A 461,373-nucleotide genomic window follows, 5' to 3' on the forward strand; every position below is an offset into this window, starting at 1 on the left:
ACACACCGTGTGCGTCTACGGGATCAACGTCGGGGCCGGGGCAAACACCAAGATCGGCTGCAAGGACGTCGTCGTACCGAACAAGATCCCTGTCGGCGTCATCGACGAGGCGACCGCCGTGGGCACAGACAGCATCTCGGTCCGCGGATGGGCGTTCGACCCGGACACCTCGAACCCGATCACAGTTCACGTGTACGTCGACGGCAAGTTTGCGGGCATCGTCGCAGCGGACGACAACCGGTCCGACGTCGGGCGGGCGTACGGCAACGGCAGCGCGCACGGTTTCAGCACGGTCGTCCCGGCCACAGCGGGGACGCACACGGTGTGCGCGTACGCGATCGACTCCCAGGGCGGCGGGAACCCGCGGTTCGACTGCACGAGCGTCACCGTGCGCAACGCGGCACCGATCGGCGTGATCGACCAGGTCACCGGCGGGTCGGGGACGGTCCGCGTCCGTGGTTGGGCGCTCGACCCCGACACCACGGCGTCCATCTCCGTGCACGTCTACGTCGATGGGAAGGCCGTCCGCTCGGTCCGTGCGTCCGCGAGCAGATCAGACATCGCTCGCGCCTATGGGCTCGGTGCCCTCCACGGCTTCGACACCGCGGTGCCGGTGAGCGCGGGGACGCACCAGGTCTGTGTCTATGCGATCAACGCGACCGCGGGCTCCAACCCGCACCTCGGCTGTCGGACGGCCACCGTGTCCTGATCGACGTGCGGTCTGTCCCGGTCGCTCTGCTCCGCAGGGCGACCGGGACGGGCAGCAATTGCCGATAAGGTAGACGGCGCGGCCGTCGACGGCATCTCCGCACAGCCGCCCACCTCACTGAGCCTGACGTAGAGAGAGCACCCTGTTCATGTCGGAAGACGCTCCCAGCCCTGCAGCGCCCGCACCCCGGTCTCGTCCGTCACTGGCGACCGTTGCGCGTCGGACCATCGGGAGCAGATGGATCGCGCCGCTCGTCCTCGTGCTCGTGTCCTTCGTGACGGTCACTGTCCACGTCGAGTCCTTCACGACGATCAGCCCCGTCGACGAGCTGACCCACATCGACTCGCTGTTCCATGCACCCGTCCCGGTGCACAGCGGCGAGAAGATCGGTGAGGACGCGCTGCGCGAGCAGGCCTGCCGCGGGCTCGACGGCTACCCCAGCCCGTCGTGCACCACCCCGGGTGACCTCGACCCCGAGGACTTCCAAGAAGACGGCTTCAACACGGGCGCGGTGTACACACCGCTGTACTACTCCGTGACCAAGCTCCTGGCGGTCCCGCTCCAGCTGGTCACCGGGACGGAGAGCCTCGTCACCGCTGCGCGTCTCGTCGGCGCGGTCTGGCTCGCCGCAGGGCTCCTGCTCACGTACTCGGTGGGTCGGCGGCTCGGTGCTGCCCGTGCGTCCTTGACGAGCATCCTCGTGCTGGTCGCGATGACACCCTCGATCCTCTTCCCGAGCGCCACGGTCTCACCAGACGCGACCGGCCTCGTCGCCGGGGCAGCGATCGTCTGGGCGGCGTTGGTGTGGGAAGACGCGCCGCGCCGACGATGGTGGGTGCCGGTGCTCGTCGCGGTGCTCGTCGCAGCGCTCAAGACGGTCAACATCCTGGCGATCTTCATGATCGCGTGCTACATCCTCATCCGGCTGGCGAGCAGCTGGAACGCGCAGCGACGCGGGACGGACATGGACGGTCAGCTGCCTGAAGACCGTCGTCGCCCGATGCTCGTCGGTGCGATCGCCGTCGGAGCAGGGGTGTTCGCCACGCTCCTGGGATGGTCTGCCTACGTCTCCGCCAGCACGGTCGCCTCGACCGTGGATGTTCCGATGAACGAGCGCACAGCGACAGCGAGCCTCACCGGATGGCAGCTGCTGGTCTCCTTCGGGCAGTTCCTCGACCCGCTCGAACCGTCGGGCAACGTCACCATCACCGAGGCGGTCGGGTTCGTCGACCAGCGGCTCGTGGGGATGCTCCTGCTCGCTGCGGTCGTCGGCGGAGCGTTCTTCGCGCTCGGGAGCCCGCGGCTGCGCGCCCTCGGCCAGGCGATGTTCATCGCCGGCGCGATCGGCGGGCCGCTCATGACAGTCTTCATCTTCGTCCTGCACGGCTCGTACATCGCCATCCCGGGCCGCTACGCGATCACGCTCGTCCCCGCAGCCGTGGTGCTCGCTGCAACGTTCGTCCGGCCGCGCTGGGCGCAGGTCGTCCTGGCGCTCGGAGCGCTGGCCGTCTGGCTGGTCACGCTCCGTACCCTGTTGACACGATGACGACTGAACCTTCTCGCACGCCGACGATCGGTGGGAGCGACGCCACCCGTATCGCGGTGGCCTCGGCCATCGGTGCGGTCACCAACCTCGTCATCCTGACCGTCGCCGCCCGGGTGCTGCTGCCGGTCGAGAACAACACGGCGTTCGTCACCTTCTGGTCCACGCTCTTCGCCTTCTTCGGCGTCATGACCGGGTTCTCCATCGAGGCGACGCGCGCCGTCTCGGCAGCGACGTCGTCCGAGGACCGCACCTCGGTGCCCACGACCGGCGCCGGCCGACCACCCCGGGTGATGGCCGTCGGGGTGGGGATCGCGTGCGTCGTCGGTCTCCTGGTCGGCGTGACCATCCCCGTCTGGTCGCCGGCGATCTTCACCATGCACCCCTGGGCGCTCGGCGGGCTCGTCGTCCTGGGCGTCACCGGCAACGCCCTCCACGCCGCGACCGTCGGGTCGCTGGCCGGCTCACGGATCTGGCGGCCCTACTCCTCGCTCATCGGGTTCGAGTCGCTGGTCCGGCTGACGCTCGTCCTCGTGTGCGCCTTCATGGGGCTGGGCGTCCTCGGCTTCGCTGCTGCGGCGGCTGCCGCGGCCTTCACATGGGCTGGCTTCGTGGCGACGTCGAGCCAGGTCCGCCACGCTGTCGGTGTGCGGGTCGACTCGACGCTCCCGCTCTTCCTGCGCCGCGTCACCTCGTCAGGCGTCGCATCCGGTGCGAGCGCGCTGCTCGTGGTCGGGTTCCCCGTGCTGCTCTCGCTGACGACGCCAGACGCCGAGATGGCGCTCGCGGCCCCGGTCCTCATGGCGATCACGCTCACCCGCGCCCCGCTCATGATCCCGCTCAACGCCTACCAGGGGGTGGCGGTCACCCACTTCGTCGCGCACCGTGATCAGGGGCTGCGTGCCATGCTCCCGGCAGCTCGCCTGGTCGTGCTCGTCGGGGTGGTCGGTGCGGTCCTCGCTCTGCTCGTCGGACCGCAGATCATGGCCCTCGTCTTCGGTTCTGCGTACCGGGTGCCCGGCCTCGTCCTGGCTGGCCTCACGCTGGCCGTGATCCTTCTCGCGCTGCTGACGCTCACCGGAGCGTTGTGCCAGGCGCTGACGATGCACGGTCCGTTCGTCGCGGGCTGGGTGACGGCCGTCCTCGTGTCCGTGGCGACACTGCTGGTGCCAGCGTCGCTCGAGGCCCGATCCGTCCTTGCGCTGGCAGCGGGACCTGTCGCGGGGCTGATCGTCCACCTCACGGCTCTGCGTCGGGCCGCGCTGCTCGAGGTGGCAGCGAACCCGAGCGCGGTGGAGCAGAGCGTCGTGGACCAGAGCATCGTGGAGCAGGCTGTGGTGGAGCAGAGCGTGCTGCCCGACGCGGTCGCTGTGGCAGACGGTGGGCTCCCGGTGCCGCGTGTGAGCGTCTGCATCGCCACGTACAACGGTGAGCGCTTCGTCGACGAGCAGCTCCGCTCGATCCTCGATCAGCTCGCGCCCTCGGACGAGGTGGTCGTCGTCGACGACGCGTCGACCGACACGACCGTCGCGGTGGTCCAGGCGATCGCCGACCCGCGCGTCCGTCTTGTTCCCGCCGACCGCAACCGGGGCTACGTGGCCACCTTCGAGGCTGCTCTCGCGATGGCGACGGGTGAGCATGTGCTGCTGTCCGACCAGGACGACGTGTGGGTGCCAGGCCGCGTGCAGCTCATGGTCGACGCGCTGGTGGACGTCGACGTGGTCGCGACGAACCTCGGGACGCTCGGCGGCCCGGAGTCGATCAGGGGACCGTACGGACAGGCGGACTGGCACCTGCGGGCTGCGGACTCACGCCACCCGGGTCGCAACATCCTCGGGACCCTCGCGGGCAACCGTCCGTACTACGGCTGTGCGATGGGTGTGCGTCGCTCGGCGCTTGCGCGGGTGCTTCCCTTCCCGTCGTATCTCGACGAGTCGCACGACCTGTGGATCGCGCTCTACGGAAACGTCTTCGGCAGCATCCAGCACGTCGAGGCGCGGTCGCTCCTGCGACGCTTCCACGAGGACAACGCGAGCCCGAACAGGCCACGCGGCCCGCTCGCCGTGGTCCGGTCGCGAGCGATGCTCGTCCGGGTGGTCGTGGATCTCGTCGGTCGGCGCTTCCGCAGCGCCGCTCAGGAGCGTCGGTCTCGCAAGAACCGCCGCGCGAGCCGCCAGTAGGCCCGCAGCACAGACTCCAGCGGCGCGGCCGCCGGCGGGAGCGGCGTCTGTGCGGGGTCGAACGTGTCGGTGAGCATCGAGACCAGACGCGCGTCCGGGACGGTGCGTGTGGACTGGACGAGCCGCCTGCGCTCGCGCACCCAGGCCTGGTGGGTGAGGATCCACCGCCAGCCGCGGACCTTCTCCCGACCCCAGCCCTGGACGCAGGCCACGACGAGGATCGCGATCTCGAACGCGAGCAGCGGCAGCCCGAGCAGCACGAGGGTCCGTGCCTCGTGGACCGTGAGCAGCAGGAGCAGCCGGTTGCGCTCGACGAGGTACATCTTCAGCGGGCTGCGCGAGAACTCGTAGTGGTGCAGCGCGCGCGCGTCGGCGAGCACCTCGACGCGCAGACCGCGCTGCCAGCAGCGCCAGCTGAGCTCCATGTCCTCGACGTACGCGAAGAGCTCCTCGGGGAACCCGCCGAGGTCCTCCCACGTCGAGCGGCGGACCGCCAGGCAGGCGCCGCTCGCGGAGGCGACGGCTCGGTCGCCGGTGATGCTCGCGGCGGGACGGTCCATGTCGCCTGCCCAGCTCAGTCCCAGCACGTGCAGAGGGTTGCCGGCGGAGTTGATGAGATCGGGGGAGTCTGCGAGGAGGATCGTCGCGCCGGCGACGCCCACGCCGTGATCGTCCAGGTGCTCGGCGAGGAGCCGGAGGGCCTGTGCTTCGACGATGGCGTCGCTGTTCACGAGGGCGAGGACCTCGGAGCGCACCGTGGCTGCACCGAGGTTGACGCCGCCCGTGAAACCGAGGTTCCGGCCTGGTTCGAGGAGGGTCACCCGTGGGTCGTGCGGGACACGTGCGAGGGCCTCCGGGGCGGCCCCGTTGTCGACGAGCACGAGCTCGACCTCGACGCCGTCGGACGCCAGGACTGCGGCGACTGCTTCTGCCAAGAACTCTTCGGCCCCGTAGGCGAGCATGACCACCGAGATGCTGCGTGGAGTCACTCGCCGTCACCTGGGTGCGGGACCATCACTGCAGCGAGCTGCTCGACGTCGTAGCGCAGCAGGGCGACCTCCTCGGTGAGGGTCCGGCTCTCCTCCTCGAGCTCGGTGATCTCGACGCTCAGCTGGATGCTGACACCGAGGAGCACGAGGAGGGCGAGAGCGAACAGGAGGTTGGAGGGCGTCTCGACGCCTACGGTGCGGGCGATGTCGCCGACGACCCCGGGGAAGGCACCGAGGATGCAGACCGTGACAGAGACGACGATCCACATCAGCGCGTACTTCTCGCGCATCCGTTGACGGCGCAGCAGGACGACGAGGAAGAACACGAGGCCGATGCAGCAGGCCAGTGCGAAGTAGTAGCCGCTCACAAGGTGACCCCTTCCGCAGCTCGGCGTGGTCTGGACAGAGCGATGGCGAGGGCGAAGACCGCCTGGGAGAGGAAGAGCGCAGCCTTGAACGGGTTGTGCGATGCGGTCCCGCCTGCACGTGGACGCATATGGACCGGGACCTGGCGGACGACCAGTCCCGCACGAGACGCGATGACGAGCGCTTCGATGGTGTCGCCGAGGTACTCGGCGGGGTAGTCGGCCGCGAACACCGCGATGGCCCGTCGGTCGCAGGCCTTGAACCCCGAGGTCGTGTCGGTCAGGCGAGTCTTCGTGACCAGCGAGAGCGTGCTCGAGAGAACCCGCATGGCCCACCGGCGCGGCCCGCGAACCTTGTAGACGCCCTCGCCGGCGAAGCGTGCCCCGATGACGACGTTGGCGCCTTCGGTCTGCAGCGCGGCGACGATCTGCTCCACGTCGGCCGGGTCGTGCTGACCGTCGGCGTCGAGCTGGATCGCGACGTCGTAGCCGGCGCGTGCGGCAAACTTGTAGCCCGCCCGCATGGCGCCACCGACACCGAGATTGAGGGGGAGGTCGAGGACCTTCGTCCGGCCTCGCCGGGCGACCGTCGCTGTGCGGTCCGTCGACCCGTCGTTGACGACGAGGAAGTCCGCGTCCGGGAGCGCTGCGTGCAGCTCGTCGAGCACTCCAGGGAGCGCTTCCTCCTCGTTCCATGCTGGAAGAATGACCAAAACTTGTGTCCCCCCGGCGACTGTCACAACGCGTAATCTTACCCTTTCGTGCCTCGTTGATCGTCCAGACGCGGCCGGACACAGTGCATCTCTCGGAACTGCCGCCAGGTGTTACCAGACCGTCATCCAGGAAGTTGAGACCCATGCGTGTGCTGCTCGATGCCACCGCTGTTCCCGCCGACCGGGGGGGCGTAGGACGGTATGTCGACGACCTCGTGCCTGAGCTCGTCCGGGCGGGCGTCGACCTCGTCATGGCGGTCCAGCGCCGTGACGTCGAGCACTACCGGGAGCTCGTGCCGCTCGCCACGATCGTCGCTGCGCCAGGCGCCACCGAGCGGCGGGCGGCGCGCCTGGTCTGGGAGCAGGTCGGTCTCCCGGCCCTGGTGCGGTCTGTGCGCCCGGACGTCCTGCACTGCCCGCACTACACGCTCCCGCTCGTCGCTGGTGTGCCCGTGGTGGTGACGCTCCACGACGCGACGTTCTTCACGACACCCGAGCTGCACCTGCGGTCGAAGGCCGTCTTCTTCCGTGCCGCGACGCGCATGGCTGTGCGACGCGCGCGGACCGTCGTGGTCCCGTCGCGCGCCACCCGGGACGAGGTCGTCCGGGAGGCGGACGCGGATCCCGCCCGCTTCGTCGTCGCACACCACGGTGTCGACCACGAGAGGTTCCACGCGACGTCGCCGGACGAGCAGGCGCGGGTACGCACGACCCTCGGCATCGGCGACGCGGACTACGTCGGCTTCCTCGGCACCCTGGAGCCGAGGAAGAACGTCCCCGCGCTCGTGCGCGCGTGGGTGAGGGCGTGCGACGGGCGCGACGCGCCACCAGCGCTGGTCCTTGCCGGCGGACGCGGATGGGACACCCAGATCGACGCGACGATCGAGTCGGTTCCCCCGCGGCTGACGGTGCGACGGGTCGGATATCTTCCGCTCGACGACCTACCTGGGTTCCTCGGCGGCGCCCAGGTCCTCGCGTACCCCAGCCTCGGAGAGGGGTTCGGCCTCCCGGTGCTCGAGGCGATGGCGTGCGGCGCTGCGGTGCTCACGACCCGTGAGCTCTCGCTCCCGGAGGTGGGCGGCGACGCGGTCGCCTACTGCGGGACCGACGAGGATTCGATCGCCCACGAGCTGGGCGAGCTCCTCGACGACTCCGAGCGGCGCGCCGACCTCGCGCGCGCGGCCGTCGTCCGCGCTGAGCAGTTCACCTGGGCAGAGGCTGCCCGCGCGCACGTCGAGGCATACGAGCGGGCGGTGCGCCGGGCCTGAGGTGCAGGCCCGGCGCGCCCGCGGGTCAGCGGTTGCGAAGAGACGCGAGGTGCGCGTCGACCTGCTCGAGCGTCGGCAGGAGGCTGCTCGCGACAGCCTCGGAGAGGCTCGGAGCCGCGACGTCCTTGTCGGAGAGCAGCGGGGCGAGCGGCGAGCCGTCGCGGGCGGTCGTCGGCCACTCGATGCCGACCTCGGGATCGAGCGGGTGGATCCCGTGCTCGCGTCCCGGCGAGTAGCCGGTCGAGCACAGGTACATCACCGTCGAGTCGTCCTCGAGCGCCATGAACGCGTGACCGAGTCCCTCGCCGAGGTAGATCGCACGACGGTCGGTGTCGTCGAGCAGCACCGAGTCCCACTGCCCGAAGGTGGGCGAGCCGACGCGGACGTCCACGACGACGTCGAGCACCGCGCCCTTGGCGCAGGTGACGTACTTGGCCTGCCCCGGAGGGGTGTCGGCGAAGTGGATGCCCCGGAGAACGCCGGCAGACGACACGGAGCAGTTCGCCTGCTGGAGGTCGAGGGGGTGCCCGAGCGCCTCCTCGAACTTCTCCGCCTTGAACCACTCGAGGAACACGCCTCGCGGGTCTCCGAACTGCTTCGGCGTGATCTCCCACGCCCCGGGGACGGACAGCTCGCGATACTCCACGTCGGCAACTCCTTCTGTTGACAGCAGGGAGGGGCAGGAGGCCACCGTCCCGGGGGCAATGCTAGTGCGGTCTACTACAGTTGGGCGCGCGACGGGGGGCACAGCAGCCGCCCCGCACAGACTGAAGGAGACTTGTGCGCTGGTTGGTGGTGGGTGCGAACGGCATGCTCGGTCAGGATCTCGTCCGGCTGGTCGGTGACCGTGGGTACGACGTGCGTGGTGTCGACCGCACGGAGGTCGACATCACGGACCCGGCGAGCGCCGCGGCAGGCGTCGCGGGCTTCGACGTCGTGGTGAACTGCGCGGCCTGGACGGCCGTCGACGATGCCGAGACGCAGGAGGGTGCAGCCTTCGCGGTCAACGCCGTCGGTGCGCAGAACCTCGCGCGTGCGGCCAAGGCTGCGGGTGCGCGTCTGGTGCAGGTCTCGACCGACTACGTCTTCGCGGGCGATGCGCAGGAGCCGTATCGCGAGGACGCGCCGCTCGCGCCGAAGTCGGCCTACGGCCGGACCAAGGGTGCAGGCGAGTGGGCTGTCCGTGCGGAGACCGACGACTACCTGGTGGTGCGCACGGCCTGGCTGTACGGGGCGCAGGGCGCATGCTTCCCGAAGACGATGGTCAGGCTGCTCGCTGACCGCGACTCGTTGACGGTCGTCGCCGACCAGGTGGGGCAGCCCACGTGGACGGTCGACCTCGGGGACCTCATCGTCCGCCTGGTCGAGGCGAAGGCGCCCTCGGGCACCTACCACGGCACGTCGTCCGGGCAGACCTCGTGGTACGGCTTCGCGCAGGCGTCGGTCGTGTCCGCGGGGCACGCAGCAGAAGCGATCCAGCCGACGACGAGCGCGGAGTTCGTCCGCCCTGCGCCGCGTCCCGCCTACTCGGTCCTCGGTCACGAGGCGCTGCGGGCGATCGGCGTCGAGCCGATCGGCGACTGGGCAGAGCGGTGGGACGCTGCGGCGCCGACCGTGCTCTCGCTCGGCTAGAAGAACGGTTCCGCTGGGGGTGCCAGACGCTACGGCGTCCGCCACCCCCAGCGTCGTCAGCGCTCGGTCTCGAGCAGCCCGAGGAGGTACGTGCCGTAGCCGGACTTCACGAGGGTCTCGGCGCGGGCGCGGAGCTCGTCGTCGGAGAGGAAGCCCTGACGCCAGGCGAGCTCCTCAGGTGCGCCGACCTTGAGGCCCTGCCGGTGCTCGATGGTCTTGACGTAGTCCGACGCCTCGACGAGCGAGTCGAACGTCCCGGTGTCGAGCCATGCCGTGCCACGAGGGAGGACCTCGACCTGCAGGCGTCCTTGCTCGAGGTAGACCCGGTTCACGTCGGTGATCTCGTACTCGCCGCGCGCTGAGGGCTTGAGGTCGCGTGCGATGGCGACGACGTCGTTGTCGTAGAAGTACAGGCCGGGAACCGCGAAGTTGCTCTTGGGCTCGGTCGGCTTCTCCTCGAGGGAGAGCGCGATCCCGTTCTCGTCGAACTCGACGACACCGTAGGCGGTCGGGTCAGCGACGCGGTAGGCGAAGACGGCGCCACCCTCGATGTCGCTGAACCGCGAGAGCTTGGCACCGAGGCCGGGCCCGTAGAAGATGTTGTCGCCGAGGACGAGCGCGACGCTCTCGTCACCGATGAAGTCGGCGCCCAGCACGAATGCCTGCGCGAGCCCGTTCGGCTCGGCCTGCACCGTGTACTGGATGGAGATGCCGAACTGGCTGCCGTCGCCCAGGAGCCGGTGGAACTGCTCGGCGTCGTGCGGCGTCGTGATGATGAGGACGTCGCGGATGCCCGCAGCGATGAGGGTCGAGAGCGGGTAGTAGATCATCGGCTTGTCGTAGACCGGGACGAGCTGCTTGCTCACGCCAAGGGTGATCGGGTGGAGACGAGTGCCGGACCCGCCGGCCAAGATGATTCCGCGCATGGGACAACAGTGTGCCCCACTTTGGGGCGCAGGCCTAAGCGGGAGGCGTCGCTGCGGAGCGGGACTGACGGACCTCGTGACGTTCGCGGACAGCGAGCCCGCCGCTGATCGCGGCACGCAGCGGCCACAGGTACCACTGGTGGTAGCGCCGGTGGAGATACGTGCGAGCGCTCGTGTGGTGCGCGCGGATCATCCTCTCGGGCTTGGCCTTCCACGAGACGCCCTGGACGTGGGTGATGCGGACCTCGGGCACGTAGAGGTTGATCCAGCCGGCGTCACGGAGGCGCTCGCCCAGGTCGAGGTCCTCGAAGAACATGAAGAACGTCTCGTCGAAACCGCCGACGTCGGAGAGTGCATCCCTGCGCAGCAGCAGGCAAGCCCCTGACAACCATCCGGCTGGGCGGGCGGTGAGGCTCGAGTCTTCTTGCGCCTGCTTGTAGCCGACGGTCCACGGGTTCCCCCGCCAGACCCGCCCGAGGACAGCGTGGCCGAGTCCTTGCCGCAGCGACGGGACGGCGCGCGCCGAGGGGTAGACGGTGCCGTCGACGTTGAGCAGGGTGGGGCCGAGCGAGCCAGCCTCGGGGTGGAGGTCGCCGACCGCCACGAGGGCGTCGAGCGAACCGGGAGACCAGACGAGGTCCGGGTTGGCGACGACAGCCCAGGGTGAGCTGCTCGTGCGCAGGCCGACGTTCGCGGCGGCGCCGTACCCGACGTTCCCGCCACCGTCGAGGACCACACCGCCGTGCATGGCGGCGACCGCGTCGGCACGCTCGCTCGGGTCGCCGTTGTTGACGATGACGAGATCGACCGGACGGTCGGTCGCCGTCGCGAGAGACGTGCCGAAGGCCTCGAGCTCGGGTCCGGGATTGAAGACGACACAGACGACGAGGACGGGTGCCAGCGGGTCCGCTGCAGGAGATGTGCTCATGGTCCGCTCAGACTAGTCGGGTTGGCGCAGGTGCTCTTCACCCGGTGCGGTCGTGGGCGTGACCAGCCGCTTCGCGTCGTTGCTCTGGGGGACGCCTCGCGTTGGGTAGTGTGATCGAACCGTGGTCGAGAGGAAAAAACTGTGCGTATGTCAGTGATCGGTTGTGGCTATCTCGGTGCTGTCCATGCTGCGTGCATGGTGACTCTGGGGCACGAGGTGGTGGGGGTCGACGTGGACGCCCGGAAGATCGAGGCGCTCTCGCGGGGCGAGGCGCCCTTCTTCGAACCAGAGCTCGCTGATCTCTTGGCGCAGGCGCTCGCGACGGGACGGCTGACGTTCTCCACCGACGTCGCGGCCGTCAGCGGCGCGCGCGTGCACTTCGTCTGCGTGGGGACGCCGCAGAAGCGCGACAGCCTGGCAGCGGACCTCACGTACGTCGACGCCGCGGTCACGGCGCTCCTTCCGCACCTGGGCGACGGCGACCTGGTGGTCGGCAAGTCGACGGTGCCGGTGGGCACCGCCGGTCGGCTCGCCGCGCAGGTCGAGGACGCTGTCCCGGGCGCGACGCTCGCCTGGAACCCGGAGTTCCTCCGCGAGGGGTACGCCGTGAAGGACACGCTCACCCCGGACCGCTTCGTCTACGGGGTCCCGGCGGGAGAGAGCGGGGCGCGCGTCCAGGCGCTGCTCGACGAGGTCTACGCGACCGCGCTCGCAGCCGGGACACCGCGCATCGTCACGGACTACGCGACCGCGGAGCTCGTGAAGGTGGCCGCCAACTCGTTCTTGGCCACGAAGATCTCCTTCATCAACGCGATGGCCGAGCTCTGCGAGGTGACGGGCGCGGACGTCACACAGCTGGCGGACGCGATCGGCCACGACGAGCGGATCGGTCGACGGTTCCTCAACGCCGGCCTCGGGTTCGGTGGCGGGTGCCTGCCGAAGGACATCCGGGCGTTCATGGCGCGGGCGGGCGAGCTCGGCGCGGACCAGGCCGTCTCGTTCCTGCACGAGGTCGACGCGATCAACGCGCGGCGCCGGGCCCGGATGGTCGACCTGGCGCTCGAGGTGAGCGGGGGCAGCGTCGATGGTGTGTCGATCGCCGTCCTCGGGGTGACGTTCAAGCCGAACAGCGACGACGTGCGCGACTCTCCGGCGCTCGACGTCGCGGCGAGGCTCGCCGTCCTCGGGGCCCATGTCCGGGTGACCGACCCGGAAGGCATGGAGAACGCACGCGCACGGCACCCGGAGCTCGACTACGTGCAGACGGTGGACGAGGCGGTCACCGGAGCGGACGCAGTCCTCCTGCTCACCGAGTGGAAGCAGTACCGAGACCTCGACCCCGAGCAGGTCGGGGCCCTGGTCGGGACGCGCGCCGTGCTCGACGGCCGCAACGCTCTCGTGCCGGAGGCGTGGCGCGAGGCAGGGTGGACGTACCGGGCCCTCGGGCGCCCCTGACCCCTCTGACGATCGTGGCCTGACGCGCCGCCCGCCCGACAGGGCGGGCGGCGCTGTGCGTGGGGCGCTGTCAGTCTGTCTCGGTCACGCGTGCGTGATGCGTTCTGTCGCGACGAGGCGTGCCAGCCGGTCAGGGTCGGCGTCGATCGCGCGCGCGGTGTCCTGAGCGAGCACCACGACGGATCCGTCGGCGCTCCACGTGCGCAGGCTCGTCCGCAGCAGCGCAGCGGTCCCGATCGCGCCGTCGGTCGTTCGGACGAGGGATCGAGCCGGTGTCGGTCCGGCCTCGTCCCCGTGCGGCGCAGCGTCGCTCTCGAGGGTGTCCTCGAGAGCCCAGGGGAGCAGGTCTGCGTGGGTGACGTGCAGGGCCGAGCCGTCGGCACGCGGTGCGGTCAGCGCGGCGGACCCGGGGTCCGTGGGGGTGACGTACCCGAGCGTGTCGGCGTACGTCATGACGGCAGAGGCCGCGTCGATCGCTCCTGCGGGCAGGTCGCCGTCGTACCGGCGGGCGAGCGCCGGCAAGGACACGACGACGAGGTCTCCACGGGCCGGCCGTCGGCCGTCGGGCCCGAGCCAGGCTCCAGGGGTCGCGGTCACGACGACGTCGGCCGGACGCTCGCTCGACGTGCCCTGCCCGTCGACGACGTCTACCTCGGCGCCCGCCTGCCATGCCGAGAGCGCCCACACGAGGGTGCGCCAGTGGGGAGGGAGGTCGAGTGCGACGACCGTGCCCGGCTCGGCGTCCAGCTCCTCGGCGAGCAGGTTCGTCGTCTTGGACACCCAGTTGGCGAGGACGGCGCCGGAGAGCTCGATCCGCTCTCCGTCGGGCCCGTACCAGGTGAGTCGGGGACGCCCCGGGTCGGCGGTGAGTGTGCGCAGGATGTCGTGAATCGTTGCAGGCATGAGGTCAGCGTAGACACTGCGTAGACACCCGGTGGAGATCGGGACCGTTCGGCAGTTTTCACCCGCTCAGAGGGGATTAAATAGCACAAGCCCGCTTGACTCGTGAAGATGACACGCGTGTAATTTCAGGTGTCGGTTGCGGACGTGAACCAGTGCAGAAGTTGTGCAGGTCAGTGAAGATCCGGACGCCCGTCGGGCGTCGAGCTGGTGTGAGACGCAATATCTTCTAACGGCACAGAACGGGGAACGACATGTGGAACTTGCTCGACGAAGACGGGGCATTTCCGTCGGATGCGGGACGTTCAGTCGAGGTCCCCGAGACGGGCGCGACGATCCTCCCGCTGTTCGGCACGACGGATGACGACGAGACGATGGGCTGGCAGGAGCGCTCGCTCTGCGCCCAGACCGACCCTGAAGCGTTCTTCCCTGAGAAGGGCGGCTCCACCCGCGAGGCGAAGAAGGTCTGCGTCAGCTGCGAGGTCCGCGTCGAGTGCCTCGAGTACGCCCTCGAGCACGACGAGCGGTTCGGCATCTGGGGCGGCCTCTCCGAGCGCGAGCGTCGCAAGCTCAAGCGTCGCGCGATCTGAGCCTTTCGTCCGCTGTTCCCGGCGGCGACTCGCCCTGCATGTCCGCATGGCAGCGATCGCGCACCCGGTGATGCACTATGGACGACGGTATGACTTCCTCTGACCTGACCCCTGCCGCGCACCCGCTCGCTGAGCGCACCCGCGCCGCGTTCGTGACCGCGATCCTCGTGACCCGTGGCTCGACGCCGTACCTGTCGCACTCCCTCGATGCCGTCTTCGCCTCGACGGTCGAGCCTGCCGGGGTGGTGGTCGTCGACGTGTCGACCGACTCCTCGGCGACGCTCTCCGCGGAGGTGGCGGACCGCGTGACTCTCGTCCGCGCGCCGGGAGCCCGAACCTTCGGTGCAGCGATCACCGACGCGCTCGACGTCGTGGGCAGGTCGGCGACGACCCCGTGGATGTGGTTGCTCCACGACGACTCCGCCCCCGAGCCGCAGGCCCTGCACCACCTCGTCCGCGCGCTCGAGCACACCTCGTCTGTCGCGATCGCCGGGTCCAAGCAGGTCCGGTGGCACGCGCCCGACGAGCTCGTCGAGGTCGGGTACACGGTCTCCCGCAGCGGCCGCCGCATGACGGGCGTCGAGCCAGGAGAGCTCGACCAGGGCCAGCACGACTCGCGCGAGGACGTGCTCGCCGTCGGCCTCGCCGGTGCGCTCGTGCGTCGCAGCGTCTGGGACGACCTCGGTGGCACGGACCCGGTGTACGGCAGCTTCGGCGACGGTCTCGACCTGTGCAGGCGCGCGCGCCTGGCCGGTCACCGGGTCGTCGTCGTCCCGCGCGCGATCGTGCTGCACGCGCAGGCAGGCCTCTCCGGGCTGCGCGACGCGGTGCCGACCGATGACGACGCTCCTGACGCGCTGCCTGCCGCCGAGGACCAGACGGACGCGGTCGATCCGACGTTCGGTGCACGGCTGCGCTCGCAGCTGTACTTTCTCGGGACGAGCATCCGCGTCTGGCTCCTCCCGTTCTTCCTCGTCGGCTCCGTCCTGGCGGGCCCGGTCCGGGCCCTGTACCGGATCGCGGTCAAGCAGCCCGGTCACGCCGTCGACGAGCTGTGGAGCCCGCTGTGGCTGCTGGCCCGGACCGGGAAGATCATCGGTGCCCGACGCTCGGCGGCCGCGACCTCTGTCGCTCCCCGGAGCCTGCTGGTCCCGCTCATGGCGACCACGCGGGACGTGCTCGAGGGGCACCGTGACCGGCGTCTCGCGCTGGCGGCGCTGCGCAAGGCGGCGCACGCGCCGAACGAGCTCGACCGTGCCGAGATCAGGTCGGCTGCCCGGCACCGCGCTGCCGGGCTGGGCGGCGTGCTCCTCGTCGCGCTCGTCGTGACGGTCCTCGCGCTCGGTCCGGTCCTCAGGACGCTCGTCGACGGGGGACGGATCGTCGGCGGTGCGCTGCTCCCCGCCAGCGGTGGGTTCGCCGACCTCTGGCAGGCGATCACCGGCGGGTGGATCCGCGACGGGCTCGGGGCGTCCGCACCTGCCGACCCGCTGCTCACCGCGCTCGCCCCGGCGACGATCCTGGCCCGCGGAGATCTTCAACTGGCCGTGAACGTGCTGCTCGTGTCGATGCTCGTGCTCGCGGGCGCAGGCGCCTGGTTCGCCGCGGGCGCAGCGACCCGCTCTGTTCCCATCCGTCTCTGGGCAGGCCTCGTGTGGGTCGCGGCACCGGCGCTGCTCGTCGGTCTGGGAGACGGGCGCCTCGGCGCGGTGCTCGCCCACGCGACGCTCCCGTGGTTCGCGCTGTCGCTCGCACGGGCGCTGGGGATCCAGGCCACCGACTCGTGGGGCGTGCTGCGGATGCGGTCCGCCGAGCGCACCGAGCAACGGGTGCGCGAGAAGACGCAGGAACGGCTCGCGCAGCGGGCTGAGGCCCGCGGCGCCTCAGGCATCCCCGTGGGCCGGGTGAGCCTGCGGTCCCAACCGGCAGGACCCGTGCGTCCGCACGGTTCGGTCGCCGCGCTCGGTGCAGCGGGTCTGACCTTCGCGATCGTCGTCGCGGGCGCACCCGTCCTCCTCCTTCCTGGCCTCGTGGCGATGCTCGTGGTCCTCGTCGTGGCGCCGCGCCACCGCCGTTACGTGCTGTTCGTCCCGCTGCCTGCGCTCGTCATCGTCGGGCCGCTCCTCGTGCGCACCGCCGCCACCTGGTCGAGCGGGGGCTGGCGCATCCTCTTCGGCGACCCAGGGCTGCCGCTCGCCTCCGACGCAGCAGAGCCCTGGCAGCAGCTCTTCGCCCTCCCGGCGGTCCCGTCGTCGTTCTTCACCGCAGACGGAGCGTGGGGTGTCGTCGGCGAGATCGCGCCCTACGCGCTCGGGGCGACCGTGCTCGTCACAGCGCTCGTCGGTCTCGCCCGGAGCGGAGCGCGGGGCGCCGCGGCCCGTGTCTTGTGGTGCATCGTCCCGCTCGGTCTCGCCACCGCGGTGCTCTCTGCTGCGATCGTCGTCGACGGCGGCACCACCTCGGCCGTGACCGGGTGGTCCGGGCCCGGGTCCTCACTCCTGCTGCTCGCCCTGCTCGGTGCAGGAGCCCTGGGGATCGACGGGCTCGCCGCGAAGGCGATGACGCACACGTTCGGGTGGCGCCAGCTCGGGATCGGCCTGCTCGCCCTGGTCATCGGGCTCGTCCCGCTGGCCGGCCTCGCTGCCTGGGGCGGCGCCTCGCGGAGCGACGACTCACCCGTCGCCCTGCAGTCGCTCGACCGTGCGATCGTGCCGGCCGTCGGCCAACAGCTGCAGACGTCGGGACGCCAGGCGCGGGTGCTCGTCCTCGAGACCGCGGACGACGGGTCGATCGCCTATCAGCTTCTTCACGAGGACGGACCACAGCTCACCGACTCCTCGACGGTCGTCAACGTGACGCACCTGGCCGGTCATGCCGACCCCGCAGCAGAGCTCGTCGCGGCGGTCTCCTCCGGCGTCGAGGGCGACCAGGCGGGTGCGCTCGCGGAGCTCGGCGTCGGAGCGGTCCTGGTGCCGCCGTCCGACCAGCTCGCCCGCGCGCAGCTCGTCGGCCGGATCGACACCGTGGTCGGGCTCCAGCGGATCACCGAGAACGAGTCCGGGACGATCTGGCGCGTCATGCCCGTCGACGCGGTCACCGAGGCCGTCCAGCCTGCCTGGGCGCGGATCTACTCACCTGATCCTGACGGCGCGCTCGTCGTAGAGCAGGCGGTCGAGGCCGGTCGGCTCTCGGTCGACACGACGGTGGCGCCCGGCGAACCGGACCGCGTCCTCGTCCTGGCCGAGAACGCCGCACCCGGCTGGACGGCCCGGCTCGACGGGGTGCCGCTGCGCTCGCTCGAAGACGGTGCGCGCCAGGCCTTCGCGCTCGGAGGCGAGGGCGGGCATCTCGTCGTCGGCTACGAGCGTGCGAGCCGGACACCGTGGATCGTCCTGCAGGGCGTCGTCCTCGTCGTGTTCGCACTGCTCGCCCTGCCTGTGAGACGACGACGTGGAGGTGGGCGATGAAGGCCCGATCGACCAGCAAACGCCCCGCAGCGTCCACCCGAGGTGCAGCGGTGCGCCGCGTCGCGTCCATCGTCCTCGTCCTCGGCGTGACCGCGGCGGTGACCGTCCTCAGCACGGACCTCGTGACCCACGACGCGGCAGCAGCCGAGACGGGGACGACGGTCGCGCTCGGCGCACGCTCGACCACCCTCGTGTGCCCGGGTCCGGTCGCGCTCTCCGACCCCGGCTCGACGAACGACGAAGGCTTCAGCCCGACTCCCGTCGAGACGCAGACGTCGCTGCGCACGACAGTCCTGGGCGACGGTGTCTCAGCAGCGCTCACCCCCTTCTCCGGCGCTGACGACGAGAGCGTTGCAGCGGTGCAGACCGTCGACGGCGCGCAGCCCAGCGCCCAGGGGTCGATCGACGAGCTCGACGAGGCCCTCGTCCTCAAGACGTCCACGGACACCGACGCGGCGGCTTCCGACGGGGCGCCACAGCTCGTCGCGGCGAGCGTGGCGTCGGCCACCGCCGCAGGCGACCTCCAGGGAGTCGCTGCAGCCGGGTGCCAGACCCCGGGCATCAGCCAGTGGCTCGTCGGCGGGAGCACCGACCTCGGGACCAGCGCGCGACTCGTCCTGCAGAACCCGAGCCGCACGGCCGCGACCGTGACCATCACCCTGTGGGGGGCTGGTGGCGAGCTCGATCTCGCCGGGCCCGCCACCTACCTCGTGCCCCCCTCGAGCCAGGTCTCCACCCTGCTCGAGGGGCTCGCAGCGGAGCAGCGGCGGATCGCGGTGCACGTGACCTCCACGGGTGCGCTCGTCACGGCGTACCTCCAGCACAACGTCCTCGACGGGCTGACACCCCGCGGTGTCGACTTCGTCGTCCCCGGAGACGAGCCTGCCACCGCTCAGACGCTCGTCGGCCTCGAGGTCGAGGCCTCGGACGTCACCGACGCAGGCGTCGGCTCGCTGCGCCTTCTCGTGCCGGGGGACGCAGCCGGAACCGCCGCGATCCGAGTCCTCGGCGCCGACGGTCAGCACATCCTGCGCGGGGCCGAGACCGTCGACCTCGTGCCCGGAGAGGTCACCGACGTCTCGCTCGCAGGGCTGCCTGCCGGACGCTACAGCGTCGTGGTGCAGTCGGACGTGCCGGTCGTCGCCGGGGCGCAGACCGTGCGGACCGGTACCGCCGACCCCGATCAGCGTCTCGTGGGGACGCCCCAGGACCGCGCCTGGGTTCCCGCGCGGCACGCCGACACGCACGAGACGAGAGTCGTCGCTCTCCCGGTGCGCACCACGGGCGTCCTGGTCCTCACAGCGCTGCCCGAGGGGCTCGACGGCGACGACCCCTTCGCGGCGGACGTCCCCATCGTCTACGCGGCCGACGACGACCTGCCGCCCGACGAGGACGCGACCCCTGGTGACGACGCGACGCCTGACGACGACGCGACCCCCGACGATCCCACGGATCCGGCGACCAGCGCGTCCGCAGACTCGTGGGACCCTGTCCGGCGCGGCGAGATCCGTCTCTACGGCGCTGACGGTCAGCTCCTCGCCACGAAGCCAGTCGAGCTCGCGGCCGGCCAGACGATGGCCGTGGACCTGTCCGACGTCGCCGACGGCGAGGTCGTCGCAGCAGCAGCGGTCGTCCCCGACGACCCGGCGGACGGCGAGACGCCGTACACCCTCGACTGGTCGGTCCTCGTCTCGGCGACCGGGGTCTCCGGTGCTACCGCGGTGATCCTGCCGGCGCGGCCGGACAGCGGCGGCTCCGAGGTCCTCGTCCTGCGGTCGCCGACCGTCGGGCTCCCGACCGGCTGACCCGTCGAGCGCCTCTCGGCGCCCGGCCCTCAGCCGTGGTCGCGGAACTGCGGGTCGATCTCTTCCGGAGACCGCGAGAGCAGGTGCGCCACCTGCTCCACGACGACGTCGCGCACGAGCTCGGCGAGGTCGTCTGCGTCGAACGCACGGCTCTCGACCGGACGCCGGTAGACGAGCACCCGGCCAGGCTGGCCGGACTCGGCGGGGAAGTACCGTCCCATCGGCACCCCGCCGTGCTCCCACGGCGAAGGATCAGACGGCGGGACGTCCTCGACAGCGAACTCTGTCCCCGCCAGCTCCCGGCCCCACGACTTCTCGAGGCGCTCGACGACGGCGAGGACATGCTCGTCGAACCGTTCGGCGCGGGTGCGATAGGCCGGGAGGTTCGTCGGGAGGAAGGGACCTCGCAGGCCGCGGCTGCGCCGGTCTCGGCGGCTGCGGCGCACCGGCGCGCGCGCGGACGGCCCGAGAGCGCCGGGCCCGGTCGGGGTGAGTGACTCGTCCATGGTCCGAACTCTAGCCGCGCACCCGGCGTGGGAGTACAGCGATCCTTGCCACGGGCGGTACCGTCATCTCTTGTGAGATCAGTCCGTCAGTGCTCCCGAACCGCTTGCGCGCGTGCCGCAGTGGCCACACTCACCTATGTGTACTCGGACTCGACCGCTGTCCTCGGCCCGCTGGCGTACATGGCTGAGCCGCACAGCTACGACCTGTGCGAGATCCACTCCGACCGTCTGACGGCCCCGCGGGGCTGGGAGGTCGTGCGTCTGACACCCGCGTTCGCCGAAGCGGGACCGACCCCAGACGACCTCGTCGCGCTCGCCGACGCCGTGCGCGAGGCTGGCCGACCGAAGCACCTCAGCGACCCTGAGCCCGTCCAGCACGGTGAGGTCGCCCGGCGCGGGCACCTGCGCATCCTCAAGGGAGACGGCTGAGGCATGGCAGGCCCCAGCAAGCCTGCGAGACGACGGCGCGCCGAGCCCGCACCTGACGTACCTCTCGGCTCGCTGAGCCAGCCACGCCCGGACGTGACCGGGCCACAGACGTGTCCCGCGTGCGGGTCTGCGTCGCTGACCAGGCTGTCTCTGCCGAACGCGGCAGGTGCAGCTGCGATCTTCGTCTCCTGCCACGACTGTGAGCGTTCCGGGTGGTTCGCGTCCGACGACGGTCGAGAGCTGTCTCGCGGCGAGGTCCTCGGGCAAGAAGGGCACGACGGACAGTAGGCTCGGTGCATGGAACCGACCTCTTCTGACGTCACGAGCGCCACGCCCGCGTCCCCCTGGGACCTCTCGGCACTCATCAAGTCCTACGACGTGCGTGGCATCGTCCCCGAGCCCTTCAGCCCCGCGGTCGCCGAGGCGATCGGCGCCGCGTTCGCGACCGTCGTGGTCATCCCCGACGCGGGCGACGCGGCCGACGCGACACCTCCTGGTCTCGACGGCCCCGGCGCTGATGCGTCCACCGTCTCCACGGGGCGCCCCCGTGTCGTCATCGGCCACGACATGCGCGAGTCGGGTCCCGAGCTCGTCGGTGCGTTCGCCCGCGGGCTGACCACCGCTGGCATCGACGTCGTCCTCATCGGGCTGTGCTCCACCGACGGCCTCTACTACGCGTCGGGCGCGCTCGGTGTTCCGGGCGCGATGTTCACGGCCAGCCACAACCCGGCCGAGTACAACGGCATCAAGCTCTGCCGCAGCGCAGCACGCCCGGTGGGCCAAGACACCGGCCTCGCCCGGGTGCGCGAGCTCGCCGAGCAGTACCTCACCTACGGCCTCCCCGGTCCGGCGACCCAGCTCGGCCAGCTCACCGAGCGATCGATGCTCGCCGACTACGCCGCGTTCCTGCGGGGTCTCGTCGACATCTCCGGCATCCGACCGCTCAAGGTGGTCGTCGACGCAGGCAACGGGATGGGCGGCTACACCGTCCCCGCAGTCCTGGGCACCGGCGCCGGGCTGCCGGAGCTCCCGCTCGAGATCGTCCCGCTCTACTTCGAGCTCGACGGCTCCTTCCCCAACCACGAGGCCAACCCGCTCGAGCCGGCGAACCTCGTCGACCTCCAGGCTGCTGTCGTCGAGCACGGCGCAGACATCGGCATCGCGTTCGACGGCGACGCGGACCGCTGCTTCGTCATCGACGAGCGCGGCGAGCCGGTGAGCCCGTCAGCGATCACGGCGCTCGTCGGCCTGCGAGAGGTCGCCCGCGAGCAGGCCGCCGGCCGGACACCGACGATCATCCACAACCTCATCACGTCGGCTGCTGTCCCGGACCTCATGCGTGCCGCAGGCGCACGTGTCGTCCGGACCCGCGTGGGCCACTCGTTCATCAAGGCGCAGATGGCCGAGCACGACGCGGTCTTCGGTGGCGAGCACAGCGCGCACTACTACTTCCGTGACTTCTTCTTCGCGGACACCGGCATGCTCGCTGCGCTCCACGTGCTCGCGGCCCTCGGAGAGCAGCCGCACCCGCTCTCGGGGCTCGCCGAGGTCTACGAGCCGTACACGTCCAGCGGTGAGCTGAACTCTCGCGTCGACGACGTTCCCGCTGCGCGCGCACGTGTCGTCGAGGCCTATGTGGAGAAGCAGGGCGCCGGTCCGGTCACTGTCGACGAGCTCGACGGCCTGACGATCTCCCACTGGGACTCCACCCCGCAGTGGTGGTTCAACCTGCGCGCCTCGAACACCGAGCCGCTCCTGCGGCTCAACGTCGAGGCCGCGGACGAGGACATCATGGTCAAGGTGCGCGACGACGTGCTCGCCCTCGTCCGTGCAGCGGACGCGGAGAACAACGCGTGAGCGCCGCGACGGCCGCCGGTGGCCCTCTTCACGCGATCGACCCGTGGGTCCGGGCGATCCTGCGCTGCCCGGCGACGGGCGCCGAGCTCGTGGACGGATGGGGCCCGAACGGTGAGGCCGAGCTGCACTCCACTGCCGAGCAGGGCGCGCTCGCGTACCCTGTCCGCGACGGCATCCCGGTCCTCCTCGTCGACGACGCACGGGTGCTGTCGAGTCTCTGACGACCGAGCGGCACCTCCGCTCGGCTCGATCTCTCTTCTGCAGACCTGGAGCACGCATGTCAGCCCACGGTGGGTCCAAGGCGATCGTCGCCGCTCTCGTAGCGAACCTCGGGATCGCGGTCACGAAGTTCATCGCGTATCTGCTCACGCACTCGTCATCGATGCTCGCCGAGGCGGTCCACTCGCTGGCTGACTCCGGCAACCAGGCGCTCTTGCTGCTGGGGGGCAGGCGCGCTCGGCGCGAGGCAGACGACCGGCACCCGTTCGGCTACGGCCGCGAGCGGTACATCTACGCGTTCATCGTCTCGATCGTCCTGTTCAGCGTCGGTGGTCTCTTCGCCCTCTACGAGGCGTACCACAAGTGGTCGGACCCGCACGGGATCGAGTCCTGGCACTGGGTTCCCGTCGTCGTGCTCGTCGCTGCCATCGGTATGGAGGGCTTCTCCTTCCGCACCGCGGTCGTGGAGGCCAACCTCGTGCGCGGCAAGCAGTCGTGGGTGCAGTTCGTGCGGACCGCCAAGGCGCCCGAGCTGCCGGTGGTGCTCCTCGAGGACTTCGGTGCGCTCATCGGGCTGGTCCTCGCCCTCGGCGGCGTGAGCCTGACCCTCGTGACCGGTGACGGGCGCTGGGACGCGGCCGGGACGGGCTGCATCGGCGTGCTGCTCGTCATCATCGCGATCGTGCTCGCTCTCGAGACGAAGTCTCTCCTGCTGGGGGAGTCGGCGACCAAGGTTCAGGTCGCGGCCATCGAGGCGGCGCTCGTCGGGCCGGGCGTGCCGTCCGTCATCCACCTCAAGACCCTGCACCTCGGCCCTGAGGAGCTGCTCGTGGCCGCGAAGATCGAGGTTGACGTCCGTGAGGGCGCGGGCCAGATCGCGGACGCGATCGACGAGGCCGAGGCACGGGTGCGGTCTGCTGTGCCGATCGCCAAGCGCATCTACCTCGAGCCGGACCTCCGGGACGCGGTCGCTCCGACCATCTGATCCGCCCGTGCGACGCCTCAGACACCGCTGGCCGGGTCCCTCCATGAAGAGGGACCCGGCCAGCGATGCTCGTTCAGGTGCGTGACGTCAGGAGGCGTCTGCGGCAGCCTTGAGGTCGTCGACGAACGTGGGGTTCGCGTCGAGCCACTCGGTGACGGAACCTTCGTTGTCGTTGCCCTCGTTCTCGTTGAACATGATGTTCTCGAGCGAGAAGAGCTGCTCGTCGGTCAGCGTGAAGGCGCCGATCCACGATGCGAGCGTCGGGTAGTCCTCGGCGAAGCCGGTGCGGCCGACCGAGTTGATCTCCTCAGCCTCGCCCATGGCGCCCTCGGGGTCTTCGAGGTCGCGGATCGGGAAGGCGTCGTACGCCCAGTGCGGTGCCCACAGCGTGACGGCGACGTTCTCGCCGGCGTCCGTGGCGCCCTTGAGCTCGGCGAGCATCGCCGGCGTAGAGGAGACGACGAAGTCCATGTCCTCGAGGCCGTACGCCGGGATGGCGACGTCCTCCGTGATGCCGGTGAGGCCCGCGCCGGCCTCGATGCCGACGAGGCGGTTGTCGAACGCGTCAGCGTTCGCGGCCAGCTCGTCGAGCGAGGTGATGGGGGCGTCCTCGTTGACAGCGATGGTCAGCTTGGCCTCGGTGTACCAGGCACCGAGCTGCTCCATGTCGTCGCCGTACTCGTCGAGGTAGTCCTTGTGCGTGTTCGGCAGCCACATGTCGAAGTTCACGTCGAAGTCGCCGCCGGTGAGGCCGGTGTAGACGATGCCGGCGTCAGCCTCGGTGGCCTCGACGGTGTAGCCCTCGTCCTCCAAGATCGACTTGAAGAGGTACGAGACGGCGATGCCCTCGTCCCATCCGGAGTGGACTCCGATGGTGACGTCCTGGAGGTCACCGTTCTCGACGGTCGCTGCGGTGTCGGCATCCGTGGAGTCGGAGGAGTCGGACGAGCAGGCCGCGAGGGCGAGCGTCAGGGCGACACCCGTGACGAGGGCCACGGAGCGGCGGGTGGTGCGGGAAAGGTGTGCGGTGCGGTTGAACATCTGTTCCTTCCTGAGGGCGTCGGCCCGGATGGCCGACCACCGTGGGGGTGGAGGGGTGGTGCAGGAACCGTCAGGCCGACGCGATGGCGAGGGCCTTGGAGACGGGAGACTTTGCCGCGAGCGCTGACGTGACGCGGTCGAGGAAGATGGCGAGGATGACGACGGCGATGCCGGCCTCGAAGCCGAGGGCGATGTCGACGCGAGCCAGTGCCGCGACGACGTCGCCACCGAGGCCACGGGCGCCGACGAGGCCGGAGATGACCACCATCGAGAGGGACAGCATGATGACCTGGTTGATGCCGGCCATGATCGTCGGCATCGCCAGCGGGAGCTGGATCTGGCGCAGGATGCGTCCCTGGGTGGCGCCGAACGCGTGACCTGCTTCGACGACCTCCTTGTCGACCTGCCGGATGCCGAGCTCGGTGAAGCGGACGCCGGGGGCGAGCGCGAAGACGATGGTCGCGACGATGCCGGGAACCACGCCGGTGCGGAAGATGACGACGGTGGGGATGAGGTAGACGAACGCGGGCATCGTCTGCATGAAGTCGAGGATGGGTCGTAGCGTCTTGGAGACGTTGTCGTTGCGTGCCGCCCAGATGCCGAGCGGGATGCCGATGACGAGCGCGATGGTGCTCGCGAGCAGGACGAGGGACAGGGTGTCCATCGCGTTCTCCCACTGGTTGACAGCGGCGATGACGACGAACCCGGCGAGCGCGACGGTGGCGAGCTTCCATCCGTGCGCGAAGAAGGCGAGCGCGGCGAGGACGACGGCGACGATCCAGAACGGGGGTGCGCTGAGGACGAGGTCGAGGGCGTCGTAGGCACCGACGAGGACGGTCTTGATCTGGTCGAACACGATGTCGAACGTCGTGGTCATCCAGTCGATGAACGTCTCGACGGCGTCGCCGAGCTCGACACGGGGGATCCCGGTGCCGCTGGCGGCGGCTACCACGGTGGAGAGGCTCATGACTGTGCTCCCTGGGTCGAGGTGGCGGCGGCGTCGGACGGGGCGGCCGCGTCGTTGTCGGTGCTGTCGCTCCCCGCATCTGGGTCGTCGTCGCTCGGTGGGATGTCGGTGCTCGGCGGGACCATCGCTTCGAGGAGTGCGACGCGGGGGACTGCTCCGACGAGGCGGCCGGTGCTGTCGGTGACCGGCACCGGGAGCGTCGACTCGGCGGAGGGCGCGAAGATCTCGGCGAGCGAGGTGTCTTCGAGCACCGCGGTGACGACGTCGCCGTGCACGAGGCTCTCGAGGCTGGTGACGCCGTTGCGCTGGGCGGTGACGAGCTCGTGGTCGTAGACGACACCGCGCAGCATGCGGCTGCGGTCGATGACGTACGCAGCGGAGACCTGGGCCTCGCGCATGGTGTGCAGGGCCAGGCGCGGCCCGCTGTTGAGCGGGACGACGGCGGCGGGGCGGCGCATGACGGACGCGGCGGTGAGGACGCGTGTCCGGTCGACGTCGGCGACGAACTGCGCGACGTACTCGTTGGCCGGGTCGGAGAGGATCTCTTCGCTCGTGCCGATCTGGACGATGCGTCCGTCACGCATGACGGCGATGCGGTCGCCGAGGAACATCGCTTCGTTGAGGTCGTGGGTGATGAACACGATCGTCTTGCCGAGCTTGTTCTGGATCTCGACGAGCTGTTCCTGCATCTCGCGGCGGATGAGCGGGTCCAGAGCCGAGAAGGCCTCGTCCATGAGGAGGATGTCGGTGTCTGATGCGAGCGCGCGGGCGAGGCCGACGCGCTGGCGCATGCCACCGGAGAGCTCGGAGGGCAGGCGCTGCTCCCAGCCGCCCAGCCCGACGAGCTCGAGGGCCGTCATCGCCTTGGCGGTGCGCTCGTCGCGCGCCATGCCCTGGATCTCCAGGGGGTAGGCAGCGTTGTCGAGGACGGTGCGGTGAGGAAGGAGCGCATAGTGCTGGAAGACCATGCTCACGTTGCGCTGCCGGATGGTGCGGAGCTCTTTGCCGGAGGCCTTCGCGAGGTCGACCCCACCGATGCGGACGCTGCCGGCGGTGGGCTTCCACAGGCCGTTGAGCATTCGGATGAGGGTGGACTTCCCGGACCCGGAGAGCCCCATGACGACGAAGATCTCGCCTGCGGCGACGGTGAACGACGTGTCGATGACGGCCGCGGTCCCGTGGGACCGGACCTCGCTGCGGTCAGCGCCGGCGCGGAGGGCCTTGACGGCTTCCTGCGGGCGGCGGCCGAAGACCTTGTAGACGTTCTCGACCTCGACGACGTTCGCGCGGTCAGCATCCGCGGAGGTCGCTGTGAGGTCGTCTGCGGTGTCGTCTGCGGTGTCGTCGGGCTGCGAGCCAGGAATCGAGGTGTCGTTGCGTTCGGGGGGCATGCACGTCTCCGTTCAGTTGCCCCTCTCGGGGGCGTTCGCCGTTGATCACGGCTGCTGACCCGCACGTGGCGGGGCCGGCTGCAAGGACCCGCGCACGCTCTGGTGCGGCGGGGACCAGGATGTCGCGCTCCGTGCTGAACGTGAGCGAGCGGCGGTCGTGAGGCGCGCAGCCAAGCTGTTCGTCGGAGGTCGGACAGGCCGGTCAGGGCTGTTCGGTCTTCTCCACCATGCCTCATTCATGGCGAGTTGGCGACTAAATGGGCCTCCGAGGTCGGAAACCGAGTCCGATTCTTTACCGAACTGGGTCGACATGACCAGCAATGGAGTGCTTTCGCCAGCAATTCGGTGTCGTTCGTCACAAGGGGGGGGCGGACGAGATTTAGGGCCTGGGCCTGCGCAGGCCTCGAAGATCGAGGGTGCACCCGAGTAGTCTGGAACGGACCCGTCACAGCGATCTCGGAGCACCATGTCAGCGCAGAGCACGCACGCCTTCAGTGAAGTTCCCGGCAAGTACAAGGTCCGCGACCTCTCTCTCGCGGAGTCCGGCCGGCACCAGATCCGCCTGGCCGAGCACGAGATGCCGGGCCTCATGGCTCTGCGCGCCGAGTACGGCGAGAGCCAGCCGCTCGCAGGAGCGCGCATCGCGGGCTCTCTGCACATGACGGTCCAGACTGCCGTCCTCATCGAGACGCTCACGGCGCTGGGCGCCGAGGTCCGTTGGGCGTCGTGCAACATCTTCTCGACGCAGGACGAGGCCGCGGCCGCGATCGTGGTCGGCCCTGACGGGACGCCGGACGACCCTCGCGGCGTCCCGGTCTTCGCGTGGAAGGGCGAGACCCTCGAGGAGTACTGGGAGTGCGCCGAGCAGATCCTCGTCTGGCCGGCCGGTGACGACGACGACGCCGAGTACCGCGGCCCGAACCTCATCCTCGACGACGGCGGCGACGCCACGCTCCTCGTCCACCAAGGTGTCGCGTACGAGCGGGTGGGCTCGGTCCCCGCGGACACACGTCCGGGCGAGCCTGACCACTCGGACGAGAACAACGTGGTGCGCGGGCTCCTGCGCCGGGTCCTCCAGGAGGACCCGCTGCGCTGGTCCGTCGTCGCTGAGAACATCCTCGGCGTGACCGAGGAGACGACGACGGGCGTGCACCGCCTCTACCAGCTCGCCGACGCCGGTCACCTGCTCTTCCCGGCGATCAACGTCAACGACTCCGTGACCAAGAGCAAGTTCGACAACAAGTACGGCATCCGCCACTCCCTCCCGGACGGCATCAACCGTGCGACCGACGTCCTCATGGGCGGAAAGATCGCCTTCGTCGCTGGCTACGGTGACGTCGGCAAGGGCGCAGCCGAGGCTTTCCGCGGCCAGGGCGCGCGCGTCATCGTCTCGGAGATCGACCCCATCTGTGCGCTGCAGGCTGCGATGGACGGCTACCAGGTCGCCCGCATCGAGGACGTCCTCGGCGAGGCCGACTTCTTCATCACGACGACGGGCAACCGGGACGTCGTCACGGCGGAGCACCTCGTCGGCATGAAGAACAAGGCGATCGTCGGCAACATCGGACACTTCGACAACGAGATCGACATGGCTGGCCTCGCGGCGGTCCCGGGCATCACCCGCACGGAGATCAAGCCCCAGGTCCACGAGTGGACCTTCGAGTCCGGCACGTCGATCATCGTCCTGTCCGAGGGACGCCTGCTCAACCTCGGCAACGCGACGGGCCACCCGTCCTTCGTCATGAGCAACTCGTTCTCCAACCAGGTGATCGGCCAGATCGAGCTCTTCACCAAGGACGGGACGGACGAGGAGTACCCCACGGCCGTGCACCGTCTGCCGAAGATCCTCGACGAGAAGGTGGCGCGCCTGCACCTCGACGCGCTCGGCGTCCGCCTCACGGACCTGAGCAAGGACCAGGCGGAGTATCTCGGTATCGACGCCGCCGGCCCGTACAAGGCGGAGCACTACCGCTACTGAGACCAGGCACGGTGGGTGGTCCGGCTCAGCCGGGCCACCCACCGGCGGGCGCACGGGAGCGACGGTCCGAGGATGAGCATCATGAAGCGAACACCCGGCGCTGCACCAGCAGAGCTCCAGGAGCAGCAGGAGACGCTCCGGCCTCTGTTGTCCGTCCAAGGGCAGATGACCGTCCGGCGTGCCGAAGAGATCTTGCGCGAGTGGTCTGTCGAAGAGGTCCCGCCTCTCGAACGCGTCGGGTTCTGGTCGGCTCCTTTCGCTGCACGCACCTGGCGCGAGCTCGGGTACCTCACCATCGTCCTCGTCCTGTCGCCCCTCATGTTCGCCTATGTCGTCGTCGCGATCTCGCTGTCGGCCGCGCTGCTCTTCACGATCTTCGGCTGGATGGCCGTGCTCGGGGTGATGGTCATCGGTGCCCGTGGACCCGGTGGGGTCTCTCGTGGGCTGGCGCGCGGCACGCTGCGTGCACGGATCGCCACGCCACGCCCCTTCCGGCGCCAGGCGGGCTTCTGGCCCGGCGTGCGGGCCATGCTCTCGGACGGCCCCGGCTGGCGGGCGCTCGCGCACATGACGCTCGAGCTCCCGCTGACCGTCGCGTCGTTCGTCATCAGCTGGACGTTCCTCGCCGCGTCGCTCGGTGCGATGACCCACTGGTTCTGGGGGAGGTACCTCCCGGAGCAGCGTGCGTCCGACGGGACCGCGCACCGCGGAGTCCAGCTGAGCGCCGACTTCTTCGTCGACACCCCGCCCCGCTATGTGGCGTTCGCGATCGTCGGCCTGCTCTTCCTCTTCGTGTGGGCGGCGGTCAACCAAGGGCTCGTCCACGTCCACCGGCTCCTCGCCCAGAGCCTGCTCGGCCTCACGAAGGCGAGCGCCCGCGTCATCGCGCTCGAGCACGCGAGAGGTCACGCCGTCGAGGACGCTGACGCGACGCTGCGTCGCATCGAGCGTGATCTGCACGACGGGACGCAGGCGCGGCTCGTGGCTGTCGCGATGCAGCTGGGGGAGGCGCGCGACCACCTCCGTGGTGGGAACGGGTCGCCCGAGCTGAGCGATCTCATCGAGTCGGCGCACGCCTCGACGAAGGACGCTCTCGTCGAGCTCCGCGAGATCGCCCGCGGGATCCACCCGCCCGCGCTCGAGAACGGCCTGGCGGTGGCTCTCGAGACGCTCGCCGCCCGCAGCCCGCTGCCCACGGTCGTCGAGGTCGACCTGCCGGCCGACCCGAGGCTGCGTCCGGCGAAGGTCATCGAGACCATCACGTACTTCTGCGTGAGCGAGCTCCTCACGAACGCGATCAAGCACGCGCACGCGACCGGGCTGCACGTCCTCGTCGAGGAGATCGAGGGCTCGCTGCACCTGCGTGTCCGTGACGACGGCGTCGGGGGTGCGGTGGTGCTCGTACCGGACGCGGAGGGGCACCACAGCGGTCTCGCAGGTCTCTCAGAGCGCGTCCGCTCGGTCGACGGTACGTTCACCCTCTCCAGTCCGACGGGCGGGCCGACCGTCGTGACGATCCGCCTCCCGCTCCACATGTCCTGAAAGGTCTGCCGTGCGCATCCTCATCGCCGAAGACTCCGCCATCCTTCGTGACGGGCTCGTGGCGCTCCTCACCCGTCGAGGCCACGAGGTCGTGGGAGCCGTCGGCGACGGCGCCCAGCTCGTGTCGGCTCTCGCCGCGCTCCCGCCCGGGTCCCGTCCGGACGTCGTCGTCATCGACATCCGGATGCCGCCGACGTTCACGGACGAGGGGCTGCAGGCGGCCCTGGAGATCCGTGCGCTCGACGCTTCGCAGGGCGTGCTGCTCTTCTCCCAGTACGTCGAGACGAGGTTTGCCACGCAGCTGCTCGCGGGCGACTCTCGCGGGGTCGGCTACCTGCTCAAAGACCGGGTGGCCGACGTGTCGGACTTCATCGACGCGCTGGAGCGGATCGCGGCAGGGCACACGGTCCTCGACCCCGAGGTCGTCAACCAGCTCATGCGGAGCCCGAACCACGACGACGGGATCAGCCGGCTCACGCCGCGCGAGCGGGAGGTGCTCGAGATCATGGCCGAGGGACGCTCGAACACGGCGATCGCCGAACAGCTCGTGCTCTCCTACGGAGCTGTCGAGAAGAACGTCTCGTCGATCTTCTCCAAGCTCGACCTGCCGATCGACGCCGGAGACCACCGGCGCGTGCTGGCGGTCCTCAAGCTGCTCCAGGCCTGACCCGCGCGCCCGCCGCCGTCACGACGGGAGGCGGTCAGGAGGGGCGCAGACGGTCGGCGACGGCCTCGAGGACAGTCTCGTCGCCCGCGTAGATGCCCTCGGCCCGGGGCCAGTGGACGACGACGTCCGTGAACCCGAGGTCCTCGGCTCGCCCGACCTGGTCCCAGAAGCGCTCGGCGGACGTCAGCGAGTACGACTGCGAGTCGAGGTTGAGGTAGCGCGGCGTGCTGGCGGGCCGCCCGGCCTCGGCCAGCGCGTCGGTGAACCGGGCGGAGAGGCGGGCGACCGAGCCCCACCAGTCGTCCAGCGTGTCCTGCCCTTCTGCGCCGGTGGTGACCCACGCGTCCCCGCGACGGACCGCGACGGACATCGAGCGCGGTGCGTTGGCTGCGACGAGGAACGGCATGCGCGGCTGCTGCACGCAGCCGGGGATCGTCCGCGCCCCGTCGGCGCCGAAGTACGTTCCCGTCCGTGACGTCACGGGCTGCGTGAGGAGCTCGTCGAGCATGCTGACGAACTCGTCCAGGCGGTCGACCCGCGCCCCGGGGGTGAGCGGTGGTTGCCCGAGGACGGCCGCGTCGACGCCCAGGCCGCCGGCACCGACACCCAGGAGCATCCGGCCCTCGCTCATGTCGTCCAGCGTCATGAGCTCCTTCGCGAACGGCACAGGGTGCCGGAAGTTCGGCGACGCGACCCACGTCCCCAGCCGGATGGTGCTCGTCACGAGAGCGGCGCCCGCGAGCGTCGGCACGGTGGCGAACCACGGCTCGTCCGCGAGCGAGCGCCACGCGAGATGGTCATACGTCCACGCGTGGTCGAACCCGTACTCCTCCGCCCGGCGCCAGAGCCCAGCGGCCTGGCTCCATCGGTGCTGGGGGAGGATGACGATGCCGATGCGCACGGTGGTGCCTCTCAGGTGGTGGGGTCGGGGATGGAGTAAGGGAGCCGCTGGACCGTCTCGGCCTGCTCTGCGGCGAGCTCCTGGGCACGACGGGCGACACGCCACTCCCGGTCACGACGCTCGTGCAGGACCGCCATGAGGAACGCCTCGGGGTGAGTTCCCGCAGGCGGGGGCGGCGCGACGAAGCGCTCGACCTGCGCCGCGAGCTCGTTGCCGACCCGCACCCGAGACGTGGGGTGCAGGTTCTGCGTCCGGGCGAGGAACTGGCGGCACGCGAGGGCGAGACCGTCCGGGAGCCGTCGCATGTCGGAGCTCGCGGCCCAGGGGGCGAGACCCTGCGGCATGACGACGGTCGCGACGTTGACGCGCCCACCACGGATCCGGATGGCGTAGGTCCCGGCGAGCATGTCTCCGATGCGCTTGCCGCGGGTGTTCGTGAGCGAGGCGATGAGGGCGACAGAGCCGAGGGTGAACCACAGCTCTCCGACACCGACGAGCGCACGGACGAACGCGTGCCGCAGCCGCACCGGGCCGCCGTCGTCCCGGACCACCCGGATGCCGGCCGCGAGCTTGCCGAGGGACCTCCCGCGAGAGAGCGTCTCGACGGTGGTCGGCACGACGACCATCACGAGGACGATCGTCACGATGCGCACAGCGGGCGTGAACGCGCCGTCAGCGATCTCCAGGGCCCCGGTCGTGGCCCAGAGCAGCCCGAGGAGGACCACCACCTGGACGGCGATGTCGAGCGCGGAAGCGAGCATGCGGGTCGCGAAGGAAGCAGGCCGGGCGTCGAGCACCACACCTTCGCCGATGACGATGCCGTCGTCCACCGTCGGTCTCCTTCTCGCGTGGCCACTGCGGGTCGGTGGCGTTCTATGGCAGGGTATCGGTCGTGGACCTCGACGCCTTCTCCGACGTGCACTCTGGGGAGTGGTCGCGTCTCGATGCCCTGAGCCGGCGACGCAGGCTCACCGGCGCGGAGGCCGACGAGCTGGTCCGCCTCTACCAGACGGTCGCGACGCACCTGTCGATGATCCGGTCGAGCGCACCCGACCCCGTGCTCGTCTCACGGCTGTCCGAGACGCTCAACAGGGCACGCACCGTCATCGCCGGGGCGCACGAGCCCGCGTGGCGGGACCTGCGCCGCTTCGTCGTCGTCTCGCTCCCTGCGGCGCTCTACCGCCTGCGGTGGTGGACCCACGCGGTCACCCTCGCGTCGGTGCTCGTCGCTGTCGTCGCCGGCATCTGGGTCGCGACGACCGACACCGGCCTCGCCGCGGTCGGGACACCCAGCTACCGGGAGGAGTACGTCGACTCCGCCTTCGCGGCGTACTACGACCCGGGCGCGGACTTCGCTGCGGTCGTGTGGACCAACAACGCGTGGATCGCCGCGCAGGCTGTCGCCTTCGGCATCACCGGGGTGTGGCCGGTGTTCGTCATGCTCCAGAACGCCGTCCTCGTCGGAGCGATCGGCGGCATGATGGCCGCCTACGGCGAGCTCGAGCTCTTCCTCCAGCTCATCCTGCCGCACGGGCTCATGGAGCTCACAGCGATCTTCGTGGCCTGCGCCGCCGGGCTCAAGCTCTTCTGGACGCTCGTCGAGCCCGGCCCGCGCCCGCGCTCGCGAGCCGTCGCCGAAGAAGGACGGTCGTTGTTCACCGTCGCCGTAGGCCTCACGGCGGTCCTCGGTGTCTCCGGTCTCGTCGAGGGCTTCGTCACCGGGTCCAGCCTGCCCTGGTGGCTGAAGATCGTCATCGGAGCCTGCGTCCTCGCCGCGTTCTGGACCTACGTCCTCGTCCTGGGTCGCCGAGCGAGCCGTGACGGCGAGACCGGTGACCTCGACGCCGACCTCGCCGGTCACGTCCAGCCGGTCGCTGCCTGAACCCTGCGGGCGTCGGCCGAGACCGTCCGGGGCGTCAGCCGAGCAGGAACGCGAGCGCAGGCGCGCCCGCGACGAGCACCATGGCGAGCACCACGAAGATGGCGATGTTCCGGTTGCGGCGCGCGCGCCGGGTCGATCCGTCGGGTGTGTGTCGCATTACAGCCTTCCTGCGGCCTTGAGGGCCAGATACGTGTCGGCGAGCCGCGGTGCCAGGTCGTCTGGCAGCGCCGAGACCACGTCGACACCGTGACGGTTGAGGACCATTGTCGCCGCTAGACGCTCCAGCTCTCCACGCTCGGCGGCGGCCGCGTCGAAGATCTCGGCAGCGCTGCCGCGCCCTGCACGCAGCGCCGCGACCTCCGGGTCGGACACCGATGCGAGGACGACGGTGTGCAGGGACGCCAGCTGGTCGACCACCGGCAGGAGCCCGTTCGCCACGGCCGACGGGTCGAGCGTCGAGAGCAGGACGACGAGGGAGCGTTGCGACACGCGCTCGCGGATCGCACCGACGAGGCCAGGCCAGTCTGTCTCGACGAGCACAGGCTGGAGGATCGCGGTCGCGTCGGCGAGCGCGGGCAGGAGGCGTGGCCCTGCGGCACCGACGACGCGTGAGCGCACGGTGCGGTCGAACGCGAGGAGCTCGACCCGGTCGCCGGCCTTCGACGCGAGCGCACCGAGCAGGAGCGCCGCCTCGATGCTCGCGTCGAGGCGGGGCTGGTCGCCGACGCGTGCAGCCGACGTCCGTGCGGTGTCGAGGACGAGGATCACCCTGCGGTCACGTTCTGGCCGCCACGTGCGGACCACGAGGTCGGTGCTCCGTGCCGATGCGCGCCAGTCGATCGACCGGACGTCGTCCCCGAGCACGTACTCGCGCAACGAGTCGAACTCGGTTCCTTCGCCACGCACCTGGACGGCTGCGCGACCGTCCATCTCGCGCAGGCGAGCGAGCCTGCTCGGCAGGTGCTTGCGCGACGCGAACTCGGGCAGGACGCGCAGCCTGCCGGGCAGGGGGATCGAGAGCTGTCTGCCGGCGACGCCGAGCGGGCCGACCGTCCGCAGGGTCACGCTGCCGGCCTGGCGGTCGCCGCGTCGGCTCGGGACGAGCCGGGTGGTGAGCCGGACGGACTCGCCCGGTGGGACGCTCAGCGCGTGCCGGTTGTCCTCCGCGCCGGCCGAGGGCGGCCAGGCGTCGCGGGCGATCCCCCGCAGGGCCCGTGACGAGCCGTTCGTCACGACGACCACGGACGTGGTCGCCTCCGTGAGGCGGACCGCTCGCGCCACGGTGCGCTCGAGGGAGACCGCCCGTGGCGAGGCTGCGAGCAGCGCGTCGACGACGCAGACGACCAGGACGGCGACGGACCACAGGAGGACCGCACCGGCGCTGGCGGTCAGGACGACAGGGACGATCCCGAGAGCGGTGAGCGCGGCCGCGCGCCACGTGATGACCATGAGGAGGACCCGCCGGGTCAGCGGGGGACAGGGACGGACGCGAGCACGGCAGCGAGCACGCTCTCGGCGGTGACACCCTCGAGCTCGGCCTCGGGCCGGAGCTGGACACGGTGGCGCAGGGTCGGGTGCGCGAGCGCCTTGACGTCGTCCGGGGTGACGAACGAGCGCCCGCACAACCAGGCCCAGGCCCGGGACGTGGCGAGCAGGGCGGTGGCGCCACGGGGCGAGACCCCCAGCGACAGGGAGGGGGAGCGGCGGGTCGCCCGGCAGATGTCGACGACGTAGCCGAGCACCTCGGGCGCCACGCGCACGGTGGCGACCTCGGCACGCGCCTTCTCGAGCTCTGCGGCGGTCGTCGTGGCCTGCACCCCGGCCGCGCCGAGGTCGCGCGGGTCGAAGCCGGCGGCGTGCCGTGCGAGGATCTCGACCTCGTCCTCGCGCTCGGGCAGCGGGAGGAGCACCTTGAGGAGGAAGCGGTCCAGCTGTGCCTCCGGGAGCGGGTACGTGCCTTCGTACTCGACGGGGTTCTGGGTCGCGATGACGATGAACGGGTCCGGCAGCGGTCGAGGCGTCCCGTCGACGCTGACCTGGCGCTCCTCCATCGCCTCGAGGAGCGATGCCTGCGTCTTGGGCGGTGTGCGGTTGATCTCGTCGGCCAGGAGGAGGTTCGTGAACACGGGGCCTTCGCGGAAGCTGAACTCCGCGGTCCGGGCGTCGTAGACGAGGGAGCCGGTGATGTCTCCCGGCATGAGGTCCGGGGTGAACTGGACGCGCTTCGTGTCGAGGTCGAGCGACGCCGCGAGGGTACGCACGAGGAGCGTCTTCGCGACGCCGGGAACGCCTTCGAGCAGCACGTGGCCGCGGCACAGCAGCGCGATGAGGAGGCTCGTCACGGCTGCTTCCTGGCCGACGACAGCCTTGGCGACCTCGTCGCGCACACCCGCGAGGGCTGCGCGCAGCGTGGGGTCGGGCGTCGCCGGAGAGATCCCGTACTCGGGCGGTGTCGTGGTCGGGTCGGTCGGGCGGGGGACTCCAGGGGTGCTCACGCGCGGTGAACCTCGCTCTCCAGCTGGTCGAGCTCGATGGCCAGGCGCGCCAGGTCGGCGTCGTCGGCGGGTGGTGGTCCGTAGAGAAGACCGGCGACCTGTTCGGTGGGCCGGTCGGTGGCGCGGCTGACGGCGTCGATCATGGTCGGCGCGCCGGCCGAGCGAGGCACGCCCAGGCGGGCGGCCATGCGGTGTGCGGCCCCGGCGCGCAGCGCAGCCGCAGCGTGCCCCCACGCCCGGGCGCGCCGGTACAGCCGTCCGCGCCCGAGAGCCGTCTCGGACGAGGGCACCGTCACGGGAAGGTCCTCGGCCACGAGCGGTCCGAGCCGCCGACCTCGCCACAGGGCGCACACGATCCCGAGGACCACGAGCTGCAGGAAGAGGACGCCGGCCCACGGCGGCAGGAGGTCGCCCATCCCACCGCCCTCGGCCGCAGCGACCGGACGGTCGGGGATCAACCACACGAGCTCGTCCTCGTGGCCGAGCATCCGCAGTCCGAGCGTGGCAGCGCCGTCCGTGGTGATCTGCTCGTTCGTGAGCGGTCCCGCGTCGTCGAGCGCACGGACCACCGGGCCGGTGCTGGCGCTCTCGTCCGCAGGCAGCACCTGCGAGGTGAAGACGGCGTAGTGGCTCGCGCCTGCATCGCTCGTGAAGCACAGCACCGGCGCGCTCGACGACGCATCGTCCGAGGCGTCCGAGGCCTCGAGACCGCCACCTCTGCTTGTCAGGGTGCCGGCCGCGCGAGCGTCCGGGTCCGTGCAGCCGGCCGTCGTCGGGGTGGCGTCCGGGGACTGCTGGGCGTGGGCGACCTCGGACGTCGCCGCAGCGAGGAGCGTCGCCCCGGGGGCGACGAGCGCGATGGTGGCGCCGGTCTCGAGGAGGGAGCGAGCGACGTCGTCTGCCATGCCGTAGTCGTTCGCGACGAGGAGCGTGGTGCCGGGACCTGCTGCACCGATCGCCTCGGCGACCGACCTCGTGTACGTCACGTCCACGCCCTGGTCCATGAGCACCTGTGCGAGCGCCTGGCCACCGGTGGGCTCGGGGTTGTCCGGCGCGAACCGGGTGAGGGACCGTTCGGGCGTGAGGACCGAGGTCACGAGCACGGCGAGCAGCAGGGCGAGCATCCCGGCCACGGGCCAGCGCCAGCTGCGCAGCCTCGACCGCAGGGCACCGGCAGCCGTCGTGCGCGGTGCCGCGGCCGGCGTCGTCGGCCCTACCGTGGTCGTCACCGAGGTCGGCGCAGTGGTCGTCATGCCGTCGCGACCTTCCGGTCCGCGACGGGAACAGGCCGTCGGGCGTGCAGGGTGGCCTCGAGGCCTGCGACGGACGCGTACGAGCCGGCGTCTGCGGTCGTCGTGCCGTAGAGGAGCGAGTCGAACACGGCAGCCGACTCCCGGAGCGAGACTGCCTGGTCCGGGAAGCGGGGAGCGAGCTCCAGCGCAGCCTCGTGGGCGGTGCGCCCTGGCCGAGGATCGAGCAGGACGCGCTCTTCCGAGCGCCGGACGAGCGCGCGGAACGCGTCCAGGGTCGCGGTGACGAAATCACCGCGGGCCGCAGCCCCGGCAGCACCCGCCACGAGCTGGTCCGCGGTCCGGACGTCGTCGACGAGCACTCCGGGCCGCGTGCCGGCACGGCGCGACGCCCGCACAGGCCCGGCCACCGCGACAGCCACCGCGACCGTGACCACGACCGCTGCGCTCACGACGACAGCGCTCCAGGACACCGACAGCCCAGCGACCGAGATACCGTCGAGCAGACTGCCGAGCCAGGTGAGGAAGCGCTCCAGCAACGAGGGGCTGGTGTGATAGACGGGGTTCGTCAGCTCGTCCGTGAGCCACCGCCGTGCTGTGTCAGCATCGGGATCGACAGGGATCGCAGCGCCGAGCATCAGGCCGCGTCGGCTGCTGCCGCGAGCTCGACGTCGAGACCTTCGCGACGCATCCGCACGTCGATGTAGAGCAGCGCGATCACCGAGGAGAGGAAGGCGGTCGTGATCGTGTACGCGATGATCTGCGCCAGGGTCATGATCGCGATGCCTCCCGGCTCCACCGCGTAGCCGTCCGGGAAGAGCAGCTGCGTGATGATGGTCGCCGGGACGAGGATGAGCTGAGCGACCGCTCCCGTGATGAAGTTCGAGAGCAGGTAGATGCCGAAGAGGCGCCAGAACGACCGCCGGCTGAGCGTCCAGCCTCGACGGATCGCCTGCACGAGGCTCTGCCCCTCGAGGACATAGGTCGCCGACGTGAGCATGAAGCGCACCGACAGCCACACGGCCGCCACGACGATCACGCCCATGACAGCCAGGGTGACGACCGCGACAGCGAGGGCGCCGGCGGTCTGAGCGACGAAGTAGACCGCTGTGAGCAGTGCCGCGGCGAGCACAGCGATCGCCACGGACGGCATGAGTGCGATCGCGAGGAGCCCGAGCACCTTCGTGCGGACCTGGGCCCACAGGTCGCCGGTGGTGAACTCCTTGTTGAGGACCGAGCGGCTGATCGCGACGATGAGCAGCCCGGTCACGACGACCGAGGCGATCGAGACAGCGAGTGACACGAGGACCGTCGTCGAGAGCTGGCTCCCGAGGGTGTCGAACCCGGCCTCGCCCGTGGGGTCGAGGTCCCCGACGAGGTCACCGAGCCACCGGTTGGCAGCCGGAGCGAGGAGGTATGCGACGACCGTCGCGATGATCGTCGCGATCGCGATGACGAGGGCGACGACGCCGAGCATGACCTTGGGGTTGCGTCGGATCGCGCCGAACGCGCCGTCGTAGATCTCGCCCAGCCCGAGCGGGCGCAGCGGGATGATGCCTGGACGCGGGGCGAGGGGCCGGTACCCGGCCCCGCCGAACCCCTGCGGTGCACCGTACGCAGACCCTGAGGGCGGCTGTCCGCCGTACTGCTGTCCGCCGTACTGCTGGCCGGGCAGAGGGCCGCCGGGTGCAGCCGGGTACGGCGGCATCCCGGGTGCGGGCGCGCCAGTGTCGGTGGGACCGTACTGACCGTACCGGGGCTGCGCGGGCGGCTGCTGGGTGTATCCCACCGACTCGGTCGGCTGACCCCACCCGGTGCTCGAGCCCTTCGTCAGCGGTCCCGGCTCGGGGTGCGCAGCTGGAGCCTGTGGCGCGCCCTCGGGCGGCACGAACGGCTGGGTGGCGGGGTCGGTGCGGTCCTCGGGCGACGTCATCGGTGTCTCGACCTCTAGCTCTGTCTGGGTGGCGTCCGTGTTCGGGTGAGGGCGGGCGAAATGGCTCCCACCCGCTCATCGTGCCATGTCGAGGCAGAGGCCGGCGGCGTGAAGTGGCAAGATGACGCCATGAAGTCACGTGTGCTGGTGGTTGACGACGACACTGCGCTGGCCGAGATGATCGGGATCGTGCTCAAGACGGAAGGGTTCGACCCGGTGTTCTGCGCCGACGGCGACTCCGCCATCGGGGTGTTCCGGAGCACGGCGCCCGATGTCGTCCTCCTCGACCTCATGCTGCCCGGAAAAGACGGGACCGAGGTCTGTCGGCAGATCCGTGCCGAGTCCGGGGTCCCCATCATCATGCTCACGGCCAAGAGCGACACGGTCGACGTGGTGCTCGGCCTCGAGTCCGGTGCCGACGACTACATCTCCAAGCCGTTCAAGCCCAAGGAGCTCGTCGCGCGCGTCCGTGCACGGCTGCGTCGTACCGACGAGCCGGCACCAGAACGGCTGACCATCGGAGACCTCGAGATCGACGTCACCGGGCACCGCGTGCTGCGCGACGACGCTGCCATCCCGCTGACCCCGCTGGAGTTCGACCTCCTCGTGGCGCTCGCCCGCAAGCCCTGGCAGGTGTTCTCGCGCGAGGTTCTCCTCGAGAAGGTCTGGGGCTACCGGCACGCGGCAGACACGCGGCTGGTCAACGTCCACGTCCAACGGCTGCGGTCGAAGATCGAGCACGACCCCGAGGTGCCCGAGATCGTTCTCACCGTGCGTGGGGTCGGGTACAAGGCAGGCGCCGCAGCGACATGACGAGGTGGGCTCGACGGCTCGCTCGCAGGCCTCGCGGGCTCGGGCTGAGGTTGCGTCGCCGGGCCAGGCGCCTGGTCACCGCGTGGCGGTCGTCCATGCAGCTGCGCGTCATCTCGACCGCGCTGATCGTCGGTCTCGTCGCTGTCGCGCTCCTCAGCGCCTTCTTGGCGAGCACCATCCGTGACGGGCTGTTCGAGCAGCGGGTCGACGATGTGCTCGCGGAGAGCACCCGGTCCACCGTCCAGGCACAGGCGACCTTCAACTCGGCGACGGCGACGAGCACCACGCAGGTCCAGCAGCTCCTCAACGACATGCTTCCCGCGCTCCAGGTCTCCGGGCCTGGTGGCCGGGACGTGTTCCTGCTGCGCTCGAACCGCGACGGCATCCCGTCGTCGGTCCTCGACATCAACACCGCGCCGGAGCTGCGGTCGCTCATCTCGACGGACCTGCGGACGTCGACGGCGGAGTCCGACGGCCAGCGCTGGCAGCCCGTGGCCATCCCGGACGACGCCGGGGTGCTCCCTGGCGTCATGGTCGGGTCGACCGTCGAGGTCCCGGGCTCAGGGACGTTCGAGCTGTACTACCTCTACACCTTGCAGTCCGAAGAGGACACGCTCGCGTTCATGCAGCAGGTGCTCGGCCTCGCAGGGCTCGTGCTCGTGGCGTTCTTGGGCATCATCACGTGGATGGTCACGCGGCAGGCGGTCGCACCGGTCCAGCGGGCGGCCGAGGTGGCGGAGCGTCTCGCGGACGGGCACCTCGACGAGCGTCTCGTCGTGCGAGGGGAAGACGAGATGGCGACCCTCGCCCGGTCGTTCAACGAGATGGCCGAGAGCCTCCAAGACCAGATCCAGCGCCTGGACGACCTCTCGACCGTGCAGCGTCGCTTCGTGTCCGACGTCTCCCACGAGCTGCGCACACCGTTGACGACCGTGCGGATGGCCAGCGAGATGATCTACGAAGGACGAGAGGACTTCGAGCCCGTCGTCAAGCGCTCGGCGGAGCTGCTCGTCAACCAGCTCGACCGCTTCGAGGACCTGCTCGCGGACCTGCTCGAGATCAGCCGCTTCGACGCCGGGGCGGCCGTGCTCGACGCGGAGTCCCACGACCTGCGAGACGTCGTGAACTCGGCCATCGACCAGGCGACGCCGCTCGCCGAGCGCAAGGGCGTCTGGCTGACGGGCGAGTTCGACGACAGCTCCACCTCCGCGGACATCGATCCCCGGCGCGTCGAGCGCATCGTGCGCAACCTGCTCGTCAACGCGATCGAGCACGCCGAAGGAGGCCCTGTCGAGGTCCGGGTCGCGGCGAACGAGACGGCGGTGGCGGTCCGGGTGCGCGACCACGGCGTCGGGCTCGCGCGGGACGAGGTGGGTCACGTCTTCGACCGCTTCTGGCGCGCCGACCCGGCTCGGGCACGGACCTCTGGGGGGACAGGGCTCGGTCTCGCGATCTCCCTCGAGGACGCGCTCCTGCACGGGGGATGGCTCGAGGCGTGGGGGCGCCCCGGCATGGGTGCGTCGTTCCGTCTGACGCTGCCCCGCCGTGCGGGGATCGTCCTCACCGCGTCGCCGATCGACCTCGTCCCGCCGCGCGCGGCCGACGAGACGTCCCCCGGCGAGCGACGGCACGACGAGATCGGTCCGTCGTCCCTGCCAGCCATCCACGACCTGGCCTCGACGCACCCCGCCACCGGCGGGATCCCGGCTCAGGGAGAGAGCACAGTCGAGGTGGAGGTCCAGTGAGCGTGTCGCTGTCCAGGTCAGCGCGCCGTGCACGCACGGCGCTCGCGGTCGTCGCTGCGGTGGCGGTCGCAGCAGGTTGTGCGCAGATCCCGACCTCAGGCCCGGTCCAGCCGGGCGACGTGACGGTCGCCGAGCCGGGTCCGATCTTCTTGCAGGTGTACGGGCCGGCGCTCGACGCGAGCCCGCAGGAGATCGTCCAAGACTTTCTCAGCGCCCAGGCGGCAGGTCTCTACGAAGACTGGGAGACCGCCCGCGAGTACCTCGCGGCGGACACGGCAGCGTCGTGGGAGCCCGGCACGAGCACGGTCGTCTACTCGGGCGACACCGACCTCACGCAGGTCTCGGGCCCGGACCCCGACGCGACGTCGGTCGTCACGGAACCGAGCGACGAGGGCACGGACGCGAGCACGGCGGATCCTGCCGACGAGGCCGAGAGCGACGTGGCGGTCGTCCGGGGGCGCCTCTCGGTCGTGGCGACCCTCGATGCGGCCGGGCGCTTCACCGAGGCACCCGCCGACGCGGCCGAGAACTTCACCTTCTCCCTCGAGCAGCAAGAAGACTCTCAGTGGCGGATCACAGGCGTCGAGGACGTCACGTACATCTCGGTGCCGATCTTCTCGTCGGTCTACCGTGCCACGACCCTGTACTTCCCCACCCTCGACGGCGAGTACCTCGTCCCGGAGGTTCGCTGGTACTCGAAGAGCAATACCGCGACGTATGCGGTGAACGGCTTGCTCGCGGGTCCTTCCGAGTGGCTGCGCGACGCGGTGCGGACCGTCGCTCCGGACGGCACGAGCCTCGTCCTGGACGCTGTGACAGTCGACGAGAGCGGTGTCGCGCGCGTGGACCTCACCCGGGACCTGTTGTCTACGGACGCGGGTGACCGTGCGATGCTCCAGGCGCAGTTCGAGGCTGTGCTGCTGCGCGTCCCGCAGGTGCGCTCGGTCAACATCCTCGTGAACTCGGTGCCGCTGACGGTCGACGAGACCGCGGAACCTGTCCGTGACCCGATCCCTGCCGCGTCTCCGTGGGTGCTCGCCGGAGACGTCCTGAGCCGGGTCCAGGGACGAGCCGTGGAACCCGTGGCCGGCATCGCGCCGCTCACGGACCTTGACCCGACGGCGCTCGCGCTCGACGTGTCCGGCGAGTCCGGTGTCTTGCGGTCGGGGCAGACGTCGATCCGGACGCTCCCCACGACGGCGGACTCGTCGGTGACGCTCCTGACCGGGACGGACCTCCTCGCGCCGTCGATCGATCGTTTCGGGTGGGTGTGGACGGGCGAGCGCGAGACGGGGGCAGGGCTCCAGGCTGTCTCGCGCGGAGGCACGTCGGTCCCGGTCATGGTGGACTGGCTCGCCGGACGCGCGATCGAGTCGGTGCGGGTCTCGCACGAGGGCGCGCGCGTCGTCGTCGTCTCGAGCACCGACGGGGCGACCTACATCGACGTGGCTGCGGTCATCCGAGACGAGTCAGGGGTGCCCCAGCGGCTCTCCGACTCGGTGACGATCGGTGCCGGTGTCCAGGGTGCGAGCCAGGCTGTGTGGATCGACGAGTCTACGGTCGGGGTGCTCGCTGAGGGTGCGTCTGCAGGGGTGTCGACGGTGAACGTCGTCCCGATCTCGGGGCGGACCGAGACGTTGTCGGGCGGCGACGCGGCGGCGACGATCGCTGCTGGGCGCGGGCTGCGGTCGATCTACGTCGCGACGGCTGCGGGCGACCTGCTGAGCCGGGCCTCGACGGGCGCGACCTGGTCCACCATCGCCTCGGATGTCCAGCTCCCGACGTTCCCCGGCTGATCGAGAGACCAGGAGCCTGCCCACAGCGCGCGCAGCGAGGCGAGCGTCCACCCGGAGCGTTCCCTTGCGTGACGCGGCATCGTTCCTCGGTGGAGGCTCTGTGCATGACGTCGTTCCTCCTCCGCGCTCTCGACGACCTCCTCCGTCTTGCCGTGCCGTTGTCGTGCGCCGGGTGCGGGGTCGTCGACGTCGTGCTGTGCCCGAGGTGCTCTGCCCGCCTCGCGGAGCCGCCACGACGTGTCGAGCACGCCGCCCCGCGCCTGGACCGGATGACGGGGATCCCGCAGTGGCCGGTCTGGGCCCTCACCGCGTACACCGGTGAGGTGCGCGACCTCGTCGTCGCGTGGAAGGACCGAGGCCGCACCGACCTGGACGGCCGCCTCCGCGACGCGACGGTGCGTCTCGCCCGGACCACGGCCGAGATCGCCTTGGCCACAGTGCGTCCCGGAGCGGTCGTCCTCGTCGTCCCTGTGCCGTCCACCGCGTCAGCACGCCGTCGCCGCGGGCGGGAGCCGGTCGTGACCCTGGCACGGGCCGTCACCGACGCCCTCGCAGACGTGCCAGGTCGCCCGCGTCGGGGCCGCGTCCGCCTGATCCGTGCGCTCGAGCACCGGCCTCGGGTGCGGGCCGGTGCTCTCGACCAGGTCGGGCTCGGGTCGCGCGCCCGGGGCGGGAACCTCGCCGGAGCCGTGCGCGTGCGCCGCGCTGCACCGTCGCTCCGAGGTGTCGCGTGCGTCCTCGTCGACGACGTCCTCACGACCGGCGCGACGCTCGTGGAGTGCGAGCGTGCGATCCTCGCTGCAGGTGGGAGCGTCGTCGCGGGGCTCGTTCTCGCCGCAACACCTTCACCAACTTCATACCCTGCGGGTGTCCTCTCGATGATGAGCTGATGACAGTTCAGGGTTAGCCTGTAGCCATATCTCGACAGCGTTGGGAGGTGGTATCAGACCGGGCACCCGTCAGGGCGCCGCACAGCTGATTCGACGGGCGCGCAAGCGCCCCCACTCCCTTGGAGGCTCGCATGGAGATCGTTGTCGTCGGTAGGCACACTGAGGTAGCCGATCGTTTTCGCCGACACGTCGAGGACAAGCTCGCGAAGATCGAGCAGCTCGCACCGACCGCACAGCGCGTCGATGTCGAGGTCACTCACGAGAACAACCCCCGCCAGTCAGGTGTTCGTGAACGGGTCGAGCTGACCGTCCGCGACAAGGGACCCGTGATTCGGGCAGAGGCCGCCGCAGACGACAGGTTCGGTGCGCTCGACCTCGCCATGACCAAGCTTTCCGAGCGGCTCCGACGCGCGAACGACCGTCGCAAGAACCGCTTCCGCAACCCGACGCCTGAAGACACGGCCGACGTGCGGCCGTTCGTCCCGACACAGGTGCAAGAGCCTGCCGCACCCACGGCTCCGAGCGATCCCGGCGACACCGTCGAGATCCAGCTGGGGGACTCTCCGGTCGTCATCCGCCAGAAGCTCCACAGCGCGACCCCCATGTCGATCGACGACGCGCTCTACGAGATGGAGATGGTGGGGCACGACTTCTTCCTCTTCATCGACGTCGAGACCTCTCGCCCGTCCGTGGCCTACCGCCGTCGCGGATGGACCTACGGCGTGATCGCGCTCGACGCAGCCTGCGGAGCGGCCTCCACGGCCCCCACCGCGGAGTGACGCCGGAGCGGTCGCGGCACACACCGACCGCTCACGAGCGCACTGCATCCACACCGACGGCGCAGGACCTCAGGTCCTGCGCCGTCGTCGCGCCACGAGCCGTGTCGGTGGCTCGGGAGACGATGGCGTCATGACTCCTGAGCGCACCATGACGCTCGCGCAGGCACGCCGTACCGCCCTCGCGGCGCAGGGGCTCGCCGCTGCTCGCCCCGCTGCGCCGTCGGACAGCCCGAGCGCGCCCGCCCGCCGGGTGACGATGGCGGGGTTCCAGCGGGTCGTCGACCGGCTCGGGCTGCTCCAGATCGACTCCGTCAACGTCCTCGCGCGCGCCCACCTCCTGCCGGTGTACTCCCGCCTCGGACCGTACGACACCGCTCTCCTCGACCGGGCGACGAGCACAGCCCCGCGCCGCCTCGTCGAGTACTGGGGGCACGAGGCCTCCTTCGTCCCGCCGTCGACCTACCGCCTGCTCGAGTGGCGCCAGCGCAGGTACCGGACAGAGGCCTGGGGATCGATCAGCGGAGCGGAGGTGGACCACAGCGGCGAGGTCCGGGAGGTCCGGACGATCGTGCACGAGAGGGGTCCCGTGACCGCCGCTGAGGTCGAGCGGCTGCTCACGTCACGGCACCCCCGGCGTCCCGACGCGTGGGGCTGGAGCTGGAGCGTCGCGAAGCGCGCCCTCGAGTTCTTGTTCTTCACCGGCGAGGTCACGTCGGCAGGACGGAACAACGCCTTCGAGCGTCGGTACGACCTCACCGAGCGGGTGCTCCCACGAGGAGTCCTCGAGGCGCCCCCTGTCACCGACGAGGACGCGGTGCGGGCGCTCGTCGAGATCGGAGCCCGCGCCCACGGGGTCGGGACCGTCCGGTGCTTCGCCGACTACTTCCGCCTGCGAGGCCCCGCACCGCGCCAAGCCGTGCTCGAGCTCGTCGAGGACGGCGTGCTGGTCCCCGTGCAGATCCAGGGCTGGGACCGACCCACGTTCGTTCACCGTGACGCCCGCACGCCCCGCCGCGCCGCAGCGCAGACTCTCCTCAGCCCGTTCGACCCGCTCGTGTTCGAGCGCCGGCGCCTCGCCGAGCTCTTCGGCACGCACTACCGGATCGAGATCTACGTCCCTGCGCACAAGCGGGTGCACGGCTACTACGTGCTCCCGTTCCTCGAAGGTGAGCAGGTCACCGCTCGGGTCGATCTCAAGGCCGACCGCCGGACGGGCACGCTGCGCGTGATGTCGGCGCACCGCGACGAGCCGTGCACCGTGCACACCCCGGCAGCGCTCGCGGCCGAGGTGTCGACGATGGCGCGGTGGCTCGGGATGGAGCAGATCGTGGTCGAGCCCGTGGGTGATCTCGCAGCCGACCTGTCCCGGGAGGTCGCGCTGCTGCGCTGAGAGCATGTCCGCGAAGAGCGAACGAAACGTCCCGGACGTGACTCAGACCACCTCCGCTCGCTTACGATGGACAGTTGTATGCCGTCTGTGCCGCTCGGTACGGACGCCACAGAGCCCAACACTCGAACCGGGAGTACTGCGTGGCTGCGATCTTCGAGAAGGTCCTTCGCTTCGGCGAGGGCCGGATCCTCAAGAAGTTGTCCGGACTGGCCAAGCAGGTCAACGCGCTCGAAGACAGCTTCGAGGCGCTCACCGACGAGGAGCTCCGTGAGGAGACCGACCGGCTCAAGGAGCGGGTCGCCAACGGTGCGACGCTCGACGAGCTGCTCCCGGAAGCCTTCGCCACGGTGCGTGAGGCGTCTCGCCGGACCCTCGGTCAGCGTCACTTCGACGTCCAGCTCATGGGCGGGGCGGCGCTGCACCTCGGGAACATCGCGGAGATGAAGACGGGTGAGGGCAAGACCCTCGTCGCCACGCTCCCGGCCTACCTCAACGCGCTCTCAGGCGAGGGCGTGCACGTCGTCACCGTCAACGACTACCTCGCGCAGTACCAGAGCGACCTCATGGGGCGCGTGTTCCGCTTCCTCGGGATGACCACCGGGTGCATCGTCTCTGGACAGACCCCGGCGGAGCGTCGGGAGCAGTACGCGAAGGACATCACGTACGGCACGAACAACGAGTTCGGCTTCGACTACCTGCGCGACAACATGGCGTGGTCGACGGACGACCTCGTCCAGCGTGGCCACAACTTCGCGATCGTCGACGAGGTCGACTCGATCCTCATCGACGAGGCGCGCACGCCGCTCATCATCTCGGGACCTGCCGCCGGCGACACGAACAAGTGGTACGCCGAGTTCGCCCGGGTCGCACGCCGTCTCGTCGTCGACGAGGACTACGAGGTGGACGAGAAGAAGCGCACCGTCGGGGTGCTGGAGCCAGGCATCGCGAAGGTCGAGGACTACCTCGGCATCGACAACCTCTACGAGTCGCTCAACACGCCGCTCATCGGCTTCCTCAACAACGCGATCCGCGCCAAGGAGCTCTTCCAGCGGGACAAGGACTACGTGGTCCTCAAGGGCGAGGTCCTCATCGTCGACGAGCACACCGGCCGCATCCTTGCCGGTCGTCGGTACAACGAGGGCATGCACCAGGCCATCGAGGCGAAGGAGGGCGTCGCGATCAAGGCGGAGAACCAGACGCTCGCCACCATCACGCTGCAGAACTACTTCCGCCTGTACAACAAGCTGGGCGGCATGACCGGGACCGCCGACACCGAGGCGGCGGAGTTCCAGGGCACCTACCAGCTCGGTGTCGTCCCGATCCCGACCAACCGCGACATGCAGCGCATCGACCAGGCGGACCTCGTCTACAAGAACGAGGACGGCAAGTTCAACGCCGTCGTCGAGGACATCGTCGAGCGTCACGCGAAGGGCCAGCCCGTCCTCGTCGGGACGACGAGCGTCTCGAAGTCTGAGGTCTTGTCCTCCAAGCTCAAGAAGCAGGGCGTCCCGCACGAGGTGCTCAACGCCAAGCAGCACGCGCGCGAGGCCCCGATCATCGCCCAGGCCGGCCGCAAGGGTGCCGTCACGGTCGCGACGAACATGGCTGGTCGAGGCACAGACATCATGCTCGGCGGCAACGCCGAGTTCATGGCGATCGCCGCGCTGCACGAGCGCGGTCTCGACGCGATCGAGTCGCCTGAAGAGTACGAGGCCGCATGGCCTGCTGCTGTCGCCGACGCCAAGAAGGCTGTCGAGGACGAGCACAACGAGGTGAAGGACCTCGGAGGGCTCTACGTCCTGGGTACGGAGCGTCACGAGTCGCGACGCATCGACAACCAGCTCCGTGGACGGTCGGGTCGCCAGGGTGACCCGGGGGAGTCGCGGTTCTACCTGTCGATGCAGGATGACCTCATGCGGCTCTTCGGTTCGGGTCTTGCCGAGACGATGATGCAGCGGGCAGGGTTCCCGGACGACATGCCGCTGGAGTCGAAGATCGTCACGCGTGGCATCGCGAGCGCGCAGGGCCAGGTCGAGGGCCGCAACTTCGAGATCCGCAAGAACGTCCTCAAGTACGACGACGTCTTGTCTCGCCAGCGCACGGTCATCTACGACGAGCGTCGCCGGGTGCTCGACGGCGAGGACATGCGCGAGCAGGTCCAGCACTTCATCACGGACGTCCTCACCGCATACGTCGAGGGCGCGACGAGCGTGGGGCACCCGGACAGCTGGGACCTCGACGCCCTGTGGACGGCGCTCAAGGCGGTCTACCCCGTGTCGATCGAGGTCGACGAGGTCGTCGAGCAGGCGGAGGGGCGTGACGGTCTCACGCACGAGCTCATCCTCGAGGAGATCCTCTCGGACGCCCGGCTCGCTTACACGGCTCGCGAGACGGATCTCGGCGAGGCGAGCATGCGGCAGCTCGAGCGCCGGGTGGTTCTCTCGGTCCTCGACCGCAAGTGGCGCGAGCACCTCTACGAGATGGACTACCTCAAGGAGGGGATCGGCCTGCGTGCGATGGCACAGCGCGACCCGCTCATCGAGTACCAGCGCGAGGGGTTCATGCTCTTCCAGGCGATGACGGAGGCGATCAAGGAGGAGTCCGTCGGCTTCCTCTACAACCTCGAGGTCAAGGTCCAGCCCGCAGGGCCGGTCGTCAACGCGTCGGGTGCTGCTACCGCTGGTGGGTCGGCTGCAGCCCGCGCACTCGGTGCGTCGAGCACGAGGGGCCCCGCTGCGGAGCCTGTGCTCGTGGCGAAGGGGCTCGAGGGGCCTGACCGTGCGATCCCGTTGAGCTACACCGCTCCGAGCGAAGACGGGGTCGGTCCGGTGACGGCGACTCCTGGCGTGGGAGGCCCCGACGACGAGACGGCACCTGCTGACGCGGTCAACCGCGAGTCGCGTCGCCGGGCGGCGAAGCAGAACAAGAAGCCCTGACGCACGGATCGCGACGTCGGTCTGCACGACCCCGTAGGGGCGCCTCCTGATCTCTCGGGAGGCGCCCCTACGGCCTCGAGCGTGCGGTGCCCGGCCTGTCATCCGATCTCGAGGACGACCACGCGCCAGCGGCCACGGTGCTCCTCGACCCGGACCGCAGCAGCGCGGACCCGGTCGACGTCGTCGACCACGACGGTCGCCTCGGCGACCCCCGGAGCGATCCGGACGACGCGTGCACGCCGGACCCGGGACCGGAGCTGCCGCTCCTGGTTCGCGGGGAGCGACCCGGCTGCGCGACGTCGAGCCGCGACCCGGACCTGTGCCCGGGCGTGGAGGGCGTCGAAGATCTCGGGGGACACCGACCGTGCGAGCTGTGTCAGCGGGCGGATGCCCCGGAGCGACTCGATCGCGGCGTGCGCGACCGCGCAGCAGAGCGCGGTGGGATCGCCGAGCTCTGCTGGCGGCCTGATGCCTGACTCGTCGCGCGCCGGGAGCGGTCCGGCTGCTGCGTGGCTGAACTCGCGGGGGCCTGCAGGGCGGCGGGTCCGTGGGGTGAGCATCGCTGTCGCGGTCGCGAAGTCGGCGCGGCGCGGCGCAGGCGGAACGACCGCTCTCTGGACGCTCGTTGTGGATCGGTCGGCTGCGGGTCGGTCGGCGGTCGTTCCGCGGGCTGGGGCAGGCCGGACGGTCGGCCGGAGTGCAGGTGCGGTCATCGGAGATCTCCTTCAGGGATGGCAGGACTGTGCGCGGGGTCGGGGACAGGCGTCATGGGGCCGTCAGGTCGGGTGGGGCGACGAGCTGTTGACCGACGAGGATCACGTTCGGGTCGGCACCGATCGTCTGTGCGTTGGCTGCGTGCACGGTGGGCCACGCTGCGGCGATCTGTGCGTCGCTGGCCTCGGGGCCGAGGAGGTCTCCGGTGATCGACCAGAGCGTGTCTCCGCTGGCGACGGTGACGGTCGTCGAGGCGGGTGTCATGTCCTCGGTGGGCAGGAGAGCGTCTGATGGTCCTGCTGGAGACGTCGTCAGGTTGTTCTCGACAGGTGTCTCGGGCGTGCTCTGTCCGGTCGAGACCCAGCCGAGGTCCGGGATCGGCTCGGCAGCGACGGCTGGTCCGGCCGTGAGGACGAGCCCTGCGCCGATCCCGGCGACCGCGAGGCGTCGGACGGCGGACGGCGCGACAGCGCGGACGAACGAGACGAGGAGGGCGCTCTGCAGCCCTGCGGCGTGAGCGAGGAGCACGACGGTCACGAGCACCAGGCTCAGGCTCCACCATGCGGCGACCACGCAGCCGATACCGAGAAGAGGCACCTCGACGAGCGGCGCGAGGGTGCTCGCCGTCGGTGACCCAGACTGCAGGACGGCGAGGTCGAGAGACGCGCTCGTCGTGACGAGCCGTGCAGCGAGCGCGAGGGTCACGAGCCCGAGAGCGATGGAGCCGCCTGCGGCCTTCGCGAGCGAGGTGCGATCGATCGCGACGGACGGGGTAGAGCGGCTCTTCATAGCTCTCCGTAGTTGTTTGATGCAGTTTGATAGTGGCTGACGTTGATGAGTATAGCCTGATGGTTTTAGAGGGTGTCCATAGAGGTTGGCCGGTTGTGTATAGCGGGCGGGGTCACGTGCCGCGACGCCGAGCTCGACATACCCGTGCCTATATGGCTTAGGCTAGGGCCTGCTCTATGTAGGATTCATGTCGAGACAGAGGATGTGGGCCGTGGTCCGCGCAGGCATCACGACGGAGCGGGTTGCACTCGCAGGCGCCGAGCTGGCCGACGAGATCGGCTTCGACCGTGTCACCGTGGCTGAGGTCGCACGCCGATTCGGTGTGAAGACCGCGAGCCTCTACTCGCACGTCACCAGCAGTGCCGACCTGAGCCAGAACATCACCCTCCTGGCGCTCGAGGAGATGGCGGACCGCGCCGCCGACGCGGTCGCCGGCCGATCCCGCCTAGATGCTCTCGCCGGTCTCGCGAACGCGTATCGCGACTACGCAAGAGAGCACCCTGGCCGGTTCGCGGCCACGTTGGCTGCGCTAGACCCCGAGATCGTGGCGACGAGCGCCGGACCACGCCACGCGCGACTCATCGAAGCAGTCCTGCACGGTTACGAGCTCGACCGCACAGCACAGGTCCACGCGATCCGGATGCTGGGCAGCGTGGTGCGAGGATTCATCACGCTGGAGATGAGCGGAAGCTTTGCGCACAGCGAGCCCGACCCCGGCGAGAGCTGGACGGCCACCATCGAGGCACTCCACGCCCTGCTCTGCAGCTGGCCAACAGCTGACGTCACCTGACCCTTCGACGAATGGACGAAACATGACCGCCCGCAGTCTGACGGCCGTCCCTCTCACCAGCAGCCTCGTCCGTGGAGCCGCCGAGCTCCGTCGGACCGAGCACGGCGTCGTCCCCCACCGGCTACCGGGGTGGGCCCGCGCCCAGTGCACCGATCCACAGCTGGCGATGGTGGAGTCCCAGCCGTCTGGTGTGCACCTCGCCTTCCGCACGGCGGCGACAGAGATCGAGCTTGATCTCCGCCGGTCGCGGACCACGTTCGCAGGCATTCCAGCACGGCCCGACGGTGCCATCGACCTCGTCATCGACGGCGTCGTCGTCTCGCAGGCCGCGACGACGGGGGGCACCACGGTCACGTTCGACATGTCGACGGGAGGGTCTACGACCGAGGTCGGTCCACTGAGCACAGCCCGGTTCGCCGACCTGCCGGAGGTCCTGAAGAACGTCGAGATCTGGCTGCCGCACAACGAGACCATCGAGCTCCTCGAGCTCCGCAGCAACTCGGTCGTCGAGCCAGGACCCGCCCACCCTCGACCCGTGTGGATGCACCACGGCAGCTCGATCAGCCATGGGTCGAGCGCCACCCGCCCCACAGGGATCTGGCCAGTCGTCGCAGCACGCCTCGCGGATGTCCAGCTGGTCAACCTCGGGTTCGGCGGGGGCGCGTTGCTCGACCCGTTCGTCGCCCGGACGATCCGCGACTCCCCGGTCGACCTCGTCAGCGTGAAGATCGGCATCAACCTCGTGAACACCGATCTCATGCGCCTACGAGCGTTCGGTCCCGCGGTGCACGGATTCCTCGACACCATCCGCGACGGCCACCCCACCGCTCCGCTGCTCGTCGTCTCGCCGATCTGGTGCGCGATCCACGAGGACACCCCCGGGCCGGGCGCGTTCGACCTCGACGCGCTCGCGCAGGGGATGCTCCGCTTTCGTGCCACAGGCGACCCCGCTGATCGTGCTGCTGGGAAGCTCACCCTGGACGTCATCCGAGCTGAGCTGGCCCGCATCGTGACGGAGCGGCGGACCACGGACCCCCATCTGCAGTACCTCGACGGACGACAGCTCTACGGCGAGATGGATTCCGCGGCTCATCCACTCCCTGATGCGCTCCATCCCGATGCGCCGACGCATCAGCTCATCGGCGAGAGGTTTGCACGATCGGTCCTCCGGACCGATCCCTTGTCGTGGTCACTCTGACCTGAGCGAGATCGACGCACCTCTTCGCAGAGTGCGCCAGCGCAGCTGCCAGGCAGGTCACCCGGCGTATCGTCCTGTGGACAACGAGCCCTCCGGCCGGGGATCCGGGCGACAGTGGCGCATGCGATGGGAGATGTTGTTCGCCGATCTGGCCGGCCAGCTCACGGTGGCGCAGGCGCTCGAGCTGGACTCCGCCGTCGCGGACCTCACCAGGGCAGAGACGGCGACGATCACCCTCGAGGACAGGCTCCGGGCTGTCGTGGGTCGTCCGCTGCACCTTCTGCTCGACGCAGGCCTCGACCTGCAGGGCGAGCTGCGAGAGGCTGCGTCGGAGTGGTTGCTGCTCGTGGTGTCCGGGCGAGAGGTGATCGTGCCGCTGCGTGCGGTCGAGTCAGTCCGCGGCCTCGGGGTGCGAGCAGCCCCCGGAGCCGGTGGCCCAGGGCAAGGGCGAGCGCCGAGCATCCTGAGCCTCGGTCACGCGCTGCGCGGGATCTCCCGCGACCGCACCGTCGTCCGGGTGCGGACGCCGCACAGGGAGTACGTCGGGCGCATCAACCGGGTGGGTCGAGATCACCTCGACGTCGCGGCAGTACCGCTCGACGGGCGGGGTGGAGGCGCTCCGGCTGACGTCGTCGTCATCGCGGTCTCGTCGATCGCTCACGTGAGCGCGACGTGACTACTCCTCGAAGCCGCCTGCGTCGACCTTCGCGCGCGTCTGGGCATACATCCGCTGGATGTACGCCTCGAGCTCGGTCGTCTCGACGCGCCACTGGCCTCGACCACCGACCTGGATCGCAGGCAGGTCACCACCACGCACGAGGGCGTACGCCTGGGCGGCGGAGATGTTCAACGCCTCGGTGACGTCAGCGAGCGTAAGGAACCTGGGCATGATCCAAGTTTTGCACGTTCCGGGGGTCCGCCACCCGTCATCCACAGGCAGTGTGCATCCGCGCCTCGATCCGGGCAAGATGTGCACGGTTCGGTGCAGCCTCCCTGCACCACGTGCTCGCGACGATGGGACTCTTACCGATGCTTGAACGCTCGAGCGGATCCTCCGATCTGCCCAGCCCCAGCGCGCCACGGCTGCGCCGCCCAGGGTGGCGCGACCCCCGCCTGGCCTTCGGGCTGCTCCTCGTCGCTGGTTCGGTCGCCCTCGGGTCGTGGGCGGTCTCGAGCGCAGGGCAGACCGTCGCCGTCTACGCTGTCGCCCAGACCGCCACCCCAGGCGACGTGCTGACGTCGGCAGACCTCGTGTCGCTCGACGTCCGGCTGGGGGCAGACGCGTCCAGGTACTTCCTCGTGAGCGACCCGCTGCCCGAGACACTGGTCGCCCTGCGTCCCGTGGGCGAGCGCGAGCTCCTCTCGAGGTCGTCGGTGGGATCGGGTGAGGCGCTCGAGTTCCGCTCCGTGGCGGTGCCGGTGGCGCAGAGCCTGTCGTCCAAGGTCGTCGCAGGCAGCGTCGTCGACCTGTGGTGGGTTCCTGCCGAGGCACAGGGCTCCCCGGTCGGCGCACTACCCGTCGAGCAGGGCGCGGCGAGCGTGCCGTCGCTGCTCGCCGACGGGCTAGTCGTCGCAGAGCTCGAAAAGACCGGTGGGAGCGGGCTCCTCACGAGCGGCGCCCCGACGGTCCAGGTGCTCGTCCCGACGAAAGACCTCGCGGAGATCCTCGGCGCGCTCGCCGGCGACGGTACCGTCGCGATCATGCCCGTCCCGGGCTTCGACCGATGAGCCCCGGCGCCTTCGACCAGCCAGAGAGCCCCGCTCGACGCGAGTCGACGGTCCTCTGCTCCGTCCGGGGCGCGCTGGAGGGCCACGTCGTCGGGATCCTTGCGACGGCCGCCGACCTCAACGTCACACGGCGGTGCGCCGACGTCGCCGAGCTCCTCGCCGCGTCCGCCTCGGGGCTCGGGATGGTCGCGGTCGTCTCGGGCGACCTCGTCGGCCTCGACCGGGCTGTCGTCGCGGCGCTGCACACGGACGGCGTCCGTGTCATCGGGATCCTCGACACGACGGACGACAGCCAGGCAGAACGTATGGCCGCGCTCGGCGTCGATGCGGTCCTCGACGCGGGGCTGGTCGCCGAGACGCTCGTGTCCTCCGTCCGCGCGCTGGCGTCGACGACCGTCCGCCACGAGGAGCCCAGCCCGTCGTTCGACAGGCGAGGAACCGCCGACGGCTGGGGCAGCGAGAGAGCCGACGACGCCTGGGGCCGGCCGAGCCCGCACCAGGACGACGACGCACAGGCGACCGACCCTCGCCCTGGGCGACGCGGTCGCATCGTCGCTGTCTGGGGCCCGACCGGCGCACCTGGTCGCTCCACCATCGCCTTCAACATCGCGTCGGAGCTCGTCACGACAGCGAAGAGCCGTCGGTCGGCCAAAGGCGGACGAGCGAGAGCCGCAGCCGAGGGCGAGGACGTCGGTGCCAGCGGTCGCGAGACGTCGCTGCTCGTCGATGCCGACACGTACTCGGGGTCCCTCGCGCAGATCGCCGGGCTGCTCGACGAGTCCTCGGGCATCGCCGCCGCCTGCCGCGCCGTGGGCCAAGGAGCGCTCGACCCCGCTCTGCTCGCTCGGCTCTCACCGGAGATCTCGCCGCGGCTGCGCGTCCTGACCGGGATCGCCCGGGCCTCGCGGTGGCCAGAGGTGTCCGAGGTCGCGCTCGACGTCGTCTGGGAAGGGTGCCGTGAGATCGCCGACTGGACCGTCGTCGACTGCGGCTTCAGCGTCGAGCGTGACGAGATGCTCTCCTACGACACGAGAGCACCGCAGCGGAACGGTGCCACGCTCAGTGCGCTCGGCGCGGCCGACGTCGTCGTCGTGGTGGGCGGTGCCGATCCCGTCGGGGTGCAACGCCTCGTCCGCGCCCTGGACGACCTGCGGGAGTCGGGCGCTGCCGACACAGCCGAGCGCATCGTCGTGGTCAACAGGGTCCGCGCGTCAGCGGCCGGTGCCAACCCGTCCTCTGCGCTGCGCGACGCGCTCTACCGGTACGCGAGCGTCAACGACGCCGTCCTCGTTCCCGACGACCAGCCGGCGTGCGACGGAGCGCTCCTTGCCGGTCGCACCCTGGCCGAGCACGCACCCGCGTCAGCACCGCGCCGGGCGATCCGGTCGCTCGCCGACCGCGTGCGTGCCACCGCAGCCCCCTCTGATGGTGCGACGCCCGAGAAGCAAGGTGCGACCTCGCCCGCCGGTCGGCCGGTGGCACACTAGGCCTATGCGCCTCTACCTCCCCGCGACCCTCGACGAGCTCGACGCCCTGCACAAGGGCACCATGACCGTCGAGCCTCGACGGGCCCACGCAGCCACGCAGTCCCTCGCCGCCGCGCTCGCCGACGAGGACGTGACCGACGTCGAAGAGGTGGAGTTCGAGGCTCAGCTCGCTGCTGCAGACGACTCGGTGCTCGCCATCGCCGCGAAGCCCTCGGTCGCATGGCTGCGCGTGGTCCTGTCGGTCGATGTTCCGGACTCCCTCGTCCGCCCGTCTGTGCCGCTGGCGGGGGAGGCTCCCGAGGACGTGCCTCTGAGCGCCGTCGACGTGACGGAGCGCGTCACCGGGGTCGTCGTGGTGTGCGCCCACGTGGACGAGCCCGAGGCCGCGTCCGACGTCCAGGCTGTCCTCGGTGGCGACGAGGACGCGATGGAGCGGCTGGTCGAGCGGGACCTGCTCTGGTACGACGCGTCAGAGCTCGGGGCGATCCCGCGCTGAGAGCACTGCGAGCGCGCCGTCGTGGAGCAGCCCGTTGCTCACGAGCGCATTGCCGCCGTGGGGGCCGTCGACTCCGTCGAGCGACGTGAACCGGCCACCGGCCTCCGTGACGATCGGCACGAGCGCAGCCATGTCGTAGAGCTCGAGCTCGGGCTCGAGCGCCAGGTCGACCGCGCCTTCTGCGACGAGCATGTAGGACCAGAAGTCGCCGTAGGCGCGGGTGCGCCACGCCTGCCGGGACAGGTTGAGGAAGCCGGGGAGCATCCCGCGCTCCTCCCACCCGCTGAGGCTCGAGTACGAGATCGACGCGTCGGCGATGCTGCTCACGCCGGAGACCCGCAGCCGTGTCGCGTGAGCGAGCGACCGACCGGTCCAGGCGCCGGTGCCACGCGCAGCCCACCAGCGACGCCCGAGCGCGGGGGCGCTGACGACCCCGACGACGATCTCGTCACCGTCGGCGAGCGCGATGAGCGTCGCCCAGACAGGCACGCCGCGCACGAAGTTCTTGGTGCCGTCGATCGGGTCGACGATCCATCGCCGTGAGCCGTGACCGGTGGTCCCGAACTCTTCGCCGACGATCGCGTCTCGCCCTCGGGAGCGGCTGAGCTGTCCACGGATGATCTCTTCCGCGCTGCGGTCCGCGTCGGTGACGGGGGTGCTGTCCGGTTTCGACTCGACGTGGAGATCGAGCGCCTTGAACCGGGACATCGTCAGGGAGTCGACCTGGTCCGCGATGACGAGGGCAAGGCGGAGGTCGTCGTCGTACTGCGCGCGCGTCGTCATGCCTCCCACGGTAGCGCTGCGGTGCCCCGACCAGCGACAAGGCGCGGCGACGCACGGTGATCGTCAGCGCGCAGGCTACGACCGTGCGGCGAGCAGCCGTCGGAACGAGTCGACGCGCGCTGCACGTGCGGTCTGCACGACGAGGTCGTCCGTGGCGGCGGCGATCCAGGTGTCGAGCTCGCAGTCGGGCGAACCGTCGAGGTGGGTGCACCCGCGAGGGCACTCGGCTGCGACGTCCGCGAGGTCGTCGAACGCGGTGAGGAGGTTCTCGATCTGGACGTGGGCGAGCCCGAACGACCGCACCCCGGGGGTGTCGATGACCCAGCCGCGTGCGCCCTCGTGCTCGGGCAGCCGGAGCGCGACCGCGGAGGTCGACGTCTGCCGGCCGCGTCCGGTGACGTCGTTGACGACCCCGACGGTGCGGCGCGCACCGGGCACGAGCGCGTTGACGAGCGTCGACTTGCCGACGCCCGAGTGGCCGACGAAGACGGAGGTCCGCCCCGACAGCGCCTTCTGGACGTCAGGGAGCGGGGTGATCTCTCCGGTGGGGGAGCGGTGCGTCGTCACCACCGAGACCCCGATGGGCTCGTAGAGCGCCTTGAGCGCGTCGGGCGAGGCCAGGTCCGACTTCGTGAGGCACAGGAGCACGTCCATGCCGGCGTCGTAGGCAGCCACGACGCACCGGTCGATCATCCGTGTCCGTGGCTCGGGGTCAGCGAGGGCAGTGACGATGACGAGCTGGTCGGCGTTCGCGACGATGATCCGCTCGTACGGGTCGGTGTCGTCTGCTGTGCGTCGCAGGACGGTCGACCGCTCTGTGATGCGCACGATGCGCGCGAGAGTCCCGTCGTCCCCGGTGGTGTCGCCCACCATGTCGACGTGGTCACCGCAGACCACCCGCTGGCGTGTGAGCTCGCGTGCTTTCATCGCGATGATGCTGTGCTCGTCCGGGAGGTTCTCGTCGATGAGGACGGTGTAGCGGCCGCGATCGACGCCGGTGACGAGCCCGGTGAGGGCGTCGTCGTGGTCGGGACGGGTCTTGGTGCGCGGGCGTGACCCGCGCTTGCTCGGTCGTTGACGGAAGTCGGACTCGTCGATCGGACGACGGGACACTGTCTCAGGCCACCGGTCCGTCGGTGAGGCCCGACAGCATCTGGTCCCACATCCGCGTGAAGCCGGGCAGCGTCTTGGCGGTCGTGGCGACGTTCTCGACCTGGACACCGGGGACACGCAGACCGAGGATCGCGCCAGCCGTCGCCATGCGGTGGTCGTGGTAAGTGTGCACCACCCCACCGTGCAGGGGGCGGGGAGTGATGACGAGACCGTCGGACGTCTGCTCGGCCTGGCCGCCGAGCCGGGTGATCTCCGTCGCCAGGGCAGCGAGGCGGTCCGTCTCGTGACCACGGAGGTGGGCGATGCCGCGCAGCCGGGACGGTGTGGTCGCGAGAGCAGCGAGGGCGGCGATCGTCGGGGCGAGCTCGCCTGCCTCGTGGAGGTCGACGTCGAGCCCGGTGATCTCTCCGGTGCCGGTGACCGTCATGACGCCGTCGGCCAGGTGGGCGTGCCCGCCCATCGCCGTGAGGAGGTCTGCCATCATCGCGCCGGGCTGCGTGGTGCTGCTCGGCCACCCGGGCACGCGGACGGTGCCTCCGGCGACGAGCGCGGCGGCGAGGAACGGCCCGGCGTTCGAGAGGTCGGGCTCGACCCGGACGTCGCGGCCGGCGACGGTGCCTGGTCGAACCTGCCAGATCGCGGGCCGTGAGCTGTCGACGACGATCCCGGCCTCCCGCATCACAGCGACGGTCATGTCGATGTGGGGGAGGCTGGGGAGGGTCGGGCCGGTGTGCCGCAGGGTCAGGCCCTGGTCGAACCGGGCGGACGCGAGCAAGAGGCCTGAGACGAACTGGCTCGACGCAGAGGCGTCGACGTCGACCGAGCCGCCGCGCACGCTCCCGGTGCCGTGGATCGTGAAGGGGAGGAGCCCGCGTCCACCGTCGTCGATCCGGACGCTGAGCCCCCGGAGCCCGTCGAGGATCGGTGCCATCGGCCGCACCCGGGCGCCGGCGTCACCGTCGAGGGTGACCTCGCCGTCGGCGAGCGCCGCCACAGCCGGGATGAACCGCATGACTGTCCCGGCGAGCCCGCAGTCGATCGACGCATCGCCGGTGAGCGTGGCCGGGGTGATGTGCCACGTGCTGGCCTCTGCGCCCTCGGTGATCTGTGCACCCAGCGCGCGCAGCGCGCCGACCATGAGGTCCGTGTCCCGGCTGCGCAGCGCACCGCGCACCGTGCCGGGCGAGCCGGCGAGGGCCGCGAGCACGAGGTAGCGGTTGGTGAGCGACTTGGAGCCGGGGACGTCGACCTGGGCGTCGAGCTGTCCAGGTGCCGGGTCGAGGGTCGGTGCGGTCCACAGGTCTGCATCGGGTGCTGCGATCGTCATTGGCTCAGGTTATTGCACCGGGAGCGGCGCCGGGCCGGGCGACCACGCCTGCGCGGTCGGTCAGTCTGTCGCGCGCACAGCGGCGCGGCTCGCTGCGCGAGCAGCCTTCGAGTGCTCGACGCGCCAGGTGATCCCGGGACGGCCTTCGTAGTCGACGCCCGCGAGGAGGGCTGCTCCGACGGCACCGAGCCGCCTGACGAACTGCTCGGTCCGCACGGACCGTGCGACCGTCCCCGAGGTGAAGGGCTGGTCGGCGATGGCGAGCGGCACGGTGAGCAGCGCGAGGAACAGGGCCGCGGAGCGCGGTGCTCGGCCGACGGCGAGCGCTGCTCCTGCGACGACGGTCAGCCCGCCGTGGACACGGACCGCCGTCTTCACCTGGCTGTCTGTGAGGTGCGGGGCGCCGCCGACGAGCGCGGAGACCTGGTCCGCCGGGCCTCGCGCGGACTCGAGGTGCCGGCCCGGGTGGAGCGCGGCATCGAGCCCGTCGTGGATGAACCAGGTGGCGAGCAGGGGACGGGCGATCGGGCGGAGCAACATCGGAGATCTCCTCACAGCAGGCATCGTGATCAGGGTGGTGCAGACGGCTCGGGGCCGACAGGTCAGAGCGCGCCGCCAGCGGCCTGGGGCGCGTCCGTGGACTCGCCACCGTCACCGACCTGCTCGCGGGCGACGTAGTTCTCGAGGTCGAAGAGGTTGTCCACCGCACGGCGGGCGACGGTCAGCAGGGTGTTCGCCGAGGCGACCTCCTCGACCTGCTCCTTGAGGAACCACAGGAGGAACTGCTCGCCGAGCGCGTCACCTTCGGCACGCGCGGCGCGGAAGATCGCCTCGATCTGCGAGGTCACCTGCTTCTCCTGCTCGAGCGCCAGCTGGATCGGCTCGACGACGTTCGCGAAGTCGTTGCGCACCGCGCTCCCCGACGGGATCTGGACGGCGAGATCGCGGTCGAGCATGTACTGGACGATCATCATCGCGTGGTTGCGCTCTTCGATCGCCTGGCGGTAGAAGTGCGCAGCGAGCTGCGGAAGATCCTGCCTGTCGAACCACACGGCGATCGCGATGTACTGCTGGTGCGCGTCGAACTCGTGGCCGACCTGTTCGCGCAGGAGGGTGAGAAATTGGGAGTCAGCTGCTGTCGTCGTCATAGAAGAACCGTAGCGCCGAGTCGGGCTCCTGGCCGTCCGGGACGACCACTGCGTGCCTGTGGGCGGGAATGCTGGACCGACGACGGGTGTTGACGCCCTCGTGACATGCGGACTGAAAGAACGACCTGACGTGGCTGCCCCTGCTGGCGCAGCTCTGGCGCGCGCCGTGAGCGTGGGCGAGGGCCCGGTGGTGGCGCTACGCTCGGTCCTGATGACCGAGGACACGAACCGCGCTCCCCAGACCGAGGACGATGCTGCACGGACCGCACGGTTCGAGCGCGACGCTCTGGCGCACCTGGACCAGCTCTACTCGGCGGCGCTGCGGATGACCCGTAACCCCACCGATGCCGAGGATCTCGTCCAGGAGACGTTCGCGAAGGCGTTCGCTGCGTTCCACCAGTACCGGCCCGACACCAATCTCAAGGCGTGGCTGTACCGGATCCTCACCAACACGTTCATCAACAACTACCGCAAGAAGCAGCGTGAGCCGCAGCAGTCGGCGGCGGAGGACGTCGAGGACTGGCAGATCGCGCGTGCTGCCTCCCACACCTCCACCGGGCTGAGGTCGGCGGAGGCCGACGCGCTCGACCGTCTGCCGGACTCTGACGTCAAGCGGGCGCTGCAGGAGATCCCTGAGGACCGCCGGATGGCCGTCTACCTGGCCGATGTCGAGGGGTTCCCGTACAAGGAGATCGCTGAGATCATGGGTACGCCGATCGGGACAGTCATGTCGAGGCTGCACCGCGGTCGCGCCCAGCTGCGAGAGCTGCTCCGGGACTACGCAGTCGACCGTGGTTTCGTCCCCTCGGGCGAGGGCGCGACCACCGGCCGGACGACGCACGGCAAGGAGGACGCGCGGTGAGCGACGACTGCGACAACGTCATCGAGCGTCTCTTCGAGTACCTCGACTCGGAGATGACAGCGGACGATGCTGAGAAGATGCGGACCCATGTTGCCGAGTGCTCGCCGTGCCTGGCTGAGCTCGGTATCGACGAGATGGTCAAGCGGCTCTTGCGACGCTCCTGCGTCGAGCAGGCGCCAGAGTACCTGCGCCTGCGTATCCATGAGCAGATCGTCCTCTACTCGGCGGACGGTTCGCCGAGAGAGAGCTGAGCCGGGACGGCGCACGCGGTGCGACCGACGTCCGTGCGAACGACCGAGGGCCCCGATGCGTGCGCATCGGGGCCCTCGTCTGTCGCTGGCGAATCAGGCGTTGGGACGCTTGCCGTGGTTCGCTGCGTTCTTCTTACGGTCACGACGCTTGCGTCCGCGCTTGCTCATGGTGATCTCCTTGAATCAAAAGGACTGGTAGCCGCGCGTGTGGCCGCACGAGCCTCGACTCTATGATCCCACACGTCCTGGGATGCCGAGGCACGACGATGTGTGAGGTCCGTAGCGGGTGACCCGGCGGGCGGGTCCTCAAGTCCGGACGGTGCGTGCCGATAACACTGGCGTGAGCGAACAGATCCAGTCCGTCATCCCGCTACTCCACGCCCTGGCCAGCACCGGTGCGTCTGACCTGCACTGCAAGGTCGGATCGTCACCCCGGGTCCGGGTGGACGGTCGCCTGCGCAAGCTCCAGACCCCGTCGCTCGAGCCCGCCGACACGGTGAACATGCTCTCGGAGGTGCTCCCCGACGACTACATCGAGGACTTCGAGCGCTCCCACGAGGCGGACTTCGCCTTCCAGCTCGACGAGGTGGGTCGTTTCCGGGTGAACGCATACCAGGCTCGCGGGCACGTCGGTCTCGTCTTCCGGCGGGTGACGGAGGGCACCCTCTCCATCGCCGAGCTCGGGCTTCCCGAGGTCGTGGGAGAGCTGTCGCTCGAACCTCGTGGCCTCGTCCTCGTCACAGGGCCGACAGGCTCGGGCAAGACGACGACGCTGGCGTCGATGGTCGACCTCATCAACACGCTCCGCGAGGTGAACATCATCTCGATCGAGGACCCCATCGAGGTCCTGCACACGGACAAGAAGGCGATCATCTCCCAGCGTGAGGTGCGTCAGGACACCGCGGACTTCGGTTCGGCGCTGCGCGCAGCGATGCGCCAAGACCCGGACGTCATCCTCGTCGGAGAGATGCGCGACGCCGAGACCGTCAAGGCGGCTCTCCAAGCGGCAGAGACCGGGCACTTCGTCATGTCGACCCTCCACACGATCGACGCGCAGGAGACGATCAACCGGATCATCGACTTCTTCCCGCCGCACGAGCAGACCCAGGTCCGCACCGCGCTCGCGCAGTCGTTGCGCGGTATCGTCTCTCAGCGCCTCGTCCGGCGAGCCGACGGGGGTGGGCGCCGCGTCGTCACCGAGGTCCTCGTCAACACTGGGCGGACCGCGGAAGCGATCGTCAACCCTCAGGACAGCCCGCCCCTGCTCGATCTCATCAAGGACGGCGAGTACTACAAGATGCAGACGTTCGACCAGCACCTGTTCGACCTCGTCCGTGACGAGGTCATCACGTACGACGAGGCGTGCGGGGCGTCGACGAACCCTCAAGACCTCACGGTGGAGCTGCGGGCCGCCGGCATCATCTCGTAGTCCAGGCGGCTGTCTGCTCCGACTTTGTCGTGGTCGCCAGGCCGTCTAGCGTGTGTACCACCCGACACGAGGAGTGCACATGCGCAACGAGACCTGGGTGATCGCCGCACCGCGGCTCATCACCACCATGATCGCCTCCGACGCTCTCGACGCGGCGGCGTCTGGGGAGACGACCTTCGGCGCAGGACCGGGACCGGTCTCGGTGGTGTCCGCCTCCGTGAACGCGGGGTCCGTCCGTGTCGAGGTCTGGGACCGGCTGGACGTCGAGCTCGAGGTGCTCACTGTCTCTGACCGTCCGCTCGTCGCATCGTTGTCGAACGACGAGCTCCAGGTGTCGTACGAGTTCTCCGGCATCGAAGGGCTCGTAGACAGGGTCAAGGGCCTGCGCGACAAGGACTCGGCGGACATCGTGCTGCGCGTCCCGCACGGAGCAGCTGTGAAGGTCACCTCGCTCCGGGCGAGCGTGAGCCTGGAGGGCGTGGACGGACCGATCACGGTGAGCTCTGTCGACGGGCCCGTGGAGATCAACGGAGCCGGCGCACCTGTGAACGTCTCGACGGTCGCCGGAGCAGTCCGCGTGACCGAGCATCGTGGCGCGGTCAATGTCAAGACCGGCACGGGACGGATCGAGGTGGGTGGTCAGCTCACACGCGCTGAGGTCAACACCGTCTCGGGTCCGGTCGCGGTGCGTGCGGGGACTCGCGCGAGCCTCATCACGGCGAAGACCGTCTCGTCGACGGTGGCGCTCCACCTGCCGGACGGGGTCGGTGTCGACCTGCACGCGAGGTCGGTCTCCGGCAGCGTCCTGCTCGACGGGGCGAGCCTCAAGCGCCCGGGCGCGCGGACCGCGCTCGTCGACCATGTCGAGCCGGACGCGACGACGTTCCTCTCGACGAGCACCATCTCGGGCGACGTGGTCATCTCCCGCGGACAGTGACCGTCGGAGGGCGCTCGCTGCACGGGACCAGGCCGGTGCGGTCGTCGGGCTGAGGCGAGGTGCGACCGGACAAGGTCAGACGTCGTCGTCGGGGAGGCCGAGCCACCGGGCCCAGCCGGTGTGGAGCACGAGCCATGCCATGAGGCCGTAGCCGGCCTGGCCCGGGTACGTCGTGCCGCCCGCGGCGAGGTCGGCGAGCCACTGCTCGTGGTTGACCAACGGAGTGAACGTGTCGACGTAGGGGACGCGTCGACGGTTCGCCACGTCGGCGAACGCGGTGGAGAGCTCGCCGATCCGGTCGCGTTCGTGGTCGGCGCCCGGAGGCGGACCGACGACGAACGCCGGGATCCGACGGTCGTCGGCGACGTCGAGGATGTTGGCCAGGTTGAGACGGCTCCGCGCGACGGTGAGCCCGGCAGCGACATCCGCGCGCCCGAGGGCGACGACGATACGGTGATCGATGCGAGGATCGTTGAACGCTCGGCGGTTGAACTCACCCTCCCAGCGTGCGCTCAGTGCTGTGGTGGTCTCGCCGGGCACCGCCAGCGGGAAGATCATCGTCAAGAGCGGCGAGCGTGTCCGTGCGCTCACGCGTCCGAGCCATCCGAGACCCTTCGGATCGCCGACCCCCGCAGCGAGCTCGTCGCCGACCACGCAGATGCGCAGCTGGTCAGGTGCGGGGGTGGTCACGGTGGCTCCCGTTCAGTTCGAGCACGGCCGGGCGTCCGACGGGAGCGCCCTGACCAATTCTCGGACAGTCAGACGCCAGCGGGGTACCGCAACACGCCGAAGCGCGCCACGATACCCCGCAGGTGCGGATGAAGTGTTCCCCTCAGCGGGCGAACGCCCGCTCGACGATCTCAGCCTGCTCGGCCTGGTGCTTCTTCGCAGAACCTGCCGCCGGTGACGCTGACGCGCTGCGGGAGACGACCCGGATCGGGCGCCCGATCGCCTCGGGAGCGTTGAGCGCGACGAACGGCCATGCCCCTTGGTTCTCCGGCTCGTCCTGCACCCACACGACCTCGGCGTTGCCGAACGGCGCGAGCGCCTCGTTGAGCGCGGCGCCCTCGAGGGGGTAGAGCTGCTCGAGCCGGAGGATCGCTGTGCGCGTGTCGCCGGACTTCTCTCGGTGCGCCACGAGGTCGTAGTAGACCTTTCCGGCGCAGATGAGGACGCGGTCGAACGCGTCGCCGCGGGTCGCGCGGGCTGCGGCGGCATCGTCACCGATGACCTCGCGGAACGTGCCGCTGGTGAAGTCCTCGGGAGCGGACGCCGCGGCCTTGAGACGCAGCATCGACTTCGGTGTCATGACGACGAGCGGTCGGCGCGGACGGGCGTAGGCCTGTCGACGCAGGAGGTGGAAGTGCGACGCCGGGGTGCTCGGGAAGGCGACCGTGAGGTTGTCCTCCGCGCACATCTGCAGGAAGCGCTCGACACGTGCCGACGAGTGGTCGGGTCCCTGACCTTCGTAGCCGTGGGGCAGGAGGAGCACGACCGAGGAGTTCTGGCCCCACTTCTGCTCGGCAGAGGAGATGAACTCGTCGATGATGGTCTGGGCACCGTTGACGAAGTCGCCGAACTGCGCCTCCCAGAGCACGAGGGCGTCTGGCCGCTCGACGGAGTATCCGTACTCGAAGCCGAGGGCTGCGTACTCGCTGAGAGAGGAGTCGTAGACCCAGAACTTGCCCTGGTCCCCGGACAGGTAGAGCAGCGGCGTCCACTCAGCACCGGTCTCGCGGTCGTGCATGACCGCGTGACGCTGCACGAAGGTGCCGCGGCGCGAGTCCTGACCGGCGAGGCGGACAGGCGTGCCTTCCATGAGGAGCGAGCCGAACGCGAGGATCTCGCCGTAACCCCAGTCGATACCCCCCTCGCTCGACATCGCGGCGCGCTTCTCGAGGAGCTGGCCCAGCTTCGGGTGGACGGTGAAGCCTTCGGGCGGGTTGATGTGCGCGTGGCCGATGCGGTCGAGCACGGACTGCGTCGTCGACGTGGTCCAGCCGACCATGGTGCCGGCGTCTGCGCGCTGCGACTCGGGTCGTTCGAGACCGGAGACCGGCTCGGAGTCGGCGGGCGGTGTGAAACCGCCCTCCCGGGTCTCGGTGAAGACCCGCTCGAGCTGCGTCTGGTAGTCCTGGAGGACCTGCTCGGCCTCGTCGACGCTGATGTCGCCTCGGGCGACGAGGTTCTCCGTGTAGAGCTTGCGCACGGAACGCTTGGCCGCGATGAGGTTGTACATGAGCGGCTGGGTCATCGAGGGGTCGTCGCCCTCGTTGTGGCCACGGCGTCGGTAGCAGATCATGTCGATGATGACGTCACGGTCGAACTGCTCGCGGAACTCGAACGCGAGCTGCGCGACACGGACGACGGCCTCGGGGTCGTCGCCGTTGACATGGAAGATCGGGACCTGCAGGCCCTTGGCGACGTCCGTGCAGTAGAGGGTCGAGCGAGACGAGGAGGGACCTGTGGTGAACCCGACCTGGTTGTTGATGATGACGTGGATCGTCCCGCCGGTGCGGTAGCCGCGCAGCTGCGACAGGTTGAGCGTCTCGGTGACGACCCCCTGTCCGGCGAACGCAGCGTCACCGTGGATGAGGATCGGCAGGACGGAGAACCCGTCGCCGCCGAGGTCGATCCGGTCCTGCTTGGCGCGGACGATGCCTTCGAGCACGGGGTCGACAGCCTCGAGGTGCGAGGGGTTGGCAGCGAGGTACACCTTGGTGCGGGCGCCGGTCTCGGAGGTGAAGGTGCCCTCCGTCCCGAGGTGGTATTTCACGTCACCGGAGCCCTGGACGCTCTTCGGGTCCTGGTTGCCCTCGAACTCCGCGAAGATCTGCGCGTAGCTCTTGCCGGCGATGTTCGACAAGATGTTGAGCCGACCACGGTGGGCCATGCCGATGCAGACCTCGTCGAGCCCCTTGTCGGCTGCCTCGGAGAGGACGGCGTCGAGCAGGGCGATGACGGACTCGCCGCCCTCGAGGGAGAAACGCTTCTGGCCGACGAACTTCGTCTGGAGGAAGGTCTCGAAGGCTTCAGCAGCGTTGAGCCGACGCAGGATGCGGAGCTGCTCCTCGCGGGGCGTGCGCTCGTAGCCGGCCTCGAGCCGGGACTGCAGCCACTTGCGCTGCGTGCGGTCAGCGAGGTGCATGTACTCGGCACCGATGCTGCGGCAGTAGGAGTCGCGCAGCAGCCCGAGGATGTCGCGCAGCGTCGCCTTCGGCTTGCTCCCGAAGCTGCTCGTCGGGAAGACGCGGTCGAGGTCCCAGAGCGTGAGGCCGTGGGTCTGCACGTCGAGGTCCGGGTGCTTGCGCTGGCGGTAGGCGAGCGGGTCCGTGTCGGCCATGAGGTGACCGCGTGAGCGGTAGGAGTGGATGAGCTCGGCGATGCGGGCAGGCTTGGCCGCTTCGGCGTCGGCGTCGATGGTGTTGTCACGGACCCAGCGCACGGGCTCGTACGGGACGCGCAGCGACGCGAAGATCCTGTCGTAGAAGCCGTCCTCACCGAGGAGCTTGACGCCGAGGATCCGCAGGAAGTCGCCCGACTGGGCGCCCTGGATGATCCGGTGGTCGTACGTCGAGGTGATGGTGAGCACCTTGGCGATCGCCATCCGGGAGAGCTGCTCGAGCGATGCACCGGCGAACTCGGCGGGGTAGTCCATCGCGCCAACGCCGATGATCGTTCCCTGCCCCTGCATGAGGCGCGGCACGGAGTGCACGGTGCCGATGGTGCCGGGGTTGGTCAAGGAGATCGTCGTTCCCTGGAAGTCCTCGACCGTGAGCTTGTTGTTGCGCGCTCGTCGGACGACGTCCTCGTACGCGGACCAGAACTGCGAGAAGTCCATCGACTCGGCGCGCTTGATGCTCGGCACGAGGAGCTGGCGGGTGCCGTCTGGCTTGGCGAGGTCGATCGCGAGGCCGAGGTTCACGTGCGCCGGCGTGACCACGGCGGGCTTGTCGGCGAGCAAGGTGTAGGCAGAGTTCATCGCTGGCATCTCGGCGAGCGCCTCGACGAGGGCGAAGCCGATGAGGTGCGTGAAGGAGATCTTTCCGCCGCGACCACGGATGAGGTGGTTGTTGATGACGATGCGGTTGTCCACCATGAGCTTGGCGGGGATCGCGCGGACCGACGTCGCGGTCGGGACGCCGAGGCTCGACTCCATGTTCGTCACCACGCGGGCTGCCGGGCCGCGGAGCTTTTGTACGTCGTCGTCGGCCGTAGAGACGGGCGTGGACGTCCGGGTCGCAGCGACCTCGGCGTAGGGCGCCGTCGCAGGCTGGGCGGTGGCGACCGGCGGCGCGGTGGGCGAGTCTGCGTGGATCGGTGCGGCCTGGTCGGCCGCGATCTGCACGTCCTGCGCCTGGCGGGTCGCCTGCGGTCCGTGCGACGAGCCGGCCGGCGCCTCCTTCGCTGGGGCGGGCACGGGAGCGGGAGCGCTGGGCGTGGGAGTCACAGGTGTGGGGCCGTCCGTCGGGGCTGTGCTCGGGCGCTTGCCGGAAGAGGCGCTCCCAGAGCGTGGGGCCTGCGGGGCAGGCGGGGTTGTCTCGGTGGTGCTGGGCGACGACGCCGGCGCTGGGCTCGTCGCGGCAGCGGTGCGCGGTGCACCGTTCTGGGGCGTCGAGCCGGATGCTGAACCGTCCGGCTCGTATCCCTCGAAGAACTCCCACCAGGCGGGATCTACCGCGTTCTTGTCCTGGAGATACTGCTCGTACAACTCGTCGACCAGCCACTCGTTCGCACCGAAGACGGCACGCACAGCGCTGGTCGATTCTGATTCAGCACTCGAAGACACGCTGAAATCGCCCACTTTCACCACGGATCACAGCCGCTCTATGCGGTCTTGGACTGTCTCAGCCTAGGGCCTAAAGACCTAGACGCGGGACCGAAGTCGCCCGAATCGCCCATCGACTTCGGGCGATTCTGACCACAGTTCTGCTAGAGGCAAACCGTGGGCAACGGGAGCCTGCTGATCGTCCAAAGGGGGCCTGTGGTTCCCCTCGGCCGAGTATGGCGTCAGCGGGTCAGCCTGCGTCCTTGCGCAGGCTGGTGGCCGCGCCGACCGCCGCGAGCACGAGCGCGTAGAGGGCGAGCAGCGCGAGCCCGCCGACCCAGGGGAGGAGGTTGCCCATGCCCATCGCGCTGTAGACGCTGCCACCGGTGATCGCCTCGCCGGCGGCGCCGGGCAGGTAGGCGACGACCGTCGATCCGAGGTCGCCCGCGGTCGTGAGCAGCAGGCGCACGACGGGCTCGAGGAACTGCGTATAGACGAGGACGACGACGATCGCCGCGACCTGGTTCGTGATGAGCGAGCCGAGCCCGACGCCGAGGACCCCCCAGACCGTCAGCGCCAGGACCGAGCGTCCGACGAGCGTCCACGTGTCCGGGTCTCCGAGGAGCGTCGGGTGTCCCGTGGCGGCCAGCACGCCAGCACCCGCCCCGACGGTGCACAGCGTCGCTACGGCACCGAAGAGCGCCCCGACGCCTGCCCCGAGGAGGAGCTTGGCCACGAGGACCTTGAGCCGGTCAGGCTCTGCGAGGAAGGTCGGGGTGATCGTGTTGTGACGGTACTCCCCGGTGATCGAGAGGGCTCCGACGATGACGGGGAACACGTAGCCGAAGGCAGCCGCGACCCCGTAGACGGAGGAGCGCACTGTCTCGGGCGTGATCGCCGTCGGCGCGTCCTGGGCCCCCGACCCGTCGGGGGAGATCGTCAGGGTGAGCGCGAGCATCCCACCGAGAAAGGCCATGTACACAGCAGTCGCCAGGAGGAGGATCCACCACAGGCGCGTCGTGACGAGCTTGCGGTACTCGCTCCGGAGCAGGGCGTTCATGAGGCTTTCCCGAGGGTCGCGGGCGTGGTGGCCGACTGTGGTCCCGGGGGGACCTCGACCATGCGCAGGAAGGTCTCCTCGAGGGTCTGTGACCTGTCTGCGAGACCGTGCACCTCGAGTCCTGCCGTGAAGGCCGCGGCTCCTGCGTCGGCGGCGGTGACGTTCTCGATCTCGATCGTCCTGCCGTCGGCCGATCGGTTCGTCGCGGACCAAGACATCTGTGCGACGAGCCGCTCGAGGCCGGGGGCGTCGGGGGACATGAGCGTGATCCGCGGCACCGAGAGTGCCCCGAGCGCCTCCATGGAGGAGGAGTGCACGAGACGCCCTCTCGCGATGATGACGACGTCGTCGACCGACTGCTGCACCTCGGTGAGCATGTGCGACGAGACGAGGACGGTCCGTCCCTCGCCTGCGAGGAAGCGCAGGAACCCACGCAACCATCGGATGCCCTCCGGGTCGAGCCCGTTCGACGGCTCGTCGAGGAGCAGGACCCGGGGGTCGCCGAGCAAGGTTGTCGCGAGACCGAGGCGCTGGCGCATCCCGAGGGAGTACGTCCCTGCCCGTCGCTCGGCCGCAGCGCCGAGCCCGACGAGGTCGAGGACCTCTGCGCACCGCGCGTCGGAGGCTCCCGCGAGCGGGGCGTAGGTCCGCAGGTTGTCGAGGCCGGTCCTGCCAGGGTGGAAGCTCGTCGCCTCGAGCGCAGCGCCGACGGTGTTCAGCGGCGAGGCGAGGTCGCGGTAGCTCTGGCCGGAGATCGTCGCGGTCCCGGCGGTCGGTGCGGTGAGCCCGAGGACCATCCGCAGCGTGGTGGTCTTGCCCGAGCCGTTGGGGCCGAGAAAGCCGGTGACGCGGCCGGGCGTGACGTCGAACGAGAGGTCGTCGACGGCGCGCACCGTCCCGAAGCACTTCGTGAGCCCGCGGACCGAGACGACCCCGTCTGTGAGAGCTGATTCCTGCGCGGTGGGAGCCATGCACGACACCGTAGCGCGTCTCAGCGAGCGTCGTCGGGCGGCTCGTGGGCGGGGTCGGACAGGTGTGGTTGGGGGAGCGTGATCCGCATCGTCGCGCCCTCCGGGGTGTCAGCGACCTCGACCGTGCCGCCGTGCAGATCGACAGCCCAGCGGACGATCGCCAGCCCGATGCCTGTCCCGCCGGAGCCCGCAGCGGTCGTGTGGGAGCTCCCGGCACCACGGGCGAAGCGCTCGAAGATCCGCTGCCGGTCTGCCTTGGCGATGCCAGGCCCGGAGTCGGACACGTCGACGATGACGCAGTCGCGTCCGGCCCGTGCGTGGACGACGACGTCTCCGGCGAACGGAGAGTGCCGGATCGCGTTCTGCAAGAGGTTGACGAGGATCTGCCGCAGTCGCTCAGGGTCGGCTTCGAAGACCAGGCCGGACGGCTCGACGTCGACGACGAACGCGAGCTGCTTGCCGGCCTCGAGCGTCGAGACCGAGTCGATGGTGTCCTCGAGGAAGGCCCGGGCGTCGAGGACGGTGATGTTGAGGTCCGCAGCACCCGCCTCGATCCGGGACAGATCGAGCAGGTACGTGATGAGGCGGGTGAGTCGCTCGGTCTGCGTGAGCGCCGTCTGCATCGTGGCAGGCGTCGGCTCGACCACGCCGTCGACGAGGTTCTCGAGCTGCGCCTGGAGAGCGGCCACAGGCGTCCTCAGCTCGTGCGAGACGTTGGCGATGAGCTCGCGCCGGACGCGGTCGGAGGAGTCCAGGTCCTCCGCCATGATGTTGAACGCGGTGGCGAGCTGACCGACCTCGTCCCGGCTGGTGGCCTGGACGCGCCGCGAGTAGTCGCCCTCGGACATCGACCGCGCTGCGGCGGTCATCTCGCGCAGGGGGGACGTCATCCCCTTCGCGAGGATCATGGTGAACAGCATGGACATGATGATCGCGAGCGGGAACGTCCTCGTCGGGCCGAGGGTGTTGCGCAGCCCGAGCCACGTGATGAACGCTGCGAGGGTCACGGACGCGACGACGAGGATCGCGAGCTTGATCTTGAGCGAGCGGAAGCGATCGAGCGGGCGGACGTCTGGCAGGTGCGGACGCAGCGGGCGCGCACGCCGCACAGGGGTCGTCGTCCCGTCTCGCTCGGGCATGACCATGTGGGTCAGGCTCCGTTCGGCGGCTCGAACGCGTACCCGACCCCGTGCACCGTGCGGATGAGGTCTGGGCCGAGCTTGCGGCGCAGCGCCTTGATGTGCGAGTCCACGGTCCGGGTGCCGCTGGCGTCCGCCCAGTCCCAGACCTCGGCGAGGAGACGTTCGCGGGTCTGCACCGTCTTGGGCGAGCTCGCGAGCATGACGAGCAGCTCGAACTCTGTCGGCGTGAGGTGGATCTCCTCGCCTGCGCGGTGCACGCGCCGCTGCGCCCGGTCGATGACGACGTCGCCGATCGTCATCGGCGGCTCGGCGGCACCGGCCGTCGTGGACTGCGCAGCGCGGTCGACCCGGCGCAGCAGAGCCTTGAGCCGCGCGACGAGCTCTCGCATAGAGAAGGGCTTCGTCATGTAGTCGTCGGCTCCGACACCCAGCCCGATGAGCATGTCCGTCTCGTCGTCGCGTGCCGTGAGCATGAGGATCGGGACGGGGCGCTCGGCCTGGATGCGGCGGCAGACCTCGAGGCCGTCGATGCCGGGGAGCATGACGTCGAGCACGACGGCGTCCGGCTGGAGCCTGCTCGCGGCCTCTACTCCGCTGAGACCGTCGCGGGCGACCTCCGTCCGCCATCCCTCGGCCGTGAGCCGTTGAGCTATCGCGGTCGCGATCGCGGGCTCGTCCTCGACGACGAGGATGGTCGCTCCGACGGCGGGCGTCCCGCCCTGAAGTGATGCGGTCGCTTGCATGAACACACAATCCCACATCCGTGACCCGTCTGCGTCAGCCCGAGGGCGGATCCCGTGGAGGTCCGGCGAAGGACCGGTTCCCGCGCACTCGCTCGTCAGCCACGCCCGGCGCCGAGAGGTCCCGGCGACCTGCCGGTCGTGCTCCGTGACCTCCAGGGTCCTCGTCGACTAGAATTCTTCCTACGATGACAGACGACGATTCGCCCCGACATACGGCCCCGCCTAGTTCTGCAGGCGGTGACAGGGAGTGACCGAGTGGATCTATCTCGGCTTCGGTGTCCTCCTCACGATCGGTACGGCGATCTTCGTCGCCTCCGAGTTTTCTCTGGTCACGCTGGACCCGGCTGTCGTAGGGACCGACGAAGACGACGAGCCTGAACGCCCCGGAGCGGTGGACTGGCGGACCCGCAGCGTCCGGACCGGCCTCAAGCACCTCTCGACGGAGCTCTCCTCCGCCCAGGTCGGGATCACGATCACGACCGTCCTCTTGGGGTACACGGCCCAGCCGGCCTTGCTGACGCTCATCGCGAAGCCGCTCGGGACGTCGGCCCTCGGCGTGACGGCCTCCGGAATCGTGGCGGCCGCCGTCGCTCTCGTGGTCGTCAACGTCTTCTCGATGCTCGTCGGTGAGCTCATCCCGAAGAACTATGCGCTGAGCCGTCCGCTCGCGACGGCGCGGCAGGTCGTGCCGCTGCAACGGGTGTTCACCCGCGCGCTCGCTCCGCTCATCTCCTTGCTCAACGGCTCAGCGAACGCCCTGCTGCGCAAGGTCGGGGTCGAGCCGCGCGAGGAGCTCTCCGGCGCCCGCTCTGCGTCTGAGCTGGCCTCGCTCGTGCGTCGCTCGGCACAGGTCGGCACGCTCGACAAGTCCATGGCACGACTCATCACCAACGCCGTCGAGCTCGACGAGCTCACCGCAGTCGACGTCATGACGGATCGGATGCGGATGGCGGTGGTCACCCGGGACGACACCGCAGCCGCGGTCATCGCTCTCGCCAGGGCGACCGGCCATTCCCGTTTCCCGGTCATCGACGACTCGCGCGACGACATCGTCGGTCTCGTCCACCTGCGCAAGGCCGTCTCCGTCCCGTACGAGCGCCGCGACCAGGTTCCTGCCGCTGCCCTCATGGTCGACGCCCCGCGTGTCCCCGAGACGGTCCGCCTCGGCCCGCTGCTCGTCGAGCTCCGAGGGTTCGGCCTGCAGATGGCAGTCGTCGTCGACGAGTACGGCGGGACGTCCGGGGTGGTCACGCTCGAAGACGTCATCGAGGAGCTCGTCGGTGACGTCGCCGACGAGCACGACCCTCGACGGGCGGGTGCGCTGCTCGCGACCGACGGGTCATGGGTGGTCCCCGGCCTCTTGCGCCCCGACGAGCTCGAGGAACGCACAGGGCTGCGTGTTCCTGAAGGTCCCGACTACGAGACGCTCGGTGGTCTCGTGATGGCGAGGCTGGGCCGTGTCCCACGCATCGGCGACGTCGTGCGCGTCGAGGCAGAGCTCGAACCGAGACTGATCCTCGCGAGCATCGAGGCGATGGACGGCAGACGCGTCGAGCGTCTGCGTCTGAGAACGGGGCAGGACGCATGAGCTCAGGTACAGCACTGGTCGTGGGCGTCCTGCTCTTGGCCGCCAACGCGTTCTTCGTCGGCGCCGAGTTCGCCATCATCTCCGCGCGTCGCAGCGCCATCGAGCCGCTCGCGCTCGCGGGGAACAAGCGTGCGAAGACGGTCTTGTGGGCGATGGAGCACGTCTCGCTCATGCTCGCGTGCGCCCAGCTGGGGGTGACGGTGTGCTCGACCGGCCTCGGGGTGATCGCCGAGCCCGCGCTCGCGCACCTGATCGAGGCTCCGCTCGAGGCGCTCGGCGTCTCTGCGTCGCTCAAGCACCCGATCGCGTTCGTGCTCGCTCTGGCGATCGTCGTCTACCTCCACGTCGTCCTGGGCGAGATGGTTCCGAAGAACCTCTCGGTGTCCGGGCCGGACAAGGCCGTCATGTGGTTCGGCCCGCCGCTCGTCTACGTGGGACGCATCCTCAAGCCGATCATCTACGCGCTCAACTGGATCGCGAACCATGCGGTGCGGTTCACCGGCGTGGAACCGAAGGACGAGGTCGCGTCGGCGTTCACTGCCGAAGAGGTGCAGTCGATCCTCGAGCACTCTCGGGCGCAGGGGTCTCTGGCCGACGAACAGGGCCTGCTCGCCGGAGCGATCGAGTTCTCTGAGCGCGACGCGGTCGACGTGATGGTTCCCGTGGAGGACCTCGTGCTCCTCCACGAGGGCTGCACGGCGGACGACGTCGAACGGCTCGTGGCACGCACGGGCTACAGCAGGTTCCCGGTCGCTGACGCTGCGGGGGACCTTCTCGGGTACCTGCACCTCAAGGACGTCCTCTTCGCGACCGACGACCAGCGTCACGTGCCGCTCCAGGTGTGGCGCGTGCGCGCTCTCGCGGAGGCCTCGCCTGGCGACGAGATCGAGGTGGTGCTGCGCGCTATGCAGCGTTCAGGAGCTCACCTGGCCCGGATCTGGGACGGGACCTCGGTCCTCGGTGTGGTCTTCCTGGAAGACATCCTGGAGGAGCTTGTCGGCGAGGTTCGCGACGCGATGCAGCGTGACGTCCGGTGAGGTCGTCCGTTCTGCGCGGATTCACGCTCTGTTCACAGAGTCGGGTGTGATCTATGCTGCAATCGGCTCTCACAGGCTTGGAATGTGAGAGATCCTTCGTTACTGTTTTGTGATCGTAGTTGTGGTCGTGTTCCTGCTCGTCGGCGCCGATGTGTCGTGTAGAGGGAGCGGGACCGCTTCCTGTGCCGGACGAGGCGCCCACGACCATCGAGGTCGGGTGCCGGACGAGATGACCTGGAGGTGTCGTGGACCAGAGCAGCAGTGGCTTGCAGTCAGGGGATGCGCCCCTCTCCCGGCGAGCGCTCCGTGAAGCGGCAGAGCAAGCATCTCGTCGCCCGACCCGGACCCGACGTGAAGCCCCGTCGCGTCCGACCCCCGTCATCGCTGAGCGCCCGGTGATCGACGAGGTCAAGGCGCCGGTCGACCGCACAGCTTCTTTCGACCGCGTAGCTCCTCTCGACCGAGCAGCTTCTTCCAGCCGCAACGCTCCGTCCAACCGCACGGCTCCTTCGCAGAGCGCGTCGTCGTCTCGGAACACGTCGTCGCAGACGCGCAGGTCGACGTCGAACCGCTCGACGGCACGCGCCAAGGTCCCCGCGAACCGGCCGGGCGCCTCGAGCCGCCAGTCGACGTCTGTGGCGCACCGGTGGATCCCTCGTGCTGCCGTGCTCACGAGCCTCGCGGTCGCGACGATCGCGCTCCCGCTGTCGTCTGTCGTGGGTGCCGGGACAGCGACGAGCACCTCGTTGCTGGCGAGCACCCCTGATGCCCCCGCTGCACCGGTCGGTCCCAGCACGCTGGAGATCGTCGCGAACAGCGTCGAGGACACGACGACGACTCCGCCTGCCAGCCTGGCGCAAGCGGTCCCGGAGGAACAGCGCACGGTGCTGGCCGCGAGCCGCTCGGAGGAGCGCACGCCGCTCCCTGGGTGTGACAGCGACGTGCAGCCGACGGGTACCAACGGCAACCTCTTGAAGTCCACGCTCTGCGAGCTGTGGGGATCGGGCAACTATCTCCGTGCCGATGCGGCTGTGGCGATCGCTGCTCTCAACGAGGCGTACGTCTCGGAGTACGGCGTGAACATGTGCATCACGGACTCCTACCGGACGCTGTCCTCTCAGTACTCGCTCAAGAGCGCGAAGGGTGCCTACGCCGCGACGCCCGGGACGTCCGAGCACGGGTGGGGCCTGGCCGTGGACCTCTGCCCCGAGACCTACCAGTCCACCGCCAAGTGGACCTGGATGAAGGCGAACGGGCCGCTGTACGGCTGGGACAACCCCGCATGGGCACGGCCGGGCGGCAGCGGAGCCACCGAGCCCTGGCACTGGGAGCTCACCGAAGCCGTGGAAGACGGGAACTGATCTCGGTCCTGGCTCCACCGGACGGCACCATGCAGGTGCCTCTCCCGAGAGCAGCACGAAGACGAACGGTCCCGCACCAGCAGGTGCGGGACCGTTCGTCTTCTGCGTGCGTGGTGCCGTACCGGGCCCGTGATCGCACGGGCCCGGTACGTGCGGTGGCTAGCGTGCGGCCTTGCGGCTCTTCCTCGAGCTTGCCTGGACGTCCTCGGCGGGTGTCGTCTCAGCAGCCTCGGCCGAGCCTTCGGCGCCGGTCTCGATCGCGGCTTCGACGACGGCGGTGCGACCCGCACGGACCTCGGCGAACGACGTCCCGTAGTACGCGGCCTCCATGATCGTCTTCATGTCCTCGAGCATCGGCATGCGCGGGTTCGCCGGCGCGCACTGGTCCTCGTAGGCGCCCATGGCGAGCTTGTCGAGGCGACCGATGAAGTCTTCCTCAGCGACGCCCTGTGCCTGGAAGGAGCGCGGCATGCTCAGCTTGTCGCGCAGCTGCTCGACGGCCCGTGCATAGGACTCGACGCCCTCGGCAGGGGTGGCTGCTGGCAGACCGAGGTGCTGGGCGATCTGCTGGAAGCGCTCGGGAGCCACGTAGTACTCGTACTTCGGCCAGCTGGTGAGCTTGGTCGGCACGGTTCCGTTGTAGCGGATGACGTGCGGCAGGTACGTCGCGTTGGTCCGGCCGTGGATGAGGTGGAACTCGGCGCCCGTGACGTGGGCCATCGCGTGCGCGATCCCGAGGAACGCGTTGCCGAAGGCCATGCCCGCGATGGACGCCGCGTTGTGCATCTTCTCGCGTGCCTTGACGACCGAGTCTTTCGAGTTGCCGGGGCCGCCGACGACAGACTCTTCGATGTTCTCGAAGATGAGCTTGATCGCGTGCAAGCACAGGCCGTCGGTGAAGTCGTTCGCGTAGACGGACACGTACGCCTCGGTCGCGTGGGTGAGCGCGTCGAAGCCGGAGTCTGCTGCGAGGAAGGACGGCATCATCGCGGTCAGGGCCGGGTCGACGATCGCGACGGTGGGCGTGAGCGCGTAGTCGGCGAGCGGGTACTTCTTGCCGCTGACCGGGTCGCTGATGACTGCGAACGGGGTCATCTCAGATCCGGTGCCCGACGTCGTCGGGATGCAGACGAGGCTGGCCTTCTCGCCGAGGTCGGGGAACTTGAAGGCACGCTTGCGGACGTCGAAGAACTTCTCCTTCATGTCCGCGAACTCGATCTCGGGGTGCTCGTAGAGGAGCCACATGACCTTCGCAGCATCCATGGGGGAGCCGCCGCCGAGCGCGATGATGGTGTCCGGGTTGAAGTGGCGCATCTCTTCTGCGCCCTTCTGGACCGAGTCCACCGTGGGCTCGGGGAGGATGTCGTCGATGATCTGGAGCGCGACGCGCTCTCCACGACGGTTGAGCACGTCGAGGATCTTGTCGACGAAGCCGAGGCGCGTCATCGTGGAGTCGGTGACGATCGTGACCCGGCTGATGCCGTGCATGTCCGCGAGGTAGCGGATGGCGTTCGGCTCGAAGTATGTCTTGGCGGGAACCTTGAACCACTGCAAGTTGTTGTTCCTCCGGCCGATGCGCTTGATGTTGACGAGGTTGACGGCTGAGACGTTGTTGGAGACCGAGTTGTGGCCGTAGGAGCCGCAGCCGAGCGTCAGCGAGGGGATGAAGGCGTTGTAGATGTCACCGATGCCACCGAGCGAGCTCGGCGCGTTGGTGATGATCCGGACAGCCTTGACCCGGGAGCCGAACTCCTCGATGATCGCTGCGTCTTCGGAGTGGATCGAGCCCGAGTGGCCGAGGCCGTCGAACTCCACCATCTGCTCGGAGAGCGAGATGCCGTGCTCGGCGTCGTCGGCCCGCAGGACGGCGAGGACGGGGGCGAGCTTCTCACGGGTGAGGGGCTCGTGAGGGCCGACTCCGGAGACCTCGACGAGGATGATCGACGTCTCGTCGGGAACCGTGAAGCCGGCGTTCTGTGCGATCCACGCGGGGGACTGGCCGACGACCGAGGCGTTGAGCTTCGCTCCGCCGCAGTTCTCCGACCCTGCCTGGACTCCGAAGATGAACTCCTCGAGGAGTGCCTTCTCGGCGGCGTTCGCCCGGTAGGCGTGGAGGATGTCGAACTCGGCCATGGCCTCGTCGTAGATCGGGGCGTCGAGGATGACTGCCTGCTCGGACGCGCAGACCATGCCGTTGTCGAAGGACTTGGACAGGACCACGTCGTTGACGGCGCGCTTGAGCTTGGCGCTGCGCTCGATGAAGGCGGGGACGTTACCGGCGCCGACGCCCAGGGCGGGCTTGCCGCACGAGTAGGCGGCGCGGACCATGGCGTTGCCGCCCGTGGCGAGGATGAGCGAGACGCCCGGGTGGTTCATGAGGAGGTTCGTGGCCTCGAGGGAGGGCGTCGACACCCACTGGATGCAGTTCTTGGGGGCTCCGGCGGCGATGGCAGCGTCGCGGACCACCTTGGCGGCGGCGACGGAGCAGCCCTGCGCGGAGGGGTGGAAGCCGAAGACGATCGGGTTGCGGGTCTTGAGCGCGATGAGCGCCTTGAAGATCGCGGTGGAGGTCGGGTTGGTGACCGGGGTGACGCCGCAGATGACTCCGACCGGCTCGGCGATCTCGGTGATGCCGGTGATCTCGTCGCGGCTGATGATGCCGACGGTCTTGAGCTTGAGCATCGAGTTGGTGACGTGCTCGCACGCGAAGATGTTCTTCACGGCCTTGTCTTCGAAGGTGCCTCGCTTGGTCTCTTCGACAGCGTGGACGGCGAGTGCGCCGTGCTGGTTGAGAGCAGCGACCGACGCCTTCTTGACGATCTGATCGATCTGTTCCTGCGTGAACGCGGCGTACTCGGCCAGCGCTTCCTGCGCCCCGGCGACCAGGACGTCGATCTGTGTGGAGATCGACGCGCTCACTGGTGTGTCGGTCATGGTCATTGTGTCCCCTTGCGTAGCGGTCCGTGTGAGATCTTTGTCTTGGTCTCACAGTAGACGTTGTAACCCAGGTCACATGCGCCAAAGGTCCCATGTTTTCGACCTCACGAATCCTCTCCGTCGGACGTCTACAGATCAGGGCGACGAACCGGCACAGACGCCTGCCCGACGACCACGCTCACGGACACGGACGGATCGAGAGACGATGAAGACGTTCACGGTGATCAGCTCGCCGCTCGGCGATCTGACGGCTGTCGCGACGGACGGCACGCTCAGCGCGCTGTACATGACGGACGCGGTCCACCGGCCGTCGGACGCATCCTTCGGGGAGGCGACGGAGGCAGGATTTGCGCTGCTGCGCGAAGAGATCACCCGGTACTTCGCGGGGGAGCTGCGCACCTTCACCGTCGAGACCGCCGCCGCAGGCACCCCGTTCCAGCTCCGGGTCTGGGCGGCGCTCGCGCGGATCCCGTACGGCCAGACCCGGTCGTACGCCGAGATCGCGCACGACCTCGGCGATCCCCGGACGGTCCGGGCCGTGGGCGCCGCGAACGGTCGGAACCCGCTGAGCATCGTCGTGCCGTGCCACCGCGTCGTCGGGGCTGACGGATCGCTCGTCGGCTTTGCCGGCGGTATCGAGCGCAAGCGCGCTCTCCTCGACCTGGAGAACCCCGCTCACGGCCGGTCAGGGGTGCTCTTCTGATGGTCGTCCGGCGACGGTCCGGTGCCCGGTGAGCACAGCGAGCCTGCCCCCCTTCGACGCCGTCGTGCGACAGCACGGCGCTGCCGTGCTGCGCCTGTGCAGGACGGTCGCGGGCGTGCACGATGCCGAGGACGTGTGGTCCGAGACGTTCCTCGCAGCGCTGCGGGCCTACCCCGCGCTCCCGGCTGACACCAACGTCGAGGCCTGGCTCGTGACGATCGCTCGACGCAAGTCGATCGACGCGCTGCGCGCTGCCGGGAGACGCCCGGTCCCGGTCGAGACGGTGCCGGAACGCGGTGCGCACGAAGCGACGGGGGACCCGGACCTCGTGACCGCGGTCGCTGCGTTGCCGCTCCGACAGCGGGAGGCGATCGCCTTCCACTACCTCGTCGGGCTGCCCTACGCCCAGGTCGCCGAGATCGTCGGCGGCTCGGAGCCCGCGGCCCGCCGGGCCGCCGCAGACGGGATGAAGGCGTTGCGCCGGACCTACCGACCCGCGCTCGAACCCTCTGGAGGGGGATCGCGATGACGAACGACAGCCTGCCGACCTTTCCTGACGCGACGGCCTCGAGCCTCCTGGAGACGCTGGGAGCCGCGGACGACGACGCATCGACCCGTCTCGCCGCACGCCTCGCCGCGGCCGCGGCAGACGAGGACCTCCTCGACATCGCCTACCGGACCCTCGACACCCCCGTGGGTCAGCTCGTCCTCGCGGCCACGACCGAGGGTCTCGTTCGTGTCGCGTTCGCCTCCGAGGGCCTCGAGGCCGTGCTCAGCACCCTCGCGCTGCGCATCAGCCCGCGCGTGCTCTACGCACCGGCGCGGCTCGACGCGACCGCGACGGAGCTCGACGAATATTTCGCCGGGCGCCGCCGCACCTTCGACGTCCCTCTCGACCTCCGTCTGGCTGTGGGCTTCCGGCGTGACGTCGTCACGGCGCTGCCGACGATCGCCTACGGGAGCACGGCGAGCTACGCCGCCGTCGCCGCACGTGCCGGGAGCCCGCGCGCCACCCGGGCGGTGGGGACAGCGTGCGCGCGCAACCCCCTCCCGCTGGTTCTGCCCTGCCACCGCGTCGTCCGCACGGACGGTGGCCTCGGCCAGTACGCCGGGGGTGCTGCGACGAAGGCGTGGCTCCTCGACCTCGAGCGCGGTCGATGAGCGCGACGCTGGACGTGCCCTGCACGCTGCCCCTCACGCTCGAGCCCTTGCTGCGGACCATCGCCGCTCATGCGGTCCCAGGTCTCGAGACCTGCGACGTCGAGGGGCGGACGCACTCGAAGGTCGTGCACGACGGGGAGGTGGGCCTCGCCGCGGCGTGGGACACCCCTGGTGCGGTGACGCTGAGCGCGACCGGACGGGCCGGCCCCGTCGAGGTCACCGGCGATCTCGTGCGTCTCGCCCGCCGATGGCTCGACCTCGACCGCGACGTCGCCGCCGTCGACACCCGCCTCGCGGAGTCCGAGCTGCTCCGGCCGCTCGTCGCCGCGCGGCCGGGGCTGCGGGTGCTCGGGACGGACGCTCCGGCCGGGCTGCGGGCGTTCCCTCGTCCCGCGGTGCTCGCAGGCACGGACGCTGAGGAGCTGCGCGCGCTCGTCGGCCTGACGCGGGCGCGGGCCGCCACGGTCGTGGGCCTTGCGCGTGCCGTGACGGACGGCGTCGTGCTGCTCACCTCGACGGATCCCCGAGAGGTGAGGGCTGCGCTCCTCGGCCTGCCGGGTGTCGGCCCCTGGACCGCCGACTATCTCGCGCTCCGGGCACTCGGCGACCACGACGCCTACCCTGCCGACGACCTCGTGCTCAAGCGCGCTCTCGGGGTACGGAGCGGGCGGGAGGCCTCCGCGCTGAGTCGAGACTGGGCGCCGTGGCGTGCCTACGCCGTGACGCACCTGTGGACGCAGGCCGTCTACGGAGACGCTCGCCCCGCGATGACGAAGGCTCGGTCTCCCTGGCGGGAGCCCGAGCCTTGATGGTGCCCTCGATAGGATTCGAACCTACGACCTTCTGCTCCGGAGGCAGACGCTCTATCCCCTGAGCTACGAGGGCGGGGACCGTGGCCGGAACCGACGCGCGGGCGTCGTCCGGATCAGGCATGGAGCACATTACCAGCCTTGGGCGACGGAGTTGGCGCGCCGCGCTCGCGTCGACCGCGAGAGGCGCGACTGAGCGACCGCTCAGGCGACGGGATCGCCGATGTATGTTCCGAGGTAGGACGTGATCTCGCCCATGGCTCGACGAGCGTCCCCGTCAGCGATCGCCTCGATGAGGGCGTCGTGGTCGTCCTCGGACCGGGTGTGCACGAGCCCGACGACGTTCGTGCGGATGTTCGCTCCGATCGCGTCGATGAGGTTCTCGTAGAGCGACAGGAGCACAGGGTTGCCGGCGGCTGCCGCGATGGCACGGTGCAGCGCGAGGTCGGACGCGACCATCGCGTCGACGTCTCCGCTCCCGAACGCCTCTTGCCGGTCGGCGTTGAGCGTCCGCAGGATGAGGACGTCTTCGGCGGTGCGACGGCTGGCTGCGAGCCGGGCAGCCTCGACCTCGAGGCTGCGGCGCACCTCGAGGATGTGGACGTGCGTGGCGTCGGCGATCTGGCGCCCCATGACTACCGTCAGCTCGGAGTCGGACAGGACGTAGGTGCCCGAGCCCTGGCGACGGACGAGGAGCCCGGCATGGACGAGGGACTGGACCGCCTCGCGCACGGTGTTACGCCCGACACCGAGCAGCGCTGTCAGCGCGGGCTCTGTGGGGATACGGCTCCCGACAGGCCAGTCGCCTGAGGTGATGTGGCGGCGGATCTCGTCGACTGCTCGGTCGATGAGTCCTGATCTGTCGTTCATCCGATGACGTCTCTCAGCTCGATGGAGCGGTGCGCCCGCGTCCGTGCGTTCCCCGGCACCCTACTCGGTGACCTCCGACACCGAGGAGGCGCGTAGTCGGTAGGATCGTGGGGTGACCCCCACCGAGCTCTCCGACGCCCTTCGCGCTGCCCTGACCGCTGCCCACGCCGAGGGCACGCTCGCCCTCGACCCGGCCGAGATCCCCAGCCTGGTCCACGTCGAACGACCTCGTCAGCGCGAGCACGGCGACTGGGCCACGAACGTGGCGCTCCAGCTGGCGAAGAAGGCAGGCATGTCTCCACGGGCGCTCGCCGACGACCTCGCACGGCGACTCGCGGCCACGCCGGGGATCAAGAGCGTCGACGTCGCCGGTCCGGGATTCCTCAACATCACGCTCGACGCGGCGACGGCCGGCGAGCTCGCGCGCACCATCCTTCGGGAGGGGGCCGCCTACGGCCGCGGCCAGGTCGAGGCGGGCAAGAAGATCAACCTCGAGTTCGTCTCGGCCAACCCCACGGGCCCCATCCACATCGGTGGTGTGCGGTGGGCCGCGGTCGGCGACTCGCTCGCCCGAGTCCTCGAAGCAGCGGGTGCTGAGGTGACCCGGGAGTACTACTTCAACGACCACGGCGCCCAGATCGACCGCTTCTCGCGCTCGCTGCTCGCCCGTGCAAAGGGTGAGGACGCTCCTGAAGACGGCTACGGAGGCCAGTACATCCAGGAGATCGCCGACGCCGTCCGTGCCCAGGTGGCGGCAGCAGGTGACCCCGACCCCCTCACGCTTCCCGACGCGGAGGCGCAGGAGGCCTTCCGGGCGATCGGGGTCGACCGGATGTTCACCGAGATCAAGGACGCGCTCCACGGCTTCGGTGTCGACTTCGACGTCTACTTCCACGAGGACACGCTCCACGAGTCCGGCGCGGTGGACCGTGCTGTCGCTCGGCTGCGCGACGCCGGCCACATCTTCGAGTCCGACGGTGCCACCTGGCTGCGGACCACCGACTTCGGCGACGACAAGGACCGCGTCGTCATCAAGTCGGACGGCGAGGCCGCCTATATCGCCGGCGACATCGCGTACTACCTCGACAAGCGGGAGCGCGGGTTCGACGACGTCATCATCATGCTCGGCGCCGACCACCACGGGTACGTCGGGCGGATGATGGCCGTCTGCGCAGCCTTCGGCGACCAGCCCGGGAAGAACCTGCAGATCCTCATCGGTCAGATGGTCAACCTGCTCAAGGAGGGCCAGCCGCTGCGGATGAGCAAGCGTGCAGGCAACGTCGTGACGCTCGAGGACCTCGTCGACGCCGTGGGCGTCGACGCGGCGCGCTACTCGCTCGTCCGCTCGTCCGCAGACTCGACGATCGACCTCGACCTCGACCTGCTGGCCCGCGCCACGAACGAGAACCCGGTCTTCTATGTCCAGTACGCGCACGCGCGGACGGCGAACGTCGCGCGCAACGCGGCCGACCACGGCGTGCTCCGCCAGGACAGCAGCGGGGCCGACACGTTCGACCCGTCGTTGCTCACGGCCGAGACCGAGTCGTCCCTCCTCGGCTCGCTCACCGAGTTTCCCCGGGTGGTCGCGCAGGCTGCCGAGCTACGCGAGCCGCACCGGGTCGCACGGTACCTCGAGGCCCTCGCCGGCGACTATCACAAGTGGTACGCGGAGTGCCGGGTCACGCCCGTCGGCGACGAAGAGGTCACGGACGTCCACCGGACACGCCTGTGGCTCAACGACGCGACCCGCCAGGTGCTCGCCAACGGTCTCGCCCTCCTGGGCGTGAACGCCCCGGAGCGGATGTGAGCGCCGTCGAGGAGCCGGGGACCGGCTCGGTCGCGCTCGACCCGAACGTCTGGCCGCACACAGCGGTGCTCGATCAGGACGGGGAGCTGGCGCTCGCCGGTATCGGTGCCACGGACCTCGCCGGACGCTTCGACACCCCCGCGTACATCCTCGACGAGGAGACCTTTCACGCGCGGGCGCGGCTGTTCCGAGACGCGTTCAGCGAGGCCTTCGCTGCGGTCGGCAGCACGGTCGACGTCTACTACGCCGGCAAGTCCTTCCTCTCTGTGGCGGTCGCCCGCTGGGCACGCGCCGACGGGCTCCGTGTCGACACGTGCACGGGTGGCGAGCTCGCGGTCGCGCTGCGCGCCGGGGTCCCCGGCGCCGAGATCGGGCTGCACGGCAACAACAAGTCGGACTCCGAGATCGCTCGCGCGATCGACGCCCGGGTGGGGCGCGTCGTCGTCGACTCGCACGCCGAGATCGAGCGGATCGCGCAGGCCGCTCGCGACGCAGGCCGGACCTCCGACGACCGGGTCCCGGTCATGGTGCGCGTGACGACCGGCATCCACGCCGGCGGGCACGAGTTCATCTCGACGGCCCACGAGGACCAGAAGTTCGGCATCTCGCTCACCGGCGGGCAGGCACTCGACGCGTTGCAGTCCGTCCTCGCGCACCCCGAGCTCGAGCTCCTCGGTGCCCACACGCACATCGGCTCGCAGATCCAGGACGCCCAGGCGTTCGAGGTCAACGCCCGCAAGATGCTCGGTCTGCGCGAGGAGCTGCGTGCGCAGACAGGATTCCTCATGCCCGAGCTGGACCTCGGCGGCGGGTACGGGATCGCCTACCTTCCCGGCGAGGTTCCCATCGACGTGCGTGCGCTCGCGACGGATCTCGCCCAGGTCGTCGCGTCGGTCTGCACAGAGCTGTCGACGACGGTGCCGCGCATCTCCATCGAACCGGGCCGCGCGATCGTCGGCTCGACCACGGTGACGCTCTACACCGTCGGCGTCGTGAAGCCGGTGACGCTCGAGGACGGCAGCGTGCGGACCTATGTCGCGGTCGACGGCGGGATGAGCGACAACATCCGCCCCGCGCTCTACGACGCCCGGTACACCGCACGCCTCGCCAACCGCACCGGCTCGGCCGAGACGGTGCGGGCCCGCGTCGTCGGCAAGCACTGCGAGAGCGGGGACATCGTCATCCCTGACCTCCGGCTGCCGGCTGACATCGCACCCGGGGACCTGCTCGCGGTCCCCGCGACAGGTGCCTACGGGCGGTCCATGGCGAGCAACTACAACCACGTCCTGCGTCCTCCCGTCGTGGTCGTCGACCGCGGCGAGGCGCGGGTCATCGTCCGCCGCGAGACGGAAGACGACCTCCTTGCGCTCGACCTGGGCTAGACCCGTATCGTGAGACGTCCACCCACGGGTGGGCGCCTCAGGTGAGGATCGTCGAAGACCGACACCAGACCTGACTCGAGCCCTCCGCCCGGGAGAACATCGAGATCGACGAATCGAAGGGTGGCACTCGTGCCCGCACCAACGGCGCTCCGCGTCGCACTTCTCGGCTGCGGCGTCGTGGGCACGCAGGTGGTCCGGCTCCTCACCGAGCAGGCTGACGACCTCACGTCGCGTGTCGGCGCTCGTCTCGAGCTCGTCGGGATCGCCGTCCGTGACACGTCGATCGCTCGCGACCCCGTCGTCGACCCCGCTCTGCTCACGCAGGACGCCGACGGACTGGTCGCCCGGGCCGACATCGTCATCGAGGTGATGGGCGGGATCGAGCCAGCACGCTCGCTCATCCTGCGCGCGGTGGCGTCCGGCGCCTCGGTGGTCACCGCCAACAAGGCTCTCCTCGCGGAAGACGGACCGACCCTGTACCACGCAGCAGACGAAGCCGGCGTCGACGTCTACTACGAGGCCGCCGTCGCGGGCGCGATCCCGCTCGTCCGACCGGTTCGCGAGTCGCTCGCAGGCGACCGGGTCGAACGAGTCCTCGGCATCGTCAACGGCACGACGAACTACGTCCTCGACCAGATGTCCGCATACGGCATGGGGTTCGACGAAGCCGTTGCCCAGGCCCAGGAGCTCGGGTACGCCGAAGCCGACCCGACGGCCGACGTGGAAGGCTACGACGCCGCCGCCAAGGCAGCCATCCTCGCGTCCCTGGCGTTCCACACCCGTGTCACGCTCGACGACGTCAGCCGAGAAGGCATCACGTCCATCACCGCCGACGACGTCGCCTGGGCCGCCAAGACGGGCCACGTCATCAAGCTTCTCGCCATCTGCGAGGTCACCCCGGACGGTGTGTCCGCACGGGTCCATCCAGCCCTGGTTCCTCTCGCGCACCCCCTCGCTGGCGTGCGCGGCGCTTTCAACGCCGTGTTCATCGAAGCCGAAGCGGCTGGTGAGCTCATGTTCTACGGCCGCGGCGCGGGCGGCGCACCGACGGCCTCGGCCGTCCTGGGAGACGTCGTCTCCGTCGCGCGCCACCGGGTCCTCGGCGGACGAGGCCCGGTCGAGTCGAGCTACGCCCAGCTGCCGATCGCCTCGCCGTCCTCGACGATCACCCGCTACCAGGTACGGATCGCCGTCGACGACCGGCTTGGCGTCCTCGCGCAGGTGGCACAGCTCCTCGCCGAGAACGGCGTCTCCATCGAGGCCGTCCGCCAGGCGCCGGAGTCGTCCGACGACGGATCCACCGGGATCGCGCACCTCGTCATCACCACGCACTCCGCTGCCGAGTCTGCGCTCGCGGCCACCGTCGCCGCGATCGCCGACCTGGACGCCGTCCAAGACGTCACGTCGGTCTTGAGAGTCGAGGGATCCTGATGGCGCACCTGTGGCGAGGGATCATCCGTGAGTACGCCGATCTCCTGCCCGCACACCTCTCGACGCACGTCGTCTCCATCGCCGACGCTCTCCAGCTCTCCTGACGCCGGCGATGCAGCTCGGTGCGGATCACGTCCGCGTACGCGTCCCGGCCACGAGCGCGAACCTCGGCCCGGGGTTCGACTCCCTCGGTCTCGCGCTCGGCTATCACGACACCCTCGAGGTGCGCGCGCTCGGCAGCGCGCGCGTCCAGGTCGACGTCACCGGCGAAGGCGCGGGGGAGGTGCCAGACGACGACCGTCACCTCGTCGTGCGTGCCCTGCGTCTCGCTCTCGACCATGCGGGTGCACCCCAGACCGGCCTGCACCTCACGTGCACGAACCGCATCCCGCACGGGCGAGGGATGGGATCGTCGGCGGCTGCGGTCGTCGCCGGCCTCCTGGCGGCGCGGATGCTCGTCGCCGACCCGGGCGCGCTCGACGACGCCACGGTGCTCGCGCTCGCCACCCAGATGGAGGGGCACCCGGACAACGCCGCGCCGGCGATCCTCGGTGGAGCCACGGTGGCGTGGACGCCGTCCCCGGGGGACCCCCCACGAGCCGTTCGGCTCCGGGTGCACCCGGAGATCGAACCGACCGTCCTCGTCCCGGTCTCGCGGCTCGCGACGCACACCGCGCGCGGTGTCCTGCCCGCCGAGGTCCCGCACGCGGACGCTGCGTTCAACGCCGGCCGCACGGCTCTGCTCGTCCATGCGCTCGCTGAGGACCCGGACCTGCTCTTCGACGCGACGCAGGACCGGCTGCACCAGGAGTACCGGTCTGGCGTCATGGTCAGCACCTGGGAGCTCGTCCGGGGACTGCGTGCCCAGGGAGTTCCCGCGATGGTCTCAGGCGCGGGTCCCACGGTCCTCGTGCTCGAGCGGACCGCCCGAGCGCGGTTCGTCGCCGGTGCGGTGGACGACCTCGTCGGGGGATCAGAGCAGTGGACGGTGATGCGCCCGGGACTGGACCTGCGAGGAGCTGCCGCCGAGCGCGTCTAGTCGGCGGTGCGTCAGGAGCCCGCCAGGAGCGGGTGCTCGAGTGATACAGTTGCGGCAGTCTCCTGCACCCTCCGGCACTCGCCGGTTGGCAGTGTGCCACTCCGATCACCGCGAGATGCCCCGCACGGCGTCACTGTGGATCATCGAGATTCCTGTTGGACAGCCACGGTGAATCCGGAACCGGCACATCTTCTGGGAGACAATCCGAGCCGCGACGCCTGACGTCTGGTCCCACTGTCCTGGTGACGTGCGCTCGTACTACGTACCGGCCGCCTCAGTGCCGTACGTCGACCGCCCGCGGCCCGCCTGTCAAGGCATGAGGCCGTAGACGAGGGGAAGGGTCCTTCGTGACAGAAACCATCGAGGCCGTCAGCAGCAGTCCTGCAGACGGCTCATCCCGTTCCGGCGCCATCTCGGCACTCCGGCTCCCTGAGCTGCAGGCGCTCGCCGCCCAGCTCGGGGTGAAGGGCACGTCGAAGATGCGCAAGAGCGATCTCCTCGACGTCATCAAGGCGACCCAGGGCGGCGCGACGACGCGCCCCGCACGCTCCGTGGAGAAGACCGCCACGGAGCAGGCCCCGGCGAGCTCGCAGGCTGCGCCTCCTGCGACGGCACGAACGGCCGACTCCGGCGCTGCGTCGTCGAGCGACACGGCGCCGGTGCGCGAGCGCGCCTCTCGCTCGGCGCGTGCAGCAGCCCAGACGGACACTCTCGTCCAAGCACAGGCTCCGGCTCACGAACGTCCGGCGCGCGCCGAGCGCTCGGACGTCAGGCTCGCACCAGGAGAGACCGTCGACGAGCGGGCGGCTCGGGCCGCTGCGGCGGTCGTCGACGTGACGCTGCCAGAGCGCGGTCAGCGCGAGCGTGGCTCCCGTCGTGCCGCGCGAGGCGCCGGTGCGCCCCAGGACGGAGCGCGTGCCGCGACCGGTTCCTCGGCCGACCCGGCTGCGAACATCGTCGACGGCGCCACGAGCGAGGGCGCGTCACGGCAGAACGGTGAGCAGCGCCCGCCGCGCCAGCGTCCGGACCGCGCCGGCAGCGACCGCTCGGAGCGCAGCGAGCGTCCCGATCGTGCTGGAGCACAGAGCGACCGCTCCGACCGCAACTTGCAGAACGACCGCAGCGCGCAGAACGACCGCAACGGTTCGCAGAGCGACCGCAACGACCGTGAGCGCACCGTCGGTCAGGACGACGACGACGAGCGCGGCGGCCGTCGTCGCCGGGGCCGTGACCGTTACCGCGACCGCGACCGCAAGCGCGGCCGTACCCGTCCCGGCAACGGCACCAACGACATCCCGGCGTTCGACGACACCGAGGTGACCGAAGACGACGTGCTGCTGCCTGTCGCTGGGATCCTCGACATCCTCGACAGCTATGCGTTCGTCCGGACGAGCGGCTACCTCCCCGGTCAGAACGACGTCTATGTCTCTCTGAGCCAGGTCAAGAAGGCCGGACTGCGTCGTGGTGACGCTGTCACCGGCGCAGTGCGCCAGCCGCGCGAGGGCGAGAACACCGGGCAGGCGACGGCGAACCGTCAGAAGTACAACGCTCTCGTGCGTCTCGACTCGGTCAACGGCATGGACCCGCAGGAGGCCCACGGCCGTGCGGACTTCGCGAAGCTCACGCCGCTGTACCCGCAGGAGCGCCTGCGTCTCGAGCACGCGGACACCACCCGTCTGACGCCTCGTGTCATCGACATCGTCGCGCCTATCGGCAAGGGCCAGCGTGGTCTGATCGTCTCCCCGCCCAAGGCGGGAAAGACGATCATCATGCAGCAGATCGCGAACGCGATCACGGCGAACAATCCTGAGGTCCACCTCATGGTCGTCCTCGTGGACGAGCGCCCTGAAGAGGTCACGGACATGGAGCGGACGGTCAAGGGTGAGGTCATCGCCTCGACGTTCGACCGCCCTGCCTCCGACCACACGATCGTCGCGGAGCTCGCCATCGAGCGGGCCAAGCGGCTCGTCGAGCTCGGTCAAGACGTCGTCGTGCTCCTCGACTCCCTCACGCGCCTGTCCCGTGCGTACAACCTGGCGGCGCCTGCCTCGGGCCGCATCCTCTCCGGTGGGGTGGACGCCTCGGCGCTGTACCCGCCGAAGCGGTTCTTCGGTGCCGCGCGCAACATCGAGCACGGCGGCTCGCTCACGATCCTCGCGTCCGCTCTCGTCGAGACCGGGTCCAAGATGGACGAGGTCATCTTCGAGGAGTTCAAGGGCACGGGCAACATGGAGCTCCGGCTCGCCCGGTCGCTCGCCGACAAGCGGATCTTCCCTGCGGTCGACGTCAACGCGTCAGGCACGCGCCGCGAGGAGATCCTCATGGGGCAGGACGAGCTGCGGGTCATCTACAAGCTGCGGCGTGTCATGGGAGCGCTCGATCACCAGCAGGCGATCGAGCTCTTGCTCGGCAAGCTCAAGGACACGAAGTCCAACGCCGAGTTCTTGCTCCAGGTGCAGAAGACGACACCCGGCAACTTCCTGGACGACGAGAATGCTGGTCGCACCGTCTAGTCGTCCGTGCACCGCCTCGGCGGGATGATTTCGGTCCCGTCTGTTGTTCTGTCACAATGGTCCGTTGACTTCTGGTTCACGAGGGCGGTCCTGTCCTCGACCCAGCGGCATGTCCCAAGGAGAAATACCCGTGAAGGCTGATATCCACCCCGAGTACGTCGACACCGTGGTCACCTGCACCTGCGGCAACACGTTCCACACCCGCAGCACCCAGACGTCCGGACAGATCGCGTCCGACGTCTGCTCTGCCTGCCACCCGTTCTACACGGGCAAGCAGAAGATCCTCGACACCGGTGGCCGCGTGGCCCGCTTCGAGGCGCGCTACGGCAAGAAGCCGACGGCCGAGTAGCACTCCCACAGCGCTGGTGGGACGACGATCGACAACCTCTCCAGGGGCAGTCGGGCGTCGTCCCGCCGGCGCTGTCGTGTTTCCAGGACCGGATGTCGAGCATCAGACAAGTCGAGGAACAGACACACATGAGCGAGTCTTTCGCGGTGGTCGAGCCGCTCCTGGCCGAGCACGCCGAGATCGAGGGGCAGCTCGCTGACCCCGCGATCCATGCCGACGCCGGTCGGGCACGGACCCTCGGCCGACGCTACGCCGAGCTGGGCCAGGTGGTCGCCGCGTACCGCGGGTGGCGCAGCGCGACCGATGACGCCGAGGCTGCGGGCGAGCTCGCAGCCGAGGACGCGTCGTTCGCCGCCGAGGTCCCGGCGCTCCAGGAGGCCGCGGACGTCGCGACCGAGAAGCTCCGCCGCGTCCTCGTCCCGCGCGACCCGGACGACGGTCGTGACGTCATCCTCGAGATCAAGGCGGGGGAGGGAGGCGAGGAGTCCGCGCTCTTCGCCGGAGACCTCCTGCGCATGTACCTGCGCTACGCAGAGCGCCGCGGGTGGAAGACCGAGATCATCGAGGCCACAGAGTCCGATCTCGGCGGCTACAAGGACGTCCAGGTCGCGGTCAAGGCGAAGGGCACCGTGGCACCGGAGGACGGAGCCTGGGCGAACCTCAAGTACGAGGGCGGTGTCCACCGGGTCCAGCGCGTACCGGCGACGGAGTCGCAGGGCCGCATCCACACGTCCGCGGCCGGGGTTCTCGTCTTCCCCGAGGTCGAGGACGCGGGCGAGCTCGAGATCGACCAGAACGACCTGCGCATCGACGTGTATCGCTCGTCCGGTCCTGGCGGGCAGTCCGTCAACACGACGGACTCTGCCGTGCGGATCACGCACGTCCCGTCGGGGATCGTCGTGTCGATGCAGAACGAGAAGTCGCAGCTGCAGAACAAAGAGCAGGCGATGCGCGTGCTGCGTGCCCGGCTCCTTGCCGCGCGCCAGGAAGAAGAGGCCGCGGCAGCCAACGACATCCGTCGTTCCCAGGTACGGACGGTCGACCGCTCCGAGCGCATCCGGACGTACAACTACCCGGAGAACCGGATCGCCGACCACCGCACCGGATACAAGTCGTACAACCTGGACCAGGTGCTCGACGGCGACCTAGAACCGGTCGTGCGGTCGGCGATCGACAAGGACGAGGCTGCTCGTCTCGCAGCGGCCGGGAGCTGACCCCGTGGCGCATGACGTGGGCCAGCTCGTACGGTCCGCCGCTGCGCTCCTCGCCGCAGCAGGCGTCGAGAGCGCGCGGACCGATGCTGAGCTCTTGCTCGCTCACGCCGCGGGCATGTCCCGGAGCGACGTGGTGACAGCGGCGCTCCTGGGCCGGCCGCTGGACGTGGCGGGCGCGGCCGAGGCCTTCGACGTCCTCGTCGCACGCCGCGCCGAGCGTGAGCCGCTCCAGCACCTCGTCGGATCCGCGCCCTTCCGTCATCTCGAGCTCGAGGTCGGCCCTGGGGTCTTCGTGCCGCGACCGGAGACCGAGACCGTCGCCCAGCGCGCTGTCGACGAGACGGTGGCGGTGCTCGCCCGCACGGGCGCCGCCCGGGTGGTCGATCTCTGCACAGGCTCTGGGGCCATCGCCCTCGCCGTCGCGACCGAGGCGCCGGGGTGCACCGTCCACGCCGTCGAGCTCGATGCAGCCGCTCTCGGGTGGGCTCGGCGCAACGTCGAGCGCATCCTCGGAGACCAGGGCCCGGAGCCGCGCCTCATCGTGGTCCGAGGAGACGCGCGACGTGCGCTCTCCGAGCTCGACGGCTTGTGCGACGTGGTCGTGACCAACCCTCCTTACGTCCCACCAGGTGCTGTCCCCAAGGACCCCGAGGTGGCGCTCCACGATCCAGGCGTCGCGCTCTACGGGCTGGGGTCCGACGGCCTCGAGGTGCCGCGCGGTGTCGCTGCAGCGGCTGCACGGCTCTTGCGTCCGGGCGGTCTCCTCGTCATGGAGCACGCTGAGGTGCAGGCGGCTGCGGCGCGCGCGATGATCGACGACCTCCGCGCGTTCGAGCCTGCGACGACCGGAGCGGACCTCACCGGACGTCCGCGCATGGTCGTGGCACGTCGGACCGTGGGCTCGCGCGCAGACGGGCCCACGAACATGGAAGACTCTCGGTCGTGAGTACGTCGAGCATCCGCCCAGCCCACGACGCGTCCGTGTGGGGAATCTCTATCGACGAGGCGGTGCACGCCGTCCAGCGCGGCGGGCTCGTCGTGCTGCCGACCGACACGGTCTACGGGATCGGCGCCGACGCCTTCGCGCCCGACGCGGTGGCCGCGCTGCTCGCCGCCAAGGGGCGTGGACGGCAGATGCCGCCGCCGGTGCTGGTGGGCTCCGTCGCGACCCTCGACGGCCTGGCGACCGACGTTCCCGAGGGAGCACGCGCGCTGGCCGAGCGGTTCTGGCCCGGCGCGCTGACGATCATCGTGCGTGCACAGCCGTCCCTCGCCTGGGACCTCGGGGAGACCCACGGCACGGTGGCGCTGCGCATGCCGGACCACCCGGCCGCGCTCGCGCTCCTGGCACGGACCGGCCCGATGGCGGTCTCGAGCGCCAACCGCACGGGCCAGCAGGCGGCACTCACCGCGACCGAGGCCCACGCTCAGCTCGGCGACTCGGTGCAGGTCTTCCTCGACGGCGGGACCGCTCCAGGCGGTGTGGCATCGACGATCGTCGACGCCACAGGCGGCGTGCTGCGGGTCGTGCGAGAGGGCGCCCTGAGCCTCGAGGAGCTTCTCACCGTCACGGCGGTGGAACCGTTCCAGGTGCCTGCACCCGTCGAGACGAAGGCCCCGGAACCGTCCGAGGAACAACCCACGCCCCCTGAGGCGTCCACGACCCCTGAGACCGAGGACGACGCCCGGTGAGGGTCTACCTTCTTGTCATGCTCGTGGCGGGGGCCGTCACGTTCCTCCTCACTCCGTTCGCACGCTGGCTGGCTGTCCGGACCCGAGCCGTCACGGCGGTCCGGGCGCGCGATGTCCACACGATCCCGACCCCGCGCCTCGGGGGCGTCGCCATGCTGCTCGGCATCGCCACCGCGTTCGTCCTCGCGTCGCAGATGCCCTTTCTCGAAGGGGTCTTCGACTCCTCGAACGAGGCGTGGGCGATCCTCGGTGCAGGGGCGATGGTGTGCCTGCTCGGCGTGGCCGACGACATCTGGGACCTCGACTGGATGACCAAGCTCGTCGGTCAGGTGCTCGCCGCAGGTTTCATGGCGGTCCAAGGGGTCCAGCTCATCACCATCCCCGTCGGCGGGCTGACGATCGGCTCGAGCAGGCTGTCGCTCTTCGCGACCGTCCTCGTCGTCGTCGTCGCCATGAACGCGGTGAACTTCGTCGACGGGCTCGACGGGCTCGCTGCCGGGATGATCGCGATCGGCGGGACGGGGTTCTTCGTCTACACGTATCTCCTCACCCAGGACGCCAACCCCACCGACTACTCCAACCTTGCGACAGTTGTCATCTCTGCGCTCGTCGGGGCCTGTCTCGGCTTTCTGCCGCACAACTTCCATCCGGCGCGGATCTTCATGGGTGACTCCGGATCGATGCTCATCGGGCTCACGATCGCGGCGGCGTCGATCGTCGTCACAGGGCAGATCGATCCGGAGCGGGCGTCGAACGGCCAGAGCGTGCCGGCGTTCATCCCGATCCTCCTGCCGATGGCTGTCCTCCTCCTGCCGCTGCTCGACATGATGCTCGCGGTCGTCCGCCGGATGCTTGCCGGCAAGTCACCCTTCCACCCCGACCGGATGCACCTGCACCACAGGCTCCTCGCTCTCGGCCACTCTCACCCTCGCGCCGTGATCATCATGTACATGTGGAGCGCGGTGTTCGCCTTCGGGGCTGCAGCTCTCGTGACCGTGCCGTGGCGCACGGTCGTCGGTGGGCTCTGCATCGTCGTGGTCGTCTCTGTCGCGCTGACGCTCGGACCGTTGCGCGGCCGCGCAGCGCGTCGCAACGCAACCTCCGAAGGATCGACACCATGACCGTGCCTGACCCGTCTCAGACGCCGCTCCCCGGTTCAGAGACCGATGGACTCCACCCTGTGATCCCGACGGTGCCGGCACACGTCACCGCCGAGATCTTCCGGGCTGCGCTCCGAGCGACGCTGGCGCTCCTGGTGCTGCTCGTGGTCCTCGGCGTAGGGATCGGGATGCTCGTCGCTGGTCTGCCCGGTGTGTGGGGCGCGATGCTCGGTGTAGCGATCACTCTTCTGTTCTCGGGGACGACGATCCTGTCGATGCTCTACACCGCCGACAAGAGCCCGAACGTCACGATGGCGGTGGTCCTCGGGGCCTGGATCGTCAAGATGCTGGTCTTGGTCGTCGTCCTGGCGACGGTGGGGCAGATGGACTTCTTCCACCGGGTGGTCTTCGCCGTGGTGGTCCTTCTCGGCGTCGTAGGCTCCGCAGCGCTCGACATGTACTCGGTCGTCAAGGGCCGGGAGCCGTACACGACCCCCCTCGGATGACCGTTCGGAGAGCCAGCCAGTGCTGTCGAGCGATGCTCGCCCTCTCTGAGGAGGGTCCGGACCACAGCCCTGATGGGTTAGAATTCTGGTGATCCATGACGCACAGGTCAGCCTCAGGCAAGCGCGCGATGCAGCCGCTGCCACTCAGACCACGACGAGCAGGAGTTCGTTCTGTCCACCCTAGCGACGTTGACGCAGTTCACCGCCTCTACTGAGGGCGGAGAGTTCCATCCACCATCGATCGCCGAGTTCTTCCCCCCGGCACTGTTCTTCGACGGAACGATCTTCGAGTTCAACCGGATCATGCTCGTCCGCGTCATCGCGGCCGTCATCCTCATCTGGCTCTTCGTGGTGGCTGCTCGCCACGCGAAGCTGGTACCGGGTCGATCGCAGAACGTCGCGGAGATCGCGCTCGACTTCGTCCGTGTGAACATCGCCGACGAGATCCTCGGGCACAACTCGCGGAAGTACGTCGCGATGCTGACGACGATCTTCTTCGCGATCCTTGCTTTCAACATCACGGGGATCATCCCGCTCCTCAACATCGCTGGGACGTCGCTGTTCGGTCTGCCGGTACTGCTCGCCCTCTGGGTGTACGTCGTGTACCTGGCCTCCGGGATCAAGAAGTTCGGGCTCGGTGGCTACCTCAAGAACAGCCTGTTCCCGCCCGGTGTGCCGTGGTTCCTCTACTTCCTCATCACGCCGATCGAGATCCTTCAGGTCTTTGTCTTCCGGCCGGCGACGCTCGCGCTGCGACTCACCGCCAACATGATCGCAGGACACCTCCTGCTGGTCCTCTGCTTCGGTGCGACACACTTCTTCTTCTTCGAAGCAGCCGGTGCGCTCAAGGCCATGGGCATCGTGTCCCTCGTCGCCGGGTTCGGCTTCACCTTGTTCGAGCTCCTCGTAGCCGTCCTTCAGGCGTACGTGTTCACCTTGCTCGCCGCGGTCTACATCTCCATGGCTGTAGAAGAGGAGCACTGAGGCTGACGCCTCTGCGCACCTCGACCTGCCTCTCCGCACCACACCCACTTACTACGGCCCACACGACGCCCCGACGGGGCGCCCAACGGAAGGATCACCCCAGTGGACACCACCACCACGCTTGCAGAGCTGACCGGAAACATCGCGACGGTCGGCTACGGACTCGGCACGCTCGGCCCGGGCATCGGCCTCGGAATCCTCATCGGCAAGACCGTCGAAGGCATGGCACGTCAGCCTGAGGTCGCAGGCCAGCTCCGCACGACCATGTTCATCGGTGTTGCCTTCGTCGAGCTTCTCGCTCTGCTGGGTATCGTCGCTGGCTTCCTCTTCGTCGCCTGATGTCAACCCTGGGAGCAGTCGGAGCGATCCTGGCCGCGGCCGGGGAAGAAGAGGTCGAAGGTATCCGACTGTTCATCCCCGCGAACTACGACATCATCTGGTCTGCTGTCGTCTTGATCCCGATCGCGTGGATGTTCTACAAGCTGGTTCTCCCGAAGTTCACGGAGATCCTCGACGAACGCACCGCGCTGATCGAGGGCGGTCTTCACCAGGCAGAGGCGAAGCAGGCAGAAGCCGATGCTCTGCTGGCCGAGTACAAGGCGCAGCTTCTCGAGGCTCGCACCGAGGCAGCACGCATCCGTGAGGACGCGAGGGCCGAGGCCGGGGAGATCGTCACCGAGGCACGGTCCAAGGCCTCTGAAGAGTCTGCACGCATCTTCGAGACTGCACAGCGCCAGATCGAGGCGGAGCGTCAGCAGGCGTCCGTGTCGCTGCGCAACGATGTGGGCACCCTTGCAACCGAGCTGGCTTCCAAGATCGTCGGCGAGTCCCTCGAGGACGCTGCCCGGCAGTCTCGGGTCGTCGACCGTTTCCTCGATGAGCTCGAGGCGTCGGAAGTCAGCACAGCAGCAAAGGGGAACTGATGCGCGGGACCAGCCTGGCGTCGCTCGCCGCGGCGCGGGAGCAGCTCGAGCCCGTTCTCACGGCCGCAGGCGAGAAGTCACAGGTCGTCGGTGACGAGCTCTTTACGGTCGTCGACGCGCTCGACAGCTCGGGGCCGCTCCGACGGTCCCTCTCGGACCCGTCGCGCCCTGCGCAGGACAAGGCCGGCCTCGTCCGGTCGCTGCTGTCGCGTGGGTTCGATCCGAGGACCGTCGACCTTCTCGAAGGTGTTGCACGGTCGCGCTGGTCGACCGAGCGTGATCTGGTCGACGCGGTCGACCACCTCGCTCTCGATGCCTACCTCGCCTCAGCGCAGGCTCGTGGAGCCCTCGAGACCGTGGAGAGCGAGCTCTTCCAGGTCACACGTGGACTGGTCGGTCAGCGCGACGTCCGTCGGGCTCTGTCCGACAGCTCGACAGCCTCGACCCGGCGCGTCCAGCTCGTCGACGACCTGCTCGAGGGCAAGGTGGACCCGGTCACGCTCGCGGTCTGCCGTCGAGCGACGGCAACCCCTCGCGGTGAGCGTTTCGTGCCGGCGCTGGTCCGGGTCGGTGACATGGCAGCAGCGCGGCGCCACAAGCGTGTCGCGACGGTCTCGGTCGGTGCTGAGCTGTCCGCTGAGCAGGAAGGCAGGCTTCGTCGGCTCCTCGCAGAGTCCTACGGCGCTCAGATCCAGCTCAACGTCACCGTCGACCCGGAGGTCATCGGCGGGCTGCGTGTGCAGGTCGGTTCCGACGTCCTCGACTCGACGGTCCTCGCGCGTCTTGCTGACGCGCGTCGGCAGCTGGCTGGATGATCACGCACCTACAGCACGGCCGACCCCGTCGGCACAACAGACATGCAAGTACGACCGCACATGCGGCCACGACAGGAGAAGAGCAATGGCTGAGCTGACGATCCGGCCCGAGGAGATTCGGGCCGCGCTGGACAGCTTCGTGAAGTCCTACACACCTGAGTCCGTCGTCACAGAAGAGGTCGGCCGCGTTGTGCTGGCCGGTGACGGCATCGCCCAGGTCGAAGGACTTCCGGGAGCAATGGCCAACGAGCTGCTTCGATTCGAGGATGGCACGCTCGGCCTCGCGCTGAACCTCGACGTCCGACAGATCGGTGTCGTCATCCTCGGTGAGTTCACGGGGATCGACGAAGGCCAGGTCGTCCGTCGGACGGGCGAGGTCCTGTCGGTCGCCGTCGGTGACGGCTACCTCGGTCGTGTGGTCGACCCGCTCGGCATGCCGATCGACGGGCTCGGCGACATCGCGACGACCGGTCGTCGTGCGCTCGAGCTCCAGGCTCCGGGCGTCATGGACCGCAAGTCCGTCCACGAGCCGCTCCAGACCGGGCTCAAGGCGATCGACGCGATGATCCCGATCGGTCGCGGACAGCGCCAGCTGATCATCGGTGACCGTCAGACCGGGAAGACCGCGATCGCGATCGACACGATCATCAACCAGAAGGCGAACTGGGAGACCGGCGACACGACGAAGCAGGTGCGCTGCATCTACGTCGCGATCGGTCAGAAGGGCTCCACGATCGCTGCCGTCCGTGGCGCGCTCGAAGAAGCAGGCGCGATGGAGTACACGACGATCGTCGCGGCCCCCGCCTCTGACCCTGCCGGCTTCAAGTACCTCGCTCCGTACACGGGCTCGGCCATCGGCCAGCACTGGATGTACGAGGGCAAGCACGTCCTCATCGTCTTCGACGACCTGTCGAAGCAGGCTGAGGCGTACCGCGCTGTCTCCCTCCTCCTCCGGCGTCCGCCGGGCCGTGAGGCATACCCGGGAGACGTCTTCTACCTGCACTCCCGTCTCCTCGAGCGTTGTGCAAAGCTCTCGGACGCGCTGGGTGCCGGATCGATGACAGGCCTGCCGGTCATCGAGACCAAGGCGAACGACGTCTCGGCGTACATCCCGACGAACGTCATCTCGATCACCGACGGTCAGATCTTCCTCCAGTCCGACCTCTTCAACGCCGACCAGCGCCCTGCAGTCGACGTCGGCATCTCGGTGTCGCGCGTCGGTGGTTCGGCGCAGATCAAGGCGATGAAGAAGGTCTCTGGGACGCTCAAGCTCGACCTCGCACAGTTCCGCTCTCTCGAGGCGTTCGCGATGTTCGCTTCCGACCTCGACGCCGCGTCCCGTGCCCAGCTCAACCGTGGAGCGCGCCTCCTCGAGCTGCTCAAGCAGCCGCAGTACACGCCGTACCCGATCGAGGACCAGGTCGCATCGATCTGGGCCGGCACGAAGGGCAAGCTCGACGACGTGCCCGTCGAGGACGTCCGTCGTTTCGAGACCGAGATGATCGACCACCTCCGTCGCAACACCGAGGTGCTCACGACGATCGCGTCGACGGGCAAGCTCGAAGAGGCGACCGAGTCGGCGCTCACCGATGCTGTCGAGGAGTTCCGCAACGGCTTCCTCAAGGCTGACGGCTCGCCGCTCGTCGGTGGGGTCGACGAGGACGACGACGCAGCGGCTCCCGTCGAGCAGGAGCAGATCGTCCGACAGAAGAAGGCCTGACGGGTGGCTGGCAACCAGCGCGTCTACAAGGCGCGGATCAAGTCGACACAGTCGCTCAAGAAGATGTTCCGGGCGCAGGAGCTCATCGCTGCGTCACGCATCGGCAAGGCGCGCGCACGAGTCACGGCTTCCGAGCCGTACGCGGACGCGATCACCCGTGCTGTGTCGTCCGTGGCGACGCACACGGACGTCAACCACCCACTGACGTCTGAGCGTCCCGCTGCGCCTCGCGTCGCGGTGCTCCTCATCGCGTCGGACCGCGGGATGGCAGGGGCCTACTCGGCGAGCGCGATCCGTGAGGCCGAACGTCTCATCGAACGCCTCACCGAGCAGGGCAAGGAGATCGACCTCTACGTCAGCGGTCGCCGTGCGCTCGCCTACTACCACTTCCGTGGGCGTCCGATCGTCCAGTCCTGGACGGGTGCGTCCGACGCGCCGACCCCCGAGACCGCGGAAGACATCGCAGACACGCTCCTCGAAGCCTTCCTCGATGACCAGAACGACGGTGTCGGCGAGCTGCACGTCGTCTACATGCAGTTCGTCAACATGGTTACCCAGCGTCCTCGCGTCATCCGGATGCTCCCACTCGAGGTCGTCGACGGCGTCGCACCGGTCGAACCGGCTCAGACGCTTCCGCTCTACGACTTCGAGCCGACACCGGACGCAGTACTCGACGCTCTCCTGCCGCGGTACGTCCGCAGCAGGATCTACAGCTGCCTGCTCCAGGCGGCGGCCTCGGAGCTCGCCTCGCGTCAACGTGCGATGCACACCGCGACGGAGAACGCCGAGGACCTCATCCGTCTCTACACACGGCTCGCCAACCAGGCACGTCAGGGTGAGATCACCCAGGAGATCAGCGAGATCGTCTCAGGCGCCGATGCGCTTGCCGCGTCGTGACCGAGACATGATGACTACAGCACCCAGACCCAGCACAGACCCCGCCGGAGCTACCTCCGGCCCAGCGAAGCGAGGCCAGTCATGACCGCCACCGTCGAAGCTCCGGTCGACTCCAAGGCTGGGCCGGGCGTGGGCCGCGTTGCCCGCGTCATCGGTCCTGTCGTGGACATCGAGTTCCCGGCCGATGCCATCCCCGAGATGTACAACGCACTCACCGTGGAGATCGACCTCTCCGCCCAGGGGGAGTCCGAGAAGTCCTTCGTCCTGACGCTCGAGGTAGCCCAGCACCTGGGCGACTCGCTCATCCGGGCGATCGCGCTCAAGCCCACCGACGGACTCGTCCGCGGTGCCGTGGTCACCGACACGGGGGCGCCGATCAGCGTGCCCGTCGGCGACGTGACCAAGGGACACGTCTTCGACGTGACCGGCGAGATCCTCAACGCGAAGCCCGGCGAGAAGATCGAGATCACCGAGCGCTGGCCGATCCACCGCAAGCCGCCGCCCTTCGACCAGCTCGAGTCGAAGACGACGATGTTCGAGACCGGCATCAAGGTCATCGACCTCCTCACCCCGTACGTCCAGGGTGGGAAGATCGGCCTCTTCGGTGGTGCAGGAGTCGGAAAGACCGTCCTCATCCAGGAGATGATCTACCGTGTCGCGAACAACCACAACGGTGTCTCCGTGTTCGCCGGCGTCGGCGAGCGCACCCGTGAGGGCAACGACCTCATCGAAGAGATGACCGAGTCGGGCGTCATCAAGCAGACCGCGCTCGTGTTCGGCCAGATGGACGAGCCGCCAGGCACGCGTCTTCGTGTCGCGCTCTCGGCTCTGACGATGGCCGAGTACTTCCGCGACGTGCAGAAGCAGGACGTGCTGCTCTTCATCGACAACATCTTCCGCTTCACGCAGGCGGGCTCCGAGGTCTCCACGCTGCTCGGGCGCATGCCGTCCGCGGTCGGCTATCAGCCGAACCTGGCCGACGAGATGGGTCAGCTCCAGGAGCGCATCACGTCGACACGTGGACACTCGATCACCTCGCTCCAGGCGATCTATGTCCCCGCCGACGACTACACCGACCCCGCGCCGGCGACGACGTTCGCTCACCTCGACGCGACGACCGAGCTCTCCCGCGAGATCGCATCGCGTGGTCTGTACCCGGCTGTCGACCCGCTCGCCTCGTCGTCGCGCATCCTCGACCCGCGCTATGTGGGCCAGGCGCACTACGACACGGCGACGCGCGTCAAGCAGATCCTCCAGCGCAACAAGGAGCTGCAGGACATCATCGCGATCCTCGGTGTCGACGAGCTCTCCGAGGAGGACAAGACGGTCGTCTCACGTGCCCGTCGCATCCAGCAGTTCCTCTCGCAGAACACGTACATGGCCGAGCAGTTCACGGGCGTGGCCGGTTCAACCGTCCCGATGTCCGAGACGATCGAGGCTTTCTCGAAGATCGCTGACGGAGAGTTCGACCACATGGCCGAGCAGGCGTTCTTCAACATCGGTGGTCTTGAGGACCTCGAGCGCAACTGGGCGCGGATCCAGAAGGAGTACGGCGTCTGATCCAGGCGTCCTACCCCTCCCGCTCCAGCACTGAGATCTGAAGGAGAACACACGTGGCACAGCTCGAGGTCGACCTCGTGGCAGCAGACCGCAAGGTCTGGTCCGGACCGGCTCGCCAGGTCAGCGCGCCGGCCGCCGACGGTGAGATCGGCATCCTCCAGGGGCACTCACCGCTGCTCGCAGTCCTGCGGGCCGGCCGTGTGCGGATCACCTCGGCGGAGGGTACCCACGTCGAGGCTGTCATCACCGGCGGTTTCATCTCGGTCGACTCGGACACCGTCACGATCGTGGCGGACTCGGTCGAGATGGCCGGCGCCGCAGTCTGACGGACTGATCTCCTGTCGAAGTCGTGAGAATCCTCCTCTGGTGCGTGGTCGGGCTGCTTCTCGTAGCCTTGGTCCTCGTCACATGGGGCTTCTCACGACTTCGTGCTGTCTCCAGGCTCGCGTTCTCCTTCGAGGCCGCTGGGCGGATGTCCGGTCGTGACGAGAGCCAGGCCGTCTGGCACGCAGGGTTCGCCGTGTACCGTGACGACAGGATCGACTGGTGGCGTTCCTGGTCTCTACGACCCCGACCGCAGCACCAGTGGCTCCGTGAGAATCTCACGATCGTCGGTCGCGTCGAGCTTGCGGACGCGGCGGCTCCGGAGCTGTGGCTCGTCCAGTGTCTCTACGAAGACACGACCTTCGAGCTCACGATGTCCGTCGGCGCCTACTCAGGGTTCTCCTCCTGGCTCGAGTCTGCGCCCCCGAGCCGGCGATATCCCGTCGTGTGACGCCTGCCCGACACCCCACACACCGAAGGAGATCGTCGTGCGTCTCGTCGTCGCCCGTTGTTCGGCCCACTACACCGGTCGGTTGTCCGCACACCTTCCGCTCGCGACCCGTCTCCTCGTCGTCAAAGCAGACGGCAGCGTGCTGCTGCATTCCGACGGCGGCTCGTACAAGCCGCTCAACTGGATGAGCCCACCGTGCTCCATGGCAGTCTCGGTGCCCGACGAGGACGCCGTCGCTCGGGGAGTGACGCAGGTCTGGGCGGTGCAGCACGCGAAGAGCGACGACCGGCTCGAGATCGAGCTGCACGAGGTCGTGCACGACTCGTCGCACTCGCTCGGGATCGATCCTGGACTCATCAAGGACGGCGTCGAGGCCCACCTCCAGGCGATGCTCGCGGAACAGATCGAGCTGCTCGGAACAGGACACACCCTGGTCCGGCGGGAGTATCCCACCGCGATCGGGCCCGTCGACATCCTGGCGCGAGACAGCACGGGGGGCACGGTCGCGATCGAGATCAAGCGCCGTGGAGACATCGACGGTGTCGAGCAGCTCACGCGATACCTCGAGCTGCTCAACCGGGATCCGCACCTCGCCCCGGTCCGTGGCGTGTACGCCGCGCAAGAGATCAAGCCTCAGGCACGGGTGCTGGCCACCGACCGGGGTATCACCTGCGTCCTCCTCGACTATGCCGCGATGAAGGGCACCGACGACGTGGACTCGCGTCTCTTCTGAGACCTCGCACCCCGTCAGGTCACCGTGCGACGGGTACCAGGCCGTCTCGCAGCGCTGTTGCCAGCGAGGGTGAGAGCGGTGCCTGGGGGAAGAGCGTGGCCTGAAACGCATGGTAGATGTCGGGCTTTCCTGGCCAGACAGCAGCAGACGGTGTGCCGGTCGTGTCGAGCTCGTGGTGCCATGAGCCGTGGACCGGGTCGACAAAGCTGTCGGCGGCGTGTCCCCACCACCGGGCGTAGTCGCGCGCGTACGCCTCGTCGCCCGTGGCACGGAAGAGCGCCGCGGCGGCGCCGATCGCCTCGGCGACGACCCAGTGCATGCGGGTCTCGACCACCGGAGCACCCACCCAGTCCGTCGTGTACACGAACCCGTGGTGTCCGGTCGCGCTCACGCGCCAACCGTCCTCGACCGCTCGGGCGTAGAGGGCACGGGCAGCAGGGACGAGCCACTCCGGTGCGTCAGACCCGAGAGCCGCATCGAGGTGGAGGAGGAGCCGTGACCACTCGATGCCGTGCCCGATCGTCGCACCGTACGGCTTGAACGGATCGTCGGGTGTGTCGGCGTTGAGCTCGAGGAGGGGGTTCCAGGCCTCGTCGAAGTGCTCGGGGATCCGCCACTCGTGCAGCGGCGCCCAGTCGCACGCGACGTACCGGGCGACGCCCAGTGCGCGCTGCGTCCATCGTGAGTCGCCGGTGACGTCTCCTGCGGCCAGGAGCGCCTCGACCGCGTGCATGTTCGCGTTGACGCCGCGGTAGGGGTCGAGGACGGTCCACGACGAGCTCCACTCGTCGACGTGCAGTCCGGAGCGTTCGTCGTAGAACTTCTCGTCGAGGACAGCGAGGGCATCGGTCAGCAGCGCGTCGGCACCGTCGAGCCCTGCCGCCACGGCGGTGCTCGCCGCGAGAACGACGAAGGCGTGGGCGTACGCGCTCTTCGAGTCGTCGACCGTGCCGTCGGCGCCGATTGAGGCGAACCACCCGCCGTGAGCGTCGTCGTGCAGGCGACCGCGAAGCGCGTCGAGGGCAGCCTGAGCGCGGCGCGCAGATCCAGGAACTCCCATGAGGTGGCCGAGCCCGTAGACGTGCACCATCCGGCAGGTGATCCAGGTGAAGACCGGCTGGGTCTCGTCGACGGTGCCGTCGTCCCCGAGCCAGCCGGAACCACCGGCGCTCGACTCGACGTCCTGCCCGAACGCGAGCAGGCCATGGGCATGGTCGGTGAGCCAGACACGGTGGAGGGCGCTGTCGAGCCAGGTCTGGGGCTGTCCGGATGTCGCGGAGGCTGTGGTGGGGGTGGTCGTGGTCATAGGACTGCTCCAGTGTTCTCGGTGACGGACGGTGGGCGGGGGAGCCCTGCACGGCGGCGTAGCCAGGTGATCTGCTTGGCGAGCTGGAAGCCTTGGCCGCCTTCGTGCTGGTTGAAGGGATAGACCTCCATCGAGAGGTCGAGGGTGTCGACGCTCGTGACGGCGCGCGAACCATAGAGGTTGTGGGCGCTGTACACGGTGGACGGCGGGCAGATCGGGTCCATGAGCGCGACCGAGAAGAGCGCAGGTGCGCTCGCGCGACGCGCATGGTTGACGGCGTCGACGTACGAGAGCGTGCGGAACGCCTGGTCGGCGTGCTCGCGGTGGACGGAGAGGTAGGTGGTGATCTCGGCGTACGGGTCGGTGTCGACGAGCGCGACAGCCCTGCGGTAGTTGCACAGGAAGGGGACGTCGGCCATGACGGCCATGAGGTCGGGGACCAGGCCCGCGACGGCGAGCGCGATCCCGCCGCCTTGGCTCACTCCGGCGACTGCGACGCGTGCGCTGTCGACGCGTGCCAGGTTACGCACGGCGTCGACTGCCCGGACGGCGTCGGTGAACACGCGTCGGTAGTAGTGCTCGGCAGGGTCGAGGATCCCGCGAGTCAGGAATCCGGGCACGGCTGGACCGCTCCCGACGGGGTCGGGTGTGTCCCCTCCGTGTCCCCACCGGCTGCCTTGGCCGCGAATGTCCATGACGAGGTGGGCGAACCCTGCTGCAGCCCACACGAGATGGTCGTGGGCGAGGCCGCGGCCACCGCCGTAGCCGGTGTACGTCACGATGCCTGGCAGGTTCGTGCCTCCACGAGGGAGGGTGAGCCATGCGTTGATCCGCTGGCCGTCGAAGCCGTTGAAGGAGAGGTCGAAGACCTCGACGAGGTCGAGACCAGGGTCGACCTGCTCGGCCCGGACATCGAGCGGGAACGTGCGTGCCCTGGCGAGTGTTGTGGACCAGAAGTCGTCGAAGTCTGCTGGTTCGTCGACCTCCGGCAGGTAGGCGGGCAGTACTGTGGCGTCGAGGTCGTAGAAGGCCATGGGCATCTCCAGACGTCCCGGCAGGTTCCGGGTCGGCATGCGGGTCGTGGGCAGGGGGCTGGCGCGACGTGCTTCTCGGGGCGGTGGGTCTCTAGTGCGAGAGCGAGCCGAGCTCGCTCCGGACGCTCCCGGCGTGATCGAGCGTCGTCAGGGGGGCCGTGCGTTGCGGGACGAGCTCGGACTGGAGGACCATCGCAGCACCTCCGATCGCGGGCGCGGTGTCGGCAGCATGGGAGAGGCGGACGTCGACGGCATGGCTCGTGCGTGCGAAGAAGGACTGTTCGAGCAGCTCCCGGACCGCCGGGACGTAGATGTGGCTCGCCGCGGCGAAGCTGGCACCGGTGAGCACGAGGAGACGGACGTCGAGAAGGTTGACGACGGTGTGGGCGGCGACGGCGAGGTAGCGTGCTGATCTCTCGAGGATCTGGCGGGCTCCGACGACTCCGTTGCGCGAGGAACGCGCGATCGCGGCGAACTGCATGGCGATGGACGCGCCGTCTGGGAGCCGGTCGAGCCCAGCGGCGCGGGCCACGCGTGGGTCGGCCCACGCCGCGTCGACGACGGCCGCCGGCCCGGCGAGCACCTCGACGCAGCCACGCATCCCGCACCAGCAGACGGGTCCGTCGATGTTGAGGCTCGTGTGCCCGATCTCCCCGGCGTTGCCGCTGGCCCCGCGGTAGGCCACGCCGTCGAGAAGGAATCCGGCGCCGATGCCTGTCCCCATGTACAGGGCCGCGAATGTCGTCTCTCCGCTCGTGCCGCCGGACCAGTACTCGCCGATCGCTGATGCGGTGGCGTCGTTGTCGAGCAGCACGGGAAGTCCTGTGAGCCGTTCGAGCTCGGTGTCGAGCGGGAAGTCTTCCCACGAGCGCATGGAGGGCGGGGTCGGGTTCATGCCGTTGGTCGAGGTGAGCGGCCCGGGGGAGACGAGGCCGAGGCCGAGGACCTTTGAACGGTCGACCCCGATCCCGGTGATGAGCAGATCGATCTCTCGTGCCATGCGCTCGAGGACCTGGGCAGGTTCTGTGGTGGCAGGCCCAGGCCGAGTCATGCGTGCGACGGGGGCGCCCGCGAGATTCGTCACTGCGTAGGTGATCCCGGAGTGGTCGAGGTGGGCGCCTACCGCGTACCGGGCTGACTGGTTGAGCTCGAGGAGGGTGCGGGGCTTCCCGCCGGTCGACTCGGCTCGACCGATCTCGACGACGAGATCGTCGTCGAGGAGGCGGCGGACCACGGTGGAGACCGTCGCGCCGGTGAGACCGGTGGCCCGGGTGAGCCCGACGCGACTGATGGTGCCGGTCCTGCGGATCGCGTCGAGCACCACGGAGGTGCTCGCGCCCGGGGGACGCCTCGGTTCCGGGTGGTTCACGGCTGCTCCCTCGTCTCGACCGGCTGGGACACCGGACCGGGTCGTCGTGGGCGCCTTGGTCGTGTCTCTCGCGGGGGCGCCCGACCTGCTTTATTCGGGTGCTTAACAATGTAGCAAACGCTCGACCTGTGCGGCGTCAGGGGTCGCGCGTGTCTGTAGAGGTCGATCCTCTGGTCTTGACTTACTTTCTTCATCTGCTTAAGAATGTCCGTGAGGCCGGACGGTCTCGGCCTTGCGGGGTCACAGGTTTCGTCGGCACACGGCAGTGCCGACGCAGAGAGGATCAATGATGTTCCCTCACTCACGACGCACCAGAGCGGCTGCCCTCACAGCCCTCGCCTCAGTCATCGGTCTGACGGCCGCATGCTCGTCCAGCAGCGGCGAGTCGAACGACGACGGTGTCATGGCCGGCGAGATCACCGTTCTGACCTGGCGCACGGACCTCCTCGAAGACGGCACGCTCGACGGCTACAAGGCTGCGTTCGAGAAGAAGTACCCGGACGTCACCGTCGAGTTCGAAGGCATCACGGACTACGAGGGCGAGGTCCGCACGCGCATGAACACCGACGACTACGGCGATGTCCTCGGGATCCCGGGCACCATCACGCCCGAGCAGCTTCCCGACTTCTTCGAGCCGCTCGGCACCACGGAGGAGCTCGCGCAGACGTACCGCTTCATCAACGACAAGTCGTTCGACGGCAACGGCTACGGCATCGCCGTCGTCGGCAACGCCCAAGGCCTCGTCTACAACAAGGCCGTGTGGGAAGCAGCGGGCATCACCGAGCTGCCCACCACGCCCGAGGAGTTCATCGCTGACCTCGCGGCCATCGCCGACTCCACGGACGCGGTCCCGCTGTACACCAACTATGCCGCCAGCTGGCCGGTCACCCAGTGGGACGGCCACCGAGGATCGATCACGTGCGACGAAGAGTTCAACCGAGAGCTTCCTCAGGACGACGCCCCCTGGAGCGAGGGCAAAGATCTCTACGTCATCGACTCGGTCCTCTGGGACGCAGCCGAGGGCGGATTCATCGAGGACGATCCCACGACGACCGACTGGGAAGCGTCCAAGGGCATGCTCGGCACGGGTGAGATAGCAACGATGGCACTTGGATCCTGGGCGATCGGCCAGATGCAGGAGGCTGCAGAAGATCCTGCTGACATCGGCTACATGCCGTTCCCGAACCAGGTCGGCGGCACCTTCTGCTCGAGCATCGGTGGCGACTACAACCAGGCGATCAACATCCACTCGGATCACAAGGAGGAGGCCCGCGCCTGGATCGACTGGTTCAACTCCGAGTCGGGCTATGCGGAGTCGCAGGGCGGGCTGTCACCGCTCCTCGAGGGGGACATGCCCACCACCCTCGCTGACTTCGCCGCGCTCGGCGACGATCTCGTGTACCTCGAACAGCTCCCCGCCGAGCCCGGCAAGGAGACGCTGGTGACAGACATCGACAACACTGCGGAGATCGGTCTGCAGAAGGAGATCTACCGCAAGGCGCTCATCGATGCGGCTCGGGGGCAGACAGACGAGACGAAGGACGAGTTCTTCGCCGACCTCAACACCCGTTGGGCCGAGGCCCGTGCGAGCGTCGTGAGCTGACCGGTGCAACCGGAAGCGGACCTGCGACGACTGCCGATGCGCACACCCGTGATCTCGAGGCGTCCCAGGACAGGCTGGGGGTGGCGCGGGACCCCCTACATGTTCCTCGCCGTCCCCGTCTTCCTGCTCGTCGTGTTCACCTACGTCCCGGTGGCGAACATGTTCTGGTACTCCCTCACGGACTGGGACGGTCTGGACAAGACGAAGAGCTTCGTCGGGCTCGACAACTACGTGTCGGTGTTCACCCGGCCTGAGCTCTTCCGGGTCTTCTACGTCAGCCTCTACTACTTCGCTGCGTCGTTCGTCCAGATGGCGCTCGCCCTCTATTTTGCGACGCTCCTCAGCTTCAGCACGAGGTTTCGCAACGTCTTCAAGGGGATCCTCTTCTTCCCCTATCTCGTCAACGGCGTCGCCATCGGCTTCATCTTCTTGTACTTCTTCCGGCCAGACGGCACGCTCGACGCACTTTTGGATGTCGTCGGCCTCGGCGAGCTCAGCAGACCGTGGCTCGGCGATCGGGACGTCGTGAACATCTCTCTCGCGAGCACGTCGGTCTGGCGATACATGGGCCTGAACTTTGTGCTCTTCCTCGGAGCGATCCAGTCCATCCCGGGCCAGCTCTACGAGGCCGCGGAGCTCGACGGCGCAAACAGGTGGCAGCAGTTCCGCTTCATCATCGCGCCGGGCATCCGACCGATCATCGGCCTGTCGTTCATCCTCGCGATCTCTGGAAGCCTCGCCGTCTTCGAGATCCCGTTCATCATGACCGGCGGCTCGAACGGCTCCGAGACCTTCGTCATCCAGACGGTGAGCTCCGCGTTCAAGTTCTCGAAGGTCGGTCTCGCTTCTGCGATGGCCGTCGTCCTCTTGGCGATCGTGCTGGTCATCACATGGATCCAACGCACGATCCTCCCCGAAGAGAAGGTGAACCTCACGTGACCGCGTTCTCTGCGAGAGTCGGCAAGTACGTATCCCTGGTGCTGGCCTCGGCGCTCACGCTCCTCCCGATCGTCGTCATCGTCATGGCGTCGTTCAAGACGAACGAGGAGCTCCAGGACAGCGGTCCGTTCGACCTGCCGAGCGGGCTGAGCCTCGCCAACTATGTGACGGCATTCACCAAGGGACGGATGCTGGAGGCGTTCGCCAACACGACCTTCATCCTGCTCGTCTCCGTCACCGGGACGATCATCATCGGGACGATGGCCGCCTACGCCATCGATCGCTTCGAGTTCCGGTTGAAGAAGACGGTCGTCGTCGCGTTCCTCCTGGCGACCCTCGTCCCAGCCGTCACCACGCAGGTGGCGACCTTCCAGGTGGTGAACAGTCTCGGGCTGTTCAACACGCGTGGCGCGGTCATCGTGCTCTTCCTCGGGACAGACATCGTCTCGATCTACATCTTCATCCAGTTCATGCGGAGCATCCCCAAAGAGCTCGACGAGGCTGCGGTGCTCGACGGCGCAAACCACGTGATGATCTACCGCGCGATCATCCTGCCGCTGCTCAAGCCGGCGATCGCGACAGTGATCATCATCAAGGGCATCGCGGTCTACAACGAGTTCTACATCCCCTTCCTCTACATGCCGGCCCGGGACCTCGGCGTCATCTCCACGTCGCTCTTCCGCTTCAAGGGACCGTTCGGGGCACAGTGGGAGATCATCGCGGCAGGAGTCATCATCGTCATGATCCCGACGCTCGTGGTGTTCCTCGCACTCCAGCGCTTCATCTACAACGGCTTCACGTCAGGCGCGACGAAGTAGACGATCGGAAAGACATACCTGACTCGACCACAGCACGACGACGCGACCCAGGAGCGACGAACGATGATCAGCGAGACCCTGCACGACGGCTGGACCCTCCGCGCCACCCACGGCCCTGTACCCGCCGAGATCAGCGGGCGCGTCGTCCCGGCCGAGGTCCCCGGAACCGCTCACACAGCCCTCATGGCCGTCGGGCTCGTCCCTGACCCCTACCTGGACCTCAACGAGAGACACCTTGCGTGGATGCACCGGACCGCGTGGCGCTACGAGCTCACGTTCCGGTCGCACCCCGCAACCGTGCACGAGCAGGTCGACCTCGCGTTCGACGGCATCGACACCGTCGCCCGGGTGCGCCTCAACGGGACAGAGATCGGCCGTACCGCCAACCAGCACCGGTCCTACCGGTTCGACGTGACCGCGCTCGTCCGCGAGGGAGAGAACCACCTCGTCGTCGACCTGCGTCCCGCGATCGAGTACGCGCACGAGCAGGCCGCTGCCCTCGGTCTGCGCCCGCGCGCCTACGACCACCCGTTCAACATGGTCCGCAAGATGGCGTGCAGCTTCGGGTGGGACTGGGGCCCCGACCTCCAGACCGCCGGGCTGTGGAAGCCCGTGCGGCTCGAACGCTGGGTCTCGGCGCGGCTCGCCCAGGTCCGCCCGCTCGTCACGGTCGACGAGCACGGGACAGGTCACATCCACGTCCATGTCGACATCGAGCACACCGCGGAACCCGGTCTCGAGCACCACGGCGAGACCGTCGTGACCGCCGCGCTCGCGGAGGGGCACGGTCTCGGCGACCACGTCGCGACGGTCGAGCTGGCGCCGGGCGCACGCTCGGCGGTCGTCCACCTCGACGTTCCTGGGGTGCCGTTGTGGTGGCCCGCCGGGTATGGCGAACATCCCCTGTTCACTCTGGAGGTCGTCCTCGGCACCACCGACGGCGGACGGCTCGACACCTACACCCGACGCGTCGGTTTCCGGACGGTCGAGATCGACACCGCGCCGGACGAGATCGGCACGCCGTTCACCCTCGTGGTCAACGGAGAGCGGCTCTTCGTCAAGGGCGCGAACTGGATCCCCGACGACCACCTGCTCACGCGGATCACGCGCGAGCGTCTGGCACGGCGCGTGGACCAGGCGCTCGATGCGAACATGAACCTCCTGCGGGTCTGGGGCGGCGGCATCTACGAGAGCGAGGACTTCTACGACGTCTGCGACGAGCGTGGCGTCATGGTCTGGCAGGACTTCCTCCTCGCGTGCGCGGCCTACCCCGAGGAAGAACCTCTCTGGAGCGAGCTCGAGGCGGAGGCTCGGGAGAACGTCGCGAGGCTGACGCCGCACGCGTCGCTCGTGGTGTGGAACGGCGGGAACGAGAACCTCTGGGGCTTCGTGGACTGGGACTGGCAAGACGACCTTGCTGGCCGTACGTGGGGTCACCGGTACTACACCGAGCTGTTCCCCGCGATCCTTGCAGAGCTGGACCCGACCCGGCCGTACTGCGACGGCAGCCCGTACAGTCCGGGCTTCTCCGACGACGTGGCGCAGGGGACGCCTGCGGTCCATCCGAACGACGCGAACCACGGGACGCGCCACGAGTGGGAGGTCTGGAACCGCCAGGACTACTCGGCCTACCTCGACGTCGTCCCGCGCTTCTGCTCGGAGTTCGGTTTTCAGGGCCCACCCACGTGGACGACGCTCACGCGCTCGATCCCCGCGTCGGCCCTCCACAAGGACTCGCCCGAGTTCTTGCTGCACCAGAAGGCCGAGGACGGCAACGCCAAGCTCGACCGCGGGCTCGCACCGCACCTGGGCGTGCCCGAGAGGTTCGAGGACTGGCACTGGGCGACGCAGCTCAACCAGGCTCACGCGGTGCAGCTGGCCATCGAGCACTTCCGGTCGTGGTGGCCGCGGACGGCTGGTGCGATCGTCTGGCAGCTCAACGACTGCTGGCCGGTCACCTCGTGGGCGGCGATCGACGGCGACGAGCGGCCGAAGCCGCTCTTCTATGCACTCCGCCACGCGTATGCCGACAGGCTCCTCACGGTGCAGCAGCGTGACGGGGCGGCGACCCTCGTCGTCGTCAACGACTCGGCCGAGCCGTGGGTGGGGACCGTCCTCGTGCGTCGTGCTGGCCTCGACGGTGCGGAGCTCGCCCGCGTCGAGCGCGCGGTCGACGTGGCACCGCGCAGCACGTGGTCCCTCACGATGCCCACCTCGGTGACAACAGCTGTGGAACCGTCGCACGAGGTGGTCGTCGCAGAGCTCGACGGAGTGCGGACGGTCCACGCTCTCGTCGAGCCGAAGGACCGTGCTCTCGACCCTGGTGCGCTCGGCGTCGTGGTCCGTGCGACCGACACCGGCGTGGAGATCGTCGTCTGCGCGTCGAGCCTCGCGGTCGACGTCGCTGTCATGGCGGACCGGATCAGTCCCGAGGCCGTGGTCGACGACATGCTGGTCACGCTGCTCGCCGGGGAGTCGCGGACGTTCTCGGTGACCACAGCCGAGCCGGTCGACGCGGCGCGTGTCGCGGAGCTCTCTGCGCCTGGTGCGCTCGATCTCGTCCTGCGGTCCGCCAACGCTCTCGTCCAGCACCCGACGGACGGGAGGCGGTAGTCTCGCGGAGGCTGTCCGGCGCCGCCAGGGCGCCCGCGAACGAGGAGTGAGATGTCTAGCGACGCCCCCACGGGTCTGCCCGCGCCTCCGAGCCCGTCCCACGGTGCCGTCGGCATGGTCCGCACCGCGTCTCGCCGGGTGGTGACCGTCGAGCCCTTCTTCATGGAGTTCATCGCCGGCGTCGAGGAGGTCCTCGCGGTCCACGACCTGTCCGTCCTTCTCGCGGTCGTCGCGGACGAGGATGCCGAGCGCCGCACCTACGAGCGCTGGGCACGGTCGCGCCTCGTCGATGCGGTCATGGTCGTCAACGTCCGTGACGACGACGACCGGCCGGCGCTCCTCGCGGCGCACGGCATCCCCACCGTCATGGTCGGCCGGTGGGACGACGAGCCGTCGCTGCCGTCGGTCCGCGCAGACGACCTGGCCGCGATGAACGAAGCCGCCGGGTATCTCCTCGAGCTGGGGCACCGGACGCTCGCCCACGTGACCGGCCCGAGCGTCTACCTGCACACGCAGGCTCGGGTTCGAGCGCTGACGCAGGTGTGTGCGTCGTACGGAGTCGTGCCGGTGACGGTCGAGGGTGACTACTCGGACGACGCGGGGGAGCGGATCACCCGTGAGCTCCTCGAGCGCTCGCCCCGGCCGACAGCGATCGTCTTCGACAACGACGTCATGGCGGTCGCCGGGCTCCACGTCGCCCACGAGCTGGGCATCGCCGTCCCGGGCGAGCTCTCGCTCCTCGGCTGGGACGACTCTCCGTTGTGCCGACTGACTCAGCCACCGCTCTCGACGATGAGTCTCGATGTCCACGAGATGGGCCGTCTCGTGGGCGGAGCGGTGCTCGAGACCATCGAGGGCTCCGCGCAGGTGAAGGGCTCTGTCGTCACCGCTCGTCTCATCGTGCGCGGGTCGACCGCCGCGCCCTTGCCTGCCTGAACCTGAACCGACCTGAACCGACCTGAACGAGGAGTGTCCACCATCGTGAACGTTGTGCCGCACGTCCAGCCGCAACAGACCACCGAGAACCGACAGTTTCCGTCTGCCTTCCTCTGGGGGTCCGCGACGGCGTCCTACCAGATCGAAGGGGCAGCCGACGAGGGAGGCCGGGGGAGGTCCATCTGGGACACGTTCTCCCACACCCCGGGCAAGACGCTCGGTGGGGACACCGGAGACGTTGCGGACGATCACTATCACCGATGGGCCGAGGACGTCGAGCACATCCGCAGGCTCGGTCTGGGCGCCTACCGCTTCTCGATCTCCTGGTCACGGGTCCAGCCCGGAGGGTCGGGAGACTTCAACCCGGAGGGCATCGCGTTCTACTCCGCTCTCGTCGACGCGCTCATCGCCGCGGGGGTGAAGCCGGTCGTCACGCTCTATCACTGGGACCTTCCCCAAGAGCTCGAGGACGAGGGAGGGTGGACCAACCGGGCGACGGCCTACGCTTTCGCCGAGTACGCACGCCGGATGGCTGTCGAGCTCGGAGACCGGATCGACGTCTGGACCACGCTCAACGAACCGTGGTGCTCTGCCTACCTCGGCTACGGCTCGGGGGTGCATGCGCCGGGTCGCACCGAGGCTGAGGGTGCGCTCCGGGCGGTCCACCACCTCAATCTCGCGCACGGCCTCGCCGGACGGGCCATCCGAGACGTTCTCGGTGAGAGCGTGCGGTTGTCCGTGACGCTCAATCTTCATGTCATCCGCCCGGCAGACCCCACCAGCGAGGGTGACCTCGATGCGGTGCGCCAGATCGACGCGCTCGCGAACCGCGCCTTCCTCGGCCCCATGCTCGACGGGTCCTATCCGGCGGACCTGCTCGTCGACACGGCCGCGGTGAGCGACTGGTCGTTCGTCGAGGAGGGGGACACGCAGATCGCGAACATCGGGCTCGACGTCCTCGGCATCAACTACTACTCGACCGTCCAGGTCCGGCGGGTGCTGGACGGGGGCCCGGTGATCGCGCGCAACGACGGCCACGGCGCGGCTGCGGCGAGCCCGTGGATCGGCGTCACGGACATCGAGTTCGTCCAGCAGCCTGGCCCCTACACGGCCATGGGGTGGAACATCGAGCCGGCGGGCATGACGGAGCTGTTGCTCTCTGTGCACCGGGCCTACCCGGACCAGCAGCTCATGGTCACCGAGAACGGCGCGGCATTCCACGACGAGGTGGGTGCGGACGGCCACGTCCATGACATGGATCGCGTCGCGTACCTCCACGACCACATCGACGCGGTCGGGCAGGCGATCGACGCCGGTGCGGACGTCCGTGGCTACTTCGCATGGTCGCTGCTCGACAACTTCGAGTGGGGATATGGCTACGACCGCCGGTTCGGGATCATCCGTGTCGACTACGAGACGCTCGAGCGCACGTGGAAGGACTCAGCGTTCTGGTACCGCTCGCTGGCCGTCTCGGGGCGCCTGCCGTCGACGTCGGAGATCGTGTACGACGTCGCCTGAGCACCCAGCGACCGGCCGTGCTCCTGGTGACGTGCGACACGCCGCCGAGCAGGTCGGGTGGGTGAAAACGGGGTGCTCCTCACGGGCTGCCCACCGGCTGTGGACGACGCTCGTCCACAGCCGGTGGACAGCCTTCGTGCGTTCCGGGGAGCGCGCGGGCATCGGGTCGATACGGCAGTCTTCGGCACGATGTCAGTGGTCTGCAGGAGACTGAGGGGACCGCACGAGGAGGTGCGGGCTCGGCCCGGCAGGGCGGTCCGACTGCTTGTCCACACGTCGTCCACAGGGCACGTGACGCGTACGGTCGGGTGTGGCACACCGAACAGCAAATCCCTACACCTAGGGGGTGACCGGGAGGTGAACCCCTAGGTATAGTGGTTCCACGCCAGACGCCGAGAAGCGTCAGGCGAATGACACAGACGTAGTTACAGGCGCGTCGTTCGAGGTCACGGGCTGCACAGGCCCTGTCTGACCACACGGCGACGCCAGCGCGACGCCGACCCGCAGCACAGCGGCTGTACAGCAGCCCTACACACCCAGGAGACGGACGAATGAGCATCACGGTCTACAGCAAGCCGGCATGCGTCCAGTGCGACGCGACCTACCGAGCCCTCGACAAGAAGGGCATCGAGTACTCGATCGTCGACATCAGCCAGGACCCAGAAGCGCTGGAGATGGTGCGTGGGCTCGGCTACCTGCAGGCACCCGTGGTGGTTGCTGGCAACGAGCACTGGTCGGGCTTCCGCCCCGACCAGATCAACGCTCTCGCAGCAAAGGTCTCCATCGCTGCCGCCTGACGGTGGCGGAACCAACCAGCACGACGAAGGACCGGTGACATGGCGAGCCTCGTGTATTTTTCGAGCACGTCCGAGAACACCCACCGGTTCGTGCAGCGGCTCGGTCTACCGGCCCAGCGCATCCCGGTGCGACCCACAGAAGATTTTCTCCAGGTCGACGAGCCGTATGTGCTCGTCGTGCCGACCTACGGCGGCGGCAACGAGGGCGGCGCCGTACCTCGTCAGGTGGTGAAGTTTCTCAACGACGAGCGCAACCGCTCGCTCGTTCGCGGTGTCATCGCCGCCGGCAACACGAACTTTGGCTCTGCTTATTGCATCGCCGGCAGGATCGTCGCCGCCAAGTGCGACGTCCCGTACCTGTACGGCTTCGAGCTTCTTGGAACTGCTGAGGACGTCTTGCACGTCCGTGAAGGATTGGATCAGTTTTGGCAACGACAGTCACAGATTCCGGCGTAGAGGTCGACTATCACTCGCTCAACGCGATGCTCAACCTCTACGGGCCTGACGGCGAGATCCAGTTCGACAAGGATCGACAGGCCGCACGGCAGTACTTCCTCCAGCACGTCAACCAGAACACGGTCTTCTTCCACACGCTTGACGAGAAGCTCGAGTATCTCGTCGAGAACAAGTACTACGAGCCTGAGATCCTCGCGAAGTACGACGCGGCCTTCATCAAGAGCCTCTTCGCTTCCGCGTACTCGAAGAAGTTCCGTTTCGAGACGTTCCTCGGTGCGTTCAAGTACTACACCTCGTACACGCTCAAGACGTTTGACGGCAAGCGATACCTCGAGCGCTTCGAGGACCGTGTGTCGATGGTCGCCCTCACGCTGGCCGACGGCGACGAGCAGACCGCGCTCAACATCGTCGACGAGATCATCTCCGGACGCTTCCAGCCGGCGACACCGACGTTCCTCAACTCGGGCAAGGCCCAGCGCGGCGAGGCGGTCTCCTGCTTCCTCCTGCGCATCGAGGACAACATGGAGTCGATCGCTCGCGGCATCAACTCTGCGTTGCAGCTCTCGAAGCGCGGCGGCGGCGTGGCCCTGCTCCTCAGCAACATCCGTGAGCACGGCGCGCCGATCAAGCACATCGAGAACCAGTCCTCCGGTGTCATCCCCGTGATGAAGCTCCTCGAAGACTCCTTCTCCTACGCCAACCAGCTCGGAGCGCGTCAGGGAGCAGGGGCCGTCTACCTGCACGCCCACCACCCGGACATCATGCGGTTCCTCGACACCAAGCGTGAGAACGCCGACGAGAAGATCCGGATCAAGACCCTCTCCTTGGGTGTCGTCATCCCGGACATCACCTTCGAGCTGGCCCAGAAGAACGAGGACATGTACCTCTTCTCCCCGTACGACGTCGAGCGCGTCTACGGCAAGCCGTTCGCCGACGTCGCGATCTCGGAGAAGTACCGCGAGATGGTCGACGACGGTCGGATCCGCAAGACGAAGATCAAGGCCCGTGAGTTCTTCCAGACGCTCGCCGAGCTGCAGTTCGAGTCCGGCTACCCCTACGTCATGTTCGAAGACACGGTCAACGCCGCGAACCCGATCAAGGGCCGGATCACGCACTCGAACCTCTGCTCCGAGATTCTTCAGGTCTCGACGCCGTCGACCTACAACACGGACCTGTCCTACTCGCACGTCGGGCGCGACATCTCGTGCAACCTCGGGTCGCTCAACATCGCGAAGGCGATGGACTCTCCGGACCTCGCCAAGACGATCGACACCGCGATCCGTGCCCTGACGGCGGTCTCGGACCAGACGAGCATCGAGTCGGTCCCGTCGATCAAGCGTGCCAACGAGTCCGGTCACGCGATCGGTCTGGGCCAGATGAACCTGCACGGGTATCTCGCCCGCGAGCGTGTCTTCTACGGTTCGGACGAGGGCATCGACTTCACGAACATGTACTTCTACACCGTGGCGTTCCACGCGATCGCCGCGTCGAACCGACTGGCGATCGAGCGGTCGCGGGCTTTCGGCGGCTTCGAGGACTCCACGTACGCGAGCGGGGCGTACTTCGACAAGTACACCGAGCAGGAGTGGGCCCCCGCGACAGCTCGGGTCGCTGAGCTCTTCGCGACCGCTGGCGTGGACATCCCGACCCAGGACGACTGGCGCGCGCTCAAGGCCTCGGTCATGGAGCACGGCATCTACAACCAGAACCTCCAGGCTGTTCCTCCGACCGGGTCGATCAGCTACATCAACAACTCGACCTCGTCGATCCACCCGATCGCGTCGAAGATCGAGATCCGCAAGGAAGGCAAGCTCGGGCGCGTCTACTACCCGGCGCCGTACCTGACGAACGACAACCTGGAGTACTACCAGGACGCGTACGAGATCGGTTACGAGAAGATCATCGACACGTACGCCGCGGCGACGCAGCACGTGGACCAGGGGCTGTCCCTGACGCTGTTCTTCAAAGACACCGCGACGACTCGTGACGTCAACCGGGCGCAGATCTACGCGTGGCGCAAGGGCATCAAGACGCTCTACTACATCCGTCTGCGCCAGATGGCCCTCGAAGGAACCGAGGTGGAAGGGTGCGTCTCGTGCATGCTGTGACCGTGCGACACGCACCGAGCCCCCGACGGCACGACGACTGCTCGACGAGAGAGACGAAGCGATGACCCCCACAGGAAAGCTCAAGCTCATCGACCGCGTTCACGCGATCAACTGGAACCGCGTCGAGGACGACAAGGACGCCGAGGTGTGGGACCGGCTCGTCGGGAACTTCTGGCTGCCCGAGAAGGTGCCCGTCTCCAACGACATCCAGTCGTGGGCGACCCTCACTCCTGTCGAGAAGGAGCTGACGACCCGCGTCTTCACGGGGCTCACGCTCCTCGACACGATCCAAGGGACCGTCGGTGCCGTCAGCCTCATCCCTGACTCGATCACGCCGCACGAAGAAGCCGTCTACACGAACATCGCGTTCATGGAGTCGGTCCACGCGAAGAGTTATTCGTCGATCTTCTCGACGCTCATCTCCACACAGGAGATCGACGACGCGTTCCGTTGGTCCGAGGAGAACGTCAACCTCCAGCGCAAGGCGGAGATCGTCCTCGGTTACTACCACGGGGACTCGCCGCTCAAGCGGAAGGTCGCGTCGACGCTGCTCGAGTCGTTCCTCTTCTACTCCGGCTTCTACCTGCCGATGTACTGGTCGAGCCGGGCGAAGCTCACGAACACGGCAGACCTCATCCGCCTCATCATCCGTGACGAGGCCGTGCACGGGTACTACATCGGCTACAAGTACCAGAAGGGCCTCGAGAAGCTCTCGCCGGCCGAGCGTGACGAGATGAAGGCGTATACCTTCGAGCTGCTCTTCGAGCTCTACGAGAACGAGGTCCAGTACACCGCAGACCTCTACGACGGCGTCGGTCTCACCGAGGACGTCAAGAAGTTCCTGCGCTACAACGCCAACAAGGCGCTCATGAACCTCGGCTACGAGGGTCTGTTCCCCAAGGACGAGACGGACGTCAATCCGGCGATCCTCTCGGCGCTGAGCCCGAACGCCGACGAGAACCACGACTTCTTCTCCGGTTCCGGGTCGTCGTACGTCATCGGCAAGGCCGTCAACACCGAAGACGAAGACTGGAACTTCTGACGCGTCGTCCACCCACGACGAAGGGCCCCGTCTCTCCCACCGCGCGGTGGGAGAGACGGGGCCCTTCGTGTGTCGTGCAGGCGCTACTTCGCGTCGAGGATGTCGACGACGAAGATGAGGTCCTCGTCCGCGAGGTCGCTCTCTTGGCCTTCGTACGCGAGCGACTTCGGGATGACCAGCAGCACCTGGCTGCCGACGGTCTGGCCGACGAGGCCCTGGTCCCAGCCGGGGATGACCGATCCGGTACCGATCGTCGTGGTGAATGCCGAGCCGTTCTCCCACGAGGAGTCGAAGAGCGTCCCGTCAGAGACCTTCCATCCCGAGTACTGGAACGTGACGGACTGGCCTGCTTCAACAGGTGCACCAGCACCCGTGATGAGCGGCTGGGTCACGAGCTCGGCGGGCGCCGTGTAGCCGTCGGGGACCTCGATGCTCGGCTTGCCCGTGTCGTCGAGCGTGACTGTCGGGAGACCATCGACCGGTGCGACGGCCTCGCCCTCGGCACGGGAGGGGATCGTCCGAGTGGAGACGGCCTCGATCGCGATCACCTGGGTCTCTCCGTTTTGGTCCATGTTCGCAAGGATGAACCGGGCCCCGACCTTCTGGCCTTCGAGCGCAGTGCTCAGCGTCGCGACGATGCCCGGGTCGCCGATGGTGATCTCGCCGGGCTCCGTCTCCCAGGTCGACTGAGACTCGACACCGTCGGTGCCGGTGTAGCTGACCGACTGCAGCCCGACGAGGCTCCCGGCGAGGATCTCCTCGCCTGTGCCCTCGTCGATGAGGCGGATGACTGGTGCACTCGTCGTCAATGGAGTTGCGAACTCCAGCGTCGGCTTCGTGCCGGGGTCCCCGGTGAGCGTCACAGCGTCGACAGCAGCGATGTCTTCAGCCGTGGGCGTCGGCTCGGTTGCCGCTGCGTCCGTCGCGGACTCAGAAGGCGTCGCCTCTGATTCGGCGTCTGCGCCACAGGCGGAGAGGAGCAGTGCGGCCCCGAGAGTGAGTGCGGTCATGCCGCGCAGTGTGCGGTGTTTCAAGACAGGTCCTTCGTTCGTCGGTTCCAGCTGCGGTCGGAACCGGCGCGGGCGGGTACTGACCCGGTGCGCGGAGCGACCAGCTCACGACGATCGGACACGTGTCGTGTGCAGCGTTGGGCGGACACACTGTATCGGGTGATCCTGAGAAGGTCCTGGGATGCGATGAATGTCCGGGTTCTTCATCCTCGTCGGCGCTGCAGACGACCGAGCGCTCGCCACAGGGGACGAGCCGTCTCAGGTCCCCGAGACCTCGTACCCGATGGACAATGGACGCATGCCGTCGTCCCGTAGATCCAGGCGCCGCCCGTACGAGCAGGAGCACCGCCCGCTCGATCTCGACCGAGCAGGCGGAGGACGCCGTCACGACCAGCGTGACGGCGTGAGCTGGACCGTGCAGTCGGTGCGCACGAGCGACAAGGCGTACCGGTGTCCGTGGTGCAACCAGGAGGTCGCGCCAGGGACTCCCCACGTCGTCGCCTGGGCGAACGACTCTCTGTTCGGTGCGCAGGCCGCGCTCGATGCCCGTCGTCACTGGCACACCGGCTGCTGGGACAGCGGCCGGTAGCCCTGACCAACCATGAAGGAGACCGTCGATGTCGTCGTCCTCGCTCGACCTGCACCTGTATCGCGTGGCACCCGGAGGCGGTGCGTGCGTCGTCCTTCTCCACGGGTTCCCTCTCGACCACCGGATGTGGGACGACGTCGCCGCTCTGCTCCCCGCGGACGTGAGCGTCGTCGCCCCGGACCTTCCCGGCCTCGGCGCCTCTCCGCTTGACGGTGAGCAGCCGCCGTCCCTCGAGGCCGCGGCCGACGAGGTCGCAGCGGCCGTCCGGCGCGGCGGCTTCGCCGAGATCGTCGTCGTCGGGCTCTCCATGGGTGGATACGTGGCGCTCGCGCTGCTCGAGCGCCACCCGGAGCTCGTCGTCGGTCTCGTGCTGGTCGACACGCGCTCGACGCCTGACACCGACGAGACACGTGCACGTCGGTTGCGGATCGCCGACGACGTCGTGCAGACCGGGGCGCTGGTGCCCGTGAGTGACGCCTCTGGGCTCGTGGGGCTGACGACGCGCACAGGTCGCCCGGAGGTCGTCGCTCGGCTCGAGGCCTGGATCCGGGAGCAGTCGCCGGAGGGCGTCGCATGGTCCCAACGAGCGATGGCCTCACGCCCTGACCGGACCTCGGTGCTCGCGTCGTTCTCCGGTCCGTCGGCTGTGGTCGTCGGTGACGAAGACGAGCTGGCTCCGCCCGCGGCAGCAGAGCACATGGCTGTGCATCTACCAGACGCGCGCGTCGTCCTGGTCCCCGGCTCGGGGCACATGAGCGCTGTCGAGGCGCCGGTCCCTGTCGCGTCGGCGATCGCCGACGTCGTGGGTCGGGTACGCCAGCGCACGTGACGGTACGGCGTCACGCCGGGGTGATGCCTAGGACTGGCGTTCGGGGTGAAGAGCGCGGTCCAGGGCTTCACGCAGGTCGATCGACTCCCCGTCACGTGCGCCGTCGCCGAGGACGAGGGGCGGGTCAGACGGAGCGAGCACCGCACCCCGCACGAGCGCTCGCAACGATCCTTGGACCGTCAGAACGTAGAACTCTCCGTCGGCGCCGATCCCTACGCTGCGGTTCTTGCGCAAGAACCAGCCGTCGACCGTCGTGCGGTAGGTCGCTCGGCCGTCGTAGGACCGGGCGGTGAACCGCTCGGTCGGCACACCGCCAGCACGCGCTGCGACGACGAAGTCAGCGATCATCGCTCGGGCCTGAGCGGTGCGCGCGAGCCGTCGACGCTCGAGCTCGGCTGCCTGGTGGGCGGCGTTCGCCGACTTCTGCTCGCGCCAGGACGGCGCCGGACCCAGAGGGTCCGGGCCGGTGGAGCCGTCCTCAGCGGGCGACGGACTCATCGTCGACGTCGTCACGCGTCTTCTCGGCGACCGTCGCCTCGCTCTCGGTAGCTTCAGATGCTGGTTCCGATGTCGGGTCGGCCGCGTCGTCCGGGGCCGGCTTGGGGACCTCAGCAGGCTTCACCGCTGGCGCGTCAGCCGAGGTCTCGTCTGTCGACGGCTCGGTTGCTGGCTGTGTCGTGCGTGCTTCTGCCGTGCTCGGCGCTGGCGAGCTGTCGTCTGCGGCAGTCTCTGGCTCGGCTGCCGTCGACGTCTTCGACGCGGTGCTGGTCTCGCTCGCAGCGGAGGCATTCGGCACGCGGCCGGATGCAGCCTTGCGGGCCTGCTGCGCCGGGGTGCCGGATGCCGACAGGGGAGCAGGGCGTGCCTTGCCGCGGGCGGGCTTCTTCGCCGGAGGGCTTGCTGGTGCGGGTTCCTGGGCCGCGGAGAACGACTCCTCGGCTGCAACCGCAGCCTCGAGGGTCGAGGCGCTCGGGATCGTCTCTCCACCGATGAGAGCGCGCAGCTCGTCGATGTAGACCGTGATGGAGGCTCGCTGGCGATTGAGGTCGTCGACCTGGCGCTGAGCGTTGCTGCGCTCGCGCTCAGCCTCGATGAGGGCGTCCGAGACCACCTGGTCGGCCTGCTCGCGTGCGGCGGCTGCGATCGCTGCCGCGGTCTTGCGGGCGGCCTCAGCAGACTCCTTGGCGTGGGCATCGCTGTCCTTGCGGATCTGCTCGTACTGGACGAGAGCGTCCGCTGCGCGCTTCTCTGCTTCCGCGGCGTGGCGCTCGGCATCCCCGAGAAGCTTGTCCGTCTCGGCTCGTGTCTTCGCGTGGACCTCGGTGTCGGCCACCTGTGCGAGCTCGTGCTTCGCGGCGATCTCGAGCTCGGCGCGTGCCAGCCGTTCGCGAGCCTCGTCGACGAGGGGAGCGGCTTCTGCCCGCGCTGCGTTGAGGGTGTCGGTCGCTGCCCGGCGGGCGTCAGCGAGCATCTTGTCGACGTAGATCTGCGTCTGCTCCCGCAGCTCGGTCGTCTCCCGATCGGTTGTCTCGCGTTGGGTGGTGGTCTCGCGATCGGTCGATTCGCGCAGCTGTGCAGCATCGCGTCGTGCAGTCTCCACGAGGTGCGACGCCTCGAGGTTTGCAGCGCTCAGCTGCTCGCTGGTAGTGCGCTCGGTCGCTGTCCGGAGCTCCTCGAGGTCGAGCTCGGCCTGGACGCGGTTGGCCTCCAGCTCTGCCTCGATGCTCTGCCGGAGCGTTGCGAGCTCCCGGTTGAGCTCGGTCCGTCGCAGCTCCACCTCTTGGAGTGCGGCGGACCGCACCGCTGCGGCATCCGTCTCGGTGCGCTGGCGCAGCTCATCGGTCTCGCGTGTCGTCGTGGCGCGCAGGTCGGCGACGTAGGCCTCGGTCTCGGTGCGTGCCGCGGAGGTCTCGGTCTCGGTGCGGTGGCGGAGCGCGGACGTCTCCGCATCGGTCCGGCCGCGGAGCTCCGCGGCATAGTTCTCGGCTTCGTCTCGTTGTGTCGTGGTGAGCAGCTCCGTGCTCGAGCGCAGCGCCTCTGCGTCGCGCTCGGTCGTGACGCGCAGCTCGGTCGTCTCCCGCTCGGTCGTGGCACGCAGCGTCCCGAGCTCGCGCTCGAGCGAGGTGCGTCGTTCCATCTCTTCGGTAGTGATCGCAGTCTGGATGCGGGTGGCCTCGCGCTCGGCGGAGCCGACGAGCTCTTCCGCACGACGTTCGGCGGAGACGATGGTGGTCTCGGCTTCGTTCGCACCGGCGGAGCGGATCTCTTCAGCCTCACGACGAGCGGCGGCCAGCATCTCGGCCACCTCGTTCTCTGCGCGCGACCGCATCTGGCTGGCGCCGAGCTTGGCGCGGGTGAGGATCTCCTCGGCCTGCTCTTCTGCTTGGGTCATGACGTCTGTGGACTGTTCCTCGGCGGACCGCATGAGCTGTTCGATGCGAGATCCCAGGCCTGCGTAGGAGGGGCGTTCGGTCTCGCGGATCTTGTCTTGCGCGTCGGCCAGTGCGGCAGCCATCTGCGTGGCCTGGGAGTCCAACGTCGTCAGCTGGGACTGTGCCTCCGCGAGGCTCGCCTCGAGTGTGTGGACACGCCCGTCGACCTGAGCGCGGTCGTAGCCGCGCATCACTACGGGAAAGATCGGGCGTTCGTCGGACACAAGAGCCTCCGGGATCGGGGTGGACATGCTGCACTGAACCTTCACATGCTCGCCCGCACAAGGCCCGACGAGCATGGATACGTTGCAGTGCGGCGCGATCGAGCGCGCCCTTCCGCCCAGCCTATCGGGTCTCGTCGAGGTGCGGAACGAGCGGCGAGATGATCCAGAAGGGTAGGTTTCGTCCGTCTGTGCAGGATTCGGCCCGTGCTCCGCGCGTTAGGCTGGAATCTCTTTGTCGAAGGGATCGAACAGGTGCTGCAGAAGATCGTGACGGTTGCCCTGGTACTGGTGGGGCTCGTCCTCGCTGGGCTAGGAGTTGCCTCGGGGACCGTATGGCGCCCCAGCGACACGGTGACCCTCACCAGCGGTACGCACACCTCGGCGACGCTGCTCATGACCCGACCGGGTGTCCTCGGGCTCGTCGGTGACACGGTGACCATCAAGGCGTCGGTACCCGGGGACGAGACGGTCGCGCTCGCGATCGGTCGGACAGCCGATGTCGAGGGCTGGGTCGGAACCGATCCTGCGGTCGTCGTCACGGGGGCCACCGACTGGGAAACGCTGGCTGTCGTCGAGCAGGCGTCGACCGAGCCGGCCGACGAGGCGGAACCAGCCGACGAGGCCGAGCCGGCCGAACCTGCCGACGAGGCGGAGCCTGCTGAACCTGCCGACGAGGCGGAGCCTGCTGAGCCGACCGACGAGACCGATCCGGCGGAGCCGGCTGATGCCGCAGAGGCCGACGAGGCCGAGGCCGTCACGTCACCTGACCCGAGAGGGTCGGACATGTGGACAGTCGAGGCATCGGGCGAAGGCGGTGCCGAGCTCGAGTGGTCGGCGACCTCGGCGATGAGCGACCAGGTCTTGCTCGCAGCATCGGTCGGCGAGACGACCCAGGCTCCGGTCGTCACCCTCACATGGCCGCGTGAGGTCACGACCCCCTGGGTCTTGCCTGGCGTCGCTCTCGGTTCCGTCCTCGTGCTCGTCGGGCTGCTGCTCGGATATCTCTGGTTCGTCGCGGGTCCCCGACACGACCGGCAGCGCCGGCGGACGTCGCCAGGGACACGGTCTCGGCTCTCTGCGCGCTCGGGGCGCGCAAGCGGGACCCGGGACGTCCCTGAGACCATCATCGTCGAGCCGTCATCATCGTCCAGCGGACACGACGCTCATGAGGTAGCCAGCAGGCATGGTGGCTGGGCGGCCGATGTGCAGCCCGACGCAGGTGCTGACGCTGACACCCCCGTCACCGTGGCGAGCAGCGGAGCTGGTCTGACGCGGCGTGAGCTCCGCGAGCAGGCGGAGCGAGCGCTCGTCAAGCAAGAGGTGCTGGCGGAACAGGCCGAGAAGGGGGCGACGAAACCGCGACGTTCCTGGCCGTGGACCGGCGCCATCCCCGCTGTCAAGGCACGTGGAGAGGGGCGGACCGGCCCGAAGACCGCGGCGGTACCGGTGGTCCCGGACGAGGCGGAAGCGCATCGTCCTGGATGGCTGAGCGAGGGAACTGCGTCGGCATCGGGCTCTGCCTGGCGGCAGGCCTGGGGCGTGGGCTCTGGCTCTCGGTCCACGACCGGCGCTGAAGACTTCGATCCTCGGCCCGCTGCCGGCCCCAGAGGCCGGCCTCCGGTGCTGCCGGAGTCGATGCGTCCTGGGGATCTCGATCCTCAGCCCGCTGCTGGCCCCCGGGGTCGGCCTCCGGTGCTGCCGGAGTCGATGCGTCCTGGGGATCTCGATACTCGGCCGGCTGCTGGCCCGCGGGGTCGGCCTCCGGTGCTGCCGGAGCCGACGCCGACCCAAGGTTTTGATCCCCGACCCGTTGTCGAGCCCCCGGTGGTGCCCGAGCCGACACGGCGTGGCTCCCAGCCTGCGCCGAGACCCGAGCAAGAGCGGACGCAGGGCCCACCGCTGCGGGGCGGCGGCATGCGCCGACGTCCGACGGTCCAACCCGACCGCACACCTACCGAGGACCAGGAGGGAGACCGATGAGGCGTCATCTGCGTCGTTCTGCTGTCCTGGTCTGCACGGGCGCGCTCTTCCTCGCCGCCTGCGCTCCTGACCTCCCGACCGTCGACGTCACCTCTGCAGAATCCGAGGCACCTGTGGTCTCGGCGGACCAGGAAGCGGCGATCCATACGTCGATCGGCGAGGCTCTCACCGCAGGAACAGAGACCCTCGACGCGGCGGTGCTCGCTCCCCGTCTGACGGGGCCTGCACTCGCGCTGCGGACGGCAGAGCTGACCGTCGCTGCAGCGACAGACGTCAAGGACGCCATCACGGAGGTGCCGACCGTCACTCAGTCCGAGGTCGTCCAGGCGACCGACGGGTGGCCGCGCTGGACCTTTGCAGTGAGCGAACGTCCGCTGAACCTCCAGACGGAGCGTCTGCTCGTCACCGAGCAAGAGTCCCCGCGTGAGCAGTACAAGCTCTGGGGCTGGATTCGCCTCTTCCCAGGCGTGACGCTCCCCACGTTCCCTGCGGCGACGACCGGCACCGAGGCCGTCGCTGCGGACGACGCATCCCTCCTGCTCTCGCCCGTGGACGCGGTCGCGCACTACGCAGACGTGCTCAACTCCGGAGACGAGTCGGCGTTCGCGGCAGAGTTCCCCTCCGACCCGCTCCGCGATCAGATGACTGCTCGACGCGCTGACCGGACCGCGCTGGCCGAGACGGGCGCTGGGACCTACACGCTCGTGTTTACCCCGACAGAGGGCGCTCTGCGGGCTCTGCGGACCACCGAGGGCGGCGCGCTCGTCATCGCGGAGGTGACGTCGTCCGAGACCCTCGCAGGCGAGGACGGCGCGGTGATCAACCCGACGGCCACCGAGAGCGCGTTCACGGGCGGAGCCGCACCCTCCAACTCGCTCACGGTGGGGCGGACCGCGCTCGTCGGGATCTACGTCCCGGCTGCTGGCTCGACCGAACCGATCACGGTCGTCGGCAGCGAGCTCCTCACGACGTCTGCCTCGGTTCCGTAGCCGACAGACCTGCACAGCACCCGACTGATGGAAAGATGGGTATATGAGTCTTCCTGGTCCCTCCGGTTCACAGTTCGACGTCCGTGGTGCGGTCGACCTCTCCGCGTTCGGCAAGCCCACTGCTCCGCCTCCTGGGGCACCCGGTGGTGCCCCGCCCGCTGGCGGCTTCGTCGTGGACATCACGGACGAGATGTTCCCCTCGCTCGTCCAGCAGTCCGCACAGGTCCCGGTCGTCGCGCTGCTGTGGACGCCGACAGACGCCGAGTCCGTCCGGCTCGCGACCGACCTCGCAGCCCTCACGCAGGAGTACGCCGGGCGGTTCTTGCTCGGGCGCGTCAACGTCGTCGACTTCCCCCAGGTTGCCGAGGCGTTCCAGGTCACGGCGTTCCCGACGGTCGTCGCGATCCTCGGCCAGCAACCGGTGCCCCTCTTCCAAGGGGCCGTCGAGCGTGAGCAGATCCGTGGTGTGCTCGAGCAGCTCCTCGAAGCGGCACAGCAGAACGGCATCACCGGTGTGCTCGCAGCCGACGGTGCCGAACCAGCGGCCGAGGAAGCGGCCCCGGCCGAACCAGACCTGCCACCCCTGCACCAGAAGGCGTTCGACGCGATCGACGCCGACGACCTCGATACGGCAGTCTCCGCATACGAGCAGGCCCTGCGGGAGAACCCTCGGGACGACCTGGCGACAGCAGGGCTCGCCCAGGTGCGTCTCCTGCAGCGCACCAAGGGTGCTGACCTGGCGGCCGTCCGTGCGGCGGCAGCAGCCGCGCCGGAGGACATCGACGCACAGCTCGCCGTGGCGGATCTCGACCTTCTGGGCGGAAAGGTCGAGGATGCCCTCGGACGGCTCATCGCGCTCGTCCCAGCGGCTCCTGACCGCGAGGTCCTGCGCGTGCGCCTCGTCGAGTACTTCAACTTGCTCGGCCCGCAGGACCCGCGAGTCGTGCCGGCGCGTCGAGCACTGACGAACGCTCTCTACTGACTCGTACCGACCTGACCCGTACCCATCCCGACGCGCACGACGAGAACGACGACGTGAGGCCGGCCCCACCTGGGACCGGCCTCACGGCGCTCTAGCGACGAAAGTCGGCTGAGATGCTCAGCCCTCGGGGGTGAGGTAGATCGCGCCCAGGGGCGGAACGCTGAGGAGAGCCGAGAAGGGCCGTCCAGCAGCAGAGACCTTCTCCGCTGTCACCGCGCCGAGGTTGCCGACGCCTGAGCCGCCGTAGACGGTGGCATCAGTGTTCAGCACCTCTTTCCACACCCCACCGGACGGGAGCGGCACCCGGTAGCCCTCGTGCGGCGTCCCGGCAAAGTTCACGACGACAGCGACGACGTTCCCGTTCGAGTCCTTGCGCAAGAAGGACAACACGTTGTGGTCCGCGTCGTTCTCGTCGAGCCACTCGAAGCCGGACGGGTGGTGGTCCAGCGCCCACAGCGCCGGGTGCTCGCGGTAGACGCTGTTGAGGTCGCGGACGAGGCGCTGGACGCCAGCGTGCCCCTCGTCGGCGAGGACGTCCCAGTCGAGTGTGCCGGACTCGGCCCACTCGGCGGGCTGGGCGATCTCGTTGCCCATGAAGGTGAGCTTCTTCCCGGGGTGCGCCCACTGGTAGGCGAAGAGCACACGGACCCCGGCACGCTGCTGCCAGTCGTCGCCGGGCATCTTGTGCAGGAGCGACCCCTTGCCGTGCACGACCTCGTCGTGGCTGATCGGCAGGACGAACTGCTCCGAGTACGCATAGACCATCGAGAACGTCGCCTCGTGGTGGTGGTACCGCCGGTTGATGGGGGCTTCAGCAAGGTACCGGAGCGTGTCGTTCATCCACCCCATGTTCCACTTGAGCCCGAACCCGAGACCACCGGCGCTCGTGGGGCGCGTGACCCCGGCCCAGGCGGTCGACTCCTCAGCGATGAGCATGACGCCCGGGCTGCGCCGGTAGGCCGTCGCGTTGGTCTCCTGGAGGAACTCGATCGCTTCGAGGTTCTCACGACCTCCGTTGATGTTCGGGCGCCACTGACCCGGGTCGCGTGAGTAGTCGAGGTACAGCATCGAGGCGACCGCGTCGACGCGCAGACCGTCGATGTGGAACTCTTCGAGCCAGTAGGTCGCGTTCGCGACGAGGAAGTTGCGGACCTCGGACCGGCCGAAGTTGAACACGTACGTGCCCCAGTCGGCGTGCTCACCGAGCAGCGGGTCCGGGTGCTCGTACAGCGGCGTCCCGTCGAACCTGGCGAGAGCCCACTCGTCCTTGGGAAAATGGGCGGGGACCCAGTCGACGATGACTCCGATGCCTGCCGCGTGGAGGCTGTCGACGAGGTAGCGGAAGTCGTCTGGGTGCCCGAAGCGAGAGGTCGGCGCGTAGTACGACGTGACCTGATATCCCCACGACCCGCCGAACGGGTGCTCCGCCACCGGCATGAGCTCGACGTGGGTGAATCCCATCTCGAGGACGTACTCGGTGAGCTGGGTCGCCAGCTCACGGTAGCCGAGGGACCGGCGCCACGATCCGAGGTGCACCTCGTAGATGCTCAAGGCGCCGTTGTGCGGGTCGGTGGCCTCGCGGTGGGACAGCCACGCGTCGTCTTGCCAGGTGTAGTCGGACTCGACGACCACGGACGCGGTAGCGGGCGGGACCTCGGTCCCCTTGGCCATGGGGTCCGCCTTCTGGCGCCACGAACCGTCTGGGCCGAGGATCTCGAACTTGTAGCGGGTCCCGCCACCGAGACCGGGGAGGAACAGCTCCCAGATGCCGGTGGACCCGATGGATCGCATCGAGTGCGAGGAGCCGCTCCAGCTGTTGAAGTCTCCGATGAGCCGGACCGCCTGCGCGTTCGGCGCCCAGACGGCGAACGCTGTTCCGTGGACGTCACCGAGCTCGCTCGGGTAGTCCTTGGTGTTGGCACCGAGCACCGTCCAGAGCTCCTCGTGCCGGCCCTCGCGGATGAGGTGCTGGTCGACCTCTCCGACCGTCGGCAGGAAGCGGTACGGGTCGTCGGTGATCGACGACGAGTCTGCGTAGCGGACACCGATCCGGTAGTCGGGCACCTTGCCGTCAGGCACCCGCATCGTCGTGACCCAGATGCCGTCTTGCTCGTGGCGTGCCGGGTGCTCGCCCGTCGCTGTGACGAAAGAGACCTCGTCGGCGAAGGGGCGCAGCGCACGCAGGGTCACGGCGTCGCCGGAGGGGTGGACGTGCGCACCCAGGACGCTGTGCGGGTCGTGGAACGTGCCGTGCGCGACCGCTGCGAGAGTGTCGGCCAAGACGGGCAGCGGCGTGGGCGAGTCGGTCGGTGGCAGGGTCTGATCCGTCATAGGCCTACCATTCCACGCCTGGCCGCGACGCGCATGGACACGCGGTGCCGACACGGTCGTCGGCGGTCGACCCGCATGGACCTGCAGGACTAGCGGCCGAGGATCCGGTCGATCGCCGCGAGAGGGATGTGTGTCCAGTCGGGGCGGTTGCGCTCTTCATACACGACCTCGTACAAGGCTTTGTCGAGCTCGAACGAGTCGAGGATCAGCACGCGGTCCGCCAGCGAGGGGCGCTGTCCGAACCCCAGCGCCCCAGGGACGGTGAGGTAGCCGTTGTACCCCTCGAGGAAGGCGCGGCGCGCGGCACGTGCCCACTCGGTGGAGCCGGCATGACCGACCGCTGCGGCGTAGTCGAAGGAACGGAGCATCCCTGTCACGTCACGCTCACCGAGATCGGGTCGAGTGCGTTCGCGCAGAGGCCGCAGGGGCTCGCCCTCGAAGTCGAGGATCCTCCATCCTGTCTGGGGGCTGTAGAGGGCCTGGCCGAGGTGGAGGTCACCGTGGATGCGCTGCACGGGCGGGAGCGGGCGTCCTTGGCGGACGGCGTCGTCCGTCACCGAGCTCATGTGCGCGAGGAACGCTTCGATCTCCGTCGCCCGCTCGCGGACCGCGGCGCTCGCAGAGCTGGCAGAGCGGACCCGACGCCGCAGGGCGTCGAGCAGCCACGCGGGGTCGACGTCGCGGACCTCGTCGACGAAGGCGCGTCGGAGGGCGCTGTGCATCTGCGCGACCTGGGTGCCGAGCTCGCGAGCCGGTCCGTTGAAGGGGCGGCCGTCGGCGGCGAGCGAGCACGCGAGCTCGAAGCCGTCCGTGGCGTCCGGGACGAGCTCGGCGAGGACGCCTGCGTGGGCGCGCCAGGAGCCTTCAGGGTCGTCGATGGTGAGCTCGTGCCACGCGTACGGCGTCGGCACGCCGTGCCATCCCGCGCGCGTCAGCGCCAGCGGGACGACGACGTCCGGGTTGTCCCCGGGGGCCAGCGTCCGGAGGATCTTGAGCATCGTGCCCCCGGCGACCCGGGGGAGGAGGACCGAGCTGTTCGACTGCTCGACGGAGAGGATGTGCGCACCGGTGAAGTCGTAGGGCTGGCGTGCGGGCCGGTCTTCCTCGGCCCAGGTGGCAGCGTCCAACCACGCCGACCAGAACGCAGGGTGCTGTGCACCGTCGTAGAGACGGCCGGCTGAGGTCGTGCCGACGAGCGCAGACGGGTCGACGACCGGGCCGGCCGGACGCGCGGCCGGGTCAGCGCCCTCCTGCTCGAGCACGAGGGGGACCTGGAGCGTCACGTCGACGCCCCCGGCCCCCTCGCGTCGGGCTCGGACGATCGCGATGAACGGCTGTCGTCCTCCCTGCGCGTCGGAGGGCATGGGGATCCGGGCGGTGCACGACAGGACGACGTCGACGCCCTTGGCCGGATACCACCGACGGGACGGCAACCACGCCTCGAGCAGCCTGAGGATCTCGCCGTCGTCGAGGTCGAGCGTCACGCCGTCGTGCCCTGTCTTCGGATCCACCAGTGCCACACCTATCCATTCGCGTCGGAGGGAGCTCAGGTGACCTTGAGCCAGAAGAACTCCCGCGAGCCCAATGTCATCACGACTTCCCCGTCCTTGCTGATCGACGCGATCGGCGCACCTCCGAAGAGGTCCGTGAGCGTGCCCCCCGCGTGGCCGGGGATGCTGACCTTGGCAGCACGTGCGGTCGCTGCGAGGTTGGTCACGCAGAAGATCGTCTCCTCCGACGAGACCCGCAAGAACGCCAGGACAGACTCGTTCTCCGCCACGAGCGGGACGAACGTTCCGGTCCCGAACGCAGGGTGCAGCTTGCGCACCTTGAGCATGCCGTGCACCCAGTGCAGGAGCGACGTGGGCTGGGCCCACTGCGCCTCGACGTTCGCGTACTGGAAGTTGTGCGCGAGCGACTGGATGAGCGGGAGATAGAGCTTTCCCGGGTCCGCTGTGGAGAAGCCTGCGTTGCGGTCTGGCGTCCACTGCATCGGCGTCCGGACCGCGTCGCGGTCCGGCAGCCAGATGTTGTCACCCATCCCGATCTCGTCGCCGTAGTAGAGGCACGGGCTGCCGGGGAGGGAGAGGAGCAGGGCGTGGGCGAGCTCGATCTCGTTGCGGGAGTTGTCGAGCAGTGGCGCGAGCCGCCGCCGGATGCCGATGTTGGCACGCATCCGTGGGTCGGGTGCGTACCACCCGTACATCGAGGCGCGCTCTTCTGTCGAGACCATCTCGAGCGTCAGCTCGTCGTGGTTGCGGAGGAACGTGCCCCACTGGGCACCCGCGGGGATCGCCGGGGTGTCGGCGAGGATATCGAGGATCTGCTTCGCCCGTTGGTCCTTGATCGCGAAGAAGATCCGAGGCATGACGGGGAAGTGGAAGCACATGTGGCACTCCGGCTCCTTCTCGGTGCCGTAGTACTGCACGACCTCCTCCGGCCACTGGTTCGCCTCGGCCAGCATGATCGTGCCCGGGAACTCCTCGTCGATCATCGTGCGGACCTGCCGCAGGAACTGGTGCGTCTCGGGGAGGTTCTCGCAGTTCGTGCCCTCGGACTCGAAGAGGTAGGGCACTGCGTCGAGACGGAAGCCGTCGACACCCACCTGGCACCAGTACCGAGCGACGTCGAGCATCGCGTCGACGACCTTGGGGTTCTCGAAGTTGAGGTCGGGCTGGTGAGAGAAGAACCTGTGCCAGAAGTACTGTCTGCGCACGGGGTCGAACGTCCAGTTGGACGTCTCGGTGTCGACGAAGATGATGCGTGCGTCCGGGTACTTCGTGTTCTCGTCGTTCCACACGTAGAAGTCGCCGTACGGTCCCTCGGGGTCCGAGCGCGACGCCTGGAACCACGGGTGCTCGTCGCTCGTGTGGTTCATGACGAGGTCGATGACGACGCGGATGTTGCGCCGGTGGGCTTCCTCGATGAGCTCGGTGAAGTCCGCCATCGACCCGTACTGGGGGGAGATCGCGGTGTAGTCCGCGACGTCGTAGCCGCCGTCGCGCAGCGGGCTGGGGTAGAACGGGGGGAGCCACAGGCAGTCGATGCCGAGCCACTGGATGTAGTCCAGCCTCTGGATGAGTCCACGGATGTCGCCGGAGCCGGCCCCCGTGGAGTCGGAGAATGCACGAACGATCACCTCGTAGAACACGGCGGTCTTGAACCACTCCGGGTCGTCGGTGAGACCGTGCTGCTTGGTCTCTCGCTCGTCTGGATGGTCGCTCGTCCCCCCGCCCGGAGCGGTCGGTTGACGGCGCGGTGGGAGAGCCGCGATGGGGATGGGCGCAGTGATCGGGTTGGCGATCGGGTGGGTCGTCAAAGAGGCCTCACGTGGATGATGTGCGCGCTGTTGGCGAACGGATCGAGCTGGACGAATACCTGGCTGCCCCAAGGGTATGTGGCGCCGGTGAGGAGATCGTGCGCGGCGAAGGACTGGTGCTCGCCAGCGTCGTCGAGCCCGAGCGTGGCGAGGTCGAGCGTGATGGTCGCCGAGCGTGTGGAGTACGGGTCGAGATTCACCACGGTGATGATCGTGTCGGCTTCCCCGGTAGGGGAGTGCTCGGCCGCGAGGTGCGACGAGTACGCGAGGATCTGGTCGTCGCTCGTCGGGTGGACCGTGAGGTTGCGCAGCTGCCGCAAGGACGGGTGCGCGCGGCGGATCTCGTTGAGCCGGGTGAGGAGCAGCGAGATGCCGATCTCGCCGGCACGGGACCAGTCGCGCGGCTTGAACTCGTACTTCTCGTTGTCGATCTGCTCCTCGACGCCGGGCCTCGGGATGTTCTCCGCGAGCTCGTAGCCCGAGTAGATGCCCCACGTGGGGGATGCCGTGGCGGCGAGCACAGCCCGGATCGCGAAGCCGGCGACGCCTCCGTGCTGGAGGAACGGCGGCAGGATGTCGTGCGTCGTCGGCCAGAAGCTCGGACGCATGTACGCGCCAGAGGGCCCAGAGAGCTCCTCGAGGTACTCCGCCAGCTCCTCCTTGGTGTTGCGCCAGGTGAAGTACGTGTACGACTGGTGGAACCCGATCTTCGCGAGCGCGTGCATCATCGCAGGCTTGGTGAACGCCTCTGAGAGGAAGATCACCTCAGGGTTCGTCGAGCGGATCTCTCCGAGGAGCCGTTCCCAGAAGGGGAGCGGCTTCGTGTGCGGGTTGTCGACGCGGAACGCGGTGACGCCGTGGGTGATCCAGACGTGCAGGACGCGCAGGACCTCCTGGTAGATGCCCTCGGGGTCGTTGTCGAAGTTCAGCGGGTAGATGTCTTGGTACTTCTTCGGAGGGTTCTCGGCGTAGGCGACGGATCCGTCCACCCTCGTGGTGAACCACTCGGGATGCTCGGTCACCCAGGGGTGGTCGGGCGAGCACTGGAGCGCGAGGTCGAGCGCGACCTCCATGCCGAGGTCGCGCGACGTCCGGACGAACCGGTCGAAGTCGTCGAACGTCCCGAGCTCGGGGTGGATGGCGTCGTGCCCGCCGTCGGGGGAGCCGATGCCGTACGGCGACCCGGGGTCGCCGGGGGCCACCGTGAGGGTGTTGTTGCGGCCCTTGCGGTTGGTCGTGCCGATCGGGTGGATCGGTGTGAGGTAGACGACATCGAAGCCCATCGCGGCGATGCCGGGGAGCCTGCCGGCCGCTGTCTCGAGCGTCCCGGACACCCACCTCCCGGTCGCTTCGTCGAGGAGAGCGCCCTCGGAGCGAGGGAAGAACTCGTACCACGCGCCCGCCAGGGCGAGCGGCCTGTCGACGACGAGCGGGTACGTGGCCGAGGTGGAGACCATGTCACGCACCGGCCGGGCCGCGAGCACCGTGTGGACCTCGGGCGAGGTCGCTGCAGCGAGGCGAGCGAGCGGGGGGCGGTCCGTGTCGCCGAGGGCGACGACGACGTCGCGCAGCGTCGTCGTCTCGTCGGGCCGCAGGTCGGGGCGGGCCGCGGCCCGGGTGAAGAGGGCCGCTCCCTCCTGAAGCATGAGATCGACGTCGATGCCGGCACGGATCTTGATCGATGCGTCGTGCTCCCACGTCGCGTAGGGGTCGGACCATCCTTCGACCCGGATGCCCCAGGCGCCCTCCGTGTCGGGTACGAGGTGCGCACGGAACCGGTCCAGGCCTGGTGCGACGTCGACCATGGGCCCGGTGATCTCGCGGCCGTCGGGTGCCACGAGGACGGCCGTCGCTGAGACGGCGTCGTGCCCTTCGCGGAACACCGTCGCCTCGATCGGTACGACCTCGCCGACGGTGGCCTTGGTGGGCCACCGGCCTTCGTTGATCACGGGAGCCACGTCGAGGACAGGGATGCGTCCGATGAGCGCGGACGCCACGGGGGGCTTCTTGGCGGAGCGCTTCGTGGTGGCGGAGGTCGTGCGCGCCTTGGTGGTGGGGGTGCGCGGCGTCGCGGCCGCGGGGGTGGACCGGGTCTTCGCTGCTGGTGTGGCGCGTGCCTTGGCTGTCGAGGTGGTCCGTGGCTTCGCGGGGGGTGGAGTCGGAGCCGTGGAGGCGGGAGCTGTCTGCGCTCGGGCGGCCGGAGTGGCCCGTGCTCTGGTCACGGGCGTCGCGCGAGGCGTCGCCGCTGCGTCACCGGTCGAGGTCGGAGGCGCTGTGGGGACGTCGGTCGCAGGAGCGTCTGGGCCCGAGGACTGGGGAGTGCGCTTGGAGGTCACACACCGAACCTACCTACTCGGTGGGCGTCCGGATACTCGAACCGCACCTCTCGGCGCGCCGTCCTGACGATCCGGAAACGTCTTGCAGTCGTTTCAGACTTGTTCCCAGAAATAGGTGTGCAATCGACTTTTGCTCGGTAGTGTCGGAGCGTGAAAGCCATCCGTAGATTCACCGTCCGCACCGTCCTTCCCGCCGCGCTCCAGGATCTGGACGAGCTGGCGCACAATCTCCGCTGGTCGTGGCACGCGCCGACCCGTGACCTCTTCGCAGCACTCGATCCAGTCATCTGGCGCGAGGTCAAGGGCGACCCCGTCGCCCTTCTCGGTGCGCTGACGCCGGACAAGCTCGCGGCGTTCGCCCGCGACGAAGCGCTCGTGGAAGCCGTGCGTGCGGCCGCCGCGGACCTGCGTGACTACATGACGAGCCCTCGGTGGTATCAGAGCGCGGGAGACGATCTCCCCGCCGCCATCGCCTACTTCTCGCCCGAGTTCGGCATCACGAAGGTCCTGCCGCAGTACTCCGGTGGGCTCGGCATCCTTGCAGGTGACCATCTCAAGAGCGCCTCGGACCTCGGTGTCCCGATCGTCGGCGTCGGGCTCCTCTACGGCGCCGGATACTTCGTCCAGTCGCTCACCCGAGACGGGTGGCAGGTCGAGGACTATCCCCTGCTCGACCCCGACGGGCTCCCGATCACGTTGATCCGTGAAGACGACGGTCTCCCGGCCACGGTGAGCATCGCGCTGCCGGGCGGCCGGACGCTGCACGCGCACGTGTGGATGGCAGCCGTCGGGCGCGTCCCGCTCCTCCTCCTCGACTCCAACATCCCGGAGAACGACGACCTCGCTCGGAAGGTCACCGACCGTCTCTACGGGGGCGGCGGAGAGCACCGGCTCCAGCAAGAGCTCCTTCTCGGCGTCGGCGGCGTGCGTGCGCTCCGGCTGTGGTCGCGTCTCACGGGTGCCCCGGAGCCGGAGGTCTACCACACCAACGAGGGGCATGCCGGCTTCCTCGGGGTCGAGCGCATCGCTGAGCTCGTCAACCAGCACGGCCTGACCTACGACGAGGCCCTCGAAGCGGTCCGCTCCGCGACCGTGTTCACCACGCACACCCCGGTGCCTGCTGGTATCGACCGCTTCGGTGTGGACACGATCAGCCAGTACTTCGGCGGCGCCAACGAGATCGGCGGGGTGCCGCTCGACCGGATCCTCTCCCTCGGCGCCGAGGACTTCGACGGCGGAGACCCGACAGTCTTCAACATGGCACTCATGGGTCTGCGCCTGGGCGGGCGCGCCAACGGCGTGTCTCTCCTCCACGGCGAGGTGTCCCGGGGCATGTTCAACGGTCTGTGGCCGGGCTTCGACGAGACCGAGGTCCCGATCGGGTCCATCACCAACGGTGTCCACGCGCCGACCTGGGTCGACCGCCGGGTCAGCGAGCTGGCCGAGTCCCGCTTCAGCCCTGCGGAGCTCGAGTCGAGCGACGGGTGGCTCCGCACAGATGCCGTGAGCGACATCGAGCTGTGGGACGTGCGACGCGCGCTGCGCTCGCAGACTGTCGACGACGCGCGCCTGCGGCTGCGCAAGTCGTGGCGCAAGCGCGGCGCCAGCCCCGCCGAGCTCGGCTGGATCGACGAGGCGCTCTCGCCCGACGTCCTGACCATCGGTTTCGCCCGTCGCGTCCCCACGTACAAGCGGCTCACGCTCATGCTCCGGGACCCGGACCGCCTGCGGTCGCTCTTGCTCGACCCGGACCGTCCGGTGCAGCTGATCATCGCCGGCAAGTCGCACCCGGCGGACGACCAGGGGAAGCGGCTCATCCAGCAGCTCGTGAAGTTCACCGACGACCCTGCGGTGCGCCACCGGATCGTGTTCCTGCCGAACTACGACATCGGGATGGCGCAGACGCTCTATCCAGGGTGCGACGTGTGGCTCAACAACCCGTTGCGACCGCTCGAGGCGTGCGGCACGTCTGGTATGAAGGCTGCGCTCAACGGGGGTCTCAACCTCTCCATCCTCGATGGCTGGTGGGACGAGTGGTTCGACGGCGAGAACGGCTGGGCCATCCCGACCGCTGACGGTGTCGAAGACGCAGACCGACGGGACGACCTCGAGGCGGCTGCGCTCTACGACCTCATCGAGTCGCAGGTCGCTGCACGCTTCTACGACCGGGGTGCTGACGGCGTGCCACGCCACTGGATGCAGCAGGTGCGCCACACCCTCGCGACGCTCGGCCCGAAGGTCCAGGCGACGCGGATGGTGGCGGACTACGTCAACGGTCTCTACGCTCCGGCGGCTCGGGCCGGTCGGCTCCTGCACGACTCGGACTACTCCGGTGCGCGCGGCCTCGCGCAGTGGAAGCAGACGATCCGCGGGGACTGGGCCCATGTCCGGGTCGATCACGTGGAGTCGGCGGGCCTCGGGGAGGCTCCTCAGGTCGGCGACCATCTTGCTGTCCACGCGTACGTGTCGTTGGGTGCGCTCACCCCGGCAGACGTCGACGTCCAGGTGGTGCACGGAAAGGTCTCGGAGTCGGACGAGATGTCGTCGTTCGTCGCCGAGCCGCTCACCGTGCTCGAGACCCTCGAGGCGGGCCGCTACGCGTTCGGCGGAGAGGTCGTCCTCGACTCCTCAGGGCCGTTCGGTTACACGGTCCGCATCGTGCCCAAGCACGACGGGCTCGTCAACGTCGCTGAGCTCGGGCTCGTCGCCAACGCCTGACCGCTCGACGTGCGGCCCGGGTCCCGTCGGGACCCGGGCCGCACCCGTGCCCGGACTGGTGCACCGAGCATGTGGACCTCTCGTCCCAGGGATATGACACCGTGAGTCTTAAGTCCCCCAGGATCGTCCGTCGTCGCAGATACGGTGGATTCATCGCTGAACAGCGAGCAGGGGGACCGAATCCCAAAATACTGAGGGGTATTGAAATGTCGAGCATCACCACGTCCCGCAAGCCAGTCGCCATCGTCGCCATCCTGTCGATGGTCGCCGGCCTCGTTCTCATCATCGCCGGTGGAGTCGTGTGGGGGATGATCACCTCGCAGCTCAAGGACGAAGAGATCACCGTCTCCGCCGTCACCGACGAAGAGCCGGGCGCACTCGCCGGCAAGGACGTCGCGGGTCCGTTCACCGCTTTTGCCCAGGCCAACGCGATCAACCACCACGCGCTCGCAGGCAGCGACGGCAAGACGTACGCAGAGATCGGTGCGGAGGTCGCCGGGCTCAAGGCAGCCGATGCTGAGGGCAACGCTGACCAGATCGCTGCGCTCGGCGAGCAGCGCACCACCGTGATGAACGCGTCCTTCCTGCGGGCGTCGCTCTTCACCTCGGTCGTGGCCTACGGAGTCTCCGCCCTCGTCATGGGACTGGGCGTCATGTTCATCCTCCTCGGATGGAGCCAGTGGCTCCTCGCCGCAGCTCGCACCGAGCAGGTCGCTGCGACCACCCACGAGTCCGCTCCCGCCGCCGTCTGATCGATCACCAGCACTGACGACGCGCACGACGAGGGCCCCGCCGGTTCGGCGGGGCCCTCGTCGTGCGCGTCGTCCTGGTCAGTCCTCGAGCGGGTAGGCGACGTAGAGCTGCGTCGAGAGAGGCTCGAGGTGGACGAGCGCACCGGCGGGGAGGTCTCCCGACGTACCGTCCGTCGTGTCGCTCCTGTCGGTGTCGTCGAAGCGCTGCTCAGGGTTCTCCCACGCGCTGTCCCATGCCAGGGTCCACGTCCGGGTGCTGTTTCCGTCGCCGGCGAGGCCGACGTGGGCGTCGTCGAGCGTGCCGTTGATGACGAAGAGGACGTGTGCCTCGTCTCGGGGCGCACCGGCTGCACGTCTCCCACGACGGAGCATCTGGAGCGTCCGGACCTCGCGGTCGTGCCACTGCGCGTGCGAGACCGGCTCACCCTGGCTGTCGTACCACGCGAGGTCAGGCTGCTCGGGGCCGTCGAGCGGTGCAGGGCGTCCGAGGAAGAACTCGTCGGCGCGCAGCGCCGCGTGCTCTCGGCGCAGCGAGAGCAGGTACCGTGCGGTGTCGAACAGGTCTGTGCGCCACGGCGACAGGTCCCAGGCCACCCACGAGAGCTCGTTGTCTTGGCAGTAGGCGTTGTTGTTGCCGCGCTGGGTGCGCCCCATCTCGTCTCCGGCGGTGATGAGCGGTGTGCCTGCGGAGAGCAGGAGCGTTCCGAGAAGGTTGCGCACAGACCTCCGGCGCATCGGACCGATCTCCATCCCGACCGACTCTGCCTGCACCGGTCCTTCGATGCCGTGGTTCCACGACCGGTTGTCGTTGCTGCCGTCGCGGCCGTTCTCGCCGTTCGCCTGGTTGTGCTTGTGCTCGTACGCGACGAGGTCCGCCAGGGTGAACCCGTCGTGCGCAGTGATGTAGTTGATCGATGCCACGGGCCCTCTGATGTGGGGCGGGTCGCTGTGACCGAAGAGGTCTGCTGAGCCGGCGAGCCGGGTCGCGAGCTCACGGATCCCTTGCCCGGGGCGACCGTGGGCGGCCTGCGCCGGGTCGGAGAGCCAGAAGGAACGCACCGCGTTGCGGAACCGGTCGTTCCACTCGGCCATCGGGGGAGGGAAGTGTCCTGTCTGCCAGCCGCCCATCCCGACGTCCCACGGCTCCGCGACGAGCTTGAGCTGGCTCAGGAGCGGGTCGGTCTGGAGCGCGACGAGGAACGGGTGGTTCGTGGTGAACCCGGTACTGTCGCGACCGAGCGTGACGGCGAGATCGAACCTGAACCCGTCGACACCGATCTCCTGAGCCCAGTACCGCAGCGAGTCGAGCGTCATCTGGACGACGCGTGGTCGGCGGAAGTCGAGCGAGTTCCCGCAGCCGGTGACGTCGACGAGCACAGCCGGGGATCCGCCGTCGTGCAGGTAGTAGGACGTGTTGTCGAGCCCGCGCCACGAGAGGTGCTGACCGGGGGTGCCGCCCTCGCACGTGTGGTTGTAGACGACGTCGAGGATGACCTCGATCCCCGCGGCATGGAGCAGGTGGACCATGCCCTTGACCTCGTCGAGGACCGCACCCGGCCCGGCGTCCTGCGCCGCGCGGGTCGCGTAGCCGGCGTGCGGGGCGAAGAAGCCGAGCGTGTTGTAGCCCCAGTAGTTGGTCAGCCCTTTGGCGACGAGGTGCGGCTCGTCGGCGAACGCATGGATCGGCAGGAGCTCGACGGTCGTGATCCCGAGCGTCCGGAGATGATCGATGGTCGCCGGGTGGGCCAGGCCCGCGTAGGTTCCGCGGAGGTGCTCTGGGACTGCGTCGAGCTGGCGTGTGAGCCCACGCACGTGCGCCTCGTAGATGACGGTGTCCCGCCACGGGACGTGCGGCCGAGACACCGGAGGGTGCCCTGTCCGGGGCGCGACGACGACGGAGTGGGGCACGTGTGCCAGCGAGTCGCGGCTGTCGGCGGGACCGCACGGATCACCGGTGACCCCGCCTGTCGAGGGATGTCCCTCGGCTACGTGCCCGTACGTGATCGGGCCGAAGTCGAGGTCGCCGACGAGGCCACGAGCGTACGGGTCGACGAGGAGCTTGGCCGGGTTGTGCCGCAAGCCGGCCTGCGGGTCCCAGGACCCGTGCGTCCGGAAGCCGTAGCGCTGTCCTTCACGGACGCCGGGTACGTACCCGTGCCACACCCCGTAGCTCTTCTCGACGAGCGGCACCCGCCGCTCGGTGAACGACAGCGCGCCGTCCGAGCCGGTCGCGGGGGCGGGGTCGATGAGGCAGAGGTCGACGCCGGTGGCGTGCGCGGCCAGGACTGCGACCCGCACGCCGTCACCTTCGAGATGGACGCCGAACGGGGGGACGGGACTGTGTACGGAGCCGCCTGATGGTTCGGTCATGGGGACGATTCTCTCGCGTCTGGGAACAGGTCGCGCACATGTGGGCGGTGTCGGTCCATCGTGGCGGTGGCGTTGTAGGCTGCATGCGGTCGTATCGCGATGGAAGAGAGAGCTGCTTGCCATGAGGATCGTCGTTCCGGTGAAGCATGTCCCGGACATCCACTCGAACCGTCAGTTCACCCCTGACGGACGTACCGCACGCGGAGCCGACGACGGCACGCTCAACGAGCTCGACGAGAACGCGATCGAGGCGGCACTGCAGATCGTGGAGGCCCTGGGGGCGGAAGGCCGTGCAGCGAGCGAGGTCATCGCGCTCACCGTGGGGCCGGTCGAGGCTGACGCCGCGCTGCGCAAGGCCTACCAGCTCGGAGTCGACCGCGCGGTCCGGCTGACGGACCCAGCGATCGCGGGGTCGGACGTCTTCGGGACGGCGACGGCGATCGCGGCCGCGGTGCGGACGCTCGAGGAGTCAGGCCCGGTAGACCTCGTCATCACGGGGATGGCGGCGCTCGACGGTCTGGGGTCTGTCGTTCCCGCCTTGCTGTCCGCCGACCTGGGCCTCCCGCAGCTCACGCTCGCGTCGCGCCTGACGGTCGCCGACGGCCGGGTCGAGATCGACCGTGACCTCGACGGCGTGACGGAGACGCTCACAGCGTCGCTGCCTGCCGTGGTCAGCGTCACGGACCACGTGAACACCCCGCGCTACCCGAACTTCAAGCTCATCATGGCTGCGCGCTCGAAGGAGATCGTGGCCTGGGACCTTGCTGCCGTCGGCCTTGCTCCCGACGCCGTCGGGGAGGCCGGGGCCCGGACCCGTGTCGTGTCCAGCGCGCCGCGGCCACCGCGCGAGCCCGTCGAGCTCGTGGTCGACAAGGGGGAAGGCGGCCGTGCGCTCGCCGACTACCTCATCCGCAACGACCTTGTCTGAATCCACCCTGCCTGAACCGCGAGACGGGACTGAAATGGTTGATCTGCGTGACGCACGGAGCGTCCTCATCGTGCTCGACACCCCCGCTGCGGGGCTGCGGTCTCCGGCCCTCGAGCTCTTGACTCTGGCCCGGACGCTGGGCCGCACGACGGCCGTGGCGCTGACCGAGCCGAGCGCCGAGACGCTGGCGAGCCTCTCCGACCACGGGGTCGAGCGGGTGCTCGTCGCAGACCTCGGTGCGCTCGACCCGTCCGTCGTCCACCTGACCCCGGTCGCGGCCGAGGCGATCGAGGCCGCGCTCGTGGCGTGCCGTGCTGACGTGGTCCTGTTCACCTCGTCGTTCGTCAACACGGAGGCTGCTGCCCGGCTCGCAGCATCGACGCGGTCCGGGCTGGTGCTCGATGTCGCTGGGGTCACTGACGATCCTGCGCAGAGCGGCCTGGTCGGCGCGAAGCGCGTCTTTGCCGGTTCGTGGGACGTCTCCTGTGCTGTGACGACGCCCATGGCCGTCTTCACGGTCCGCGCGAACGCTGTCGTCCAGGCCCTGGCGGCGGAGCCCTCTACGGTGGAGGTCGAGCGGTTCGCTGTCGTGCCGACACCGGCGTCCACCGCAGCGACGCTCGTCGATCGCGTGCTGCACGAGGCCCCGGTCGGCGGCTCGGGCCGTCCTGCTCTCGCAGAAGCGGCGTATGTCGTGGCGGGAGGCCGGGGAACCCTCGGTGACTTTGCGCCCGTCGAGGACCTTGCCGACGCGCTCGGCGCCGCGGTGGGTGCGACGCGCGACGCCGTCGACGAGGGCTGGGTGGGCCACGACGCGCAGATCGGTCAGACCGGGGTGACGATCGCTCCCCGCGTGTACGTCGGGGCGGGCATCTCCGGAGCGCCTCACCACCGTGGTGGGATGCAGGCGTCCGGCGTGATCATCGCGGTGAACAACGACCCGGACTCGCCTATCTTCGAGATCGCCGACTTCGGCGTCGTGGGTGACATGGCGGAGGTGCTCCCGCAGGCTGCAGCGGAGATCCGTCGCCACAAGGGGTGATCGCGCACCACTAGGCGATTCATCTGGTGTTCATCCGTCGTCCATCGGCGTGCAGGTGAGTGATAAACCTCGGCGCATACCGTTTGCGAGGTCCGTCCCACACGTCGACCGTGGAGAACGCCATGACGATCTCGTCGTCCCCAGCTCGCTCGCTCTTGCCTATGGCACCGCACACGCAGGGGAAGCGCAGCGCCGTGACCTGCCACCTCAAGTGTGCGGACGCCTGCTTCCACCCCGTCCCCAACCGCAGCGCGAACGAGTACTTCCGTGACGTCGCGGAGCGCGCCCTGAGTCGTCGCGCGGTGCTCGGCGGCGCAGCCGTCGGTGCGCTGGCCATCGCCGTCCGCCCGATCCTGACGCCGGATGCTGCCGCGGCGGCGCCGCTCGAGGCGACGAAGGGTGCGGCGAGCCGAGGCCTCGCGTTCGGAGCCATCCAGGCGCCGGCCGCGACGGTCGACGAGGTCGTCGTCCCGACGGGCTACCGGTGGAGCCCGATCATCCGCTGGGGTGATCCCGTGCTCGCCGGTGGTGCGGCTTTCGACGCAGACGCTCAGAGCGCCGAGCAGCAGCTCCTGCAGTTCGGGTACAACAACGACTACCTCGACATCCTCCCGCTCGACGACACCCGTGGCGCGGCCTTCTGGAACGGCAAGAAGCAGGAGTTCGGCCGGACCCGCAACAAGGGGCGTGGCCGGGACAAGGGCCCCAAGGGACGCGACACCGCACGCAAGGCGCTGCTCGTCGCGAACCACGAGTACGTCAACCCCGCGATCATGTTCTCTCCGACGAGCGACCCGGCCGTGCTCGCCGAGCAGCGACGGATCCAGATGGCTGCACAGGGAATGGCCGTCGTGCAGCTGACGCGCAAGCGCAGCTCGACGCCGTGGGTCTACTCGCCTGTGAACTCGTACAACCGTCGGATCCACACGGGGACGGCGTTCGAGGTGGACGGCCCGGCGGCGGGCTCGGACCTCATGAAGACGATCGACGACCCTGCTGGTCGCACGGTGCTCGGGACGCTCGGCAACTGCGCCGGCGGCACCACTCCGTGGGGGACGGTCCTGTCGGGCGAGGAGAACTTCAACGGGTACTTCCGTTCGGCCGGGACCTCGGCAGCCGACGCTCGCTACGGATTGCGTGATGCTGAGACCTCTGGCGGCTGGGAGCACGTCGACCCGCGCTTCGACGCCCGCAGCGCAGGCTATGAGAACGAGCCCAACCGTTTTGGGTGGATCGTCGAGGTCGACCCGTACGAGCCCACGACGGCTCCGGTCAAGCACACCGCGCTCGGCCGTTTCAAGCACGAGGGTGCCAACGTTCTCCTTGCTCCGTCAGGGCAGGCCGTCGCGTACATGGGCGACGACGAGCGTTTTGACTATCTCTACAAGTTCGTCTCGACGGACACGATGCGCAACGGCACGTCGTCGAAGGACAGGGCGTTCAACCGCACACTGCTCAGCACGGGGTCTCTGTACGTCGCACGGTTCACGGGTGACTCGCCGGCTGCCGAGATCGACGGGACGGGGACGCTCCCGGCGGACGGGTCGTTCGACGGGACAGGGGAGTGGCTCGCGCTGACGCTCGACGGGGTGAGCCAGGTCGAGGGGTTCGACGACGCGTCCGTGCTCGTCCACGCGCGGCTCGCGGCCGATGCGCTCGGTGCGACGAAGATGGACCGGTGCGAGGACGTCGAGCCGAGCCCGACGACGGGGCACGTGTACATCGCGTGCACGAACAACTCGGACCGCGGCAAGGACGGCAAGGAGGGCGCGACGGAGATCAACCCGCGCCTGAGCAACCGCGACGGGCACATCGTGGAGATCGCCGAGGACGGCGACGACGCGACGGCGACGACCTTCACCTGGAACCTCTTGCTTGTGTGCGGCGACCCGGCCAAGAACGTCTCGACGTACTTCGCTGGCTTCCCGCGGGAGAAGGTGTCGCCGATCTCGTGCCCGGACAACGTGGCCTTCGACGACTCGGGCAACCTGTGGATCTCGACGGACGGTCAGCCGGGCACGATCGGGTATGCGGACGGGCTCTTCAAGGTGCCGCTCACGGGTGCGGAGCGCGGGCACGTGCAGCAGTTCCTCTCGGTGCCGGTCGATGCCGAGACGTGCGGTCCGGTGATCCACGAGGACGACGAGATGGTCTTCGTCGCGGTCCAGCACCCTGGTGAGGACGGGACGGTGGCGGCCCCGAGGTCGTTCTTCCCGGACTATGTCCCAGCAGGGACCGCACCTGGCCCGGGGCAGTCGGCCGGTCCGCGGCCGGCGGTCGTGCAGGTGTGGAAGGGCTGAGAACCGACCCCTGTTCCTGAGGGGACGAGAGGTGCCGGGTGGTGTGCGTCGAGTGCGACCGCCGCCACCCGGCACGGCTCGTAGACTGGGTGATCGTGACTCCTTCTCGTTCTGCTTATCTCGACCATGCTGCGACGACCCCGATGTCGGCGGCCGCGATCGAGGCGTACACGGAGCAGCTGGCGATGACTGGGAACCCGTCGTCCTTGCACGCGTCCGGGCGGCGCGCGCGGCGCGTGGTCGAAGAGTCGCGGGAGCAGGTCGCGGCGGCGCTCGGAGCCCGGCCCAGCGAGGTGATCTTCACCGGCGGTGGCACCGAGGCAGACAATCTCGCGGTCAAGGGCCTCTTCTGGTCACGTCGGGTGGCCCACCCGGAGCGGCGCCGCATCCTCATCTCTACGGTCGAGCACCACGCGGTCCTCGACCCTGCGTTCTGGATGGCGGAGCACGCGGGCGCGGAGATCGTCCTCCTCGCCGTGGACGCCACGGGGGCAGTCGACGTCGCGGCCCTGCGCGCGGAGCTTGCCGAGCACGCGAGCGAGACGGCGCTCATCAGCATCATGTGGGCGAACAACGAGGTCGGGACGATCCAGCCGGTCGCTGAGGTGGTCGCTGCGGCGCGCAGCCATGGGATCCCCGTGCACTCGGACGCGGTGCAGGCGGTGGGGCACGTCCCTGTCGACTTTGCAGCGAGCGGGCTCGACGCGCTCACGGTCTCGGCGCACAAGCTCGGCGGGCCGGTGGGCGTCGGGGCGCTGGTCGCGAAGCGGACGCTCGAGCTCACACCGGTGCTCCATGGCGGGGGGCAGGAGCGGGGTGTGCGTTCGGGGACGCTCGATGCCGCGGGGATCCGATCGTTCGCGGTCGCTCTGGGTGCGGCTGTCGCGTCGGTCCCGGAGAGCACCGTGCGCCTCGCACGTCTGCGAGACCGGCTCGTGGCGGGCATCCGTGCGGCTGTCCCGACAGCCACGCTGCGCGGACCGGAGCCGTCGAGCGGCGGAGACGACCGGCGACTGCCTGGCAACGTCCACTTCACGTTCTCTGGGTGCGAGGGAGACTCGCTGCTCTACCTGCTGGACTCGGCCGGGGTACAGGCCTCGACCGGCTCGGCCTGCCAGGCGGGAGTCCCGCAGCCGTCGCACGTCCTGCTCGCGATGGGCGTGGGCGAGGACGACGCGCGGGGCGCGCTGCGCTTCACTCTCGGTGAGACGTCGACCGACGAAGACATCGATCTCGTGCTCGACGTGCTGCCGGACGTCGTCGCGCGGGCGTCGGCGGCGGGGCTGGCGTCGGCCGGTCTCGGGACGAGTCGTAACCGTGGTTCACAGGAGGTGCACTGATGCGAGTTCTTGCTGCGATGTCTGGTGGCGTCGATTCAGCGGTGGCGGCGGCGCTCGCCGTCGAGGCCGGGCACGACGTGGTCGGCGTCCACATGGCGTTGTCGCGCAACCGCGACCAGTTCCGCAGCGGTTCGCGCGGGTGCTGCTCTATCGAGGACGCGGGCGACGCTCGCCGTGCTGCTGACGTCCTCGGCATCCCGTACTACGTGTGGGACCTGTCGGAGAAGTTCGAGGACACGGTGGTCGCGGACTTCCTCTCGGAGTATGCGGCGGGCCGGACGCCGAACCCGTGCGTGCGGTGCAACGAGCACATCAAGTTCGAGGCGCTGCTCGACAAGGCGACAGCGCTCGGCTTTGACGCGGTCGCGACGGGGCACTACGCCCAGGTCGTCACGCGCCAGGCGGCTGACGGGCAGGAGATCCGTGAGCTGCACCGTTCACCGAACACGCCCAAGGACCAGTCGTACGTCCTGGCGGTCATGGGCCCGGAGAGGCTGCGCCGCACGATGTTTCCTCTCGGGGGCTTCGCGACCAAGGACGAGGTGCGCGCAGAGGCAGCCGCACGCGGCCTGAGCGTCTCGACCAAGCCGGACTCGTTCGACATCTGCTTCGTCGCTGACGGCGACACGCAGGGCTTCCTCCGGGACCACCTCGGGTCGAAGCCGGGGCCGATCGTCGACGCGGACGGCCAGCAGGTGGGCGAGCACGACGGCGCCTACGCGTACACGGTCGGGCAGCGCAAGGGCTTGGCGCTCGGTCGACCGGCAGCGGACGGCAAGGCGCGCTACGTCCTCGACGTCCAGCCGGTGACGAACACCGTCGTGGTCGGTGCGGCAGAGCTCCTCACGGTCGATCACGTCGAGGGAGGCCAGGCGATCTGGCTCGCTGACGACGTCCTTGCCGGCGCAGGTCTCGACGAGCAGGGCTCGGGCTGGTTCGACGCGATGGTCCAGGTCCGTGCGCACGGTGAGCCGGTTCCGGCGCGGGCGCGGGCGGTCGGTGCTTCGGGCATGGAGGTCGATCTCGTCGGAGCGACGCTCCGCGGTGTCGCGGCGGGGCAGTCTCTCGTCGTGTACTCCGGAACGAGGGTCCTCGGCCAGTCGACGGTGACGAGCGCGACGCGCCTCGCGCCGCGTCCGACGACCGCCTCGCTCCCGTGACCGGAGCGAGCGGCCCCGGCACCTGGCCGGGACACGAGCCTCTCGAGGCGCAGATGGTCGTCCTCGGTGATCTCTCTGAGGTACCTGAGGGCGTGACCGGGCTCCCGTTCCTCACCCAGCTCTCCGACCGTGGGCCGGGCGCAGAACCTGTCGCGCGGACAGCAGCGCTTCTCGTCGAGATGCCCGTGGAGATCGGCCCGCACGGGTGGAAGCTCGCTGACCATGCAGGAGCAGACAGCGAGCGAGCGAGGGCCTTCCTCCGGGAGGACATCGGTGCTCTGGCGATCGCTGCGTACGAGTACGCGGGGCCGTTGACGGTCCAGGTGGTCGGGCCGTGGACCCTCGCGGCGACGGTGTACCTGGCACGCGGTGACCGGGTCCTGTCCGACCGGGGCGCTGTCCGTGCGCTCGCGGAGTCGCTCGCAGCCGGGCTGGCCGAGCACGTGCGCGACGTCCGTGCACAGGTGCCTGGGGCCGAGCTCACGGTCCAGGTGCACGAGCCGCTGCTCGGCCAGGTAGCTGCTGGAGTCCTGCCGACCTTCTCGGGGATGTCCCGGTTGCGTCCGGTCGACGGCCCCGATCTCGTCGGAGGCCTGCGACCGGTCCTCGACACCGCACGGGACGACGGCGTGACGAGCGTCGTGCACGTCGGTCAGGCCTGGGTCGGGATCGCACCTGTGGTGCTCGCCGGGGCTGATGCTCTCGGGATGGACCTCGGGCTGGTCGACGCCGGCTGGAACGCGACCGGCTGGGAGCTGATCGCCCGTGCTGTCGAGCGTGGGACGACCTTCTGGGCCGGGCTGCCGCCGGCGGCGGTCTCCCGGTGCGCAGGGGCAGACGTCCGGGGCCTGGCCGACGTGGTGAGCGTCCCGTGGCGGCGCATGGGCCTCCCTGCTGCAGGGCTTGCCGACGTGGTGCTCACGGGTGCGGGTGCCGACGGTCGCGGCGCGACGACCGTCAGTCCAGCGGAGGTCCGTAGCGCGCTCGCCACGACCGTCCGCGCTGCAGCGATCCTCGCCGAGCGCGCAGCCGACTGACCAGGCGCCGCGCTGCGTCTCACCTCGCCACACCGTGCCGCGGCCGCGCACGAGTTCGACACCCCGCCGTACGTCCGCGCGAGGTAGCATCCCGAGGTGCCCAGCCTCTTCGTCGACACCACGCCCCTGCGCACGGCCCCTTTCCGGCGCCTGTGGTGGGGGCTGGGAGTGTCGAACCTCGGCGCGCAGCTCACGGTCGTCGCTGTCGGCCTCCAGGTCTACTCGCTCTCCGGGTCGACGTTCGCCGTCGGTCTCCTGGGCGTCTTCGCACTCGTGCCGCTCGTGGTGCTCGGGCTCTACGGTGGTGCGCTCGTCGACGCCTACGACCGCCGGACCGTGGCGCTCTGCGCGTCCACGGTGCTCTGGGTCGTGACGATGGCGCTCGCTGCCCAGGCGTGGTTGGGCCTCGACTCGGTACCGGTCCTCTACGGTCTCGTCGCTCTGCAGTCGGCCGCGTTCGCGGTGAACAACCCGGCTCGCTCGGCGATCATCCCCAGACTCATCGAGCCGTCGCTCCTCCCTGCGGCGAACACGCTCATGACGATCAGCTGGAACGTCGCGCTGACGGTCGGTCCGCTCTCGGCAGCGCTGATCGTCGCGCGGTGGGGCTACGCGGCCGTGTACACCGTCGACGTCGTGTGCTTCAGCGCCGCGCTGTGGGCTCTTGTCCAGCTGCCGGGGATGCCGCCAGAACCGTCCACAGAACCAGCGGGCGAGGGGCGACCCGGAGACCCGGAGAACGGCGGCAGAGGAGCCGTCGGGCGTCGTCGGGGCGCCGGCCTGGGTTCGGTCGTCGACGGGCTGCGCTACCTCGCCACCCGTCCGATCGTCCGGATGACGTTCCTCGTCGACCTGGCCGCGATGGTCTTCGCGATGCCGAGGGTGCTCTTCCCCGCGATCGGGGTGGTCGTGCTCGGCGGTGGCGAGGGGACGACCGGGGCTCTCACGGCCGCGCTCGCGGTGGGCGGGCTGCTCGCCGGGGTGCTCTCGGGCGGCCTCACGCGGCTGCATCGTCAAGGGTTGGTCATCGTGTGGGCGATCGTCTGCTGGGGGCTGTCTGTCGCGGGCTTCGGCCTCGTGCTCGTCCTCGCCGGACGGACGTACCCGGGTGAGGTCCTGGTGGGTGGGCTCGTGGCGGCGCTCGTCATGCTGGTGCTGTGCGGTGCGTCGGACGCGGTGAGCGCAGTGTTCCGGCAGACGATCCTGCAGTCCGCGACGCCGGACAACATGCGCGGCCGCTTGCAGGGCGTGTTCATCGTCGTGGTCGCGGGCGGGCCTCGCCTCGGGGACGTCGTGCTCGGCGCCCAGGCGACCTGGTGGGGTGAGGGGTGGGCGGCCGTCGTCGGCGGTCTGCTGTGCGTCGTCGTGCTGCTCGCGCTCGTCCGGTGGCAGCCCCGGCTGCTCGCGTACGACGCGCGGCGCCCAGAAGCCTGAGCAGGCGCCGCGCGCCGGATGCGTGGACGGCTCAGGCGAGCCGTTCCCAGAGGAACCGGTAGGCGAGCGCGGACATGTGTGCGGCCTGGGCGTTGTTCGCTGCGCCCCCGTGGCCGCCCTCGATGTTCTCGTAGTAGGTGACGTCCTTGCCTGCGGCGATCATCGCTGCGGCAAGCTTGCGCGCGTGTCCGGGGTGCACACGGTCGTCCTTGGTCGACGTGGTGAACAGGACAGGTGGATACGTGCGGGCGGGGTCGAAGAGGTGGTACGGCGAGAAGGTCTTGATGAACTCCCACTGCGCTGGGTCGTCCGGGTCCCCGTACTCGGCCATCCACGACGCGCCCGCGAGCAGGTGGGAGTAGCGCCGCATGTCGAGCAGCGGGACCTGGACCACGACGGCGCCGAAGAGCTCCGGGTGCTGCGTGAGCATGTTCCCGGTGAGCAGCCCACCGTTCGACCCACCTTGCACACCGAGGTGCGGTGTCGACGTCACGCGCCGTTCCAGGAGGTCCCGGGCGACCGCGACGAAGTCTTCGTAGGCGCGGTGCCGGTGCTGCTTGAGCGCGAGCTGGTGCCAGCGGGGCCCATACTCTCCGCCCCCGCGGATGTTCGCGACGACGTAGACCCCACCGTGCTCGAGCCATGCGCGTCCGAGCCCGCCGGAATACGCGGGCGTGAGCGAGATCTCGAAGCCTCCGTAGCCGTAGAGGAGCGTCGGAGCGGTGCCGTCGAGCACGAGGTCGGCTCGCCGCACCTCGAAGTACGGGACACGTGTGCCGTCCTCGGAGACGGCGAAGTGCTGGTCGATCGTCAGGCCGTCCGACTCGAAGAACACGGGCATCGCTCTGAGCTCCTCAGGAGCAGACCCGAGCGGGAGGAGCGAGAGCGTCGTCGGGGTGAGGTAGTCGGTCGCGACGAGCCAGACGTCGTCAGACGCGTCGCTGTCGACGGCCGAGACGCCGACGGTCCCCATATCTGGCACTCCGGTGAGCGGGTACGACACCCAACGCTCTGCTGCGGTCGTCGTCGTGTCGTCGGTGCCAGGCGGCGTGAAGACGTGGAGGCGGTTGCGGACGTGGTCGAGGACGTTGAGCACGAGGTGGTTCTTCGTCCATGTAGTTCCTGCGAGGCTCGTCGTCGCGGTGGGCTCGAACAGCACGTCGAGCTCACGGGCTCCTGCGACGAACCCCTCGAGGTCGGCTGCGAGCAACGCGCCGGCGGCGTAGGTCGATCCGGCGACCGTCCACTCGTCGCGCAGCTCGATGAGCAACCACTGGCGCTTGATCCCTACTTCTGCAGACGCGGGGACGTCGATCTTGACGAGCTCGTCGCCGCTCACGAGGTAGAGCTCGGAGCGGTAGAACTCGATTGCTCGCGCGACGAAGTCGCGGACGTATCCGGGCGTATGGCTGCGGAAGGCATGGACGGCCATGTCGTCGGGTTGGCCTTCGTAGACGATCTCGGCAGTCGTGAGAGGGGTTCCGCGCCGCCACCGCTTGACGATGCGGGGGTAGCCGGAGGGCGTCATGGTGCCAGGTCCGAAGTCGGTATAGACGTAGACGTTCTCGTCGTCGATCCAGCTGAGGCCACCTTTCGACTCCGGCCGGTAGAAGCCTCCCTCCTCGGGCTCGATGAAGGAGAGTGTCACGAGGTCGAGCTCTCGGGTGACGTCGGCGTCCGCGCCGCCGCGGGAGAGATCGACGAGTGCACGGCGGTACTCCGGACGAAGGACGCTGGCGCCGTGCCATACCCAGCTCTCGCCCTCGGATGCGGCGAGTGCGTCCAGGTCGAGCACCGTCTCCCATGCGGGCTCCGGAGTGCGGTACTCCTCGAGCGTCGTGCGGCGCCACAGCCCGCGCGGGTGCTCGGCATCCTTCCAGAAGTTGTAGTAGAGATCACCGATCTTCGAGAGTCCAGGAATCTTCGCGTCTGAGTCGAGCACCGTGCGGATCTGCTCTGCGGTGTGGGCAAACTCGGGGGTTGCCGCGAGCGTGGCGCTGGTCGTCGCGTTGCGCTCACGCACCCAGGTGAGCGACGCGTCTCCCTCGACCTCCTCGAGCCAGAGGAATGGATCGTCGGTCGACGAGAGGCCCGTGGTGACGCGGGCAGAGCCGCTCGGGCTAGGGGTGCTCATGGACATGTCCTCCTTGTCGTGCGCGCTCGCGCGCAATCACCCTACGGGCGTGGGAGTCCTGTCCCAGGGGTGTCGGCCGGTGCGTCCGTCGTGCGCGTCGAGACGTGACCGCGGTCACGGGATGGTGGTTTGTGTTGTGGGTTGGTGGGGGGTAATGTTCTCGAAGTCAGCCCGGCAGGGAGGCACAGACACCACGGCGAAGTTCTTTGGAACTGGCGCGAAGTGGCTGGTCCCGGGGCTGAATCCTTTGTTCGAAGCGTGGTTCGGGTTCTGCTCGGGTTCGTGTAGGCTGGGAATCAATCCTCGTAAGTTGTTTGTTTCGCTCGATGAGAGCGGGGTTGACATCGTGTGGGGGTTGGGATAAGTTAGACAGGTTGCCCCGAGTACAGGCTGGAAGGTCTGGAATGGTGAGCGTCCGTTCTTTGAGAACTCAACAGTGTGCTTAATAGTCAATGCCAAGACCCTTCGCTTGGGTGTGGTTGGCTGCCTCGTTGTGGGGTGGTTGGTCATGTCTGGCGGAGTAAATTTGGTATGAATTGAAAACGCAAGTTTTCGGTTTGTAGCCTTGATTAATGGAGTGCCTCTTTGCAGGGGTGTTCCGCTTCGTATGGTTGTTGACCGGTCCTTTGGGGTTGGTTGATGTTAATACATTTACGGAGAGTTTGATCCTGGCTCAGGACGAACGCTGGCGGCGTGCTTAACACATGCAAGTCGAACGGTGATAGGGGAGCTTGCTTCTCTTGATCAGTGGCGAACGGGTGAGTAACACGTGAGTAACCTGCCCTTGACTCTGGGATAACTCCGGGAAACCGGGGCTAATACTGGATATGAAGCGCCCCGGCATCGGGTGTGCTTGGAAAGTTTTTCGGTCAAGGATGGACTCGCGGCCTATCAGCTTGTTGGCGGGGTAACGGCCCACCAAGGCGTCGACGGGTAGCCGGCCTGAGAGGGCGACCGGCCACACTGGGACTGAGACACGGCCCAGACTCCTACGGGAGGCAGCAGTGGGGAATATTGCACAATGGGCGAAAGCCTGATGCAGCGACGCCGCGTGAGGGATGAAGGCCTTCGGGTTGTAAACCTCTTTCAGTAGGGAAGAAGCGAAAGTGACGGTACCTGCAGAAGAAGCGCCGGCTAACTACGTGCCAGCAGCCGCGGTAATACGTAGGGCGCAAGCGTTGTCCGGAATTATTGGGCGTAAAGAGCTCGTAGGCGGTTTGTCGCGTCTGGTGTGAAAACTCAAGGCTCAACCTTGAGCTTGCATCGGGTACGGGCAGACTAGAGTGCGGTAGGGGTGACTGGAATTCCTGGTGTAGCGGTGGAATGCGCAGATATCAGGAGGAACACCGATGGCGAAGGCAGGTCACTGGGCCGCAACTGACGCTGAGGAGCGAAAGCATGGGGAGCGAACAGGATTAGATACCCTGGTAGTCCATGCCGTAAACGTTGGGCACTAGGTGTGGGGCTCATTCCACGAGTTCCGTGCCGCAGCAAACGCATTAAGTGCCCCGCCTGGGGAGTACGGCCGCAAGGCTAAAACTCAAAGGAATTGACGGGGGCCCGCACAAGCGGCGGAGCATGCGGATTAATTCGATGCAACGCGAAGAACCTTACCAAGGCTTGACATACACCGGAATCGGCCAGAGATGGTCGCGTCTTCGGACTGGTGTACAGGTGGTGCATGGTTGTCGTCAGCTCGTGTCGTGAGATGTTGGGTTAAGTCCCGCAACGAGCGCAACCCTCGTCCTATGTTGCCAGCACGTTATGGTGGGGACTCATAGGAGACTGCCGGGGTCAACTCGGAGGAAGGTGGGGATGACGTCAAATCATCATGCCCCTTATGTCTTGGGCTTCACGCATGCTACAATGGCCGGTACAAAGGGCTGCGATACCGCGAGGTGGAGCGAATCCCAAAAAGCCGGTCTCAGTTCGGATTGGGGTCTGCAACTCGACCCCATGAAGTCGGAGTCGCTAGTAATCGCAGATCAGCAACGCTGCGGTGAATACGTTCCCGGGCCTTGTACACACCGCCCGTCAAGTCACGAAAGTCGGTAACACCCGAAGCCGGTGGCCTAACCCCTTGTGGGATGGAGCCGTCGAAGGTGGGATTGGCGATTGGGACTAAGTCGTAACAAGGTAGCCGTACCGGAAGGTGCGGCTGGATCACCTCCTTTCTAAGGAGCTACACACTGGCATGCCCTGTATGCGTACCGGGTGTGTTCAGGTGGCCGCTTCCACACTCCGAATGAGGGTGTGGGCGGTTGCTCACGGGTGGAACATTGACTATGGATGCCGGCTTCGTTGCGGGTGGGAGTACGTTCGGGCCTTTGGGTTCGGATCGGAAACTGCTGGTGGTGGGGTGGGTGGACGCAAGCACACTGTTGGGTCCTGAGGGCACGGGCGCCGTATGGCGCTGGTGATCTTCGGGCCGTCGGACCTGCTGGTCGGTTTCCTGGTAACGGGGGATCGGGTGGCGATGAGGTCTGGTAGCTGACACGGGTCACCCTGAACCGGTCGAACCACGTGCATGCCTTCGGGTGTGTGGGTAGGCGTCGGTGTTGGGTGGGATCGTCCGTAGCTTGAGAACTGCACAGTGGACGCGAGCATCTTTGTAAGATCAAAGATTTATCTTTGTTCTCTGCAATTTTATTGTTGTCAAGTTTTTAAGGGCACAGGGTGGATGCCTTGGCACTAGGAGCCGATGAAGGACGTAGTAGCCTGCGATAAGCCTCGGGGAGTTGGCAAACGAACCGTGATCCGAGGATTTCCGAATGGGGAAACCCAGCTGGAGTCATGTCCAGTTACCCACACTTGAATATATAGGGTGTGTGGAGGGAACGTCGGGAAGTGAAACATCTCAGTACCGACAGGAAGAGATATTCCGTGAGTAGTGGCGAGCGAAAGCGGATGAGGCCAAACCGTTCATGTGTGATACCCGGCAGGGGTTGCATGGGCGGGGTTGTGGGACCTTTCAGATTGTTCTGCCGAACTTTCAGGGAGTCAGAAAGCCGCGTTATAGTCGAAGGGCATTGAAAGGCCCGGCGTAGAGGGTGTGACCCCCGTAGACGAAATGACGCGGCCTCCCGAAGGGGATCCCAAGTAGCACGGGGCCCGAGAAATCCCGTGTGAATCCGTGAAGACCACTTCATAAGCCTAAATACTACCTAGTGACCGATAGCGGACAAGTACCGTGAGGGAAAGGTGAAAAGTACCCCGGGAGGGGAGTGAAATAGTACCTGAAACCGTGTGCCTACAATCCGTTGGAGCCTCCCTAGCAGGGGTGACAGCGTGCCTTTTGAAGAATGAGCCTGCGAGTTAGTGCTCAGTGGCGAGGTTAACCCGTGTGGGGAAGCCGTAGCGAAAGCGAGTCTTAATAGGGCGAACATAGTCGCTGGGTCTAGACCCGAAGCGAAGTGATCTACCCATGGGCAGGTTGAAGCGCGGGTAAGACCGCGTGGAGGACCGAACCCACCAGGGTTGAAAACCTGGGGGATGACCTGTGGGTAGGGGTGAAAGGCCAATCAAACTTCGTGATAGCTGGTTCTCCCCGAAATGCATTTAGGTGCAGCGTCACGTGTTTCTTACCGGAGGTAGAGCTACTGGATGGCTAATGGGCCCTACAAGGTTACTGACGTCAGCCAAACTCCGAATGCCGGTAAGTGAGAGCGTGGCAGTGAGACCGTGGGGGATAAGCTCCATGGTCGAGAGGGAAACAGCCCAGACCACCAGCTAAGGCCCCTAAGCGTGTGCTAAGTGGGAAAGGATGTGGAGTTGCACAGACAACCAGGAGGTTGGCTTAGAAGCAGCCACCCTTGAAAGAGTGCGTAATAGCTCACTGGTCAAGTGATTCCGCGCCGACAATGTAGCGGGGCTCAAGTACACCGCCGAAGCTGTGGCATTCACATAATAACCAGGCCTTCGTGGTCCAGGTGTGTGGATGGGTAGGGGAGCGTCGTGTGGGCAGTGAAGTCGCGGAGTGATCCAGCGGTGGAGCCTACACGAGTGAGAATGCAGGCATGAGTAGCGAATGACGGGTGAGAAACCCGTCCGCCGAATGATCAAGGGTTCCAGGGCCAGGCTAATCCGCCCTGGGTAAGTCGGGACCTAAGGCGAGGCCGACAGGCGTAGTCGATGGACAAGGAGTTGATATTCTCCTACCGGCGAAGAACCGCCAATACCGACCCCGGTGATGCTAACCGCCCAAGCCTGGTCCACAGGCCCTTCGGGGCTGAGGACTCAGGGGAGCGCGGGACCCGAACCGGCATTAGGTAAGCGTATTAACAGGGGTGACGCAGGAAGGTAGCCCAGCGTGGCGATGGTTGTCCACGTCCAAGGTTGTAGGGAGAACAGTAGGCAAATCCGCTGTTCACATATCCTGAGAACTGATGGTGAGTCCGTATGGACGATGATTGGGTGATCCTATGCTGCCAAGAAAAGCCTCGGCGCGAGGTTCTAGCCGCCCGTACCCTAAACCGACTCAGGTGATCAGGTAGAGAATACTAAGGCGATCGAGAGAATCATGGTTAAGGAACTCGGCAAAATGCCCCCGTAACTTCGGGAGAAGGGGGGCCCGGAGCGTGAACCCACTAGCTGGGGGAGCGTGCAAGGGTCGCAGAGACCAGGGAGAAGCGACTGTTTACTAAAAACACAGGTCCGTGCGAAGTCGCAAGACGATGTATACGGACTGACGCCTGCCCGGTGCTGGAAGGTTAAGAGGACGGGTCAGCCGCAAGGCGAAGCTCAGAATTTAAGCCCCAGTAAACGGCGGTGGTAACTATAACCATCCTAAGGTAGCGAAATTCCTTGTCGGGTAAGTTCCGACCTGCACGAATGGCGTAACGACTTCTCCGCTGTCTCAACCGTGAACTCGGCGAAATTGCACTACGAGTAAAGATGCTCGTTACGCGCAGCAGGACGGAAAGACCCCGGGACCTTTACTATAGTTTGGTATTGGTGTTCGGTGCGGCTTGTGTAGGATAGGTGGGAGACTGTGAAGCATGCACGCCAGTGTGTGTGGAGTCAACGTTGAAATACCACTCTGGTCGCTCTGGATATCTAACCTCGGTCCGTAATCCGGATCAGGGACAGTGCCTGATGGGTAGTTTAACTGGGGCGGTTGCCTCCTAAAATGTAACGGAGGCGCTCAAAGGTTCCCTCAGCCTGGTTGGCAATCAGGTGTCGAGTGCAAGTGCACAAGGGAGCTTGACTGTGAGACTGACAAGTCGAGCAGGGACGAAAGTCGGAACTAGTGATCCGGCGGTGGCTTGTGGAAGCGCCGTCGCTCAACGGATAAAAGGTACCCCGGGGATAACAGGCTGATCTTGCCCAAGAGTCCATATCGACGGCATGGTTTGGCACCTCGATGTCGGCTCGTCGCATCCTGGGGCTGGAGTAGGTCCCAAGGGTTGGGCTGTTCGCCCATTAAAGCGGTACGCGAGCTGGGTTTAGAACGTCGTGAGACAGTTCGGTCCCTATCCGCTGCGCGCGCAGGAAACTTGAGAAGGGCTGTCCCTAGTACGAGAGGACCGGGACGGACGAACCTCTGGTGTGCCAGTTGTTCCGCCAGGAGCACGGCTGGTTGGCTACGTTCGGAAGGGATAACCGCTGAAAGCATCTAAGCGGGAAGCCTGCTTCGAGATGAGGTTTCCACGGGATTCGTCCCGAGAGGCTCCCAGTAGACCACTGGGTAGATAGGCCGGATGTGGAAGAGGGGACGAAAGACCCTCGGAGCTGACCGGTACTAATAAGCCGATAACTTGATAACACACAATAAAACTTGTGCTACGCGTCCACTGTGCGGTTCTCGGGAGACGGCCGAGAACCCGGCTTGAAAACCCAAAAGAGTTACGGCGGTCATAGCGTAGGGGAAACGCCCGGTCCCATTCCGAACCCGGAAGCTAAGCCCTCCAGCGCCGATGGTACTGCACGGGAGACTGTGTGGGAGAGTAGGACGCCGCCGGAACACCATTCACAAAGACCCACCCCCTCGGGGGTGGGTCTTTGTCGTACCCCCAGACACCACTCCTCCACCCGGGCTCGACACACCACTGGTCTCGTCGTCTTCGTGATGGCGACGCACAGTAGACAAAGGCCAGGCTCTAGACTTGTGCCATGTCCACACTCTCCCGCGATGAGGTCGCGCGCGTCGCCGCTCTGGCACGCATCGACCTGCGACCAGAAGAACTCGACCGGCTGGCAGGTGAACTCGTCGTGATCGTTGACGCGATCGCCGAGGTGAGCGCCGTCGCCACCCCTGATATCCCTGCGACCAGCCATCCGCTGCCGCTGACGAACGTCTTCCGGGACGACGTGCCGGTCGCGCCGCTCGACGTCGCGGACATCATGGCGGCGGCTCCTGCCAGCGAGGGCGGGCGCTTTCTTGTACCTCAGATCCTCGGGGAGGAATCATGACCGACCTCATCAGTCGTTCCGCATCTGAGCTCGCCGGCATGCTTGCGTCGCGCGAGATCTCGAGCGTCGAGGTGACGCAGGCGCACCTCGACCGTATCGCCGCTGTTGACGGCGCTGTTCACGCGTTCCTCCATGTCAGCGGCGAAAGTGCTCTGGCTACTGCCCGTCGGATCGACGAGCAGCGTGCCGCTGGCGAACCGCTCCACGAGCTCGCGGGTGTTCCGATCGCGCTCAAGGACATCGTCGTGACGAAGGGCGTCCCCACGACAGCCGGCTCGAAGATCCTCGAAGGCTGGTTGCCGCCCTACGACGCCACGATCGTCGAGCGCATCAAAGACGCCGGTCTCCCGATCCTCGGCAAGACGAACATGGACGAGTTCGCCATGGGGTCGAGCACCGAGCACTCGGCATTCGGCAATACCAAGAACCCCTGGGACCTCGACAGGATCCCCGGCGGTTCTGGTGGAGGATCAGCGGCTGCCGTCGCTGCCTTCGAGGCACCGCTGGCGATCGGCACAGATACCGGTGGATCCATCCGACAGCCTGGGGCGGTCACCGGAACGGTAGGCGTGAAGCCGACCTATGGTGGCGTGTCTCGCTACGGACTGATCGCGATGGCTTCGTCTCTCGACCAGGCTGGGCCTGTGACGCGGACCGTCCTCGACTCTGCGCTTCTCCACGAGCTCGTCGGAGGGCACGATCCCCGCGACTCGACCTCGATCGACGAGCCGGTCCCGTCCCTCGTCGATGCGGCGCGCAAGGGCGCGTCCATGGACCTCACAGGCGTCCGTGTCGGGGTAGTGTCCGAGCTCACGGGCGAGGGATATCAAGAAGGGGTCTCGGCCCGTTTCAACGAGTCTCTCGACCTTCTCCGTGCGGCTGGCGCCGAGATCATCGAGGTCTCCTGCCCGAGCTTCCGCTCCGCTCTCGCGGCCTATTACCTCATCATGCCCGCAGAAGCATCGAGCAACCTTGCGAAGTTCGACGGTATGCGATTCGGGCTGCGCGTCGAGCCCGCGGAAGGCCCGGTGACTGCCGAGCGCGTCATGGCGGCTACCCGTGGTGCTGGTTTCGGTGACGAGGTGAAACGCCGGATCATCCTCGGCACCTATGCGCTGTCTGCGGGCTACTACGACGCGTACTACGGCAGTGCGCAGAAGGTTCGCACGCTCATCCAGCGGGACTTTGAGGCGGCGTTCGGCCACGCTGATGTCCTTGTCTCGCCGACGGCGCCGACGACCGCGTTCAAGTTTGGCGAGAAGCTCGACGACCCGTTGGCGATGTACCTCAACGACGTAGCGACGATCCCTGCCAACCTTGCCGGGGTCCCGGGCATGTCGCTGCCGAACGGGTTGTCCGACGACGGCCTGCCGGTTGGTTTTCAGATCCTTGCCCCGGCCAGGGCTGACGACCGGCTCTATCTCGTCGGCGCCGCCCTCGAGGCTGCGTTGGAGAAGACATGGGGCGGACCCTTGCTCGCCCAAGCACCCGAACTGGAGACTGTCCGATGACGCACGCACGCACGGTCGACCTGGTCGACTACGACGACGCTGTCGCGCGGTTCGATCCCGTCATCGGGATCGAGGTCCACGTGGAGCTCGGCACGCTGACGAAGATGTTCTGTGCAGCCGAGGTCGAGTACGGCGGCGAGCCGAACACACAGGTCACCCCCGTCTCGCTCGGACTCCCCGGTGCGTTGCCGGTCGTCAATGGGAAGGCCGTCGAGTACGCGATCCGGATCGGGCTCGCGCTCAACTGCGAGATCGCCGAATCCTGTCGGTTCGCTCGAAAGAACTACTTCTATCCTGACTCGCCGAAGAATTTTCAGACCTCGCAGTCGGACGAGCCCATCGCCTTCGACGGATACCTCGACATCGAGCTGTCCGACGGGACACCGTTCCGCATCGAGATCGAGCGGGCGCACATGGAGGAGGATGCTGGCAAGAACCTTCACGTGGGTGGGAGCACCGGCCGCATCCAAGGGGCGGAGTACTCCCTCGTCGACTACAACCGCGCTGGGATCCCGCTCGTCGAGATCGTCACTCGCCCGATCACGGGGGCCGGCGACCGCGCCCCTGAGGTCGCGCGAGTATATGTCCAGACGCTCCGAGACATCTTCCGATCGCTCGACGTCTCTGAGGCCCGCATGGAACGCGGAAACGTGCGCGCTGACGTCAACCTCTCGTTGCGGCCGACCCCAGAGTCACCGCTCGGTACCCGGACAGAGACGAAGAACGTCAACTCGTTCCGGTCGATCGAGCGTGCGGTCCGCTACGAGGTGTCCCGTCAGGCTGCTGTGCTGGATGCCGGCAAGACGGTGCTGCAGGAGACCCGTCACTGGCACGAGGACACGTCGACGACCACCTCTGGTCGCGTGAAGTCCGACGCAGAGGACTACCGGTACTTCCCGGAACCTGACCTCGTGCCGGTCACGCCGAGCCGCGAGTGGGTCGAAGAGATTCGGGCTGGGCTTCCTGAGCTTCCGGTCGACCGTCGGCGGCGCCTGCAGGCCGACTGGGGCTATACGGACCCGGAGATGCGGGACGTCGTCAATGCCGAGGCTGTCGACCTGATCGAGACGACGGTCGCTGCCGGTTCTGACCCCGCGGCGGCCCGCAAGTGGTGGATGGGCGAGCTTGCACGAGCCGCCAAGACGACCGACGTCGAGCTGGCTGAGCTCCCGGTGACGCCCGAGCAGATCGGTCAGCTCCAGGCGCTCGTCGACTCAGGGCGCATCAACGACAAGCTGGCGCGCCAGGTTCTCGAGGGCGTGCTGGCGGGGGAGGGCTCGCCGGAAGAGATCGTGGTCGCGCGCGGGCTCGGCGTCGTCTCCGACGACGGCCCGCTGCTTGCTGCGATCGATGCAGTCCTTGCTGCTCAGCCTGACATCGTCGACAAGATCCGAGGAGGGAACCTCGGACCTGTCGGTGCGATCATCGGAGCGGTCATGAAGGCGACGAAGGGGCAGGCCGACGCCGGTCGCGTCCGCGAGCTCATCGTCGAGCGGATCGGCTGACTCTCCCGTCTGCCCCGTCTGCCCGTCTGCCTGCCTGTCGGCGTTCGCAGGCGGGCAGACGGTCGATCCACCCGGCTCGGGTGCCATGAGGAGACGACTTCCGAGGCCCTCAGCCGGAGAACAAGCCCGGGGAAGGTCTCAGCCTCGGCGAGCCCGATCGTAGGCATCGAGCGATACTTTCCGCTCTGCCGCGTGGTCGACGATCCGCGCTGGGTAGCCGGTCGGCGGCTGCGCACGTCTCCAGGGTTCGTGGACTGCCTGGCCGGTGATGTCTCGGAGCTCGGGGACCCACCGGCGGACATATGCCCCGTCTGGGTCGAACTTCTTTCCCTGGAGCACGGGGTTGAAGATCCGGAAGTACGGTGACGCATCTAGGCCGGTCCCCGCCACCCACTGCCAGTTCAGCTGGTTCTGGGCCACGTCGGCGTCGAGCAGGCGATCCATGAAGTGAGCCGCCCCGCGCTGCCACGGGACGTGGAGGTCTTTGACGAGGAACGATGCGACGGCCATCCGCGTCCGTCCGTGCATCCAGCCCTCGTGGAGCAGCTGGCGCATCCCGGCGTCGATGTACGGGTACCCGGTCCGGCCTGCCGCCCATGCGTGAAGCATCGGTGCAGCAAGCTCGTCCGGAGCCCAGGAATCGTCGGGGAGCACCGGCCTGAGCGACGTGGTCGCTGCGCTGGGGGAGTGGAACAGGACGTCCGCGTGGAACTCGCGCCACGCGAGCTCGGAGCGGAACGAGTCTGCGCCGGCTCCGGGGACGGATCGGAGATCGGACAGCAGAGTCCGGGGATGAACCTCGCCCCACTTGAGCGCGATCGACACGTGAGACGTCGCGTCGAGGTCTGGTCGGTCGCGGTCGTCGTCGTAGCGTGCGACAGCGTCGAGGTACTCGCGCCATCTCGTGCGCGCAGCGCGCTCGCCTGCCTCAGGGAGCACCGGCCCGTCGCCAGGGTCGTCGATCGGCGGGAGGCTGTCCGACGGGAGATCGATCCATGTGTGGTCGGCCGGGCTGCCGGCGGGAGCGCGCCATCCGTGGTCGAGCCATGCGGTGCGGAACGGGGTGAAGACGCGGTAGGGCGTACCGCTCCGGGACAGGACGCGCCCGGGGGAGACCGCGTACGACGACCCGGTGGTCCGGAGCTCGACCCCTGCGCGCTCGAGCGCGAGGGACGTCTCGGCGTCGCGGTGGCGTCCGTACGGTTCGAACGACTCGGCGACGTGGACCGTCGCGGCGCACGCCTCCCGTGCGACCGTGGGGACCACCTCTGCGGGCGAGCCACGGCGGACGACCAGGCGGCCTCCCATCTGCTCAGACAGTGCGTCGAGCGAATGCTGGAGGTAGCGCAGCCGTGGCGTCCCCGAGCGGCCCCACAGCGAGTCGTCGAGGACGAACAGCCCGACGACACCACCGTCCGTGGCAGCAGCGTCGCGGACCGCGTGGAGCAGCGCAGGGTTGTCGTCGAGCCGCAGGTCGCGGCGGAACCACTGGATCGATGTCACCGTGGCAACCCTATCCAGGGTCTCGCCGCACCGCGGCCTGAGATCGACGCTCGCCTCAGGGGACGTGTCTCAGCGGAGCCAGGGCTGGCGCTGCACGAGGGGGATCGCGGCCCACCGTCGGCCCAGACCCCAGGTGTCTCCGGCGAGCGTCGTCGCAGCGATGATGAGGACCAGCGCGTAGACGACGTGGTAGTCCATGATCGGGTTGGTCGAGCCGCGCAGCAGCGGCCACTCAGCGACCCACATGAGAAGCATGATGACGGTGCCAGACACTGCTGCTACCCGCAGGCCGATGCCGAGGATCAGCGCGAGGCCGACACCGAGCATGCCGATCATGAAGAGCCAGTCGGTGAGCGGGCTCGCCATGGTCGCGAAGAGGTCCTTGAACGGGCCGACCGTCCCGAAGGTCATGAATCCTTGGCTCGGGGTTCCGCCGTCGAGCCAGGACAGGCTCGCAGGGCTGCCGTCGGTCGTCGCGGCGCCGGTGCTGTACTGCAGACCGAAAGTCTTGTCGAGGAAAGCCCACAGGAAGATGAAGCCCGTGCCGATCCTCGCGACCGCGAGCCATCTGCGTGCACCGGCTCGGACGACGATGTCGGACCCGGTGACGACAGCGGTGGTCTCGCCGTGCTGTGCGTCCGTGTGTGTTGCCATCTGAACTCATCCCTGTGCGTCAGAGAGAACGATGCGCCGGTAGGGCGTGTCTTCATCGTGACGCTCTGACATCATCTGGGGTGTGGGTCTAAGGTCCTTGTGGCGCGCCTCCTCAGAGACCGTCCCGAGGGTTGACCCGCTGGCGGAAGCACCCCACGGCAGTCATACACTCAAGAACATGACCGCAACGAGTGATGAACCACAGGAGACCTCTGCCGCACGAGCGAGCGCGCCCGGCATCGACATCAAGCCTCGGTCCCGCAAGGTGACCGACGGTATCGAGGCCACGGCCTCGCGCGGAATGCTCCGCGGCGTGGGGCTCGGCGACGACGACTTCGCAAAGCCTCAGATCGGTGTCGCGAGCTCCTGGAACGAGATCACACCCTGCAACCTCTCGTTGGACCGCCTCGCGAAGGCCGTCAAGCAGGGGGTGCACGCCGCCGGCGGATACCCGCTCGAGTTCGGTACCATCTCCGTCTCCGACGGGATCTCCATGGGCCACGAGGGGATGCACTTCTCTCTCGTCTCCCGTGACATCATCGCTGACTCTGTCGAGACCGTCATGGAGGCGGAGCGCCTCGACGGCTCTGTCCTGCTCGCCGGGTGCGACAAGTCGCTGCCAGGCATGCTCATGGCAGCAGCACGCCTCGACCTGGCCTCCGTCTTCCTCTATGCCGGGACGATCATGCCGGGCTGGGTCAAGCTCGAGGACGGCACCGAGAAGGACGTCACGCTCATCGACGCCTTCGAAGCCGTGGGCGCGTGCGCCAAGGGGCTCATGAGCGAGAAGGACCGCGACACCATCGAGCGCGCGGTCTGCCCCGGCGAGGGGGCCTGCGGCGGGATGTACACCGCCAACACCATGGCCTCCGTCGCTGAAGCGATCGGGATGTCCCTGCCGGGGTCGGCCGCGCCGCCCTCGGCCGACCGTCGTCGTGACGCCTTCGCGCACAAGTCCGGCGAAGCCGTCGTCGAGCTGCTCCGCCAGGGCATCACCGCTCGTCAGATCATGACCAAGAAGGCGTTCGAGAACGCCATCGCGGTCGTCATGGCCTTCGGCGGTTCCACGAACGCGGTCCTCCACCTCCTCGCGATCGCCCACGAGGCCGAGGTCGACCTCACGCTCGACGACTTCACGCGGGTCGCCGAGAAGGTGCCTCACCTGGGCGACCTCAAGCCCTTCGGTCGGTACGTCATGGCCGACATCGACAAGACCGGCGGCGTGCCTGTCGTCATGAAGGCGCTGCTCGACGCGGGGCTGCTCCACGGGGACTGCCTCACCGTCACCGGCAAGACTGTCGCGGAGAACCTCGCAGACATCGCACCTCCTGACCCGGACGGCAAGATCCTGCGGTCCTTGTCCAACCCGATCCACAAGACCGGCGGCATCACGATCCTGCACGGCTCGCTCTCTCCAGACGGCGCTGTCGTGAAGTCCGCCGGATTCGACTCTGACGTGTTCGAAGGAACCGCCCGGGTCTTCGACCGTGAGCGCGCCGCGATGGATGCGCTCGCGGACGGCACGATCGTCGCCGGCGATGTCGTCGTCATCCGCTACGAAGGCCCCAAGGGGGGGCCCGGCATGCGCGAGATGCTCGCGATCACCGGAGCGATCAAGGGCGCAGGCCTCGGCAAGGACGTGCTGCTGCTCACGGACGGACGCTTCTCCGGTGGGACGACAGGGCTCTGTGTGGGGCACGTGGCGCCTGAGGCCGTCGACGCCGGGCCGATCGCCTTTGTCAAGGACGGTGACCGGATCCGTCTCGACGTCTCCAGCGCGACGCTCGACCTGCTCGTGGACGAGAGCGAGATCGAGGCGCGCAAGATCGGCTGGGAGCCCGTGCCTCACAAGTACACCCGCGGTGTGCTGGCGAAGTACGCGAAGCTCGTGCACTCCGCGTCGCAGGGGGCAGTCTTGTACTGACCGGAGGTTCTGACGCAGACCTCATGACGGCGGGGCCGGATCTCGATGGAGATCCGGCCCCGCCGTCATGAGGTCTCGTGGGGATCGTGCGGCTATCTTGGGTCGGCGCTGAGCGAGACCTGGAAGTCCTCAGGCTCCAGGACGAGCCCGTTGGCGAGCGTAGACTCGGCCGGCCGTGTCATGACGAAGACAGCACCGTCGAGGGTGTCCCACGTGAGCGGGAAAGCGACCCACCCCCGCTGGCTCTGGCCTGGAGCGAGGTCTTCGAGCGGCCAGAAGGTGGCACTCGTGAGCGCCACGTCGAGGCTCGGGCTCGTCTGGACGGAATCTCCCGCGGCGGACTGGAGACGGAAGTCGGAGGGGCCTGTCGTGGCGGCAACGTCTGCACCGGTCGAGAGAGTCACGTCCACGAGCACGAACGCCTTGACAGCGTCCGAGATATCGAGGCCACCGGGTACAGGGAAGTTGGGGACGAGCCCGTTGATCGTGACAGTCGACCCGGTGCGAGAGTCGGTGATCGATCTGTCGACCGTGGCGTAGTCGAGAGAATCGACGGCGGCGGAGCGCGCGGGGACGATCTGACCGTCGCCGCACGCTGCGACCACGAACGTGACCGTGAGGATGGAGACCGCCACGCGTGCGCGGACCGCCGCACGGCCAGGCTGGGGCTCTCGCGTCATGGCCTGTCCTCCTCGTGCAATCGGTGCACAGGCCCGGTCGTCTGCGGACCCGCAGCCTGACGGTCGTTCGCCGGGCCCCGTTGTGGCCTCACACTCTAGGTGTCACAGTGGAGCACATGGCCGTGCTCACTGGTGCTGAGATCGTCGCCGCGCTCCGCGGGACGCCGTGGAACCTCTTCCTCGGTCGTCTGCATGCCTCGTTCGCTGTCGAGAACCTCGCGGCTGGCGTGCGTCTTGCCGACCGGGTGTCGGAGGCTGCCGACAGCGCCGGGCACCATCCGGACATCGACCTTCGCTACACCTCCGTCCATCTGGTGCTCGTCAGCCATGACGTCCAGGCGGTCACCGTGCGCGACGTCCGGCTCGCCCTGACGATCGCTGAGATCGCCAGCGCCGAAGGTCTTGCACCGAGCGCCACCTCGCCCCAGATCACCGAGATCGCCGTGGACGCGCTCGACATCCCAACGATCAGACCGTTCTGGAAGACCGTGCTCGCGTACGTCGACGGGATCGATCTCGACTCGGAGGTGGGGGACCTGTGCGACCCGCGGGGGATCGGCCCGTCAGTCTGGTTCCAGCAGATGTCTGAGCCGAGGGTGCAGCGCAACCGCATCCACCTCGACGTGACGATCGCGCACCGCGAGGCGCCTGCGCGGCTCGCGGCGGCGCTCGACGCGGGCGGGGTGCTCGTCTCCGACGCGGCCGCTCCACGCTTCTGGGTCGTCGCTGACGCCGAGGGCAACGAGGTGTGCATCTGCACTCCCGAGGGCCGTCACTGAGCCCGAATCGCGCGACATGTCTGGTGCAGGTCCCACGGGCTGAGACCCGATGGTCGCCAGGTGACATCGCTGCGTGGGAAGCGTACTGTGCTTCGTGTGCAGACTTCCATTCTCGTAGTACTTCCTAGGCGCGCCGGCTGAGGCCTTCCACTTAGGTCTCGTCAGCGCGCTTACCCCTCGAAGAGCCCTACCGGGTACGAGGGGTTTTTTCATGTCATCACCACATGTCACTGGCACACACGCCATCACAGTGACCGTCGGTCCGCCGCTCACGAGGCACAGGATCGTCAGTCACCCCGCACGCCCAGGGCACCAGCCTCGGCGTCAACGCCTGCCGAGCTCGACCAGCAGGACCGGCAGCAGCTTCCACCCAGTTCCAGCACACAGGAGAACCTGATGGTCCAGGGCCCCACCCCGACACCGATGCGAAGCGGACCGACGTCCGACGCTGACGCTGACGCGACGCAGGCACCGATGCCCAGCGCGCCCAAGCCAGCGCCGCGCGGATCGGCACCCGCGCAGCGTCGCGCAGCCACCGAGATCGTCGCGCCGCACGAGGTGTCCGGCGCCGAGTCGATCGTCCGATCTCTCGAGTCAGCCGGCGTCGAGGTCGTCTTCGGCATCCCCGGAGGCGCGATCCTCCCGACGTACGACCCGCTCATGGACTCGAAGAAGCTCCGGCACATCCTCGTGCGGCACGAGCAGGGTGGCGGTCACGCGGCCTCGGGATACGCCCACGCGACCGGTCGCGTGGGCGTGACGATGGCGACGTCGGGGCCGGGAGCGACCAACCTCGTCACCCCCATCGCCGACGCCAACATGGACTCGATCCCCATGGTCGCGATCACGGGACAGGTGGGCGCGTCCCTCATCGGGACCGACGCCTTCCAGGAGGCCGACATCGTCGGCATCACGCTGCCGATCACCAAGCACAACTTTCTCGTGACGAACCCGGACGACATCCCCCGGGTCATCGCGGAAGCCTTCCACATCGCGTCGACCGGTCGTCCCGGCCCTGTCCTCGTCGACATCGCGAAGTCTGCGATGCAGGCACGGACGACGTTCTCGTGGCCTCAGGAGATGAACCTTCCCGGCTACCACCCGGTGACGAAGCCGCACAGCAAGCAGATCCGCGAAGCCGCACGCCTGCTCGCAGGTGCGCGACGTCCCGTGCTCTACATCGGTGGGGGAGCGATCCGTTCCGGCGCTGCTGCCGAGCTGCGCAAGCTCGTCGACCTCTCCGGTGCGGCCGCCGTCACGACGCTCATGGCCCGGGGCGCGCTCCCGGACACCCATCCGCAGAACCTCGGCATGCCGGGCATGCACGGCACGGTCCCGGCCGTCTCTGCGCTGCAGAAGGCCGACCTCGTCTTTGCTCTCGGGGCACGGTTTGACGACCGTGTCACAGGAAAGCTCTCGAGCTTCGCGCCGCACGCCACCATCATCCATGCAGACATCGACCCCGCAGAGATCGGCAAGAACCGGACGGCGGACGTGCCGATCGTCGGTGACCTCAAGGAGGTCATCGCCGACCTGCTGCCCGAGCTCCAGCGTGAGCACGACGAGCACGGCAAGCCTGATCTCGAGGCCTGGTGGCGCCAGATCGACAGCTGGCGCGAGACCTACCCGCTGGGCTTCACCGAGCCCGAGGACGGTCACCTCTCTCCGCAGCACGTCATCTCACGGCTCGGTGAGATCTCCGGACCGGACACCATCTATGTCGCAGGGGTGGGGCAGCACCAGATGTGGGCGGCCCAGTTCATCAAGTACGAGCACCCCAACACGTGGCTCAACTCTGGTGGCCTCGGCACGATGGGCTACTCGATCCCGGCCGCGATGGGCGCGAAGGTGGGGCAGCCCGACCGGACCGTCTGGGCGATCGACGGCGACGGCTGTTTCCAGATGACCAACCAGGAGCTCGCGACCTGCACCATCAACGACATCCCTATCAAGGTCGCGCTCATCAACAACTCGTCCCTCGGCATGGTGCGCCAGTGGCAGACGCTCTTCTACGAGTCTCGCTACTCCAACACCGACCTCAACACGGGTCACGGCACCCGACGCATCCCTGACTTTGTCAAGCTTGCAGACGCGTACGGGTGCGTCGGGATCCGGGTCGAGCACGCCAACGAGGTCGACGCAGCGATCAAGCGCGCCGAGCAGATCAACGACCAGCCCGTGGTCATCGACTTCAACGTCTCTCGGGACGCGATGGTCTGGCCCATGGTCGCGACCGGCGTGAGCAACGACGACATCCAGTACGCACGCGGCATCTCGCCCGCGTGGGACCGCGAAGACTGACTGGGAAGGCAGAAGAAGACATGACTCGTCATACCCTCTCGGTGCTCGTGGAGAACAAGCCCGGTGTGCTCACGCGCATCGCTGGCCTCTTTGCCCGCAGGTCGTTCAACATCCACTCCCTCGCGGTCGGGCCGACCGAGCACGAGGACCTCTCCCGCGTGACTGTCGTGGTCGACGTGGACGAGCTCCCGCTCGAGCAGGTGACGAAGCAGCTGAACAAGCTCGTCAACGTCATCAAGATCGTCGAGCTCGACCCGGGTGCCGCGGTCCAGCGCGAGCTCATGCTCGTCAAGGTCCGCGCCGACCTGGCGAACCGCACGCACGTCCTCGAGGTGGTCCAGCTCTTCCGTGCGCACGTCGTCGACGTCGTGCCGGACGCTGTGACGATCGAGGCGACCGGGAACCCGGAAAAGCTGGTCGCGCTCCTCGGCGCTCTCGAGCCGTTCGGCATCCGTGAGATCGTCAAGTCCGGCACCGTCGGCATCGGCCGTGGTGCCCGCTCGATCACGGACCGGGCGCTGGAACGCGTCGCGCGAACCGCCTGAACGACGTCTCTTCTTTCCTCTGCACGACACATCCACACCAAACCAAGGAGATCCACGGTGGCTGAGCTTTTCTACGACGACGACGCCGATCTGTCCATCATCGCCGGCCGCAAGGTCGCCGTCATCGGCTACGGGAGCCAGGGCCACGCGCACGCGCTGAACCTTCGCGACTCTGGCGTCGACGTCCGAGTCGGACTGCGCGAGGGAAGCTCGTCGCGCGCCAAGGCGGAGAACGAAGGCCTGCGCGTCCTCACGGTCGCCGAGGCCGTCAAGGAGGCCGACGTCGTCGTCATCCTCGCGCCGGACCAGGTCCAGCGTCACGTGTACACCGAAGAGATCGAGCCCAACCTCAACGAGGGCACCGCTCTCGTCTTCGGTCACGGCTTCAACATCCGTTTCGGATACATCAAGCCTGCTGCTGGGCTCGACGTCGTCATGGTCGCGCCGAAGGGACCGGGCCACCTCGTCCGTCGCGAGTTCCTCGATGGTCGGGGTGTCCCCGTGATCGTCGCCGTGGAGCAGGACCCGTCGGGTACTGCCTGGGAGCTCGCGCTCTCCTACGGCAAGGCGATCGGTGGTCTGCGTGCGGCAGGCATCAAGACCACGTTCACCGAAGAGACGGAGACCGACCTCTTCGGTGAGCAGGCCGTCCTCTGCGGTGGTGCGTCGCAGCTCGTGCAGTACGGCTTCGAGGTGCTCACCGAGGCTGGCTACCAGCCCGAGGTCGCCTACTTCGAGGTGCTCCACGAGCTCAAGCTCATCGTCGACCTCATGTGGGAGGGCGGGATCGCCAAGCAGCGGTGGTCCGTCTCCGACACTGCTGAGTACGGCGACTACGTCTCCGGCCCGCGCGTCATCACGCCCGAGGTCAAGGAGAACATGAAGGCGGTCCTCGCGGACATCCAGAACGGCGCCTTCGCGGAGCGCTTCATCAACGACCAGGACAACGGCGCCCCTGAGTTCAAGGAGCTCCGCGCCAAGGGCGAGAAGCACCCGATCGAGGCCACCGGCCGTGAGCTCCGCAAGCTCTTCGCGTGGGTCAAGCCGTCCGACTCGGACTACGTCGAGGGAAGCGCCGGGCGCTGACGCCTCGCTCCACCCGAGCCTGACCCTCGAGGGCGGGTCGACCTGCACACGCAGGCCGACCCGCCCTCGAGGCGTCCGTGGGGTCGAGGTGGCCGCTTCGCCGTGCAGAGGGTGAAGATGGTGATTGACTGGGACCATGCCACTCGAAGGAACGTATGAGCCCAGCTCGGAGAAGCGCGCACGCGACCAGGTCGAGGAGTACGAGGCCTCGGGCGGGACGCGAGGGACGACGCTGCGAGACATGCCCGTGGTCATCCTCACGACGATAGGTGCCAAGTCCGGGATGATCCGCAAGACGCCGCTCATGCGGGTCGAGCACGCCGGGCGCTACGCGGTCGTCGCTTCGCTCGGCGGCGCACCGAAGCACCCGGTCTGGTACTTCAACCTCGTCGCAGACCCGCGGGTGGAGCTCCAGGACGGACCTCGGAAGTGGGACATGGTGGCGCGCGAGGTGATCGGGTCCGAACGCGACGTGTGGTGGATGCGGGCTGTCGCGGCCTACCCCGACTATGCGGACTACGCGCTCGCGACCGAGCGCACCATCCCGGTCGTCGTCCTCGAGCCGCGAGAGCACGACACACCCCAGACGGACGCGGTGCCGTCGAACGAGGACGAGTCGCCGTATGCCGGGGTCGAGGCCGCCCAGCGCACGGGTCAGCCCGCGCCAGACGGCGAGATCGCGGACTTCTGGGAGGTCGCGCGTGTCCATGCTGGCCTCGGCGACATCGCCGTCGTCGGTGGGGTGAGCGCCGCTGCGGGCGTTGCGCCGGCAGGCTGGGCCTTCGGGGACAACCCGGTCATGGCTGACGAGCTTCTCGCGCTCGTGCTCGCAGAGACCAAGACCGCGACGTCGTCGGCGCTCTCTGACTACGACGCCGAGGACGTGTCGTTGCCCGAAGCCGGTGACCTGTCGATCATCCTCGACGGAGAAGGGCACCCGGCTGCGCTCATCCGCACCACCGAGGTCGAGATCGTGCCGTTCGAGGCAGTCACAGAAGACTTTGCGGCAGCAGAAGGCGAGGGGGACCGGTCGCTGGAGTCATGGCGCGACGGGCACACCTCGTACTTCACGCGCATCCTCGGGGTCCCTGAGGTGCCTGCCGATCTCCAGGTCGTGACCGAGCGGTTCGTGCTGCTCTACCCGACCACCACCCACCGGTCGTGAGGCCGACGACCTCGGAGGGCGTCGGCCGGGCGAGCGCGGCGCGCTACGAGCTCGTCGAGGCCGGGACGCTGAGCACGACCTCGAACTCGAGCAGCTGCGCTCCCTGCGCGACGGGCGCAGGACGTTCTCCGGACCCCGCGTGGGCTGCACGCCCCGAGCCTGATGCCCAGGCCTGGTAGTCCTCCTCGGTCTCCCACTGCGTGTAGACGAAGTAGCGCGTCTCGCCGGCGACAGGACGCAGGAGCTCGAAGCCGAGGAATCCTGGAGAACCCTCGACGGCCCCTGCCCGGGCGGCGAAGCGCTTCTCGAGCTCGGTACCGGAACCTTCGGGGACGGTGATCGCATTGATCTTCACAACAGTCATGGGTTCAGCATCCCACCTCGCGCGTGTGGGGCGGGGTGCGCGCAGACGCGCGTCGCACGGCTGAGCCCTGACTCGGTCTCGCTGCGCGTTGATCGGATACTGAGATGCGCGTCCCGCTCCCTGGGACCGTGCGTAAGATCTCCGACATGACGCGGAACATCGATCTTGCAGTGGTCGCCGGCGACGGAATCGGGATCGAGGTCGTCGAGCAGGGGCTCGCGGTCCTCGATGCGGTGCTCGCTGGCTCGGACATCACGGTGACCACGACGGAGTTCAACCTCGGCGCCCAGCGCTGGCACGCGACAGGGGAGACCCTCACCGACTCCGACCTGGCCGCGATCCGTACGCACGACGCTATCCTTCTCGGTGCCATCGGCGACCCGTCCGTCCCCTCAGGTGTCCTCGAGCGCGGGCTGCTCCTCAAGCTGCGTTTCGCGCTCGACCACTACGTCAACCTTCGCCCGGGCAAGCTCTACGAGGGCGTGCGGTCACCGCTCGCCGAGCCAGGAGACATCGACTTCGTCGTCGTCCGCGAGGGGACCGAAGGGCCGTACGTCGGCAACGGCGGAGCGATCCGCGTCGGGACGCCGCACGAGGTCGCCAACGAGGTCAGCGTCAACACGGCGTTCGGCGTCGAGCGGGTCGTGCGCGACGCCTTCTCCCGCGCTCAGGGGCGACCTCGCAAGCACCTGACCCTCGTGCACAAGCACAACGTCCTCGTTCACGCCGGGCACCTGTGGCGCCGGACGGTCGAGGCCGTCAACGCCGACTTCCCGGACGTCACGACCGACTACCTCCACGTGGACGCCGCGACGATCTTCCTCACGACGAACCCGTCGCGCTTCGACGTCATCGTCACCGACAACCTGTTCGGTGACATCCTCACCGACCAGGCAGCAGCGATCACGGGCGGCATCGGCCTGGCGGCGTCGGCGAACATCAACCCCGACCGGACGTCGCCGTCGATGTTCGAGCCGGTGCACGGTTCGGCACCGGACATCGCAGGCCAGGGAAAGGCCGACCCGACAGCGACGGTGCTGTCTGTGAAGATGCTTCTCGATCACCTGGGACTCCCGGACGAGGCGCAGCGCGTCGAGACCGCCGTCGCTGCAGACCTCGCCGTCCGGGGGAGCCGAGTACGCTCGACGGCCGAGGTCGGCGCCGAGCTCGCGGAGCGTGTGCGCGGCTGATCGTCTCCTTGGTCGTCTTCACCGGAACCCCGGTCGGACAGACCTCGTGCAGCACGTCGGACCCATTCGAGGGCTCGGCGTGGGAAAATGCACAGGTCGCCAGGTGAAAGGCTTTTGACCATGAGCATCGCTCTCCCAGAATCGTCCACGACCATCGACGACGTCGTGGCACGCTTCGAGATCCACAGCACGGACACGCCTCTTCCCGCCGACGAGCGGGCAGCGGCCATCGCCTCGCCCAAGTTCGGCACCGTCTTCACCGACCACATGGCTCGCGTCACGTGGACGTCGGGGGAGGGATGGACGGACCGGCGCGTCGAGAAGTACGGTCCGCTCCTCCTCGACCCGGCCAGTGCGGTGCTGCACTACGGGCAGGAGATCTTCGAAGGGCTCAAGGCATACCGCCACCACGACGGTAGCGTCTGGGCGTTCCGCCCCGAAGCCAACGCCGCCCGGTTCGCGCGCTCCGCCGAGCGGCTCGCGCTCCCTGTGCTTCCCGCCGAGGACTTCATCGGCGCGGCGGCTGCGCTCGTCCGCACAGACGTCGAGTGGGTGCCCGACGGCGAGGAAGCGAGCCTCTACCTCAGGCCGTTCATGTACGCATCGGAGGCGTTCCTCGGTGTGCGTCCCTCCCTCGAGGCGGAGTTCCTCGTCATCGCGTCGCCGGTCGGCCCGTACTTCGCCGGAGGCGTCAAGCCCGTGGCGATCTGGGTCGCTCAGGACTTCCACCGTGCCGGCGCAGGCGGCACCGGTGCAGCGAAGTGCGGCGGCAACTATGCGGCGAGCCTCTTGCCGCAGACGCAGGCGCACGAGAAGGGTTGCGAGCAGGTCTGCTTCCTCGATGCGTCGACCAACACCGCGATCGAAGAGCTCGGCGGGATGAACGTCTTCTTCGTCCGGGCCGACGGCTCGGTCGAGACCCCTGAGCTCACGGGCTCGATCCTCGAGGGCGTCACGCGCTCCTCGATCATCACGCTCCTCACGGATCGCGGGCACGAGGTCGTCGAACGTCGGATCCTTCTCTCGGAGGTTCGCGAAGGTCTTGCGGACGGCTCCTACGCGGAGGTCTTCGCGTGCGGCACAGCCGCGGTCATCACCCCGATCGGGCGTCTTGCCGGCGAAGACTTCGATCTCACGATCGCTGACGGTTCCGCAGGCAGCGTGACCATGACGATCCGCGGCGAGCTCACCGACATCCAGAACGGGCGTGCTGCCGACCGCCACGGATGGATGACGCGCCTCGTCTGAGGTTCGCACGACGAGGCTGGCCGGTCCCCGAGGACCGGCCAGCCTCGTCGTGGCGCGGTCCGCTCATCCAGCGTGGGCCGTCACGACGCGAGGCGTCGACCGAGAGGAAGGCGTGATCTCGTCGCGAGCGCTGCTCCCGCGATCGCCAGGAGCGGCGCCGTGCACGCGATCAGGGCGAGGAAGAGCCACGGAACGTCGAGCTGCCACGCCCATCCTGCTCCGCCGGCGAGGGTGCGCTCCGAGAGCACGAACATCCCGCCGAAGAAGACTCCGGTCACGAGCCCGAGGCCGGTACCCACGACGGCGAGCACGCCAGCCTGTGCACCGGCGAGCCGTCGTCTGGTGCGAGGGGAAGCCCCGATCGCCGAGATCGTCGCGAGGTCGGGTCGGGACTCCGACGCCGCGAGACCGACGACGATCCACGTCGCGAGGGTGCTGAGAAGAAGCAAGCCGGTGACCATCGCTGCCAGGGGGTGTCCCGACGGGGTGAGACGCTCGACCTCGATCTCGGCCAGCGCGTAGATCCCTGGTACCTGAGGGAGATTTCGCAGAGCTGTCCGCTGCGCGTCTGTGACGTCGCCCATCTCGGGCACCACGAGACCGACAGGCGACGACGTCCACCCGATCTCAGAGACGACCTCCGGCGGGAGGATGAGCCGGTACGTCACCTCTCCCCAGGTGTGCGCTACGGCCGGAACGACGACGGGCTCCTCGATCCCCGGAACGGCCAGGTGAGCGAACGTCGATCCGCTGGCATCGGTCCACAGGTCGCGCTCCGAGGCGACGACGGCATGCTCTGTGGCCAGGGCGTCGGCGACCACGTCGGAGTCCGGAAGCCCCAGAGCACGGACCACGCTGCCGTCGTCCACGATGACGAAGTCCTTCTGGGTGGACATGTTGAAAGGCGAGGATCCCCACGTTATCGCCGAGCACCGCGGGTCCTGGCCGTACCGCAGGGTGGGGCATCCCACGCTCTCTGGCCGTAGCCGATCGATCATCTCGCTCCGGTTTCCGCTGGGCGGGACAGCCGACCGCACCTCGGTGATCGGCACGTCGCCAAGAGAATCCGTGAGGAAGACCTCGTAGACGTCCACACCGTCTTCCAGGCTCACAGGAGGGGCATCGTCTGCCGTCGGCGCTTGTGACGATGCCGTGAGGCCGACGACGAGGGTGCCAACGGTTGCGGGGCGCGTGTCGAGCCGCTGCATCGACGCGTCGGACGAAGCCTGGAAGGTCACGCCAGCACCAGCCACCGCGGTGGCAGCGATGATGGCGGCCAGGGCAGGTGCCGTCCGAGCGCGGTGGCGGTCTGCGTCGCGCAAGGCATAGCGGACCGCGGGACCGGCCCGGTCGGCGACCCGAGCGAGCGTCTGGACGGTCGGCGCAGCGAGGAGGATGACTCCGACCTCGAGGACGAGGAGACCGGGGATCAGGACAGGGGTTCGTCCCAAGAGCGCTCCGACGACCGCGGCGAGGATCCCGATCCCGAGGGTCACGAGCCCGACGACGGGTCTGCGTCGCGCGGGTGTCGTGACAGGACGCCGTCCGCTGAGCGCCGAGACGACGTCCGTCCGTGCTGCCTGGCGGGCCGGGAGCCAGGCGGCAGCGAGCGCGAGGGCCGTTCCGGCGAGGGCCAGGACCAACAGCTCGGCGACGGGGATCGCGAGGTTCGGCACATAGATGTCTTGGGTCCGCAGCGCCGGTAGGAGGGCCGCTCCGGTCGCTGCCCCGATCACGGTGCCGCCGACGGCCGCGCCACCACCGACGACGAGGCCGGTCGAGAGGACGATCCGTCGCAGGTCTGCCGGCTCGCCTCCGGTCGCGGCGACGAGGGCGAGGTTGCGTGTCTCGCGTCGGGCACCGACCACGAAGGCCGGACCGATGAGGAGGGCCGCCTCGAGGAGAGCAGCGATGATCACCGCGACGAGAGCGACCCCCGACAGGGTGCCTGAGGGCACGAAGGCGGTGAGGCGAGAGACGAGAGGGGAAGACATCTGGCTCCCGTTCGAGGGACCGACGGCCTCACGGCTGAGGACCGTGAAGCCGAGCTGGAAGAGCTGTTCGGCATGCTCGGGCAGGACCGGAGCGTCTCCGGTGACGTACCAGGCGGTCGGACCTGCTGCGGCGTCGAACGGATCGAGGCTCGACCCGGGGATGCCGATGAAGTCTGCGGGGACGCCCGAACCGATCCGGCTGATGCCCACGACCGTGAGCTCGACGGGATCGAGTGCTGTGGTACCGATGGAGGACTGGCGCAGCGCGACCGTGTCGCCGACGTCGAGAGGAGCTGACCGTGCCATGTGACCGCTGACGAGGATCTCCGAGGGATCTTCTGGTGCCCGGCCCTCCTCGACGGCCGCGAGGGTCCCGAGGTCGTCGTCCGTGAGGTCGATCTCAGCGTAGCTTCGCCCGCTCCGCGACTGCGTCCCGGCCGCGTAGTCGACGAGCGCGCTGCTCATCGGCAGTGCTCTGTCGCCAGCAGGGAGCGATCCGTCGAGGGCGGCGCTGAGCTCGAGAACGCTGAGCGGGGCGGAGTCATCGTCATTATCGCACGAGTAGCTCGTCCCGTCGTCAGTCGGCACGAGGGCGCCGTCAGGGCATGCGTGCGTGATCCGTGCCTGGACCGTCGACCCGAGGGAGTCCCGGACGATGCTCGCGTCGCTCGGGACTGTCGACCGGAGGAGGACGAGGCCCGCGGAGCCTGCGACGAGCGGGAGCGCGACCAGTGCTGCGACGAGGGCCGTGCGTCCGCGGTGGCGAGCGGCGTCGCGGCGCGCGATCCGTGCGGCGGCGCGCCACCGTGCCGCCCACCGCAGGGCGGTGGGCAGGGTGCGTTCGTTCATCCCGCCTGACCTGCCGCTCCGGCGAGGAGCGACTCGGCAGACGCGAGAGCTCCGGTCGAGTCGGTGATCCGGCCGTCGCGAAGGAAGACCGTGCGGTCGGCCCAGGCGGCGTATCGCGCGTCGTGCGTGACCATGAGACCGGCAGCCCCGCCGTCGATCCGGGCACGCAGGACCTGCATGATCTCCTCGCCGGCGACCGAGTCGAGGGCTCCGGTGGGCTCGTCGGCGAGGATCAGCTGACGCGGTCCGACGAGGGCACGGGCGATCGCGACCCGTTGCTGCTGCCCGCCAGAAAGCTGGTCGGGGAAGAGCTCGGTGATGTCGAGCGCTCCGGTCTCGGCGAGCGCGGCGAGCGCGTCGATGCGGGCGAGGTGGGGGCGGACGCCGTCGAACTCCAGGGGGAGCGAGACGTTCTCCCGGGCGGTGAGCGCGGGGACGAGGTTGTAGTCCTGGAAGACGTAGCCGATGTGGGCTCGGCGTAGCTGCGCGCGCCGAGCGTTGTTCACTCCGCCGAGGTTGTTGCCTGAGACCGTGACGCTCCCGCTGGTGGGTGTGTCGAGGCCGCCCGCGATGTTGAGGAGGGTCGACTTGCCGGACCCGGACGGGCCCATGACGGCGACGAGCTCGCCCGCGCGGACCTGGAGGCTGACGCCCCGCAGTGCGTGGACCTCGTGGGCGCCGCGCCCGTGGGTGCGGTGTGCGTCGGTGATGGTGAGGACGACGGGTCCGAGGTCCGCGGTCATCGGGCCGCTCCGGGTGCGGTGGTGGTGGGGAGCGACGCCGGGATGTTGGGCGCCTCCCTTCGGGCCGGGCGTTCGTCTGAGGCCCGTGCGACCCGGGCCTCGACGTGGTCGAGCCAGCGGGCCTCGGCCTCCATCCCGAAGATGAGCGAGTCGAGGACGAGCGACCAGGCAAGCTCTGCCTGGGGGGAACCGGCGTCGCGTGCTGACGTGAGGGCCTTGAGCGCAGCTGCGTCGTCGTGCTGCGGTGCTCGGGAGCGGGCAGCAGGGCGACGGGCTGACGGGGCCGTCGCGTGCTGGTCGGGCCGTGCCTTGAGACGGGTGAAGTCGCGCAGCGCTCGCAGGCTCTCGGTGCGCTGCATCTGGACGATCGCGCGGACGTCGACGCCGGGGACGGTCACGGCGAGCGCCAGCTTGATCGCGAGCTCGTCGCGCGCCGGGGCGTCGCGCCGGACGGGTTCGGTCCACCATGCGGTGACCTCGTCGCGGCCTGCTTCTGTGAGGGCGAAGCGCTCGGGCTCGCCGTCGTCGACGGGGAGCGCGTCGACGAGACCGTCACGGTGCAGCCGGGAGAGCGTTGTGTACGCCTGTCCGATGTTCAGCGGCCATGTCCCGCCCGTCCGGGCCTCGAACTCTTGCTTGAGCTGGTATCCGTGCATCGGGCCTTCGGAGAGGATCGCGAGCATTCCTTGTCGGACAGACATGACACCCCTGTAGTTACTCGGTAAGTATGTGAGGTTCCGATACTTACCAAGTAAGTATGAATTGTCAATCGACCCGCCGATGGCAGCGGTGACCGTGGGCACGGCGAGCAGGCCCTGTGGCATGATGTGAGGCATGACACACCCATGCGTCTCCCGGCTCCTCATCACGTAGCGCGTCCGGTTACCCACCGGACGCGCCAACCTCCCGTACCCGGGGGGTTTTTTTGTTGCTGGACGACGGCGCCACCCCTGCCGCAGATCCCGCACAATGCTCGGAGACAGTCTGTCCACACCCGCTCCACAGCACGGAAGAGAGTTTCCCCGTGAGCTTCCACGTGTACGACACCACCCTGCGCGACGGCGCGCAGCAGGAAGGCATGAACCTGTCCGTCACGGACAAGCTCGCCATCGCCCCCTTGCTCGACGAGCTCGGGGTCGGGTTCATCGAAGGCGGCTGGCCTGGCGCGGTCCCCAAGGACACGGACTTCTTCGCGCGAGCCGCGACCGAGCTCACGTTGAAGAACTCTGTTCTCGCCGCGTTCGGTGCGACCCGCAAGGTGGGGCTCCGTGCGTCCGAAGACCCACAGGTCCTCGCGCTCCTGCACTCCGGGGCCCCCGTCGTGACCCTCGTGGCGAAGTCGGACGTCCGGCACGCCGAGCGCGCCCTGCGGACCACCGCCGAGGAGAACCTCGCGATGATCACGGACACGGTGGCGTTCCTCGTCGGCGAAGGTCGGCGTGTGGTGCTCGACGCCGAGCACTTCTTCGACGGCTACCGCTTCGACGCGGCCTACTCGCGCAGCGCCGTCCTCGCGGCGTTCGAGGCCGGCGCCGAGGTCGTCGCGCTCTGCGACACCAACGGTGGGATGCTGCCGCACTGGGTGACGGACATCGTCGGCGACGTCCGCGCCGTGGTCGGGCCCGACGCGATCCTCGGCATGCACGCGCACAACGACAGCGGGTGCGCCGTCGCGAACACCCTCGCGGCTGTCGATGCTGGGTGCTCCCACGTCCAAGGCACGATCAACGGCTACGGCGAGCGCACCGGCAACGCGGACCTCATCACCGTCGTCGCCAACCTCGAGCTGAAGAACGGGCGCACGCTCCTCACCGGGGCAGGGCTCACCGAAGCGAGCCGGATCGCCCATGCCATCAGCGAGATCACCAACATCTCTCCGTACGCGCGCCAGCCGTACGTCGGTGCGAGCGCTTTCGCCCATAAGGCGGGCCTCCACGCGTCAGCCATCAAGGTGGACCCTGACCTCTACCAGCACATCGACCCTCGCCTCGTCGGCAACGACATGCGCATGCTCATCTCGGACATGGCCGGGCGTGCCACCATCGAGCTCAAGGGCCGCGAGCTCGGGTTCGACCTCTCCGGCCAGGGAGAGGTCCTCACCCGCATCACTGCCCGCGTCAAAGAAGCCGAGGCCAACGGGTACACCTACGACGCGGCCGACGCCTCGTTCGAGCTGCTCCTCATCGAAGAGATGATGGGAGAGCGCCCGCAGTACTTCGACGTCGAGAGCTGGAGAACGATCGTCGAGCGGCACGGGCACCGCGGGACCGTCGCTCTCGCCGAGGCGACGGTCAAGCTCGAGGCCGGCGGAGAGCGCGTCGTGACGACCGGTGAGGGCAACGGACCGGTCAACGCGCTCGACCAGGCGTTGCGGCTCGCCCTGACGCGCATCTACCCCGAGATCGAGAGCTTCGGGCTCATCGACTTCAAGGTCCGCATCCTCGACCAGATGCACGGCACGGACGCCGTCACGCGCGTGCTCATCGAGACGACCGACGGCCAGACGAGCTGGTCGACGGTCGGCGTCGGGCCGAACATCCTCGAAGCGTCGTGGGAGGCGCTCACCGACTCGGCCATCTACGGGCTCATCCACGCAGGGGTCAACCCACGCTGATGCCAGCAGCGGGCCGGGGTGAGCAACGGCATACCCGGCACCGCAGCTCGCGCTCGCTGACACGCCTACGCTGAAGGTGTGAAAGGTGAATACAAAGTTCCTGGTGGCAAGCTCGTCGCAGTCGATCTCGAGGTCGCGGACGGGGCCCTGAGCAGCGTCGCGGTGAGCGGAGACTTCTTCCTCGAGCCGGACGACGCGCTCCTCGACATCAACGGAGCCCTCGACGGCATGCCCGCGTCGTCGTCGGTCTCCGTGCTCGGTGCGTCGATCACGCGGGCGCTGCGCCCGGACGCGACCCTCGTCGGCTTCAACGCCGAGGCCGTCGCGATCGCCGTCCGCCGTGCGCTCGGCCATGCGACCGGATGGCACGACCACACGTTCGAAATCGTCCACGACGGTCCGCAGTCGCCCGCGATGCACATGGCGCTCGACCAGGCCATCAGCGAGGCCGTCGACGCCGGGACCCGGGGACCCACGCTCCGCATCTGGGAGTGGGGAGCCCCCGCCGTCGTCATCGGATCCTTCCAGTCGCTGAAGAACGAGGTCGACCCTGCCGGCGCCGAGAAGCACGGCATCACCGTCGTGCGCCGTGTCTCCGGTGGCGGTGCGATGTTCATCGAGCCCGGCAACACGATCACCTACTCGCTCACCGTGCCCGCCTCCCTCGTCGAAGGGCTGAGCTTCGAGCGGTCCTACGCGTTCCTCGACGACTGGGTCCTCGGTGCGCTCGCCGACGTCGGTGTCGCTGCGACCTACCAGCCGCTCAACGACATCGCGTCACCGGCCGGGAAGATCGCCGGTGCCGCCCAGAAGCGGTTTGTCGGCGGTGCCGTGCTCCACCACGTGACCATGGCGTACGACATCGACGCGGACAAGATGCTCGAGGTGCTGCGGATCGGCCGCGAGAAGATGAGCGACAAGGGCACGAAGAGCGCCAACAAGCGTGTCGATCCCGTGCGCTCCCAGACCGGGATGGCCCGCGCGGAGGTCATCGAGGCGTTCAAGGCCCACTTCCGGTCGCGCTATACGACGACCGAAGGCAGCGTGACGGACGCGGAGCGTGCACGGGCCGACGAGCTCGTCGAGACGAAGTTCTCGACCCCCGAGTGGACCGCGCGCGTCCCCTGATCCCGAGGCGGGCGTGCGCCGCCCGGGCGGCGCACGCCGACGGTCAGCGTTGGGCGAGCATCTCCACGATCGTCGCGCGCGGCTCCGTCACCACGACGAAGTCGACACGTGTGCCGTCGAACTGGTCCTCGCCGTCCTCGAACATCTTCTCGGTGAGCGGGCCCACCGCATCCTCGTTGACCACGACCGTGAGCCACACCGGGTGACCGGCAGGTGCCTCGGCAGGGATCTGCGCGCGGGTGGCCGGGGAGCCCAGGGCGCCGATGGTGAGCTCGACGAGCGTCCGCACGTCGACCTGGGTCTGCGCATCGGCGTCGTCGTCGCCGAGGTAGACGATCTCGGCGCGCAGGTGCTCCTTCTCGTCGTCCCAGACATAGGCTGCTGCGACGAGCCCGGCCGTCGGCTGAGGTTCCGGGGGAGCTGGCTCCACCACCGGGACGCTCGGCGCGGCGACGACCGCCACAGGCGCCGGGGCTGCAACGGGCTCGGGCTCCACGACCTCGGGCACAGGCGGTGCCTCGTCGGTCCGCACCGACAACGGGATCGACACACCGAGCCGTTCCTGGAGGATCTCGACGCGACGCTGAGCCAGGGGGCCGAGCGGGACCACACCGGTGTGGATCTCGATCCGGACGCCGGCGTTCGTCGCACCGTCCGGGATGGAGTGGCCGAACTCTCCGGCCTGGACAGCGTTCACCGTGGCGACGACGTCCGCTGAGACGCTGTCAGCGGTCGCGCTCGCGTCACGTCCGCTCGCGTCGAACGGGAGCGTCACGACGACGGCGTTGTCCTCGGCGGACCATCTCTCTGTCACGCCCTCGGGAATCGGAACGGGCTCGGGGCGACGGGAGAACGGCATCTTCATGGTCTGACGATGGCGTATGCGCACCCCGGGAGCAAATCCGTCCGGGCCCTCATCCGAGCGGGGGCCTCGTCCCGAAGACCGCGGTGCCGACCCGGACGATCGTCGCACCGGCGAGGACGGCCTCCTCGAGGTCGCGGCTCATGCCCATCGACAGCTCGACGGCGTCGGACGTCCCGACGGCACCGGACGACACGACCGTGTCCCGTACCTCCCGCAGCGTGTCGAAGCCCGCCCGTACGAGGCCACGGTCGGCCGAGTTCGCGCCGATCGTCATGAAGCCGCGCAGGCGCAGCCCGGCGAGCCCACCGACGGCGACCGCGAGATCGCTCGCCGCCTGCGGCGAGACGCCGGACTTCGTCGGCTCACCAGAGACGTTCACCTGGAGGAAGACGTCCAGCGGAGAGGCCGTGGCGCCCGCGACCGCACGGTCCGAGAGCCTCCGTGCCAGCTCCCACGAGTCCACGCTCTCGACGCACGCCGAACCGTGCAGCGCGAGCGCCCGCAGTGCATGGTTGACCTTGTTCGACTGCAGCGGGCCGATGAGGTGAGCCTCGAGCCGCAGGTCGGCGAGGTCCGGCGCCTTCGCGGTGAGCTCCTGGACCCGGTTCTCGCCGACGAGCACGCGAGCGCCCCGGCCCGTCGTCCGCAGGTCGAGGCCCTGCGCAGCAGCGACCGCCCGGCGGACCAGGTCAGCAGGCTGGGTCTTCGTCGCGAGGAGAAGACGCACATCCTGGGGGTCCCGCGCTCCTGCGGCACACGCTGCTGACACCCGGTCGCAGACGTTCGCGATCGTCTGGACGAGGTCGAGGGGCATGGACAGCATCGTAGTTCGCCGCTGCGTACGCCATGATGGCTCGGTGACCACCGCCGCCCCGCAGACACGGCCGACCAGCCCCCTGCGCTCCTGGCCAGGATCCTGGCCCGCTGCCGCGACCGCAGGCCTCGCGCTCGTCGCGTTCGCTGCCTACCTCACGCTGTCGCTCGCGCGCTGGTACCGGTGGGCGAACCCGTCCTGGGACCTCGCGATCTTCGAGCAGGCCGTCCGCGGCTATGCCCACCTCGGCGCGCCGATCGTCACCATCAAGGGTGCGGACTTCAACCAGCTCGGGGACCACTTCTCCCCGCTCCTCGTGCTCCTCGCGCCCTTCTACCGCCTCTTCCCGACGCCCGTGACGCTGCTCGTCGCGCAGTGCGTGCTCGTCGCCGTCTCGGTCGTGCCCGTCACAGCGGTCGCTCGTCGGATCCTGGGAACGTGGCGAGGCCTCGCGCTCGGCACCGCCTACGCCTTCTCCTGGGGGATCCAGGCCGCTGTCGACGTCCAGTTCCACGAGTACGCGCTCGCGGTGCCGCTGCTCGCGTTCGGCCTGGCCGCGTTCCTCGACGGTCGGTGGCGCGCGAGCGCCGTGTGGATCGTGCTCCTCCTCGGGGTCAAGGAGGACCTCGGGCTCACTGTCGCGGCGTTCGGTCTCGTCCTGTGGCTGCGAGGGCAGCGTCGGCTCGGTGCGGTCGTGGCCGGGACCGGGGTGCTCGGCATGGCGCTCGTCGTCGGGGTCCTCGTCCCGGCGCTCAACCCGGACGGCCGCTACGACTACTGGGGACGCCTCGACGAGGACGGCTCGGCCGGTTCGACGGGACTGGTCGCCTCCGCGGTGCGCCTGGTCGGTGACCTCCTCGTCCCGGCCGTCAAGATCGAGACGCTCGCGCTGCTCCTCGTCGTCACGGCGTTCGTCGCGCTCCGCTCGCCCCTGGTGCTCCTGGCGGTGCCGACGATCCTGTGGCGGTTCGCCGGCTCGGTAGAGTTCTACTGGGGCACGACGTGGCACTACTCGCTCATCCTCGTCCCGATCCTCTTCGCAGCGGCGATCGACGGACTGCGAACGCTCGAGGGCTCACGGTTCACGGTCCTGCGCAGGTACGCGCGCGCAGCACCAGCCCTCATGCTCCTCGTCGCGGCGGTGCTCCTGCCGCGCTTTCCGCTGGCGGACCTGTGGGAGCCCGGCACGTATGCGCGCAGCGACCGTGTCGAGGTCGGTCAGCGTGCCGTGGCGAGTATCCCGGAGGGCGCCTCGGTGGCGAGCGACCTCGGTCTCATCCTCCAGCTCACCACGCACCACGAGGTGTACTGGCTCGGCGGTGTCCCTGAGGTGGCACCGGACTATGTCGCGCTCGACCTCACCGGGTGGGGCGGCAACCCGCCCGACGACGTCGAGGCCTACACCGAGAACGTGTACCGCGGTGCGAGCTACGAGGTGGTCTTCGACGAGTGGGGATACGTCGTCGCGAAGCGTCTTCCGTGACGCCGCGTCTCCTGTGATGCGCGAGGCGCGGCTCGCGCCCACGACCGGCGGTACGGTGCTGGCATGAAAACTCTGCTCAACATCGTCTGGTTGGTCCTGGCAGGGTTCTGGCTCGCGGTCGGCTATGTGGCCGCCGGCGTGATCTGCTGCCTGCTCGTCGTCACCATCCCGTTCGGGATCGCGTCGTTCCGGCTGGCCGGCTACGCGCTCTGGCCGTTCGGTCGGGACGTGGTCCAGGCGCCGGGAGCCGGTGTCATGTCGCTGCTCGGCAACATCGTGTGGCTGGTCGTCGTCGGCTGGTGGCTGGCGGTCGAGCACGTCGTGGCCGGGGTGGCGCTGTGCGTGACGATCATCGGCATCCCCCTGGGCATCGCCTGCTTCAAGATGGTGCCGCTCGCGCTCATGCCGCTGGGACGGCAGATCGTCCCGACGGGGACGGTCGGGTCCGCCTGGTGACGCTCCGGCCCGTCGACGGCACCTGGTGCGACCGGGGACGGGCTGCGGCGGCGTTCAGCCGCGAGCGAGGTCCGCTGTCGTCGCGCTGGTGAGCGTCACAAGATCGGTGGGGGAGAGCCCGATGTCCAGACCTCGCCGGCCACCAGAGACGTAGACGGTCTCGAGATCGAGGGCGGAGGCGTCCACGACCGTCCGGTGCGGTTGGCGCTGGCCGAGCGGCGAGATGCCACCGACGACGTAGCCTGTCGCGCGCTCGGCGACCTGGTGCTCGGCCATCGTCACCTTCTTGTGCCCTGTCTCGTGCGCGAGCGCCTTGAGGTCGAGCTCTCGGTCGACCGGGACGACGGCCACGACCAGCTCACCGTCGGCAGCGACGACGAGCGTCTTGAACACGTGCGCAGGATCGACCCCGAGCGCCTGCGCAGCCTCGAGGCCGTAGCTGAGGTCGCTGCTCGGGTCGTGGTCATAGGGATGCACCGTGTGCTCGATGCCTGCGGCGTCGAGCGCGACCAGAGCGGGGGTTCCTCCGTGCGGGTGCTTCGTTGCTTTTTTCGACATGCGTTCCACCGTAGCGGCTCGCCGTGTTCCGGCAACACCGGTGAAAATTGTCTGCTTAGATGCTTTCATGTCGCTGTCTGCGCCCGTCGTGTTCCCCGATGCCGTCCCGACCTTCACCGCCGGTGACGTGACGATCCGCGCGCACCGTCCTGGCGACGTCCCGGGCATCGTCGAGCAGTGCGCGGACCCGCTCTCTGTGCAGTGGACGACCATCCCGGTCCCGTACGACGAGTCCATGGCCGTCGGCTGGATCAGCGAGATGGTGCCTGACGGGTGGCGGACCGGCGACGAGCACACCTTCGCGATCGAGTCGACCCACCCGGACGGTGTGCGCCGCTTCAGCGGCAGCCTGTCGCTGCGCGACCGTGGGAGCCGTCGTTCGGAGGTCGCCTTCGGTGCGCACCCCGCGGTCCGCGGCCGCGGCGTCATGACGGCAGCGGTCAACCTGCTCCTCGACTACGGCTTCGAGGGCCTCGGCCTCGAGACGGTCGTCTGGTATGCGAACGCCGGCAACGCGGGATCGCGTCGGGTCGCCTGGAAGACGGGGTTCACCTTCGGCGGGACGATGCGCGCCTGGCTCGACCACCGCGGGGAGACCACCGACGCCTGGGTCGGGACCCTGCACCGGCTCGACACCCGCGAGCCGCGGGCCCCGTGGGACCTGCCTACAGTGCGCTGACCCCGGTCACCTGGAGCACGACCGCGCCCGCCTCGTCGCTCGCATCGAGGTCGACGAGGGCCGTGATGCCCCAGTCGTGGTCGCCGTCCGGGTCGTCGAGGACCTGGCGCACGGACCAGAGCCGCGGGTTGCCGTCCACGCCCTCGGTGATCGCCAGCATCTTCGGCGAGCGGGCCTGCGGGCCGACGCCGATCGCGTCGTCGCCGTAGTGCTCGAACATCGGGTCGAGGGCGTCCGCCCACGTGTCGGCGTCCCACCCGGTCGCGCTCCCGTCCAGGGACGCGAGCCCGGCATAGCTCTCGCGTGCGGCGAGCTCGACGCGGCGGAAGAGCGCGTTGCGCAGCAGCACCCGGAAGGAACGGGCGTTGCCCGTGACGGGTCGGGCGGGGGCCTCGGCGCTGGTGGCGTTGAGGGGGCTGTCCCCGGTGGGCGTGTCTGCGTCGTCGTCGACCGGGTTCGACAGTCGCTCCCACTCGTCGAGCAGGCTCGAGTCCACGCCGCGGACGAGCTCGCCCAACCACTCGGTGATCTCCTCGACCTCTTCGGTGCGCTGCTCGACCGCCACGGTCTGGCGCAGCGTCCGATAGGCGTCGGCGAGGTAGCGCAGCACGACGCCCTCGGTCCGGTCGAGCTGGTACCGCGAGACGAACTCGGTGAACGTCTGAGCGTTCTCGACCATGTCCCGGACGACCGACTTCGGTGAGAGCTCTTGGTCGGCGATCCACGGGTTCGACTTCTTGTACGTGGCGAACGCCGCGCTGAGCAGCTCCTCGAGCGGCTTGGGCCAGGAGACGTCCTCGAGGGCGGCCATCCGCTCCTCGTAGTCATAGCCCTCGGCCTTGAGCGCACCGATCGCCTCGCCGCGTGCCGCACGCTGCTGGCCGTAGAGGACCTGGCGGGGGTCGTCGAGCGTCGCCTCGATGACAGAGACCACGTCGAGGGCGTGCGTCGGCGAATCTGGCTCGAGGAGCTCCTGCGCTGCCAGCGCGAAGGGGGACAACGGCTGGTTGAGCGCGAAGTCGCGCGGCAGGTCGACCGTGAGGCGGACCTGGTAGCCGCCGGCACCGTCGGTGACCTTCTCCACGATGCCCGCCTGGCGCAGAGACCGGTAGATGCGGAAGACCTGGCGGACGTGCGCAGCCTTCTGGCCCTCGTTGTCGTGGTTCGCCACGAGCAGGTGCCGCATCGCGGCGACCGGGTCACCCCCTGAGCCGGTGCTGCGGGCGAGCACGTTGAGGACCATCGCGTGGTTCACCGTGAAGTGGCTCGTGAGCTGTTCTGGCTCTGCGTCGCGCAGCCGTTCGAACGTCTTGTCCGTCCAGTTGACGGCACCCGCGGGGGCTTTCTTGCGGACGATCTTCTTGAGCTTCTTCGCGTCGTCGCCCGCACGCTCGAGGAGCTTGCGGTTCTCGATGACGTGCTCGGGTGCCATGACGAGCACCTCACCGACGGTGTCGTATCCGGCGCGTCCCGCACGCCCGGCGATCTGGTGGAACTCGCGGGCCGACAGGTGACGCATACGCTCGCCGTCGTACTTCACGAGGCTCGTGAGGAGCACGGTGCGGATCGGCACGTTGATCCCGACGCCGAGGGTGTCGGTGCCGCAGACGACCTTGAGCAGGCCCTTCTGCGTGAGCCGTTCCACGACGCGGCGGTACTTGGGGAGCATGCCGGCGTGGTGGACACCGATGCCGTGCCGGAGAAACTTGCTGAGCGACTTGCCGAAGCCCGAGCTGAAGCGGAAGTCGGCGAGCTCGGAGACGATCGCGTCCTTCTCGGTCTTCGAGGCGACGTTCATGCTCAGGAGGGACTGTGCCCGGTCGACGGCGTCCTTCTGCGTGAAGTGCACCACGTACACGGGCGCACGATGGGTGTGCACGAGCTCGTCGATCACCTCGGTGAGCGGCTCGACGACATAGGTGAAGTTCAGGGGGACGGGCCGCTCGACGCTCGTCACCGTCGCGACAGGGCGCTCGGTCCGCGTCTCGAGATCCTCCACGAACGGTGTCGTGTCACCGAGCGTCGCAGACATGAGGAGGTACTGCGCCTTGGGCAGCTCGAGGAGCGGGACCTGCCACGCCCACCCGCGCTGCGGGTCGGCGTAGAAGTGGAACTCGTCCATGACCACCTGGTCGACGTCGGCGTCGTTGCCGTCGCGCAGCGCGATGTTCGCGAGGATCTCGGCGGTGCAGCAGATGATCGGGGCTGTCGGGTTGACGGAGGAGTCCCCGGTCATCATCCCGACGTTCGCCGAACCGAACGCGTCGACGAGCGCGAAGAACTTCTCGCTCACGAGGGCTTTGAGCGGCGCGGTGTAGAAGGAACGGCGTCCGTCAGCGAGCGCGGCGAAGTGCGCCCCCATCGCGACGAGGGACTTGCCCGATCCGGTCGGTGTGCTGAGGATGACGTGCGAGCCCGAGACGAGCTCGATGAGCGCCTCGGACTGTGCGGGGTAGAGCGTGAGCCCGCGGTCCTGGGCCCAGGACGTGAAGCCCTCGTAGAGCTCGTCCGGGTCTGGTGCGCCGCCGTCCATGACGGGCGGGATGTGGTCGAGCAGGCTGATCTGGACGGGCGTCGAGGAGGTCACCCGGTCGATTCTCCCAGAGGAACGCGGCGGCGCGCCTACGCGGCGTGCGATCGCCATTCCCCAGGCGGCCCGAGGGCGAGCAGGACGGTCATGACGACGGTCACCACGACGAGCAGCAGGGCTGCGAAGAGCGCCGGGTGGACGAGCATCCACCGCAGCAGCCGGCCCACGAGGGTGTGGTCGCGGGGGTCGTCGGTCGTGCTGGTGCGCCACACGCCCTCGAGCATGCCTCGTCGTTCGACGGTGCGCTCGAACGGGACAGTCATGTACGGGACGATCGCCGAGAGGACCCCGACAGCCGTGACGGGGACGCTCCACCGCTGGTTGAGAGCGACGACCACCGCCGTGACCGCGTACGAGAGAAAGACGAAGCCGTGCACCGAGCCGGCGACCCGGACGGGAAGGTCGCCGCCGTCCAGGCCGTACTTGATGATCATCGCAGCGATGAGCAACGTCCAGGTGACGGTCTCGGCGACGGCGACGGCGCGAAACGTTCGCTGCGGGGTCAGGCTCTGTGGCACAGGGGCTCCTAGAGAGAGTCGGGGGCTGCGCCTATTCTCTCTGCTTCTCTCTGCCGGTCGACGCATCGCGCACCAGGTTCTCCTGCCCTAGTCTCCGAAGACGACTCCAACGTGCGGGGGCACACCATGGACGACATCAAGACCGGGATCATCGACCCGCTGAGCAACGCTCTCTACACGTACGTCCTCATCTACCTGCTCGTCGGCGCAGGGATCTGGTTCACCGTCCGCACGCGTGCTGTCCAGGTCCGTCTCGTGCGCCAGATGCTCACGGTCGTCCTCGGCTCCCGGGGCGACTCCGAGGGCGGCATCTCGTCCTTCCAGGCGTTCTGCGTCGGTCTCGCCTCGCGCGTCGGGACGGGCAACATCGTCGGCGTCGCCATCGCGCTGACGCTCGGCGGCCCCGGAGCGATCTTCTGGATGTGGGTCGTCGCGCTGCTCGGCATGGCGACCGCGTTCATCGAGGCGACGCTCGGTCAGCTCTTCAAGGTGCGCAACGACGACGGCAGCTTCCGCGGCGGACCGGCCTACTACATCCAGACCGGGCTCGGCTCGCGGCCCTTCGCCGTCCTGTTCGCCGTGCTGCTCGTCTTCGCCTTCGGCTTCGCGTTCAACATGGTGCAGGCCAACACGATCGGCGACGCCCTCTCGAGCGGCCACGGAGTGAGCACCGCATGGACCGCTATCGGTCTCATGGCGCTCGCAGCACCGGTCCTCTTCGGTGGGGTGCGCCGCATCGCTACCGTCGCCGGAGTCCTCTTGCCGATCATGGCTGGCGCCTACGTGCTCCTCGCCGTCGTCGTCGTCGCGCTGCACGCCACAGAGGTGCCGGGCGTCGTCCGCCAGATCATCGAGAGCGCCCTCGGCATCGACGAGGCTGTCGCGGGGACCGCCGGCGGGATCCTCGCCGCGATGCTCAACGGGGTCAAGCGCGGACTCTTCTCCAACGAGGCGGGGATGGGTAGCGCCCCCAACACCGCAGCGACCGCCACCGTCGACCACCCTGTCAAGCAAGGGCTCGTCCAGTCCCTCGGAGTGTTCGTCGACACGATGGTCGTCTGCTCAGCGACAGCATTCATGATCCTCGTCGCCGGACCCGCCGTCTACGCCCCGGGAACGACCACGGACGCGGCAGGCTCGGCGCTGACGACCTCCGCAGTCGCCGCGTCCCTGGGCTCCTGGACCACACCGCTCATGACCGTGCTCATCTTCGTCTTCGCGTTCTCCTCCGTCCTGGGCAACTACTCGTACGCCGAGGTGAACCTCGCGTTCCTCGGAGTCCACGGCGGCGGGCTCACGGTCCTGCGTGTCCTCGTGCTCGTGGCGGTCGGAGCCGGGGCGCTCCTGAGCCTCGAGACGGTCTGGGCGCTCGCCGACGTCGCGATGGCGTTCATGGCGATCGTCAACCTCGTCTCCATCACGCTCCTCGGACGGTGGGCTCTCGGTGCACTGCGCGACTACGAGAGCCAGGTGCGGGCAGGTGCGCGCGACGGCACACGGCGGACCGGGCGCTTCGTCTCCTCTGGCAACCCCCACATGCCTGGTGACCTACCGGGTGATATCTGGGCGGAGCGGACAGCGACCGCGGAGCGCTGACAGGGCCGAGGAGGCGCACAGACGTGCGGGAGCCGCAGCATCAGGCATGCTGTGCCTGTGACTGGTGACCGCCCCGACACGCCCCGACAGGTGCGCCCTGCTCATGTCTTGGCGCTCGCTGCCGATCCTGAGGCATGACCCGCGTGCGAAAAGTCGATGCTGGGACCGGGGACACCGGCCCGGCAGGCTCCGTGCGTGCGCTCGACGCTGACGACGTCTCTCAGGCCCTCGACCTGCTCGAGGAATCGCGAAGCAACGACGGCTCTGAGTCGCTCGATCGAGCGGTCGACCTCGAGAAGGCCGCACGAGCGCTCGGGAACGTCGAGCTGACGCTGCGCGCGAGGCTCGTCCAGGCAGACGCCATCGAGCGCCAAGGACACCTGGCCGAGGCGACACAGATCATGTGGCAGGTCCACGACTATGCGGCGGACCACGACCGTCCCCGCCTGCTCGCGGGCAGCCACCTCGGCCTCTCCTGGGCTTTTCGCGACATCGGCGACCGCGCCTCGTACCTGGAGCACTCCGTCAAGGCTGTCGATGCTCTCGACGAGGGCGTGCCGCTCACGATGCGCGCGCGCTACCTCATGCGCCTGGCCGACGCGCTCGGCGAGTCCGGCTCGGCAGAGGAGTCGCGTGCCCGCTACGAGCAGGCTGATCGACTGGCAGAGGAAGCCGGCGACGTGGCGCTCCGGCTGCGCTCGCTGAACAACCGAGCGTACGGCGAGTACGCGGCAGGCGACCTCGATCAGGCACAAGAGACGGTCGGCCGGCTCCTCGAGGTGAGCGAGCAGCACGCGATACCGCTGCTGCCGCAGGTGTGGGACACCATCGGCCGCCTGCAGCTCGCCCTCGGCGACCACGCTGCTGCCGTGGCGAGCGCTCGCCGCGCGCTCGCGGAGAACAGCCACCCCGCGACCCGTGAGATCACCGCGGACGCCGAGTTCAACCTGACCCTGGCTGCGGCGCTGCGCGGGCTCGGAGACCACGACGGCGCTCAGGAGGCGCTCGACCGTTGCCGCGAGACGAGCGAGCTGCACGGTCTACGGACCTGGAGAGCCCTGGCCGAGGAAGAGCAGTCTGCGATCCACGCCGGGCGCGGCGACTTCGAGTCGGCCTTCCGCTCGTACAAAGAGTTCTACGCGCTCGAGAAGGAGATGGTCTCGCACGAGCGCGAGGCACAGGCACGGCTGCAGCAGGCGATGTTCGAGACGTCGGAGGCCCGCCAGGAGGCCGCACGGTTCCAGCACGAGTCGTTGCGAGACCCGCTCACCCAGCTGTTCAACAGACGCCACGTCGACCAGACCCTCCCCGGGCTGATCGTCGACGGACGCTCGCGCGGACTCTACGTCGCCGCGGCGCTCATCGACCTCGACCACTTCAAGCGGGTCAACGACACGTTCTCCCACGCCGTCGGCGACGAGGTGCTCGTGCAGGTCGGCGCGCTGATCGACGAGCTCGCCGACAGCATCGTGCTCCCCGCGAGCGCGTTCGCGGCCCGGCTGGGAGGAGAGGAGTTCCTGCTCGTCGTCCAGGCGGCCGACCGCAGCGGCGTGGTGACGCTGGTCGAGGGGCTGCGCCGTGCTGTCGCGGACCACGACTGGAGCCGGCTGACCGGCAACCTCCCGGTGACCGTGAGCATCGGCATCGCCACATCCCGGGACGACGACACGCAATCGACGCTCCTCTCTCGCGCAGACTCCCTCATGTACGCGGCGAAGCACGCGGGTCGCAACCGCAGCAGCGTCGACCAGCCCGGCTGACGGCGTCGCGCGCACCTTGCTCAGCGCCCGGCGCCCAGCCGCTCGCAGACCTCGATGATCTCGTCGCGCAGGTGGCTCGCCTGCCCGGCGAAGGCACGCTGGCGGCGGGCATACTCCGCACGCCCCTCAGGAGTCTCGATCCGGACAGCCCCCTCACCGAGGCTGGACACGTCGTAGGGGGACGCCTGCATATCGAGGGTCCGGACGTCGCGCGTCAGCTCGAAGCAGTCGAGGACGAGGTCGCCCGGAGCCGCAGGCCCGAGCTTGGAGACCCACTTGTAGAGGTCCATGGTGGCGTGCAGGCACCCAGGCTGCTCGAGCGCGACCTGCGACTCGCGTGTGGGCTGCAGGAGGTTGAGCGGACGGGCCTGCGGGGTGAAGAACCGGAACGCATCGAAGTGCGTGCACCGGATCTGGTGCGCCTCGACGACAGCGTCGGTTCCTTCGGCACCCAGCCTCAGCGGGAGCGAGTGCCGTGCGCTCGCAGCCTGCCGGTAGACCATCGCCCACTCGTGGAGACCGAAGCACGCAAGGTTCGCAGGACGTTCTCGGGTCGCAGAGAGCAGCGCGTGGACGTGCTGGACGGTCGCCCCCCGGTCAGCGAGGTACGCGTCGACGTCGAGAGAGACCGAGCCGTCGTCTCCGCTGCGGTGCCAGCGCCAGGCCGCACGCTCCACCAGGTCTGGGAGCGAGAGGGCGTCCCCGCCGAGCGTCACCCCCGCACCAGGGTGCCAGCGCCGCAGCTGTGCGGGACGGGTGCCGTAGTACGTGAAGAGGAAGTCGTCGATCTCGTGGACCCCGCCGCTCTGGCGACGCAGCCGCCACCCGGCCGTGAGCGCGTCGGCGCGCGACGCGTGACCCTCGCTGCGAGGTACCCACTCGCGGGCCTCGAGACGCGTCGAGGACGGGACGTCCACCGGGAGGTCAGAGACGGACGAGGACATCGTCCGAGCCTACGCGTGCGCAGCGGTCAGAAGAGTGCGACCTTGCCCGGCTGCGGGAAGATCGTATCGATCTCCGCCAGGTCCTCGGCCGACAACGGGTGCACCGCCGCAGCGTTCTCGCGCACCTGCGCAGCGCGCGTCGCCCCGGCGATGACGCTCGACACCGTAGGCTGCGCGGCGAGCCACGAGAACGCCACCTGCACCTCGGTGAGCCCGCGTGCTGCCGCAAAGCCCGAGAGCGCCTCGAGCGTGTCCCACGGCGCCGAGTCGAGGACATGGCGCTTCGACTGGGTGATCCGCCCGTCCGCGGGGGCCGCGTCGCGCCGGTACTTGCCCGTGAGCAGACCGTTCGCGAGGGGGAAGTACGGCAGCACGCCGAGGCCGTAGGCGCTCGACGCAGGGATCACCTCGAGCTCGGCCCGCCGGTCGAGCAGGTTGTAGTGGTTCTGGCTCGAGACGAACCGCTCCGTGCCGAGCGCACGCGCGACGTGCTCCGCCTCGGCGACCTGCCACCCGGCGCGGTTGGAGTGCCCGACGTACCGGACCTTCCCCGAGGTCACGAGCGCGTCGAGGGCGCTGAGCGTCTCCTCGATCGGCGTCCCCGGGTCGGGTGTGTGGTGCTGGTACAGGTCGATCCAGTCGGTCCCGAGGCGTCGCAGCGACGCCTCGACCGAGGCGATGACGTATCGGCGTGAGCCGCGTGCGCCGAGGTCGGGTCCGTTCGCCCCGCGCGCGTCCATGCCGAACTTCGTCGCGACGACGACCTCGGAGCGTCGGGAGCCGAGGGCCTTGCCGAGGAGCTCCTCGGAGAGGCCTGGGTGCGCGCCGTAGACGTCGGCGACGTCGAAGAACGTGATCCCCGCGTCGAGCGCAGCCTCGACGACCTCCCGGCTCCCGTCGAGCGACTCGGTCGCGGTGTTCGGCCGGCCGAGGTTGTTGCAGCCGAGGCCAACCACGGACACGGTGAGGCCCGAGCGGCCGAGATGGCGCAGGTCAGAAGAGGTCGTCATGGGCACGAACCTACGTCCTGGTGGTCGTGGGCAGCCACTCGTGGGCCGTTCGTGTGACCACGATCTGAGAACCTGGTCTCATCGGGTCGTTCTCGCGCTTACCGTCAGCACTATGAACCAGCCGACCCCGGTGCGTACCGCCGCGCAGTCCGAGTCGCTCCGCCAGGCACCGACCGGTGCGCTGGGGAGCGAACAGTCCCGTGAGTCCGAGTCCTACACCCACGGCCACCACGACTCTGTCCTGCGATCGCACCGGTCGCGCACCGCCGCGAACTCCGCGGCCCACCTCGTCCCGCTGCTGCGCCCGGGCATGAGCGTCCTCGACGTCGGGTGCGGACCGGGGACGCTCACCGTCGACCTCGCTCGGCTCGTCGCTCCGGGGCAGGTGACCGGTGTCGACGCCGCGACGTCGATCCTCCGCAGCGCCCGCGAGCTCGCAGCCGGGTCTCGGCTCGGGAACGTCTCGTTCGAGCACGCGAACGCCTACCAGCTCCCGTTCGCTGACGACACCTTCGACGTGGTGCACGCCCACCAGCTTCTCCAGCACCTCTCCGACCCGGTCGCAGCCATCGCCGAGATGCGCCGCGTCACGAAGCCAGGCGGCATCGTCGCCGCCCGGGACGCCGACTACGCCGCCATGACGTGGTACCCCGAGTCTGCGGGCCTGACGGAGTGGAACGCGCTGTACCACGAGGTGACGTCGGCCTACGGATACCAGGCAGACGCAGGGCGCCGCCTGTTCAGCTGGTTCCAGGAGGCGGGTTTTGTGCCCGACGACCTCACGGCATCGGCTGGCGTCTGGTGCTACGCGACGCCCGAGGCCCGGAGCTGGTGGGGCGGGCTGTGGGCCGAACGATGTATCGCGTCGAACTTCGCACGCCAGGCCAAGGAGTCCAATCTCGCGGACGACGTCCTGCTCGAAGAGCTGGCGCACGAGTGGCAGCGCTGGTCCGAGCAGCCCGACGGCTGGTTCAGCGTCCTCAACGGTGAGGTCCTGGCCCGCGTCTGAGGGGCGCACCACCTCGCGAGACACGTAGGCTGGTCCCGTGCGCATCGCGAGATTTACCACTGGAGACGACCCCCGATTCGGCCTCGTGCAGACCGAGCACGGCAAGGACTACCTCGCCGTCCTCAACGGCGACCCGTTGTTCATGCCCGTCAACCCCACGGGGGAGCGGATCGAGATCGGGGACGGCGTCCGGCTGCTCGCCCCCGTCATCCCACGCTCGAAGGTCGTGGGTGTCGGCCGCAACTACGCCGACCACGCGGCCGAGATGGGAAACGACCTCCCGACCAGCCCGTTGCTGTTCTTCAAGCCCAACACCTCGATCATCGGGCCCGACGATCCCATCATCCTGCCCGACTTCACGAGCGAGGTGAGCTACGAGGCCGAGCTCGCTGTCGTCATCGGCCGGCTCACCAAAGATGTGACGCCCGAGAACGCCCACAAGCACATCCTCGGCTACACGGTCGCGAACGACGTCACGGCTCGTGACGCCCAGCGCACCGACGACCAGTGGGCCCGGGCCAAGGGCTTCGACACGTCGTGCCCCGTCGGTCCGTGGATCGTCACGGATCTCGCGACCGACGAGCTCGGTGTGAGCTCGCGGGTCAACGGCGAGCCGCGGCAGGACGGCAACACCCGCGATCTCGTGTTCGACATCGCCTACCTCGTGTCCTACATCTCTGAGGCGTTCACGCTCCTTCCCGGCGACCTCATCCTCACCGGCACACCCGCGGGCGTCGGCCCGATCGTCGCCGGCGACCGCGTCGAGTGCGAGGTCGAAGGCATCGGCGTCCTGAGCAACCCTGTCGTCCGGCGCGGCGTCACCGACTGACGGCCTAGCCCGGGCGGGCCGCTCCTGCGGCTCGCTCCTCCCGAGACTGATCCCGAAACCGATCCCGAAATCCAGGTGCGTCCGTGTCTGCAGAGTCCCTCCCCGTCGTGTCCCAGCCGAGCCCGGGTGCGCGTGCGCTCCCGGCGACCGGCAGCGACGTCCGTGTCCGGTTCTGTCCCTCGCCCACGGGGACGCCGCACGTCGGCCTCATCCGGACGGCGTTGTTCAACTGGGCGTACGCGCGGCACGTCGGCGGGACCTTCGTGTTCCGCATCGAGGACACGGACGCCGAGCGCGACTCCGAGGACAGCTACCGCCAGGTCCTCGACGCCCTGCGGTGGTTGGGGCTCGACTGGGACGAGGGTGTCGAGGTCGGCGGACCGCACGGCCCGTACCGCCAGTCGCAGCGTGGTGACATCTACCAGGACGTCATCGCGCGGCTCGTCGACGGAGGGTACGCCTACGAGTCCTTCTCGACTCCGGAGGAGACCGAGGCGCGCAACGTCGCCGCCGGCCGGTCCAAGGTCATGGGCTACGACGGCTTCGACCGGGACCTCACCGACGAGCAGAAGGCAGAGTTCCGTGCCCAGGGGCGCGAGCCCGTGCTCCGGCTGCGGATGCCTGACGAGGACGTGACGTTCACCGACCTCGTGCGCGGCGACGTGACCTTCAAGGCGGGGACGGTTCCCGACTACGTCATCGTCCGGGCCAACGGTCAGCCTCTCTACACGCTCGTCAACCCGGTCGACGACGCGCTCATGGAGATCACCCATGTGCTGCGCGGAGAGGACCTCCTCTCGTCTACCCCGCGCCAGGTGGTGCTCTATCAGGCGCTGCTCGAGCTCGGCGTCGCGAAGGTGGTCCCCGCGTTCGGGCACCTGCCGTACGTCATGGGTGAGGGCAACAAGAAGCTCTCGAAGCGGGACCCTGCGTCCAACCTGTTCCTGCACCGCGAGCGAGGGTTCGTCCCCGAGGGCCTCCTCAACTATCTGGCGCTCCTCGGGTGGAGCATCGCTGCGGACAACGACATCTTCACCCTCGACGAGATGGTCGCCGCGTTCGACGTCGCTGACGTCCTGCCCAACCCTGCGCGCTTCGACCTCAAGAAGGCCGAGGCGATCAACGCTACGCACCTGCGTCTGCTCAGCGGCGAGGACTTCCGCAACCGGCTCGTGCCGTACCTGCACGCCGGTGGAGTGCTCCCGGCAGCCGCGTACACGGATCTCGACGACGCGCACCGCCGTCTGCTCGACGCGGGTGCTCCGCTCGTCCAGGAGCGCATGACGCTCCTCGGCGAGGCTCCCGGCATGCTCGGTTTCCTCTTCGCAGCCGACGACGCTGTGGCGTTCGAGGAGGAGGCTCTCGCCTCGCTCCGCGAGGAGGCGCCGGCTGTGCTCGACGCCGCGATCGAGACGCTCGCTGCGCTGGACGACTTCGGTCCGGCTGCCCAGCAGGAGGCGCTCAAGGCGACCCTCGTCGAGGGCCTCGGTATCAAGCCGAAGTTCGCCTTCGCGCCGCTGCGCGTGGCGATCACCGGACGCCGCGTGTCTCCGCCGCTCTTCGAGTCGATGGAGATCCTCGGCAAGGATGCGTCCCTCGTGCGGCTGCGGGCGCTGCGCGCACGCCTGTGACGGCCGAGCAGGTCGGGGCAGCCGTGGTCGGCGGAGATCTCGACGGGGTCCTCTTCGACATCGACGACACTCTCGTCGACACGCGCTCTGCGTTCGGGACCGCGATGGCGACCGTCGCTGCGGTCTACCTGCCGCACGTCCCGGCGCAGCAGTACGCCGAGGTCCTCGCCGTCTGGCGACGCGACGCCGGTGGTCACTACCGTGCGTACACGCGCGGAGACCTCCCGTTCCGTCGCCAGCGGCACCTGCGCGCCAACGAGCTCCAGGAGACCTTCGGAGGACAGCCCGTCGCCGAGGAAAAGTTCGACGCGTGGGACGCGGTCTTCGAGGCGGCTTTCGAGGGTGCCTGGACGCCGCACGACGACGCCCTCGCTGCGATCGACGCCATCGTCGGCGCCGGTGTCGCGGTCGGTGCGCTCTCCAACGCGTCGTCGGGCTACCAGACGCGCAAGCTCGAGTGCGCAGGGCTGGCCCACGTCCCGATGCTCGTCGGGGTCGACACCCTGGGGTTCGGCAAGCCGGACCCGCGCGTGTTCCTCGAGGCGTGCCGGCGGCTCGGCACCGCTCCCTCACGGACGCTCTACGTCGGCGACGAGCTCGACTTCGACGCTCGGGCTGCCCTCGCAGCCGGGCTGCAGGCCGTCTGGATCGACCGTCCGGGGTCCCGGCGTGGCGGCTCGTACATCGAGGACCCGGCCCTGGCGGCGGGGGAGGGGATCCGCGTCGTGACGACGCTGGCGGAGATCGTCCCGCTCGTCGTCGAGCCCTGACCCCGCGGGGTCTGTGCTCAGAGAGCGCTCGAACCGACCGGGTCAGCGCTGCCGTGCGACGAGTGCCGCGATCGACCGGACGGTCGCAGGCATGTCGGCGCCGTCCTTCCACACCATGCGCAGGGACCTCCCGAGCGCGAGGTCCGGGACGTCGATCTGGACGAGCGATCCCCGGACGAGGTCGTCCTCGACCGCGAGCAGGGACAGGACGGTGACCGCGTCCGAGTACTGCACCGTGGTCTTGAGCGCCGACGTCGACCCGAGGTGCGGCAGGTGGCTGGGCAGGAGCGTCCCGGCAGCACGCAGCGCACGTTCGAGGATCTCGCGCGTACCGGACCCGCCCTCGCGGACGACGAGATGCGCTGCGACGAGCTCGGCGAGCGACGCACGACGCCCCCGGCGATGAGCCCACGGATGGTCGGGGCCGACGACCACGACGAGGGAGTCGTGGACGATCGTCCGGCTGCGCAAGCCTCTCCGCACGGAGGTGCCTTCGACGAACCCGAGGTCGGCGTCGCCAGACACGACGAGATCCATGACGTCGTGAGAGTTGCGCACGACGAGCTCGACGTCCACCCGTCCGTGGTCGTGCGTCAGCTGAGCGAGCCATCGCGGCGCCAGGTACTCGGCGATCGTCATGCTCGCGGCGAGCCGGACCCGCGGCGACGGTGCGTCGCGCAGCGCCGTCACACCGCGCTCGAAGCTGTCCGAGGCGTCGAGGACCTCACGGGCCCAGGTCGCGGCGGCCCTGCCGGCGTCGGTGAGGTGGGTCCCGCGGGTGCCGCGAGCGAGCAGCTCGAGGCCGAGCGTCCGTTCGAGGCGCTTCATGCTTGCTGAGGCGCTCGGCTGCGAGAGGCCGAGAGCGCGTGCTGCCCCGCTGATCGAGCCGTGGGCGTCAGCAGCGACGAGGACCTCGAGCGCGGTGAGCGGCGCTCGTGAGCGCCGCGGCAGCAGCGCTGCAGGGTGGCCGACGGCAGGTCCTGAATCCATAGCCTGAGGCTATACCTCCATGCGTATGAACCTGATGTGCTGGCGCCGTTCGGCAGTGCACGGTGGAAGCATGCACACCGTCGAGATCCCGCTCGCCCTCCGCGTCCGTCTCCTTGCCCCCGGCGTGGGACTCGCTCTCGTCGTGAGCGCAGCGAGCCTGGCGTCGTCGGGCCTGGTCGCCAGGAGCGTCGGCGTGGTCGTCTCTCCCCTCGTCGTCGCGATGGTGCTCGGCGCGCTCCTCGGGAGCCTCGGCGCACGGTCTCCGCTCCAGCCGCAGGCGCTGCAACCAGGACTCGACCTCACGGCGCGGACGATCCTCCGCACAGGAGTGGTCCTGCTCGGGCTCGAGCTCTCTCTCGGACAGCTCAGCGCGCTCGGCTGGCGCGGGCTGACCGTCATCGCGATCACGGTCGCCTGCACGTTCAGCGGGACGCTGTTCTTGGGCAGGCTCATGGGCGTCCCGGCGGTGACGCGTCTCTACGTCGCCACCGGGTTCTCCATCTGCGGGGCTGCCGCGATCGCCGCGATGCGGGGGGTCGTCGCCGAGCGACGGCCGGACGGGCTCTCGGAGGAGAGCGGTGAAGACGGTGACCAGCAGGCCCTCGGGACCGCGCTCGCGCTCGTGACCGTGTACGGCTCGATCGCGATCGCGGTCCTGCCCGCGGTCGCGTCGGTGCTGGGGCTCACCGACGCGCAGGCCGGGCTGTGGATCGGTGCGAGCGTCCAGGAGGTCGCACAGGTCGTCGCCGCCGCCGGTGTCGTCTCGGGCGCTGCGCTCGCTGCCGCGACCGTCGCCAAGCTCGCGCGCGTCGTCCTGCTCGCGCCCGTGCTCGCGATGGCCTCGGTCGTGTGGACGGGCACCGTGCACGAGGACCTGGGGACGAGGCGTCCGACGATCGTCCCGGGCTTCGTCCTAGGGTTCCTCGGTGCTGTCGTCCTGCGCTCGACAGGGATGCTCCCGGAGGGTCTCCTGGACGCCACGGGAGTCGTCCGCGACCTGCTCCTCGGCGCAGCGATGTTCGCGCTCGGCACGAACGTCGACGTGGTGCGCCTCGTCCGGACCGGACGGCGGGCTCTGGGGCTGGGTGCGGCAGCCTCGACGCTCTGCGCGGGGGTCGGGCTCGTGGCGACGCTCGCCCTCACCTGAGAGGCTCGGCGCCGCGTCCCCGGTGCCGCGTCCTCGGTGCCGCCTTCTCGGTGTCGCGACGGCTCACGACGTCCGGGTCGTCCGCCAGCACTCGGCGCGGTACGGCAGGCTGATCTCGGTGCGGCCCTCGAGGTCAGGATGGTGGGAGGTGAGCCGGTCGACGTCGTCGAGCAGCAGCCGGCGAGCGGCGGCGGGCAGGGTCAGGACGTAGCTGCGGGAGGCTGCGAGGGTGCGGAGCCCGGAGGGCGTCGTGCGGTCGGTCCAGGGAACGGTGGTGTGCTCTGCGGGCTCGAAGGGCCCGTGCTCCTCGATCGCGAGCCCGGGGCTGTGACTGCTCGGCGGGAGGGTGTCTCCACGGTGGATGATCCGGGCGAGCTCGTCGACCCAGTCGACGGTTTCGTCCCGCACGTTCCACACGAGCCCGAGACGCCCGCCGGGTCGCAGGACGCGGGCGATCTCTGGTGCCGCGGTCTCGGGGGTGAACCAGTGCCACGCCTGGCCGACGACGACCGCGTCGACCGACGCATCGGGCAGGGGGATCGCGTCGGCGAGCCCAGGGAGCGCATGGACGCTCGGCAGCGTGGTGTGAAGCTCGTCACGCATCGCGTCGGACGGCTCGACCGCCGTGACGCGCAGCCCGAGCGCGACGAGGCTGGCCGTGAGCTTCCCCGTCCCGGCGGCGAGGTCGAGCACGTGGGTGCGAGGGTCGGCGTCGTCGGGGAGCAGCCAGGCGACCGCTGACGGTGGGTATCCCGGGCGGGAGAGCGCATAGTCGCTGGCTCCGCGGTCGAACGACCTCGCCCGGTCCCGGAAGGAGGTGGGGTCGAGGCCGGCCTCTGTCGCGGACGAGGGGTCGGTGCTCGGCTCGTTGTCGGTCGTCATCCTCTGACGGTGGCACGCCGTGCTTCGCCAGGTCCAGTGCCGTGGGGCCTGGTTCGCGTGGTCGCGGTTTGGAGGATCGTCCACCGTCGGGTAACGTTTCCGACCGGTGGAGCCCACGGGCGAGCCTCGTATGTACGAGGTTCACACGAGGGGGATACCCAGTGGGGTATGGTGTAATCGGCAACACATCGGTTTCTGGTACCGACATTCTAGGTTCGAGTCCTGGTACCCCAGCAGAGAGCATGCCTGCTCGGCAGTGGCTAGACCACAGCGTCGCATCAGGTAAAGTTCTCACTCGGAAGTTGTACAGCTCGTCGAAACGCGAGCGGTGCAGGTTCATAGGCCCCCATCGTCTAGCGGCCTAGGACGCCGCCCTCTCACGGCGGTAACACGGGTTCAAATCCCGTTGGGGGTACAGCGAAAGACCCGGTCATCTGACCGGGTCTTTTTTGTCGTCTGTCGTCTTCGTCGTCTGTCGTCGTCCGCTCTGCGATGCGCGTCCGGCAGGCGTGCGCTGGTCGGGAGGTTCCCGAGCAGCGCACGCGAAGGTCTACTCGCCCGAGCGGCGCAGCACCTCGGTGAGGCGGTTGGCGGCGGCGACGACGGAGCCAGCGTGCAGGCGGCCGGGCTGACGGCTCAGGCGCTCGACGGGGCCGGAGATCGACACCGCGGCGACGATGCGGCCAGACGGGCCGCGCACGGGCGCGGAGACCGACGCGACACCGACCTCACGCTCGGAGACGGACTGCGCCCATCCGCGGCGACGGACGCCCGAGAGGATCGTGGCCGTGAACTTCGCCCCCTGGAGCCCGCGGTGCAGACGGTCGGGCTCCTCCCAGGCGAGGAGGATCTGTGCAGCCGAACCCGCATGCATCGTCAGCGTCGCACCCACCGGGATCGAGTCGCGCAGGCCCACTGGCCGCTCGGCGGCGGCCACGCAGATACGCTGGTCCCCCTGGCGTCGGTAGAGCTGCGCGCTCTCGCCTGTATGGTCGCGCAGAGCGGTCAGCACAGGGTTGGCGGCAGCGAGGAGCCGGTCCTCTCCAGCGGCCGTCGCCAGCTCGTTGAGGCGTGGGCCGAGAACGAACCGTCCCTGCATGTCGCGCGTGACGAGCCGGTGGTGCTCGAGAGCCACGGCCAGTCGATGGGCCGTCGGGCGGGCCAGGCGAGTTGCTGCGACGAGCTGTGCAAGGGTGGCCGGTCCGGCTTCGAGAGCACCCAAAACGGATGCTGCCTTGTCCAGCACTCCGACTCCGCTAGAATTGTCCATAGGTCGATATTGCAGTCTCGAAGGCTGAGACGCAAATAGGCTCACCGAGAAACACCCCCGAGAGCGCCCGTGGACCCCCTACCGGGTGCACGTGCACGAGAGGAACACGGATGGCCGGCACGCTGGCAGAGAAGGTTTGGGACGCGCACCTGGTGCGCCGAGGGAGCGACGGTTCGCCGGACCTTCTCTACATCGACCTCCACCTCGTCCATGAGGTCACGAGCCCACAGGCCTTCGAGGGCTTGCGGCTGGCGGGCAGGCCTGTGCGCCGTCCTGACCTGACGATCGCGACCGAGGACCACAACACCCCGACGCTCAACATCGACCTGCCGATCGCGGACCTCACGAGCCGCACGCAGATCGACACGCTGCGCAACAACGCCAAGGAGTTCGGCATCCGCCTGCACTCGCTCGGTGACGCTGACCAGGGGATCGTCCACGTCGTCGGTCCGCAGCTCGGTCTGACGATGCCGGGCCTCACCGTCGTCTGCGGCGACTCGCACACGTCGACCCACGGTGCGTTCGGCGCGCTCGCCTTCGGTATCGGGACCAGCGAGGTGGAGCACGTCCTCGCCACCCAGACGCTCCCGCTGCAGCCGTTCAAGACGATGGCGATCACGGTCGACGGAGCCCTCCCCGAGGGCAGCACCGCGAAGGACATCATCCTCGCGGTCATCGCCAAGATCGGCACCGGCGGTGGGCAGGGCTACGTCCTCGAGTACCGCGGCGAAGCGATCCGCGCGCTCTCGATGGAAGGCCGGATGACGATCTGCAACATGTCGATCGAAGCCGGTGCGCGAGCGGGCATGATCGCGCCTGACGACACCACCTTCGAGTACCTCGCTGGACGGCCGCACGCTCCTGAAGGAGCCGACTGGGACGCCGCCGTCGAGTACTGGCGCACGCTGCGCTCTGACGACGACGCGGTCTTCGACACCGAGGTCGTCCTTGCCGCCACCGACCTCGAGCCCTTCGTCACCTGGGGGACCAACCCCGGTCAGGGCCTGCCGCTCTCGGCCGACGTCCCGGTACCGGCCGAGATCGCCGACGAGAACGAGCGCGTCTCCGCCGAGCGGGCCATCGAGTACATGGGCCTCAACCCGGGCACGCCACTGCGTGACATCGCGGTCGACACCGTCTTCATCGGCTCGTGCACGAACGGGCGTATCGAAGACCTGCGGGCTGTCGCCGAGATCGTCGAGGGGCGGACGAAGGCCGACACGCTGCGCGTCCTCGTGGTCCCCGGCTCGGCTCGCGTCCGCCTGCAGGCCGAGGCCGAGGGGCTCGACAAGATCTTCCTCGACTTCGGTGCCGAGTGGCGCAACGCCGGGTGCTCGATGTGTCTCGGCATGAACCCGGACCAGCTGGCACCCGGGGAGCGGAGCGCATCCACGTCGAACCGCAACTTCGAGGGCCGGCAGGGCAAGGGCGGACGGACCCACCTCGTCTCGCCTCTCGTCGCCGCAGCGACCGCGATCCGCGGGACCCTCTCGTCGCCTGCCGACCTCGCGAAGGACGCGGCCGACGCCGACGCCCTCCTGCCCGCCTGATCGCCGACCGCACACACGTCCTGGAGTCATCCCTCATGGAGAAGTTCACCACCCACACCGGGGTCGGGGTGCCGCTGCGCCGCGGCAACGTCGACACCGACCAGATCATCCCCGCCGTCTACCTCAAGCGCGTCACCCGGACGGGCTTCGAAGACGCGCTCTTCGCCGCATGGCGAGGGGACCCGGCATTCATCCTCAACCAGCCCGCGTACTCGAGCGGCTCTGTCCTCGTGGCCGGTCCCGACTTCGGCACAGGCTCGTCCCGCGAGCACGCGGTCTGGGCGCTCAAGGACTACGGCTTCAAGGTCGTCCTCTCGTCGCGGTTCGCTGACATCTTCCGCGGCAACTCCGGCAAGCAGGGACTGCTCGCCGCCCAGGTCGCCCAGGAGGACATCGAGCTCCTCTGGAAGATCCTCGAGAACACCCCGGGCACCGAGGTCACCGTGAACCTCGTGGACCGCACCGCGAGCGCCGACGACGTCGTCGTCCCCATCCACCTGGACGACTACACGCGCTGGCGCCTCATGGAGGGCCTCGACGACATCGGTCTGACTCTCCAGCACGCCGACGAGATCACCGAGTTCGAGACGACCCGTGCGCAGTGGCGGCCCACGACGCTCCCCGCGAAGCACCTGGCACCCGTCGAGATCGTTGCAGCACGGCCGGTCTGACGTATCGTTTGCTCCGCCTGCCGCGAGGTCATCTGAGGAATAGGTGACCTCGCGGTCGCGTTCCAGGCGTGAAGACACGGTGCGCATCCGCACATCGAATAGGTCCGGACCCCATCGATAGGCGACGATAACGTCATGACTGATCTGCTCTACGTCGACGGCGGCAACCCGTTGAACGGAACCATCACCGTCCGCGGCGCCAAAAACTTCGTCTCGAAGGCGATGGTCGCCTGCCTGTTGGGCGACGGGCCGAGCGAGCTGCGCAACGTCCCTGAGATCCGCGACGTGAACGTCGTGTCAGGGCTGCTGGAGCTCCACGGCGTGTCTGTCGACTACGACGCGCCCGCCGGGGTCTTGCGCATGGACCCGAGCAACGTCGAGCTGGCGCACGTCGCCGACATCGACGCGCACGCGGGCTCCAGCCGCATCCCGATCCTCTTCTGCGGCCCGCTGCTCCACCGCCTGGGCGAGGCCTTCATCCCAGACCTCGGCGGCTGTCGTATCGGCGACCGCCCCATCAACTTCCACCTGGACATCCTGCGTCAGTTCGGCGCCCAGGTGGACAAGCGCGAGCAGGGGATCTACCTCACCGCTCCGAACGGTCTGCGCGGGACGAAGATCACGCTCCCGTACCCGAGCGTCGGCGCCACCGAGCAGCTCCTGCTCACGGCCGTGCGGGCGGAGGGCATCACCGAGCTCTCGAACGCGGCGATCGAGCCTGAGATCATGGACCTCATCAACGTCTTGCAGAAGATGGGTGCCATCATCTCGGTCGACACCGACCGGGTCATCCGGATCGAGGGCGTCGCGCGCCTCTCTGGCTACCGTCACACCGCTCTCGGGGACCGGATCGAGGCCTCCTCGTGGGGTTCTGCCGCGCTCGCGACCGGCGGCGACATCTTCGTCAAGGGCGCGACGCAGCCAGAGATGACCGCCTTCCTCAACACGTTCCGCAAGGTCGGGGGCGAGTTCGAGGTGCACGACGACGGCATCCGGTTCTTCCACCCGGGCGGTGAGCTGAAGTCGATCGTCCTCGAGACCGACGTGCACCCCGGGTTCATGACCGACTGGCAGCAGCCGCTCGTCGTCGCGCTCACCCAGGCGACAGGTCTGTCGATCGTCCACGAGACGGTCTACGAGAACAGGTTCGGTTTCACGGACGCGCTCGTCGGGATGGGAGCGACGATCCAGGTGTACCGCGACTGCCTCGGTGGGCGTCCGTGCCGGTTCGGTCAGCGCAACTTCTACCACTCGGCCGTCATCTCTGGCCCCACACCCCTCTCCGCCGCCGAGATCGAGGTCCCGGACCTCCGCGGGGGGTTCAGCCACCTCATCGCAGCTCTCGCAGCCAAGGGCACCTCGACGGTCAAGGGGATCCAGCTCATCGACCGCGGCTACGAGCGGTTCGCCGAAAAGCTCGAGGCTCTCGGTGCGGAGTTCAGCCGCAGCTGATCCTGCGCAGGCGTCTCCGGCCTCGTCGTGCCCACCTCGGGCAGGAGGCGTCTGCGCGCGCGGTAGCCTATCCCGGTGACAACTGAGGGAACGATGCCGACCGGCGCCGGAAAGAACCTGACCTACCGCACAGTCGCGGGGGTCATCAAGCCTTTCCTCTGGGCGGTGGCGAAGCGGGACTGGCGAGGAGTCGAGAACTTCCCGACGTCCGGCGGGTTCATCGTCGCGGCGAACCACATGACGAATCTCGACCCGTTGACGTTCGCACAGTTCGTCTATGACACGGCGCGTGCCCCGCGGATCCTCGCCAAGGCGTCGCTGTGGAAGATCCCCGTCCTGAGATGGGTGCTCGACAGCACCGGGATGATCCCGGTGCACCGCAACACGGTCGGAGCAGCCTCGTCGCTCGCTGATGCTGTCCGTGCGCTGGAGCTCGGTGAGTGTGTCGCCGTGTTCCCCGAAGGCACGCTCACGCGAGACCCGAACCTGTGGCCGATGACCGGCAAGACGGGGGCCGCACGTCTCGCCCTCTCGAGCGGTGTCCCCGTCATCCCCGTGGCGCAGTGGGGACCGCAGGACATCCTCGGTCAGTACTCGAAGCGTCTGCGACCGTTCCCGCGCAAGCGCGTGACCATCCGTGCTGGTCGACCTGTCGACCTGAGCGACCTGCTCGGCCGGCCGCAGGACACTTCGGTGCTGCGCGAGGCCACCGAGCGCATCATGGTCGCGATCACGGAGCTCCTCGAGGAGATCCGCGGCGAGAGCGCCCCGGAGGTTCGGTTCGACATGCGCCGCACGGCTGTCGCTGGCGAGCAGGTCGAGGCCGTCGCCGACGCCGGCGACGCGCCCGCCGTCCTTGATGTCGACGGCGACGCTGCGGCTGACACCGACACCGAGAGGCCGACCCAGTGATCGGCGCGGTCCTCGGCACAGGCGCGTGGGGCACGACGTTCGCGCAGGTCCTCGCCGACGCAGGGTGCACCGTGCGGCTCTGGGGGCGTGATGCCGGAGTCGCTGCGCGCATCACGACCGACCACGTCAACGACAAGTACCTCCCGGGGATCGTCCTGCCCGACGCGATCACGGCCACCACAGACGTTCGGGAGGCCCTCGACGGCGTCGACCTCGTCGTCGTGGCCATCCCGTCGCAGAGCGCCCGCGCGACCCTCGAGCCGCTGCGTGACCTCGTCCCCGACCACGCTGTCGTCGTCTCGCTCATGAAGGGCGTCGAGCTGAGCACAGACCGACGGATGAGCGAGGTCGTCGCGCACGCGCTCGGTATCGACGACAGTCGCGTGGCGGTCGTCTCGGGTCCCAACCTCGCTGGAGAGATCGCGCTGCGGCAGCCGACGGCGACGGTCGTCTCGTCGATCGATCCTCAGACGGCGGCTCTCGTCGCCCAGGCCTGCTCGTCTGGCTACTTCCGTCCCTACACGAACTCCGACGTCGTCGGGGTCGAGCTCTGCGGGGCCGTCAAGAACGTCATCGCTCTCGCGGTGGGCATGGCCCAGGGGCGTGGCTTCGGCTTCAACACGACCGCGACGGTCATCACCCGCGGGCTCGCGGAGATCGCGCGGCTCGGGCTCGCGCTCGGAGCAGACGCTGAGACCTTCCAAGGCATGGCCGGCATGGGCGACCTCATGGCGACGTGCGCCTCGCCGAACTCGCGCAACCACACGCTCGGAAAGCACGTCGGCCAGGGCATGACTCTCGACGACGCGATCGTGGCTACCGGCGGGACGGCCGAGGGCGTGAAGTCGTGCCGCTCTGTCCTCGAGCTCGCACGGTCGGTCGGTGTCGAGATGCCGATCACCGCCGCCGTGGTCGCGGTGCTGCACGAGGGGCTGCCGGTCGTCGAGATGGCGCGGGGGCTCCTCGCCAGGCCGCAGAAGGCCGAAGGACTCTAGCCGGTCAGGACGAGGTCTCGTCGGCGACGTCGACGACCACGCGGACCGGAGACTCCAGGAGGTACACCCGGAACGGGTGTCCCGGGCTCTCGAGGCCGATGAACGCGTCCGTGAGCCCCTCGAAGACGCTCCACCCCCGTGCCTCGGTGACCGTGACGGTTCCGGCACCGGTAACCGGCCCCGAGCTCTCGAAGGGTTCTGCGCCGCTGTCCATGGGATAGGCGCTCCCGCTGATGAGCACCTTGAGGGTGCCGTCGCCCGCGAGGTCGATGACGGTCCCGCTGCCGTCCTGGATGGCCTCGTCGACGTACTGGACCGTCCATCCGGGCGTGCCTGTCCCACCCATCTCGTACACGACCCTGTCGAAGCCGTCGTGCCGTCCGATCCTGACGTCGGTCACGGTGAGCATGGCGTCTTGCGACGGGTCGGCGGTGTCCGGTGATGTGTCGGCGGGGAACGCCGGAGCGTCCGCGGTGCTCGCGTCGTCCGGTGTCTCGGTCGAGAGCACAGTCGGCTCGGAGGTCTCGGACGGGGAGACGGTGGCCTCGTCGGGCGAGGTCGTCGAGCTGGAGACCACGGGCACCGGTTCGTCGCTCGAGCACGCTGCGAGCGACGAACCGCTGACCGTGGCGGCGACAAGTGCTGCGAGCGCAGGTCGCATCGGATGCCGTCGCGAGCCTGGTGCGCCTGTCGATGCTCGTGCCTTCATGGTGCCTCCGCTCGTCTCGTCGCCCCCTGCGGACGTCGCTCTCTCGAGACTACGGCGATGGCCGCGAGCCGGGGTCGCGGATGAGTCTCGAACCGAGAACGATCGCGCAGCGGTCGCGCGTCAGGCGTCAGGCGTCGTCTCGGCGGAGGTCTGCGGGGTCTGGGTCGAGCGCACCAGTGCCTGGTCGAGGTCTGCCCACAGGTCGTCGATGTCCTCCACCCCGACGCTGAGGCGGACGAGGTCCTCGGGAACGGTGAGGGACTCGGTCGCGAACCGTCGCCGCCGCTCTAGGCTGGACTCGACGCCGCCGAGGCTCGTGGCGGGCACCCACAGGTGGACGGCCTGGACGACTGCGTCGGCCGCCTCGCGCCCGCCGTGCGGCCGGAGCCCGATGATGGCGCCGAAGCCGTCCATCGTGCGTGCTGCGACCTCGTGCCCCGGGTCGTCGGGCAGGCTCGGGTGCCGGACCTCGGCGACCGCTGGGTGGGCGGCGAGCCGGCGGGCGATCTCCGCAGCGTTGGACTGCGCGCGCTCCACCCGCAGCGCGAGGGTCCGCAGTCCGCGGAGCGCGAGCCACACCTCCCACGGGCCGGCGATCGCGCCGTGCAGCGTCCGGTACGCGCGCAGGAGGCTGGTGAGGTGGGCTGAGCTGGAGACCGCGATCCCGAGCACCACGTCGGAGTGCCCCGCGAGGTACTTTGTCACGGAGTGGACGACGACGTCCGCGCCGGCCTCGAGCGGCCGCTGCACGAGCGGCGTAGCGAAGGTGTTGTCGACAGCGACCAGCGCGCCGGCTGCGTGGGCGGCGTCGATGAGCGCAGGCAGGTCTGCCACCTCGAGCATCGGGTTCGTCGGGGACTCGATCCAGACGAGGTCAGCGCCCTCGAGCTGGGCGATGGTCGCGGCCGTGTCGGCGACGTCGACACGGACGACTGTGACGCCGTGCCGCGCGGCGAGGTCGTCAGCGAAACCGAGCGTCACCTGGTACGCGTGCCGTGGCACGACGAGACGCCCACCGTCGGGGACGAAAGACATGACTGCAGCGATCGCGGCCATGCCCGACCCGAACACGACGCCGCTCTCCGACGCCGACTCGAGGGCGGCGACGGCGTCCTCGAAGGGAGCCCAGGTCTCGGTGTCGATCCGGGTGTAGAGCTTCTCGCCGGGGCCGGGGGTACCTTCCGAGTGGTAGGTCGAGGAGAGCACCACAGGTGGGTTCACCGGAGCGCCCTGGGTACGAGCAGGGCGGCCGGCGGTGACGGCGAGCGTCGCTCGCGTGAGGTCGGCGACTGTTCCGGTGGTGTCGGCCGTGTCGCCGTGGGATGCGTTCTTCATGGCGCCGAGCCTATTCCCCGACTCCGGTAAAGTCTCACCCGATGTCTACCGAGCCCGCGCCCCAGCCGCACGCTGACCCCGACCACGGCGCCCCACGCCTCGTCCGCACGACGAAGCCGAGGGTGGTCCTGCTCTTCGGTGGCCGCTCCGGCGAGCACGTCATCTCCTGCGCCACGGCTGCCGGAGTGATGCGTGCGATCGATCGTGACCGCTTCGACGTGATCCCGGTCGGGATCACCCGTCGTGGGAAGTGGGTGCTGGCTGCCGACGACCCTGAAGGATGGGAGATCCGAGAGGGGCACCTCCCTGAGGTGGCGGAGGCCGACAACGAGGTGATCCTTCCGCTGTCCCTCGACCAGAACGCGCTCCGGGTCCTCGAGCCCGGGAGCCTGCCGAGCGTCCTGGGACAGGTCGACGTCGTCTTCCCGCTCCTGCACGGGCCGTTCGGCGAGGACGGGACAGTCCAGGGAATGCTCGAGATGGTCGATGTCCGGTACGTCGGAGCAGGCGTCCTCGCATCGGCTGTCGGCATGGACAAGCACTTCATGAAGCTCGTGCTCGCAGGGCAGGGGCTGCCGGTCTCCCCGTTCACGGTCATCCGGGCGGGGGAGTGGGAAGGCCGTGAGCAGGAGTGGACGGACGCGGTCGCGGACCTCGGCCTCCCGGTGTTCGTCAAGCCGGCGCGTGCAGGATCGAGCCTCGGGATCTCCAAGGTGACCGACCTCGCTGACCTGCCGGCCGCGATCGCGGAAGCCCAGCGTCACGACCCCAAGGTCATCGTCGAGGCAGGCGTCGTCGGTCGTGAGATCGAGTGCGCCGTGCTCGGCGGACGGGCGGGCCAGCGGGCCCGAGCCTCGCTGCCGGGGGAGATCGAGGTCACAGACGCCGCCCACGGCTTCTACGACTTCGAGGCCAAGTACCTCAGCGAGCAGAGCGTCGTCCTCACGTGCCCTGCGGACCTTCCGCAGGAGACGATCGACGCCGTGCGTGACATCGCGGTACGAACCTTCGAAGCCGTCGCAGGCGAGGGGTTGTCACGCGTCGACGTGTTCGTCACCGGGACGGGGGACGTCGTCGTCAACGAGATCAACACGATGCCTGGATTCACCCCGTTCTCGATGTACCCCAGGATGTGGGAGGCGACGGGGCTGAGCTATCCGGACCTCATCACCGAGCTGCTGGAGCTCGCCCTCGAGCGGTCGACCGGTCTGCGCTGACCTGTCGTCGGTCGTCGACCAGACGCCTGCCGCACGAGCAGGTCAGAGGCACGTGCGGGTTGTCTCGACCTGGCTGATGGCACCTGCGAGGTCGATGAGCGCCGCGGTCGGCTGACCCAGGCCGAGGGCGGTGGGGACCTGGACAGCCACGGCCGGGTCGCGACCGAAGCTCACGTAGGTCCAGCCGTTGTCGTCCTTCGTGGTGATCCAGTCGAACGTCTGCTCGACTCCTCCGGAGACCACCTGGATCGACTCGCACTCTTCCGTCGTCGGTGGGGGGACCTCGACACCACAGGTCAGGGTGATCGCTGCGCCGGCCTCGCCCCACGCGGCCGTGGCTTGTCCGGTCGCACGCACCTTCGGCTGCCCGAGCACCGTCTCCGGGACGGCGAGCACGACCCGCGCGCACAGCGGGTCGCCTGCAGCGTCGGCCGCCGTGACGTTGATGGTCGGCACGCACCCTGAGACGACGAGCGCGGTGGTTGCGGCGAGCACGCCGACGCGCCACGTGGCCGGCCTGCCTGACGAGGGCGAGGCGACAGACGGCGGGACGGGGGCATGACGAGACCGGCGGAGGAGCACGTGCCCAGACTATCGTCGGTGGCGGTCGTCGTCGGTCGCCGCCGCGAGACGTAAGGTGGCGGCGTGACCGACCCACTCCTCGTCGCCGACCTGTCCGAGTCGCAGCTTCTCTCGCGCATCTTCCCGCTCCTCCCGCACGGTCAGGCGACGATCGTCGGTCCCGGCGACGACGCTGCTGTGGTGCGTGCCCCCGACGGGAGGTTCGTCGTCTCGACGGACGTGCTCGTCGAGAACCACCACTTCCGGCGGGCATGGTCGTCGGGCTACGACGTCGGGTGGCGTGCTGCGATGCAGAACCTCGCCGACTGCGCAGCGATGGGCGCCAGGACCACGTCGCTCGTCGTCGCGCTCGTCATCCCGCCGTCCCTCGAGGTCGAGTGGGTCACCGACCTTGCTCGCGGGCTGGCGGACGCGTGCGCTCTCCACGGAGCCGCTGTCGTCGGCGGCGACCTGTCCGGCGGAGAGAACGTCGTCGTGGCCGTGACGGTCCATGGCGACCTCGAGGGCCGAGGCCCGGTGCTCCGGTCGGGAGCGCGCCCTGGTGACGTCCTCGCGCACGCCGGCGTGCTCGGCAGGTCAGCCGCAGGCCTCGCGCTGCTCGAGGCAGATCGCAGCGCAGTCTCGCCGGGTCTTGTCGAGAGCTTTCTTCGACCTGCTCCACCTCTCGACTCTGGCGTGGACGCTGCGGTCGCCGGCGCGACGGCCATGCTCGACGTCTCTGACGGCCTGCTCCGCGACGCCGGGCGGATCGCTGCCGCGAGCGGAGTGGTCCTCGACCTCGAGGACCCGTACGTCGTCCTTGCTGGAGACGTCGCTGCTCTGCAGCCCGCCTGCGAGGAGCTCGGGACGGACCCGCTGTCCTGGCTGCTCACCGGAGGCGAGGACCACGGGATGCTCGCGACGTTCCCCGAGGGAGTGCAGCTGCCGCAGGGTTTCCGTGCGATCGGTCGCGTGAAAGGCACGGTCGTCGAGACCAGCGACCGTCAGACGTGGACGGGGTCGATCCCTGAGTCACCGATGACCGTCATGGTCTGCGGTGCGGCGCCCACGGTCGACGGACCCGGCTGGGACCATTTCGCAGGCTGACGGTGCACCGGCAGCCTGCGAAATGGTCAGGCGCGGCGGTATCGAACCTCGGTGAACCGTTCGCCACCGAGCTCTTCGAGCTTTTCGACGCCGTCGGCCGCGAATCCGTGACGACGGTAGAAGTGCTGGGCACGCTCGTTGTCGGCGAGCACCCACAGCGACAGCGGGACGCCGTCAGGGAGCTCCGCGATCACCGTGCGCATGAGCTCACGAGCCACGCCGCGGCCCCAGGCTTCGGGGTCGAGGTAGATCGAGTACAGCTCTTGGTCACCGGGCTCGGCGTCCTCGTCGCGCGACAGCCCGGTGCTCGCGAAGCCGACCGTTCGCCGGTCGACCTCGGCGATCCATGTCCGTGAGCCGTCTCCCGTGAGGATCTCGGTCCAGCGGTTCTTGCGAAACTCTTCGTCCAGCGATGCGAGGTACGTCGCAGGGACGATCCCTGCGTATGCCTCACGCCACGAGGCGACATGGATCCGTGCGATGGTTTCCGCGTCGCTCACGGCTGCGGGGCGGATCGTCACGTCATCGAGTTGGTCGACCATGGGAGCAAGCCTGCCACGTGTGGGGCGTCAGGCCAACAGATGGCGCACAAACGTCGAAGCCCCGCCGGACCAGAGGTCCGGCGGGGCTTCGACGCGAGCAGTCCTGACGGAGTGCTCAGACGTTACGGGTGACCTTTCCTGCCTTGAGGCAGGAGGTGCACACGTTGAGGCGCTTGGGTGCACCGTTGACGATTGCGCGAACGCGCTGGATGTTGGGGTTCCAGCGGCGCTTCGTGCGCACGTGCGAGTGCGAGATGCTGTGCCCGAAGCTCGGGCCCTTTGCGCAGACGTCGCAGTTGGCAGCCACGGTCTCTCCTGATCGTCATGCACGCCGCGAGGCGGCGAATTCAATGGTCTGTGGGCTGCGGAGCGCCGCTGCACCGCACATGAAAGAACCATGGTGGTAGTGCTCAGGACGATCCGCCGGTGCTCGAGTACTTCCGGGCAACCTAGATAGGGTAGCCGGTTCTGGGCGCCAGACTCAAGTTGCGCTCTCGCAGCCACCCCGCCGACGAGCACGATCGAGGCAGGAGAACATTGTGCGGACCGCGTCTGGTCGGATCTGCGCGATCATATGACGTTGGGCGAAGGACATCCGGACCACAGACGAGGAGACGTGCGTGGCAGACCTCGGCACAGCACATGACGTGCTGAGCGCCTCCGCGCTCCGGTCGTGGGTGCAGCACGCGACCGAGCTGCTCACGCTCGCACGCCCGGTGATCGACCAGGCCAACGTCTTCCCGGTCGCCGATGCTGACACCGGGACCAACCTGTGCCTCACGCTCGGTCAGGGGAGGGCGAGCGTCGACGCGCTCGCCACCGGAGCAGGGATCGACGAGGTGCTGGACGCGTTGGCCGAAGGAGCTCTGCTCGGTGCGCGCGGCAACTCCGGCGTCATCCTCAGCGAGTACCTGCGGGGCTTTGCTGCAGGCGCGCGGGGTGCGCGCTCGCTGTCCGCTGCCGCGGTCGTCGTCGCAGCGCTGAGCGACGCCGCGCGCTGCGCCCATGCCGCGGTCGGCGACCCGTGCCAGGGCACGATCCTCTCCGCAGCAGCCGGTGCGTCGGAGGCGGCGCAGGCTGCTCTCGCTGACGGGGCGGACCTCGCCCGGGTCGTCCAGCTCGCTCGCGACGGCGCGTTCGACGCCCTCAGGCGCAGCGCCGACGACCTCGACGTGCTCCGCGCGGCGGGCGTGCTCGACGCCGGTGCGTACGGGCTCGTGCTCATCCTCGACGCGTTGGCCAGAGCGCTGTGCGGGGACGTGTCGGCGGTCCACGGCACGATCGTTCCCATGACTGTCCTGACGACGCTGAGCGTCGACCCGACCGCCACCCGTGACGGTCTCGTCTCGGCGACCTGCGCCCACGAGCCCGGTGCGCACGACCGTCTCGACGGTGAGTTCGAGGTCATGTACGTCGTGGAGCACAGCACGCTCGACCCCGACGACGGAGAGTGCGGGATCGCCAGGGTGGCTGGCCAGCTCCGTGAGCAGCTCCAGGAGGTCGGGAGCTCGGTCGCGGTCGTCGGCGGCGCGACCAGGCCGGTCACGGGCGGACCCGGTAGCGGAGCCCGGGGGGACGACGAGCGGTCGCACGGGCTCTGGCAGGTGCACGTCCATACCGACCGCCCGCTCGAGGCGCTGCGCGTGGGCCGCCCGTGGACCTGTCGCCAGATCGTCGTGCGGAGCCTCGAGCAGCAGGTCTTTCGTGCTGCGGACGAGCGGGAGGCCTGCGCCGTGCCCGCGCGGACCGGCCTCGTGGCGTGCACCACGTCACCCGCGCTCGTGACCGAGCTCGCACGCGCCGGTGCGGTCGTCGTCCTCCGAGCAGCATCTCCAGTCGCCGCGAGCGACGTGCTCCGCGCAGCCGAGGAGACCGGAGCGCAGGAGGTCTTCCTTCTCCCGGCGGACGCCGCGACCGGTGAGGCAGCCGCCGACTGGGTGTCTCACGACGGCGGCGCGCCGCACGACGCGCACGTGCAGGTCCTGGCCAGCACGAGCGACCTGCACGTGGTCGCTGCGGTCGCGTGCTGGGCAGCCCTCGCGCCCGGCTCGGACCCTGGTGAGGTCGTCGACGCGCTCCGTGCGACGCTGGCGTCGGTCCGGGTGGTGACGGTCCCGGACGGTGCCGGTGGCGCCGTGGCCGATGCCCTGGACCGGCTGCTGGGGTCGGGGCACGAGCCTGCGACCGTCCTCACCGTCCTCGTCGACGACCTGGTCCCAGAGGAGGTCGTCCTAGACATCGAGCGCGCTGCGGCCCGTCTGAGCCCGGGGACCGAGGTCGTCACGCTGGCGTCCGGACGGCCGTCCGGCGCCGTGGTCCTGGGAGCGGAGTGAGATGACCGAGACGACCGACGCACCGTGGGACGCAGCGCCCGTCGCCCGGATGCACGAGCCGCTCGCGGCCGTGCTGGGTGCACGGTCCGCGGGCCCGCTGACGAAGATGGGCCTGCGGACCGTCGAAGACCTCCTGCGGCACTATCCTCGGCGCTACGGAGAGCCGGGGCGGATGACCGACATGACAGGGCTCGTCGTCGGTGAGCACGTCACCGTCGTCGCGCAGGTCGTCACGGCGACGGTACGACACATGCGCTCCCGTGGCGGGGCGATGCTCCAGGCCGTCGTCACGGACGGGACCCAGCGCCTCGGGCTGACGTTCTTCGCGAAGCGACCCGGGTCCCTGCGCGTGCACGAGGACCGGCTGCGGCCCGGGCGGACCGGGCTGTTCACCGGGGTGGTCTCGGAGTACCGCGGTGAACGACAGCTCACGCACCCGGACTACCTCGTCGTGGGAGTGGACGCCGACGACGAGGCGGCCGCGCTCGTCGAGGCAGGTCGCCCCATCGCCATCTACCCGTCGAGCGCAGCCGCGCCGACGTGGCGCATCGAGCGGTGCGTGCGGACGGTGCTCGGTCCTCTGTCGCCTGACGACGTCCCTGACCCGCTCCCGCTCCAGGTCCGGGAGCACCGCGCTCTCGTCGGCCTCCACCAGGCGCTCGTCGACGTCCACGAGCCCCACGACGACGCGCAGTGGCAGCGCGGGCGCGACCGGCTGCGGTACGAGGAAGCGTTCGTCCTGCAGGTCGCGTTGGCCCGTCGGCGCTCGCAGGTGGCGCACCTCGAGGCCGTCGCCCGCCCGCTCCGCCCTGCCCTCGGAGCGGGGTCCGGCGGTGGCCGTGCCAGCCTCCTCGCAGACTTCGACGTGCTGCTCCCGTTCGAGCTCACGGAGGGCCAACGGGTCGTCGGCGAGGAGATCGCGGACGAGCTCGCACGCGACCGGCCGATGCAGCGGCTCCTCCAGGGCGAGGTCGGCTCGGGCAAGACCGTCGTGGCGCTCAGGGCCATGCTCCAGGTCGTCGACGCGGGGGGTCAGGCTGCGCTGCTCGCACCGACCGAGGTGCTCGCAGGTCAGCATGCGCGTACCGTGCGCGCGCTCCTCGCAGACCTTGCGGACGGAGGGTTCCTCGGCGGAGCGGAGCACGGCACACGTGTGGCGCTGCTCACAGGATCCCAGAGTGCTGCCGACCGCAAGCGCAACCTTCTCGACGCAGCGAGCGGCGCGGCCGGCATCGTCGTGGGAACGCACGCTCTCCTGGGCGAGAACGTCCAGTTCGCCGACCTCGGTCTCGTCGTCGTCGACGAGCAGCATCGTTTTGGCGTCGAGCAGCGGGACGCGCTGCGGACCAAAGCCGATCGTGTACCGCACCTGCTCGTCATGACGGCGACGCCGATCCCGCGCACGGTGGCGATGACGGTGTTCGGCGACCTCGAGGTGTCGACGCTCCGGGAGATCCCGGCAGGCAGGTCTCCGATCACCACGCACGTGGTCCCGGCCAGCAACGCTGCCTGGACGGCACGGACGTGGGCCAGGGTCCGTGAGGAGGTCGCCGCGGGACGGGGGGCCTATGTCGTGTGCCCACGCATCTCGGCGACGGAGACGGAGTCTGACTCCGATGCCAGCACCGCGGCTGCGCCGATCCTGGACGGCGAACCCCCGCGTCGTCCGTTGCGCGCGGTCCTCGAGGTCGTCGACGAGCTCCGTGCCCTGCCCGCGCTGGCAGGCGTGCGGATCGGGATCCTCCACGGGCAGATGGCCGCGGCCGAGAAAGAGTCCGCCATGGCGGCGTTCACCGCTGGCGACATCGACCTCCTCGTCTCGACGACCGTCATCGAGGTCGGGGTCGACGTGCCTCGCGCCACGGCGATGGTGGTCCTCGACGCGGACCGCTTCGGCATCTCCCAGCTGCACCAGCTGCGCGGGCGCGTCGGGCGAGGAACCGAACCAGGCATCTGCCTGCTCGTCACCGACGCCTCTCCAGACTCGCCAGCGGGCGCACGGCTCGCCACCGTCGCCAGCACGACGGACGGGTTCGAGCTCGCGGCTGCCGACCTCGAGATGCGCAGCGAGGGAGACGTGCTCGGGGCAGCGCAGTCGGGCCGCGCCAGCTCGCTCCGGCTCCTGCGGGTCGTCCGGGACGCCGACGTCATCGCGGACGCGCGAGCGGACGCCGAGGCGATCGTGGCAGAAGACCCCGAGCTGGGCCCGTGGCCGGCCCTGCGGGCCGAGATCGCCGAGCGGCTCGCGGGCGACCGCGAGGAATTCCTCGACCGTGCGTAGCCCGGCTTAGGCTGGGCACGTGACGAGGATCGTGGCAGGACGAGCGGGCGGCCGCACCCTGGCCGTCCCACCCAAGGGGACGCGCCCGACGAGCGACCGGGTGCGGGAGGCGGTGTTCTCCCGGCTCGAGCACTACGACGCGATCGACGGCGCACGGGTCCTCGACCTGTACGCCGGGTCGGGGGCGCTCGGCCTCGAGGCCGCCAGCCGGGGCGCCACCGAGGTGGTCCTCGTCGAGATGTCGAAGCAGGCCGCCCAGGTCTGTGCGGCGAACGTCGCTTCCCTGGGCCTCGACGGTGTGCGCGTCGTGACAGACAAGGCGCTGAAGGTCGCCGCAGCGCCGCCGGCCGCGGGCTGGGACCTCGTCTTCCTCGACCCGCCGTACGAGGTGAGCGACGCCGACGTCGCCGAGGTGCTCGCAGCCCTCGAGCCGCACGTCTCTGCACGGTGCGTGATCGTCGTGGAGCGCTCGTCTCGCTCGGCTGAGCCGCAGTGGCCGGCGTCGTGGAACCTCATCGCCGCGAAGACGTACGGGGACACGGTCGTCCACTACGCCGAGGTCACCCCTCTCGAGGAGACCAGCGCCCCTGCCGGCGGGGACGACAACGATGCCGACCCGGCCTGCTCCGGTGGTGAACGTGGACTACCGTGAGCGCGTGACAACAGCTGTCTGCCCCGGTTCGTTCGACCCGATCACCCTCGGCCACCTCGACATCATCGCTCGTGCGAGCCGACTGTTCGACGAGGTGGTCGTCGGGGTCGCTCAGAACTCGACGAAGGCCGCGTTGCTCGACGCTCAGCAGCGGGTCGATCTCGCACGCGACGCGCTCGCGCACCTCGACGGCGTCCGTGTCGAGGTGGTGCCCGGGCTGCTCGTGGACTTCTGCAGCGCGGTCGGCGCCGAGGTCGTCGTCAAGGGCCTCCGAGGCGGTGCGGACTTCGACGCGGAGCTGCCCATGGCCTTGATGAACCGGCACCTCGTCGGCGTCGAGACCGTCTTCATGACCGGCGACCCGGCGCTCGTGCACGTCGCGTCGTCGTTGGTCAAGGACGTCGCGCGCTTCGGCGGGAGCATCGCCGATCTCGTGCCGGACGGCGTTGCCTCCGCCGTCCACGAGGCTCTGGGTGGCACCGTTGCGCGTGGACGCACTTCGGCGAGCAAGGAGCAGCATGAGTAGCCACGACGAGAACGAGACCTATGTGGAGGGTGAGCACCTCGGTGTCCCGACGCTGCTGGACGCCCTGACCGACGTCATCGAGCGTGCGCGGTCGATGCCGATGTCGTCGTCTGTCCTCGTGAACCGCAACGAGGCGCTCGATCTCATCGACGAGCTCCGCGACGCGCTGCCGACTCAGCTCACGCGAGCCGACGAGGTCCTCTCGGACGCTGACGAGGTGCTGGCCGAGGCGCAGTCCGAGTCGGAGAACCTCATCGCGACCGCGCGGGCGCGCGCTGACGAGCTCATCCGTACCGAGCAGGTCGTCGTCCGGGCCGAGGCGCACGCGCGGGAGATCGTCGCGCACGCGGAGGCCACGGCGGCAACCTTGCGTCACGAGGCGGACGACTACTGCGACCGTCGTCTGGCCGAGTTCGAGATCGACCTCGGCAAGATCCTCGCGCAGGTGCACTCCGGACGGGTCAAGCTGGCTGAACGGCTGGGCGAGTCCGAGGAGGGCCTTCCGGCGCACGACGACGACCGTTGAGAGCCGTGTCGTAGGTCTCCCGCTCGTGGTTCCGATGTAGCCACGCGATGAAGTAGCATTGCCTGTTGGTCCTGCCACTCACGGCTCCGACTGAGAACACACCTGTTTGGAATCACTGTGGAGCGTCCCATCACCCTTGATCCTCGTTCGCCGCTCGTGCTGGAGACACGCGAGCTCAGCAAGCGTCCCGGATCGATGCGGACCGTCCAGCGTACGGTGATTGCACCAGCTGATCTCGGAACGGTCGTCATCGGCATCCCTGAAGGCAGCGCGCTCAAGCTTGACCTGAGGCTCGAAGCTGTCCTCGAGGGGGTCCTCGTCTCTGGTTCCGTCGCTGGTCGGGCGGTCGGGGAGTGCGGGCGGTGCTTGGATGAGGTCGTCGAGGACGTGGACGTCGCCATCCAGGAGCTGTTCGTGTATCCCGAGCGTGCGAAAGCGGCTCAGGACGCGGGGGACGAAGAAGAGGAAGTGCTCGAGCTCCAGGACGATCTCATCGACCTAGAGCCTGTACTTCGGGATTCGGTAGTCACTGCACTACCATTCCAACCGTTGTGCTCACCGGACTGCCCGGGCCTGTGCTCTGAGTGTGGAGCGCGTCTGGCAGACGAGGGTGATCACAGTCATGACATAGTCGATCCCCGGTGGTCGACGTTACAGAGCATGTTCGACGAGACGAAAGAGAGCTAGCCGTGGCTGTTCCGAAGCGCAAGATGTCGCGCAGCAACACCCGTGCGCGTCGTTCGCAGTGGAAGACCACCGCTGCGAACCTCACGACCTGCCCCCAGTGCAAGGGCGACAAGCTGTCGCACATCGCATGCCCCACGTGCGGTACCTACAAGGGTCGCCAGTACGTCGAGGCGATGCGCACCGAGCACGCCAACTGATTCTTCGACGCTTCCCGCGTCACAAGACTCAGTCGAAAGGGTAGAGACCGGTGGCACCAAAGATTCAGCGTCAGGTCACACCGGCACACCAACTTCTCGAGAAGCTCGGGGTCCCACTGGACCCCGAGCTTCTCGTGCTTGCCCTGACCCACCGTTCGTTCGCGCACGAGGCCGGGGGCATCCCCACGAACGAACGGCTCGAGTTCCTCGGTGACGCCGTGCTCGGCCTCGTCTCTGCGGAAGCGCTCTACCGGAGGCACCCGGACCGACCGGAAGGTGAGCTCGCGAAGATGCGGGCCGCCACCGTGTCGCAGCGCGCCCTGGCAGCGATCGCTCGCAAGCTCGAGCTCGGCAAGTTCATCCTTCTCGGCAAGGGAGAGATGGGGACGGCTGGATACGACAAGGACTCGATCTTGTCGGACACCGTCGAGTCGCTCATCGGTGCCGTCTATCTCAGCCATGGTCTCGAGGTGGCCCGCGAGTTCGTGCACCGTCTCGTCGACGAGACTCTCGCGGTCGCGGCAGGCCTCGGCGCGGGCCTCGACTGGAAGACCTCGCTCCAGGAGACGGCCGCCGAGCACGGCCGCGGCGTCCCGGAGTATGTGAGCGAAGCAGAAGGCCCCGACCACGCACGCGTCTTCACCTCGCGGGTGATCGTCGACGGCGAGGTCCTGGGGACCGGGCACGGGAGCGCGAAGAAGCACGCCGAGCAGGTCGCCGCCCAGGAGGCGTACGAGACGCTCGTCGGGCGGCCGCTGCCCTCGTCCGCGTGACCCGGATCGCGGGACCGCGTGCCTGAGCTGCCCGAGGTCGAGACGGTGCGTGACGGTCTCGAGCGCTCTGTCCTCGGTACCGTCGTCGAGCACGTCGAGGTCTTTCGCGACTACAGCGTCCGCCGTCACACGGGCGGCCCGCGCGACTTCGAGGGGCAGCTCGCTGGTCGTGGTCTCGCGGCCGCCGTCCGTCGTGGCAAGTACCTGTGGATGCTGCTCGATGGCGGCGACGACGCGCTCATGGCGCACCTGGGCATGAGCGGTCAGCTTCTCGTGCGGACCGACGGCTCCACCGAGCCGGTGTCCCCGCACCTGAGAGTCCGGGTGTCGCTCCGGGACGCTGTCGGCCGAGCTCTCGCTCTCGACTTCGTCGACCAGCGCACGTTCGGTCATCTGAGCGTGGTCGAGCTCGCCCCGACCCCCGACGGTGCGCCCGGAGGCCTCGGCTCGGACCGGGCACTCGTGCCCGCGCCCGCTCTGCACATCGCCCGCGACCTGCTCGACCCCGTGCTGGCGGCCGGCACCCCGGGCCGTGAAGCGCTGGTCGACCGGATCCGGCGCCGTCGGACCGGCATCAAGCGCGCGGTCCTCGACCAGGCGGTGGTCTCCGGTATCGGGAACATCTATGCGGACGAGGCGCTCTGGCGTGCTCAGACGCACTATGCGCGCAGGACAGAGACCATGACCAGGCCCGCGATCCGCACCGTCCTCGACGCGGCGCAGGACGTCATGACCCAGGCGCTGGCGCAAGGCGGCACGAGCTTCGACGCGCTCTACGTCAACGTCAACGGCGCCTCCGGATACTTCGACCGGTCGCTCGACGCCTACGGGCGCGAGGGGAAACCCTGCCATCGGTGCGGTGCACCGATGCTGCGGGAGGAGTTCATGAACAGATCGTCGTTCCGGTGCCCGCAGTGCCAGCGCGTACCGCGAGCACCCCGCTGACGCCACGAGACCGTCGCCGAGGCGTTGAGAGCCGTGCGCAGCGCGTGCTCTGCGCCGAGCAGCCGTCTCGGTGAGGTGTAGTGTGCCTGCACCGAGGCGTGAGCCTATGGACGGCGCAAAGGAGCGGCAGCGTGGGTGCTTGGGGAACAGGTCCGTTCGAGAACGACGGCGCAGGCGAGCTGCTCGCCTCGATCCGCGCCGGCGGTCCCGTGTTCGACACGCTCGGTTGGGCGATCGACGACGACTATCTCGAGGTCGACGGTGGCCAGATCGCCCTCGCCCTCGTCGACCTCGCTCTTGTGTGCCTCGGCACGCGTACCCCGGCTCCGGCTCTCTCCGGTCTCGATCTCGCGCCCCTCGTCGCGGAGCTCTCGGGGGCGCGGCTCGACTGGATCCTCGCTCTCGCGGACCGCACGCTGAGCGGGACCGAGGCGTCCGAGCTCTACGAGCTGTGGGAGGAGACCGACACGCTCGCCGAGTGGCTTCGCCCTGCCGAACAGTCGGTCAGCGAGCTCAAGACGCACCGAGAACGTACCTGGGCCTAGAGCTGGTTGACCATCGGGCTCCCGGAGAGGAATGCCGCGAGGTTCCTCTCGATGAGCGGTTCGACGCCCAACGGTCGCCCGCCCGCTGCGTGCGGCGTGATGATGACGTTCGGAGCAGTCCACAGCGGGGAAGCAGAGCCGAGCGGCTCTCGTTCGAAGACGTCGAGGGCTGCTCCTCCGAGCGTTCCTGAGCGCAGAGCCACGTCGAGAGCGGCTTCGTCGACCGTCGTGCCGCGTCCGACGTTGATGACCCACGCACCGGTCTTGAGCTGGTCGATCCGAGCCGTGTCGAGGCTGTGGGCCGTCGCCGGCGTGGACGGGAGGATCATCACGAGGACGTCCGTCACCGCGAGCCGACCGGCGAGAGCGTCCTCGGTGATCACTGTGAAACCAGATCGCTCACCGGCCTGTGTCGCGACCCCCACGACGTGTGCGCCGAGCGACTCGAGGAGCGGTGCGAGACGTTGGGCGATCCCTCCGAAGCCCCAGATCGTCACCTCTCGGCCGCGGAGGGTGCCGAGGCCGGGGAAGCGGCTCGGCTCGGTGGACTGCAGGCCGCCGAGCTCGCTGGCCCACCTGCCCGCGAGCTGCGCGTCGTGCATGAGGTCGAGACGCCGTGCGGCGGCGAGCGCCAGCGCAAGCGTGTGCTCGGCGACAGGTCCGTCGTGGAGCGAGCGTCCGGAGGTGACCAGGACGTCGTGCCCAAAACCGGCTTCGGCGATGGTGTCGGGTCCTGCGGCGAGCGCCTGGATCCAGCGCAGCGAGGTGAGGCGCCGGGCGCTGTCCGCGAGCTGGGCCCGTGGGTTGCCCCAGGCGACGAGGACCTCGGCGTCCGTGTGCTCGTCGGGGACGGGAGAGGAGACGTCGTAGTCGACGAAGACCACGTCGTGACCTGTCGGGGCGGAGACTGGTGCCAGGGGCACGGATGTGGGGAGGAGAACCTTCATGGGCCTACCATGCCAAACTCTGAGGGCGATCGTCCGCACGCCCTGCGGTTCGGCGTCCAGGAGTTGTCTAAGATGCGAGGGTGGACAGTGTGAGCGAGAACCAGCCTGCCGATGCGCAGATCAGCGTCATGATCGTCGACGACCACGAGGTGGTGCGCCGAGGGATCGCCGAGGTGATCGACCGCGCCGAGGGGATGGGCGTCGTCGCCGAGGCGGGGAGCGTGGCCGAGGGGGTGCGACGGGCGGAGCTCGTCCACCCGCAGGTGATGCTCGTCGATCTCCAGCTTCCTGACGGTACGGGGATCGATCTCATGCGGACGCTGCGCGCGAGCCAGCCCGGGATCCGCGCGATCGTGCTCACGTCGTTCGACGACGACACCGCCCTCGCCGCGGCGCTCGAGGTCGGAGCGGCGGCCTACGTCCTCAAGAGCGTGCGTGGTGCTGAGATCGCTGACGTCGTGCGGGCTGTCGCTGCGGGCCGCGTGCTGCTCGACGAGCGAACGGTCACGCGTCGGCGCCGCGAGCACGACGACCCGACCGAGGACCTCACCCCGAGCGAGATCCGGGTGGTCGAGCTCATCGGCGACGGGATGTCGAACCGTGAGATCGCTGAGCGTCTGAGCATCGCCGAGAAGACAGTGAAGAACCACATCACGTCGCTCCTGGCGAAGATGGGGCTGCAGCGCAGGACCCAGGTAGCGGCCTGGGCCGCCGCACGACGCAACCACGCATGGGCTCAGGACCCGACGAAGTAGGAAACCCCAGCATCGGTGCTGGTCCCGGTGCAGGCCGTGACAGACCTTCACGCAGTCAGACGAGGGTGCTCCCGCCGCCGAGCTTGAGCGGCGCTGCCCACGTGAGCAGCGTCCCCCGCCCGGAGGGCGAGCTCTCGAGGCTCGACGTCCCGCCGTGCTGGCGAGCACGGGCAGCGACGTTCCAGGTACCGGACTTGCGTCCGCTCGGGGCGCCGAGACCGATGCCGTCGTCTTCGACCTCGACGGTGACGTTCGCCGGGACTCCCGCGTATGCGCCGTTGCCGGAGAGGACCGTCACCCGGACGGAGACCGAGGATGCTCGTGCGTGACGGGCAGCGTTCGCCAGTCCTTCGCGGACCACCGCCAGGATGTCGTCTGCGAGCGGCTGCGACACGAGGGCGTCCAGAGCCTCTTCGTCGTCGTCGATCGCTCCGAGGCTCGTGTCGTCGAGGGAGATGACGAGCGACGGTGCGAAGCCCAAGCCTGTCCGGGCGAGCGCGGACTCACGTCGCAGGCGTTCGACGAGACCTGTCGCGGCGTCGGGGTCGCGCAGGGAGTGGACGATGGACCGGATCTCGCGGACGGAGTTGTCCACGTTGTCGAGGGCTTCGTCGAGGATGGCGATGAGGCCCGCCTTGTCGAGGCCTCGTGCGGCCCGTCGACGGACGGTCTCCAGCTGCATGCCGGTCGCGAAGAGCTGTTGGATGGCGAGGTCGTGGAGGTCGCGTGCGATGCGCTCGCGCTCTTCGACGAGCTTTGTCAGTCCTTGGGCCTGACGCGCTTCGGTGAGCACGAGCGCGAGCGCAGCCTGGTCGGCGAAGGTCGAGGCCCGTTCGAGGTCCTTGCTGATGAACGACTCCTCGCCGTCCTTGCGGAGCAGGACGAGAACACCCACCGGCTTGTCGGCGGTGCCCATCGGGGCGTACAGGGCAGGTCCGTACTTGCGCATGGCGTCGAGGTTGAGGTTGCGTGCAGTCTTGAGCGACGGGACGAGGCGACCTTTGCCGGTCCGCAGAGCAGTCCACGAGAGACCTGTGTGCGGCATCGACAGACCGAGGAGCTCCTCGGAGCCCCATCCCCGGACGATCTCCATGACGAGCTCGCCCTTGAGCCCAGGAAGGACGAGGCAGGCTGCGTCTGCGTCGGCGATCTCTCGTGCGACGGAGACGATGTGCTCGAGGACGTCTTCTTCGGGTGTGCCGGAGAGCAGCATCGTCGTGATGTGGGCCCCTGCGCTCAACCAGCGCTCTCGCTCGACCGCGTCAGCTTCCATGGGCCTCACACGTCACCTCGTCATCATGTCGTCGTCGGATGCTGCACGGGCGTCGGGGGAGCCTCGACCAGCTCGGGCGTGGCCTCTGCCTCGACAGCCTCACGGTACGCGGTGCAGGTCTCGAGGAGCGCATCGTGGGTGCCTCGGGCGAGGATGCCGCCGGTCTCGAAGAAGATCACCTCGTCGACCGTGCGGAGCGCGCTGAGGCGGTGCGTCGCGATGATGAGCCCTCGTGCGTCGGGGCGGTCTCGGAGGGCGAGAAGATCGGTCACGAGCGTGTCGGCGGTCGTCGGGTCGAGGTGCTCCGCGGGCTCGTCGACGAGGAGCAGGGGAGCAGCGGAGCACAGGGCGCGGGCGACGAGGAGCCTGCGGCGTTCTCCTCCGGAGACGGTCCGCGCGTCGGGTCCGAGCTGGGTGTGCAGTCCGTCGGGCAAGGCGGTGAACCACGCCTCGAGGCCTGCGAGAGCGAGCGCCGCGGCCGCCTCGTCCTCAGTGGTGCTCCCGCGTGCGACCCGGAGGTTCTCGAGCACCGACGTGTCGAAGACATGGGCGTCTTCTGTGGTGAGGACCACGGTGGCGGCGACAGTCGGGCGGGGGAGCGTCCCGACGTCGCAACCGTCGAGGACCAGCTCACCTGCAACGGGTGGCAGGAGACCGGCGAGGGTCATGAGAACGGTCGTCTTTCCTGTCCCGCTCGGCCCGACGATCGCGACCGCCCGCCCTGGGCGCACCTCGAGGTCGAGGCCGGAGACGACCGGGGCGCGGTCGGGCCACCCGCAGACGAGCCCTGACGCGACGAGGTGTCCCTCGGACGGGTGGTGCTCGACAGTTCCGCCCGGGTCGGTCTCCGGAGCCGAGGCAGCCTGGAGGGCAGAGGGTGTGCCCGCGCTGTCGAGGAGCGCGAGGACCCGGATCGCGGCCTGCCGTGATCGGGAGATCTGGATCGCGGCGGCGGGGAGCGCCTGGACCGCCTCGAAGGCGGCCAGCGGGGTGAGGACCACGACGGCCAGCGCGACCGGCGCGAGCGTCCCGGCTGCGACGGCAGGGACAGCAAGGAGGAGAGCCCCGAGCACGGCCGCCCCGACAGCGAAGGTGCCGAGCGCCGACGCGGCTCCTGAGGTCCGGGCCCCACGGTCTGTCGAGGCGGCGAGCCGCTGGTCTGCGGTGTGGAGGCTCGCGAGTCGCTCGTCGAGGTGACCTGAGACCGTGAGGACAGACGCGTCGTCGACGATCTCTTGGGCGAGCGCAGCCATGTCGGACCGCGCGGCGCTGCCGTCCACCTCGGTGGTGCGGGCTCCGACGGCTGCGAACCACGGTGCGACGACACCAGCAAGGACGAGGCACGCTGCGAGGGCAAGGGCCGCTCCTGGGTGCAGCGCGCCCACGAGGACGGTCGAGGCGACCGCGAGGACCGCCGCGACCGCAGAGGGGAAGAGCCCGCGCACGACGACGTCACCGACCGAGTCGACGTCGGCTCCGACCCGAGCGAGCAGGTCGCCTCGGCGCAAGGACGCCACCGACTCGAGACGGCCGACGGAGAGGGACTCGTAGATCCGCGTCCGGAGCGTGGACATCCCGCTCAACGCGATCGTGTGGGACGCCAGCCGCTCGAGATAGCGCAGGACTCCGCGGGAGATGCCGAAGAACCGCACAGCGACCGTCGCGACGGAGAGGGTGAGGACCGGGGGCATCTGCGATGCCCGAGCGATGAGCCAGGCCGAGACCGCGGCGAGCGCGATCGCGCTGCCGAGCGCGAGGACGCCGAGGAGCACCGCTCCAGCGGCGCGCCGCTTGGACACACCGAGGAGCGCGACGGCGCGCCAGAGCGGGTCGCGCCTCATGCGTGCACCGCGGCAGGAGCAACGGCGGTCGGGGCGATCGTCTCTGAGCGGACCTCGACGACGTCGTCCGCCACCGCGACCAGACTCGGCCGGTGCGCGACGAGCACGACCGTCCGGCCGGCGTCGCGCAGCGCACGGACCGAGTCGAGGACCTGAGTCTCCGAGAGCGCGTCGAGATGAGCGGTCGGCTCGTCGAGGACGACGAGCTGTTCCGTGCCCAGCAGGGCTGCAGTCAGGGCGACCCTCTGGCGCTGCCCGACGCTCAGCCCGACACCACCGTGCCCGATGATCGTGTCCAGCCCGGCCGGGAGCGTGCGGAGCACGTCGTTCAGGCCGGTGAGGTGGGCGACGGCGCGCAGGCGCTCTTCGGCGTCCGTGCCGGCGCTCGTGTCGTCGAGCAGGTCCTCGCCGCGCGGCCCACGTCCGCCGAGCGCGGACCGGATGGTGCCGGGCGGGAGCGCGGTCCGCTGCGGGAGCCAGGTGACCTGCTCGCGCCAGCTCACGGGGTCGATGTCAGCAAGGGCATGACCGTCGACGCGCACGTCGCCCACGTCCGGTGTCAGCAGACCGAGGAGCGCGAGCACAGTCGTCGTCTTGCCAGATCCGCTCGAGCCGACGAGCGCGACGATCCGCCCAGGACGGATCGTGCACGTGAGACCTGCGGGCGCGCGAACACCTCGGCCAGGCGCGTCGACGCCGACGTCTTCCAGCACGATCGTCGCGTGGCGCAGGTCCGGTGCGGGGAGCGTCCCGACGCTCGGTGCCTCGATCTCGAGGACGTCGAACGCCTTCTGCGCGGCGGTGATCCCGTCGAGCGAGGCGTGAAAGTGCACGCCGATCTGCCGGAGCGGCTGGTACACCTCGGGAGCGAGGATGAGCACGGCGAGCGCGCTCTCGAGCCCGACGTCACCGTGCACGAGACGCAGACCGATGCCGACGGCGACGAGCGCGACGGACAACGTGGTGAGCAGCTCGAGAACCATGCCGGAGAGGAAAGCGACGCGCAGCGTGCCCATCGTCGACCGGGTGTAGGCCTCGCCCAGCTCTCGCACACGCTTCGCGGGACCGTGCTCGCGGCCGAACGCACGCAGGGTGGGAAGGCCCGCGAGGAGGTCGAGGGACTGCGCGCCGAGGCGCTCCATGACTGCGAGCCGGCGCTGGGAGGTCGACTGGGTGAGCTGGCCGACGAGGATCATGAAGATCGGCACGAGCGGGATCGTCAGCGTGATGATGACCGCGGAGATCCAGTCGAGGCCTGCGACCACGAGGAGCGTCGCGGGGGTCACGGTCACCGCGAGGAGCAGCTGCGGGAGGTACCGCACGAGGTAGGGCGCGAGGTCGTCGAGGCCACGGGTCGCGAGCGTCACGACGTCGGTCCCTCGGCCGGACGCCGACCAGCGTGGCCCCAGGTGCGCGGCCCTGGCGACGAGCTGGGCCCGCAGGTCCATGATCACGCGCGCTGCGGCGCGGTGGGCGTAGCGCTCTTGGACGCCGCCGACGATCGTCCGCAGGAGGACGACGACGAGCAACCAGTGGAGCTGGGTCGCGATGTCCTGGAGCCCCGCGCCGCTGCTGACGACCGGCGCGAGCGCGGCCGCGACGAGGAGCGCCTGCGCGACGACGAGCGCAGACGTCGCGAGACCTGTGCCGGTGACGAGCAGGATGTACCCGCGGGCAGGAGCCGCGAAGCGCAGCAGCCGCGGGTCGAGCGGTTTCACGCTGGGTCGCGCGGGACCGACAGGCTCGGCAGTCCGATGGGCTCTGGGATGTGGTGGACGCCGAGACGCTTGCGGAACACCCAGTAGGTCCAGCCCTGGTACAGCAGGACGAGCGGTGTGAGGATGACGGCGACCCAGGTCATGAGCGTCAGGGTGTAGTCCGTGGAGGACGCGTTGGTCACGGTGAGGGAGTTCGCGGGGTCGAGAGCCGGCATGACGTCGGGGTACATGGACCCGAAGATGAGCACGACGGCCGCGACGATGGAGACGGCAGACAAGGTGAACGCCCACCCTTCACGCGCTCGGGAGTTCGCGACGACGACCCCGACGAGCGCTGCAGCGGCGACGGCCACGGCCGCCCAGGTCCACGTGACGGAGTACGCGAGCTGGGCCCACACGGCCCAGGAGCCGGCGACGAGGACGCTCGCGACCGAGAAGTACCCGGCCAGGCGTCGTGCCTCCACCCGCGTCTCGCCCTCTGTCTTCAGCGCGAGGAACACGGCGCCGTGGGTGAGGAAGAGGAGCAGGGTGACGGCGCCGCCGAGGAGGGCGAAGGGGGACAGCAGCGACCAGAACCCACCGATGAACTCGTGGTCGGCGTCGAGCTCGACACCGCGGACGAGGTTGGCGAACGCCACGCCCCAGAGGATGGACGGGAGCCAGGAGCCGACGATGATCCCCTGGTCGCACCGTCGCTGCCAGGTGGCGTCGTTGATCTTGCTCCGGTACTCGAAGGAGATCCCGCGCAGGATGAGGGCGATGAGGATCATGAACAGCGGGACGTAGAACCCGGAGAACATGGTGGCGTACCACTCGGGGAACGCAGCGAACGTGGCGCCACCAGCAGTGAGCAGCCACACCTCGTTGCCGTCCCAGACGGGGCCGATCGTGTTGATGATCAGGCGCCGTTCCTTCTCCTTGCGACCGAGGACGGGCAGGAGCATGCCGACCCCGAAGTCGAAGCCCTCGAGGACGAGGTAGCCGGTCCACAGGACGGCGATGAGGACGAACCAGACGATGTGAAGATCCATGAGTCAGATGTCTTTTCTCGCGGGGCGCAGGTCAGTACGCGAAGGACAACGGGCGGTCGGTCGCGTCGTCGTCGCGCGCCTCGGGGGAGTCGTCGTGCACGGTGCCTGGAGCACCTTCGACCATGTAGCGCCAGATGAGCCGACCCCAGACGATGGTGAGCACGGTGTAGACGATCGTGAAGATGACCATCGAACCGAGGACCACGGCGGGTCCTTGAGCGGTCGAGACGCCGCGCTCGGTGAGCATGCGGATCGCGTCGATACCCGTCGGGTTCGGGGCGACCACCCACGGCTGTCGACCCGTCTCGGTGAAGATCCAGCCGAAGGACGAGGCGAGGAACGGTGTCGGGATCGCGATGAGCCCGACGCGTGCGAGCCACGGGTTGTCGCTGACGCGGCCCTTGCGGGTGAGCCACAGAGCGAGCAGCGCCAGTGCGGCGGAGCCGGCGCCGAGGCCGATCATGAGGCGAAAGCTCCAGTAGGTGAGCGCGAGGTTGGGCGAGTAGTCGACAGGATTCCCTGCGGCGTCGACGTCGCCGTAGCGCTCCTCGTACTGCTCCTGGATGTCGTTGACGCCCGGGAGGTAGGAGTCGAAGCTGCCGTCTGCGAGGAAGCTTGTCGCTCCAGGGATGGACAGGACGTGCGTCACTCCCTCGCAGCTGTTGGAGAGGTCACCGAGGGTGAGGATCGAGAAGCTCGCTCCTGTCTCGCCTTCGCAGAGCGCTTCGGCGGCGGCCATCTTCATCGGCTGCTGGTCGAACATGAGCTTGGCCTGTGAGTCTCCGGAGATGCCGATGCCGATGCCGGAGACGATCATGGCGACCAGGCCGAGCACGAGTGCCGGGCGGTACACGTCGCGTGCGACGTCGCTGCGTCCTTTGCGGACCTCGCGGACCATCCACCAGGCGGCGATGCCGGCGACGAAGGTCCCGGCGGTCAGCCAGGCCGCGGTGATCGTGTGCGGGAACGCTGCCAGCAGCGTCGGGTTGGTGAGAACGGCGCCGATGTCGTTCATCTCGGCACGGTCGGTCACTGGGTTGTAGATCGCCCCGACGGGGTGCTGCATCCAGGAGTTCGCGGCGAGGATGAAGAAGGCTGAGAGGTTGGTCGCGATCGCGACCGCCCAGATGCACGCGAGGTGGATCTTCTTCGACAACTTGTCCCATCCGAAGATCCACAGACCGAGGAAGGTCGACTCGACGAAGAACGCGGCGAGCGCCTCCATCGCCAGCGGCGCTCCGAACACGTCTCCGACGAACCGCGAGTAGTCGCTCCAGTTCATGCCGAACTGGAACTCCTGGACGATGCCGGTGACGACGCCGATGGCGAAGTTGATGAGGAGCAGCTTGCCGAAGAACTTCGTCAGCTTGAGCCATCGCTCGTTGCCCGTGCGCACCCACGCTGTCTGCATGATCGCCACGAGCGGCGCGAGACCGATCGTGAGGGGGACGTAGAAGAAGTGATAGACGGTGGTGATGGCGAACTGCCACCGTGCTAGGTCGAGGACGTCCACGATGCTCCAGGGGCTCGGGCGGTGTGCGGGGCGCGCCAGGCGCGGGATGGCTCTGGATCGACGCTATGGCGTCGGCATCGGGGTCTCTAGGACCTAGGTCCCGGGATCTTCGCGGCGCCTCGTGCAGGTTGTGTGACGTTGGTCTCGGGTGTGCTGTGCGATACTGGATACGGCTCAAGGTAACCACACGCCTTCGAGGCCGAGATTGTGATCGTAGCAACCGCGAATCGCGGATTGTGGAGCGCCGCAGCCGGGACAACACCCCGACAGCCTGGCGCCCACGTCGCTCGCCCTTGCCGCGTACCGATACCGACGACTTCCGTCGCAGCCGTACGGCTGACGACGACTGAACCGCCCCCGGGGCGCCGCTCGTGTGGGGCGGGGCTCTCATCGGGGCACCTGGAGCACACCACGTGACGCTCGACAACAGCACGACACCCGAATCATCCAGCACGACCGGGGCGGATGCCGCCCCCGTGAAGAAGCCCGCTCGCCGTCGCGTCACCCGACAGGCTGCCGCGCCCCAGCCTGGGGACACCCCCGCTCCTGACGGGTCGGCCCCGGCTGCAGCGCCGCCCGCACCCGATGCCGTCGCCCCTCCTGCGGCTCGCCCGGAGCGCGTCGCGCCAGCACTCGACGTCCTCGCCGAGTTCTCCCCGCCTGCGCCCGTCGCCGCCGAGCCCCCCAAGCGTCGCCGTGCGACGTCCTCCGGACGGGCCGCCGCCCGCGCCGCAGTTCTCGACGCCGCTGTGCCCGACGCGGTCGAGCCCGCCCCCGCAGCGTCGACCAGCGCTCCCGCGTCCGACGAGGTCGGGGCCGCGCCGGCGCGCCGCAGCCGGTCACGAGCGAAGAGCCCGTCGACCGGGCACACCACGCCGTCTCACGACGACGAGGTTGCCACGCTCGACGTGGTCGCCTCTGTCGCGGCGCTCGCATCACGGACGCCTGCCGACGACGCCCCTGCACAGCCCGCTCGCGCACGCCGGACACGCAGTGCAGGCCGCGCGACGAGCGCGCCCGCCGAGCAGGCGCCTGCACAGAGCGTTCCAACGACACAGAGCGCTCCGCTGGCTCCTTCTGAGCCGACTGTCGTCATCGAGCCGCCTGTCGAGGCGACGACCCCTGTCGAGGCGGAGTCCGGCGAGCCGCGTCGCTCGACCCGCACCCGGGGGAGCCGTCGAGCCACGAGCGCGCCCCGCTCGACGACGCCCGAGGCCTCCTCCGAGCCCGAGAGCACCTCTACGGTCGCCGAACCGGACCGTGCACAGGATGCTGCGCCGACGACGACCGACTCCCGGTCAGATGCTTCAGGGAGCGCCGCGGCCTCAGAGAGCACTGCAGACTCAGACAGCGCTGTTGCTCCAGAGAAGTCTGCGCCCACACGCTCGCGCCGGTCGAGGGTGACACGGCAGGCTGCGCCTGCGTCGTCCGAGGCGCAGGTCGTTGCCCCAACCGAGGAGGCCGTCGAGGCTGAGACCTCCGCCGACGAGGAGCCAGCAGCCCCTCGACGATCGACCACTGCACTCCTCTTCCAGGCTCCGGACGCCTCGGCGGCGCGGACGGGACGCCGGCGCGCACAGTCGCCGGCCGGACCGCCGAAGCCGGTCGTCGCACCCGAGCCCGGCGACGAGGACGGTGCTGACGACGCAGACGTCGATGAGCTCGACACAGACGAGACCGTCGCGGTCACGGAGCGCGTCGAGCGCTCTGTCGACGCTCGCGGGACCACCAGCACCGAGGACGACGACGAAGACGAGGACGACGACAGCTCTGCTGAGGCGAACGACGGACCACGTCGTCGTCGTCGTCGTGGTGGACGCGGTCGTCGGAACCGTGGCGGCTCGGACAACCAGCCGCAGGACGAGAACGACGACGCCTCCGACGACGAGCAGGGCTCCGCAGGGACCTCTGACTCTGCTGATGCGCAGCGCTCGGAGGACTCCGACGACGAGCAGCAGACAGCGGGTCGCTCGCGCCGACGCTCACGCACCTCGGGAGTCGCTCAGCCCGGTGCGGGCCAGGCCGACGACGACGAGGACGCTTCCTCGGACGACTCTGACACCGACAACGACGACTCTGACGAGAGCGGCTCCAGCCGTCGCCGTCGCCGTCGCCGCCGTGGCGGCCGCGGCACCGAGGCCGAGGCTCCCGCACAGGCAGCTCCACGCAGCCCGGCTCGCGGACGCACGGCCTCGGACGAGGTCACCGCGCTCAAGGGGTCGACCCGACTGGAGGCGAAGCGCCAGCGCCGCCGTGAGGGACGTGACGCAGGCCGCCGCCGCTCGGTCATCACCGAAGCGGAGTTCCTCGCACGCCGGGAGAGCGTCGACCGGTCGATGATCGTCCGGGAGCGCAACGGTCGGACCCAGATCGCTGTGCTCGAGGACGGCGTGCTCGTCGAGCACTATGTCTCGCAGCAGTCGCAGGCCTCCATGGCCGGCAACGTGTACCTCGGTCGGGTGCAGAACGTCCTGCCGAGCATGGAGGCAGCCTTCGTCGACGTCGGCAAGGGACGCAACGCCGTGCTCTACGCCGGAGAGGTGAACTGGGACGCAGCAGGCCTAGAAGGCGCGCCTCGGCGCATCGAGCAGGCACTGAAGTCTGGCGACCCGGTCCTCGTCCAGGTGACGAAGGACCCGATCGGCCACAAGGGTGCTCGGCTCACCTCACAGGTCACGCTCGCGGGTCGCTACCTCGTCTACGTGCCCGGTGGCGGCATGACCGGCATCTCGCGCAAGCTACCTGACACCGAGCGTGCCCGCCTCAAGAAGATCCTGCGCGAGGTCGTTCCCGAGAGCGCAGGCGTCATCGTGCGGACCGCAGCCGAGGGAGCGAGCGAAGAGGAGCTCCGTGCGGACATCGCACGTCTGCAGCTGCAGTGGGAGGCCATCCAGAAGAAGTCCAAGAGCGCGTCGGCACCGGCGCTGCTCCAGGGCGAGCCGGATCTCGCGATCCGGGTCGTGCGTGACATCTTCAACGACGACTTCCGCTCGCTGACCATCTCTGGCCAGAGCGCGTGGTCGGAGATCTCCGAGTACGTCAACGAGCTCGCTCCGGATCTCGCAGACCGCGTGACCCGGTGGACGAGCGAGAAGGACGTGTTCGGTGAGGCTCGTATCGACGAGCAGCTCGCCAAGGGGATGGACCGCAAGGTGTGGCTGCCGTCTGGCGGGTCGCTCGTCATCGACCGCACGGAGGCCATGACAGTCGTCGACGTCAACACCGGCAAGTTCACGGGCTCCGGCGGGACTCTCGAAGAGACGGTCACGCGCAACAACCTCGAGGCCGCCGAGGAGATCGTCCGTCAGCTGCGGCTGCGGGACATCGGCGGGATCATCGTCATCGACTTCATCGACATGGTCCTGGAGTCCAACCGTGACCTCGTGCTGCGCCGCCTCGTCGAGTGCCTCGGACGGGACCGCACCAAGCACCAGGTGGCCGAGGTGACGTCGCTCGGTCTTGTGCAGATGACCCGCAAGCGCGTGGGCCAGGGCCTCGTCGAGGCCTTCAGCGAGACCTGCGAGCACTGCAACGGTCGTGGCTTCATCGTCCAGGACGAGCCGATCGAGAAGTACACGCAAGCGGGTACGCCCGGGGCGGAGCCTGCTGCTGAGCACGGCCACGACACGGGAGAGGCGAAGCGTTCTCGCCGCAAGCGTCCGGCCGGCAAGGACGAGACGCCCGAGCCGTCGAGCGCACCGTCGCTCCCTGAGGCGCGCGAAGCGGTCAAGATGACCCTCGCGACCATCGCGGCGGCGGCGGCGCACGCTCACGACCACGACCACGACCAGGCGGGTGAAGACGCTTCACCGGTCGAGGGGAAGACGGCCGCATCCAGCGACGTCGATCCGAGCGAGCGGAGCCAGCCTGCAGCACCTGTCCTCGATGTGCTGGCCGAGTTCGGTGGAGCGCGTCCTGCACCCGGAGCGGACGTCGAGACGGTGGTCGTGGAGGAGCCGGTCGAGAGCGAGCGGGCGGATGCCACGTTTCCCGGCACCGACGAGCCAGCAGCCGACGAGGCGCCAGTCCCTGCCCCAGACGGGGCTGGCACGGCTCCTGACGAGGCTCCGTCGCACGACTGACAGCCAAGGCTGATCCCCGCGAGGGGCGCAGGCGCTGCTGACGGCGCACACGGGTGCGGTGCCGGACCACTGGTCCGGCACCGCACCCGTTGCTCGTGGGGTATGAGACGCGACACATCGATGGGGTCTCTGACGGCAGAACAGCGCTGCAACGCGGCGCTCCCGCGCATCGGCCGGCTCACGCGGAGGAACCGCTCGGGAACGTGACGTGACGTGCACGTCGGAGTAGGGCATGATGGGCGGTGGAGCCGTGCGGCTCCACCCGGGTTCGTCGCTCATTTGACCCTGAGCCCAGGATTCCGTAATCTTGGATGTCGGCGCGATTTGGTTCGTGCTGGTCCCGCGTGCTCCCAAGCCGATTCAGGCCTTGGTGATGAGCGCGCAGTTGAGACTAAGAGAGATGAGCAGCAACGTGGTGTACGCGATCGTCAAGGCCGGTGGCCGCCAGGAGAAGGTTTCCGTTGGTGACGTCGTCGTCGTCGACCGACTTTCCGGCGACGCTGGCGATACCGTCGAACTGCCCGCGCTGCTTCTGGTTGACGGGGAGAAGGTGACCACCGACGCGACGAAGCTCGCGAAGGTCAAGGTCAGCGCAGAGATCGTCCGGGACGAGAAGGGCCCGAAGATCATCATTCTCAAGTTCAAGAACAAGACCGGGTACCGCAAGCGTCAGGGACACCGTCAGCAGCTGACGCGTCTCAAGGTCACCGAGATCAAGTAGTTCCTCCTCGCAGAGGGCTGGTGCCTGCTGCGCAAGGTTTATTCAGACACTCTTCAGCAGGAAAGCAGGTTCCGCCATGGCACACAAGAAAGGCGCGAGTTCCTCGCGCAACGGTCGCGACTCGAACGCCCAGCGCCTCGGTGTCAAGCGTTTCGGTGGTCAGGTTGTCAGCGCCGGCGAGATCATCGTCCGTCAGCGTGGGACGCACTTCCACCCCGGCCTGAACGTCGGCCGTGGCGGCGACGACACGCTCTTCGCTCTCGCAGCAGGTGCTGTCCAGTTCGGCCGTCGTCGTGGTCGTAAGGTCATCGACATCGTCGAGGCCGCTGTCTGACGATCAGACACGCACAAGCTTTGTGAAGAGAGGGGCGCACCTGTCGGTGCGCCCCTCTCTTCAGTTCACCGGCCGCTGGTCGACGACCAGCCCGTCCGGTCGCGTCATCCTGTACATTCCGTAGCCGTCTTCTCGCGCTTCCTGAGCTCTTCTGATTGGTTGATCCATGGCTTCGTTTGTTGACCGAGTGGTCCTGCACGCCTCCGGCGGGAGCGGTGGCAACGGTTGCGCGTCGATCGCCCGTGAAAAGTTCAAGCCGCTCGCCGGTCCAGACGGTGGAAACGGCGGCAGCGGCGGGTCCGTCATCATCCGCGTCGATGCTCAGGAGACCACCCTTCTCGAGTTCCACCACAGCCCGCACCGGCACGCATCGTCCGGGACGCAGGGGATGGGGGACCACCGTCAGGGCTCGAACGGCGACGACCTCGTCCTCGCGGTCCCGTCGGGCACCGTCGTGAAGGACCGCGACGGGAAGATCCTTGCCGACCTCGTCGGTGACGGAGCCGAGTTCGTCGCAGCACCGGGCGGGCACGGCGGGCTGGGCAACGCGGCCCTCTCCTCGAAGCGTCGCAAGGCTCCGGGCTTCGCCCTCCTCGGTGAGCCCGGTGAAGAGCAAGAGATCGTCCTCGAGCTCAAGACCATCGCTGACGTCGCCCTCGTCGGCTACCCGAGCGCGGGAAAGTCGAGCCTCATCGCCGCCATCTCCAAGGCGCGTCCGAAGATCGCGGACTATCCCTTCACGACGCTCGTCCCCAACCTCGGTGTCGTCGAGGCCGGCGGGTCACGCTATACGGTCGCCGACGTGCCGGGGCTCATCCCTGGCGCCAGCGAAGGCAAGGGCCTCGGGCTCGAGTTCCTCCGGCACGTCGAGCGCTGCGCTGTCATGGTGCACGTCCTCGACTGCGCGACCCTCGAGCAGGGGCGCGACCCGATGAGCGACCTCGAGACCATCGAGGCGGAGCTCGCAGCGTACGCGGGCGACCTCGAGATCACCGGAGGACGCGTACCGCTCAACGACCGTCCGCGGCTCATCGTCCTCAACAAGATCGATGTCCCTGAGGGGCGCGAGCTCGCCGAGCTCGTCCGGCCCGAGCTCGAGGCGCGCGGCGTGAAGGTGTTCGAGGTCTCCGCCGTGAGCCACGAGGGACTGCGCAACCTCACCTACGCGCTCGGTGAGTACGTCGAGCGGGCCAGAAAGTTTGCGCCGGCGGTCGAACCGGTGCGGACCGTCCTGCGCCCGAAGGCTGTCGACGACGCAGGCTTCACCGTCCAGCGCAAGGAGTCCGGTGGGCAACCGTACTTCGAGGTGCGAGGCAGCAAGCCCGAGCGCTGGGTGCGCCAGACAGACTTCTCCAACGACGAGGCCGTGGGGTATCTCGCGGACCGGCTCGCGACGCTCGGTATCGAGAAGCAGCTCTTCAAGGTGGGCGCCGTCGCAGGCGACGAGGTCCGTATCGGTCCGGAGACGAACGCCGTGATCTTCGACTGGGAGCCCACACTGGTCTCCGGATCCGAGCTGCTCGGCGGGCCACGCGGCACCGACGTCCGCTTGGAAGACTCTGCTCGACCGACCCGAGGCGACAAGCGTCGCCAGTACACCGAACGGATGGACGCGAAGACCGAGGCTCGAGCTGAGCTGTGGACCGAGCGCGAAGCCGGCGTGTGGACCGACCCGAACCTCGAAGACGGTCCCGTCGACCACTGAGACACGAGAGGATCACCCGTGAACGAACCGCAGGTAGATCAGTCCCCCCGGGGACTGTTGAAAGAGGCGCAGCGCGTCGTCGTGAAGATCGGCTCGTCGTCGCTCACGGCGCAGGACGGCCATCTCGATGTCGCCGCCCTGCGCGGGTTGGTCGACGTCATCGCGGCGCGGCACGCAGAAGGCAAGCACGTCGTGCTCGTGACGTCTGGTGCGATCGCAGCAGGCTTCGGCCCGCTCGGTCTCGGTTCACGTCCTAAGGACCTCGCGACCGCTCAGGCGACCGCGGCCGTCGGCCAGGGACTGCTCGTCGCGCAGTACACCGAAGCGTTCGCCGCACACGGCGTGCGCGTCGGGCAGGTCCTGCTCACGGCCGAGGACACGGTGCGACGCGGTCACTACCGCAACGCCCAACGCTCCCTCGAGCGGTTGCTCGACCTCGGAGTGGTGCCGATCGTCAACGAGAACGACGCGGTGGCGACGGACAAGCTCCGTTTCGGCGACAACGACCGCCTCGCAGCTCTCGTCTCGCACCTCGTGCACGCCGACCTCATGATCCTTCTCACGGACGTCGACGGACTGTATGACGGCCCGCCCACGCGCCCAGGGGCGAAGCGCATCCGAGAGGTCCGCAGCCCTGCTGACATCGAGCACGTCGAGGTCACGTCCTCTGGCAGCGCTGTCGGGACAGGCGGCATGATCACGAAGCTCGAGTCTGTGTCGATCGCCACCGCGTCCGGCATCCCGGTCGTCCTCACGCTGGCGAGCAACGTGGCCGGCGCCCTCGCGGGCGACGAGGTCGGCACCTTCTTCGCCGTGACAGGCAAGAGCAGCTCCCGCAGACGCCTCTGGCTCCAGTACGCGGCGAAGGCTCGCGGACGGCTCGTGCTCGACGACGGAGCGGTGCGTGCGGTGCTCGGAGGGACGGCTTCTCTGCTGCCCGCGGGGATCACAGCCGTGGAAGGGTCGTTCGAGTCGGACGACCCTGTCGAGCTCGTGGACCCGTCTGGTCGCGTCGTGGCTCGTGGACTCGTCTCCTACGACTCGACGGAGATCCCCGAGCTTCTCGGCAGGTCGACGGGCGAGCTGCGCGACGTGCTGGGCGAAGGCTATGACCGCGCAGTGGTGCACCGGGACTACCTCGTCCTCGTGCGCCGTGGCCGCCGTTCGTCCTGAGAGGCAACGTCACACCCGCAGCGGGCGTGCGCCTGCACGCCCGGCTGCGTGTGACTCCTCAGCCCGCGGTGACTACGCTGGACGCATGACCCAGACAGCCGACCAGACCGAGCAACCAGCCACCGACGTCTCTGATGCAGTGATCGCGGTCGCCGAGCGGGCCAAGGTCGCATCGCGCGTGCTGGCTACCGCGACGCGTGCCGTCAAGGACACCGCCCTGCACGCGATGGCGGACGCCCTCGTCGCGGCAACAGACGAGATCGTCGCCGCGAACGCGGTAGACCTCGAGCGTGGACGCTCAGCCGGAACCTCTCCGGGGCTCCTCGACCGGCTCGCCCTGACGGGTGAACGGATCATCGTGATCGCCGACGCACTCCGCGCGCTCGCAGCGCTTCCGGACCCGGTAGGCGAGGTCGTGCGCGGGTCCACCCTCCCCAACGGGCTCCGGCTGCGCCAGGTGCGCGTCCCCATGGGCGTCGTCGGGATGATCTACGAAGCACGACCCAACGTCACCGTCGATGCCGCCGGGCTCGCGCTGAAGAGCGGCAACGCGGTCATCCTGCGTGGTGGGAGCGCGGCCGCGAGCTCCAACTCGGTGATCGTCGAGATCCTGGGGCGCGCACTTGATTCCCAGGGGCTGCCCGCCGACCTCGTCCAATCGATCGATGCCTATGGGCGCCCCGGCGGGGTCGCGCTCATGCACGCACGCGGCCTCGTCGACGTTCTCGTCCCACGTGGCGGCGCAGACCTCATCCAGACCGTCGTGCGCGAGTCCACGGTGCCCGTCATCGAGACCGGGGTCGGCAACTGCCACGTCTACCTCGACGCGTCTGCAGAGCTCACGACCTCGATCGACATCGTCCTCAACTCCAAGACCCACCGCGTCGGCGTGTGCAACGCCGCAGAGACGCTTCTCGTGCATCACGACGTGGCAGCGGCGGTGCTTCCCGGGGTTCTCTCAGCACTCGATGCTGCGGGGGTGACCGTCCACGGGGACGAGGCGACGACCGCTCTCGCTCCTGACGGGATCGTCGTCGTGCCAGCGACCGACGACGACTGGGCGACCGAGTACCTTTCTCTCGACCTCGCCGTCCGTGTGGTCCCCGACCTCGACGGCGCGATCGCCCACATCAGGACGTGGACCTCAGGGCACACCGAGGCGATCGTCACGAAGGACCTCGTGTCGTCGGAACGTTTCGTCGCCGAGCTCGACTCGGCGGCCATCATGGTCAATGCGTCGACCCGGTTCACCGACGGCGGCCAGTTCGGTCTGGGGGCCGAGATCGGCATCTCGACCCAGAAGCTGCACGCCCGTGGCCCGATGGGTCTGGGCGAGCTGACGACCACCAAGTGGATCGTCAACGGGGACGGCCACGTCCGCCCGTGACACCTTGCTCCGCGGGGTAGGATCACGTCGTTTCTGGGTAGAGACTCACCCGCTGGGGTGCGGCGAGCAGGTCTGGGCGCCGACAGGTGTCGTGAGAGACTAGATGGTCAGGTTGGCCCCACCCCGCGGTGAGCAGCAAGACGGCGGTCCTGCTCGAGGGCCGCGTGACGTGCAATCTTCAGGAGGATGACGTGTTCTCAGCAGTCTTGGCGGAAGAGTCTGAACTCGTGAACCACCTGCCGATCCCCGCGCCGGTCTACGGCATCGTTGCGTTCATCGTGTTCGTCGGGCTCCTTGCCGTGACGTACGCGTTCCGCAGCGTGTGGACGCGTCACTGACGGTTCGGGGCCTTGGACTGATGACGTCTCAGCGACGCCGTGTAGGGGTCATGGGCGGTACGTTCGACCCGATCCACCATGGACACCTCGTGGCAGCCAGCGAGGTCGCAGCGCGGTTCGACCTGGACGAGGTCGTGTTCGTCCCGACAGGTCAGCCGACGTTCAAGCAAGGACAGGACGTCAGCCCGTCAGAGCACCGGTACCTCATGACAGTGATCGCGACGGCCTCGAACCCGAGCTTCACCACCAGCCGGGTCGACATCGACCGGGTCGGGCTGACGTTCACGGTCGACACGCTCCGAGACCTGCGCGCCGAGCGACCTGATGTCGACTTCTTCTTCATCACGGGCGCTGATGCGATCGCGCAGATCTTGTCGTGGAAGGACACGGACGAGCTCTGGCAGATGGCCCACTTCGTCGCAGTCACACGCCCGGGGCACACGCTCTCCGTCGACTCGCTGCCGCCGGACGTCGTGAGCGTCTTGGAGATCCCGGCCCTGTCGATCTCGTCGAGCGACTGCAGGGCCCGTGCGCGTGATGGCCAGCCTGTCTGGTACCTCGTGCCCGACGGTGTCGTGCAGCACATCGCGAAGTACGGCCTCTACAGCGACGCGACAGTCAGGGGTGCACTATGACCGGCACCGACAGCAACGGCGTCCCGCTGACCCGTCGTCAGATCCGGGAGCGGGAGGCAGCCGCGGCGGCGGCCGGCGCTGAGGGGCAGGCGAGCGCACATCCCGATCCGGCCCCCGTTCAGCAGGCACGCCCTGCGCAAGGTCATGCCGAGCAGCAGCGGCGACCCCACTACAGTGCGACTCCGCCGGCGTCTGCCCCGCAGCGGCCTCGAGCCGCCGACCCGGCGGCTGCCCCGGCGGCGCCGGCACGTCGTCCTGCACCGCAGGCGCAGGCTCCTCTGCAACAGCGACGCGCCCCAGCAGGTCCACCGGCGCAGAACGCGCGCGGAGCCGGTGCGAGCCAGGCACCCGCGGCAGCTCAACAGCCCCGTACGCCGCAGCCGTCACGCGCACACCAGCCGTCTCGTTCAGCGCAGCCGTCGCGGCCGGAGCAGCCGGCACCGGCTGCGCAACCGAGCCGGGTAGGTCACTCCCGCGTCCAGCAGCCGGCGCGGCCACCGACAGGCGTGACGGAGGACAGGTCAGGCGGAGCGACGGGGTTGTCGCGACGGTCTCTCCGCGAGCAGACAGGAATGCAGCGACCGGTCGTCGCTCCTCCGCTCCAGTCGACCGCGATCCGGACGATCGAGGAGACAGGCAAGCTCTCTGGGCTTCAGGACCTGGGCACCGGTCGTGGTGCGTCGGCAGCGCCGTCAGGCAGGTTGACCGCGGGAGAGGCGCAGGAGCCGGCAGCACCCCAGCCAGCCGTCCAACGGCAGCCCGTGCAACGGCAGCCGGTGCAGCGCCAACCTGCGCAGCGCCAGTCTCCGCAGCGTGAGCCTGAGCAGCACCAGCCCGCCGAACGACAGGCGGCGCCCGGCGACGGGGGACAGGTCAAGCCTGTCCAGCGGCAGTCGCTCAAGGGGCTCCCGACCCGCCAGGCAGGCGAGAGTACTCCTGTGCGCGAGCCTGACACCCGCACAGGAGCATTCCTCGAGTCTGACGTGGCTCGGCGGCCCTGGCCGCCGGTGGAGCCCTCCCAGAGCGGCACCTCAGGCGTGTCGGCGATCGCTCGGATGCCGCAGATCGCTCGCCCCGCGACCCCTGCGTTCCCGGACTCGTCGTCCCCGGACCTCGACGCGTTCGAGCAGCGGATCTCAGCACCCGATCAGGTGCAGCCTGACGACTCAGGACCGCAGGTAGAAGCTTTCGTCGACGAGCTGCCGCGTTGGGACGCGATCACTGCGGTCCCGAGCGCGAGCCATTCTCCGCGGGCGCTCTCGTCTGCCGAGCGCGACGACGATCTCGATGATGAGGACTTCGACGACGACGACGACTTCGAGGACGAGGAGATCGACCACGAGTACACGTGGCTCCACTACCTCATCCTCGTGGCACTGGCCGTCGTCCTGGGACTGATAATCTGGAAGGTCGGACTTGAGGGCAGCGGCAATGCCGCAGCCGCCGACTCGAGCTCGGTCGCAGGCATCGCCTTGTTGACCGGACGCACCCCTGATCTATTCCTCTAAGGAGAGCCGTGCCTGCAACCGACCGTGCCATTGAACTGGCGATCGCCGCGGCCCGTGCCGCCTCGGGCCGTAAGGCTGCCGAGATCATCGCTCTAGACGTCAGTGAGCAGCTCGTCCTCACGGACGTCTTCCTCATCGCCTCGGGAAACAACGAGCGTCAGGTGTCGGCGATCGTCGATGCCGTCGAGGAAGCTCTTCACGTGCTCGGGGCCAAGCCGATCCGCCGTGAGGGCAAGTCCCAGGGCCGGTGGGTCCTGATCGACTTCGGAGACATCGTGGTACACGTCCAGCACGCCGAGGACCGTGTGTACTACGCGCTGGAGCGACTCTGGAAGGACTGCCCCCTCATCGAGCTGCCTGAGGACGCCCGTGGCGGCGACGGTACCGCCCCCGAGTACGAGCCCGATGACTTCGGGTACCCCGCCGGTGGTGCGGGCATCGACGAGTGAGTGTCGGGACGGTCGTCTTCCTGCGGCACGGACGGACGTCCTACAACGCGGCCGGGAAGCTCCAGGGACAGGTCGACATCCCTCTCGACGAGGTGGGCCTGTGGCAGGCCGAGCACGGCGCTTCTGCGCTTGCTCGGACCTGCGTGCCGACCCGTGTCGTGGCGTCGGACCTGTCTCGGGCAGCAGTGACGGCAGCACACTTCGCCAAGGCGACCGGGGCAGAGGTGATCTCTGACGTCCGCGTGCGGGAGCGCAGCTTCGGCCAGTGGGAGGGGCTCAGCCGTGACGAGATCTCCGCGGGCTGGCCCGAGCAGTTCTCGAGCTGGCGACGCGGCATGGAACCGCAGGGCGTCGAGGTCGAGACGCGTGCGGCCGTCGCGCAGCGGATGCTCGGTGCGGTCGACGACCACGGACGCGACCTCGGGAACGACGACACGCTCGTCGTGGTCTCCCACGGTGCTGCGGTGACCCTGGGCATCACCGCGATGCTCGGGCTCGATCCAGACGCGTGGCGTGGCCTCAGCGGACTGAACAACGTTCACTGGTCGCGACTGGAGACCTCTGTCGCTGGAAGTGCCCCCGGATGGCGGCTTGTCGGCCACAACATCGGGGCGAATTTTCCGCTGGATCACTGGAATGCGGGCCCCGATTGGAATTTGGAGCCGACTTCGTCCTAAGATAACGACGCTCCGGAAACGGGGTGCCGGATCCTTCGGGAGTCTCGGGGCTGTGGCGCAGCTGGTAGCGCACCTGCATGGCATGCAGGGGGTCAGGGGTTCGAGTCCCCTCAGCTCCACCAACGCAGTACTTGCACGGCCCAGGCCGCGTCGTGGTCTCCGATCTCGGAGGCCAGGGCGCGGCCTTCGGTCTTTCTGGGGCGGCCCAGGTCGACCAGGCTCCCATGGCCGTGGCGGACTCCGTCAGGCGCCAGATGATCACCCGGCTCGGTCGCGGGCTGGCGTCGGTCGACGAGCTCATCGTCCAGACGGTCGAGTGCGAGGGCTTCCCTGCTGTCGTCAGCCTCGACGCGCTGCGCCTCGCGGACCTCGGTCACGGTCGCGCACGGCGGTCCACCCACCGTCTCTACCTGGGCGTCGAGGTCCGGGACGGGATGGTGGAGGGCAGTATGGAGCAGCGTGTGTCCGAGGGGTACGAGAAGCTCGACGAGATCCGAGAGAGCCCGTCTGGGGCACTTACATCGGGCGCAGGTCGTGGGGGTGTGGTCCGGTGTCGTCTGACGCCGCACGGACGAGCTCGCGTGCCGCTCGGGTGGCGACCCCGACACTGTCGACCTCGGGGAGCGCGGCCTGCACAGAGAGTGCACCGTCGTGCAGGCACAGGAGGCGATGGGCCAGCTCGCCGGGCGCCTCGATGCCGGCCTCGGTGGCGAGCCGCTCGAACAGTGCGACCAGCCACCGCTTCTCGTTCGCGGCGACCTGATGGGCAGGGTGAGCGGGGTCGGGCAGCTCGGCCAGGGCGTTGATGAACGCGCAGCCCCGGTGGTTGTGCTCGACCCAGTCGCGGAGGGCATCGAAAGGGGCTGTCACCCGCTCCACCGGCGACAGGGCTGGGACGCCCACGGCTCCCTCGACGAGCAGGCGCCAGCGTCGGTCCCGGTCGACGAGGTAGGCAGTGACGAGGACTTCTTTGGACCCGAAGCGGTTGTACAGGGTCCGTTTGGTCACTCCCGAGCGCTCGGCGATGAGGTCGACGCCGACCGCAGTGACGCCGCGCTCGTAGAACAGTGTCGATGCTGCGTCGAGGATGCGTCGTGCGCTAGGTGTGAGTGCGTCAACGCCGGGGACGTGGGTATTCACAGATCGGTGTACCTCTGGGTCAGAGCAATACTTCACTGATCAGTATACCGAGGGAGAGGGCTCCACCGATGACAGTTCCCGACACGATGACCGCGGCCAGGCTCGTCAAGCACGGTGGCCCCGACGCCCTCGAGGTGGTCGAGGTGCCTGTGCCCTTACCAGGAGAGCGCGAGGTCTTGATCAAGGTCGGTGCGGCAGCGCTCAACAACACCGATCTCTGGACGCGAGAAGGCGCGTACGGCCTGCCCGGTGACGCCGGTGCGCTGGCGGGCTGGCGAGGACCGGTCGACTTCCCACGGGTCCAGGGCGCCGATGTCGTCGGCACGGTCGTCCAGACCGGTCCAGGGGTCGACAGGCAGCTCCTCGGCTCCCGGGTGCTCGTCGACCCCGCGCTCTATGACCGCGACGACGACGACGCGTCTCCGGTGGGCCTGATCGGCAGCGAGCGCGACGGTGGCTACGCAGAGTACGTCGTGGTTCTCGCGGACAAGGTGCATGATGTCGAGGGCTCGCCGCTGAGCGACACCGAGCTCGCGTGCTTGCCGATCGCGTACGGCACCGCGCTGGGGATGCTGGAGCGCGGAGGCGTCCGACGCGGACACACGGTCGTGGTGACCGGCGCCTCGGGCGGCGTCGGTCTGGCACTCGTCCAGCTCGCGGCTGCCCGGGGCGCGACGGTGATCGCGGCCAGCAGCATCGGGAAGGCTGCCGCGGTCGAGCGGGCTGGTGCCTCGGACGTCGTGGATCGTGCGGCGGACACGTGGGGCCAGGTCGCCGCGCTGGCACCCGACGGTGTGGACGTCGTCCTCGACGTCGTCGCAGGGGGCGGCATCACCTCGGGGCTCTCGTCCGTGCGGGACGGCGGCAAGTGGGTCGTGGCCGGCGCGCTGGGCGGGTACGCGATCGACCTCGACGTCCGGCGGCTGTACCTGCACAACATCTCGCTCGTCGGCTCGAGCATGCACACGCCTGCCCACTTCCGAGCGCTGGTCGACCTCGCGCGACAGGGGCAGGTTCGACCGGTCGTGGCAGCCACGTACGCGCTCGCCGACGTGCACCGAGCCCAGGCGGACCTCGCTACCCGTGACCATGTCGGCAAGCTCGTCGTGGTCCATGGGGTGCACCCGTGACGCATCGTCTTCTCTGAGCGACGCCTAATTGCTCGATCACGGGTCGTTCGTCTGTGCCTGTGGTGCGGCTTCGTGCGCACGTCCGGTGCTGAGTCGTCGCCCCAGGCGTCGTCGAGGTCAGCAGAGGGCGGTCACCGACCGGGTGGCGCAACCGGCGCCGCCCGGGGAACGAGCATGCGCGTGACGGTCGCTGCTGCGCACTCGAGGTTGAGGAGCCCGTCCTGGAGCGCGGTGGGCAGGTCGGTCACCTGCCGCAGGATCGGCACGACGGCGACCACGGCGTCGCCGATGAGCTCGTACGCGTCGTCGCTGACCCGGCCGCCGAAGAGGATCGCCGGAACTCCTTCGGCCCGGGCAGCCTGAGCGACACCCCACGGGGTCTTTCCCGACGCGGTCTGCCGGTCGATGCCGCCCTCGCCGGTGAAGACCCAGTCTGCTCCGGCGATCCGGTCACGGAGCCCTACCGCGTCGCGGACCAGCTCGACCCCGCTCTCCATGGTGGCGTCTGTCGCGACGGCGAGAGCCGCGCCCAGACCGCCCGCGGCCCCGGCTCCGGGCAGGTCCCGTACCCGGCGGGAGAATGCCGGTTCCACGACGTCCGCCCACCGTGTGAGGGCGGCATCGAGCCCGGGCACGTCCAGCGGTGTCGCCCCCTTCTGCGGCCCGTACACCGCCGATGCACCCTGGTCACCGAGCAGCGGGTTCGAGACGTCGGACGCGATGCGGAATGTCGTGCTGCACAGCCGGGCGTCCAACGATCCGAGATCCACAGACGCGAGGGACATCAGCCCCCTGGCACCGGCGGCCACCGGTCGGCCCTCGTGATCGAGGAACCGGACACCGAGCGCGGCCAGCATCCCGGCGCCGGCGTCGTTCGTCGCGGATCCCCCCAACCCGACGATGAGCTCGGTCGCACCGCGGTCCAGCGCCGAGCGGATCAGGTCGCCGACCCCGCGGGACGTGGCTGCCCACGGGTCACGGTCGGAGAGGGGGACCTGCGCGAGGCCAGCGGCTTCGGCCACCTCGATGATCGCCAGACGACGGGCCGGGACGAACCCGAACCGCCCCGTCGAGGGTCGGCCGAGCGCGTCGTGACAGCTCGCCTCGACCCATTCGCCGTCCAACGTTGCGAGAAGCGCTTCCGTGGTTCCCTCGCCACCATCAGCCATCGGCACGAGCACGCACTCGATCGTGGGATCGACCCGATGGATCCCGCGGGCCATCGCCTGGGCGGCCTCGACCGAGGTCATCGACTCCTTGAAGGAGTCGGGTGCGCAGACGATCTTCATGAGAGCGGTCGGCCCGTCGGTCCGCCGTGGACCACGTCGTCCGACGCGCCCATCACCTCGACGCCGGCACCGGGCAGGAAAGCGTGCAACGTGCGGGCAGACGACGGTGAGCTGTCGTCGGCCTCCCCGAGGGACGGTGTGGCCAGGTCCTGATCCTCAGCAGCACGCAGACGCCACAACGAGGTGACCTCGGCCGAGCGCGCTGCGTGGAGAGCGTCCGCCGCGTCTGTGGAGCGCTTGTGCCGCGGACGGGTGTCGAGGCGTCCTGCCACGACCAGCCCGGCTTCAGCGATCATCGTCAGGAGCTCGTCGCGGGTGCGCAGCCCGAGGTGCTCGGCAAGGTCGGAGATGACGAGCCACACCTCCCCGCCGGGTTCCAGGTGCTCGGTCACCCCGTCGAGGAAGCCGCGCAGCATCTGGCTGCCCGGGTCGTAGACCGCCGCGTCGAGCGTCGACGACACCTCGGCAGGGAGCCACGGCGGGTTGCAGACGACGAGCGACGCCCGCGTCGGCGGAAAGAGGTCCGCCTCGACCACGTCGACCCGGTCAGCCAGACCGAGCCGCGCGAGGTTGTCCTGTGCGCACGCGACCGCCCGGGGGGACTGGTCGGTCCCGACCACCGCGGTCACCCCGCGGCGCGCGAGGATCGCAGCGATCACACCCGTACCCGTTCCGACGTCGATCGCGGTGGTGCCTACCGGCAGCGGCGCCTCGGCGACGAGATCGAGGTACTCGCCGCGCACGGGGGAGAACACCCCGTAGTGCGGGTGGATCGTGCCGCCCAGCGCCGGGACGTCGACGCCCTTGGTCCGCCACTCATGAGCACCCACAGCGCCGAGGAGCTCCTGCAACGACCTGACGACGGGTACGACCTCCTGGTCGAACGCTTCGAGGTAGGCCGCGCGCAGGTCAGGAGCCCGTCGGAGGCTGACTGAGCCGTCAGGGTCGACGAGGACGACGAGGAGACCCAGCAGGTGGGCACGACGAGAGCGTTCGCGCCGGTGGCGGTGGAACGCGGAGGCGAGCGACTCCGCTGACTCTGCTGCAGGTTCGCCGGCGCGAGCACGGGCGCCGTCGATCCGGCGTGCCAGCGCACGCAGGAGCTGGCGTGCGTTCTGGAAGTCGCCCTGCCAGAGGATCGCGGTCTCCGCGGAGACGAGGCGGAGCGCAGCCGCAGCCGTGAGCCGGTCGTCGCCCACGACCGTGCGACGCGGTGCAGGCTGCCCCTCGGAGCGCCACGGTGCAGCGTGCTCGATCCCCAGGACCTCCCACGTGACGTCGCTCAGACCGACGGCCGGTGTCGCACCGTCGGTCGGGAACGGCAGCCCGGTCATGGGGTGCCACCGGGACGAGACGACGAGGACGGGCATGCGCAGAGGACCATCCCTGAAGTCTGCCTCAGGTGCGAGGCCACCTTGAGACGACCCGTCGGTCGTCGGCTCCACCGGTGTGCCCGGTGAGGGATCCTGGTCTCATGACACACGAGCGAGCGACGCCCTGTCCGTGCGGTCGAGGCGAGACGTACGACGACTGCTGCGGTCCGTTCCACCTCGGCAGCGCGAGCGCCCCGACAGCCGAGCGGCTCATGCGCTCGCGGTACTCCGCGTTCGTCGTCCTGGACGCCGACTACCTCCAGAGCACGTGGCACCCCTCGACCCGACCGCGCACGCTCGAGCTCGACGTCGACCGCCGGTGGCTCAGCCTCGAGATCCTCGATGTCGCCCGCGGTGGGCTGCTGGACTCGACCGGCGAGGTGGAGTTCATCGCGACGGCCGTGGTCGACGGACGCCGCCAGGCGCAGTCGGAGCGGAGCCGCTTCGTCCGCGACGGCGGACGCTGGACCTATCTCGACGGTGTCGTCGCGGGCTGAGGTCTTGGCTGAGGTCACGGCACCGACCGACCTCGTGGGCTCAGGAGGTCGAGTCCGAGGCGGAGATCAGGGCATGGAGAGCTCGTGCGTACGCCTGCGCGGGCACCTCGTCGTCGACGACCAGCGCCTCGCCGTGCACGACGATCTCGACCGCATACCGTGGCGGCTCGCCCTCGACCCGTCGCAGCGCACGAAATGCGCCGCCGAGCAGCGTGCGGAGCTGCTCCTCGCTCGGATACCAGAGTGCCTGGTCGAGGGTGACGGAGTCGAGCGCCCACTCGGTGGTGCCGTTGAAGCCCAGGACGGTGCCCGAGGGGTGGTCGTGCACCTCGATCGTCATGTCGCTCACCGTGAAGAGGGCGTCTGACAGCTCCTCGGCATCGATGGCGAACCGGTCGCCGGACGCGGGGCTCCATCGCAGGCCGGCGAGTGCGAGCGCGTGTGCCAGGTCGTGAGAGATCATGCCCCAGTCTCCGGCGCGGGCTCGTCGACCGCACCCGGACGGCCGCGCTGGGCGACTGTGCACGGTGAGTGCGGCCACGACCGCTGAGGCGCGTTCGATGGTATTTTCGAGGAAGAGACTCCACGGAAGGAGATCAGAGACGTGAGCGACTGCGGCTTCGGTGACTTCGAGTTCGAACGCCGCTTCTTCGTCGACGACCTTCCTGACGCGGCGCGGACCGAGCCGGACCCGATGCTCATCGTCCAGAGCTATTTCCTCGCTGAGCAGGGATACGCGTTGCGCCTGCGGGTGCAGACGAACTCCGTGCTCCTCCCGCTGGACGGGACCGAGGACGAGCTCGAGGTCCTCGGTGACTTCGCCTCGGAGTTCGACTTCTGCGCAGTGACTATCAAAGGCCCCATGAACGGGGGGACCCGGTACGAGGCGGAGCGGGAGATCGACGTCTCTGTCGGGTTGCAGATGGTCCGCATGGGCAGCGCGCGGGTCATCAAGAACCGGTACTCGATGTGGCTCAGCGGCGACGGGTGGGTCATCGACGTCTTCGGCGGCCTCAACCGTCCGCTGATCGTCGCCGAGTGCGAGCGGGGCGGTCCGGTCACCGACCTGACGATCCCGAGCTTCTGCGTCACCGAGGTGACCGAGGACCGGCGCTTCTCCAACGAGTCGCTCTCGCACGCTCCCTACGCAGGCTGGGCCGAGAGGTATCAGCACGAGCTCGCGGACCGCGGCCCGCAGTTTCTCCAGGGCCTCGGTCACAACACGATCGAGACCGAGGCGCCATAGGTGGAGCGGGCCGTCCGGACGCTGACCGCCCTGCGCGTCCGGCGGCGGACCAGTCGTCAGCCAGGCAGGCTCGACTCGAGGAAGCGTGAGACGTCGGCGATCTCGTCCATGGTGATGCCGTGACCGAGCCCGGGATAGGCACGGTCGGTCAAGGTCGTGTGCGCCGCGAGGAACGTGCGCGCGCGCTCGAACGCGGCGGTGTCGATGACAGGGTCGAGCGTCCCGCGGCCGAAGAACACCGGGGGAGCGGCGTGCGCGAGCGCGGCGTCGTCAGGTCTGGCGGCGTCGACGACGAACCCGGAGAGCACGACCCCGGCGACGAACCGTGTCGGTGCGGTGCGCAGGAGCTCGGTCACCATGAGCCCGCCCTGGGAGAACCCGAGGAGCGCGACCGGGGTGGAGGCGTCGACGTGCTCGTCGAGCCACGCGAGGATGGTGCTCGCGGCAGCCTGGGCCTGAGCGGGGTCGGGAAACCCTGGGTCGACGATCGGCATCCAGGCGAAGCCGGCTTGCGCGGGGAGCGGGGCGCGCAGCGCCACCGTGGTCATCGAGGTGGGAAGCTCCGGGGCGAGAGTCATGAGATCTGCCTCGTTGGAACCGTAGCCGTGCAAGAGGACGAGAAGGGGATCTCCGGGCGCGGGGTCGCGGGACCACATCGTCGCGTCCGACGAGAGTGAAGGTGTCATCTGGGCACCATATCGCCTAGGTGCGGGGCGTCCGTCGTTGCGTCGCCAGGACGGGCGGACGACGTTCAGAACATCGCTATTGTTCACGCATGGGTGACGCGGACGTGGCGACGGGACAAGGTACTTCAGGCGCGCACGACGAGGACCCGGACGCGCTGCTGGCGTCGGTCGCCGGACCGATGATCCAGATCCTCGGGCTCTTCCTCACCGTCGGGGCGTTCCTCGCCTGGCGCGGTGGGACGGACGTCGAGCTGCCGACCGTCGCGCTCGTCCTCGCGGGAGTCGTCGTCGTCGTGGGTGCTGCGTTCGCGTGGCGCGGCGACGCGCTCCTGGGCTTCGTCGTGAGCGGTCGTCTGGTCGTCGTGACGTCGGTGTTCGTGGTCCTGACCGCACTGGTGCTCGCCGCGGTCGTGCTCTTGCCAGCGGTGCACCTGACGTTGAGCACCGTTCCCGTCGCGATCGTCGGTGTCGTGTCGCTCGTCGGTCCGATGGTCGAGGCGGGCCAGCACCGTCGCTCGACCCGAGGGCGTGCGCGCGCCGGAGCTCGCGCGCCCGCTCCCGACCGGCTGTTCAACGTCGTCCTGGGTTTTCTCGTGTGGCAGATCCCTCTCGCGGCCGTACTGCTCGTCGGTGGGCTGTGGCTGGCTGACGTCACGGGCTGAGCGGGGCGACGGAGCCTTCGCTGTCTAGCTGATCGGCCATCGCGGTGAGGAAGTCGACGACAGCCTTCCTCGACTCGACAGGGACTGCCTCCGCGATCTCCCGCATCCGTGCGTGCATCCGGGCGAGCCGGGCGTGGATCTCGTCGTGCGCATGTGCTGTGCACGTGAGGACGAGGGCGCGCCGGTCGGTGGGGTGGGGGTGGCGCTCGAGGTGCCCGGACGCGGTGAGCCGGTCGAGCAGCTTCGTCGTCGAGGCGCTCGAGATCCCGAGGTACTGACTGAGCGCGCGAGGTGTCGCCAGCGCCGCCTGGCCCTCGGCGGCGATGACGAACTGGAGCGCCTGCAGGTCGCTGACGTTCATGTCCATGTCCATGCTCATGCGACGGCGCATCTCTTGGTCTGTGCGCCGAAATCGCCTGAGCGCGTGCAGGATCGCGACAAGAGACTCACTGTTGTCATACCAATAGTTCGGCATCGCTGGTTCAGTGTTAGGTTCCACAGCAACATGCTACCTTGTCTAGCAACTAGACAGGCTAGGTAAATCGGCAGGGCTGACCGACGGCCCGGCATCGGAGGTACACCGTGACGACGCACGTGACAGAGCAGGAGGACCATGTTGTCCTTCTCGACCCTCAGGGCGAACGCATCGGTACCGCTGCGCGCGCCACGGTCCACGACCTGGAGACGCCGCTCCACCTGGCCTTCTCCTGCTACGTCCTGCGGCCAGACGGACGTGTCCTGCTCACGCGCCGTGCGCTGTCGAAGCGCACCTGGCCCGGCGTCTGGACCAACTCCTTCTGCGGGCACCCGCGTCAGCACGAGACGATGGACGAGGCTGTCCTGCGGCACGCGGGCCACGAGCTCGGGTTCTCCGTCGGCGACCTCCACCTCGTCCTCCCGGACTTCCGTTACCGCGCGGTCGACGCCTCAGGCGTGGTCGAGAACGAGATCTGCCCCGTGTACTTCGCCACGACCACCGAGACCCCGTCGCCCAACCCCGACGAGGTGATGGACGTGCAGTGGGTCGAGATGGAAGACCTCGGCCGCGCCGTCGGCGCGACGCCGTGGGCGTTCAGCGAGTGGATGGTCCTCCAGCTCAACCAGCTCGCGCAGATCGAGCTGCCGCTGCCCGACCTCAGAGACGAGGCCGTGGCATGAGCGCCCCGACGACGACCGGGACCGCCCGGTCTCGACGACCAGGCAGGAGCGCGACCCCGGCCTACGCGTTCGACGCGATGACGGTGGACTCAGCCCTCGACGCCTTCTTCGACCAGGGGATCGCACGCTCCGAGGCCTACGGACCGGACTATGAAGCGCTGTGGCTGAGCCTGAGAGACGCGACCCGAGGTGGGAAGAGGTTCCGGCCGGCCCTCGTCATCGGGATGTACGAGCTGCTCGGCGGGCTCGACCACGAGCTCGTCTGCACGGTCGCCGCGGCGATCGAGCTGCTCCACTCGGCGTTCGTCATCCACGACGACGTCATCGACCACGACGACGTGCGCCGTGGCCGGCCGAACGTCTCGGGAACGTTCGCAGGACGCGCCAGAGCGACAGGGGCGGACGCGGACCGCGCCCGCAACGTCGGTCATGCCGCAGGGATCCTCGCTGGAGACCTGGCTCTCACCGGTGCAGCGCGGATGATCTCGCTGTCGACCGCGGCACCGGACGTGAAGGTCGCGCTGCTGGACCTCCTCGACCACGCGATCTTCGCGACCGCGGCGGGCGAGCTCTCTGACGTGCAGCTCAGCGCCGGGCCCGGGCACGTCGATCTCTCGGAGATCCTCGCGATGGAGGCGCACAAGACTGCCGTGTACTCCTTCGAGCTGCCGCTCCAGGCCGGCGCTATCCTTGCTGGCGCCGATCCTCGTACGATCGAGTGGTTGAGCCACTTCGGCCGACAGGTCGGCATCGCCTTCCAGCTGCTCGACGACATCCAGGGGGTCTTCGGTGACGCGCGCGTGACAGGGAAGAGCGTCCTGACCGATCTCCGAGAGGGCAAGATGACGCCGATCATCGCGCACGCCCGTTCCACGACAGCGTGGGAGACCATCCGTCCCGTGCTCGGGGACCCGGACGTCACGGAAGAGCAGGCTGTCGGTGTCCGCAGGGCGCTCGAGCTCTCCGGGACCCGCATGTCCATCGAGAAGCTCGCGGACGAGTACCTCGAGTCGGCGTTCGGGCTGGTGAACCAGCTCCGCCTCCCGCCGACCTTCCCCGGATGGTTCACGTCGATCACCCACACCTTCATCAGGGAGCACCATGAACCCGTCTGACGAGACCTACGACGCCGTCGCCCAAGCGAGCGCCGCGGCCGTCATCCGCGGATACTCCACCTCGTTCGGCTGGGCGTGCAGGCTCCTGAAGGCAACCGTGCGTGCCGACGTGCGCAACATCTATGCGCTCGTCCGGCTCGCTGACGAGATCGTCGACGGGCCCCACGGAGCCAGCGATCCCCAGCAGGCGGTGCTCCGCCTCGACGCTCTCGAAGCATCGACCGCCGAGACGCTCGAGTCCGGATACAGCACGAACCTCGTCGTCCATGCGTTCGGGCTGACAGCGCGCCGGTACGGGATCGGGGCCGACCTCGTGGACCCGTTCTTCCGGTCGATGCGCACCGACGTCGACGTCCGTGAGCACACGCCGGAGTCGCTCGCCGACTACATCTACGGCTCCGCAGAGGTCGTCGGGCTCATGTGCTTGCGCGTGTTTCTCGGCGCCGCCGGACGGGACGACTGGGACGCGATGGCCCCCGGTGCGAGCCGCCTCGGGGCGGCGTTCCAGAAGATCAACTTCCTGCGCGACCTCGCGGCAGACCACGACGAGCTCGGCCGGGTCTACTTCCCGGGCCTGGACGTCGAGCACTTCACCGACGAGCACAAGGACGCGCTGCTCGACGACATCCGCGCCGACCTCGACGCCGCCGACGCTGCGATCGTCCGGCTCCCGGCGAACAGCCGGACCGCCGTCGCGGCGGCGCACGGTCTCTTCTCCGAGCTGACGACCCGCATCGCCGCCACCCCGGCGCGCGACCTGCTCCGCACCCGTGTCAGGGTGCCGGGCCCGACCAAGGCACGCGTCCTCGCTGCTGCTCTCGCACGGTCCTCAGGCAGGAGCCGTGGTGACGGAGCCAGACCGGCCGGTTCCGGGGCCGTGCACCGCACCCGTGCGGCCGGCAGCGACCGCACGCTCGCCCCGGCACGCTCCGACGAGACGAGCCGGTCATGAAGCGGGCCATCGTCGTCGGGGGAGGGATCGCAGGGCTCGCCACTGCGGCGCTCCTCGCACGCGACGGCTACAGCGTCGAGCTGCTCGAGCAGAACGACGAGCTCGGGGGACGCACCGGGTCGTGGGAGTCCGGCGGTTTTCGGTTCGACACCGGACCGTCGTGGTACCTCATGCCCGAGGTGTTCGACCACTTCTTCCGGCTGCTCGGGACCACAGCCGAGGCTGAGCTCGACCTCACCGTGCTCGACCCGGGCTACCGCGTGTTCTTCGAGGGAGCCGACGAGCCTGTCGAGATCACGGCCGACGTCGAGGAGACCGTCGCGACGTTCGAGCGGATCGAGCCGGGAGCAGGCGAACGCCTGCGTGCCTATCTCGCGTCGGCGCGCGAGACCTACGACATCGCCCTCAAGCGGTTCCTCTACACGAGCTTCCAGTCGAAGGCCACGCTCGTGCGCGCGGACGTCGTGCGCCACGCAGGACGTCTCGTCTCGCTCCTCGTCCGCCCGCTCGACCGGTTCGTCGCCGGGTACTTCCGCGACAACCGGCTGCGGCAGATCCTCGGCTACCCCGCCGTGTTCCTCGGGTCGTCACCCGACCGCGCGCCGAGCATGTACCACCTCATGAGCCACCTCGACCTGGCGGACGGGGTGCTCTATCCGCAGGGCGGGTTCGTGACGATCATCCAGGCGATCGCCCGGCTCGCTCGCGCCGAAGGTGTCCAGATCCGCACAGGGACGACCGTCACGTCGATCCGCACGGCGGGCGGCAGCGGCAGGCGTCGCCTCAACCGCACCCGGGTCGCTGGAGTCACCTACCGTGCCGCAGACGGGTCGGTGCACACGCTGGACGCCGACGTCGTGATCGCCGCCGGCGACCTGCACCACGCAGAGACGACTCTCCTGCCGCGCCCGCTGCAGACCTACCCCCAAGAATGGTGGGACAAGCGCCAGTCTGGCCCCGGCGCCGTGCTCGTCTACCTCGGCGTCGAGGGACAGCTCCCGGAGCTCGCGCACCACTCGTTGTTCTTCACCGACGACTGGGCCAGCAACTTCGACGCGATCTTCGGCCCCGGTGCGACCGTCCCGGACCCGGCGTCGATCTATGTCTGCAAACCGTCGGCAACCGATCCCGGAGTCGCGCCCGCGGGCTCGGAGAACCTCTTCATCCTCGTGCCCGTACCACCCGATCCCGGCATCGGTCGAGGCGGGATCGACGGGGACGGCGACCCGATCGTCGAGAAGGCTGCCGACGCAGCGATCGACCAGCTCGCCGCCTGGGCACAGGTTCCTGACCTGCGTGACCGGATCGTCGTGCGGCGGACCGTGGGGCCGGCCGACTTCGTCGACTCCTACTCCTCGTGGTCGGGCGGTGCGCTCGGCCCGGCGCACACCTGGAAGCAGAGCGCGTTCCTGCGGGGGACCAACGCATCGAAGAAGGTCGACGGCCTCCTCTATGCCGGCGGCACGACCATCCCCGGCATCGGCCTGCCCATGTGCCTCATCAGTGCGGAGATCGCGCTCAAGCGCCTGCGCTCCGACCGCAGCACGACACCCATGCCTGAGCCGCTGTGACCGGTTGGGAATATCTCGGCGCAGTCGTCGTCTCTCTCGGGGCGATGCTCCTCGTCGATCACCGGTGGAGGCTCTTCCTCTGGGACCGCCCTCGACGAGCGGCGGTCGTGCTCGCGTGCGGCATCCTGCTGTTCCTGCTCTGGGACGTCGCCGGGATCACGACCGGGATCTTCGAGCGGGGCGACAGCCCCGCCATGTCCGGCATCGAGGTGGCGCCTGACCTCCCGCTCGAGGAGCTCTTCTTCGTGACGTTCCTGTGCTACCTGACCATGGTCGTCCACGGCCTCGTCGCGCGGTTCGTCCTGCCCGACCGAGGAGTGTCGTGACCTACCTCCAGCTCAACGGGATCTTCCTCGTGGCCGTCCTCGCCCTGACGCTCCTCGCGCTGCGGGGCACGCGGTCGGCCGGCGCTGGGCGCGGGCGGTGGTGGGCCCGGTCTCTCGTCGTCTTTCTCGTCCTGGCGGTGTTCACCGTAGTGTTCGACAGCATCATGATCTGGGCCGACCTCTTCCGGTTCGACGACGAGCACATGTCCGGTCTGCGGATCGGTCTGGCTCCCGTCGAGGATCTTGCCTGGCCGCTCGCCGCCGCGCTCCTCTTGCCAGCGCTGTGGACCTGGCCCGGACGCAACGACACCCCATCGGGCACGACGACATCGGGCACGACGACACCGGAGGACCCAGCATGACCGCACCGCCGAGCACCGGGCACCAGACCTCTGTCCTGGCATCGGTCGTCGGGTCGTCCCGACCGATCTCCTGGATCAACACCGCGTACCCGTTCGCTGCCGCCTATCTCATGAGCGGCGGCGGGGTGACCGCGACGTTCGTCGTGGGCACGATCTACTTCCTCGTCCCGTACAACCTCCTCATGTACGGGATCAACGACGTCTTCGACTACGAGTCCGACATGCGCAACCCCCGCAAGGGCGGGGTGGAGGGCATCGTGCTCGACCGGGGGCTGCACCGGGTGACGCTCTGGTCCGCGGTGCTGTCGAACCTGCCGTTCCTCGCTGTCCTCGTCTGGCTCGCGCTCGCCTGGCCGACGTGGGCAGGGGGCGCGGAGATCAGCCCCGCGGCCTGCCTCGTCACGCTCGCCGTGAGCATCTTTGCCGTCGTCGCGTACTCGGCACCGGGCCTGCGCTTCAAGGAACGACCGGTGCTCGACTCGCTCACGTCGAGCACCCACTTCGTCAGCCCCGCCGTCGTCGGTCTCGTGTACGCGGGCTCGTCGTTCTCCGCTCCCGTCCTGTTCACGCTCGCCGCCTTCTTCCTGTGGGGAGTCGCGTCCCAAGCGTTCGGTGCGGTCCAGGACATCGAGGCCGACCGTGAGGCCGGCATCGGATCAATCAGCACCGTCTTCGGTGCCTCACGGACCGTGCTCTTCGCGATGGGCGCCTACGCCCTCTCGGCGCTGCTCCTCGTCGGAGCAGGCTGGCCCGGCGTGCTCGCCGCTGTCGTGCCGGTGCTCTACCTCGCGAACATCGCTCCCTACCGTCGCCTGGCCGATGCCGACTGCGAGCAGGCGAACGCCGGATGGCGCCGGTTCCTGTGGCTGAACATCGTCTCGGGCTTCCTCGTGACGCAGCTCCTCATCTGGATTGCGCTCAGGTAGCAGGACCGTGCCCACCACTACCACGGCTCTCCTCGTCCTCGACCTCACAGGGACGATGGCCTTCGCACTCAACGGTGCGATGACTGCTGTCCGCACGGCCCGCCTGGACGTCTTCGGCATCATCACCCTCGGGATGATGACCGCGCTCGGCGGTGGTTTCCTGCGAGACATCCTTCTCGACGACCTGCCTCCAGCCACGTTCCTCGACTGGCGCTACCTCGCCGTCGCGGCGTCGGGCGGGATCATCGCCTTCTTCCTCGGGCAGCGGCTCGACAGGCTCGCGACGCCCATCAACGTCCTCGACGCCGCGGGCCTCGGGCTGTTCGCGGTGACCGGGACGCTCAAGGGCCTCGAGTGGGGCCTCGGCGTGGTGCAGGCGATCATCCTCGGCGTGGTGACCGCCGTCGGCGGCGGGACGCTGCGAGACGTCGTCCTGCGGCAGGTCCCTGCGGTCCTGCACTCCGGTCTCTACGCGATCCCGGCGCTCGTCGCTGCCGCCCTCACCGCGCTCGTGGTCGCCGGAGACCTGCACCTCGTCCCGTGGACCATCGTCGCGGCGGCAGTGTGCTTCGTCATCCGCATGGTCGGCGTGCGCTACGACCTCCATGCCCCCCGCCCGCGAGGAGCCCGCGAGCAGGAGTGAGCGCGGTCGGTCGCCGCGTCACCCCCGAGTGTGTGGTGAGATGTCCGTCGACCGCCGAGGAGAGGGACCCGATGGCAAAGCTGTACTTCCGGTACGGGTCGATGAACAGCGGCAAGAGCACGGCTCTGCTGCAGGCCGCGTACAACTACGAAGAACGAGGCCACCAGGTCCTCCTCGCGAAGCCCGGCGTCGATACGAAGGCGGGCCGGGCGATCCGGTCACGGCTCGGTTTCGACCGCGACGTCGACGTCATGCTCGCCGAGGGCGAGGACGCCTACGCCTGCTTCCAGGAGCACCGCGACCACGTCCGGACCGCCACAGACCGTGACGTCAGCTGCCTGCTCGTCGACGAGTCGCAGTTCCTCTCCGCAGGTCAGGTGAACGACCTCCTGCGTATCGCCACGCTCGATGCGATCCCGGTCATCTGCTACGGGATCCGCACCGACTTCCAGACAGCAGCGTTCCCGGGCAGCCGGCGGCTCCTCGAGATCGCGCACAGCCTCGAAGAGCTCAAGACGATCTGTCGCTGCGGACGCAAGGCGATCTTCAACGCTCGTTCCGTCGACGGCGTGTTCACCTTCGACGGTGAGCAGGTCGCCATCGACGGTGTCGAGGTCGCGTACGAGTCGCTCTGCGCCGCGTGCTACCTCCGGGAGAGCGGCGGCCACCTCACCCGCTGACAGCGCTCGCAGCGTCGCCTCGTGCCAGGTCCAGCGCGTGACGCACGGCAGCCCGGGGCGACGCGAGGACCGGCACCCCGAGCCCGGCGAGACGGTCCGCGGCCGCGGCCATCGAGGCTTGTGCGAGGACGACGACGTCCGCGCGGGCGCGCTGCCCTTCACCGGGCGGGGCGACGGCAGTGCGGACGGCGTCGGCGACCGACTCCACGAACGCCTCCGGATGCCCTGCCTCGAACAGCGGCCATGCGCTGTCGCAGCGCAGGACCGCGAGATCCACCGCCCGGCCTGCCGTCGTGGCGCACTCGACGAGGAGATCTGTCGTCGACCCGAGCGTCGAGCCGAGCGCGATGACGACCAGCACGCGCACCGGCTCGCCCAGCCGGTCTGGTGGCGTCCTGACGGCACGGTCTGCCATCGGACGGTCCACGCGGAGCACCGGGACGGGCCCGTCACGTCCGATGCGCTCCGCGAGCGGCCCAAGGGTCGAGCACGTGCACACGACCACGCTGGCCCCAGCGCTAGCGAGGTCGGCCACCGCGGTGCGGAGGTCTCGTGCGAGCGAGTCGGCCGGCTCCCCGGCGCGAGCACGCTCGAGGAGCCCTGCGTCCACCCGCACGACGGCACCGGCCTCCGGGGCGAGGTCGGCGAGCAGAGAGTCGAACACCGGGACGTGGACGGGCGAGGTGTGGAGGAAGCCGATCGCAGCGGGGTAGGCCCTTGGTCCCTCGCGCTGGTGGTGGGTCATGGCGGATCCTGGCAGGGGACTCGAAGAAGAGGGGGACGTCATGCGGATCAGCATCGCAGTCGCGAGCAAGCACGGGTCGACAGCAGAGATCGCTGCCGCTGTCGGAGAGGAGCTCGCCGCGTCCGGGCACGATGTGTCGGTGCACGACATGGCGACGGCGAGCGTCCTCGAGCTCGACGAGTCCGGGGCGATCATCCTCGGCAGCGCCATCTACTACGGGCACTGGCTCCTGCCTGCTGAGGTGTTCACGGAGGATCTCAGCCTCCGGCTCGACGGTCGTCCCGTGTGGATGTTCTCGAGCGGCCCGATCGGTGCTCCCGCGCAGCCTGACCCGACGACGGTCGACGTCGAGGACCAGCTCGTCCTCACCCAGCCTCGTGAGCACAAGGTGTTCGCGGGGCGTCTCGAGCGGGCACGGCTGCACCGCGGCGAGCGTGCAGTCGCCACGGCGCTGCGTTCACCCGAGGGCGACTTCCGTGACTGGGAGGAGATCCGCGGGTGGGCCCGCGGGATCGCGCGGGCCCTCGACGATGTCCACAGCGCTACTGCGTGACGGACGCCGCACAGCCGTCACCAGCGAGCGTGCACGTGCTCGCGGATGCTCGAGTCGTAGATCTCTGTGAACCGGGCGCTCTGCTCCGCCGTCAGCGGGTCGAGCGACGCAGCACCAGCGTTGCTCCGTGCCTGCTCTGGGTTGCGCGCTCCGGGGATGACGGTCGTGATCCCCGGCTGGTCCAAGATCCAGCGCAGAGCGAGCTGCGACGTCGTGGCGCCGGAGCCCTCGGGCAGGAGGGCCGCGATCTCGCGGGCTGCAGCGACGCCGATCTCGAACGGCACGCCAGCGAAGGTCTCCCCGACGTCGAACGCCTCGCCGGAGCGGTTGAAGGTGCGGTGGTCGTTCGCTGCGAAGGTGGTGCTCTCGTCGTACTTCCCCGAGAGCAGGCCACTGGCCAGCGGCACGCGCGCGATGATCGCGACACCAGCCTCGATCGCTGCCGGCAGGACCTCCTCGAGCGGCTTGCGCCGGAAGGCGTTGACGACGATCTGGACGCTCGCGACCGAGGGACGGGCGATCGCCGTGAGGGCCTCGGCGCACGTCTCGACCGAGACTCCGTACGCGCCGACGCGTCCCTCCTCGACGAGAACGTCCAGGGCGTCGTAGGTGGCGTCGGCCGAGAAGACGGGCGTCGGAGGGCAGTGGAGCTGGACGAGGTCGAGAGTGTCGACACCGAGGTTCTCCCGGCTGCGGTCCGTCCACCCGCGGAAGGCGTCGAGCGTGAACGCCTCGGGCACGTGCGGGTCCGCACGACGGCCCATCTTCGTCGCGACCGTGATTCCTGCGCGGCCACGTCCGGCGAGGAAGGATCCGATGAACTTCTCGCTGCGGCCGTCGCCGTAGACGTCGGCCGTGTCGAGGAACGTGACGCCTGCGTCGAGCGCGGCGGCGAGGACGGCGTGCGCCGACTCGTCGCTGACGTCACCCCAGTCCGCACCGAGCTGCCAGCAACCGAGACCGACAGCACTGAGGTCATGAGCAAGACGAGAAGAGGTACGGATGTCCATGTCCCCACCCTAGAGCGCGCTGGGGCGGCCTGCCGTCCGGTGACACTGCCGGACGCCCCAAGTATGCTGTTTGCGGCACCGATGCTGCAGGAGAGAATCAGCCGACCGGTGAAGCGGCTCCACAGGTCGGCAGCCATTCTTGTGGTGCACCAACAACTCAATATCGGTGGCCGGATATAGTTTCACATCAACTCGCGGCACGGCCTGAAGTCGTGCTGCGTTTCGTTCTACAGCTATGTTTTTTGAAAGGATTGCTCGATGTCGCAACAAGACCGGGTCGCCTCTACCTCGGCGGATGCTCGACAGCTGCTGTTCATCGGCAGCGACTTTGATCGTCTGAAGGATGAGCGCTACACCGTCCGGCGAGCGCAGTTCGTCCGTCTTCTCGAAGAGTGCGAGCGTGGGCGGGCGACCAGGTTTGCTGCCGAGCCTCCGAACGAGAGCACCACCTGGGCCGGGATCGGCTCGATGAACCGCGCGCTGCTCTATCGGCTGACAGACGACCCCAACGATCTGAAGGAAGCCGAACGGTGGATCGACGGCGCGATCACCTGGAAAGACTGGGGCAACGCCCATCTTGTGAACGTCGACCTCTCGGCTGCATGGATCTTGTGGGGGCTGTCCCTCGCCTATGACTGGCTGAAGGACGACATGGACCCCGAGCTGCGGGTGCGTCTGCGCGAGAAGCTGGTCCGCCACAGCCGGATCATGCACGACTACATCTGCGAGAACCGCGCCAGCTCGTGGGTGCCGAAATACTGGCAGAACCACAACTGGATCGACTACAACGGTCTCGCGTCAGCCGGCTACGCCCTGCTCGACGAGCTGCCAGAGGCCCAGGTCTGGATCGACGACGCACGCGAAGACTTCGAGCTGGTCTTCAAGGGCATGCCGGAGGACGGCTCGAACTACGAGGGCGCCGTGTACTGGCGCTATGGCGTGCCGTGGCTGCTGTGCTACGCCCACATGCTCCGCGAGCGTGAAGGCGTCGACTACTACGCCACCAGCGGGTTCCTCAAGAACACGTTCTGGTACCGCCTCTATCAGAGCACGCCCAACCTCGAAGAAGCCTTCAACTTCGGGGACGCGCACGACACGCGCAGCTCGACGTCAGCGATGATGTACATGAAGCTCGCGTCCGAGTACAAGCTCGGCGAAGCGCAGTACATGGCCAACTTCGCTCTCAGCAACCTCTATCGCGAGCAGAGCCAGTCCGCGCTCAAGCCCGGCATCCTGCCGGAGGCGGGGCTCGAATACCTCTGGTTCGACGCGACCGTCACGCCGACCGAGGACCTGAGCCACCTGCCGCTCTCTCACTTCTTCCCCGACCTCGGGCTGCTCGCGGTCCGTGACTCCTGGGCCAAGGACGCAGTGATGATCTCGGTGAAGTGCGGCTTCCCAGGAGGTCGTCGGCAGTGGGAGCAGTCGTGGGAGTACCACAAGAAGACCGGAATCGACTATCGCTCGCTCTCGCACCAGCACGCAGACAACGGCGCCATCCTGCTCAACGCGTACGGGTCCTATCTGATCTGTGACGACGGCTACAACCGGACGATCCACGCCAACGAGCACTCGGTCGTCACCGTGGGCGGTCGGGGCTATCGCAACGAAGGCGAGAACGACATCTTCGCCGGAGTCGGCGAGGACGACGTCGCCGTGCTCAACGAGTACTTCGTCGACGGCGGCTTCTTCGTGTTCGACGGGGACACGGCACGGTGCTACGAGGACGATCTTGCGATCACCCGCTGCCAGCGGATCATCGGCAGCAACAACAACTCGTACTTCATCGTGTTCGACCGTCTCGCCGCCAAGGAGGCGCACCGGTACGAGTGGAACATGCAGGCGGCGACCGCACCTGCCATCGAGGGCACGAAGGTCACGTACCTCAACGGTCTCGCGGGGATGGACCTGTGGTCGCTCGCGCCGCAGGACCAGGAGATCAGCACGAAGACCACCACGGTGCGTGCCATCTACACGACGCAGGAGCCTGACACGTTCCACGAGGCCGTGATGAACACCCTCGTCATCGAGAACACCGAGCCGGCCACCGAGGTGAGCTACCTCACCGCGATCGCGCCCTTCCGACGTGAAGAGGGCGGCAGCGACTGGACGTTCGAGACGCTGGCGTGCGAGGCAGGCGTGGGCGTCGTCGCCACGCGCGGCAGCGAGTCTGAGATCTGGTTGTTCAACACCGGCGACGGCATCGCGAGCGGAGCCGTCACGAGCGATGCAGCCTGGTGCTACTGCGAGGGCGACACCGCTGCGCCGCAGAACCTGCGCTCCGGCACCGTCTGAGCCGACCGGTGGCGGTGCAGGGGCGTCCCTCGTGACGAGGGACGCCCCTGCACCGCTCGGTCGTGAGGTACCGACGAGCAGGAGTGCCTGACGTCAGGGGGCGAGGCTCAGACGGTGTGCTGGAAGTCCGCGTCGTCGGACTCGAGCTGGGCGAGCTCGCTCTCGGAGTCCCAGTCGGCCAGGTCGAGGCTCGGGAGCATGACGCCGAGCCCGTGGCGCCAGCCGGGGAACTGCTCTGGGAAGCACCGCTCGAGGAGGTCGATCATCGCGGGGACGGCCGTCGAGGCGCCCGGTGACGCACCGAGGAGGCCGGCGATCGACCCGTCGGCCGAGGTGACGAGCTCGGTCCCGAACTCGAGCACTCCCGAGAGCTTGCCGGGCTTGTTCTTCATCACCTGGACACGCTGGCCCGCCGTGATGAACTCCCAGTCCTTGGGGTCGGCGGTCGGCATGAAGTCACGCAGCGAGCGGAACTTCGACCATCGGGTCTTCGTCACCTCGCGGACGAGGTATGCGGTGAGGTCCCAGTTGTCCTTGGCGACCGTGAGCATCGTGAGGATGTTCGACGGACGGATGGACCGGAAGAGGTCGAGCACCGACCCGCTCTTGAGAAACTTCGTGCTGAAGCCCGCGTACGGACCGAAGAGCAGAGACGTCTCGCCGTCGACGACGCGCGTGTCCAGGTGCGGCACAGACATGGGCGGTGAGCCGACGTCGGCCTTGCCGTAGACCTTCGCCTGGTGCTGGGCGACGATCTCTGGGTTCGTGGTGCGCAGGAAGACACCGCTGATCGGGAAGCCGCCGTAGCCCTTGATCTCCGGGATACCAGCCTTCTGCAGCAGCGGGAGAGCCCCACCACCGGCACCGATGAAGACGAACCGGGCGTCGACCTCGCTGCGGACCACCGGAGCGTTCCAGCTGCGGTCGGCGACCTTGACGCGCCACGTACCGTCCTTGCGCTGGTCGAGGGCCGTGATCTCGTGCTCGAGGTGAAGCTCGACGCCCGTCGAGACGAGGTAGTCGGTGAGCTGGCGGGTGAGAGCACCGAAGTCGACGTCTGTGCCGTCGGTGGCGCGCGTCGCGGCGATCGGCTCGCTCGCGTCACGGTCGGCGAGCAGCAGAGGTGCCCACGCGCCGATGACCGCCGGGTCGTCTGAGAACTCGAGGTTGTTGAACAGCGGGTGCGTGATGAGCGCGGCGTGACGCTTGCGCAGGTACTCGACGTTCTCAGCCCCGCGGACGAACGTCATGTGCGGAGTGGAGCTGATGAAGCCCTCAGGCTGGGGGAGCAAGCGAGCCGAGGTGAGGTGCTGCCAGAACTCGCGGGAGATCTGGAACTGCTCGTTGATCGTCACCGCCTTGGTGATGTCGACGGAGCCGTCGGGACGCACCGGCGTGTAGTTGAGCTCGCACAGAGCCGCGTGCCCGGTGCCCGCGTTGTTCCACGGGTTGGAGCTCTCCAGCGCCACGGCACCGAGACGTTCATAGAGCCGGATCGACCAGGTGGGCTCGAGCAGACGGAGGATGGATCCGAGCGTTGCGCTCATGATCCCGCCTCCGACGAGGACGACGTCGACGGGCTGGCTGAGGGGGGCTTCGCGGTCTGGCACGCTTCCGATGCTAAGACTATTCATCCCTCGACCTACCCCGGAGTGACTAATATCACGAGCCGCTCCGGGGCGGGAGGACCGAAGGTCCTAGGACGTGAAGACGGTGTGCAGCACGGCAGCCTCGCTCGCGATCGTCTCGGCGTCGACGAGGTCGCTCGCCTGGTCAGTGAGCATGTCCGTCCAGGTCGTGAGGATCGCGTCGGCCTCGCCGCTCGTGTAGAGGGACGCCTTGAGATCGGTCAGCGCCTGGTCGTACAGCGCCGCGAAGCCGGCGTCGGCGAGGAAGCGGGTGGACAAGACGTTGTTGCCCTCCATGCCTCCACCCTGGGCCCCGGCGCCGCCCTGACCCGCCATGCCCTCCTGGCCTGTCGCTCCGTCCGGTCGTCCACCGGTCGCTCCCTCTGGGAGCTCTTCACCGGCAGCCGCACCCTCCGGAAGGGCAGCCCCGTCAGGAGGCGTTGCGCCTTCAGGGATCTCAGCTCCGTCGGGCAGCGCACCGCGGTCGCCGCCGACCCCGCCGACCCCACCGACACCTGTCTCACCCGACCCGGCAGTGGCCGGGGTCTGGCCGAACGCCAGGTTGAGGTCCCAGTTGACGACGGTGAAGGCGCCGGTCGTCGTGTCGTAGCGGAGGTAGGAGTTGTTGCCGCGGCCGTCGATGTCGTCGTTGTTCGCGACGAGGTCCTGCACCGCGAGGTAGGTCGCGAAGGCGTCGACGTCCAGGTGGTCCGAGAGCTCCGCGGCGAACGTCTCGTCGTCGGACTCGTTGATGAACTGCAGGAACTCGATCAACGGCTCGAGGTTGTCCTCGCCCGTCTCTTGGTCGAAGACGTCGACGTACGACTCGGCGTCGTCGCCGCGGTAGGTGTAGTCACCTTCCGCCTCAGCCTTGTAGAGGATGCCCTCGGTCTCGAACTCCGCGGCGTCCCACGTCTCGTCGGGAAGCTCGATCGCCAGGCGCAGGGTCTCGGCGCTGCCGTTGATGGAGAACCGTGTCGAGATCGCTTCCTGGCTGGCCAGCCCCGCCTCGTCGAGCAGCTCGAGCGCGACGGCCTCGTTGATCGACGTCTCCATGCTCGACGAGCGCACGACGAAGTTCGTCGACCCGTCGAGGTTCTGGTCGTCGACGTACTTGTCGAGGCGGATGAGCCACGGCAGGTCCTCCGCCTCGCTGTTGGTGGTGCTCAGCGACTTGAGCGAGGAGTTGCCCTTGAGACGCAGCCCGACGTCCGTGAACGTCTCACCGTCGATCGTCACGGTCGCGCTGATCCAGTCCTTCTCTTCGGTGGTGACGTAGGTCTCGAGCATGGCTGCGTACTCGGCCTCGTCCATCTCGACCGAGATCGTGTGGACGGTCGAGGAGTCCCAGACGGTCCCGTCGGAATAGCTCGCCGTACGGACCGAGGAGTCGCCCCACTCGCCGGTCGAGGTGGTCCCGGTCACCGCGGCGCTCGTGGAGTCCGAGGAGCAGGCGGCGAGGGACGCGAAGGCGAGGGACGCACCGAGGACGGCGGCCGTGCCACGAAACCAACGACGCGGGAGCCGGTCGTGTCCGGTGGCGGGCTGCGGCTGCGCGCTCGTGGTGGCGGAAGAGGGACGGAGGCGGGTCATGGTGTTCCTTCGCTGGTAGAGGACGGGCGACCTCCAGGACACCCTGTGCGGCTTGCACGCAGGTGTGGCGACCCTGTGGATGCGCTGTGACCTCGACCGGCTCCGCCCTCCTTCGACATCACGCCAGAGGAGCGGCGGGCCCGCGAACGAGGGCTCTCAGGCGAGACGCGCCGGGAACCCGCCCGTCGCCACCGGTCCCCACCGCTCGATGGTCACGCGAATGATCGTCTTGTCCTGGCGCACCATCGCGGCCCGGTACTCGTCCCAGTCGGGATGCTCTCCGGCGATGACGCGGAAGTACTCCACCAGCGGGTCGAGAGCCTCCGGCATGCCGAGCACCTCGGCGGTCCCGTCCACCTGCACGTAGGGGCCGTCCCAGTCGTCGGACAGGATGCACAGCGACACGCGAGGGTCGCGTCGGGCGTTGAGGGCCTTGGCCCGGTCGGGGTAGGTCGACACGACGATGCGGCCTTCAGCGTCGACGCCGCACGAGACCGGGGACGTCTGGAGGGTTCCGTCACGGCGGAAGGTCGTGAGCACGGCGTGGTGGCGAGAGCGGCAGAACTCGATCGTCTCGTCGCGGGTGGCACGGTGGGCGGTTGCGATGTTTCGGGGCATGGATCGAGGGTGCACCGGGGGACCGGGTGGAGCAACCGTGGCGCACCGTGGCGCCGCAAGAGAACGGGCCGGCCGGGATACGATCAGGCGGCTGGCGGCTCGGTAGAGCCGCGACGACCTAGACAGCCGGAGGCTGAACGAGTGACGACCGGATCGGACGAGCACGAGGGCTCCGTGCAAGCCCACCCCGAGACGGAGCGGGTGTCCTGGTTCGACGCTGTCCGGAGGCACCCTGCCTGGCGCCACCGCTGGCCGCTGCCGCCGCGGTGGGCTCGGTGGACGATGCTCGGCCTGCTCGTCGTCGTCTCCAGCGCGGTCTTCGGTATCACCACCTCGTCGATCGACGCGAGCCTCGGCCCGCACAACGCTCGCTACGAGGTGACCACCAACGCCGTCGTGACGGTCGACCTCGGTCCGCTCGGAACGGTGCAGATCGAGTCACCGGTGCCGCTCGGGATCGGCGTGACCGTCACGATCGAGGAGATCCCCAACGATCTCGTCGCGGTCGACTCATCCGCGACGCTCGAGGCGCTCTCGACAGACGTCGAGGGATATCTCCAGTTCTTCGCAGGGCCGGACGAGACGATCTCGTTCGTCGCCCGTGCGCTCCTCGAGGAGGCCATCCGGCGCACCGTCGCCGCGATCCTCGTGGTCGTCGCGGTCGGGGTGCTCGGCTACCTCGTGCTAGGCAGCGCACGCCGCCGTGAGCTGGGTGCCGCCGCGACGCGCCACACCTGGGGCATGACCGCCGTCGTCGTCGTGGGAGCGATGGTCGGCGGTGTCGTGCAGGTGGACCGTGCCGAGGCGCGGCTCGACGAGGTCGGAGCCCAGGCGTCCGAGGTCTTCGAAGGGACCTCGTTCGCGGGGGCCCGGATCACCGGCCGGCTCTCCGGTGTCATCGACACGTACGGCGGTCAGCTCATGAGCGTGTACCGCGACAACGAAGACTTCTACGCCGAGGCGAACAGCAACCTTGCCGTGGCCTGGCAGGCTCGCGCCGAGCACTCGGCAGCGGACGAGACGCTCCTGCGCCTCAACCTTCCGCAGCAGGGGAGCACGACGGACGAGGACGCCGCCACGGCGGAGCCTGACGAGAGCTCGACGGACGACGCGACGAGCTCTCCGTCAGCAGACGTGCCCTCCGACGAGGATCCAGGCTCGACGACGGACGACGCGACGGACGACGCGACCGACGAGGCGACCGACGACGCGACTGACGAGACGACGCCTCCCGAGGACGACGAGGACATCGTCACGCTGCTCCTGGTCTCCGACCTGCACTGCAACACCGGGATGTCCCCCCTCATCACCTCGCTCGCGACCATGTCCGGGGCTGACGTCGTGCTCAACGGTGGCGACTCGACCATCAACGGGACGTCGGTCGAGCGGTTCTGCATCGAGTCCTTCGCCAGCGCGGTCCCTGACGGTGTGCAGATGGTCCAGTCGGACGGGAACCACGACAGCGCGCTGACCTCTGAGCAGGCACGCGACGCGGGCGTCATCGTGCTCGACGGTGCGGTCGTCGAGGTCGCCGGCGTCCGGATCCTCGGGGACAACGACCCGAACGAGACCCGGATCGGTCAAGGGTCCACCTCGGCCACCGGCGAGAGCTACCTCGAGACGGGCGAGCGGCTGAGCGACGTCGCCTGCAGCGAGCGGAACCCGGTCGACATCCTGCTCATCCACACGCCGTGGGTGGGCGAGGCGGTCCTCGAGTCGGGATGCGTCCCGTTCCAGATGTCGGGACACCTGCACCGTCGCTCCGGTCCCCTGCAGGTGGGGGAGGGGATGCGGTACATCAGCTCGAGCACCGCGGGATCCGTCGAAGGGGAAGCGACCGTCGGACCGCTCAAGGGCGATGCAGAGATGACGGTCTTCCGCTTCGACCTCACCACGCGGACGATGCTCGACTACCAGGTGGTCCAGGTGCGGGCTGACGCCTCCGCCGACGTCGGCGCCCGGGTGAGCGTGGCGCGCCCCGAGCCAGGCCTCTACGCAGACGAGACGGAGGAGACGCCGCAGAGCGACGCGGACCAGGAGGACGAAGGCTGACCTTGCCCGCTGCGACGAACCTGGCAGGGGTACGGCGGGCGTGACCTAGGCTGAGCGCGTGACAGACGACCTCAACCTGACAGCCGTGGCGCAGGACTATCTCAAGATCGTCTGGAGCCTCCAGGAGTGGTCCGCTGAACCGGTCACGACCACGCTCCTCGCAGAACGGCTCGGCGTCGGCACCTCGACGGTGTCCGAGACGGTGCGGCGCCTCACCGGTCAAGGGCTGCTCGAGCACCCGCGGTACGGGAGCATCGGGCTCACCCCGGCCGGGCGCGAGCACGCGGTGAAGATCGTCCGCCGCCACCGGCTCATCGAGACGTTCCTCGTCTCTGAGCTCGGCTACACGTGGGACGAGGTGCACGACGAGGCGGAGGTCCTCGAGCACGCGGTCTCCGACCTCATGGTCGAGCGCATCGACGCCCGCCTCGACCACCCGGTCAGAGACCCGCACGGTGACCCGATCCCCGGTGCAGACGGAGCGGTCCAGACACCGGACGCCCTCACCCTCGCTGTGCTCGACGCGGGCGCGAGCGGCCACGTCGTGCGGATCTCTGACGCAGACCCCGAGGTGCTGCGCTACTTCACCGAGCTCGGGTTCGGGCTCGACGCCCCGCTACGCGTGGTCGAGCGCCGCGACTTCGCTGGCGTCCTGTCCATCGAGTGGGCACCCGCAGACGACTGCGAGGACCTCCGACGCACCGATCTCGGTCTGCGTGCTGCCGACGCGGTCTGGATCGCCGTCGCATGAGCGGGTACTTGCACGGACTGCGCGCACGCGCGGCTGCACGGCCCGGCACCGCTCTCCTCGCGCTCGCGCTGGGAGGGTTCACGATCGGGACCACCGAGTTCGCGACGATGGGCATCCTCACGAACATCGCGGACGGGCTCGGGACCTCGATCCCGGCCGCCGGTCACGCCATCACCGCCTACGCGCTCGGCGTCGTCGTCGGTGCGCCGCTCATCACCGTCGTCGCGGCGCGCGTCGCGCGCAAGACGCTCGCGGTCTGGCTCATGGTCGCCTACAGCCTCGGGAACCTGCTCTCTGCGTGGGCTCCGAACCTCGACCTCCTGCTCCTCGGACGATTCCTCACCGGGCTGCCGCACGGAGTGTTCTTCGGGGTCGGCGCAGTGCTCGGCACCGCAGTCGTCGGTGCCGCCCGGCGCGGGTACGCCGTCGCGATGATGATGGCGGGGCTGACGGTCGCGAACATCGTCGGAGTGCCGTTGTCCTCCTGGGCGGGACAGAACCTCGGGTGGCGAGCGACGTTCCTCATCGTCGGTGTCCTGGGCTTGCTCACCGTCGTCTTCCTCGTGCTCCTACTCCCGCACCCGCCGGCACCGGTGGGAGCGAGCGTCCGCCGGGAGCTCGGAGCGCTGCGCAACGGCCCGCTGTGGATCACCTTCGGAGCGTCCGCCATCGGGTTCGGCGGGCTCTTCATCGTCTACACGTACGTCAAGCCGACTCTCCTGTACGTGACCAGGCTCGACGAGTCGGCCGTGCCCCTCGTGCTCGCGCTCTTCGGCGTCGGGATGACGATCGGTGTCCTCCTCGGCGGCCGCCTCGTCGACGGCAACGTCATGCGAGCCACGTACGTCGGCTACGGCAGCACGGCCGTCGCGCTCGCGCTGTTCGCGCTCGTGGGCGCCAGTCCCGTCCCGGCGGTCCTCGCCCTCGTCCTGCTCGGTGTCACGTCGCAGATCCTCGGCATCGCTCTCCAGGCCCGGCTCATGGACCTCTCGCCGCACGCGCCGTCCCTCGGGGCCGCGCTGTGCCACTCCTCGCTCAACGCGGCCAACGCCAACGGCGCGTTCGTCGGTGGCCTCGTGATCTCTGCCTCGTGGGGCTACCTGTCCCTCGCGTGGGCCGGGGTAGCGATGACCCTCGTAGGGCTCGCGCTCGTGCTGGCCTTCGGACGCCAGCACACCTCACGCGTCTCGGCGGACATCCTCGACGCACCCGTCTAGCATGATGACCCGCCCACACCCACGAAGGAGCCAGGCGTGAGAGACGACCAGCCGTACCCCGTCGCCGACCTCAGCGACGGACCTGAGGACTCCGATCTCGACCTGGACCTCGCGCCCGTGGAGAACCTCCTGACGCCTGCCCGGCTGGGCTGGTCCCTCCTCGTGCTCGGGCTCGTCGGCTTCGCGGCGTCGCTGGCGCTGAGCATCGAGAAGGTCCTCAAGCTGGCCGACCCCGACCACGTCGCCAGCTGTTCCATCAACATCTTCCTCGACTGCTCCGTGGCCATGGGGTCCTGGCAGGGGGCCCTCCTCGGCTTTCCCAACTCGTTCGTCGGCGTCGCGGCGTTCCCCGTGGTGGTCACGACAGGGGTCGTGCTCCTCACCGGTGCGCGGCTGCCACGCTGGTACTGGCTCTCCCTCTTCACCGGGGTGGTCGTCGCGTGCGGGCTCGTGGTCTTCCTCGTCCACACGTCGGTCTCGGTGCTCGGCAAGCTCTGCCCCTACTGCATGGTCGTCTGGGTGGCAGTCCTCCCGCTCGTCGTGCACGTCGGCACGTACGTCGTGCAAGAACGCTTCCTCCCTGCACCGGAGAGGCTGCGCGCGTTCCTCGTCGCGAACCGGTCGATCGTCGTCGTCGTGCTCTACGTCCTCGTCATCGTCTGGGTGGCCATCGGTCTCGGCCCCGCGATCGCCGACCACGTGCGCTACGCCTGACGTCCCACCGCCGGCTGTGGTCGGCCTCGACGCGGACGGACGGGCGGTCGGGCCGCTGCCGGACGGTAAAGTTGACCGGGTGACCACGCAGGATTCTCCCCGTACCGATGCTCCCCGTCCCTCCGCTCAGGGGCCCGCCGCACCGTCGTTCCGCTATACCGCCGCGCTCGCAGCCGAGATCGAGCTTCGCTGGCAGGAACGCTGGCAGGAGCTCGGGACGTTCCATGCAGCGAACCCGGTCGGCGAGCTGACCGACGGCGCGGGGCGCAACGCCGACCCGGCGAGCCCGAGCTTCTTCGTCATGGACATGTTCCCGTACCCGTCGGGTGCGGGCCTCCACGTGGGCCACCCGCTCGGGTACATCGCCACGGACGTCGTCGGGCGATTCCGACGCATGTGCGGCGACAACGTGCTCCACGCCCTCGGCTTCGACGCGTTCGGGCTTCCTGCCGAGCAGTACGCGGTCCAGACGGGACAGCACCCGCGGACCACGACGGACCTCAACATCACGAACATGCGGCGTCAGCTCGGTCGGCTCGGGATGGCGTACGACGACCGCCGGACCTTCGCCACGACGGACTCCGAGTACGTCCGCTGGACGCAGTGGATCTTCCTGCGCATCTTCAACTCTTGGTACGACGAGACGGCGCCTCGCCCTGACGGCGGTGTCGGGCGTGCGCGCCCGATCGCTGACCTCGAGGAGGAGTACGCCTCGGGTGCACGGCCTGTGCCCGGCGGCACGTGGGACGCGCTCTCGCTCGCCGACCGTCGTGCGCTCGTCAACTCGCAGCGGCTCGCGTACGTCTCCGACGCGCCCGTGAACTGGTGTCCGGGGCTCGGGACCGTCCTCGCGAACGAGGAGGTCACTGCCGACGGCAGGTCGGAGCGCGGCAACTTCCCGGTCTTCCAGCGGAGCCTGCGGCAGTGGAACATGCGGATCACCGCGTACGCGGACCGTCTGGTCGACGACCTCGAGACGATCGACTGGCCGGACAAGGTCAAGGCCATGCAGCGCAACTGGATCGGCCGCTCCGAAGGGGCGCACGTCCGGTTCGCCGTCGGTACGGACGACGCCACGATCGCGGTCTTCACCACCCGCCCGGACACGCTCTTCGGGGCGACGTTCATGGTGGTCGCCCCCGAGCACCCCGTGCTCGCCGACCACGTCCCGGCCGCATGGCCCGAGGGCACCAAGAGCGTCTGGACCGGTGGCCATGCGACGCCGACAGCGGCCGTGACGGCCTACGCCCGTCAGACCGCGGGCAAGACCGCGGTGGAACGCCAGGCAGACGCCAAGCAGAAGACCGGCGTCTTCACCGGAATCATGGCGCGCAACCCCGTCAACGGCGCACTCGTCCCGGTCTTCACCGCCGACTACGTCCTCATGGGCTACGGCACCGGTGCGATCATGGCGGTCCCGGGTGGGGACGAGCGCGACTTCGCGTTCGCTGAGGCGTTCGAGCTGCCGGTCGTCTACACCGTCGACGGGCCGGACGACGGCGCCCCCGGCGCACGCACCGGCCACGGTGCCATCATCAACTCTGCCAACGACGAGATCAGCCTCGACGGCCTGGCCGTCCCCGAGGCGAAGAGCGCGATGATCGCCTGGCTCGAGCAGACCGGGCACGGCGCAGGCACCATCACCTATCGGCTCCGGGACTGGCTCTTCAGCCGCCAGCGCTACTGGGGCGAGCCGTTCCCGATCGTCTACGGCGACGACGACCAGCCGATCGCGCTGCCCGACTCGCTCCTGCCCGTCGACCTCCCCGAGGTGCCTGACTACTCGCCTCGGACGTTCGCCGCCGACGACGTCACGTCAGCCCCCGAGCCGCCGCTCGGTCGCAACGACGACTGGGTCGAGGTGACCCTCGACCTCGGCGACGGCCCGCGCTCGTACCGACGCGACACGAACACGATGCCGAACTGGGCCGGGTCCTGCTGGTACTACCTGCGCTACCTCGACCCGACGAACAGCTCGCCGGACGCGACCGCGCCGGTCGACCCGATGCTCGACGCGTACTGGCTCGGTCCGGACCACAACGCGACCGCCGGCGCTGCCGGTGGCGTGGACCTCTACGTCGGCGGGGTCGAGCACGCTGTCCTCCACCTGCTCTATGCCCGGTTCTGGCACAAGGTCCTCTTCGACCTCGGGTTCGTCTCGAGCGTCGAGCCGTTCCACAAGCTCTTCAACCAGGGGTACGTCCAGGCGTACGCCTACACGGACGAGCGCGGTCAGTACGTCGAGGCGTCCGCCGTCGAGGAGACCACGGCGCCCGACGGCACCGTCACGTACACGCTCGACGGCGTCCCCGTGAACCGTGAGTACGGCAAGATGGGCAAGTCCCTGAAGAACGTCGTGACACCCGACGAGATGTACGAGGCGTACGGCGCCGACACCTTCCGCGTCTACGAGATGTCCATGGGCCCGCTCGACGTCTCGCGTCCCTGGGACACGCGTGCGGTCATCGGCTCGCAGCGCTTCCTCCAGCGCCTGTGGCGCAACGTGGTCTCCGAGGAGACCGGTGAGGTGGTCGTGAGCGACGAGCCGGCCGACACCGCGACCCGCCGGCTGCTGCACCACACCATCGCTGACGTCCGCATCGAGATGGAGCACATGCGTGCCAACACGGCGATCGCCAAGCTCATAGCGCTCAACAACCACCTCACGGGGCTGCGCGCTGTCCCGCGCGAGGCCGCGGAGGCGCTCGTCCTCATGACGGCACCCGTGGCACCTCACGTCGCCGAGGAGCTGTGGGCGCGCCTCGGTCACGCGGAACCGCTCGCCTACGAGCCGTACCCCGTTGCAGAGGACCAGTACCTCGTCGAAGAGTCGGTGACGAGCATCTTCCAGGTGCAGGGCAAGGTCCGCGGACGTGCGGACGTCGCGCCTGACATCAGCGACGACGCCCTCACGGCTCTCGCCCTCGCCGACCCGGGCGTCCAGCGGGCGCTCGACGGGCGAGCGATCCGCACGGTCGTCGTGCGTGCTCCGAAGCTCGTCAACGTGGTCCCGGCCTGACGCGCGTCACCGACGCCGGGTGCCGAAGACCGAACGGGTGATCTCACGGCCGAGGGCGCTTCCTGCAGAGCGCAGGAACGCGTCGAGCCCGCCACCGATCCCGCTCGAGCCGGACCGCGACGAGCGGCGCGGCGCGGCGGTCCGCTCGCGGGCAGCCGCAGCCTCCGCGTCGAGTCGCTCCTGCATCTGCTCGAGCTCCTCGGTCTGGCGGTCCTCGAGATCGTCGGCCTCCTGGGTCCGCGCCCGGGCGGTGAGCACCTCGTGCGCCGACTCCGGGTCGAGCCGCTCGGCGTAGCGAGCCCGCAAGGGGGACGCGGCGACGATCTCCGCCAGCGTCGCGTCGGGTGCTGGTCTCATCGAGGACGTCGGTGCGCAGACGCGCGTCCACGCGACGGGTGACGGGACCCCGTGCTCGTCGAGCACGGTGACGACAGCCTCGCCCGTCCCGAGCGACTGGAGCAGCGCGGCGAGGTCGTACGACGACGTCGGGTAGGTGCGGACGGCTGCGCGGAGCGCCGCAGCGTCGTCGGGCGTGAACGCCCGCAGCGCGTGCTGCACACGGTTTCCCAGCTGGGCGAGCACGTCGGAGGGGATGTCCTTCGGGCTCTGGGTGACGAAGACGATGCCCACGCCCTTCGAGCGCACGAGCCGGACGGTCTGGACCACCTGTGCGAGGAAGGCGGGCGACGCCCCGGTGAAGAGCAGGTGCGCCTCGTCGAAGAAGAAGACGAGCCGCGGCCTCTCGACGTCCCCGACCTCAGGCATGTCGTGGAAGAGGTCGGCCAAGAGCCACATGAGGAAGGTCGAGAACAACGCCGGTCGATCGTGGACCTCCGGCAGCTCGAGCGCCGAGACGATGCCTGCACCGTCGTCTGTCGTCCGGACGAGGTCGGCGGTCGAGAACGCCGGCTCGCCGAAGAAGACGTCTCCGCCCTGGGCCTGGAGGGTGACGATCTCTCGCAGGATCACCCCGGCCGTCGCGGTCGACAGGCCTCCGATCGCCTTGAGCTCGGCCTTGCCGTCGTCTGAGAGCAGGTAGGCGATGGTCGTCTGGAGATCGGTGAGGTCGAGGAGAGCGAGCCCGTTGCGGTCCGCCCAGTAGAACACCAGGCCGAGGCTCGACTCCTGGGTCTCGTTGAGGCCGAGCACCTTGGAGAGCAGGAGCGGTCCCATGTCCGTCACCGTGGTGCGGACGGGGACACCTGTGCCCAGCCCGCCGAGCGAGTACACCTCGACCGGCACGGATGCGGGGGACCACGCCTGCCCGATGCTCGCGGCGCGCGCGAGGAGCTTCTCGCTAGGCTCGCCAGCCACGGCCAGGCCGGAGAGATCCCCTTTGATGTCGGTGACGAACACCGGGACCCCGGCACGCGAGAGGCCTTCGGTCATGAGCTGCAGCGTGCGGGTCTTGCCCGTGCCGGTCGCTCCGGCGACGAGACCGTGCCGGGTGAGCATGGACAGGGGGAGACCGATCGTCGCGCTCGGTACCGGTGCGACCGTGCCCCCGGCGTCGCCCTCGAGCAGGACCCCGAGCGGGAGGACGTCCGAGCCTGCGTAGGCCGCGCGCACGCTCGCGGCGTGCTGCGAGAGAGCGGCAGGCTCGGGGACCGCTGGCGGCTCGGCCTGCTCGGCCACCTCAGGCGTGCCAGCGGCGTCGGCGGCCTCCGCTGCGGCGAGCGCGGCGCGCGTGGCTGCGGCCCGCGCCTCTGCGGCCTCGGCCGTGGCGTGCGCTGCTGCTGCGCGCAGCGCCAGGAGGTCCGGGGCGCCAGTCGCCGGGGTGGACGGGGTGCTCCTGCTGTCGTCGTCGACCATGAGCCGATCGTAGGCCTCGGGCACGTGAGCGGCGCGGGCGCACGACGGTGCAGGGAGCCTGCCGGCATCGCGCATAGGGTGAGCACGTGAGCTCCCCGACATCGTTGACGCGCACCGTGCACGTCGTGACGGACTCGACCTGCTCCCTCCCCGCAGACCTGGCCCGACGGTGGGGAGTGCACGTCGTGCCGCTGCAGGTCGTCGTGGACGGTCGCGCGCACCTCGAGGGAGTCGACCTCAGCACGGGAGACCTCGTCCGTGCGCTCGAGGACCACGCCTCGCTCTCGACGTCCCAGCCGACCCCGCGGGCGTTCGCCGAGGCGTACGAGCACGCTGCGGCGCAGGGGGCGGAGCACATCGTGTCGCTCCACCTGTCGGGTGAGCTGTCCGGAACCGTCCATGCTGCCGCTCTCGCCGCGCGGGATGCTCCCGTCCCGGTCGAGGTCGTGGACTCCCGCACCGTGGCGATGGGCCTGGGCTTCGCCGTCCTGGCCGCTGCCCGGGAGGCTGCGCAGGGCGAGAACGGACCGCTCGTGGCACGGACCGCACTGCGGGTGGCGAGCTCGAGCACGGCGATGTTCGTCGTCGACTCTTTGGACCATCTCCGTCGAGGCGGCCGGCTGAGCGCCACCTCGGCGGCGATCGGCACGGCACTGGGCCTGCGACCTGTCCTCGGTCTGCGGGCCGGGAGCATCGAGGTCGTGCAGAAGATCCGGACGCGGGCGGCGGTCGTCGAGCGTCTTGTCGCGGCGGGCATCGACGCAGCCCAGCAGAGCGGGGACGTCCGGCTGGCGATGCACCACCTCGGTGACGACTCGGTGGTGTGGGAGTGTGCCGGGCGCATCACCGACGCGACCGGGCGCGAGGTGGTCGTCTCTCCGGTGAGCGCTGTCATCGGGGCGCACGTCGGTCCCGGGCTGCTTGCGCTCATCACGGCGCACGACGACTCCTCGCACGATGTTCCCCACAGCGCACGACGGACGCCGTCGCCCCACAGTTGACGTCGGTGCGAGCGGACGCAGGTCGCACTTCTCGTAGCGTCCCCGTGTGACCACACCCTCGCAGCAGCACGACCACGGCAGCCTGCCCGACGACTCGCACGCGGCGGCACGCCTGCGTTCGGTCTCCGGGCTCGTCGGGTCGGTCTCGAGCGCCTACACGGCCGCCCACGGCCATCCCATGGACCACGAGGGGCTCGTCTCGGCGGAGACCGCCCGACGACGGTGGGCACTGAGCCTGCGCGTCGCGCTCGTCGCGGGGACGTGCCTCGTCCTCCTCGCGGGCGGCGTCGTGGCGACCCAGATCGCGTCGACGCCCGGGGAGGTCGTCGCCCTCGACGACGCGGACCCGGAGCACGACGACGGGGGCACCACGGGAGCGTCGGCCGAGAGCGCAGCCCTCCCGGACAGCACCGTCGTCGAACCCGTCGAACCCGGTGTCGTACCCGGCGACGCCGCAGTGCCCGCCCACGGCCTGCTCGTGCACGTGGTGGGCCAGGTCGCGTCGCCCGGTGTCGTCGAGGTGGCCGACGGCTCCCGGGTCATCGACGCGATCGATGCCGCAGGCGGCCTGACCGCGGGCGCCGACACCGCAGCCGTCAACCTCGCTCGCGAGGTGGTCGACGGCGAGCAGGTCTACGTCCCGCTGCCGGGCGAGGTGGCCCCGGCGCCGCAGGGCGCCTCCTCCGGGACCACGTCGGGAGCCGGGACCGGTGGCGCGACGAGCCCCGGACTCGTGGACGTCAACGCCGCGACGCTCGAGGAACTCGACACCCTTCCCGGGATCGGGCCTGCCCTCGCTGCGCGGATCGTCCAGTGGCGTGAAGAGAACGGTGAGTTCTCCTCGGTCGACCAGCTCACGGACGTCTCAGGCATCGGACCGTCTGTCCTCGGCCAGATCCGTGACCTCGTGACCGTCTGAGATGCCGGTCCTCGATCTGCGGCTCGCCCCTGCTGCGGCCACCTGCTGGGTCACGGCGCTCGTGCTCCTGCCGATGTCGACCACGCACGCAGCCCGGACCGCGCTCACCGGTGGTGCTGTCGCGCTCCTCGTCCTGATCGCCATGGTGCGGGAAGCCCGCCGCACGCGAGAGGACCCGGGCACGAGCGCGCGCTCCGACCGCCGCCCCGGCGTGCACCAGCTCCTCGCCTCGGGCTCCGGTCAGGTCCTCCTCGTCAGCCTGGTCCTCGCCTGCACAGCCGGGGCGGTCGCCGGGCAGGGCGCGGTCCGCGAGCGGGGCCAGATGTCGGTCCTCATCAGCGAGGGGGCAGACGTCCAGGTCCAGGGGACCGTGGTGGCATCGGCGGTGCCGGTGGCCGGAGGCGTCGGTGGGCGCACCCGGCTCGATCTCGCGGCGACAGCCGTCGAGTGGTCGACCACGCCGGGTCCCCGCCGGGGACGAGCGCACGTCACCCTTCTCGTCCTCGGCGGCGCGGAGCTTCTCGACGCGCCGTACGGGGCGGTCGTCACGGTGCAGGGCACCCTGCGGGCGCTCGAGCCGGGTGACGCCCGATCGGCGATGCTCATCGTCTCGAGCACCAGCACCGGGGGCGACGAGGAGGTGATCCAGGTCGACGAGCCCCCAGGGGCCGTGACCCGCGCGGTCAACGCCGTGCGCACGGACTTCATGCAGGTCGCTCGCGATCTGCCGGGCCAGGCTCGCGGGCTCGTCCCTGGTGTGGGCATCGGGGACACCTCGATGCTCGATCCTGCTCTCGACGATGCCCTCGTCGTCACGAGCCTCACCCACATCACAGCCGTGTCCGGCTCCCACTTCGCGATCATCGCGGCGGCGGTCTCGGGTCTCTGCTCGATCCTGCGCGCACCGCGCTGGGCACGGGTCGTCGTCGCAGGAACCGTGATGACCGGGTTCGTCCTGCTCGTCCATCCAGAACCGAGCGTCCTGCGGGCTGCGCTCATGGGCGCGGTCGCGCTCAGCGCGGTGCTCCTCGGACGCCCGTCCCAGGCCGTGGCCGCCCTGAGCGTCACCGTCATGGGCCTGCTCCTCGTGGACCCGTGGCTCGCACGCTCCTACGGCTTTGCCCTTTCCGTCCTCGCGACGGCCGGCCTCGTCCTCGGAACGGCCCCCATCGCGAGGGGTCTCGCGCGAGCGCTGCCGTCGTGGCTCGCGCTCGCGATCGCCGTTCCGGTCGCGGCCCAGCTCGCGTGCGCACCGGTCATCGTGCTGCTCGACCCGTCGGTGTCCGTGTACTCCGTCCCCGCCAACCTGCTCGCAGCACCCGCGCTCGTCCCGGCGACCCTGCTCAGCGTCGTCAGCGCGCTCGTGTCTCCGTGGTGGCCTGTCGGGGCGCTCGCTGTCGCGCGGGCTGCGGGGTGGTCGACCTGGTGGATCGCGGAGGTCGCCGAGGGCTTCGCGGCTGCGCCGCACGCGCGGGTCCCCTGGCCTGCGGGCATCGGTGGGGCAAGTCTCCTGGCGGCTCTCACGCTCGCCCTCGTCGTGCTGCTCAGATCCTGGCGCGCTGTCGTGTGGTCGATCGGGGCCGGGCTCGCGGTCGTGCGGCAGGTCGTCGCGCCGAGGCGTCCCGCACGGGCAGGCGCCGGGCCGCGCAGGGCCTCGCGCACGCTCGATGCCCTCGTGGGTCCAGCGGTCACGGCGCTCGGTCCGGCACGCAGGGCAGCCCGGCCGCTCGTGCCGCTGCTCGTCGCGCTGGGCACCGGCGTGGTGCTCGTCGTCGTCGTGACGCTCGTGCGTCCGCTGTGGGTGGGGATGCTCGCCGGAGGACCGGGGCCGGGTCCTGCCGGCTGGCCGCCGGACTGGGAGGTCGCCCAGTGCGACGTCGGCCAGGGCGACGCGATGGTGGTGCGCACCGCGCCCGGTCATGGCCTCATGATCGACGTCGGCCCGTCGGGCGGAGGTGCAGGACGCTGCCTCACGGAGCTCGGGATCGAGCACGTCGACCTCCTGGTCCTCTCGCACTTCCACGCGGACCACGTCGGAGGGATCGAGGACGTGCTGGCGGCCGCGTCCGTCGGCGAGGTGCTCGTGAGCCCGGTGCTCGATCCTGCGTCCCAGGCTGCCGAGGTCCTCGACCTGCTCGCTGAGCACGGCATCCTCGTCACGACGGCCACCGCGGCAGCGTCTGGGGTGGTGGCGGGCGACGCCACGGTCTCGTGGCGCGTGCTGGCCCCCGTCCTCGACGCGCAGACGAGCACGGGTGCGGCGTCCGACGTCGAGGGCGGAGCGAACGACGGCAGCGTCGCCCTCGAGGTCCGGACACAGCACCTCAGCGTCGTCGCTCTGGGGGACCTCGAGCGCGAGGGCCAGGCGGGCCTGCTCCGTCGGCTCCGGACGGAGGGCACGGAGGAGGTCGACGTCGTCAAGATGGCGCACCACGGCTCAGCTGTGCAGGACGTGGCGCTGGCGCAGCTGTTGTCACCTCGGGTGACGCTGGTGAGCTCTGGAGCAGGGAACACGTACGGCCACCCGGCCCCTGATGCCGTGAGCCTCTACCGGTCGGTGGGCAGCGCGATCCTGCGCACGGACGTGTGCGGCACGGTCGGTGTGCTCGAGCGCGACGGTGAGCTCCTCGTCGTGGGGGAGTGCCCCTGACGAGGCGCAAGGTCCTCGCCAGGAGCACCGACGTGACACCCTAGGACCATGGCAGCCCCCACACGCAGCGCTCGCGCGACAGCCTCCGGCACCGCATGGGACAAGGCGCAGCTCGCGCCCGTCGTGCTCGTCCACGGTGCCGAGGGCCTGCTCGTGGACCGGGCGGTCGAGAGGCTGACCATGCTCGCGCGCGAAGCCGACCCCGAGACCGAGCGGACCGTCGTCGACGCCTCCGCATACCAGTCGGGGATGCTCTCGGTCCTCACCAGCCCGTCGCTCTTCGGCGAGCCGCGGATCGTGGTCCTCGCAGGAGCCCAGGCTGCGTCCGACGCACTGCTCACCGACGTCATCTCCTACGTCGAGGCGCCGGCGCCAGACGTGTGGCTCGTCGTCGAGCACCGCGGGGGCGTCCGAGGAAAGAAGATGCTCGACGCGGTGAGGTCCTCGGGCGCGCCGGTCGTCGCCTGCGAGCCGATCAAGAAGGACACCGACAAGGTCGCGTTCGCCAGCGCCGAGTTCAAGCGCGCGTCTCGACGAGCCTCGCCCGGTGCGGTCCGGGCGCTCGTGGAAGCGGTCGGCAGCGACCTCCGCGAGCTCGCGTCGGCGTGCGCGCAGCTCGTGGCCGACTCGGAGCGTGCGATCGACGAGCCTGCGGTCGAGAAGTACTACGGCGGACGGGTCGAGGCGAGCGGGTTCCGCGTCGCTGACGCCGCGATCGCTGGAGACGCGGGCCAGGCGGTCTCTCTCCTGCGTCACGCACTGGCGACCGGAGCGGACCCGGTGCCGGTCGTCGCGGCGCTGGCGATGAAGCTGCGCACCCTCGCGAAGGTTGCCGGGCTCCGTGGCCACGGCCGCTCGGCGGCGGATCTCGGGCTCGCTCCGTGGCAGGTCGACCGGGCGCGCCGCGACCTTGCCGGATGGACCCCAGAGGGGCTGGCTGCCGCGATCTCGGCCACAGCCCAAGCCGATGCGGAGGTCAAGGGCGCAGGGCGCGACCCGGTCTTCGCGGTCGAGCGTGCGGTGCTGGTGGTCGCCCGCAGCGCAGGCCGCTGAGGCGCCTGCCCCGGACGCACCAGAGGCGCCGTCCCGACACGGGAAACGGCGCCTCTGGCTGGTCTGTCTGCGCTAGCGCAGGCCGACCGTGAGACTCACAGACCGCTGACGGCCTTCGCGAGAGCTGACTTGCGGTTCGCGGCCTGGTTGGAGTGGATGACTCCCTTGGACACGGCCTTGTCGAGCTTCTTGGATGCGAGGACCAGAGCAGCGGAAGCAGCTTCCTTGTCGCCACCAGCGACTGCCTGACGGACGCGACGAACGTGCGTCTTGAGCTCAGACTTGACGGCCTTGTTACGCAGGCGCGCCTTCTCGTTGGTGCCGATGCGCTTGATCTGGGACTTGATGTTAGCCACGTGAGGACTCTCTTGTATGTTCGCCGAAGCGATGTGAACAGGTCGTAGAAGGCGTTTCCAGCACCGGGACTGGGGTGGGGAACCCGTGGAGAGGTACTGGAATGGTGTCCGCCGACCCGGGCGGACACGCAAACGACCACACTAGCAGGGATCGCCCTGGAGTGACTGGGGCTCGGGGCTTCGTCCCTGACGGGCGTCGCGCCTCAGCTGGCCTCGGCTGCGACCTTGTCGAACACGTCGCGGTCCATGATCGCGCCTTCGCGACGGACCTTCTCGGGGTCGACGCGGATGATGCGGTCCAGGCGGATCTCGCTCTCCCTGCCTTCGCGGTCCCACGGCCCCGTACCGATGTCGAGCCACCGCCGACCCCATCGGGCTTCGTCGGCCGCGTCCTTCGAGTGGTCCTTGCTCGTGAGCATGAGGGCGAGGAGCCATCCGCCGTCGCGCCCGACCACGAGGACGGGACGGTCTTTGCCCTGCGTGTGGTCCTCCTCGTAGGGAACCCACGTCCAGACGATCTCTCCGGGGTCTGGCTCCCCGTCGAGCTCGGGGGAGTACTGGGGGTGCAGCGTCCCGTCGAAGTCGCCCGGATAGTCGGCCCCGACAGGGGGAGCACCGGTGCTCGACGCTGCCTTCTGGGGCTTCGTCGTGGTGCTGGGAACCCTCGGCTTCGGGGACGGGTTCGAGCGGCCCGTCGACCGGCTGCGCCTGGGGGAGGGGGACGGCGTGCTCGCGGACCGCTCCCGCGGGAGGGCCGCCGCGAGTGCGTGCCGTGCCGCGCTCAGGAGAAGGGACTTCCAGTGTGTTGTCGCCACGTGAGCAGGGTACCGGCGTCTGACCGGTGCGTTCTCCACGAGAGAGGGCAGCAGCAGCGAACGATGGGTGCACCGACGGGCTCGATGCCCCCACTTGCGTAGATGCGTGCTGTACGTCACATTTGCTTGGGTCGCGCTGGGCAACGACGCACGGCGCACCGACACCTGGAGGCGCAATGACTGATCCATCCCGGATCGGGCCGGCGAAGGACGATCCAGCAGCCGCTCGCCCTGACGAGATCATGACGCAGACCGACTATCAGCGTGTGCAGGACAGCCCGGAGTTCCAAGACCTCAGACGACGTTTCCGTCGCTTCGTCTTCCCGATGACCGCGTTCTTCCTCCTCTGGTACGTCGTGTACGTGCTGCTCGCCGACTATGCGCAGGACTTCATGAGCACGCCTGTGTGGGGCACGATCAACGTCGGCCTCGTCCTGGGGCTCAGCCAGTTCGTCACGACGTTCGCCATCACGATGACCTACGCCAGCTGGGCGAACAAGCGCCAAGACCCCATCGCCAACGAGCTCCGCCAGCGCATCGAAGGGCAGGACCTCGTATGAGCATCCCGGCTGCGTCCTCACAGACAGTGCTCGCGGAGGCGAGCGAGATCGGCAACCCCGTCGTCAACATCGGGATCTTCCTCACCTTCGTGGCGGTGACGCTCGTCATCGTCCTGCGCGCGTCACGGTCGAACAAGACGGCCGCGGACTACTACGCGGGCGGCCGCAGCTTCACCGGCCCGCAGAACGGGACCGCCATCGCGGGGGACTACCTCTCCGCAGCGAGCTTCCTCGGGATCTGCGGCGCCATCGCCGTCAACGGCTACGACGGGTTCCTCTACTCGGTCGGGTTCCTCGTCGCGTGGCTGGTCGCGCTCCTGCTCGTCGCCGAGCTCCTGCGCAACACGGGCAAGTTCACGATGGCCGACGTCCTCTCGTTCCGGCTCCGGCAGCGGCCGGTCCGGATGGCGGCGGCGCTCACGACCCTCGCCGTCGTGTTCTTCTACCTCCTCGCGCAGATGGCAGGCGCCGGAGGTCTCGTCGCGCTCCTCCTCGGGATCGACGGGACCGTCGGGCAGGGGATCGTCATCGCGGTCGTCGGCGCGCTCATGATCCTCTACGTCCTGGTCGGTGGGATGAAGGGCACCACGTGGGTGCAGATCATCAAGGCGATCCTCCTCATCGTCGGCGCCGGGGTCATGTGCGTGTGGGTGCTCGCCACCTTCGGGTTCAACCTCTCGGACCTCATCCAGGGGGCGATCGACACGTCGGGCAACCCGGCGCTCGCAGAACCGGGCGCGCGCTACGGCGCGAGCGAGACGACGAAGCTCGACTTCCTCTCCCTCGCCCTCGCCCTGGTCCTGGGGACCGCGGGCCTCCCGCACGTCCTCATGCGCTTCTACACCGTGCCGACGGCCAAAGAGGCACGACGGTCGGTCGTGTGGGCCATCTGGCTCATCGGCGTCTTCTACCTCTTCACCCTCGTCCTGGGTTTCGGTGCGGGTGCGCTGGTCGGTGCCGACACGATCACGGCGGCACCGGGAGGCGTGAACTCCGCGGCGCCGCTGCTCGCGTTCGAGCTCGGTGGGGAGATCCTCCTGGGCATCATCTCGGCGGTCGCGTTCGCCACGATCTTGGCTGTGGTCGCAGGGCTGACGATCACCGCTGCGGCGAGCTTCGCCCACGACATCTACGCGTCGGTCATCAAGCACGGCGAGGTCTCCCCGGACGGTGAGGTGCGGGTCGCGCGGATCACCGTCGTGGCGATCGGCGTCCTCGCGATCCTCGGCGGGATCTTCGCCAACGGGCAGAACGTGGCCTTCCTCGTCGCGCTCGCGTTCGCTGTCGCAGCCAGCGCCAACCTGCCGACGATCATCTACTCGTTGTTCTGGAAGCGGTTCAACACGCGAGGGGCGCTGTGGAGCATGTATGGCGGTCTCGGCTCGTGCCTCGTCCTCATCGCGTTCTCGCCGGTCGTCTCGGGCAAGGTCAACGCGGACGGCACGAGCGCGTCGATGATCCGTGACGTGGGGATCGACTTCTCGTGGTTCCCGCTCGAGAACCCGGGCATCGTGACGATCCCTCTCGCGTTCCTCCTCGGGATCGTCGGGACGCTCACGAGCTCCGAGCGCCCGGACCTGGAGAAGTACGCCGAGATGGAGGTCCGCTCGTTGACCGGCGCAGGCTCGGAGAAGGCGGTCCTGCCGCACTGATGGGCCTCTGGGAAGCCGTCTGAACGGTCCCGACACGCCGTCGAGGTCCCTCGGCGTGTCGGGACCGCGGGCAGGCTCGTGGGAGGATGAACCGTGTGACTCCCATCCCTTCAGCGGCCAACCTCGCCCGCATTCAGCCCGCGGCCACTGCACCGGAGCTGCTCCGCAACTTCTCGATCATCGCGCACATCGACCACGGCAAGTCGACGCTGGCCGACCGCATGCTCCAGATGACCGGCGTCGTCGACCCGCGTGCCATGCGCGCCCAGTACCTCGACCGCATGGACATCGAGCGTGAGCGCGGGATCACGATCAAGTCCCAGGCCGTCCGCATGCCCTGGGAGGTCGACGACGAGAACGGCGTGCCCACCGGGTACGCGCTGAACATGATCGACACCCCCGGGCACGTCGACTTCACGTACGAGGTCTCCCGCTCGCTCGCGGCGTGCGAGTCGGCTGTGCTCCTCGTCGACGCGGCGCAGGGCATCGAGGCCCAGACGCTCGCGAACCTGTACCTCGCCATGGAGAACGACATGGCGATCATCCCGGCGCTCAACAAGATCGACCTGCCGGCGGCACAGCCCGAGAAGTACGCCGAGGAGCTCGCGAACCTCGTCGGCTGCGAGCCGGAGGAGATCCTCCTCATCTCCGGCAAGACCGGCATGGGCGTCCCCGAGCTGCTCGACCGCATCGTCCTCAAGACGCCCCCGCCCACCGGAGACCCGAACGCCCCCGCGCGAGCGATGATCTTCGACTCCGTCTACGACACCTACCGCGGCGTCGTGACCTACGTGCGCGTCGTCGACGGACAGCTCAGCCCGCGCGAGCGGATCATCATGATGTCGACGAGAGCCGTCCACGAGCTCCTCGAGATCGGGGTCTCCTCACCCGAGCCGGTCCCGACGAAGGGCCTGGGCGTCGGCGAGGTCGGCTATCTCATCACCGGCGTCAAGGACGTGCGTCAGTCCAAGGTCGGTGACACCGTCACCAACGCAGCGAAGCCAGCCGCCGAAGCCCTCGGCGGCTACTCCGACCCCAAGCCCATGGTCTTCTCCGGTCTCTACCCGGTCGACGGCTCGGACTACCCGATCCTGCGCGACGCGCTCGACCGGCTCAAGCTCAATGACGCCGCCCTCATCTACGAGCCCGAGACCTCGGTCGCACTCGGGTTCGGCTTCCGCGTCGGCTACCTCGGCCTCCTGCACCTGGAGATCGTCCGAGAACGCCTCGAGCGCGAGTTCAACCTCGACCTCATCTCGACCGCACCCAACGTCATCTACGAGGTGACGATGGAAGACAAGTCGATCATCACGGTGACGAACCCGAGCGAGTTCCCCGGCGGCAAGATCGGCGAGGTCCGCGAGCCCATCGTCAAGGCCACGGTCATCGCACCGTCCGAGTTCATCGGTGCCGTCATGGAGCTGTGCCAAGGGCGTCGCGGTGAGCTCCAGGGCATGGACTACCTCTCTGCGGACCGCGTGGAGATGCGCTACATCCTGCCGCTGGCAGAGATCGTCTTCGACTTCTTCGACCAGCTGAAGTCCAAGACGCGTGGCTATGCCTCGCTCGACTACGACGTCATCGGCGACCAGGCCGCAGCGCTCGTCAAGGTCGACATCCTCCTCCAGGGGGAGCAGGTCGACGCGTTCAGCGCGATCGTGCACAAGGACAACGCCTACTCCTACGGCGTGATGATGGTCGGCAAGCTGAAGAACCTCATCAACCGCCAGCAGTTCGAGGTGCCCATCCAGGCAGCGATCGGCGCTCGGGTCATCGCACGCGAGACCATCCGCGCGATGCGCAAGGACGTCCTCGCCAAGTGCTACGGCGGTGACATCTCCCGCAAGCGCAAGCTGCTCGAGAAGCAGAAGGAGGGCAAGAAGCGCATGAAGACCATCGGGACCGTCGAGGTGCCCAAGGAAGCCTTCATCTCCGCGCTGACGTCTGACCAGACGGAGACCAAGGACAAGAAGAAGTGACGACGGACCCGACGAGGTGACGCTGCTGTGAGCCCCGCACTGCCTGACGGGGAACCGGTTCCCGACGACGGGTCGCTGCCCTCCTGGGTGACGGCCGGCGCAGCCGACCGTGCATTCGGCGTCTACCTGCACGTGCCCTTCTGCACGGTGCGCTGCGGGTACTGCGACTTCAACACGTACACCGCGAGCGAGCTCGGCGGCGGAGCGAGCCAGAACGCGTACGCGACGACCGCGCTCGCGGAGATCGCTCTTGCACGGCAGGTCATGGAGCGTGCGGGGCTCCCGCCGCGCACGGTCTCGACCGTGTTCGTCGGCGGGGGCACCCCGACCCTCTTGCCCGCGGGCGATCTCGCCCGGATGCTCGACGGTGTCCGAGACGCCTGGGGTCTGGCACCCGACGCCGAGGTGACGACCGAGGCGAACCCTGACTCGGTGACGCCGGAGTCTCTCGCGCTCCTCGCGGACGCGGGCTTCACCCGGGTGTCGTTCGGCATGCAGTCGGCCGTGTCGCGGGTGCTGGCGACCTTGGAACGGACCCACGACCCACGGCGGATCCCTGACGTGGTGCGCTGGGCCCGTGACGCTGGTCTCGAGGTGTCCCTCGACCTCATCTACGGCACGCCCGGCGAGTCGCTCGACGACTGGCGCACGAGCGTCGAGTCGGCGTTGGCGACGGGGGTCGACCACGTGTCTGCGTACGCGCTCGTCGTGGAGCCCGGGACCAAGATGGCCGCCCAGGTGCGTCGAGGCCAGATCGACCTGCCGAGCGAGGACGACCAGGCGGAGAAGTACGAGCTGGCCGACGACCTCCTCACGGAGGCAGGGCTCGACTGGTACGAGGTGTCGAACTGGGCGAGGACCGTCGACGGAGCGCAGCGTGCGTGTCGTCACAATCTCGCGTACTGGCGTGGCGAGGACTGGTGGGGCGTCGGACCGGGCGCACACTCGTACATGGGCTCGAACGAGCCGGGAAGTCGCGGTGTCCGCTGGTGGAACGTCAAGCACCCGCTGCGGTATGCGGCTCGTCTCGGTGAGGGGCTGAGCCCTGCGGCCGGTCGCGAGATCCTCGACGACGTCTCCGCCCAGCTCGAGACCGTCATGCTCGGAGCGCGGCTGCGCGAGGGGCTCGATCTCGGCGTTCTCTCGACGCGGGCCCGACGTGCTGTGGCCGGGCACATCGCCTCCGGGCTCGTCGACGGCAGGGCGGTGCTGCGCGGGCGGGTCGTGCTCACGCGCACGGGCCGGCTGCTCGCCGACACGGTCGTGCGCGACCTGACGGACTGACCACCACGGACCGACCGCACGGACCGACCACGACGAGCTGATGACGACGGATGATGACGACGGACTGCTGATGGACCTCAGATGACTCTGGCGCCGACCTCTGTGAACCAGCCCGTCCCTCCCGACGGTCCGAACGGCGCTGCGCGCAAGCCGGTCGCGCCGCGCCCCTCGGGTCGGCCACCGAGGATCTACGGGCTCGACGCGCTCCGTGCCGTCGCTGTTCTCGCAGTGATGGCGTTCCACTTCTTCCCGACCGTCCTGCCAGGCGGGTTCATCGGAGTCGACGTCTTCTTCGTCCTCAGCGGCTTCCTCATCACGACGCTGCTCGTCCGCGAACGGGTGCGCACGACGAGGGTGTCGCTCCGCGCGTTCTGGGTGCGCAGGGTCAGGCGTCTCGTGCCGGCGCTGGTGCTCGTCGTCGTCACGTGCACAGCCTTCGCGGGGGTCCTCGGCGGCGACGTGCTCGTCGGGATCCGCAGCCAGGTGGCCGGTGCGCTGACCTTCTCGAGCAACTGGGTCTACATCGCCGAGGGGGCGACGTACTCCAACGACCTCAGCCCGCAGGTGTACCAGAACTTCTGGTCGCTCGCGGTGGAGGAACAGTTCTACCTCCTGTGGCCTCTGGCTCTCGTCGCGGTGTACGCGACCAAGCGCTCACGGACGGTCGGGCTCGTCGCGACCGGTGCGATCGGTGTCGCCTCCGCCGTGCTCATGGCTGTGACGTACCAGGTGGGCGAAGACCCGTCGCGTGTCTACTACGGCACCGACACCCACCTCTTCGGCCTCATGGCCGGTGCTTTCTTCGCCTTGTGGTTCGCGCCGCGCGAGCCAGGAGACGACGCTCGTCCGACCTGGTGGCGGGTGCATCGTCCGACCGTCGGGTGGGAGCGGTCCGCTGTGGTGCTCGTCGGGCTGCTGAGCGGGAGCGGGCTCGTCGTCCTGGCGCTCTTCCTCAGGACAGGATCACCGTTCACCTATCGCGGCGGGCTGGTGCTCGCGTCGGTCGCCACCGTCGGGGTCGTCGCGACGGTCGTCCGTGGGCAACGGGTGGCGCGTCTCGTGGAGAGAGGGCCGCTGCGGTGGGTGGGGCAGCGCTCGTACGGCCTCTACCTGTGGCACTGGCCCCTCGTCGTGCTGGTCGCTCAGGTGCTCGACGGGGCGCTTCCTGGGCACGCCTCGCAGCCTGTCGTTGCAGTGACGGCCACCGTCCTGACCCTCGTCGCAGCGTGGGCGTCCTACCGGTTCGTCGAGAAGCCGGTCCTCGACCACGGGCTGCGGGCCGTCGGCGCCGAGGTCGTCCGGCGCGCACGCGACCGCATCGATGCTGCCTGGATCGAACGCCACGGGGGATGGCGCACCCACGGGCGCCGCGCGAGGCTCGCTGCCTCCACCCTGGTCGTCGTGCTCGTCGTCGGGGCGGTCGGCGCGGCATTCGTCCGTGAGCCCGCGCAGTCCGCCCTCGAGGCCCAGATCCTCCGTGGGCAGGTGGTCGCTGACGCTACGACCCAGCACGAGGCACCGACGCCAGACGCGACAGAGCCGGGGGACGAGGCCGACCCAGGGAGCGCCGACGAGGGTGATGCGGCTCCCGAGCCGTCGAACGGACCGACGCCGACACCGACCGCGCCCGCGCCCGCACCAGCACCGGTTCCTGCCCCCGGACCGCCTCCTGGAGACCAGGTCACGGTCATCGGGGACTCCGTGACCCTCATCAGTGCGGCCGCGCTGACGGCCGCGCTGCCCGGCGTCTACATCGACGCCGCGGTCTCCCGTCAGATGAAGACGACACCCGAGGTCGTGGTCGGGCTGCGCGACGCCGGTGTGCTGCGCCCCTACGTGGTCGTCTCTCTCGCGACGAACAGCACGGTGACCGACAGGGTCATGGACGAGGCCATCACAGCGATCGGCGCCGACCACCACGTCGTGCTCGTCACCGGCTACGGCGACCGTCCATGGATCGGGCCGACCAACGACCAGATCCGGGCCGCCGCCACCAGGCACCCCAACGTCGTCGTCGCGGACTGGCAGAGCGCGCTGACGGCTGCCCCAGAGGGGATCGGCAAGGACGGCGTTCACCCTCAAGGCCCTGGCCAGGACCTCTACGCGAGCACGCTCGTCGCAGCGCTGACCGAGGCCGCGGGACGCGCCAGCACCGGCTGACGCGGTCCGTCAGGGGGCGGGCGCAGTGACGAAGTCGATGAGCTCTTCCACCCGGCCGAGCAACGACGGCTCGAGGTCCGCGTAGCTGCGCACCGTCCCGAGGATCTTCTTCCATCCCAGCGCCACGTCCGTCTGGCTCTCGGCCGGCCACCCGAGCTCGCGGAGGATCCCGTACTTCCACTCCGTGCCACGATCGATCACGGGCCAGGCCTCGAGGTCGATCCGGTCTGGCCGCACGGCCTGCCACACGTCGACGTACGGGTGGCCGAGGATGAGCACCCTGCCCCCGGGGAACTGACGCATGACGTCGTCGGCGATGCGCCGTTCTTTGCTGCCGGGCACGAGGTGGTCGACGAGGACACCGACCCGGCGGCTCGCGCTCGGACCGAACTCGGCGAGCGCGTCCGCGAGGTTGTCCACACCGTCGAGCCCCTCGACGACCACACCCTCGATCCGCAGGTCGTCGCCCCACACCTTCTCGACGAGCTCGGCGTCGTGCCGTCCCTCCACCCAGATGCGGCTCCCTCGAGCGACGCGTGCGCGTGCGCCCGCGACGGCTCTCGAGCCAGAGGCGGTGCGCGACGGTGGGACAGGGCCCGTCGACCGGTTCGCAGGGACGAGCTCGACCGGCTCGCCGTCGATCCAGAAGCCGGGACCGAGCGGGAAGGTACGGGTGCGTCGAGCGGCGTCTTCGAGGACGACGACGTGCATTCCGCCGGACTTCTCGGTCCGCAGGACTGCACCCACCCACCCGGTGGTGACCTCCTCGACGACGAGCCCGGGCTCAGCCGGGACAGGTCGGGAGACGGGGCGTGCGCTGCGCGTGCGGGACCCGGCGGACAGGACGTCGTGGGAGTAGCGTTCATGGCTCACGCGAGGAAGGCTAGCCGCACACCGGGGAGAGTGACCTGTGCGACACGTGGGCAGACGACCGCGGGCACGTCGTAGAATTAGCACTCAGGTTCGGTGAGTGCTACCAGGGTCGGTGCGTGCGACCGGCACAGAGACGGCACGAGGAGTGGAGGCAGGATGGCGGCTGGCGACGACCGCAGGCTCGACGTGCTCCGCGCGATCGTGGAGGACTACGTCCAGACGCGCGAGCCTGTCGGTTCCAAGGTGCTCGCTGAGCGCCATGCCCTCGGCGTCTCCTCCGCGACGATCCGCAACGACATGGCGGTGCTCGAGGAGGGCGGCTACATCGCGCAGCCCCACACGTCGGCCGGGCGCGTGCCCACCGACAAGGGCTACCGGATGTTCGTCGACAGGCTCTCCTCCGTCAAGGCGTTCTCCAGCGCGGAGAAGAGCGCGATCGAGACGTTCCTCGCCGGTGCGGTCGACCTCGACGACGTCGTCACGCGGGCCGGGCGGCTCCTCGCCCAGCTCACCGGCCAGGTCGCCGTCGTCCAGTACCCGTCGTTGCGACGTTCGGGGCTGCGTCACCTCGAGCTCGTCGTGCTCGGCGAGCGCAGGCTCCTCGTCGTCCTCATCACCGACACCGGCCGCGTCGAGCAGCGCACCCTCGAGCTGACCGAGCCTCCCGACGAGACCTTCCTCGTCGACCTCCGGACACGGCTCAACGTCGCCGCGGCCGGCCGCCGGCTCAAAGAGCTCCGGGCCGCTCTCACCACGCTCGCGGAGACCTACCACCCGGTCGATCGTGATCTTGTCGAGCGGATCGCGGACGTCATCACCGAGACGCTCTCCCAGGAGAGCGAAGAACGCATCGTGCTCGCCGGTACGGCGAACCTCGCCCAGGCGGGCATGCGGTTCGAGCACGCGCTGCGTCCTGTCCTCGAAGCGCTCGAAGAGCAGGTCGTCCTCCTCAACCTCCTCACGGAGATGGCGGAGGACTCCGCCGGCGTCAACGTGCGCATCGGTCGAGAGACGCAGCTCGCCGGGCTCTTCGAGACGTCCGTCGTCACGACCGGGTACGGCTCGGACGGTGACGCGGTCGCAACCATCGGCTCGATCGGCCCCACCCGGATGGACTACCCCGGCACCATCGCCGCCGTGCGAGCAGTCGCCCGCTATCTCTCGAGGATCCTCGGTTCGTGATCCTTCTCGTCAGACCCCGAGCAACCCCCACCAGAACGGCAGAGAGCATTCAGTGACTGATTACTACGAGATCCTCGGCGTCAGCCGGGACGCCAGCCACGACCAGATCAAGAAGGCGTACCGCAAGCTCGCGCGCGAGCTGCACCCGGACGTCGCCGGTCCAGAGGCCGAGGACAAGTTCAAGGACGTGTCCCGGGCCTATGAGGTGTTGTCCAACGCGGACAAGCGTCGCTCGTACGACATGGGCAGCGACCCGTCGGCTCCCGGCGGTGGCATGGGAGGCGGGTTCGGCTTCCAGGACATCTTCGAGACGTTCTTCGGCGGCGGGCAGGCCCAGCGCGGACCCATCCCACGCTCCCGCCGTGGCCAGGATGCCCTCATCCGGCTGGACCTCGACCTCGCGGAGACCGCGTTCGGCGTGCGCCGCGAGATCCCGGTCGAGACCGCGGTCGTCTGCGGCACCTGCTCCGGCTCGTGCTGCAGCCCCGGGACCTCGCCGCGGGTGTGCGACGTGTGCCACGGCCGCGGGACGGTCCAGCGGGTCGCACGCTCGTTCCTCGGCCAGGTCATGACGACCGCACCGTGCGCCGCGTGCCAGGGATTCGGGACGACGATCCCCGAGCCGTGCGCCGAGTGCGCCGGCGAGGGCCGCATCCGCAGCCGCCGGACGGTCGCCGTCGAGGTTCCCGCCGGCGTCGAGACGGGAACCCGGATCAAGCTGACGTCCCAGGGGGAGGTCGGCCCCGCAGGCGGGCCTGCCGGTGACCTCTACTTCGAGATCCGCGAGCGCAAGCACGAGACCTTCCTGCGCCGTGGTGACGATCTGCACTGCACGCTGGAGGTTCCGATGACGGCGGCCGTCCTCGGCACGGTCGTCGAGCTGCAGACGCTCGACGGGCCCGAGAAGCTCGACCTGCGCCCGGGGACGCAGCCCAGCCAGGTCATCACGCTCAAGGGCCTGGGGATCGGTCACCTGCACTCGACCGGCCGTGGCGACCTCAACGTCCATGTCGAGGTGCAGATCCCGAGCGGGTTGTCCGACGAGCAGGCGGAGCTGGTGCGCCAGCTGGCCGCGCTGCGCGGGGAAGAGCACGTCGACGGACAGATGTCGGCTGCGCACCCGGGTGTGTTCTCGCGGCTGCGTGACAAGTTCGCGGGTCGGTAGTGAGCGCGCCCGTCTTCCTCGCCGAGCCCGGCGCGCTGTCGTCGTGCGAGCCAGGGAGCACGTTCGTGCTCGACGGGGACGAGGGTCGGCACGCGGGTGTCGTCCAGCGGCGTGGCCCGGGGGAGCGGATCGACGTCGTCGACGGTGCGGGCGTGCGGCTGCGCTGTGTGATCGCGTCGGTGCAGTCGTCGACGCTGGACCTCGTGGTCGAGGACGTGGTCCACGAGCCCGCCGACGGTGTCGAGATCGTGCTCGTCCAGGCGCTCGCCAAGGGCGACCGTGACGAGATGGCCGTCGAGGCCGCGACCGAGGTAGGCGTGGACGCGATCCTGCCGTGGCAGGCGGAACGCTCCGTGGTCGTGTGGCGCGGCGACCGGGCGGCGAAGTCGCGTGCGCGGTGGGTCGGGGTGGTGCGCGCTGCGACGAAGCAGGCTCGTCGGGCCGTCATGCCGCGTGTCGGGCTCGTGGTGGACGCTGCGGGCCTCGTCACGGCCGTCGAGCGCGTCCGGGCGGGCGGCGGAACGACGCTGGTCTTGCACGAGGAGGCCACCCGACCGCTGGCGGAGGTCGAGCTCCCTGCGACCCGTGCCGTGGCTGCGTCGGGCGAGATGCGGGCTGCCCCGGACGTGCACGACGGGGACGGACCTGACGAGCGGGTCCGAGAGGTGATGCTCGTCGTGGGGCCCGAGGGCGGGATCAGCGACCGCGAGCTCGCGCGGCTCGTCGATGCCGGCGCGGTGCCGGTGCGGCTCGGCCCGCACGTCTTGCGCACGTCGACCGCGGGACCTGTCGCGGCTGCTCTCGTCGCACAGCGGCTCGGGCGCTGGCGCTGACGACGCGGTGCAGACGCGCTAGCCTCGGAAGATGACCACGGACCACGACACCGAGACGATGCCCGCCGACGCAGACTGCCTGTTCTGCAAGATCGTGGCGGGCGACGTCCCAGCCGACGTCGTCGCGTCGAACGATCGCGTCATCGCGTTCCGGGACATCAACCCGCAGGCTCCGATGCACGTGCTCGTCGTGCCGCGTGAGCACTACGGTGACATCGCCCAGCTGGCCGCTGGCGCGCCCGACCTGCTCGCGGACGTCGTCGCGCTCGCTGACGAGGTCGCCAGCGAGCAGGCAGACGGCCAGTTCCGGCTGATCTTCAACTCAGGACCGCACGCCGGGCAGAGCGTGTTCCACGTCCACGGGCACGTCCTCGGTGGCGCTCACCTCGGGTGGTCGCCCGCCTGACCACGCCCGCTCCGCGTGCGGCCCGCAGCGGTGCGAAAGATAGACTGCACCGATCGAGGACGACACGTCCGGACGAGCACGGACCACGGGAACGAGCACACCGCCACATGGCAGCAGACGACACGAGCGCGGGAGCGCCACACACCCACGTCGAGCACCGGATCGTCGTTCCGGTCGGTGTCTCCGTCTCCGCGCTCCTCGGCCCGGTCGACTCGGTGCTCCGCGCCATCGAGGCGGGGTTCCCCACCATCGACGTCCGGGTCCGCGAGAACGAGATCGCACTGCGCGGCCCTGCCGCTGACCTCGCGCTCGCGTCCCGTCTGGTCGACGAGCTCATCGACGTCGCCGCGGCAGGGACGCCGCTGACCGCCGACGTGGTGGCGCGCTCGATCACGATGCTCACCGAGCAGTCGGCGACGCGACCCACCGACGTGTTCACGCTGAGCATCCTGTCCAGCCGCGGCCGGACGATCCGCCCGAAGACGGCAGGCCAGAAGCACTACGTCGACGCGATCGACGCGAACACCGTGACCTTCGGGATCGGGCCGGCAGGCACAGGAAAGACGTACCTGGCGATGGCCAAGGCCGTGCAGGCGCTCCAGGCACGGCAGGTCAGCCGCATCGTCTTGACGCGGCCTGCCGTCGAGGCTGGCGAGCGGCTCGGGTTCCTTCCCGGGTCGCTGTCGGACAAGATCGATCCGTACCTGCGCCCGTTGTACGACGCGCTCCACGACATGCTCGAGCCCGCGTCGATCCCCAAGCTCATCGAGGCAGGCACGATCGAGGTCGCGCCCCTGGCGTACATGCGTGGCCGGACGCTCGACGACGCCTTCATCATCCTCGACGAAGCACAGAACACCACGGCCGAGCAGATGAAGATGTTCCTCACCCGGCTGGGTTTCTCCTCGAAGATGGTCATCACCGGGGACGTCACCCAGATCGACCTCCCCGGCGGGACGCCGTCCGGGCTGCGGATCGTCGAGGACGTCCTCACCGGTGTCGACGACGTCGAGTTCTGCCCCCTGAGCTCCGGTGACGTGGTCCGTCACCGTCTGGTCGGCGAGATCATCGACGCCTACGCACGCTGGGACGTCAGCGGAGCGACCGCTCCGTCCGCACACCGCGGTCCTCGCGACCGGGCACACGAGAAGGGCCACCGCAGGTGAGCATCGAAGTCAACAACGAGTCCGGCTACGAGGTCGACGAGGCGGAGTTCGCCGCGCTCGGACGGTTCGTGCTCGAGGAGATGCACGTCCACCCCCTCACCGAGCTGTCCATCCTCTTCGTCGACACCGAGGTGATGACCGAGCTCCACGTGCAGTGGATGGACGAGCCAGGCCCCACCGACGTCCTCTCGTTCCCGATGGACGAGCTGCGCCCCGGGCGCGAGGGCGACGTGACCCCGGCCGGTCTGCTCGGGGACGTCGTCGTGTGCCCCGAGATCGCCGCTCAGCAGGCGACCGTGGCGGGTCACTCGACGGTCGAGGAGATGCTCCTGCTCACGACGCACGGGATCCTTCACCTCCTCGGGTACGACCACGCGGAACCGGAGGAGGAGAAGGAGATGTTCGGGCTCCAGCGCACGCTGCTCCTCACCTTCCTCGCCAGCCGTCGGTCGTCGTGACGTGAACACGCTCAGCGGTGCCCCGATCGGGTGGCTCCTCGTGTTCGCTCTCGTCGGGATCTCGCTCGCGGCGCTGCTCAGCGCGGGGGAGGCTGCCGTCGTCCGCGTGACGCGCACGGCGGTCGGTGAGATCGTCGACACCCGGAGCGAGATCGCCGACCGGATCCAGCGTCTCGTCGTGAGCCCCGGACACACTGCGGCCTCGGCCGCGTTTGTCCGGGTGTTCGCGGAGATGCTCGCGACAGCCTGCATCACCGTGTGCGTCGCGGCGCTCGTCGACCCGTGGTGGCTCGTCCTGCTCATCTCGGTCGTCGTCGGCGCGCTCGTCGCGCTCGTCCTCGTGCGGATCAGCCCGAGGACCATCGGGCGACGTCGCCCGGCGCAGACCCTCGTCTTCCTCAGCTCGCTGCTCGACGTCGTGCTGAGGATCACCGGTCCGATCACGCAGTACACGGGAGCCAGCCGGTCGCCGACCGACGCCATGGACGAGCACGAGCTCCGGGACATGGTCGACCGCGTGAGCGACGCCCGAGCCATCGAGGACGACGAGCGGACGATGCTGCGGTCCGTGTTCGAGCTCCGCACCACGCTCACACGCGAGGTGATGGTGCCCCGCACCGACATGGTGACCTCGATGGCCGCCACGCCGCTGCCCAAGGCGCTCGCCCTCTTCCTGCGCTCGGGCTTCTCCCGCGTCCCGGTCGTCGGGGAGTCCGTCGACGAGCTGCTCGGCGTCGCCTACTTCAAGGACGTCGTCCGGGTCCTCAACCACTCCCAGGACGCTGAGACCAGGACGCTCGGCGAGGTCATGCGCTCCCCGCTCTTCGTCCCGGAGTCGAAGGCGGTCGACGACCTCCTGCGGGAGATGCAGAGCGCGTCGTCGCACATCGCGCTCGTCGTCGACGAGTACGGCGGCATCGCCGGGCTCGTGACGATCGAGGACGCGCTCGAGGAGATCGTCGGGGAGCTCACCGACGAGCACGACTCCGTCGCCCCGGAGATCGAGGAGATCGAACCCGGAACCTTCCGTGTGCCGGCGCGGCTGGCGCTCGACGAGCTGGGCGAGCTGTTCGACCTCGACGTGAACGACGACGAGGTCGACACGGCCGGCGGTCTGCTCGCGAAGGCGCTGGGCAAGGTGCCGCTCACCGGGTCCACCGCAGACGCCAACGGGCTGCACCTCGTCGCTGAACGGGTCGAGGGCCGTCGCAAGCAGCTCTCGAGCATCCTCGTGTGCCGCAGCGACCCGGCAGAGCGCCCCACGAACCATGGACGACGAGCCTTCGACGAGAACCGCACGAGCGATGATCGCCGCACACCCACCGATCAGCAGGAGATGGAACGATGACCCCCAGCACACCCACAGGCCAGTCCGGGGGCACGGCACCGCACAGGTCCGGGTTCGCGTGCATGGTCGGCCGTCCGAACGCCGGCAAGTCCACCTTGACGAACGCACTTGTCGGCCAGAAGGTCGCGATCACGTCCGGGCGCCCGCAGACGACCCGGCACACGATCCGTGGGATCGTCCACCGGGAGGACGCTCAGCTCATCCTCGTCGACACACCGGGTCTGCACCGTCCGCGCACGCTGCTCGGCGAGCGCCTCAACGACCTCGTCCGCGAGACGCTCACGCAGGTCGACGTCATCGCCTTCTGCCTCCCGGCGGACCAGAAGGTCGGGCCCGGCGACAGATATATCGCGAAAGAGCTGTCCCAGCTCATGACCGGGCGTCACCCCACACCGGTGGTCGCTGTCGTGACGAAAGCAGACCTCGTCTCGCGCGAGGAGCTCGGTGTCCACCTGCTCGCGATCGACGGTCTCGGCGAGTGGGCTGACATCGTTCCGGTCTCAGCCGTGGACGGGTACCAGGTGCAGACCCTCGCGGACGTCCTCGTCAAGCACCTTCCCGAGGGCGGGGACCTCTACCCCGACGGCGAGCTCACCGACGAGCCCGCGAGCGTCATGGTCGCCGAGCTCGTCCGCGAGGCGGCCCTCGAGGGCGTGCGCGACGAGCTCCCGCACTCTCTCGCGGTCGTCGTCGACGAGATCACGCCGCGCGAAGGTGGTAGCGGCCCCAACCCGCTCCTGGACGTCCGCGTGAACCTCTTCGTCGAGCGCGACAGCCAGAAGGCGATCATCATCGGTCGTGGTGGCGCACGCCTGCGTCACGTCGGGACGGAAGCCCGCAAGGGGATCGAGGCGCTGCTCGGCAACCGCGTGTACCTCGACCTCCACGTCAAGGTCGCCAAGGACTGGCAGCGCGACCCCAAGCAGCTCGGCCGGATGGGCTTCTGAAGCGTGGTCAACGCGTGAGCGCGCGTGCGGTGAACTGACGACGGCCGACACGGACGCTGCCGTCAGCAGGCACATGGACCCGTGCTCCGGCAGCGACGTCCAGAGGCTCGCCGTGAGCCGTGAGGACGCTCGTCCCGTTGGTCGAGCCGCGGTCGGTCACCCAGAAGCCGCCGTCGTCGATCCCGAACTCGAGATGAGTCTTCGAGACCGAGCGCAGGTCGTCGTCCACGACGAGCAGGTCGTCGTGCCGCTCGCCTGCGGCAGACCGTGGCCGGCGGCCGACGAGTCCCGAGCCGTGCACGGTGAACGACTGCCCGTTGTCGAACGACAGGAGGAAACCCTCCGCGGGAGCACGTCGCGGGGGAGCCGAGAGCGACTCGACCGCCGGGCCGGGCGCCGAGGCCTCGGGTGCGGCAGACCGCGGCGGAGCCCAGCTCGGGAGCGCTTGGGAGAACTGCGGGCTGTGGACCGGGGCGACGACGGGAACCGGCACCGTCGGTGGGGGCTCAGCGGCGGACCCAGGGGCGCCGGCCCCGAGGGCCGATGGCACCGACAGCGCAGCCGCACCAGGAGGTACCGGCTCGTCCGCGGGATGCTCTGTGCGCTGGGCGAGCGCACGTCGAGAGACGTCGATCATCGTCGTCTTGGCGAGAGAGTCGTGCCATCCCTGCTTGAGCGGCCCACGGTCCCAGGCTCCGGACGCCACCACGACCCACTGACCGACAGTCGCCACGAGGAACCCGGCCAGCACGACGAGGCCGCGGACCGCGCTCTGGGCGATCCCCGGAGCGAACGGGCCGTCTGCACGAACGGTCCGCACGCGCAGGAGAGCGTTGCCGACCGTGAGCCCTGACCGACCTTCCCAGACGCAGAGCCCCACGGGCACCTCGACGAGCGCGAGCCCCGCCAGAAGGAACGAGTCCGTCAGCAGGTAGACGCCGAGGGTCACGACAGCAGTCGTCGTGAGGTCGACGGCGAAGGCCGCGACCCGACGCCCGACGGGCGCGACAGTCATCGACGCCCCCTGCCCGGGAACGATGTGGCGGGTGGTGCTGGTGCCCCGCGGAACGCGAGGTGCTCGGGTCGTGCTGGTCATGTCCGTGCCTCAAGAGCTCTGGGGGTGGAGTGGTCTGGGCCGTGCGGCGGATCATCCGGAGACGGCGCTCCGCACCATCTCGACCACCCCGATCGTCACGAGGGCAGCCGGCAGGCTGAGAGCGACCACGAGCCCCTCGAGACTATCGGTGAGGCGGGAGAGACCGACAGATCGACGACCGCGACGGATCGCTCCGGCGGCGAACACGACGAGCATGCCGAGAGCCGCGAGCCCGCACGCCAGCGGGAGCGCGCTCGTCGGTCCGCCGACGAAGGCCGTGCGCAGGACGATCGCCAGCAGCATCGCGGCCGCGGCGGCGCGGGGCGCGGTCCTCGACGACGGGGCGCGCGCCGTGCGGGGCACGCTCGTGAGCGCGACGGCGACGAGCAGCACGAGGACGACGGCCGTGACGCCCTCGGCGCCGCCGGGCGGCGTGCCCAGCAGGACGAACGGCGTCGTTGCTGCGGCCATGACGCTCAGCGCGACCGTCCCCGCGGCGAGCAGCCGGTCGCCGCGGCCTACGGCCCTCTCCACGACGGGCGAGCGCACCGCCGGCGGCGGGGCGGGCGCCGCGCCGCGGACCGACAGCGCGCTCCGCGTCACGTGGGCCGCATCGACGAGGAACACGACCGGGACCCGCAGGGCGCACGACGGCAGAAGTCGCAGGAGGAGAGGAACGAGCCCGAGGAGGACCGCTGCGGCGGTCCAGGCAGGCAGCCCGAGGGTGAGGGCAGCGCCAGCGACACCGGCGACGCCAGCGCACGACGTCGCCAGGACGACCGCCACCTGGACGCCGTCGTCTCGTGCGCGGCTGGCACGAGCACGGACAGCGGCGAGCGCCGACACCACGCTCGCACCGACGAAGCCTGCGACCACCGCGAGCTGGTCGCTCGAGGCCAGTGTCGTGTCGACCGTGGTCGCGCCACCGGCGCACGCCAGGAGCGCCGCCACGACGAGGCTGGTCTCGGTGCCGCCGTCGTGACGCACCGCAGGCGACAGCCCCAGGAGGAGCGCTGCGAGGAGGAAGGTTCCCGCGACGACCTGCTGCCCGGTGCCGGACACCGCACCGGTCTGCACGAGTCCCGGGACCGTCGACATCGTGACGACAGCGAGCGCGCACGCGCCGGCGAGCGCTACGAGCAGGACCTGCGGCGCCGGTGCTCGCACGGTCGGTGCGCCCGCGGCAGCGACCGGGGAGGAGACCACCTCAGGGGCGGTGCGGTCCTCCGTGCGCGTGACGACGCCCGACGAGGCAGCGCTCACGTGCACGACCGCGCCGTCGTGCAGGACCACCCCGGCGGCCGCAGCCAGATCGAGCCGCGTCCCGTCGGACGTCACCACGACGAGGGCCGGGTCGGACGGGTCGACGCCGACCGACCGCAGCGCGTCGGCGACCGAGACGTGGTCGGGGACGAGCACGTCCACGCTGTGCGCGGAGAACTGGAGGACCACGCGGCGCGACGCGGAGACGGTCTCTGTCACCCCAGCCCCCTCACCGTCGCTGCTGACCGGCGCAGTGCAGCGCGAGCCTACCCATTATTGTGTGGCCTGACTCCCGTGCGGTCACGCACCCGTCCAGGTGACGGGCCGCTCACCGCGGCCGACAGCTCTGAGAGGCTCGCATGAGTACACCGCTGTACCGTGACGCGCGCGCACCGGCCCCGCCGCTGCCCTCCGGACGTCTCGTCATGCAGGCACCACCCGAGCTCGTCCCGTCCGACGGGGTCAGCGGGCTCGTCGCCTCGCTGGTCCCTCTGCTCGGCAGCCTCGGCTCCATCGTCTTCGTCACCATGGCCTCACCAGGGCCACGTGGCCTGGTCGCCGGCGGGATGTTCCTCGTCGCCTCGCTCGGGTTCGTCGTCGTCAACGGGTGGCGCCAGCGCTCGCAGCACCAGGCGACCGTTCTCGGCGCCCGGCGCGAGTACCTGGCCTACCTCGCCGACCTGCGCGCCACGGTGCGCCAGGCAGCGAGCCAGCAGCGTCGTCACGGTCTCTGGAACAACCCAGACCCGACAGCGCTGGCGTCCCTCGCCGAGGACGGGAGCCGGGTCTGGGAACGTTCGCCGGGTCAGGGGGACTACCTCCACGCACGCATCGGTGCTGCCGCCCAGCCGCTGAGCCTCGCACTCGAGGGCGCGCAGACCCCGCCGCTCGCACAGCTCGACCCCGTCGCGGCGTCTGCTGCCCATCGCTTCCTCGTCACGCACCAGGTGCAGCCCGACCTCCCGGTGTCGATCGACATCGCCAGCAGCTCGCGCATCGAGATCACGGGCCCCGAGCCCGAGGCCCGTGGCCTCGCGCGCGCTCTCGTGTCACAGCTCGCAGCGTTCCATTCACCGGAGCATCTCCAGATCGCCGTCGTCGCATCGTCGGGAACGATCGCAGAGTGGGAGTGGGCGAAGTGGCTACCGCACACCCACAGCACGCGGGAGAAGGACAGCGTCGGCCCCGCCCGGATGATCGGGACGGACCTCGACGACCTCGAGCACATGCTCCCGTCCGCACTGCACGAGCGCTCGAGGTTCTCCCCGGACGGACAGGCGGTCTCCCCTCACGTGCTCATCGTCGTCGACGGCGGCCGCGTCGCGCCGGGGAGCGTCCTGGCCCCGCCCGAGGGCGTCATGGGCGTGACGGTCCTCGAGCTGCCAGAGCACTGGGACGACCTCTCGGACCCGCTCCGCCTGCGGCTCGCCGTCGGTGCGGCGCCCGCTCGGGCCGGGGCTCGCGCACCGGTAGAGGTCCTCCGGCTGCGTGAGGCACCGCGGCTCCTCCTGGCCGACGACGCATCGATCCCGGACGCCGAGGCCATGGCTCGTCGGCTGACCTCGAGGTTCGTCGGCTCGGGGGAGTCTCCGAGCGACCCGACCGCGGTGTCTGCGGAGCTCGTGGACCTCCTCGGCATCGACGACGTCCGGGACCTCGACCTAGACGTCACGTGGCGCCCGCGACTTCAGCGGGACCGTCTCCGGGTCCCGATCGGGCTCACCGACCAAGGCCAGCCGCTCGCCCTGGACCTCAAAGAGTCCGCTCATCAGGGCATGGGTCCGCACGGCCTCGTCATCGGCGCCACCGGGTCTGGAAAGTCGGAGGTGCTGCGCACCCTCGTCCTCGCGCTCGCGCTGACGCACTCGCCGGAAGACCTCAACTTCGTCCTCGTCGACTTCAAGGGAGGCGCGACGTTCGCCGGGATGGCGGACATGCCGCACGTCTCGGCGATCATCACGAACCTCGGTGAAGAGCTCACGCTCGTCGACCGGATGCAGGACGCCCTGCAGGGCGAGATGACCCGTCGTCAGGAGCTCTTGCGCTCTGCCGGCAACTTCTCCAACGTCACGGACTACGAGAAGGCCCGCCTCGGCGGTCGGACAGACCTCGCCCCCTTGCCGGCGCTGCTCATCGTCGCCGACGAGTTCTCCGAGCTGCTCACGGCCCGGCCGGACTTCGTCGACCTGTTCGTGACGATCGGACGGCTCGGACGGTCTCTCCACATGCATCTCCTGCTGTCCTCGCAGCGGCTCGAAGAGGGCCGGCTCCGGGGCCTCGAGTCCCACCTGTCCTACCGGATCGGCCTCCGGACGTTCTCCGCTGCAGAGTCCCGCACCGTCCTGGGCGTGCCCGACGCCTACACCCTTCCCTCGATCCCCGGGATCGGCTACCTCAAGCCGGACACGACGACGATGGTCCGGTTCCGGGCGGCGTACGTCTCTGGTCCACCGAAGGCTCGCGCCGCACGGCGGCACGTGCTCGAGGCGTCGGGGACGGGAGGCCTCGAGCCGTTCACCGCCGCGCCCGTGGTCCGCCGCTCGGCCGACGAGCCGGTGCCCGTCGAGACTGTTGCACCGGTCGCCGAGGAACGTGCGACGTTCGACATCGCCGTCCGGGCCATGGCTGGTCGAGGCCCCGCCGCCCACCCCGTGTGGCTGCCTCCGCTCGTGGCACCGCAGACGTTCGACCAGCTCATGCCCGACCTCGTCGTCGACCCCGAGCTCGGTCTCGTCTCTGCGTCGTGGCGGGCTGCAGGAGACCTCGTGGTCCCGCTCGGCATCGTGGACCGGCCGCTCGAGCAGCGTCGTGAAGACCTCGTGGTCTCGCTCGGCGGCGCAGCCGGGCACCTGGCGGTCGTCGGCGGCCCGCGCACCGGGAAGAGCACGGTGGCCCGCTCCGTCGTCACCGCGCTGGCGCTGACGCGCACCCCCCTCGAGGTCCAGTTCTACGTCCTCGACTTCGGTGGCGGGACGTTCAGCCCGTTCGCGTCGCTCGCGCACGTCGCGGGGGTCGCGAGCCGCAGCGAGCCGGACGTCGTGCGGCGGATCGTCGCCGAGGTCCGTGGCATCGTCGACCGTCGGGAGACCTACTTCCGTGCGCAGGGCATCGACTCGATCGAGACGTACCGGCAGCGTCGCCGCGAAGGACGCGTCGACGACGGGTACGGCGACGTCTTCCTCGTCGTCGACGGCTGGAGCACCGTCCGCGCCGAGTTCGAGGAGCTCGAGCCGCAGATCCAGGCGCTCGCGGGCCGAGGCCTGACGTTCGGCTTCCACCTGCTCGCGACTGCGACGCGCTGGATGGACTACCGCAGCCAGGTCAAGGACATCTTCGGGACCCGCATCGAGCTCCGCATGGGGGACCCGATGGACTCTGACGTCGACCGCAAGGTGGCCGTCAACGTTCCCCAGGACCGCCCCGGCCGCGGAATCGTCGCCTCGAAGCACCACATCTTGTCCGCGCTCCCTCGGATCGACTCGGACACCAGCGCCGCGACCCTGGGGGCTGGCGTCGAGCACCTCGTCGAGACGATCAACGCCGCGTGGACCGGGCCCGCCGGCCCCCGGCTGCGCCTCTTGCCCGACGAGGTCTCCCTCGACGAGGTCCGCGCTCAGGCCGAGGCTCAGACACCGACGGTGTCGCAGACCTTCTGGCTCGGGATCGACGAGGCCAACCTCGCACCGGTCGGGCTCGACCCCATGACCGAGCCGCACCTCTACGCCTTCGGCGACGGCGGCTCAGGCAAGTCCAGCCTCCTGCGTGGTTACGCGCGCGAGGTCATGCGCCAGTTCACACCAGCCCAGGCGCAGCTCTTCGCGGTGGACTACCGGCGCTCTCTGCTCGGGGAGATCCCGGAGGAGTACCTCGCGGGCTACCTCACGACGCACGAGGCCGCCGGCGGGCAGCTGGCCGACCTCGCGACGTACCTGCGCGGACGTCTCCCCGGCCCGGACGTCACGGCCGACCAGCTGCGCTCACGGACCTGGTGGACGGGCGCCGAGGTGTTCGTCCTCGTCGACGACTACGACCTCGTGGCGACCTCGACGGGAAACCCGCTCGCCGTGCTCGCGCCGCTCGTCGCGCAGGCGGGTGACGTCGGCCTGCACCTCGTCGTCGCGAGACGGTCAGGAGGCGCTGGCCGAGTCTTGTACGAGCCGGTCCTGCAGGCGCTGCGCGACACCGCAGCCCCGGGGATCTTGCTCTCGGGGAGCGCCGACGAAGGGCCGCTCGTCGGGACCGCCCGCCCTGTCCCGTCGGTGCCGGGACGGGCGCAGCTCGTCACGCGGGAGCGTGGCAGGGAGGTCATCCAGGTCGCGTCGACGCAGCCGCTCCACTGAGGTCCGCTCGTCCGTGCGGAGGCCGAGCGCAGTCAGCGGCGCGCGGTGCGAGCGTGGCCGACGAGCCGACCGAGGAGCACGGTCGCCAGGAGCGCCCCGGCTCCGGCCAGAGCCCACCATGCGGCGACGCCCTGGGTCCGCACGATCGGATCGTCCTCGCGGCCGAGATCGAGCACCTGCGCCGTGGGAACCGTCCGGTCGTGGCGCACGAACACCGGGCTCTCAGGTCCACGGGCTGTCCCGTCGTCGACGAAAGCGAGCGCCTCGCTGGGACGGATGGTGCCCCACCCGGTCGCGGCGTCCTTGACGTCGAGGGTGCTGCGGGCTGCGGTCACCTCGAGGCGATAGGCCCACTGCGCGGGGCTCTCCGTCGGGTACGCCTCGGCGAGGAGCGCGGCCGCCGCGCTCACGTACGCGGTGGCGTAGCTCGTCGACGGGACACCGTCGCCTAGGAGGCAGTCGCCAGCCGCGAGATACGTCGTGAGGATGTCGGTCCCGGGAGCAGCGACGTCGATGTGCGGACCGTGGATCGCGTCCTGCGTCGCGAGGCCGTCGCTGTCGACGGACGTCACAGCGAGGACGTCGGGATAGGCCGCGGGGTAGCGAGGCGAGTCTTGCGTGTCCTGCGTGGTGTTCCGGTTGCCGGCGCTGGCGACGACGAGCGAGCCGAGGGACGCAGCATGCTCGACCGCCCGGCGCAGCGCGGTGCTGTCGACGGTGGTGCTCATCGACACGTTGATGATCTGTGCCCCGGCGTCGGCCGCTGCCCGGATCCCCGCAGCCATGCGGTCGTCGCGCGGGCCGTTACCTGCCTCGACAGCCTGCTCGTCGGTGGAGAGGTAGACGCGGACCGGGAGGATGACGGCGTCCCGGGCGAGCCCGACGACTCCTGAACCGGCGACCGGGCGAGCCGCGATCTGCCCGGCCACCGCGGTGCCGTGCGCCATGACGTCGGTCGTCGGAGCGTCGTCGGGCTCGGGCACGTCGATGAGCGAGATGCCGGGCAGGACGACGCCGGCGAGGTGCGCGTTCCCAGCGGCCACCCCGGAGTCGACGACGGCGACAGTGACCCCGCGTCCTGTCGCGACCGTCCAGGCGAGCGTGCTGTTGAGCTGCTCGAGCGCGACCGGGACCTCTGGGGAGTAGACGGTGGTCTCGGGGGTGCACGCGGCGCCAGGAAGGGCGAGCGTCGAGACACCGTGCTCGGCGACGGCCCGAGCAGCCTCCTGCGGTGCGAGAGCCGCGCCGGGGACGACGAGCCCCGCACCGGCGACCTGGAGCACGAGGAGGCCGCCGACGAGGGCGAGCCGCGTCACGGGGCGCTCGCGACCTGCGGTGTCTGGCTGGCCGCCTCGACGGTGAGCTCGGGCCCTGCGGGGAAGAGCGAGAGCCACGCCTGCGGCACCGGGACGATGTCCGCCGTCGTGTAGCCGAGCTGCGCGAGCACCTCGGTCGACGAGTCCGGCACCGCGAAGGTCGTGCCGGAGCCGTCGAGAAGCTGGACGGTCCCGCGATCCGGAACCTGGTCGCCGGTCCCGCGGACGAGCGCGCCACGGGCGGGGGCGACGACGACCTCGAGACCAGATCGGCTCGGCGCGGCGTCCTCGGGTGCGTCCGCGAGACGGCCGCTCGCAGCGGGGCTCGCCGATCCGTCGAGCGTCACGCACAGCGGCGCTCCGTCGGCCAGGGCGGGCGACGGCTCGACGGGCCAGGTCTGCGGAGCGAGCGCAGTCGTCGTCTCCAGGTCGCGGATCTCGGCGCTCGTCACCGTGATCGGGCCGGCGAGAGCAGATCCGGAGCCGAGCTGGTAGAGCTGGAAGGCCACCTCGGTGAGCGGGGCGAGCTCGTCGTCCGTCGTGACGACGTACCGCTTGGGCGTACCTCCGGTCTCGGCGACCACGAGGACGGAGCCGACGACGGCGCCGACCGTCTCGAGCGGACCGTCGAGCGGTGCCCCGGCGCCGCGCAGGGTGAGCGGCTCGAGCGCCGACCCAGGGGTGAACGTGTTGAGCCAGAGCCCGGGGACAGCGACGATCTCGGCGGACTCGAGCCCGAGCGCACGCAAGATCGCGGTCGACTGTCCGGGCGCGACGAGGTACCGGTAGGCACCGTGCAGGACGTACGTCTGCTTGCCGGAGGTGACGACGGCGCTGCTCTCGGACGCCGTGGCGCCGGCCGAGCCGGGCGTGACCTCGGTGCGGATCGCGTCGCCGTCCGCGGTGCAGGACACCCAGCCGTCGGCGACGAGGTTCTCGCGTGCGGGCAGCTCGTCCGGTGCGCCGGCGATGCCGACCTGGGCGCCGCGAGGGACCTCGGCGATCGTGTCGGCGGGGACCTCGACGACGGTGAACTCGTCCGACGGGATGAGCAGGCGGGCGCTCGTCGTGTTCGTCACCGGGTACAAGGTTCCCTCGAGGGCGACGAAGCGGGTGCCGCTGCCTTGGGTCAGGACGAGCGAGCCGTCGTCCCACCCGGTGGGCAGCCCGGGCTTGAGGAGCCCGAAGCCGAGGCTCCCGAGGACGAGAAGAACCGAGAGCGCGACTCCCGCCACGACGGCGCGCAGCGGCTTGGTGGGTTCGAGCTCGCGGCCTCCGGGCGCGCCGCTGACGAACGCGGTGAGCAGCCGGCGGCGACTGAACGCCTGGGCTTCGACGAGCTCCTTCTTCGAGGCCATGGTCGCCCGCTCAGAGGAGCCCGGCGGCGGCGACACCGAGCGGGAGGAGGAGAGCGAGGCTGAGGAGCTCGAGGGAGTCTGCCAGTCGACCGAAGGCTGCCCGTGGCCGAGGAGCGACGAGGCACGCTCCGACGACGACCGCAGCGACCACGGCGACGACGACGAGCGACGCCTCGCGCCACTGAGGGTGCGCCACCACGGCGGTCAGCGTCGTGACGGTCACCCCGACGATGCCGGTCGCCATGACGACGAGGACAGCTGCCCGGGAGAAGGTCTGCCGCACGCTGAGGAGCATCCCCGTGTAGCACAGTGCCATGAGGACGGTCCCGCTGAGCCCCAGGCCGACGACGGCGGGTGTCACGAGGAGCGCGACGAGGGCGACTGCGCCACGCAGACCGAGCTGCGTGCGGTGGCCGCGATCGTAGTCGCGACGCACAGCCTCTTCTTCGACGGGCGGCCCCATGGTCGCGACCTCTGCGTCGGACTGGGGCGAGACGACCCGCAGCGACGTGCTCGACAGGGCGAGCCACGGGATCCCGTTGCTCGCGGTGACCGCGAGAGCGATGGTGAGAGCGAGCACCTGGCCTGCGGAAGCGTCTGTCGACCCGACGACGGAGCCGGCCGCACCGAGGACGGCACCGATCGTCAGCGGCAGGACGCAGGTCTCGCGGTGCTCGGTGAGGACGACGAGCCCTGCGAGCCCGGCAGCCAGGGCCCCTGCCCCGGCAGAAGCGAGCGGCCAGCCCCAAGCACCCGCAGGCCCCGCGTCCGTGCGGGCGAGGAACCCGGCGACCATCCAGAACGCGGTGCCGCACAAGACCATCGCCTGGGCGCCGGTCGCGTGCTGCTCGCGGTGTGCGACGACAGCACCGCTGAGGAGCACGAGAGTGCCGACGATCGCCGCGACCACAGGAGAGAGGAGGTCTCCGCGTCCGCCGCCGAGCAGGAGGACGGCCCCCGCGAGGAGGAAGGCTGACGCTGCGCCGACCGCTGTCCGCGCGCTGTCCTCGTCGGTCCAGGGGGCGTAGTCCTTCTCGACCGCGTCGGCGACGGCCTCGACGACGTCGTCGTAGACGCGTGGGGCTGGGCGGCTCGCTCCTGCTTCCAGAGTGAGGACAGCGCCGTCGCTCACGCCCTGGGCGATGAGCGACACGCTCGTGCCGAGCACGGAGCCGTCCGCCCGGACGAGGTGATAGCCGCCGTAGACCGTCACCGCGTCGAGGAGCCGCAGAGCCCGGGCGAACCCGGGCACGAGCTCAGCGACGGGGATGCTCCCCGGGACCGCGACGTCGAGCCGACGATCGTCGGCCACGACGGACACCCGCACGAGCGTCCCGAGCACGGTGGGTGCTGGCGATACGTCGACCATGCGGTCCTCTCGGGAGGGGGGCGGGCAGCGAGCAGGCGGGACGGGCGCACGGAGAGCGGAGGACCGGCGACGGTGCGCGACGGGCCTCAGCATAGTGAGTGACCTGACGCCCGGTGTGGCGCACTCCCCAGCAGACGGTACCGACGCGAGCGAGCCCGGAGGAGGAGCAGGAGAGAACTCCCCATGCGGCAGATGCCCGCGAACACGGGGATCGCCTGCTTCATGGGTACCTCTACCCACGGTACGGGGGTGCGTCAGAGCAGCCTGACGCCCTAGTGTCCGAGATGTCAGCAGCATGCAGGCGCCGTGATCGTCGGCACCTGGGCACCGGCCGATCGGCAGGTGCCCCGTCTTGGCCCTCGGGCCTGTGAGCAAGGAGTCCTCGTGGCCGGTGAAGTCTCTGCGGTCGAAGGTGCGCTCGAGCAGGGTGCCCAGGCAGTCGTCCAGTCCCGGACGGAGCTCCAGAAGGAGCTCGTCGGGCTCGAGGGGAAGCTGTCCTCGATCGGTTCGTCGTGGACCGGGCAGGGAGCTGTCGCGTTCACCCAGCTCATGGCCCGCTGGCGCGACGACGCGTCGAAGATGGTCGGTGCGCTGAACGACTTCGAGGCGAACCTCCGCTCGTCCAGCACCGCGTACGACTCGGCGGACGAGACACAGTCCACCTCGATGACCCACCTCACCCAGCGCCTCGGCTGAGCGTCACCGCCCCTCTTCACCGACCAGGAAGGACTGACACGATGAGCGACCTCAAGGTCAACTTCGGAGCACTCTCCACCGCGGCAGCCGATATCCAGGGCAGCGCGACGAACCTCGAGCGGATCCTCGACGACATGGACCGGTCGTTGCAGCCGCTGCGCGCGAGCTGGGACGGCGAAGCCTCGGCTGCCTACACGACGGCCAAGGCGACGTGGTCGACGGCCATCACCGACATGAAGCTTCTCCTGGCGGACGTCGGCAGGGCCGTCGCGTCGAGCAACGACGACTACCAGGCCACCGAGCGCGCGAACGCCCAACGCTGGTAGCTCTGGCGGTCGTGCCGAGGCAAGCACGAGCGCGGGGCCTGGACGAACACGATGCGACGAGCTCGAAGGAGGGATGACCGTGGCCGCCGAGAGTGACGCTGTCACCGTCGACGAGCAGCTGCTGGCGGCGAGGATCAAGGCTGTCTCGGTGCTGATCGAGGACATCCAGACCGTGTACGCACCCCTCCACGAGATCGGCGCACGGTCGACTGTGCAGGCATGGACGGCGGTGCCCTCGTGCCAGACGTTCGCGCGCGCGTACCTCACCGCGGTCAACGCGACGGTCGACGTCCTCTACCAGGCCGAGGCGAAGGTGTCGGGTCTCGTCGAGTCGTTGCGTACGTTCGCTGACGAGATCCAGCTCGCAGACGAGGACGCCCTGAGGTCGCTGGAAAGGCTGGAGAGGCAGGCGCAGGAGCGGCTGTCTCTGCCCGGCGAGCAACCGCTCCAGCCTGCTGTGCTGGTGCTCGGACAGCCAGACGTGGTCAACTTTTTCGCACCGCTGGGGCGGTAGCCACCATGACCAGCAGCGACGGTCCTCGTCGGAGCAGCGCCCAGCGGGAGAGCCCCGAGGGACCGCGATGGTAGCCGGGCCCAACGAGCAGGAGCTCAGGCTCGTCAAGGACACGGGCATGGTCGAGCCGTGGGCCACCGATGTCACGAAGTTCACGACGGCGGCCGTCTCGCTGGAGACGATCGCAGCGTCGCTGAAGGACATCGCAGCCGACGTCGGTTGGACGGGTGCGTCCGCGATCAGCGCGAGCGAGACCTTCACGGCCCTCGGGTCCACCCTCTACGTGCACGTGGACAACATGACGCTGTTGTCGACCGTCGCGTCGGCTGCGGACGCGGCAGTCTCGACGGCGCGCGCGGGCCTCGAGGTCGTCGAAGACACGGTGGTCGTGCGCAACGCGATGCTCATCGACGGCGACCCGACGATCACCGCTGACGCTACGGCGGCGCTGCGCGAATCGAGAGCACGCACGGCGCTCTCCACCCTCGACACCACGATGGCGACAGCGACGGTCGACGCGCAGACGATCTTGGAGACGATCGAGACCCACCCGGTGGAGCCGGCACCGGCCCGCGGGCACTCGGCGGTATCGGCCCCGGACCTGACGAGGGCTCCGGTCCCGTCGGCAGACAGCGCCGGAGCCCGTGCCGGTACGGTCGGACCAGGCGCACCCGCAGGATCGGTGGGCGCCGGCGACACCGGAACGAGCGGTGGGTCAGGCGGGTTCGCAACGCCCTCGGGGTCGGGCTGGACAGGCGGATCGGGTGAGGCCAGCGGCCTCGGTGGTCCGGACGGAAACGGTGGCTCCCCAGGCGAACGGACGAGCGTCGCGGGCACTGCTGGATCTGCGGCGAGCGGCACGACAGCGGGCTGGACCTCAGTCGACGGCGAGGTCGGCGGAACGGCAGCGTCGGGTACCTCTGGAAGTGGTGGCTACGGGCCAGGTGGACCGGCCACCGGCAGCACTGCAGGGGCAGATGGGCTCGGTGGCGCAGGTGCAGGCTCCCGCGGGCGCGATCTCCTTGTCGCGGGCTCTGGACCTGGCAGCCCCGGCGTCATGAGCGGCGCAGCTGCTCAGGGCGGGGCGTTCGGCGTGGGTGGCCTAGGCGCGACGATCTCGAACGGACGGCTCGGTGTGCCGGGTGGGGGCGCGAGCTCGACCGGTCTCACGGGTTCGAGCGGTGCAGGACCAGGTGTCGCAACGGCAGCCACGGGCACGAGCGGGAGCACGAGTACGAGTACGACCGGCATGATGGCAGGCGGACCGGGTGGCGCCGGACGTGGTGGGAGGTCGTCGAGCACGAGATACCGGCCCGGCGACTACCTTGCACCGCCTCTCGACGAGGACGGGAACCCGGTGGCGAGCGCTCTCGGAGCCGGAGCGCGGGCAGGCTCGCGCCATGATGCCGTCCGTGCCCGCACCGACGGTGAACTCTGGGTAGGTTATGAAGGTCGAGTCGCACGACCTGTGATCGGCCTCGACCAGAGCGGGCGCCGTCGCTGAACGCGAGCCACAGACGACACACACGAAGGGAAGACGATGAGCAACGAAGGTCAGGCACCGAGCACGGGGGGATATCCGCCTCAGGGCGGAGCCGCCTCGCAGACGCCGACGCCCGGTTCCTACCAGCCGCTGGACGGCGGCACGCCCCAGCAGGCGCCGCAGCCAGGTCAGTACGGCCAGCCCGGCCAGTACGCCCCGCAGCCCGGCCAGCAGGCTCCGCAGCCGGGTCAGTACGGCCAGGCTGGCGCGTATGCCCCGCAGCCCGGCCAGTACGCGCAGCAGCCCGGCCAGTACCAGCAGAGTCAGCCGGCAGAGCCGCGGCCGAACCCCTTCAAGGGCATACCCGTCGCGGACTTCGTCCGGGACGGTCTCGCGGCGCTGCTCCTCCTCGTCTCCCTCGCGCTCCCGGTGACGGTAGGTCGTGGGTTCGAAGGGGTGGGCGACCGCTTCCACTACATCGTTACTCTCGTGACGCTGCTCTCGGTCGTGTCCCTCGCGTTGCCCTACCTGGCCCGGGCTAGCCTCTTCCCACAGACCTGGACAGTCCACACGACGCGGCTGGTTCGGCTGCTCGCCAACGCGCCCTACGTCCTCGTGCTGCTCGTGTACGTGATCCTTGACCTGGTCACGAGCGACGACACCCAGGGGATCGGTACGATCTTCGCGCTCGGCCTGGCCGGTGCGGTGCTCGCGGCCCAGCCGCGTCAGTGCGAGCTCGGCCCGGAGGACCTGGACCGGGGGGTCAGCGCTCTCTGGTTGAAGATCACCCTGGCGCTCGGTGCTCTCATCGCCCTCACGTATCTCCTCTCGTTGGTCTTCTTCCTCGTCGATGTCGGTGATGTCGCCGAGTTCGGTGCGATGTACGTCGTCGGCCACCTCGTCGGGTGGGCGATCGCCGTGGGGTTCAGCCTGTGGGCGGTCTTCGGCACCGCTGTCCAGAGGTCGCCGTCCTGGCGGCTCGTCCTCATCGGCCTCGCCACGATCCTCGTGTGCGTCTTCGTGTTCGGAGCGGGAGAGGACGCGTCGCTGACCAAGGTCGAGTCGATGCGCAGCATCTTCAGCCCGTTCGTCTTCCCGCTGTCGCTCGCCGAGGGGCTCGGTGCGATCTTCCTCCCCGCCGTCGCCGCTGCTGCTTCTGCACCGGCCACCGTGCGAGCGATGGCCCGCGAACCGCGTGAGCAGACCTGGATCAGCACTGCCGTCCACAGCTTCGACTACGCGATCCTCGTCGCTGGTGCGTCAGTTCTCGGCGCTATCTTGTGGTTCACCCTCGAAGACGGCGGGTTCTTCGCTCCGGAGAAGCCGACAGGGGTCCTCGTGGCGACGATCATCCTCGGGCTCCTCGCTGCTGGTGCCGCGTTCTTCGCGCGCACGCAGCTACGACGGGACCCGGCAGGCAGTCGCACCGTGGCACTCGGCGCAGCTGGTGCGGTGTTCGTCCTCGGGCTCGTCATCCTGGTCCTCGTCCCGGGCGACACCTACGGGCAGGGGCTGAGGTACGTGACGCCTGGTCACCTCGTGCTCGCGGTCGGGCTTCCCGCGATGATCGCGATCGCCCTGCTGGCGCCCAAGGAGGTTCGGGAGTACTTCCAGGCGAACCGCCCGGCCCCGCGGCCCGTGAACAGCGCTGCCTACCAGTGGAGCGCCCCCGCGGCGCAGGAGCAGGGATATCAGTATCCCGGTCAGCCACAGGCCCCTGCCCCGTATCAGGGAGCCTCACCAGCACGAGCGCCATACCAGGCCGCACCGCAGCCCTCGCCCCAGGGCGGTGGCGACCCGAACCCGCAGACGAGCGTCTGGCAGGCCAAGTCGCTCCCGACCGAGTCAGCGCCGCAACCGCCTGCTCCGGCGCCTGCCCGTGCGCCGGAGCCACCGTCGGAACCCGCGGTCGAGGCTGCTCCGGTGGCATCGCACGGCTTCACTGCTGAGCAGGCCTCCGACCCTGAGACGCCGATGGCTGTCCTGGCCGACATCGTCCAGAACGCCCCTGAGCTGCGTGCGCGCGTTGCTGCGAACCCGACCGCATACCCAGCGCTCGTCGAGTGGCTCAGCCAGCTCGGAGACCCGCAGATCGACGCTGCGATCCGCTCGCGGACGAGCTGACGTCCTCTGTGCGACGACCTGGTCGTCGCACAGAGACATCACCCAGGGGCCTGGACGCAGTTGCGTCCAGGCCCCTGCGTCGTTCCACCGCCCAATCCGTACGAGAACGGACGAATGGCCTCCGCGGCCTGCAACTCTGCGGATAGAGGTCCCCATTGGGCCTCCTACGATGGGCCACTATGGTCGCCTGTGACACCACGACGTGAGGCTGATGATGATGGAACCAACCCAGTTCACCGCTGCGCAAGCGGCCGACCCGGCAACCCCTGCAGCGCTGCTCGCAGACATCGCGACGCACCGACCTGATCTCCGTGCGGCCGTCGCGTCGAACCCGACCGCGTACCCGGACCTGCTCACGTGGCTCGCATCGTTCGGTGATCTCGCGGTGGACGCCGCGATCGCGCAGCGTCCCGTGCTGGCTCCTGGGAACGCAGGTGCGGCAGCGTACGGGGTCGCTCCGCAGCAGCCCGCAGCGCCGGGATATGGCCAGGCCCCAGCGGATCAGGGTGACGGTCAGCAGCCTGCGATCCCGACCTACGGCCAGCAGGCGACGGGGCAGGGCTACGGCCAGCAGGGCTACGGACAGGCTTACGGCCAGCAGACCTACGGGCAGCAGACATACGGTCAGCAGGCCTACGGACAGGGTGCAGCGGCAGGCGTCTGGGGTGCAGCGCCGGTGCAGACGAAGAAGTCTCGTCGTGGGCTGTGGATCGGTGCTGGTGTGGCTGGTGCGCTGCTGATCGGCAGCGGGGCCTTCGCGGCGAACGCCCTCTGGTTCTCCAAGGTCGGTGGCGCGTCGAGCCCAGAAGCAGCGGTCACCCAGCTGGTCGGTGGCATCGCGGACAAGGACCTCGTGTCCGTGTACGGCGTCATGTCGCCAGCCGAGGTGTCGCAGATCGCCACCGCGTATGACCTGTTCTCGAAGCACATGGACGACGTCGACGACGACGGAGCGCAGGAGCTCGTCGATGCCTACCTCGGTGCGATGGATCTCGAGATGGACGGTCTCGAGGTCGAGGTCGAGGAGATCGAGGACGGCCTCGCGAAGGTGACGATCACCGACGGGAGCCTGACGGTCGACGCCGACGCGGACAAGCTCGGCGATGCGGTCGTCGACACGGTCGACCTCGCGAAGGAGTCCTCGTTCTGGGACGAGCTCTCGGCCGGGACCAGCGTGCCGTCCGACGACGAGATCCGCGACCAGGTCGCGATCGCCGTAGAGGAGCTCCCGGTCACGGTGATGACCGACGACCTGGCGTTCGATCCCAGCGGGCTCTCCCTGGAGGCGCTCGATGGACTGGGAGCCGGTGACCTCGGCCTCCCAGATCCATCCTCGGCAGAGCCGATCGCCCCGTTCCTCATGGTCGTCGAGGAAGACGGTGACTGGTATGTGAGCCCCTATCTCACCGCGCTGGAGTACACGGCTGTCTCTGCGGGCACAGATCGTGGCTCGATGCCGTCCAGCGACCTCGCCGGAACCTTCGACTCGCCCGAGGACGCCGCAGCAGGGTTCGTCGACGGCCTCAAGGAGTACGCCGCGACAGGCGAGATCGACGAGTACCTCAAGGCGCTCCCGCTGGCCGATCGTCGCGCTGCGGCGCTCTACGCCTCGACCGATTCGCTCGAGAGCGGGGACCTCGAGGAGATGCAGGCGGCGCTCGAGCAGCTCGACGTCGAGGCGTCTTTCTCTCTCCGCGAGGAGGACGACGATGTCGCGTGGCTCGTCCTCGACTCGATGACCGTCTCCGGGGAGATCGAGGGAGAGTCTGGCTCGATCGAGCTGGATGCGCAGTGCTTCAGCGCGGACGCTGACGGCCAGCAGATCAAGGGCTGCCTCGAGGACGTCCCGGCGCTCGTCGAGCTCGGGATCGGCGACCTCTCGCTCGTCGCGGTCGAGGAGGACGGCAGCTGGTACATCAGCGGGCTCGGTACGGTCGGGGACTCCGCAGGGATCCTCACCTCCAACGTGCTCCGGCTCTACGACGAGGGCAAGCTGCTCGACGAGCAGTGGTGGGCGGAGAACCTCGGCGTGATCGGCGACGAGATCTTCTAGCGCGACGAGACCGTCGAGCAGGAGGAGGGCGGAGTCGAGCGGGGCCTGGCACAGGTGTCAGGCCCCGCTCGGCTCCGCCCTGTGGACTTTCACCCAGCGCGCGGGCCGCAGGGGAGTACAGTGTTTTGGGTGCAAAGCGTCCCGCAGGTCAGCCTGCTCCTTCTGTGCCGCGACGAGGCCTCGTAGGCCGGTCTCTCGTCGCGGTGGTTGGTGTGCCGGCAGCTCAGAAGGACCGCCCACCCGACCCGCACAGCCGAAGGACCAGCCTCATGAACGCGCACAGCGCCCCGCAGCAGCCGTCGACGATGCCGACGCGCAAGTATCAGCCCTACGGCGAGCAGTTCGCCGTCAACCTGCCTGACCGCACGTGGCCCGACAAGGTCATCACCGTCGCGCCGCGCTGGTGTGCAGTCGACCTTCGTGACGGTAACCAGGCGCTCATCGAGCCGATGAACCCCGAGCGCAAGCTGAGGATGTTCGAGCTGCTCGTCTCCATGGGATACAAGGAGATCGAGGTGGGTTTCCCGTCCGCCTCGCAGACGGACTTCGACTTCGTCCGCATGCTCATCGAGAAGGACCTCATCCCGGACGACGTGATCATCCAGGTCCTCACGCAGGCTCGTGAGCACCTCATCGCGCGTACGTACGACTCGATCCGCGGCGCCAAGCAGGCGATCGTCCACCTGTACAACTCGACCTCGACACTTCAGCGCGAGGTCGTCTTCCGCACCGACGAGGACGGGGTCGTCGACCTCGCCCTGGAAGGTGCGAAGCTCTGCCGCAAGTTCGAGGAGACCGTCCCTGAGACGGCCGTCTTCTACGAGTACTCGCCTGAGTCCTACACGGGCACCGACCTCGAGTTCGCGGTCAGGGTGTGCAACGAGGTCCTCGAGGTGCTCGAGCCCACGCCCGAGCGCAAGGTCATCATCAACCTGCCTGCGACCGTCGAGATGGCGACGCCGAACATCTACGCCGACTCGATCGAGTGGATGGACCGTCACCTGGCGCACCGGGAGAACGTCATCATCTCGCTGCACCCGCACAACGACCGGGGGACCGCTGTCGCGGCCGCGGAGCTGGGGTACCAGGCTGGCGCGGACCGTATCGAGGGCTGCCTGTTCGGCAACGGCGAGCGCACAGGCAACGTCGACCTGGTGACCCTCGGCATGAACATGTTCAGCCAGGGGGTCGATCCGCAGATCGACTTCTCTGACATCGATCACGTACGCCGCACGGTCGAGCACTGCAACCAGCTCTCGGTCCACGAGCGCCACCCGTATGCCGGAGACCTCGTCTTCACCGCCTTCTCAGGGTCGCACCAGGACGCGATCAAGAAGGGGCTCGACGCGATGGACGCGCGTGCGGCTGCCGCTGGGACCAGCGTCGACGAGCTCGTCTGGGGCGTCCCGTACCTGCCGATCGACCCGCGTGACGTCGGCCGGAGCTACGAAGCGGTGATCCGGGTCAACTCGCAGTCCGGCAAGGGCGGCATCTCTTACCTGCTCAAGACCGAGCGCCACCTCGATCTCCCGCGCCGGCTCCAGATCGAGTTCTCGCGCGTGGTCCAGAGCGTCACAGACGCGGACGGGCGCGAGGTCACGGGCGAGGACATCTGGCAGATCTTCGCGGACGAGTACCTCCCGGCGACGGTCGACGGAGCTCTCGAGCCGTGGGGGCGTCTGTCCCTGCACGGCACCCGTGCGTCGAGCGTCGAGGGTGGGTCGGACACGCTCTCTGTCGACCTCGTCGACGGTGGTGTTCCGGTCACGCTCGAGGGTGTCGGCAACGGTCCGATCGCTGCCTTCGTCGATGCGGTCGCACAGGTCGGCGTCGAGGTGAGCGTCCTCGACTACGCCGAGCACGCGCTCTCTGAGGGCGGGGACGCGAGCGCTGCCGCCTACGTCGAGTGTGCAGTCGGCGAGGAGGTGCTGTGGGGAGTCGGTATCGACCCGTCGATCATCACGGCGTCGCTCAAGGCGATCATCTCCGCAGTCAACCGCCAGGGACGTTCTACCGACTGACCGTGCAGGTCCCCAGGATGTGAAGAGAGCAGGCTCGTGCCGGAGGACGTCGGCTCGAGCCTGTTCTGTGCGTGCCTGCCGGATGGCGGACAATGGTGTCGTGGTCCTCTACCGAGACGAAGCCGTCGTGCTCCGTGCCCAGAAGCTGGGGGAGGCGGACCGGATCATCACTCTCCTCACGCGCGAGCACGGCAAGGTCCGCGCGGTGGCCAAAGGTGTGCGCCGGACGTCCTCCCGTTTCGGTGCGCGCCTGGAACCGTTCATGTTCGTCGAGATCCAGCTCCATGAGGGCCGGAGCCTCGACATCGTCACGCAGGTGGAGACGATCGGTGCGTACGCACGGTCGATCTGCGAGGACTACGGGTTCTACACCGCAGGCGCAGCGATGCTCGAGACGGCAGACCGTCTCGTCGAGGCCGAGAAGGAACCGAGCGTCCAGCAGTTCTGGCTGCTCGCGGGCGCGGTGCGTGCGCTCGCCGAGGGGGCGCACGCACCGGGTCTCGTGCTCGACTCCTATCTCTTGCGTGCTCTTGCGGTCGCCGGGTGGTCTCCGACGTTCACGTCGTGCGCGAGATGCGGCGAGCCTGGGCCGCACCGGGCCTTCTCGGTGGCGCAGGGCGGGACGGTGTGTGCCCGGTGCCGGCCTCCCGGCGCGACGGCCCCGGCGCCCGAGACGATCACGCTCCTCGCTGCGCTGCTCAGCGGCGAGTGGTCTGTCGCAGACGCGTCGGACGAGCGGTGCCGACGCGAGGCCAACGGCCTCGTGGCGGCCTACAGCCAGTACCACCTGGAGAGGACCTTGCGCTCGTTGCGCATGGTCGACAGGGCACCCCGAACCGTGGACGAGAGGAACGTCGCTGATGGCTCGCGATCATAAGGAGCTGTATTCACGGACGCGTCAGGGCCCGCCGGTCCCGCCGCCTCCGCACCCGTCTGGAGCGGTCGTCCCGGCGATCCCGCTCGAGTTCGTCCCCAAGCACGTCGCCATCGTCATGGACGGCAACGGGCGGTGGGCGAACGCGCGCGGTCTGCCGCGCACCGAGGGCCACCGGGCGGGGGAGGCCGCGCTGCTCGACGTCCTCGCGGGCGCGATCGAGATCGGTGTCAAGCACGTCTCGGCCTACGCCTTCTCGACGGAGAACTGGAAGCGCTCACCGGAAGAGGTGCGCTTCCTCATGAAGTTCAACCGCGAGGTGATCCGGCGTCAGCGCGAGTCGATGGATGCGTGGGGGGTGCGGATCCGGTGGTCCGGGCGTCGTCCCAAGCTGTGGCGATCGGTGATCAAGGAGCTCGAGGCTGCAGAGGAGATGACGGCAGCCAACGACACGTGCACGTTGACGATGTGCGTCAACTACGGAGGACGTGCCGAGATCGCGGACGCGGCGAAGTCGATCGCCCGCGAGGTCGCTGCGGGCCGGCTCAACCCGGAGAAGGTCGACGAGAAGACCGTGGCGCGCTTCCTCGACGAGCCGGATCTCCCGGACGTGGACCTGTTCATCCGGTCGTCGGGCGAGCAGCGTACGTCGAACTTCATGCTGTGGCAGTCGGCCTACGCCGAGCTCGTCTTTCTTCCGGAACCTTGGCCGGAGGTCGACCGGCGCAGCCTGTGGCGGGCGGTCGAGGAGTATGCGAGCAGGGACCGTCGCTACGGCGGCGCGGTCGAGAGCGCTGAGAGCAGCGACGCCCGCTAGGGCGCGTACGGCGCGGGGCCCTCGGCGCTGCGGGCTCGGGCGGCGCGCCGACGGGAGCGTACGACGAGGGCCCCGGAGCCGAGGAGCAGCGCCGTGAGCACCGCGATCCCCCACGGGGACCCGGCTGCGGCCGCCAGCGCGGCCTCCCACGCGGCCCAGCCGACCGTCGCGTAGATGGTCGCGTGGATCGTGCAGCCGAGGAGCATGGCAGGCAGGTAGCGGCGGAACGGCATCGAGGTGAGCCCGGCGGCGCCGTTGACGATCGTCTTGAAGCCGATCGTGAAGAAGCTCAGCGGGACCGCGAGGACGCCCCACCGGTTGATCGCCGCGATCCCGCGCGCGGCAGAGGGGCCCTGGGCCCATGCGCGGGCGCGGGCGAGCAGCCGGTGCGGGTGCTCCGGCGGTGCGACGGCTCGTGCGGCGACGAGGCGTGCCAGCCAGTAGGTGGCTTGGGTCCGTACGGCCGCGATGCAGAAGAAGAAGGTGAAGATCGCGACGAAGGGGGCACCGTCCAGGTCGGGCACGTGCGCTACTGCTGCGTAGCCATGCAGTCGGTGCACGTGCCGAAGAGCTCGATCGTGTGCTCGATGTCGCTGAAGCCGTGCTGGGCCCCGACGAAGGCCGCCCACGTCTCGACGGTGGGGCCGTCGATCTCTACCGTGGCGCCGCACGCCCGGCACACGAGGTGGTGGTGGTGCTCGGTGCGCGCACAGCGACGGTAGAGGTTCTCGCCGTCGATGGTCTGGAGGATGTCGACCTCGCCGGCGTCTGCGAGATTCTGGAGCGTCCGGTAGACGGTCGCGAGGCCGGTGCTCTCGCCGCGGGACCGCAAGAGCTCGTGGAGCTGTTGTGCGCTGCGGAAGTCAGGGACGGACTGGAGGAGGTCGGTGATCGCTGTGCGCTGCTTCGTCATTCGCTGCACTGGGTGGCTCCTTCGGAGAGCGCGACGTCGTCCAGCATGTCCGGGTGCGGGTCGCGCGAGTCTTCACGCCGCCGGACGACGAGCGGGCGGACCGCAGCGACGACGAGATAGCAGGCGAGAGAGAGGATGACGATCGTCGCGCCCGGGGACTGCGGCAGCCAGTAGGTGATGGACAGGCCGACGAGGCACACGGACACGCCGGTCGCTACGGCGACGGCCATGGTACGCCGGAACGACGTGGTGACGAGCTGCGCGATCGCGACCGGGACGATCATCAGCGCGCTGACGAGCAGGAGGCCGACGACGCGCATCGAGACGGTCACCGTGAGCGCCGCGACCACGGCGATCGCGATGTTGAGGACGCGTACCGGCAGACCGGAGGCGCGGGCGAACTCTTCGTCGTGCGAGACGGCGAAGAGGGCGGCTCGCAGGCCGACCCCGACCACGAGGATGACGACGCCGAGCGCGACCGTCAGGACGAGGTCGCTGCGCGTCACCGTCGAGATCGATCCGAAGAGGTAGCCCATGAGGTTGGCGTTCGTCCCGCCGGCGAGACCGATGAGCAGCACACCGCCGGCGATGCCGCCGTAGAACAGGAGCGCGAGCGCCACGTCGCCGCTGGTGCGTCCCTTCTCACGGACGATCTCGATGGTCACCGCGCCGATGGTGGCGGCGATGATCGCACCGGGGACGGCAAGGGCATCGTTCTCGACGAGTCCCATGGCGGAGCCGGCGAGCCATCCCAGGGCGACCCCGGTGAGCGCGACGTGGCCGATGCCGTCTCCGAGGAGCGAGAGCCGGCGCTGGACCAGATAGGTGCCGATCACCGGTGCTGTGAGCCCGACGACGAGCGCGGCCATGAGGGAGCGCTGCATGAGCGGGTCGGTGAGCATCGCGATGATCTCGCTGGCGACGTTGTTCATGATCCGAAACCTGCGTCCTGGATGAGGGACACCGGGGTCTGGGCGGTGCTCGAGGCGGGGTGGAGGTGCTGGTGACCGGCGGCGGCGTGCTCGGGCGCGGGAGGCAGGGGAGCCCCGTCGTGGACCTTGCGTCCGTGGCGCAGGACGACGGTCCTCGTGATGAGCGGCGCGAGGGCTCCGAGCTCGTGGAGCACCACGAGGACGGTCGTGCCGTGGGCTGCGAGGTTCGAGAGCGTCTCGGCGAAGTTCTCTTGGCTGGGCTGGTCTACCCCGGCGACGGGCTCGTCGAGGAGGAGGAGCCGCGGCTCGCGCACGAGGGCGCGAGCGATGAGGACGCGTTGCTGCTGACCGCCGGAGAGCTCGTTGACGGACCGGTCGGCGAGGTCTGCGAGCCCGACCTGGTCGAGGGCGTCCAGGGTGCGGGCCGATGCGTTGCGCGGGGTGCGGATCTTCAGGCCGTAGAGCAGCCCTGACGCGACGACCTCGGCGGCTGTCGAGGGGACCCCGGTGCCCGCGCTCACGCGCTGGGGCACGTAGCCGATGTTCTTCCAGGGCACCTGGCGGCCCAGCGGCTTGCCGTAGAGGGTGACGGTTCCTTCGGTGCTCGGCAGGATCCCGACGAGGGTGCGGACGAGCGTCGACTTGCCCGACCCGTTCGCCCCGAGGAGGGCGACGATCTCTCCGTCGTGGACGGAGAGATCGATGCCGCGCAGGATGTGGCTGGTCCCGAGCGTGACGTGGATGCCGACGGCTTCGACGACGGTCTCACCGGTGGGGCTCTGCACGGTCGTCGTCATGCGCATCCTTGTCCGGTGCGCAGCGTCGCGAGGTTGGTGAGCATGACAGAACGGTAGTCCGAGCCGGCGTCGCTGAGGCTCTCGAGCGGGTCGAGGACAGCGGTCGCCACCCCGACGTCGGCGGCGAGCGTGTCGGTGACCTTCGAGCTGAGGAGCCGTTCGAGGTAGATCGTGCTCACCCCGTTGTCCTCGATGATGGTGGAGACCTCGCGCAGGCGGGCGGGCGAGGGCTCGGTGTCGGGGTCGATCCCGGCGATGCCCACGAGGTCGAAGCCGTACCGCTCGGCGAAGTAGCCGAAGGCTTCGTGGGACGTGACGATCACGCGGTCGGTGCACTCGGCGAGACCGGTCGTCAGCTGTGCGTCGAGGTCGGTCAGCGACGCGACGAGGGCGTCTGCTCGTTCGGCGTAGGCGTCGGCGTTCGCCGGGTCGACGGCGGCGAGCTCGGCTTCGACGTCGACCGCGACGGCCGCCAGACGTAGGGGGTCGAGCCAGAAGTGCGGGTCGAGGCCGGCGTCGGTGTCCTCGCCGTGCTGCTCGAGGTCGGCGGACGCGGCGGCGTCGACGACGTGCTCGGGCTGACGGGCCTCGATCGCGTCGTCGACGGCTGGCTGGAAGCCGGAGAGGTAGACGACGAGGCCTGCGTCGCCGACGGAGCGAGCGTGGGCGGGGGACAGCTCGAGGTCGTGGGGCTCGGCGCCTGTCGGGGTGAGCGAGGAGACGGTCACGAGGTCGCCCCCGATCTGCTCGGCGACGTACTGGAGGGGGTAGAAGGACGCGAGGACCTGGGTCGTGTCGTCGGTGCTCGTGGCGTCTGCGCACCCGGTGAGGGCGGTGCCGAGGACGAGGGTGGCGACGGCGAGGGCAGAGCCACGTCGAGCAGGAATGCTAACGAACATGAGCATCATTCTCAGTTTTGCTGGGTCTCGTGTCAAACTGACCGGTCGACGTGCAGCCTTGTAACCTAGGACGCTGGCGCCGCTTGCGCCGTTCGCCTGCCCCACGAGCCACGTGCGGGCACTGAGCATCTGGAGTGATCACTGTGGCCACAGCGCCCTCTCGTCTCGATTCCGCCGTCTCCCTCGCGAAGCGTCGCGGCTTCGTGTTCCAGTCCGGAGAGATCTACGGAGGTTCGCGGTCCGCGTGGGACTACGGGCCTCTCGGCGTCGAGCTCAAGGAGAACATCAAGCGCCAGTGGTGGCGCACGATGGTTCAGAGCCGCGACGACGTCGTCGGCCTCGACTCAGCGGTCATCCTCCCGCGCCAGGTGTGGATCGCCTCCGGTCACGTGGGCGTCTTCACCGACCCGCTCACCGAGTGCCTGTCCTGCCACAAGCGGTTCCGCGAGGACCAGATGCTCGAAGAGTTCGAGGAGAAGAAGGGCCGCGTCCCGGAGAACGGTCTTGCCGACATCGCGTGCCCCAACTGCGGGACCCGCGGGCAGTGGACCGAGCCGCGCGACTTCAACATGATGCTCAAGACCCACCTCGGCCCGGTCGAGGACGAGTCCGGCCTGCACTACCTGCGCCCCGAGACGGCCCAGGGCATCTTCGTGAACTTCGCCAACGTCCTCGGAGCGAGCCGCAAGAAGCCGCCGTTCGGCATCGGACAGATCGGGAAGTCCTTCCGCAACGAGATCACGCCCGGCAACTTCATCTTCCGCACGCGCGAGTTCGAGCAGATGGAGATGGAGTTCTTCGTCAAGCCTGGCACCGACGAAGAATGGCACCAGTACTGGATCGACGCGCGCACGGCCTGGTACACCGACCTCGGGATCTCGGCGGACAACCTGCGCCTCTTCGAGCACCCGCAAGAGAAGCTGTCGCACTACTCGAAGCGCACCGTCGACATCGAGTACCGCTTCGGCTTCACCGGCAGCGAGTGGGGCGAGCTCGAGGGGATCGCAAACCGCACCGACTTCGACCTCAAGACGCACTCGGAGAGCTCTGGCAAGGACCTCTCGTACTTCGACCAGGGCGAGAACGAGCGGTGGGTGCCCTACGTCATCGAGCCTGCCGCCGGGCTGACGCGCTCGCTCATGGCGTTCCTCGTCGAGGCTTACACCGAGGACGAGGCCCCCAACGCGAAGGGTGGCGTCGACGTCCGTACCGTCCTGCGGCTCGACCCGCGTCTCGCGCCGATCAAGGCCGCGGTGCTCCCGCTCTCGCGCAACGAGAAGCTCTCGCCGAAGGCTCGTGACCTCGCGGCCGAGCTCCGCAAGAGCTGGAACGTCGACTTCGACGACGCCGGTGCGATCGGACGTCGCTACCGCCGACAGGACGAGATCGGGACGCCGTTCTGCATCACGGTCGACTTCGACACGCTCGAGGACCAGGCCGTGACGATCCGTCACCGTGACGACATGTCGCAGGAGCGCGTCGCGCTCGACCAGGTCACGGCCTATCTCGGGGCGCGTCTCGTCGGCTGCTGACAGCAGCACCCCGCCGACGTCCCACCACGGGCCGGCCTCCTCGACGAGGAGGCCGGCCCGTGGTGGGAGAATGAGGCAGTGACTTCTGCAGCGACCACAGATCAAGCCGCCCCGACGCGACACCCCGGACAGGTATTGCCCCCGTTGCAGATCGGTCCGTACACCGTGCAGACCCCGGTGATCCTCGCTCCGATGGCCGGCGTGACGAACACCGCCTTTCGTCGGCTCTGCCGCGAGCACGGGCCCGGTGGGCTCTACGTCGCCGAGATGGTCACCTCACGAGCGATCGTCGAGCGCAACGTCGAGGCGCTCCGGATCGTCACCTTCGACGAGGGGGAGTCGCCGCGCTCGGCCCAGGTCTACGGGGTCGACCCGGCGACCGTCGCCGCCGCAGTGCGGATCATCGCCGGCGAAGGCCGGGCCGACCATATCGACCTCAACTTCGGGTGCCCGGTCCCCAAGGTGACGAAGAAGGGCGGCGGGGCCGTCCTGCCGTGGAAGCGCGAGCTCTTCACCCGCATCGTCCACGCCGCCGTCGAGGCCGCTGCGCCCCACGGCGTGCCGGTGACCGTGAAGATGCGCAAGGGTATCGACGCGGACCACCTCACGTACCTCGAGGCAGGTCTCATCGCTGAGCAGGCCGGCGTCGCGGCGGTCGCGCTGCATGCCCGCACCGCTGCCGACTACTACTCAGGGACGGCTGACTGGTCGGCGATCCGCCAGCTCAAAGAGACCGTCACGAGCATCCCGGTGCTCGGCAACGGGGACATCTGGTCTGCTGAGGATGCGCTGGAGATGGTGCGTCAGACCGGGTGCGACGGGGTCGTCGTCGGGCGCGGGTGCCAGGGGCGGCCATGGATCTTCGCTGACCTCGCGGCCGCTTTCAACGGCTCTGACGAGCGGATCAAGCCCGGGCTGCGGATCGTCGCCGAGACCATCTACCGGCACGGTGAGCTCATGGCGGACTTCTTCGAGGACGAGGACAAAGGAACCCGCGACCTGCGCAAGCACATGGCGTGGTATCTCAAGGGCTACGCCGTCGGTGGGGACGCCCGCCGGGGGCTCGCGCTCGTCTCCTCGCTCGCCGAGCTGCGCGAGCGCCTCGATGCCCTCGACCTCGACCAGCCCTACCCGGGCAAGGACGCCGAGGGCCAGCGCGGACGCCAAGGGACACCGAAGCAACCGCACGTTCCTTACGGATGGCTCGACTCTCGTGAGCTGAGCGACGAGCACCGCGCCAAGCTTCTCGAAGCCGAGCTGAGCGTCTCCGGCGGGTGAGCGCGCCGACGGGCCGACCGTCTCGGGTGGCGCAGGTCGTTCATCCTTCTGCGTCGGTCCGGGCCAGCATGGTCTGGACTGCGTCCAGCATGCTCTCGCACAGGCGGATCAGACCGCCGGCGTGCGCGTCGTGCAGGAGGCGTGCGTCGGCTGGCGAGCGTTCGCTGAACCACCGCCCGACGGTCACGCCGTGGGCCGGACGGTGGACGACCGTGATCGCGTGGCCGGCTTCGATCGGCCCCGGACGGATCACGCGAAGGTACGTCCCCACACGCCCTGTGTCGCTGAAACGCTTGACCCATCGTTCTTCGTCGATGCGCCGCGCGAAGGTCGAGCACGGGATGCGCGGGCTCGTCACCTCGACCTCGACGGCTGCGCCGATCCGCCACCGCTCGCCGACGACCGCGGTGGTGGTCCCCAGACCGAGGGTGCGGAGGTTCTCCCCGAAGAGTCCGGGCGGGATGTCCTTGCCGAGCTCGGCCGACCAGAGCGCAGCCTCCTCGTCGGCGTAGGCGTACAACGCCTTGTCCTCGCCACCGTGGAACCGACGATCGGCCTGCACGTCACCGCGCAGCCCGAGCGGGCCGACAGTCACGGGCCCGTCGACCGGGCGCTTGTCGATGGCCGTGACGCCGACCGGCCCCTCGTCCTCGCGGAGTGCGTGCACGCGGCAGACCGCGAGGACCTGTGCTGAGGGGGCGGTGACCGTCTCTGGTGGCATGGAGCAATCATGCCAACCCCGACCCCAGCGCTGGGCCCCGGTCAGCGATCGCGCAGGACGCTGCTCAGAGCTGGACCCAGACCGTGGTGTCCTGCGGGACCTGGACAGCGCCGCTCGCGCCGTCTGCGACGAGCGGGCCGCTCGAGATGAGCACCTGCGACCCGGCCGGGAGCGCGAACGGCTCCGCGGCGAAGCTCGTGAGGACGAGGACGTCACGGTTGACGAACGCGAGGACGTTCGGCGAGGCAGCCACCTCGTCGACCCAGGCGAGCGAACCGAGGCCGAGGTCGTGCTCCTTGCGCAGGGCGAGGGCGTCGCGGTACATGGCGAACGTCGAGCCGTCGGTGGAGCGCTGGACGTCGGCGGCGCTCGCGCGGTAGGTCTCGGGCTGGGGGAGCCATGTGGCCCCGGTGGGGCCGAAGCCGTACCCGGGCGCGTCCGCTTCCCAGGGCAGGGGGACACGGCAGCCGTCGCGGCCGGCCTCGGTGTAGCCCGAGCGCCACCAGGCCGGGTCTTGGCGCAGGTCGTCGTCCAGGTCGGTGTGCTCGGGGAGGCCGAGCTCCTCGCCCTGGTAGACGTAGGCGGAGCCCGGGAGCCCGAGCATCTGCAGCGTCGCGGCACGGGCACGGCGCAGGCCGAGCGCGGCGTCGGGCTGAGGGTCGGTCTTGCCGATCCCGTTCGGACGGACGGCGCCGCCGCTCAGACCCATGCGGGAGGCGTGGCGGACGACGTCGTGGTTCGACAGCACCCACGTGGTGGGGGCGCCGACCTCGTCGGACGCCCGCAGCGACGCAGCGACGACGGAGCGCAGCGCGGCGGCGTCCCACGCTGTCGTGAGGAACGAGAAGTTGAAGGCCTGGTGCATCTCGTCGCTGCGGACGTAGCGGGCGAGACGGCTCAGCGGCTCGACCCACGCCTCGGCGACGAGGGCGCGGTCGCCGTCGTAGCCGGCGAGGACGGTGTGCCAGGCGCGGTAGATCTCGTGGACGCCCTCTTGGTCGAACATCGGTCCGCTGTTTCCCGCCCCGGTGGAGCCGTCTTCGGCGGGCTGGTGCGCCTCGTCGGTGGTGCCCTCGACCATGGAGACCTCGCCGTCCCAGTCGGGCAGACCAGGTGTTTTGACCATGCCGTGGGCGACGTCGATGCGGAAGCCGTCGACCCCGCGGTCGAGCCAGAAGCGCAGGACGTCCTCGAACTCGGCGCGGACCTCGGGGTGCTCCCAGTCGAGGTCGGGCTGCGTGGTGTCGAACATGTGCAGGTACCACTGACTGTCGGTGACGCCGTCGGTGGCGGCGGCAGCGCGCTCGTTCACGCGCGTCCAGGCCGGGCCGCCGAAGATCGACTTCCAGTTGTTCGGGGGGAGGTCGCCGTTCTCGCCCTGTCCCTCGCGGAACAGGTACCGGGCACGCTCCGGGCTGTCCGGGCCTGCAGCGAGGGCAGCCTTGAACCAGTCGTGGTCGTCTGAGGTGTGGTTCGGCACGAGGTCGACGATGACGCGGAGGCCGACGTCGTGGGCGCGCTCGAGAAGGGTCTCGAAGTCGGAGAGGGTGCCGAAGATCGGGTCGACGTCCCGGTAGTCGGCGACGTCGTAGCCGGCATCGGCTTGCGGCGAGCGGTAGAACGGCGAGAGCCAGATCGCGTCGACACCGAGGGTCGTGAGGTGCTCGAGGCGTGAGGTGATGCCGGGGATGTCTCCGATGCCGTTGCCGGTGCTGTCGGCGAAGGACCGCGGGTAGACCTGGTAGATGACGGCGCTGCGCCACCATTCGCGTGCGGCGTCGCTGGCGGCGTGGAGGAGCGTGGCCCCCGTGGAGGTCAACGTGAAGGTTGCCTTGTCGGTGGTGGTCGAATCGATACGAGTCACGGCGACGGTGTCCTTGTCAGTGGTGTGCGGGTACGTGGGCTGTGGGCGGGGCAGGGCGGGCGGTCAGGACGAGAGGCTGGCGCGCTGCTCGGCGTGGGCGCGCATGTCGGGAGAGGCTCCGGTCGAGTTGCGGACGATGAGCTCGGGGTGGAAGAGGAGCTCGCTGCGCGGTGCTGAGGTGCCGTTGATGACGGAGAGCAGGGCGCTGATCGCGGCATGGCTCATCGCTGAGACCGGTTGGCGCACGGTCGTCAGCGGAGGGTCGGTGAAGGCGATGAGCGGTGAGTCGTCGTACCCGACGACAGAGAGGTCGTGGGGGACGTTCATCCGTCGCTGGTGCGCGGCGCGGACCACGCCGAGAGCCATGAGGTCTGACCCGCAGACGATCGCGGTGTGGCCGGAGTCGATGAGGTCTCCGCCGGCGGCCTGGCCGCCTTCGACGGTGAAGAGGGACGTCGCGACGTGCGGGCTGGAGTCCTCGATCCCGAGGTGACGGGAGAGCGCGTCGCTGAAGCCCTCGAGCTTGCGGCGTGCGGTGATGAACCGGTCGGGGCCGGTCGCGAGGCCGATCCGGCGGTGGCCGAGGGAGACGAGGTGCCTGACGGACAGCTCCATCGCGGCCATGTCGTCGGCCGAGATGAAGGGTGCGTCGATCTCGGGTGCGTACCCGTTGATGAAGACGAGCGGGACCCCGCGGTTGCGCAGCTGCTCATAGCGCACGCGGCTGGCCTGAGTGTCGGCGTGGAGGCCGGAGATGAAGAGGATGCCGTCGATGGAGTGGTCGAGGAGCATCTCGATGTACTCGTCCTCCGTGGTCCCGCCGGGGGACTGGGTGCACAGGAGCGGGGTGTAGCCGCGCTGGGAGAGCATGCTCTCGATGGTCTGCGCGAACGCCGGGAAGACGGGGTTCGTCAGCTCGGGGACGATGAGCCCGACGAGACCGGCGGACCGGTTGCGCAGCTTCTCGGGACGTTCGTAGCCGAGGACGTCGAGCGCCGCGAGCACTGCCTGGCGCGTCTCGGAGGCGACGCCGACCTTGCCGTTGAGGACGCGGGAGACGGTCGCTGTGCTCACTCCGGCCTGCTTGGCGAGGTCGGTGAGCCGGGTCTTGGAACCTGGTGTCTGGGGAGCGTTCAGCGTCACACCAGACCTCCTTGTCATGAGTCAGGACCCTGTGAGGTGCTGAGCGATGGGCGAGCGATCGTTGCAACGGCTTGCAACGGGCCGCCGGTGAGACAGGATACCTCAGGGCCGCGGGAACTCGGGAAATTCTTGAGAAAACTGTCACTTCTTGCGCACGTCCGCCAATCGTTGCATGAAAGTTACTGCAAGAACTTGCAGGCGTAGCGGGTGAGCGGCTAGCGTCCAGAACATCAGGGCCAACGTCGGTGCGAACCCGCCGTGGCCGGTTCACAAGACACACCTTTGGAGAAAGACGATGCGACGAAGCATCCCCGTGGCTGCGGTCCTCGGCCTGGCCCTAGCCCTCACCTCCTGCTCGTCGGACACCGACGCCAGCTCAGACGACACGGCCGCCGGTGGCGGCACCCTCACGATCTGGGTCGACGAGACCCGCGCCGCGCCCGTCGAGGCCGCAGCAGCCCAGTACGAAGAAGCGACCGGAAACACCGTCAAGCTCGTCCAGAAGAACTACGACGACATCCGCCCCGACTTCCTCGCCCAGGTCCCCACCGGCGAAGGCCCCGACATCACGGTCGGAGCCCACGACTGGCTCGGCGAGCTCACGACGAACGGTGTGGTCGCCCCGATCGAGCTCGGTGACGCGGCAGCAGGCTTCGAGCCCGTCGCCGTCGACGCCTTCACCTTCGACGGCTCGGTCTACGCGCTCCCGTACGCCATCGAGAACATCGCGATCATCCGCAACACGGCGCTCGCAGACTCCACGCCCGCGACCTTCGACGAGATGATCGCCATGGGGCGCGCCGCCGGCACCCAGTACCCGTTCCTCGCCCAGGTCGGCGAGACCGGCGACGGATACACGCTCTACCCGTTCCAGACGTCGTTCGGTGCCCCGGTCTTCGCCCAGAACGACGACGGCTCCTACACGTCCGAGCTCGCTCTCGGTGGCGACGCCGGCAACGACTTCGCGCAGTGGCTGGCAGACCAGGGGGCAGCGAAAGTCCTCGATGTCTCGATGACGTACGACATCGCTGTGCAGGCCTTCGCAGACGGGCAGTCCCCGTACATCCTCGGCGGTCCGTGGATGCTCGACTCTTTCCAGGACCTCGACCTCGCCATCGACCCGATCCCCAGCGCAGGCGGCGAGCCTGCTCAGCCGTTCACCGGTGTCGCAGGCTTCTACGTCAGTGCGCAGAGCAAGAACCAGCTGCTCGCTGCGGACTTCCTCACCAACTACATGGCGACCAAGGAAGCCCAGGTCGCGCTCTACGAGGCCGGCGACCGCACGCCTGCTCTGTCCGCGGCTGCTGACGAGGTCTCGTCCGACCCGATCGCCGCAGGCTTCAGGGCTGCGAGCGCGGACGCCGTGCCGATGCCGTCGATCCCGGAGATGGGTTCTGTCTGGTCGTTCTGGGGTGTGACGGAGGCAGGCATCATCTCCGGCGCCACGGAGCCGGTCGCGGGCTGGGAAAAGATGTCGACCGACATCCAGGGTGCCATCGACGCCAGCTGATCTACGTCTCGCGTCCCCCGGGCGCGGCGTGCGGTGGCTCGCTGCGCACGTCACGCCAGGGGGACACCGGCCCCGCACAGGCCCTGCACCGGCCACGCTGCACACCCACGACGATCCAGCACGGTCCGTGCTGCCCGGAGGAACAGAATGAGTCCCGACCGCCCCCCGACGGTGCCAGATGCACCGGTCAGCGAGCAGAAGCCTCGCACGGCCGATCGCGTCGCGCGTCTCTCGCACGCCCGTGACTACTCGCCGGGGTTCTTCGTCAAGCTCGCGCTCGTCGCGCTCGTGGACGCGCTCGGCGTGTACGTGGTCATGGTCGCCTGGGCGCAGGGCAGCAGCGCCGTCGCCTGGATCATGGTGGCGCTGCTCGTCCTGACCAACGTCGTCTACTTCAGCAAGCGTGCGCTGCCGATGAAGTACCTGCTGCCCGGGCTCGCGTTCCTCCTGATCTACCAGGTGTTCTCGGTCGGATACACGGGATACATCGCCTTCACCAACTATGGCGACGGCCACAACTCCACCAAGGAGCAGGCGATCGAGGCGCTCCTCATCCAGAACGAGAAGCGCGTCGAGGACTCTGAGGCCTACCCGCTCGCGGTCGTCGAGTCTGACGGCACGCTCGGCCTCGCGATCATCGATGACGGCGAGGTCCTCGTCGGCACGGAGGACACCCCGCTCGAGGTCGCCGACGACGCGGTCGTCACCGCCGGGCGCATCACGTCGATCCCCGGGTACGACGTCCTCGGCATCAACGACGTCGTCAACCGTCAGAGCGCCGTGGCTGCGCTCCGGGTAGCGGTCTCGAAGGACGCGGGATCAGGATCGATCCGTACACAGGACGCGAGCAGCGGCTACGTCTACTCGTCCGTCCTCGTGTACGACGAGGATCTCGACCAGATGACGAGCACGGTGACCGGAACGGTCTACACGCCGAACGACCAGGGCGAGTTCGAGTCGTCGAGCGGCGAGACTCTCAACGTCGGCTGGCGTGTGCTCGTCGGCTTCGACAACTTCAGGACCGCGTTCGGGGACTCTCGCTACTCTGAGCCGTTCTTCAAGGTCCTCGTGTGGACCTTCGTCTTCTCGATCGTGTCGGTCGTCAGCACGTTCTTCGTCGGCCTCTTCTTCGCGGTCGCCCTCAACGACGAGCGGCTCCGAGGACGACGGACGATGCGCGCGCTGCTCATCCTTCCGTACGCCTTCCCGGCGTTCATGAGCTTCTTGCTGTGGAAAGGCATGCTCAACACCAACTACGGGTTCATCAACACGGTGCTGCTCGGCGGAGCGGACATCAACTGGCTGGGAGACCCGTGGCTCGCCAAGCTCGCCGTGCTCGGTGTCCAGCTCTGGGTCGGGTTCCCGTACATGTTCCTCATCTGCACCGGGGCGCTGCAGTCCATCCCCGGCGACGTGGTCGAGGCCGCGAAGATCGACGGAGCGGGCGCCCTGCGCATCTGGCGCTCGATGACGATGCCGCTGCTGCTCATCGCGGTCGCACCGCTGCTCATCTCGTCCTTCGCGTTCAACTTCAACAACTTCAACATCATCGAGATGCTCACCTCGGGTGGTCCGCGCTTCGGTGACGCCTCGGTGCCCGTGGGGCACACCGACATCCTCATCACGATGGTCTATGCGATCTCCGGCCTCGACGGCGGTGCCGCGAAGAACTACGGGCTGGCCAGCGCGCTGTCCATCGTCATCTTCCTCATCGTGGCCACCGTCTCGGTGATCAGCTTCCGCAGGACACGCTCGCTCGAGGAGATCAACTGACATGGCGACCATCGCACGCTCCTCCGCCACCGTCCGGTCCGGACGCAAGACCCGCAACACCCGCACGGACGAGCACGTCCTGCCGACCGGCACGCGTTGGTGGCGAGAGCTCGGCTGGCGCTATGTCGTGGCGGTCGTCGCGATCGTCTACGCGGCGTTCCCGATCGTCTACATCATCTCTGCAGCACTTTCGACGAGCGGGACGCTCACCGGCTCCAACCAGCTGTTCTCGTCCGTCACCGTCGAGAACTTCCGGGCGCTCGGCGACACGAAGTTCTGGACGTGGGCGGTCAACACTCTCGTCATCGGCACCGCGACCGCGATCGGCACGGTCATCATGGGGGCGGCCGCGGCGTACGCGTTCTCCCGGTTCCGCTTCTCGGGACGTCGTCTCGGCCTCACGAGCCTCCTCGTCATCCAGATGTTCCCGCAGCTCCTCGCCTTCGTCGCGGTGTTCCTGCTCCTGCTCACGCTCGGCAACGTCGTCCCGATCCTCGGGCTCAACTCCAGGCTCGCTCTCGTGATGGTCTATCTCGGCGGCGCGCTCGGCGTGAACACCTTCCTCATGTACGGGTTCTTCAACACGATCCCCAAGGAGCTCGACGAGGCCGCACGCATCGACGGCGCCAGCCACGCGCAGGTCTTCTGGGTGATCGTCCTTCGCCTCGTCGCCCCGATCCTCGCCGTCGTCGGCCTGCTGAGCTTCATCGCGTCCTTCTCGGACTTCCTGCTCGCCAAGCTCATCCTCCAGTCCGAGAGCCACTGGACGCTCGCCGTCGGCCTCTACCAGTGGGTCTCCGACCAGCTCTCTGCCAACTGGGGGATCTTCGCAGCGGGGGCAGTCATCAGTGCGATCCCCGTCGTCGCGCTGTTCCTCTTCCTGCAGAAGTACATCGTGTCCGGTCTGACAGCCGGCTCGGTCAAGTGACGGCGGTGGTCGCGCCCCGAGTGGGTCACCTGCTCGGAGCCCCGCACCACGACGGCTCGGCCCTCTACGTGAGCACCCCGACGCCGCACCTGGGGGAGAGCGTCACGGTGCGCGTCCGGGTCCCGGTCGGCCTCGACGAGCACGGGGTCCACCTGCGGGTCGTCCGCGACGCGGAGCCCCGGCTGTCTGCGGCACGACTGGTCGCCACGACCGCTCAGGACCGCTGGTACGAGGCCCAGGTCCTCGTCCACAACCCGGTGACGAGCTACCGGTTCCTCATCGACGTTCCTGGCGGCTATCGCTGGCTCAACGGTCGTGGACTCTTCGACCGCGAGGTCTCGGACGCGGCCGACTTCCGCCTCACGGTCTTCGAGCCGGCTCCTGCCTGGATGTCCCGCTCTCTCGTCTATCAGATCTTCCCCGACCGCTTCGCCCGAGGGATCACGGACAAGGTGCTCCCCGACTGGGCACAGGCGGCCGACTGGTCTGACGAGCCCCTCGCCTCTGGCCACGGCGTGAGCACCCAGCTCTACGGCGGAGACCTGCCCGGCGTGCACGCCCACCTCGACCACCTCGTCGAGCTCGGCGTCGGGACCGTCTACCTCACCCCGGTCTTCCCCGCACGGTCCAACCACCGGTACGACGCGACGAGCTTCGACGCTGTCGACCCGCTGCTCGGCGGAGACGCAGCGCTCGCCGACCTCTCCCGCGCCGTCCACGAGCGAGGCATGCGCGTCCTCGGAGACATCACGACGAACCACACCGGTGTCGGCCACGACTGGTTCACCGCCGCCCGCGCGGACCGGTCGAGCGAGGAGCGCGCCTTCTACTACTGGACCCACGACGAGCCTGGCTACGTCGGCTGGCTCGAGCACTCCTCGCTGCCCAAGCTCGACTACTCCGCACCCGCGCTCGTCCGACGGATGATCTCCGGGCCCGCGTCCGTCATCGGTCGGTGGCTCGCCCCGCCTTTCGCTCTCGACGGCTGGCGGGTCGACGTCGCGAACATGACCGGACGGTATGCGGACCAGGACCTCACGCACGAGATCGCCCGGACGGTGCGCGCGACGATGGCCGAGATCAACCCTGACGCCGTCCTCGTCGCGGAGCACTTCCACGACTCCGGGCCCGACATGACCGGTGACGGCTGGCACGCGTCCATGAACTACGCCGCCTTCACCCGCCCGGTGTGGTCCTGGGTCGTCGACCCAGACAGCGCGGTCCCCGCCGTCGGCCTGCCGACAGCCCTGCCACGTCGCTCAGGCCGCGAGATGGTCGCCGCCATGCGCGACTTCGACGCCGTCGTCCCGTGGAAGGTCATGGCGACCCAGTGGAACATGCTCGGCTCCCACGACACCCCCAGGCTGCGGACGCTCGTCGGGAGCCTGGCGATGGTCGAGGTCGCGGCAGGGCTGCTCTTCACGTACCCGGGTACACCGGTCCTCTTCGCCGGAGACGAGATCGGTGCCCGCGGCACCAACGGCGAGCACGCTCGCGTGACGATGCCCTGGGACGACCCAGAGCGCTGGGATCAGGCGACCTTCGACGTGTTCCGCGCGCTGACGGCGCTCCGCAGCGCCAGCGACGCTCTGTGCGTCGGCGGCCTGCGCTGGGTGGTCGTCGAGGACGACGCCGTCGCCTACCTGCGCGAGACGCCTGACGAGAGCGTCCTCGTGCTCCTCGCCCGGGCGCCCTGGGCAGGAGCCCGGCTCCCGGCAGAGCTCGTCCCGGACGGGACCGTGCCGCGCACGCTCTACGGCAGCGCGCCCCTGGAACGTTCCGACGCCGGCTGGCTCCTGCCCGGAACCGGACCGGGGGTGCACGTCTGGCGCGTGCGCGACACCGCCCTGGCGACCGACAGCAGCAGCGCCCGCACGGCGGACGCTGCTCACCGCTGACGTGCTCGCGCCCCGGACCCCAGCGTGTCGTTAGGGTTGGCCTGTGCCCACCGCAGACCATCACCACCCTCCCACCACCTCGGGCTACAGCGACGCCGACCGTGCACGCTGGGTCGACGAGCCGCCCAAGAGCAAGGCGCGCACCCCGTTCGAGCGGGACCGAGCCCGGATCGTCCACTCGTCCGCCCTGCGGCGCCTCGGTGCCAAGACCCAGGTCATGGGCCCCGCGTCGGACGACTTCATCCGCACCCGCCTCACCCACACGCTCGAGGTCGCCCAGGTCGGACGAGAGATCGGCAAGGCCCTCGGGTGCGACCCGGACGTCGTCGACACCGCGTGCCTGGCCCACGACCTCGGCCACCCACCGTTCGGTCACAACGGCGAGCGTGCGCTCGCGGACCTGGCCGCGACGATCGGCGGGTTCGAGGGCAACGCGCAGACGCTGCGCCTCCTCACCCGTCTCGAGGGCAAGGTCTTCTCAGACGACGGGTCGACCGCGGGTCTCAACCTCACGCGCGCGAGCCTCGACGCGTCCGTGAAGTACCCGTGGACGTTCGGCCACGGACCGCTGCGGCTCGACGGGCGCCCCACGCACAAGTTCGGCGTCTACGCGGACGACATGCCCGTCTTCGAGTGGCTCCGCCGGGGCGCCCCCGACGGGATGAAGTGCCTCGAGGCGCAGGTGATGGACCTCGCCGACGACATCTCTTACTCGGTCCACGACGTCGAGGACGGGATCGTCGGCGGACGGTTCGACCTCGCGATCCTCGCCGCCGACGACGAGCGGGCACGCGTCGTCGACGCCGTCCAGACCTGGTACGGAGACCTCGTCTCGCCCGAGGCCCTGCGCGCTGCTATCGACCGGCTCGATGCTGCCGGGCTGCTCGTCCAGGGCTTCGACGGCTCTCGGCGTGCGCTGGCGACGCTCAAGGACACGACGAGCAGGCTCATCGGACGTTTCGCCAAAGAGTCGCAGAAGGCGACCCGCGCCGAGTACGGCGACGGCCCGCTCACGCGGTATGCAGCGACGCTCATCGTGCCGGACCACACGCTCGCTGAGATCCTCGTGCTCAAGGGCCTGGCGGTCGCCTACATCATGGCGCCGCGCGAGGTCGAGCCGCTCTACATCTCCCAGCGCGAGCTCATCGCGGACCTCGTCGACGTGCTCGCCGACCGGGCGCCGACAGCCCTCGAGCCGTCCTTCGCGGTCGACTGGGCGCAGGCGCCGGACGACGCCGCCCGCTTGCGCGTGGTCATCGACCAGGTCGCGTCGCTCACCGACGTCTCAGCAGGCCAGTGGCACGCCCGGCTCGTCCGTCCGGGGCCCCTCTACCTCACCTGACACCGCGCGTAGAGTGAGACGGGTCAGCACGGCCGGTCCGCGGTCGAGCGAGCGCGAAGGGTGCACGATGAAGATCGAGGAGACACGGCTGCCGGGGATCGGCGCCCGATACGACTTCGCGACCCAGAAGGGCCGACGCGTGGGCGTCATCTCCCAGCGCGACGGTGCACGGCACGTCTTCCTCTACGACCCCCGCGACCCGGACTCGTGCCAGGCGACGATCGTCCTGTCGCCCGAGGAGAGCCAGACCCTGGCAGAGCTGCTCGGTGCACCGCGGATCGTCGAGCGCTTGCAGCAGGCTGACGAGAGCGAGAACGTCGTGCCGGGCGAGAGCTCAGGCACCGGACAGGTGTGAGCCACACAGCCAGCCTTCTCGTCGAGCTCGGGGCAGTGCTCTTTGCTCTCGGGGTGATGGGACGGTTCGCTGGCCGGTTCGGGCTGTCGCCCATCCCGCTCTACCTCTTGGCCGGTCTCGCGTTCGGTGCGGGCGGACTCATCCCTCTGCAGGCGCCCGAAGAGTTCTTCACGACCGGCTCTGAGGTCGGTGTCGTCCTCCTGCTGCTCATGCTCGGTCTCGAGTACTCGGCCGACGACCTCGTGGCGAACCTGCGCCAGCAAGCACCTGTCGGCGTCGTCGACCTGCTGCTCAACGGTCTGCCGGGGGTCGGGTTCGCCCTGCTCATGGGCTGGAGCCCGGTCGCTGTGCTGGCGATGTTCGGCGTCACCGCGATCAGCTCGTCGGGGATCATCTCGAAGGTCCTCTCCGACCTCGGCCGGCTCGGCAACAGGGAGACCCCGAGCGTCCTGAGCATCCTCGTCCTCGAGGACCTCTCCATGGCGGTCTACCTTCCGGTGCTCACCGCGCTCGTCGCTGCGTCGAGCGGTGCGACCGCGGTGCGGTCGGTGCTCATCGCGCTCGGGACGCTCGCCGTGGTCCTCGTCCTTGCGCTCCGCAAGGGGCACGTCATCTCGCGCCTCGTGGTCTCCCGCTCGAACGAGGTCCTCCTCTTGCTGGTCGTCGGGCTCGCGCTCCTCGTTGCAGGCGGGGCGGAGGCCGTGCACGTCTCCGCGGCAGTCGGTGCGTTCCTCCTCGGCATCGCGCTCTCGGGCGAGGTGGCCGAGCACGTCCGTGGGCTCGTCGGTCCGTTGCGCGATCTCTTTGCTGCGGTCTTCTTCGTCTTCTTCGGGCTGTCCACCGACCCGACCGAGCTGCCGGCCGTCCTCGTCCCGGCTGGTCTCCTTGCGCTCGTGGGCATCGGGACCAAGCTCCTCACCGGCTGGATCGCCGGGCGGAGGGCGGGGATCGGACCGGCCGGGCGGCTTCGTGCAGGTGCGGCGCTCGTCCCGCGCGGAGAGTTCTCGATCATCATCGCCGGCCTGGTCGGGGCGTCGGTCGAGCCAGCCTTCGCACCGACGGTGGCGGCGTACGTCCTCATCATGGCGGTCGTCGGTCCGCTCGTCCCGCGTCTCGTCGACCCGCTCGCGCACCGCCTCGCGCGCCGCGCAGCCGACCGCCGAGCGGTCGCCGAGAGCGGAGCGACGACCGAGGTGCCCCAGGGCACCTAGACTCGACGCGTGGCAGGCCTCATCAAGCGCGAAGACGTGGACGCAGTCCGTGAGAAGGCGCACATCGAGGAGATCGTGGGCGATCAGGTCACCCTGCGCCCCGCCGGTGTGGGCTCGATGAAGGGGCTCTGCCCCTTCCACGACGAGCGCTCTCCCTCGTTCCACGTCCGGCCTCAGGTCGGACGCTGGCACTGCTTCGGGTGCAACGAGGGCGGCGACGTCATCTCGTTCGTCCAGAAGATCGACGGCCTCGGGTTCTCTGAAGCGGTCGAGTACCTCGCGGGCCGGGTCGGTATCCAGCTGCGCTACGAGGAGGGCACCGGCCCGCGCCGGACCGAAGAACCCGGCACCCGCCAGAAGCTTCTCGAGGCGCACCGTATCGCCGGCGCCTATTTCATGGAGCAGCTGCTCACCCCCGAGGGAGCGATCGGGCGGACGTTCCTCGCCGAGCGGAGCTTCGACCGTGGGGACGCCGAGCACTTCGGTGTCGGCTACGCGCCCAACGGCTGGGACCATCTCCTGCGTCACCTGCGCGGCCGGGGCTTCACCGAGCCGGAGCTCACCGCGACCGGGCTCATGAGCCAGGGCAGCAGAGGCCTCTACGACCGCTTCCGCGGCAGGCTCATGTGGCCCATCCGCGACGTCACAGGGGAGACGATCGGGTTCGGCGCCCGCAAGCTTCACGAGGACGACCAAGGGCCGAAGTACCTCAACACCCCCGAGACAGCCCTGTACAAGAAGTCGCAGGTCCTCTACGGGATCGACCTCGCCAAGCGCGACATCGCGAAGAACAAGCAGATCGTCGTCGTCGAGGGGTACACCGACGTCATGGCTGCCCACCTCTCAGGCGTCACGACGGCGGTCGCCACGTGCGGCACGGCCTTCGGCACCGACCACGTCCGCTTCGTCCGGCGCCTCCTCGGCGACACGAGCGCAGGCGGGGGAGTCAAGCTCGCCGGCGGCGGGTCGTCGGGCGGCGAGATCATCTTCACGTTCGACGGTGACGCCGCGGGCCAGAAGGCCGCGATGCGTGCGTTCGGCGAAGACCAGAAGTTCTACGCGCAGACGTTCGTCGCCGTGGAGCCCAGCGGGATGGACCCGTGCGAGCTGCGCCAGGCGCGTGGCCCCCAAGCGGTCCAGGCGCTCGTCGACGGCCGCCAGCCGCTCTTCGAGTTCGTCATCCGCACGACCCTCGCCACCTACGACCTCGAGACTGCCGAGGGGAGGGTCTCGGCGCTGCGCGCCGCTGCGCCCGTCGTCGCGGGGATCCGCGACACCGCGCTGCGCCCGGAGTACGCACGGATGCTCGCCGGCTGGCTCGGCATGGACGGCGAGTCCGTCCGCCGCGCGGTGCACGACGCGGGCCGGGCGTCGGGCGGCGCCACAGGCAGCAGCAGCGGAGGTGCGCCGCAGCGCAGCGCAGGCGACCGCACGACGAGGGCGGACCGCTCTGGAGCCCCCGATCGTGGCCAGGTCCCTGGCGCGGGAGGCGGCGGCGGTGCTCCTTCACGACCCAGCCAGGACGACCCCATCGCTCGTCTCGAGCGCCAGACGCTCGAGGCGATCCTCCAGCACCCGCACCTCGTGCCCGCGCAGCAGCTCGACGAGCTGCCCGGGGACGCGTTCACCGTGCCGGCATGGCGTGCCGTCCACGAGGCGATCCGTGCAGCAGGAGGGCTCCAGACGGCTGGGCAGCGTGGCGCGTCGGAGTGGGTGGGCCTCGTGAGCGAGGAAGCCGCGGGGCCTGTCGTCCAGCTCGTCAACGAGCTCTCGGTGGCCCCGATGCCCGAGGACCGCCCGGGGGCCATCGAGGACTACGTGCGCGGCGTCGTGGGTGCTTTTCTCGAGCTCGGGCTGACCCGGAAGATCGGTAATGCGAAGAGCAAGCTCCAGCGCATCGACCCGACCGCGGAGCCTGACGCCTACCAGCAGGCGTTCGCCGACCTCATGACCCTGGAGCACGAACGGCGCGTGCTGCGCGACCGTGACTCCTGACGGCCGCGCAGCGGTCCCGTTCGGCTAGTAGTTCCAGACGGTCCCGTCTTCCAGGCGGACGATCGGGTGGCTGCCTGGAGAGTAGGTGTACCGCTCCGCCTCGGTCTCGTCGAAGTCGACACCGAGGCCGGGAGCGTCGCTGACGTACATCATCCCGTTCTCCATCCGGTGCTCGGACGGGAAGAGCGCGTCGCAGGCGGGGGTCCCGAGCACCAGGTACTCCTGGATCCCGAAGTTCGGCGCCCACGCGTTGAGGTGCGCCTGGGCAGCCATGGACAGCGGCGAGTGGCTGGGGGCCCCGTGGAACCCGGTACGCACGTGGTGCATCGCCGCGAGGTCGACGATCCGCTTGACGTGGGTGATGCCGCCTGCATACGTGACGGCGACCCGGATGAAGTCGATCAGCTCGTTCTCGATGAGCTTGTTGCAGTCCCAGATCGAGTTGAAGACCTCGCCGATCGCGATCGGCACGGTGGAGTGCTGGCGCAGGAGCTTCAGCGCGTCCTGGTCCTCTGCCGGTGTCGGGTCCTCGAGCCAGAAGAGCCCCACGGGCTCGACCGCCTTGGCGAGCTCGGCTGCCTCTCGAGGCAGGAGCCGGTGGTGCACGTCGTGCAGGATCTTCAGGTCGGGACCGAAGCGCGCCCGGATCTCGGCAAGAGCCCCGGGCATGTACCGCATGTAGCGGCCGGTGTCCCATCCCTCGACCGAGGGCCGGATGCCGCTGAAGTCGGTGATGTACGGCGTCGTCCCGACGTCGTCCTTCGGGACGGCATAGCCCGCTGACGGCATGCCCGGGATGCCGCACTGCACGCGGACGGCCTTGAATCCTTGCTCCACGTACGAGGCGACGGAGTCCATCAGGGCGTCCAGGTCGGAGCCGGCTGCATGGGCGTAGACCATCGCCCCATCCCGGCTCTTGCCACCGAAGAGCTGGTACAGGGGCATCCCGGCGAGCTTGCCCTTGATGTCCCACAGGGCCATGTCGATCGCACCGTACGCGGCCATGGCGACCGGACCGCGCCGGAAGTACGCGCCACGGTAGAAGAGCTGCCAGATGTCCTCGCTGTTGCGCGGGTCCATCCCGACGAGGTTCGGGACCAGGTAGTCGCGCAGATAGGCGGCCGGGAGCGTCTCATGGTTGTTGAGGGTGGCGTCGCCGAGCCCGTAGATGCCCTGGTCGGTCATGACCTTCAAGGTGACGTAGTTCTTGCCGGGGCCGCCGACGAATACCTGGGCGTCGGTGATCTTCATGGGTAGGGTCTCCATTCGACGGGCGGACAGCGCCGCACGCCGAGGAGCAAGGACCTCCTCGGCGCGCCGCTCGGGGTGGTTCAGCTCAGGTCGGAGACGTCCGTCCAGTGGGCGTCCGAGCGGATCACGTCGATGATCTGCTGGTACTGGCTGCCTTCTCGGAACGTCGGGTAGGGCTCGACGGTCTCGCCCTGGATGTCCTTGACGAGCTCGCGGGCCAGGTAGTGCCAGCACTGCTCGGTGTCCCCGGTGACGTCTGGGACGGATGCTGCGATGTCCTCGGGGAGTGGCAGGTCCTCCCACGTCTCGTCCGGTCCCCAGAAGGACAGCTGGCCGGTGCCGTAGTGGCCCTTGAGGTAGATGGCCCCCTCGGTGCCGTAGAACACGATGTGGTCCTCGTGGAACCGCGGCACGAGCCCGCCGTGCTTGAACAGCACGGACACCGGTCGGGCGGCGAAGGGGCTCTGGAGCTTCGCCAGCACCGTGTAGGACCACTCGACGTCGCTCTCGCCCCACTGGAGCGAGGGGTCGTCGAGGTCCTCGGGGATGAAGTCGCGTCGCGTCGCGAAGTTGTGGACACCTTCGACGATGGGGGCCTTGCCGAGATCGTCGCGGACGTCGCCCATGACCGACAGGATCGTGTCGCCGACGACGGAGGTCACGATCGAGAGGGTGTGGGGGAAGTTGTTGTTGAGGCGTCCGCCGCCGTCGTCCTTGCGGTGCGACCAGCCGAAGGGGATCTCGCGCTGGAGGTTGAAGTGGGAGATGCACTCGACCTCGACGGGCTCACCGATCGCCCCCTGTGCGACGAGCCGCCTTGCGTGCAGGACGCTCGCTGTGTAGCGGAAGCTCGCGGCGTAGGCGGTCTTGACGTTCTTCTCCTGCGCGAGCTCGTAGAGCTCGACCGCCGTCTCGCCGGAGGTCGTCATCGGCTTGTCGCAGAAGACGTGGCACCCGTGCTCGATCGCCAGCTTGATGTGCTCGTGGTGGGCGCCGCCCGGCGTCGCGATCGAGACGATGTCGGGCTGGCAGACGTCGAGGGCTTCCTGCCAGCTCGTTCCCGCGTAGGGGATGCCCATCGTGCGTGCAACGTCTTCGACGACGCTCGGGGTCCGGCCGACGATCCCGACGACCTCGGCTCCAGCACCTCGAAACGCGTCGGCATGGCCTTGGCCCGCAAATCCGGTCCCGCTGATCAGGACCTTCAACCTGCCACTCATCTGTGACTCCTCCTGTGGACGACTCGTATACCGCGGGCTCGGGGCGCCGCGAGGGCAGCGGGCGCGGCACTGATCTCTCGGGCGACGACACCGATCGGGCAGTGTCCGACGTGCACGGCTGACCGGCTCTGCGTCGACGCAGCACCGTCCGCAGCGACGCGCTGGATCGTGGTCGCTCCCATGGGGTGCACGCTCCTTTGCTCGGACCCGGCGCGACTGTACCTGCCACGAGGAAATGAGTGCAACGATACAGTGAAAGTGACCGAGGTCTCGTCCGGAGAGGTCCCCGACCGGGGTTTTTTGCGGCTAATCGTCAAGAAGTCGTGACAAGGAATGTGGCCCGTCGCGAGTTGATCGATACACCCCGACGGGCGAGGGGCACGAGCCTCCCTGCTGGCACGAGCGAAGGCGCAGCGATGTCGCCGGACACCGAAGACTCGTCGAGGTTCCGGGCTCCGTCGTGAGGCTGGCCCTCGGGTGTCGGGACGTGGCACGGGGTGTCCGCTCGTGCGAGCGGGTGCTGGTCGCTCGGCGTGCGGACGCCGCCCGGCGGGGAACGAAAGAACCCCTGAACTGCATCTCTGCAGGTCAGGGGTTCTTTTTGCGGGCTCCCGCGACTGGACTCGAACCAGTAACCGTCCGATTAACAGTCGGATGCTCTGCCAATTGAGCTACGCGGGATCGACCGGAGAAAACTCTATCAGCCTTCCGAGGGTGCTCCTGACGCCGCTGACAGTCGCGACGCCGCGGCCTTGACCAGGGCCGTCGCTGACGCGGAACGGAGGTCCGCACCCGGGTCTGCGACCACCTGCAGGAAGAGACCGTCCGTCGCGGAACGGCGGACGGCGACACGTGCGCTCGACCCTTCCGGGAGGTGCACGGTCTCCGCCATGACCACCGACGACTGGACGCGCTCGCGAAAGACCCGCAAGAAGGCTGTCCGGGTCGGCCGTGCCATGCCCAGCGTGACCTGAGTCGAACCGTCGACCCACTGGACGACGAGCGTCGACGTGTCGGGCTCCCAGCGACCACGGTCCACGTCGCTCCACGGCCGCAGCGTCGGGGCGTCGGCGAGGAACGCGATGCCGAGCCTCGTCGCGACGACCCACGAGCCGTCGACGAGCGATGCTTGAGCGATCCGGGTGTCGCCTCGGCTCAGGAGAGGTGCCAGGACGGCGCGGAGCTCGGCGGGGAGCGCTTCGTCTCGGGAGAACAGGGCCATGTGCCTACCGTAACGTCGACGAGACGGCCGGCCGCTCGTCGCGGTCTGGATCGGTGCCCCGTGTGGGGCTTGAACCCACGACCAGCCGATTATGAGTCGGGTGCTCTGACCAACTGAGCTAACGGGGCGCGGAGCCGATCATATCTGTCGCCGGGCGGACGGGGGCGTGCGGTGCGAAGATCTGTTCCGTGACTTTTCAGACATCCGCGCGCAGCGCTGCCAACGACCTCTCCGACTCACGATGGCTCCAGCTCGTCGCTCGTGGTGGGTACGCCGTCAGCGGTGTGCTCCACATGATTATCGGATGGGTCGCCGTCCGGATCGCGATCCCCGGGAGCTCCAGCAGCGGGACCTCGGCAGACCAGAGCGGAGCGCTCGCCGAGATCAAGGAGACGGCCTGGGGGCCGGCGTTCCTGTGGTTCGCTGTCGTTGCGCTCGTAGCTCTCGTCGTGTGGCAGATCACCGAGGCGATCGTCGGTGGGAGCCCGCGCGGTGACGACTCGACCAAGCAGAAGGCTGCGCGGGCGAAGGCTGCTGCGAAGGCGGTCGTCTACCTCGTGCTCGCTGGCCTGGCGTTCGGCGTCGTGACGGGCGAGAGCAGCGGGGGAGGCGGCGAGAAGGTCACCCGGTGGCTCATGAGCAGCGGGCTGGGCAAGGTCGCTGTGGCCGCCGCAGGTCTGGCGATCGTCGTGGTCGGTGGGTATCACGTGTACAAGGGCGTGACGAAGAAGTTCAGGGAAGACCTCGCGGGTGGTCCGGGGGGTCAGCTGGGGCGAGGTGTCGACGTCACGGGTGTCGCCGGGTACGTCGCCAAGGGCGTGGCGCTGGTGGTCGTCGGTGGGCTCTTCGTGGTCGGTGCGGTCCAGGCAGACCCGGAGAAGGCGTCAGGGCTCGACGTCGCGCTGAAGTCTCTGGCCGACCTCCCGTACGGCAAGGTTCTCCTCGTCCTGGTCGGTGTGGGCTTCGTCGCCTACGGGGTGTACTCCTTCGCACGGTCCCGCTACGCGAGGATGTGACACCGGGGTGTGATCGACGACGATGCCGATCTGTGCTCTGCGCCGGGTGCTGGCATGAAAGAATGTGCCCATGGCTATCAGAGAGATCCGCGTCATCCCCGACCCTGTTCTTCGCACCCCGTGCGACCAGATCGTCGTCGTAGATGACCGGGTCAGAGGCCTGGTTGCTGATCTCATCGAGACCGTCGACAACGACGGTCGTGCAGGTCTCGCGGCCAACCAGATCGGTGTGAGCCTCCGGGCGTTCTCCTGGAACATCGACGACGAGATCGGCTACGTGCTCAACCCGCGCATCGTCGAGCTCTCCGAGGACGAGTACCAGGACGGGGACGAGGGGTGCCTGTCGGTTCCCGGCCTCTGGTATGCCACCAAGCGTGCGTGGTACGCCCGTGTCGAGGGCATGGATCTCGACGGCAACAAGATCGTGGTCGAGGGGACCGAGCTCATGGCGCGGTGCCTCCAGCACGAGGTCGACCACCTCGACGGCTTCCTCTACCTCGACCGGCTCGAGAAGTCGGTGCGCAAGAAGGCGATGCGCGAGCTGCGCGAGTCGCTCTAGGTCGACGCCCACGTTGGTCAAGACCAGTGATGTAAGGCATGATGTGCTCCAGCAGTATCGGTTCGTCGCCGGTCTGCCGTTCAGAGAAGCATCCGTGCGTCTCTGAACTGTATCGACAGAGTAGTTCACCTGGGTTCTGAGGTCGTTGGGGAAGACGCATCTCAACCTGGGAGGGACAACATGGCTGGTGCAATCACCCGCGGCGTACTTTTCGTGCACTCATCTCCACGCGCGCTCTGCCCACACATGGAGTGGGCAGCGGGCAACGTCCTTGGCGAGCCTGTCTCGCTCCAGTGGACGGAGCAGCCTGCTGCGCCCGGACTCTTCCGGGCTGAGTACTCCTGGTCGGGTCCTGCCGGAACCGGTTCGCGTCTTGCGTCATCGTTGCGCGGCTGGACGCACCTGCGGTACGAGGTGACCGAGGAGGCCAGCACCGGGACCGACGGTTCGCGGTGGAGCCACACGCCTGAGCTCGGGATCTTCCACGCAGCCACAGACGTCCACGGCAATGTCGTCATCCCTGAGGACCGCGTCCGAGCAGCGCTGGAGTTTGCTGCCGACCCCCGCCGGATGCGTGACGAGCTCCACCTCGCGCTGGGACAGGCGTGGGACGACGAGCTCGAGCCCTTCCGCTACGCGGGCGCCGGCGCACCCGTCCGGTGGCTCCACCGCGTCGGCTGAGTACCGCGTCGGTGCGGGCACCGGGTCGATCGGGCACCGCGGCCCCGTCGCACCTGGCGCCCTCCATGTACGACTGAAGGCTGCACCCCGCCGGGGTGCAGCCTTCAGTCGTACCTGCGCTGCGTCGGGTGCGCTACTCGCTCGTGACGACGAGCGCCACGTTGTGTCCGCCAAAACCGAACGAGTTGTTGATCGCAGCAACCGGACCCGAGCGCAGCGGGCGGGGCGCGTCGCGCACGAGGTCGAGACCGAGCTCCGGGTCCGGGTCCGTGACGTTGATCGTGGGTGGGGCTGTCCGCTCGTGCAGCGCGAGGACGGTGAAGATGGTCTCCAGCGCACCTGCACCGCCGAGAAGGTGGCCTGTCATCGATTTCGTCGCAGACAGCGCGACACCGTCGGCGCTCGACCCGAGGACCTGGCTCACCGACCGTGCCTCGATGAGGTCGCCGACGACCGTGGACGTCGCATGGGCGTTGATGTGCACCACGTCGCTGGCAGTCACGCCAGCGTCGTCGAGAGCTGACTGCATGGCACGGACCTGTCCGTCGCCGGTCGGCTCAGGGGAGGTGATGTGGTATCCGTCAGCGGAGAGCCCGATGCCGCCGATCGTGGCGTACACGCGTGCCCCGCGCGTAGCCGCGTGCTCCGCCGACTCGAGGACGACGACGCCGGCGCCCTCTCCGATGACGAAACCGTCGCGAGCGAGGTCGTAGGGGCGTGATGCGCCTGCCGGGTCGTCGTTGCGGAGCGAGAGCGTCCGCGATGCGGCGAAGGCCGAGATCGGCATCGGGTGGATGGTCGCCTCGGTGCCTCCCGCGACGACGACGTCAGCGCGGCCGCTGCGGATCATCTCGACTCCGTAGGCGATCGCCTCAGAGCCGGAAGCGCACGCGGACACGAGCGCGTGCGCCCCTGCTCGGGCACCGAGCTCGAGCGAGACGTAGGCCGTGGGGGAGTTGGGCATGAGCATGGGGACGGTCATGGGCAGGACGCGACGTGCGCCCTTCTCGCGGAGGGTGTCCCACGCGTCGAGCGTGGTCCAGATCCCACCGATGCCGGAGGAGACCACGGTGCCCAGCCGGTCACCGTCGACCTCGGGTGCGCCTGCGTCGGCCCACGCCTCGCGTGCGGCGATGATGGCGTACTGGGTCGAGGGGTCCATGCGCTTGATCTCGGTCCGTGGAAGGACCTCCTCGGGCTTGACCTTGATGGTCGCCGCGAAGTTCACGGGCATGCCGTAGGTCTCGGCCCAGTCGTTGTCGAGGGTGCGTGCACCAGACTCACCGGCGAGCGCGGCGGTCCAGGTGGAGGTCACGTCGCCGCCGAGCGGCGTGGTGGCACCGAGGCCGGTGACGACGACGTCGCGAACGTTGGTCATGTGAGCTCCTGGGTGAGGTGGTGGCGAGGTGACTGTCTGGCGCCCGGCTGCAGGTGCGTTCGCCGGGCGCCAGACGAGTCGGGGGGAGGCGCAGGTCAGGCCTGGGCGCCGGTGATGAAGGTGACGGCGTCGCCGACGGTCGCGAGGTTCTTGACCTCGTCGTCGGGGATGGTGACGGAGAACTTGTCCTCGGCGTGGGTGACGATCGTCATCATCGACAGGGAGTCGATGTCGAGGTCGTCCGTGAAGGACTTCTCGGAGGTCACGGAGTCGGCCGGGAGCCCGGTCTCCTCGGCGACGATCTCGGCGAGGCCGGCGAGGACGTCTTCTGCGGTGTGTGCCATGTGTGCTGCTCCTTGGTGAGGTCGGCCGCGTGCGCGGCGTCGTGAGGCGTACTGGGGAAACTTACGGCAGAACGACCACTTGGGCCGCATAGACGAGGCCGGCACCGAAACCGATCTGCAGGGCGAGGTCACCCGACTTGGCGGTTCCTTCGCGCATGAGGCGCTCTGCTGCGAGGGGGATCGAGGCTGCCGACGTGTTGCCCGTGTCGGCGATGTCGCGGGCGATGACGACGGAGTCGGGCAGCTTGAGCTGCTTCGCGAACTGGTCGATGATCCGCATGTTCGCCTGGTGCGGGATGAACACCTGGAGGTCGTCGGCGGTCACGCCGGCGGCATCGAGCGCCTCCTGGGCGATCTTCGGCAGCTGGAAGCTCGCCCACTTGAAGACCGGCTGACCTTCCTGACGCAAGGTCGGCCATCCGAGCTCGGGGTGGTCCCGGAGCTCGCTCCAGCCGTGGGTCTGGCGGATCGTCTGTGCGCGTGAGCCGTCCGAGCCCCAGATGGTGGGTCCGATGCCGGGGACGTCGGACGGGCCGACGACCGCCGCGCCCGCGCCGTCTCCGAGGAGGAACGAGATCGACCGGTCGGTCGGGTCGATGAACTCGCTCATCTTCTCTGCACCGATGACGAGGACGTAGCGGGCTGCTCCTGAGCGCACGAGCGCGTCCGCCTGGCCGATGCCGTACGAGTAGCCGGCGCACGCTGCCGACATGTCGTAGGCCGCGGCCGTCGTGCCGAGGCGGTCTGCGAGGATCGCTGCAGCCGAGGGGGTCTGGTGGAAGTACGTGACGGTCGAGAGCATGACCACGTCGATGTCGCTGCCGGTCAGGCCTGCTGCGGCGAGCGCCTTGTTCGCGGCGGCCTCGGACAGGTCGATGACGGTCGTCTCCGGGTCTGCACGCCGGCGGGTGATGATGCCGGTGCGTTGCCGGATCCACTCGTCGGACGAGTCGATCGGACCGGCGATGTCGTCGTTGGTCACGACGTTGGTCCCCCGCTCGGCACCGATGCCGAGGATGCGGGAGAACTGCGGTCCGGTGGACTGTCTCAGCTGAACGGTCACGTGAGGTCTTCTTCCAGCAGGTCGGGTGATTCGGCAGTGGTGGGTGTGCTGTGTCGTGCTACGAGGTCACGGGCCGCGTCGATGTCCTGCGGCGACTTCACGGCGAGCGTCTCGACGCCCGGGAGCGCACGCCGGGCGAGGCCGGTGAGCACACCGCCTGGCGCCAGCTCGAGGACAGCGGTCACACCGAGGGTCAGGAGCATGTCCTGGCACAGGTCCCAGCGGACCGGTGCGACGATCTGGTCTGTCAGCCGGCGGAGCACGTCGGTCGACGAGCCGTGCTCGCCTCCCGCGTCCTGGGTGTCGATCGACGCGTAGGACGCCCCGTCCGCGTTGGACAGGAAGGTCGTCTGCGGGTCCTGTGCGGGCCAGTCGCGAGCGACGGGCGCGAACGCGTCGAGCGCGGGCTGCATGAACGGGGTGTGGAAGGCGCCGGCAACCTGGAGCGGGATGACCCGTGCCTTGGCCGGAGGATCGGCGGCCAGCCGTGCGAGGCCCTCGGGGGAGCCAGCAGCGACGACCTGGCCGGCGCTGTTGACGTTCGCGGGGAACAGCCCGGCGGCGTCGATCGCCGCCAGGACCTCGTGCGGGGTCCCTCCGACGACTGCGCTCATCCCGGTGGTCTCCAGGCCCGCTGCGTCGGCCATGAAGCGTGCGCGTGCCGCGACGAGGCCGACCGCCCCGGCGTCGTCGAAGACGCCGGCCACGGCTGCGGCAGCGAACTCTCCGACCGAGTGGCCTGCAGTGACGTCGACGACGTCGGCGGCGCGGCGGCCGTCGAGGATCGCACGGAGCGCGACGAGCGAGGCGGAGACGATGAGGGGCTGGGCGACGGCCGTGTCACGGATCGTGTCGGCGTCGGACGTCGTGCCGTGCGCGACGAGATCGATCTCGGCGGCTCGGGCCAGGCGGTCGAGATCATCGGCGACGCCGGGGATCTCGAGCCACGGGGCGAGCATTCCGGGGGACTGGGAGCCCTGTCCAGGGCAGACGACTGCAAGCACGGTCTAACTTTGCCCGATTCAGTAGGGGATAGGTGCGTCACGACGCACACGAAGAGTTTCCACTGTAGTTGTTCACTACCTACAAAGCGCGAGGAGCGAGCGCTCGTCCGGTCATCGGATCGATCCTAACCGTCCGACCGCGAGCGCTACCTGGAGCACGAAGGACTCGCGAGCGTCGAGGGGGTCCCACCCCGTGAGCTCTGCGACCTTGCGCAGGCGGTACCGGACCGTGTTGGGGTGGACATACAGGTCACGTGCGGCGGCCTCGAGCGAGCGACCGGAGCCCAGGTACGCGGACAAGGTCTCGAGGACAGGGCCGGTGGCGGCAGCGAGCGGTTCATACGCCTGGACCGTGAGCACGCGCCGGGCGTCGGCGTCCCCGATGAGCACGCGCTCGGGCAGGAGGTCGTCCGCCAGGACCGGTCGGGGTGCTTGGGGCCAGGCGGTGACGGCACGCAGCCCCGCCAGTGCAGCGGCGGCCGACCGCGAGGCGTCGTCGAGGCTCTGCATGGTGGGGCCGATGATCACCGGGCCCGGGCCGAAGCGGGGAAGGAGCGATGTCGCGGCCGCCTGCAGGTCGCTCTCGCCGCCGAGGACGAGGACGATGCGATCACCCTGGATGCCGACGAGGGCGTCGGCGACAGCGCGTCGCGTGATGCGGCGGAGCTCGGCTGCCCGGACCTCGTCGAGCGGCTCGGGCGTCGTGCCGACCATGACGAGCACCGACCCGCGTCCGCTCCAGCCCAGCGCCGAGACGCGCGAGCGCAACGAGCCGTCCTGGTCGTCGCGCTGGATCGCGTCGACGACGAGCGCCTCGAGCCGGGCGTCCCACGCACCCCGGACCTCGGCTGCCCTCGCGTAGACCTCCGCTGCTGAGAAGGCGACCTCGCGGGAGTACCGCAGGACGGCCTCGCGCAGGTCTCGCTCCCCGCCCGGGACTGCAAGCTGGTCGCTGTGGGTCTCGACGACCTCCACGACGATCCTCACGAGCTGGAGCGTGTGCTGCAACGAGATAGAACGGGTGAGGTCCGGCGGGGCGGCGGCGAAGATCTCTCCGACGCCGTGCGGGGTGGCGCTCGGGTCGGCATACCAGGTGACGAAGGCCGTGATGCCCGACTGTGCGACGAGCCCGACCCACGAGCGGTCGTCCGCAGGGAGCGCCCGGTACCAGGGAAGGTCTTCGTCGAGCCGTCGTAGGGCTGCCGCTGTGAGGAGGCCGCTCCCGTCGCGGACCCGCTGAAGGTTCGCGGGTGACCCGGGAGGGGTCGCGCCCGCTGCTGAAGAGCTCGTCACGGCCTGTGGCATCCCCCGAGCATACGTCGGGACTTGTGGGGAACGCACAAAGTTGACCCCTGATCTGCAGTGGTGACGCAACGCACAATCTGGGTGCATACGCGGTGTGAGTGCGTCTGAACAGCTATCGTCAAGATATGGCACTCATGCCCAGACTCCGTCAGCTCATGCGCCGAACGACCTCGGCCTCGACCATCGGCGCGCGCAGACCCACCACAGGTGAACGACGTGGAGACACCCTCCACGAAGATGCCTTGCGCGCGATGCTCGTCGATGATCCCAACAACATCAGGGCTTTTCAGGCTCTCTCGGAGGTGGTCCGGCGTCGGGCCGCCGAAGGCACCCAGGTGGACGATCCGCTCTCCGCGCCCACCGACGAGATCGAACGGCGCCGCGCCGCGGACCTCGCAGTCTGGGCGCTCGGTGAAGAGCTCGCAGGCAACCCGCGCGCCTGGTACCCGCTCATCGAGCTTGCCAGGCTGTCGCTCGCCGACGACCAGGACGCTGCGATCCGCCGCCTGGCCACCGCCGCAGACCGTGACCCGTCCGGAGCGGCCCTCGCTGAGGCGATCGCGGTCCTGCGCGACGCGGGGCTGCCGGTCGAGGCGCTCGGCCTCGGCGTCGGCCACTGGCGGGTGCGCGACCACACTCCTGAGGTGGGCCGGCAGGTCGTGCGGGCGGCGCTCGATGCCGACCGCATCTTCGACGCACGTCACCATCTCGAGTCGCTGGCGCTCCACCCGGACACCAAGGCCGTCGCGCCGATCCACGCAGAGCTCGAGACCGAGATCGCTCAGGCCGAGCAGCACATCTCGGGGACGTAGCAGGCGGCGGGCCGACGTTCGCGTGCACGACGAAGGCCCGGTCCCTGACGCTTCAGGGACCGGGCCTTCGTCGTGCACGCTCACACGGTGGTCAGCTGTCGCCGCCCGCGTTGCCGGACGTGCCGGCCTTCACGTCGTGGAGGCGATACTTCTCGATGGCGCGGGCTGGTGCGTCCGCGGCGACCTCGCCGCGGCGGGCGAGCTGCTGGAGCACCCGTGTGGCGACAGAAGGCCCGTCGATCTTGAAGTAGCGGCGGGCTGCCGCGCGGGTGTCCGAGAAGCCGAAGCCGTCGGCACCGAGCACGGCGTAGTCGCCCGGGACCCACTGACGGATCTGGTCCGGGACGAGGTGGTCGAAGTCGCTCGTCGCGACGAACGGCCCCTGTGCCCCGGCGAGCTTGGTCGTGAGGTAGGCCTCGCGAGCGGGCTCTTCCGGGTGGAGGAAGTTGTGCTGCTCGACCTGCAGACCGTCGCGACGCAGCTCGTTCCAGCTCGTGACGGACCAGACGTCGGCCTGGACGCCCCAGTCCTTCGCGAGGAGCTCCTTCGCCTCGAGCGCCCACGGCACGCCGACACCGGACGCGAGGATCTGGGCACGCGGGCCCTCGCCCTCGGCGGTGGCGACCTTGTGGATGCCTCGTAGGATGCCGTCGATGTCGACGTCTTCCGGCTCGGCAGGCTGCGTCATCGGCTCGTTGTACACCGTGAGGTAGTACATGACGTTCTGGTCCCGTGACTCGTTCTCGCCGTACATCCGCTGGATGCCGTCGCGCACGATGTGCCGGATCTCGTAGCCGTAGGCGGCGTCGTACTGGACGATCGCCGTGTTGGTGGCCGCGAGGATCGGAGAGTGGCCGTCAGCGTGCTGGAGGCCCTCACCGGTGAGCGTGGTGCGGCCGGCGGTCGCGCCGATGATGAAGCCGCGCGTGAGCTGGTCGCCGGCGGCCCAGAACTGGTCGCCGGTGCGCTGGAACCCGAACATCGAGTAGAAGATGTAGAACGGGACCATCACCTCGCCCTGCGTCGCGTAGGACGTGCCGACCGCCTGGAACGCTGCAGCGGAGCCGGCCTCGTTGATGCCGGTGTGCATGATCTGGCCGGACTCGGACTCCTTGTAGGAGAGCATGAGCTCGCGGTCCACGGCGAGGTAGTTCTGGCCCAGGGTGTTGAAGATCTTCGCGGTCGGGAAGATCGCGTCGAGCCCGAAGGTGCGGGCCTCGTCAGGGATGATCGGGACGACGCGCTTGCCGAACTCCTTGTCCTTGATGAGGTCCTTGAGGAGCCGGACGAACGCCATCGTCGTGGCGACCTCTTGCTGGCCGGAGCCCTTCTTGAGGATCTCGTACGTCTTGTCGCCCGGCAGCGTGACAGGCGCCGGGTTCGCACGGCGTTCGGGGACGAACCCTCCGAGCCTGCGACGGCGGTCCAGCATGTACTGGATCTCCGGTGCGTCCATCCCCGGGTGGTAGTACGGCGGTGCATACGGATCGGCTTCGAGCTCTTCGTCCGTGATGGGGATGTGCAGCGTGTCGCGCAGCGACTTGAGGTCGTCTGCCTTGAGCTTCTTCATCTGGTGGGTCGAGTTGCGCCCGGCGAAGCCAGAACCCAGCCCGTAGCCCTTGATGGTGTGCGCGAGGATGACGGTCGGCTGACCGGTGTGCTCGGTCGCGGACGCGTAGGCCGCGTAGATCTTGCGGTAGTCGTGGCCGCCGCGCTTGAGCGCCCAGATCTCGTCGTCCGTCATCTTCTCGACGAGCTGCTTCGTCCGGGGGTCTCGGCCGAAGAAGTGCTCACGGACAAAGGCGCCGTCGTTGGCCTTGTACGTCTGGAAGTCACCGTCCGGCGTGGTGTTCATGAGGTTGACGAGCGCACGGTCCTTGTCGGCGTTGAGCAGCGTGTCCCATTCGCGGCCCCAGATGACCTTGATGACGTTCCAGCCGGCACCGCGGAAGAACGCCTCGAGCTCCTGGACGATCTTGCCGTTGCCACGCACAGGTCCGTCGAGACGCTGCAGGTTGCAGTTGACGACGAACGTGAGGTTGTCGAGCTGCTGCTGCGCGGCGAGCTGGAGCATGCCACGGCTCTCCGGCTCGTCCATCTCGCCGTCGCCGAGGAACGCCCAGACGTTCTGCTGGCTGGTGTCCTTGATCCCACGGTTGTGGAGGTACCGGTTGGTCCACGCCTGGTAGATGGCGCCCGCCGGACCGAGGCCCATGGACACCGTCGGGAACTCCCAGAAGTCAGGCATCTGGCGGGGGTGCGGGTACGACGGGAGCCCGCCACCGTCGTGGGAGTGCTCCTGGCGGAAGCCGTCGAGCTGCTCGGCCGTGAGCCGTCCCTCGAGGAAGGCACGGGAGTAGACGCCGGGGGAGGCGTGGCCCTGGAAGTAGATCTGGTCGCCGCCACCGGGGTGGTCCTTGCCGCGGAAGAAGTGGTTGAGGCCCACCTCGTAGAGCGTCGCGACGGACGCGTAGGACGAGATGTGCCCGCCGACGCCGATCTCCGGGCGCTGGGCGCGGGTGACCATGACTGCTGCGTTCCACCGGTTCCAGCTGCGGTACCGGCGTTCCATGATCTCGTCGCCGGGGAAGTACGGCTCCTCGTGGACACCGATCGTGTTGACGTACGGCGTCGTGATCGACGTCGGGATCGCTACGTTGCGTTCCCTCGCCCGCTTCAGCAGGTTCAAGAGGACGTACCGGGCCCGGGGGCCTCCGCGATCGTCGATCAGTCCGTCGAGAGAATCGACCCACTCACCCGTCTCGGCGGGGTCGATATCGGGGACCTGGCTCAACAGACCGTTGATCAACGGTCGTGACTCGTCGTGCGTAGCCACCTGCAACCTCACATCGTCTCCGGAGCATTGCGGGGCGGTCTGCCCCATCGCTCGCCTCGTCCGGTCGATGGTCTTCGCACGGCTCCATGTGCCGTTCGCAAAGTACTCGTCAAGTCCGGACGTTCTCCCCATTCTCTGTGCAGGGAGGACGGGAAAGCCACCCAGTGGACCGCCGGTTGGACGTGACGTTCGTGACATCCACGGAATCCCGCGGTTCGCGACCTGTTTTTCATCGTGCGACCCCGGGCCCCGGGCGGGTGCGCACGTCGTGGGTGCGTGCATGGGAGGGTGGACGGGGTGCTCGACGACGGCCGAAAGTGCGACTCCTCGGCGTTTCGTCGTGGATTCCGGGCGCGACGTGGCGCGGGGTGGGCTACGTTTGCGACCATTGATCCATCCGGCGTGGTCTCGCGACCGGAACGTTCCATGAAGGGAAGAACATCACCGTGGTAGCGACCACTGAACCTCAAGACGCGGACCGTCTCGGTTTCGCCTCAGGGTTCGTCGTCCAGGAGTTCGGTTGGGCGGAGGACGTCGACGACGCCCTGCGCACAGCGATCGAGACGATCACCGGGACGGAGCTCGTCGACGAGGACTACGACGACGTCACCGACGGTGTCATCGTCTGGTGGCGCGAGGACGACGGCGATCTCACCGACACCCTCGTGGACGTGCAGACGGTCCTCGACGACGGTGGTGTCATCTGGATCTTCACGCTCAAGCCGGGCCGCGACGGTCACGTGGCGCACAGTGACATCCAGGAAGCCGGGACGACCGCGGGTCTGCACGCGACGAGCACGTTCTCGGTCGCGACCGACTGGGCGGCGACCAAGCTCGGCACCCGCGGTCGCGGGAAGTAGCCCTGGTGGTCTCCGGGCCTCTGGTCGGTGCCCTGGCACCTGACTTCACCCTGTCGGACACGCACGGCACGCCGGTCACGCTCTCGGCGCTGCGCGGTACGGCTGTGCTTGTCGTCTTCTTCCCGTTCGCGTTCTCGGGGATCTGTACGGGCGAGCTGTGCGAGCTGCGCGACAACATCGCCGACCTCGAGACTGCGGGCGTCCGCCTCCTCGCGCTCTCGTGCGACGCGGTCTTCGCTCAGAAGGCCTGGGCCGAGCAAGAAGGGTTCACCTTCGAGCTGCTCTCGGACTTCTGGCCCCACGGGGACGTCGCTCGTCGCTACGGCGTCTTCGACGCGGAGCGTGGCCTCGCGATCCGCGGAAGCTTTCTCCTCGATGCTGAGGGGATCGTGCGGTGGAGCGTCGTCAACGAGCGCTCCCAGAGCCGCGACCTCGCTGGATACCGCGAGGCGCTGGCGCTTCTCTGAGAGTGCTGCGGGGCGTGAGCCGCCGGGTGGCGACGGTCGAACAGGTGGTCGCTACCCGGTAGGCTGTGTCCGCCCGTTCAGGGGCCTGTAGCTCAGTTGGTTAGAGCGCCACGCTTACACCGTGGATGTCGGGGGTTCGAGTCCCTCCGGGCCCACCCCTGTCGAACCGCCGCACGAAGTCTGCGCGCTGATACGTGCCCGATCGGTGGACAGCGCCGGGCTCCACAGTCTGGCCCCACACCCCACACCCCGCACCTCCCGGCGAGACCGGACCTACGTCCCATGCCTGCGCCTGCGTCCGCGATCTACGGTTCAAGCATGGTTGATGCAACGGATCCTGTAGCCGCGCTCGAGGTCGATCCGGTGACGGTTCTGGCGGCGGTCGCCGACCCGGTGCGGTGGGCGGTCCTGGAGCTCCTCACCGACGGGCCGCGGTGCGTGTGCAGTCTGCAGGAGCACATCCCGATCGCGGGGAACCTCCTGAGCTATCACCTCAAGATGCTGCGGACCGCGGGGCTCGTGACGTCCAGCAGGCGCGGCCGATGGGTCGACTACGCGCTGGCGCACGGCTCCCAGGAGCGGATGCGTGCGGCCCTGCCGGGCGCACGCGTCGAGGTGTCGTCGTGAGTCTCGCGGCGGTCTACCGCGCGAGCACACCGACCCGGCGATGGGTGGGATCAGCCGGTGTGGTCGTGGTGTGGTTCGCCCTCTACGAGGTGAACCTGCCGCTGTGGGACTGGATCCTCTACGACGTGCTGACGCTGTCCCCGACATCTCAGCTCGGTTCGGGTGTGCACTTCTTCTTCTACGACTCGGTCAAGATCGTGCTGCTGCTCGTCGGCGTGATCTTCGTGGTGACGGTGCTGCGGTCCTTCATGAGCGTGGAGCGCACCCGTGCGCTGCTCGGCGGCAAGCGGGAAGGCGTCGGCAACGTGCTGGCCGCCGGTCTCGGGGTGATCACCCCGTTCTGCTCGTGCAGCGCGGTGCCCGCATTCATCGGGTTCGTGGCAGCAGGTGTCCCGCTCGGCGTGACCATGAGCTTCCTCATCGCGAGCCCCCTGGTCAACGAGGTAGCGATCGCGCTGCTGTTCGGACTGTTCGGTCTCGGTCCTACTCTGCTCTACGTCGGGGCTGGTCTGGTCATCGCGGTCCTCGCGGGATTCACGCTCGGGAAGCTCAAGCTCGAGAGGTGGGTCGAGCCGTTCGTGTTCGAGACCCGCCTGGGCGGGCAGGTCATCGACTCCACCGCCGGCCTCGATCCTGGCGACCGGGTCCAGATGGGGGTCGAGGAGGTCGGCTCGATCCTGCGGAAGATCTGGCCCTACCTGCTCGTAGGCATCGGTCTGGGTGCCGCCATCCACGGCTGGGCACCGGAAGACTTCTTCACCAGGTACGCGGGGGAGTCCAACCCGTTCGCTGTCCTGATCGCCGTGCTCGTCGGGATCCCGTTGTACTCCAACGCGGCGGGCATCTTGCCGCTGGTGGACGCGTTGCACGACAAAGGCCTGCCGATGGGCACGCTGCTCGCGTTCATGATGGCGGTCGTCGCGCTGAGCGTGCCCGAGATGATCCTGCTGCGCCGGGTCCTCAAGCCGCGCCTCATCGCGACGTTCATCGCGGTGACCGGCTCCGGCATCATCGCGGTCGGCTACCTCTTCAACGCTGTCCTGCCCTAGGGCTCGCACCTGTCCGGAGCTTTCTGCACCACCTCGAGAAAGAAGCGCTCACCATGAACATCAAGATCCTCGGCCCCGGCTGTGCCAACTGCGTCACGCTGGAGCGTGTCACGCGGGAGGCCGTCGCGGAGCTCGGCCTGGAGGCTGAGATCGAGAAGGTCACCGACTACGCGGCGATCATGGGGTACGGCGTCATGTCGACCCCGGGCCTCGTCGTCGACGAGACGGTCGTCCTGTCTGGGCGTGTGCCCACGGTCGCGAAGGTACGCGAGCTCTTGGAGGCTGCGTCCTCGTGAACTGACCGCCCAGGCGCCCGGGGGACCGGGCAACTGGGCGGCTGGGCTCAGCGATGCGCTGAGCCCACCTGACGCACGTGCGGGGCTGCGACGCTGGTGCGTCGCAGCCCCGCACGTGCGATCCGTCAGTGCGCGACGACGGGGACGTCGTCCACGGCAGATCCCGCGGAGGCGGTCGCGGCGGCCCGTGCCGCGCGGTCTGCCCGTGAGCGGAACAGTGTCACGCTGGTCACCCCTCCGAGCAGGAAGATCGCTGCGGAGGCTGCGTAGGCGGTCGAGTAGCTGTGCAGCGCTGCCTCCGCGAGCACCTCTGGCGTGCCGGACGCGTGATCGACGAGGTAGTTCGCTGCGGCGGTCGCGGCCAGGGTGTTGAGGAGCGCCGTACCGATCGCTCCGCCGACCTGCTGCGACGTCGAGACCATGGCCGACGCAGCACCCGCCTTGGAGCGGTCCACACCGAGCGTCGCGATTTGGAACGAGGGCGGCATGATCGAGCCCATCCCGATCCCCATGGCGATGAGCCCGGGCAGCACGTGCACGTAGGTGCTGTCGACCTGGAGCAGCGTGAACGAGAACATCGCAAGCGCCCCGACGACCATCCCGAAGGGCACGACGACGCGGGGGCCGAAGCGCGGGAGGAGAAGGTTCGTCTGGACCTGCGCGGTGACGATGATCGCCAGGACCATCGGGAGGAACGCTGTTCCGGTGCGCATCGGGGTGAAGCCGAGCGTCGTCTGCAGGTAGTACGTGAGGAAGAGGAACACCCCGAACATCCCCGACCCTGCGACGAGGATCGCGAGGAAGGCCGCACCGCGGTCGCGGTCGACGATGATGCTCAGCGGGAGGACAGGGGTGGCCGACGTGCGCTGGCGGAGCACGAAGCCGACGAGCAGGACGACCCCGAGGCTGATCGAGAGCCACGTCACGGGTGCGTCCCAGCCGGCAGGCTCGGCCTGAGAGAAGCCGAAGACGATCCCGAAGAGGCCGGCTGAGCCGAGCAGCACGCCCGGGACGTCCAGCGGCTGGCGACCGGAGTGGCCGCCGCGGGGGAGCAGCACGACGCCGGCGACGAACGCGATCGCTGCGATGGCGACGTTCACGTAGAGGTTCCAGCGCCAGTCGAAGTTCTGGGTGAGGTAGCCGCCGAGGAGCAGGCCGATGGCGCCGCCCATCCCGGCGATGGCGCCGAAGACCCCGAAGGCGCGCCCGCGCTCTTTCGGGTTGGTGAAGGTGGTCGTGAGGACCGACAGCGCTGCAGGCGCGAGGAGCGCCGCGAACACACCTTGGAGCGCCCGTGCTGCGACGAGCATGGTGAAGGTCTGGGCGGCTCCACCGATCGCCGAGGCGAGCGCGAAACCGACGAGCCCGACGAGGAACATGCGTCGCCGGCCGAGCATGTCGGAGAGGCGACCGCCGAGCAGCAGGAGGCTGCCGAAGGCGAGCGCGTACGCGGTGACCACCCACTGGCGGTCGTTGTTCGAGAACGCGAGGTCGAGCTGGGCCGAGGGGAGCGCGATGTTCACGATGGTTGCGTCGAGCACGACCATGAGCTGAGCGAGAGCGACCGTCGCGAGGACGTACCAGCGTCGCGACGGGTGCGCGGACGTCGGTGCCTCGGCGAGGCCCGCGGGCGCAGCCGCGGGCTGCTGGGGGGAAGTGCGTGTAGGCATAGGTGTCTCCGAGGACGTCGTGGTCGGTAGGACGACGGTAATACAGAACTGACCAGTTCCGGAACCCCTCGGTGCCGATTTGTTTTCGATCGGGTCGACCAGCGATGATGGAGGAGACGAGAGGGACCCGATGGACGTTCAGCAGGACGAGGCGACCGTGGCTCGCCCCCCACGGCGACGTGGCCGGCGACGCGACAGCACTCGCGACGACGCGATCCTCGAGGCCGCCCGCGAGCTGCTCGTCGAGCGCGGCTACGAGAACATGACGATGGACGCCGTCGCCGAGCGAGCCGGAGCAGGCAAGGCGACGCTCTACCGCCGGTGGGACTCCAAGACCGACCTCATCGTCGATGCCATCACCTGCCACGGGTACGCAGACCTCACGGTCGACAACATCCCCGACACCGGCTCGCTGCGCGGTGACCTGCTCGGTCTGCACCACGCCAAGGTGCGGACCGACGTCGACGACCTCATGGCCGGCCTCGCGGCCGTGGTGAGAGACGACCCGCACGTGGCCGCGGTCTTCCAGCGGCAGTTCGTCCAGACCCGCACCCGCCTCATGCGAGACCTCCTCGAGCGGGCCGACCGACGCGGCGAGATCCCACCAGGGCGGGACCTCGACATGATCGCGATCGTCGGCCCAGCGATGATCTCCTACCAGAAGGTCACCACCGGAGCTCCCCTCGACCACGACTTCGTCCTGCGGCTCATCGACACCGTCCTCGTCCCCCTCGCCACGGCCGAGCACCCCACCGAGAGCACGCAGCTCTGAGCGGCGTCGCACCCGCCGCGCACTCGACATCGACGGCCAGCGACGAGCACGGAGACCGGGCGGCCGTTGATCGGCTCCGACCAGGCCGCTAGCCTGCGATGGTGACCCCGAACCCGCTCTTGTCAGACGTTCTCAGCACGCTCGACGCACGCTTCCCGCCCAGCACAGCAGAGTCCTGGGACAGGGTCGGGCTTGTCGTCGGCGACCCCCGGCAGAGCGTCCGCAAGGTCCTCTTCGCGGTCGACCCCGTCAGCGTCGTCATCGAGGAAGCGCTCGAGTGGGGCGCCGATCTCCTCGTGACCCACCATCCGCTCCTCCTCGACCCCGTCAGCTCCGTCGCCGTCACCACCGCGAAAGGGGCGGCGATCACCGCGCTCGTCCGCGGCGGGTGCGCGCTCTACGTCGCCCACACCAACGCCGACGCGGCGGACGGGGGCGTCGCGGACGCGCTCGCGGACGTGGTCGGGCTCGTGGACCGCCGACCGCTCGTCGCCGCGCAGGCACACGCGCTCGACAAGCACGTCGTCTACGTACCGACCCCCTCTGCAGCGGCTCTCGTCGACGCGATGTCCGCGGCCGGTGCCGGGGCGATCGGCGAGTACTCGCGCGTCGCGTGGACCACGACGGGTACCGGAACGTTCGTCCCCTCCGACGACGCGCACCCGGCCATCGGTTCTGCCGGCGTCGTCGAAGAGGTCGACGAGACCCGGGTGGAGATGGTCGCGCCGAGGGCCCTGCGGGACGCCGTCCTCGCTGCGGTGCGGGCAGCGCACCCGTACGAGGAGGTCGCGTTCGACGTGCTCGAGCTCGCTCCACGCGACAGCACGACGGGTCTCGGCCGGGTCGGCACGCTCGAGCGGCGGTCGACGCTCCGTGAGCTCGCCGAGCACGTCGCGGCCGGTCTCCCGCCGACAGCACAAGGAGTCCGGGTCGCCGGTGACCTCGACGCGAAGGTCGTCTCCGTGGCCGTGCTCGGGGGGTCGGGCGGGTCCCTCTTCGACGCGGTCCGCGCCGCGGGGGTCGACGTCTACGTCACGTCCGACCTCAAGCACCACCAGGTCTCGGAGCTGCGCGAGGAGGTCGAGTTCCAGGCGGTCGCCGACGGACGCGCACCGCAGAGCGCGACGCCGTTCATCATCGACACGGCCCACTTCGCGAGCGAGTGGCCCTGGCTGCAGCTCGCGGCGCGCGACCTGGTGCACGATGTCGGTGCGATCGGCACTACGGTTGAGACCCGGGTCAGCACCCGTCGCACCGACCCCTGGGTCGCACGCTTCGGTCCGAGCGACCCGGTCGAGAACTGAACACCATCAGCGCTACGGAAGGACACCACCCGTGACCACAGCACCCGCCGAGGACCAACGCCGGCTCCTGGAGGTCCAGGCGCTCGACACCCGAGTCCAGCAGCTGGCGCACAAGCGCACCGCCCTCCCGGCGCTCGCTCGTGTCACGGAGGTCGAGTCCCAGCTGGCCGATCTCCACACCGCGCTGGTCACGTCTCGCACGGCCGTCAACGACCTGCGGCGCGAGCTGACGAAGGCGGAGAACGACGTCGAGCAGGTGCGTGCTCGTGCGACACGTGACCAGGCACGGCTCGACTCCGGCGCCGTCGGCGCCAAGGACGCTCAGGCGCTCGTCAACGAGCTCGAGTCCCTGGCCCGTCGTCAGAACGGGCTCGAGGAGATCGAGCTCGAGATCATGGAGCGGCTCGAAGCGCACGAGGACGCTCTGGCGAAGCTCGACGAGGCGAACGCGAAGGTCCTTGCTGCACAGGCAGAGGCCGCGACCGAGCGGGATGCGGCGTTCGCGGAGATCGACACCGAGGTGAGCGCTGTCCAGGCGAAGCGTGTCGGCGCTGTCGAGGGGATCGACCCCGGGCTCGTCAAGCTCTACGACAAGCTGCGTGGGCAGCTCGGCGGGCTCGGCGCCGCGGCGTTCCGTGGGCGCCGGTGCGAGGGCTGCCGGCTCGAGATGAACCCGACGGACGCCCAGCGGATCCGCACCGCGGCACCTGACGAGGTCATCACGTGCGAGGAGTGCGACCGGATCCTCGTCCGCTCGGTCGAGACGAAGCCGGTCGACTGAGCGCGGTCGGTCTAGCCGACGACGAGCTCGAGGACCGACCCACCGGACGTGCTCGTCGTGTGCGTGGCATCGAGCAGCGTGGTGCCGACGAGCTCGTGAGCGGCCTTGTGGACGTCCTCGCTGGACCGCGGCGGCTCCCCGGCCCGCGTGAGCAGGTAACGGACGAGCAGGCCGCGGGTGTGCTTCGCGTTGTGCGACACGACGCTGCGTCGTCCGTCGAGCTCCCGGAGCACCCGGACGGTGACCCAGTCCGTCCCGCGCGCGGGACGCCACGCGGCGACGTAGGGCGCGGAGCGGCAGTCGACGACGACGTCGCCGAGGGCGCGGGGCGCCAGTGCGCTCTCGAGGTGCGGGCGCCAGGACTGTGCCAGCGGGCCGATCGGGGGAAGGTCGGTCCCCATCGAGAGGCGGTACGCCGGGATACGGTCGTCCGGCCCGACGGCTCCCCAGAGCGCGGACACCGTGACGACGCTCGTGCGGGCACGGTCCGCCGCCTCGTCCTCGAGCGACGAGAGGTGGGCCGCCGCGTAGAGCACCCCTGAGTAGACGTCAGCGGCGCGCCCGGCGGGCTCGACGTCGAGCCGCGTGTTGCGTGCCACCTCGTCCGCCAGGCTCGCACCGACACCGAGGGTCGTCAGAGCGTCCCGACGCGCGCTGGCACGGCGCAACGCCGTCAGGACGGCCCGGCGGTGGCGCGTGAGCCCGGGGTTGGTCAGGGCGCCGAGATCGACCGGATCACCGGTGAGCGGCGGAGTCTTGCCCTCGGACGGCGGAAGGAGGATGAGCACACCGGAATGCTAGTGCGTGCGCGAGGCGATCTCGTCGGGTAGGTTCTGCGCCCATGGCACAGGTGAAGGTGTACGGCAGGCGTTCTGCCTGGGCAGGTGTGCGAGACGAGCTGTCGACGCAGATCCACGAGGCGCTCGTCGGAGCGTGGCAGATGCCACGCGACAAGCGGTTCCAACGATTTCTGTGGCTCGACGACGACGACCTCGTGGCCCCCCTGCGAAGCGAGCGATATCTCCTCATCGAGGTGGTGGCGTTCGCAGGCCGTAGCCGGGGCGCTCGACGGGCACTCATCGGGGCCCTCTACGAGCAGGTGTGCGGACCGTTCGACCTTCCGGTCGACGACCTGGAGATCGTGCTCATCGAAGCACCACAGGAGTCGTGGGGGATCCGCGGCGTGAGCGGGGACGAGCTCTCTCTGACGTACCCCGTCTCCATCTAGCCGCTGCGCCGAGTAGGCTCTCCTCTGCGGATGAGTTGGCCAGACGACCGCGTCGACGGGTTCGCCCGTCGCCGAGGAACGTCCGGGCTCCACAGAGCGAGGTGGTGGGTAACACCCACCCGGGGTGACCCGCGGGAAAGTGCCACAGAAAAGAGACCGCCGGCGCGCTCGCGTGTCCGGTAAGGGTGAAACGGTGGTGTAAGAGACCACCAGCGTGCCGGGTGACCGGCGCGGCTAGGTAAACCCCACCTGGAGCAAGGTCAGACAGGATGCGCTCGAGGGCTGCTCGCCCGAGCATCTGGGTAGGCCGCTAGAGGCGTGCGGCAACGTACGTCGTAGATGGATGGTCGTCGTCTGTGCACGGGCAACCAGCACAGGCACAGAACCCGGCGTATCGGCCAGCTCATCCGCTCTCTGGCCGCCCAGACAAGGACATACGTCCCGGTACCCCCTACGTACCGCTGGTGCTACTGTCTTCTTCGAGCGAACGCTCACAAGGATTGTTACCCGCAACGGGGCAAGACCTGAGACGCACCTAGGTGCGACTCGGGTCTATTTTTTTGCCTCCCGCGGGGACCAGCGCGGAAGGAATGACAATGGGGTCAACGACTCAACAAGGCACGGCCGAGGTGATCGTCGCCAAGCTCGGAGGTCCGGGCAACATCGTGAGCCTGACGCACTGCGCGACACGGCTCAGGTTCGTGCTCAACGATTCTTCGCAGGTCGACCAGAAGGCCGTGGAGGCGATCCCCGGCGTGATGGGCGCAGTTCCGCAGTCGGGCGACCGGTTCCAGGTCGTCATCGGCGGCGCGGTCCAGAGCATGTTCAACCAGATCATGAACCTGCCTGAGATGGCCGGGCTCGGCAAGAACCAGACCAGCGACGCTGACGTCAAGGCTGCAGCCCGCGCGAAGGGCCGCGGCAAGGCAGCCTGGGTCGACAGCTTCTTCGAGTACCTGTCTGACTCGTTCCGGCCGTTGCTCGGAGTTCTTCTGGGCGCCTCGCTGATCATCGCCTTCGCCTCGGTCCTCGACGCGTTCAACGTCATCGACTTCCGTGCCGCGGACAAGTCGGCGTCCTGGATCTTTGTCGACGCGATGTGGCGCTCGGTGTTCTACTTCCTCCCCATCATGGTGGCGTACAACGCCGCCAAGAAGCTGAACATCGACCCGTGGGTCGGGGCAGCCGTGATGGGCGCGCTCATGACGCCCGAGTTCTCGAGCCTCTCTGACGTGTCCAAGTTCACCGACACCGTCTGCACGACGAGCTCGAGCCTCGGCACCGAGTCCTGCGTGGCGCAGGTCTTCGGCCTCCCGATGCAGCTCAACGGCTACGGCGGCCAGGTGTTCGTGCCGTTGATCATGGTCGCGGTCCTGGCTCTGGTCTACAAGGGCCTGCAGAGGATCTTCCCGGCGAACATCCAGATGGTGTTCGTGCCGTTCTTCTCGATGATCATCATGATTCCGGTGACAGCCTTCCTCATCGGCCCGACAGGTATCTGGTTGGGCAACGGCGTGGGCAACGGACTGTCGTGGATGAACGGTCACGCCCCGATCCTCTTCGCGATCATCATCCCGCTCGTCTACCCGTTCCTCGTTCCCTTGGGTCTGCACTGGCCCTTGAACGCTCTCATGCTGGTGAACATCCAGACCCTGGGCTACGACTTCATCCAGGGCCCGATGGGCGCTTGGAACTTCGCGTGCTTCGGTGCGACTGCCGGCGTCCTGTTCATCGCCATCCGCGACAAAGAGTCTGAGATGAGAGAGACGGCGACCGGTGCGTTGGCCGCAGGTCTCCTCGGCGGGATCTCTGAGCCGTCCCTGTACGGCATCCACCTGCGCTTCAAGCGGATCTACCCGCGCATGCTCGTCGGCTGCCTCGTCGGTGGTCTCATCACGGGCCTGTCCGGTGGGGTCACGACCGGAGCGTTCGCCTTCACGTCCCTCCTGACGATCCCCGTCTTCTCCCCGATGCCGCTGTACGCGATCTCCATCGCAGCAGCCTTCGTGACCGCCATGGTCCTGGTCATCATCTCGGACTACCGCACGCCAGAGCAGAAGGCGGAGTCGCTCGCCAACCGTCTCCAGGCAGAGTCCGACCTCGCGCTCGAGGCGGCCAGCGTCGCTGCACCTTCGGCTGCTGCGCCTTCGGTCGCGTCGACCACGGTCAGTGCACCGACCACGGCGGTCGTCGCACCGATCGCCGGCCATGTCGTTCCCCTCAGCGAGGTCGAAGACAAGGTGTTCGCCTCGGGAACCCTCGGCGAAGGTGTCGGCATCCGGCCGACCGACGGTCGGGTGACCTCGCCCGTCGCCGGCCTGCTGGTCACCGTCCCGACGAGCGGGCACGCGTACGGGATCAAGACCGACGACGGGGTCGAGGTGCTCGTGCACATCGGCATCGACACGGTCCGGCTCGAGGGCAGGTGCTTCGAGGTGGCTGTGAAGAAGGGCCGACGGGTCGCTGTCGGTGACCTGCTCGTCGACGTAGACCTCGATGGCATCCGGGAGGCGGGCTACGATTCCACTACGGTCGTGGTCGTGACCAACAGCAAGACCTTGTCGTCTGTCGTTCCCACGACCGGCGTCGACGTCGTGCCTGGTGACACGATCATGGATGTAGCCCTCTGAGAGGAACCACAGTGATCGCTGCGTCGACCGATGCGAGACCTGCCTGACATGGAGGTCGTGCGCGTCTTCAACAACAACGTCGTCCTCGCGCTGGACGACGCTGGACGCGACGTGATCCTGACCGGCCGTGGCCTGGGTTTCCAGGCCCGGCCAGGTCAGGTCGTCGACCAGGCCCGGATCGTTCGAGTCTTCGCACCGACCGACGGGCGTGACCCGGACCATCTCGCGCACCTGCTCGCTGGTATCCCTCCGGAACACATCGCGCTCGTCGGGTCGGCTCTGGCAGACGTCGGGCTGGACGCCCTCTCTCGCAATCCTGCGCTGGTCGTCGCGCTCGCTGACCACGTCAGCTTCGCGTTGCGGCGCATCGCGCACGGGATGGTTCTGGAGTACCCGTTGCTCGCGGAGGTGCGCAACCTCTACGCCGAGGAGTACACCGAGGCGGTAGAACTCCTTTCCGCGATCAACTCGCGCAGCGAGACTCAGCTCCCCAGCGCAGAGGCTGTAGGACTGGCGCTCCACCTCGTCAACGCGGGTTTTTCCACAGGAGACCTCTCGTACACGTACACGATGACGGGCGCGATCCAGCAGATGGTCTCCGTCATCGAGCAGACCTTCGACATGAACCTCGACCCCGGCAGCGTCAGCGTCGGACGGTTCATCACGCACCTGCGCTACCTGTTCGTCCGGATCCACCAGCACAAACAGCTCGACGAGAAGCACTCACCCGTCGGTGTCGCCATCCGGGCGACCTACCCGCAGGAGGCCGAGTGTGCGCGGCGTCTGGCAGAGCTGGTCGAGCTGCGCCTCGGCGCGGCCCTCACCGACGACGAGGTCTCTTATCTAGCCCTTCACGTCGCCAGGGTGGCCGCAGACCAGACCTGACCTGGCACCGAGCGTGAACTGACCGCGTCGGTGCGCACGAGACACCCCGTGCGCACACCGACCCCCGGAACCTGAAGATCGAGGACACGAAGTGACATCCACAGGACAAGCAGTGACATTCACAGGCGTCGGCGTCAGCCCCGGGCGAGTCCTCGGGACCGTCCGGCAGATGCCGGCACAGGTCAGCGAGCCGCCCGCGGGCGAGCCGCTCGACCCGTCGACGTCTGCCGAGGACGCGGCGGCCGCGCTCCGCGCCGCCTCGTCGGCTGTGCAGGCTGACCTGAAGTCGCGCGCCGAGCGCGCGCACGGCGACGCGAAGGCGGTGCTCCAGGCGACCGCGCAGATGGCGACGGACTCGATGCTCCTCAAGACGGCCGTCAAGCACATCGACCGCGGGCTCTCGGCTGAGCGCGCGATCTGGGAGGCGAGCGCCTCGGTCGCGGAGATGCTGCACAACCTCGGCGGCTACATGGCCGAGCGGTCGACAGACGTGTTCGACGTGCGTTCCCGGATCGTCGCCCAGCTCCGGGGCGTGCCCGCCCCGGGCATCCCCACGGCGACGACGCCGTTCGTCCTCGTCGCCGAGGACCTCGCACCCGCAGACACAGCGACCCTCGACCCTGACCAGATCATCGCGCTCGTGACCTCCGGCGGCGGCCCCCAGTCGCACACGGCGATCATCGCGCGCGCCCTCGGGCTGCCCGCCGTCGTGGCAGCCGTCGGCGCCGACGCTCTCGCCGACGGCACGGAGGTCTACATCGACGGGGCCGCAGGGACGATCGTGGTCGACCCTGGCGCCGAGGAGCTCGCTGCCGCGACCGCATGGACCGCCATGGCCTCACGGCTCAGCGACTTCGACGGCAACGGCAGGACAGCCGACGGGCATCTTGTTCCCCTGCTGGCGAACGTCGGCGGCGCCAAAGACGCCGTCGCCGCCGCCGCAGCCGGCGCCCAGGGAGTCGGGCTCCTCCGGACCGAGTTCTGCTTCCTGGGACGTGACACCGAGCCCTCGATCGAGGAGCAGGTCGAGGCGTACCGCGGGGTGTTCGACGCGTTCGGCGGCAAGAAGGTCGTGATCCGGACTCTCGACGCGGGCGCGGACAAGCCCTTGCCCTTCCTGACGGACGCGACCGAGCCCAACCCTGCGCTCGGCGTTCGTGGCTACCGGACCGACTGGACCACGCCCGGCGTCCTCGACCGTCAGCTGGCGGCCATCGCCTCCGCGACCGAGGGCTCGGCCGCCGACGTCTGGGTGATGGCCCCGATGATCGCCACGGTCGACGAGGCGGAGCACTTTGCGTCCATGTGCGCGTCGGCGGGGCTCAAGACGCCGGGCGTGATGGTCGAGATCCCCGCTGCCGCACTGCGTTCTGAGCTGATCTTCGAGCACGTCGAGTTCGCGAGCATCGGGACGAACGACCTCACGCAGTACACGATGGCGGCCGACCGACAGCTCGGCCCGCTCGCGGCGCTGAACAGCCCGTGGCAGCCAGCGGTGCTGCAGCTCATCGGGCTGACGGTCGCCGGGGCGGTGGCCGAGGGCCACGACAAGCCTGTCGGTGTCTGCGGTGAGGCAGCGGCGGACCCTGCGCTCGCCGTCGTCCTCACCGGTCTCGGGGTCTCGACGTTGTCGATGACCTCGCGTGCGCTCGCTGCCGTGGCAGCGGTGCTGGCGAGCGTCACGCTCGACCAGGCCAAGGACCTCGCGCAGCTGGCTCTGGCTGCACCGACCGCCGCCGCGGCCAAGGAGAGCGTCCGCTCCCGGCTGCCGGTCCTCGCCGAGCTCGGTCTTTAGCCACCCCGGTCCCACCGACGTCCGTCGGTCTCGATCTCCAACCAACCAGCAGGAGGAACCATGTCTGAACGTCAGGTCACCATCGCGAGCCGCGTCGGGCTGCACGCCCGCCCCGCCTCGATCTTCGCCGAAGCCGTCGGCAAGCTGCCGCTCGAGGTCACGATCGCCATGGCCGGCGCACCCGTCGACGACGCCGTGGACGCCTCGAGCATCCTGTCCCTCATGGGCCTGGGAGCAGCCAACGGCGACGTCGTGGTCCTGCGCGCCGAGGGTGCGGGTGCCGACGACGCGCTCGACTCTCTCGTGACGATCCTCGAGACCGATCTCGACGCCTAGCAGGACAGTCGCTCGTCGTTTCCGGTCCCGCGGACGCAGGCCAGGAGGGATCGCTCCTGGCCTGGCGCGGGGAGGTCCTGGGGCGGCGAGCAGGCGGGTGCAGTCGTCGCCCGGCAGAGGGAGGGGACTGCGCTGCCGCAGGTCACGCGGGGAAAACCCTGCACGTCATCACGTATTGGTTCGGTCAAGTACTTGCCACGGGACGTCGGAAGAAATAGCCTGGACCTCGTCGTCGCAGGCGCCGCCGCTTCACCTGATGGTGGCCCTGCGAGGGGCACCAACCGGCTGAAAGCGGACTGTCATGAATGATCCCAAAGCGCAAGCAGGCGGAATCCGGCTGACCGAAGAACCACGGTCCAGCATCGTCGACATGTGGGGTGACATCGACGGGGCTCTGAGACCCCAGGCGAGTCTCGCGCTCGCGAGCGCCCTCGATCGAGACCTTCCCGTCACGATCGACACGTCCCGAGTCACGTTCATGGACTCCACGGGGATCGCCTTTCTCGTGCAGTTCTACACGATCGGCCGCGAAGAAGGCCTCCCCGTCACCCTCCGGAACCCGCCCAGGGTCGTGAGCGACGTGCTCTCGATGCTCGGGGTCGACGGCTTCTTCGACGCCGACTCCTCGAGCCTCGTCGCGAGCTAGCTCTCGGAAGCCTGCTTGGCCAGAGCGGCTGCGCCGACGATCCCGGCCTTGTTCCGCAGCGTCGCGGGAACGATCGGCGCACGCAGGTCGAGCAGGGGGAGGAAGTCGTCGTGGTGCTTGCTCACGCCGCCTCCGACCACGATGAGGTCTGGAGAGAACAGCGCTTCGACGACGCTGAAGTACCTCTGCAGGCGCTTCGCCCACGCACTCCAGCTGAGGTCTTCTCGTGAACGTGCGCTGTCGGCCGCACGGCTCTCCGCGTCGAACCCGTCGATCTCGAGGTGGCCGAGCTCGGTGTTCGGCAGCAGACGACCGTCGACGATGAGCGCGCTGCCGATGCCCGTGCCGAGAGTGACGACGAGGATGACGCCCTTCTTGCCCTGTGCCGCACCGTAGGTCGCCTCGCCGAATCCTGCGGCATCCGCATCGTTGACCGCGTGGACCGTGCGCCCGAGCGCCTCGGTCGCCAGCGCCTGGAGGTCCGTGCCAGCCCACGAGGCGTGGAGGTTCGCGATGCTCGGGACCACACCGTGGTGGATCGGCGCCGGGAACGCGATGCCCACCGGGGTGTCCTTCGGGAGGTCGAACGATCCTGCGAGCTCGCGCAGGACCGCACTCACGGCATCAGGCGTCGACTCCGACGGAGTCGGGATACGGATCCGGTCGGCGGAGAACGTCCCGGTGGAGAGGTCGACCGGCGCGGCCTTGATCCCGCTCCCACCGATGTCGATGCCGAACGCTGTCTGCGTGCTGTGGTCGGCGTGCTTCAGGTCAGATGAGGTCTTCATGGCAGGGTCAAGATCTCCGCTCCGGTGTCAGTGACGACCAAGGTGTGCTCGAACTGGGCTGTGCGTCGCCGGTCGGCGGTGACGACGGTCCACCCGTCGTCCCACACCTCCCAGTCGTAGGTGCCGAGAGTGAGCATCGGCTCGATGGTGAAGACCATGCCAGGCTCGATGACCGTCGCGTAGCTGGGCGCCGAGTCGTAGTGGGGGATGACGAGACCAGAGTGGAAGGCCTCACCGACGCCGTGCCCCGTGTAGTCCCGGACGGTGCCGTACCCGAAGCGATCCGCGTACTTCTCGATGACACGGCCGATGACGTTCACCTCGCGCCCTGGCTTGACGGCCTTGATCGCACGCGCCAGCGCCTCCCGCGTGCGCTCGACGAGCTGCTCCGACTCCTCGTCGAGCTCACCAGCACCGAAGGTCGCGTTGTTGTCCCCGTGGACCCCGCCGATGTACGCCGTGATGTCGACGTTGACGATGTCGCCGTCGACGAGCACGGTCGAGTCAGGGATCCCGTGGCAGATGACCTCGTTGACCGACGTGCACAACGACTTGGGGTACCCGCGGTACCCGAGGGTGGACGGGTACGCGCCGTTGTCGACGAGGAACTCGTGGCCGATCCGGTCGAGCGCGTCCGTCGTCACGCCTGGTGCCACATGGCGTCCGACCTCGGCGAGCGCCTGTGCAGCGATCCGGCTCGCGACGCGGATCCGTTCGAGCGTCTCGGGCGCCACGACGTCTGGTCCGGAGTACGGAGAAGGTCCTGGCTTCCCCACGTACTCGGGCCGTGGGATGGACGACGGCACCGCGAGGAGCGGGCTCACCGTCCCTGGTGTGACTGCTGGTCTGGGCGCGTGCAGGGTCGGCATGTCTGGCAGTCTACGGAATGAACCCTTGCGACGCGGTGAGGGCGACGTCCGGGCGAGGAGCCCGAGGAAGAAGGATCGTATGTCGACCGAGTTCTACTTCAACACCCAGACCCGACAGGTCGAGGAAGGGAAGCCGTCCTCCTGGACCCATCGGATGGGCCCCTACCCGACGCGGGAGGCCGCTGCGCACGCCCTCGAGACGGCGGAGCGTCGCACAGAGTCCTGGGACGAAGACGACCGTGAGGGTGCGGCCCCCGGCGACGGGGCGTAGGGCTCGTCGCGTGGTTCAGTGGTCGTACTGGTGCTCCGGGCCGGGGAAGGTTGCGGACCGGACCTCGCTCACGTAGTCGTGCGCAGCGGCGGCCAACGCCGCACCGACCTGGCCGAACTGCTTGGCGAACCGCGGTGACCAGTCGCCGATGCCGGCCATGTCGGTCCAGACGAGCACCTGGCCGTCGACCTCTGACCCCGCCCCGATGCCGATCGTGGGGATCCGGAGGATCTCGGTGACACGCGCTGCGAGCGGCGCCGGGACCATCTCGAGGACGACGCACACGGCGCCGGCCTCTTGCAGCGCGAGAGCATCGGCGCAGAGCCGCTCGGCAGCCTCGTCGCCACGCCCCTGGATGCGCTTGCCCCCGAGCATGTTCTCGGACTGCGGTGTGAAACCGAGGTGACCGAACACCGGGATCCCTGAGCCGGTGAGCAGCTCGACGTGCGGCGCGATCCGCGCGCCACCCTCGATCTTCACGGCGTGGACCTCGGCCTCCTTGAGCATGCGGACCGCGCTCGCGTGCGCGTGCTGCGGTGACGCCTCGTAGGCACCGAAGGGCAGGTCGGCGACGACCATGGCGTGCTTCGCGGCACGTGCGACGGACCGGGCGGCGACGATGAGCTCGTCGAGCGTGACCGGGATGGTCGTCGCGTGACCGAGGACGTTGTCGCCCATCGAGTCGCCGACGAGGATGAGGTCGATGCCTGCCTCGTCGAAGATCCGTCCGGTGATCGAGTCGTAGGCGGTGAGCATCGTGAGCTTCTCGCCGGCAGCCTTGCGCTCGATCAGGTGGTGGACGCGGAACCGCTTGCGCGTGGGTACCTCGCCGGGTGCACCAGGTGTCGTGCCCGGTGTGCTCGATGGACCCGGTGTGCTCGGGAGTGCGTGCTCTGCCACGGGAATGCTTCTCTCTTGTCGGTTGAAGGAGGATCGGTGGGGAGTCAGACGACCGGTTCGCGCCAGCGCGACGTGATCGGGAGCCGGCGGTCGCGTCCGAACGCGAGCGCGGTGACCTTCGGGCCCAGCGGGTACTGTCGCCGCTTCCACTCGGCCCGGTCGACGAGGCTGACCACCTTGTCGACCACTGCGTCGTCGAACCCGCGAGCGAGCAGCTCGGCACGGCCTTCAGCATGCTCGATGTACGCGTCGAGAACCTCGTCGAGGAGGTCGTACGGCGGGAGCGAGTCCTGGTCGACCTGACCCGGGCGCAGCTCGGCCGAGGGGGGCTTCGTGATGGAGCTCTCGGGGATGGGCGGGATCTCGCCAGCATCGACGGCGACGGTGTTGCGCCAGCGGGCCAGTGCCCACACCAAGGACTTGTCGACGTCCTTGAGCGGGGCGTAGCCCCCGACCGCGTCGCCGTAGATGGTGGAGTAGCCGACCGCGAGCTCGGACTTGTTCCCGGTCGCCAGCACGAGGTGGCCCTCGGCGTTCGACAGCCCCATGAGGATCATCCCGCGGACCCGCGCCTGGAGGTTCTCTGCTGCGACGCCCTCGAGGTGCAGCTCGCCCTGGAACGCGTCGACCATCGGCTCGATCGACTGGACCCGGTAGCTCGCGCCGATGCGCGCTGCGAGATCTGCCGCATCGTCCTTCGAGTGACCGGAGGAGTAGACCGACGGCATGGAGACGCCGTAGACGTTGCTCCCGCCGAGCGCGTCGGCGGAGACCGCCGCGACGAGCGCGGAGTCGATCCCGCCCGACAGTCCGAGGACCACGGACGTGAAGCCGTTCTTCTGCGCGTAGCCGGCGAGGCCCGTGACGAGGGCGCGGTACACCTCTTCTTCGGTCTCGAGCGGTGCGGCGACCGCGCCACGGTGCGGCGTCGACGCGTCGTCGGCCAGGTCCCAGAGGAGCAGGTGCTCCTCGAACTGCGGGGCGCGCGCCAGGAGAGCGCCGTCCGTACCGACGACGAACGACCCTCCGTCGAACACGAGGTCGTCCTGCCCGCCGACCATGTTGACGTACACGAGCGGAGCACCGATCTCGTGCGCTCGCCGCGCGGCGAGCTCCGTGCGGACATGGCCCTTGCCCTGCTCGTACGGTGAGCCGTTGAGCACGAGGAGGACCTCGACCTGCGCGTCGTCCATCTCGGCGACCGGGCCGCCGTCCTGCCAGATGTCCTCGCACACGACGATCCCGGCGCGCCGGCCACCGATCTCGACGACGCAGCCCTCCTGGCCCGCGGCGAAGATGCGCGCCTCGTCGAAGACGCCGTAGTTCGGCAGGTGGTGCTTGTCGTAGGACGCGACGATCGACCCGTGCCGCAGGACGACGGCGCGGTTGGTCGGGCGTGGCTCAGGATGGTCCGCGCTCGGACGGACGGCACCGACGGTGCCGACCACGACGCTCAGGTCGCCGAGACCGAGCTCGTGGAGCCTGCCGGCGATCGTCAGCAGCGCTGCCTCGGCTGCCCGCTGGAACGATGCCCGGAGCGCGAGGTCCTCGATCGGGTAGCCCGTGACGGTCATCTCGGGGAACACGACGACGTCGGCTCCCGCGTGTGCCGCCTTCTGGGTCCAGTCGAGGATCGCCTGGGAGTTGTTGTCGATGTCGCCGACGCACGTGTCGATCTGCGCAAGGGCTATTCGGATGTCCGCCATGGGCACCAGCCTAGGGTCTTCCCGAGACCCTCTAGGTGCGGCAAGCACCATTCTGGGGATACATCAGCGATGATGTACGCATGGACAGGCAGCAAGAATTCGTGCTTCGCACGGTCGAGGAGCGCGACATCCGCTTCATCCGTCTCTGGTTCACCGACGTCTTGGGCATGCTCAAGTCGGTGGCGATCGCTCCCGCCGAGCTCGAGTCGGCCTTCACGGAAGGCATCGGCTTCGACGGGAGCGCCATCGAGGGCCTCACCCGGGTGTACGAGGCGGACATGGTCGCGCGACCGGACCCGACGACGTTCCAGATCCTGCCGTGGCGGGGAGACACCCACGGGACGGCGAGGATGTTCTGCGACATCCTCACCCCGGACGGTGAACCGTCGATGGCAGACTCGCGCAACGTCCTCAAGCGGATCCTCGAGAAGGCGAGCGACCAGGGGTTCACGTTCTATACCCACCCTGAGGTCGAGTTCTACCTCTTCGAGCCGCCGGTGCCCGAGAAGCCTCTGGTCCCCATCGACCACGGCGGGTACTTCGACCACGTCGCCCGCACCCAGGGGCACGACTTCCGCCGCGGTGCGATCACGATGCTCGAGTCCATGGGCATCTCGGTCGAGTTCTCCCACCACGAGGCGGGCCCCGGCCAGAACGAGATCGATCTCCGGTACGCCGACGCGCTGACCACCGCAGACAACCTCATGACGTTCCGCACGGTCGTCAAGGAGGTCGCGCTCGAGCAGGGCGTCTTCGCGTCCTTCATGCCGAAGCCGCTCGCCGACCAGCCCGGGTCCGGGATGCACACGCACCTGTCGTTGTTCGAGGGCGACCGCAACGCGTTCCACGAGGCTGGTGCCAAGTACGAGCTGTCCAAGTCGGCTCGGCACTTCATCGCGGGCCTCCTGCACCACGCGGCCGAGATCACCGCGGTGACGAACCAGTACGTGAACTCCTACAAGCGGCTGTGGGGTGGGGCCGAGGCTCCCAGCTACATCTGCTGGGGGCACAACAACCGGTCGGCGCTCGTGCGCGTTCCGATGTACAAGCCGGGCAAGGGCAACTCGAGCCGTATCGAGTACCGCGCTCTCGACACGGCCGCGAACCCGTACCTCGCCTTCGCCCTCATGCTCGCTGCAGGCCTCAAGGGCATCGAGGAGGAGTACGAGCTCCCGGACGCGACCGAGGACGACGTGTGGGAGCTCACCGAGCCAGAGCGTCGTGCGATGGGGATCAAGCCCCTCCCGCAGTCGCTCGACGAGGCGATCTCGATCATGGAGCGGTCCGAGCTCGTCGCCGAGACGCTGGGTGAACACGTCTTCGCGTTCGTCCTGCGGAACAAGCGCCAGGAGTGGGACGGCTACCAGGCTCAGGTCACGCCGTTCGAGCTGAAGCGCCTGCTCCAGGTGCTGTGACGCCCAGGGTGATGCTCGTGCTCGACGGATGCGCGGAGTGAACATGTCCCGGACCTCCACGCTCACAGGCCGTCTCACCAGGCTCGGTTTCGCCGACGCCGCGCGTGCCGAGCAGCTCTGCGCGGACCCAGATCTCGTCGCCGTGATCGGACCGGTCACGACCGCGTCCGAGGTGCTCGCCGCCATGGGCGAGGCCGCCGATCCAGACCTCGCTCTGCTCGCTCTCGTCCGGTTGTGCGAGACGCTCTGCGGCGACACCTCGGCGAGCTCGCGCGAACGCGCCACGGATCTGCGCAGGTTGTTCGCAGATCCTCGTCAGGTGGACGACACGACGGTCGACGAGCATCCTGACGACCCCGTCGTGCGTCGTCGTCTCGTCGCGGTCCTCGGCGCGTCGACCGCTCTCGGGGACGATCTCGTCCGGCACCCGGATCTCCTCGACGTCGTCGCCGACATCTGTCCCGCTGTCGGCGTGGACGTCCGCGCGGTACGGGCCGAGCTGCTCGAGGCGGTGGGCGCCGACCCTCTCGCGGACGTCCCGGTCGCGTCCGACCACGGACCCGCCGTGGTGGACGCCCTGCGCCGGTCGTACCGCCGTCGGCTCCTGCGCATCGCGGCGACCGATCTCGTCTCCCACGAGCCGCTGTCCATCCTCGGTGCTGTCGGGGCTGCGCTCGCCGACCTGGCGGCCGCCGCGCTCGAAGGCGCTCTCGCGATCGCCCGCGCGGAGCTCCCGGACGCCGGAGAAGGCGTCCGGATCGCCGTCCTCGGCATGGGTAAATGCGGTGGACGCGAGCTCAACTACGTCAGCGACGTCGACGTCATCTATGTCGTCGAACCTGTCGACGGCTTCACCGAGGACTACGCGACGAGCGTCGGGACCCGGCTGGCGGCAGGCCTCACGCGGGCGTGCGGCGGACCGAGCTCCGAACCTGCGCTCTGGCCCGTGGACGCAGCCCTGCGGCCGGAGGGCAAGAACGGCCCGCTCGTGCGGACCCTGTCCAGCCACGTCTCGTACTACGAGCGCTGGGCGAAGACGTGGGAGTTTCAGGCACTGCTCAAAGCACGTCTCGTCGCGGGCGACGCGGCGCTGGCCCAGGCGTACGTCGACGCCGTGCGGCCGATGATCTGGTCTGCTGCGAGCCGCCCGAACTTCGTCGTGGACTCTCAGGCCATGCGCCGACGCGTCGAGGACAACGTGCCCGCCGCCGAGGCCGACCGCCAGCTCAAGCTCGGCAAAGGTGGTCTGCGCGACGTCGAGTTCACCGTCCAGCTGCTGCAGCTCGTGCACGGGCGCTCCGACGAGTCCATCCGCAGCTCCAACACCCTCACAGCGCTCGCCGCGCTCGCGACGGCCGGGTACGTCGGCCGCGAGCACGCCGCAAAGCTCGCTGTCTGCTATCGGTTCCTGCGCACCCTTGAGCACCGTATCCAGCTGTACAACCTTCGCCGCACGCACCTCATGCCGACCGGAGAGGACGACTTGCGTCGCCTCGCCCGGTCGATCGGGATGCGTGCCGACGGCGCCGAGGGCCTGCTGGCGCGGTGGCGGACCGTCCGGCGCGACGTGCGCACGCTGCACGAAGAGCTCTTCTATCGTCCCCTCCTGCCAGCGACGGCGCAGCTCTCGGCGGAGGAGGTCAGCCTCGCTCCCGAGTCGGCTCGCGCGCGGCTCGCGGCTATCGGCTATCGCGACCCGGCCGGCGCGTTGCGGCACATCGCCGTGCTGACCGACGGCGTGAGCAGACGCGCGTCGATCCAGCGCCAGCTCCTCCCGGTCATGCTCGGATGGTTCGCGGACGGGTCGGACCCTGACGGCGGGCTCCTCGCGTTCCGACGGCTCTCGGAAGAGCTCGGCCGGACCCACTGGTACCTCAAGATGCTCCGTGACTCGGGTTCCGCCGCGTTCCGCCTCGCCTATCTCCTCTCGACGTCGAGATATGTTGCGGAGTCTCTCGGTCGCTCGCCCGAGTCGGTCACGTGGTTGGACCAGGACGCCGACCTCGCGCCGCGCCCTGTGGAACGGCTCCTGCGGGAGTCGGACGCGTTCCTCACGCGCGCGACCGAGTGGGAAGCGGCGATCACGCTCCTGCGAGCGCTGCGGCGCCGCGAGCTCGCGCGCATCGCGTGCGGCGAGCTTCTCGGCGTGTGCGACGCGCCGGCAGCCGCGCTGGGGATCTCCGACGCTGCGGACGCGTCCCTCGTCGGGGCCGTCCGGATCGCGCACCGTGTCGTCTGCGACGAGAAGGGGCTGAGCACGCAGTCACCGCCGGCGATCATGTCGGTCATCGCGGTCGGGCGCCTCGGAGGACGAGAGCTCGGCTACGGCTCGGACGCCGACGTCATGTTCGTCTACGAGGCGAACGGAGACACACCTGAAGCAGAGGCACTCGCCTACGCCCACTCGGTGGCGCTGAAGATCCGGTCTCTCCTCGGAGCGACGAACGTCGAGCCTCCGCTCCAGGTCGACGCCGACCTGCGCCCAGAGGGCCGAAACGGCCCCCTCGTGCGGTCCTTCGACTCCTACGTCGAGTACTACAACCGGTGGTCGGCCGCATGGGAGAGCCAGGCGCTGCTGCGCGCGCGACCTGTCGCGGGGGATGCCCGGCTCGGCGAACGCTTCATCGAGCTGATCGACCCGCTGCGCTACCCGCCGACGGGGCTCGACACCACGACGGTCCGGGAGATCCGCCGGATCAAAGCCCGGGTGGAGGCCGAGAGGCTCCCGCGAGGCGTCGACCCAGCACGCCACCTCAAGCTCGGCAGAGGAGCGATCAGCGACGTCGAGTGGACCGTCCAGCTCATGCAGCTCATGCACGGGCATGCGTTCCCCGCCCTGCGCACCACCGAGACCCTGGCGGGTCTGGCGGCGGCGGAGGAGGCCGGGCTCATCGCGACCGAGGACGCTCAGACGCTCGCAGCGGCCTGGCAGATGGCGTCGAACCTTCGCGACGCTGTCGTCCTGTACACCGGCCGGCTCGGCGGCGCGATGGCGGACGTCCTGCCCTCGGACTTCCTCGCCCTCGCGGGCATCGCGCGGGCGATGCACTACCCACCCGGGTGCGGGGCACAGATGGAGGACGACTACCTGCGGACCGCCCGCCGGGCCCGTCTCGTGGTCGAGCGGGTCTTCTACGAGATCGAGGACTGACCCTCGTCGGTCGCGGGCGTCGCGGGCATCTCAGAAGTCACGTCCGCCACGTCGCCGGTGCTGTCGGCGTCGGTCGGTGCGTCGTCGACCTCTGACCACCCGTCCTTCTTGGCGGGGTCACGCAGCATGTGCGAGTCGATGAGCTCGTGGCGCTGCAGGTACGTCGACGCGACCGCCTGCACCGTCGCGGCGATCGGCAGCGCGAGGAACGCACCGAGCGCCCCGAACACGGCTCCGAACGCGAGCACGACGACGAACGAGACCGCCGGGTTCATCTGGAGGGCACGCGCGGAGACCTTCGGTGCGAACCAGAAGTTCTCCACCTGCTGGTAGAGGACGATGAAGACGACGACGAGGAGCGCCTTCTGAGGGCCGTCCGTCGTCAGGGCGAAGACGACCGGCAGCGCGCCACCGATGTAGGTGCCGATCGTCGGGACGAACTGCGAGACCACCCCGGTGAAGAGCGCGAGCGGCAGGGCGTACGGGATGTCGATGATCGTGAGGAACACCCCGGTGAACACGCTGGAGACGATCGCGAGGATGATCCTCGAGTTGATGTAGTCGGAGATCTTCAGCTGGGTGACCTCCCACAGCCGCAGGACCTCGGTCTGGTTGCGCGGGCTGAGCCAGCCGCAGATCGACGCGCGGAACTTCGGCCCCGCTGCGGCGAGGTAGTACGCCACGAGCAGGACGGTGGTGAACGCGAAGATCCCGCCGAGCAACGACGAACCGATCGCGATCGCCCGCGTCGCGACCTCCCCACCCCAGTCGTTGATGAGCTGCGACTGCAGATCGTGCATCTCGGGGAGCTTGACGGCGAACTGGTCCTCGGTCCATCGCACGACGCTCGCGTACGTGTCCGGCAAGGTGGTGACGAGCTGCGCAGCCTGCTCCGCGAAGAGCGTGCCGAAGAGGGTGAGCACGACACCTACGGCAGCAAGGATGGAGAACATCACCGTCCCGGTCGCGGCACCGCGCTTCCACCCGTGGCGCACGAGCCAGAGGATCATCGGTTCCATCGCCAAGGCGAAGAACAGGGCGATGACGAGGTTGACGAGCAGGCCTGACAACGACCCGAGCGCCCGCCACGCGAAGATGCCGACGAACGCGGCGACCACCGCGAGCGCCAGCGCACGAGGTAACCAACGTGGTGGGTGAACACTCGATCGAGGGAATGGTCTGGGTGCGCGCGCGGTGCTCACCACGGGCCTCTTTCGTGTCGGACCAGGTTCGGTCGTCCATGACGTTCGACGGTGCGGGATGCCGTGAACCGTGGCGAAACATACCGCACGCAGGTGTCAGGACGAGGCGCCGACGCCCCGCGCGGTGGTTACAGTTCAGGATGCCGTCAGCAGGCGCGACCCCATCAGCAGACACAGCCACCCGGCCCTCGACGAAGGACCCACGATGACGACGCTCCTCCTTGTCGGTGCAGGCCACGGACACCTCTACGTCATGAACCACGCGCGCGAGCTGGCTGCTGAGGGCTATCACGTCCACCTCCTTGCGCCGCGCTTCTTCGACTACAGCGGGGTCGCCTCTGCGACAGCCGCAGGCACGGTAGCGAGGGACACCGGCCGGGTCGATGTCCAGGCGCTCGCGGCTCGGAACAGTGTGGAGCACCACGTCGACACCCTGGCGTTGCTCGACCTCGCAGCGCGGGTCGCCAGGACCGCAGCCGGGCTGGAGCTCGCGTTCGACGTCGTGTCCCTCAACATCGGCAGCGTGGTGGCCGAGACCGGCACGAGCGTCCATCCGTCCGTCGTGCGGGTGAAGCCGCTCAGCGGGCTCGCTGACCTCGATGCCCGTCTCCGCGCGACGAGCGGGTCTCAGGGAGCCGTCGTCGCTGTCGTCGGCGGGGGCGCGACAGGCGTGGAGCTGGCCGCGCACCTGGCTGTCCGACCAGACGTCGCGCTGGTTCGTCTGGTCGAGTCGGCTCCTGCGATCGGTGGAGGGCTTCCCGCCGGCGCACGCCGACGGCTCGAAGCGCTCCTGTCCACCCGGAGAGTCGAGGTCCAGACCGGGCGCGCGGTGCGAGAGATCGGCGAGCACCGCCTGGTCTGCGAGGACGCGAGCGAGCTGACGTACGACGTCGCCGTGCTCGCGACCGGACTGAGCGCGCCCACGCTCGTGGCGGCGATCGGGCTGGGGGACGAGCGGGGTGTGCCGGTGCGCGACACCCTCCAGCACGTCAGCCACGACGACGTCTACGCGGTGGGCGACTGCGCACGCTTCCTTCCCGTGACGCTGCCTCGCATCGGGGTGCACGGAGTCCGCCAGGGCCCCGTCCTGCTCCAGAGCCTGCTCGCGCGTGCGCGTGGTGACCGCTTGCCGGTCTACGAGCCCCAGCGCCGGGCTCTCTCGATCCTCGACCTCGGCGGCGGCACCGCGCTCGCGGTTCGTGGACGCTGGTGGTGGTTCGGTGCTGGCGCGCTGCGGCTCAAAGAGCTCATCGACCGCCGCTGGTTGGCGACGTACCGGGACGCGGAGCAGACCTCCCTGCGCAGGGGCGAGCCCTCCTCGGGAAGAGATGCAGGCACTCGCCGGGTTCCCCGGACGTGACAGATCGACGGACCCCTGACGACACCACGCGGAAGGCCACCTTTCGCGAGATCGTCGAGCCTGAGATCGAGGTCATGCTCCGGGTGGCGTTCTCCATCACGTCGAGCCCAGCCGACGGGGAGGACCTTGTGCAAGAGAGTCTGCTGCGCGCCTACAAGGCGCTCGATCGTTTCGACGGTCGACATCCACGGGCGTGGCTGCTGACCATCCTCCGGCACACCAACGCCAACATGCACCGGCGACGCAGGCCGGGAACGGTCGGTGACTGGGAGGTCATCCGGTCCGCGAAGCCTGCTTTCGGTCGATCGGAGCTCCCGAGCGCCGAGGACAGCGTGATCGACCTGGAGCTCCACCCGGCCCTCGACGCTGCGGTCCGTGCGCTGGACCCGAGGTTCCGGTCGGCGCTCATCCTCGTCGATGTTCACGACCTCAGCTATGCCGAGGCCGCAGCCGTTATGGGCGTGCCTGTCGGCACGGTCATGTCACGCCTCAGCCGGGCACGTGACCGCGTCCGCAAGGCGCTGCGTGCCACCCCGCTCACCCGAGGAGACCTCTGATGCTTGGGACCCTCCGCCAGATGCTCACCTGCCACTGGTCTGCCCGACGGATCCAGCGCTACCTCGACGCCGACCCTGCTGCTCGGCTCACGCCCGGAGAGACGTCGCGGCTCGAAGAACACCTTGCGACGTGCGAGAGGTGCGCGGAGGTGGCCGCCGAGAACCGCGCGCTGCACCGCGCGCTCTCTGCATGGACCGGCATGCGGTCTGTCGACCCACGGTCGGTCGACCGCGTCCGCAGCTTCCTTTCCACCATCGACGACGAGGACCCACGATGACTGATCAGACGACCTCCACCTCCTCCGCACAGACAGACGAGCCCTGGGACCTCGTCGTCGTCGGTGGCGGAACGGCCGGCATCGTCGGCGCGAAGACGGCCGCGCGCTTCGGTGCCCGAGTCCTTCTCGTCGAGCGAGACCGTACCGGGGGAGACTGCCTCTGGACGGGGTGCGTCCCGTCCAAGGCCCTGCTCGCGGCCGCGGCTGCTGCGGCAGCCGCGCGAACCGGTGGTCGCTTCGGTGTGAGCGCCGGCCCGGCTGACGTCACCGTCGACTTCTCGCAGGTGATGAAGCACGTGCACGCTGCGATCCAGCACATCGCGCCGGTGGACTCCATCGAGACGCTCGAAGCATCGTCCGTGGCGGTCCGCACGGGCACGGCTGTGTTCACCGGGGTCGACTCCGTCGAGATCGAGGGCGAGCGCCACACGTTCCGGCAAGCTCTCCTGGCGACCGGCGCGGCCCCAGCCGTCCCTCCGATCCCCGGCCTGGCCGATGTCGACTACCTGACGAGCGACACGGTCTGGGACCTGGACGACCTTCCGGCAGGTCTGGTGATCCTCGGCGGCGGGACCATCGGCTGCGAGCTCGGGCAGGCGTTCGCGCGCCTCGGCAGCACGGTCTCCGTCGTCGAAGGCGCACCGAGGCTCCTGCCGCGCGAGGACCCCCTCGCGTCTGCAGCGGTCGCCGAGGCCTTGGTGGCCGACGGTGTCGAGATCCACACCGGCTCCGGCGTGTCGAGCGTCGAGACCAGCGGGCCGGGGGAGGGCGTCCTCCACCTCGAGAACGGCCGCCAGGTTCCCTTCGCCCGCCTCCTCGTCGCGGTCGGTCGGGCACCTCGCACAGCCGACCTCGGCCTCTCAGCAGCGGGAGTCGACATCGGCGCTCGCGGATTCGTCGTGGTCGACGACCACCTGCGCACGACCAACCCGCACATCTGGGCTGCTGGCGACCTCACCGGGCACCCACAGCTCACCCACGCGGCGAGCTCGCACGCGAGCCTGGCCGTGTCGAACGCGATCCTCGGCCTGCGCCGGGCCGTCGACCTGACGGCTCTTCCTCGGGTCACCTTCACCAGCCCCGAGGTCGCAGCCGTGGGTCTCGCGAGCGATCGTCCCGGACCAGGTCTTCGCGTCATCGACTGGCAGGACACGCACGTCGACCGGGCAGTAGCAGAGGGGGAGACCAGCGGATTCACGCGGCTCGTGGTCGACAAGCGTGGCCACATCCTCGGAGCCACCATCGTCGGACCACGTGCTGGAGAGACGCTGGGCGAGGTGACGCTGGCGGTCGCCCAAGGCCTGACCACCCGTGACCTCGCCGGGGTGACGCACGCCTATCCGACATACAACGACGGACCCTGGAACGCCGTGATCTCCGACGTGCAGGCGCTGCTCCGTCGACCGGCCGTGCAGCGCGCTGTGGGGGTCCTCGCTCGTGGGCGTCGGTGGTGGGTCGGCCGGAAGTGACTCGTCCGGGATCGGCCTGCAGCGCCGATCCCGGAGAGACGCGTCAGGCGAGGTCGCGTGCGCCAGCCACGATGCGTTGGACAGCGCTCACGCCGACGACGGCCGCCCAGAGCGTGGCGATCACGTCGGCGTGGGCCGGGAACGCAAGCCACAAGGAGTGGACGATGATCGTCTCCGTACCTTCGGCGAGCCCACCGAGGAAGCTCAACGAGCGTCCGTCGTCGCGCTGGCGACCTGTTCGCTCCGCGATCGACGAGAAGGCCAAGAACGCAGCGCCGTTGACGTAGTAGGCGAGCAGCACGGCCATGAACGGCAACCAGCTCGCGCCGTGCTGGCTCGTCGCTCCGATCGCGACACCGACCACGGTCGCGCCGTACACGGTGAAGTCGGCCGTGATGTCGAGGAAACCGCCTGCACCTGTCTCTGGGGTGTGTGCGGCTGCCCGGCGACGGCGCGCCAGAGGACCGTCGAGGCCGTCCATCGCTCTCGAGAACCACCAGAGCGCGAGCGCCCACCACCACAGGTGGCCGGCTGCGGCCGCGGCGCTGGCCAGGCCCGTGGCCAGACCGAGCAGGGTCAGCCGGTTCGGGCTCACTCGAGGGTGGTCGACGAGCCGGGCCAGATCGGCCAGGGGACGCGCGAGGACCTGCCGGGCTGCGGTGTCAAGCATGCGTGCCTGTGGCTGTCGGGGAAAGGTCTGAGGGTGGGACTGGTGCGGTGTCCTCGCCCAGGCGGCGCGGAGCGAGGCGTCGTGCCCACCACGCGCCTCCTGCGACGAGGACGAGGAGGCCGGTGATAGCACCTGCAAGACCCCACGGGTTCGTCCCGTAGGCGCCTAGTGCGGCGTACGCGAGGCTGCCTGGAAGCATCCCGACCGCACTGCCCACGACATAGTGACGCAGTCGTACTCCGGAGAGTCCCGAGGCGTAGTTGATGGCGAGGAACGGGACGAGCGGCACGAGCCGGACGATGAGGACGGCGGACAGACCGTGGTCACGTAGCAGCGTGTCGACGCGTTCGAGCCGCCCACGGATGAGTCGGTCGACCGCGTCGCGCCCGAGGACCCGGCCGAGGCCGAAGGCGATGGTTGCTCCGACCAGCGCACCAGCCAGCGACAGCCCGGCGCCGGCCCACATGCCGAAGAGAGCCCCGCCCGCCACGGTCAGCAGCCCCACAGGGCTGGGGATCGAGGCCAGGGCCGCGTAGAGCGCGAAGAACAGCAGCGGTGCCCACGCGCCTGCCGCATCGACACGTGCCCTCAGCTCGTCGACGTCAGGCGTGCCGAAGACGATGACCAGCACTCCCGCACCGAGCACGATCAAGACCAACGTGCTTGCCTTGACTACGGTGGCTCTGTTCATCGTGGTCCTCATCCCTCGAAACGATAGCTGTGCTCCTCCGGGAAGTCCCTGACCACCCCAGCGTGTTCCCGACTCGACACATTCCCTTCCCGGAGGTCCGAATCCCATGCGTTCTGCCCGACTGATCGTGCCGACCCTGCTGCTCGGTGCAGCAGTCTCGGGGTGTGCGGCTCCGAGCGCGCCGGCCGGGTCAGCCTCCGAGACGAGGTCGTGGACACAGATCACCCAGGAGGCGACGGGCCAGACCGTAGACCTGTGGATGTACGGGGGAGACCAGCAGGGCAACGCCTATGTCGACGACGTGCTCACGCCGGCCGCGGCGGAGCTCGGCGTGACGTTGAGACGCGTCCCGGTAGCGGACACCACCGACGCCATGACCCGCATCCTGGCCGAGCGGCAGGCCGGTACGCAGGACGGTGCGGTGGACCTGGTCTGGGTGAACGGCGACAGCTTCGCGACCGGCAAGCAGGCTGACGCCTGGCGCTGCGGTTGGTCCTCCGTACTCCCGAACATGACGTACGTCGCGCCGGACGACGCGCTCGTCACCGAGGACTTCGGCACGAGCGTCGACGGCTGCGAGTCCCCCTGGCACAAGGCCCAGTTCACGCTGGTCTACGACTCGGCGCGCGTCCCGGTCCCGCCGACCACCATCGACGGGGTGCTCGAGTGGGCACAGGCGAACCCGGGGCGCTTCACGTACCCGGCCCCACCCGACTTCACCGGTTCGGTCTTCGTCCGACAGGTCTTCTACAGCACAGCAGGCGGCGCCGACCAGATCCCGGCGCAGTTCGACCAGGCCGCGTACGACGCGCTCACGCCAGGCCTCTGGGACGCTCTCGACGACGTCGCGCCGTCCCTGTGGCGCGAGGGCCGGACGTACCCGTCCGATTCGGTCGCGCTCGACCGGCTCTACGCTGACGGCGAGGTCGACATGACGATGACGTACGGGCCGGCGACCCTGACGCAGCTCGTCGCCGACGGCACCTTCCCGGCGACGACGCGTGTCTTGGCGCTCGACGAGGGAACCATCGGGAACGCCAGCTTCCTGGCGATCCCGTCCTCGGCCGGTGACCCCGAGGGGGCCATGGTGGTCGCCGACCTCGCGCTCTCGCCCGAGCAGCAGGCCATCAAGGCCGACCCCGACACGTGGGGGCAGTTCACCGTGCTCGACACATCGTTGCTCAGCGCGACCGACCAGGCGCGGTTCGACGACCTCCCGGTCTCGACCGTCGTCCCGCCGTACGACGTCCTCTCGCGCGACGCAAACCCGGAGCTCGCCTCCTCGTGGGTCTCTCGTCTCGACGACGGGTGGCGCAGAACCGTTCTCGGTTCCGGGTCCTGATGCGTCGTTCCCCGAGCGCTGGCGGGCGGCCAACGACCGTCAGGCTCGGCGGCGCCCGGCTCGTGGCACCCTCGGTCGCCGTCGTCGTGGTCGTCACCGGTACCGCCCTCGGTGCCGTGCTCGCCACGAGCATCGGCCTCGTGCCTCTCGTCGGGCAGCCGCGGCTGAGCCTCGACGGTTTCACCACCGTCGCAGGCGACCTCCGCGCGGCGACCCAGGAGTCGCTGCTCACGGCAGCGGCCGCGACGGTGCTCTCCGCGACCATGGGGCTGGCCATCGCGACGCTCGTCCTGCGTTCAGGCACCCGGGCACGCCTCGTCGTCGGCCTGGCCGTGGGAGTCCTCACCGTTCCGCACCTCGTCGGCGCGACGACGACCGGGCTGCTGCTCTCGGACGTCGGCCTCGCCCAGCGGTGGCTGGGGATCCCCCCTGCGTCGTGGCCAGAGCTCGTCGGCGGACGCTGGCCCTGGGCGACCGTGCTCGAGCTCGCCTGGAAGGAGTCCGCGTTCGTCGCCCTCGTCGTGGTCGCGTCCACCGGCCGCCGCTACTCCGACCTGCGTGAGGTCGCCGCCGTCCTCGGTGCACCCCCTCGTGCGCAGTGGCGACGCGTCCTGCTGCCGCTGGCCGCACCTGCCCTCGCCTCGTCCTCCCTCATCGTCTTCGTCTACTCTCTCGGAACATACGAGGTCGCCCGACTCCTGGGCCGTGCGCACCCCGAACCCCTCCCGGTCATGGCCTACCGGCTCTTCACCGACATCGACGTCGCGGCGCGGCCCCAGGCTGCGGCGGTCGCGGTGGTCGCCACGGCGATCGCCCTCCTCGCCGTCGCAGCCGCGCTCCCTCTCCTGCGGCGACTGGGAGCCGAACGATGAGCGGACACACAGCTGCGCGCGCCGTCCGCCGTCCGCGCTCCGTCACCACGTCGGCCCTCGTCGTGCTCTGGCTGGTCGTGCCTCTCGTCCCCCTCGTCGTGTGGGCAGGCACATCACGGTGGTCAGGGACGTCCCGGCTGCCGCAGGACCTGGGGCTGCGCGGATGGGACGAGGCGCTCGACGGCGGACTGCTCCCGGCACTGGTCCGCTCAGCCGCGCTCGGTGTCGCCGTGGCGCTCGTCGCTACGCCTCTCGGGGTCATGGCAGGCCGGGCGCTGGGGTGGCACCTGCTCCGCAGGCCGGCGCTGCCGTCGGTAGTCTTGCTGGCGCCCGTCGTGCTCGCTCCGTTCGCCGTCGCGATGGGCCTCGACGTGGTCGTCTTGCGGCTCGGAGTCCCGGGGGAGGTAGCAGTGGTGCTGGTCTTGAGCGTCTTCGCGCTGCCTTATACGACGTTCACCATGCGGGCCACCTACCTCGGGGTCGACCCCGCGCTGGAGGAACAAGCGCGGGTGCTCGGGGCGAACGCGCGCCAGGCCCGGCTCCGGGTGACGCTCCCGGCGGCGTCCACCGGCGTCGTGACAGCCACCGGGCTCGCCTTTCTCGTCGGATGGAGCGACTACACCGTGACCCTGCTCATCGGTGGCGGCCAGCTCATCACTGCCCCCATGCTCATCGGCTCGTCCGCCGCCGGGTCAGGCAACGACCCCCAGACAGCGGCACTGGCGCTCGCAGCGACGATCCCTCCGGTGCTGGCGCTGGCGGTCTTTGCCTTCGCCGGTGCCCGTCGCCGCTCGGCGGCACGATCATGACGACCGCACTGGAGCTGTCCGCGATCACCTACTGTCACCCGGGCGCCGGCAGGCCGACCCTGGCGGGGATCGACCTCGACGTCCAGGACGGAGAGATGGTCGCGGTCGTGGGGCCGTCCGGCTCGGGCAAGACGACGCTGCTGAGAGTCGCCGCGGGGCTGGAGCAGCCCGAGACCGGTGACGTCCTCATCGACGGAATCAGCGTCCTCGATGTTCCCCCGGAGGGACGCGACCTCACAGTCATGTTCCAGAAGCCGCACCTCTTCCCGCACCTGAACGTCCTGGACAACATCGCCTTCGCTGACCGTCTGCGAGGGCTCAGCCGACGGCAGAGCCGGGCAGCCGCGCAGCGGTACCTCGAGCTGGTCCACCTCGGGGACCTCGGTCGGCGTCGGCCGCGCGAGCTCTCCGGCGGGCAGGAGCAGCGGGTCGCGCTCGCTCGAGGGCTCGCCGCCACCCGACGCGTCATGCTTCTCGACGAACCGTTCAGCGCGCTGGACACGAGCCTGCGGGGCGCGATGCAGCAGCTGCTCATGGAGGTGCGTGCGGCGCTCAGCCCGACGATCGTGATCGTCACCCACGACCTCGACGAGGCTGGGCTGGCCGACCGCGTCGCGGTGCTCGTCGACGGGCGCGTCGAGCAGCTCGACGCCGTAGCCCAGCTCTATGCGGCACCGAAGACCGTCGCAGTGGCACGCCTCGTCGGCGGGTTCAACGAGGTGACCGGGCACGTCTCGGCCGGGGTGCACCGCTCGGACCTGGGCTCGTTCACCCTGCCGGCGACCTGTCGGGTGGCGGGGGCAGCCATCCTGCTCGTCCGCAAGGAACGGCTCGAGCTCGTGGCCGTCGACGCTGGGTCGGCGCTCGCTGGACGTGTCGTGCAGGTACGGCAGTCGGGACCGCGCCAGGAGGTCACCGTCGAGCTCGATCCTTCGGCGACGGGACAGCGGGTCCGCCTGGACGTCGAGGTGAGGCTGGGAACCGTCCTGCGGCTCGGCGACCGGACCGGTGTGCTCGTCCCGAGCAGCGATGCGCTGTGGTCGGTCCCGTGCCCTGACGGTGAGGTGGGGGAGCGGCTCGTCGAGCTCCGCGAGCACGACGCGGGCAGGCACCAGGGCACCGGACCGACGACGCGCCTCGAGCAGGGGGAGAGGTTACGGTGAGAAGCATGCCCACCGACCACACCGACCCCAGTGACCGGCCGCGCGCCGGTGCCGACCACCCCGTCAGCCCAGACGGTCCCCGACGCCCACAGCTCGTGGTGTTCGACGTGAACGAGACTCTCTCGGACATGGGGCCGATGGCACGCCGGTTCGTGGACGTCGGCGCGCCGGCACACCTGGCGGCCACCTGGTTCGCCGGGGTGCTCCGTGACGGCTTCGCACTCGCTGCGGTCGGCACCAGCGCCTCCTTCGCTCAGATCGCTGCCGACTCGTTGGGCGTCACCCTCTACGGGCTCCCGCTCGACCGTCCGGCGCAGGCAGCGATCGAGCACATCATGGAGGGGTTCGCAGACCTGCCCGTGCACGCTGACGTGCCTGACGGTGTCCGCGCCCTCGAGGCGCTCGGGATCCGTCTGGTGACCCTGAGCAACGGGGCCGTCTCGGTTGCCGAGTCGCTGTTCGAGCGTGCTGGCATCCGGCCGTGCTTCGAGAGCCTCTTGAGCGTGGAGTCCTCTGGGCTCTGGAAGCCCGCCCGCGCTGCGTACGACGCCGCGCTGGAGCGGTGCGGCGCCGATGCTCAAGAGACGATGCTCGTCGCAGTCCACCCCTGGGACATCGACGGCGCCTCGCGAGCCGGGCTTGCTACCGCGTGGCTCAACAGGAGCGGAGCCCCCTATCCGGCACACTTCGTCGCGCCGGATCTTCAGGCGTCGTCTCTCGTCGACCTGGCCGCTCAGCTCAGCTGAGCCTGCGAGCCGGAACGATGCGTCGAGTCTCTGAGGCTCGGAGGCAGCCGATCGAGCCACGTCGACACCAGACGACAGAGCCCGCTCTGCCCTGCTGACAATGTCGGCAGGGCAGAGCGGGCTCTGGACGGCCTACGACTCAGATGTCGTAGTAGAGCTCGAACTCGTGCGGGTGGGGACGCAGACGGATCGGGTCGATCTCGTTGGTGCGCTTGTAGTCGATCCACGTCTCGATGAGGTCAGGCGTGAAGACGTCGCCGACCGTGAGGAAGTCGTGGTCGATCTCGAGGGCGTCGAGAGCCTCGCCGAGGGACGCGGGAACCTGCTGGATCGCGGCGTGCTCCTCGGGCGGGAGCTCGTAGAGGTCCTTGTCGACCGGCTCCGGCGGCTCGATGCGGTTCTTGATCCCGTCGATGCCCGCGAGGAGCTGCGCCGCGAATGCGAGGTACGGGTTCGCCGACGGGTCGGGGACGCGGAACTCGATGCGCTTGGCCTTGGGGTTGTTCCCGGTGACCGGGATACGGATGCAGGCGGAGCGGTTGCGCGCCGAGTAGACGAGGTTGACGGGCGCCTCGTAGCCGGGGACCAGGCGGTGGTAGGAGTTCACCGACGGGTTCGTGAAGGCGAGCAGCGCCGGCGCGTGCTTGAGCAGGCCACCGATGTACCAGCGAGCCATGTCAGACAGTCCGCCGTAGCCCTTCTCGTCGAAGAACAGCGGCACGCCGTCCTTCCACAGGGACTGGTGCGAGTGCATGCCGGATCCGTTGTCACCGAAGATCGGCTTCGGCATGAAGGTCGCGGACTTGCCGGCGTCCCAGGCGACGTTCTTCACGACGTACTTGAACTTCATGAGGTCGTCAGCGGAGTGCTGCAGCGTGTTGAAGCGGTAGTTGATCTCCTGCTGACCGGCGGTGCCCACCTCGTGGTGCGCACGCTCGACGTCGAGGCCGACATCGGTGAGGACTGCGCACATCTCGTCGCGCAGGTCCGCCATCTGGTCGCTGGGGGAGACCGGGAAGTAGCCGCCCTTGTAGCGGGTCTTGTAGCCGAGGTTGCCACCCTCCTCGACGCGGCCCGTGTTCCAGGCTGCTTCCTGGGAGTCGATGTGGTAGTACGACTCGTTCTGGCCCGACTTGAACCGGATGTCGTCGAAGATGTAGAACTCGGCCTCAGGGGCGAAGAAGGCGGTGTCGGCGATGCCCGTGCTGCGCAGGTAGGCCTCGGCCTTGGCTGCGACGTTGCGCGGGTCGCGGGAGTACGCCTCGTCGGTGAAGGGGTCGACGATCGAGAAGTTCACGATGAGCGTCTTGCGCTTGCGGAACGGGTCGACGTACGCCGTGGTGACGTCCGGGATGAGCTTCATGTCGGACTCGTGGATCGCCTGGAAGCCGCGGATCGACGAGCCGTCGAACATCATGCCGTCGGTGAAGGCCGACTCCTCGAACTGGGCGATCGGAATGTTGAAGTGCTGCATGATGCCGGGCAGGTCGCAGAACCGGACGTCGACGAACTCGACGCCCTCGTTCTTCGTGAAGGCGATTGCCTCATCGGCTGTGGTGAACATCCATTGCTCCTTGGTCGATGTCGCCCTGCGTACCCGGGCACCTTGAAAACTAGAGGGAGTGAGTTTCGCTCCCATGTTGCACGTGTTTCGCACGTGTTACCAATGTGTCCGCTGCGTGACACTCGTGTGACGCAACCGTCCCAACGGCTCTTCGACCCTACCGCTGGACCGCCGACGTGCGCACGTACGCTTGAGGGGTGGCATCACGAGAAGACTTTGGTTCCTGGCTCGGCGGCTCGCCGTCGGGCGACGTCGGCGGAAGAGACGAGCGGCTGGGGCTTCCTGCCTCGGGTCGCGGCTCGTTCGCGCCCGTGAGCCGGCGCCTCGGTGCGCTCGTCGTCGACTGGCTCTTGTCCATGCTCGTCGGGTACCTCTTGTTCGACGGGGCTCCGATGGCGACCCTGGGGATCTTCGCGGTGGAGAACCTCGTGCTCGTCTCGACCGCCGGCGCGACCGTCGGTCACAGGCTGTTCGGGCTCCGGGTGCGGACCGAGGGCCGTGAGGCGCTGATGATGGGCTTCCTCCGTGGAGCGATCCGCACGGTCCTGCTCGTCCTCGTCGTTCCTGCTGCCATCTGGGACGCGGACGGTCGGGGGATGCACGACAAGGCCGCGCGGACGATCATCGTCCGCTCCTGACCACAGACGGCGATTCTCGCCGGACACGACGACGGCACCGCTCGTCGTCGAGCGGTGCCGTCGTGGGGAGAACCGTGGGTGCGCTGCTCAGCGCCCGCGCATGCCCTTGCGGTCTGGCCGGGCACGGTTCGGGTCGACACCCTTGGGGATCGGCATGCGCATCTTGCCGAGTGCAGTCAGGCGCTTGCCGACCTCGCCGACCTCCGCCTTCGTGAGCTTCGGCTTGAGCTTCTGCACGTGCCGCCCGAGCTTTGCGACCGGGACCTGGCCTTCCTCAGAGCCGCACTGGACGACGATGACCGGCACCCCTGACAGGACGCGACCGAGCTTGCGCTGCTCCGCATCGAGGAGCTTCTTCACCCGGTGCGAAGGGCCCTCGCTGACGAGCAGGACGCCCGCCCGGCCGAGGCCGCGGAACACGAGGTCTTGGGTCTTCGGGTCGACGGCCACAGGTTCGTCGTCGAAGGACCAGCCACGGCGGACCGTGCCGAGCGCAGCGCGCGACGCGCCGGCCTGTCCTTCGATCTCGGCGTACTGGGCTCGCTCGGCCCGGCGCGCGAGGACGAACATCGCTGCGAGGAGAGCGAACGGGACGCCGACGACGATGAGGTAGACGACCTGGCCCCACCAGAGCCCCAGCAGCACGGCGACCGCCAGGACACCAGCAGCCGCAGCGAGCATCACCCACGGCGCCTTGCGGTCGCGCGCGTAGGTCATCTTGTACGCCTGGAAGATCTGGTGATACCAGCGGATCTTCTTCGGCTTCTTCTGCTTGGGGGCGCCCTGGGCGCCCGGCGCGACGCCCGTAGGGGTCGCGTCAGTGTTCTTGCGGGCCATGATCCTCAGTCTACGGGGGCTGGATACAGGGGATGGTGCCGGTCGCGTCCGACCGGGCCGCTCATGACCTCAGCGCGGAGACCGAGCGAGGATGGTCGACGCTTCCTGGCGTGACGACTTCGGCTCGCCGAGGTGGGCGAGCGTCGCGGGGATCTCGAGACCGCGACGCTTCATCGCCTGGCCCCAGAGTCGTCCGGCGCGGTAGGACGACCGGACCAGCGGGCCGGACATCACACCGAGGAAGCCGATGCGCTCGGCTGCGTCCGAGAGGTACACGAACTCCTCCGGCTTGACCCATCGTGAGACGGGGTGGTGTCGCACGGAGGGGCGCAGGTACTGCGTGATGGTGATGAGGTCGCACCCGGCGTCGTGCATGTCCTGGAGGGTCTCTTCCGCCTCCTCGACGGTCTCGCCCATGCCGAGGATGATGTTCGACTTCGTGACGAAGCCGGCCTCGCGGGCCTGCGTGAGCACCGAGAGGGAGCGCTCGTAGCGGAACCCGGGGCGGATCTCCTTGAAGATCCGGGGCACCGTCTCGAGGTTGTGCGCGAGCACCTCGGGCTGGGACGAGAAGACCTCTGAGAGCAGCTCAGGGATCGCGTTGAAGTCGGGGATGAGGAGCTCGACGCCGGTGCCAGGGTTGAGCGCGTGGATCTGGCGGACGGTCTCGGCGTAGAGCCATGCGCCACCGTCGGCGAGGTCGTCCCGGGCGACGCCGGTGATGGTCGAGTACTTCAGGCCCATGGCCTGGACGGACTCGGCCACGCGCCGAGGTTCGTCGGCGTCGAAGTCGTCGGGCTTGCCCGTGTCGATCTGGCAGAAGTCACAGCGACGGGTGCACTGGGAGCCACCGATGAGGAACGTCGCCTCACGGTCTTCCCAGCACTCGAAGATGTTGGGACAGCCTGCTTCTTCGCAGACGGTGTTCAGCCCTTCTTTGCGGACGAGGCTCTTGAGCTCGGTGTACTCGGGGCCCATCGTCGCGCGGGTCTTGATCCAGTCGGGCTTCTTCTCGATCGGGGTGGCGCTGTTGCGGGCCTCGACCCGCAGCATGCGTCGTCCTTCAGGTGCGATTGTCACGCGCTGTCTCCCAGTTTCGGTTCGGATCAGCCTACGTCAGCGAGGTCGCAGTTCCAGTGCTGTCTGCGGTGATGAGACGTGACGTCTGTGACAGTGCAGGTAGACGCGCCGCGAGATGGTGGCGCAGCAACGGTTCTGCGTCCAGCGGGCCGAACGGACGCCCGAGCTCGTCGCTGAGTGACGTGACGTCGGCGTCAGAGATCCCGCAGGGCACGATCGTGCCGAAGGCGCCGAGGTCGGGGTCGCAGTTGAGCGCCAGACCGTGCATGGTCACCCCGCGTGCCACGCGGACGCCGATGGCGCAGACCTTGCGCTCGAGCCTGCTCGGGGTCGCTGGGAACCAGACTCCGCTGCGCCCGTCCACGCGGACCGTGGCGAGGCCGAGGTCGGCGCACAGGTCGACGACCGCCTGCTCGAGCGCCCGCACGTACTCGACGACGTCGATCGGCTCTGCGAGCCGGACGATCGGGTAGGCGACGAGCTGCCCGGGACCGTGCCAGGTGATCTTCCCGCCGCGGTCCACGTCGATGACCGGGATGCCGTCGGCCGGGCGCTCGGCGATGCGGGTGCGGCGGCCTGCCGTGTAGACGGACGAGTGCTCGACGAGCAGGACGGTGTCAGGACGGGTCCCGTCCGCCACCTCGCCGTGGATCTCCCGCTGGAGCGCCCACGTGGTCTCGTAGTCGGCGAGGGACTCCCCGAGGCCGAGTGACAGGATCTCCATGGCTTCAGGCTAGCTCGTGGACGGCTCGATCTCTCCGGCAGAGGCGTGGACCATGGCCACCAGCAGCGTGCGGAGGCGGGTGACGTCCTCGGGGGCGAGGCCTTTGGTCGCGATCTCCTCGCCCGTCTGGGGGTCGGCGGCCTCGAGGGCCACGGTGCGTCCTGTGCCCGTGAGGTGGACCACGTGGCGGCGTGCGTCGCTCGGGCTCGCGGTCCGGGTCACGTAGCCGTGCCGCTCCAGCCGGCCGACGATCCGGCTCATCGTCTGTTCTGTCACGCCCGAGGCGTTCGCGAGCTCTCGCTGGGAGTGGTCGGAGCCGAGCAGGGCGAGCAGCACAGGCAGGCTCGCGTGGTTGAGGTCCCACGCTCCGAGGTGGGTGTTCCACTGGCGCTCGAGGTCTCGTGACACGTGGGAGAGGAGCCGACCGGTCGCCCACGACGCTGGATCGTCGTCCATCTGTCCTCCGTCCATCATTCGTGTTGCGTGCAGGCCGAGCCTCGTCAACAATACTCAGCATGCTGAGTAAAAAGAGTGGCGGCGTCCTGCGCGGCTTGATCATAGTGGCGGTCCTCGCGATCTGGTTGGGCATCGGCGGCGTCGGTGGTCAGGCTCAGGGAAAGCTGAGCTCCGTCCAGACGAACGATGCCGCGGCGTCCCTGCCGACGAGCGCAGAGTCGACCCAGGTAGGGGCGGTCTCGAGCGACTTCGTCGATACGGAGAGCCTGCCCGCGCTCGTCGTGCTCGAGACTCAGGACGGTCAGCCGCTGACCGCCGACCAGCTCGCGGCAGCTGACGCGATCGCTCAAGACATCCCTGGGCTCGCCATCCCCGGCGCCGGGCCGAGCGACCCGCAGACCCTGGCCGACGTGCTCACGTCGCCACCCGTCGTCATCCCGTCCGAGGACGGTCTCGCCGCGCTCGTGACCGTCTCCTTCGACGCAGCACGTGCAGGTGACCTGCTCGAGGACGGCGAGTCGCTCACCCCGACCGTCGTCGAGGCCGTGCGCGACGGTGTCGCCGAGCAGCTCGACGCCGCAGGCCTCGACGTGTGGGTCACCGGACCTGCCGGATTCATCGCTGACCTCGTCGTCGCGTTCGGCGGCATCGACACTGTGCTCCTGCTCGTCGCGCTCGTCGCTGTCCTCCTCATCCTCGCTGTCGTCTACCGCTCGCCGATCCTGCCGTTCATCGTCATCATCACAGCGGTCTTCGCCCTGTCGCTCGCAGGCCTTCTCGTCTACTACCTCGCGGACGCAGGCGTGCTCGTCCTCAACGGCCAGGCTCAAGGCATCCTCTCGATCCTCGTCGTCGGAGCCGCTGTCGACTACTCCTTGCTCGTCGTCGCGCGCTACCGCGAAGAGCTCAAGCACGTCCTGAGCCCGTCGACCGCTATGCGCCGAGCGCTGCGTGCCTGCTTCGAGCCGATCCTCGCGAGCGCGGGGACCGTCATCGCCGGGCTCCTGTGCCTCCTCCTCTCGGACCTGGCATCGAACCGCAGCCTGGGCCCGGTCGCGGCCATCGGCATCGCGTCCGCATTCCTCGCTGCGCTCACGTTCCTGCCGGCGCTCCTCCTCGTCGGGGGCAAGCGCTCCCGCGGCGTCTTCTGGCCCATCAAGCCCACGTTCGTCGACGGAGCCGCAGACGGCGCGGCCGACACGTCCGCCACCGTGGCGACCACGGGGCTGTGGGCGCGGGTCGCGGGCTTCGTCGCTCGGCACGACCGGCCGGTGTGGATCATCACCGCACTCGTCCTGGCCGCTGCCGCGGCCTTCGTCCCCACGCTCGATGCGAGCGGGACGGGTGACGGGGACGTGTTCCTCACCCAGGTCGACTCCGTCGACGGCGAGGAGGTGCTGGTCGAGCACTTCCCTGGAGCGAGCATCCAGCCCACCATCATCATCGCCCCCGAGGCGCAGGCCGACGAGGTTCTCGCGGCAGCCGAAGGCGTCGAGGGCGTCGAGAGCGCCGCACTCGTCGCCGAGTCCACCAGCGACGGCCGCCCGGGCGCGACAGACGCCGGACCGCCGGTCGTCGTCGACGGTTCCGTCCGGATCGACGTCGTCACGACAGACCCCGCCGACACCCAGGGGGCCGTCGCGACCGTCACGAACCTGCGCGAGGCCGTCCATGCCACGTCGTCCGAGGCGATCGTCGGAGGCGCAGCCGCCGAACGGCTCGACACGCAGGCCGCAGGTACCCGGGACCTCCAGGTCATCGTCCCCGTGGTGCTCGTGGTCGTCCTCCTCATCCTCATGCTCCTGCTGAGGTCCGTCCTGGCCGCGGTCCTCCTCATGGCCGCGAACGTCCTGTCGTTCGGAGCGGCGCTCGGCGTCTCGGCGCTGCTGTTCAACCACGTCTTCGGGTTCCCCGGCGCAGACCCGACCGTGCCGCTGTACGCGTTCTGCTTCCTCGTCGCGCTCGGGGTGGACTACACGATCTTCCTCATGACCCGGGTCCGGGAGGAGACCGTGAAGCACGGGACACGCCTCGGCGTGACTCGGGGACTCACCGTCACGGGCTCGGTCATCACCTCTGCCGGGATCGTCCTGGCCGCGACGTTCGCCGCGCTCGGCATCATCCCGCTGCTCTTCCTCGCGCAGCTCGCGTTCATCGTGTCCTTCGGGGTGCTGCTCGACACGATCGTCGTCCGGTCGCTCCTCGTCCCGGCGCTCGTCCACGACCTCGGTCCGGTGGTGTGGTGGCCGTCCAAGCTGGCGCGCGAAGACGCTCCAGGCGCTGAGCCTGCCGTGGCGGTTAGTGTGGACTGATGACACAGCCCCGCACTCCCGACCCTGCCGGTTCCTCGACCTCTGGGGACGATCGCCCCGTCGGCTCTGGGCTCCGCGTGGGCCTGGTCGGGTACGGCGGGTCGGGCCGAGGGATCCACGCCCGTCTCGTTCGCGAGGCGGGCGGGCGAGTGACCGACATCGTGGTGCGCTCGCCCGAGCGCGTCGCCCAGGCCGAAAAGGACTGGCCGGATGCTGTCGTCCACGAGGATCTGGGCTCGCTCGTGGCTGCCCGGGACCGCTACGACCTCATGGTCGTCGCGAGCCCGTCGCCCCTCCACGAAGACCACGTCGGACAAGCCCTCGTCGCCGGGATCCCGGTGCTCGTCGACAAGCCAGCGGCGCTCGACGCGGACAGCGGACAGGCTCTGGTGGACCTTGCCGCGAGCACCGGGACCCCGTACACGGTGTTCCAGAACCGACGGTGGGACCCGGAGCAGCTGACGCTCCGCGCAGTCCTGCGCGCCGGTGATCTCGGGACGGTGCACCGCTTCGAGCGCAGGTGGGAGCGGTGGCGCCCGGTGCCGCAGGACCGGTGGAAGGAGAACGACCCGGTGGGTGGCGGTCTGCTGCTCGATCTCGGGACGCACCTCGTCGACTCGGCCACGCAGCTCTTCGGTCCTGTCGAGTCCGTGTACGCCGAGCTCCGTTCGCTCACCACCCCCGCAGAGGACGACGTCTTCCTGTCGCTGTTCCACGCGCCGCAGAGCCCGGGAGGGCTAGGCGTCATCAGTCATCTCTCAGCAGGAGCGGTGGTGGGTGCGCCGGGGCCGCGGACCCGCGTGCTGGGCAGCCGAGGCGCCTACGTCGTGACGACGTTCGAAGCAGAGTCGTCCCCGTTCGGCGAGATGGACACCGATGCTCCCGAGGGGGCTGAGGGATGGTTGGCGCACGGCAGCGAACGCACCCCGGTACCGAGCGCGCCCGGAGGGCACGGTGACTTCTACCCGGCCGTCGAACGGTGGCTCCACGAGTCGGGGCCTGTGCCGGTCGACCCCGCGGACACCGTCGCCACCGCCCGCGTGCTCGACGCGGCCCGGCGCAGCGCAGCCACGGGGGAGCGCGTGCAGCTCTGACGCTGTGGAAAACGCCCGGTGACGTCCGCGGTGCTGTGAGATGGACACATGCAGACCCTGCTCACCGATCCGCGACGTGCTGCGCTCGTGCGCGCCGGCTACGCGGTCGACGACGCTCTGACCGGGGCCACCACCCCTGTCGTCGTCAGAGGCGAGCAGCGGTCGTCGCTCACCGTCGTCCCGCTCGCGGACGACGCGGCCCGCGCGCGCTGCTCCGCACACCTGGCACGGTGGCGCACGGTCGACGACCCAGGGGTCCAACCGCTCGACGACGCGGTCGACCTCGTTGACGCGGTCGCGCTCCTGCGTCCTGTCGCCGCTGTGACGCTCGCCGAGCTCGTGTCGCAGCAAGGACGGCTCTCCGCAGGCCAGGCGAGCACCCTGCTCGTGGTGCTGGGCAGGGCGCTCGCGCGACTGCATGCCGATGGGGTCGTCTACGGGCCGATGAGCGTGGACGACGTGGTCCTCGTCGACGGACAGCCGCGACTTGTCGTCCCGTCTCCGCAGCCCCGGGCCGCACACACGTTGCCCGCATCGCCCGCCGAGGACGCCTACCACCTGGCAGCACTTGCCGACTCCGTGATCGTCGACGCCTACGGCCCCGGAGCGTCGGCTCGTCCCGCGGCAGCGCTGCGTGCTCTGAAGAGGACGATCACCAGCGCCCTCGGTGACGCGCAGTCCCGACCTGGCGTCGGCACCCTTGCCTCGCTCAGCCACGACATCGCAGCATGTCAGCCGCTCGTGGTCGTCAGCCCGCCCTCCGACGGTGCCCGCGACGAGCTGCACGCCGAACACCCCCGTGGACGCCGGTCGCACGTGCGCGCCCGGTATCTCGCCGGGGGAGCGGTCCTCGCTGTCGTGGCCACGATGGCTGGTGCGTGGTGGATGGGCGTCGGTCGGCCTCTGGACGAACGAGAACCGCTCGTGGCGTCGCGCACCGAAGCAGTGGACTCCGCTGCTGAGGATGCCGCCGTGAGAGACGTCCCACCGGCCGACGATCCCACGCCCGACAGCTCGGCGGACGACCCTGCAGAGGCGGCCGCGACGTTGACCGAAGGTCGGTTCGACCTCATCGCCCGTCTGACGGCCGCCGACCCAGACATCGATGCTCGTGCGTGGACAGACATCACGGCGCCGGGTTCGCCTGCGCAGGCTCAGGCTCTCGATCTCGTCGGCGAGCTCGTCGCGGCCGGATCGTCCCTCACCGGCTTGTCGGCGACGGTGAGCTCCGCGGAGCTGCTCGAGAGCGACGGTGCGAGCGCCCGCGTCCAGATCGTCTATACGACGAGCGAGTACGCGGTGCGACGGGCAGGCCTGCGGTCCGTGGTGCCTGCGAGCGGACCGCAGGGTGCGGTGCTCCTCCTCGTCCTGACCGACGACGGGTGGCGTGTCTCTGCAGTGACCGAGGACGAGCCTGAGGCGCTCGCCTAGTTGTTCTGTGTCATGACGTTGGTGACACGTGCTGGCATGCGTGAGGCTGGGGGTCGGTCACCGATTGCAGTATGGGGTCGATGGTAGTTGTAGTGGATGTTCCAGACGGTGATCGCGTTGGCCCGCTGTGTCTCTGAGGTCCATTCGGTGGCGTAGAGGAGCTCTTCGGCGAGCGTGCGGTTGTAACGTTCGACCTTGCCGTTGTGCTTGGGCGTGTGGGGGCGGATGCGCTGGTGGCGGGCGGCGGTGCCCGCGATGGTGCGGTGGAAGTCGCGGGCGCGGTAGTTCGACCCGTTGTCGGTCACGACGCGGGTGAACCGGGTGATTCCGTGGGCGGTGAAGAACGCCCTCGCGCGGGCCCAGAACGCGATCGTGGTGACTGCTTTCTCGTCGGGCAGGGCCTCGGTGTAGGCCAGGCGGGAGAACCCGTCGACGGCCGAGTGCAGGTAGACGTATCCGGCTCTGGCGCCCCTGGTCTTGGCCCGGTCAACGGCCTTGGCTGCCTCGGATCCGCGGCCGTGAGCCCGCCAGCCGCCACCGTCGGGGATCCGCCCGACCTTCTTGACGTCCAGGTGGACCATGTGGCCGGGATACCTGGCCACGATCTTCTTGATGACTCGGTTGCTCGCGCCGGTGGGGTCGATGTCCCGGCGCCGGGAGATCCCCAACCGGCGCAACCAGCGGGCGACGGTCACGGGCGCGATCTGATGACCCTCACGGACCAGCTCGAGATGAATCTGTCGGGCCGTCCACTTGTGGGTGCGGCGCAGTTCCTCGATCCGTACGACCACCTCGGGCGGGGTCTGGGTCGGGGACGAGTGCGGGGCGCTGGACCGGTCGACCAGACCGACCTCCCCGACGGCTTCGTAGCGGCGCAACCACTTCGTCACCGTCTGGCGGGCGACGCCCGCCTCGGCCGCGACGTGAGCGATCGGACGGTACTCGCAGCGCTGCACCAGGCGCAGTCTTCCGGCTGGGGTCAACGGGGCATTAGCGTGGGTCATGAGGGGTAGGTCCTTCAAGCAGGCGGATGTAGGAGTACTTCCATCCTGCAAGACCGGGACCTACCCCTTCCTCACGCCCACACTCCCCGGCATGTCACCAACGTCATGACCCACAACACCTAGTGGTGCGCCACGCCCCCGGTCAGGACCGCGGTCGGAGCCAGGACGCGGCAGCGTCGAAGGTCGGGTGAGAGAAACGAAACCCCGACTGCATGAGGGCTGCTGGCACGACTCGTTGCGACCCGAGGATCTCTGAGGAGAAGTCGCCGAGCGCGATCTTGAGGGCGAACGCCGGGACAGGAAGGATCGTGGGGCGGTGGAACGCTGCACCGAGCGCAGCCATGATCGCGGCGTTCCGTGCCGGCTCCGGCGCAGTGAGGTTGACGGGGCCGCTCACCGGGGCGGCGATGAGGTGGCGCAGAGCACGCACCTCGTCCTCGAGCGTGATCCAGCTCCAGAACTGCTTGCCGGACCCGAGCCGACCACCGAGACCGAGCCGCACGAGCGGGAGCTGCTTGGCGAGCGCGCCGCCTGTCGGTGACATGACGATCCCCGACCGGGCGAGCGCGACGCGCACGCCCGCCTCGCTGGCGACGGTCGTGGCGGCCTCCCACTGCTCGACGACATCTGCGAGGAAGCCGTCGCCACGCGCGGACGTCTCGGTGAGGACCTCGTCGCCACGCTCCCCGTAGATCCCGATGGCTGACGCCTGGACGAGCACAGGAGCAGGATGCTCGATCACGCTCAGGGCCTGAGCGAGGAGGGAGGTCGTCGAGACGCGCGAGTCGAGGATGGTCGTGCGGTAAGACTCGGTCCAGCGGTGGTCCGCGACACCTGCACCCGCAAGATTGACGACCGCGTCTGCGCCGTCGAGGGCGTCAGACGGAAGATGACCACCTGCGGGGTCCCACGACGTCTGCGAGGCGGTCGTCGCAGGTCCGCGCACGAGCGTGCGCACCGTGTGGCCGTCGGCGCGCAGCGCACGGACGAGAGCAGTCCCGATGAGACCGCTGGATCCGGCGACGACGATGGTCTGGCGACTGTCCACGAGCTCAGGCATGCCGCAAGCGTAGTCGCTGGTCGGCCTGCCTGCCCGGGCGCGGCCGAGACTCTCAGACGACGCAGGGCCCGCGACCAACGGTCACGGGCCCTGCGTTCCGGGTGGTGCCCGGATGTTCTGCTCAGTGATCGCTCACTGGCTTCCTACCGATCGGTCAGAGACCGACCTCCGACTCGAACGCACCTTCTTCGATGCGGTTCTTGATCGCGACGAGGAAGCGCGAGGCGTCCGCACCGTCGACCAGGCGGTGGTCGTAGGAGAGGGAGAGGTAGCAGATAGACCGGACAGCGATGACTTCTTCGCCGTCCGCGCCCTTGATGACGGCCGGGCGCTTGACGATCGTCCCGGTCGCGAGGATCGCCGAGGTGCCTCCGGGGACGATCGGCGTGTCGATGAGCGCGCCGCCGGAGCCGGTGTTGGTGATCGTGAACGTCCCGCCGCCGAGCTCGTCCGGAGTGACCTTGTTGTCGCGGGTCCGCGTCGCGAGATCGACGATCTTGCGGGCGATACCAGCGAGGTTGAGGTCGCCCGCGTCGCGGATGACGGGAACGAGCAGACCACGCGGGGTGTCGACGGCGATGCCGACGTTCTCCTGGCCGTGGTAGGTGATCGTGTCACCCTCGAGCACTCCGTTGACCTTCGGGAACGCCTTGAGCGCCTCGACAGCGGCGAGCGTGAAGAACGGCAGGAACGTGAGGTTTGCACCTTCGCGCGCCTTGAACGTCTCCTTCGCCTTCGCACGCAGACGAGCGATGCGCGTGACGTCGACCTCGACCACCGTGGTGAGCTGGGCCTGGGAGTGCAGTGCGTCGACCATGCGCTCCGCGATGATCTTGCGGAGCCGGCTCGCCTTCTCCGTGGTGCCGCGAAGCGGAGAGACGTCGGGGATGCTCGCGGCCTTGGCCGGAGCCGTCGAAGCAGGGGCCGCGGCGGCCGTCGTCTGTGCGGACTTAGCATCCGCAGCCTTCTGGGCAGCCTCGAGCACGTCTTCCTTGCGGATGCGTCCGCCTACTCCTGTGCCGGTGAGAGCCGAGACGTCGACGCCCTTCTCCGCGGCGAGCTTGCGCACGAGCGGGGTGAGGTAGGAGGTGCCCCCACCAGAGGTCGCAGCAGCCGGTGCCTTCGGTGCCGGTGCAGCTGCGGCCGGGGATGCTGCTGGTGCCTCAGGCTTTGCGGGTGCGGGTGCGGGTGCAGGCGTCGGTGCAGGCGCGGGTGCAGCAGGTTCTGCTGGTGCGGCCGCGACGGGTGCGGGTGCGGCGGGCGCCTCGGCAGGCTTCTCTGGCGCAGCGGCGGCTGCCGGTGCGTCTGAACCGATGATCGCGAGGACGGTTCCGACCTCGACGGTCTCGTCCTCTTGCACGAGGATCTGCTGGACGATGCCAGCGACGGGCGACGGAACCTCGGTGTCGACCTTGTCGGTGGACACCTCGAGCAGCGGCTCGTCGACCTCGACGGCCTCACCGACCTGCTTGAGCCACCGGGTGACTGTGCCTTCCGTGACGGACTCGCCGAGGGCGGGGAGCGTGATCTCTTCTCCGTCCGAGGTACCGCTCGGAGCCGCGCTCGGCGCTGGCGCCGCAGGCGCGCTCTCCACCGCGGGAGCTGGTGCTGCGGGGGCTGCCGGTGCCGGGGCAGGCTCCGGCTCGGCGGCGGCAGGAGCAGGCTCCGGCGTCGCTGCGCTCTCTCCGGACCCGATCACGGCGAGCGGGGCTCCGACCTCGACGGTCTCGTCCTCCTCGACGAGGATCTTCTCGAGGATCCCGGCGAACGGTGACGGGATCTCCGTGTCGACCTTGTCGGTCGACACCTCGAGCAAGGGCTCGTCGAGCGCGACCTCGTCGCCCACAGCCTTGAGCCAGCGTGTAACGGTTCCTTCGGTGACTGATTCGCCCAGTGCGGGCATCTGCACGTTGTCAGACATGACCTCTCCGGTCTCCTTATATCGCTTCGTCAGTTGTGGGCGTGCAGGGGCTTGCCGGCCAGAGCCAGGAAGGCCTCTCCGAGAGCTTCGTTCTGCGTGGGGTGAGCGTGGACGAGCGCGGCGACGTCTTCGGGGTAGGCCTCCCAGTTGACGATGAGCTGGCTCTCGCCGATGAGCTCACCGACACGGGCGCCGATCATGTGGACGCCGACGACGGGGCCGTCCTTCTGTCGGACGAGCTTGATGAATCCCTGGGTCGCAAGGATCTTGCTCTTGCCGTTGCCCGCGAGATTGTAGTCGAGCGTCTCGACGGAGTCGGCTCCGAACTTCTCCTTCGCCTTCGCCTCGGTGAGACCGACAGACGCGATCTCCGGGTCGGAGTAGGTGACACGGGGGATGCCTGACTCGACGATCGGGGCGGGGTCGAGACCGAGGATCTGCTCTGCGACGAAGATGCCCTGGGCGAACCCGCGGTGCGCGAGCTGGAGGCCAGGAACGATGTCTCCGACTGCCCAGATGTTGCCGACGCCCGTGTGCAGCTTCTCGTCGGTGATGACGAAGCCGCGGTCGATGGTGACACCCTGCGCCTCGAAACCGAGGTCGGCGGTGCGTGCGCCGCGGCCGACGGCGACGAGCATGAGCTCGGCGTCGAAGGTCTTGCCCGACTCGAGAGTCACGTGGACACCGGTGTCGTTCTGCGTGACGTTGGCGAAGCGGTCACCGAGGTTGAAGGCGATGCCGCGCTTGCGGAACGCACGCTCGAGGGCCTTGCTCAGGGACTCGTCCTCGTTGGGGACCAGGTGGGGCAGGCCCTCGATGATGGTGACGTCGGCTCCGAAGGAGCGCCAGACGCTCGCGAACTCCGAGCCGATGACGCCGCCACCGAGCACGATGACCGACTTGGGCACGTAGTCGAGCTTGAGGGCGTGCTCGGACGTGATGACGCGTCCGCCGATCTCGAGCCCTGGGAGCGAACGCGAGTAAGAGCCGGTGGCAAGGACGACGTGCTTGCCCGTATAGCGCTTTCCGTCGACCTCGACGGTGTCCTTCGAGACGAGCGTGCCGTAGCCCTCGACGAGGGTGATGGCACGGGACTTCACGAGTCCCTGGAGTCCCTTGTACAGGCCTGAGACGACCCCGTCCTTGTACTTGTTGACACCGTTCATCTCGATGCCCTTGAACTCTGTCAGGACACCGAAGTGGCTTCCGTCGCGGGCGTTGTCCGCGAGCTCTGCGGCGTGCAGGAGGGCCTTGGTCGGGACGCAGCCGTAGTGGAGGCACGTGCCACCGAGCTTGTCTGCCTCGATGATGGCGACCTTCTGGCCGAGCTGAGCGGCGCGGAGAGCAGTGGCGTAGCCTCCGCTCCCTCCGCCCAGGACGACGATGTCGAAATCGGTGCCGGGGGTCTCGGGCACGTGCAGCTCCTTAGGCGCTTTGGATGTGATACCTGTCCATCTTGTCATCAAGGAGACGCAGTCCATAGCGCAACGCGTCAGATACGGCCTCTGCGCGGTGTGATCCTCAAGACACCTGCTCACTGTATGCGGCGGGCGGCACGACGGCTCGTTGTCGGCCTCGGCACGCGATGTAGTCTGCGGGGATGTCACGACTGTCCTGGCTCTTCGGCCGCCGGACCGGCAGGGACCGCGACGGATCCGGCGAGCCGGAGTCCGAGAGCGCCCGTCGGCGCCGCACGCGAGAGCACCTCGCGGAGTTCACCGCCACCCGCGTAGGGGTGGAGGCCTACATCGAGCCGCCGACGGTCGACGAGCCGACGAGCGTCCTGTTCATCGCGACGACGGGGGAGTGGACGCGTCGTCGCGTCCCCGATGCGTCGACTGCTCGAGCGATCGCCAAGGATCTGAGCATCCCGGTCTACGACGTGAACTTCACGGGCTACCCGCAGCGGATGCGTGACTGGAACTCAGCACGTCGACGGAACCAGCGCGAGAGTCGCGGGAGCTAGCCTCGCGCGCCCGATCGATGATCGACGGGCGCGCGAGACACGTGTCGGGCTGATCGGGTCAGCCGGCAGCCTGCGCTTCGAGGAACGCGAGCATCGTGCGGACGCCCACGCCGGTGCCGCCGACAGGCGTGTATCCGTGAGCCGAGCCTTCGTTGAAGGACGGGCCTGCGATGTCGAGGTGCGCCCACGGGAAGTCTCCCGCGAACTCCTGAAGGAACAGGCCGGCGACGAGCATGCCGCCGAAGCGCTCTCCCATGTTCGCGATGTCGGCGACCGGCGTGTCCATCGACGCGCGGAGCTCGACGGGCAGCGGCATCGGCCAGAACTGCTCACCTGAGCCCGTCGCCGCGTCGACGACGGCGGACCGGACAGCCTCGGTCCCCATGACGGCGGAGACGCGGTTGCCGAGAGCGACCATCTGCGCACCGGTGAGGGTGGCGATGTCGAGGATGATGTCGGGGTTCTCTTCGCCGGCGGCCACGAGACCGTCGGCGAGGACGAGACGGCCCTCGGCATCGGTGTTGAGGACCTCGACCGTCTTGCCGCCGCGGATGGTGATGACGTCTGACGGCCGCTGGGCCGTTCCGGACGGCATGTTCTCAGCGAGGCAGAGCCAGCCGGTCACCGCGACCGGGAGACCGAGATGAGCGGCTGCGAGCACGGTGTGGAGCACTGCCGCCGCTCCGGACATGTCTGACTTCATCGCTTCCATGCCCTTGGCAGGCTTGATGGAGATGCCGCCCGAGTCGAACGTGATGCCCTTGCCGACGAGGGCGATCTTGGCCTTTGCGCGGGACGGCGCGTAGGTGAGCTTGACGAGCCGGGGACCGCGCGAGGAACCGAGCCCGACGCCGAGCAGCCCGCCGTAGCCGCCAGCAGTGAGCGCCTTCTCGTCGAGCACGCTGATCTTGATGCCCGTGCCGCGGACGGCAGCACGCGCGATGTCCGCGAACGCCGCGGGGAAGAGGTCGTTCGGCGCGGTGTTGACCAGGTCGCGGGTCCCGTGGACGGCCTGCGCCACGATCGCAGCGCGCTCACCGGACTTCTTCACGGCTGCCTGCTGTGCGAGCGGTGTGACGACCGAGATCTTCGGGACGGGGCTCCCCGCCGTCGCGGCGGCGCCCGTGCGGTACGTGCGGAACGCGTAGGCGCCGAAGAGGGCGCCCTCGGCCACGGCAGTGACGTCTGACTCGTCTGTCGTGGGCAGGGCGAGCGCTACGGAGGCGAGCCCTGCGACGGAGCGGACCGCAGCACCGGCGGCGCGACGCAAGGCCTCGGGAGTGGTCGTGTCCGTCGATCCGAGACCGGTCAGGACGAGCACCTTGGCGCCGAGGCCAGCAGGCGCGGGGATACGGAGCGTCGTGTCGGCGTCGGCGCTGGCGCCGAGGACCGTCAGGTCGACGGCCGCGCGTACCTCGTCGGGGAACGCATCGACCGAAGCGATCGTCAGTCCCTTCGGAGTCGTGACGACACCTACGACGAGTGCGTCGACGTTGATGGAACGAAGGTCTGATGTGGTGAAGGTAAGGTCTGGCACCCGACGATGGTAGCGCTCCTACCGGGCGGTAACCTCGTCGTGTGTTTCCACCGCTGACGTACCTCATCGTGCTCGCTTGCCTCGTCCAGGCGGGGTGGGCTGCTTGGTTCGTGATGAAAGATCGGGCCGTGATGCTCAGACAGCTCTGGGGCTGCGCTGTCGTCGAGGGGCTGCTCCTCGTGCAGGCGATCGTCACCGCGGGCCTCCTCCTGCTCGGCTCCTACGGTCACGTGGAGGTCTGGGAGCTCTGGGGGTATCTCGTGACGGCGCTCCTCGTCCTTCCCCTCGCAGCCGCGTGGGCGTTCGCCGAACGGACGCGCTGGAGCTCGGTCGTCATGCTCGTGGCCGCTCTGACCGTGGCGTTCCTCGAGTGGCGGCTCGTGCAGATCTGGTCTGCGTGATCGCCGTCTCGTGTCGTCCGGCGACGAGAGCGGCGCGATAATGGGTAGGGGTCGAGCCGACGGCCCGCGGACGATCGCCGACTGCGAGGACACGTGAGCGTGCTGGACAAGACACCTGACCGCGCAGACCGTGCCGACTTCGGCGCACCGCGTACCGGAAGCGGCTTCGGACGGCTCTTGGTGCTCGTCTACGGCACCCTTGCCGTCGCGGCGACAGCCAGGGCGACCTACCAGCTGGCGTCGCACGGCGGTGACGCGCCCCTCGCCTATGGACTCTCTCTGGCTGCTGGCGTCGTGTACGTGGTCGCGACCCTTGCCCTCGCCCGTGGCACGGCCCGGTGGCGACAGGTCGCCTGGGCTGCGTGCAGCATCGAGCTGGTCGGCGTCCTCTCGGTCGGCGTCGCGACGCTCGTCGACGATGCGGCCTTCCCCGACGCGACCGTGTGGTCGTCGTTCGGCAGCGGCTACGGATATGTGCCGCTCGTCCTGCCCGTCATCGGCCTCGTCTGGCTGTGGCGGACCCGCGAACCATCCCTGAAACCCCGAGCAGAGGAACACTGAGCGACGATGGTCTACCACTTCTTGTTCTCCACCGTCCTGTGCCGCATGGATCCGGAGCGTGCGCACACTCTCGCGTTCCGCGCGATCTCGCTGGCCGGACGCGTGCCGGTTCTCAACGGGATCGTCCAGGGCGCGCTGGCCCCATATCTCCAGCGCGAGGGCGTCCAGGTGTTCGGGCGGCGGGTCCCAGGGGTGTTCGGGCTGGCCGGCGGGTTCGACAAGAACGCTGAGGCAGTCCGTGGGCTGACGATGCTCGGGTTCGGGTTCATCGAGATCGGGACCGTCACCGCGCGTGCGCAGCCCGGAAACGACAAGCCCCGCGCGTGGCGAGAGGTCGAGCTCGGAGGCCTGCGCAACCGGATGGGCTTCAACAACGACGGAGCAGAGGCGGTCGCCGAGCGCTTGCGGAGCCTCCGCTCGACCGTGGCGGGTCGTGCCGTCTTCGTCGGTGCGAACATCGGGAAGTCTAAGGTCACCCCTGCGGAGGAAGCAGCCGCGGACTATGCCACGAGCGCGAGCCTGCTCGCACCGCTGGCCGACTACCTCGTCGTCAACGTCTCGTCACCGAACACACCTGGGCTGCGTGACCTCCAGGCGGTCGACTCGCTCCGTCCGATCCTCGTCGCGGCGCGCGAGGCGGCCGACCGCGCCACCGAGGCTGCCGGTCGGCCACGGACGCCGTTGCTCGTGAAGATCGCCCCCGATCTCGCGGACCCAGACATCGACGCGGTGGCCGACCTCGTCCTCGAGCTCGGTCTCGACGGCGTCGTCGCGGTGAACACGACGATCCAGCACGACCTGGGGGAGGGCGGGCTATCGGGACGCCCGCTCCTCGACCGCGGGATCGACGTGGTGCGTCGGCTCCGAGGCCGACTCGGGCCGGTCCCGGTCATCATCGGCGCAGGCGGGATCTTCGACGTCCGTGACGCGCAGGCCTATCTCGACGCCGGGGCCAACCTTGTCCAGGGATACACCGGGCTCATCTACGAGGGTCCGCTCTGGGCACGTCGGATCAACCGGGGACTCGCCCGATGATCCGTCCGCAGTGGGTGTGGGAGATGCTCGGACCTGAGGGGACGCCGCTCACGGCGCCGGTCAGCCCGGTCTTCACCAATCGCTTTGATGCAGAGCAGTGGCTCGGTGGACTCTGGCGAGATCTCGCGGGGGACGGGGTCCGCACTGCGCACCTGCTCCACGACGGGTTGCAGGCCGCACCCGCCGTACGGCTGTCGACCGAGCTGTCGCCGGCACACGGCTGACGGGCTGCAGCCCAGAGGCCCGGGCCGCACCGCTGGATTCCATGCGATGCGGTCCAGAGGTCCGCAGGGTCTACGACAACCGGCTCGCCGGGGCTCCTTCGGCGGTCTTCCCGGCGTGCCGTTCGACTGCGTCGCCGAGGATCTCGTCGATCCTGTTCCGCAGCTCGACCGGGATCTCGACACCGGACGCCTTGACGTTCTCGGCGACCTGCTCTGGCCGAGACGCCCCGATGAGGGCCGCTGAGACGTTCGGGTTCTGCAGCACCCACGCGACGGCCAGCTGCGCGAGGCTCAGCCCGAGCTCGTCGGCGACAGGGCGCAGCGCCTGGACCCGGTCGAGCACGTCGTCGCGGAGCCATCCCTTGATGAACTGTGCTCCACCGTTCGTGTCTGTCGCGCGAGAGCCGATGGGAACAGGCTGTCCCGGGAGGTATTTACCGGTGAGCACTCCCTGTGCCACCGGCGACCACACGATCTGAGAGATACCGAGCTCGCTCGACGTCGGGACGACCTCCGGCTCGATGACGCGCCAGAGCATGGAGTACTGCGGCTGGTTGGAGACGATCCGGAAGCCGAGCCCCTTCGCCAGCTCTTGCCCGGCGCGGAGCTGGTCAGCGGTCCACTCGCTCACACCGATGTAGAGCGCCTTGCCCTGGCGGACGATGTCTGCGAACGCCTGCATCGTCTCGTCGAGCGGAGTCTCTGTGTCGAACCGGTGGGCCTGGTAGAGGTCGACGTAGTCGGTCCCCAGGCGTCGCAGCGAGCCGTTGACGGACTCCATGATGTGCTTGCGAGAGAGCCCGGTGTCGTTGGGGCCGCCGGGGCCTGTCGGGAAGTAGACCTTGGTGAAGATCTCGAGCGACTCGCGTCGCTGGCCCTTGAGCGCGTCGCCGAGAACCTGCTCGGCGGCCGTGTTGGCGTAGGTGTCCGCGGTGTCGAACGTAGTGATCCCGGCGTCGAGAGCAGCGTGGACGCACCGGGTAGCAGTGTCGTTCTCGACCTGCGAGCCATGCGTGATCCAGTTGCCGTACGTGATCTCAGAGACCTTGAGCCCTGAGCTGCCGAGGTAGCGGTAGTTGACCATTCCTCGACACTAGCGAGCGGCTGGAGGAGGCGCACCCGGCGGGAAGGCCAGGTTTCAGGCCGGGAACTCGCCGTGCTTGACCTGCGGCTTCGGCAGCCGCGCACGCCGGATCTGGAATGCTCGCATGATCGCGTACAGCGCCGTCCCGCGGATGAGCTTCTCGGCTCCGAAGGTCGCGACGAGCCGCTTCTTGAGCGTGCGCCACATGATGAACGCGTCGATGATCGCGATGAGGACGACGACGTAGAGGCCGAGGATGGCGCCCAGGGCGAGCGCCGGGGCTTGGTTCGAGAAGAGGGTGATGACGAGGAACGCCATCGCGAGGAAGAGGAAGTACTCCCCGACGTTCCAGCGGGCGTCCACGTAGTCGCGGATGTATCGGCGGACCGGTCCTTGGTCGCGGTAGGGCAGGTGCTTCTCGTCGCCAGTCTGCATCGCCTGGTACTCGCGGTCGCGGACCGCGCGCTTCTTCTCGCGGTCGGCCTTCGCTGCTGCACGGCGGTCGTCCGGCACGAGGGGGCGCTTGTTGGCCGCCTGAGACTGCTTGCGCGTCGGCGTCGGGCGTCCTTTGCCGACGGACTGCTCGATGGCAGCGGCGTCGGCAGCGGCGTCGGTGGCGGACGAGTCGTCTGAAGGCTTCTTGCGTGAGAACACGACGTCATCGTAGTCGACGCAGCACAGGCCCCCGAGCGCGATACGGTGCTGTGATGAGCGATCCTCTCAACCTCCGTGCCCGTGTGACCTCCCTCTTCCCGGCACTGCGTGCCGACCTCGAGGCACTTGTCCGCATACCGAGCGTCTCGGCGCCGGCATTCGACCAGGCCCACGTGGCGCGCAGCGCCGAGGCCGTCGCCGAGCTCCTGCGCGGTGCAGGCATGCCCGACGTCCAGATCCTCACAGCCGGCGGCTCTCGTCCGGCCGTGGTCGCCCGCCGTCCCGCACCTGACGGCGCGCCCACGGTCCTTCTCTACGCGCACCACGACGTGCAGCCGCCGGGGAGCGACACGGAGTGGCAGACGCCGCCGTTCGAGCCGGCGGAGCGGTCCGGACGCCTCTACGGGCGAGGCGCGGCAGACGACAAGGCCGGGATCGTCGCTCACGTCGGGGCGCTGCGTGTGCTCGGCGACGACCTCGCTGTCGGCGTCACCGTGTTCGTCGAGGGCGAGGAAGAGATCGGCTCGCCGACGTTCGGCGCGTTCCTCGCGGAGTACGAGGACCTGCTCCGCGCCGACGTCATCGTCGTCGCTGACTCCTCCAACTGGAAGGTCGGGGTCCCTGGCCTCACGACCTCGCTGCGTGGTCTGGTCGACTGCGAGGTCGAGCTGACGATCTTGTCGCACGCCGTGCACTCCGGGATGTTCGGCGGCCCGGTGCTCGACGCGATCACGCTGCTCTCCCGCCTCGTCGCCACGCTCCACGACGATGACGGCACGGTCGCGGTGGCCGGGCTCACGCACGCGCCGGACCCTCTCGTCGACTATGACGAGGCGGACTTCCGCGCCGACTCGGGACTCGTGGAGGGTGCGGTTCTCGCCGGCACGGGCCCGATCTCAGCACGGATGTGGACCCGGCCAGCACTCTCGGTCATCGGCTTCGATGCGCCGAGCGTCGCGCTGTCGTCCAACACGATCGCGCCGCGCGCGACCGCGAAGCTCTCGTTGCGGATCGCGCCAGGTCAGGACCCCGTGGCTGCGCTCGGTGCGCTCCGCGCTCACGTGGAGGCGAACGCCCCGTTCGGCGCGCACGTCGATGTTCGTGACGGTGAGCTCGGGCGTCCGTTCCAGGCTCCGGGCGACTCGCCCGCGATGCGTGCCGCACGCAGCGCCTTCGAGGATGCGTGGGGTACCCCGCCCGTCGACATCGGGATCGGTGGATCCATCCCGTTCATCGCCGACCTGCTCGAGGTCTACCCCGACGCGGCCATCCTTGTGACCGGGGTCGAGGACCCGGACTCGCGAGCCCACGGGGCAGACGAGTCGGTACACCTCGGCGAGCTCGAGAAGGTCGTCCTTGCGGAGAGCCTGCTGCTCGAGCGCCTGGCCCGGCCGACCTCCTAGCAGTCGCTGCCGCTGGGCTCACCGCGAGAGCGCAGCCCAGCGGCGGTGTGTCGCTCAGCGATGGGCGACGTCGACCGCGCGGGCCCACGCGAGCACGTCGTCAGGCAGGTCCGGGCTGATCATCCCTGGACCGGCGAGCAGGTCGGCGATCTGCTGGGCCGGGATGCGCACTCCACCCTTGCCGAGGAACCGTCCGGCGATGAGTCCGCGCGCGGCCAGCTGCCCGCGGGTGGTCACGACCTGTTCGAGGTAGACGATGCGCTCGTCCCAGCCGACGACCCCGCTCGTGATCTCGACGGGTTCCCAGAGCACCAGAGACCTCTTGTACTTCACGGTCGAGGCGGCGACGACCGGGTACCAGTGCTTCTCGTTGAGGTGTGGCATGCCGCCGCAGTCGGCGAGGAGGTTCGACCGGGCGGTGTCCATCATGTTGAGGTACACCGCGTTGTTCACGTGGAGATAGATGTCGAGGTCCCCGGGGCCTACGCGGGTGCGGGTGGTCGACGGATCGAGGATCGTCTGACCCGGGACTGCCTTCCGTGGGCGGAAGGTGGCGAGTGCGAGTCTGATCTGGCGGGTCACCGAGACAGGTTACTACGGGTAGTCGGCACCAGGCAGGCCTCAGAGGCCAGGGAGCGCGAGCATCTGGTCGAGCGCGACGCGGGCCCAGTGGGCGTCGTCGGCATCGACGACGACCTGGTTGACGACCCGGCCGGCGACGAGGGACTCCAGGGTCCACACCAGGTGGGGGAGATCGATGCGGTTCATCGTCGAGCAGAAGCACACGGTCGAGTCGAGGTAGTGCACCTGCTTGTCCGGGTGCGCCTGCGCGATGCGTCGGACGAGGTTGAGCTCGGTCCCCAGCGCCCATGCCGACCCAGGCTCTGCAGCGTCGAGCCGACGGATGATGTACTCGGTCGAACCGACGTAGTCCGCTGCCTCGACGACCTCGTTGGTGCACTCCGGGTGGACGAGGACGTTGACCCCAGGAACTGCTGCTCGGATGTCGTGCACGTTGCGCACGGAGAATCGCCCGTGCACAGAGCAGTGCCCGCGCCAGAGGATCATCCGCGCGTCACGCAGCTGGTCGACAGACAGCCCACCGCCTGGCTTGCGCGGGTCGAAGACGACACAGTCGTCGGCTGTCAGCCCGAGACCCAGGAGAGCGGTGTTGCGTCCGAGGTGCTGGTCGGGCATGAAGAGGACCTTGCCGGAGCCATCGATGCCGCCGACACGGTCGAACGCCCAGCGCAGCGCCACCTCGGCGTTCGAGGACGTGCAGACGGTTCCGCCGTGCCGGCCCGTGAACGCCTTGATGGACGCGGTCGAGTTCATGTACGTCACCGGGACGGTCTCGTGCGCGACGCCCGCGTCGACGAGCACGTCCCAGCACTCCTCGACCTGGTCGATCGCGGCCATGTCAGCCATGGAGCACCCGGCGGCGAGGTCGGGCAGGAGCACCTGCTGCGTGTCCGACGTGAGGATGTCTGCGCTCTCCGCCATGAAGTGCACCCCGCAGAAGACGATGAACTCTGCCTCAGGGCGTGCCGCCGCCTCGCGAGCGAGCTTGAACGAGTCGCCTGTCACGTCCGCGAACGCGATGACGTCGTCGCGCTGGTAGTGGTGGCCGAGCACGAACGCGCGGTCGCCCAGGGCCTCGCGTGCGACGCGCGCGCGCTCGACGAGGTCGGGGGAGCTCGCAGGCGGCAGCTCGCCGGTGCACTCCACCCCACGTTCGGACGCCAGGTCGGCGCCTTGTCCGAGGAGCAGGAGGGCTGGTGAGGGAGCGGGTTCGGCGAAGGACGAGTTCAGCAGTGTGCTCACAGGCCACATCGTCTCATAGAGGCATGCGACATCTTGGTGGCGGGGGATGGAGCAGGATGGTCCTATGCACGTGCTCATCGCAGCCGACGCCTTCGGCGCCACTCTCGGTCCACGCACCACCGGCGACGCTCTGGCTGCGGGCTGGGCGCGTGGTGCGCCGCACGACACCGTCGAGGTGCGCCCGCTGTCGGACGGAGGGCACGGGTTCGTCGCTCTCGTGGGGGACGCCCTCGGTGTCCGTCCGGAGCCGGACGGCGTCCTCGTCGTTCCAGGGACCCACGGGACGTCCACCGTGTACATCGACGGACATGGATGCATTGATGCAGGTCGATCCTCAGCGTGGCTCGCTGAGCAGATCGAGCACGCGCTCTCCCTCGGTGCGACAAGGATCGTCGTCGGCCTCCCTGGTCCGCACGAGACCGTGCGCGGACCTGACGCCGGAGCGGCGCTCCTCGGTGCGCTCGGTGCCCTGGCACCGGAGCGCCACGGTCGTTGGACTGGCCGTCTCGGGGCCGTGACCGCCTCTGACCTCGGAGGGCTCGCCGCGGTGCGCGAGCGGCTGCGGGGCGTCGACCTCGTCGGCGCGACGGCATCGGACGTCCCGCTGCTCGGGCTGCACGGTGCGAGCGCGAGCGCGGCAGCAGCCGGAGTCCTCGGTGCGCAGGAGGCGCACGACCTGGAACGGGAGATCGGGCACTTCGCCCACGTCGTGCGCGGGATCCTCGCGCCCCTGGCCGACCTCCGGCGTCCCTTGCCGCTGGCCGGATCGACGCGCGGGGACGGCGCCCGCGCGGACGTGGCACGCGCGCTCACCACCGGTGCAGGCACGGGCGCCGCAGGCGGTCTGGGCTTCGCCCTCTGCGCTCTCGGTGGACGCCTCGTCCCTGGCGCCGACGTGTTCGGCGACACTGCTCGGGTGAGTGAGCGTGCCGAGCGTGCGGATCTCGTCCTCACCGCACGCGGTGAGCTGGACGGGTCGTCGTTCCAGGGGTCGGCCCTCGCCGTGGCCGTGCGTGCGGCAGCGCAGTGGGGTGTGCCGTGCCTCGCTGTCGCGGGGACGAGCCTCATGAGCAGGCGCGAGCAGGCGTCCGCCGGCCTCAGTGCACTCTCCGAGCTGCACGCGGGAGAGACGCCGGCGACCGGCGACCCGCGGGGGACGGTCGAGGACCTCGACGCTCAGGCTGAGCGGCTCGCGCGGACGTGGTCGCCGGCACGGCTGGTCACACGCACGTAGCCGCCGGATCGTCGTCAGGGCTTAGGCTGGTGGAACAAAACACGTCGACGCGCGGTTGAGACCGACGCAGAGCAGCACCCGAGGCGCCCCGGCGCGCGGACGCTCTCTCGATGACTGATCATCAGTTCACCAGAATTCTTCTGTGGGGAGACACCATGAGCGAGACCACCGAGACTGCCACCCACGGGGTGCTGCTGAGCGACTTCGCGGCGCAGAAGATCCGCGACCTGCTCGAGCAGGAAGGTCGCGACGACCTGCGGCTGCGTGTCGCGGTCCAGCCTGGCGGCTGCTCCGGCCTCATCTACCAGCTGTACTTCGACGAGCGTGTGCTCGACGGTGACGCGCTGCGCGACTACTCGGGCGTCGAGGTCGTCGTCGACAAGATGAGCGTCCCGTACCTCGAGGGCGCGACGATCGACTTCGCGGACACGATCGAGAAGCAGGGCTTCACGATCGACAACCCCAACGCCGGCGACGGCTGCGCGTGCGGCGGATCCTTCAGCTGATCGCGGACGGCCGGACGACCCGGCCGCACGAACGATGACAGGAAGGCCTCGGCGAGATCTCGCCGAGGCCTTCCTGCATCTGGCTCCGGCTAAGGTCCCTCGCCGAGGCGCACCCGCGTGACGAGGCAGTCCGTCCCGTCGATCTCCTGGAGGGCCGTGCTCTCCACGACGTGCCCCCGCATCCGTGCCCAGGCGGGCACGTCGTGCGCAGCAGCAGGATCGGTCGACCAGAGCGTGAGCACGCTCCCGCCCTGCAGCGAGCTCGCCGTCTTGGCCAGGCGGATCACCGGCAGCGGGCAGCGCAGGCCTCGAGCATCGACGAGGAGGGCGTCCTCGTTCTCGTCCATCGTCACAGCCCGTCCACCCCGAGGTTCGACCGCACGTGGGCGACGACGACAGGCAGCGCGGCGAGGAAGCGCTCGATGTCGTCGTCGCTCGTCGTGTCGTCGAGCACGATCCGCGCGTTGCCGTGCGTGAGGACACCCATGGCTGCGAGCACGTGGCTCGGCTCTGTGGCCGCGGATGCGCACGCCGATCCTGACCCGACCGTGAAACCGGCCTTGTCGAGCTCCGTGACGAGCGCCTCGCCGTCGACGAAGAGGCAGGAGAAGGTCATGACGTGCGGAAGCCGGTCGACGTCCGGGCCCACGATCTCGACGTCCGGCACGAGCTGGGGGATGCGTGTCCTCAGGCGATCGACGAGCCGCCGGTGCCGAGCGGAGGTGGCTGCACGCTCGTCGTCTCTGGCCTGGAGCGCCACGGCCGCGGCGAACGCGGCCGGGACGCTCACGCCTCCCGGGAACCACCGGTCCGGGTCGTCCGGCCACGTGGGGCTCCAGCGGACCTGCTGGCGCACGGCGAGAACACCCACCCCGGACGGTCCGCCCCAGTCGGCAGGGTCTGCTGCCAGCAGGTCCCAGCTGTCGTCCATCGCGACATGGCCCACCGCGGCGCCTGCGTCGACGAGGAGCGGGACCTTGGCCGCGCGAGCCGCGTCGAGAGCCTGCCCGACGGGTTGGATGGTCCCGACCTCGCCGTTCGAGTGCTGGAGCGCCGCGAGGGCGATGCCGGGGCCGGCGACCGCGTCCGTGAAGCGGTCGACGTCGACCTGGCCCAGACGGTCGACGGGCACGAGGTCCGTCGACGCGGCGGCATGCCCTGCCGCCGACAGCACGACAGCCCGCTCGACCGCGGACACGACGACGGTGCTCCCGGTGCGTCGACGCCCGTGCACCGTGGCAGCGACCGCGGAGTGCAGGGCGACCGTGTGCGACGGCGCGAGGTGGATCTCTCCGGTCCTCGCGCCCAGAGACGCAGCGAGAGCCTCGCGGGCACCGGCGAGCAGGGTCGCGGCACGCCGGGACTCGGAGTACAGGCGCCGGGGATCAGACCATCCGTCGTCGACCGCCTGGAGGAAGGCCTGCCGTGCCAACGGGTGGAGACGAGCGTTGCCTCCGGCGTCGAGGTGGACACGGTGGGACGGGAGAACAGGGTCGGCGCTCACCACGCCACCGTAGACCGCTCTCACCAGGCACGGAGGGCCGAGTTGGTGACAGAGCGGCGCAGGGTGTTAGTAACTGACGGAAACGGCAGATTTCTCACACTTCCGAGGCGTGCCTGGTGCCTCGTGGGCCGCCAAGGCGCGATACGATTCGAGTTGTCGAGGACGAAGGTCCTGGGTGTTGCCCTCTTCTGGGTCAAGCCAGGACGTGTAGTGAAAGGCCATCCTTTGCGCTCGGAACGCCCCACCAGCAGCAGGCGAACGATCGGCAGGCTCGCAGGAGCCGCCACGCTCGTCTCCCTTGCCGTCTCCGGATGTGCCCCAGAGGCTCAGCGAGGTTTCCTCCCTGGGTACTCAGACGGACCCACCACCAACCAGACGGACACCATCACGAACATGTGGGTGGGTTCCTGGACCGCCGCGCTCGTCGTCGGTGTGATCACCTGGGCTCTCATGCTCTGGTGCGTCGTGGTCTACCGCAAGCGTCGCGACGACAACGTGTTGCCGATCCAGACGCGCTATCACCTGCCGCTCGAGATCATGTACACGATGGTCCCGATCGTCATGGTCGGCGTCTTGTTCTTCTTCACGCAGCGAGACATGTCTGACATCCGCGACACCTCGGCCGTGCCGGACCTCACCGTCCAGGTCATCGGCAAGCAGTGGAGCTGGGACTTCAACTACCTCGACGAGGGTGTGTACGAGACCGGCCAGCACGCGATCGAGCCGGGGACGATCACCGGCGACCTCGGTGGCGTCGGAACCGACGAGTCGTTCCCGACGCTCTACCTGCCGGTCGGACAGAACGTCGAGTTTCAGATCGAGTCGCGCGACGTCATCCACTCCTTCTGGATCCCCGCGTTCCTCGACAAGATGGACATGGTGCCGTACCGCACGAACATCTGGCAGGTGACACCGCTGCGCGAAGGCGTCTACGCAGGCAAGTGCGCCGAGCTCTGCGGCGACTTCCACTCCGGCATGCTCTTCAACGTGAAGGTCGTCTCTGTAGAAGAGTTCGACGCAGAGATGGAGCGTCTCGCGGACATCGGTCAGACAGGGCAGCTCGGTCTCGACCTCAACCGCCAGCAGCACCCAGAATCCACGGCTACGACGGAGAGTGACAACTGATGGATGCCGTCGCCGCCTCACAGGCAGTCCCTGGCCTCTCCGCCGGACGCCAGACCCTCGGTCGCACCGTGATCAAGTGGGTCACCTCGACCGATCACAAGACGATCGGGTACATGTACCTGATCACCTCGTTCGTGTTCTTCTGCATCGGTGGGCTCATGGCCCTCGTCATCCGGGCCGAGCTGTTCGAGCCCGGACTCCAGATCGTGCAGAGCACGAACCAGTACAACCAGCTGTTCACGATGCACGGAACGATCATGCTGCTGCTGTTCGCGACCCCGCTCTTCGCGGGCTTTGCGAACATCATCACGCCGCTCCAGATCGGTGCACCTGACGTCGCCTTCCCGCGGCTCAACATGTTCGCCTACTGGCTGTACCTCTTCGGCGGACTCATCGCCTCCGCGGGCTTCTTCACCCCGCAGGGTGCAGCCTCCTTCGGATGGTTCGCGTACGCGCCGCTGTCGAACACGACCTTCAGCCCGGGCCTCGGCGGAGACCTCTGGGTGTTCGGGCTCGCTCTGACGGGATTCGGCACGATCCTCGGCGCCGTCAACTTCATCACGACCATCATCACGATGCGCGCGCCTGGCATGACGATGTTCCGCATGCCGATCTTCACCTGGAACACGCTGGTGACGAGCATGCTCATCCTCATGGCGTTCCCGCCGCTCGCGGCGGCCCTCTTCGCGCTCGGCGCCGACCGTCGCCTCGGAGCGCAGATCTTCAACCCGGAGAACGGGGGAGCGATCCTCTGGCAGCACCTCTTCTGGTTCTTCGGCCACCCCGAGGTCTACATCATCGCTCTGCCGTTCTTCGGCATCGTCAGCGAGATCCTCCCGGTCTTCAGTCGGAAGCCGATCTTCGGATACAAGGGCCTGGTCTACGCCACGATCTCGATCGCGGCGCTGTCCGTCACCGTGTGGGCACACCACATGTATGTGACCGGTGCTGTCCTCCTGCCGTTCTTCTCCTTCATGACGATGCTCATCGCGGTCCCCACGGGTGTGAAGTTCTTCAACTGGATCGGCACGATGTGGCGTGGGAAGCTCACGTTCGAGACCCCGATGCTCTGGTCGTTGGGATTCCTCGTCACGTTCCTCTTCGGTGGACTGACGGGAGTCATCCTCTCGAGCCCCGTCATGGACTTCCAGGTCTCCGACACCTACTTCGTCGTCGCCCACTTCCACTACGTCGTCTTCGGCACCGTGGTGTTCGCGATGTTCGCGGGGTTCTACTTCTGGTGGCCCAAGTTCACCGGACGGATGCTCAACGAGCGTCTGGGCAAGGTGCACTTCTGGCTCCTCTTCGTCGGTTTCCACATGACGTTCCTCGTCCAGCACTGGCTGGGTGTCGCAGGCATGCCGCGACGGTATGCGGACTACATGCCCGAAGAGGGCTTCACCTGGATGAACCAGGTCTCGACCATCGGTTCCTTCGTCCTCGCTGCCTCCACGCTGCCGTTCCTGTGGAACGTCTACGTGACGTGGCGCAGCGCTCCGAAGGTCACTGTCGACGATCCCTGGGGGTTCGGTGCGTCGCTCGAGTGGGCGACGTCGTGCCCGCCGCCGCGCCACAACTTCGCCTCGCTCCCGCGGATCCGGTCTGAACGACCTGCGTTCGACCTTCACCACCCTGAGGTTGCAGCCATGGACCACCAGGCCCCGAACCCGACGCTGCTCGACAAGGTCTACGGCGAGCCGGACCGACGTGGCGAGCAGGAGAACGGCGCCCAGCGGCTGGAGAGCGCCACAGACCTCCTAGTCGACACGCGCAAGAACGAGGAGGACGTCTGATGAAGATCGAGAGCAAGCTCTTTTCGTACATGTTCCCCTTCTTCTTCCTCGTGTTCCTCGTCTACGGGTTCTGGAGCGACTGGGAGCCGGCAGGCTCCGTGACGCTCCTCCTCACAGGACTGCTCGTCGGTATGGTCGGCTGGTACCTCGCCGCGACAGCCCGCCGCATGGACGAGCGGCCTGAAGACGATCCCTTCGGTGAGATCGAGCAGGGCGCCGGCGAGCAGGGCGTCTACGCTCCGTGGAGCTGGTGGCCCCTGGCGATCGCCGCAGGTGCTGCGATCACCTTCCTCGGTCTTGCGGTCGGTTGGTGGATCTTCGGCATCGGGGCTGCACTGTCCGTCATCGCACTCGTCGGATGGGTGTTCGAGTTCTCCCGAGGCCAGCACGCGCACTGATCCTTAGAGGATCGATCAGGGCCGGTTGCCGCAGATGCGGCGACCGGCCCTTTGCGTTGGTCTACCGAGCGTGTGGTTCCCTCCGGAGAACAGACAGGGCCTGTGTGCGGTGGGGCATGGGCATGGGCATGGGCATGGGCATGGGCATGGGCACAGCCCGGTGCAGGCAGGGTGCCCCGTGCCTGCCGGTGCAAGTGTGAGCCTGTCGTGGTCGTGGGGCATGACGATGCCGCGCAGATGACATGCGTCTACGCGGCATCGTGATGCTCGGTATGGCGACGGTCAGTGCTTCACGGCGCCACCAGTGCGTTCTCCTGGTGAGAAGCGGTCAGCTTGCGACGATGAGGCCTGAGGTCTGTGTGCGTGCACGCGTGAAGCGGGCGTCAGCGTCGCTCCAGTTCACGAGGTTCCACCAGGCCGCGACGTAGTCGGCGCGGACGTTCTGGTAGTCGAGGTAGTAGGCGTGCTCCCAGACGTCCAGGAGGACGATGGGGGTGAGCCCGAGTGCGATGTTGCTCTGCTGGTCGTAGAGCTGGACGATGATGAGCTTCTGGCCGATCGAGTCCCAGGCGAGGATCGCCCAGCCGGAGCCCTGCACGCCGGCTGCGACGGCAGCGAAGTGCTTCTTGAAGGACTCGAACGAGCCGAAGTCTTCACTGATCGCGGCGGCGAGGTCGCCGATCGGTTCGCCTTCTCCGGTGGGGGAGAGGTTCGTCCAGAAAGCCGAGTGGTTGACGTGACCTCCCAGGTTGAAGGCGAGGTTCTTCGAGTGGAGGTTCACTGCGGCGAAGTCGCCGTTCTCGCGTGCTTCTGCAAGCTTGTCGAGCGCAGTGTTTGCGCCTGTGACGTAGGCCTGGTGGTGCTTGGAGTGGTGCAGCTCCATGATCCGGCCGGAGATGTGCGGCTCGAGTGCGCCGTAGTCATATCCGAGGTCCGGCAGGGTGTAGACAGCCATTGCTATGTCCTCCTGGAAGATCTTCCACGACGGAGCCGTCGTGGCTTACTGAGAAAGCCGATGACCCGCGATCGGGACCCCGCCTGGGCGGGGAGGTGATCACGGGTCATCGTCCTACTGTGCAGCAAGTTCAGTGGTTCTGCTCGCGGTCGTCCAGCGAGTGATCGTCGACTCCTGTGCCATCGGGTCCGACGATCGCGAGGGCTGAGTCGCTCGCGTGCCCCTTGAGCTGGTCGTGCTCGCCGTGAGAGTGTGCGGCGGCGAGCTCGAGCGGCGTGACGGGCTCGACACGGTCCTCGTAGAAGAACTTTGACAGCGCCTGGAGCGCTTGGTCCTTGCGGAACCCCTTACGGCGAACCCCTCGGGAATCTTCTCTGGGCTCGATCTCGAGCGGGCGGTGTGCGTCGTAGTTGACGCGCAACCAGCGTTCTTCGTCGGCGAGGGGCTTGTGGACCTCGATGTACTCGCCGTTCGCGAACCGGACGATGCGTCCCGTCTCGTGCCCATGGAGCACGAGCTCGTGGTCCTTGCGCTGCAGTCCGAGACAGATGCGCTTGGTGATCCAGAACGCGAGCACCGGGGCCACGAAGAGAGCGATACGGAAGACCCAGGTGATCGAGTTGATCGAGAGCGAGAAGTGCGTCGCGATGAGGTCGTTCGACCCAGCGAGAGCCAGGATGATGAACGCTGTGAGGAAGCCGACGCCGAGCCCCGTGCGGACGGGGACGTTGCGCGGACGATCGAGGACGTGGTGCTCGCGCTTGTCCTTCGTCACCGCCGCTTCGAGGAAGGGATAGACCGCGAGGAACGTGAACAACAGGCCGGGGACCACGACTGCCGGGATGAGGACGTTGAGCGAGAGCGTGTAGCCCGCGATGACGAGCTCGGTCTGGCCTGGCATGAGTCGGAGCGAACCCTCGAGGAAGAGCATGTACCAGTCAGGCTGTGCTCCTGCAGAGACCGGTGACGGGTCGAAGGGTCCGTAGTTCCAGACGTTGTTGATCGCCATCGTGCCGCCCATGAACGCGAGGACACCGAAGACGATGAAGAAGAACCCACCGGCCTTCGCGACGTAGACGGGGAAGAGCGGGAAGCCGACGACGTTGTTGTCGGTGCGGCCGCCGCCCGGGTACTGCGTGTGCTTGTGCAGCACGACGAACAGGAGGTGGAGCCCCACGAGAGCGAGAATTAGGCCCGGCACCACGAGGATGTGCAGCGTGAAGAGGCGCGAGATGATGTCCTCGCCCGGGAACTCACCACCGAAGATGAAGTACGAAAGATACGAGCCGATGAGCGGGATGGACTTGACGACACCGTCCGTGATCCGCAGCCCGTTGCCGGACAGGACGTCGTCCGGGAGGGAGTAGCCCGTGAACCCGGCAGCGAGGCCGAGGATCATGAGGAGGAATCCGACCATCCAGTTGAGCTCGCGCGGCTTGCGGAACGCGCCGGTGAAGAAGACGCGCATCATGTGCGTCACGATCGACGCCATGAACAGCAGCGCAGCCCAGTGGTGGATCTGGCGCATGAGCAGTCCACCGCGGACCTCGAACGACAGATCGAGCGTCGAGGCGAAGGCCTCGGACATGAGCTGACCGTTCATCGAGGCGACGGGGCCTTCGTACACGACGAGTCCCATCGAGGGAACGAAGAACATCGTGAGGAAGACACCGGTGATGATGAGGATGACGAACGAGTAGAGGGCGATCTCACCCAGGAGGAACGACCAGTGGTCGGGGAAGATCTTGCGGGCGAAACCCTTGACGGCGCCGGCGATGCCTGTGCGCTGGTCGAGGTAGTCCACGGTGCCAGCCACGGCGGACTCGGTGGGGGATGTGCTCACTTCAGTCGCTCCCAGTAGCTCGGGCCAACCGGCTCGTTGAAATCGTCCTGAGCGACGAGGTAGCCCTCGTCGTCGATGGCGATGGGCAGCTGGGGGAGCGGCCGGTTCGCCGGTCCGAAGACCACCTTGGCCCCGTCAGCTACGTCGAAGGTGGACTGGTGGCACGGGCACAGCAGGTGATGGGTCTGCTGCTCGTAGAGCGCCACAGGACAACCGACGTGCGTGCAGATCTTCGAGTACGCGACGATTCCTTCGTGAGACCAGTCCTTGCGGTCTTCCGCTTCCTTGAGGTCGGCGGGGTCGAGACGGATGAGGAGGACGATGGCTTTCGCCTTCTCCGTGATCCAGTGGTGCGTCTGCCGCTCTTCCTCCGGGACGTCGGGGATGACATGCACGACAGACCCGATGGTCATGTCCGTCGCCTTGATCGGGCGCCCAGCAGGGTCGGTCGCGAGACGTGTGCCCTTGGTCCAGATCGTGTGGCGGAACTTGCTCACGTCCCAGTCGTTGCCGACCGAGCTGATGAGCGGCACAGCGATCGTCAGCGGGAAGAGACCCACCGCAGTGACGACCGCGCCCTTGAGCACTCCTCGGCGGGCGATGCCTGAGTCGTCGGCGCCGTCTTTGAGGACTGCGACCGCGGCCGCGCGGACCTCGTCAGTGCTGCGCTGCTCGTGGCGTTCCTCGACCCGCTCGTGGTCAGACATGATCGTCTTCGCCCAGTGGACGGCTGCGAGACCGATGCCCATGAGGGACAGGAACATCCCCAGGCCGAGCGCAAGGTTGGCGTTGCGGACGCTGGCGGTCGTGCCCTCGGGGCGGATCGCGAAGTAGACGACGATCGTGGCGATCGTGCCGATGATCGAGAGGACGAACAGGATGACGACCTGGCGCTCCGCCCGGGCCGAGGCGGCAGGGTCCTTGTCAGCCATCCGCTCCTGGTGCGCGGGGATGCCTGGGTCGACGAAACGGTCTGGCGTCGTAGACGCTCCCGTGGTGGTCACGTTCGTTGAACTCTGGTTCTCGTTCACGAGGACTTTGCTCCGATCCACACGGAGAACCCGATAAGTGCTCCGATACCGACGACCCACACCCAGAGGCCTTCGCTGACAGGTCCGACTCCACCGAGGTCGAGGCCTCCGGCGGATCCTTCTCGCTGCTCGGCGAGGTAGGCGATGACGTCCCGCTTCTCTTCGGGGGTGAGCGTCGCGTCGTTGAACACGGGCATGGACTGCGGCCCGGTCAGCATCGCTTCGTAGATGTGGGTCGGTGTCGTCTCCCAGAGCGACGGAGCGAACTTCCCTTCAGAGAGCGCGCCACCGGCACCGACAGCGTTGTGGCACATGGCGCAGTTCGTCCGGAACACGGCGGCACCGTTCGAGACGTCTCCGAGCTCGGGGTCCACCTGCTCGGCTGTCGGGGTCGAGGGGCCGGGGCCCAGCGATGCGACATAGGCAGCGAGCTGCTCGGTCTCGGCCTCGTCGAACTGGCGCGGCTTCGCGATCGCCTGGGCACCGTTCGACTGCATCGGCATGCGGCCGGTACCGACCTGGAAGCTCACCGCTGCGGCACCGACGCCGATGAGGGATGGCGCGTTCTCACGGCCTTCCGCGTCGAGCCCGTGGCACGTGGCGCAGTTGGCCTGGAAGAGCTTCGCACCGCTCTCGATGTCGTCGGTCGTAGCTGTCTCGGCGCTGGCTGGAGCAGGGGCCAGGGCGGCGTACAGGCCGCCGGTGACCAGCAGCGCCAGCAGCAGCAGCACGACCGGCATCAGCCGGTGGTGTCGGCGGGCGGCGAGTGCCTTCACGGATGGATCCTCGTCTCGGTTCAGGGGATGGTGCGAGCCGTCGGTGCGCGGGGCGCGGACGGTCTACTGCAGGAAGTAGATGACAAAGAACAGTGCGATCCAGACGATGTCGACGAAGTGCCAGTAGTACGACACGACGATCGCCGTCGTTGCCTCGTGGTGACCGAACTTCTTGGCCACGAAGGAGCGTCCGAGGAGGAAGAGGAACGCGATGAGCCCGCCGACGACGTGCAGGCCGTGGAAGCCTGTGGCGAGGTAGAAGACGGACCCGTACGGGCTCGAGGAGATCGTCAGGCCGTGCGAGACCAGCTCTGAGTACTCGTAGATCTGGCCTGCGACGAAGAAGGCGCCCATGAGGTAGGTGAGAGTGATCCACTCGTTCATGCCCCAGCGGTTGATCGCGAAGATCGAACCGGTCCGACGTGGCTGGAACCGCTCGGCGGCCCAGACCCCCATCTGGCACGTCACCGATGACGCGACGAGGACGCAGGTGTTGATGAGAGAGAAGGTGATGTTGAGATGGCCCGCTCCTTCGCTCCACTGCTCTGCTGGGATGGTCGCACGCGTGGTGAAGTACATCGCGAAGAGGCCGGCGAAGAACATGAGCTCACTCGCGAGCCACACGATGGTTCCGACCGAGACAGGGTTCGGTCGGTTCACGCTCACGTGGAGTTGGGCGCTGGGGACAGCCGTTGCAGTCGACACGGTATTCATTATGGCCGACGACGGCACATGTGTGGGCCTTAAGGCCTAACAATCGGGGCGCTAAATCTCACAATGGCGGCAGGTTGATCGATCCACCGCTGTTCTCATGACGAAAGGCTGAGAACTGTCACGAAGATCGCCGGCGTAGAGCACCGGAGGCGTCGCCATGACACATGGCTGACCGCGCGTGACCCGCAGCGGTAGCCTCATAGGGCCTTGTCCGAACCCCTGACCGTGAGGATGCTCATGTCCACGCTTTCGTCGCCCACCGACCGGCAGCAGACCATCTTGCTCTACAGCGACGACGTGACCGTGCGTGAGGCGGTCCGATCAGCTGTCGGCGCAGTCGCGCGCAGCGGTGGCGAACCTCTGCGCTGGGTCGAGGTCGCTTCGTATGATGCCGTCGTCGGGCGTGCCGACGAGGGCGGGATCGACCTCATGATCCTCGACGGCGAGACGGACAAGGCCGGTGGGATGGGCGTCTGCCGACAGCTGAAGAACGAGATCTTCAACTGCCCGCCCGTGCTCCTGCTCACGGGGCGCCCCCAAGACGCGTGGCTCGCGTCGTGGTCGCTCGCCGACGCAGCCGTCCCACGACCGCTCGACCCGGTCGAGCTGCAGCGCGCGGCACGGAGCCTGCTCCTCGCGCGCGTCGCGGACGGTGCTGTGCGGTGACGGCTCTGTTCACCTGGACGGATCTCACAGCAGCTCTCATCGCGGGACGCGACCTCACCACGCACGAGACCTCGTGGGCCATGGACGCTGTCATGTCCGGCCTGTCCACGCCTGTGCAGCTTGCGGGTTTCCTCGTCGCGCTGCGTGCCAAGGGGGAGACGATCGAGGAGCTCGGCGGTCTCGCTGACGCGATGCTCGCGCACGCGCTGCGGTTCGAGGTCGACGGACCGTGCGTCGACATCGTCGGCACAGGCGGCGACCGTGCACACACCGTGAACATCTCGACGATGGCGGCTGTCGTTCTCGCTGGGGCCGGACTCACGGTCGTCAAGCACGGGAACCGTGCAGCGTCCTCGTCGTCTGGCGCGGCCGACGTCCTCGAGGTCCTCGGCATCCGGCTGGACCACACCCCGCAGCGCGTCGCCGAGCTGGCCACGGAGGTCGGGATCACCTTCTGCTTCGCGAACGTGTTCCATCCTGCGATGCGGCACGCAGCGGCCGCGCGCAGCGGGCTCGGGCTGCCGACGGCGTTCAACCTGCTCGGCCCTCTGACGAACCCGGCACAACCTCGCGCGACCGCGGTGGGCGTCGCGGACGGACGGATGGCACCGCTCGTCGCCGGCGTGCTCGCGGGGCGCGGCAGGCGTGCGCTCGTGTTCCACGGCGACGACGGTCTCGACGAGCTCGCGGCGACCGGAGGGTCAGACGTGTGGGAGGTACGGGACGGCGACGTCACGCACCACCGGTTCGATCCGGTCGCCGACCTCGGCGTGACGCCGGTGACTCTCGACGAGCTACGAGGCGCGGATGCCCAGTTCAACGCAGGCGTCGCTCGCGACGTCTTCGGCGGAGCTGTCGGGGCCGTCCGGGAGACCGTCCTGCTCAATGCTGCAGCGGCGTTCGTGGCAGACGGCTCTCTCGCCGGGACCGACGAAGGGGCTCTCGCCGACCGGCTCGGGCACGGCCTCGTCCATGCCGCACGGTCCATCGACTCCGGCAGCGCGCAGGACGTGCTCGCGCGGTGGGCTGCAGCGTCCGGCTGACGCGCGTCGTGGAGGTCGACCTGGTGCTGGGCGCGGCTCCGGTGCAGACTCTGCCGCGGCTCAGTCCTCGAGCCCGAGGGCGAACGCCGCGTCCAGGTCGGAGCTCGAGTACTCCCGGAACGCCAGGTAGGTCCGGGTCCGGACGACGCCTGGCACCTTGCTGATCCTGTCCGCGATGATGTCGGCGAAGTCGTGGTGGTCGTGGACCGTGACCATCGCGATGAGGTCGACGTCGCCGGTGACCGAGTAGACCGAGGCGACGCCCTCGACGTTGGCGATAGCCGTCGCAGCCTCAGGGATGAGTGCGTGGTCGGTGTCGATCATGACGATGGCGGTGGGCATGGTGCGCTCCTCGAGACAGGGGGTGGTTCGGCGACCGGTCGTCGCCCACTGATCATGCCGCTAGACGACGCTGGAGACGACTCCGGCGGTCGTCATATTCACGAGGTACCTCTCGGCGCCGCGCGCCGGGCACGTCTGGGGGAGGGTCGTGCTCACCAGACGGACTCCGGGCGAGCGGAGCCAGGCCAAGACAAGGTCTGCCTCTTCCGGGTGGCACGCAGGCGCCGGGGCCGGGCGCGCGACGACGTGCTCTGCGGAGTCCACCGCCGCAGCCACGGTCGCGTACGGGTCCCTCCCCGGTGGGCAGACTGCGGTCGCAGCGAGCCGACCATGGCGGACGACGACGATCTCCCACCCGCCGCCGGTCCACGGGCGCGCGGCGACCAGCTGCTCGCACGCGCTCAGCGGCTCGAGCCGTTGGGCGCGTGCCGCACCAGCGAGATAGGCCGTGAGACGGTCACGCTCCGCGGCAGCATCCTCGAACCGCTCGTCGCCAGCGAGCTCCTTGATCCTGCGGGACAGAGCCGCGACGACGGGCCCCGAGTCGCTGCGCATCGTCGAACGCAGCGACTCGGTCACCACGGTGTACACGGCCTCTGAGGTGCCTGTCGGTCGCTTCTCACGGGGGACGCACGGGGCGCTGCACCGTCCCATCTCGGCGAGCGCGCACGCCGTAGCCGATGCGAGCGGCACCACGGGGAGCCGTGCAGCGCACTGACGGACCGCGTGCGTCGCCTGGAGCGCCTCGAGAGCCTCCTGGGCGCGGCCACGAGATGTAAAAGGCCCGATGTGCGGCTCGCTCGGACCGGTCGTCCGCCGGCGGACGTCTTGCACGATCGTCAGCCGCGGATGGGCCTCGGTCGTGAGCCGGACCCAGTGCATCCGTTCAGGGTGCTTCGATCGGCGGTTGTATCGCGGTGCGTGCTCGGTGATGAGCCGCAGCTCGCGCACGCGCGACTCCAGCTCCGTCTCGCACGGGACTGCACGTACAGACTCAGCGAGCCGGATCATCTCGACCATCCGGCCGCGCTTCTCCGATGCGGTGAAATAGCTGCGCACACGCTTGTGCACCGACGTCGAGGTACCGACGTACAGGACCTCGCTCCCGGGGCCGACGAACATGTACACACCTGGTCCTGTGGGCAGTCCGTCCGCGAGGTGTCGCTTTCGACGGACATCCGGCGGCACCGGATCGGTGGCGGTCGCGAGGTCCTCGAGGTGCGTGATGCCGAGCGGCGCGAGGCGGTCGAAGAGCGCGTGCATGACGTCGACGGTGGCGCGGGCGTCGGACAGCGCGCGGTGGTCCGGCGTGACCGTCGCGTGAAAGAGGTTCGCGAGGGTAGAGAGCTTGTGGTTCGGTGCCTCGTCGCGGGTGACGACGCGCCGGGCGAGCGCCACCGTGTCGAGCACCTGGTTGCCAGGCCACGCGTAGCTCGACCGGGCGGCTGCGGCCCGGAGGAACGAGACGTCGAACGGCGCGTTGTGCGCGACGAGGACCGTGCCCCGGATGAACTCGAGGAACGCCGGGACGACTGCCTCGATCCGCGGTGCGTCAGAGACCATGGCGGTGCTGATCCCTGTGAGGCGGGCGATGAACGCCGGCACGGGGACGCCCGGGTTGACGAGTGTCTGGAACTCCCCGACGCACTCGCCGGCCCGCACCTTGACCGCGCCGATCTCGGTGATCTCGCAGTCCTTCGCCGAGCCGCCGGTCGTCTCGAGGTCGACCACCACGAACGTCACGTCGTGCAGCGGGGTGCCCAGCTCGTCCAGCCCGAGCTGGACGGGTCTCCCGGAGATGTCTGGCGGCGTCTGGAGGCCCGGCTTGGCGGGAGTGATCTGACGACCCCGCTGCCGTGCACCAGGGAGAGAGCGGAACGCTCCTACGGATGATTCGTGACGCATGTGCCGAGACTAGGCGGACCTACCGACATCGACGCCATCCTGCCTTCTGCTGGGTCGCTGTCGAGACGGCGACCCAGCAAAGGCTCCTCAGGTCAGTCGACTCGCTTGACGTCCGCGTAGATCGCGTCGACCTCGTGCGCGAAGTCGGTCAGGACGAGCGAACGCTTGACCTTCAGAGACGGCGTGAGGTACCCGTTCTCGACAGTGAAGTCGGTCGTGAGGATGCTGAACTTGCGGATCGACTCCGCGCGAGAGACTGCGCGGTTGGTGCGCTGGACAGCAGCGTCGATCGACGCGAGGACGTCGGGGTCACCGACCGCCTCCTCGACCGTCAGAGCGGACTTCCCATGGTTGGAGAGCCATCCGGGCAGTCCCTCAGGATCGAGCGTGATGAGCGCCCCGATGAACGGCTGCGCATCACCGACGACGACGACCTGGCTGACGAGCGGGTGGGACCGGAGCCTGTCCTCCAAGACGGCAGGAGCGACGTTCTTGCCCCCGGCCGTGACGATGATCTCCTTCTTCCGACCCGTGATGCGTAGGTAGCCGTCGGTGTCGATCGCCCCGATGTCCCCCGAACGGAACCACCCGTCCGAGAACGCGTCGGTGGTGGCCTGGTCGTTGTTGCGGTATCCACGGAACACGTGCGGGCCCTTGATGAGGATCTCGCCGTCCGCGTCGATCTTCAGGCCGTGGCCCGGGATCGGTGGCCCGACCGTGCCGATCTTCCCACCGGGAAGGTTGACGGTCGACGGGGCCGTCGTCTCGGTCAGTCCGTATCCCTCGAGGACGATGAGACCCACACCGCGGTAGAAGTGCCCGAGCCGTTCTCCGAGCGCCGCTCCGCCCGACACCGCGTAGCGGGCGTCACCGCCGAGGGCCGCACGGATCTTCTTGAGGACGAGCAGGTCGGCCACCTTGTGCTTGAGGCGCAGCACGAGGCTCGGACCACCAGCGGAGTCCAGCCCGCGCGAGTAGGAGATCGCGGTCGACGCCGCCCAGTGGAAGATCTTCACCTTGCCGCCTGCGGCAGCCTTCTGCTCCGACGAGTTGTAGACCTTCTCGAAGACCCGCGGCACGGACAAGATGTAGGTGGGCTTGAAGGACGCAAGGTCCGGCAGGAGCGTCTTCGTGTCAGGCGTGTGACCAAGCACCGAGCCAGCGGGAACGACCAAGACGTGGATGAACCGCGCAAAGACGTGCGCGAGCGGCATGAACAGCAGCGTGCGCCGCGTGCCGTAGTGGAGGACGTCGGTGAGCTTCGCGGTCGCGTTCATCGTGACGGAGTAGAAGTTCTCGTGGGTGAGCTCGGCGCCCTTCGGACGACCAGTCGTCCCGGACGTGTAGATGACGGTGGCGACGTCAGCCAGCCGGGCGATGGAGCGGCGACGGACGATCTCCTCGTCGGGCACGTCGGCACCCGCCTTCTTGAGCTCGTCGAGGCCGCCGTCGTCGATGACGTGCACCTCGCCGAGCCGTGGGGCACGGACCTTGACCCCGGCGACCGTCGTGGCGTACTCGGCCGTCTCGACCACGAGGAGCCGGACGTCCGAGTCGGTGAGGATCCACTCGACCTGCTCTGCGCTGGACGTCTCGTAGAGGGGCACCGTGATCGCGCCCGCTGCCCAGATCGCCCAGTCGAGGAGCGACCACTCGTACCGGGTGCGAGACATGATCCCGACATGGTCGCCCGGCTCGATCCCGCGAGCGACGAAGCCCTTCGCCACGGCGACGACCTCGGCGTCGAAGGCGCTCGCGGTCACAACGGCCCAGCGCTCGCTCTCGGGGTCTTTGATCTCCATGAGCGGCTGGTCTCCGGCCGCGGTCACACGCGCAGCGAGGAGGTCGTTGAGGTTCTTCTGCGGATCGACGGTAATGAGGGCGGGGGTGAAGAACTCGTCCATTCTGGCTCCAGTGGCAGTGGTCGACAGTGGGTAGACCTTACCCACTGATCGGGACGTGCAGTTGCACGGCAGACATGAGTACGCTTCATCCGAGCCGCACGTGTTCGTGCACACCAACAAGATCTGTGAGGAATCGGCATGCATGCCATCGGGGTCGACATCGGCGGGACGAAGATCGCGGCCGGGGTGGTCGACGATGAGGGACGGATCCTCGCCCAGACGCGTGTCGGTACCGAGCCCGACGACGCATCGAGCATCGACCGAGCGATCGCCGAGGTGTGCAGGGACCTCGCCAAGGAGTACGAGATCGGTGCGATCGGCCTCGCCGCCGCCGGGTTCGTCAGCCCCGACCGAGCGTCGGTCCTCTTCGCGCCGAACATCGCCTGGCGCGACTACCCGATCGCGCACCGCGTGGGAGCGCTCCTAGACCTCGACGTCCCGATCGTCGTCGAGAACGACGCGAACGCGGCAGGATGGGCGGAGTTCCGTTTCGGTGTCGCACGCGAGGCCACAGACCTCCTCATGCTTACCGTCGGTACAGGGCTCGGCGGCGCGCTCGTCGTCAACAACCAGCTCGTCCGTGGCCGGTGGGGCGTCGCGGCGGAGGTCGGGCACATGCGCGTCGTGCCTGACGGTCACTACTGCGGCTGCGGGCACGAGGGGTGCTGGGAGCAGTACGCGTCAGGGACAGCACTCGTGCGTGACGCGCGCGCCGCAGCGGTCGCCCGCCCGAAGGACGCCGTCCCGCTCCTCGACCTCGCGAACGGGATCGCCGGTGACATCACGGGCCCGCTCATCACCACCGCAGCGATGGCCGGCGACCCTCTCTCGATCGAGCTGCTCGCCGAGCTTGGCCGATGGATCGGTGAAGGAGCCGCGTCCGTCGCGGCGCTGCTGGACCCGGAGCTCATCGTCATCGGTGGCGGGGTCGGCGCGGCGGGAGCGCTTCTGCTCGAGCCCGCTCGACAGGCCTACGGCGAGTCGCTCCCGGCGCGCGGGCACCGTCCTGAGGCGCGCCTCGAGCTCGCGGCCCTCGGGAACGAGGCAGGGATCGTCGGCGCGGCAGACCTCGCACGCGCCTGACTGCACGCGCCTGAATGCCTGACCGCACGCGCCTGACCACCCTGGTCAGACGCGTGCGCCGTCGTCTCCGGGAAGGGTGTCGCGATGGCGCGGCAGCCGCCAGACGGCGAGCGCCGCGCCGCCGAGGAAGACTGCCGCGAGCGAGAGGAAGAAGCCGCGCGGGGCGTTCTCCCAGAAGAGCCACGAGAGCACGAGGGCCACGGGGCTGGCGCCCAGCGCGAGCAGGGCGACGTTGCGCAGCGGGTCCGAGCTCAACGCGATCCCGGGGTCGGGTGCGACGAACTCACCGTCGCGCTCTTCTGCCGCCTCGACCTCCGCGCTGCGCGGCCAGTCCCGGGGACCAGCGGCACGGTTGCGCGGCGTGACCACGCTCGGCAGCGGTGGGTGGACCCACGGTGCGACGGGGAAATCGAAGGAGACGCCCTCCTCGGCGGCGGCCGGAGTTCGTTCCACCGGTGGATCCGTGGAAAGATCGGAGAGTTCGGCGACGATCCTCGCCCAGGCTGCGTCCGTCCGCTCCTGGTCGGACGCGCCGCGCTCACCGCGACCTTCCGGGTCGACGTGCTCGTCCGGCGCTTCGTCGGGTTCGTCGATGTTTCCTGGCATGGTGATCACTCTAGAGTCGGATGACAGTCCCGCGTATGCGAGGCGCACGAGGAGGCGGGTTGTTCTACTGGCTGATGAAGCGGGTCCTCGTCGGGCCGATGCTTCGACTGATGTTTCGTCCGTGGGTCCGAGGCCTCGAGAACATTCCGGGCGACGGGCCCGCGATCATGGCGAGCAACCACCTGGCGGTCATCGACTCGTTCGTGCTGCCGTTGATCATGGACCGCGAGATCGTGTTCATCGGAAAGTCCGAGTACTTCACCGGAACCGGCCTCAAGGGGCGTGCCACGGCAGGGTTCATGCGTGGCGTCGGCACCATCCCTGTCGACCGTGCAGGTGGCAAGGCCAGCGAGGCTGCTCTGCGGACCGGGCTCAAGCGACTCTCTGACGGTGGACTCTTCGGGATCTACCCAGAGGGCACCCGGAGCCCTGACGGCAGGCTCTACCGCGGGAAGACCGGGGTCGCGCGGCTCGCCCTCGAGTCCGGTGCCCCGGTGATCCCCGTGGCGATGGTCGGCACAGACAAGGCCCAACCGATCGGTACCCGGATCCCCAAGCCGCTGCGGATCGGCATCGTCATCGGTGAGCCGCTCGACTTCAGCCGGTACGCAGGCATGGAGAGCGACCGCTTCATCCTTCGCTCGGTCACCGACGAGATCATGTACTCGCTCATGAGCCTCTCCGGCCAGGAGTACGTCGACATCTACGCCGCCACGCAGAAGGCACGGCTCGCGGCCGGCGTGAAGAACTCCGGATCGGCGTCACCGAACCCGACGGCTCCAGGCGGACGCCCCGTTCCCGACGTCCAGGTGCCGGAACCGCCGCAGGCCCCACCTCCGACGTCACTAGACTGAAGCTTCGCCTGCACCACACGAAACAGCGCCCGCACACCTCTGCGCGCACCCAGCGCGCGCGGCGGGCTCAATGAGAGGTTGATCTACATGTCGGTCCGTCGCGTCGCACTCCTCACGGCTGGTGGCTTTGCACCGTGCCTCTCCTCCGCTGTCGGAGGGCTCATCGAGCGCTACACAGAGCTGGCACCAGAGGTCGAGATCGTTGCGTACCAGCACGGCTACCACGGCCTGCTCACCGGCAACAAGATTGTCATCGACGACGAGGTCCGCAAGAACGCCGGAGTCCTGCACCGCTTCGGGGGGTCGCCGATCGGCAACAGCCGGGTCAAGCTCACCAACGCAGCAGACTGCGTCAAGCGTGGGCTCGTCAAGGAAGGCGAGAACCCCCTGGCTGTGGCGGCGGAGCGGCTCAAGGCTGACGGGATCGACGTGCTTCACACCATCGGGGGCGACGACACGAACACGACAGCGGCCGACCTCGCTGCGTACCTCGAGGAGAACGACTACCACCTGACCGTCGTCGGACTGCCGAAGACGATCGACAACGACGTCATCCCGATCAAGCAGTCGCTCGGTGCCTGGACCGCGGCCGAGGAAGCAGCAGCGTTTGCTGCGAACGTCATCGGCGAGCACCGCTCAGGCCCGCGCATGCTCATCGTCCACGAGGTCATGGGCAGGCACTGCGGATGGCTCACCGCAGCAGCTGCGGCCTCGTACCGCACGTGGCTCGATGCACAGGAGTGGGTCCCCGGCATCGGTCTGTCCAAGGAGCGGTGGGACATCCACGCCGTCTTCCTTCCGGAGATCAAGCTCGACATCGAAGCCGAGGCGGCACGTCTGCGCACCGTCATGGACGAGGTCGGGAACGTCAACATCTTCCTGTCCGAAGGGGCGGGCATGCACGAGATCGTCGCCCAGCTCGAAGCATCAGGCGAGACCGTCGAGCGCGACCCGTTCGGGCACGTCAAGCTCGACACGATCAACCCCGGTGAGTGGTTCGCGAAGCAGTTCGCCGACCTTCTCGGGGCGGAGAAGACGATGGTCCAGAAGTCCGGATACTTCTCGCGCGCCGCAGCCGCGAACGTCGAGGACCTACGTCTCATCAAGTCCATGACCGACTTCGCGGTCGACAGCGCCTTCCGCGGCGAGTCCGGCGTGGTCGGTCACGACGAGGAAGACGGCGACCGCCTCAAGGCCATCGCCTTCCCCCGCATCGCGGGCGGCAAGGCCTTCGACGTGTCCCAGGGATGGTTTGTCGACCTGCTCTCCGAGATCGGCCAGCAGCAGGTGCCCGCAACCTCATGAGCGTTGCCGTCGACCCAGAGGTCTCACAAGGTCTCGACCACTTCAGGACGCTCGTCGCGGGTCAGCAGCCCGTCTGGCCGGATGCTGACCACCTCAGTGCGGTGAGCGCAAGGTTGGCCGGGGTGCCTCCGCTCGTCGTGCCGGCCCAGCTGGAGACCTTGACCGACCGGCTCGCGTCGGCAGGGCGAGGGGAAGCCTTCCTCCTGCAGGGTGGCGACTGCGCAGAGACGTTCGCCGAAGCGAACGCTGACCGCATCCGCAACAAGGTGCGCACCATCCTCCAGATGGCGGTCGTCCTCACCCACGGGGCGAGCATGCCGGTGGTGAAGATGGGACGCATGGCCGGTCAGTACGCAAAGCCACGGAGCTCGAACGACGAGACCCGGGACGGTGTCACGTGGCCCGCGTACCGGGGAGACATGGTCAACGGCCATGCCTTCACCGAGAACGACCGTGTGCCGAACCCTGAGCGTCTCCTCCAGGGATACAACATCTCGTCAGCCACGCTCAATGTCGTCCGGGCCCTGACGACCGGTGGTTTCGCAGACCTGCGTCAGGTGCACGAGTGGAACCGTGGTTTCATGACGAACCCTGCCTACGCGCGGTACGAGCACACGGCCATGGAGATCGACCGTGCGATCCGGTTCATGGCCGCGTGCGGCACCGACTTCGATGCGCTGCGCACGGTCGAGTTCTTCGTCAGCCACGAGGCGCTCCTTCTCGACTACGAGAGGGCGTTGACCCGGATCTCTGCTCAGAGCGGTGCTCCCTATGACTCGTCGGGACACTTCTTGTGGATCGGGGAGCGGACCCGAAAGATCGACGGAGCCCACGTCGACTTCTTGTCGCGCATCTCCAACCCCATCGGGGTCAAGCTCGGACCAACCACCACCGCCGACGACGCGCTCGCCCTCCAAGAGAAGCTCAACCCGGAGGGCGTCCCCGGTCGGTTGACGTTCATCACGCGCATGGGCGCCGGAAAGATCCGCGAGGCTCTCCCGCCGCTCGTCGAGAAGGTGACGGCTCTGGGCGGCCCGGTCACCTGGGTGACGGATCCGATGCACGGAAACACGATCACTTCGGACAGCGGGTACAAGACGCGTCGCCTGGAAGATGTCCTGGACGAGGTGCGAGGCTTCTTCGAGGTTCATCGTGGTCTCGGGACCGTGCCCGGAGGGCTGCACGTCGAGCTCACCGGTGACGACGTCACCGAGGTTCTCGGCGGCAGCGAAGAGATCGACGACGCTGGTCTCGCGGTGCGCTACGAGACCCTCGTCGACCCCCGGCTCAACCACCAGCAGTCGCTCGAGATGGCATTCCAGGTCGCGGAGATGCTGCAGCGCTAGAGCATGGTTGCTCGTACGAGGCCCGCTGCCCCAGGAGGGGTGAGCGGGCCTCGTACGTTCATCACACGCACCGGCGGCGTCTCCGCCGGTGCGCACGGGAACAACGTCAGAGATCGAGCGTGATCGTCGAGCCCTTGCGCAGCTGAGTCCCGGCATCCTCGCTCTGGCTGCGCACCTCGTTGCCGAAGACACCGAAGTAGTAGTTGACCTTGACGACGAACCCGGCGTCCTCGAGGAGCTTCTGTGCTTCCGCGACGGGCTTGAGCAGGACGTCCGGCACCTCGACGAACGGGCGACCGAGGGAGACCGTCAGGGTGATCTCGTCACCGCGGTGCGCGGCCGTACCTTGTTCGGGGCTCTGCGCGATGACCGAACCTTCGGGAACAGTCTCGCTGTACTCCTCGACGGTGACCGGAGCGAGGTCCCACGGTGCGAGCTGCTGGGTGGCGTCGTCGAGGCTGAGGAGCTGGACCTGCGGAACGGTGACCGGTTCTGGTCCCTTCGAGACAGTCAGGACGATCGGGGTGTTGTGGGGCAGGAGCGCCCCCTCGGCCTCGGAGATCGACATGACGGTCCCTTCAGCCACTGTCGTGTCCCAGACGAGCGTGGTGCTGACGGCGGTAAACCCAGCTGCCTCGAGCGCGGTCTCGGAGTCGGTGTCGGCGATCCCGGTGAGGTCCTTGGGAACGGTGAAGTGCTCGATCCCCTTCGAGACCGTGAGCTCGACCGTGCCATCCTTGGCGATCTTCGCGCCGCTCTCCGGGTCGGCGGCGATGACCACACCGCTGGCCACGGTGTCGCTGAAGGCTTCCGTCGACTCGATGCCGAGCGCTGCCACCGTGAGCGCTGACTCGGCGTCCGCCAGGCTCACCTCGACGAGGTCCTCAGGGACGGTCGTGTAGTTTCCAGGGCCGAAGACGAACCACCAGTAGCTGCCTCCGCCGAGGACAGCGAGAAGGAGCACGATCGTGATGATCGCCCCGACGAGTCCTCGGCGGCGTCGTTTCGGAGCCGGGACCTCGAGCGCGACGGTGGACGTTGTGGGGGTGCCGTCCGCTGCGGAGTCCGGCGCCGCAGCAGGAGCCCCGCCTGCTGAGGAGTTCTTGATGATCGAGCGGGCGGTTCCGAGCGGGAGCGCGATCGTGGATCCTGACGCCCCGACGTTGAGCGCCTGTGTAGCGTTCTCCGGCTCGGGCGTTCGCGCTGTCCTGGACGCGGCTGCGTGGGCCGGCCCCGCGTCGAACGTCTCGTCTCCGGGCTCGAGCGTGGGCAGGTCCGGGAGCGCGGTGGTCGCGTCGTCGAGGTCGTCGTCCTGAGGGTCCTCGTCGGAGGGTGTCCCTTCGGCGAGGAAGACCACCGGTGCAGGAGCCGCGGCTCGGCGCGCGACGAGGTCGTCGGACAGCCCGGCGCGGACCGTGCGCAGGAGCTCCAGCGCAGCGGGCGCGTCGGCCGGCCGGTCGGCGGGCTCTCTCGCCGCCATCGCGCACACGAGCTGGTCGAGCTCGGCAGGTATCCAGTCGACGAGCTCGGACGGTCGCGGGATGTCGTTGTTGACGTGGAGGAACGCCACCTGGATCGGTGTCGAACCCACGAACGGCTGGCGTCCGGTGAGCATCTCGTAGAGCATCACCCCGACGGCGTAGATGTCTGTCCGGGTGTCGCAGGCACCGGTCGAGATGAGCTCTGGGCCGAGGTAGGCGACCGTACCGAGGATGGTGCCTGTGGTCGTCGAGGTCACTTCCGTGACAGCACGGGCGAGGCCGAAGTCGGCGACCTTGACGCGCCCGTCTGTCGCGAGGAGGACGTTCTCGGGCTTGATGTCTCGGTGGACAAGATTCTTGCGGTGCGCTGCGGCGAGAGCATCGAGGATGTCGTCGATGATCGAGAGGCTCTCGTCGACCGTGAACGGTCCGTCGTCGTGCAGGCGTCGACGCAGGTTGGTGCCGTCGACGTACTCCATGGTCAGGTAGCTCGTCTCGCCGTCGACGCCCTGGTCGTAGACGGCGACGAGGCCGGGGTGGGTGAGCCGCGCGGCTGCGCGAGCCTCGCGGCGGAACCTCGAGACGAAGTCAGCACCGGTCGCGCCGTCGGCCAGGTGGGAGTGCATGACCTTGAGCGCGACCTCGCGATCGAGGCGGCGGTCTGTCGCCAGGTACACCGTGGCCATGCCTCCTCGCGCGATGCGCGAGAGGATCTTGTACCGCCCGTCGACCAGCTGGCCGACGAGGGAGTCAGAGAGAATGGTTGCCACGCGATGATTCTAGTGGGCGGTCCCGTAGTTGTCGGGGACGTCGCCGACAGGAGGTCGTGGTGTTGTGGTAGACGTCCGGAACGAGTCCGGTGCGGTCACGGCTGACGCGACGCGAGTGTCTGGACATTTGCCACATACCTTCGTGTGTCGTCGTACATCCCGTACTTCCGCACGGACGTCTGACCTTGGTAGTAGCCCGCGATCGCGGTGTCGAGCGACGGGCTCGTCTCGATGAGGCGGGCCAGGATCGCCACCCCCGCGGTGACGTTGTCGTGCGCATCGAGCAGGTTGAGATCTCGACCGACGAGCCCCGACGCCCAGTCGCCGGACGACGGGATGACCTGCATCGCACCGATCGCGTTCGCGGGAGACACCGCGCGCTGGTCGAACCCCGACTCTTGGAGCGCGACCGCCTGAGCGAGCCGCGGGTCCACGCCGTGGGCGACCGCGGCCTCCCGGACGAGCCGGCGGACCTCGTCCTTCGACGGCACGGCGACCGACAGGAGCGTCGCCTTGTTGGCGTTCGCCGCGGAGACGACGTCCTCTGCGTAGGTGCGTCCGGCGAACGTGTCGGCCACGAGCTGCTGCGCCGGTGCGGCGGGTGCAGCGCCCGCGGGGGTCGAGCGGGCAGGGATGGACAGCTCTTGACCGATCCGGATGGTCGCACTGGCGTCGAGGCCGTTCGCTGCGACGATGCTCTCCTCGGTGACGGCGAAGCGCACCGCTAGCGCGGACACGGTGTCTCCGGCCACCACCCGGTGGCCTGCAGCGGTGAGCGCCTGAGCAGGGACAGCGGACGGAGCCGGGGCCGACGGGCTGGCGGACGGGATGACCAGGCGCTGGCCCTCGCGGATCCGGTACTGCGCGTCCAGCCCGTTCGCGGCACGGATCGACGTCGCAGGCGTCCCGGTGCGGAGCGCGATGTGGCTCACGGTGTCACCCCGCTCGACCTCGTATGTCTCGTCGGCAGCGGCAGACGAGGCGCTCGCGGCGATGGACGCGGCGGCGAGAGCCAGCCCGGTCGTGCCGTAGCGGACTGCGTGCATGCCCAGCGTGCGCGAGAGCGACCGCGAGGAGGTCGACCTCTCGGGCGCAGGCCTGACGGCTGGTGGGTCGACGACGGTGGTGGTGCGCAGCGGTGCGGTCATGGTCGCTTCCGATCTGTCGGACGTGCATCACGGATCGAGGTCGTGTCGTCGCTGCAGGTCCGGGTGGAGCAACGACGGTGAAGTCCGCGAAGGGTGTTCTGTGCGAGGACGTTCCGCCAGCGAGTGTGACTGGAGGGACACATGTGACTGATGGTCCCTCGACCGTAGGGGACGATCGAGCATCCCGACAGTCGGCTCACGCACGACGAGCCGTACGCTGTGTCCGTGAACTCAACAGACCCGATGCCCCAGCCCGACGACACAGACACCCCCGACACCACGCAGATCGATGCTCTCGTCGGCGACTGGCTCTCTGTCCCCGCGGTCGCAGAGCTTCTCGGGACGGCTGTCACGTCCGTCCGCAGCGCGTTGAGCGACCGACGGATCATCGGGATGAAGCGTGGGGAGCGTCGGATCTTCTCGGTGCCCGCCTGCTTCCTCGTCCCCAAGCACCTCTCCAACCCGGCGAACGTCAAGCCGGTCGCGGTCCAGGAGGGAGCTCAGGAGCAGATCATCATCCTCCCGGCCCTGCAGGGCACGATCATTATGCTCTCCGACTCCGCGCTGACGGACACCGAGATCATCGAGTGGCTCTTCTCGGAAGAGGCCATGCTCGGCCAGACTCCCGTCGCTGCGCTCCTCGCCGGCCGCAAGAGCGCCGTGCGCCGTGCCGCCCAGGCGGTCGCCTGACCGGTCCCTGGGCAGGGGTCAGCAGCGACGGGCCTCAGGCGGCCCGCGCGACGGCGGCCAGGGCCAGGTCCCTGAGGGTCGGCTCGGCGGACGGGTCGAGGTGCGCGCGCCCGAGCGCCTCGAACGCTTCGTCGGTCTGACGAGCGATGCGAGCCTCGATCTCGTCGACCGCCCCGGACGCCATGATCGTCGCCTGCAGCTCCGCGACCTCGTGGTCTGTGAGGTCTGGCCGACCGAGAGCGTCGACGAGGACCCGCCGTGTCGATGCGTCGACAGCACGCATCGTGTGGACCAGGAGGAGCGTGCGCTTGCCCTCGCGCAGGTCGTCGCCTGCAGGCTTTCCCGTGACGGCAGGGTCCCCGAAGACCCCGAGGAGATCGTCACGCAGCTGGAACGCCTCTCCGAGGGGAAGGCCGACGGCAGACGCCAGCGCACGGTCGTCAGCGTCGCGGCCTGCGAGCGTGGCCCCGAGGACGATCGGGGACTCGACGCTGTAGCGCGCAGACTTCGACCGGATGACCTCGAGGGCACGACGCTCGTCTGCGGCGAACTCCTGGTCCCACGGGAGCACCTGTGCATGCATGTCGAGATATTGACCGACGGTGACCTCGCTGCGCATCCGCGTGAACGTGCTGCGCGCGAGCCGACGGATCTCGGGGGAGACGTCTGACGTCGCTGCCAGGAGCTCGTTCTCGCTCGCGATGAGGCTGAGGTCCCCGAGGAGGATCGCGCTAGAGAGACCGAACTGGGCGGCGTCGCCGACCCAGCCCGAGTCGCGGTGCAGCCGGGCGAAGGCCCGGTGAGCGGTCGGCTGGCCGCGGCGGGTGTCGGAGTTGTCCATGACGTCGTCGTGGAACAGGGCAGCGGCCTGGAAGAGCTCGAGCGCGGCGCCCACGCCCACGACCCTCTCGCGGTCTGGTCCGGTGAGCGATCCGCCGTGGGCGCGCCAGGACCAGTAGCAGAAGGCCGCGCGGAGCCTCTTGCCGCCTCTGAGCATCGTCCGCCAGGACTCGATGAGCGGCGCAGCATCCTCGCTGATCTCGTCTAGCACGGCGGCTTCGTGGCCGAGGACGACCTGGAGGCGGGCGTCGACGGCGGAGCGCAGGCCCTCGCGATCGACGAGGGCGGTGGTGTCGTCAGGCATGGCCCGAGCCTAGAGGGCAGAAGCAGTCGGTGCTGGCGCGTCCGTGCGGCATGTCCGCAGATGAGCGAGCGTCAGAACACCTCGTCCACAGTGAACGGGCGGGGGGAACAGTCCCCAACGGCCTGTCGAGCCTGAGGCACACGGCGGGCCGCACCCGCACAGTCGTGGCATGACGACGACCTTGCGCATCCGAGAACCACAGGAGCTGTTGGCACTGATCCCGTACCAGCTGGGCTTTCAACCGCTGACCAGCGCGGTGGTCGTGAGCCTGCGGGGCGCACGACGACGTGTCGGGCTCGTCGCTCGGGTCGACCTCTCGGACCTTCGAGAGGACGACGACGGTCGACAGCTCGCCCGCGAGCTCGTCTCTCACGTCGCGTCCGACGGCGGTCGGTCCGCGGTGCTCGTCCTCTACCCAGACACGCAGACGGCGGAGGAGGGGCGTAGCCTCGACAGCGTCTGGGAGGCCGCCAGGACCGTCCAGGAGGCGGCGGCGCCGTTCCTCGACGCCGTCGACGTGTGGGTGGTCACCCGCACCGGCTACTTCGCGCTGGAGTGCACCGACCGGCTCTGCTGCCCAGCGGGAGGTCGTCCGATCGACGACCTCGTCGCGACCGTCACGAGCGCACGCATGGTTCTCTCCGGTGCTGCTGTCGTCGAGACCCGCGACGACCTGGCGCGCGTGCCCCGAGCACCTGAGCCCGACCGGCGCCGGGCGAACGCCGCAGCGAACCGTTGGCGCGCCCGACGGCGCGCGGCCACGACGGTCACAGCGCTGCGAGCCTGGCGCCAAGAGGGGCTCGCGACGTGGCGCACCGCCCAGGAGAGCCTGGCGGACGGTGTCCGAACCAGCGCTCCGGCACTCGGGCGGATCGAGGCAGCGCTCGAGGACACCGTGGTCCGCGACGCGGTCCTCATGACGCTCGTCTCGGGATCAGGGGACCTCGCGGAGATGCTCGTCGATGCGATGGACAGCGAGACGACCGACGACAGCCCGCACGGCGCGCGCCGTGCGGTCGACGTGCGGGTGGGGGCCGCGATCGCGTCGATCGTCGATCCCGACGTCGGGGCACGGCCGGACGTCGACCTCTCGACCTCGGCGTGCACCGTTCTCGAAGCGGTGATCGGGCACGGACGTCGCACCGGCCAGGCGCCCGCGCTGACGCTCCTCGCGCTGCTCACCTGGTGGTGCGGTGGCAGCACGCGAGCCAGTGCTCTCCTCGATCGTGCGCTGCGGTGCGACCCTGGATATCGGCTCGCGCTGCTCGTCGCACGGGCTGTCGACGCAGGCATGCCGCCAGGGTGGGTGCGCACGCTCAGGGAGAGCGACGACGCGATCTGACGAGACGGGCTCCGTTCGGGTAGTTTCAGAGCGGGCGGCGTCCGGACGGACGTGCTCTACCGAGCGTCGGAGGACTGATGACAGTCGTCGTGGGATATCTCGCCACACCTGAGGGCCGTGAAGGGCTGAGCTCGGCGGTCGCCGAGGCGGTACGGCGGGGAACAGACCTCGTGGTGGTGGTGAGCGAGAAGACCCGCCCGGCTGCGCCCGAGGTCCTCGAGCAGCGCGAGGCGGACTTCGCCGTCGTCCGCTCGGCCGCAGCGGCATCCGAGGTCTCGCTGGAGATCCGTGTGCTCGATGAGCGCCACGACGTCTCCGAGGACCTCATCGCCGTCGCCGAAGAGGTCGCAGCAGAGGTCATCGTCATCGGGCTGCGACGGCGCAGCCCCGTCGGGAAGCTCATCCTCGGATCGAACGCACAGCGCATCCTTCTCGAGAGCCCGTGCCCCGTGCTCGCAGTCAAGCCGGAGCGCCAGGTCATCGCCTGACCGGAATCTTTTCGACGTGTCGGGCGTTCTCTCCTCAGAGCCCCGGCAGCCGCCGGAGTCCTCGGGCCCGGACGTCAGCACGACCGGAGAATCACCCGAGCAGTCGGTAGGAAATCCGGCCATATCGCACCACGAGGGTGTGAGCCGTGGTGTCGGCAAGTACAATATGGGTTTACGGCAGCTCTGGAACACCATCGGAGCGTGCCGGATACCGCCTACCTGAGATGCCGAAAGGTCGTTTGTGGCGCCCATCTCTGCGAATCCCGCTCTTCCGCGCGAATTCGAGCACCCAGCATTGCAAGATCTCATCCGACGTGGGGCGACCCATGGCCGTGTGGATGCCGAGAGCTTCCGCGCTGCTTGCGAGCACGCGGAGGTTGCCGACGCCAAGCGTCTCAAGGTCGTCTTCCGCGCCCTCGTGTCCGCCGGCGTCGACGTCGACCTCCCGACCGCCAAGGTCGCAGCGGCCGCAACGACCCGCAGCACCACCGCGACCGCTCGTGCAGTCAAGCCGCGGACCACCGCGGCAGCCAAGAAGGCTGCAGCAGCCGAGGCCGCACTCACCGCTGACGCGCCGACCGAAGGCGTCGAGGCGGAGCCTGCCAAGCGTGCACCGCGCAAGGCTGCGACGAAGGCCGCACCCGTCAAGCGGCCGCGGCGCAAGGCCTCTGACGACGAGGGCCACGTGTCCGACGGCGTCGAGGTCGCCGAGCTCGAAGAGGTCGACCCCGCAGCCGTCGCCAAGAAGGCCGCCGAAGAGGGAGACGAGTCTCGCGGCTACGTCTACTCCGACGCAGACGACGACGACGCACCCGCGCAGCAGGTCATCACTGCCGGTGCGACGGCCGACCCTGTCAAGGACTACCTCAAGCAGATCGGCAAGGTCGCGCTCCTCAACGCGGAGCAAGAGGTCGACCTGGCCAAGCGCATCGAGGCAGGGCTCTTCGCCGACGAGCGTCTCGCCTCTGACGCGAAGTTCGAGCCGAAGGCCCGTCGCGAGCTCGAGTGGATCGCGGGCGACGGTCGTCGTGCCAAGAACCACCTGCTCGAGGCGAACCTTCGCCTCGTGGTCTCGCTCGCCAAGCGCTACACAGGTCGCGGCATGCTCTTCCTCGACCTCATCCAGGAAGGGAACCTGGGGCTCATCCGTGCGGTCGAGAAGTTCGACTACACGAAGGGCTACAAGTTCTCGACGTACGCGACCTGGTGGATCCGTCAGGCGATCACACGCGCCATGGCCGACCAGGCTCGGACGATCCGCATCCCCGTGCACATGGTCGAGGTCATCAACAAGCTCGCCCGAGTGCAGCGGCAGATGCTCCAGGACCTCGGGCGCGAGCCCACCCCGGAGGAGCTCGCCAAGGAGCTCGACATGACGCCGGAGAAGGTCGTCGAGGTCCAGAAGTACGGACGCGAGCCGATCTCTCTCCACACCCCGCTCGGCGAAGACGGCGACAGCGAGTTCGGTGACCTCATCGAGGACTCCGAGGCCGTCGTGCCCGCCGACGCTGTGAGCTTCACCCTTCTCCAGGAGCAGCTCCACCAGGTTCTCGACACTCTCTCTGAACGTGAGGCAGGTGTCGTGTCTATGCGATTCGGCCTCACGGACGGGCAGCCCAAGACGCTCGACGAGATCGGCAAGGTCTACGGGGTGACGCGCGAGCGCATCCGTCAGATCGAGAGCAAGACGATGTCGAAGCTGCGTCACCCCAGCCGCTCGCAGGTTCTGCGCGACTACCTCGACTGACCGGTCGGCTGTCGGTCGTCAGAACGAACAGCGAAGGAGCCCGTCCCTGAGGGGCGGGCTCCTTCGCTGATTGCGCTGTTTGGTGCGGGGATCGCACGGTGTCGTGCAGGAACGATCGTTCGGTGCGGGGCTGTGCTGCGCCGCTGAGATGTCAGCTGCGTGCGCCGGCGCCGGCGCCGTGCTCCTCGAGGAGCCGGTCCGTCTCGTCCTGGATGTGCGTGGCGATGTTCGCGAAGGCGTCGGAGTGCGCCCGCGCGTGGTGTGCGCAGAAGAGCAGCTCACCTGATGGGAGGAGGACGCGGACATATGCCTGAGCGCCACAGCGGTCGCAGCGGTCAGCCACGGTCAGAGCTTCAGTCGTCGTTGTATTCACACAGCAATGAAACCACCTAGGACCCTGTTTGGGGCTGTCGCGAGCGGGTGGTTCGCTCCGCGCGTATTCGTGCGTCCTGTGCGGGCGGGACGACACGGCAGCAGAGAAGTGTCGGACGGAGGCACTAGGCTCGGTGACCGTGACGACTGCATCCGCTGAATCGAGCTACACCGCACGCCACCTCTCCGTCCTCGAGGGGCTAGAAGCCGTGCGCAAGCGCCCAGGCATGTACATCGGGTCGACCGACTCCCGGGGGCTCATGCACTGCATGTGGGAGATTATCGACAACTCGGTCGACGAGGCCCTCGGTGGGCACTGCACCCGGATCGGAGTCGTGCTGCACGCTGACACGTCCGTATCTGTGAGCGACGACGGCCGCGGCATCCCGGTGGACGTCGAACCGAAGACAGGCCTCAGCGGGGTGGAGGTCGTCTACACGAAGCTGCACGCCGGGGGAAAGTTCGGCGGCGGCTCCTACACCGCGTCCGGCGGCCTGCACGGCGTCGGGGCGTCGGTGGTCAACGCCCTGTCCTCGCGCCTCGACGTCGAGGTGGACCGCGGGAGCAAGGTCCACCGCATGACGTTCCGCCGGGGCGAGCCCGGTCTCTTCGACGACACGGCGGCAGGACCGGGTCCGGACTCGCCGTTCACGCCCTTCACCGACAACTCCGAGCTCGTGGTCGTCGGCAAGGCCAAGCGCGGGCAGACTGGCACACGGGTGCGTTATTGGGCGGACCGTCAGGTCTTCCCCAAGTCAGCGGTCTTCTCCTATGACGAGCTCGTCACCCGCGTCCGCCAGACGACGTTCCTCGTCCCCGGTCTGACGATCACCGTGCGCGACGAGCGAGGCCTGCCTGGTACGCCGGGTGAGGCTGGGCCGCACGAGGAGACCTTCGTCCACCACGGGGGGACCGTCGACTTCGTCGAGTTCCTCGCCCCCGATGCCGCGGTGACCGCGACATGGCACCTCACCGGGACCGGGACCTTCAAGGAGACGGTTCCTGTCCTCGACGAGCGTGGTCACCTCACGCCGCAGGAGGTCGTCCGTGACTGCGAGGTCGACGTCGCGATGCGCTGGGGGACCGGCTACGACACGGAGCTCAGGACCTTCGTCAACATCATCTCCACGCCCAAGGGCGGCGCTCACCTCGCCGGGTTCGAGGCAGGGCTGCTCAAGGTCATGCGCAAGGCGGTCGAGACGAACGCCCGCAAGCTCAAGGTCTCGATGAAGGACGGAGCGGAACGGATCGAGAAGGACGACGTCCTCGCCGGTCTGACGGCTGTTCTCACCGTGCGTCTCGCGGAGCCCCAGTTCGAGGGCCAGACGAAAGAGGTCCTCGGGACGGCTCCCGTGCGGGCGATCGTCTCGCGTGTGGTGGAGCAGCAGGTCGCTGCGATGTTCTCCTCGCCCAAGCGCGACGACAAGACACAGGCGTCGCTGCTGCTCGACAAGATCGTCGCCGAGATGCGGGCCCGGCTGTCCGCGCGCAAGCAGAAGGAGATCTCGCGACGCAAGAACGCGCTGGAGACCTCGTCGTTGCCGACGAAGCTCGCGGACTGCCGCAGCGACGACGTGGCACGCAGCGAGCTGTTCATCGTCGAGGGCGACAGCGCGCTGGGGACGGCCAAGCTGGCGCGCTCGTCCGACTTCCAGGCGCTCCTGCCGATCCGTGGAAAGATCCTCAACGTCCAGAAGGCGTCGGTGAGCGACATGCTGCGCAACGCCGAGTGCGCAGCCATCATCCAGGTGCTCGGTGCTGGCTCAGGGAGGTCCTTCGATCTCGAGGCGGCGCGCTACGGCAAGATCGTCCTCATGACCGACGCAGACGTCGACGGAGCGCACATCCGCACCTTGCTCCTCACGTTGTTCTTCCGCTACATGCGCCCCCTCGTCGACGCAGGTCGCGTCTACGCGGCGGTCCCGCCCCTGCATCGGATCGAGGTGATCGGCGCGGGGTCCCGCAAGAACACCTTCATCTACACGTACTCCGAGGCGGAGCTCGCCACGACCTTGAAGAAGCTCGACAAGGCAGGTAAGCGCTACAAGGACGAGATCCAGCGCTACAAGGGCCTGGGCGAGATGGATGCTGATCAGCTGGCAGAGACGACCATGGACCCGAGGCACCGCACGCTGCGACGCGTGACAGCCGATCATGCCGAGTCCGCTGAGCGGGTCTTCGAGCTCCTCATGGGGTCGGAGGTCGCGCCGCGCAAGGACTTCATCATCGCGGGTGCGAACGCTCTCGACAGGTCACGCATCGACGCCTGAGGCGAGGCCGGAAGGTCAGCGGTACGGTGATCTGACTCGCGCACGCTGCGCGCGGGTGTCCGATGTGTAACTTCAGTGTTAAAAGTGCCGTTTAACCTCCGAGCAGTCCCTAGTCTGTGTAGATGAGCGAGGGCTGGGATCATGAGTGAGACGACGAGACGTACGAGCATCGGCGACCGGGCGGGGGCACCGACCGACCTCAGCCTTCCCTCCGCCGATCTCGGTCTTCGGTGGCGGTCGATGGGGCCCCAGGACGCCGGGGCGCTGGGGGTGCTCATGACGACGATCGAGGTCACGGACGGCGCGCCGTACCGGACGGCTCCGGGCGAGGTCGACGACATCTTCGTCGGGGCGTGGAAGGACAGCGCTCGAGACACGGTCGTCGGCATCGACGAGAACGGAGTCTTCCGGGCCTACGGCACGGTCGAGGCGCCGCCCGGCGACGAGTCGGTGGTACGCGTGTTCGTCGCGGGCGGCGTGCACCCGCAGGTGCGCGGAGCCGGCGTCGGCCGGGAGCTGCTCGGGTGGATGACGGGGCGTGCGCGTCAGAAGCTCGCCGAGTCGGGCAAGGACGTCCCGGGCCGCATCGCCGCTTTCCTCGACGACACCGCGCCGGACCAGTGGCACCTGTTCGAGGCAGCGGGATACACGGCTGCGCGCTTCTACTCGAACCTGCGGTGTGAGCTCGCGGAGCCGACGCGCGATCTCGTGCTCGATCCAGAGCTGCGGGTCGTGCCGTGGGACTCGAGCCTGGAAGACGCCGCGCGTCGGGCGCACAACGACGCTTTTCGTGACCACTGGGGGAGCGAGCCCGCCACGCGGGACTCGTGGCTCCAGGGACGGAGCATGTTTGCGCCCGGATGGAGCTTTGTCGTGGTCGACACGACCAAGGCTGCCGTCGACGAGCCGTACGTCGCGGGCTACCTCCTCTCGAGCAGGTATGAGCAGGACTGGACCGTCACGGGTCGCACGAGCGGGTACATCGAGACGCTCGGCGTGCGACGGGAGTACCGGGGGCGCAAGATCGCTGTGGCGCTCCTCGCCGCCGCGATGGATGCGTACCGGACGAGCGGCATGGAGCTCGCTGAGCTCGATGTCGATGCAGACAACCCGTCCGGGGCGTTCGGTCTCTACTCCAACCTGGGCTTCGTGAAGTCGAGCGGCTCACGGATGTACTCCATCGAGCTCTGACCTCGGGGGCTACCGGCAGCACGGCGTGAGACGGCCGCGAGAGTGCACGCGACCGGACCTAGAATCAGGGTGGTCTCCTGCACCGTGCAGGATCTTTCTCAACACCTCGAGGATGTCGTCGATTGCGTGCTCTCCCTCTCTCCGGTCTCATGGTGCTCGTCGCCATCACTCTGACGTCGTGCTCGTCTGACAGCTCTCCGGAGCCGGTCGCCGTGACCGAAGACGTACCCGGTGCGGTCGCCGCCGCTAGCGGCTGGCTCACAGGGCAAGCAGGCGACGACGGGCTCTTCGCCACCGAGTTCGACGGCCAGACCTACCCGGACCCGGGACTGACCGCGGACGTCGTGCTCGCGCTCTCGGCGTCAGGGGAGACCCTGGGCGCGGGCGACATCGCGCGGGCTCTTGCTGATCCGGCCGTCGTGGCCTCCTACGTGGGAGACGGCACGACGAGCCTGTACGTGGGCTCGACCGCGAAGCTCGCGGCGACCCTCGCGGTGGCGCGG

Annotated in this window: 404 protein-coding genes, 7 tRNA genes, 3 rRNA genes, 1 other RNA gene and 1 pseudogene (2 of these 416 running past the window's edge); 261 read left to right on the forward strand and 155 right to left on the reverse strand. The window is 68.9% G+C overall.

All coding sequences use genetic code 11. The features are described 5' to 3' along the window. From ATL42_RS01805 to ATL42_RS16820, 3 genes are all read left to right on the forward strand, one after another. Positions 1-709 carry the 3' portion of a peptidoglycan recognition protein family protein gene (locus tag ATL42_RS01805; RefSeq protein WP_098453886.1) on the forward strand. It extends 2,132 nt beyond the left edge of the window, so only the last 709 of its 2,841 coding nucleotides appear in the window; the start codon falls outside the window, past its left edge; its stop codon occupies positions 707-709. A 148-nt stretch (positions 710-857) separates the two neighbouring features. Next, a complete protein-coding gene (locus tag ATL42_RS01810; protein ID WP_098453887.1) occupies positions 858-2,255 on the forward strand; it encodes a glycosyltransferase family protein in 1,398 nt (465 codons plus the stop codon). Next, positions 2,252-4,432, forward strand: coding sequence for a glycosyltransferase (locus tag ATL42_RS16820; protein ID WP_281254261.1), 2,181 nt, complete (start codon positions 2,252-2,254; stop codon positions 4,430-4,432). Before ATL42_RS01810 ends, ATL42_RS16820 begins: the two co-directional genes overlap by 4 nt. On the opposite strand, the gene ATL42_RS01820 is transcribed toward ATL42_RS16820, so the two are convergent. The 3 genes from ATL42_RS01820 to ATL42_RS01830 are packed head-to-tail and all read right to left on the reverse strand — an operon-like array spanning position 4,387 to position 6,526. Next, on the reverse strand, positions 4,387-5,421 hold the full coding sequence (locus ATL42_RS01820) for a glycosyltransferase family 2 protein (RefSeq protein ID WP_245861997.1): 1,035 nt from the start codon (positions 5,419-5,421) through the stop codon (positions 4,387-4,389). The two genes, ATL42_RS16820 and ATL42_RS01820, sit on opposite strands and share 46 nt — an antisense overlap. Continuing rightward, entirely contained in the window at positions 5,418-5,789 is a 372-nt protein-coding gene (locus tag ATL42_RS01825) for a DUF2304 domain-containing protein (protein ID WP_098453888.1), read from the reverse strand. Before ATL42_RS01825 ends, ATL42_RS01820 begins: the two co-directional genes overlap by 4 nt. After that, positions 5,786-6,526 carry a glycosyltransferase family 2 protein gene (locus tag ATL42_RS01830; protein ID WP_098453889.1) on the reverse strand — a complete coding sequence of 247 codons (741 nt, stop codon included), beginning with the start codon at positions 6,524-6,526 and terminating at the stop codon, positions 5,786-5,788. Before ATL42_RS01830 ends, ATL42_RS01825 begins: the two co-directional genes overlap by 4 nt. Positions 6,527-6,642: 116 nt before the next feature. Between ATL42_RS01830 and ATL42_RS01835 the strand changes: the two genes are divergently transcribed. Further along, complete coding sequence (locus tag ATL42_RS01835; RefSeq protein WP_098453890.1) at positions 6,643-7,767, forward strand: glycosyltransferase family 4 protein; 1,125 nt, start codon at positions 6,643-6,645, stop codon at positions 7,765-7,767. A 25-nt stretch (positions 7,768-7,792) separates the two neighbouring features. Here ATL42_RS01835 and rfbC read toward each other — a convergent pair whose 3' ends face one another. Further along, positions 7,793-8,413 carry a dTDP-4-dehydrorhamnose 3,5-epimerase gene (gene rfbC / locus ATL42_RS01840; protein WP_098453891.1) on the reverse strand — a complete coding sequence of 207 codons (621 nt, stop codon included), beginning with the start codon at positions 8,411-8,413 and terminating at the stop codon, positions 7,793-7,795. 134 nt (positions 8,414-8,547) lie between these two features. Between rfbC and rfbD the strand changes: the two genes are divergently transcribed. Then, positions 8,548-9,399 (forward strand): dTDP-4-dehydrorhamnose reductase, encoded by an 852-nt coding sequence (gene rfbD / locus ATL42_RS01845; RefSeq protein ID WP_098453892.1) that lies wholly within the window; start codon positions 8,548-8,550, stop codon positions 9,397-9,399. A 56-nt stretch (positions 9,400-9,455) separates the two neighbouring features. On the opposite strand, the gene rfbA is transcribed toward rfbD, so the two are convergent. Next, positions 9,456-10,325 (reverse strand): glucose-1-phosphate thymidylyltransferase RfbA, encoded by an 870-nt coding sequence (gene rfbA / locus ATL42_RS01850; RefSeq protein WP_098453893.1) that lies wholly within the window; start codon positions 10,323-10,325, stop codon positions 9,456-9,458. Between the two features lie 34 nt (positions 10,326-10,359). Continuing rightward, positions 10,360-11,253, reverse strand: a complete 894-nt coding sequence (locus ATL42_RS01855; RefSeq protein ID WP_098453894.1) for a glycosyltransferase family 2 protein — start codon at positions 11,251-11,253, stop codon at positions 10,360-10,362. Positions 11,254-11,394: 141 nt separating this feature from the next. On the opposite strand from ATL42_RS01855, the gene ATL42_RS01860 reads away from it, so the two are divergent. Further along, positions 11,395-12,708: a UDP-glucose dehydrogenase family protein gene (locus ATL42_RS01860; protein ID WP_098453895.1), complete on the forward strand. Its 1,314-nt coding sequence runs from the start codon at positions 11,395-11,397 to the stop codon at positions 12,706-12,708. Positions 12,709-12,792: 84 nt separating this feature from the next. Here the strand turns inward: ATL42_RS01860 and ATL42_RS01865 are convergent, their stop codons facing one another. Further along, positions 12,793-13,611, reverse strand: coding sequence for a TIGR03089 family protein (locus tag ATL42_RS01865; RefSeq protein ID WP_098453896.1), 819 nt, complete (start codon positions 13,609-13,611; stop codon positions 12,793-12,795). A gap of 251 nt (positions 13,612-13,862) precedes the next feature. Here ATL42_RS01865 and ATL42_RS16625 point away from each other — a divergent pair, with 251 nt between their 5' ends. The 3 genes from ATL42_RS16625 to ATL42_RS01880 all read left to right on the forward strand — a co-directional run bounded on the left by ATL42_RS16625 (position 13,863) and on the right by ATL42_RS01880 (position 19,470). Continuing rightward, entirely contained in the window at positions 13,863-14,198 is a 336-nt protein-coding gene (locus tag ATL42_RS16625; protein WP_098453897.1) for a WhiB family transcriptional regulator, read from the forward strand. 89 nt (positions 14,199-14,287) lie between these two features. Then, positions 14,288-17,665, forward strand: a complete 3,378-nt coding sequence (locus tag ATL42_RS01875) for a glycosyltransferase (protein ID WP_169925315.1) — start codon at positions 14,288-14,290, stop codon at positions 17,663-17,665. Continuing rightward, positions 17,662-19,470: a DUF5719 family protein gene (locus ATL42_RS01880; protein ID WP_098453899.1), complete on the forward strand. Its 1,809-nt coding sequence runs from the start codon at positions 17,662-17,664 to the stop codon at positions 19,468-19,470. The genes ATL42_RS01875 and ATL42_RS01880 overlap by 4 nt, the downstream gene beginning before the upstream one ends. 29 nt (positions 19,471-19,499) lie before the next feature. On the opposite strand, the gene ATL42_RS01885 is transcribed toward ATL42_RS01880, so the two are convergent. After that, positions 19,500-19,976, reverse strand: coding sequence for a metallopeptidase family protein (locus ATL42_RS01885; protein ID WP_098453900.1), 477 nt, complete (start codon positions 19,974-19,976; stop codon positions 19,500-19,502). Between the two features lie 72 nt (positions 19,977-20,048). Here ATL42_RS01885 and ATL42_RS01890 point away from each other — a divergent pair, with 72 nt between their 5' ends. The 4 genes from ATL42_RS01890 to ATL42_RS01910 all read left to right on the forward strand — a co-directional run bounded on the left by ATL42_RS01890 (position 20,049) and on the right by ATL42_RS01910 (position 23,466). Further along, positions 20,049-20,405 (forward strand): DUF3499 domain-containing protein, encoded by a 357-nt coding sequence (locus tag ATL42_RS01890; protein ID WP_211281765.1) that lies wholly within the window; start codon positions 20,049-20,051, stop codon positions 20,403-20,405. A gap of 297 nt (positions 20,406-20,702) precedes the next feature. After that, complete coding sequence (locus ATL42_RS01900; RefSeq protein WP_098453903.1) at positions 20,703-22,262, forward strand: phosphomannomutase/phosphoglucomutase; 1,560 nt, start codon at positions 20,703-20,705, stop codon at positions 22,260-22,262. Further along, positions 22,259-22,483, forward strand: a complete 225-nt coding sequence (locus tag ATL42_RS01905) for a Trm112 family protein (RefSeq protein WP_098453904.1) — start codon at positions 22,259-22,261, stop codon at positions 22,481-22,483. Before ATL42_RS01900 ends, ATL42_RS01905 begins: the two co-directional genes overlap by 4 nt. 56 nt (positions 22,484-22,539) lie before the next feature. Beyond that, positions 22,540-23,466 carry a cation diffusion facilitator family transporter gene (locus ATL42_RS01910; RefSeq protein ID WP_098453905.1) on the forward strand — a complete coding sequence of 309 codons (927 nt, stop codon included), beginning with the start codon at positions 22,540-22,542 and terminating at the stop codon, positions 23,464-23,466. 87 nt (positions 23,467-23,553) lie between these two features. Here ATL42_RS01910 and ATL42_RS01915 read toward each other — a convergent pair whose 3' ends face one another. The 3 genes from ATL42_RS01915 to ATL42_RS01925 all read right to left on the reverse strand — a co-directional run bounded on the left by ATL42_RS01915 (position 23,554) and on the right by ATL42_RS01925 (position 26,865). Then, entirely contained in the window at positions 23,554-24,507 is a 954-nt protein-coding gene (locus ATL42_RS01915; protein ID WP_098453906.1) for a glycine betaine ABC transporter substrate-binding protein, read from the reverse strand. A 70-nt stretch (positions 24,508-24,577) separates the two neighbouring features. Continuing rightward, positions 24,578-25,474: an ABC transporter permease gene (locus ATL42_RS01920; protein ID WP_098453907.1), complete on the reverse strand. Its 897-nt coding sequence runs from the start codon at positions 25,472-25,474 to the stop codon at positions 24,578-24,580. Continuing rightward, positions 25,471-26,865, reverse strand: coding sequence for a quaternary amine ABC transporter ATP-binding protein (locus tag ATL42_RS01925; protein WP_098453908.1), 1,395 nt, complete (start codon positions 26,863-26,865; stop codon positions 25,471-25,473). Before ATL42_RS01925 ends, ATL42_RS01920 begins: the two co-directional genes overlap by 4 nt. Before the next feature lie 466 nt (positions 26,866-27,331). Between ATL42_RS01925 and ahcY the strand changes: the two genes are divergently transcribed. From ahcY to ATL42_RS01940, 3 genes are all read left to right on the forward strand, one after another. Further along, positions 27,332-28,843 (forward strand): adenosylhomocysteinase, encoded by a 1,512-nt coding sequence (gene ahcY, locus ATL42_RS01930; RefSeq protein WP_098453909.1) that lies wholly within the window; start codon positions 27,332-27,334, stop codon positions 28,841-28,843. Between the two features lie 81 nt (positions 28,844-28,924). Beyond that, complete coding sequence (locus ATL42_RS01935) at positions 28,925-30,385, forward strand: sensor histidine kinase (protein ID WP_245862001.1); 1,461 nt, start codon at positions 28,925-28,927, stop codon at positions 30,383-30,385. Positions 30,386-30,395: 10 nt separating this feature from the next. Next, positions 30,396-31,052 (forward strand): response regulator transcription factor, encoded by a 657-nt coding sequence (locus tag ATL42_RS01940; RefSeq protein WP_098453911.1) that lies wholly within the window; start codon positions 30,396-30,398, stop codon positions 31,050-31,052. A gap of 34 nt (positions 31,053-31,086) precedes the next feature. Here the strand turns inward: ATL42_RS01940 and ATL42_RS01945 are convergent, their stop codons facing one another. Both ATL42_RS01945 and ATL42_RS01950 read right to left on the reverse strand, forming a co-directional pair. Beyond that, entirely contained in the window at positions 31,087-31,953 is an 867-nt protein-coding gene (locus tag ATL42_RS01945; RefSeq protein ID WP_098453912.1) for an LLM class flavin-dependent oxidoreductase, read from the reverse strand. An 11-nt stretch (positions 31,954-31,964) separates the two neighbouring features. After that, complete coding sequence (locus ATL42_RS01950) at positions 31,965-32,783, reverse strand: RDD family protein (RefSeq protein WP_098453913.1); 819 nt, start codon at positions 32,781-32,783, stop codon at positions 31,965-31,967. A gap of 62 nt (positions 32,784-32,845) precedes the next feature. Here ATL42_RS01950 and ATL42_RS01955 point away from each other — a divergent pair, with 62 nt between their 5' ends. Continuing rightward, positions 32,846-33,835, forward strand: a complete 990-nt coding sequence (locus tag ATL42_RS01955; protein WP_098453914.1) for a stage II sporulation protein M — start codon at positions 32,846-32,848, stop codon at positions 33,833-33,835. A gap of 34 nt (positions 33,836-33,869) precedes the next feature. Here the strand turns inward: ATL42_RS01955 and ATL42_RS16825 are convergent, their stop codons facing one another. From ATL42_RS16825 to ATL42_RS01980, 6 genes are read right to left on the reverse strand one after another with little or no spacing between them, the layout of a single operon-like run. After that, positions 33,870-33,992: a hypothetical protein gene (locus ATL42_RS16825; protein ID WP_281254263.1), complete on the reverse strand. Its 123-nt coding sequence runs from the start codon at positions 33,990-33,992 to the stop codon at positions 33,870-33,872. Then, entirely contained in the window at positions 33,992-35,284 is a 1,293-nt protein-coding gene (locus ATL42_RS01960; RefSeq protein ID WP_098453915.1) for a DUF58 domain-containing protein, read from the reverse strand. Before ATL42_RS01960 ends, ATL42_RS16825 begins: the two co-directional genes overlap by 1 nt. Positions 35,285-35,301: 17 nt before the next feature. Next, entirely contained in the window at positions 35,302-36,330 is a 1,029-nt protein-coding gene (locus ATL42_RS01965; protein WP_169925316.1) for an AAA family ATPase, read from the reverse strand. Beyond that, a complete protein-coding gene (locus tag ATL42_RS01970) occupies positions 36,327-37,583 on the reverse strand; it encodes a DUF4350 domain-containing protein (protein ID WP_098453916.1) in 1,257 nt (418 codons plus the stop codon). Before ATL42_RS01970 ends, ATL42_RS01965 begins: the two co-directional genes overlap by 4 nt. Then, a complete protein-coding gene (locus tag ATL42_RS01975; protein WP_098453917.1) occupies positions 37,580-38,218 on the reverse strand; it encodes a DUF4129 domain-containing protein in 639 nt (212 codons plus the stop codon). Before ATL42_RS01975 ends, ATL42_RS01970 begins: the two co-directional genes overlap by 4 nt. Continuing rightward, entirely contained in the window at positions 38,218-39,513 is a 1,296-nt protein-coding gene (locus tag ATL42_RS01980) for a glycerophosphoryl diester phosphodiesterase membrane domain-containing protein (RefSeq protein ID WP_098453918.1), read from the reverse strand. The genes ATL42_RS01975 and ATL42_RS01980 overlap by 1 nt, the downstream gene beginning before the upstream one ends. Positions 39,514-39,642: 129 nt before the next feature. Between ATL42_RS01980 and mtrA the strand changes: the two genes are divergently transcribed. The 7 genes from mtrA to secA all read left to right on the forward strand — a co-directional run bounded on the left by mtrA (position 39,643) and on the right by secA (position 49,862). Continuing rightward, the gene (mtrA, locus tag ATL42_RS01985) at positions 39,643-40,326 is read left to right on the forward strand and encodes an MtrAB system response regulator MtrA (protein WP_098453919.1); all 684 of its coding nucleotides are present in this window, start codon (positions 39,643-39,645) and stop codon (positions 40,324-40,326) included. Continuing rightward, positions 40,323-42,071 (forward strand): MtrAB system histidine kinase MtrB, encoded by a 1,749-nt coding sequence (mtrB, locus tag ATL42_RS01990; protein WP_245862002.1) that lies wholly within the window; start codon positions 40,323-40,325, stop codon positions 42,069-42,071. Before mtrA ends, mtrB begins: the two co-directional genes overlap by 4 nt. Next, on the forward strand, positions 42,068-43,867 hold the full coding sequence (locus ATL42_RS01995) for an LpqB family beta-propeller domain-containing protein (protein WP_098453921.1): 1,800 nt from the start codon (positions 42,068-42,070) through the stop codon (positions 43,865-43,867). The genes mtrB and ATL42_RS01995 overlap by 4 nt, the downstream gene beginning before the upstream one ends. 104 nt (positions 43,868-43,971) lie before the next feature. Beyond that, positions 43,972-44,757: a ComF family protein gene (locus tag ATL42_RS02000; RefSeq protein ID WP_098453922.1), complete on the forward strand. Its 786-nt coding sequence runs from the start codon at positions 43,972-43,974 to the stop codon at positions 44,755-44,757. A 131-nt stretch (positions 44,758-44,888) separates the two neighbouring features. Then, a complete protein-coding gene (hpf, locus tag ATL42_RS02005; protein ID WP_098453923.1) occupies positions 44,889-45,536 on the forward strand; it encodes a ribosome hibernation-promoting factor, HPF/YfiA family in 648 nt (215 codons plus the stop codon). Positions 45,537-45,666: 130 nt separating this feature from the next. Continuing rightward, the gene (locus ATL42_RS02010) at positions 45,667-46,926 is read left to right on the forward strand and encodes a winged helix-turn-helix domain-containing protein (RefSeq protein ID WP_098453924.1); all 1,260 of its coding nucleotides are present in this window, start codon (positions 45,667-45,669) and stop codon (positions 46,924-46,926) included. Positions 46,927-47,066: 140 nt separating this feature from the next. Then, positions 47,067-49,862: a preprotein translocase subunit SecA gene (gene secA, locus ATL42_RS02015; protein WP_098453925.1), complete on the forward strand. Its 2,796-nt coding sequence runs from the start codon at positions 47,067-47,069 to the stop codon at positions 49,860-49,862. 98 nt (positions 49,863-49,960) lie between these two features. On the opposite strand, the gene ATL42_RS02020 is transcribed toward secA, so the two are convergent. Both ATL42_RS02020 and ATL42_RS02025 read right to left on the reverse strand, forming a co-directional pair. Beyond that, positions 49,961-50,575, reverse strand: coding sequence for an Rv3235 family protein (locus ATL42_RS02020; RefSeq protein WP_098453926.1), 615 nt, complete (start codon positions 50,573-50,575; stop codon positions 49,961-49,963). 52 nt (positions 50,576-50,627) lie between these two features. Continuing rightward, positions 50,628-51,365: a LysM peptidoglycan-binding domain-containing protein gene (locus ATL42_RS02025; protein ID WP_098453927.1), complete on the reverse strand. Its 738-nt coding sequence runs from the start codon at positions 51,363-51,365 to the stop codon at positions 50,628-50,630. Positions 51,366-51,552: 187 nt separating this feature from the next. On the opposite strand from ATL42_RS02025, the gene ATL42_RS02030 reads away from it, so the two are divergent. The 3 genes from ATL42_RS02030 to ATL42_RS02040 all read left to right on the forward strand — a co-directional run bounded on the left by ATL42_RS02030 (position 51,553) and on the right by ATL42_RS02040 (position 54,029). After that, the gene (locus ATL42_RS02030) at positions 51,553-52,155 is read left to right on the forward strand and encodes a TetR/AcrR family transcriptional regulator (protein WP_245862006.1); all 603 of its coding nucleotides are present in this window, start codon (positions 51,553-51,555) and stop codon (positions 52,153-52,155) included. 22 nt (positions 52,156-52,177) lie between these two features. Further along, on the forward strand, positions 52,178-53,353 hold the full coding sequence (locus tag ATL42_RS02035; protein ID WP_098453928.1) for an SGNH/GDSL hydrolase family protein: 1,176 nt from the start codon (positions 52,178-52,180) through the stop codon (positions 53,351-53,353). A 121-nt stretch (positions 53,354-53,474) separates the two neighbouring features. Next, complete coding sequence (locus ATL42_RS02040; protein ID WP_098453929.1) at positions 53,475-54,029, forward strand: hypothetical protein; 555 nt, start codon at positions 53,475-53,477, stop codon at positions 54,027-54,029. Here the strand turns inward: ATL42_RS02040 and ATL42_RS02045 are convergent, their stop codons facing one another. After that, complete coding sequence (locus ATL42_RS02045; protein WP_425443173.1) at positions 54,030-54,242, reverse strand: helix-turn-helix domain-containing protein; 213 nt, start codon at positions 54,240-54,242, stop codon at positions 54,030-54,032. A 140-nt stretch (positions 54,243-54,382) separates the two neighbouring features. On the opposite strand from ATL42_RS02045, the gene ATL42_RS02050 reads away from it, so the two are divergent. From ATL42_RS02050 to ATL42_RS02060, 3 genes are read left to right on the forward strand one after another with little or no spacing between them, the layout of a single operon-like run. Further along, the gene (locus tag ATL42_RS02050) at positions 54,383-55,081 is read left to right on the forward strand and encodes a hypothetical protein (RefSeq protein WP_098453930.1); all 699 of its coding nucleotides are present in this window, start codon (positions 54,383-54,385) and stop codon (positions 55,079-55,081) included. Continuing rightward, positions 55,078-56,568 (forward strand): CpaE/TadZ family protein, encoded by a 1,491-nt coding sequence (locus ATL42_RS02055; RefSeq protein ID WP_143556677.1) that lies wholly within the window; start codon positions 55,078-55,080, stop codon positions 56,566-56,568. The genes ATL42_RS02050 and ATL42_RS02055 overlap by 4 nt, the downstream gene beginning before the upstream one ends. 4 nt (positions 56,569-56,572) lie before the next feature. Further along, positions 56,573-57,064 (forward strand): DUF6912 family protein, encoded by a 492-nt coding sequence (locus ATL42_RS02060; protein ID WP_098453931.1) that lies wholly within the window; start codon positions 56,573-56,575, stop codon positions 57,062-57,064. On the opposite strand, the gene hisN is transcribed toward ATL42_RS02060, so the two are convergent. The 5 genes from hisN to ATL42_RS02085 all read right to left on the reverse strand — a co-directional run bounded on the left by hisN (position 57,038) and on the right by ATL42_RS02085 (position 61,435). After that, complete coding sequence (gene hisN / locus ATL42_RS02065) at positions 57,038-57,847, reverse strand: histidinol-phosphatase (protein ID WP_098453932.1); 810 nt, start codon at positions 57,845-57,847, stop codon at positions 57,038-57,040. The two genes, ATL42_RS02060 and hisN, sit on opposite strands and share 27 nt — an antisense overlap. 75 nt (positions 57,848-57,922) lie before the next feature. Then, complete coding sequence (gene rsgA, locus ATL42_RS02070; RefSeq protein ID WP_098453933.1) at positions 57,923-58,960, reverse strand: ribosome small subunit-dependent GTPase A; 1,038 nt, start codon at positions 58,958-58,960, stop codon at positions 57,923-57,925. 4 nt (positions 58,961-58,964) lie between these two features. Continuing rightward, complete coding sequence (gene aroA, locus ATL42_RS02075; protein WP_098453934.1) at positions 58,965-60,287, reverse strand: 3-phosphoshikimate 1-carboxyvinyltransferase; 1,323 nt, start codon at positions 60,285-60,287, stop codon at positions 58,965-58,967. Positions 60,288-60,347: 60 nt separating this feature from the next. After that, a complete protein-coding gene (locus tag ATL42_RS02080; protein ID WP_098453935.1) occupies positions 60,348-60,827 on the reverse strand; it encodes a DoxX family membrane protein in 480 nt (159 codons plus the stop codon). 62 nt (positions 60,828-60,889) lie between these two features. Continuing rightward, entirely contained in the window at positions 60,890-61,435 is a 546-nt protein-coding gene (locus tag ATL42_RS02085; RefSeq protein ID WP_098453936.1) for a ferritin, read from the reverse strand. A gap of 52 nt (positions 61,436-61,487) precedes the next feature. Between ATL42_RS02085 and ATL42_RS02090 the strand changes: the two genes are divergently transcribed. Further along, positions 61,488-62,297 (forward strand): sigma-70 family RNA polymerase sigma factor, encoded by an 810-nt coding sequence (locus ATL42_RS02090; RefSeq protein WP_425443174.1) that lies wholly within the window; start codon positions 61,488-61,490, stop codon positions 62,295-62,297. Further along, on the forward strand, positions 62,294-62,548 hold the full coding sequence (rsrA, locus tag ATL42_RS02095; RefSeq protein WP_098453937.1) for a mycothiol system anti-sigma-R factor: 255 nt from the start codon (positions 62,294-62,296) through the stop codon (positions 62,546-62,548). The genes ATL42_RS02090 and rsrA overlap by 4 nt, the downstream gene beginning before the upstream one ends. Before the next feature lie 93 nt (positions 62,549-62,641). On the opposite strand, the gene ATL42_RS16940 is transcribed toward rsrA, so the two are convergent. Further along, complete coding sequence (locus ATL42_RS16940) at positions 62,642-62,716, reverse strand: 50S ribosomal protein bL37 (protein WP_098456258.1); 75 nt, start codon at positions 62,714-62,716, stop codon at positions 62,642-62,644. A gap of 172 nt (positions 62,717-62,888) precedes the next feature. Here ATL42_RS16940 and ATL42_RS02105 point away from each other — a divergent pair, with 172 nt between their 5' ends. Beyond that, complete coding sequence (locus ATL42_RS02105; protein ID WP_098453938.1) at positions 62,889-63,977, forward strand: type IV pilus twitching motility protein PilT; 1,089 nt, start codon at positions 62,889-62,891, stop codon at positions 63,975-63,977. A gap of 79 nt (positions 63,978-64,056) precedes the next feature. Beyond that, positions 64,057-64,914 carry a DUF4097 family beta strand repeat-containing protein gene (locus ATL42_RS02110; protein WP_098453939.1) on the forward strand — a complete coding sequence of 286 codons (858 nt, stop codon included), beginning with the start codon at positions 64,057-64,059 and terminating at the stop codon, positions 64,912-64,914. Positions 64,915-64,989: 75 nt separating this feature from the next. Here ATL42_RS02110 and ATL42_RS02115 read toward each other — a convergent pair whose 3' ends face one another. From ATL42_RS02115 to ATL42_RS02140, 6 genes are all read right to left on the reverse strand, one after another. Next, on the reverse strand, positions 64,990-65,604 hold the full coding sequence (locus tag ATL42_RS02115) for a GDSL-type esterase/lipase family protein (protein ID WP_098453940.1): 615 nt from the start codon (positions 65,602-65,604) through the stop codon (positions 64,990-64,992). A gap of 142 nt (positions 65,605-65,746) precedes the next feature. Continuing rightward, complete coding sequence (locus tag ATL42_RS02120) at positions 65,747-69,703, reverse strand: multifunctional oxoglutarate decarboxylase/oxoglutarate dehydrogenase thiamine pyrophosphate-binding subunit/dihydrolipoyllysine-residue succinyltransferase subunit (RefSeq protein ID WP_098453941.1); 3,957 nt, start codon at positions 69,701-69,703, stop codon at positions 65,747-65,749. A gap of 229 nt (positions 69,704-69,932) precedes the next feature. Further along, positions 69,933-70,742: an ABC transporter permease gene (locus ATL42_RS02125; protein WP_098453942.1), complete on the reverse strand. Its 810-nt coding sequence runs from the start codon at positions 70,740-70,742 to the stop codon at positions 69,933-69,935. Beyond that, positions 70,739-71,713, reverse strand: a complete 975-nt coding sequence (locus ATL42_RS02130; protein ID WP_098453943.1) for an ABC transporter ATP-binding protein — start codon at positions 71,711-71,713, stop codon at positions 70,739-70,741. The genes ATL42_RS02125 and ATL42_RS02130 overlap by 4 nt, the downstream gene beginning before the upstream one ends. A 20-nt stretch (positions 71,714-71,733) precedes the next feature. Continuing rightward, positions 71,734-72,858 (reverse strand): HAMP domain-containing sensor histidine kinase, encoded by a 1,125-nt coding sequence (locus ATL42_RS02135; protein WP_425443176.1) that lies wholly within the window; start codon positions 72,856-72,858, stop codon positions 71,734-71,736. A gap of 5 nt (positions 72,859-72,863) precedes the next feature. Next, positions 72,864-73,598, reverse strand: coding sequence for a response regulator transcription factor (locus ATL42_RS02140; protein WP_098456260.1), 735 nt, complete (start codon positions 73,596-73,598; stop codon positions 72,864-72,866). A 247-nt stretch (positions 73,599-73,845) separates the two neighbouring features. Here ATL42_RS02140 and ATL42_RS02145 point away from each other — a divergent pair, with 247 nt between their 5' ends. The 3 genes from ATL42_RS02145 (at position 73,846) to ATL42_RS16330 (ending at position 77,584) form a co-directional block, all read left to right on the forward strand. After that, positions 73,846-75,186 carry a hemolysin family protein gene (locus ATL42_RS02145; protein ID WP_098453944.1) on the forward strand — a complete coding sequence of 447 codons (1,341 nt, stop codon included), beginning with the start codon at positions 73,846-73,848 and terminating at the stop codon, positions 75,184-75,186. Continuing rightward, positions 75,183-76,223 carry a hemolysin family protein gene (locus ATL42_RS02150; protein ID WP_098453945.1) on the forward strand — a complete coding sequence of 347 codons (1,041 nt, stop codon included), beginning with the start codon at positions 75,183-75,185 and terminating at the stop codon, positions 76,221-76,223. Before ATL42_RS02145 ends, ATL42_RS02150 begins: the two co-directional genes overlap by 4 nt. 395 nt (positions 76,224-76,618) lie before the next feature. Beyond that, positions 76,619-77,584: a M15 family metallopeptidase gene (locus ATL42_RS16330; protein ID WP_211281766.1), complete on the forward strand. Its 966-nt coding sequence runs from the start codon at positions 76,619-76,621 to the stop codon at positions 77,582-77,584. 159 nt (positions 77,585-77,743) lie between these two features. Here ATL42_RS16330 and adhE read toward each other — a convergent pair whose 3' ends face one another. Next, positions 77,744-80,524 (reverse strand): bifunctional acetaldehyde-CoA/alcohol dehydrogenase, encoded by a 2,781-nt coding sequence (gene adhE / locus ATL42_RS02160; RefSeq protein WP_169925318.1) that lies wholly within the window; start codon positions 80,522-80,524, stop codon positions 77,744-77,746. A 202-nt stretch (positions 80,525-80,726) separates the two neighbouring features. On the opposite strand from adhE, the gene ATL42_RS02165 reads away from it, so the two are divergent. The 4 genes from ATL42_RS02165 to ATL42_RS02180 are packed head-to-tail and all read left to right on the forward strand — an operon-like array spanning position 80,727 to position 83,194. Then, the gene (locus tag ATL42_RS02165; RefSeq protein WP_098453947.1) at positions 80,727-81,224 is read left to right on the forward strand and encodes a methylated-DNA--[protein]-cysteine S-methyltransferase; all 498 of its coding nucleotides are present in this window, start codon (positions 80,727-80,729) and stop codon (positions 81,222-81,224) included. Positions 81,225-81,252: 28 nt separating this feature from the next. Beyond that, positions 81,253-81,753 carry an RNA polymerase sigma factor gene (locus ATL42_RS02170; protein WP_245862009.1) on the forward strand — a complete coding sequence of 167 codons (501 nt, stop codon included), beginning with the start codon at positions 81,253-81,255 and terminating at the stop codon, positions 81,751-81,753. Further along, positions 81,750-82,385, forward strand: a complete 636-nt coding sequence (locus tag ATL42_RS02175; protein ID WP_098453948.1) for a methylated-DNA--[protein]-cysteine S-methyltransferase — start codon at positions 81,750-81,752, stop codon at positions 82,383-82,385. Before ATL42_RS02170 ends, ATL42_RS02175 begins: the two co-directional genes overlap by 4 nt. Then, the gene (locus ATL42_RS02180) at positions 82,382-83,194 is read left to right on the forward strand and encodes a DNA-3-methyladenine glycosylase family protein (RefSeq protein WP_098453949.1); all 813 of its coding nucleotides are present in this window, start codon (positions 82,382-82,384) and stop codon (positions 83,192-83,194) included. The genes ATL42_RS02175 and ATL42_RS02180 overlap by 4 nt, the downstream gene beginning before the upstream one ends. Here the strand turns inward: ATL42_RS02180 and ATL42_RS02185 are convergent. Together ATL42_RS02185 and ATL42_RS02190 are read right to left on the reverse strand one after the other, a co-directional pair. Next, a tRNA-Arg gene (locus tag ATL42_RS02185) sits at positions 83,195-83,270 on the reverse strand. A 128-nt stretch (positions 83,271-83,398) separates the two neighbouring features. Beyond that, positions 83,399-84,064 (reverse strand): FadR/GntR family transcriptional regulator, encoded by a 666-nt coding sequence (locus ATL42_RS02190; RefSeq protein WP_098453950.1) that lies wholly within the window; start codon positions 84,062-84,064, stop codon positions 83,399-83,401. Between the two features lie 112 nt (positions 84,065-84,176). On the opposite strand from ATL42_RS02190, the gene argS reads away from it, so the two are divergent. The 21 genes from argS to nucS all read left to right on the forward strand — a co-directional run bounded on the left by argS (position 84,177) and on the right by nucS (position 105,504). After that, a complete protein-coding gene (gene argS / locus ATL42_RS02195) occupies positions 84,177-85,871 on the forward strand; it encodes an arginine--tRNA ligase (protein WP_098453951.1) in 1,695 nt (564 codons plus the stop codon). Then, positions 85,868-87,253, forward strand: coding sequence for a diaminopimelate decarboxylase (lysA, locus tag ATL42_RS02200; protein WP_098453952.1), 1,386 nt, complete (start codon positions 85,868-85,870; stop codon positions 87,251-87,253). Before argS ends, lysA begins: the two co-directional genes overlap by 4 nt. Positions 87,254-87,373: 120 nt before the next feature. After that, a complete protein-coding gene (locus ATL42_RS02205; RefSeq protein WP_098453953.1) occupies positions 87,374-88,684 on the forward strand; it encodes a homoserine dehydrogenase in 1,311 nt (436 codons plus the stop codon). Positions 88,685-88,796: 112 nt separating this feature from the next. Further along, positions 88,797-89,723 carry a homoserine kinase gene (gene thrB / locus ATL42_RS02210; RefSeq protein WP_098453954.1) on the forward strand — a complete coding sequence of 309 codons (927 nt, stop codon included), beginning with the start codon at positions 88,797-88,799 and terminating at the stop codon, positions 89,721-89,723. A 347-nt stretch (positions 89,724-90,070) separates the two neighbouring features. Continuing rightward, positions 90,071-92,236 (forward strand): transcription termination factor Rho, encoded by a 2,166-nt coding sequence (rho, locus tag ATL42_RS02215; RefSeq protein WP_098453955.1) that lies wholly within the window; start codon positions 90,071-90,073, stop codon positions 92,234-92,236. Between the two features lie 130 nt (positions 92,237-92,366). After that, positions 92,367-92,585 (forward strand): 50S ribosomal protein L31, encoded by a 219-nt coding sequence (gene rpmE / locus ATL42_RS02220; protein ID WP_098453956.1) that lies wholly within the window; start codon positions 92,367-92,369, stop codon positions 92,583-92,585. Between the two features lie 128 nt (positions 92,586-92,713). Beyond that, on the forward strand, positions 92,714-93,799 hold the full coding sequence (gene prfA, locus ATL42_RS02225; RefSeq protein ID WP_098453957.1) for a peptide chain release factor 1: 1,086 nt from the start codon (positions 92,714-92,716) through the stop codon (positions 93,797-93,799). A 4-nt stretch (positions 93,800-93,803) separates the two neighbouring features. Then, on the forward strand, positions 93,804-94,745 hold the full coding sequence (prmC, locus tag ATL42_RS02230) for a peptide chain release factor N(5)-glutamine methyltransferase (RefSeq protein WP_098453958.1): 942 nt from the start codon (positions 93,804-93,806) through the stop codon (positions 94,743-94,745). Beyond that, the gene (locus ATL42_RS02235; RefSeq protein ID WP_098453959.1) at positions 94,742-95,491 is read left to right on the forward strand and encodes an L-threonylcarbamoyladenylate synthase; all 750 of its coding nucleotides are present in this window, start codon (positions 94,742-94,744) and stop codon (positions 95,489-95,491) included. Before prmC ends, ATL42_RS02235 begins: the two co-directional genes overlap by 4 nt. Next, positions 95,488-96,612 (forward strand): MraY family glycosyltransferase, encoded by a 1,125-nt coding sequence (locus tag ATL42_RS02240; protein ID WP_098453960.1) that lies wholly within the window; start codon positions 95,488-95,490, stop codon positions 96,610-96,612. Before ATL42_RS02235 ends, ATL42_RS02240 begins: the two co-directional genes overlap by 4 nt. Then, positions 96,609-97,097 carry a Cg1360 family ATP-synthase-associated protein gene (locus tag ATL42_RS02245; RefSeq protein WP_245862012.1) on the forward strand — a complete coding sequence of 163 codons (489 nt, stop codon included), beginning with the start codon at positions 96,609-96,611 and terminating at the stop codon, positions 97,095-97,097. The genes ATL42_RS02240 and ATL42_RS02245 overlap by 4 nt, the downstream gene beginning before the upstream one ends. 189 nt (positions 97,098-97,286) lie before the next feature. Then, positions 97,287-98,081, forward strand: a complete 795-nt coding sequence (gene atpB / locus ATL42_RS02250; RefSeq protein ID WP_245862015.1) for a F0F1 ATP synthase subunit A — start codon at positions 97,287-97,289, stop codon at positions 98,079-98,081. 102 nt (positions 98,082-98,183) lie between these two features. Further along, positions 98,184-98,420: a F0F1 ATP synthase subunit C gene (gene atpE, locus ATL42_RS02255; protein ID WP_098453962.1), complete on the forward strand. Its 237-nt coding sequence runs from the start codon at positions 98,184-98,186 to the stop codon at positions 98,418-98,420. Next, positions 98,420-99,004, forward strand: a complete 585-nt coding sequence (locus ATL42_RS02260; RefSeq protein WP_098453963.1) for a F0F1 ATP synthase subunit B — start codon at positions 98,420-98,422, stop codon at positions 99,002-99,004. The genes atpE and ATL42_RS02260 overlap by 1 nt, the downstream gene beginning before the upstream one ends. Then, complete coding sequence (locus tag ATL42_RS02265; protein ID WP_098453964.1) at positions 99,004-99,819, forward strand: F0F1 ATP synthase subunit delta; 816 nt, start codon at positions 99,004-99,006, stop codon at positions 99,817-99,819. The genes ATL42_RS02260 and ATL42_RS02265 overlap by 1 nt, the downstream gene beginning before the upstream one ends. 85 nt (positions 99,820-99,904) lie before the next feature. Beyond that, positions 99,905-101,539, forward strand: a complete 1,635-nt coding sequence (gene atpA, locus ATL42_RS02270) for a F0F1 ATP synthase subunit alpha (protein ID WP_098453965.1) — start codon at positions 99,905-99,907, stop codon at positions 101,537-101,539. 3 nt (positions 101,540-101,542) lie between these two features. Then, positions 101,543-102,436 (forward strand): F0F1 ATP synthase subunit gamma, encoded by an 894-nt coding sequence (locus tag ATL42_RS02275; RefSeq protein ID WP_098453966.1) that lies wholly within the window; start codon positions 101,543-101,545, stop codon positions 102,434-102,436. 81 nt (positions 102,437-102,517) lie between these two features. Then, on the forward strand, positions 102,518-103,996 hold the full coding sequence (gene atpD, locus ATL42_RS02280; RefSeq protein WP_098453967.1) for a F0F1 ATP synthase subunit beta: 1,479 nt from the start codon (positions 102,518-102,520) through the stop codon (positions 103,994-103,996). Between the two features lie 53 nt (positions 103,997-104,049). Further along, positions 104,050-104,322 (forward strand): F0F1 ATP synthase subunit epsilon, encoded by a 273-nt coding sequence (locus ATL42_RS02285; protein ID WP_098453968.1) that lies wholly within the window; start codon positions 104,050-104,052, stop codon positions 104,320-104,322. Positions 104,323-104,345: 23 nt separating this feature from the next. Further along, positions 104,346-104,771, forward strand: a complete 426-nt coding sequence (locus ATL42_RS02290; RefSeq protein ID WP_098453969.1) for a DUF2550 domain-containing protein — start codon at positions 104,346-104,348, stop codon at positions 104,769-104,771. A gap of 37 nt (positions 104,772-104,808) precedes the next feature. After that, entirely contained in the window at positions 104,809-105,504 is a 696-nt protein-coding gene (gene nucS, locus ATL42_RS02295; protein WP_098453970.1) for an endonuclease NucS, read from the forward strand. 19 nt (positions 105,505-105,523) lie between these two features. Here the strand turns inward: nucS and ATL42_RS02300 are convergent, their stop codons facing one another. The 3 genes from ATL42_RS02300 to ATL42_RS02310 form a co-directional block, all read right to left on the reverse strand. Next, positions 105,524-106,810 (reverse strand): AGE family epimerase/isomerase, encoded by a 1,287-nt coding sequence (locus tag ATL42_RS02300; RefSeq protein ID WP_098453971.1) that lies wholly within the window; start codon positions 106,808-106,810, stop codon positions 105,524-105,526. After that, the gene (locus ATL42_RS02305) at positions 106,807-107,844 is read right to left on the reverse strand and encodes an acetylxylan esterase (RefSeq protein ID WP_098456264.1); all 1,038 of its coding nucleotides are present in this window, start codon (positions 107,842-107,844) and stop codon (positions 106,807-106,809) included. The genes ATL42_RS02300 and ATL42_RS02305 overlap by 4 nt, the downstream gene beginning before the upstream one ends. Positions 107,845-107,935: 91 nt before the next feature. Beyond that, on the reverse strand, positions 107,936-109,213 hold the full coding sequence (locus ATL42_RS02310; RefSeq protein ID WP_098453972.1) for an ROK family transcriptional regulator: 1,278 nt from the start codon (positions 109,211-109,213) through the stop codon (positions 107,936-107,938). Between the two features lie 289 nt (positions 109,214-109,502). Here ATL42_RS02310 and ATL42_RS02315 point away from each other — a divergent pair, with 289 nt between their 5' ends. The 10 genes from ATL42_RS02315 to nrdF all read left to right on the forward strand — a co-directional run bounded on the left by ATL42_RS02315 (position 109,503) and on the right by nrdF (position 122,043). Continuing rightward, positions 109,503-110,816 (forward strand): ABC transporter substrate-binding protein, encoded by a 1,314-nt coding sequence (locus tag ATL42_RS02315; RefSeq protein WP_098456265.1) that lies wholly within the window; start codon positions 109,503-109,505, stop codon positions 110,814-110,816. Positions 110,817-110,852: 36 nt separating this feature from the next. Further along, entirely contained in the window at positions 110,853-111,755 is a 903-nt protein-coding gene (locus tag ATL42_RS02320; protein WP_098453973.1) for a carbohydrate ABC transporter permease, read from the forward strand. After that, positions 111,752-112,573: a carbohydrate ABC transporter permease gene (locus ATL42_RS02325; protein WP_245862016.1), complete on the forward strand. Its 822-nt coding sequence runs from the start codon at positions 111,752-111,754 to the stop codon at positions 112,571-112,573. The genes ATL42_RS02320 and ATL42_RS02325 overlap by 4 nt, the downstream gene beginning before the upstream one ends. A 63-nt stretch (positions 112,574-112,636) precedes the next feature. Continuing rightward, positions 112,637-115,186: a glycoside hydrolase family 2 protein gene (locus tag ATL42_RS02330; protein ID WP_098453975.1), complete on the forward strand. Its 2,550-nt coding sequence runs from the start codon at positions 112,637-112,639 to the stop codon at positions 115,184-115,186. 51 nt (positions 115,187-115,237) lie between these two features. Then, positions 115,238-116,122 carry a LacI family DNA-binding transcriptional regulator gene (locus tag ATL42_RS02335; RefSeq protein ID WP_098453976.1) on the forward strand — a complete coding sequence of 295 codons (885 nt, stop codon included), beginning with the start codon at positions 115,238-115,240 and terminating at the stop codon, positions 116,120-116,122. Between the two features lie 45 nt (positions 116,123-116,167). Beyond that, positions 116,168-117,640 (forward strand): GH1 family beta-glucosidase, encoded by a 1,473-nt coding sequence (locus ATL42_RS02340; protein WP_245862019.1) that lies wholly within the window; start codon positions 116,168-116,170, stop codon positions 117,638-117,640. A gap of 551 nt (positions 117,641-118,191) precedes the next feature. Continuing rightward, entirely contained in the window at positions 118,192-118,437 is a 246-nt protein-coding gene (gene nrdH / locus ATL42_RS02345; RefSeq protein WP_098453977.1) for a glutaredoxin-like protein NrdH, read from the forward strand. Positions 118,438-118,476: 39 nt separating this feature from the next. Further along, complete coding sequence (gene nrdI, locus ATL42_RS02350) at positions 118,477-118,893, forward strand: class Ib ribonucleoside-diphosphate reductase assembly flavoprotein NrdI (RefSeq protein WP_098453978.1); 417 nt, start codon at positions 118,477-118,479, stop codon at positions 118,891-118,893. Further along, a complete protein-coding gene (nrdE, locus tag ATL42_RS02355) occupies positions 118,863-121,001 on the forward strand; it encodes a class 1b ribonucleoside-diphosphate reductase subunit alpha (protein WP_098453979.1) in 2,139 nt (712 codons plus the stop codon). Before nrdI ends, nrdE begins: the two co-directional genes overlap by 31 nt. 61 nt (positions 121,002-121,062) lie before the next feature. After that, positions 121,063-122,043, forward strand: a complete 981-nt coding sequence (gene nrdF / locus ATL42_RS02360) for a class 1b ribonucleoside-diphosphate reductase subunit beta (RefSeq protein ID WP_098453980.1) — start codon at positions 121,063-121,065, stop codon at positions 122,041-122,043. An 83-nt stretch (positions 122,044-122,126) separates the two neighbouring features. Here nrdF and ATL42_RS02365 read toward each other — a convergent pair whose 3' ends face one another. After that, complete coding sequence (locus ATL42_RS02365) at positions 122,127-123,053, reverse strand: FKBP-type peptidyl-prolyl cis-trans isomerase (RefSeq protein ID WP_098453981.1); 927 nt, start codon at positions 123,051-123,053, stop codon at positions 122,127-122,129. A 190-nt stretch (positions 123,054-123,243) separates the two neighbouring features. Here ATL42_RS02365 and ATL42_RS02370 point away from each other — a divergent pair, with 190 nt between their 5' ends. Both ATL42_RS02370 and ATL42_RS02375 read left to right on the forward strand, forming a co-directional pair. Beyond that, a complete protein-coding gene (locus tag ATL42_RS02370; RefSeq protein ID WP_342748084.1) occupies positions 123,244-123,642 on the forward strand; it encodes a hypothetical protein in 399 nt (132 codons plus the stop codon). A 28-nt stretch (positions 123,643-123,670) separates the two neighbouring features. Next, positions 123,671-124,471 carry an alpha/beta fold hydrolase gene (locus tag ATL42_RS02375; RefSeq protein ID WP_098453982.1) on the forward strand — a complete coding sequence of 267 codons (801 nt, stop codon included), beginning with the start codon at positions 123,671-123,673 and terminating at the stop codon, positions 124,469-124,471. A 27-nt stretch (positions 124,472-124,498) separates the two neighbouring features. Here the strand turns inward: ATL42_RS02375 and ATL42_RS02380 are convergent, their stop codons facing one another. Then, positions 124,499-124,969 (reverse strand): hypothetical protein, encoded by a 471-nt coding sequence (locus ATL42_RS02380; protein ID WP_098456268.1) that lies wholly within the window; start codon positions 124,967-124,969, stop codon positions 124,499-124,501. Continuing rightward, entirely contained in the window at positions 124,950-127,154 is a 2,205-nt protein-coding gene (locus ATL42_RS02385; protein ID WP_143556678.1) for a coiled-coil domain-containing protein, read from the reverse strand. Before ATL42_RS02385 ends, ATL42_RS02380 begins: the two co-directional genes overlap by 20 nt. Before the next feature lie 225 nt (positions 127,155-127,379). Between ATL42_RS02385 and ATL42_RS02390 the strand changes: the two genes are divergently transcribed. Genes ATL42_RS02390 through ATL42_RS02400 form a run of 3 tightly spaced genes read left to right on the forward strand, consistent with a single transcriptional unit; the run spans position 127,380 to position 131,078 of the window. Further along, complete coding sequence (locus ATL42_RS02390) at positions 127,380-129,107, forward strand: hypothetical protein (protein ID WP_143556679.1); 1,728 nt, start codon at positions 127,380-127,382, stop codon at positions 129,105-129,107. Continuing rightward, positions 129,104-130,096: a DUF8094 domain-containing protein gene (locus ATL42_RS02395; RefSeq protein ID WP_098453985.1), complete on the forward strand. Its 993-nt coding sequence runs from the start codon at positions 129,104-129,106 to the stop codon at positions 130,094-130,096. Before ATL42_RS02390 ends, ATL42_RS02395 begins: the two co-directional genes overlap by 4 nt. Positions 130,097-130,139: 43 nt before the next feature. Then, positions 130,140-131,078 (forward strand): tetratricopeptide repeat protein, encoded by a 939-nt coding sequence (locus tag ATL42_RS02400; protein ID WP_098453986.1) that lies wholly within the window; start codon positions 130,140-130,142, stop codon positions 131,076-131,078. Positions 131,079-131,195: 117 nt separating this feature from the next. Here ATL42_RS02400 and glgB read toward each other — a convergent pair whose 3' ends face one another. The 4 genes from glgB to ATL42_RS02420 all read right to left on the reverse strand — a co-directional run bounded on the left by glgB (position 131,196) and on the right by ATL42_RS02420 (position 138,725). Next, the gene (gene glgB, locus ATL42_RS02405; RefSeq protein WP_098453987.1) at positions 131,196-133,409 is read right to left on the reverse strand and encodes a 1,4-alpha-glucan branching protein GlgB; all 2,214 of its coding nucleotides are present in this window, start codon (positions 133,407-133,409) and stop codon (positions 131,196-131,198) included. Positions 133,410-133,498: 89 nt separating this feature from the next. Continuing rightward, on the reverse strand, positions 133,499-134,920 hold the full coding sequence (locus ATL42_RS02410) for a maltokinase N-terminal cap-like domain-containing protein (RefSeq protein ID WP_143556680.1): 1,422 nt from the start codon (positions 134,918-134,920) through the stop codon (positions 133,499-133,501). A 35-nt stretch (positions 134,921-134,955) separates the two neighbouring features. Then, entirely contained in the window at positions 134,956-136,728 is a 1,773-nt protein-coding gene (gene treS, locus ATL42_RS02415) for a maltose alpha-D-glucosyltransferase (protein ID WP_098453988.1), read from the reverse strand. Then, positions 136,725-138,725, reverse strand: a complete 2,001-nt coding sequence (locus ATL42_RS02420; RefSeq protein ID WP_245862688.1) for an alpha-1,4-glucan--maltose-1-phosphate maltosyltransferase — start codon at positions 138,723-138,725, stop codon at positions 136,725-136,727. The genes treS and ATL42_RS02420 overlap by 4 nt, the downstream gene beginning before the upstream one ends. Before the next feature lie 489 nt (positions 138,726-139,214). Here ATL42_RS02420 and glgP point away from each other — a divergent pair, with 489 nt between their 5' ends. Further along, a complete protein-coding gene (gene glgP / locus ATL42_RS02425; protein WP_098453989.1) occupies positions 139,215-141,782 on the forward strand; it encodes an alpha-glucan family phosphorylase in 2,568 nt (855 codons plus the stop codon). Positions 141,783-141,988: 206 nt separating this feature from the next. Continuing rightward, complete coding sequence (locus ATL42_RS02430; RefSeq protein WP_098453990.1) at positions 141,989-142,534, forward strand: aromatic ring-opening dioxygenase LigA; 546 nt, start codon at positions 141,989-141,991, stop codon at positions 142,532-142,534. Positions 142,535-142,612: 78 nt separating this feature from the next. Here the strand turns inward: ATL42_RS02430 and glgX are convergent, their stop codons facing one another. Beyond that, entirely contained in the window at positions 142,613-144,904 is a 2,292-nt protein-coding gene (gene glgX / locus ATL42_RS02435) for a glycogen debranching protein GlgX (protein WP_098453991.1), read from the reverse strand. A 121-nt stretch (positions 144,905-145,025) separates the two neighbouring features. Here glgX and ATL42_RS02440 point away from each other — a divergent pair, with 121 nt between their 5' ends. The 7 genes from ATL42_RS02440 to ATL42_RS02470 all read left to right on the forward strand — a co-directional run bounded on the left by ATL42_RS02440 (position 145,026) and on the right by ATL42_RS02470 (position 154,145). Further along, complete coding sequence (locus ATL42_RS02440) at positions 145,026-145,832, forward strand: electron transfer flavoprotein subunit beta/FixA family protein (protein WP_098453992.1); 807 nt, start codon at positions 145,026-145,028, stop codon at positions 145,830-145,832. A 34-nt stretch (positions 145,833-145,866) separates the two neighbouring features. After that, complete coding sequence (locus tag ATL42_RS02445; protein WP_098453993.1) at positions 145,867-146,874, forward strand: electron transfer flavoprotein subunit alpha/FixB family protein; 1,008 nt, start codon at positions 145,867-145,869, stop codon at positions 146,872-146,874. A gap of 122 nt (positions 146,875-146,996) precedes the next feature. Further along, on the forward strand, positions 146,997-149,174 hold the full coding sequence (locus ATL42_RS02450; RefSeq protein ID WP_098453994.1) for a PhoX family protein: 2,178 nt from the start codon (positions 146,997-146,999) through the stop codon (positions 149,172-149,174). Positions 149,175-149,269: 95 nt separating this feature from the next. After that, positions 149,270-150,514, forward strand: coding sequence for a cysteine desulfurase family protein (locus tag ATL42_RS02455; protein ID WP_098456271.1), 1,245 nt, complete (start codon positions 149,270-149,272; stop codon positions 150,512-150,514). Beyond that, complete coding sequence (gene mnmA / locus ATL42_RS02460; RefSeq protein WP_098453995.1) at positions 150,514-151,674, forward strand: tRNA 2-thiouridine(34) synthase MnmA; 1,161 nt, start codon at positions 150,514-150,516, stop codon at positions 151,672-151,674. Before ATL42_RS02455 ends, mnmA begins: the two co-directional genes overlap by 1 nt. Then, complete coding sequence (locus tag ATL42_RS02465) at positions 151,671-152,711, forward strand: uroporphyrinogen decarboxylase/cobalamine-independent methonine synthase family protein (protein ID WP_098453996.1); 1,041 nt, start codon at positions 151,671-151,673, stop codon at positions 152,709-152,711. Before mnmA ends, ATL42_RS02465 begins: the two co-directional genes overlap by 4 nt. A gap of 96 nt (positions 152,712-152,807) precedes the next feature. Next, the gene (locus ATL42_RS02470; protein WP_098453997.1) at positions 152,808-154,145 is read left to right on the forward strand and encodes an MFS transporter; all 1,338 of its coding nucleotides are present in this window, start codon (positions 152,808-152,810) and stop codon (positions 154,143-154,145) included. Between the two features lie 31 nt (positions 154,146-154,176). On the opposite strand, the gene ATL42_RS02475 is transcribed toward ATL42_RS02470, so the two are convergent. Beyond that, positions 154,177-156,279 carry a prolyl oligopeptidase family serine peptidase gene (locus tag ATL42_RS02475; protein WP_245862022.1) on the reverse strand — a complete coding sequence of 701 codons (2,103 nt, stop codon included), beginning with the start codon at positions 156,277-156,279 and terminating at the stop codon, positions 154,177-154,179. Positions 156,280-156,929: 650 nt separating this feature from the next. Here ATL42_RS02475 and ATL42_RS02480 point away from each other — a divergent pair. From ATL42_RS02480 to gatB, 6 genes are all read left to right on the forward strand, one after another. Further along, positions 156,930-158,453, forward strand: a 16S ribosomal RNA gene (locus ATL42_RS02480). A gap of 479 nt (positions 158,454-158,932) precedes the next feature. Further along, positions 158,933-162,043: ribosomal RNA gene (locus ATL42_RS02485) — 23S ribosomal RNA — on the forward strand. 81 nt (positions 162,044-162,124) lie between these two features. Next, positions 162,125-162,241 (forward strand): 5S ribosomal RNA (gene rrf / locus ATL42_RS02490). Together the 16S, 23S and 5S rRNA genes form the textbook arrangement of a ribosomal RNA operon. A gap of 149 nt (positions 162,242-162,390) precedes the next feature. Next, complete coding sequence (gatC, locus tag ATL42_RS02495) at positions 162,391-162,690, forward strand: Asp-tRNA(Asn)/Glu-tRNA(Gln) amidotransferase subunit GatC (protein WP_098453999.1); 300 nt, start codon at positions 162,391-162,393, stop codon at positions 162,688-162,690. After that, positions 162,687-164,201 (forward strand): Asp-tRNA(Asn)/Glu-tRNA(Gln) amidotransferase subunit GatA, encoded by a 1,515-nt coding sequence (gene gatA, locus ATL42_RS02500; protein WP_098454000.1) that lies wholly within the window; start codon positions 162,687-162,689, stop codon positions 164,199-164,201. Before gatC ends, gatA begins: the two co-directional genes overlap by 4 nt. Continuing rightward, on the forward strand, positions 164,198-165,706 hold the full coding sequence (gatB, locus tag ATL42_RS02505; RefSeq protein ID WP_098454001.1) for an Asp-tRNA(Asn)/Glu-tRNA(Gln) amidotransferase subunit GatB: 1,509 nt from the start codon (positions 164,198-164,200) through the stop codon (positions 165,704-165,706). The genes gatA and gatB overlap by 4 nt, the downstream gene beginning before the upstream one ends. 138 nt (positions 165,707-165,844) lie before the next feature. Here gatB and ATL42_RS02510 read toward each other — a convergent pair whose 3' ends face one another. Continuing rightward, positions 165,845-167,209, reverse strand: coding sequence for a cryptochrome/photolyase family protein (locus ATL42_RS02510; protein ID WP_098454002.1), 1,365 nt, complete (start codon positions 167,207-167,209; stop codon positions 165,845-165,847). Positions 167,210-167,278: 69 nt separating this feature from the next. Next, complete coding sequence (locus tag ATL42_RS02515; protein WP_098454003.1) at positions 167,279-167,863, reverse strand: DoxX family protein; 585 nt, start codon at positions 167,861-167,863, stop codon at positions 167,279-167,281. A 178-nt stretch (positions 167,864-168,041) separates the two neighbouring features. Here ATL42_RS02515 and ilvD point away from each other — a divergent pair, with 178 nt between their 5' ends. Then, positions 168,042-169,787, forward strand: a complete 1,746-nt coding sequence (gene ilvD, locus ATL42_RS02520; protein ID WP_098454004.1) for a dihydroxy-acid dehydratase — start codon at positions 168,042-168,044, stop codon at positions 169,785-169,787. A gap of 92 nt (positions 169,788-169,879) precedes the next feature. On the opposite strand, the gene ATL42_RS02525 is transcribed toward ilvD, so the two are convergent. After that, a complete protein-coding gene (locus tag ATL42_RS02525; RefSeq protein ID WP_098454005.1) occupies positions 169,880-170,467 on the reverse strand; it encodes a DUF4352 domain-containing protein in 588 nt (195 codons plus the stop codon). A 116-nt stretch (positions 170,468-170,583) separates the two neighbouring features. Between ATL42_RS02525 and ATL42_RS02530 the strand changes: the two genes are divergently transcribed. The 5 genes and pseudogenes from ATL42_RS02530 (at position 170,584) to ATL42_RS16890 (ending at position 176,343) form a co-directional block, all read left to right on the forward strand. Beyond that, positions 170,584-171,246: a VOC family protein gene (locus ATL42_RS02530; protein WP_098454006.1), complete on the forward strand. Its 663-nt coding sequence runs from the start codon at positions 170,584-170,586 to the stop codon at positions 171,244-171,246. A 423-nt stretch (positions 171,247-171,669) separates the two neighbouring features. Next, positions 171,670-173,547 carry an acetolactate synthase large subunit gene (locus ATL42_RS02535; protein ID WP_425443178.1) on the forward strand — a complete coding sequence of 626 codons (1,878 nt, stop codon included), beginning with the start codon at positions 171,670-171,672 and terminating at the stop codon, positions 173,545-173,547. Positions 173,548-173,567: 20 nt separating this feature from the next. After that, complete coding sequence (gene ilvN, locus ATL42_RS02540) at positions 173,568-174,092, forward strand: acetolactate synthase small subunit (RefSeq protein ID WP_098454008.1); 525 nt, start codon at positions 173,568-173,570, stop codon at positions 174,090-174,092. An 18-nt stretch (positions 174,093-174,110) separates the two neighbouring features. Then, positions 174,111-175,178, forward strand: a pseudogene (ilvC, locus tag ATL42_RS02545) (ketol-acid reductoisomerase); the annotation flags it as partial. A gap of 136 nt (positions 175,179-175,314) precedes the next feature. Continuing rightward, the gene (locus tag ATL42_RS16890) at positions 175,315-176,343 is read left to right on the forward strand and encodes a nitroreductase/quinone reductase family protein (protein ID WP_342748085.1); all 1,029 of its coding nucleotides are present in this window, start codon (positions 175,315-175,317) and stop codon (positions 176,341-176,343) included. Positions 176,344-176,386: 43 nt separating this feature from the next. Here ATL42_RS16890 and ATL42_RS02555 read toward each other — a convergent pair whose 3' ends face one another. Further along, complete coding sequence (locus ATL42_RS02555; RefSeq protein ID WP_098454010.1) at positions 176,387-176,707, reverse strand: antibiotic biosynthesis monooxygenase family protein; 321 nt, start codon at positions 176,705-176,707, stop codon at positions 176,387-176,389. A 146-nt stretch (positions 176,708-176,853) separates the two neighbouring features. On the opposite strand from ATL42_RS02555, the gene ATL42_RS02560 reads away from it, so the two are divergent. Beyond that, positions 176,854-177,897, forward strand: a complete 1,044-nt coding sequence (locus ATL42_RS02560) for a 3-isopropylmalate dehydrogenase (RefSeq protein WP_098456272.1) — start codon at positions 176,854-176,856, stop codon at positions 177,895-177,897. 120 nt (positions 177,898-178,017) lie between these two features. Continuing rightward, the gene (locus ATL42_RS02565) at positions 178,018-179,145 is read left to right on the forward strand and encodes a branched-chain amino acid aminotransferase (RefSeq protein ID WP_098454011.1); all 1,128 of its coding nucleotides are present in this window, start codon (positions 178,018-178,020) and stop codon (positions 179,143-179,145) included. An 80-nt stretch (positions 179,146-179,225) separates the two neighbouring features. Here the strand turns inward: ATL42_RS02565 and ATL42_RS02570 are convergent, their stop codons facing one another. Genes ATL42_RS02570 through ATL42_RS02580 form a run of 3 tightly spaced genes read right to left on the reverse strand, consistent with a single transcriptional unit; the run spans position 179,226 to position 183,432 of the window. Then, complete coding sequence (locus tag ATL42_RS02570) at positions 179,226-181,988, reverse strand: FtsX-like permease family protein (protein ID WP_098454012.1); 2,763 nt, start codon at positions 181,986-181,988, stop codon at positions 179,226-179,228. Next, entirely contained in the window at positions 181,985-182,731 is a 747-nt protein-coding gene (locus ATL42_RS02575) for an ABC transporter ATP-binding protein (RefSeq protein WP_098454013.1), read from the reverse strand. The genes ATL42_RS02570 and ATL42_RS02575 overlap by 4 nt, the downstream gene beginning before the upstream one ends. Then, the gene (locus tag ATL42_RS02580; protein ID WP_098454014.1) at positions 182,728-183,432 is read right to left on the reverse strand and encodes a PadR family transcriptional regulator; all 705 of its coding nucleotides are present in this window, start codon (positions 183,430-183,432) and stop codon (positions 182,728-182,730) included. Before ATL42_RS02580 ends, ATL42_RS02575 begins: the two co-directional genes overlap by 4 nt. Positions 183,433-183,755: 323 nt before the next feature. Here ATL42_RS02580 and cimA point away from each other — a divergent pair, with 323 nt between their 5' ends. Further along, positions 183,756-185,345, forward strand: coding sequence for a citramalate synthase (gene cimA / locus ATL42_RS02585; RefSeq protein ID WP_098454015.1), 1,590 nt, complete (start codon positions 183,756-183,758; stop codon positions 185,343-185,345). A gap of 78 nt (positions 185,346-185,423) precedes the next feature. Continuing rightward, entirely contained in the window at positions 185,424-186,473 is a 1,050-nt protein-coding gene (gene lplAB / locus ATL42_RS02590; protein WP_098454016.1) for a lipoate-protein ligase LplAB, read from the forward strand. Positions 186,474-186,516: 43 nt separating this feature from the next. Here the strand turns inward: lplAB and ATL42_RS02595 are convergent, their stop codons facing one another. Beyond that, positions 186,517-187,287 (reverse strand): hypothetical protein, encoded by a 771-nt coding sequence (locus ATL42_RS02595; protein WP_143556681.1) that lies wholly within the window; start codon positions 187,285-187,287, stop codon positions 186,517-186,519. Between the two features lie 100 nt (positions 187,288-187,387). Next, entirely contained in the window at positions 187,388-188,152 is a 765-nt protein-coding gene (locus ATL42_RS02600) for a YggS family pyridoxal phosphate-dependent enzyme (RefSeq protein ID WP_342748086.1), read from the reverse strand. Between the two features lie 43 nt (positions 188,153-188,195). Here ATL42_RS02600 and ATL42_RS02605 point away from each other — a divergent pair, with 43 nt between their 5' ends. Together ATL42_RS02605 and ATL42_RS02610 are read left to right on the forward strand one after the other, a co-directional pair. Further along, a complete protein-coding gene (locus ATL42_RS02605; RefSeq protein ID WP_169925321.1) occupies positions 188,196-189,635 on the forward strand; it encodes a DUF2079 domain-containing protein in 1,440 nt (479 codons plus the stop codon). A 63-nt stretch (positions 189,636-189,698) separates the two neighbouring features. After that, positions 189,699-190,091, forward strand: coding sequence for a YccF domain-containing protein (locus tag ATL42_RS02610; RefSeq protein WP_098454020.1), 393 nt, complete (start codon positions 189,699-189,701; stop codon positions 190,089-190,091). 54 nt (positions 190,092-190,145) lie between these two features. Here ATL42_RS02610 and ybaK read toward each other — a convergent pair whose 3' ends face one another. Then, complete coding sequence (gene ybaK / locus ATL42_RS02615; RefSeq protein WP_098454021.1) at positions 190,146-190,649, reverse strand: Cys-tRNA(Pro) deacylase; 504 nt, start codon at positions 190,647-190,649, stop codon at positions 190,146-190,148. Between the two features lie 67 nt (positions 190,650-190,716). Between ybaK and ATL42_RS02620 the strand changes: the two genes are divergently transcribed. After that, positions 190,717-191,328, forward strand: a complete 612-nt coding sequence (locus tag ATL42_RS02620) for a GNAT family N-acetyltransferase (protein WP_169925322.1) — start codon at positions 190,717-190,719, stop codon at positions 191,326-191,328. Here the strand turns inward: ATL42_RS02620 and ATL42_RS02625 are convergent. Together ATL42_RS02625 and ATL42_RS02630 are read right to left on the reverse strand one after the other, a co-directional pair. After that, entirely contained in the window at positions 191,315-193,861 is a 2,547-nt protein-coding gene (locus ATL42_RS02625) for a DEAD/DEAH box helicase (RefSeq protein ID WP_211281848.1), read from the reverse strand. The two genes, ATL42_RS02620 and ATL42_RS02625, sit on opposite strands and share 14 nt — an antisense overlap. Positions 193,862-193,950: 89 nt before the next feature. Further along, positions 193,951-194,436 carry a DUF3817 domain-containing protein gene (locus tag ATL42_RS02630; RefSeq protein ID WP_245862029.1) on the reverse strand — a complete coding sequence of 162 codons (486 nt, stop codon included), beginning with the start codon at positions 194,434-194,436 and terminating at the stop codon, positions 193,951-193,953. Between the two features lie 126 nt (positions 194,437-194,562). Here ATL42_RS02630 and ATL42_RS02635 point away from each other — a divergent pair, with 126 nt between their 5' ends. Together ATL42_RS02635 and ATL42_RS02640 are read left to right on the forward strand one after the other, a co-directional pair. Beyond that, entirely contained in the window at positions 194,563-196,032 is a 1,470-nt protein-coding gene (locus ATL42_RS02635; protein ID WP_098454024.1) for an alanine/glycine:cation symporter family protein, read from the forward strand. 134 nt (positions 196,033-196,166) lie between these two features. After that, positions 196,167-197,792: a tetratricopeptide repeat-containing diguanylate cyclase gene (locus ATL42_RS02640; RefSeq protein WP_098454025.1), complete on the forward strand. Its 1,626-nt coding sequence runs from the start codon at positions 196,167-196,169 to the stop codon at positions 197,790-197,792. A gap of 20 nt (positions 197,793-197,812) precedes the next feature. Here ATL42_RS02640 and ATL42_RS02645 read toward each other — a convergent pair whose 3' ends face one another. Both ATL42_RS02645 and ATL42_RS02650 read right to left on the reverse strand, forming a co-directional pair. Beyond that, positions 197,813-198,736 (reverse strand): 3-methyladenine DNA glycosylase, encoded by a 924-nt coding sequence (locus tag ATL42_RS02645; RefSeq protein ID WP_245862032.1) that lies wholly within the window; start codon positions 198,734-198,736, stop codon positions 197,813-197,815. A 26-nt stretch (positions 198,737-198,762) separates the two neighbouring features. Next, the gene (locus ATL42_RS02650; protein ID WP_098454026.1) at positions 198,763-199,746 is read right to left on the reverse strand and encodes an aldo/keto reductase; all 984 of its coding nucleotides are present in this window, start codon (positions 199,744-199,746) and stop codon (positions 198,763-198,765) included. Positions 199,747-199,858: 112 nt separating this feature from the next. On the opposite strand from ATL42_RS02650, the gene ATL42_RS02655 reads away from it, so the two are divergent. The 4 genes from ATL42_RS02655 (at position 199,859) to ATL42_RS02670 (ending at position 203,985) form a co-directional block, all read left to right on the forward strand. Then, on the forward strand, positions 199,859-200,755 hold the full coding sequence (locus tag ATL42_RS02655; RefSeq protein ID WP_098454027.1) for a methyltransferase domain-containing protein: 897 nt from the start codon (positions 199,859-199,861) through the stop codon (positions 200,753-200,755). A gap of 37 nt (positions 200,756-200,792) precedes the next feature. Next, positions 200,793-201,584, forward strand: a complete 792-nt coding sequence (locus tag ATL42_RS02660) for a fumarylacetoacetate hydrolase family protein (RefSeq protein WP_098454028.1) — start codon at positions 200,793-200,795, stop codon at positions 201,582-201,584. A 107-nt stretch (positions 201,585-201,691) separates the two neighbouring features. Next, positions 201,692-203,215 carry a glutamate--tRNA ligase gene (gene gltX / locus ATL42_RS02665; protein WP_098456275.1) on the forward strand — a complete coding sequence of 508 codons (1,524 nt, stop codon included), beginning with the start codon at positions 201,692-201,694 and terminating at the stop codon, positions 203,213-203,215. Then, the gene (locus ATL42_RS02670; protein WP_245862035.1) at positions 203,212-203,985 is read left to right on the forward strand and encodes an HAD family hydrolase; all 774 of its coding nucleotides are present in this window, start codon (positions 203,212-203,214) and stop codon (positions 203,983-203,985) included. The genes gltX and ATL42_RS02670 overlap by 4 nt, the downstream gene beginning before the upstream one ends. Before the next feature lie 42 nt (positions 203,986-204,027). Here ATL42_RS02670 and ATL42_RS02675 read toward each other — a convergent pair whose 3' ends face one another. Then, a complete protein-coding gene (locus ATL42_RS02675) occupies positions 204,028-204,975 on the reverse strand; it encodes a LysR family transcriptional regulator (protein ID WP_098454029.1) in 948 nt (315 codons plus the stop codon). 70 nt (positions 204,976-205,045) lie between these two features. Here ATL42_RS02675 and ATL42_RS02680 point away from each other — a divergent pair, with 70 nt between their 5' ends. Then, positions 205,046-206,122 (forward strand): YeiH family protein, encoded by a 1,077-nt coding sequence (locus ATL42_RS02680; RefSeq protein ID WP_098454030.1) that lies wholly within the window; start codon positions 205,046-205,048, stop codon positions 206,120-206,122. Positions 206,123-206,185: 63 nt separating this feature from the next. On the opposite strand, the gene ATL42_RS02685 is transcribed toward ATL42_RS02680, so the two are convergent. Then, positions 206,186-207,004, reverse strand: a complete 819-nt coding sequence (locus ATL42_RS02685) for a class I SAM-dependent methyltransferase (protein WP_098454031.1) — start codon at positions 207,002-207,004, stop codon at positions 206,186-206,188. Between the two features lie 162 nt (positions 207,005-207,166). Between ATL42_RS02685 and ATL42_RS02690 the strand changes: the two genes are divergently transcribed. Beyond that, positions 207,167-207,238 (forward strand) — tRNA-Gln (locus ATL42_RS02690). Between the two features lie 108 nt (positions 207,239-207,346). Next, positions 207,347-207,419, forward strand: a tRNA-Glu gene (locus ATL42_RS02695). Between the two features lie 135 nt (positions 207,420-207,554). On the opposite strand, the gene ATL42_RS02700 is transcribed toward ATL42_RS02695, so the two are convergent. Continuing rightward, a complete protein-coding gene (locus ATL42_RS02700) occupies positions 207,555-208,274 on the reverse strand; it encodes an IclR family transcriptional regulator (protein ID WP_012866122.1) in 720 nt (239 codons plus the stop codon). A gap of 110 nt (positions 208,275-208,384) precedes the next feature. Here ATL42_RS02700 and leuC point away from each other — a divergent pair, with 110 nt between their 5' ends. The 5 genes from leuC to ATL42_RS02725 all read left to right on the forward strand — a co-directional run bounded on the left by leuC (position 208,385) and on the right by ATL42_RS02725 (position 213,854). Continuing rightward, positions 208,385-209,824: a 3-isopropylmalate dehydratase large subunit gene (gene leuC, locus ATL42_RS02705; protein ID WP_098454032.1), complete on the forward strand. Its 1,440-nt coding sequence runs from the start codon at positions 208,385-208,387 to the stop codon at positions 209,822-209,824. A 35-nt stretch (positions 209,825-209,859) separates the two neighbouring features. Further along, positions 209,860-210,495: a 3-isopropylmalate dehydratase small subunit gene (gene leuD / locus ATL42_RS02710; protein WP_098454033.1), complete on the forward strand. Its 636-nt coding sequence runs from the start codon at positions 209,860-209,862 to the stop codon at positions 210,493-210,495. Between the two features lie 135 nt (positions 210,496-210,630). Further along, positions 210,631-211,947, forward strand: a complete 1,317-nt coding sequence (gene murA / locus ATL42_RS02715; protein WP_098454034.1) for a UDP-N-acetylglucosamine 1-carboxyvinyltransferase — start codon at positions 210,631-210,633, stop codon at positions 211,945-211,947. Between the two features lie 75 nt (positions 211,948-212,022). Next, a complete protein-coding gene (locus tag ATL42_RS02720) occupies positions 212,023-212,859 on the forward strand; it encodes a lysophospholipid acyltransferase family protein (RefSeq protein ID WP_342748088.1) in 837 nt (278 codons plus the stop codon). Continuing rightward, entirely contained in the window at positions 212,856-213,854 is a 999-nt protein-coding gene (locus ATL42_RS02725) for an NAD(P)H-dependent glycerol-3-phosphate dehydrogenase (RefSeq protein ID WP_098454036.1), read from the forward strand. Before ATL42_RS02720 ends, ATL42_RS02725 begins: the two co-directional genes overlap by 4 nt. 4 nt (positions 213,855-213,858) lie before the next feature. On the opposite strand, the gene ATL42_RS02730 is transcribed toward ATL42_RS02725, so the two are convergent. Continuing rightward, complete coding sequence (locus tag ATL42_RS02730) at positions 213,859-214,563, reverse strand: AMIN-like domain-containing (lipo)protein (protein WP_211281768.1); 705 nt, start codon at positions 214,561-214,563, stop codon at positions 213,859-213,861. A 120-nt stretch (positions 214,564-214,683) separates the two neighbouring features. After that, the gene (locus ATL42_RS02735; RefSeq protein WP_098454038.1) at positions 214,684-215,898 is read right to left on the reverse strand and encodes a trans-sulfuration enzyme family protein; all 1,215 of its coding nucleotides are present in this window, start codon (positions 215,896-215,898) and stop codon (positions 214,684-214,686) included. A 41-nt stretch (positions 215,899-215,939) separates the two neighbouring features. Here ATL42_RS02735 and ATL42_RS02740 point away from each other — a divergent pair, with 41 nt between their 5' ends. Beyond that, complete coding sequence (locus tag ATL42_RS02740) at positions 215,940-217,115, forward strand: D-alanine--D-alanine ligase family protein (RefSeq protein WP_098454039.1); 1,176 nt, start codon at positions 215,940-215,942, stop codon at positions 217,113-217,115. Positions 217,116-217,157: 42 nt separating this feature from the next. Here ATL42_RS02740 and ATL42_RS02745 read toward each other — a convergent pair whose 3' ends face one another. Further along, on the reverse strand, positions 217,158-217,697 hold the full coding sequence (locus ATL42_RS02745) for a DUF3515 family protein (protein ID WP_245862038.1): 540 nt from the start codon (positions 217,695-217,697) through the stop codon (positions 217,158-217,160). Between the two features lie 63 nt (positions 217,698-217,760). Here ATL42_RS02745 and ATL42_RS02750 point away from each other — a divergent pair, with 63 nt between their 5' ends. Further along, entirely contained in the window at positions 217,761-218,783 is a 1,023-nt protein-coding gene (locus tag ATL42_RS02750) for a thiamine-phosphate kinase (RefSeq protein ID WP_098454040.1), read from the forward strand. Between the two features lie 26 nt (positions 218,784-218,809). Here ATL42_RS02750 and ATL42_RS02755 read toward each other — a convergent pair whose 3' ends face one another. Next, the gene (locus tag ATL42_RS02755; RefSeq protein WP_098454041.1) at positions 218,810-219,325 is read right to left on the reverse strand and encodes a GNAT family N-acetyltransferase; all 516 of its coding nucleotides are present in this window, start codon (positions 219,323-219,325) and stop codon (positions 218,810-218,812) included. 115 nt (positions 219,326-219,440) lie between these two features. Then, the gene (gene rpmB, locus ATL42_RS02760; protein ID WP_098454042.1) at positions 219,441-219,632 is read right to left on the reverse strand and encodes a 50S ribosomal protein L28; all 192 of its coding nucleotides are present in this window, start codon (positions 219,630-219,632) and stop codon (positions 219,441-219,443) included. 313 nt (positions 219,633-219,945) lie between these two features. Here rpmB and ATL42_RS02765 point away from each other — a divergent pair, with 313 nt between their 5' ends. The 10 genes from ATL42_RS02765 (at position 219,946) to ATL42_RS02810 (ending at position 228,790) form a co-directional block, all read left to right on the forward strand. Then, positions 219,946-221,658, forward strand: coding sequence for a DAK2 domain-containing protein (locus tag ATL42_RS02765; RefSeq protein WP_098454043.1), 1,713 nt, complete (start codon positions 219,946-219,948; stop codon positions 221,656-221,658). A gap of 1 nt (position 221,659) precedes the next feature. Further along, entirely contained in the window at positions 221,660-223,939 is a 2,280-nt protein-coding gene (locus ATL42_RS02770; protein WP_245862042.1) for an ATP-dependent DNA helicase RecG, read from the forward strand. A gap of 19 nt (positions 223,940-223,958) precedes the next feature. Then, positions 223,959-224,591 carry a 16S rRNA (guanine(966)-N(2))-methyltransferase RsmD gene (gene rsmD / locus ATL42_RS02775; RefSeq protein WP_098454044.1) on the forward strand — a complete coding sequence of 211 codons (633 nt, stop codon included), beginning with the start codon at positions 223,959-223,961 and terminating at the stop codon, positions 224,589-224,591. A 4-nt stretch (positions 224,592-224,595) separates the two neighbouring features. Further along, a complete protein-coding gene (gene coaD, locus ATL42_RS02780) occupies positions 224,596-225,117 on the forward strand; it encodes a pantetheine-phosphate adenylyltransferase (protein ID WP_098456279.1) in 522 nt (173 codons plus the stop codon). Then, the gene (locus tag ATL42_RS16545; protein ID WP_098454045.1) at positions 225,110-225,643 is read left to right on the forward strand and encodes an ATP synthase subunit B family protein; all 534 of its coding nucleotides are present in this window, start codon (positions 225,110-225,112) and stop codon (positions 225,641-225,643) included. Before coaD ends, ATL42_RS16545 begins: the two co-directional genes overlap by 8 nt. A gap of 117 nt (positions 225,644-225,760) precedes the next feature. Beyond that, entirely contained in the window at positions 225,761-226,330 is a 570-nt protein-coding gene (locus tag ATL42_RS02790; RefSeq protein WP_098454046.1) for a YceD family protein, read from the forward strand. Positions 226,331-226,332: 2 nt separating this feature from the next. Further along, on the forward strand, positions 226,333-226,527 hold the full coding sequence (gene rpmF / locus ATL42_RS02795; protein WP_098454047.1) for a 50S ribosomal protein L32: 195 nt from the start codon (positions 226,333-226,335) through the stop codon (positions 226,525-226,527). 50 nt (positions 226,528-226,577) lie between these two features. Further along, positions 226,578-227,300, forward strand: a complete 723-nt coding sequence (gene rnc / locus ATL42_RS02800) for a ribonuclease III (protein ID WP_211281769.1) — start codon at positions 226,578-226,580, stop codon at positions 227,298-227,300. An 18-nt stretch (positions 227,301-227,318) separates the two neighbouring features. After that, entirely contained in the window at positions 227,319-228,245 is a 927-nt protein-coding gene (gene mutM / locus ATL42_RS02805; RefSeq protein WP_098454048.1) for a bifunctional DNA-formamidopyrimidine glycosylase/DNA-(apurinic or apyrimidinic site) lyase, read from the forward strand. A 131-nt stretch (positions 228,246-228,376) separates the two neighbouring features. Continuing rightward, positions 228,377-228,790 carry a DUF4259 domain-containing protein gene (locus ATL42_RS02810; protein ID WP_098454049.1) on the forward strand — a complete coding sequence of 138 codons (414 nt, stop codon included), beginning with the start codon at positions 228,377-228,379 and terminating at the stop codon, positions 228,788-228,790. Here the strand turns inward: ATL42_RS02810 and ATL42_RS02815 are convergent. After that, entirely contained in the window at positions 228,787-229,737 is a 951-nt protein-coding gene (locus ATL42_RS02815) for an NAD(P)-dependent oxidoreductase (protein ID WP_098454050.1), read from the reverse strand. The two genes, ATL42_RS02810 and ATL42_RS02815, sit on opposite strands and share 4 nt — an antisense overlap. A gap of 128 nt (positions 229,738-229,865) precedes the next feature. Between ATL42_RS02815 and ATL42_RS02820 the strand changes: the two genes are divergently transcribed. Beyond that, positions 229,866-230,492 (forward strand): response regulator, encoded by a 627-nt coding sequence (locus ATL42_RS02820; RefSeq protein ID WP_211281850.1) that lies wholly within the window; start codon positions 229,866-229,868, stop codon positions 230,490-230,492. A 55-nt stretch (positions 230,493-230,547) separates the two neighbouring features. On the opposite strand, the gene ATL42_RS02825 is transcribed toward ATL42_RS02820, so the two are convergent. From ATL42_RS02825 to ATL42_RS02845, 5 genes are read right to left on the reverse strand one after another with little or no spacing between them, the layout of a single operon-like run. Continuing rightward, entirely contained in the window at positions 230,548-231,765 is a 1,218-nt protein-coding gene (locus ATL42_RS02825) for a sensor histidine kinase (RefSeq protein ID WP_098454052.1), read from the reverse strand. A gap of 23 nt (positions 231,766-231,788) precedes the next feature. Continuing rightward, positions 231,789-233,606 (reverse strand): thiol reductant ABC exporter subunit CydC, encoded by a 1,818-nt coding sequence (cydC, locus tag ATL42_RS02830; protein ID WP_098454053.1) that lies wholly within the window; start codon positions 233,604-233,606, stop codon positions 231,789-231,791. Continuing rightward, on the reverse strand, positions 233,603-235,324 hold the full coding sequence (gene cydD / locus ATL42_RS02835) for a thiol reductant ABC exporter subunit CydD (protein WP_098454054.1): 1,722 nt from the start codon (positions 235,322-235,324) through the stop codon (positions 233,603-233,605). Before cydD ends, cydC begins: the two co-directional genes overlap by 4 nt. Continuing rightward, positions 235,321-236,355: a cytochrome d ubiquinol oxidase subunit II gene (cydB, locus tag ATL42_RS02840; protein WP_098454055.1), complete on the reverse strand. Its 1,035-nt coding sequence runs from the start codon at positions 236,353-236,355 to the stop codon at positions 235,321-235,323. Before cydB ends, cydD begins: the two co-directional genes overlap by 4 nt. Before the next feature lie 31 nt (positions 236,356-236,386). Next, positions 236,387-237,868, reverse strand: coding sequence for a cytochrome ubiquinol oxidase subunit I (locus ATL42_RS02845; RefSeq protein ID WP_098454056.1), 1,482 nt, complete (start codon positions 237,866-237,868; stop codon positions 236,387-236,389). 413 nt (positions 237,869-238,281) lie between these two features. Here ATL42_RS02845 and ATL42_RS02850 point away from each other — a divergent pair, with 413 nt between their 5' ends. The 12 genes from ATL42_RS02850 to ATL42_RS02905 all read left to right on the forward strand — a co-directional run bounded on the left by ATL42_RS02850 (position 238,282) and on the right by ATL42_RS02905 (position 250,999). Beyond that, the gene (locus tag ATL42_RS02850) at positions 238,282-241,950 is read left to right on the forward strand and encodes a ribonuclease E/G (protein ID WP_245862046.1); all 3,669 of its coding nucleotides are present in this window, start codon (positions 238,282-238,284) and stop codon (positions 241,948-241,950) included. Positions 241,951-242,362: 412 nt separating this feature from the next. After that, entirely contained in the window at positions 242,363-242,671 is a 309-nt protein-coding gene (rplU, locus tag ATL42_RS02855; RefSeq protein ID WP_211281851.1) for a 50S ribosomal protein L21, read from the forward strand. A 76-nt stretch (positions 242,672-242,747) separates the two neighbouring features. Beyond that, entirely contained in the window at positions 242,748-243,005 is a 258-nt protein-coding gene (gene rpmA / locus ATL42_RS02860) for a 50S ribosomal protein L27 (RefSeq protein WP_098454058.1), read from the forward strand. A gap of 166 nt (positions 243,006-243,171) precedes the next feature. After that, the gene (gene obgE / locus ATL42_RS02865) at positions 243,172-244,710 is read left to right on the forward strand and encodes a GTPase ObgE (protein ID WP_098454059.1); all 1,539 of its coding nucleotides are present in this window, start codon (positions 243,172-243,174) and stop codon (positions 244,708-244,710) included. Positions 244,711-244,728: 18 nt separating this feature from the next. Next, positions 244,729-245,883: a glutamate 5-kinase gene (gene proB, locus ATL42_RS02870; protein WP_098454060.1), complete on the forward strand. Its 1,155-nt coding sequence runs from the start codon at positions 244,729-244,731 to the stop codon at positions 245,881-245,883. Between the two features lie 85 nt (positions 245,884-245,968). Beyond that, a complete protein-coding gene (locus ATL42_RS02875; protein WP_098454061.1) occupies positions 245,969-247,270 on the forward strand; it encodes a glutamate-5-semialdehyde dehydrogenase in 1,302 nt (433 codons plus the stop codon). Positions 247,271-247,398: 128 nt separating this feature from the next. After that, complete coding sequence (locus ATL42_RS02880; RefSeq protein ID WP_098454062.1) at positions 247,399-247,608, forward strand: hypothetical protein; 210 nt, start codon at positions 247,399-247,401, stop codon at positions 247,606-247,608. Positions 247,609-247,628: 20 nt separating this feature from the next. Then, positions 247,629-248,243, forward strand: coding sequence for a nicotinate-nucleotide adenylyltransferase (nadD, locus tag ATL42_RS02885; protein ID WP_098454063.1), 615 nt, complete (start codon positions 247,629-247,631; stop codon positions 248,241-248,243). Positions 248,244-248,815: 572 nt separating this feature from the next. After that, positions 248,816-249,751 carry a hypothetical protein gene (locus tag ATL42_RS02890; RefSeq protein ID WP_098454064.1) on the forward strand — a complete coding sequence of 312 codons (936 nt, stop codon included), beginning with the start codon at positions 248,816-248,818 and terminating at the stop codon, positions 249,749-249,751. Between the two features lie 8 nt (positions 249,752-249,759). After that, a complete protein-coding gene (gene rsfS / locus ATL42_RS02895) occupies positions 249,760-250,200 on the forward strand; it encodes a ribosome silencing factor (RefSeq protein WP_098454065.1) in 441 nt (146 codons plus the stop codon). After that, a complete protein-coding gene (locus ATL42_RS02900) occupies positions 250,197-250,877 on the forward strand; it encodes a histidine phosphatase family protein (protein ID WP_098454066.1) in 681 nt (226 codons plus the stop codon). Before rsfS ends, ATL42_RS02900 begins: the two co-directional genes overlap by 4 nt. A gap of 46 nt (positions 250,878-250,923) precedes the next feature. Continuing rightward, positions 250,924-250,999 (forward strand) — tRNA-Ala (locus tag ATL42_RS02905). Here the strand turns inward: ATL42_RS02905 and ATL42_RS02910 are convergent. Then, positions 250,988-251,278, reverse strand: a complete 291-nt coding sequence (locus ATL42_RS02910) for a hypothetical protein (protein ID WP_143556682.1) — start codon at positions 251,276-251,278, stop codon at positions 250,988-250,990. The genes ATL42_RS02905 and ATL42_RS02910 overlap by 12 nt on opposite strands. A gap of 115 nt (positions 251,279-251,393) precedes the next feature. Beyond that, positions 251,394-252,017 carry a TetR/AcrR family transcriptional regulator gene (locus ATL42_RS02915; protein ID WP_211281770.1) on the reverse strand — a complete coding sequence of 208 codons (624 nt, stop codon included), beginning with the start codon at positions 252,015-252,017 and terminating at the stop codon, positions 251,394-251,396. Positions 252,018-252,085: 68 nt separating this feature from the next. Between ATL42_RS02915 and ATL42_RS02920 the strand changes: the two genes are divergently transcribed. Beyond that, the gene (locus ATL42_RS02920; RefSeq protein ID WP_098454069.1) at positions 252,086-253,147 is read left to right on the forward strand and encodes a zinc-binding dehydrogenase; all 1,062 of its coding nucleotides are present in this window, start codon (positions 252,086-252,088) and stop codon (positions 253,145-253,147) included. Between the two features lie 131 nt (positions 253,148-253,278). Here the strand turns inward: ATL42_RS02920 and ATL42_RS02925 are convergent, their stop codons facing one another. Together ATL42_RS02925 and ATL42_RS02930 are read right to left on the reverse strand one after the other, a co-directional pair. Beyond that, positions 253,279-254,436 (reverse strand): glycerate kinase, encoded by a 1,158-nt coding sequence (locus tag ATL42_RS02925; RefSeq protein ID WP_098454070.1) that lies wholly within the window; start codon positions 254,434-254,436, stop codon positions 253,279-253,281. Continuing rightward, on the reverse strand, positions 254,433-255,806 hold the full coding sequence (locus ATL42_RS02930; protein WP_245862050.1) for a methyltransferase: 1,374 nt from the start codon (positions 255,804-255,806) through the stop codon (positions 254,433-254,435). Before ATL42_RS02930 ends, ATL42_RS02925 begins: the two co-directional genes overlap by 4 nt. Before the next feature lie 104 nt (positions 255,807-255,910). Here ATL42_RS02930 and ATL42_RS02935 point away from each other — a divergent pair, with 104 nt between their 5' ends. Beyond that, positions 255,911-256,306: a YchJ family protein gene (locus ATL42_RS02935; protein ID WP_098454071.1), complete on the forward strand. Its 396-nt coding sequence runs from the start codon at positions 255,911-255,913 to the stop codon at positions 256,304-256,306. A gap of 40 nt (positions 256,307-256,346) precedes the next feature. Here ATL42_RS02935 and ATL42_RS02940 read toward each other — a convergent pair whose 3' ends face one another. Then, positions 256,347-256,769, reverse strand: coding sequence for a pilus assembly protein CpaE (locus ATL42_RS02940; protein WP_098454072.1), 423 nt, complete (start codon positions 256,767-256,769; stop codon positions 256,347-256,349). Between the two features lie 141 nt (positions 256,770-256,910). Here ATL42_RS02940 and ATL42_RS02945 point away from each other — a divergent pair, with 141 nt between their 5' ends. Continuing rightward, the gene (locus ATL42_RS02945) at positions 256,911-257,552 is read left to right on the forward strand and encodes a CYTH domain-containing protein (RefSeq protein WP_098454073.1); all 642 of its coding nucleotides are present in this window, start codon (positions 256,911-256,913) and stop codon (positions 257,550-257,552) included. A 56-nt stretch (positions 257,553-257,608) separates the two neighbouring features. Here ATL42_RS02945 and ATL42_RS02950 read toward each other — a convergent pair whose 3' ends face one another. Then, positions 257,609-258,238, reverse strand: a complete 630-nt coding sequence (locus ATL42_RS02950) for an alpha/beta hydrolase (protein WP_098454074.1) — start codon at positions 258,236-258,238, stop codon at positions 257,609-257,611. Between the two features lie 89 nt (positions 258,239-258,327). On the opposite strand from ATL42_RS02950, the gene ATL42_RS02955 reads away from it, so the two are divergent. Further along, complete coding sequence (locus ATL42_RS02955) at positions 258,328-258,900, forward strand: hypothetical protein (protein ID WP_098454075.1); 573 nt, start codon at positions 258,328-258,330, stop codon at positions 258,898-258,900. Here ATL42_RS02955 and ATL42_RS02960 read toward each other — a convergent pair. Beyond that, positions 258,890-259,261, reverse strand: coding sequence for a MarR family winged helix-turn-helix transcriptional regulator (locus tag ATL42_RS02960; RefSeq protein ID WP_245862052.1), 372 nt, complete (start codon positions 259,259-259,261; stop codon positions 258,890-258,892). The genes ATL42_RS02955 and ATL42_RS02960 overlap by 11 nt on opposite strands. Before the next feature lie 221 nt (positions 259,262-259,482). Between ATL42_RS02960 and idi the strand changes: the two genes are divergently transcribed. The 9 genes from idi (at position 259,483) to ATL42_RS03000 (ending at position 266,633) form a co-directional block, all read left to right on the forward strand. Then, positions 259,483-260,058, forward strand: coding sequence for an isopentenyl-diphosphate Delta-isomerase (idi, locus tag ATL42_RS02965; protein ID WP_245862054.1), 576 nt, complete (start codon positions 259,483-259,485; stop codon positions 260,056-260,058). Continuing rightward, complete coding sequence (locus ATL42_RS02970; protein WP_098454078.1) at positions 260,055-261,173, forward strand: polyprenyl synthetase family protein; 1,119 nt, start codon at positions 260,055-260,057, stop codon at positions 261,171-261,173. Before idi ends, ATL42_RS02970 begins: the two co-directional genes overlap by 4 nt. Beyond that, a complete protein-coding gene (locus ATL42_RS16640) occupies positions 261,160-262,125 on the forward strand; it encodes a phytoene/squalene synthase family protein (RefSeq protein ID WP_169925323.1) in 966 nt (321 codons plus the stop codon). The genes ATL42_RS02970 and ATL42_RS16640 overlap by 14 nt, the downstream gene beginning before the upstream one ends. Further along, a complete protein-coding gene (gene crtI / locus ATL42_RS16645; RefSeq protein WP_169925324.1) occupies positions 262,122-263,696 on the forward strand; it encodes a phytoene desaturase family protein in 1,575 nt (524 codons plus the stop codon). The genes ATL42_RS16640 and crtI overlap by 4 nt, the downstream gene beginning before the upstream one ends. Then, positions 263,693-264,022, forward strand: coding sequence for a lycopene cyclase domain-containing protein (locus ATL42_RS02980; protein ID WP_098454079.1), 330 nt, complete (start codon positions 263,693-263,695; stop codon positions 264,020-264,022). Before crtI ends, ATL42_RS02980 begins: the two co-directional genes overlap by 4 nt. After that, a complete protein-coding gene (locus tag ATL42_RS02985; protein ID WP_098454080.1) occupies positions 264,019-264,384 on the forward strand; it encodes a lycopene cyclase domain-containing protein in 366 nt (121 codons plus the stop codon). The genes ATL42_RS02980 and ATL42_RS02985 overlap by 4 nt, the downstream gene beginning before the upstream one ends. Continuing rightward, positions 264,381-265,310 (forward strand): prenyltransferase, encoded by a 930-nt coding sequence (locus ATL42_RS02990; protein ID WP_098454081.1) that lies wholly within the window; start codon positions 264,381-264,383, stop codon positions 265,308-265,310. The genes ATL42_RS02985 and ATL42_RS02990 overlap by 4 nt, the downstream gene beginning before the upstream one ends. Before the next feature lie 7 nt (positions 265,311-265,317). After that, a complete protein-coding gene (locus ATL42_RS02995) occupies positions 265,318-265,953 on the forward strand; it encodes a trimeric intracellular cation channel family protein (protein ID WP_098454082.1) in 636 nt (211 codons plus the stop codon). Positions 265,954-266,024: 71 nt separating this feature from the next. Continuing rightward, positions 266,025-266,633: a thymidine kinase gene (locus ATL42_RS03000; protein WP_098454083.1), complete on the forward strand. Its 609-nt coding sequence runs from the start codon at positions 266,025-266,027 to the stop codon at positions 266,631-266,633. Here the strand turns inward: ATL42_RS03000 and ATL42_RS03005 are convergent. Further along, positions 266,623-267,378 carry an aspartate/glutamate racemase family protein gene (locus ATL42_RS03005; protein WP_098454084.1) on the reverse strand — a complete coding sequence of 252 codons (756 nt, stop codon included), beginning with the start codon at positions 267,376-267,378 and terminating at the stop codon, positions 266,623-266,625. The two genes, ATL42_RS03000 and ATL42_RS03005, sit on opposite strands and share 11 nt — an antisense overlap. A 40-nt stretch (positions 267,379-267,418) precedes the next feature. Between ATL42_RS03005 and ATL42_RS03010 the strand changes: the two genes are divergently transcribed. Further along, on the forward strand, positions 267,419-267,931 hold the full coding sequence (locus ATL42_RS03010; RefSeq protein ID WP_098454085.1) for a flavodoxin domain-containing protein: 513 nt from the start codon (positions 267,419-267,421) through the stop codon (positions 267,929-267,931). 17 nt (positions 267,932-267,948) lie between these two features. Here the strand turns inward: ATL42_RS03010 and ATL42_RS03015 are convergent, their stop codons facing one another. Continuing rightward, on the reverse strand, positions 267,949-268,941 hold the full coding sequence (locus ATL42_RS03015) for an aldo/keto reductase (RefSeq protein WP_098454086.1): 993 nt from the start codon (positions 268,939-268,941) through the stop codon (positions 267,949-267,951). 258 nt (positions 268,942-269,199) lie between these two features. Between ATL42_RS03015 and ATL42_RS03020 the strand changes: the two genes are divergently transcribed. Then, positions 269,200-271,236, forward strand: coding sequence for a DUF4962 domain-containing protein (locus tag ATL42_RS03020; RefSeq protein ID WP_098454087.1), 2,037 nt, complete (start codon positions 269,200-269,202; stop codon positions 271,234-271,236). A 107-nt stretch (positions 271,237-271,343) separates the two neighbouring features. Here the strand turns inward: ATL42_RS03020 and mqo are convergent, their stop codons facing one another. The 3 genes from mqo to ATL42_RS03035 all read right to left on the reverse strand — a co-directional run bounded on the left by mqo (position 271,344) and on the right by ATL42_RS03035 (position 275,075). After that, entirely contained in the window at positions 271,344-272,870 is a 1,527-nt protein-coding gene (gene mqo, locus ATL42_RS03025; RefSeq protein ID WP_098454088.1) for a malate dehydrogenase (quinone), read from the reverse strand. A 63-nt stretch (positions 272,871-272,933) separates the two neighbouring features. Next, positions 272,934-274,457, reverse strand: coding sequence for a CotH kinase family protein (locus ATL42_RS03030; protein WP_211281771.1), 1,524 nt, complete (start codon positions 274,455-274,457; stop codon positions 272,934-272,936). A gap of 156 nt (positions 274,458-274,613) precedes the next feature. Beyond that, complete coding sequence (locus ATL42_RS03035; protein WP_098454089.1) at positions 274,614-275,075, reverse strand: PPOX class F420-dependent oxidoreductase; 462 nt, start codon at positions 275,073-275,075, stop codon at positions 274,614-274,616. A gap of 141 nt (positions 275,076-275,216) precedes the next feature. On the opposite strand from ATL42_RS03035, the gene ATL42_RS03040 reads away from it, so the two are divergent. The 5 genes from ATL42_RS03040 (at position 275,217) to leuS (ending at position 282,828) form a co-directional block, all read left to right on the forward strand. Further along, a complete protein-coding gene (locus ATL42_RS03040; RefSeq protein WP_098454090.1) occupies positions 275,217-277,127 on the forward strand; it encodes a metallophosphoesterase family protein in 1,911 nt (636 codons plus the stop codon). 58 nt (positions 277,128-277,185) lie between these two features. Next, a complete protein-coding gene (locus tag ATL42_RS03045) occupies positions 277,186-277,878 on the forward strand; it encodes a metal-dependent transcriptional regulator (protein ID WP_098454091.1) in 693 nt (230 codons plus the stop codon). Then, positions 277,875-279,095 (forward strand): MFS transporter, encoded by a 1,221-nt coding sequence (locus tag ATL42_RS03050; RefSeq protein WP_098454092.1) that lies wholly within the window; start codon positions 277,875-277,877, stop codon positions 279,093-279,095. The genes ATL42_RS03045 and ATL42_RS03050 overlap by 4 nt, the downstream gene beginning before the upstream one ends. Positions 279,096-279,131: 36 nt before the next feature. Further along, positions 279,132-279,809: a vitamin K epoxide reductase family protein gene (locus ATL42_RS03055; protein WP_098454093.1), complete on the forward strand. Its 678-nt coding sequence runs from the start codon at positions 279,132-279,134 to the stop codon at positions 279,807-279,809. Between the two features lie 79 nt (positions 279,810-279,888). Continuing rightward, positions 279,889-282,828, forward strand: a complete 2,940-nt coding sequence (gene leuS / locus ATL42_RS03060; RefSeq protein ID WP_098456284.1) for a leucine--tRNA ligase — start codon at positions 279,889-279,891, stop codon at positions 282,826-282,828. Positions 282,829-282,834: 6 nt separating this feature from the next. Here the strand turns inward: leuS and ATL42_RS03065 are convergent, their stop codons facing one another. Further along, positions 282,835-284,640 (reverse strand): helicase HerA-like domain-containing protein, encoded by a 1,806-nt coding sequence (locus tag ATL42_RS03065; protein WP_098456285.1) that lies wholly within the window; start codon positions 284,638-284,640, stop codon positions 282,835-282,837. Positions 284,641-284,726: 86 nt separating this feature from the next. On the opposite strand from ATL42_RS03065, the gene ATL42_RS03070 reads away from it, so the two are divergent. Genes ATL42_RS03070 through holA form a run of 4 tightly spaced genes read left to right on the forward strand, consistent with a single transcriptional unit; the run spans position 284,727 to position 290,263 of the window. Then, positions 284,727-285,641, forward strand: a complete 915-nt coding sequence (locus ATL42_RS03070) for a DegV family protein (protein ID WP_245862056.1) — start codon at positions 284,727-284,729, stop codon at positions 285,639-285,641. Positions 285,642-285,687: 46 nt separating this feature from the next. Then, positions 285,688-286,560 (forward strand): helix-hairpin-helix domain-containing protein, encoded by an 873-nt coding sequence (locus ATL42_RS16650; protein ID WP_245862058.1) that lies wholly within the window; start codon positions 285,688-285,690, stop codon positions 286,558-286,560. A gap of 1 nt (position 286,561) precedes the next feature. Then, positions 286,562-289,210, forward strand: coding sequence for a ComEC/Rec2 family competence protein (locus tag ATL42_RS03080; RefSeq protein WP_098454095.1), 2,649 nt, complete (start codon positions 286,562-286,564; stop codon positions 289,208-289,210). Between the two features lie 48 nt (positions 289,211-289,258). Beyond that, on the forward strand, positions 289,259-290,263 hold the full coding sequence (gene holA / locus ATL42_RS03085) for a DNA polymerase III subunit delta (RefSeq protein WP_098454096.1): 1,005 nt from the start codon (positions 289,259-289,261) through the stop codon (positions 290,261-290,263). 95 nt (positions 290,264-290,358) lie between these two features. On the opposite strand, the gene rpsT is transcribed toward holA, so the two are convergent. Together rpsT and ATL42_RS03095 are read right to left on the reverse strand one after the other, a co-directional pair. Then, a complete protein-coding gene (gene rpsT / locus ATL42_RS03090) occupies positions 290,359-290,619 on the reverse strand; it encodes a 30S ribosomal protein S20 (RefSeq protein ID WP_098454097.1) in 261 nt (86 codons plus the stop codon). Between the two features lie 203 nt (positions 290,620-290,822). Next, the gene (locus tag ATL42_RS03095; RefSeq protein WP_245862060.1) at positions 290,823-291,434 is read right to left on the reverse strand and encodes a type II toxin-antitoxin system PemK/MazF family toxin; all 612 of its coding nucleotides are present in this window, start codon (positions 291,432-291,434) and stop codon (positions 290,823-290,825) included. Positions 291,435-291,676: 242 nt separating this feature from the next. Here ATL42_RS03095 and ATL42_RS03100 point away from each other — a divergent pair, with 242 nt between their 5' ends. From ATL42_RS03100 to ATL42_RS03120, 5 genes are all read left to right on the forward strand, one after another. After that, on the forward strand, positions 291,677-291,994 hold the full coding sequence (locus tag ATL42_RS03100; RefSeq protein WP_098454099.1) for a DUF485 domain-containing protein: 318 nt from the start codon (positions 291,677-291,679) through the stop codon (positions 291,992-291,994). Further along, entirely contained in the window at positions 291,991-293,646 is a 1,656-nt protein-coding gene (locus ATL42_RS03105) for a solute symporter family protein (RefSeq protein ID WP_098454100.1), read from the forward strand. The genes ATL42_RS03100 and ATL42_RS03105 overlap by 4 nt, the downstream gene beginning before the upstream one ends. A gap of 86 nt (positions 293,647-293,732) precedes the next feature. Further along, positions 293,733-295,625, forward strand: a complete 1,893-nt coding sequence (lepA, locus tag ATL42_RS03110) for a translation elongation factor 4 (protein ID WP_098454101.1) — start codon at positions 293,733-293,735, stop codon at positions 295,623-295,625. A 27-nt stretch (positions 295,626-295,652) separates the two neighbouring features. Next, positions 295,653-296,909: a radical SAM family heme chaperone HemW gene (gene hemW / locus ATL42_RS03115; RefSeq protein ID WP_098454102.1), complete on the forward strand. Its 1,257-nt coding sequence runs from the start codon at positions 295,653-295,655 to the stop codon at positions 296,907-296,909. Positions 296,910-296,990: 81 nt separating this feature from the next. Further along, positions 296,991-299,069 carry an acyltransferase family protein gene (locus ATL42_RS03120; protein ID WP_098454103.1) on the forward strand — a complete coding sequence of 693 codons (2,079 nt, stop codon included), beginning with the start codon at positions 296,991-296,993 and terminating at the stop codon, positions 299,067-299,069. A gap of 9 nt (positions 299,070-299,078) precedes the next feature. Here the strand turns inward: ATL42_RS03120 and ATL42_RS03125 are convergent, their stop codons facing one another. Then, the gene (locus tag ATL42_RS03125) at positions 299,079-299,942 is read right to left on the reverse strand and encodes a DUF3097 domain-containing protein (protein ID WP_098454104.1); all 864 of its coding nucleotides are present in this window, start codon (positions 299,940-299,942) and stop codon (positions 299,079-299,081) included. Between the two features lie 156 nt (positions 299,943-300,098). On the opposite strand from ATL42_RS03125, the gene hrcA reads away from it, so the two are divergent. The 8 genes from hrcA (at position 300,099) to era (ending at position 307,447) form a co-directional block, all read left to right on the forward strand. Further along, positions 300,099-301,124, forward strand: a complete 1,026-nt coding sequence (hrcA, locus tag ATL42_RS03130; RefSeq protein ID WP_098454105.1) for a heat-inducible transcriptional repressor HrcA — start codon at positions 300,099-300,101, stop codon at positions 301,122-301,124. Between the two features lie 52 nt (positions 301,125-301,176). Then, the gene (dnaJ, locus tag ATL42_RS03135) at positions 301,177-302,289 is read left to right on the forward strand and encodes a molecular chaperone DnaJ (RefSeq protein ID WP_098454106.1); all 1,113 of its coding nucleotides are present in this window, start codon (positions 301,177-301,179) and stop codon (positions 302,287-302,289) included. Continuing rightward, positions 302,289-303,122 (forward strand): 16S rRNA (uracil(1498)-N(3))-methyltransferase, encoded by an 834-nt coding sequence (locus ATL42_RS03140; RefSeq protein WP_098454107.1) that lies wholly within the window; start codon positions 302,289-302,291, stop codon positions 303,120-303,122. Before dnaJ ends, ATL42_RS03140 begins: the two co-directional genes overlap by 1 nt. Positions 303,123-303,153: 31 nt before the next feature. Then, positions 303,154-303,528 carry a histidine triad nucleotide-binding protein gene (locus ATL42_RS03145; protein ID WP_245862062.1) on the forward strand — a complete coding sequence of 125 codons (375 nt, stop codon included), beginning with the start codon at positions 303,154-303,156 and terminating at the stop codon, positions 303,526-303,528. A gap of 107 nt (positions 303,529-303,635) precedes the next feature. Then, positions 303,636-304,694 (forward strand): PhoH family protein, encoded by a 1,059-nt coding sequence (locus ATL42_RS03150; protein WP_098454108.1) that lies wholly within the window; start codon positions 303,636-303,638, stop codon positions 304,692-304,694. Continuing rightward, positions 304,691-305,152 carry an rRNA maturation RNase YbeY gene (gene ybeY, locus ATL42_RS03155; RefSeq protein WP_098454109.1) on the forward strand — a complete coding sequence of 154 codons (462 nt, stop codon included), beginning with the start codon at positions 304,691-304,693 and terminating at the stop codon, positions 305,150-305,152. Before ATL42_RS03150 ends, ybeY begins: the two co-directional genes overlap by 4 nt. A 1-nt stretch (position 305,153) precedes the next feature. Continuing rightward, positions 305,154-306,500 carry a hemolysin family protein gene (locus ATL42_RS03160; protein WP_098454110.1) on the forward strand — a complete coding sequence of 449 codons (1,347 nt, stop codon included), beginning with the start codon at positions 305,154-305,156 and terminating at the stop codon, positions 306,498-306,500. Next, positions 306,497-307,447 (forward strand): GTPase Era, encoded by a 951-nt coding sequence (gene era / locus ATL42_RS03165; RefSeq protein WP_098454111.1) that lies wholly within the window; start codon positions 306,497-306,499, stop codon positions 307,445-307,447. Before ATL42_RS03160 ends, era begins: the two co-directional genes overlap by 4 nt. A gap of 7 nt (positions 307,448-307,454) precedes the next feature. Here era and ATL42_RS03170 read toward each other — a convergent pair whose 3' ends face one another. Then, positions 307,455-308,543 carry an RDD family protein gene (locus ATL42_RS03170; protein ID WP_098454112.1) on the reverse strand — a complete coding sequence of 363 codons (1,089 nt, stop codon included), beginning with the start codon at positions 308,541-308,543 and terminating at the stop codon, positions 307,455-307,457. Positions 308,544-308,594: 51 nt separating this feature from the next. Continuing rightward, positions 308,595-310,025 carry a hypothetical protein gene (locus tag ATL42_RS03175; RefSeq protein ID WP_098454113.1) on the reverse strand — a complete coding sequence of 477 codons (1,431 nt, stop codon included), beginning with the start codon at positions 310,023-310,025 and terminating at the stop codon, positions 308,595-308,597. A gap of 140 nt (positions 310,026-310,165) precedes the next feature. On the opposite strand from ATL42_RS03175, the gene eccCa reads away from it, so the two are divergent. Then, positions 310,166-314,146: a type VII secretion protein EccCa gene (gene eccCa, locus ATL42_RS03180; RefSeq protein ID WP_098454114.1), complete on the forward strand. Its 3,981-nt coding sequence runs from the start codon at positions 310,166-310,168 to the stop codon at positions 314,144-314,146. 32 nt (positions 314,147-314,178) lie between these two features. Here eccCa and ATL42_RS03185 read toward each other — a convergent pair whose 3' ends face one another. Genes ATL42_RS03185 through eccD form a run of 3 tightly spaced genes read right to left on the reverse strand, consistent with a single transcriptional unit; the run spans position 314,179 to position 318,189 of the window. Further along, positions 314,179-315,462, reverse strand: coding sequence for a S8 family serine peptidase (locus tag ATL42_RS03185; protein WP_169925326.1), 1,284 nt, complete (start codon positions 315,460-315,462; stop codon positions 314,179-314,181). Further along, positions 315,459-316,820, reverse strand: coding sequence for a type VII secretion protein EccB (gene eccB / locus ATL42_RS03190; protein WP_143556683.1), 1,362 nt, complete (start codon positions 316,818-316,820; stop codon positions 315,459-315,461). Before eccB ends, ATL42_RS03185 begins: the two co-directional genes overlap by 4 nt. 10 nt (positions 316,821-316,830) lie before the next feature. Further along, on the reverse strand, positions 316,831-318,189 hold the full coding sequence (gene eccD / locus ATL42_RS03195; RefSeq protein ID WP_098454117.1) for a type VII secretion integral membrane protein EccD: 1,359 nt from the start codon (positions 318,187-318,189) through the stop codon (positions 316,831-316,833). Positions 318,190-318,573: 384 nt separating this feature from the next. On the opposite strand from eccD, the gene ATL42_RS03200 reads away from it, so the two are divergent. The 9 genes from ATL42_RS03200 to ATL42_RS03240 all read left to right on the forward strand — a co-directional run bounded on the left by ATL42_RS03200 (position 318,574) and on the right by ATL42_RS03240 (position 329,097). Then, complete coding sequence (locus ATL42_RS03200; RefSeq protein ID WP_098454118.1) at positions 318,574-318,885, forward strand: WXG100 family type VII secretion target; 312 nt, start codon at positions 318,574-318,576, stop codon at positions 318,883-318,885. Positions 318,886-318,926: 41 nt separating this feature from the next. Then, the gene (locus ATL42_RS03205; RefSeq protein WP_098454119.1) at positions 318,927-319,211 is read left to right on the forward strand and encodes a WXG100 family type VII secretion target; all 285 of its coding nucleotides are present in this window, start codon (positions 318,927-318,929) and stop codon (positions 319,209-319,211) included. Between the two features lie 79 nt (positions 319,212-319,290). Beyond that, entirely contained in the window at positions 319,291-319,725 is a 435-nt protein-coding gene (locus tag ATL42_RS03210; protein ID WP_143556684.1) for a hypothetical protein, read from the forward strand. 67 nt (positions 319,726-319,792) lie between these two features. Beyond that, entirely contained in the window at positions 319,793-321,229 is a 1,437-nt protein-coding gene (locus ATL42_RS03215) for a hypothetical protein (protein ID WP_098454121.1), read from the forward strand. A 36-nt stretch (positions 321,230-321,265) separates the two neighbouring features. After that, positions 321,266-323,332 carry a DUF7937 domain-containing protein gene (locus ATL42_RS16135; RefSeq protein ID WP_143556685.1) on the forward strand — a complete coding sequence of 689 codons (2,067 nt, stop codon included), beginning with the start codon at positions 321,266-321,268 and terminating at the stop codon, positions 323,330-323,332. Positions 323,333-323,549: 217 nt separating this feature from the next. Further along, positions 323,550-325,385, forward strand: a complete 1,836-nt coding sequence (locus ATL42_RS03225) for a variant leucine-rich repeat-containing protein (RefSeq protein WP_143556686.1) — start codon at positions 323,550-323,552, stop codon at positions 325,383-325,385. 269 nt (positions 325,386-325,654) lie between these two features. Continuing rightward, positions 325,655-327,406, forward strand: a complete 1,752-nt coding sequence (leuA, locus tag ATL42_RS03230) for a 2-isopropylmalate synthase (RefSeq protein ID WP_098454123.1) — start codon at positions 325,655-325,657, stop codon at positions 327,404-327,406. 100 nt (positions 327,407-327,506) lie between these two features. Beyond that, positions 327,507-328,283, forward strand: coding sequence for a DNA repair protein RecO (gene recO, locus ATL42_RS03235; protein ID WP_098456288.1), 777 nt, complete (start codon positions 327,507-327,509; stop codon positions 328,281-328,283). Further along, complete coding sequence (locus tag ATL42_RS03240; RefSeq protein WP_098454124.1) at positions 328,267-329,097, forward strand: isoprenyl transferase; 831 nt, start codon at positions 328,267-328,269, stop codon at positions 329,095-329,097. The genes recO and ATL42_RS03240 overlap by 17 nt, the downstream gene beginning before the upstream one ends. On the opposite strand, the gene ATL42_RS03245 is transcribed toward ATL42_RS03240, so the two are convergent. The 5 genes from ATL42_RS03245 to ATL42_RS03265 are packed head-to-tail and all read right to left on the reverse strand — an operon-like array spanning position 329,094 to position 332,638. Continuing rightward, positions 329,094-329,621: an SNARE-associated domain-containing protein gene (locus tag ATL42_RS03245; RefSeq protein ID WP_098454125.1), complete on the reverse strand. Its 528-nt coding sequence runs from the start codon at positions 329,619-329,621 to the stop codon at positions 329,094-329,096. The genes ATL42_RS03240 and ATL42_RS03245 overlap by 4 nt on opposite strands. A 5-nt stretch (positions 329,622-329,626) precedes the next feature. Next, positions 329,627-330,010 (reverse strand): Fur family transcriptional regulator, encoded by a 384-nt coding sequence (locus ATL42_RS03250; protein ID WP_098454126.1) that lies wholly within the window; start codon positions 330,008-330,010, stop codon positions 329,627-329,629. Then, positions 330,007-330,942, reverse strand: a complete 936-nt coding sequence (locus ATL42_RS03255; protein ID WP_098454127.1) for a metal ABC transporter permease — start codon at positions 330,940-330,942, stop codon at positions 330,007-330,009. Before ATL42_RS03255 ends, ATL42_RS03250 begins: the two co-directional genes overlap by 4 nt. Beyond that, on the reverse strand, positions 330,939-331,739 hold the full coding sequence (locus tag ATL42_RS03260; RefSeq protein ID WP_098454128.1) for a metal ABC transporter ATP-binding protein: 801 nt from the start codon (positions 331,737-331,739) through the stop codon (positions 330,939-330,941). Before ATL42_RS03260 ends, ATL42_RS03255 begins: the two co-directional genes overlap by 4 nt. Further along, positions 331,736-332,638: a metal ABC transporter substrate-binding protein gene (locus ATL42_RS03265; protein WP_098456289.1), complete on the reverse strand. Its 903-nt coding sequence runs from the start codon at positions 332,636-332,638 to the stop codon at positions 331,736-331,738. Before ATL42_RS03265 ends, ATL42_RS03260 begins: the two co-directional genes overlap by 4 nt. Before the next feature lie 143 nt (positions 332,639-332,781). On the opposite strand from ATL42_RS03265, the gene ATL42_RS03270 reads away from it, so the two are divergent. Together ATL42_RS03270 and dusB are read left to right on the forward strand one after the other, a co-directional pair. Then, a complete protein-coding gene (locus ATL42_RS03270) occupies positions 332,782-334,170 on the forward strand; it encodes a glycine--tRNA ligase (protein ID WP_098456290.1) in 1,389 nt (462 codons plus the stop codon). Between the two features lie 78 nt (positions 334,171-334,248). After that, positions 334,249-335,448 (forward strand): tRNA dihydrouridine synthase DusB, encoded by a 1,200-nt coding sequence (dusB, locus tag ATL42_RS03275; RefSeq protein WP_098454129.1) that lies wholly within the window; start codon positions 334,249-334,251, stop codon positions 335,446-335,448. 40 nt (positions 335,449-335,488) lie between these two features. Here dusB and ATL42_RS03280 read toward each other — a convergent pair whose 3' ends face one another. From ATL42_RS03280 to ATL42_RS03290, 3 genes are all read right to left on the reverse strand, one after another. Further along, positions 335,489-336,169 (reverse strand): MOSC domain-containing protein, encoded by a 681-nt coding sequence (locus ATL42_RS03280; RefSeq protein ID WP_098454130.1) that lies wholly within the window; start codon positions 336,167-336,169, stop codon positions 335,489-335,491. A 64-nt stretch (positions 336,170-336,233) separates the two neighbouring features. Then, positions 336,234-338,033, reverse strand: coding sequence for a glycoside hydrolase family 13 protein (locus tag ATL42_RS03285; protein ID WP_098454131.1), 1,800 nt, complete (start codon positions 338,031-338,033; stop codon positions 336,234-336,236). A 63-nt stretch (positions 338,034-338,096) separates the two neighbouring features. Beyond that, positions 338,097-339,176: a LacI family DNA-binding transcriptional regulator gene (locus ATL42_RS03290; RefSeq protein ID WP_245862064.1), complete on the reverse strand. Its 1,080-nt coding sequence runs from the start codon at positions 339,174-339,176 to the stop codon at positions 338,097-338,099. Between the two features lie 295 nt (positions 339,177-339,471). Here ATL42_RS03290 and ATL42_RS03295 point away from each other — a divergent pair, with 295 nt between their 5' ends. The 8 genes from ATL42_RS03295 (at position 339,472) to dnaG (ending at position 350,188) form a co-directional block, all read left to right on the forward strand. Then, positions 339,472-340,686, forward strand: a complete 1,215-nt coding sequence (locus tag ATL42_RS03295; protein ID WP_098454133.1) for a sugar ABC transporter substrate-binding protein — start codon at positions 339,472-339,474, stop codon at positions 340,684-340,686. Between the two features lie 147 nt (positions 340,687-340,833). Beyond that, positions 340,834-342,459: an ABC transporter permease subunit gene (locus ATL42_RS03300; protein ID WP_098454134.1), complete on the forward strand. Its 1,626-nt coding sequence runs from the start codon at positions 340,834-340,836 to the stop codon at positions 342,457-342,459. Position 342,460: 1 nt separating this feature from the next. Continuing rightward, positions 342,461-343,387, forward strand: a complete 927-nt coding sequence (locus tag ATL42_RS03305) for a sugar ABC transporter permease (protein ID WP_098454135.1) — start codon at positions 342,461-342,463, stop codon at positions 343,385-343,387. A gap of 5 nt (positions 343,388-343,392) precedes the next feature. Beyond that, positions 343,393-345,285, forward strand: coding sequence for a glycoside hydrolase family 13 protein (locus ATL42_RS03310; RefSeq protein ID WP_098456291.1), 1,893 nt, complete (start codon positions 343,393-343,395; stop codon positions 345,283-345,285). A gap of 43 nt (positions 345,286-345,328) precedes the next feature. After that, entirely contained in the window at positions 345,329-346,627 is a 1,299-nt protein-coding gene (locus ATL42_RS03315) for a deoxyguanosinetriphosphate triphosphohydrolase (protein WP_098454136.1), read from the forward strand. A 67-nt stretch (positions 346,628-346,694) separates the two neighbouring features. Next, positions 346,695-346,982, forward strand: coding sequence for a cation:proton antiporter regulatory subunit (locus ATL42_RS03320; protein WP_098454137.1), 288 nt, complete (start codon positions 346,695-346,697; stop codon positions 346,980-346,982). Next, the gene (locus ATL42_RS03325) at positions 346,979-348,193 is read left to right on the forward strand and encodes a cation:proton antiporter (protein WP_098454138.1); all 1,215 of its coding nucleotides are present in this window, start codon (positions 346,979-346,981) and stop codon (positions 348,191-348,193) included. Before ATL42_RS03320 ends, ATL42_RS03325 begins: the two co-directional genes overlap by 4 nt. Positions 348,194-348,202: 9 nt before the next feature. Continuing rightward, on the forward strand, positions 348,203-350,188 hold the full coding sequence (gene dnaG, locus ATL42_RS03330; protein ID WP_098454139.1) for a DNA primase: 1,986 nt from the start codon (positions 348,203-348,205) through the stop codon (positions 350,186-350,188). Between the two features lie 24 nt (positions 350,189-350,212). On the opposite strand, the gene manD is transcribed toward dnaG, so the two are convergent. The 5 genes from manD to ATL42_RS03355 form a co-directional block, all read right to left on the reverse strand. Then, on the reverse strand, positions 350,213-351,439 hold the full coding sequence (gene manD, locus ATL42_RS03335; protein ID WP_098454140.1) for a D-mannonate dehydratase ManD: 1,227 nt from the start codon (positions 351,437-351,439) through the stop codon (positions 350,213-350,215). Positions 351,440-351,519: 80 nt separating this feature from the next. After that, positions 351,520-352,659, reverse strand: a complete 1,140-nt coding sequence (locus ATL42_RS03340; RefSeq protein WP_098454141.1) for a Gfo/Idh/MocA family protein — start codon at positions 352,657-352,659, stop codon at positions 351,520-351,522. Positions 352,660-353,267: 608 nt separating this feature from the next. After that, a tRNA-Asn gene (locus tag ATL42_RS03345) sits at positions 353,268-353,340 on the reverse strand. Positions 353,341-353,359: 19 nt separating this feature from the next. Then, complete coding sequence (locus ATL42_RS03350; RefSeq protein ID WP_098454142.1) at positions 353,360-353,881, reverse strand: hypothetical protein; 522 nt, start codon at positions 353,879-353,881, stop codon at positions 353,360-353,362. Positions 353,882-353,935: 54 nt separating this feature from the next. Then, positions 353,936-354,009 (reverse strand) — tRNA-Ile (locus ATL42_RS03355). Between the two features lie 60 nt (positions 354,010-354,069). On the opposite strand from ATL42_RS03355, the gene ATL42_RS03360 reads away from it, so the two are divergent. From ATL42_RS03360 to ATL42_RS03370, 3 genes are all read left to right on the forward strand, one after another. After that, the gene (locus tag ATL42_RS03360; protein WP_245862067.1) at positions 354,070-354,897 is read left to right on the forward strand and encodes a DUF1206 domain-containing protein; all 828 of its coding nucleotides are present in this window, start codon (positions 354,070-354,072) and stop codon (positions 354,895-354,897) included. Positions 354,898-354,967: 70 nt separating this feature from the next. Then, positions 354,968-355,456, forward strand: coding sequence for a peptide deformylase (def, locus tag ATL42_RS03365; RefSeq protein WP_098454143.1), 489 nt, complete (start codon positions 354,968-354,970; stop codon positions 355,454-355,456). 180 nt (positions 355,457-355,636) lie between these two features. After that, positions 355,637-356,137: a DUF3145 domain-containing protein gene (locus ATL42_RS03370; RefSeq protein ID WP_098454144.1), complete on the forward strand. Its 501-nt coding sequence runs from the start codon at positions 355,637-355,639 to the stop codon at positions 356,135-356,137. Positions 356,138-356,270: 133 nt separating this feature from the next. On the opposite strand, the gene ATL42_RS03375 is transcribed toward ATL42_RS03370, so the two are convergent. The 5 genes from ATL42_RS03375 to ATL42_RS03395 form a co-directional block, all read right to left on the reverse strand. After that, the gene (locus ATL42_RS03375) at positions 356,271-357,515 is read right to left on the reverse strand and encodes a beta-ketoacyl-[acyl-carrier-protein] synthase family protein (protein WP_098454145.1); all 1,245 of its coding nucleotides are present in this window, start codon (positions 357,513-357,515) and stop codon (positions 356,271-356,273) included. Positions 357,516-357,610: 95 nt separating this feature from the next. Continuing rightward, positions 357,611-357,859, reverse strand: a complete 249-nt coding sequence (locus ATL42_RS03380) for an acyl carrier protein (protein WP_098454146.1) — start codon at positions 357,857-357,859, stop codon at positions 357,611-357,613. Between the two features lie 61 nt (positions 357,860-357,920). Next, positions 357,921-358,922, reverse strand: a complete 1,002-nt coding sequence (locus ATL42_RS03385) for a beta-ketoacyl-ACP synthase III (protein ID WP_098454147.1) — start codon at positions 358,920-358,922, stop codon at positions 357,921-357,923. Further along, a complete protein-coding gene (locus tag ATL42_RS03390) occupies positions 358,919-359,926 on the reverse strand; it encodes an ACP S-malonyltransferase (RefSeq protein WP_098454148.1) in 1,008 nt (335 codons plus the stop codon). The genes ATL42_RS03385 and ATL42_RS03390 overlap by 4 nt, the downstream gene beginning before the upstream one ends. A 111-nt stretch (positions 359,927-360,037) precedes the next feature. Then, positions 360,038-361,231: a PucR family transcriptional regulator gene (locus ATL42_RS03395; RefSeq protein WP_098454149.1), complete on the reverse strand. Its 1,194-nt coding sequence runs from the start codon at positions 361,229-361,231 to the stop codon at positions 360,038-360,040. Positions 361,232-361,356: 125 nt separating this feature from the next. On the opposite strand from ATL42_RS03395, the gene ATL42_RS03400 reads away from it, so the two are divergent. Next, positions 361,357-362,043 (forward strand): hypothetical protein, encoded by a 687-nt coding sequence (locus tag ATL42_RS03400; protein WP_098454150.1) that lies wholly within the window; start codon positions 361,357-361,359, stop codon positions 362,041-362,043. A 91-nt stretch (positions 362,044-362,134) separates the two neighbouring features. Here the strand turns inward: ATL42_RS03400 and aceE are convergent, their stop codons facing one another. Beyond that, positions 362,135-364,879: a pyruvate dehydrogenase (acetyl-transferring), homodimeric type gene (gene aceE, locus ATL42_RS03405; RefSeq protein ID WP_098454151.1), complete on the reverse strand. Its 2,745-nt coding sequence runs from the start codon at positions 364,877-364,879 to the stop codon at positions 362,135-362,137. Between the two features lie 446 nt (positions 364,880-365,325). On the opposite strand from aceE, the gene ATL42_RS03410 reads away from it, so the two are divergent. From ATL42_RS03410 to ATL42_RS03435, 6 genes are all read left to right on the forward strand, one after another. After that, positions 365,326-365,739, forward strand: coding sequence for a DUF3052 domain-containing protein (locus ATL42_RS03410; protein ID WP_098454152.1), 414 nt, complete (start codon positions 365,326-365,328; stop codon positions 365,737-365,739). 5 nt (positions 365,740-365,744) lie between these two features. Continuing rightward, positions 365,745-366,206: a peroxiredoxin gene (locus ATL42_RS03415; RefSeq protein ID WP_098454153.1), complete on the forward strand. Its 462-nt coding sequence runs from the start codon at positions 365,745-365,747 to the stop codon at positions 366,204-366,206. A gap of 81 nt (positions 366,207-366,287) precedes the next feature. Further along, positions 366,288-366,361: transfer RNA gene (locus ATL42_RS03420), tRNA-Val, on the forward strand. Positions 366,362-366,524: 163 nt separating this feature from the next. Beyond that, entirely contained in the window at positions 366,525-366,833 is a 309-nt protein-coding gene (locus ATL42_RS03425) for an ArsR/SmtB family transcription factor (RefSeq protein ID WP_169925327.1), read from the forward strand. Further along, a complete protein-coding gene (locus ATL42_RS03430; protein ID WP_245862069.1) occupies positions 366,830-367,882 on the forward strand; it encodes a permease in 1,053 nt (350 codons plus the stop codon). Before ATL42_RS03425 ends, ATL42_RS03430 begins: the two co-directional genes overlap by 4 nt. Positions 367,883-367,935: 53 nt before the next feature. Beyond that, positions 367,936-368,178: a thioredoxin family protein gene (locus tag ATL42_RS03435; protein WP_098454156.1), complete on the forward strand. Its 243-nt coding sequence runs from the start codon at positions 367,936-367,938 to the stop codon at positions 368,176-368,178. Positions 368,179-368,303: 125 nt separating this feature from the next. Here ATL42_RS03435 and ATL42_RS03440 read toward each other — a convergent pair whose 3' ends face one another. After that, on the reverse strand, positions 368,304-369,848 hold the full coding sequence (locus ATL42_RS03440) for an MFS transporter (RefSeq protein ID WP_098454157.1): 1,545 nt from the start codon (positions 369,846-369,848) through the stop codon (positions 368,304-368,306). A 130-nt stretch (positions 369,849-369,978) separates the two neighbouring features. Between ATL42_RS03440 and ATL42_RS16350 the strand changes: the two genes are divergently transcribed. The 3 genes from ATL42_RS16350 (at position 369,979) to ATL42_RS03455 (ending at position 372,705) form a co-directional block, all read left to right on the forward strand. Continuing rightward, a complete protein-coding gene (locus ATL42_RS16350) occupies positions 369,979-370,620 on the forward strand; it encodes a TetR/AcrR family transcriptional regulator (RefSeq protein WP_169925328.1) in 642 nt (213 codons plus the stop codon). Between the two features lie 101 nt (positions 370,621-370,721). Then, positions 370,722-371,924 carry a Nif3-like dinuclear metal center hexameric protein gene (locus tag ATL42_RS03450; protein ID WP_245862071.1) on the forward strand — a complete coding sequence of 401 codons (1,203 nt, stop codon included), beginning with the start codon at positions 370,722-370,724 and terminating at the stop codon, positions 371,922-371,924. 31 nt (positions 371,925-371,955) lie between these two features. Further along, positions 371,956-372,705: a zinc ribbon domain-containing protein gene (locus tag ATL42_RS03455; protein ID WP_098454159.1), complete on the forward strand. Its 750-nt coding sequence runs from the start codon at positions 371,956-371,958 to the stop codon at positions 372,703-372,705. 11 nt (positions 372,706-372,716) lie between these two features. Here the strand turns inward: ATL42_RS03455 and ATL42_RS03460 are convergent, their stop codons facing one another. Next, positions 372,717-373,493 carry a YaaA family protein gene (locus ATL42_RS03460; RefSeq protein ID WP_098454160.1) on the reverse strand — a complete coding sequence of 259 codons (777 nt, stop codon included), beginning with the start codon at positions 373,491-373,493 and terminating at the stop codon, positions 372,717-372,719. A gap of 53 nt (positions 373,494-373,546) precedes the next feature. On the opposite strand from ATL42_RS03460, the gene ATL42_RS03465 reads away from it, so the two are divergent. The 7 genes from ATL42_RS03465 to ATL42_RS03495 all read left to right on the forward strand — a co-directional run bounded on the left by ATL42_RS03465 (position 373,547) and on the right by ATL42_RS03495 (position 380,225). Beyond that, complete coding sequence (locus ATL42_RS03465) at positions 373,547-373,933, forward strand: tautomerase family protein (RefSeq protein WP_098454161.1); 387 nt, start codon at positions 373,547-373,549, stop codon at positions 373,931-373,933. Positions 373,934-373,964: 31 nt separating this feature from the next. Beyond that, an RNA gene (gene rnpB, locus ATL42_RS03470) (RNase P RNA component class A) lies at positions 373,965-374,343 on the forward strand. Positions 374,344-374,529: 186 nt separating this feature from the next. Next, entirely contained in the window at positions 374,530-376,563 is a 2,034-nt protein-coding gene (locus tag ATL42_RS03475) for a glucose PTS transporter subunit IIA (protein WP_098454162.1), read from the forward strand. A gap of 30 nt (positions 376,564-376,593) precedes the next feature. Next, positions 376,594-377,448, forward strand: coding sequence for a PRD domain-containing protein (locus tag ATL42_RS03480; RefSeq protein ID WP_245862074.1), 855 nt, complete (start codon positions 376,594-376,596; stop codon positions 377,446-377,448). A gap of 112 nt (positions 377,449-377,560) precedes the next feature. Next, positions 377,561-379,243, forward strand: coding sequence for a phosphoenolpyruvate--protein phosphotransferase (gene ptsP / locus ATL42_RS03485; RefSeq protein WP_098454163.1), 1,683 nt, complete (start codon positions 377,561-377,563; stop codon positions 379,241-379,243). 60 nt (positions 379,244-379,303) lie between these two features. Beyond that, positions 379,304-379,579: an HPr family phosphocarrier protein gene (locus ATL42_RS03490; RefSeq protein WP_098454164.1), complete on the forward strand. Its 276-nt coding sequence runs from the start codon at positions 379,304-379,306 to the stop codon at positions 379,577-379,579. Positions 379,580-379,880: 301 nt separating this feature from the next. After that, complete coding sequence (locus ATL42_RS03495) at positions 379,881-380,225, forward strand: STAS domain-containing protein (protein WP_098454165.1); 345 nt, start codon at positions 379,881-379,883, stop codon at positions 380,223-380,225. Here ATL42_RS03495 and ppgK read toward each other — a convergent pair. Both ppgK and map read right to left on the reverse strand, forming a co-directional pair. Further along, positions 380,222-381,013 carry a polyphosphate--glucose phosphotransferase gene (gene ppgK / locus ATL42_RS03500; RefSeq protein ID WP_098454166.1) on the reverse strand — a complete coding sequence of 264 codons (792 nt, stop codon included), beginning with the start codon at positions 381,011-381,013 and terminating at the stop codon, positions 380,222-380,224. The genes ATL42_RS03495 and ppgK overlap by 4 nt on opposite strands. Continuing rightward, positions 381,010-381,882: a type I methionyl aminopeptidase gene (gene map, locus ATL42_RS03505; RefSeq protein ID WP_098454167.1), complete on the reverse strand. Its 873-nt coding sequence runs from the start codon at positions 381,880-381,882 to the stop codon at positions 381,010-381,012. The genes ppgK and map overlap by 4 nt, the downstream gene beginning before the upstream one ends. A gap of 79 nt (positions 381,883-381,961) precedes the next feature. On the opposite strand from map, the gene ATL42_RS03510 reads away from it, so the two are divergent. Continuing rightward, on the forward strand, positions 381,962-382,153 hold the full coding sequence (locus tag ATL42_RS03510; protein WP_098454168.1) for a hypothetical protein: 192 nt from the start codon (positions 381,962-381,964) through the stop codon (positions 382,151-382,153). A 15-nt stretch (positions 382,154-382,168) separates the two neighbouring features. Here the strand turns inward: ATL42_RS03510 and panB are convergent, their stop codons facing one another. After that, positions 382,169-383,053, reverse strand: a complete 885-nt coding sequence (gene panB / locus ATL42_RS03515) for a 3-methyl-2-oxobutanoate hydroxymethyltransferase (protein ID WP_098454169.1) — start codon at positions 383,051-383,053, stop codon at positions 382,169-382,171. Between the two features lie 44 nt (positions 383,054-383,097). Then, entirely contained in the window at positions 383,098-384,759 is a 1,662-nt protein-coding gene (locus ATL42_RS03520) for an NAD+ synthase (protein ID WP_098454170.1), read from the reverse strand. A gap of 80 nt (positions 384,760-384,839) precedes the next feature. On the opposite strand from ATL42_RS03520, the gene ATL42_RS03525 reads away from it, so the two are divergent. Next, a complete protein-coding gene (locus ATL42_RS03525) occupies positions 384,840-386,174 on the forward strand; it encodes a glutamine synthetase family protein (protein ID WP_098454171.1) in 1,335 nt (444 codons plus the stop codon). Between the two features lie 43 nt (positions 386,175-386,217). Then, positions 386,218-389,325 carry a bifunctional [glutamine synthetase] adenylyltransferase/[glutamine synthetase]-adenylyl-L-tyrosine phosphorylase gene (locus ATL42_RS03530; RefSeq protein WP_098456294.1) on the forward strand — a complete coding sequence of 1,036 codons (3,108 nt, stop codon included), beginning with the start codon at positions 386,218-386,220 and terminating at the stop codon, positions 389,323-389,325. On the opposite strand, the gene ATL42_RS03535 is transcribed toward ATL42_RS03530, so the two are convergent. Further along, positions 389,307-390,443, reverse strand: a complete 1,137-nt coding sequence (locus tag ATL42_RS03535; RefSeq protein WP_245862076.1) for an AI-2E family transporter — start codon at positions 390,441-390,443, stop codon at positions 389,307-389,309. The genes ATL42_RS03530 and ATL42_RS03535 overlap by 19 nt on opposite strands. Positions 390,444-390,732: 289 nt before the next feature. On the opposite strand from ATL42_RS03535, the gene ATL42_RS03540 reads away from it, so the two are divergent. Genes ATL42_RS03540 through ATL42_RS03555 form a run of 4 tightly spaced genes read left to right on the forward strand, consistent with a single transcriptional unit; the run spans position 390,733 to position 394,191 of the window. Further along, positions 390,733-391,887 (forward strand): NAD(P)/FAD-dependent oxidoreductase, encoded by a 1,155-nt coding sequence (locus ATL42_RS03540; protein WP_098454173.1) that lies wholly within the window; start codon positions 390,733-390,735, stop codon positions 391,885-391,887. Continuing rightward, on the forward strand, positions 391,884-392,444 hold the full coding sequence (locus tag ATL42_RS03545) for an RNA polymerase sigma factor (RefSeq protein WP_211281773.1): 561 nt from the start codon (positions 391,884-391,886) through the stop codon (positions 392,442-392,444). Before ATL42_RS03540 ends, ATL42_RS03545 begins: the two co-directional genes overlap by 4 nt. Then, the gene (locus ATL42_RS03550) at positions 392,444-392,722 is read left to right on the forward strand and encodes a zf-HC2 domain-containing protein (protein ID WP_098454174.1); all 279 of its coding nucleotides are present in this window, start codon (positions 392,444-392,446) and stop codon (positions 392,720-392,722) included. Before ATL42_RS03545 ends, ATL42_RS03550 begins: the two co-directional genes overlap by 1 nt. Beyond that, complete coding sequence (locus ATL42_RS03555) at positions 392,719-394,191, forward strand: dihydrolipoyl dehydrogenase family protein (RefSeq protein ID WP_098454175.1); 1,473 nt, start codon at positions 392,719-392,721, stop codon at positions 394,189-394,191. Before ATL42_RS03550 ends, ATL42_RS03555 begins: the two co-directional genes overlap by 4 nt. Positions 394,192-394,234: 43 nt before the next feature. Here ATL42_RS03555 and ATL42_RS03560 read toward each other — a convergent pair whose 3' ends face one another. Together ATL42_RS03560 and ATL42_RS03565 are read right to left on the reverse strand one after the other, a co-directional pair. Then, positions 394,235-394,861, reverse strand: a complete 627-nt coding sequence (locus ATL42_RS03560) for a CDP-alcohol phosphatidyltransferase family protein (protein ID WP_098454176.1) — start codon at positions 394,859-394,861, stop codon at positions 394,235-394,237. Next, the gene (locus tag ATL42_RS03565; protein ID WP_169925329.1) at positions 394,854-395,552 is read right to left on the reverse strand and encodes a TVP38/TMEM64 family protein; all 699 of its coding nucleotides are present in this window, start codon (positions 395,550-395,552) and stop codon (positions 394,854-394,856) included. The genes ATL42_RS03560 and ATL42_RS03565 overlap by 8 nt, the downstream gene beginning before the upstream one ends. 106 nt (positions 395,553-395,658) lie before the next feature. Between ATL42_RS03565 and ATL42_RS03570 the strand changes: the two genes are divergently transcribed. From ATL42_RS03570 to ATL42_RS03590, 5 genes are read left to right on the forward strand one after another with little or no spacing between them, the layout of a single operon-like run. Further along, on the forward strand, positions 395,659-396,894 hold the full coding sequence (locus ATL42_RS03570) for an ABC transporter substrate-binding protein (RefSeq protein WP_098454178.1): 1,236 nt from the start codon (positions 395,659-395,661) through the stop codon (positions 396,892-396,894). Next, the gene (locus tag ATL42_RS03575) at positions 396,894-397,766 is read left to right on the forward strand and encodes an ABC transporter permease subunit (protein ID WP_098456296.1); all 873 of its coding nucleotides are present in this window, start codon (positions 396,894-396,896) and stop codon (positions 397,764-397,766) included. Before ATL42_RS03570 ends, ATL42_RS03575 begins: the two co-directional genes overlap by 1 nt. Next, positions 397,763-398,575 (forward strand): ABC transporter permease, encoded by an 813-nt coding sequence (locus ATL42_RS03580; RefSeq protein ID WP_098454179.1) that lies wholly within the window; start codon positions 397,763-397,765, stop codon positions 398,573-398,575. The genes ATL42_RS03575 and ATL42_RS03580 overlap by 4 nt, the downstream gene beginning before the upstream one ends. Further along, positions 398,572-399,738 (forward strand): ABC transporter ATP-binding protein, encoded by a 1,167-nt coding sequence (locus ATL42_RS03585; RefSeq protein WP_098454180.1) that lies wholly within the window; start codon positions 398,572-398,574, stop codon positions 399,736-399,738. Before ATL42_RS03580 ends, ATL42_RS03585 begins: the two co-directional genes overlap by 4 nt. A 5-nt stretch (positions 399,739-399,743) precedes the next feature. Next, on the forward strand, positions 399,744-400,484 hold the full coding sequence (locus ATL42_RS03590; RefSeq protein ID WP_098454181.1) for a haloacid dehalogenase type II: 741 nt from the start codon (positions 399,744-399,746) through the stop codon (positions 400,482-400,484). Between the two features lie 139 nt (positions 400,485-400,623). Here the strand turns inward: ATL42_RS03590 and glnA are convergent, their stop codons facing one another. Next, complete coding sequence (glnA, locus tag ATL42_RS03595) at positions 400,624-402,048, reverse strand: type I glutamate--ammonia ligase (RefSeq protein ID WP_098454182.1); 1,425 nt, start codon at positions 402,046-402,048, stop codon at positions 400,624-400,626. A gap of 197 nt (positions 402,049-402,245) precedes the next feature. Here glnA and ATL42_RS03600 point away from each other — a divergent pair, with 197 nt between their 5' ends. Then, a complete protein-coding gene (locus ATL42_RS03600) occupies positions 402,246-402,686 on the forward strand; it encodes an RDD family protein (RefSeq protein WP_098454183.1) in 441 nt (146 codons plus the stop codon). 87 nt (positions 402,687-402,773) lie between these two features. On the opposite strand, the gene ATL42_RS03605 is transcribed toward ATL42_RS03600, so the two are convergent. From ATL42_RS03605 to ATL42_RS03620, 4 genes are all read right to left on the reverse strand, one after another. Further along, a complete protein-coding gene (locus tag ATL42_RS03605; protein ID WP_098454184.1) occupies positions 402,774-403,523 on the reverse strand; it encodes a DUF4191 domain-containing protein in 750 nt (249 codons plus the stop codon). A gap of 69 nt (positions 403,524-403,592) precedes the next feature. Next, positions 403,593-404,603, reverse strand: a complete 1,011-nt coding sequence (gene lipA / locus ATL42_RS03610) for a lipoyl synthase (protein ID WP_098454185.1) — start codon at positions 404,601-404,603, stop codon at positions 403,593-403,595. A 31-nt stretch (positions 404,604-404,634) separates the two neighbouring features. Then, the gene (gene lipB, locus ATL42_RS03615; protein WP_098454186.1) at positions 404,635-405,327 is read right to left on the reverse strand and encodes a lipoyl(octanoyl) transferase LipB; all 693 of its coding nucleotides are present in this window, start codon (positions 405,325-405,327) and stop codon (positions 404,635-404,637) included. Positions 405,328-405,336: 9 nt separating this feature from the next. Next, positions 405,337-405,783, reverse strand: coding sequence for a MarR family winged helix-turn-helix transcriptional regulator (locus ATL42_RS03620; RefSeq protein ID WP_098456297.1), 447 nt, complete (start codon positions 405,781-405,783; stop codon positions 405,337-405,339). Between the two features lie 59 nt (positions 405,784-405,842). Here ATL42_RS03620 and ATL42_RS03625 point away from each other — a divergent pair, with 59 nt between their 5' ends. From ATL42_RS03625 to ATL42_RS03635, 3 genes are read left to right on the forward strand one after another with little or no spacing between them, the layout of a single operon-like run. Further along, complete coding sequence (locus ATL42_RS03625; protein WP_098454187.1) at positions 405,843-408,095, forward strand: MMPL family transporter; 2,253 nt, start codon at positions 405,843-405,845, stop codon at positions 408,093-408,095. Continuing rightward, on the forward strand, positions 408,095-409,189 hold the full coding sequence (locus ATL42_RS03630) for a Gfo/Idh/MocA family protein (RefSeq protein ID WP_098454188.1): 1,095 nt from the start codon (positions 408,095-408,097) through the stop codon (positions 409,187-409,189). Before ATL42_RS03625 ends, ATL42_RS03630 begins: the two co-directional genes overlap by 1 nt. Before the next feature lie 48 nt (positions 409,190-409,237). Beyond that, entirely contained in the window at positions 409,238-410,620 is a 1,383-nt protein-coding gene (locus tag ATL42_RS03635) for a hypothetical protein (RefSeq protein WP_098454189.1), read from the forward strand. On the opposite strand, the gene ATL42_RS03640 is transcribed toward ATL42_RS03635, so the two are convergent. The 4 genes from ATL42_RS03640 to lpdA form a co-directional block, all read right to left on the reverse strand. Next, positions 410,617-411,624, reverse strand: coding sequence for an IS481 family transposase (locus ATL42_RS03640; RefSeq protein ID WP_098454190.1), 1,008 nt, complete (start codon positions 411,622-411,624; stop codon positions 410,617-410,619). The genes ATL42_RS03635 and ATL42_RS03640 overlap by 4 nt on opposite strands. A 142-nt stretch (positions 411,625-411,766) precedes the next feature. Further along, on the reverse strand, positions 411,767-412,684 hold the full coding sequence (locus tag ATL42_RS03645; protein WP_098454191.1) for a TIGR01777 family oxidoreductase: 918 nt from the start codon (positions 412,682-412,684) through the stop codon (positions 411,767-411,769). A 154-nt stretch (positions 412,685-412,838) separates the two neighbouring features. Next, the gene (gene sucB, locus ATL42_RS03650; protein ID WP_098454192.1) at positions 412,839-414,605 is read right to left on the reverse strand and encodes a 2-oxoglutarate dehydrogenase, E2 component, dihydrolipoamide succinyltransferase; all 1,767 of its coding nucleotides are present in this window, start codon (positions 414,603-414,605) and stop codon (positions 412,839-412,841) included. A gap of 29 nt (positions 414,606-414,634) precedes the next feature. Next, positions 414,635-416,020 (reverse strand): dihydrolipoyl dehydrogenase, encoded by a 1,386-nt coding sequence (gene lpdA / locus ATL42_RS03655; RefSeq protein ID WP_098454193.1) that lies wholly within the window; start codon positions 416,018-416,020, stop codon positions 414,635-414,637. A gap of 185 nt (positions 416,021-416,205) precedes the next feature. Here lpdA and ATL42_RS03660 point away from each other — a divergent pair, with 185 nt between their 5' ends. Beyond that, positions 416,206-416,571, forward strand: a complete 366-nt coding sequence (locus tag ATL42_RS03660) for an oxidoreductase (RefSeq protein ID WP_098454194.1) — start codon at positions 416,206-416,208, stop codon at positions 416,569-416,571. 58 nt (positions 416,572-416,629) lie between these two features. On the opposite strand, the gene ATL42_RS03665 is transcribed toward ATL42_RS03660, so the two are convergent. Beyond that, positions 416,630-418,108 carry a leucyl aminopeptidase gene (locus tag ATL42_RS03665; protein WP_098454195.1) on the reverse strand — a complete coding sequence of 493 codons (1,479 nt, stop codon included), beginning with the start codon at positions 418,106-418,108 and terminating at the stop codon, positions 416,630-416,632. Between the two features lie 128 nt (positions 418,109-418,236). Between ATL42_RS03665 and ATL42_RS03670 the strand changes: the two genes are divergently transcribed. The 4 genes from ATL42_RS03670 to ATL42_RS03685 all read left to right on the forward strand — a co-directional run bounded on the left by ATL42_RS03670 (position 418,237) and on the right by ATL42_RS03685 (position 420,329). Beyond that, entirely contained in the window at positions 418,237-418,509 is a 273-nt protein-coding gene (locus ATL42_RS03670) for a hypothetical protein (RefSeq protein WP_342748092.1), read from the forward strand. 93 nt (positions 418,510-418,602) lie between these two features. Beyond that, on the forward strand, positions 418,603-419,070 hold the full coding sequence (locus ATL42_RS03675; protein WP_342748093.1) for a hypothetical protein: 468 nt from the start codon (positions 418,603-418,605) through the stop codon (positions 419,068-419,070). 6 nt (positions 419,071-419,076) lie between these two features. Then, positions 419,077-420,105, forward strand: coding sequence for a quinone-dependent dihydroorotate dehydrogenase (locus ATL42_RS03680; protein WP_098454197.1), 1,029 nt, complete (start codon positions 419,077-419,079; stop codon positions 420,103-420,105). Next, on the forward strand, positions 420,102-420,329 hold the full coding sequence (locus ATL42_RS03685; RefSeq protein ID WP_098454198.1) for a hypothetical protein: 228 nt from the start codon (positions 420,102-420,104) through the stop codon (positions 420,327-420,329). Before ATL42_RS03680 ends, ATL42_RS03685 begins: the two co-directional genes overlap by 4 nt. A 70-nt stretch (positions 420,330-420,399) precedes the next feature. Here the strand turns inward: ATL42_RS03685 and ATL42_RS03690 are convergent, their stop codons facing one another. Further along, on the reverse strand, positions 420,400-421,413 hold the full coding sequence (locus ATL42_RS03690) for an aldo/keto reductase family protein (protein WP_098454199.1): 1,014 nt from the start codon (positions 421,411-421,413) through the stop codon (positions 420,400-420,402). Between the two features lie 54 nt (positions 421,414-421,467). Next, positions 421,468-422,067 carry a DUF3043 domain-containing protein gene (locus tag ATL42_RS03695; protein WP_098454200.1) on the reverse strand — a complete coding sequence of 200 codons (600 nt, stop codon included), beginning with the start codon at positions 422,065-422,067 and terminating at the stop codon, positions 421,468-421,470. 53 nt (positions 422,068-422,120) lie between these two features. On the opposite strand from ATL42_RS03695, the gene ATL42_RS03700 reads away from it, so the two are divergent. After that, entirely contained in the window at positions 422,121-423,470 is a 1,350-nt protein-coding gene (locus ATL42_RS03700; RefSeq protein ID WP_098454201.1) for a dipeptidase, read from the forward strand. A 54-nt stretch (positions 423,471-423,524) separates the two neighbouring features. Here ATL42_RS03700 and ATL42_RS03705 read toward each other — a convergent pair whose 3' ends face one another. Next, positions 423,525-424,052, reverse strand: coding sequence for an acyl-CoA thioesterase (locus ATL42_RS03705; protein WP_098454202.1), 528 nt, complete (start codon positions 424,050-424,052; stop codon positions 423,525-423,527). A gap of 39 nt (positions 424,053-424,091) precedes the next feature. Continuing rightward, positions 424,092-425,303 carry a quinolinate synthase NadA gene (gene nadA, locus ATL42_RS03710; RefSeq protein ID WP_098454203.1) on the reverse strand — a complete coding sequence of 404 codons (1,212 nt, stop codon included), beginning with the start codon at positions 425,301-425,303 and terminating at the stop codon, positions 424,092-424,094. A 55-nt stretch (positions 425,304-425,358) separates the two neighbouring features. Here nadA and ATL42_RS03715 point away from each other — a divergent pair, with 55 nt between their 5' ends. Next, a complete protein-coding gene (locus ATL42_RS03715; protein ID WP_169925330.1) occupies positions 425,359-426,528 on the forward strand; it encodes a glycerate kinase in 1,170 nt (389 codons plus the stop codon). A gap of 155 nt (positions 426,529-426,683) precedes the next feature. Beyond that, on the forward strand, positions 426,684-427,034 hold the full coding sequence (locus ATL42_RS03720) for a HesB/IscA family protein (RefSeq protein ID WP_098454205.1): 351 nt from the start codon (positions 426,684-426,686) through the stop codon (positions 427,032-427,034). A gap of 89 nt (positions 427,035-427,123) precedes the next feature. Here the strand turns inward: ATL42_RS03720 and ATL42_RS03725 are convergent, their stop codons facing one another. Together ATL42_RS03725 and ATL42_RS03730 are read right to left on the reverse strand one after the other, a co-directional pair. Then, positions 427,124-427,381, reverse strand: a complete 258-nt coding sequence (locus ATL42_RS03725) for a sulfurtransferase TusA family protein (RefSeq protein WP_098454206.1) — start codon at positions 427,379-427,381, stop codon at positions 427,124-427,126. 2 nt (positions 427,382-427,383) lie between these two features. Beyond that, complete coding sequence (locus tag ATL42_RS03730; protein WP_098456299.1) at positions 427,384-428,538, reverse strand: cysteine desulfurase family protein; 1,155 nt, start codon at positions 428,536-428,538, stop codon at positions 427,384-427,386. 210 nt (positions 428,539-428,748) lie between these two features. Between ATL42_RS03730 and ctaC the strand changes: the two genes are divergently transcribed. Genes ctaC through ATL42_RS03745 form a run of 3 tightly spaced genes read left to right on the forward strand, consistent with a single transcriptional unit; the run spans position 428,749 to position 431,854 of the window. After that, entirely contained in the window at positions 428,749-429,663 is a 915-nt protein-coding gene (ctaC, locus tag ATL42_RS03735) for an aa3-type cytochrome oxidase subunit II (RefSeq protein WP_342748094.1), read from the forward strand. Further along, entirely contained in the window at positions 429,663-431,456 is a 1,794-nt protein-coding gene (gene ctaD / locus ATL42_RS03740) for an aa3-type cytochrome oxidase subunit I (RefSeq protein WP_098454208.1), read from the forward strand. Before ctaC ends, ctaD begins: the two co-directional genes overlap by 1 nt. Beyond that, complete coding sequence (locus ATL42_RS03745) at positions 431,456-431,854, forward strand: cytochrome c oxidase subunit 4 (RefSeq protein ID WP_098454209.1); 399 nt, start codon at positions 431,456-431,458, stop codon at positions 431,852-431,854. The genes ctaD and ATL42_RS03745 overlap by 1 nt, the downstream gene beginning before the upstream one ends. A gap of 328 nt (positions 431,855-432,182) precedes the next feature. On the opposite strand, the gene ATL42_RS03750 is transcribed toward ATL42_RS03745, so the two are convergent. The 5 genes from ATL42_RS03750 to ctaE all read right to left on the reverse strand — a co-directional run bounded on the left by ATL42_RS03750 (position 432,183) and on the right by ctaE (position 437,173). Then, positions 432,183-432,809 (reverse strand): superoxide dismutase, encoded by a 627-nt coding sequence (locus ATL42_RS03750; protein ID WP_098454210.1) that lies wholly within the window; start codon positions 432,807-432,809, stop codon positions 432,183-432,185. Between the two features lie 130 nt (positions 432,810-432,939). Then, a complete protein-coding gene (gene qcrB / locus ATL42_RS03755; protein ID WP_098454211.1) occupies positions 432,940-434,652 on the reverse strand; it encodes a cytochrome bc1 complex cytochrome b subunit in 1,713 nt (570 codons plus the stop codon). Next, the gene (gene qcrA, locus ATL42_RS03760) at positions 434,649-435,656 is read right to left on the reverse strand and encodes a cytochrome bc1 complex Rieske iron-sulfur subunit (protein WP_245862080.1); all 1,008 of its coding nucleotides are present in this window, start codon (positions 435,654-435,656) and stop codon (positions 434,649-434,651) included. Before qcrA ends, qcrB begins: the two co-directional genes overlap by 4 nt. 23 nt (positions 435,657-435,679) lie before the next feature. Continuing rightward, positions 435,680-436,459: a cytochrome bc1 complex diheme cytochrome c subunit gene (gene qcrC / locus ATL42_RS03765; RefSeq protein ID WP_098454212.1), complete on the reverse strand. Its 780-nt coding sequence runs from the start codon at positions 436,457-436,459 to the stop codon at positions 435,680-435,682. Between the two features lie 63 nt (positions 436,460-436,522). Next, a complete protein-coding gene (ctaE, locus tag ATL42_RS03770; RefSeq protein ID WP_098454213.1) occupies positions 436,523-437,173 on the reverse strand; it encodes an aa3-type cytochrome oxidase subunit III in 651 nt (216 codons plus the stop codon). A 237-nt stretch (positions 437,174-437,410) separates the two neighbouring features. On the opposite strand from ctaE, the gene ATL42_RS03775 reads away from it, so the two are divergent. Beyond that, on the forward strand, positions 437,411-437,839 hold the full coding sequence (locus tag ATL42_RS03775) for a response regulator transcription factor (protein ID WP_098454214.1): 429 nt from the start codon (positions 437,411-437,413) through the stop codon (positions 437,837-437,839). After that, positions 437,836-438,882 (forward strand): anthranilate phosphoribosyltransferase, encoded by a 1,047-nt coding sequence (gene trpD, locus ATL42_RS03780; RefSeq protein WP_098454215.1) that lies wholly within the window; start codon positions 437,836-437,838, stop codon positions 438,880-438,882. The genes ATL42_RS03775 and trpD overlap by 4 nt, the downstream gene beginning before the upstream one ends. A gap of 60 nt (positions 438,883-438,942) precedes the next feature. On the opposite strand, the gene ATL42_RS03785 is transcribed toward trpD, so the two are convergent. The 3 genes from ATL42_RS03785 to ATL42_RS03795 form a co-directional block, all read right to left on the reverse strand. Continuing rightward, on the reverse strand, positions 438,943-439,224 hold the full coding sequence (locus ATL42_RS03785; RefSeq protein ID WP_098454216.1) for an Lrp/AsnC family transcriptional regulator: 282 nt from the start codon (positions 439,222-439,224) through the stop codon (positions 438,943-438,945). Positions 439,225-439,284: 60 nt separating this feature from the next. Continuing rightward, on the reverse strand, positions 439,285-441,129 hold the full coding sequence (locus ATL42_RS03790; protein ID WP_098454217.1) for a DEDD exonuclease domain-containing protein: 1,845 nt from the start codon (positions 441,127-441,129) through the stop codon (positions 439,285-439,287). 92 nt (positions 441,130-441,221) lie between these two features. Beyond that, positions 441,222-443,033, reverse strand: coding sequence for an AMP-dependent synthetase/ligase (locus tag ATL42_RS03795; protein WP_098454218.1), 1,812 nt, complete (start codon positions 443,031-443,033; stop codon positions 441,222-441,224). A gap of 138 nt (positions 443,034-443,171) precedes the next feature. On the opposite strand from ATL42_RS03795, the gene ATL42_RS03800 reads away from it, so the two are divergent. Next, positions 443,172-444,116 carry an ROK family glucokinase gene (locus ATL42_RS03800; protein WP_098454219.1) on the forward strand — a complete coding sequence of 315 codons (945 nt, stop codon included), beginning with the start codon at positions 443,172-443,174 and terminating at the stop codon, positions 444,114-444,116. 45 nt (positions 444,117-444,161) lie between these two features. On the opposite strand, the gene ATL42_RS03805 is transcribed toward ATL42_RS03800, so the two are convergent. Continuing rightward, entirely contained in the window at positions 444,162-444,722 is a 561-nt protein-coding gene (locus ATL42_RS03805) for a hypothetical protein (protein WP_143556687.1), read from the reverse strand. A 74-nt stretch (positions 444,723-444,796) separates the two neighbouring features. On the opposite strand from ATL42_RS03805, the gene ATL42_RS03810 reads away from it, so the two are divergent. From ATL42_RS03810 to ATL42_RS03820, 3 genes are all read left to right on the forward strand, one after another. Further along, positions 444,797-445,576 carry a lysophospholipid acyltransferase family protein gene (locus ATL42_RS03810; RefSeq protein ID WP_098456301.1) on the forward strand — a complete coding sequence of 260 codons (780 nt, stop codon included), beginning with the start codon at positions 444,797-444,799 and terminating at the stop codon, positions 445,574-445,576. A gap of 87 nt (positions 445,577-445,663) precedes the next feature. Beyond that, entirely contained in the window at positions 445,664-446,881 is a 1,218-nt protein-coding gene (locus ATL42_RS03815) for a pyrophosphate--fructose-6-phosphate 1-phosphotransferase (RefSeq protein WP_098454221.1), read from the forward strand. Then, complete coding sequence (locus tag ATL42_RS03820; RefSeq protein ID WP_098454222.1) at positions 446,878-448,227, forward strand: class II 3-deoxy-7-phosphoheptulonate synthase; 1,350 nt, start codon at positions 446,878-446,880, stop codon at positions 448,225-448,227. The genes ATL42_RS03815 and ATL42_RS03820 overlap by 4 nt, the downstream gene beginning before the upstream one ends. A 106-nt stretch (positions 448,228-448,333) precedes the next feature. Here the strand turns inward: ATL42_RS03820 and pknB are convergent, their stop codons facing one another. Both pknB and ATL42_RS03830 read right to left on the reverse strand, forming a co-directional pair. Then, complete coding sequence (gene pknB / locus ATL42_RS03825; RefSeq protein ID WP_098454223.1) at positions 448,334-450,478, reverse strand: Stk1 family PASTA domain-containing Ser/Thr kinase; 2,145 nt, start codon at positions 450,476-450,478, stop codon at positions 448,334-448,336. Positions 450,479-450,573: 95 nt separating this feature from the next. Beyond that, positions 450,574-451,626 (reverse strand): lytic transglycosylase, encoded by a 1,053-nt coding sequence (locus ATL42_RS03830; protein WP_098454224.1) that lies wholly within the window; start codon positions 451,624-451,626, stop codon positions 450,574-450,576. A gap of 225 nt (positions 451,627-451,851) precedes the next feature. Between ATL42_RS03830 and ATL42_RS03835 the strand changes: the two genes are divergently transcribed. Continuing rightward, on the forward strand, positions 451,852-452,316 hold the full coding sequence (locus tag ATL42_RS03835; RefSeq protein WP_245862082.1) for an Rv2175c family DNA-binding protein: 465 nt from the start codon (positions 451,852-451,854) through the stop codon (positions 452,314-452,316). 34 nt (positions 452,317-452,350) lie between these two features. On the opposite strand, the gene ATL42_RS03840 is transcribed toward ATL42_RS03835, so the two are convergent. Further along, entirely contained in the window at positions 452,351-453,460 is a 1,110-nt protein-coding gene (locus tag ATL42_RS03840) for a polyprenyl synthetase family protein (RefSeq protein WP_098454226.1), read from the reverse strand. A 169-nt stretch (positions 453,461-453,629) separates the two neighbouring features. Between ATL42_RS03840 and ATL42_RS03845 the strand changes: the two genes are divergently transcribed. The 3 genes from ATL42_RS03845 (at position 453,630) to ATL42_RS03855 (ending at position 457,037) form a co-directional block, all read left to right on the forward strand. Further along, on the forward strand, positions 453,630-454,802 hold the full coding sequence (locus tag ATL42_RS03845) for a DUF4192 domain-containing protein (protein WP_098454227.1): 1,173 nt from the start codon (positions 453,630-453,632) through the stop codon (positions 454,800-454,802). Positions 454,803-454,879: 77 nt separating this feature from the next. Next, the gene (locus tag ATL42_RS03850) at positions 454,880-455,290 is read left to right on the forward strand and encodes a universal stress protein (RefSeq protein WP_098454228.1); all 411 of its coding nucleotides are present in this window, start codon (positions 454,880-454,882) and stop codon (positions 455,288-455,290) included. 241 nt (positions 455,291-455,531) lie between these two features. Next, entirely contained in the window at positions 455,532-457,037 is a 1,506-nt protein-coding gene (locus tag ATL42_RS03855; protein ID WP_098454229.1) for an RNA polymerase sigma factor, read from the forward strand. A gap of 151 nt (positions 457,038-457,188) precedes the next feature. Here ATL42_RS03855 and ATL42_RS03860 read toward each other — a convergent pair whose 3' ends face one another. After that, entirely contained in the window at positions 457,189-457,410 is a 222-nt protein-coding gene (locus tag ATL42_RS03860) for a DUF7455 domain-containing protein (protein ID WP_098454230.1), read from the reverse strand. A 139-nt stretch (positions 457,411-457,549) separates the two neighbouring features. Between ATL42_RS03860 and ATL42_RS03865 the strand changes: the two genes are divergently transcribed. From ATL42_RS03865 to ATL42_RS03875, 3 genes are all read left to right on the forward strand, one after another. Further along, on the forward strand, positions 457,550-459,679 hold the full coding sequence (locus ATL42_RS03865) for a DNA gyrase/topoisomerase IV subunit B (RefSeq protein WP_098456302.1): 2,130 nt from the start codon (positions 457,550-457,552) through the stop codon (positions 459,677-459,679). A 141-nt stretch (positions 459,680-459,820) separates the two neighbouring features. Beyond that, the gene (locus ATL42_RS03870; RefSeq protein ID WP_098454231.1) at positions 459,821-460,870 is read left to right on the forward strand and encodes a GNAT family N-acetyltransferase; all 1,050 of its coding nucleotides are present in this window, start codon (positions 459,821-459,823) and stop codon (positions 460,868-460,870) included. A 122-nt stretch (positions 460,871-460,992) separates the two neighbouring features. After that, positions 460,993-461,373, forward strand: the start of a protein-coding gene (locus ATL42_RS03875; protein WP_098454232.1) for a prenyltransferase/squalene oxidase repeat-containing protein. It continues 615 nt past the right edge of the window; the window shows 381 of its 996 coding nt (coding positions 1-381); the start codon lies at positions 460,993-460,995; its stop codon lies beyond the right edge, outside the window.

The sequence above is a fragment of the Sanguibacter antarcticus genome, from assembly GCF_002564005.1.
GTDB lineage: Bacteria > Actinomycetota > Actinomycetes > Actinomycetales > Cellulomonadaceae > Sanguibacter > Sanguibacter antarcticus.

Bases quoted from the DNA above. Each gene is read 5' to 3' on its own strand.
- ATL42_RS03620 (WP_098456297.1), bottom strand. From the start codon at position 405,783: ATGGACGACGATCCAGCGTCGTGGGCGACCGGTCGGCTCCTCTCCCAC.
- ATL42_RS03280 (WP_098454130.1), bottom strand. From the start codon at position 336,169: ATGCCACCAGAGACGGTCACCGCCCCCTCAGCACAGGTCCTCGCGGTC.
- ATL42_RS03320 (WP_098454137.1), top strand. From the start codon at position 346,695: ATGAAGATCGAGGAGACACGGCTGCCGGGGATCGGCGCCCGATACGAC.
- ATL42_RS02755 (WP_098454041.1), bottom strand. From the start codon at position 219,325: ATGGTCGACCAACTCGATGACGTGACGATCCGCCCCGCAGCCGTGAGC.
- ATL42_RS03585 (WP_098454180.1), top strand. From the start codon at position 398,572: ATGACGACCGCACTGGAGCTGTCCGCGATCACCTACTGTCACCCGGGC.
- ATL42_RS03400 (WP_098454150.1), top strand. From the start codon at position 361,357: ATGGCACTCATGCCCAGACTCCGTCAGCTCATGCGCCGAACGACCTCG.
- ATL42_RS02515 (WP_098454003.1), bottom strand. From the start codon at position 167,863: ATGGCAACACACACGGACGCACAGCACGGCGAGACCACCGCTGTCGTC.
- ATL42_RS02600 (WP_342748086.1), bottom strand. From the start codon at position 188,152: ATGCCCCTCGACCTCGTCCAGACGATCGCGAACGTCTGCGACCGGGTG.
- ATL42_RS03265 (WP_098456289.1), bottom strand. From the start codon at position 332,638: ATGTTCGTTAGCATTCCTGCTCGACGTGGCTCTGCCCTCGCCGTCGCC.
- ATL42_RS16820 (WP_281254261.1), top strand. From the start codon at position 2,252: ATGACGACTGAACCTTCTCGCACGCCGACGATCGGTGGGAGCGACGCC.
- ATL42_RS01900 (WP_098453903.1), top strand. From the start codon at position 20,703: ATGGAACCGACCTCTTCTGACGTCACGAGCGCCACGCCCGCGTCCCCC.
- ATL42_RS01935 (WP_245862001.1), top strand. From the start codon at position 28,925: ATGAAGCGAACACCCGGCGCTGCACCAGCAGAGCTCCAGGAGCAGCAG.
- ATL42_RS01925 (WP_098453908.1), bottom strand. From the start codon at position 26,865: ATGCCCCCCGAACGCAACGACACCTCGATTCCTGGCTCGCAGCCCGAC.
- ATL42_RS03250 (WP_098454126.1), bottom strand. From the start codon at position 330,010: ATGACGAAGCAGCGCACAGCGATCACCGACCTCCTCCAGTCCGTCCCT.
- ATL42_RS02245 (WP_245862012.1), top strand. From the start codon at position 96,609: ATGACCGTGCCTGACCCGTCTCAGACGCCGCTCCCCGGTTCAGAGACC.
- ATL42_RS02045 (WP_425443173.1), bottom strand. From the start codon at position 54,242: ATGCCCAGGTTCCTTACGCTCGCTGACGTCACCGAGGCGTTGAACATC.
- atpA (WP_098453965.1), top strand. From the start codon at position 99,905: ATGGCTGAGCTGACGATCCGGCCCGAGGAGATTCGGGCCGCGCTGGAC.
- ATL42_RS02925 (WP_098454070.1), bottom strand. From the start codon at position 254,436: ATGAAGATCGTCTGCGCACCCGACTCCTTCAAGGAGTCGATGACCTCG.
- ATL42_RS02335 (WP_098453976.1), top strand. From the start codon at position 115,238: ATGTCTAGCGACGCCCCCACGGGTCTGCCCGCGCCTCCGAGCCCGTCC.
- ATL42_RS02525 (WP_098454005.1), bottom strand. From the start codon at position 170,467: ATGACGCGAGAGCCCCAGCCTGGCCGTGCGGCGGTCCGCGCACGCGTG.
- ATL42_RS02950 (WP_098454074.1), bottom strand. From the start codon at position 258,238: ATGACACCTTCACTCTCGTCGGACGCGACGATGTGGTCCCGCGACCCC.
- ATL42_RS02260 (WP_098453963.1), top strand. From the start codon at position 98,420: ATGTCAACCCTGGGAGCAGTCGGAGCGATCCTGGCCGCGGCCGGGGAA.
- ATL42_RS02475 (WP_245862022.1), bottom strand. From the start codon at position 156,279: ATGAGCACCCCTAGCCCGAGCGGCTCTGCCCGCGTCACCACGGGCCTC.
- prfA (WP_098453957.1), top strand. From the start codon at position 92,714: ATGAGCGAGTCTTTCGCGGTGGTCGAGCCGCTCCTGGCCGAGCACGCC.
- ATL42_RS02650 (WP_098454026.1), bottom strand. From the start codon at position 199,746: ATGACGACCTCTTCTGACCTGCGCCATCTCGGCCGCTCGGGCCTCACC.
- ATL42_RS01885 (WP_098453900.1), bottom strand. From the start codon at position 19,976: ATGGACGAGTCACTCACCCCGACCGGGCCCGGCGCTCTCGGGCCGTCC.
- ATL42_RS02370 (WP_342748084.1), top strand. From the start codon at position 123,244: ATGTCCGGGTTCTTCATCCTCGTCGGCGCTGCAGACGACCGAGCGCTC.
- gatB (WP_098454001.1), top strand. From the start codon at position 164,198: ATGACGCACGCACGCACGGTCGACCTGGTCGACTACGACGACGCTGTC.
- ATL42_RS03020 (WP_098454087.1), top strand. From the start codon at position 269,200: ATGTCGCAACAAGACCGGGTCGCCTCTACCTCGGCGGATGCTCGACAG.
- leuD (WP_098454033.1), top strand. From the start codon at position 209,860: ATGGAGAAGTTCACCACCCACACCGGGGTCGGGGTGCCGCTGCGCCGC.
- ATL42_RS03840 (WP_098454226.1), bottom strand. From the start codon at position 453,460: ATGCCTGACGACACCACCGCCCTCGTCGATCGCGAGGGCCTGCGCTCC.
- ATL42_RS02150 (WP_098453945.1), top strand. From the start codon at position 75,183: ATGAGCTCAGGTACAGCACTGGTCGTGGGCGTCCTGCTCTTGGCCGCC.
- nrdI (WP_098453978.1), top strand. From the start codon at position 118,477: ATGGCGAGCCTCGTGTATTTTTCGAGCACGTCCGAGAACACCCACCGG.
- ATL42_RS02940 (WP_098454072.1), bottom strand. From the start codon at position 256,769: ATGATCTCTCACGACCTGGCACACGCGCTCGCACTCGCCGGCCTGCGA.
- def (WP_098454143.1), top strand. From the start codon at position 354,968: ATGGCTATCAGAGAGATCCGCGTCATCCCCGACCCTGTTCTTCGCACC.
- ATL42_RS03605 (WP_098454184.1), bottom strand. From the start codon at position 403,523: ATGGCCCGCAAGAACACTGACGCGACCCCTACGGGCGTCGCGCCGGGC.
- hpf (WP_098453923.1), top strand. From the start codon at position 44,889: ATGGAGATCGTTGTCGTCGGTAGGCACACTGAGGTAGCCGATCGTTTT.
- ATL42_RS03720 (WP_098454205.1), top strand. From the start codon at position 426,684: ATGAGCGAGACCACCGAGACTGCCACCCACGGGGTGCTGCTGAGCGAC.
- lipB (WP_098454186.1), bottom strand. From the start codon at position 405,327: ATGGAGATCCTGTCACTCGGCCTCGGGGAGTCCCTCGCCGACTACGAG.
- ATL42_RS03260 (WP_098454128.1), bottom strand. From the start codon at position 331,739: ATGACGACGACCGTGCAGAGCCCCACCGGTGAGACCGTCGTCGAAGCC.
- ATL42_RS03395 (WP_098454149.1), bottom strand. From the start codon at position 361,231: ATGCCACAGGCCGTGACGAGCTCTTCAGCAGCGGGCGCGACCCCTCCC.
- ATL42_RS02080 (WP_098453935.1), bottom strand. From the start codon at position 60,827: ATGTTGCTCCGCCCGATCGCCCGTCCCCTGCTCGCCACCTGGTTCATC.
- ATL42_RS03480 (WP_245862074.1), top strand. From the start codon at position 376,594: ATGCGAGACCTGCCTGACATGGAGGTCGTGCGCGTCTTCAACAACAAC.
- ATL42_RS03575 (WP_098456296.1), top strand. From the start codon at position 396,894: ATGCGTCGTTCCCCGAGCGCTGGCGGGCGGCCAACGACCGTCAGGCTC.
- gatC (WP_098453999.1), top strand. From the start codon at position 162,391: ATGTCCACACTCTCCCGCGATGAGGTCGCGCGCGTCGCCGCTCTGGCA.
- ATL42_RS03680 (WP_098454197.1), top strand. From the start codon at position 419,077: ATGGTCTACCACTTCTTGTTCTCCACCGTCCTGTGCCGCATGGATCCG.
- leuA (WP_098454123.1), top strand. From the start codon at position 325,655: ATGAACGCGCACAGCGCCCCGCAGCAGCCGTCGACGATGCCGACGCGC.
- ATL42_RS02190 (WP_098453950.1), bottom strand. From the start codon at position 84,064: ATGAACGACAGATCAGGACTCATCGACCGAGCAGTCGACGAGATCCGC.
- ATL42_RS02085 (WP_098453936.1), bottom strand. From the start codon at position 61,435: ATGACGACGACAGCAGCTGACTCCCAATTTCTCACCCTCCTGCGCGAA.
- ATL42_RS03785 (WP_098454216.1), bottom strand. From the start codon at position 439,224: ATGCCCACCGCCATCGTCATGATCGACACCGACCACGCACTCATCCCT.
- ATL42_RS03240 (WP_098454124.1), top strand. From the start codon at position 328,267: ATGGCTCGCGATCATAAGGAGCTGTATTCACGGACGCGTCAGGGCCCG.
- mtrB (WP_245862002.1), top strand. From the start codon at position 40,323: ATGACGAGGTGGGCTCGACGGCTCGCTCGCAGGCCTCGCGGGCTCGGG.
- ATL42_RS03525 (WP_098454171.1), top strand. From the start codon at position 384,840: ATGGACAGGCAGCAAGAATTCGTGCTTCGCACGGTCGAGGAGCGCGAC.
- ATL42_RS03475 (WP_098454162.1), top strand. From the start codon at position 374,530: ATGGGGTCAACGACTCAACAAGGCACGGCCGAGGTGATCGTCGCCAAG.
- ilvN (WP_098454008.1), top strand. From the start codon at position 173,568: ATGACTCGTCATACCCTCTCGGTGCTCGTGGAGAACAAGCCCGGTGTG.
- ATL42_RS02815 (WP_098454050.1), bottom strand. From the start codon at position 229,737: ATGAAGGTTCTCCTCCCCACATCCGTGCCCCTGGCACCAGTCTCCGCC.
- ATL42_RS02400 (WP_098453986.1), top strand. From the start codon at position 130,140: ATGAGTCTTCCTGGTCCCTCCGGTTCACAGTTCGACGTCCGTGGTGCG.
- ATL42_RS03425 (WP_169925327.1), top strand. From the start codon at position 366,525: ATGGTTGATGCAACGGATCCTGTAGCCGCGCTCGAGGTCGATCCGGTG.
- ATL42_RS03750 (WP_098454210.1), bottom strand. From the start codon at position 432,809: ATGGCTGTCTACACCCTGCCGGACCTCGGATATGACTACGGCGCACTC.
- ATL42_RS02050 (WP_098453930.1), top strand. From the start codon at position 54,383: ATGCTTGAACGCTCGAGCGGATCCTCCGATCTGCCCAGCCCCAGCGCG.
- thrB (WP_098453954.1), top strand. From the start codon at position 88,797: ATGCAGCTCGGTGCGGATCACGTCCGCGTACGCGTCCCGGCCACGAGC.
- ATL42_RS02735 (WP_098454038.1), bottom strand. From the start codon at position 215,898: ATGAAGAACGCATCCCACGGCGACACGGCCGACACCACCGGAACAGTC.
- ATL42_RS02740 (WP_098454039.1), top strand. From the start codon at position 215,940: ATGTCTACCGAGCCCGCGCCCCAGCCGCACGCTGACCCCGACCACGGC.
- ATL42_RS03145 (WP_245862062.1), top strand. From the start codon at position 303,154: ATGACCACGGACCACGACACCGAGACGATGCCCGCCGACGCAGACTGC.
- ATL42_RS01970 (WP_098453916.1), bottom strand. From the start codon at position 37,583: ATGACGACCACTGCGCCGACCTCGGTGACGACCACGGTAGGGCCGACG.
- ATL42_RS03005 (WP_098454084.1), bottom strand. From the start codon at position 267,378: ATGACCCACCACCAGCGCGAGGGACCAAGGGCCTACCCCGCTGCGATC.
- ATL42_RS02580 (WP_098454014.1), bottom strand. From the start codon at position 183,432: ATGTCTGTCCGACAAGGAATGCTCGCGATCCTCTCCGAAGGCCCGATG.
- ATL42_RS16545 (WP_098454045.1), top strand. From the start codon at position 225,110: ATGAGTAGCCACGACGAGAACGAGACCTATGTGGAGGGTGAGCACCTC.
- ATL42_RS03630 (WP_098454188.1), top strand. From the start codon at position 408,095: ATGACACAGCCCCGCACTCCCGACCCTGCCGGTTCCTCGACCTCTGGG.
- nadA (WP_098454203.1), bottom strand. From the start codon at position 425,303: ATGTGGCCTGTGAGCACACTGCTGAACTCGTCCTTCGCCGAACCCGCT.
- ATL42_RS03370 (WP_098454144.1), top strand. From the start codon at position 355,637: ATGGCTGGTGCAATCACCCGCGGCGTACTTTTCGTGCACTCATCTCCA.
- ATL42_RS03255 (WP_098454127.1), bottom strand. From the start codon at position 330,942: ATGAACAACGTCGCCAGCGAGATCATCGCGATGCTCACCGACCCGCTC.
- ATL42_RS03580 (WP_098454179.1), top strand. From the start codon at position 397,763: ATGAGCGGACACACAGCTGCGCGCGCCGTCCGCCGTCCGCGCTCCGTC.
- ATL42_RS03080 (WP_098454095.1), top strand. From the start codon at position 286,562: ATGCCGGTCCTCGATCTGCGGCTCGCCCCTGCTGCGGCCACCTGCTGG.
- ATL42_RS02010 (WP_098453924.1), top strand. From the start codon at position 45,667: ATGACTCCTGAGCGCACCATGACGCTCGCGCAGGCACGCCGTACCGCC.
- ATL42_RS02315 (WP_098456265.1), top strand. From the start codon at position 109,503: ATGTTCCCTCACTCACGACGCACCAGAGCGGCTGCCCTCACAGCCCTC.
- mtrA (WP_098453919.1), top strand. From the start codon at position 39,643: ATGAAGTCACGTGTGCTGGTGGTTGACGACGACACTGCGCTGGCCGAG.
- ATL42_RS02125 (WP_098453942.1), bottom strand. From the start codon at position 70,742: ATGAACGCCCTGCTCCGGAGCGAGTACCGCAAGCTCGTCACGACGCGC.
- rpmA (WP_098454058.1), top strand. From the start codon at position 242,748: ATGGCACACAAGAAAGGCGCGAGTTCCTCGCGCAACGGTCGCGACTCG.
- ATL42_RS03520 (WP_098454170.1), bottom strand. From the start codon at position 384,759: ATGGCGGACATCCGAATAGCCCTTGCGCAGATCGACACGTGCGTCGGC.
- ATL42_RS02180 (WP_098453949.1), top strand. From the start codon at position 82,382: ATGAGCGCGACGCTGGACGTGCCCTGCACGCTGCCCCTCACGCTCGAG.
- ATL42_RS03170 (WP_098454112.1), bottom strand. From the start codon at position 308,543: ATGACCAGCACGACCCGAGCACCTCGCGTTCCGCGGGGCACCAGCACC.
- ATL42_RS02555 (WP_098454010.1), bottom strand. From the start codon at position 176,707: ATGACTGTTGTGAAGATCAATGCGATCACCGTCCCCGAAGGTTCCGGT.
- mnmA (WP_098453995.1), top strand. From the start codon at position 150,514: ATGCGAGTTCTTGCTGCGATGTCTGGTGGCGTCGATTCAGCGGTGGCG.
- ATL42_RS02445 (WP_098453993.1), top strand. From the start codon at position 145,867: ATGGTTGATCTGCGTGACGCACGGAGCGTCCTCATCGTGCTCGACACC.
- holA (WP_098454096.1), top strand. From the start codon at position 289,259: ATGGCAGCCCCCACACGCAGCGCTCGCGCGACAGCCTCCGGCACCGCA.
- ATL42_RS03810 (WP_098456301.1), top strand. From the start codon at position 444,797: ATGAAGCGGGTCCTCGTCGGGCCGATGCTTCGACTGATGTTTCGTCCG.
- crtI (WP_169925324.1), top strand. From the start codon at position 262,122: ATGAAGCGGGCCATCGTCGTCGGGGGAGGGATCGCAGGGCTCGCCACT.
- ATL42_RS02655 (WP_098454027.1), top strand. From the start codon at position 199,859: ATGAACCAGCCGACCCCGGTGCGTACCGCCGCGCAGTCCGAGTCGCTC.
- ATL42_RS03870 (WP_098454231.1), top strand. From the start codon at position 459,821: ATGAGTGAGACGACGAGACGTACGAGCATCGGCGACCGGGCGGGGGCA.
- ATL42_RS02130 (WP_098453943.1), bottom strand. From the start codon at position 71,713: ATGGCTCCCACCGCGCAGGAATCAGCTCTCACAGACGGGGTCGTCTCG.
- ATL42_RS03645 (WP_098454191.1), bottom strand. From the start codon at position 412,684: ATGCCTGAGCTCGTGGACAGTCGCCAGACCATCGTCGTCGCCGGATCC.
- eccB (WP_143556683.1), bottom strand. From the start codon at position 316,820: ATGGCCTCGAAGAAGGAGCTCGTCGAAGCCCAGGCGTTCAGTCGCCGC.
- ATL42_RS03030 (WP_211281771.1), bottom strand. From the start codon at position 274,457: ATGACCCGCCTCCGTCCCTCTTCCGCCACCACGAGCGCGCAGCCGCAG.
- ATL42_RS03435 (WP_098454156.1), top strand. From the start codon at position 367,936: ATGAACATCAAGATCCTCGGCCCCGGCTGTGCCAACTGCGTCACGCTG.
- ATL42_RS03215 (WP_098454121.1), top strand. From the start codon at position 319,793: ATGGTAGCCGGGCCCAACGAGCAGGAGCTCAGGCTCGTCAAGGACACG.
- ATL42_RS02700 (WP_012866122.1), bottom strand. From the start codon at position 208,274: ATGGACAATTCTAGCGGAGTCGGAGTGCTGGACAAGGCAGCATCCGTT.
- ATL42_RS02685 (WP_098454031.1), bottom strand. From the start codon at position 207,004: ATGACGACCGACAACGAGCCGAGCACCGACCCCTCGTCCGCGACAGAG.
- ATL42_RS02040 (WP_098453929.1), top strand. From the start codon at position 53,475: ATGCGATGGGAGATGTTGTTCGCCGATCTGGCCGGCCAGCTCACGGTG.
- ATL42_RS03010 (WP_098454085.1), top strand. From the start codon at position 267,419: ATGCGGATCAGCATCGCAGTCGCGAGCAAGCACGGGTCGACAGCAGAG.
- ATL42_RS02875 (WP_098454061.1), top strand. From the start codon at position 245,969: ATGACCCAGACAGCCGACCAGACCGAGCAACCAGCCACCGACGTCTCT.
- ATL42_RS02955 (WP_098454075.1), top strand. From the start codon at position 258,328: ATGGGTGACGCGGACGTGGCGACGGGACAAGGTACTTCAGGCGCGCAC.
- ATL42_RS03100 (WP_098454099.1), top strand. From the start codon at position 291,677: ATGACGCAGACCGACTATCAGCGTGTGCAGGACAGCCCGGAGTTCCAA.
- ctaD (WP_098454208.1), top strand. From the start codon at position 429,663: ATGGATGCCGTCGCCGCCTCACAGGCAGTCCCTGGCCTCTCCGCCGGA.
- ctaE (WP_098454213.1), bottom strand. From the start codon at position 437,173: ATGAATACCGTGTCGACTGCAACGGCTGTCCCCAGCGCCCAACTCCAC.
- ATL42_RS03820 (WP_098454222.1), top strand. From the start codon at position 446,878: ATGAGCGTTGCCGTCGACCCAGAGGTCTCACAAGGTCTCGACCACTTC.
- ATL42_RS03105 (WP_098454100.1), top strand. From the start codon at position 291,991: ATGAGCATCCCGGCTGCGTCCTCACAGACAGTGCTCGCGGAGGCGAGC.
- ATL42_RS03550 (WP_098454174.1), top strand. From the start codon at position 392,444: ATGCTTGGGACCCTCCGCCAGATGCTCACCTGCCACTGGTCTGCCCGA.
- era (WP_098454111.1), top strand. From the start codon at position 306,497: ATGACCCCCAGCACACCCACAGGCCAGTCCGGGGGCACGGCACCGCAC.
- hisN (WP_098453932.1), bottom strand. From the start codon at position 57,847: ATGACGACGCGCGCGCAGTACGACGACGACCTCCGCCTTGCCCTCGTC.
- atpD (WP_098453967.1), top strand. From the start codon at position 102,518: ATGACCGCCACCGTCGAAGCTCCGGTCGACTCCAAGGCTGGGCCGGGC.
- ATL42_RS16640 (WP_169925323.1), top strand. From the start codon at position 261,160: ATGAACCCGTCTGACGAGACCTACGACGCCGTCGCCCAAGCGAGCGCC.
- ATL42_RS02440 (WP_098453992.1), top strand. From the start codon at position 145,026: ATGAGGATCGTCGTTCCGGTGAAGCATGTCCCGGACATCCACTCGAAC.
- ATL42_RS02645 (WP_245862032.1), bottom strand. From the start codon at position 198,736: ATGTCCTCGTCCGTCTCTGACCTCCCGGTGGACGTCCCGTCCTCGACG.
- ATL42_RS03150 (WP_098454108.1), top strand. From the start codon at position 303,636: ATGGCAGCAGACGACACGAGCGCGGGAGCGCCACACACCCACGTCGAG.
- ATL42_RS03690 (WP_098454199.1), bottom strand. From the start codon at position 421,413: ATGGTCAACTACCGCTACCTCGGCAGCTCAGGGCTCAAGGTCTCTGAG.
- ATL42_RS02450 (WP_098453994.1), top strand. From the start codon at position 146,997: ATGACGATCTCGTCGTCCCCAGCTCGCTCGCTCTTGCCTATGGCACCG.
- murA (WP_098454034.1), top strand. From the start codon at position 210,631: ATGACTGATCTGCTCTACGTCGACGGCGGCAACCCGTTGAACGGAACC.
- ATL42_RS02110 (WP_098453939.1), top strand. From the start codon at position 64,057: ATGCGCAACGAGACCTGGGTGATCGCCGCACCGCGGCTCATCACCACC.
- ATL42_RS03635 (WP_098454189.1), top strand. From the start codon at position 409,238: ATGCAGACCCTGCTCACCGATCCGCGACGTGCTGCGCTCGTGCGCGCC.
- ATL42_RS03300 (WP_098454134.1), top strand. From the start codon at position 340,834: ATGAGTCCCGACCGCCCCCCGACGGTGCCAGATGCACCGGTCAGCGAG.
- ATL42_RS02385 (WP_143556678.1), bottom strand. From the start codon at position 127,154: ATGTCCACCCCGATCCCGGAGGCTCTTGTGTCCGACGAACGCCCGATC.
- ATL42_RS02990 (WP_098454081.1), top strand. From the start codon at position 264,381: ATGACCGCACCGCCGAGCACCGGGCACCAGACCTCTGTCCTGGCATCG.
- ATL42_RS02000 (WP_098453922.1), top strand. From the start codon at position 43,972: ATGACGTCGTTCCTCCTCCGCGCTCTCGACGACCTCCTCCGTCTTGCC.
- ATL42_RS16350 (WP_169925328.1), top strand. From the start codon at position 369,979: ATGGACGTTCAGCAGGACGAGGCGACCGTGGCTCGCCCCCCACGGCGA.
- ATL42_RS02535 (WP_425443178.1), top strand. From the start codon at position 171,670: ATGCGAAGCGGACCGACGTCCGACGCTGACGCTGACGCGACGCAGGCA.
- ATL42_RS02560 (WP_098456272.1), top strand. From the start codon at position 176,854: ATGACGCGGAACATCGATCTTGCAGTGGTCGCCGGCGACGGAATCGGG.
- eccD (WP_098454117.1), bottom strand. From the start codon at position 318,189: ATGGTCGACGTATCGCCAGCACCCACCGTGCTCGGGACGCTCGTGCGG.
- ATL42_RS02960 (WP_245862052.1), bottom strand. From the start codon at position 259,261: ATGAACGTCAGCGACCTGCAGGCGCTCCAGTTCGTCATCGCCGCCGAG.
- ATL42_RS02265 (WP_098453964.1), top strand. From the start codon at position 99,004: ATGCGCGGGACCAGCCTGGCGTCGCTCGCCGCGGCGCGGGAGCAGCTC.
- nrdF (WP_098453980.1), top strand. From the start codon at position 121,063: ATGACCCCCACAGGAAAGCTCAAGCTCATCGACCGCGTTCACGCGATC.
- manD (WP_098454140.1), bottom strand. From the start codon at position 351,439: ATGAAGATCACCGACGCCCAGGTATTCGTCGGCGGCCCCGGCAAGAAC.
- ATL42_RS03375 (WP_098454145.1), bottom strand. From the start codon at position 357,515: ATGACCAACGTTCGCGACGTCGTCGTCACCGGCCTCGGTGCCACCACG.
- ATL42_RS03660 (WP_098454194.1), top strand. From the start codon at position 416,206: ATGTCACGACTGTCCTGGCTCTTCGGCCGCCGGACCGGCAGGGACCGC.
- ATL42_RS02635 (WP_098454024.1), top strand. From the start codon at position 194,563: ATGGACGACATCAAGACCGGGATCATCGACCCGCTGAGCAACGCTCTC.
- ATL42_RS03015 (WP_098454086.1), bottom strand. From the start codon at position 268,941: ATGGACATCCGTACCTCTTCTCGTCTTGCTCATGACCTCAGTGCTGTC.
- ATL42_RS02365 (WP_098453981.1), bottom strand. From the start codon at position 123,053: ATGACCGCACTCACTCTCGGGGCCGCACTGCTCCTCTCCGCCTGTGGC.
- ATL42_RS03205 (WP_098454119.1), top strand. From the start codon at position 318,927: ATGAGCGACCTCAAGGTCAACTTCGGAGCACTCTCCACCGCGGCAGCC.
- ATL42_RS02575 (WP_098454013.1), bottom strand. From the start codon at position 182,731: ATGACCGCGGACCTCGGACCCGTCGTCCTCACCATCACCGACGCACAC.
- ATL42_RS03560 (WP_098454176.1), bottom strand. From the start codon at position 394,861: ATGCTTGACACCGCAGCCCGGCAGGTCCTCGCGCGTCCCCTGGCCGAT.
- ATL42_RS03850 (WP_098454228.1), top strand. From the start codon at position 454,880: ATGACAGTCGTCGTGGGATATCTCGCCACACCTGAGGGCCGTGAAGGG.
- ATL42_RS02175 (WP_098453948.1), top strand. From the start codon at position 81,750: ATGACGAACGACAGCCTGCCGACCTTTCCTGACGCGACGGCCTCGAGC.
- gatA (WP_098454000.1), top strand. From the start codon at position 162,687: ATGACCGACCTCATCAGTCGTTCCGCATCTGAGCTCGCCGGCATGCTT.
- hrcA (WP_098454105.1), top strand. From the start codon at position 300,099: ATGGCGGCTGGCGACGACCGCAGGCTCGACGTGCTCCGCGCGATCGTG.
- ATL42_RS01975 (WP_098453917.1), bottom strand. From the start codon at position 38,218: ATGCTCGGCGCTGCGATCCCTGTCGATCCCGATGCTGACACAGCACGG.
- ATL42_RS02020 (WP_098453926.1), bottom strand. From the start codon at position 50,575: ATGACCGCACCTGCACTCCGGCCGACCGTCCGGCCTGCCCCAGCCCGC.
- glgB (WP_098453987.1), bottom strand. From the start codon at position 133,409: ATGACGGATCAGACCCTGCCACCGACCGACTCGCCCACGCCGCTGCCC.
- ATL42_RS03830 (WP_098454224.1), bottom strand. From the start codon at position 451,626: ATGACCGCACCGCTGCGCACCACCACCGTCGTCGACCCACCAGCCGTC.
- ATL42_RS02035 (WP_098453928.1), top strand. From the start codon at position 52,178: ATGACCGCCCGCAGTCTGACGGCCGTCCCTCTCACCAGCAGCCTCGTC.
- adhE (WP_169925318.1), bottom strand. From the start codon at position 80,524: ATGACCATGACCGACACACCAGTGAGCGCGTCGATCTCCACACAGATC.
- ATL42_RS03510 (WP_098454168.1), top strand. From the start codon at position 381,962: ATGTCGACCGAGTTCTACTTCAACACCCAGACCCGACAGGTCGAGGAA.
- ATL42_RS16135 (WP_143556685.1), top strand. From the start codon at position 321,266: ATGAGCAACGAAGGTCAGGCACCGAGCACGGGGGGATATCCGCCTCAG.
- ATL42_RS03340 (WP_098454141.1), bottom strand. From the start codon at position 352,659: ATGAGTGGCAGGTTGAAGGTCCTGATCAGCGGGACCGGATTTGCGGGC.
- ATL42_RS03495 (WP_098454165.1), top strand. From the start codon at position 379,881: ATGAATGATCCCAAAGCGCAAGCAGGCGGAATCCGGCTGACCGAAGAA.
- ATL42_RS02625 (WP_211281848.1), bottom strand. From the start codon at position 193,861: ATGGACGGCGGCGCACCAGACCCGGACGAGCTCTACGAGGGCTTCACG.
- ATL42_RS03295 (WP_098454133.1), top strand. From the start codon at position 339,472: ATGCGACGAAGCATCCCCGTGGCTGCGGTCCTCGGCCTGGCCCTAGCC.
- cydC (WP_098454053.1), bottom strand. From the start codon at position 233,606: ATGAGGCGCGACCCGCTCTGGCGCGCCGTCGCGCTCCTCGGTGTGTCC.
- ATL42_RS02395 (WP_098453985.1), top strand. From the start codon at position 129,104: ATGAGGCGTCATCTGCGTCGTTCTGCTGTCCTGGTCTGCACGGGCGCG.
- ATL42_RS03350 (WP_098454142.1), bottom strand. From the start codon at position 353,881: ATGGCCCTGTTCTCCCGAGACGAAGCGCTCCCCGCCGAGCTCCGCGCC.
- ATL42_RS03745 (WP_098454209.1), top strand. From the start codon at position 431,456: ATGAAGATCGAGAGCAAGCTCTTTTCGTACATGTTCCCCTTCTTCTTC.
- nadD (WP_098454063.1), top strand. From the start codon at position 247,629: ATGACGTCTCAGCGACGCCGTGTAGGGGTCATGGGCGGTACGTTCGAC.
- glgX (WP_098453991.1), bottom strand. From the start codon at position 144,904: ATGACCGAACCATCAGGCGGCTCCGTACACAGTCCCGTCCCCCCGTTC.
- ATL42_RS02570 (WP_098454012.1), bottom strand. From the start codon at position 181,988: ATGAACGAACGCACCCTGCCCACCGCCCTGCGGTGGGCGGCACGGTGG.
- ATL42_RS02530 (WP_098454006.1), top strand. From the start codon at position 170,584: ATGGCCGTGCTCACTGGTGCTGAGATCGTCGCCGCGCTCCGCGGGACG.
- ATL42_RS03815 (WP_098454221.1), top strand. From the start codon at position 445,664: ATGTCGGTCCGTCGCGTCGCACTCCTCACGGCTGGTGGCTTTGCACCG.
- ATL42_RS02060 (WP_098453931.1), top strand. From the start codon at position 56,573: ATGCGCCTCTACCTCCCCGCGACCCTCGACGAGCTCGACGCCCTGCAC.
- ATL42_RS02640 (WP_098454025.1), top strand. From the start codon at position 196,167: ATGACCCGCGTGCGAAAAGTCGATGCTGGGACCGGGGACACCGGCCCG.
- ATL42_RS01865 (WP_098453896.1), bottom strand. From the start codon at position 13,611: ATGCCTGCAACGATTCACGACATCCTGCGCACACTCACCGCCGACCCG.
- glnA (WP_098454182.1), bottom strand. From the start codon at position 402,048: ATGTTCACCACAGCCGATGAGGCAATCGCCTTCACGAAGAACGAGGGC.
- ahcY (WP_098453909.1), top strand. From the start codon at position 27,332: ATGTCAGCGCAGAGCACGCACGCCTTCAGTGAAGTTCCCGGCAAGTAC.
- ATL42_RS01855 (WP_098453894.1), bottom strand. From the start codon at position 11,253: ATGAGCACATCTCCTGCAGCGGACCCGCTGGCACCCGTCCTCGTCGTC.
- ATL42_RS01810 (WP_098453887.1), top strand. From the start codon at position 858: ATGTCGGAAGACGCTCCCAGCCCTGCAGCGCCCGCACCCCGGTCTCGT.
- ATL42_RS03440 (WP_098454157.1), bottom strand. From the start codon at position 369,848: ATGCCTACACGCACTTCCCCCCAGCAGCCCGCGGCTGCGCCCGCGGGC.
- ATL42_RS16825 (WP_281254263.1), bottom strand. From the start codon at position 33,992: ATGCGACACACACCCGACGGATCGACCCGGCGCGCGCGCCGCAACCGG.
- ATL42_RS02920 (WP_098454069.1), top strand. From the start codon at position 252,086: ATGACAGTTCCCGACACGATGACCGCGGCCAGGCTCGTCAAGCACGGT.
- ATL42_RS02935 (WP_098454071.1), top strand. From the start codon at position 255,911: ATGACACACGAGCGAGCGACGCCCTGTCCGTGCGGTCGAGGCGAGACG.
- leuC (WP_098454032.1), top strand. From the start codon at position 208,385: ATGGCCGGCACGCTGGCAGAGAAGGTTTGGGACGCGCACCTGGTGCGC.
- ybaK (WP_098454021.1), bottom strand. From the start codon at position 190,649: ATGTCGAAAAAAGCAACGAAGCACCCGCACGGAGGAACCCCCGCTCTG.
- ATL42_RS03640 (WP_098454190.1), bottom strand. From the start codon at position 411,624: ATGACCCACGCTAATGCCCCGTTGACCCCAGCCGGAAGACTGCGCCTG.
- ATL42_RS16890 (WP_342748085.1), top strand. From the start codon at position 175,315: ATGCCACTCGAAGGAACGTATGAGCCCAGCTCGGAGAAGCGCGCACGC.
- ATL42_RS03715 (WP_169925330.1), top strand. From the start codon at position 425,359: ATGCACGTGCTCATCGCAGCCGACGCCTTCGGCGCCACTCTCGGTCCA.
- ATL42_RS01920 (WP_098453907.1), bottom strand. From the start codon at position 25,474: ATGAGCCTCTCCACCGTGGTAGCCGCCGCCAGCGGCACCGGGATCCCC.
- ATL42_RS02675 (WP_098454029.1), bottom strand. From the start codon at position 204,975: ATGGATTCAGGACCTGCCGTCGGCCACCCTGCAGCGCTGCTGCCGCGG.
- map (WP_098454167.1), bottom strand. From the start codon at position 381,882: ATGCCGACCCTGCACGCGCCCAGACCAGCAGTCACACCAGGGACGGTG.
- lepA (WP_098454101.1), top strand. From the start codon at position 293,733: ATGAACCGTGTGACTCCCATCCCTTCAGCGGCCAACCTCGCCCGCATT.
- mqo (WP_098454088.1), bottom strand. From the start codon at position 272,870: ATGAATAGTCTTAGCATCGGAAGCGTGCCAGACCGCGAAGCCCCCCTC.
- ATL42_RS02565 (WP_098454011.1), top strand. From the start codon at position 178,018: ATGAGCATCGCTCTCCCAGAATCGTCCACGACCATCGACGACGTCGTG.
- ATL42_RS01910 (WP_098453905.1), top strand. From the start codon at position 22,540: ATGTCAGCCCACGGTGGGTCCAAGGCGATCGTCGCCGCTCTCGTAGCG.
- ATL42_RS03800 (WP_098454219.1), top strand. From the start codon at position 443,172: ATGCATGCCATCGGGGTCGACATCGGCGGGACGAAGATCGCGGCCGGG.
- ATL42_RS02135 (WP_425443176.1), bottom strand. From the start codon at position 72,858: ATGGTCATGCCCGAGCGAGACGGGACGACGACCCCTGTGCGGCGTGCG.
- ATL42_RS02320 (WP_098453973.1), top strand. From the start codon at position 110,853: ATGCGCACACCCGTGATCTCGAGGCGTCCCAGGACAGGCTGGGGGTGG.
- ATL42_RS03555 (WP_098454175.1), top strand. From the start codon at position 392,719: ATGACTGATCAGACGACCTCCACCTCCTCCGCACAGACAGACGAGCCC.
- ATL42_RS03790 (WP_098454217.1), bottom strand. From the start codon at position 441,129: ATGCGTCACGAATCATCCGTAGGAGCGTTCCGCTCTCTCCCTGGTGCA.
- aroA (WP_098453934.1), bottom strand. From the start codon at position 60,287: ATGACGATCGCAGCACCCGATGCAGACCTGTGGACCGCACCGACCCTC.
- ATL42_RS02730 (WP_211281768.1), bottom strand. From the start codon at position 214,563: ATGAAGGCACGAGCATCGACAGGCGCACCAGGCTCGCGACGGCATCCG.
- ATL42_RS02375 (WP_098453982.1), top strand. From the start codon at position 123,671: ATGTCGTCGTCCTCGCTCGACCTGCACCTGTATCGCGTGGCACCCGGA.
- ATL42_RS02025 (WP_098453927.1), bottom strand. From the start codon at position 51,365: ATGAAGAGCCGCTCTACCCCGTCCGTCGCGATCGATCGCACCTCGCTC.
- ATL42_RS01835 (WP_098453890.1), top strand. From the start codon at position 6,643: ATGCGTGTGCTGCTCGATGCCACCGCTGTTCCCGCCGACCGGGGGGGC.
- ATL42_RS02890 (WP_098454064.1), top strand. From the start codon at position 248,816: ATGCAGCGACCGGTCGTCGCTCCTCCGCTCCAGTCGACCGCGATCCGG.
- ATL42_RS02165 (WP_098453947.1), top strand. From the start codon at position 80,727: ATGAAGACGTTCACGGTGATCAGCTCGCCGCTCGGCGATCTGACGGCT.
- ATL42_RS02430 (WP_098453990.1), top strand. From the start codon at position 141,989: ATGTCGAGCATCACCACGTCCCGCAAGCCAGTCGCCATCGTCGCCATC.
- ATL42_RS03805 (WP_143556687.1), bottom strand. From the start codon at position 444,722: ATGCCAGGAAACATCGACGAACCCGACGAAGCGCCGGACGAGCACGTC.
- ATL42_RS02030 (WP_245862006.1), top strand. From the start codon at position 51,553: ATGTCGAGACAGAGGATGTGGGCCGTGGTCCGCGCAGGCATCACGACG.
- eccCa (WP_098454114.1), top strand. From the start codon at position 310,166: ATGAGTACACCGCTGTACCGTGACGCGCGCGCACCGGCCCCGCCGCTG.
- ATL42_RS01960 (WP_098453915.1), bottom strand. From the start codon at position 35,284: ATGGTCATCACGTGGCGCGCGGCCGCGCTCACCGCTCTCGGGATCGTC.
- ATL42_RS03685 (WP_098454198.1), top strand. From the start codon at position 420,102: ATGATCCGTCCGCAGTGGGTGTGGGAGATGCTCGGACCTGAGGGGACG.
- ATL42_RS03000 (WP_098454083.1), top strand. From the start codon at position 266,025: ATGGCAAAGCTGTACTTCCGGTACGGGTCGATGAACAGCGGCAAGAGC.
- ATL42_RS01915 (WP_098453906.1), bottom strand. From the start codon at position 24,507: ATGTTCAACCGCACCGCACACCTTTCCCGCACCACCCGCCGCTCCGTG.
- ATL42_RS03050 (WP_098454092.1), top strand. From the start codon at position 277,875: ATGAGCGGGTACTTGCACGGACTGCGCGCACGCGCGGCTGCACGGCCC.
- ATL42_RS02330 (WP_098453975.1), top strand. From the start codon at position 112,637: ATGATCAGCGAGACCCTGCACGACGGCTGGACCCTCCGCGCCACCCAC.
- ATL42_RS02300 (WP_098453971.1), bottom strand. From the start codon at position 106,810: ATGACCACGACCACCCCCACCACAGCCTCCGCGACATCCGGACAGCCC.
- ATL42_RS02930 (WP_245862050.1), bottom strand. From the start codon at position 255,806: ATGCCCGTCCTCGTCGTCTCGTCCCGGTGGCACCCCATGACCGGGCTG.
- ATL42_RS03565 (WP_169925329.1), bottom strand. From the start codon at position 395,552: ATGAACAGAGCCACCGTAGTCAAGGCAAGCACGTTGGTCTTGATCGTG.
- obgE (WP_098454059.1), top strand. From the start codon at position 243,172: ATGGCTTCGTTTGTTGACCGAGTGGTCCTGCACGCCTCCGGCGGGAGC.
- ilvD (WP_098454004.1), top strand. From the start codon at position 168,042: ATGACCGCAACGAGTGATGAACCACAGGAGACCTCTGCCGCACGAGCG.
- ATL42_RS03570 (WP_098454178.1), top strand. From the start codon at position 395,659: ATGCGTTCTGCCCGACTGATCGTGCCGACCCTGCTGCTCGGTGCAGCA.
- ATL42_RS03465 (WP_098454161.1), top strand. From the start codon at position 373,547: ATGGCACAGGTGAAGGTGTACGGCAGGCGTTCTGCCTGGGCAGGTGTG.
- ATL42_RS02055 (WP_143556677.1), top strand. From the start codon at position 55,078: ATGAGCCCCGGCGCCTTCGACCAGCCAGAGAGCCCCGCTCGACGCGAG.
- ATL42_RS02610 (WP_098454020.1), top strand. From the start codon at position 189,699: ATGAAAACTCTGCTCAACATCGTCTGGTTGGTCCTGGCAGGGTTCTGG.
- ATL42_RS03225 (WP_143556686.1), top strand. From the start codon at position 323,550: ATGGAACCAACCCAGTTCACCGCTGCGCAAGCGGCCGACCCGGCAACC.
- ATL42_RS02680 (WP_098454030.1), top strand. From the start codon at position 205,046: ATGCACACCGTCGAGATCCCGCTCGCCCTCCGCGTCCGTCTCCTTGCC.
- ATL42_RS03035 (WP_098454089.1), bottom strand. From the start codon at position 275,075: ATGCCCCGAAACATCGCAACCGCCCACCGTGCCACCCGCGACGAGACG.
- ATL42_RS03590 (WP_098454181.1), top strand. From the start codon at position 399,744: ATGCCCACCGACCACACCGACCCCAGTGACCGGCCGCGCGCCGGTGCC.
- ATL42_RS03530 (WP_098456294.1), top strand. From the start codon at position 386,218: ATGTCCCGGACCTCCACGCTCACAGGCCGTCTCACCAGGCTCGGTTTC.
- ATL42_RS03540 (WP_098454173.1), top strand. From the start codon at position 390,733: ATGACGACGCTCCTCCTTGTCGGTGCAGGCCACGGACACCTCTACGTC.
- ATL42_RS16625 (WP_098453897.1), top strand. From the start codon at position 13,863: ATGTGGAACTTGCTCGACGAAGACGGGGCATTTCCGTCGGATGCGGGA.
- ATL42_RS03120 (WP_098454103.1), top strand. From the start codon at position 296,991: ATGACTCTGGCGCCGACCTCTGTGAACCAGCCCGTCCCTCCCGACGGT.
- ATL42_RS02820 (WP_211281850.1), top strand. From the start codon at position 229,866: ATGATCGTCGACGACCACGAGGTGGTGCGCCGAGGGATCGCCGAGGTG.
- ATL42_RS03305 (WP_098454135.1), top strand. From the start codon at position 342,461: ATGGCGACCATCGCACGCTCCTCCGCCACCGTCCGGTCCGGACGCAAG.
- ATL42_RS02770 (WP_245862042.1), top strand. From the start codon at position 221,660: ATGACCGAGACGACCGACGCACCGTGGGACGCAGCGCCCGTCGCCCGG.
- ATL42_RS02825 (WP_098454052.1), bottom strand. From the start codon at position 231,765: ATGGAAGCTGACGCGGTCGAGCGAGAGCGCTGGTTGAGCGCAGGGGCC.
- ATL42_RS03775 (WP_098454214.1), top strand. From the start codon at position 437,411: ATGTCCACGCTTTCGTCGCCCACCGACCGGCAGCAGACCATCTTGCTC.
- rfbA (WP_098453893.1), bottom strand. From the start codon at position 10,325: ATGCGCGGAATCATCTTGGCCGGCGGGTCCGGCACTCGTCTCCACCCG.
- ATL42_RS01875 (WP_169925315.1), top strand. From the start codon at position 14,288: ATGACTTCCTCTGACCTGACCCCTGCCGCGCACCCGCTCGCTGAGCGC.
- ATL42_RS03845 (WP_098454227.1), top strand. From the start codon at position 453,630: ATGACGACGACCTTGCGCATCCGAGAACCACAGGAGCTGTTGGCACTG.
- ATL42_RS03625 (WP_098454187.1), top strand. From the start codon at position 405,843: ATGCTGAGTAAAAAGAGTGGCGGCGTCCTGCGCGGCTTGATCATAGTG.
- nrdH (WP_098453977.1), top strand. From the start codon at position 118,192: ATGAGCATCACGGTCTACAGCAAGCCGGCATGCGTCCAGTGCGACGCG.
- ATL42_RS03380 (WP_098454146.1), bottom strand. From the start codon at position 357,859: ATGGCACACACCGCAGAAGACGTCCTCGCCGGCCTCGCCGAGATCGTC.
- ppgK (WP_098454166.1), bottom strand. From the start codon at position 381,013: ATGAAGACCTCATCTGACCTGAAGCACGCCGACCACAGCACGCAGACA.
- sucB (WP_098454192.1), bottom strand. From the start codon at position 414,605: ATGTCTGACAACGTGCAGATGCCCGCACTGGGCGAATCAGTCACCGAA.
- ATL42_RS02620 (WP_169925322.1), top strand. From the start codon at position 190,717: ATGTCGCTGTCTGCGCCCGTCGTGTTCCCCGATGCCGTCCCGACCTTC.
- ATL42_RS03795 (WP_098454218.1), bottom strand. From the start codon at position 443,033: ATGGACGAGTTCTTCACCCCCGCCCTCATTACCGTCGATCCGCAGAAG.
- ATL42_RS01980 (WP_098453918.1), bottom strand. From the start codon at position 39,513: ATGACGTCGCCCGAGGACCGCACCGACCCCGCCACCCAGCCGTTCGTG.
- cydB (WP_098454055.1), bottom strand. From the start codon at position 236,355: ATGGATCTTCACATCGTCTGGTTCGTCCTCATCGCCGTCCTGTGGACC.
- ATL42_RS03490 (WP_098454164.1), top strand. From the start codon at position 379,304: ATGTCTGAACGTCAGGTCACCATCGCGAGCCGCGTCGGGCTGCACGCC.
- ATL42_RS02970 (WP_098454078.1), top strand. From the start codon at position 260,055: ATGAGCGCCCCGACGACGACCGGGACCGCCCGGTCTCGACGACCAGGC.
- ATL42_RS03065 (WP_098456285.1), bottom strand. From the start codon at position 284,640: ATGGTCGACGACGACAGCAGGAGCACCCCGTCCACCCCGGCGACTGGC.
- ATL42_RS03725 (WP_098454206.1), bottom strand. From the start codon at position 427,381: ATGGACGAGAACGAGGACGCCCTCCTCGTCGATGCTCGAGGCCTGCGC.
- ATL42_RS02380 (WP_098456268.1), bottom strand. From the start codon at position 124,969: ATGAGTCCGTCGCCCGCTGAGGACGGCTCCACCGGCCCGGACCCTCTG.
- ATL42_RS02140 (WP_098456260.1), bottom strand. From the start codon at position 73,598: ATGCAAGCGACCGCATCACTTCAGGGCGGGACGCCCGCCGTCGGAGCG.
- ATL42_RS02305 (WP_098456264.1), bottom strand. From the start codon at position 107,844: ATGGCCTTCTACGACCTCGACGCCACAGTACTGCCCGCCTACCTGCCG.
- ATL42_RS01880 (WP_098453899.1), top strand. From the start codon at position 17,662: ATGAAGGCCCGATCGACCAGCAAACGCCCCGCAGCGTCCACCCGAGGT.
- ATL42_RS03700 (WP_098454201.1), top strand. From the start codon at position 422,121: ATGAGCGATCCTCTCAACCTCCGTGCCCGTGTGACCTCCCTCTTCCCG.